Genomic DNA, 448,306 nt, shown 5'->3' with positions numbered 1-448,306 from the left:
TCGCCCGGAGCAGGCCGCGGTAGCGGTCCACCAGTTGCCCCGTTCCCGCTGCTCGGGCGTTGAACGGGCGCCAGGGTTCAGCACCGTCCCTCGTCTGCCGGCATCGCGCCGTTCTCCTTCGATGGAAGAGGGGGAGTTGTGCAACCGGACCATCCGTCTTCTGGGAACCGGACCTTTCGGCCCCTCCGGTTCGCCAGCTAGTCCACGCACTCGGGATCGCCTGTCGGCGCGGCCGAAATCCGGCCGGCCCGAACACCCCGCAGTGGCTCTGGCGTCTGCCGGGCTCGTACCGCCGGCCGCCCAGCTCTGAGGAGAGAGGCATGTCAGAGAACACCGCTTCTCCGGTAGAGACCCGCCTTTCCCTCGCCGGTCGACGCGTCACGGCTTCGTTCTTCATCGAGAGCGTATTGAACGCTTGTGTGGTTAGGAGTCCTTCTTATTCTTTCCCTATGACCGCTGTGTTCGACACCCTTTCCGAGCCGCTCTCCCGCCGTCTCGCGTCCGGGCTGTCGCGCCTCTCGGCCGCGCTCCGCGCCGGCCAATGGCGCCTCGGCGAGGCGCGCGGCCTCACGCCTACCCAGGCGCAGGCGCTTGCCGTCATCGCCGCGCGCGGCGGTCCCGGCCGCCACGCCCCGCGCCTCTCCGAGGTGGCGGAGCAGCTCGCGGTCAGCCGCCCCACCGCCAGCGACGCCGTTGCGGCCCTCGAGCGTAAGGGCCTGGTCGCCCGCCAGCCCGACCCGCGCGACGCCCGCGCCTCCGGGCTCGTGCTGACGGGGGAAGGCCAGGCCGCGGCCAGCGATGCCGGCGACTGGCCGGCGATGCTGCTCGACACGGCGGCCGACCTCTCGCCGGCCGAGCAGGAGATGCTGCTGCGCCTCGTCGTGAAGATGATCCGCGGCCTGCAGGCGCGCGGCGCCATCGCGCCCGCGCGGCTCTGCGTCACCTGCCGTCACTTCAGACCCTACGCCCACGGGGACGCCCTGGCGCCGCACCACTGCGCCTATGTCGATGCCCCCTTCGGCGACCGCCACCTCCGCCTCGACTGCCCGGAGCAGGACCCGCTCCCGCCCGCCGAGGCCGAGGTCGTCTGGGCCCGCTTCACCAGCGGTGCACCGGGCGCCAGCCCACCGAACTAGAGAGGACACAAGATCATGAGACCGAAGAACCGCCGCTGGTCCCTGGCCGCGGCAACGGGGGCGCTCGCCCTCGGCCTGGCAGGGACCGCCGCCGCCGCGGACCCGCACGCGGCACATCGCAGCGCGGGTGCGATCCAGGCCCAGCGCGGCAACACCCGCGTGGCCGATTTCGACGTCGTCCGCGCCGCCATCTCCATCGAGGGCAACACCGGGGTGTTCCGCATCCAGGTGGCCGGACGCGCGGGCGAGACGCGGCCCGCGGCGACCGGGCGCTTCGAGGGCAGCGATGTGCACGCCTATGTCTGGCCGACCAGCCTGAACTCCTCCGCCGTCGGCTTCGAGGCGGACCAGGGCATCCTGGCGCTGGCCGTGACCTTCCACCCCGACTTCGACGACGGCGCCCCCGGGCGGAAGGAGAATCGCGACGTCTGGCACAGCCACTGGGTGGTGATGGCGCCGGACCCGGCTTGCGGCCCCGGCGCGCTGAAGGTGCGCGACATCCCCGCGGGCACGCAGCCGCGCCTGCCGGAGGACTGGCCGGGCGTGCCGCTGCTGATCTCCAGCCCCGACCTGCCGCCCGTCTTCTCGGGAGGCCAGGTGGAGGTGCGGGTCCCGCTCACGAGGGCGCCGGGCCTACGGGAGACGCGCTTCGACGGCGTGACGGCCGGGTTGCGCGTGAACGCGAACCTGCACGCCCCGCTGCTCTGCGTGGCGGAGGTGTTCGACGTCGCCTCCGGCGACCTCAGCCTGCCCGGACGGGCGGCGCCCGCCGGGACGCGCTGAGGCGCGCCGGAAAGCTGGACGCGCGGGGGCTGCAACCCCCGCGCGCCCGGACGACCCCTGACCCTGACAGAGAACCAAGGACAAGCATCATGACGGAGAAGTCCGCCATCCTCTACCACGCCGGCTGCGGCGTCTGCGTCGAGGCCGAGAGCGCCGGGGTGACGTGGGTCCCCGCCTTCGTGATCGATGGGCGCCCCTTCTACGTGAACTTCGGCGCGCCCCTGGCCGACCTGAAGGGCTGAGCCCATCGCGCGCCCATCCCGCGCGGGCGGGCGCGCCTTCCGCAGGAGCACTCTCCCATGACCGAGACGAAGCCGCGGCTCCGCGCCGCGCCGCTCTGGACCACCTCCGGGCCGTGGCTGAACACGCCGAAGGGCGAGCCCCTGGCGCTTGCTGACCTGCGCGGCCGCGTGGTGGTCGCGCTCGGCTTCCAGATGCTCTGCCCGGGCTGTGTCGGGCATGCGCTGCCGCAGCTCGCCCGCGTGCGCCGCGCCTTCCATCCGGCCCGCGTCGCCGTGGTCGGCCTGCACACCGTCTTCGAGCACCACGCCGCGAACACGCCGGAGACGCTGGCCGCCTTCGCGCACGAGTACCGGCTCGACTTCCCGATCGGGATCGACGCCACCGATCCGCGGGGCGGCCGCACGCCGGTGACCATGGCGGCCTACGCGATGCAGGGCACACCGACTCTTCTGCTGATCGACGCCGAGGGACGACTGCGGCGACAGAACTTCGGCCATGTCGAGGACATCGCCCTCGGCGCCGAGATTGCGCTGCTCGTCGCCGAGGCGGGTGGAGCCCCGGCCGGACCCTCGGACGTCGCGGCGTCCGCCGCCGCGCATGGGAGGTGCGCCATCCCATGAGGCAGGCCCTCGTCATCCGCCACGTGCACTTCGAGGACCTCGGCGCCTTCGCGCCCGCACTCGCGGCGGCGGGCTACGCCGTCCGCGTGCTGAGCGCCGGCGAGGATGATCTGCAGGCGGCGCAGCCCGCCCCGCCCGACCTGCTCGTGGTGCTCGGCGGACCGGTCGGAGCCTATGAGGAGGACCGCTATCCCTTCCTCACCGACGAGCTGCGCCTTCTCGAGGCCAGGCTCTCCGCAGGGCGGCCGACCCTCGGGGTCTGTCTTGGCGCGCAGCTCATGGCGCGCGTCTCGGGCGCCCGCGTTTACCCGATGCAGGGCGGCGCAAGGGAGATCGGGTGGGCACCCGTCACGATCACCGCGGCGGGCGGGCGCGGTCCGTTGCGCCACCTCGCCGATGGTGCGCCGGTGCTGCACTGGCACGGCGACACCTTCGACCTGCCGCCGGGCGCGGAGCTGTTGGCCTCGACACCGGCCTGCCGGAACCAGGCCTTCGCGCTCGGCTCGCACGGGCTCGGGCTGCAGTTCCATCCGGAAGCCTCCGACAAGGGGTTTGAGCACTGGCTGATCGGGCATGCGGCCGAGATCGTGGCCTCTGGGCAGAATCCCCGGACGCTGCGCGCCGATGCGGCCCGGCACGGACCGGCCGCGGCGGAGCGCGGCAGGAGGCTGATGGGCGATTGGCTCGCTGCCTTGCCTGAGAGCGGGGCGTGATGGCCGGAAGGGCCGCGATCAGGGCCGTGCTCGTCGGCCGCGCAGTCGCTTTCGGTCACCCCGAAGCCCGCAGTGCTACGGCCAAGCGGGAGGTTGGGGAGCCGGTGGAGATCGGTGCCCTCGGCCGCGTGTACCCCGTGCTCCTGGACGTGACCGACTACGACGCCATCCCCGCCGCCGTCACCGCGGCGGAGAGGGAGGCCGGGCCGGTCGACGTCCTCGTTAACAACGCCGGCTACGGGCACGACCAGGCGCTGGAGGAGTCCTCCATAAAGGACCTGCAGCGGCAGTTCGCGGCCAAAGTCTTCGGCCCCGTCGCGATGACGAAGGCGGGGCTGCCCGGCATGCGGGCGCGCGGGCGCGGCCACATCATCAACGTCAACTCCATGGGCGGCTTTATCACCATGCCCGGGATCACCTTCTACTGCGGCAGCAAGATCGCGCTGGAGGGCATCTCGGAGGCGCTGGGCAAGGAGGTGGCGAGCTTTGGCATCCGCGTCACGGCTCTGGCGCCGGGCGAGTTCCGCACCGACTGGGTCGGGCGCTCGATGGACCGCACGCCGCGCAGCACCCGGCGTGGAACGCCGTTTCCCGCTCGACGAGCTACGGGAGTCGACGATGGATCTTACCTGGCTGCTCCCCACCTACGCTGCATCCCAGCACCGCTAGGCGCATCATCCGCGCGCAAGAGGGCAAGGTCGTCGCATCCGCATCAAACCAGCGCTGGGCGCCCGACGGCTTGGCCATCCCCTGCTGGAACGGCGAGACGGTCCAAGTCGCGTTCGCCGTCGACACCCACGCCTGCGAGGTCATGGCCTGGGTTGCCACGGCCGGTGCGGGCATCAGCGGCGAGATGATCCGCGACATGATGCTCGCCTGTGTCGAGCACCCCCTGCCTCGTTCAACGGTTACAACGCCGTCCATCCTCACCCCGGCTTGCGCATGCTCTCACCCCGTGAGTTCATCGCCAGCCACTCGTCCACCCCAGTCACCTGTCCGGTTTGACGGGGAACACTCCACCTGGCGAATGTCGAAAGTACCTAAACGCCGCTAACTCATCTGGACGTTCCTCATGCCTTCTCGCTTCCTCGATCGTCGGCTGAAGCTTCCACTGCTGCGAGTGGCGGAGGCGCTGCAGGCCCACGGCAGCCTGTTACGCGCCTCTACGGCCCTGGGGGTTGGTCAGCCTGCCCTCTCCCGGAGCCTCCGCGAATTGGAGGACATCGTCGGCACCCCGCTTTTCGAGCGGCACGCACGCGGCGTCCGCCCCACTCGCGCCGGCCTGGCGATAACTCGGCTGGCAAAGCGTGTGCGGGCTGAGGTTCATCGGGCCGAGGAGGAGCTGGATGCGATCGATGGCGGGGATACGCTGGCGGTGGGCGTGCTGCCTGTCTCCGCGGTCGGTATCCTGCCCGGCGTGCTCCTACGGTTGCGCGCTGCTCAGCCCGGCATCCGATTGCGCCTGGAGCAGGGACGGTCGGAGGAACTGCTGCCCCTGCTGGCAGAGCGCGAGATCGATTTCATCGTTGGCCGACTCTACCCACCGTCCACGCCGGACGGCTTCCGCCGAGAGGCGCTGTGGGACGAGCCCATTTCACTCCTCGTGCGTGCGGAGCATCCCCTGCTGCAACTGCAGGCGGCGCCGGGTTTGGCCGACCTCGCGCCCTACGGCCTCGTTCTACCGACCATGAGCCAGAGAATCGGCCAGGAGATTGAAGCCTTCCTCTCTTTGCTCGGTCCCGTCGCCGGGGCGCCGCTGCGGTCCTCGTCTTACGGCCTGTTGCGGGAGATGCTGCTGGCGACGGACAGCATCGCCGTGATGCCGCGGTTGATGATGCTGGGGGATCTCCTGCGGGGCTCGCTGCGCGTGCTACCCCTGGCCGCCGCCTCCCCGCCCCGCCCCGCAGGGCTGGTCCTGCCGCGCGGGGGGAGCCTTTCGCCTGCTGTGGACGCCTTCATCACCGCCCTGCACGAGACCCTGAGGGAGATCGCGGCACGAGGCCTCGCTGATATGCCGGATGCTGATATCTCGCGCCGGAAAACCAATAGGACGCGTCGCCACTCCGGCTCCTAAGGTCCACCCGGTTCCGCGCCGGATCCGGGGTTGCACCCTGGGCCAGGGGCGGGCGGGAGGAAACCGCGATGGATGCGCCCGAGCCCGTGATGGACATTGCCCATCTGGGCCACGTCGAACTGCTGACGCCGAGGCCCGAGGAGAGCCTGCGCTTCTTCACCGAGGTAATGGGCATGACGGAGAGCGGCCGAAAGGGCAACAGCGTCTTCCTCCGCGGCTGGGACGACTACGAGCGCTACTCCCTCCAGCTCACCGCCTCTCACACTTCCGGCCTGGGCCATGCCGCGTTCCGCACCCGCAGCGCCGCGGCGCTGGAGCGGCGCCTGGCCGCGTTGCGGGCCGACGGGGTGGAGGTGTGGCCGCAGGAGGACAATCTCGGCCACGGCACGGGCTGGCGCTTCCGCGACCCGGACGGGCACGTCTTCGAGCTCTACTGGCGCACGGAGTGGTACGAGGCGCCGCCGGATCGCCGCCCCTCCCTCAAGAACCAGGCGGAGCGCTTCCCGGCGCGCGGCGTGAACGTGCGGCGGATCGACCACTTCAACTGTCTCGCCGTGGACGTGCGCGCCAACCGCGAGTTCTTCCAGCGCAACCTCGGCCTGCGCTGCACGGAGCGGATCGAGCTGGACAGCGGGGAGGAGGCGGGCATGTGGCTCACCTCCAACAACAAGTCCTACGACTTCGCCTTCACGAAGGAGGCGCACGGCGTGCCGGGCCGCTTCCACCACGTCACCTTCGCGCTGGATAGCCGCGAGGCCGTACTGCAGGCCGCCGACGCCTTCCTGGAGGCGGGCGTCCACATCGAGACGGGGCCGCACAAGCACGCCGTGCAGCAGACCTTCTTCCTCTATGTCTACGAGCCGGGCGGCAACCGGGTGGAGGTGGCCCATGCCGGCGCGCGCCTCATCCTCGCGCCCGACTGGCGGACGATCACCTGGACCGAGGCGGAGCGGAAGCGCGGACAGGCCTGGGGGCTGCAGACCATCGCCAGCTTCCACACCCACGGCACCCCGCCCCTGCCGGAGAAGGAACCCGACGATCTCTCCGCCACGGGGATCGCCTCGTGACCACCCATCCCTGCCCATCGATGGAGGACGGTCGATGATCATCGACTGCCACGGCCATTACACCACGGCTCCTACCGCGCACGACGCTTGGCGAGACAGCCAGAAGGCGGCCTTCAAGGCCGGCGGGGATACCGACCCCGCCTATCCCGGCATCTCGGACGACGAGATCCGGGAGTCGGTGGAGAAGAACCAGCTGCGCCTGCTGCGCGAGCGCGGCGCGGACCTGACGATCTTCTCCCCCCGTGCCTCCACCATGGCGCACCACGTCGGCGACGAGGCGGTGAGCCAGGCCTGGACCCGACACTGCAACGACCTGATCCGCCGCGTGGTGGACCTCTACCCGCAGTCCTTCGTGGGCGTCTGCCAGCTACCGCAGTCGCCGGGCGTCTCCATCACCCACTCCATCGCGGAGCTGGAGCGCTGCGTGACGGAGATGGGCTTTATCGGCTGCAACCTGAACCCCGATCCCTCCGGCGGGCACTGGTCCGGTCCGCCGCTGACCGACCGCGCCTGGTATCCCTTCTTCGAGAAGATGGTGGAGCTGGACGTGCCGGCGATGATCCACGTCTCGGGGTCCTGCAACCATAATTTCCATGCGACCGGCGCTCACTACATCAACGCCGATACGACCGCCTTCATGCAATTCCTGGAAGGCGACCTGTTCCGCGACTTCCCGACGCTGCGCTTCATCATCCCGCACGGCGGCGGCGCGGTCCCCTACCACTGGGGCCGCTACCGGGGGTTGGCGGACATGCTGAAGCGCCCGCCTCTGTCCGAGCACATCATGCGCAACGTCTTCTTCGACACCTGCGTGTACCACCAGCCCGGCATCGACCTGCTCTTCCGGGTGATTGACGTGGATAACATCCTGTTCGGGTCCGAGATGGTCGGCGCCGTGCGCGGGATCGACCCGGAGACGGGCCACCACTTCGACGATACCAAGCGCTACATCGACGCGCTGACGATCCCCGAGGCCGACAAGCGCAAGGTGTTCGAGGGCAATGCCCGCCGCGTCTACCCCCGGCTGGACGCCATCCTGCGGGGGCAGGGACGGTGAGCGTCTCCGCCGGGGCCGGGCCGGTCCACCTCGTCCGCCGCAACCCGCCCCGCGTCGCGCCGGAACTGGCCGCGCGCTTCGCCCCCTACGGCACCGCCACCATCCACGAGGCGCAGGGCCGGCGCGGATGCCTCGCCTCCCACATGCGCCCTGCCTGGCCGCGCGGCCGGGCGACCGGCAGCGCCGTCACCGTCTCCCTCCCGCCCGCCGACAACTGGATGATCCACGTGGCGGTGGAGGTGTGCCGGCCCGGTGACATCCTCGTTGTCGCGCCCACCTCGCCCTCCGATGCCGGCTACTTCGGGGAGCTTCTGGCCTGCTCCCTCCAGGCTCGCGGCGTGGTGGGGCTGGTGATCGAGGCGGGGTGCCGCGACTTGGCGGCGCTGGAGGCCATGGGCTTCCCCGTTTGGTCCCGTGCCGTCTCCCCTCAGGGCACGGTGAAGGAGACGCTGGGCTCGGTGAACATGCCGCTCGTCATCGCCGGGCAGCTCGTGAATCCGGGCGACCTCGTGGCGGCGGACGACGACGGCGTGGTGGTGGTGCGCCGGGAGGAGGCCGAGGCCGTTCTCGCCGCTTCCGGCGCGCGCGAGCGCAAGGAGGAGGCGACCCGTACGCGGCTGAAGGCCGGGGAACTCGGCCTCGACATCTATGGAATGCGGGAGGCCCTGGCGAAGAAGGGGCTGCAGTACGAGGATGGCTGAGCCCGTCACCCTGCGGGCCGCCATCGGCCGGTACCCACACAGCGCGGCGGTGCTGGACGGCACCGCGGCCTCGCCAATCCTGCGGATCGAGGATGCCGGGATCAGTCCCGTGAACCGCGCCTTCGCGCCCATGGTGCGCGAGGGTCGCTTCGACCTTTCGGAGATGGCGATCGCCACCTTCTTGATGGCGAAGGAGGCCGGGCGGCCGCTGGTGCTGCTGCCCGTGGTGATGGCCGCGCGCTTCCAGGAGGGCGCGCTGCTCTGCCCTGCGGAGAGCCCGCTGCGGGGACCTACCGACATCGCGGGCCGCCGCGTCGGCGTGCGCGCCTACAGCCAGACGACGGGGATGTGGCTGCGCGGCGCGCTGGCGGATGCGGGCGTGCCGCCGGGCGCCGTGCGGTGGGTGACCTTCGAGGACGCGCACGAGCCCGGCTACCGCGACCCGCCCTGGGCGGAGCGCGCCCCGGCGGGATCGGACATGCTGGCCATGCTGCGCGGCGGCGCGCTGGACGCCGCGGTCTTCGGAAACGACCTGCCGCAGGGCGAACCGCTCCGCACCGTCTTCCCCGACCCGGGAGCGGCGGCGAAGACGTTCCGCACCGCCCATGGCTTCGTGCCGGTGAATCACCTGCTCGTGCTTCGGCGCGACGTGGCGGCGGCGCATCCGGAGATCGCGCCGGAGATCGTGCGGCTCCTCGGAGGCAGGACCCCGCCGGGCGGTCGCGCGGGCCTCGCCCCGGCCCTCCTCCTCGCCGCGCGGCTCTGCGCCGATCAGGGGCTGACCAGGCGGGCCCTCAACCTCGACGAGATCTGGGACGGGACGCCGCTGACGGTTCCCTAGAAGGCAAACCAGGCAAGGCACGGGAAACGAACCATGACAGTCACCCGCCGGATACTCGGCACCGCCGCCCTCGCGGGTCTCGCCGCACCAGCCCTGGCGCAGGAGGGAGCGTATCCCAGTCGTCCGGTCACGATGATCGTGCCCTGGCCGGCGGGCGGCCCGACCGACACCTTCGCGCGCGTGCTGGCCGCGCGGCTGTCGCAGGATCTCGGCCGCTCCGTCGTGGTGGACAACCGGGGCGGCGCCAACGGTACCATCGGCATGGCTACCGCCGCCCGCGCGCGGCCGGACGGCTACACGGTGGTGCTGGCCCCCAACAGCACCTACGCCGTGGCGCCGCACCTGTACCAGACGAACTACAGCCAGGAGCGGGACTTCGCCGGCGCGGGGCTCCTGGCCTCCTCGCCTCTCTTCATGCTGGTGCCGCGGAACTCCCCCGCGCGCAGCGTTGCGGACTACGTGGCGATGGTCAAAGCACCGGGCGCGCGCAAGGTCTACGCCAACGCCGGTGTCGGCGCGACCTCCCATCTCGTCACGGAACTGTTCCTGCAGATGGCGGGGCTCGAGGTTGCCGAGATCGGCTATCGCGGCGGCGGCCCGGCCATTCAGGCCGTGCTGGCGGGCGAGGCGGACATGCTCTTCATGCCGGGCGCCGCGGTGATGTCCTTTATCGCCTCTGGCGACCTGCGCGCGCTGGCCAACACCATGCGCGTGCGGTCCCCCCTCGCGCCCGAGGTGCCCACCTTCGAGGAGCTGGGCTATGGCGGCTTCGAAGTGGTGGAGCACGTCGCCCTCCTCGCCCCTGCCGGCACGCCGGAGCCGTTGCTCCGCCGGTTGAACGCTGCCTGCGCCGCGGCCTTGGCCGCCCCGGAGCTGAAGCCGCGCCTGGACAGCCTGACCGTCACGCCGGGCGTGCGCCCGGTGGAGGAGTGGCCGGGCTACTTCGCGGCGGAGAACGCGAAGTGGCGTGACTTCGTGCGCGCCCGGAACATCCGCGTCCAATGAGCGGGTGTCACGTCGGACGCCGGGCGGCGATTGCGGGCGGCGGCCTGCTGGCGGCCCCGGCCCTGCTGCGCGCGCAAGGCGCTTGGCCGCAGCGCCCGATCCGGCTGGTGGTGCCCTTCACCCCCGGCGGCAGTTCCGACATCCTGGCGCGTGCCGTCGCCAACGAGCTGCCCGAAGCGCTGGGCCAGCCCGTGATCGTGGAGAACCGTGGCGGCGCCGGCGGAACCATCGGCACGGAGGCCGTGGCACGCGCGGCGCCCGATGGCCACACGCTGCTGATGGGGCATGTCGGTACGCTGGCGGTGAACCCCGGCCTGTACCGCGGCCTGTCCTTCGACACCGCCACGGCCTTCGACCCGGTGGTCCTGGCCGCCGTGGTGCCCAACGTGCTGGTGGTGCACCCGTCGCTGAACGTGGGGAACGCCCGGAACTTCATCGCGCTGGCCCGCGCGCGGCCGCGCGGCATCTCCTACGGCTCGGGCGGCAACGGGTCCGCCGCGCACATCGCCATGGTCGCCTTTTCCCGCGCGGCGGGGATCGAGCTGGAACACATCCCTTATCGCGGCACGGCGCCGATGATGACCGATCTCCTCGCCGGAACGATCGGTGCAACGCTGACGGGCGGCCCACCCGCCCTGCCGCCGGTGCGCGCCGGGCAGCTTCGCGCGCTCGGCGTCTCCTCCCTCACCCGCCTGCCCTCGGAGCCGGGGCTGCCGACCCTGGCAGAGGCCGTGCTCCCGGGCTTCGAGGCGGTGCAATGGTACGGGCTCGTGGCCCCCGCCGGCACCCCGCGCGCGGCGATCGAGCGGCTGAACCGGGCTTGCGCCCGCATTCTGACGGGAGATCGCCTGCGCCCGCGCCTCGCCTCCGAGGGGGCTGAGGCCCGACCCGGCACGCCGGAGGAGTTCGGCGCCTACATCGCCGCGGAGCGCGCGCGGTGGGGCGAGGTGGTCCGCGTCTCCGGCATGCGGCCGGACTGATCGTGGACAGCCAGAAAAGGGAGAAGGACATGCCCTCCATCCCGCGCCGCCTCCTCGGTGCCGCCGCGCCCGGGCGCGTGCCGCCTGGGCCGCCGCCGTGGACGCGGTGGCGAAGGAGGAGCCGTTCCGGGAGCGCCTGGCCCATGCGGGGCTTGAGCCCCTGCCGGGAGACGCCGCCTTCGCCGCGCAACTGGCGCGGGACCGCGAGCGCTGGGGCGAGGTCATCCGCAACGCCGGCATCAGGGCCGATTGAACGAAGGGGAGGGACGTCATGCTGATTACGACCGGCTGGCCGCATGGCCGTCGCACCCTGCTCGGCGCGCTGGCCGCGGCCGCGGTTCGCGCAGAGCCCGCCGCGGCCCAGCCCACCGGCTGGTCCCCCTCGCGCCCCGTCCGCATCGTCGTCCCCTTCGCGGCCGGGGGGGTCGCGGACCTGACCGTGCGGACCGTCGGGAACCGGCTGTCCGAGCGGATCGGGCAGCCCGTGGTGATCGACAACCGCCCCAGCGCGGGAGGCATTGTCGCGGCGCAGCAGCTCCTGGGCGCGGAGGCGGACGGGCACACGCTGATGGCCGCCACCAACGGTACGGCCATCAGCCGTTCCCTCTTCCGCAACCTGCCCTTCGATCCGCTTCGGGACTTCACCCCCGTCGTCACCCTCGGCGCCTTCCCCATCGTCGTGCTGGTGAAGCCGGACGGGCCGCGGGACCTTGCGGCGCTGCTGGCACGGATGCGGGCGGAGCCGGGGAGGCTGAACATCGGCACCATCGCCGCCGGCAGCACGCAAAACCTCTCGGCCGAGTTGTTCAAGATCCGAGCCGCCATACAGGCAGAAACAATCGCCTTTCCCGCCACGCCGCAGGCCACCACGGCGCTGCTGCGCGGCGACGTGGACGCCGTGTTCGAGATCTCGGCGCCTGTCCTCGGCCAGATCCGAGCGGGTGCCGTGCGCGCCGTCGGCGTGACCACCGCCACGCGGGCCGCGACGCTGCCGGATGTGCCGACCGCAGCGGAGGCCGGCGTGCGCGACTACGACGTGGCCTCCTGGAACGCCCTCGTCGCCCGTATCGGCACGCCGCCGGCGGTGACCGAGGCGATGAACCGGGCGGTGAACGACGTGCTGGCCGATCCCGCCACGCGGGATGCCCTGGCCGGGCAGGGGATCGAAGTACAGGGCGGTACGCAGCAGGCGATGGGTGAGTTGCTGCGGACGGACACGGCCCGCTGGGCCGAGGTGATCGAGAAGGCAGGGATCGAGCGGCAATGAGCGAGAGAGTGATTCCCACCTGCAAGGGTCCCGATCCCGACACGCGTGAGCCGCGGTACAGGGCGCCGGCCGGCGCCTGCGACGCGCATTGCCACATCTTCGGCCCTGGCGCGGTGTTCCCCTACGCGCCCGACCGCGCCTATACCCCGCCCGACGCGCCGTATGAGGCGCTGCGCGCCCTGCACGACCGGCTAGGGATCGAGCGCGCGGTGATCGTCCACGCCTCCTGCCACGGCAGCGACATGCAGGTGACGCTGGACGGCATCGCCCGTTCCGGCGGGCGCTACCGCGGCGTGGCTGTGGTGGATCCGGGCGTGACGGACGCGGAGCTGGGGCACCTGCACGCGGGCGGGATCCGCGGCGTGCGGTTCAACTTTGTCCGTCACCTCGGCGGGATGCCGGACATGGCCTTCTTCGACCGCGTACTGGCGCAGGTGCGGCCGCTGGGCTGGCACGTGGTGCTGCACCTGGACGCGCAGGACGTGGAGGCCCTGGCGCCCCGCATCGACCGGATCGACATCCCCTTCGTCATCGACCACATGGGCCGCGTGCGTGCGAAGGATGGGACGGAGCAGCCCGCCTTCCGCAGCCTGCTGGGCCTGATGGACAACCCGCTGGCCTGGGTGAAGATCTGCGGGGCGGAGCGCGTCTCCTCTGCCGGCGCCCCCTTCCGCGACGCGCTGCCCTTCGCACGCGCCCTCGTCGCCGCCGCGCCGGACCGCGTGCTCTGGGGGACAGACTGGCCGCATCCCAACATCGCGGGCGATATGCCGAACGACGGCGACCTGCTGGACCTGCTGGCGGAGGCTGTGGAGGACGAGGCGACGCGGGCGCGCATTCTGGTGGACAATCCAGCCCGCCTCTACTGGAACGAGGGAGGCGCTGCATGATCGCGCGCGCCGCCATCATCGGCTTCGGGGAGGTGGGGCGCATCTTCGCGCGCGACCTCGCGGCGCGCGGCGTCGTCGTCGCCGCGGCCTGGGACACCGCCTTCGCCGATCTGGGAAGCCGCGCCTCGAAGGAGGCCATGGCCGCCGGCGTCGTCCGGGCGGCATCCGCGACGGACGCCGTGGACGGCGTGGACCTCGTGGTATGCTCCGTCACCGCCGGCTCAGATCTCGCGGCCTGCCGCGCGGCCGCCCCCGGCCTGCGGCACGCCCCCTTTTTCCTCGACGTGAACTCCGTCTCCCCGGGCACGAAGCGGGAGGCGGCTGCGGCCGTCTCCGCAGGCGGCGGACGCTACGTGGAGGCGGCCGTGATGGCCAGCGTGCCGCCCAAGGGTCTCGGCACGCCCATCCTCCTCGGTGGCACCCACGCCGCAGCATTTGCGGAGGCTGCCGCTGATCTCGGCATGGATCTCACCATCTTCTCTGAGGAGGTTGGACGCGCATCTTCGGTCAAGATGTGCCGGAGCGTCATGGTCAAGGGTCTGGAGGTGCTAGCGACCGAGTGCCTGCTCGCCGCCCGACGCTACGGTGTGGAGAAGGAGGTGCTCGCCTCTCTTTCCGATACGCTGCCGCACCCGGACTGGGCAGAGTTGGCGCGATACGTGATCAGCCGTCCTCTGATCCATGGACGCCGACGGGCGGAGGAGATGCGGGAGGTGGCGCGCACCGTGTCCGAGGTGGGAGTGGAGCCGATCCTCTCCGTCCCGATCGCGGATCGTCAGGACTGGTCAGCCGCCCGGGGAGCCATGCTGCCGGCGGCCATAACCTCGTCAGCCGATCTCGGCGCCCTTCTTGACGCCGTGCTGAAGCAGAACAGCTAGCCACCGATCCGCTCAGCTCCACGGTGGCATCCGAGCCGAGGGGAGGCGGCGGAGCACAAGGCGGGATAGGGTGAGGAGGCCGAGGCCGGAGCGGGTGGTGCGCTCGTCGTCGCGGGCGCGACGCGGCTTGCGAGTGCTCCAGGCCAGGTATTGCTCGAGGAGCTACCGCTCGGCAAAGGGGGGTGGGAAGTTCCTCCCGTGGGCCGAACGTGCAGGAAGCGCCGGTCGCCGACCGCGCCTACACCGGATCCCGCGTGGCCGAGGCCTCGCCTGTCGCCGTCACCATCGTCGGCAGCGCGCCGGGACAAAAGGGCTTCTCTGTGCAGCCCAGGCATTGGGTGGTCGAGAGGTCCTCCGCTCGCTCGACGATGCGCTGGTGGCCGGGCGCGGGATGTCCGCCCGCCCATGTCGCGCTCTCCGGCCTGCGGCAGATGCCGCCGGTGATGACGATGGGACAGGCCGCCGGGCCGGCGGTGCTCGACAATGGGCGCGATGGCGTCATGCTCCGCCTGGCGACCCGCGCGCAATGTCCGGCGGGGCTATCGTGACGCGGCGCACAAAAGAAAAAGGGGAGGGCGGCATGACGGTGATGGGGACGCGGCGCTCGGCGTTGCGGACGGCGGCGCTGGGCGCCGGGACGGTGCTCCTGCCCCTGGGCGCGGCACGGGCGCAGGCGGTCTTCCCGGCGCGGCCCGTGCGGATGATCGTGCCCTTCGCCGCGGGCGGGCCCACGGACGTGATCGCGCGCGTCGTCGCGGAGGCGCTGGGAGACCGCTGGAAGCAGCCGGTCGTGGTGGAGAACCGCGCGGGCGGCGGCACGATCGTCGGCACCCTCGCCATCGCCCGCGCCCCGGCGGACGGCTACACGCTGGGGATCTGCACCAACCCCTTCGTCATCAACCCCGCGGTCAAGGAACGGATGCCCTATGATGCGGCGGCCGACTTCGCCGCGGTGGGCATGCTCGTCACCTCGCCCTTCGTCCTCGTCGCCGGGAACGGCTTCGGGCCGAACACGCTCGGGGAGCTGGTGGCCGACGCGAGGCGGCGGGGGGAGCCGCTGGCCTACGCCTCGCCCGGGCCCGGTGGGGCCGGCCACCTGGCCGGGGCCCTCCTGCAGCAGCGGACCGGCATCGCCATGGAGCACGTGCCCTACAACGGCAGCGCGCCGGCCCTGACCGACGTGCTGGCCGGGCGCGTGCCCGTGATGTTCGACCTCTGGAGTTCCGTGCGGCCGCATGTCGAGGCCGGGCGGCTGAAGATCCTGGCGGTGGCGGGCGATGCGCCGCTGCCCGAGGCGCCGCAGGTCCCCACGGTCGCGGCGACGCTGCCCGGCTTCTCCTCCGTCGCCTTCCAGGGCGTGATCGCCCCGGCGGCCACCCCGCCGGCGCTGGTGGAGGCCATCTCCGCCGACCTCCGCGCCGTCACCGGCTCCGAGGGCTTCCGCCGCCAGGTCGTCCCGCTCGGCGTCGATCCGGCACCCGGCACGCCCGCCGCCTTCGACGCCTTCCTGAAGGGCGAGATGGCGAAGTGGCGGGACGTGGCCCGCGCCGCGAAGATCGTGCTCGACTGATTTCCGATCCCCTCCTCCATCCGGGTGCTTGCATGAGCCATCATCACAGGACCGCCGCCGAGCTGGTGGACGACCGCCCCGCGGACGGCGTGTTCCGGATCCATCGCGACCTGTTCCGCGACCCCGCCGTCTTCGCGCTCGAGATGGAGCGCGTCTTCGAGGGAACCTGGAACTTCGTGGGGCTGGAGAGCCAGGTCGCGAGGCCGAACGACTTCTTCACCACCCATGTCGGCCGGCAGCCCGTGCTGGTGACGCGGGATGCGGACGGGGTTGTCCGCGCCTTCCTCAACTCCTGCCGCCATCGCGGCGCGGTGGTCTGCCCCTTCCGCAAGGGGCGGGCGAAGTTCCACGTCTGCCGCTACCACGGCTGGGCCTATGACAGCGCCGGCCGCAACACGCTGGTGACCGACCACGCGACGGGGCAGTACCCGGAGTCCTTCGACGCGGAGGGGCACGACCTGATGCCCGTGGCGCGCCTTGGCAGCTACCGCGGCCTGCTCTTCGCCAGCCTCTCGCCCGACGTGCCCGCGCTGGAGGAGCACCTAGGCGAGGCGCGGGGGATGCTCGACCTTGTGCTGGACCAGAGCAGCACGGGGTGGGAGTTCGTGCCGGGGCCGGTGAACTACACCTATGACGGCAACTGGAAGCTGCAGTTCGAGAACGGACTGGACTTCTACCATTTCGCCTCCACCCACAGCTCCTACATGGACGTGCTCGCTCAGCGGGCGAAGCGCAACCCGCCGGCGGTGAAGGCCCCGCCCGAGCCGGACCAGGAGGAGCAGGGCAGCTTCAGCTTCGCCCACGGTCACTCCGTCATGTGGTCCATCCGCAATCCCCCGCGCGGCCTGCGCCCGCTGGCCTTCGACCGGGCGCGGCTGGAGGAGGTGCGGGCGCGCGTGGGAGAGGAGCGGGCGAAGTGGATGCTGCGTCAGCGCAACCTGACGATCTTTCCCAACCTGCAGATCATCGACATCGTCTCGCTCCAGCTCCGCACCTGGCGCCCGCTGGCTCCGGACCGGACGGAGATGGTCTCCCACTGCCTCGCCCCGATCGGGGAGGATGCGGAGGCGCGGCGGCTGCGGATCCGGCAGTACGAGGACTTCTTCAACCCCACCGGCCTCGCCACCTCGGACGACAACGTGATGTACGAGTACTGCCAGTCCGGCTACGCCGCCGACCCGGATGGCTGGACCCAGGGCTACGCGCGCGGCATGGGCGGGATGAGCGGGGCGGCAGCAGCGCCGTCGCTCGTGTCCGGGATCGGCGTCGCCCCGCTCGCCGAGGCGCGCGGCCCCGTCACCTTCGGCGACGAGACCTGCTTCCACACGGGCTACCGCGAGTGGCGCCGGCTGATGTTGCGCGGGGCCGAGGCGTGAGCGCGATGCCCGATGCCGAGGCCGCCGCGATCTGCGCCGGGCTGCTCTACCGCGAGGGGCTGCACCTGGACCGGCAGGAATGGGATGCCTGGCTCGCCCTCTACGCCGAGGACGCCGTGTTCTGGATCCCGGCCTGGCTGGACGAGCACAAGACCACGTCCGATCCGGACCGCGAGGTCTCCCTCATCTACCACGATTCCCGCGTCGGGCTGGAGGAGCGGATCATGCGGATCCGCACGCGCAAGTCCGTCACGGCGCTGCCGCTGCCCCGCACCGTCCACATGGTGACGAACATCCTGCCGGGCCGGGTGACGAAGGACGAGATCGAGGCCACGTCGAGCTGGACGGTGCACGGCTACGACCCGCGCGTCTCCCGTCCCCACATGTTCTTCGGGCGCTACGAGCACCTGTTCCGTCGCGGGGCGGACGGCAGCTGGCGGATCGCGCGCAAGACGGTGCTGCTGACCAACGACATGATCCCGACGGCGCTGGACTTCTACAACGTGTGAGGCCGACGGGATGCACAGGGGGAGAGACATGAAGGACCACGCCGGACCCCGTCGCCGCGCTGTCCAGGCCGGCCCTGCGCTCTAAGGCGAGCAGCACGCCCGCGCCAGCCGCGGCCTGACGCGTCAACGATCGCTGGCCGGTGCTCATTCCAACCGAACGGACAGGGTTCAATCCGCCTGGATGCCGGCCTCGTGAACCAGCGTGCCCCACCGGGTGATCTCGGCCCGCACCATGGCGTCCCCTGCCCGGGCATCGGTCGGCCCGCGCTCGAGGCCCACGTCGCGGAGACGGGCCTGGATCGCTTCCGTGGCGAGGATGGCTGCCACCTCCTGGCGCAGACGGTCGAGGATCGCGGGCGGCGTGCCCGCGCGCACTGAGAGCGCGTGCCAGACGGTGAAGCGGAACCCCGGAACGCCTGCCTCGGCGACGGTGGGCAGTTCCGGGCTTCCCGGCGAGCGGTGCTCGCCGGTGGTGGCCAGGGCGCGCAGCCGGCCGGACCCGATCTGCCCCATCACCTCGGACGGGCCGGCGAACATGAAGTCCAGCGTGCCGCTCACCAGATCTGTCACCGCCGGCCCGCCGCCCCGGTAAGGCACGTGCTGCGCGCTGATCCCTGTCATCTTCGAGAGCAGGACCACGGTGACGTGGGAGGGCGAGCCGACGCCGGGGGAGCCGTAGCTCAGCCCTCCCGGCCTCGCGCGCGCGAGCTCGAGCAGCCCTCTCAGATCCCGGACCGGGCTGGCCTGCGGCACGACGAGCACGGATGAGGAGGTGGCGGGCACCGCGATCGTCGTGAAGTCGCGCAGGGTGTCGTACCCCGGGTTTCGCATGATGGCCGGCGTGATCGCGTGGGTGCCGATATGACCCTCCACCAGGGTGTAGCCATCGGCCGGGGCCTGGGCCGTGGCCGCCATCCCGATCGCGCCGTTGGCGCCGCCGCGGTTCTCCACCACCACGGGCTGGCCCAGCCGCGTCCCGAGCTCCGTCCCGATCAGGCGCGCGATGAGGTCGGAGCTGCCGCCGGGCGCAAAAGGCACGATGATGCGGACCGGCCGGTCCGGCCAGTCTGCGCGGGCCGTGCCGGCGGCGAAGAGTGCGGGGAGGAGCAGGGCGGTGCGGCGGCAGACCGATCTCATGTCGGCTTCCTTTCCTGGGCGCTCGGGATGTGAGCGCTGGGGATGGATCAGTCGCGGAGAGGGCGGGGCACGATCTTCCTGGCCTGGAGGATGGCGTCGCCCGATGGCTGCAGCAGCCCGCAGCCGCCGGCGATCGACCACCAGAGGTGGTCCGCCCGCTGCACGATGAGGCATTCCAGGCTGCGGACCAGGTGCTCCCCCTCGAAGGAGTGGGCGAGGGCGATATGGGCCAGTTCCTCCGGCAGCCCCGCCGCGATGCAGAGATGCGCGCCGTAGACGGGATGCCGCAGCGAAGGCAGGCCCGTGGCCGAGGGATCGCCCGTCCAGCGCGCGCGGTTGGCGGCATCGAACTCCCAGGGCTTGCCGACGTCGTGCGTCAGCCCGCCGGCGACCACCACGTCGCGGTCGATCCGCACGGCGGGATCCATGGCCGCGAACTCGTCGGCGATGGAGAGGGCGATGCGGGTCACTCCCCGCAGATGCGTCGCCTGGTCGCCGCGCCGCAGAGCAAACTGGCCGGGGTTCGATTCACCGGGGATGTCGGAGACGCGCGCGAAGCTGCTCTCCGCCAGTGCCAGGCACCACACCTCCACGCATTTCCGCCGCAGCTCCTCACTTCCGATCTCCACCAGCTCCGGCAGGTCCTCCAGAACCTCGGCGCGCATGGCATCGGTGACCTCGCGCCGCGGACGGCGGTCCAGGAAGTTCATGGCGCGCCTACTCCAGCACGATGTTGAGGTCGCGCGTCACGGCGCCCCACTTGGTGATCTCCGAATCGACGAAGCGGGCGTAGTCGGCGGAGGAGCCCGCGCCGGGGATGTAGCCGCCCGCCGCGAAGCGCTCCCGGACCTGCGGGTCCTGCAGCGCCCTGGCCGCCGCGTCGTGCAGGCGCGCCACGATGTCAGCCGGTGCGCCGGCCGGGAGGGAGAGACCGAGCCAGCCATTCGCCGAGAAGCCGGGATAGCCGCTCTCGGCGACCGTCGGCGCCTCGGGGTAGAGCGGGCTCCGCGCCTCGCTCGTCACGGCCAGCACGCGCAGGCGGCCGGCGCGCACATGCGGCAGGGGGATGTCCACGTTAATCATCACCACCGGCACCTGCCCCGCGATGACGTCCGTGATGGCGGGGGCTGCGCCGCGATAGGGGATGTGCAGCATCTCGATCCCCGCCGCGCGCATCAGCATCGCCATCGCGAGATGGCCGGAGGAGCCGCTGCCCGGGCTGGCGAAGGTGATGTCGCCCGGCCTCTCCTTCGCCATGCGGACCAGGTCCGCCAGAGTGCGGGCCGGGAAGTTCTCGGCGACGACGAGGGCGTTCGGCAGGGAGGCGAGCTGCGCGACATGGGTGAAGCCCGTGCGGGAATCGTAGGGCATGTTGCGGTACAGCCCGTGGTTCATCGCGTTCTGGCCGTTGCCGGAGACGAGCACGGTGTAGCCGTCCGCCGCCGCGCGGGCGACCTGCGCCGCGCCGATGTTGCCGTTGGCGCCGGGGCGGTTGTCCACCACGAAGGGCTGTCCGAGCGCCTGGGAGAGCGGCTGGGCCACCATCCGCGTCACCACGTCGTTGCTGCCGCCCGGCGGGAAGGGCACGACGAGGGTCACGGGCCGCTCGGGCCAGGCGGCGCGCGCGGGGCGCGACACGAGCGCCGGGGCGGCCGCGAGGGCGCCGAGGACCGAGCGGCGGGTCAGCATGGGCATGTCGTCTCCTCCTTCGCGGCGTTCAGACGAGACGCCAGGTCTCGCCGGTCCAGGGCGCCAGCCGCTCGCCCTGCAGGTCCAGCCCCGTGCCCGGCGCGTCGGGCACGTCCATGGTGCCGTCCGCGTTCACGGGAAGCGCCCCCGCGATCTCCAGCAGCGGGTTGACGGAGGCGTCGACCTCGATCCAGGGATACTTGCCCGGCGCGCCGCGGCGCGGGGTGACGAGCGCCGCGGCCTGGAGCGCGGCGCGCATGTTCACCACCGTGCCGAAGACGTGCGGCATGACCGGGACGTCGTAGGCCGCGGCGAGCGCCGCGACGCGGAGGAAGCCCGTGTAGCCGCCGCAGACCGTGAGGTCCGGTTGCAGCACGGACATCGCGCCGGCAGCGAGGAAGTCCCGGAACGCCGCAGGGCTGGCCAGCGCCTCCCCGCCCGCGACCGCGACCGGCACGGCGGCGGAGACCGCGGCGTAGCCCGCCACGTCCTCCGGCCCCACCGGCTCCTCCATCCAGAGCAGCCCCGCCTCCTCCATGCGGCGCGCGGACTCGATCGCTGCGCGGGCCGTGTAGCCCTGGTTGATGTCCACCATGATCGAGACGTCCGGCCCGACCTGCCGGCGCACCGCCGCCGCCATGGTCCCGTCCGCCCGGGGCGAGACGCCGGCGCGCGGTTTCAGGGCGCGGAAGTTGCGGCGGAGAATGCTGTCGATCTCGGCCTCGTAGTGGCCGTAGGGCTCGGCGGCGTCGGTGGTGATGAAGGGCGCGCTGGCATAGGCCGGGATCCGCGTGCGCAGCGCGCCGCCGAGCGCCTCCGCCACGCTGAGGCCGCGGTCCTGCGCGGCGAGGTCGTGAAGCGCCATGTCCACGGCCGAGATCGCCATCATCCCCGGCCCCCGCCGGTCGTAGCCGAGCGTGCCGAGCATCCGGTCGTAGAGGCGGCCATGATGGTGCGGCGAGGCGCCGAGGACGATCGGCGCGAGCCGCGTGCGGACCAGGGCGGCGGCGGCGGCCGGCGAGGCGAAGACCTCCCCCCAGCCGCGCGCGCCGGTGTCGGCCACCAGTTCCAGCAGCAGGAAGTCCCGCCGGCGGATCATGCGCGAGGCGTTGCCGATGGCGGGCTCGGGCGCGAAGCCCAGCAGGTAGGCGCGGATCTCCACCACCTTCAACGCGACGTCCCTCCACTCCGCAGCGGGCTCTCGGCGGCCCGGCGGGGCAGTTTGTCGCGCCGGGGATGATGTGCGCAAATGCCGTTATGCGCAGGGATCATGTCCGGTGGTTATGACCTTCGATCTGCGGGAGATGGAGGTGTTCCGCCGCGTCATGGAGCTCGGCAGCGTCACCGCGGCCGCGGCGGCGCTGAACATCTCCCAGCCCGCCGTCACGCGGATGCTGCAGAAGGCCGAGGCGCGGCTCGGCTTCGCCCTCTTCGTGCGGGAGCGCCGGCGCCTGCGGCCGACGGCGGAGGCTCAGGTCATGTTCCCCGGCACGCTCGGCGCCTTCACCGCGATCGAGCTGGTGCAGCGCCTGGCCGGGGAGTTGCGGGAGGGGCGGGCCGGCATCCTCGCCATCGCCGCCATCCCATCCCTCGCGGCCTCCATCCTGCCGGCCGCCATCCGGCGCTTCCGGGAGAAGCGGCCGGAAAGCGCCATCACCCTCCAGACCTTCAGCGCCCACGAGATCATCCAGCGCATCGCCTCCCATCGGGATGATCTCGGCTTCATCATCGGGCCGGTGGGCCACGAGGCGCTGGTCGTGCAAGACCTGCAGAGCACGAGCCTGGCCTGCGTGATGCCTCCGGACCATCCTCTGGCGGGCCAGCGCAGCATCGGGCCGGAGGCGCTGGCCGACCACCCGCTCATCTGCCCGAGCCGCAACCTGGTGCTGAGCGAGCAGCTGGCCCGCGCTTTCGCCGACAGGAACGTCCCCTTCCGCATCGCCGTCGAGGTGTCCCACACCCACGCGGCCTGCGCCCTCGTCCGGGCCGGGGTCGGCATCGCGCTGATGGACGGCTTCGGGCTGATGGGCGCGCGCGCCGACGACCTGGTGAGCCGCCCCTTCCGGCCCACGTTGCTCAGCACCGCCCGCCTGGTCACGGCCGGCCTGCGTCCGGTCTCGCGGCTGGCACAGGACTTTGTCGACGCCCTGGCCGGGCCTCCAGCGAAGGTTGGCCGCCCGCAACGGGGCGGCCACTCCCGCGCTACCCGACCTTGATATTGCCGGTCTGGACCACGCGCTTCCAGCGCACGATCTCCTCGGCCCGGAAGGTGGCGAACCCGGCCGGGGTGTTCGCCACCACTCCGAAGCCCGGCTCCGTCAGGCGCGGCGCCGCGGGCGGTCCCGGCAGGGCGTCCACGGCGGCCTTGTCGGGGCTCCGCCAGCCACGCCACCAGCCCGGCCATGTCGCGGATCGGACATGGCCGCCGCCCTCAAGCCTGCCCCAGCTTGCCGTCCACGCGGCGGAACAACCCCATAGGGTTACCGTCGCGCAGGGCGGCCGGAAGCAGCGCCTCCGGCATGTCCTGGTAGCAGACCGGGCGCAGGAAGCGGGTGATGGCTAGGGTGCCCACCGAGGTGGAGCGGCCGTCGGCGGTGGAGGGGTAGGGCCCGCCATGGACCATGGCGTGGCTGACCTCCACGCCCGTGGGATAGCCGTTGACGAGGATGCGGCCGACCCGGCGCTCCAGCACCGGCAGCAGCAGCCGCGCCATCTCCACGTCGCCTTCCTCCATCTGGATGGTGGCGGTCAGCTGCCCTTCCAGGCCTTCCGCCAGGCGCAGCATCGTTTCCACGTCCGGGCAGCGGATGACGAGGGAGGCGGCGCCGAAGACCTCCTCGGCCAGCGCCGGATCCTCCATGAAGTGCGCGGCCGTCGTCTCGAACAGCGCCGCCTCGCCCTGACTGGAGGCGGTGGCGAGTTGGCCGGAGGCGACCTTGCGGACGCGGTTGTTGCCGGCGAGGTGCGAGACGCCGGTCTGGTAGGCCTGGAGGATGCCCGGCGTCAGCATGGTCTGGGCCGGCGTCCCGCCCAGCGCCTCGGTGGCGGAGGCGAGGAAGGTGTCGAGATCGGGACCCTCAAGGGCAAGGACGAGGCCGGGATTGGTGCAGAACTGGCCAGCGCCGAGCGTGAGCGAACCGACGAAGCCCTTGCCCATCGTGGCGGCGCGGGTCGCCATGGCCTTCGGCAGCAGAAAAACGGGGTTGATGCTGCTCATCTCCGCGTAGACGGGGATGGGCTCGGGGCGGGCGGCCGCCGTCCTCATCAGCGCGGTGCCGCCGCCGCGCGAGCCGGTGAAGCCCACGGCCTTGATGCGCGGATCCGCCACCAGCCCCTGGCCGACCACCTGGCCGGAACCGAAGAGCATCGAGAAGACACCCTCCGGCAGGCCCGCGGCCCTCACCGCGCCCTGGATGGCGCGGCCGACCAGCTCGGAGGTGCCGGGATGGGCGGAGTGGGCCTTCACCACCACCGGGCAGCCGGCGGCGAGCGCCGAGGCGGTGTCGCCGCCGCCAACCGAGAAGGCCAGCGGGAAGTTGGAGGCGCCGAACACTGCCACCGGGCCCAGCGGGATCATGCGCAGGCGCAGGTCCGGCCGCGGCAGGGGAGCGCGGTCCGGCATGGCGGGGTCGATGCGGGCGGAGAGGTAGGCGCCGTCCCGTACCTCCGCCGCGAAGAGGCGGAGCTGGCCGACGGTGCGCCCGCGCTCGCCCTCCAGCCGGCCGCGCGGCAGGCCGCTCTCGGCCATGGCGCGGGTGATGAGATCGTCGCCGATGTCGAGGATGGCCTGCGCGCAGGCTTCCAGGAAGGTGGCGCGGGCCTCGGGGGTGGTCTCGCGGTAGGTGTCGAAGGCCGCCCAGGCCAGGGCGCAGGCGCGCTCCACGTCGGCCGCCGTGCCGCCGCCGAAAGCGGGCTCCATGGGCTGGCCCGTGGCCGCCTCGATCGCCCGGACCGGCTTGTCGCTGCCGCGTACCGCGGCCCCGCCGATCAGCATCTCACCGGTGATGGTGGTCATGGGTCCTCCTGGGTCTTCCTGAGGGAACCGTCGCCCGAACGCGGCGACGGCCCCTGGTGTGGCGCGGGGTCAGGCCGCGAGGCTCTGCCCCGCAGACCGGTGCCGGTCCCCGATCAGCGCCTTCAGCTCCTCCAGCTCCGCCCCGGAGAGGTCGCGGAGCGGCGGGCGGACGGGGCCGGCGTGGCGCCCGGTGGCGGTCATGCCGGCCTTCACGATGGAGACGGCGTAGCCCCGCCCGCGGTTGCGGAGCGCGATGTAGGGCAGCACGAAGGCGCGCAGCTCGGCGTAGACGGCCTCGCGGTCGCGGTTCCGCACCTTCTCGTAGAAGGACAGGGCCCATTCCGGCAGGAAGTTGAAGATGGCCGAGGAGTAGGTGGTGACGCCCATCTCGAGGTAGGGCAGGGCGAAGGTCTCCGCGGTGGGAAGGCCGCCCACATAGGTGAGGCGGTCGCCCATCCTGGCGTAGACGCGGGTCATCAGCTCCACGTCGCCCACGCCGTCCTTGAACCCGACGAGGTTGGGCAGCCTCTCGCAGAGGCGCGCCAGGGTGTTCTCGTTCAGCTGGGCGTTGTCGCGGTTGTAGACGATGACGCCGAGGGAGGTGGCGCGGCACACCGCCTCGATATGGGCGGCCAGGCCCTCCTGGTCCGGGGTCATCAGGTAGGGCGGCAGCAGCAGCACCCCGTCCGCGCCCGCCTTTTCGGCGTCCCTGGCCAGCTCGACGGCCGCCATGGTGCCCTGGCCGGCAGGAGCGATGACGGGGACGCGGCCCTTGGTCTCCTCCACGGCGGCGCGGACCACGCGCCCGACCTCACCGGGGGTGAGGGAGAAGAACTCGCCCGTGCCGCCGGCGGCGAAGAGCCCGGCGACCTTGTAGCCCGCGAGGCGGTTCAGGTTGTCGCGGTAGGCGGCCTCGTCAAAGGAGAGGTCCTCCCGGAAGTGGGTGACGGGGAAGGAGAGGAGGCCGGCGCCGATCGTCTGCGCCATTTCCTTGGGGGCCATGCCGGGCATCGCTGCGCTTCCTGACTGAGGACGCGGAGGGAATAGGTGCCGCACGTCGTGCGGGTCCAGCGTTGAATCGGTCCTGATCATTGCTTAAGCAGCAATGATGCTCGACTTGGTCCAGGTGCAGGGATTCGTTGCCGTCGCCGAGGAGCTTCACTTCGGCCGGGCCGCCCGGCGGCTGAACCTCACCCCGTCCCCCCTCTCGCGCCAGGTGCAGGCGCTGGAGCACGCCCTCGGCACCCCCCTGCTGGACCGCTCCAGCCGCTCGGTCCGCCTGACCCCGGCCGGGCAGGCCTTCCTGGGAGAGGCCCGGCGGCTGCTGGACGGGGCACGGAACGCGGAGCGGGTGGCGCGGCAGGTGGCGCGGGGCGAGGCCGGGCCGGTCCGCCTGGGCTATACAGCGGCCTCCGCCCTGGGCGTGCTGCCCCGCCTCGTCGCGGCGATCAGGTCCGAGATGCCGGGCATCGACCTCGTGCTGGAGGAGATGGTGACGGCAGAGCAGGTGGAGGCCCTGGCCGCCCGGCGGCTCGATCTCGGCCTTCTCCGGCCCCTGGCCCCCGATCTCGCCCCGGAGGTGGAGGGCGTGCGCATCGCCTTCGCCTGCCTCGCGCGGGAGAGGCTGCTACTTGCCCTGCCCGATGACCACCCCCTCTGCCGCCGCGGGCATGTCAGCCTGCGGGAGCTGGACGGCCAGCCCTTCATCACCTGGTCACCCCGCGGCGGGACCTACTTCCTCGGCCTGCTCGCCAACATCTTCCGGAGCGCGGGCGTGGCGCCGCGCGCCGTGCAGCGGGTCAACCAGACCCATACCATGCTGGCCCTCGTGCGGGAGGGCATCGGCTTGGCCCTGGTGCCGGAGAGCGCCCGCGCGCTGCGGACCGAGGGTGTGGTCCTCCTCCCCCTCCGGCCGGAGACGGACCAGCGCGCCGAACTCCTGCTGGGCTGGCGGGAGGGCGACAATCACCCTGCCCTAGCCCGGCTGCGAGACCTTGCTCTCACACAGCAGGTCCTCAGCGATCAGCAAACGTAAGTGTCCTGTCGCTTCTCGACCGGCCAATATCATCCGGCAATCTCCCCTCGCCGTAGGTCAGCATCGGAACCCGGACCGCCTCGCCACCGGTTCCCTCACCGGCCGTGGCGACCCGGTGGGCTCCGCCGCCTGGGGCCGACCGTTCCGTCCAACCCGGTCATCAGCCACTGCGGTGCTGTTCGGTCCCGCCGCTAGCGGATGAAGCGACCGAACCAGTCGATCATCGGTTCCGGGTTCCCGGGCAGGTAGTTGTAACCGTCGAAGCGTCGGCTCGTCCCCTCGATCCAGAGGAGCTCCTTCTGCCCGGTCGGCATGGCGTCGAAGATGGCCTGCACGTCGTCGGGCGTGGTCAGCGTGTCGTTCCGGACCTGCAGGAGCAGCGTCGGGACCGTCACCGCCGCGGCATAGGGCGGCATGTCCATGTCCTTCAGTTCCATGCTTGTCGCGCGCCGCAGGGCGTCCGCCACCTCGGGGAGCGCGGCCGCCATCCCCATGTGCCCGAGGATCGTGCGGTAGAAGGCGCTCAACGAGATCGGCTGGGGGGCCACGATCGCCCGGACGTCCCGGAACTCCTCCGGGTGCTTGGACAGCCCGACCATCGTGGCGTTCATGCCGCAGCAGCGGCTGAGGAGTCCGATCTTCATCTCCCGCAGGTCGGGGCGCGAGCGCGCGTACCGCAGGGACCCGACCACGTCGCGGTACTCCCGGATGCCGTTGCCGATCACGCCGCCGCTGCCGGAGCCGCTCCCGCCGAAGTTCCGCAGATCGTAGGCCAGGATGTTGTAGCCCGCGTCGTGGAGATGCTTGTAGTCCGGCATGAAGTTGACTTCGAGGTTGTTGCCGCTCGCCTTCCAGGCATTGCCGTAGGGCTCCAGGTGGCCGGGGAACCCGTAGCGGTTGGCCCAGATCGGGTGGTTGGCGATGATCAGGCGGTCGCTATCGGCCGGGATGAACCACCCCTCGATCGTCACGCCGTCCATCGCGGGGAAGAACACGTCCGAGTACGCCAGGCCATCGTCGGCGGGCGAGCGGAGGATGGGCGAACGCGGCGGGTTCACCATCGGCGCGACGAGGCCTGCGACCAGCTCGGCGCGGGTGGGATGGGTCGCGGCTTCAGCTACCTGGGTCATGTCGGGTGCGTCCTCTTCGATGCTCAGCCCGTCCGGCTGACACCACATTTCTGCCCCTTGCCGACCTGTTCGATAATGCCGCATGTTTTGCACGGGCTGTACGAAAATCCGGACACGTGTCCACGAACCTCACGGACCTGAACGCCTTCCTCGCCGTCGCCCGCGCGGGCGGGTTCCGCGGCGCGTCCCGCAGCACGGGCGCGAGCGCGTCCACGCTGAGCGAGCAGGTCCGACGGCTCGAGGAGCGCATCGGCGTCCGTCTGCTGCACCGGTCGACCCGCAGCGTCACCGCGACCGAGGCGGGCGCCCGCCTGATGGACCGTCTTGTCCCTGCGCTTGGCGAGGTCGAGGCCGCCCTGGAGACGATGAGGGGCTTCCGCGACACCGCCGCTGGGAAGCTGAGGCTCAACGTTCCCGTCGTCGCCGCGCGCGTCGTCCTGCCGGGGATCCTTCCGGCCTTCATGGCCCGGTACCCGGACGTCGAGGTCGAGATCGTCGCCGAGGACAGCTTCGTCGACGTGCTGGCCGCCGGATCGGACGCCGGCATCCGGTACGACGAGCGCCTCGAGCAGGACATGATCGCGGTGCCCATCGGTCCGCGCGTGCAGCGTCTCGCCCTCGCCGCGGCGCCGGACTATCTCCGGGGACGGGGGGAGCCCTCCCACCCTCGGGATCTCCTGAACCATGCCTGCCTGCTCGGCCGCTTCCGTAGTGGAGGATTGACGAGCCCGTGGGAGCTGGAGCGCGGCGAGGAGACCGTAAGCATCGAACCGCATGGCCCGCTGGTTGTCAGCGTGGGCGGTGCGATGGATCTGGCCGTCGACATGGCCGTGGCAGGGACGGGCATCATCGGCTTGTTCGAGGACTGGCTGCGCCCCCATCTCGACAGCGGCGCGCTCCTGCCGGTGTTGCCGGATTGGTGGCCGTCCTTCCCGGGCCCGTTCCTCTACTACTCCGGGCGACGGCTCGTGCCGCCACCGCTCCGCGCGTTCCTCGATTTCATAAAGGAGCCACGCGAGAGGTCCGGGCGTCAGTAGAACGGAAGGTTGGCGAACATCTCGTCGTCGCAGGACGGCAGCTTTCCGGTTCACTTCTTCTAGCTTGCGCCCGCATTTCTGCTCACCAGCCGACTTGGCCCACAGGGGCCAGATAGCCGTTTCCGCTTCGAGGAACGCTGCTGAGCCCTCGGAATGGGCGCAGTGCGGAAGGACAGTTCGGGTGCCCAGCCTTGCAGCCAGTCGGAAGGATTGTCACCCCGGGTGGTCGTGCGGGCGATCGTCCTGGAACTGCCCGCCGCTCCACTGGGCCCGAGACACCTCCGTAGAGCAGGATTGTATTGCCCGTCCGCCCGACCTCTGTCGGGAGAAGGAGCGGCCGGTAGCCCGCTATCTTGCCGCGCCCCTCCGGGCGGTCGATCCTTCGGTGCGCGGCGGCCGCGGCCGCCGCGCAGCAGGGAAGGCGACCACCGTGCAGCCCAAGCCGATCCGCGCCCTGTCCCGCGGCCTCGCTGTCCTCGCCGCCCTGAACCGGCACGGGGCGGCGAGCGTCGTCACCCTGGCGCGCGAGACGGGGCTCTCGCGCGCCACGGTCTATCGGATCATGCAGACGCTGCTGGAGGAGGACTACGTCGCGCGCGGCACCTCGGAGGACCGCTTCATCCTGCGGCTGCGCGTGCGCGAGCTGTCCGAGGGCTTCGAGGACGAGCACTGGATCTCCACGGTGGCCAAGCCCGCGCTCGTCGCCCTGACCGCGCGCATCCTCTGGCCCTCCGACCTCGCGACGCTGGAGGGCACGCGGATGATCATCCGCGACACGACCCACCGGATCGCGCCCTTCTCGATCGACCGCGGCATGGTCGGGCGGCGCATCCCGCCGCTCACCAGCACGCTCGGCATCGCCTATCTCGCCTTCGCGCCGGAGGCGGAGCGCAGGGCCCTGCTCCGCCTCCTCGCCGCGTCCGACGACCCGCTGGACGCGATGGCGCGGGATACGGCGGGGGTCGCGCGCCTGCTCTCCGCCACGCGGCGGCGCGGCTACGGCATCCGTCCCGGCGGGCAGCCGCCCTGGCCGCACACCGCCTCGATCGGGGTGCCGATCCGGGTGGGCGGGCGCGTTCTCGGCACCATCAACGCGGTGTGGATGGCGCGCGTGCTGGGCAAGGAGGAGGGCATCCGCCAGTGCCTCGGCCCACTGCAGGAGACGGCGCAGGAGATCGAGGCCGGGCTGGCAGCGGGCATGGGATAGCGGTTCACCAGGCGGACAGATCGAACGTCGCGCTCGCCGCGCCCGAGGCGGCGGGCCTATAGCCCTCTCAAGGCCTAGGGCCGGCGGAGGAAGCGAGCCATGCGTGTGGGACGGCGGGGGATGCTCGCCTGCGGGGCGGGCCTTGCCCTCGGCACGGCGCAGCGGACGGCGCGGGCGCAGGCCGGCAGCTTCCCCGCACGCCCCGTGCGGGTGATCGTCTCCGCCGGCGCGGGGAGCGGGCCGGACACGGCGATGCGGCTGCTGGCGGACCGGCTCTCGGCGATGTGGGGCCAGCCGGTGGTGGTGGACAACCGCGCCGGCGGCAGCGGCAACATCGGCGCGGGGACGGCCGCCCGGTCCGATCGGGACGGCCACGTCCTGCTCTTCTCCCAGGCCTCGCCGCTGGTGCTGAACGGCCACCTGATGCGGTCCATGCCCTTCGACCCGGCGAGGGACCTGACGCCGGTGACGCTGGCGATGACCACTCCCTTCGTGCTCGCGGCGCGGCCGGGCCTCGGCGTCCGGTCCCTGCCGGAGCTGGCGGCGCGGGCACGGGAATCCCGGGAGGGCCTGACCTTCGCGACGGGCGGCGCGACGAGCCTGCCGCGCTTTGCGGGGGAGCAGCTGGCGCGCGGCCTGGGGATCCGCCTGACGAACGTGCCCTACGGCGCCAGCCCGCAGGCCGTGCAGGACACGGTGGCCGGCCGGACCGACCTGGTGATCGACGGCACGCCCCTGATCACGCCGCAGCTTCGCACCGGACTCCTCGCGCCCGTCGCCATCACCTCGGCCGCGCGCTTCCCGGGGCTGGAGGAGGTACCGGTGGTGGCTGAGACCTTGCCGGGCTTCGCGATGGGCGGCTGGTTCGCCCTCCTCGGGCCGGCCGGGATGCCCGCCGGCCTCGCCGGGCGGATCGCCGCCGATGCGATCCGCGCGCTGGAGGCGCCGGACCTGCGGGACCGCCTGCTGCGCGAGCTGGGTGCGGTGGTCTCCGCCGACGGCCCCGCCGCCCTGGCGGCGATGATGGAGCGCGAGCGCGCGACGCTCGGGCGGCTGGTGCGCGAGCTGGAGGTGCCGATCGAATGAGCGAGACCCTTATCCCGGCCCATCCCGGCCTGCCCGGCACCGCCGCGGAGGAGGCGGACCGCGCCGCCATCCGCCGCGTGATCGAGGCCTGGGGCTTCGCGCGGGATGCCGGCGACTGGGACGCGCTGGCCGCCACCTTCCAGCCGGATGGCCGCATCGCCGTGAGCTGGTTCGACGGCCCCTTCGCGGCGTTCGTGGAGACCTGCCGCGCGCGGCGGAGCGTCTCCTACTCCAAGCACGTGATGTGCGGCAGCCGCGTGCTGCTGCGCGGCGACCGCGCCCTGGCTGAGACCGACGTGCTGCTCTGCATGCGCGGCCCGGTCGAGGGCGCCGAAATGATCGGGCAGACCAACATGCGCTTCCTGGACCGGGTCGAGAGGCGGGGTGGCGGCGCCTGGCGCGTCCTGCGCCGCGACGCGATCTACGACCACGACTGGATGGTGCCGGCCACCCCCGGCGCCGTACCGTCCCTGCCGGATGCCGGCGACGCGCCGGGCCACCGCTTCCTCGCGTGGCGCCTGCGCCGCGCGGGCCGGACGGTGCCGGCGGACCTGCCCGGGCAGGGGAGCGAGGGCGAGGCGGCCCTGCGTGCCGGCGGGCTGGCCTGGCTGGAGGCCGTGCGATGAGCGAGGAGACCTGGGATGTCGCGATCATCGGCTACGGGCCGGTGGGCGCAGCGCTGGCAAACCTGCTCGGAGCGGGGGGCATCCGCACCCTGGTGATCGAGCGGGAGGCGGCCGCTTACCACCTGCCCCGCGCCGTCCACTTCGACGACGAGGTCATGCGGATCTTCCAGTCCATGGGTCTGGCAGAGGCGATCCTGCCCGTCACCCACGTCTCGCCGGGGATGCGCTTCGTGGACGCGGAGGGGCGGCTGCTGCTGGACTGGTCGCGCCCGCAGGGCGTCGGGTCGCAGGGCTGGAACGCCTCCTACCGCTTTCACCAACCGGAGCTGGAGGCCTTGCTGCGCCGTGGCCTGGAGCGCTGGCCTTCCGTTACGGTCCGTCAGCGCGCGGAGGTCTTCGCGCTGGAGCCGGGCGGGGACGCGGTCGGCCTGCGCCTCGAGGACCTGTCGAACGGCCGGATCGAGCGCGCCTCCGCCCGCTACGTGGTGGGCTGCGACGGCGCCCGCTCGCTCGTTCGTCGCTGGATCGGGGAGCCGATGGAGGATCTCGGCTTCCACGAGCGCTGGCTGGTTCTGGACGCGCTGCTGCGCCGCCCGCGCCCGGACCTCGGCGACCACTCCGTGCAGCACTGCGATCCCGCGCGCTCCGCGACCTATGTGCGCGGCACGGGGAACCGCCGCCGCTGGGAGATCGCGCTGCGGCCAGAAGACGACGCCGCGGCGCTGGGACGGCCGGAGGGCGCCTGGCCGCTGCTGTCGCGCTGGATCACGCCGGAGGACGCGACGATCGAGCGGGCGGCCATCTACACCTTCCACAGCACCGTCGCCCGCCGCTGGCGCGAGGGGCGGCTGCTGCTGGCGGGGGATTCCGCGCACCAGACGCCGCCCTTCCTCGGCCAGGGCATGTGCGCGGGGATCCGCGACGCCGCCAACCTCGCCTGGAAGCTCGCCCGCGTGCTGCGCGGGGATGCCGGGGACGATCTGCTGGACAGCTACGGCACGGAGCGCGCGCCGCACGTGGAGGGCTATATCCGCGAGGCCGTGCGGATCGGCGGGCTGATCAACACCAAGGCGATGGAGGCCGTGGTCTCCTCCGACGTGCTGCGCGGCGGGGAGGCGGGCCGGCTGGTGCCCGCGCGCCCCGCCCTCGGCCCCGGCCCTTCCGCGGGCTGGGCCGGCCCGGCCGGGCGCCTGCTGTCCCAGCCGCGCCTGTCGGACGGAACCCTGCTGGACGACCGCGTGGGGCCGCGCTTCGCCGCCGTGATGCGGCCGGGCTTCGCCGCCGCCCTGCCGAACGCGCTGCTGGACCGCCTCTCGGCGCGCGGCGCCGTGCTGGTGGCCGATGCCGCGCCGGGCGTGGGCGCGATGCTGGACGAGGCCGGGGCGGAGGCGGTGCTGCTGCGCCCCGACCGCCACGTGCTGGGGGCCGCGCGGGATGCGGCGGAGATGCGGGCGCTGGCGGAGGCGCTGTGACGCGATGAGAGCGGGGAAAGCACGATGAAGCTCGTTTCGTTCGAGACGGATGGCGGCCACGGCTTCGGCGCGGTGGATGGCGACTCCGTCGCCGACCTCACCGCCGCCTTCGCGGGCCGCGCCGCGGGGCTGCGGGGCCTGCTGGCGGCGGGGCTGCTGGAGGAGGCGCGCGCCGCCGCGGCAGGCGCCCCGCGCCGCCCACTCTCCGGCCTGCGCCTGCTGCCGGTGATCCCCGATCCCGACAAGATCATCTGCGTGGGCCTGAACTACCGCGACCACGTGGCGGAGACCGGCCGCACGGAGACGGCGAACCCCGCCCTCTTCGCGCGCTTCGCCGGCAGCCAGGTCGGGCACGGGCAGCCGCTGGTGCGCCCGAAGGTGTCGGAGCGCTTCGACTACGAGGGCGAGCTGGCCGTGGTGATCGGCACTGGCGGCCGCCACATCGCGGAGGCCGATGCGCTGAAGCATGTCGCCGGCTATTCCTGCTACAACGAGGGCAGCGTGCGCGACTGGCAGCTGCACACGAGCCAGTACCTCGCGGGCAAGACCTTCGCCGGCACCGGCGGCTTCGGCCCGTGGATGGTGACGGCGGACGAGATCCGCGATCCCTCAGAGCTTACATTGGAGACCCGCCTGAACGGCCAGGTCGTGCAGCACACCAACACCGACCTGATGATCACCGACGTCCCGCGCCTGATCGCCTACATCTCCACCGTCCTGCCGCTGCTGCCGGGCGACGTGATCGTCTCCGGCACGCCGGGCGGGGTGGGCGCGAAGCGGAACCCGCCGCTCTGGATGAAGCCGGGCGACGTGGCGGAGGTGGAGATCTCCGGCATCGGCATCCTGCGCAACCCCGTGGTCCAGGAGGAATGGCCATGAGCATCCAATCCCTCGGCTACATGGTGATCGGCTCCGACCGGCTCGCCGACTGGGATGATTTCGCCACGCGCCTGCTGGGGATGCAGGCGGTGGACCGCGGCGGTGGGATGCGCGCCTTCCGCATGGACAACCGCACGCAGCGCCTCCTCGTCTCCGGCCGCGCCGCGCCCGCGACGATCGGGTGGGAGGTGGCCGATGCCGCGGCGCTGGACGCCCTGGCGGCGCGGCTGGAGGCGGCGGGCACGCCCGTCTCACGCGGATCGCGCGCGCTGGCCGCCGAGCGGCAAGTGGCCGACCTCGTCGCCTTCCAGGACCCGCAGGGCACGCCGCTGGAGGCCTTCCACGGCCCGGCGCGGGCGGACACCGCCTTCGCCCCGGGCCGCGCCATCTCCGGTTTCCGCACCGGGCCGCTCGGCATGGGGCACGCCGTGCTGCACGTGGCGGACGCGGACGCCCTCGTGCCCTTCTACCGCGACCTGCTGGGCTTCGGCGTGACGGACTGGTCGCGCCATCCCTACCCGCTCTACTTCTTCCACATGAATGGGCGGCACCACTCCTTCGCGATGGTGGGCTCCGGCCGTTCCGGCCTGCACCACTTCATGGTGGAGCTCGGCGCGCTGGACGACGTGGGCCAGGGCCACGACATCGCGCGCGTGGAGGAGGGGCGCCTGGCCTACGGGCTGGGGCGCCACACCAACGACCACATGACCTCCTTCTACGCCAACACGCCCTCCGGCTTCTTCGTGGAGTACGGCTGGGGCGCGCGCGTGATCGAGCCCGCCACCTGGCAGCCGCACGAGACCTTCGACGGCCCGACGCTCTGGGGGCACGAGCGCTTCCACATGCCCGAGAAGGGGCGCGACCGGATGCGCGCCATCGCCATGGACGCCGCGCGCCGCGGCGTGCGCGCGCCCGATCCGGCACCCGGCCCCTTCACCTCGGGCTGCGCCTGGGCGGACGCGGTGATCGCGCAGGAGTAGGCCCGCGACGACGCGGCAGGGGGGAGGAGAACAGAGATGATCGGAAGACGAGGCCTCGTCGCCGCGGTGCTGGCCACCCCGGCCCTGGCCGCCCCGCCGGCCCGCGCGCAGGAGGCCTTCCCCGCCCGCCCGATCCAGGTGGTGAACCCCTATCCCGCCGGTGGCGCGACGGACCTCATGGCGCGCGCCATGGCGGCCGGGCTGCAACAGCGCCTCCGCCAGCCCGTGGTCGTCGTGAACCGTGACGGCGCGGCGGGCGCCGTCGGCACGCTCGGCGTCGCCCGCGCGGCGCCGGACGGCTACACCCTCGCCTTCGTCCCGGCGCTGGTGCTCTCCGTCCTGCCCGTCACGCAGCCGAACTCCGGCCTGCGGGCGGAGGCGCTGAGGCCGGTCTGCCAGATGTTCGCCAACGCCCAGGCGGTCGCGGTGCGGGCGGACTCCCCGCTGCGGAACCTCGCAGACCTCGTCGCGGCCGCGAAGGCCGCGCCGGGCGCCGTGACCTACGGATCCCTCGGCATCGCCTCCATCCCGCACCTCGCCATCCTGCAATGGGCGCGCGCGGCGGGGATCGAGGTGACGCACGTGCCCTACCGCGGCGACGGCGCGGTGATGACGGACGCGCTGGCCGGGCGGATCGACTTCGCCGCCATCGTGCTCGGCTCCGCCTCCGGCCGCACGGACATGCGGCTGCTCGCGGTGTTCGACACCGCCCGCAACCCCGCCTTCCCCGATGTGCCGACCGCCGCCGAGCAGGGCTTCGACGTGGCGCCCACGAGCTTCGGCGGGCTGATGGCGCCCGCCGGCACGCCGCCGGAGCGCATCGCGCGGCTGGAGGCCGCCTGCGCCGAGGTGGCGGCGGACGACGTCTATCGCGCCGCCGCCCGCCGGGCGCTGCAGCCCGCCGCCTACCACGCCGGCGCCGCCGCCTTCGCCGATCGCCTGGCGCGCGACGTCGCGGAGAAGGCCGAGCTTCTGCGGGCCATCGAGCCGGCCCGCTGACCGGAGAGCATGCCCCGGAACAGGGGCGCGGAGAGGAGACAAGCATGACGACCCGCAGGATGACGACCCGCAGGTTTCTCGGTGCCGCGGCCATGGCCGCCATCGCTGCCCTGCCAACGGCGGCCACCCCGGCCCGGGCGCAGGACGGCGCACCGCGCGCCGTCACCCTGATCGTTCCCTTCTCCGCCGGTAGCGTGGTGGACATCATGGCGCGGCCCTTCGCGGAGGCGCTGCGGGCGTCGCTCGGCGGCGGCGCCAGCGTGGTCGTGCTGAACCGCGACGGCGGCGGCGGGGCGGTCGGGGCCGCCGCCGCGGCCTCCGCCCGGCCGGACGGCGCGACGCTCTACTTCGGCCCCTCCGGCATGCTCACGACCCTGCCGTTCCTGGTGCCGGGCCTGCCCTATGCCTGGGGCGCGCTCCAGCCGGTCTGCCAGACCTTCGAGAACATCTTTGTGGTGGCCGTTCCGGCCAACTCGCCCCACCGCACGCTCGGGGACCTGCTGGCGGCCGGCCGCGCCCGGCCGGAGGAGCTGACCTGGGGCGACGCCGGCCCGGGCACGGTGGGCAACCTCGTCGCGCTCGAGCTCGCCCGGCGGGCCGGCGCCCGCATGACCCCGGTGCCCTATCGCAGCTCCCCCCAGATGATCCTGGACACGCAGTCGGGCGCGCTCGCCTTCTCCATGCCCACCTATGCCACGATCCGCGGCACGGACCTGCGACCGCTGGCCGTCGTCGCCGACGACCGCCAGCCCAGCCTGCCGGAGGTCCCGACCCTGAAGGAGCTCGGCTTCCCGGTGGACTGGCGCGGCTTCGGCGGCCTCATGGCGCCGAGGGGAATGCCGGAGCCGGCGCTGCGGCGGCTCGAGGCCGCGTGCCTGGACGCGGTGGGGAGCGAGGCCTACCGCACCATGGCGTCCAATACCGGCCAGATCGCGCCGCCGCTCGACGCCGCGGCTTTCGGCTCCAGGCTGGAGGCGGAGCACCGCGGCGCCGCCTCGTTCCTGCGCGAGATGAACCTCGCCCGGTAGGGCCCGGCGCCCGCGTCGCCCCTTGCCCGGGAGCAGAATTTTTGCTTTCGGTCGGAGTGTATGGCGAAGCGGCCATCCGGGGCGGGCGGCCCTGGGCCGCTCCCTATTTCTTCATGACATTGACACGCGCTGAGCCCGTTCCCGAAAGCAGCCCCCTTTTTCTATGCACTGTCAGGTACTTGCCTCGACGCGAGGAGTTCCCCAATCGCTTGCGAAGCCATGATGGCGCGCGGAAAGCCGCCCGGGATGATGACGAGGTTGGCGATCTCCTTGACCTCGTCCTCGGTCGCCCCGTGATTGAGGGCGTAGCCGGCGTGGATCTTGATGTAGTCGGTCAACCCGAGCACAGCGAAGGCGGCGCAGAGGGCGAGCTGGCGCGTGCGCACGTCCAGCACCGTCCGGTCGAAGATCTCGCCCACCGCGAAAGCGTTGACGGCGTTGGACAGGAACGGGAAGTCGCGCGCCAGGGCATCGAGGGAGTGTGGTTGCGGCGCGCCGTTGGTCAGCTCGGCCACGATCGCCTTGCCGCGGGCGACGCGCTCGGCGGTGGTCTGCGCCATGTCGATAGTGTCGGTCATGCGCTCGGATCTCCTCGGGTTCAGTCGCGGGGCGCTACGGGCGGGCTGAGATAGTCGATCGAGTCCACAACGAGGCCGTCCCGCACGTGCCAGATGAAGCAGGCCTCGAGGTCAAAGCGATCCATCCCGAAGCCGTTCTCGCCGTGGTAGGTGAAGGTGCCGACGATCAGCTCGGGGTCGGTGGTTTCGATGAAGCGGATCGGGGTCGCGCGCAGCTTCACGCCGGTGGCGAAGAAGCGTTCGAAATGCTCCTTCAGCGCGGCGCGTCCTTCGAGCCGTGCCGAGCGGTCACGCGCGATCGGGTGGCGGACCACGGTGTCCGGCGCGTAGAGGAGGTGCAGCTCCTGCCAGCGATCCGCCGAGATGCCGTCGGCCAGCTTCTGCATGACCTCGGCGGGGGTGGGGTGGGTCATGGTCGTGCCTTTCCTGCCGGCGGTTCAGGCCTGGAGCTTGTCGAGCGCGGCGGCGAAGTGCTGCCGTTCGAACTCGGGCGTTTGCGCGCCGAGATCGAGAAAGGCCTTCATGCGCCGCTGCGCTTCGCCGCCGACCAGCGCCTGGTTCAGCGCGTGCGCTTCCTCCAGCAGACCCTGGTGCAGGGGCTGGCCGTCGGCGGCGTCCACCGCGACCTTGTTCAGCGTGATGGCCTTAGCCGGGAAGGTCGCGATGCGGCGCGCCAGCCGCTCCACGAAGGGGCGGAGCTCCGCCTGCGGAAAGGCCCGGTTGATCAGGCCGTAGCGCTCGGCGAGGTCAGCCGGAATCTCGTCGCAGCCGAGTATCACCTCCAGCGCCCGCATCCGGCCGAGCAGGCGCGGCAGGCGCTGCGAACCGGTGGCGCCGGGGACGACGCCCATCGCCGCCTCGAACTGCAACAGCACGGACCGGTCGGAGGCGAAGGCCATGTCGCAGGAGGTCAGGAACTCCGGCCCGATGCCGACCGCCCGGCCGTCGAGCATGGCGACCGTCGCCTGCGGCAGCGTGCGCAGCGTTTCCAGCAGGTTCTGGAGCGGGTTCAGCGTCGCGCTTTTCGGCGGCACCGCGTCGCGGGGCTCCAGAAAGAGGGTCAGGTCGGCATGCCCGATAAAAAAGACCGGGTCGGCGCTATCGAACACCACCACCCGCGTCGCGGTGTCGGACCGGAGCCCGTCGAACAGGCGGGTGAGCTCTCCGATCATCGCCGGAGTGACTAGGTTCAGTGGCGGGTTGTCGAACACGATGCGCGCGACCCCCGCGGCGTCGCTGCGGCGAAAGGTGTTGGTGTCGGCCGGCATGGCGGAACTCCCTGGTGACGGTCTGGAGGTGACGCCGCGCATGCCCGCAAATAATCGACCTATTCTTTCATGGATTATGCGCCCGGGGACGGGTAATGGCGGCTCCATGTCCTCCGTTCCCTTGCACGAATTCGAGGCCTTCCGCGCCGTGGCCCGTGCCGGCAGCTTCAACGGCGGCGCTCGCGCGCTGGGGCTCACACCGTCCGCGATGAGCCAGATCGTGCGGCGGCTGGAAGATCGGGTCGGCGTCCAGCTGTTCCACCGCACCACGCGTCGCGTCTCACCGACCGAGATGGGCGAACGGCTGCTCACCCGGCTGAACCGAGCCTTCGAGGAGATCGACGCGGCCGCGGCGGAGATTCGTGGCGGCAGCGGCGCCCCAGTGGGCGTCGTGCGGATGGTCGTACCGCGCGTCGCCTACGAGGATCTCATCGAGCCGCAGCTGGTCGCGCTCCACGCCGCCCTTCCCCGCGTCACACTCGACATCCGGGTAGAGGACGCGTTCAGCGACATTGTCGGGGAGGGCGTCGATATCGGGGTGCGGCTCGGCGAGTTCGTCAGCGAGGAAACGGTCGCCTTTCCGCTCGGGCCGCAACTGCGCCAAATCGCGGTGGCGGCGCCGAGCTATCTCGCGACATGCGAGGCGCCAGCACACCCGCGCGATCTCGCCCGCCACCGCTGCATCGGCTGGCGCCAGCAGACCGGCGCCGCTCCCTATCGTTGGGAGTTCGCGAAGAACGGCGAGCAGATCGCGGTGGCGGTGGACGGGCCCCTGATCCTGAGCGACCGGGGTGCCGCCGCGCGGGCGGCCGTGCGGGGCCTCGGCATCGCGCTCTGGGTCGAGCATCGCTTGCGGCCCTGGATCGAGGCGCGCCAACTCATCCCGCTCCTTGAAGACTGGTCGCCACCCTATGACGGGTTCTTCGCCTACTACCATCGCAACCGTCACACGAGCGCTGCAACTCGCGCTGTTGTTGCCTTCCTCCGCAAAGTACCGGGCGATCAAGGGGCTGCCCTGTCAAGCGAACCCATGAGACGTTTCCATCCTGGCGTACTTCGATGAGACCAGCGCTGACGCTGGCTTGAACGCCCGCGATCAACCTGTCAGCGCTCGGAGCCGGAGTGACCAATCACCCCCTCCGAGCGCCTGTATGCCGCCCGGGGTGGATGATCTCCGCTATTCGGAAGTCGACAAGGTCGCGCGAATGGCCGGATTGGGCGCGCACCGGACGGTCTGGCTCGGGATTACCCTCCCACCCGCGCCGCTGCTCCGTGACGGACGGAGCGAAGGAGCGCGACTGGGGCGCTTGCGGATCACGTGACGCGCGCGGGGCTGGAAGACTTCGGGTTCCCGGACGTGGCGGACAAGGCGGCCCTGCACGGCCTCGCGTTCCGACCTGAACTTTCGGCGGGCGGGTAGGCCCGGGCGTTGCTCAGGGCTTCGGAGGCGGCGCGCCGGGCTCGGCGTCACCCTCCGCCGCCCGTCTCCGCAGATCCCCTTCGCGCAGGAGGTTGTGCAGCGCCTCGTCCCCGATCTCGTCCTTCTCCCGCATCTCCACCAGGACGCGCCGCTCGGCCGCGATCCCCTCCGGGTGCGCGGCGTCCTCGCCCGTGGTCCGCTCTCGCGCCTCGGTCGCGGCGCCGCGCGCACGCGCCTCCTCCCCCTTCGCGTCCCCGCTGCCCTGCAGCGCCGCCGCACGGATTGCGCGCCGCAGGGTGAAGCCCTGGACGCCGACGGAGCCGAGCACGACGAGCGCCGCGACGACGAGCAGCAGGCCGCGCTCCGCGACCGGGGTCCCGTCCGGCCAGGCCGCGGGCACCGAGAGCACGACGACGAGGCCGAGGACGGAGCGGGTGGAGGCCCAGGCCATCACGCCCGCCGCGGCCGCGCGCCCGGCCGCGTCCTCCCCTGCCAGCGCCTCCCGCACGGGTGGCAGCCGCGTCGAGAGGGCGGAGCCGAGCCAGGAGAGGAGAAGGACGAGGAGGAGGATGCCCCCGGCCGCCGCGACCGCGGTGGCCGGCGACCAGCCCCCGAGATCGCCGAGGGCGTCCGGCACCGCCAGCCCGGCCAGCAGGAACAGGATGGAGGAGACGAGCAGGCTCGCCTCCTCCCAGAACGCCATGCCGGAGATCCGCGCCTCGGCGGAGGAGCGGGCCTCCCCGGTCCGGGTGTCCACCCGCGCGGCGGAGACGGCGAGCGCCGCGGCGATGACCGTCACCGCGAGCGAGAGGCCGAGGCTCCGGGCCGCGAGGGCGCCGAGATAGGGGGTGGCGAGGGAGACCGCGATCTCGGCCGGCGCCGGCCCCGTTCGGTCGCGTAGCCAGAGGACGGCGCGGCCGATCCCCAGGCCGGCGGCGGCCCCGCCGAGCAGGGCCCAGGCAACGTGCAGCGCCCCTTCCCCCATCCCCGGTGGCCCGCCCTCGCGGACGGAGGAGGCGATGATGGCGAGGGCGGTGAGCGCCACGACGCGGGAGGCCATCTCGCGCGCCTTGAGAGCGTCGGCCAGGGCGCGGGGCACGCGCGGGACACCCTTCACCTCCTGGAACAGCCGCGTGTCGAAGAGCGCCGCGACAACGCCGAGCACCAGCGCGGCGGTCACCGGAAGGCCCGGAAGGAGGAAGAAGTGCACGGCGGCCGCGACGCCGAGCACGGTGGCCAGCGAGAGCGCGCCGCCGACGGCCACCCCCGGCAGCAGCGCGTGCCGCAGCAGGTGCGGCGTGATGCGGACCGCGGAGGCGTAGATGACCGGGGGCAGAAAGAGCCAGATGGCGAGGTCCGGGTCCACCTTCACCGGCACGTCGCCGGGCAGGAGGCCGATGGCGAGGCCGGTGCCGAACAGGACCACCGTCGCCGGCACGCCCAGCAGGTGCGACAGGGCCAGCAACGGCCCGATCCCCGCGAGGAGGAGGGCCACGAACTCGACAGATCCCATGTCCCTCGCCCCTGTACGCGGACGGAACGTGCGCGGGGCGACCTCGTTACCCCGGGCCGGACGCTGCCGGTTCTCGGGTCGAACCCGGGGCCTCGTCGTCGGTTATGAGGGCTATGATGGAAAGTCCAGCGCCGCCGGCGCGCCTGCGCGTCATCGACCTCGAAACGACCGGTGACAGCTTCGCCAATGGCGGTGTGGTGGAGATCGGCTGGCAGGATCTGGCGCGGGGAGCCGATGGCAGCTGGGACCTGGATGGCGGCCCGAGGTCCCTGCTCGTGCGCCCGGACTTCCCGATCTCCGCCGTCACCTCGGCCATCCACCACATCGTGGACGAGGACGTCGCAGAAGCACGGCCCTGGGCCGAGGTGGCCCCGGCGATCCTGCGCGGCGGGCACGCGCTCGCGCTCGCGGCTCACCGCGCGGCGTTCGAGCAGCGCTGGTGCGCGCCGGCCCTGAGCGGGCGGGCGCGCTGGATCTGCACGTGGAAATGCGCCCTGCGGGTCTGGCCGGACGCCCCGACCCACTCCAACCAGGGCCTGCGCTACTGGCGCCGCCCGGCGGGGCTGGATCGCCCGACGGGGCTGCCCGCCCACCGGGCCGGGCCCGACGCCTACGTGACGGCGCACCACCTGCGCGACATGCTGGCGCTGGCGGGCCTAGACCGGCTGCTGGCCTGGTCGGTGGAGCCGGCGCTGCTGGTGCGCGTGCCGAGCGGGCCCCTTCGCGGGCGGCGCTGGGACGAGCTGGACGAGGTGCAGCTCGCGCGCGTGCTGGACGGGACGTTCGGGCGGAACGGGGACATGCTCTTCACGGCGCGGACGGAGCTGGCGCGCCGCGGCGAGGGATTGGGCGCGCCGGAGCAGCCGCGCCTCGATGTGTGACCCTGCCCTGCGAGGCAGTCCTACTCAGCCGTTCTCCCAGGGGCGATCCTTCAGCGAGAGACACTGCGGTGCCTCCGTGACGTCCTCCGGAAGTGTTCATGGCGTTGAGGCTGCTTGAGGAGCCGATCAGCCCTTGATCCCCGGACGCCTGTGGGAAGCGGTGAATCGAAGCCCTGCTTGAAGTCCACCGATCGTGTTGATTCACACAGAAAGCCGACGTGAGAACAGGGTTCCAATCGGCGCCGACCGGGACCCCGCGCGGCAGCCAACACGCGTTCGAAGATCGGTGACTTGCAGCCGATTGTTGGAGGGCCTGGTTGGGCGCTTATGCACGCCCAGGCAGAGGCGCAGCGTCCGAGCTGCTCGTCCCCGGCCTGGTCCATGGAAGCGGAAAGGACAAGGGCGTTGCCGCTGCTCCCCGCGCCCTATGCTCATCCGGCACCTGCCGGCCGATCCGAGCGAAGCGGGCGCGCACATGGCCGCATCGACGCGCTCGCTACGGTCCGTGGTGCCGGGAAATCGCGGCTCCGGGCGCCGGTCCGTCATGCCCGCAACCGTTCAGAAGGGCCAGCGTGGCCATGACGGCGCCCGGATCGGCGATGCCCTGGCCGGCGATGTCGAAGGCGCTGCCGTGGCCGACGCTGGAGAAGAGCACCTTCGCGCCGATGGACAGGGCCGAGGCGCGCCTCGGCGCCAGCAACTTAATCGGGATGTGGCCCTGGTCGTGGTAGATCGCCACATAGGCGTCCATGGCCCGGCCGGCGAGGAGAACGTCAGCGCCCGCCGGGCCCTCGGCGCGGATGCCCTCCCTCTGCAGCGCCGCCACGGCGGGCTCGGTCACGCGGGAATCCTCGGTGCCGAACAGCCCGCCCTCGCCGGCATGGGGGTTGAGGCCGAAGACGCCGATCCGCGGCTCGGGGATGCCCCAGCCGGCCAGGACGCGGTGGGCGGCGCGGGCGGCCGCGGCGACGAGCTCCGGCGTCACCCGCTCCAGCGCGGTCTGCAGCCGCTCGTGCAGGGTGGCGTGGACGATCCGCAGGTCGCCTCCGACGAGCATCATGAAGACCTCGTCGTGGGAGACGCCCGTCAGGTCCGCGATGAGGCCGGGATAGCCGCTGAACGGGATCCCGGCCGCGGCCACCGCCGTCTCCGAGTGCGGGCAACCGATGATCGCCCCGGCCTCGCCGGCGCCGACCAGGGACAGGGCCTCGCGGACATAGGCCACCGTGGCCGCCCCGGCCTCCGCCGTGACCTGGCCCGGCCGGAAGGCGCCGTCCGGCAGCGCCCTCACGGGGGCGATGTTCAGCCCGCCCCCGTCCCGCCAGGCCGCGGGCTCCGCGCGGATCGGCAGGCCCTCCGCGTGGCGGGCGGCGTAGTGCCGGATCGGCCCGGGGTCGCCCACGAGCACGGGGACCGGGCCGTCCGGCCGAAGGGCGGCGAGGGCAGCGGCCTTGACCGCGATCTCCGGACCGATGCCGTTCGGATCCCCGATCGTCAGCGCGATGCGGCGGCGCGGTGCGGCGCTCATGCGGCCTCCGCGCCGGGCTGGGTCGAGGGGATGAAGGCGTCGGCGAAGAAGTCGGCCTCCGGCAGGCCGTGCAGCTTGGTGAAGGACTCGCGGGCCGAGGCGACCATGGCGGGGCTGCCGGAGGCATAGACCTGCAGCCCCGACATGGCCGGATGATCGGCCGCCGCGGCCGCCGGCACCCGGCCGGTGCGCCCGGCCCAGGAGGGATCGGGCTGTGAGAGGACGGGGATGTAGCGGAAGTTCCGCAGGCGCCGGGCCCAACGGGCGGGAAGCTCGGGGAGGTAGAGGTCGTCCGGCCGGCGGCCGCCGCGGTAGAGGATTAGGGGGCGCACCCATCGGCGGCGCACCGCCTCCTCCAGGATGGAGGCGACGGGGGCGAAGCCGGTGCCGGTCGAAAGAAGGAGGAGGGGGCGCGGGTCGCGCCCGTCCGGCTCCACCTCGCCGTAGGGCATCTTCAGGCGCAGCGCATCGCCGGGCTGCAGCCCGGCCAGCAGCGCGTCCGAAAAGGCGCCGCCGGGGTGCATGCGGACATGCATCTGCACCCCGTCCGCCTCGGCCGGGGAATTCGCCATGGAGTAGGAACGTCGCTCGCCGCCCGGCAGCAGCACGTCCATGTACTGCCCCGCCTTGAAGGCGACGCGTTGGCCGATGGGGAAGCGCAGGTGCAGCCGCGTGACGCCGGGCGCGACGAGCTGCTTGCGGAACACGCGCGCCGTCACCTCCCGCGGATGGCCCATCCCGAGGGGGCGCGAGACGCGGCGCGGGGCGATGGTAACGTCCGAGCGCGGGCGCGAGGCGCAGAAGAGCGCGTCGAAGGTCCCGCCCTCCTCGGCGGAGCGCACGGTGCCGGAGGACTCCACCGCGCCGGCGGAGACCTTGCCCTGGCAGGTGATGCAGACGCCCTTGCGGCAGGAATAGGGGATCTCCAGCCCGGCGCGCTGCGCGGCCTCCAGGATCGTCTCCTCCGGGGCGCAGGGGAAGCGGTGGTCGCTGTGGGCGACCTGGACGGTCCACTCCATGCTAGAGCGGCAGCGCCAGCAGCGTGTCGGTGCGCGAGCTGTCGCAGACGACGAGCCGCTCCGCGAGCTTCGGCGCGCCCGCCTCGTCCATGCGCCAGAGGTCGAGGTAGCGGCCGGTGGCGAAGAGGTCGGTCGCACCGTCCCGCATGATGCGGGCGACGAGGAAGGGCGTCTCGCTCCGCACGCCCTCCGGCCCCTCCTCCTCCAGCAAGGGCAGGCCGAGGACGTGGCGGTAGGAATGGCGTTCGTAGATGTTCGCCTCGCGAAGGGCGGCCACCCGGTCCTCCAGCATGCCGCGGCTGTCCGCCCAGATGATTCCGGCGGCATAGCCCAGGCGGTGGTTCTCCGCCGTGGTGATCCGGTAGAGGCAGTCCTCGGTGAAGAAGTCCGGCCAGGCTTCCAGCGCGTCCGTGTCGATGCAGCGGGCGTAGCGCGCCTGCGCCGCCATGATCTCGGTGATCCTCATCAGAGCCCCGTGCACGCCCGATAGGCCTTCCAGAAGCCGCGGACGGAGGCCTCGGTCGCGCGGGTGCGCGTGCTCGCCGCGTCCGTCCCGCCCATCTCCAGCACCGCGTGCCGGTCGGAGGCGCCGACCACGCCGCGCTGCACGAAGCCGCCGACGCAGCCATCCTCCATGGAGACGTAGCCGGCCGGGCCGACGAGGTTGCCCTGCTTCAGGCGCATCTTCCGCAGCGCCGGGCTGTCATCCTTGAAGCCGAAATAGGTCCAGTGCAGGTCCGTCCGCCCCACGCCGCGCGGCACCACCTGCCGGATGGCCAGCGCGTTCTGGATCTGCTGCAGGACGAAACCCGGAAAGACGGAGAGAATCTGCAGGGTCACCCCGTCCCCGAACTCGTCCTCGCCCTCCAGCACGCTGGGGTCCTTCAGGCGGTAGTCGCTCTCGGAGCGGATGTTCTGCGCGGCGTAGTCGTTCGCGGCCTTCGCCTCGGCCTCGCGGTCGATGGCGGAGTAGGAGACGTGGTTGCCGCCGGATTCGGAGACGATGAGGCCGCCCTTCATGTTCAGCTTGTTCAGCTCGAAGGTGGTGAAGAACAGGTGCAGGAGGGAGGCGTGATAGCTGTCCCGCAGGTTCTCCACGTAGAGCTTCCAGTTGTTCGGCAGCTCCTGGGTGAAGCGCCCGATCACCTCCACCTCGCGCCCGCCCAGCACCCGGCCGATGCGCTCCATGATCTCGTCGCCAAGGTACTCCTCGATCGGCGGCACGGTGTCGGAGGCCGAGGCGAAGACGAGGCCGTGAACGACGGCGGTGCGGAGCTTGCGCGGGGAGTGCTCGGACATGCGGAAGCACTCGGGCATGCCGCCCTGGCCGTTGATGCCGTCCTTGAAGGCCACGCCCTTCAGGTTGCCCTGCAGGTCGTAGCTCCAGGCGTGGTAGACGCAGGTGAACTCCCGCGCGTGGCCGAAATCCTCCAGCGCAATGAGGGCGCCGCGGTGCACGCAGCGGTTTTCGAAGGCGTAGATCTCGCCGTCATGGTCCCGCACCGCCAGGATCGGCACGCCGCCGAGGGTGGTGGCGCGGTAGTCGCCGGGGTTGGCGATCTCCGCCTCAAGGCAGAGATAGTTCCAGGTCTCGCCGCGGAAGACCTGGGTCTGCTCCAGCGCCGCCACGTCCTCGCGCTGGAAGACCCAGTAGGGCACGCGGGTCAGCCCCTCGGGCCATGGCACCTCGGGCGGGGCAGCGAGGCCGGGGGGAAGCGCGGCCGCCGGGGGGTTGTGGTCGGGCATGGCGGTGGTTCCCCTCATTCCACGGTGACGTTGGCGCGCCGCACCAGGGCACCCCAGCGCGTGCGCTCGGCCGCCACGAAGGCGGCGGTCTCGGCCGGCGTGCCGCCCACCACGGCGGCGCCCAGCTCGCGGTAGCGGCGCTGCACCTCGGGCGAGCGCAGCACCTGGGACAGGCCCTCGTAGAGGCGCGCGACGATGGGGGCGGGGGTGCCGGCGGGGGCGACGGCCGCGAACCAGGCGGTGGACTGGAAGCCGGGAAGCCCCGCCTCCGCTGCGGTCGGCACGTCCGGAATCTCCGGCGCGCGCTCCGTGTCGGCCACGGCGAGCATCCGCACGCGGCCGGCCTGGTGCTGCGCCAGCGCGCCGGTGACGTTGGAGAAGATCATGTCCACGCGCCCGCCCACCACGTCCGTCATTGCCGGCGCCTCGCCGCGATAGGGGACGTGCACGAGCTTGGTGCCGGTCAGGTCCTGGAACAGCGCGGCGGTGAGATGAGAGGTGGTCCCCACCCCCTGGGAGCCGTAGGTGAGCGTCTCCGGGCGCGCCCTGGCCCGCTCGATCAGCTCGCCGAGCGTGCGGATGCCGCTGGCGGTGGAGACGATGGCCACGTTCGGCGTCTCGCAGAGCACCGTGACCGGCACGAAGCCCTCCGGCGCGAAGCCGAGGTCGCGGAAAAGGAATTGGTTGATGGAGAGCGGGCCGGGCGGTGTGACGAGCAGGGTGTAGCCGTCGGGCTCGGCCCTGGCGAAGTTCGCCGTGCCCACGTTCCCGCCGGCGCCGGAGAGGTTCTCCACCACGAAGGGCTGGCCCCAGAGGCCCCGGAGCTGCTCAGCCGCGACCCGCGCCGAGATGTCGTTCGACCCGCCGGCGGGGAAGGGGACGATAATGCGGACCGGCTTGTTCGGGAAGGCCGCGTTCCCCGCCGACGCCTGGGCCGCAGCCGGCGTCGACGGAAGGGTGGCCAGCAGCGGCCACGCCAGAAGCCCACGGCGGTGCAGAGTGTCCAAGCTCGCCTTCCTCCCGCTCCAGCCTTGACCCTCAATCTGCGTTCGAATAACGAACACATGGCTGATTTTCGAACATTCTGCTCTGCGGAGCGAGAGGTCGTCAATGCGGGGCGGCGAAGGGACGTGATGAGCGAGGCGGATCCCGGGCGTAAGGAGACCATGGCGGGGCTGGCGAAAGGGCTCGCCATCCTCGAGTGCTTCGGGGAGGGCGCGCCGCGGCTGACCCTGGCGGAGGCCGCGCGCCGGACCGGCCTTTCCCGGGCCACGGCGCGGCGCTGCCTGCTGACCCTTCTCGAGCTCGGCTATGTCACGCATGACGGGCGCAGCTTCGCGCCGCAGCCGCGCATGCTGCGCCTTGGCTACGCCTTTCTATCGGCGACGCCGCTGCCGCGCCTCGCCCAGCCGGTCCTCGAGGCGGTCCAGGAGGCGGCGGGAGAGGCGATCTCCCTCGCGATCCTCGATGGCGCGGACACGGTTTTCGTCGCGCGATCGGCGCCGCACCGGATGGTGTCGGTCGGGCCGGGAATCGGCTCGCGCCTGCCCGCCTGGTGCTCGGCCACCGGGCGCGTCCTGCTTGCCGGCCTTCCCGTGGACGCGATTGCCGCCCACCTCGGCGCGGTGCGCCTCGAGCCGCTGACCCGCCATACCGCGACGGCGCCGGAGGAGGTGCGGGCCCGCATCGAGCGGGCCCGGACGGCCGGCTACGCCGCCTGCGACGAGGAGCTGGAACTGGGGCTTCTCTCTCTCGCCGTGCCTGTGCGGGACCTGTCAGGGAGGGTCGTGGCGGCAATGAGCGTGAGCACGCAGCCGAGCCGGCGCAGCTTGCAGGAAGCCGAGCGCGATCTGCTGCCACTCATCCTTGACGGGGCGCGACGGCTTTCCGTCCACCTTTGAGCGCTGCGCCGCACCGGCATGTCGGACAAGCCGTGGCCGCTATCGACTGCCAGGCCGTCTCGGGAGCACGCGCCTGGCAAGTTCTGGATTGGCGCCGATGTGCTCTCTGCATTGCGGCCCTAATGAGAGAGTCCATGCTTGGCGCGCCGGGCTGCGCAATCATCAAGGTCCCAACCCGGCCCGGGCCGGATGCTCTCGATCGGCCTGCACCTGCGCCTCATCGTCCGCCCCGGGCGCATGCCGGGGCTGGAGACGGTGCTGGCGCACGCCGCCCGCACACCCGGCCTCTGGGTCGCCCGCCGCCGTGACATCGCCGCACACTGGCTGGCCCGGGGGGCGACGCCATAAGTCCCTACGCAGATGAGCGAGCGAGTCCTGGTCAGGTGTTCTGGGGGATGCCTTTGTGCGCGACATAGGCGCGCCACCCGCCGTGGTGGGTAATCTCCTCCATGCCCTCCACGCGCCAGGGCTCGATGATGACGCCGAGGGGAGAGCTGCCGTCGTCCAGCAGGACGCGACCGACGCTGAGGCCGGGAGCTTCCTCCTCGGCCACCTGGGGGAAGGTGACCCGAGGGACCGCGTAGAGCTCGGCAGAGATCGCGGCGCCGCCCGCCGTGAAGCGGATCATCCCGGGGTGACGGTCCAGGATAGACCAGAGGCGGTAGACCGGGGCCGTTGAAACATCACGGATGAAGACGGCACCGGCCGCGGTCATGCGGGACGCAGCGCGCATGCCGCGCATAAGGCCGCCATTCACCACGAGGCCGACATGGCCCTCCGGGATGCCGAACACTTCGACAGGACGGGGGAAGAGAGGAGCGGGCATCAGTCGACCGAAATGTTTGCGCTGCGGACGATACGGGCGTTGCGCTCAAATTCCGAGCGCAGCACCTCGTCGAAAGCCTCACGCGGCATCGGGCGGGGGTCCACGCCGAGCCCGGCGAAGCGGGCAGCAATCTCGGGATCGGTCAGCAGGGCGGTAACCGCGCCGTGCATGCGATCGGCAATGGGTTGCGGGATGTCGGCGCGCCCCACGATGCCGAACCAGGAGTTGGAAGCCACGCCGGGGATGCCCTCCTCGTCGAAGGTGGGCGTGTCCGGCAGGAGCGGGTTGCGGCGAGAGTCCGACAGGGCGACTGGCCGCAGGCGGCCCTCGCGGATCAGGGGCATGGCCTCGGGCAGGTTGGCGAAGGTCATCGGCACGGTTCCGGCCATGACGTCGGCGAGGGCGGGCGGGCCGCCCCGGTAGGGCACGTGCTGGATGTCGAGCCCAGCGGCGAGCTTGAAGCTCTCGCCGCCGAGGTGCGGCGAGGTGCCGTTGCCAATGGAGGCGTAGGAGAGGCGGCCGGGTTCGGCTCGGGCGGCGGTCACGAGTTCGGCAAGGTTCTTCGGTGCGAAGCCGGGGGTGACGACGAGGACGTGCGGGTTGAAGCCGAGGGAAGCGATGCCGCGGAAGTCGCGCCGGGCGTCGAAGGGCGGGTTGCGGAGAAGGGTGGCGTTGATGGTGAAGGAGTTGGCGACGTTGAGGAAGGTGTAACCGTCAGGCGGGGCTTTGGCTGCGGCGTCGGTCCCAATGACAGTGCCAGCCCCCGGGCGGTTCTCGATGACGATCGGCTGGCCGAGCGCCTCCGACAGGCGGGGCTGGAGGAGGCGCATCAGCACGTCGCTGGTGCCCCCTGGCGGGAAGGCAACGATGAAGCGGACGGGGCGGCTGGGCCAGGTGGGTTGAGCCCCGGCGGTCAACGGGAACGATGCAAGGATGGCAAGGAGGGAACGGCGGGGGATCATGGCCATCCGATCGAGCAAGGACCATGCCTCCACTCTCCCGGCTCGCCAGATCGTCGATGAAGAAGGAGCTGCTTACGCGCGCTGGAGCCAGGATCACCAGGGACAGCCCGGCCCGACTGCTCGACCTGTGGGGTGCAGTCCGGCGGGCAGGATAGGGCTGGCGCGACGCGACGGTGGGCCGATGAGAGGTAGGGGCGGGGCTGGAGCAGGGCTATCCGCCCGGCCTGGTACGCGTTCTCGGCCCCGGCGAAACCCGCAGGACGGGGGCGGGCGATCAGCCTCGCGGGCGCCAAGATCCTCGCCCGGCGCCTGCGCGACGCTGCGGCGGCCAACCACCAGGCGGCACTCGCGGGGATAGCGACCGACCGCTCCTGCCCCTTCGACCTGCACCGGCTCCTGACCATGCGGCGTGAGGGATCTAACCTGAAAACTATCGCGTGGCGCCTTTCTCGAAACGCCAGACGCCTTCGGGAGTCTGGCGGCGCCGAGCGCGTCCGCGGCTGTCCAGAAGGGCAAGGTGGGCCAGAGATTCCGCAAGGGCGAAGGTGAGTTGCCGCCCCGTGAAGGATCGGCCGAAGAGCAGAGGCAGGGCGTCCATTGCCGTGAGGCCGGGGGTCAGCCGATCGGTCAGCCCAGCGGCCAACCGCGCCAGGGACACCTCGTGATGCTGCCGGAGAGCCGCTATGCGGCCGTGAAGATCGTGAAAGGGTTCGCCATGGGAGGGAAGCACGTGCGTGTCCGCCGGGATCCGCGAAAAGCTTTCCAGGGCCGCGAGGAAGACGCCGAGCGGGTCCGCATCAGGTTCGGTGGGCTGAAGCCCGACATGGGGCGAAATCCGGGGCAGGATATGGTCGGCCGAGATCAGGAGCCGGCCCGCCTCGTCGTGTAGACAGGCCATCTCCGGCGAATGGCCGGCACCGATCCGCACCCGCCATTTCCGCCCCCTTGTGCGGAGGAGATCGCCTTCACCGATGGGTTGATAGGTCCGGGGCAAGGGACCGACACTGCGGCCATAGGTGAAGCCCTCCTCCCACAGCCACGCCAAGTGGTCCGGCGTGGCGCCGGCGCGGCGCTGGAGATCGATGAACAGGGCGGTCAGTTCCGCCTCGTCCTCCATCAGCAGGATGCGCGTCCTTTGCCATTCACTGCGCGGCATGAGGAGGGGCACGCCCCGTTCGGCACAGATCCAGCCGGCCAGCCCGACATGGTCGGGGTGGAAATGGGTGACGAGGACGCGCGTGATGGGCCGGTTGTCGAGCGAGGTGGCGAAAATCTCCCGCCACAGCTCGCGGGTGGGCTCGTCGCTCCGGCCGGTGTCGACGAGAAGCCAGCCATCCCCGTCCTCGACCACCCAGCAGTTCACGTGGGACGGCGGCCCGGGGAGCGGCATGCAGACGCGTCGCAGCCCGGGCGCAACCTCCACGGCCACACCCGGACGTGGCCGACCCGGCTCGGGATGGATCACGCCGCCACGCCGGCATAAGCCTCGCGCAGGCGGCGCTTGAAGACCTTGCCCATGCTGTCCCGCGGCATCTCGTCCACCAGCCAGACCTTCCGCGGGACCTTGTAGCCTGCCAGCCGTTCCCGCAAGTGATGGCGGATGTCCTGCGCCGCGGGTGTCGCGCCGGGGCGCGGCTGCACGGCCGCCACCAGGGCCTCCCCGTACTCCGGGTCCGGCACGCCGAAGACGGCGCAGTCCAGCACGCCGGGGTGGGTGATCAGCGCGGCCTCGATCTCGGCGGGGTAGATGTTCACCCCGCCGGAGACCACCATGTCCCGCTTGCGGTCGGTGACGAAAAGGTAACCCTCCTTGTTCAGATAGCCTAGATCGCCGTTGGTGACGTGCCCGTCCCGCTCCACCCGCGCCCGCTCCTCCGGCATATTGTGGTAAGTGAAAGGCAGGGCGTTCGGCCCGGAATCGACGTAAATCTCACCGAGCTGCCCGGGTGGCAGCACGCGGCCCTCCTCGTCGAGGATGCGGATGGATGTGCCGGGCAGGGCGCGCCCGACCGTGCCGGGGTACCTCAGCCACTCCTCCGAGCGCGAGGAGGCGATGAGGCTGACCTCGGTGGAGCCGTAGGTCTCCGACAGGATGGGCCCCCACCACCCGATCATCTCCCGCTTCACTTCTGGCGCGCAGGCGGAGCCGCCATGGGTGACGCCCTCCAGCGATGAGAGGTCGTAGCGCCTGCGAACGGCCTCCAGCAGCTTCAGCAGGCGCACCAGCATGATCGGCACGAGGGCGAGGTGGGTCAGCCGGTGCCTCTCGATCGCGCGCAGCAGATCCTCCGCATCGAAGCGCGGCATCACCACGATCAGCTCGGCCTGGGCCAGCGCCACGCGCGCGCTGGAGGCGGGGCCGGCATGATAGAGCGGGCCAACAACCGCGGTGCGCATGCCCTGCCGGGCGCCGCCCACGAGGTTGCGGATGCGCCGGGCCGAATCGTGCTGCTCCGGCGTGCCGGGAAGGCGGCGCACGCCCTTGGCCCGCCCCGTGGTGCCGGAGGTGTAGAGCATCATGCCCAGGGAGGGCGGGGCGGGTGCCGTCCAGGGCGGATGCGCGTCGCGCCAGCCCGGCCAGTCCAGCACATCGGGCGGGGCGGCGGGGCGCGCGACGATGCCGTAGGCCTCCAGGACCTCGGGCGGCGTCGGCACCGCGATCACCACCACGCCGGGCGGCACCGATGCGGCAATCCCCGGCAGGAGGTCGGCGTGAACGACGAGCACGCGCGCGCCGCTGTCGGTGAGGATGTGCGCGGCCTCGTCCGCGCGGAAATGCCAGTTTATGGCGACCAGCGCGGCGCCGAGGCGGTCCGCGGCTAGGATTACCTCGAGATAGGAGGGCTCGTTCCGCATCATCACGGCGATCCGCTCGCCCGGTGCGATGCCGAGCGCGGCGAGGCCGGAAGCGGCGCGGTCGGCCCGCCCGCGCAGTGCGTCGCCGTCAGTCGTGGCGGCGCCGAAGACGATCGCCTGGCTCATGCGTTCACCGCGTCCATCGCGACGAGGCGGGCGAGGCGTCCGCGGGCCGCCACGGCCTCCGCCATCAGCGTGTCGATGATCGTCTCCATCGGCTCCACCGCCCCCGTGAAGGCGGCAGCGGGGCCGCAGGAGAGCATGCCGTGCTCCACCTCGCCGTTGCAGTAGGCGTGGTCGCGCGACTTGGTGCCGCCGACGAGGTCGGCAAATTCCGCGTGGCCGCGGGCGCCGGCGGCCTCGCGCCGCAGCACCTCGCGCGCGGTCTCGTTTTCCAGCACGCGCCAGGCGCCCATGGGGTGGTTCCCGGAGAAGGTGAGGACGGAGGATTCCTGCTCTGCCGCGACGATCCGCTCCTTGTATGCAGGGTGGGCCCAGACCTCTTCGGCAGCCAGTAGGCGGGAGCCGAGCAGCACACCCTCTGCCCCGGCGGCCAGCGCGGCCAGGATGCTGTCGCCGGTCCCGATGCCACCGCCGATCACCAGCGGCACGCTGAGCGTGCGCGCGGCCATCGGCGCGACGACGAAGGAGGAGAGCTCCGCATTTCCCGGATGGCCGCCCGCCTCTCGCCCGATGATCGTGATGGCATCGGCCCCCGCGCGCTCCGCGTTCAGCGCGTGGCGCAGCAGCGGGCACTTGTGGATCGCGATGCCGCCCGCGGCGTGGATGCGGTGTATCAGGTCGCCCGGGGCGCGTCCCACCGTCTCGAAGTGACGGACCCCGGCGCGGAGGGAGAGGTCCAGCCACTCGTCCAGGTGCAGGTTGTGGTTCTCCACGCGGGAGACGTTGAGGTTCACGCCGAAGGGCAGGCCCTCGCACATCTCGCGGCAGCGCACGAGCTCCCGCGCGAAGGCGCCGGGGCCGGGGAAGGAGCGCGGGGTGAGGAAGGCCATGCCGCCCGCCCGCACGATGGAGGCGACGTAGCGCGCATCGGAGAGCCACATCAGCCCGCCGCCCAGGATCGGGTGGCAGATGCCGAACAGCTCCGTGACGCGCGTGCGGAAGACGGGTTCGTGCATGGCCGTTCCTCTCAGGGCATCGCGTAGCCGCCGCTCGCGCCGACATGCTGGCCGGTAACGAAGGCCGCGCGGTCGGAGGCGAGGAAGGCCACGATGCCGCTGACGTCCTCCGGGCGGGAGAGCCGGCCGAGACCCTTGGCAGAAGGGTAGGCGTTCAGCATTTTCGCCAGACGCTCGTTGTTCTCCGGCGTGGCATCGGCGCTGGTGGCCTGGTTCGGCGCGATCCCCTCGTGCGAGACGGCGCCGAGGACGACGACGTTGGCGGTAACGCGGTCCCGCCCGTGCTCCTTCGCCAGCGCCTTCGTCAGCCCGATGATCGCGGCCTTGGCGCCGGAATAGGCGGCCAGCCGCGCCTCGCCTACGCGCCCCGCCTCGGAGGCGATGGAGATGATGCGGCCCCATTTCTCGCCGACCATGTCGGGCAGCACGGCGCGGCAGCAATACATGGTGCCGTAGACGTTCAGCTCCACCGTCTGGTGCATCTCGCGGTCGGGCGTCTCGATGAAGGTGGGGGGCATGCCGCCCTTCGCGCGGCGCTCCGGCGTGACGCCCGCGTTGTTCACGAGGATGGTGATGGGCCCAAAAGCGTCCCGGCCCTTCGCCACCAGCGCGTTCACGGAATCCGCCTTCGTGATGTCGCCGGGGGAGGCCACCGCCTCACCGCCCGCGTCGCGAATCTCCTTCGCGACCGTCTCGGCGCGCTCGGGGAAGAGGTCGTTGACGACGATCTTCACCCCCTCCGCCGCCAGTTCCTTGCAGATGGCGCGGCCGACGCCCTGACCGCCGCCGGTAACGAGGGCGACCTTGCCCTTGAGATTCAGTTCCATGGTGTACCCTCAGCGCCCGACATAGACGGGCTTGCGTTTCTCGACAAAGGCGCGGAAGCCCTCGCGCCGGTCCTCGCTGTCGGTCAGCATGCCGGCGGCGTAGCGCTCGAACTCGAAGCCGGCATCGATGCCGCCCCCCATGCCCGCGTTCACGGCGCGCTTAGCGAAGGCCACGGCCAGCGGCGGCATTTCCGCGATCCGGCGCGCCGTCTCCATAGCGGCACCGAGCACGTCGCTCTCCACCACCTTGCTCACAAGCCCGATGGCGAGCGCCTTCTCCGCCGTCATGTGCTCGGCAGTGAACATCAGCTCCTTCGCGGTGCTCGCGCCCACCGCGCGCGGCAGGGTCTGCGTGCCGCCGGCGCCGGGGATGGCGCCCAAGCGCACCTCCGGTAAGCCCATCTTCGCGTGGGCGACGGCGTATCGAATGTCTGCGGTGAGGGCCAACTCCATCCCGCCGCCGAGCGCGACGCCGTTGACCGCGGCGATCAGCGGTCGTTCGAACTCCATCATGCCGCGGATGAGCGCGTGCGTGGCCTTCTGCGCCATGAAGTATTCCGGCCCGGTGCGGCGCAGCTCCGCCCGTTCCTTGATATCGGCGCCGGCGCAGAAGGCGCGCTCCCCCGCGCCTGTGAGGATGGCGCAGCGCAGCCCCGCATCCTCCTTGGCCAGCCGGAAGAAGGCGGTCGCCAGGTCCTCCTTCATTGTGCCGCCGATGGAATTCATCCGGTCCGGCCGGTTCAGGGTGATCACGGCGACGCCGTCCGCCGATTCGTAGATCAGCGTTCCCAGTTCCTCGCGCATCCGCCCCCCCTTCAGTCCCGCTGCAGCACGTGGCCGACGGCCACGGAGCCCAGCCCGATCATGTGCGCCAGCGCCGTGCGCGCGCCGGGATGCTGCCGGCCCTCCGCCTCGCCGCGAAGCTGCCGGACGATCTCGGCGATCTGTCCCGCTCCGGTCGGGCCGATGGGATGGCCCATGCCCAGCAGCCCGCCGGATGGATTCACCGCGCAGCCCCCGCCGCCGATGTCCCACTTGCCCTCGCGCAACTGCGCCGCGCCCTCGCCGAGCGGACAGAGGCCGAGCGCCTCGGCATAGACGATCTCCTCGATGGTGAAGGCGTCGTGCAGCTCGATGATGTCGATCTCCTCCATGCCCACCCCGGCCGCGGCCAGGGCGGAGAGGCCGGAGCGCTGCACCATTTCGACCAGGCTCCAGCCCTCATCGGCCACGGCGTGCTCGGAGGAGGAGACGGAGGAGAGGACGCGGATGGCGCGGCTGCGGTCCAGGCCGTGCTTCCGGATCGCGTCCTCGCTCGCCACGATCACGGCCGCCGCGCCCTCGCCACGCGGGGTGCATTGCAGGGAGGTGAGGTCGCCCGCCACGGGATTGCTGTTCAGCACCTGCTCCAGCGTGCGCGGCTTGCGGAACTGGGCGAAGGGGTTGCGCGCGGCATTGCCGTGGTTCTTCACGGCCACGCGGGCCAGATCCTCCCGCGTCAGCCCGTAGCGGTCGCGCCAGGCGCGGGCCATCAGGGCGAACTTCACCGCCGGGATCTCCGCCGCCGGCGTCAGGCGGGGAATGCCGTCCTTCTGGGCCGCGCGCTGCCCGCTGCCGAACTTGTCCACGCCGAGCGCCAGCGCGATCTCATGCTGGCCGCTGGCCACCATCAGGCAGGCCGTGCGGAAAGCGGTGGAGCCGGAGGCGGAGGCGTTCTCCACCTGCATCACCTCCAGCCCCGTGGAGCCGATGTGGCGCAGCATCACCCGCCCTGCGGCCATGCCGATGGCGCCAGTGCCGATGGCGGCGAAGGTCACGTCCAGCCATTGCAGCCCGGCATCCGCCAGCGCCTCCCGCAGCGCGGTCAGGCCGAGCGCGAGGTAGGGCGTCTCCGTCGGGAACTGATAGGGGTGCATCCCGATGCCGACGGCGCGCACGGGGCGCATGGAGGCCAGCCCGCTCATGACGCCACCCGGAAGCGGCAGGCGAGCACGGGGCCGCCCTCCCGCTCCTCTGGCACCAGCACCGCCTGTACCCTCGTCCCCGGTGCAGGCTCCTCCGTGCCTTCGAGAACGCCGTCCAGCACGATGCCCTCCTCCAGCCGCAGCCGGGCGACGAGCAGCGGCACCTTCATGCCGGGGGAGAGCGGCTGGTGGACGGTGACGCAGATCAGCACCTCGCCCCGCCCGCTCAGCTCCACGGGTTCAGCCGCCTCGGCCGGCGTGCCGGTCCCGCCGATGCCGTAGGGCGTGCGCGGGAAGGCGAGCGCGCCCGTGGCGGGATCGCGCAGCGCCAGCAGCGCGGCGCCGTCGCCCGCGCCCGATGGCGCGTAGAGGGTAGGGTCGCGGAGGTCCAATGCACCTACTCCAGTCGGATTCCGGCGCGGCGGATCACCTCCGCCGCGCGCTGCCGCTCGGCGGCGAGATGGGCGGCGAAGTCCCCGGGGCCGGCCCAGTAGGCCTGGCTGCCGAGGTCCCTCATCCGCGTGGTGAAGACCGGGCCCTCCACGGTGCCTCGCAGCGCGTCCGCTAGGCGCGCGACGACGGGCGATGGCAGGCGGGCTGGCCCGACGAGGCCGAGCCAGGTGGTGACCACCACGCCCGGCACAATCTCCTTCAGCAGCGACACGTCAGGCATTTCGCGGAAGGGCTCGGCGCCGGTCTGGGCGAGCGGCCGCAGCACGCCGTTGCGGACATGCGCCGTGGTGGTGGAAACGCTGTCGATCATGAAGTCCACTCCGCCCGCGATCAGGTCCGTGACGGCGGGGCCGCTGCCCCGGTAGGGCACGTGCGTGATGTCCAGCCTGCCATAGGCCTTCAGCATCTCGCCCGCGATGTGCATGGAGCTGCCGACGCCGGCGGAGGCGTAGTTCATCTTCCCCGGCCTGGCCCGGGCCGCGTCGATCAGCGCGCGGGCATCGCGGTAAGGAGAGTTCGCGGGCACGACGAGGACGAGCGGGCTGCTGGTGATCTGCCCGATTGCGGTCGCATTCCGTGCGGCGTCGAAGGTAAATTTCGGGTCCAGTAGCGGGTTCACGACGAGCTGGCCGGGGCTGGCGAGCATAAGCGTGTAGCCGTCTGGCTCCGCATGGGTGAGCAGGTCGGTCGCCACGTTGCCGCCGCCGCCGGAGCGGTTCTCCACGACCATCGTCTGGCCCAGCGCCTCGCCCAGCAGGGGCTGCAGCAGGCGGGCGGCGATGTCCGTAGCGCCGCCGGGCGCGAAGCCGACCAGCAGCTTGATCGGGCGCGCGGGAAAACCCTGGGCGTGCAGCGGGCGCGGGGCGAAGGGCGCCAGCGCCGCGGCGGCGAGGAGACGGCGTCGGGAGGCCTTCATTGCGGGCGGATCCCGGCCAGTTCCACGCCGCGCGCGGCGCGGGCGCGCTCCTCCTGGAAGAACTGCCTGAAGGCCTCCGGCCCGAGATAGGCGGGGCCGTTGCCGACGGCGCGCAGCCGGGCCGTCGCCTCCGGCTCTTCCAGCGTCGCGCGCATGGCGTCGTCCAGGCGGCGCAGCAGCGGCTCCGGCAGGGCAGCGGGCGCGACGATCGCGGTCCAGCTCTGCACCACCACCTCCGGATAGCGGTCGGACAGGCGGGGGAGATCGGGATAGGCGAGGTCGGGCAGGGAACCGCCATTCGCGATCACCCGGACCACGCCGGATTGCAGCTGCGGCAGCAGCGGCCCGCGGCTGTCGAAGAGAAAATCGACCTCTCCGGCGGCCAGGGCGTTGATGGCGGCCGCGCTGCCGCGATAGGGCACGTGCGTCACCCTGGCACCGATCGCGTTGAGGAAGACCTCCGCCCCAACATGCATGGCGAAACCGATGCCGGGGGAGCCGTAGTTCGACGCCTCGCCCTTGCGCCTCAGATGGGCGATCAGCCCGTCCACCTCCGTGACGCCGATGGAGGCGGGCACGGCCAGCAGGAAGCCGCCGGCGGTGATGCGGGAGACCAAGCGTAAGTCGCGCACGGGATCGAAGGGCAGGTCCCGGTAAAGGTAGGGGTTCAGGGTCAGGATGCCGCCGGAGGTGACCATGATGGTCGCCCCGTCCGGCGCGGCGCGCGCCAGGAACTCGGCGGCGATGTTGCCGCCCGCGCCGGGCCGGTTGTCCACCACCACGGGCTGGCCGAGCCGCTGCGCCAGGCCGGGCTGCACGATGCGCGCGATCAGGTCGGTGATGCTGCCCGGGGAGGAGCCGCAGACCGCGCGGATGGCCTGCGCCTGCGCGGAGGAGCGCCGGGCGACCAGCAGCGGGGGCGCGAGTGCCAGGGCGGCGCGCCGCGGGGTGGACATGGACGATCCTCCGTCGGTCCGCCGCGTTGGCCACGGCTGGACCTTAACCCAACTAGTGACCTCATGGTATTAGAAGTGACTTTCAAGTCAACTCAAATGACGCGGGTTAAGGTCCGGCTTGCACCGGCGGCCCGGTGCGGCCATCACGTGTCGCGAAGCGGGATGGCGGAATGACTCGGACGGCAAGCGTGAAGAAGCCGGCGCGCTGGGCGGATGCCGTCCCGGCGCGCGAGGCCCAGTTCGAGACGAAGCGCCGCGCCCTGGTGCGAGAGGCCGCCCGCGCCTTCGGGCGCCGGGGCTTTCACAACACCTCGCTGGAGGAGATCGCGGAAGCGCTCGGCGTCACCAAGCCCGCGCTCTACCGCTACGTCCGCACGAAGCACGAGATCCTCTACGAGGCGAAGACGATCGCCTTCGACGCGGGTGCAGAGGCGCGCAAGACCGCCTTCGCTGCCAGCGAGGACCCGCTGGAGCAGCTGCGCCTCTATATCGTGAACTATATTGATCTCGTGACGAGCGAGCTCGGCTCCTACGCCGTCCTCGCGGAGCCGGTCACCTCCCTCCCGCCAGAGCTCGCCGAGCCTATCCGCGGGCGCATGCGGGAGGCGGACCGTGCGCTGCGCGACATGGTGCAGGCGGCCATGGATGCCGGGTCGGTCGCGCCAGGCGACCCGAGACTCGTCGTCGCCTTCTTCATGGGGGCTATTAACCACATCGCCCGCTGGTACGCGCCGGACGGCGCGCTTACCGGACGGCAGATCGGCGAGACCTTCGCCGGCTTTGTGCTGGACGGTCTGCGCGGGCCCGGCTGGACCCCGACGAAAACTTGACTCTCGGGTAACTTTCAGGACCAGTAGGTCACCGCCGGAGAGCGGCGCCGGCGGGGGCACCCGCCGGGAGGAGGACCCGTCATGAGCTGGACCCGGCGGGGCCTGCTGGCCCTTGGGGCTGCGTCGCCCCTTGCCAACGTCTTTCCGCTGCCCGCGCACCCCGCCCCACAGCCGCCGCCCGGCTATCCGTCCAGGCCCGTCCGGCTGCTGATCGGCTTCGCACCGGGTGGCGCGACCGACATCGCGGCCCGCCTCGCCGCCCCCATCTTATCGGAGATCCTGGGCCAGCAGGTCGTGCTCGAGAACCGCTCCGGCGCCGGCGGCAACGTGGCCACGGAAATGACGGCGCGCGCCTCCGCCGACGGTTACACCCTGCTGATGCTCACCCCCGGCCAGGTCGTCACCAATCCGCTCATGATGCGCGTGCCCTACGACCCTGAGCGGGACATCACCGCCATAGCGCGGATTACGGTCGGACAGCTGGTGATGGTCGTGCCGAAAGAGTCTCCCTTCCGCGACGTTCGCCAGCTGCTGGAGGCAGCGCGCGCGGTCCCGCTCCATCCCCTTGTCCTACGGTACCCCGGGGCCGGGCACCTCGCAGCACATCGTGATGGAGATGCTGAAGAAGGGGGGGGCGCTTCGAGGCGACGCATGTGCCCTACCGCGGCAGCGGCCCGGCGGTGGCCGACCTGATCGGCGGCAAGATCGATTTCATGATCGACAGCATCAGCCCCCCCCTTTCCCATGTGCGCGGCGGATCGCTACGCGCTGTCGCAGTGACGGGGGAGCAGCCCCATCCGGACTTCCCGGATGCCGTCACGCTGGACAGCATCGTGCCCGGCGTGATCATGACCACCTGGGTCGGGCTGGGCGGCCCCCCAGACATGCCACCCCCTTTGGTCGCCTACCTGACGGACGCGGTCCGGCGCACCGTGAGCCATCCCGGCTTCTCGGAACGCATCAAGGAACTTGGCGGGCAGTCCGCCTGGCTGGGACCACAGGACTTCGCCGCCGCCCTCTCGGCAGAGCGGACCAGCATCAGCGCGGTGATCCGAAGCGCCAACATCCGCATGGAGTGAGGGCGGGAAGCCCGGTTCTTCTTGCCACCGCCGGGCCTTTGCTGACCTTGTCGAGGCCCGCCGTGGCCAGGGGGAGGAAGAAGGAATTCTTCCTCCCCCTGGAACCCCCTCCATCATCTTTCTATGCGTTGGTGCTTGTTTCACTGGCCAACGCCTCGGGTCGTGGACCCGAGGCGCCCGGACAGGCAAGACGGTTGCGTAGGGGTTAGAAACACCCTCCATCATCGCATCCGCGGCAGCCCGCTGCAGGTCCAGGAGCCTCAGGCTCCTAGTGGATGGGGGGCCGGGGGAAGGCAAAGCCTTTCCCCGGGGCCGCCGGGCCAGGCCCAGCGCGCCCCGGCATCAGAGGGGCTGCGCGCCCGACCGGCGGACGATCTCGCCCCAGCGCTCCATTTCCGCTGCGACGAAGCGGCCAAACGCCTCGCCGCTCAGCTCCTCCATCGGGCGGCTGCCGTTGCCTTCGCCGAAGGCGCGCATCTCCGGGTCTCGGATCACGGAAGCGGCGGCGGCGGTCAGGCGCTCGACCATCGGCGCGGGCGCGCCGGCCGGCATGAAGAGGCCCGACCAGGTGGAGGACCAGGCGTCGGGCAGCCCGACTTCCGCCACCGTGGGCACGTCGGGCAGGGCGGGGATGCGCGCCCGGGCGGTGACGGCGAGCGGGCGCATGCGGCCGTCGGCGATGGCGTCCCGCGTGGTGGCCACGTAGTCGAACATCACGTCCACGTTGCCCGCCAGGAGGTCGGTCAGCGCGGGCGCGGCGCCGGTGTAGGCGACGTGGGTCATCTCGATTCCGGCGATGGACTCGAACAGCACGGCCGTGAGGTGCGTGGAGGTGCCGACGCCGGCATGAGCGAGGTTGACGCGCCCGGGCTTGGCGCGGGCGAAGCGGATGAACTCCTCGGCCGTGCGGTAAGGGCGCGAGGGGTTGGCGACGAGCACGTTAGAGGATTCGAACAGGCCCTGCAGCGGCGTGAAGCTGCGGACGGGGTGGTAGCCCAGGCGGCGGTACAGGGCGGGGGCTCCGGCCATGGCGGCGTTGGTGCCGTAGAGGACGGTGTAGCCGTCCGGCGCGGCGCGCGCGGCGTACTCCGTGCCCAGCGTGCCGCCGGCGCCGGGCCGGTTCTCGATCACCACGGGCTGGCCGAGCCTCCCGCCGAGCTTGCGGGCGGCGAGGCGGGAAGTGGAGTCGGTCACCCCCGCCGCGTTGAAGGGCACGATCCAGGTGATGGGGCGGGACGGGTAGGGGGTGGTTCCCTGCGCCGCTGCGCGGCCTGGACGGAGGGCCTGCCCGGCAAGGGCGAGGCCGCCGAGGGCGAGGGCGCGTCGGCCGATGGGCATGGCGGCTCCTCAGCTCGGCTGCGCGCCGGAGCGGCGGACGATCTCCGCCCAGCGCGGGATCTCCGCCTCGATGAAGCGCGCGAAGCTGTCGCGGCTCAGTTCCACCATCGGGCGGCTGCCGTTGGATTCGGCCACGCGGCGGATCTCCGGGTCGCGGATCGTCACGGCGGCCTCCGCGGCCAGCCTCTCCACCGCCTTGGGCGGGGAGCCGGCGGGGAGGAGGATGCCGGACCAGGCGGCGGAGGCGGCCTCCGGCAGGCCGATCTCCGTCACGGTGGGCACCTCCGGCACCGCCGGAATCCGCTCCTTCGCCGTGACCAGCAGCGGGCGCAGGCGGTTGCCCTCGATGTGATCCCGCGTGGCGACGGCGTAGTCGAACATGATGTCCAGCGTGCCCGCGATCAGGTCCGTCAGCGCCGGGCCGCTTCCGGGATAGGGCACGTGCGTCATCTCGATGCCGGCCACGGTCTGGAACAGCACGGCGGCCAGGTGCGTGCCGGTGCCCACGCCGGAGCTGCCGAAATTCACCTTGCCCGGATTGGCCTTGGCATAGGCGATCAAGTCCTTCGCCGTGCGGTAGGGGCGGGAGGGATGGACCACCAGCACGTTCGGCGTCTCGAACATGGCCTGGATGGGGATGAAGCTGCGCAGGGGATCGTAGGGCAGGCGCCGGAAGAGGGCGGGCGCGGTGGCGAGCGTGCCCTGGGTTCCGTACATCATCGTGTAGCCGTCGGGCGCGGCGCGCGCGCCCATCTCCGTCCCCAGGGTGCCGCCGGCGCCGGGGCGGTTGTCGATGATGACGGTCTGGCCGAGCTCCGCGCCGAGCTTGCGCGCGAAGAGGCGGGAATTGACGTCCGTGATCCCCGCCGGGGTGAAGGGCACGATCCAGGTGATCGAGCGGTTGGGATAGCCGCCCTGCGCCGCCGCGCGCCCGACGCCACCCGCAGCGCCGAGCGCCGCCATCCCCAGGCCCAGGGCCCGTCTGGTGATCCGCATCCCTTCCTCCCGCATCCGGCTTTGCGCCGTGACCTCCGAGTCATCGGAGTGACCTTCAGGATACCGAAGGGAGGGGATGAATCAACGCGCGTCTTCACCCCGTGGACTGGCTGGGGCCGAAGAGGAGGGGGCGCGCCTCCTCCAGCGCGGCGCGATAGGCGTCCCGGCTCGCCTCCAGCCGGCTGGTGGGGCCGGCGAGGGAGACGGCCAGGGGCTCTCCGCCGACCAGCCCGGCGATGGCGATGGCGGCCACGCCCTCGCCCGCCTCGCCGGCCACCCAGGCCCATCCCCGCGCCCGCACCTCCTCCACCGCCGCTTCCAGCCGGGCGGGGTCCGTGATGGTGGCGGGGCCGAGCTGGCGCAGGGGGCGGGCGCGGACCGCCCGGCGCATCTCCTCCGGCGGCATCAGCGCGAGCAGCGCCTTGCCGAGCGCGGAGGCGTGCATGGCCAGGCGCTCCCCCGGCCGCAGCATGAAGCGCAGGGGATGGCTGCCCTCCTGGATGGCGACGACCTGCACGCGCATGCCGTCCGGCCGGCCGCAAATGGCGGTCTCGCCCGTGCGCTCGCTCAGCGCCGCGATGGCGTCCGCCGCGAAGGTGGCGATCGGGTCCCGCTCCGCCGACTGCCGCGCGACCTCCAGAAGGCGGCGCGTGGGATAGAAGCGGCGGGAGCGGACGGTGCGGAGCAGGTATCCCGCCTCGTGCAGCGTGTGCAGCAGGTCCGAGGTGCTGCTCTCCGCCAGGCCGATGAGGCGGGCGACCTCGGCGTTGGAGAGGTCGCGCTGCTCCCGGGCGAAGACCTCGAAGACGGCGAGGGTGCGCAGGGTCGCCGGGACGGTGGTCGGCATGGGCGTTCCAGGAAGGGTCCGGTGGGCCCTGCCGTTAGAGGAGCGGGCGCGCGCTTTCCAGGGCGGGATGGGCAGGGCCTGCCGTGACCTTCCAGGCAGGCTGTTGACTCAAGAGTCACGGAGGCTACCATCACTTCACCAGACTTGGACGCCAGGGCGGGGAGCGCCCGGCGATGGGAAGGGAACGGGCATGGCACGTCTCACGGCGGGGCATCACCGATCGCGGCATCCGGACGCGGCGCCCTGGCCCGGGGGTGCCCGTGGCCGTTGACCTCACCCCCGAGCAGGAGCTGCTGCGCGACAACGTGCGCCGCTTCATGGAGCGCCGCGTCGCGCCCGTGATCAACGGGCACGAGGCGGCGAAGACCTTTCCCTTCGAGATCCTGGGGGAGTTGGCGGAGTTCGGCTATCTTGGCGGCCGGCTGCCGGAGGCCGATGGCGGCTTCGGGCTGGACTACGTCACCTGGGGCATGCTGCTGGAGCAGAGCGGCTACTTCTGGATGTCGCTCCGGACGCTGGTGAACATCACCAACGGCGCCATCAACCGGCTGCACGCCTACGGCACGCCGGAGCAGCACGCGCGCTTCATGCGGCCGCTGCTGGAGAACCGGCGGCGCGCCTGCTTCGGGCTCACGGAGCCGGACACCGGATCCAACGCCGCCGGCGTCCAGGCGCGGGCCGACCGCAGGGGCGACACCTACGTCCTCAACGGACGGAAGATGTGGATCACCAACGGCGCGAACGCCGACTTTGCCATCGTCATCGCCCGCACCTTCAGCCCGGACTGCGACGGCGGGCTCTCCGCCTTCATCGTGGAGCGGGAGGTCTCGCCCTACGACGTGCGGCCGCTGGACACGATGGTGCTGCGCTGCACCGGCACGGCGGAGCTGGGCTTCAGCGACGTGGTCATCCCGCGGGAGAACCTGCTGGGCGAGGAGGGCGGCGCCTTCCGGAACGTGCTGAAGGGGCTGAACGCCGCGCGGGTAAACATCGCCATGGGCGCGGTGGGGGCGGCGCAGGCCGCGCTGGATCTCTCCGTGGAGTACGCGAGGACCCGCAAGCAGTTCGGCAAGCCCATTGGCAGCTTCCAGCTGATCCAGAAGCACATCGTCGACATGACGATCCGCACGGAGGCGGCCCGCGCCCTGGCCTACAACGCCGCCACGGCACTGGACCGCGGGCGCGACGCGCGCACGGAGTGCTCCATCGCCAAGCTCTACGCGACGGAGGCGGCGCACGAGGTGGCGAACATGGCGCTGCAGGTGCATGGCGGCATGGGCTACTCCACCGACTACCCGATCGAGCGCATCTTCCGCGACACGCGCGGCGGCATGATCCCGGAGGGGACGACGGAGATCCAGACCCTCATCGCCGGGCGGGAGATCCTCGGGCTCTCGGCGCTGACATGAGCAGCATGGGCATGAGCGGCTTCTCCGATCTCTCCCCGCTCTTCGACCCGCGCTCCGTCGTGCTCGTCGGCGCCTCGGAGCGCGCAGCGAGCGTGGGCGGGCGTACGCTGGCCAACATCGTGGACCACTCGGATTTCCGCGGCACCCTGCACCTGGTGAACGCGACGCGGCCGGAGGTGCGGGGCCTGCCCTGCCACCGGCGCGTCGCCGACCTGCCCTCCGCGCCGGAGCTGGCCGTGATCGCCGTGCCCGCCGCCGGGGTGATGGAGGCGCTGCGCGAGTGCGCGGCGATCGGCGTGAAGGTCTGCGTCATCCTCACCTCCGGCTTCGGCGAGACGGGCGAGGAGGGCCGGGCGGTCGAGGCGGAGATGAGGGCGCTGGCGCAGTCCACGGGGATGCGCCTCTACGGTCCGAACTGCCCGGGCGTGACGAACATCAACCGGCGGCTCGGCTTCACCTTCTCCCCCGCCTTCAAGGACGACCTGCGCCCCGGCCCGATCGGGCTGGCGACGCAGGGCGGCGGGCTCGGGCGGAACCTGATGCAGGCCATGGAGCGCGGGGCGGGCTTCGCCCTGTGGTGCTCCACCGGCAACGAGGTGGACCTGCAGGTCGCCGACTTCATTCACTACATGGCGGGCGCGCCCGACGTGCGGGTGATCGGCACGATCTTGGAGGGGATCAAGGACGGGCCGCGCTTCCTCGCCGCGGCGCGGGCGGCGGCGGAGGCCGGGAAGCCGGTCGTGGCGCTGAAGGTCGGCCGCTCGGAGTACGGGATGCGGGCGGCGGCGTCGCATACCGCCTCGCTCACCGGCTCGGCCGAGGTGAACAGCGCCGCGTTCCGCCAGACCGGCATGATCGAGGTGGACGACGTGGACGAGCTGGTGGACGTCGCCTCCCTGCTCGCGCGCGGGCGGCCACGGCGGGGGGCGCGGATCGCCGTGTTCGGCTCCTCCGGCGGGGCCTGCGCGCTGGCGGCGGACATGGTGGGGCAGGCCGGCATCGTGCTGGCGGAGTTCGCGCTGGAGACCATCGCGGTCCTGGCGGAGAAGCTCCCCTCCTTCGCCGCCCTCGGCAACCCCGTGGACACGACCACGGTCACCCTGACGAACCCGGCCGTGATCGAGGAGACGCTGGCGGCGGTCGCGAACGACCCCGCCGTGTCGCTGGTGATGCTGCCGATGCCGCTCGACTACGGCCCCGTCTCGCTGACCGTTGCGGAGCGGATGGCGGCGGCGCAGCGGCTCTCCCCCGTGCCGCTCGTCCCGGTCTGGATGAGCGAGCGCACGGGCGCGGCCTACCGCCACTTCGCGGAGGCGGGGATGGTGCCGGTCCGCAGCCTTCGCAACGCCGCCAAGGCGTTCCGCCGCTTCATCGACCGCGGCGCGTGGGAGGCGGGCGCGATGCCGCGGGGCCTGGGCGCCGGGCCGCCGGACGGGCCCACCCGGACGCTGTCCGAGGCGGAGGGGAAGGAGATGCTGCGCGCGGCCGGGCTCGCGGTGCCGGACGGCGCCATCGCCCGCTCGGGCGCCGAGGCGGCGGAGATCGCCTCGCGGCTGGCCTTACCGGTCGCGGTGAAGATCGCCAGCGCCGACATCCTCCACAAGTCCGACATCGGCGGTGTGGCGCTCGGGCTGCGGACGGCGGAGGAGGCGGGCGCGGCCTTCGAGGCTGTCACCCGCGCCGCCCGCGCGCATCACCCGGAGGCGCGGATCGAGGGCGCTCTGGTGGAGCGCATGGCGCCTTCCGGCGGGCAGGAGGTCCTGCTCTCCGTCTCGCGCGACCCGGTGCTGGGCCAGGTGATGACCTGCGGGCTGGGCGGCATCCATGTGGAGCTGCTCCGCGACGTGTCCCGCCGCCTCCTGCCCGTCGATGCCGCCGAGGCCGGGCGCATGCTGCGGGAGCTGCGCGGCTTCCCGCTGCTGAGGGGCCTGCGCGGCGCGCCGCCCTGCGACCTGGAGGCGCTCTGCGCGGCCATGGCGGCCCTCTCCGCCCTGGTCGAGACGCGGCCGGAGGGGATCGAGGAGATCGAGATTAACCCCCTGCGCGTCGGCGCGGTGGGCGAGGGCGCCTGGGCGCTGGACGCGGTGGTGACGCTGCGGGGCTGAAGGGGCGACTAGGGCGGCGGCTGCCGCCGGTCCGGCAGGTCGAGCGAGCTGGTGGCCGTCGCGCCCGCATCCACCGGCAGGATCGTGCCCGTGACCCAGCGCGCATGGCCGGAAGCGAGGTAGAGCACCGCCGCCCCGCAATCCCAGCCCGATCCCTCCGTGCGGAGGAGGGACCGGTTGCGCCGGGCCTCCCGCATCTCCTCCGTCATGCCGCCCGCGTACATCATCGGCGTGTGCAGCATGCCCGGGCAGACGCAGTTCACCCGGATGCCCTCCCGCGCGTGGTGCACGGCCATGGCGCGGGTCATGTTCACCACCGCGCCCTTCGATGTCGGGTAGAGGAGGTTCGGCGTGCCCCCGCGCAGCCCCGCGACGGAGGCGATGTTCACGATCGCCCCGCCGCCGCGCCGCACCATCTCCGGCACCGCGAACTTCGCCATCAGCATCATGGAGGTGACGTTCACGAGAAGGCCGTGGTTCCAGGCCTCCAGGTCCACCTCCACCGCCGTCCCCTTCGGGCCGCCGATGCCGACATTGTTCACCAGAACGTCCACGCCGCCGAAGCGGGCGACGGCCTCCTCCACGATCCGCCTGCAATCCTCCGGCCGCGTCACGTCGGCCTCGACCACCACGGAATGGCCGCCCTCCCCGGCGATCATCTCCGCCGTCCGCTCGGCCCAGGCGCGCTCCGAATCCACAAGAACCACGCCCACCCCGGCCTCGGCCAGGAGGATGGCGGCGGCGCGGCCGTTGCCGATGCCCTCGGCGCGCGATCCCGCGCCGGTGACGATCGCCACCTTGCCCTCCAGGTCCCGCGCGATGCGCGGCGGGGGGGCGGCGCTCACCGGCCGGCTCCCGCGTCCAGCGCGGGCGCGGGCCCGGGCGGTTCCATGCCCTCCAGCCGCACGGGGAAGCGGGCGAGCGGGCCCGTCTCCGTCCCCTGCATCGCGCCGCGCGCCACGAAATGGGGGAAGCCTGCCAGCTCGCCCGGCGCCAGCACCGGCGCGGCTGGCACATCGGCGGCGATCAGGCGCTCCAGCAGCCCGTCGCGGTCCTCCCCGGCGCAGCGCTCGGCGATCCGGGCGTTGATCGCCTCGGTCTCCGGCACACGCTGGGCCATCCGCGCGTGACTGGCCGTGTCGTAAGGGGCCAGTTGCAGGGCCGTGGCGAGGCGGCCCCAGAAGTGGTCCTCCAGCGCGCCGATGCTGATGGCCTTGCCGTCCCGGCACGGGAAAGCGCCGTAGCCCGGGCGGGCGAGGGACATGCGCCGCTGCGCCTCCAGCGTCTCCGCCCCCGCGCCGGCGAAGCGGCCGAGGCGCGGGTTCATCCAGTGCAGGGCGCACTCCGTCAGCGACACGTCGAGGAACTGCCCCCGTCCGGTGGCGCCGCGCTGCACCAGGGCCGCCAGCACGCCCGCCAGCCCGTAGACCGAGCCACAGAGGTCCGCCACCGGCACGCCCGCGCCGCCGCCGGAGATGGACTGCATCCCCGCCACCGACAGGTAGTTCAGGTCGTGGCCGGGCACCGCGGCCAAGGGCCCGTCCTGCCCGTAGCCGCTCAGCGAGGCGTAGATCAGGCGAGGGTTGGCCGCCGCCAGATCCGCGTAGCCCAGCCCCAGCCGCGCCATCACGCCCGGGCGGAAACTCTCCACCAGCACGTCGTGCTCCGCCACCAGGGACAGCGCCCTCTCGCGGCCCTCCGGCCGCTTCAGGTCGATCAGCACGCTGCCCTTGCCGCGGTTCACCGCCCCGAAGACGCCGGGGGACATCCGCCGCACCGGGTCGCCCGCGGGCGGCCGCTCCACCTTCAGCACCTCGGCGCCGAGCTCCGCCAGGCAGCCCGTCAGGAAGGGGCCGGGAAGAAGCTCCGAGAAGTCGAGCACGCGCAGGCCGTGCAGCGGGGCGGGCATCAGATCATCCTCTCGTAGAGCGCGACGGCGTCCGCGGCATCCAGCGGGCGCGCATTTCCCTTGGTCGCCGCGCTCAGCCCGGCCTGCCGGGCCAGTTCCGGGATCATGCCGCGCTCCACGCCGAGCGCGCCGAGACGGTCCGGCATGCCGAAGCGGTCCCGCAGGACGACGAGGTGTGTCACCAGCGCCTCTGCCGCGCCCTCCTCCGAGGCATCCGCCCCCGCGGCGCCGATCATCCGCGCAATCCAGGCATATCGCCCGGCCGCGACCGGCATGTTGAAGCGCATGACATGGGGGAAGATCACGCCGAGGGAATCGGCGTGGATGCAGTCCGTCAGGGACTCCACCGGCGTCGAGAGGCCGTGAATGCCGTCCACGCCCTTCAGCGTGATGCCGTGCCCCGCCAGGTAGCTGGCCAGCATCATCTCGGACCGCGCCTCCAGGTCGCCGCCATCCGCCACCGCGCGGGGGAGGTGGGCCGCCGCCCGCCGCATGGCCTCGGCCCCGACCATGTCGCCGATCGGGTGCGGGCGGTTGGAGGTGAGGACGCCCAGCGCGTGCATGATCACGTCCAGCCCCGTGGCGGCGGTGGCGCGCGGGGGAAGGCTCGCCACCAGTTCCGGGTCGAGCACGGTGAGCGCCGGCCGCAGGTGCTCGCTCCGCAGCACCAGCTTGCGCCGCGGCGTCTTCAGCACCGCGCCCAGCGTCGTCTCGCTGCCCGTGCCGGAGGTGGTGGGGACGGCGACGAAGCGCAGCGGCTGGTGCGGGGCTTCGTGGATGCCGTCGTCGAAGAGGCTGCCGAGGGAGCGGCCGGTGAAGCGGCGCAAGCAGGCGCCCTTCACCGCATCGATCGTGCTGCCATCGCCGAGCGCGACGATCGCGTTGCAGCCCGTGGCGCCCCAGAGCGCGTGCATCGCCTCCACCTCCGCCTCGCGCGGGTTGGGGCTGACGCCGGTGTCGATCTCCACGGCGAGGCCGGCATCCCGGAGCAGGCCGGCCACGCGGTCCACCAGCCCCGCCCTTTGCAGGCCCGCATCGGAGGCGAGGAGCACGCGCGTGGCACCCAGCCCGCGCAGCCGCCCGCCGAGCTGCGCGATGCTGCCGCAGCCGAAGAGGGCCGGGTTCGGCCAGCCCATACCGAAGCATGAGAGCGCGGGATCGGGCATTCGCTTCCTCGTGGGGCGACGGCGGCTTGTTCCCGCCAAATCCTACGATAGGATGTAGATCGCTCCGAGAAGACGTAGTCAAGGCGCCGAGCGAAGGGACGCGGAAGGGAGGGATCGGGCCTCATGGAAAAGCAGCAGCGCGGGCCGTCGGTCCACGACGGCGGCACCGTCGGCGATATGATCGTCACCCTGCTGGACCGTTACCCCGACCGCACCGCCTTCATCGACGGCGCGCGCCGCTTCACCTACGGGGAGACACGGGACGCGATCAGCCGCGCCGTGCAGCACCTGCACGCCCTCGGCCTGCGGAAGGGCGACACGGTGGTGCAGCTCTCCGGCAACCGGCCGGAGGTCTTCTTTGTCACCGCCGCGCTCTACCTTCTCGGCCTCCGCTCCGTCACGCTGCAGGCGATGGGGGGGATCGAGGACCACGCCTACATTCTCGAGCACTGCGACGCGAAGGTTATGCTGGCGGACGGCGCCTATGCCGAGCGGGCACATGCTCTGCGCGGCCGCGTGCCGGGCGTGGCGCACTGGTACCTGCACGAGGCCGCCGAAGGCCTTCTCGGCTTCTGGGCGGAGGCGTCCCGCCACATCCCGGCCCCGCTCCCGTCCGAGGCGACGCCGGACGACGTCATCCGCCTGGCCTATACCGGCGGCACCACGGGAAGGCCGAAAGGCGTGATGCTGCCCGGCCGAGCGACGATGACGCAGACGCTGCTGCTGATGGCCGGCCGGGCCTGGAGCGACGCGCCGCGCTTTCTCTGCCCCACCCCCATCTCGCACGGGGCGGGCGCCACGCTGATCCCCGTGCTGTGGCGCGGCGGCACGGTGATCCTGCAGAAGGGCTTCGATCCCGACCGCTTTCTGGACGCGCTGGAGGAGCACGGCGCCACCGCCACCTTCCTGGTGCCCACGATGGTCTACAAGCTGCTGGACCACCCCCGCACACGAACGATCGATCTCTCCGGGCTGGAGACGCTCATGTACGGCGCCGCGCCGATGTCACCGGCCCGCATCCGGGAGGCGCTGGAGGTTTTCGGCCCCGTGCTGCAGCAGGGTTACGGGCAGAGCGAGGCGCCGAGCGCGATCCTCACCCTCTCCCGCCTCGACCACACGGACCCGGACGAGCGAATCCTGTCCTCCGCCGGCAAGCCCTATCCCGGTATCACGGTGCGGCTGCTGGACGAGCGGGACGAGGAGGTGCCGCAGGGCGAAATTGGCGAGATCTGCGTGCGCGGCCCGCTGGTGATGGCGGGCTACCTGAAGCAGCCGGAGTTGACGGCGGAGGTGCTGCGCAACGGCTGGCTGCATACGGGGGACATGGCCTATCGCGACGCGCGCGGCTTCTTCTTCATCGTGGACCGCAAGAAGGACATGGTCGTGTCGGGCGGCTTCAACGTCTATCCGAAGGAGGTGGAGGACGTGCTGACCGCCCACCCTGCCGTCTCTGCCGCCGCCGTGATCGGCGTGCCGGACTCGCGCTGGGGCGAGGCGGTGAAGGCGATCGTCGTCTGCCGCCCCGGCATGGCCGTCACGGCGGCCGAACTCGCGACCTACGTGAAGGAGCGCAAAGGGGCGGTCGCTGCGCCGAAAACGGTGGACTTCGTGGAGAGCCTCCCCCTGACCGTGCTCGGCAAGCCCGACAAGAAGGCGCTGCGTGCCCCCTACTGGGAGGGGCAGGCCCGGGCCGTGGGATAAGGGGCGTGCCCCCTTACACCCGCAGCACGATCTTCCCGAAGTGCCGGTTGGCCCGCATATGATCCAGCGCCTCGGCCGCCTCCTCCAGCGCGAACTCGGCCGCGACCGGCAGGCGCAGGCGCCCGGCCTCCAGCGCGTCCCAGAGATCGGCGCGCATGCGGCGGTTGATCTCGCGCACCTCCTCCACGCTGCGGGTGCGGAAGGTGACGCCGACATAGGCGATGCGGCGCAGCGCGTGCAGGTCGAAGTCGAAGGGCGCCGCCTGGCCGCCGAGCCGCCCGACATTGACGATGCGGCCGAGGATGGCGGTAGCCTGCAGGTTCGCGTTCATCATCGGGCCGGAGACCTGGTCCACCACCAGTGCCACGCCGCGGCCTTCCGTCGCGGCGAGCACGGCCTCGGGCCAGGCGGCGTCGCCCGTGTCCAGCGCCAGCCCCGCGCCGAACTCCCCCAGCCGCGCCCGGCGCTCCGGGCTGGTGGAGGTACCGATGACCAGCCCCGCGCCCATCGCCCGCGCGATCTGCATCGCCATCAGCCCCACGCCGGAGCTGGCGCCTTGAACCAGCACCGCCTCGCCCGGCCGCAGCCGTCCGTTGGTCACGACCGCGTCGTGCATGGTCTGCAACGCCACGGGGAGGGTGGCGGCCTGGACGAAGCCCATATTGCTGTCCGGCAGCCGCGCCACCCGGCCGCGATCCGCTACCGCGTACTCGGCGTAGCCGCCCGCGCCGGAACACATCACGCGGTCGCCGGGCCCGACCTCCGTCACCTCCGCGCCGACCGCCTCCACCTCGCCCGCCCATTCCAGGCCGAGCACCGCGCCCGCGCCGCCCTGGGCGCCGTGGGCGTGGCCGGCCGCGATGCCGAGATCCGCCCGGTTCAGCCCGGCCGCGCGCACGCGCACGAGGACCTCCGAGGGGCCAGGGCGGGGAACCGGGAGGTCCCGCAGCCCTGGCCCGTCCTCCGTCACGACCACGGCTCTCATGGCCCGTCCCTCCTCATCGTTGCCGGCCAGTCTGGCGGATCCTTCCCGCCGCCGCCAGCGAGCCCGCCCGCAGAAAGGACCAGACCATGGACGCACCCGGCATGAACCACCCACCCCGGACGGAGGACCCGGCCCGGCAGGTTCATCCCGAGTCCCTGGGGCAGGGCCCGCGCTTCCAGCGCCTGACGGGCCGGCGCGTGCTGGTGGTGGGCGCCGGCCAGCGCGGCAGCGCCGATCCGGACCCGCCTGTGGGGAACGGGCGCGCCATGGCCGTGCTCTTCGCGCGGGAGGGCGCCGCCGTGGCGTGCCTCGACATCGCGGGGGACGCAGTGGAGGAGACCTGCGGCATCGTCGGGCGGGAAGGCGGGCGCGCCGTCCCGATCCTTGCGGACGTGTCCGAGGTGGAGGCGATCCCGCGGGCGGTGGAGGAGGCGCGGGCAGGGCTCGGCGGCCTCGACGGGCTCGTGCTCAACGTCGGCATCTCTACCCGGCAGAAGATGGAAGAGCTGACGCCCGAGGACTGGGACCGCGTCTTTGCCGTGAACGTCCGGAGCAACATGCTGTTTGCGCAGCAGGCATTGCGGGTGATGAAGCCCGGTGGGTCGATCGTCCTGATCTCGTCGCTGGCGAGCCAGCGTGCGACTTCCCGCAACCCGGCCTACGAAACCTCCAAGGCCGCGCAGGTAGCCCTGGCGCGCAGCGTCGCCCGTGCTGGCGAGCCCTTGGGCATCCGCTGCAACAGTGTGGCGCCCGGCCTCATGGACACGCCCATGGGGCGGGACGCCAGCCGGAACCGGGCCAGCAGGGCCGCGCTGGTGCCGTTCGGACGCCAGGGAACGGGCTGGGAGGTCGCTTATGCCGCCCTGTTCCTGATCTCCAACGAAGCCTCGTATGTGAACGGCCACTGCCTAATAGTCGATGGCGGACTCGGTGTCGGCATTGCGCGAGACTGATCTTGGGCCGACCTTCTTCTGGCTAGGGGATCGGCACCGTCTGAGCCCCGTCCACGACGACGTCGCGGCCCCGGCGACGGCCTGATGGCATCGCAGAGAGTTCCCGATGTCCTGCCGCCTGAAGGGTGGTCTGCGTCATCCTGGCCCATCGAACCGAAGGCCGCTATGGCGGGGCGGGATGATGCGGGCGACGAACCAGGCGAGGAGGTTGCCCAGCGCGAGGAGGAGCACGAACAGGATCGGCCCGGCGAGCTCCGCGATCTCCTCGGGACCTTCCCACTGCACGAGGCGCAGCACCGTGACGGCAGTCACCACGTTCTGGGAAGCGAAGAACAACCACCGCCACCGGAGCAGGACGGCCGCCAGCGCCCCGGCCAGCATGACACCGGCCAGGATCTCGGCGCCCGCCGGGCGGTAGAGGAACATCACCGTCAGGATGAAGAAGTCCAGGGCCACCAGCGCCAGCGCTGCGATGATTGTCATAGCCAGCTTCACCGACCCATCCTCTCACGGCAGACCGCCGAACATCGCCGGAGCTGCCTGCCGTCGGGCGCGGCAGGTGGACGTTTATGCGCTTTTCTTCTCATGCCACCTCATTCGCTGCGGTCATTCTCTGCGGTCCGCGCCCAACGCCATCGGCAATCTTCCCCGCCTCTCCCACACGAGAACGTCAGCGGTGGCCCCTCATTGCGGTCCCCGCCGTCGCGCAAATGTAGAGGGCGCAACAAACAGCGGAGGAAGGAAGAATGTGGTACTCGCGAAGCGTGCTGGCCGGGATTGCCGGCGCGGCCCTGATGACCTCTCTCGTGGCCTGCAGCAACCCTGACACCTCCGTCCCGAGCGCGACCCCGAACCGCACCACCGGTCAGCAGACCCGCGATGCGCTCGACCCGGCGCGCGGACCGGCTGAGGCAGCGGGGCGCGCGATCGACCGGGCGAACAACCCGTCCCGCCCCTGACGACCGTTCCCCGGCAGCCACCGGTGGTCGGCTACGTGCCGTCCGCCGGGGGTGACCGACCCGGAACCTCACCGTGACACATCTCCGGTCTCGGTTGAGGCTCCTGCGAGTCCTCCACTCCCCCGTGTAGCCCCTTTCCGGAACAGGTGCCCGGCGTGCAGGAACGCGGACGGGCCAGCGCGGCCACCGCCCGCGTCGCTATGCCGCCCGCCATCAGCGCGTTGAAAGGGGTACGAAGCCCTCAAGCCTGGCATAGAAGTCGTCCATCGGGTCCACCTCACGGCGTCCCTTCCTGCTCCTCCACCGGTTGTGTCAGCGCGTCGGCGATCTCGCGAACTGCCGACGAGGCGTGGGCGCGCCGGGTGCGCAGGCCGAAGCGGTCGCGCTGGTGCTCGCGCGGCAGGAGCGCTGTGCGCAGGCCGGACACCACGGTGGTGGCGCCCACCCGTCAGCCACCCGCGCCGCCGTCGCCAGGAGGGCGAAGGTGGCCGCGACGAGCCCGGCGTAGTTCAGCCGCGCCAGGACGTAAACGACGAGGTTGACGAGCACGAACACCAGGAACGGCGCGGTCAGGGTGCCCACCGCGCCGCCCCAGTCGCCCATTCCGGCCCGGCGAAGGGCTCGGGGCCGGCGAGGAGCGCCGCCAGCGCGGCGAGAACCAGAGGGGCGATGGCGCGGTGCGTCACGGGGCGCGGTTCTCCGGCGGGGGCGCCCGCGCGTTCCTCCCGGCCGTGGCGTCCGACCGGGGTCCGGGTCAAGCTGCGCGGGACGGGGAGGCCGGGATGAACGCTGTTGAACAGGGCCGGGCAGGGGCCCGCACCGCCGCCCCGGTGGCGGCCGTGCTGCTGTTGCTCGCTGCCCCCGCTGCCGCGGAGGCGCGGCGCGGCGTTCCGCGGGGCGACGCGGAGAGCTTCGCCATGGGCGCCTGCCTGACGCGGCAGACGCCGGAGAGGCTGCGCGATGAGGGCTTCCTGTGGACTCGCGCGGTGATGGAGCGCGGCGGCGATCTCGCGACCTGGCGCGCGCTGGGCGATGCCGTCGTGGCGGAGGCGGCGCGGCGCCCGGTGCCGCAGGGGCGCGGCGACGGGCCGGTGGCCGACCCGCTGACACCCATGCCGGTGCTGCACTGTCACGAGGTGGTGCGGAGCCCGGCGGTGCGCGCCGCCATCACCCGCGCCGTGCGGGGGGCGCGGTAGCGTGGACGCCGCCTTCCGGGCCCTGCGCGAGACCCCGCTTCACCGGCTGACCCCGGCCGAGTGGGAGGCGTGGTACCCCCGCGTCGCCGCCTACCTGGACCACCCCGACCCGGAGACCCGGGCATCGGCGGTGGAGCGGCTGATGATGGGCGTTTTCCGCGCCGGGCGCCCGCCCAACGCGCGCGAGGACCGCGCCGCGGCCGACGCGCATCGCCGCCAGCGCGCCGCCTGGCTGCTGGACGAGGCCGAGCGCGCCCACGCCGGGCATCCCGACATCCTCCCCACCCTGCTACGCGGACTGCGCTGGCAGGGCGACGATCCGCCCTTCCCGGAGGTGCTGCTGCCCTGGCTGCGCGACCTGCGGGCCCGCGCCCTGCCGGGCGTGCCGGACGAGCTCGCCGAGGGGGCGGAGGTGCTCCTCGGCGGCCGGGCCTGGGACGGGCCGGGCCTGCCGCCGGGAATCGACCACCCGTCCGACTGGGTGCGCGGCTGCATCGCCTGCGCCCTCGGCCGCGGGGGCTTCGGCGATCCGGAAGGGGATGGCCGGCTCGACCCCGGCATCGTCGCGGTCCTGACCGAGGTCGAGCTGGCCCGGCCCGGGATCGTCGGACCCTTCTGGTCGGGCTGCGGCTACTTCGGCGAGGACCCCGGCATCGACCCGCTGGCCTGGATGCTCGACATCATCGAGCGCCGCCGCGGCCCCGAGCCGGCCGACCTGCCCTTCAACGGCGTCGACTTCCATGTTCACGAGCTCGCGGCCGGGAAGCCGGAGGCCATACGGCGGCTGGAGCGGGCGGGCCGCCTCGACATCGCGATCGAGGCCGCGGTCGAGCTTCGGGGCAAGGTCGAGGGCATGGCGCCCCTGCTGCGAGAGCTGGCGGCGAGCCTCCACCCTGCCGTGGCGCACGCGGCACGGGTTCACCTCGCCCTCTACCACGGGGAGAGGGCGCCCGGCGGCGATCCGGGGCGGCTGCGCCACCGCGCGGACTGGCGGCCGGGCGCGGACCTCTTCGTCGTCCGCTGGGGCGATCCCGCCGCGTGGTCCAGCACCGCCGCGATCTTCCCGGCCGATCGCGGCGCCTTCGGCGACGACGAGGCCCAGGCGCTGATCGACGCGGCGCTGCCGCCCGGGCTGCGCGGCGAGCCGGCGCGGCACCCCCTCGCTTCGGCGGAGGACGGGACCGGCGCGCTGCGCCTCAGCGACAGCGAGATGCGGGCCTACGCCTCGGGCGCCAGGGTCACGCTGTCCGGCGACCCGGTGGCGCGGCGCTGGTCGCGGATCGAGATCTCCGGCGGCCGGCTGGGGAAGCGCTGGCGGCCGCTCGGCGACGGGGAGGACGGGTGAAGGAGGCGTATTGTACCACGGCCCGCTGGCTCCTGCTGCCAGCCCTGCCGCTGGCGCTTCTCGCCCTGCTGCTCCCAGCCAACCGTCACCGGGACGCGCTCGGCCTCGACACCATCGATTGCGACGGGCCGATCCGCGTCCTGCTGCTCGCGGTGCCGGCCCTCGTCCTCGGCACCGTCGCGCTGCTGGCAACCGCCTCCCGCCGGCGGCCCGCGGCGACGCTGCTGCTCCTCGCAACCCTCGCAGCCGCCTCGGTCGCCGCGGCGCGGGCGGCGGCGGAGGACCGGCGTCAGGCCACGGCCTGCGCGAACGACGAGGGCGAACCGTTCAGCGCCGCTGCGGGGGGCTGAGGACGCGCCGTTTCGGCCGGCGGCAGGAAAGCCGCGCCGAGGCGCGCGGCAAGCACGACGAAGACCCTCGCCCGGGGTCGGCGCCTCACCCGGGGTGGGCGAAAGTGAAGCCGAGCGAGCCGTCCGCCATGCGCGCCGGCAGGCAGCGCAGACCCGGGGAGGCCGCCACGGTCCACTCGCGCAGCCGGTCGCGCCGGATCCAGCCGGGCTGGCCGTCGCGACGCAGCGCCCGCGCGTGGCCATTCCTGATCCTCAGGGGGTCGGCCACGATGACCGGGTCGGTCGCCGGGCCGAGGCGGCGGCTGTCCGGCCTCGGTGCCTCGAGGAGGGGCGTCGGCCCGCCGCGCGCCGGCGCCTGCCCGCCGACCAGGGCCATGCAGCGGTGGCCGGGCAGCAGCGACGCCACCCTCTCGGAGGGTGGACCGTCGGCGCCGGCCAGGACCGACGGCGGCAGGCCCGCGCAGCGCCGGATGGCGGGCGCGACATGGGCCTCATCGCGCACCACGGCCGCGTCTCCCGCCCGCCCTGCCGCGACGAGGAGCACCCAGCAGATGGATCCCATCCGGGGCATCGCCTCCGCCTCGGCCGACACGACGAGCGGGCTCTGCTTGAGCAACGTGGCCTCCGTGTCCGCGTCCAGCGCGAGTGCCGGTCCCAGGCCGAGCAGCGCGGCGGCCAGCAGGCTCGCGGTCGGGGAACAAAGACGTGTCTCGCTCACGGACTGTCCCCTTCGTACCGGCCGCGGCGAGCATGACCGACTGCGGCGCCGCCCGCCATCCTGGCAGCGCGGCGGGCGCCGGGGACACGCCTGCGCGCCCGGCGGAACGCCGATGGCATGTCGGAATGGTCGGAGCTGGTCCAGCAAGCGGTGCCCGGCTCCGCCATGAGATGACGCAAGCCATGGGACGCGGCGCGGATCACCGTTCTCCGGTGCCGTCCGGCAGGTCCGGATAGCCGGGCAGCGGCGGCAGGTCGTCCCCGGACGGGGCCAAGCGCCGGGTGATGGAGAGTACCCCTGGCGCGGTGATCGAGCTCGCGCCCCGTCCGGCGATCTGCAAGCCGCGCCACCGGGCGGAGGGGGAGCTTAAGGCCTCAGCCTCCTGCTGCAAGCCGTTGAGCGGATGCTGCTGACACCGCCGCCATGCGCCCGACGGTCGGCCGCGACCGTCCCTATTCAGAAGCCGCCAGCGACATGCCCATCGCCGACGTGGGCGCGCTTCAGCCTGGAGAGCCGTCTTGGGGCGGCTCGGGACGGCATGCCGCCCCGAGCCGCTTGGAGAAGTCCGCAGAGCCGGTCAGCTCTCGCTGAACACGGACAGGGTGGGGGCCTCGTCGGCATCGACACCCAGGTACCGAACCGTGCTCTCCAGCTTCGTCCGTCCGAGCAGCATCCGCACAGCCAATTGGTTGCCGGTCCACTTGTCGAGGAGGGCGACCTGGGTCCGGCGCATGCAGTGGGTGTCGTAGGCTGAGCGGGCAAGCCCGATCGCCTCGACCCAATCGCCCAAGAGGCGGGCATCTTGGCGCGTTCAGAGCTGGTGTGCCTTCCTGGATCGGCTCGGGAATACATAGCCGTCCAGCGTGCCTCCACGAGGTTCCGGCCATGCCAGCACGCTCTCGCTACGCTCGCACCCGCATCGATCACCCTTCCCGGGGTGTATAGTTTCTGCCAGCCCGGCTCAGCTGAGGTCGATGGACCATCCTCGCCGCTCGGGCGGCTGCTGACGGGTTGGAGGGCTTCCCCGGGCCCGGCATCCTCCCCTGGTCGGAGGCGAGCACACCATCGGCTGCGGTCTCCAGGGAACCAGCCCTCGACCGGGCCGAGCGGCGTGCCCGGCCTGTCATGCGCACGAAACGTGTGCAAGGCTTCTGGCCGACCCCGCCGTCCTTCGAACAGGCTGCAGGGCGTCATCGGTAAGCACGTGAACCGGGATTGCCGCCGCTCCGGGAACCGACAAGGCTTCAGGAATGGGGGCCACGGAGTAGGCGACAGGAAATGGACTGGAATGATCTCAGGTACTTTCTCGCCGTAGCGAGGAGTAGCAGCTTGACCCAGGCCTCGGCGGATCTCCGGGTGAGCCAATCTACTGTCAGCCGCCGCATAGCCGAGCTGGAGGCGAGTATCGGGATGACGCTCTTCCAGCGGCATCAGACAGGCTACTTCCTCACGGACGAGGGGCGTGTGGTGCTTCGCCATGCCGAGCTTGTCGAGGACAGCGTTATGGCGCTGGAACGCGGCGCAGCAGGCCTCGACAAGAAGCCGACTGGGACTGTGCGGCTGGCGACCTCGGAGAACCTCGCGACGGACCTGATCATTCCTGCCCTTCCTGCATTCAGGGACCGTTACCCGGGCATCTGCCTGGAAATCGTCACAAGCACCGTTGCCGCCGAGCTTGGCCGTCGTGAGGCCGATATCGCACTCCGGGTCGTCCGGCCGACGCGAGGGAACCTGAAGGTCCGGCGCGTCGGTCACATGACCTACTCGGTCTATGGCAGCAGGGACTACGTCGAGAAGCACCCCGTCATAGAAGGAGAGCCGCTCGGCGGCCGACACTTCATCGCCTGGGACGACAGCCACGCCTACATGCCCGCTGCGGCTTGGCTCAGTCGGGAGCATCCCGGCTGTAAGATCGCGCTCGTCACGAGCAGCCTTCCAACCCAGATCGCGGCAGTGCGCGCCGGACTAGGGCTGGCCGTGATCCCGGATTTCCTGGCCGTTGAGGATGATTTTGTCCGCCTCATCCCGCCAGATCAGATGTTCAGCGCCGAGGTGTGGCTGGTGACCCATGCGGACCTTGTCGCCTCCGCCCGGGTTCGGGCCGTCAGCGATTTTCTCGCGGATCAAGTGATGGCAGCGAACCCGGCGCTCTCCGGCCATGAGACAAGCATCTGAACTGCAGCGGGCGCATCGATGGCCCCGAGGCGCGCCCGCGAATGCCTCGGCCAGAGGGCAGGGGAGCCGCCGGCTGGACCGCGGGCGCCGCCGACGCATCAGTCGCGCTGAAAGGCCCGCCACAATGCGTAGGAATCTTCGATGAAGTTGTAGGCGCTGATCCTGCCGTCCCGGACGGAACAGATCATAGCGAAATCGCTGGTGAACTCCTTGCCGGTGCTGAGGATGCGGTGCTTGAGATTCCCGGTGACGGCGGCCTGGTTGCCGCTGTCGAAGGTGCGTTCGATATGAAACTCAAGCGCCTCAAAGTACATCGGGAAGAGCGCCATCCACGCACGCACCTCGTCTCGACCGCGTCGCACTCCGCTCATCGGTACGTCGCCGGCGCCCTGAACCTTCCACGCGACATCGTCGGTGAGGCATTCGAGTGTCTTGTCGACATCTCCTTCGAAGAAGGTGTCGAGATAGTGCTGCGCCACTTCTCGCGGCGTCATCTCGCTGCTGGGTGTCATGTCCGTGTCTCCGTTCCGCTCCAAGCGGCCTGGTTGAACTTCGAGATCATCGATGGTTGTCGGGCGGCAAAGAACTCGCCGGTCGTCCAGCTCGAGGCGTCCGGTGCGGGGAAGATCGCGGCAGGGGTGATGCAGGCGCTTCCCGCACTCCGCTCACGATGTCCGGGACGTCTTGTCCGCCCACAGATCAACAAGGCCCAGCCGGTCAGCTCCCTGCGTGGCAAGCATCCAGCCCGGATATTCCGGCGGAAGCTCGCTGACCGCGTCCAGCCTGGCGATCTCGCCGTCATCGAGCACGACATCGATCGCGGCGAGGTTATCCTCGAGTTGGCTCAGCCGTTTTGCGCCGACGATGACCGAAGTCACGACGGGCTTTGACAGCAGCCACGCCAGGGCAATTCGAGCCGGGCTGCAGCCATGCGCCTCCGCAACCTGCTTCAGAACGTCGATCACGTTCCAGGCGCGCTCCTTGTCGACGATCGGAAAGTCGAAGGAGGAGCGGCGCGAACCCTCCGGCGACTGGTCCTCGCGGCTGAACTTGCCCGAAAGAAGTCCGCCGGCAAGTGGACTCCAGACGAGCAGGCCCGTCTTCTCGGCTTCGAGCAGCGGCTTGAGCTCGCGTTCCAGGTCCCGTCCAGCGATCGAGTAGTAAGCCTGAAGCGTGTTGAACCGCTCGAGGTTGAGGCGGGCCGAGATGCCCAGCGCCGTCGCGATCCGCCACGCCTGCCAGTTGGAGACGCCGAGATAACGGACCTTGCCCTGGCGGACCAGGTCATCAAGCGCCCGCAGCGTCTCCTCAACGGGCGTCACGGTGTCGTTGGCGTGGACCTGGTACAGATCGATGTGATCGGTCTGCAGGCGCCTCAGGCTCGCCTCGACGGCATCCATGATGTGGCCGCGCGACGCGCCGATGTCGTTCTGGCCGCGGCCCATCCGGCTGTACACCTTCGTGGCAAGCACGATCTCGTTCCGGGGAATCCCGAGATTCTTCAACGACTGGCCGAGTGTCCGCTCGCTGGCGCCGGCCGAGTAGACATCGGCCGTGTCGAAGAGGTTGATGCCGGCGTCGATGCTCGCCTTGACCAGCCCGTCGGCGGCAGGCTGGTCGACATCTCCGATCGATTTATAGACCCCCGTTCCGTCACTGAACGTCATGGTTCCCAGGCAGAGCTGCGAGACTAGGAGGCCAGTATTGCCAAGCGTTTTGTACTTCATCGTCATCTCCTTCGGGCACGGCCGCGCACGCGTGCCGACATGCTCGGCTCCGTGGTGGTCGTCGGTGGAAAGTTGCTGCCCTGGTCGGCGTCGACCGCGTCGGGCTTCATCACGGTGGTGAAGGCGGCATGGCGCCTTTGATAGCCAAGCGCCTGCTACACGGCGTGAGCGTGGGGAATGGCGGCGGCAGGGCGTGTCACATCGTCGGTCACAACCCTCAGGATGATCTCCACGCCTCGGCGCCCGAGCGCTTCGCACCACGCCCTGTTGGTCGATTGGACGTGCAAGTCATTCATAGCGGACCTCCTTTCGCGCCATTCGCCGCTCACCCCGCTGCACAAGCTGGGATCCGCCAAGGCTGAATGCATGAGCAGGAAAACGGCCGATAGTTTTCCAGTATTGGAAAACCGGACGGTGCCGCGCTCCATGGGGCAGCCGTTCTGAGGCCATCGTGTGAGCGTTGAGGGCCTTCAGGTTCTGACGGCGGGGTCGCGGGTGTTGACCGAGGGGGCGAGACCCGACCTTGAGCCTGGCCCTGAGCCGTCGGACCATGCCGCCCTGCCCGCAGCCGCCCCGATGCGCGACTTCCACGAGAGCCGGAGTGTCCCCGCTTGGTCGATTTCCGAAGCCTGGAGGTCTTCTACTGGGTCGCCACCCTCCAGAGCTTCGGGCGCGCGGCGGAGCGCCTCTACACCACCCAGCCCGCCGTTTCGCAGCGCATCGCGGCCTTGGAGGAGGAGTTTGGTGGCCGCCTGCTCGAGCGGGCCGGCCGCACCGCCATCCCCACCCCGAAGGGCCGGCTCCTGCTGGACCACGCGGACCGGCTGCTGCGGCTGCGGACGGAGATGATGCGCGCCGTCGCCGGCCCCGGTGGCGCGAGCGGGATCGTTCGCCTGGGCGTGTCCGAGACAATCGCGCAAACCTGGCTGCCGGACTTCATCGAGCGGGTGAGCCGCGCCCACCCCCAGGTCACCTTCGACATCGAGGTGGAGCTGACGCCGCGCATGAAGGCCAGCCTGCTGCGCCAGGAGCTCGACCTCGCTTTCCTCGTCGGCGGGATCGCGGAGCAGGACTTCGTCGACATTCCCCTCTGCGCCTTCCCGCACTGCTTCGCCGCCAGCCCGCGCCTGGGCCTCGGGCCCGGCCCGGTCACGGCGGAGGCGATGGCCAATCACGCCTTCGTCACCCACCCCCGCAACACGGCGAATTACGGCTTCCTCGTCCAGGCCTTCCGGGAGAGGACGATGCGGACACCCCGGATTCACGTGTCCTCCTCCATCGCCACCATCATCCGGATGGCGGTGGACGGGATCGGCATCAGCGTGATCCCCGCGGAGGTGATGAAAGCGGAGCTGGAGCGGGGCGAGCTGCGCCTTCTGAAGGCGGACCTGGAACTGCCGCCGATCCGCTTCACCGCCACCTACCGCACCGCCCCGGATTCCAACCTGATCCCGAACCTTGCCCAGATCGGCGTCGAAGTGGCGAAGGCCTATGCAGCCGTCCATAAGCTGGCGTGATGGATTGCCGTTCGAATTGATGATTTGATCCTTATGGCCTGGCGCGCTGCACTCCTCCGACCAGGCAGGGACCGCTCACCAGAAGGACGGCCCGGCACCGCCAGGGACACGGCCCGCCATGAGCTGGAGGACCGAGACGCATGACCCGCAGCACCACCCCCCGCGCGCGCCGCGCCGGGTTCCTGCCCCGCGCCGCCCTGTCGGCCCTCCTGGCCCTTGGCGCCGCGCCCGCCATGGCGCAGATGCCGGAGAGCCTGCCCGCCGGCCCCGCCGTCCGCATGTCGGCCGTGACCCAGCCCTTGCCGACCATGCCGCAGTACACGCGGGTGGACGCGCCCTACCTGCGGGACATGCTGGCCCAGCGGACGAACAACCGCCTGACCATGCAGCTCTCCTCCCACGCGGAGCGGAACCTCGGCGGGGCCGAGATCGTCCGCCTCGTCCGCTCCGGCCAGGCCGATATCGGCGCCGGCACCCTCTCCACCCTCTCGGGCGACGTGCCGATCCTCGACGGCATCGATCTCGCCGGCCTCTCGCCCGGCATCGAGCAGGCGAAGAGGATCGCCGACGCCATCCTGCCCGCCGCGAACCGCGACCTGGAGCGGTTCGGGGTGCGGCTGATGGTAATCTACCCCTTCCCGGCCCAGGTGCTGTTCTGCCGCCAGCCCTTCGCCACCCTCTCCGACCTGCGCGGCCGCAAGATCCGCACCTTCGGCAACTCGCTGAACGACCTCGTCACCAGCCTCGGCGCCCAGCCCGTCTCGATCGGCTTCCCCGAGGTGTACTCGGCGCTGGAGCGGGGCGTGGCGGATTGCGCCGTGACCGGCACGGGCAGCGGCGCCGCCGCGCGCTGGCCGGAGGTCTCCACCCACATCTCCGACCTGCCGCTCTCCTGGTCTCTGGCGGGCTACATGGTAAACTTGGCCTGGTGGAACCGGCTGGACCCCGCGGTGCGTGCCTTTATGGAGGGCACCTTCCGCGAGATGAACGACAAGCTCTGGGAACTCGGCCGCGTTGCGACCGAGGACGGGCTGGCCTGCGCGACGGGGGTGGCCGCGGACTGCAAGCTGCACCCGCTGTCTCCCCGCCCGATGACGCTGGTGCGCGCGACGCCGGCAGACCGGGAGCTGGTGACGAACACCTTCCGCACCACGATCCTGCCGAACTGGGTGGGCCGCTGCGGCGCGCGCTGCGGCGAGGTTTATAACGGGATCGTCGCCCCCATCGGCGGCGTGGAGTACCGCCGTTGAGCGGCACGATCCCCGCGCCCCTCCGGGCGGCGCGGGGCCTTACCCGGGGCGTTTCGGCGGTCGCGGCCGTCATGGCCTACCTGGCCGGCTGGAACTACGTGGCCTGCGCCGCCCTCATCACCTTCGACGTGATCGGGCGAAGCCTGTTCGGCGTCTCCTCCTCCGCCACGGTCGAGATCTCTTCCTACATGCTGGCCTGCGGCATCGCCTGGGCGCTGGCGCATACCCTGGCCCGGCGCGCCCATATCCGCGTGGACGTGCTGGTGAACCGCATGCCGCTGGCCTGGCGCGCCCGGCTGCACGTGCTGTCCCTGGTCTTCCTGGCGGGCTTCGCCGGCTTCGTCGCCTGGGCGGGCTGGCAGATCCTGGACGAATCCATTCTGTTCGACGCGCATGACAACAGCGCGCTGCGCGTGCCCCTGGACATTCCGCAGGGCATCTGGGCCTTCGGGCTGCTCGCCTTCCTGGCGATGACCCTCGTGCTGCTGCTGGAGGCCGTCCTCGCCCTCGCCTTGGGTCTGCCGGAAGAGGTGGACGCCCTGCTCGGCGCCCGCTCGGTCGACGACGAGACGCAGGAGGCGCTGGAGGCCGTGGCCATGGCGCGGGAGGAGCACCCGGCATGATCGCCATCGTCTTCCTCCTCTCGCTTCTCGGCGTCCTCGTCTTCGCCGCCGCCGGCACGGGCCAGCCCCTGCCGATCGCGGAGATCCTCGGCCTCGTCGCCGTCTTCGTCGTCTTCTTCGGCTCCGGCGTGCACGTGGCCGCCGTGCTCGGCATCCTCGCCCTCCTCACCGGCCTGCTCTTCTCGGACCGCCCCTTCTGGCTCTTCGCCGGCCAGACCTTCTGGGGGCCGTCCAGCAACTTCGTCCTGATCGCCGTGCCCCTCTTCCTGCTGATGGGCGAGATCCTGCTGCGCGCCGGCCTCTCGGACCGGCTCTACCGCTCCCTCAATGTCTGGCTGAACCGGCTGCCGGGCGGGCTGCTGCACACCAACATCGCCTCCTGCGCGCTCTTCTCCGCCATCTCCGGCTCATCGGTCGCCACCGCCGCCACCATGGGCTCCGTCGCGCTGCCCTATTTCAACGACACGAAGTACAGCCAGCGAATGGTGCTCGGCTCGCTCGCCGCCGGCGGCGCCATGGGCAACCTCATCCCGCCCGGCATCACCTTCATCGTCTATGGCCTGATCACCGAGACCTCGGTCGGCGACCTCTACGTCGCGGCCATCCTGCCGAGCGTCCTCGTCACGGCCCTCTTCATCGCCGTCATCTTCTGGCACGGCGTCCGCAACCCGCTGGACCGGCCGCCACCGCTCCCGCTCTCGGTCAAGCTGCGCTCCCTCGTCGGGCTGGTGCCCACCATCGCCCTCATCGTCATGGTGCTCGGCTCCATCTACGGCGGCTACGCCACGCCGACGGAGGCGGCGGCGCTCGGAGTCGCCGGATCGCTCCTCTTCGCGGCGCTCGAGCGCAAGCTCACCTTCGCCATGCTCAACGCCTCCGCCGAGGCCACCGCGCGCAATACGGCCCTCCTCGGCCTCATCATCCTCGGCGCCTACCTGCTGAACTACATCCTCACGCTCATCAACGTGCCCCAGGCCCTGGCGCAGGTGATCGCCAACCTGCCCGTTCCGCCCTGGGCCATCATGCTCGCCATCATCGGCATGTACTTCGCCCTCGGCACCTTCATGGAGGGCTTCTCCATGATCATCACCACCGTGCCGGTGGTGTTCCCGATCGTCGTCGCCCTCGGCTACGACCCGATCTGGTTCGGGGTGGTGGTGACGATGCTGGTGGAGATTGCCCAGATCAGCCCGCCGGACGGCACGGTGATGTACGTGCTGCAGGGGATGCGACCGAAGGGCGGCCCGATCACGGACGTCTTCGCGGGCGTCATGCCCTTCCTCCTCGCCTATCTCGTCGCGGTCGGCCTGCTGCTGATCTGGCCCGCCATCGCCCTCTGGCCGCTCACCTTCATGGGCTGAGCGTCCGGACCCCTTCCGACCCAACGGCACGCGCACCCCCTGGGCGCGCGACGCCCCCACCTTGCCCGGAGGTCCCCCGAACCATGGAACCCTTCATCCGGATCGGCATCGACATCGGTGGCACCTTCACCGACCTGCAGATCCTCGACGAGCGCACCGGCGCGCTCCGCAGCCTCAAGACGCCGACCACGCCGGAGGACCCCTCCATCGGCCTCCTCACCGGCATCACGGAGGCCGCAGGCCGCTTCGGCTTCGCCCTGCACGACATCCGCCTGCTACTGCACGGCACCACCATCGCCACCAACGCGGTGCTGGAGCGCAGGCTCGCCAAGGGCGTGCTGCTGACCACCGCGGGCTTCGAGGACGTGCTGGAGATCGGCCGCCACGGCCGGCGCGACATCTACGGCCTGCGCCCGCACAAGGAACCGCCCCTGATCACCCGCGACCGGCGCCTGGGCCTGCCGGAGCGGCTGCGGGGGGATGGCAGCGTGGAAACGGCGCTGGACCCGGCCAAGCTGGACGCCGTGCTGCCCCGCCTCTCGGCGCTGGGCGCGGAATCCGTGGCGGTCTGCCTCCTCCACGCGCATGTGAACCCCGCGCATGAGCGGATGGTGGCGGAGGCCCTGCTCGCCACGGGCCTTCCCGTCTCCCTCTCCTCCGACATCAGCCCGGAAATCCGGGAGTACGAGCGCTCCTCCACCACCGTGCTGAACGCCCTCCTCATGCCCGTGGTGGGGAACTACCTGGACCGGCTGGAGCGCCGCATGGCGGAGGCCGGACTCGTCGCGCGCCTTCTCCTCGTGCAGTCCAATGGCGGCGTGTGCAGCCCGGAGGTGGCGAAGCGCCAGCCGGCCCGCCTGCTCCTCTCCGGCCCCTCCGGCGGCGCGCTGGCCACGCTGCGCATGGCAGAGAGCCTCGGCCGCCCCAACCTGCTCGGCGTGGACATGGGTGGCACCAGCTACGACGTCTGCGTGGTGCGGGACGGCGCGGTGACGCTGATGACCCAGGGCGAGATCGACAATCTGCCCGTGCGCCTGCCCATGGTGGAGATCCGCACCATCGGCTCCGGCGGCGGCTCCCTGGCCTCGGTGGACGAGGCGGGGCGCCTCCGCGTCGGCCCGCGCAGCGCGGGGTCCCGCCCCGGTCCCGTCTGCTACGGCCGCGGCGGCACGGAGCCGGCGGTGACGGACGCCAACATCGCCCTCGGCCGGCTGGATCCCCGCTTCTTCCTCGGCGGCGCCATGAAGCTGGACCAGGAAGGATCGCGCCGCGCCATCGCGGAGAAGGTCGGCGCACCGCTCGGCCTGGCGATGGAGGGCGCCGCCGAGGGAATGCTGGCGGTCACGGACACCAACCTCGCTGCCGCCGCCCGCCTCTCCCTCTTCGAGAAGGGGCTGGACCCCCGCGAGTTCGCCCTCCTCTCCTTCGGTGGTGCCGGCGGTCTGCACGCCGTGCCCGTGGCAGAGGAGCTAGGCATCGCGGAGGTGGTCTTCCCCGCCGATGCCAGCACCTTCTCCGCCTTCGGCATCCTGCACTCCGACATCGTCCACGACCTCGCCCGCTCCCGCGTCATGCCGCTGGACGGGGCGGCCCTGCCCTGGATCGAGGAGGCCATCGCCGCGCTGCGCCAGGGCGGTGAGACCCTGCTGGCCGCGGACGGCGTGCCGGAACCCGACCGCCGCTTCGCCGTCTCCGCCGACCTTCGCTACCACGGCCAGGCCTTCGAGCTGGTCGTGCCCTGGCCCGACGCGCCGGGCCTGCCCGCCCTGCTGGAAGCCTTCCACGCCCTGCACGCCGCGCGCTTCTCCTACTCCAACCCCGGTGCGCCGGTGGAGCTGGTGGCGCTGCGCATGGCCGTGACAGGCGTGCTGCCGAAGGTCCAGGCCGCCCGCGCCTCCGGCCTCGGCGCGGAGCGCGTGCCGGAGCCGCGCGAGATCTGGCTCGGCGGCGCCTGGCGCAGCGTGCCCGTTCACCAGCGCGAGCGGATCGAGGGCCCCGTTGCCGGCCCCGCGCTCGTGGAGGAGGAGTACACGACCATCCTCGTCACCGAGGGCTGGAACCTCTCGCCCGGCCCCGAAGGCACCCTCATCGCCAGGAAAGTCGATATGAAGGAGGCCGTCTGATGGACCCCGTCGCGCTCGAGATCCTCCGCAACGCCCTCACCGCCGCGGCCGCCGAGATGGACGTGACGGTCTGGCGCACCAGCCGCTCCACCGTGGTGCGGGAACTGCTGGACTACTCCACCGCCATTTTCGACGGGAACGGCGAGAACATCGCCCAGGCCGCGCGCATTCCGCAGCATCTGAACTCCATGGGCGCGGGGCTGCTGACCGTGCTGCGCGACCACCTGCCCGCCGAGCGATGGAAGGACGGCGACGTCGTCATCACCAACGATCCGTACTGCGGCGGCCAGCACATCCCGGACATCCTGGCCTTCCGCCCGGTCTTCGTGGATGGCGTCCGCGTGGCGATCGTCGGCACGCTCTGCCACCACCTGGACATGGGCGGCATGGCCGCCGGGTCCTACGCCGCCGCTGCGACGGAGGTGTTCCAGGAGGGGCTCCGTATCCCGCCGCTGAAGCTGGTGAAGGCGGGCACCCTGGACGAGGACATCCTGGCGATGATGCGCCAGAACGTCCGCCGCCCGGACATGCTCTGGGGTGACCTGCAGGCCCAGCTCGCCTCCCTGTCGGTGGGCGAGGCCAATATCCGCCGACTTGCAGCGCGCACCGGCGTCAGTGCCTTCGTCGAGGCCTGCGGGCGGATGCTGGACGGCAGCGAGCGCGCCATGCGCGCCATGATCGCCCGCATCCCCGACGGCCGCTACGAGTTCGAGGACTTCCTCGACAATGACGGCATCTCCGCCGACCCGATCCGCATCCACGCCGCGGTGGAGGTGAGCGGCGAAGAGATCACGGTGGACCTCTCCGGCTGCGGCAGGCAGGCTGTGGGGCCGGTGAACGCCACCCTTGCCTCCTCCTCCTCCGCCGTCTCCTACTGCATCATGGCGATCGCGGACACGGAGATCCCGGCCAACGCCGGCTGCTACCGCCCCATCCGCACGATCGCGCCGGAAGGGCTGATCGTGAACGCCCGCCATCCCGCGCCCGTGGCGAACCGCGTCGCCGTCACGCACCGGCTGGCCACCACCATCCTCGGCGCGCTGCACCAGGCCATCCCCGGCCGCGTGCCGGCGGCCTATTACGGCGTTTCCTACGTCTGCTCCTTCCAGACGATCAACGAGGAGGGGGAGCGCGGCGTGCTCGTGGAAATCGAGGTGGGCGGCAGCGGCGCCTATGCCGACGCGGATGGGCTTTCCGGCTACACCTTCGGCATGCACAACAACTTCAACATCCCCGCGGAGATGATCGAGAGCGAGCTGCCCCTCACCGTCACCGCCTACGGCCTCCTGCCCGGTTCTGGCGGTGCGGGGCGGCACCGTGGCGGCCTCGGCCTCTTCCGGGAGTGGCGGATCGACAGCGCGGAGGCGATCTTCACCGCCAACCTGGAGCGCTTCACCCACCGCCCCTACGGGCTGGAGGGCGGCGAGGCGGGGCGCGAGGGGCGCCTCTTCGTCACCCGCGACGGGGAGCGCACGGCCCATGGCTCGAAGGTCAACAACCTGCGCCTGCGCCGGGGCGACGTGGTGCGGCTGGAGACCTCCGGCGGCGGCGGCTATGGCGACCCGGCCTTGCGCCCGGAGGCCGCGCGCCGGTCCGACGAAGCACTCGGCTACACGGTGGCATAGCACGAGCCGCTTGGCAGGTTGGCAGGACCGCGCTGGGTCGACGACCTGCTCCTGAAAGGCGTGCTCATGCGCACCTGACATGGTCGCGTACCCTCTGCTCGGAGGGTCATCGTGGCCAATTTCAGGAAAGGGTGAGCACGCGCCCTCAGCCTGGATCGCGCCGCAGCGCCCCTGGCAGGCATGGTCTTGCCGCGCCGCCCCTGGCGTGCGTGTCATCGTCCCGAACGATTCCGGAGACGACCATGCCCGACCTGTTGCGCGCCCGCCTGGCGAGAGGTGAGAGACTTTTCGCGCTCGCCGCCTGCATCGTGCGGACGCCGGAAGTGGTGCTGGTGGCGCGCAGCACCGGCTTCGATCTGCTGCTGGTCGATCTGGAGCACTCGCCCATCACGATCGGGGAGGCGGGGAACCTTGCCGTCGCCGCGCGCATGGCGGGCTTTCCCGCCCTGATCCGCGTGGGCGGGCCGCATCACCCCGACCTGGCCCGCGCCTTGGACGTGGGCGCGGACGGAGTGGTGGTGCCGCATGTCGACACGCCGGAGGAGGCCGCGTGCATCGTCGATCTCTGCCGCTTCGCCCCCGCCGGCCGCCGTTCCCTGCCCGCGCCGCTGCCAGGCTTCGGCTACCGCATGCCGCCCGCGCCGGATTTCATGGAGGAGGCCGAGGCCGCGACCGTGATCATCCCGATGATCGAGAGCCGCGCCGGGCTGGAAGCCGCGGAAGCCATCGCCGCCACCCCTGGGCTGGACGCGCTGATGGTGGGCGCCAACGACCTGGCCGCCGATCTTGGCCTCCCCGGGCAGTTGGACCACCCAACGGTGCTGGCGGCCTTCGCCCGCGTGGCCGCCGCGGCGCGGGCGCAGGGGCTGCGCTTCGCGGTGATCGGGGTGCCGGAGCGGTTGCTGGGCCCGCTGGGCTTCGACCTGGGGGCCAGCCTCATCGTCGCGACGAACGACATCAACCTGCTGGTGGATGGCGGCGTGGCGCTGGCCGAGCGGCTGAAGGCGCGGGCGGCGTGAGGATGGCGGCCGCGGGGCATTCTCCCGGCCTATAGCCCTGCCCTGATTCCGAATTGTGCGGCCCCTTGGGGGCCGCGCCGCGTGCGGCCATCCTGCGCCTCGGCCCGCCGCTCGGGCCTTCTCGGAGGATTGGGCGTCGGATGGATCTCCTCGCCGGCATCAAGGTCGTCAGCTTCAACCACTTCCTGGCGGGGCCGCTGGGGGCGCAGATCCTGGCGGATCTCGGCGCGGACGTGATCGCGCTGGAGCCGCCGGAGGGGGCGTTCCACCGGAACTGGGCGGTGGCGAACCACTTCGTGGGCGGGCAGAGCGTCAATTTCCTCTCCACCGGGCGCAACAAGCGCAGCCTGGCCGTGGACCTGAAGAGCACCGCCGGGCGCGAGGTGGTCGCGCGGCTGCTACGGGGGGCCGACGTGGTGATGGAGAACTTCCGTCCCGGCACGATGGAGAAGCTGGGCCTGGGGTATGAGGCGCTGCGCGAGGCGAACCCGCGGCTGATCTACGCGGCGGCCTACGGCTACGGTTCCTCCGGCCCCTACAAGGACCGTCCCGGCCAGGACCTGCTGCTTCAGGCGCTGTCCGGCCTTGCCGCCCGCACAGGGCGCGCGGACGGGCCGCCGACGCCCGTGGGCGCGGTAGTCGTCGATCAGCACGCGGCGATGATCTATGCCATGGCGATCCTGGCGGCCCTGTTCTCGCGGGAGCGGACGGGGAAGGGGCGGCTGGTGGAGGTGAACCTCTTCCAGGCGGCGCTGGACCTGCAGACGGAGGCGCTGACGGCCTGGGTGAACGGCGCCCGCGCCGCCTCCCCGCGCGGGCCGGGGGGTATCGCCTCCTGGTTCAGCGGCGGGCCCTACGGCATCTACGCCACGGCGGACGGGCACCTCGCGCTGTCCATGTCCCCGCCCGGCGTCATCGGGCAGGCGCTGGACGTGCCGGAGCTGGCAGCAATGAGCGAGGGCGACGCCTTCGCGCGGCGGGAGGAGATCGCGCGCCTCGTGACGGAGCGCCTGCCGCAGCGCCCGACGGCCGAGTGGCTGCCGGGGCTGGAAAAGCACAAGGTCTGGCACGCGCCGATGCAGGATTACGAGGACCTGCAATCCGATCCGCAGCTGCAGCACCTCGGTGCCTTCATCACCACGGATGGCGCGACCGGCCATCCCGTCACCCTGATCTCCCACCCCGCCCGCTACGACGGCGAGGTGCCGCGTGTGCGCCTCGTTCCCCAGCCTCTCGGCGCCCAGAGCCGCGACATCCTCGCGGAGCTCGGCTTCACGCCGGAGGAGATGGAGGGGATGAAGCGCGACGGCGCCGTGAACTGGCCGGAAGCCCTCGCATGATCGACTTCTCCATCCCCGAGGACACGCGCCTCCTCACGGATACCGTGCGCCGCTTCGTGACGCAGGAGGTGCAGCCGCTGGAGGCCGAGGTGGAGGCGCTGGGCGAGGTGCCCGCCGACAAGCTGCGCGCCCTGAAGGCGAAAGCGCAGGAACTCGGCCTGTTCGCCATGAACATGCCGGAGGATGTCGGCGGCGGCGGCCTCTCCGTGCTGGAGATGTGCCTGGTGGAGGAGGAGCTGGGCCGCACCAGCGACGCCCTCATCCGCCGCGTGTTCGGCCAGGTCTATCCCATGCTGCTGGCCTGCAAGGGGGACCAGCGCGACAAGTACCTGCTGCCGACCGTAGCGGGCGAGAAGATCGTCGCCATGGCCATCACTGAGCCGGGGGCGGGATCGGACGCCGCCTCCATCAGCACCACCGCGCGGCTGGACGGCGAGGAGTGGGTGATCGACGGCACGAAGCACTACATCAGCGACGGCGACATCGCCGACTACACCATCGTCATGGCCGTGACAGACCGCGAGAAGCGCGCCCGCGGCGGCATCACCCTGTTCCTGGTGGACAAGGGCACGCCCGGCTTCACCGTGGCGCGCAAGCAGCCGATGATGGGCCACCGCGGCTACGGCCACGCGGAGCTGGCCTTCAACGAGTGCCGCATCCCGAAGGACGCGATCCTCGGTGAGCTGGGCGGCGGCTTCAAGCTTATCATGAGCAGCGTCTCCGGAATCCGGCTCGGCCATATCGGCGCCCGCTGCGTCGGCATGGCCGGGCGCGTGCTGGAGATGATGCGGACCCACGCGACCGAGCGTCGCCAGTTCGGCCAGGCCATCGGCGAGTTCCAGATGGTGCAGGCCATGATCGCGGACAGCGCGGCCGAGATCTTCGCCGCCCGCATGATGGTGCTGAACACCGCGTGGGAGATCGACCAGGGCCGCGACCCCCGCGACAAGGTCTCCATGGTGAAGTTCTACGCCTCGGAGATGCTGGGGCGCGTGGCGGACCGGGGCATCCAACTCTTCGGCGGCGCCGGCTACAGCAAGGAGCTGCCGCTGGAGCGCATCGCGCGCGACGCCCGCGTCACCCGCATCTATGACGGAACATCGGAGATCCATCGCATGCTCGTCGCCCGCGGCGTGATGAAGAACGGGCTGTCCCTGTGAGCGAGGTGTCTGTCGGCACGCGGGTCGCCTTCCGCAAGACCCTCACCACGGCGGAGCAGGCGCTATTCACCGGCATCTCCGGCAACCTCGGCGCCCTCTACGTGGACGCCAGCCGCGCCAAGGCGGAGGGCGCGCCGGGGATGATCGCCTTCGAGCTGGTGATCGGCGCGCTGGCCACCACCTGCCTCTCCCGCATCGGCGGCCCGTCCCGCCGCATCGGTCGCGTGGACCTGCGCTTCCTCGCCCCCGTGCCCGTGGGCGGCAGCGTAGAGGCCGCCGCCGAGGTCACGGCCGCCGAGGGTGACGCGCTGACGCTCCGCCTTACCGGCACGCTGGACGGCTTCGGCGCGGTGATGGAGGGCGAGGCCGAGTTGCTGCCCTTCCGCGCGGCGGCCTGACGCCATGTACGACCTGAAGCCCTTCGACAGCCTTTCGGTCGGCGACCGCGCGGCGATGACGAAGACCGTCACTGAGGCGGACGGCGCCCTCTACATCGCGGCCACCGGCGATTTCGGCCCGGTGCACGTGGATGACGGCTACGCGGCCGGTACGCGCTTCGGCCGGCGCCTCGCGCCCGGCATCATGGTGGCCGGCCTCTGCACCAGCGTGCTGACGGCCGAACTCGCCGGCACCATCGGCGTCTCCATCGAGGACCGCTTCTGGTTCACCGGCCCGGTCTTCTACGGCGACACCCTGACCGTGGAGGTGTGGATCGCCGAGAGCCACCCGGACACCCGCACGATCGTGTGGGAAGGCAGCTGCCGGAATGAGGAGGGGCTGGAGGTGCTGAAGGCCCGCGCCACGCTGAAGTATCCCCGCCCCAAGCCCGCACAGGCCGCCGCATGAACGCCGAACGCTTCCACGGCCTCTACGCCTCCATCATCCTGCCGATGCGGGAGGACGGGGCGATCGACGAGGGCGGGCTGACCGCGCATGTCCGCGCCGTGCTGTCCTGCGAGGGCATGCACGGCCTGCTCATCAACGGCCATGCCGGCGAGAACGCCTTCCTGACGCGCGAGGAGCTGCGCCGCGTGGTGCGCCTCTGCCGCGAGGCGGCCGGGAAGGCCCCCATAGTGGCGGGCGTGATGGCGGAATCCAGCGCCATTGCCGCCGCCCAGGCGGGGGACGCGGCGGCCGAGGGCGCCGACGCCATCATGGTCTTCGCCCCCTATTCCTGGGGCCTGGGCGTCGATCCCCGCGTGGTGCTGCGCCACCACCAGGCCATCCACGATGCGACGGACCTGCCCCTCTTCCTATTCCAGGGCCACGTCCGCTCCGGCGGGCTGCACTTCCCGCCCGCGCTGCTGAAGGAACTGCTGGGCCTGCCGAGGCTCGTGGGCATCAAGGAAGGCAGCTGGGACTCCGCCGCCTACGACGAGACCCGCCGCGTGGTGGCGGAAACCCGGCCGGAGGTGGCCGTCATGGCCTCGGGCGACGAGCACCTCTTCGCCTGCTTCCTGGCCGGCTCCGTCGGCAGCCTCGTCAGCCTCGCGGCCGTGGTGCCGGAGCTGGTGGTGGCGCTGGACCGGGCCGTGAGGGCAGGGGACCTGCCCGCGGCCCGCACCCTGCACGAGCGCCTCGCGCCGCTGGCCAAGGCGATCTACGGCACCGCGCCGCCGGGCCTGGCCACCCCGCGCCTCAAGGCCTGCCTCCATCTCCTCGGCCGCCTTCCCGTGCCCGCCTGCCGCGCCCCCCTGCCGGTGCTGGACGCGGCGGAGCTCCACGCCCTGCGCACCGCGCTGACCGGTGCCGGGGTGATGCCGTGAGCGAGGCGCCCTGGCTGCACATCGTCCGCGTGGACGTGGACCCGGCGGTGGAGGAGGAGTTCAACCGCTGGTACGTGGAGAGCCACATCCCCGACCTGCTCGCCTGCCCCGGCTGGCTCTCCGCCCGCCGCTACACGGTGGACGATGGCGGCCCCCGCTACGCCGCCGTCTACGAGATCGCCGGCCCCTGGGTCTATGACACGCCGGAGTTCCACGCGGCGAAGGGCTTCATGCACCTCACGCCCCATATCCGGAACTTCCGGCGCCAGGTGCTGGCCCCATTGGGCGCCTGATCCGGCCTGTTTCCTGCTAGCATCCCCCGGCTCACCCCGGGGGATGCGCCGTGCTCAATCTCCGCCAGATCGAGATCCTGCGCGCCGTCATGCGGCTTCGCACGACCGTGGGCGCGGCGCGGGAGATCGGCATGTCCCAGCCCTCCGTCTCCAACGCCATCAAGAACATGGAATCCCACCTGGGCTTCCGCCTGTTCCACCGCGTCAACAACCGCCTCATCCCCACCGAGGAGGCCACCAGCCTCTTCCTGGATTCCGAGCCCCTGTTCCTGATGTTCCAGGGAATCCGACAGAAGGCGGGCGACCTGCGCACCGGCCGCATCGGCCGCCTGCGCCTGACCACCACGGCCGAGCTCTCGGAATCCCTCGTCCCCGCCATCCTCCGCCGCTTCGTCCCGCACCACCCGGGAGTCGCCATCTCCATCGAGACGCGGCCCATGATCGAGATGCTGGACGCGCTGGAGGCCGGCATCACCCATCTCGGCCTCGTCATGGAGCCGGACCCGCGCCCGGGCATCGAGACCCGCCCGTTGCGCGCGTTCGACATGGCCTGCGTCATCCCCCGGGACAGCCCGCTGGCCGCCCTGCCCTTCGTCACCCCGCAGGACCTGCAGGACACGACCCTCGTCGCCGCCCCTGCCGGCAGCCGCGTCCACACCCTTGTCGGCGATGCCTTCCGGCAGGCCGCGCAGCTCTTCGCGCCCTCCATCGAGGTGCGCTTCATGAATACTGGCGTCAGCCTGGTGGAGCAGGGCATCGGCGCCACGATCGTGGACCCGCTGACCGCCGCGGCGGGTGCGGCGGACCGCATCGCCATCCGCCCCTTCCGCCCGGCGATCCCCATCACCGTCCACGCCGCCCTGGCGCGGGACAAGCCGCCTTCCCGCCTGGTGCAATCCTTCCTGCGGCACGCAGGAGAAGCGGTGCGGGAAGCCTTTCCGGAGGGGCCGCCCTCCGCGCACGGGCTTCCCCCGAGTGGAACGAGCGAGTTCATCCCCCCGGTAAGGTGATGCCTCCGATGAATCCGGCCCGTTTCCATTCGGGGCTACCGCGGGGTTTAGGGTTGGCCGGCTTCGAAAAGCCGCACGTCCGCGGCGACCTGAAGGGCAGGATGGGGTGCCTGAAGCGGAGGCACAGGACCAGGGCGGCGTGGCCGCTTCAGGACGCGGAGTGCGGGAGGCCCCTGGTCTTCCGGCCGGAGACGGCCCAAGGAGAGGCGGAGCTCCATTCCTGGGCAGGTCTATTCATCCGCCGCTTAGTCTCGCCCTGTGTTCTGATAACGCATTGTCTTCGGCGCGCGGCAGCATGGGCCCAGACTTGCATCGTCCCATGCGGCGGCGTGACCCACCTTCCTGTCGCGGCGCGACGAACCGGAGACCCGATGATGCGACACCGCACGCGACTGAAGCTCGCGCTCGCCCTCCTCGCGGCGCCCCTGCTGCCCTTCGCCAGCGGCGCGGCGCGGGCCCAGACCTGCGCGCCGGTGGCGCAGGTCCAGCCGGGCCAGCTCGTCACGCCCGGCAAGCTGCAGCTGGCCATCAACCCCACCCTGCCGCCGCAGCAGTTCGTGGACAGCCGCGGGGAACTGCAGGGCATCAACATCGAACTGGGTCAGGAGATCGCCAAGCGGCTCTGCCTGGAGCTGCAGTTCATCCGCATGGACTTCCCCTCCATGATCCCGGCGCTGCAGGCCGGGCGGTTCGACGGCATTCACACCGCGATGTTCTGGACCGAGGAGCGTTCCCGCGTCGCCTTCATGGTGCCCTACGCGCTGCAGGCCATCAGCGTCGGCGTGCCGGCCAACAGCGGCCTGCAGGTGAACAGCCCGGACGACCTCTCCGGCAAGGCCGTGGTGATCGAGGTGAACACCTACCAGGAGCGCTGGCTCCGCTCGATCAGCGAGGACCTGGCGAAGCGCGGCCGGCCGCCCGTCACCATCCGCGGCTTCACTACGGCAACGGAGGCGATGACGGCGCTGCGGGCCGGGCAGGGCGATGCCGCCGCGCTGCTGGACTACATGGCCGTGGACATGACCAAGCGCGGCATGATCCGCACCGTGCTGCACCGCTTGGGCGGCGCGCCGAGCGCCATGGCCTTCCGCCAGCGCCCCGTGGCGGAGGCCGTGGCCGCCGCGCTGGAATCCATGCGCAAGGACGGCAGCTACGGCGCGCTGTTCGAGCGTTACGGATTGACGCCCCAGCCGGCAGACCAGCCCTTCGCGATCCGGGGTCCCGGGCCGGGCTGATCACGGGCCGGTGGCCTCCAGGGGGAAGAAAGAATTCTTCCCCCTGGAACCCCCATCATCTTTCTTTTCGGGGCTGCCGCGGAATGCGGCGCTGGAGGTACGCCTGAGGTCGATGACCTCAGGCGACGGGCGCGGCAGCAAGCGCCGGCAGGGTATCAACGGCCTGCGGCGCCACAGGCAGCATCGTATCCGCGGTAGCCCGATGCAGGTCCAGGAGGCTCAGCCTCCTGGCGGAGGGTTCCAGGGAGGCGGCGCCTCCCTGGGGCCGCAAGCCCGCCTCAGGCCGCTTGCCGGAACGCCAGGTCCAGCGTCCGCACAATGTCCCGCGCCATCGCATCGCGGTCCGCGGGCAGTGGCAGGCGCGGCGGGCGGGGGTTTCCCACAGGAAAACCCATGTGGCGCAGCAAGGCCTTGCTGCCGGCCACGTAGTACTGGCCACCCACGAACTCGATCAGCGGCAGGTAGCGCAGATAGAGGTCGCGCGCCTCGCGGATCTTTTCCTCGTCGGCCACCAGCTCAAAGAGGCGGGCGAGGGGGCCGGGGGCGATGTTGGACGCGACGGCGACCCAGCCCTGCGCGCCCTCCACGAAGGATTCGAAGCCGAGGATGCCGCCGAAGACCGTCATCCTGTCGCCGCAGAGCCGGATGATGTCGCGCACGCGCGTCACCTCCAGCGTGGACTCCTTGATATAGAGGCAGTTCGGGATCTCGGCGATGCGCGCGACGAGTTGGGGCTTCAGGTCCACGTTGGCGGTGGCGGGGTTGTTGTAGACCATGACGGGGATGCCGATAGCGTCGCCGATCGTCTTGTAGTGATGGACCAGCTCGTCGTCGGTGGGCGTGGAGTAGAAGGGCGGGATGATCATCACGCCGTCCGCGCCCAGGGACTCCGCGCGGCGGCTGAGGCGCACGGACTGGCGCGTGTCCTCCGCCCCCGTGCCGACCAGCACGGGCACGCGGCCGGCGGCCTGGCGGATCACCGTCTCCGCCACAGCCACATGCTCCTCGTCGGAGAGGGACAGAAACTCGCCGGTGGAGCCGAGTGGGATCAGGCCGTGGATGCCCTGCTCGATCTGCCAGTCCACGAAGCGGCGCAGCGCCGGCAGGTCCAGCTCGCCCCTCTCGTCGAAGGGCGTGATCATCACGGTGTAGGTGCCGCGGAAGGTCTTCATGGTCTTGATCCTCAGGCGGCCATCTCGGTGGCGGGGAGCAGGCCGGCGGCGACCAGCGCGCGGCGGATCTCCTCCCGCTCCCCGACCTCGATCGGCAGCAGCGGCGCGCGGGGCGCCGGGTTCGGCATCAGCCCCATCAGGTTCAGGGCGGTCTTCATGCGGTTGTGCATGTCGAGCGACGGGCGGCGGTAGAACACGCGCACCAGGGGGCGCAGGCGGTCGTTCGCGCGCCGCGCGGCCGCGAGGTCGCCGCGCGCTATCGCTTCGTGCATCTCGGCCAGGATGCCGGAGGCCACGCTGCCGATGCCGGAGAGGATGCCGTCGCCGCCGAGCGAGAGGGAGGCGAGGAGCCAAGTGTTGTTGCTGGTGAGCATGCTGACCTTGCGGCCGCAGGCCTTCAGCACCTCCAGGTTGTCCTCGTACGAGGCAACGAGGTCGCTGCCCTCCTTCACCGCGATGATGGAGGGCACCTCGCGCAGCAGCCGCGCCAGCAGCTCCGGCGCGTAGCCGAGGCCGGAGGGGCGGGAGAGCTGGAACAGCACGATGGGCAGCGCCGCCGCCTCGGCCACGGCGTGGAAGAAGCGCAGCACCATCTCCGGCCGCACCTCCGCCCCGCCGGCGAAGAACAGGGGCGGGAAGAGAAGGATGGCGTCCGCCCCGGCCTCGCGCGCGTCGCGCGCCAAGTCGCAGGCGGCGCGCGGGTCCTCGGCCACGATGCCGGCGACCACGCCCGTCGCATCCCCCGCCACCTCGCGCGCGACCTCCACCACGCGCTTGCGCTCCGCGCGATCGAGCGAGCTCGTCTCGCCGGCATGGCCGTTCACCACCAGCGCGCGCACGCCCGGGGTGCCGGCCAGGTGCCGCAGATGGGCGCGCAGCGCCGCCTCATCGATGGCCCCGTCCCGGTCGAAGGGGGTGAGGGAGGCGGGCCAGATGCCGCCGATGCCGGTCAAGTCCAAGGGGGGTCCCTTCGCAAGTGCCGCAAACGTTTGCGGATGCACTAAAACGGATCAGCATGGGTGCAGTCAAAGAATGTTTTGCACCTTCCTGCCCGGAAAGAGGGCTTGCATCCGCAAACGTTTGCGGAGCACTGTCGGGGCATGCAGACGCAGGTGACGCTTCGGGACGTTGCGCGGGCCGCCAAGGTGTCGGTCAGCACGGCCTCGCGCGCCCTGGCCGGCGGCGGGTTGACGAGCAAGGGAACGGAGGCGCGCCTCCAGCGCATCGCGACGGAGCTCGGCTACCGCCCGAATACCCTGGCCCGCGGGCTGAAGACGCGGACCACGCGCCTCGTCGGCCTTGTCGTCCACAACCTTACCAACGCCTCCTTCCGCGTGCTGGCGGAGGTGGCGCAGCGGCGCCTCCGGGCCGAGGGGTACCAGGCCATCCTCTGCATCACCGCCGACGATCCCGAGCAGGAGGCGGTGACGATCCGGACGCTCGCCGACCAGCGCGTGGACGGGCTGATCATCTGCCCCACTGGCCGCAACGGCGCGCTGCTCGCCTCGCTGGAGGCAGGCGGCACGCCCGTCACCTGCGTCGTCCGTCGCGACGAGACGGTGGAGCTGGAGACCGTGCTGGCCGCGGACCCGGAGGGTGCCTACGCCGGCACGCGCCACCTGCTGGAGCAAGGCCATCGCCGCATCGGCCTCATCGTCGGCCGGCAGGAGACGACCTCGGGCCGGGAGCGCCTCTCCGGCTACCGCCGCGCGCTCGAGGAGGCGGGGATCGCCTTTGACCCCTCCCTCGTCCACGCGGGCCGCTACGAGCCGGAGACGGGGCTGGCGGGCTGCCGCCAGCTGCTGGATCGGGAGGACCGGCCCAGCGCCCTCTTCGCCGCCAACCACGAATCCGCGCTCGGCGTGCTGCGCGGTCTGGCCGAGCGCAATATCGCCGTGCCCGACGACGTCTCCCTCCTCTGCTACGAGGACGTGCCGGGTTTCGCCTGGCAGCGCCCCGCCATCAGCGTGGTGGACAGCGGCGCCAACGCCATGGCCGAGCTGGCCGCGGACCGCCTGCTGCAGCGTCTCCGTCCCCAGGCCCCTCCAGCCACCGTCGGCGAGTTCCGCATCGGCGCGCGGCTGATCCAACGCCAATCCGTCCGTTCGGTGGCCCCCTGATGCCCTATGTCGAGATTCTCGCCCCACCCATCCCGGCCGAGCGCCGACAGAAGGTGGTCACCGCCGTCACCGAAGGCCTCTGCCACGCCTTTTCCGTCGGCCCGGAGACGGTGACGATCTACTTCCTGGACATCGCGCCCGGCGCCTACGCCCATGCCGGGGCGATGGGCGCGCTGCCGGAGGAGCAGCGCATCTTCGTCAAGGTGCACGCCTATCGCCGCGGCATCCCGGAGCGCCGCAAGGCGGCCACGGCCCTCACCGCCCCGCTGGCCGGGATCTACGGCACGCCCGAGAGGACGCTAGCCGTCTACTTCTTCGATCGCGCGAAGGACGAGGTGGCCCATGCCGGCCTCCTCTCCTCCGACGCCGAACCTGCCTGAGACCGCCGATGCACCGCTTCCTCACCGAGGACCAGGCCGCCCTGCGCGAGACGGCCCGCCGCTTCGCCGAGCGCGAGGTCCTGCCCCGCGCCGCCGCGATCGACCGCGAGGACCGCTTCGACCGCGCGCTCTACAAGGGCATGGCCGATCTCGGCCTCTTCGGCGTGGCGCTGCGCGAGGAGGCGGGCGGCGCCGGCATGGGCGCGACCGGCGCCTGCATCGTGATGGAGGAGATCGCCCGATGCTCCGGCTCGGTCGGCAACGCCTTCGCCATCCCCGTGGAGGCTGCGCTCTTCCTCGACCATCACGGGAATGACCGCCACAAAGCGATGATCCCCGGCATCCTCGCGGGCGACATCATCCCCGCCACCGCCGTGACAGAACCCGACCACGGGTCGGACGTGGCGGGCCTCCGTACCACGGCGAAGCGCGACGATGAGGGCTGGGTGCTGAACGGCACCAAGGCCTGGGTCACCTTCGGCAACGTCGTGGACGCGCTCATGGTCTTCGCCCGCAGCGGCGCGGAGACCGGTCCGGGGGGCGGGCACAAGGCTATCTCCTGCTTCCTGCTGGACGGCCACGCCCCCGGCATCCACCGCGGCAAGAACGAGGAGCTGCTGGGGATGCACGGGCTGGAGGACTGCATGATCACGCTGGACGGCGTGCGTGCCCCCGCCGACGCTGTGGTCGGGCCGGAGAACGGCGCCTTCAAGATGGCCATGGGCAACTTCAACTTCAGCCGGCTGATGATGTCCTCCATGGCCCTCGGCATGGCCCAGGCGGCGTTCGAGGACGCAGTGGCCTACGCGAAGACGCGCAAGCAGTTCGGCACGGCCATCATCAATCACCAAGCCATTCAGTTCATGATCGCCGACATGTCCACGGACATCGCGGCGGCCCGCATGCTGATCCAGCACGCCGCCCGGCTCTACGACGCGGGGATGCCGATCGCGAAGGAGGCGGCGCAGGCCAAGCTCTTCACCACGGACATGGCGGTGAAGCATGTCTCCAACGCGCTGCAGATCCACGGCGGCAACGGCTACTCCCGCGAGTACCGGGTGGAGCGCCTGTTCCGCGACGTACGCCTCGCCCAGATCTACGAGGGCACGAACCAGATCCAGCGCATGATCATCGCCCGCCAGGTCGAGAAGGAGACGGCCTGATGGGTGCCACCGCCCCGCGCCAGATCCTGGCCGAGGAGGCCGCCGCCCTGGTGAAGGACGGCGACTTCGTCATTGTCGGCGGCAATGGCGGCACCGGCACGCCGGAGGCGCTGATCGAGGCGGTGGAGCGCCGCTTCCTGGCCGGGCAGGGCCCGCACGACCTGACCCTGTTCCACGTGACGGGCATCGGCGCGATCCACGAGCACGGGATGTGCCACTTCGGCCACCAGGGCCTCGTCAGGCGTGTCATCGGCGGCCACTACGGGCTGCAGGTGCCCTTCATGGCGCTGATCGACGGCAACCACATCGAGGCCTACAACTTCCCGCAGGGCGTGATGACCGGGCTGTGCCGCGCCATGGCTTCCGGCCAGCCCGGCATCCTCACCCATGTCGGGCTCGAGACCTACATGGACCCCCGCCAGGGCACGGCCGAGAGCGGCGGCCGCATGAACGCGCGCACCACCGAACAGCTGGTGGACCATGTGCGCCTGCTGGATCGCGACTGGCTCTTCTACCGTGTCCCCGGCGCCCCGCGCATCGCCCTCATCCGCGGCACCACGGCGGACGAGGACGGCTACGTCACCATGGAGCACGAGGCGACGACGCGGGAGGACCTCTCCATCGCGCAGGCCGTGCACAACGCGGGCGGCACGGTGATCTGCCAGGTGAAGCGCCTCGCGCGCCGCGGCAGCCTCAACCCGCACATGGTGAAGATCCCCGGTTTCCTCATCGACTACATCGTGGTCGAGCCGGAGCAGATGCAGACCTTCGGCACGGCCTACGACCCCAGCCGCAGCGGCGAGACGCGCGTCCCCACCTCCTCCATCCTGCCGGACCCGATGAGCGAGCGGCGCGTGATGGCCCGCCGCGCCGCGCTCGAACTGCGCCCGGGCGACGTGGTGAACCTCGGCGTTGGCGTCTCCGCCATGATCCCGAACGTGGCGGCGGAGGAGGGGATCGAGGACCTGATCACCCTCACGGTCGAGGCCGGCGTGATCGGCGGCGTGCCCGGCCATGCGCGGGAGTTCGGCACGGCGGTGAACCCGCGCGCCATCATCGACCAGGGCTATCAGTTCGACTTCTACGACGGCGGCGGCCTCTCCTGCGCCTTCCTCTCCTTCGCGGAGGTGGACCCGCAGGGCAACGTGAACGTCACGAAGTTCGGCAACCGCTTCGCCGGTGCGGGTGGCTTCATCGATATCACCCAGAACACGCGGCGCCTCGTCTTCAGCGGCACGATGACGGGCGGCGGGCTGAGGATCGGCCTGGCCGAAGGCGGCATCGCCATCCGCCAGGAAGGCCAGATGCGGAAGTTCGTGCCCGCCGTGGAGCAGATTAGCTTCAGCGGCCATCTGGCGCGGGAGAAGGGCCAGGAGGTCACCTTCGTGACTGAGCGGGCCGTGTTCCAGCTGGAGCGCGAAGGCGTGGTGCTGACCGAGGTCGCCCCCGGCGCCCGCATGCAGGAGGACGTGCTGGACCAGATGGGGTTCCAGCCCCTCGTCAGCCCTGCCGTGAAGCCCATGGATGCCCGCCTGTTCCGCCCCGGCCCGATGGCACTGCGGGACGAGTTCCTGATGAAGGCCGCGCGCCCGAGGGTTGCCGCATGAGCGCTTCCGCTCCCGCCCCCGACAGCCTGTTCCTGGAGGACATCACCCTCGGGGAGGAGTGGCGCACCGGTACGCACACCGTAACCGCCGCGCAGATCGCCGCCTTCGCCGAGTTGACGCGGGACCACCACCCGCTGCACACGGACGAGGCCTACTGCAGGAGCCGCGGCTTCCCTACCGTCATTGCGCACGGGCTGTTCGGCCTCTCCCTGATGGAAGGCCTGAAGACCGAGCTGCGGCTCTACGAGAGCACATCCATCGCCTCCCTCGGCTGGGACAAGGTGCGCTTCCGCGCGCCGATCCTCGCCGGCGACGAGCTGCACCTTCGCACGCGCTTCACCGCCAAGCGCCCTTCCCGCAACCCCGACCGCGGCGTGGTCACCGAGTTCCTGGAACTCGTGAACGCGCGCGGCGAGGTGGTGATCGACGCCGAGCACGCCTCACTCATCCTCGCCCGCGCCGCCGCCTGACGGGGCGAGGCACGCTTATTGCGACGCATCCTTCTTGATCTGAGGTGACCGCCTCCTCTGCCTGCCGGTCGGGCACATCCAGCAACGGGATATGTACGATGACCATGCGACGTCTCCTTCTCGGCCTCGCCGGCGCCGCCCTTCTCGGCGGAGCGGCAGGCGCCCAGACCTGCACGCCCCGCGTGCCCGCCGGCAGCTTCGTGGAAGGCGGCAAGTGGACCATGTCCATCAATCCCACCCTGCCGCCGCAGCAGTTCGTGGACAGCCGCGGCGAGCTGCAGGGCCTGAACGTGGAGCTGGCGCGCGCCGCCGCGGCGAAGATGTGCGTGGAGCCGGTCTTCCTGCGCATGGACTTCCCGCCGATGATCCCCGGCCTGCGCGCCGGCCGGTTCGACACGATCAACACCGGCATGTTCTGGACCGAGGAGCGGTCCAGCATGTTCTACGTCGTGCCCTACGCGCAGCAGGCGATCAGCATCTATACCCTGCCCAACAGCGCGCTGAACCTGACGAAGTTCGACGACCTGTCCGGCCGCACCGTTGGCGTGGAAACCGGTACCTACAATGAGCGCAAGGCGCGCGAGGCGAACGCGGAGATGGTGGCGCGCGGTCTGCGACCCGTGAACTTCCGCACCTTCTCTACCGCCAGCGAGACGGTGGCCGCCCTGCGCGCCGGCCAGCTCGAGGCGGCCATCAACATCGACGAGACCGCGAACGAGATGGTGAGCCGCGGCATCGCCAAGATCCACGTTCGCAGCCTTTTCGGCACCGACATCACCTACGCCTTCCGCGACCGGGCCCTGGCCCAGGCCTTCGCCGCCGCGCTGAACGAGCTGAAGGCCGACGGCACCTATGACCGCCTCTTCGACAAGTTCGGCATGACCCGGTTGGCGAACACCAGCTTCGCCATCCGCGGCAGCGGCCCGAACTGAGCGCACGCCCCTAGCCGAGTCCGCACCTAGCCGAGAAGGATCAGGCCGATGTTCGACGTACAGGCCTTCCTGACCTACCTGACTAACGCCTACCTCCTGGAAGGCGTCGGCGTGACGATCGGGCTGACGATCGCCACGATGATCATCGGCCTGATTCTCGGCACCATGCTGGCGCTGATGCGCATGTCGAAGACTGTCGCGCTCTCTGGCGTGGCGGGCTTCTATGTCTGGGTTTTTCGCGGCACGCCGCTGCTGGTGCAGCTCGTCCTCATCTACACCGGCCTGCCACAGCTCGGCATCAAGCTCGGCGTCCTGCCCTCTGCCCTTCTCGCCCTCAGCCTCAACGAGGCCGCCTACCTCTCGGAGACGATCCGCGGGGGTTTCAACGGTATTCCCAAGGGCCAGACCGAGGCCGCCAAGGCCCTCGGCCTCTCCCGCTGGAGCACGCTGCGCCTCGTCCTCATGCCGCAGGTGGCACGCCTCATCATTCCGCCGCTAGGCAATTCGCTCAACGGCCTCCTGAAGGCCACCTCGCTCGCCTCCGTCATCTCGCTGGAGGAGGTGATGCGCCGCAGCCAGGTGCTGATGCAGGAGAAGTTCGAGGTGCTCGAGCTCTATTCCGTCGCCGCCGTCTACTACCTCGTGCTCACCACTCTTTGGAATCTCGTTCAGGTCCGGCTGGAGCGCCACTATGGACGGGGCTATGCCGAGCCCGATCGTGCGGCAGTGCTGGTTCAGGCCCGGACGGTGGAAGCAACCTGACCGGGGCAAGCCATCCGTCGCGGGCCTGTTCTGCAGGCTCAGGCCGGACTGGCGGGAGAGGTGAGCGCGCCCGTCGGCAATCACGAAGGCGGCCATGCCGCTGCGGAGGCGGTGTTCCGTGTCGAACAGGATAACGCAGAGCGGAATCCGTTCTCATCGGCGCAGGGCGATGCTTCGGCCGCTGAGCACCTCGGCGGCGCCCCGTTCGAGGATGGCGGGCCCGAAGTATATAGGCGTGACGTTGAAGAGGCGGAGGCCATAGCCTGCCAGCGAAGTTCGTAGAACTCCGGAGTACTCGTGGGAACGAAATTTTCGGCGCGCGCGAAGCTTCCGCTCCAGGGCACACCAATCTTGCGGCCCTCCACGGTTGTGGCACCGGACAGGATCGACGCGTGTAGCGATTCGGCGACCGCTGGGATGATCAGGCGGTCCTGAACGCTGGCGCCGTGAGACGACAACCACCTGCAGATCCGGGTGGGCCAAGCTATGGTTGCTTGTCAACAGTCTCGGGGGAATATGGTGCGCTATCCCTGCCAGTACCGTCCGGCCAACCCCCCCCCCTCGCCCCGCTACCGACCACCCGCACCAGAACTGCCACGGAAGCCTTGCTCGCCATCCCGGATATCACCGTGCGCCTTCTGGTCAGTCACAGCTTCCGTGAGAATATGCCAAAAATTCTGGCCGGGTCTCCTAACGAGGACTGGTTACTCTTTGCATTTGCTTGTGACCCCGGTTGCAAAGCCCACGGCAGCGAGGAACGGGGAAGAGAATTGTACAAATTTCTGTACTGATCTCGATATTCGAGAAATCCTCTGGTACTTGTTTGCAGGTGGGTTGTACTTGCGTGCGGAGAACCAGCATCTTATCGTAAACGGAGGGTTAAATGTAAAAGTGCGGAGACAGCCTTGTCACAAGAGGTTTTAGTGCCAACATCAATCGGCGAACTCATCGATAAGATAACTATACTTGAACTCAAAGCACGGTTTGTTTCTGACCCCTTAAAATTGAGTAATGTGCGGCTTGAACTGAACGCTTTGTCAGCGATTTTTTGCCCTATCCAAGCGGCAGCGCCGGAAGGAACTACCGAGTTGATTGACCAGCTCCGGCGGGTCAATGAGACGCTCTGGGTGGTCGAGGACGATATACGTGATCGCGAGAGGCTGAAGGACTTCGGAGACGAGTTCATCCGACTTGCCCGTGCTGTCTACTTCACTAATGACGAGCGGGCTACTCTGAAGAAGAAGCTGAATATTATGCTCGGCTCAAAGTTCGTGGAAGAGAAATCTTACAAAGATTTCTAGCAACAGTTGTGCCTATGCCCGTTCGTCGCCGGGAAGCTCCGATGTTTTCGCCCTCCTCTCTTCTCCGTCTGGCCGGCCTGGTCTGGCGCTTGTGCCATCCCGCCTGTGCCGGCTCGGAACAAGAGGGGCTCTGCGCTGGGTATCACGGCAAGGCGCACGTTCCGGCGGCAGGGGGCTTCTGCGGTCCGCGGTGGCGGACACCTAAGCGACCTGCCGAAAATCTTTGGGTCTTTGCACAGGGCGAGTGGGCATGATGAAAGTGGGGAACGAACGGGAGCATGCCGGCACCGATATGGTGCATGCGGCATTCGCCCTTCTCCTGGGTCGATCGGCAAGCCCCGCCTCGACGGTTGCGGAGATGGCCCGGATGTCACCGGCCGCGCTCCTCCAGCGCCTGACCTCGTCCAACGAATTCCGCACGAATGTCATCCTTCGCCTGGTGAACGGCGAGATGCTGCCGCACGAGCGCCGTCATGCGTCTCCGCCCTCTTCGCTTGTGGATTGGACTATCGGCGTCACGAAGCCGGAGGCCGCCGCAGCCGTAAGGGCGGCGGGCACATGGCGCGACCTTCTCCTTCTCCTGCTGCGAGATCCGGCGGCAGGGCAGACGATCCTCTCTCCGGCGCGTCGCCTCGAGGTTCTGCAGGCCCTGGAGGCTGTTCCGGGTACGCGCCGGATAGACGGGGAGGGCGGGCCGGCTGCTACCCCCTCGCGGGATCCTGGGTCTGAGACGCCGACGACGACGGCCGAAGCTCTGGAGCAACTGCTCCGGATGCTCCCAGCAGCGGAATTCGGCGAGTTCTGGACCAAGTTGGAAGAGGACATCTTCGGCAAACGTGTCCGGCAGCTCTTCCGGGAGAAGCGGTGGGCCGATCTGAACGCCCTGCACAGGGCTGGCGAAGGCGCGCGAAAGAAGCGTGCCGAAATTCAGACCATGATTGGCCGCAGTTACATCTACGCCGGAGAATACAGTACCGCAGCACGGCTGCTGAGCAGTCTCGCCACGGAATTCGAGAACGACGCGACGATCCAGTTCTATTCCTCAGTCGCGCTCGCACGGAACAACGATCTCGAGAGATCCGTGAGCTTTGGCCGCCGCGCGATCGCGTTGCGGCCGAAAAACGACCAGTATCTCTCCGACCAGAGTGCTGTCCTGCGTCAACTTGCCCGTCAAAAGACCACGGAGCAGGCCGGCCGCGTGGCCCTGCTGGAGGAGAGCATTGACGCGTGCCGGACTGCCATCCAGATCAATCCGGATCGTGCCGAGAACCTGGGATTCCGGATCGCCCGGAACTTCTTCGACCTGCGCCGCTTTCCCGAAGCGCTGGCAGCAACGGAGAAGCTGCTGAAGTTGAAGCCGGACAACGTGTCGTCGCTGATGCTGCGCAGTGACATCCTCCTCGCGCTGAACCGGGCCAGTGACGCGCTTGCCATCGCCAAGCGGGTCGTGGAGATCGAGCCCGGTAATCAGGGCGCCCAGTACCAGCTCCGCTCCCTTCGGACCCTCATCGACGACGATGAGGACCGTTCCGAGAGCCATTCCGTAGCCCTGGTGACGATCTTGCCGGAGGCCAAAGCGATCGCCGGCTCGATCTTCAGCGTGGTGGAAGGCCAGTTGCAGGAGGTGGCGCTTCCCGAGGCGCCGCCTGACGGTAGCCCGCTGCCGATGCTCAGCAGCATCCCGGCGGAATGGGTTATCCTCCATCCCGCCGGTACGGCGGCCCCCGCGATCTCCGCGGCCTGGATGGTCAGGCTGCACGAGAACGGCCTGCGGTGGAGCGGGTGCCTGCTGATGGAAGACGAAGCGGGCTCACCGCAGGAGATTTGGCGTCGCGACCTGATCACTCTCCTTGCTGAATCCGGGTTGGTCCCCGAGGTGGCGGATCTTCCGAGCGTTCTCGCCAAGCAGGCCGCCCTCGTCGCGACCGTCGATCTGTCCGGTTCCCGCCCGGTCCCGGAGCTGTCGCAGGCCGCAGGGCGGCAGGATCGCAGGACCGTCGTGCTGATGTCGAAGCACGGCGTCGTCAAATTCGGGGGCGGCGAACAGTTCCTGGACAGCATGGCCGAGCACTACGCGGAGATGGGCTTCGACCCGATCATCGTCGGCACCCGTCCGGAAATGGTGGGGCAGTCCGGCCTGGAGAACGGGCGCGCCTTCCACTTCATCGAGGAGAGTGCGGCCGCCATGCGGCGGTTCCTCCTGGAAACCAAGCCCGCGGTCGTGCACGTGCTGTCCGGGCTCGGCTACCAGGTGGCCGACGCGCTGGAATACCTCGACGTTCCGTTCATCTACGGTGTTCACTTCTGGCGCGACTGTCTCGGCCTGATCGAGGGCGACGACCGGTTCTTTCTGAACTTCGACCGTGATCCGATCCCGCGCCCGGCCTTCCGCCGCATCCTGCAACGCGCCGCGGCGGTCTACTCCAACTCCAGCTATACCCAGGCGGTGCTGGAGGAGGCCTTCCATGCCCGGACGCCCATCATCTACTCCCTGCCGCGTGACATCGACCCGACGGCGCAGGCAGACCGCGAGCGGGAAGCCCAGGCGCTGCTGGGAGACAGGAAAGACTTCGTCCTGCTCGTCAACGCGAAGGCGGAGAAGGGCTTCGACCTGCTCCTCGCGGTGGCGCGCCTCTGCCCGGACATCCCCTTCGTCGCCATCTCCAGCCAGTCGGACCAGAGCGAGGCGGAGGCTGCCGTCGCCGAGGCGGGCGCCGGGAACGTCGCGATCCTTCCGCGGACCGATCGCATCGACCTTCTCTACGGCAGGAGCAAGGTGGTCGCGGTACCGAGCTACCACTTCGTGGAAACCTTCAGCCGCGTCTGCATCGAGGCCCAGCGCTTCGGGAAGCCGGTGCTCGGCTCGGATCGCGGCAACGTCCCCTATCTTCTCCATGAATCGGGCGTGGTCCTGCCGGAGGATGCGGATCGCTGGGCGGCCGAGTTGCGCCGGATCTACGACGATCCCCCCTACTACCGCGGCTTGGCTGCCCGGGCAGAGCAGAACTCCTCCCGCTACGGCTACGACAGGCAGCGCCGGGCCCTCCACGGAATCGTCTCAAGCCTGGGCGATCAGATCCTGATCGGCATCGGCTCCGGCATCGGCAACATGCTGCATGTCGCGCCCATGGTGCGGAACATCGCCCGCCGGCTCGGCCGCAAGGTCGACCTCGTCGTGGCCGAGGATCACAAGAACAGCCTCTTTCTCCTGCAGAACTCGGAGTACGTGAACGCCGCCTTCTCCCTGCGGCAGACGGTGCTGCGCAGGCGCTACGACCGGGTGTTCATCACCCACTCCTTCGGCAGTGCGCGCGTGCCTTTCCTGGCGGGCCGGACGCTGTACTCCCGGGACTGGATGATGTTCGAGCCGGGCGGGCCGTTCCACGAGACCGTGTTCAACCTGGAGGCTGCCAAGGCGCTGCTCGGGGTTCCCTACGAGGATGCGGACGTGACGGAATACTTTGTCGCGAACTACGCTTATCGGAGACCCCTGAACGGCCGCCGGATCGGCCTTCACGGCGGATCGAAGGACGGGTTCTGGAGGAGCAAGCGGTGGCCCGGCTACGTGGAGCTGGCGCGGGAACTGCGGCAGCACGGCTACGAGGTGGCCTCCTTCGGGGTGGAAGCGGAGTACGTCCCGGAGACACTCGACCTGACCGGCGGCACCATCTCCGAGATGATCGAGGGGATGATGACCTGCTCGTACTTCATCTCCAATGACAGTGGCCTGATGAACATCGCGAATGCACTCGGCATTCCCCTCACGGCGTTGTTCGGACCCACCAACCCCGGGACGCGCGGCCCGCTTCGCCCGACGAGTTCCTGGCTCGGCCTTACGAAGGATTGCGCGCCGTGCGAGATCAGGCCTTCTCATGTGAAGACGTTTCTTTCCGGCGAATGCAACTGCATCCAGGAGTTGGATTACCGAACCGTCCGCGACCACGTGTTCGAGGAACTGCAGCGCCACGACCTGCTCCTGGGTGCGGCAGGTGAGGGGGCCGCAACGCCTGCCATGAGCTTCCACGGTTCGGAGAGACAGGGCGCTGCTGCAAGGGATGAGGCGTCCGGTGCATCGTCGCGTCGACTGGCAGCTCCTTAGGCCTGTGCTTGACGAGAGACCAGGAGCGGCGGTGCCGCGGCGGGATGCCGAGATCCACGCCTTCCACGAATCGGCTTCCTCCGGCCGGCCCCACCCTCATGGTGGTGCAGATAAGTCCTTGCCGCCCGGTTCCACCGTGATGGCTGCCAACTCGCTCGTGGGCTCGGTGAGCGTCGTGGTGCCCAACTACAACTATGCCCGCTACCTGCCGGAACGCTTCGCCTCGATTGTTGCGCAAGGTCGGATCGTCCGGCACCTGACCTTCCTCGACGATGCGTCGAGCGACAACAGCATGGAGATGGCCGAACCCCTTCTTGCCGGTCTTTCCATCCCGGTCACGGTGCAGCGCAACGCCGTGAACTCCGGATCGGTCTTCCGCCAGTGGGCCCGGGGCGCCGAAGCGGCGGAGGCGCCGTTCCTCTGGATCGCGGAGGCGGATGACAGCGCGCGGCCGGAGATGCTGGACGCCCTCGCCCGGCGTCTCTCGGGCGATCCGACCGCAGCCTTCGCCTTCTCGGACTCGGCCGCGATCGACGCGGACGGTGCCGTGACGCAGGAGAGCAGCAAGCCGTACGCTGCCATGTTGGGCGATGATGTCCTGAACCGGGACGCGACCCTGACCGGGAGGGAATTCGTCGGCCGGTGCCTCTGCCCGCGCAACCTCGTCGTCAGCGCCAGTGCCGTGCTATGGCGTACCGAGGCGTTGCGCGCTGCGTTGGGGAGCCTGGGCGACTCCGTCGGCCGCTGGCGCTGTGCCGGTGACTGGCGCATCTACGCGGAGGCTGCCCGGCCGCAGGCACGGATGCACTATGAGGCCCGCCCCTTTAACCTGCACCGTCGTCACGCGTCGAGCGTCACGGGGTCGATCCCGGCTGCCTCTCACTTCGCGGAGGTTGTTGCAATGCACTCGACGCTGCGGCGGCTCCTGGACCGGGGCGCCGATCCGGACGAGAGGATGCGGCGCTATCTTCGTGATCTTCGGCATGCCTGGCATCTCGGCTAGGCCCTTTCCGCCGGAGTGTGGCGAGGTGATCCCCGGTCCTGCTCCGCGCTCCGTGCGGGGCGAGCCGGTCCCGGCAAGGATCCTTGAGTGGCTTCGAGCATGGAGAATGATCGCGTGAGCGAGGTCACCGAAGGCCAGGGCACGACCCGTTCGGCGGGCCGTGTCGAGGTGTTCACGCGGCATGGCCGGTTTCTCTATGTGGCGGGATGGTTCCAGGCCGCTGAGGACGATCTCTCGGAGGAGGTGCCGCGGCTCGTGCTGCGCTGGGGAGAGGAGAGGCGCGCGATCGCCCTCCGCCGCCTCCGCGAGCGGCAGGATGTGGCGGGCAGGGACGGCCTGCCGGCCGGGCGGGGCTTTCAGGTGCTGCTGGACGGTCCGGAGACGGACGATCCGGCCTCGGCCACGCTCGAGCTCCGTGGCGAGGCCTTCCCCCTCGCTCCCGCGCTGCTCCGGCCCACCCCGTTCCGCCCGCGGGGCGGGCTGGACGTGCCGGGCCGGGATGGCGTGAGCGGCTGGACCGTCGACGTGCCCGGCGAGCAGCCCCTGCTCGTTCTCGAGGGCAGCCGCCCCCTTCCGGTGCCCCTGGACGTCCACCGGCCCGACCTGCCCTTCGAGGACGGCACGGAGGTGCCGCGCTTCGGCTTTCACATCTCCCTCGAGGCCCTGGCCGAGCACCTCCGGCAGGACGATCCCGCCACCACCCTCTTTGACGGCCGGTCACGCGAGATCGCCCTCGTCGCCTCGGGTGTCGAACTCGCCCGACAGCCCGTCGCCGTCCGGCGCGACGTGATCGGCAAGCTCGAGCGGACCGATGCAGGCCAGGCCGTGGAGCGTGCCCGGGGCCGTGTCGAGGTGTTCACGCGGCATGGCCGGTTTCTCTATGTGGCGGGATGGTTCCAGGCCGCTGAGGACGATCTTTCGGAGGAGGTGCCGCGGCTCGTGCTGCGCTGGGGAGAGGAGAGGCGCGCGATCGCCCTCCGCCGCCTCCGCGAGCGGCAGGATGTGGCGGGCAGGGACGGCCTGCCGGCCGGGCGGGGCTTTCAGGTGCTGCTGGACGGTCCGGAGACGGACGATCCGGCCTCGGCCACGCTCGAGCTCCGTGGCGAGGCCTTCCCCCTCGCTCCCGCGCTGCTCCGGCCCACCCCGTTCCGCCCGCGGGGCGGGCTGGACGTGCCGGGCCGGGATGGCGTGAGCGGCTGGACCGTCGACGTGCCCGGCGAGCAGCCCCTGCTCGTTCTCGAGGGCAGCCGCCCCCTTCCGGTGCCCCTGGACGTCCACCGGCCCGACCTGCCCTTCGAGGACGGCACGGAGGTGCCGCGCTTTGGCTTTCACATCTCCCTCGAGGCCCTGGCCGAGCACCTCCGGCAGGACGATCCCGCCACCACCCTCTTTGACGGCTGGTCACGCGAGATCGCCCTCGTCGCCTCGGGTGTCGAACTCGCCCGACAGCCCGTCGCCGTCCGGCGCGACATGATCGGCAAGCTCGAGCGGACCGATGCAGGCCAGGCCGTCGGCTGGGTTGCCGAGCGGGGCCGGCCGCAGGACGAGCACGCGGTCGACCTGCTGCTGGGCGGCACGCGGTGGACGACGGTCCAGGCCGATATCGAGCGCCCGGACCTGATACGGCCTGGCGTCGTTCGCCGCGGCGGCGGCTTCCGCGCGGCCCTGCCGCCGGCCCATCCCGGCGAGGGCGGACCGCTTCGGGTCGAGGCCGTTCCTCTCCACGGCACCGAGGCGCTGCCGGGGGGGACCGTGCTGGAGGCGCTGCCCGCCTGGCGGAGGGACTTCGGCGAGGTCGCCTTCCGGGTGCCCGATGACGGCCGCGTGCCCGTCTCGGTCGTTATCCCCATCTATAACGCAGCGGCCGAACTGGCCCGCTGCATAGACAGCGTCGTGCGCCACACCACTGGCGCGGCCCGCCTGATCCTGATCGACGATGCGAGCCCGCAGCCCGAGGTGGCCGAGGTCCTGGAGCGCTGGAGCGGCACGCCGGGGATTGAGATTCACCGGAACGCCAGCAATCTCGGTTTCACCCGGACCGCCAATCGCGGGATCGCGCTTGCCGGACGCGATGACGTCGTTCTGCTGAACTCGGATACGGCGGTTGGGCCGGGTTGGCTTGAAGGATTGCGCGCGGCGGCCCGCTCGGGCCCGCGGACCGGCACCGCCACGGCGGTCTCGAACAATGCCGGCGCGTTCTCGGTGCCCGAGTTCAACCTCGACAACCCCATGCCGGCCTGGTTCGGCGTGGACGACATGGCAAGGCTGGTCCGCGGCGCCGCCCTGCCGCTTCTGCCCGTGGTTCCCACCGGCCACGGCTTCTGCCTCTACATCCGCCGCGAGTGCCTCGACGCCGTGGGTGCTTTCGACGAGACGGCCTTCCCGCGCGGCTACGGGGAGGAGAACGACTTCTGCATGCGCGCCGCGCGGGCGGGCTTCGACAACGTGCTGGATGACCGGACCTTCGTCTGGCACCTGCGCTCTGCTTCCTTCGGTTCGGAGAAGGTGGCGCTGAACGCGCAGGGTCGCGCGGTGCTGGAGGATCGCTACCCGGAGTACGGGTTTCTTACGCGGATGTTCCAGGCGGACCCGGCCATGCTGGCCCTGCGCTGGCGGGTGCGGCGTGCCGTGCAGCAGGCCCTCGCGGAAGGCGTGGTTCCCCGCCCCCGCGTGCTCTTCGTGATCTCGACCGAGAGCGGAGGGACGCCGCAGACGAATCGCGACCTGATGGACGCCTTGTCGGACCGCTACGAACCCTGGCTGCTTCGCTGTGATTCGCGAACCCTGACCCTGTCCCGCTACGCGGGCGCGCGGTCCGGTGAAGCGGACACTGTCATCGAATCGATCACCCTGGAGCGCGCGATCGAGCCGGCCACGCACCGCTCTGCCGAGTATGACAGACACGCCGCAAACCTCGTCCTGCGGCATGGCTTCGAACTGGTGCACATCCGCCACATCGCGTGGCACGGGCTCGGCTTGCCACAGGTCTGCCAGCGGCTGGGCGTGCCTGTCGTTCTGTCCTTCCATGATTTCTACATGGCCTGTCCGGTCACGAAGCTGCTGGACGCGGAAGGGCGCTTCTGCGGCGGGCCTTGCACCGACGGGGAGACGGACTGCACCGCCGAGCTCTGGTCGGTCGGATCCGTTCCTCCCCTGCGGCATCGCTTCGTTCATCGGTGGCAGGCGATGATGTCGGAAACGATCCTGGCCTGCGACGGCTTCGTCACCACGTCGCCTTCCGCGCGGGAAACGGTGCTCCGCAACTTCCCTGATCTGGCGCAGCGGGACTTCCGGGTGATCCCGCATGGGCGCAGCTTCCACCGGCAGGAGATGCTGGCGGCCGAGCCGAACCTGGATGAACGGCTGCGCGTGCTGGTCCCCGGCAACATCTCGGCCGCCAAGGGCAGCGAGCTGATCGCGGCGATGGCCGCCCTGGACGGGGGGCGGGAGGTGGAGTTCCACGTGCTCGGCGCGGTGGACCGGCACCTGGCCGAAGCGCCGGGGATCGTCCTGCACGGGCGCTACGACCGGGAGGAGTTCGCGGCCCGCGTCGGCGGGATACGCCCACATCTCGCGGCCATTCTCTCCCTCTGGCCCGAGACCTACTGCCACACCCTCACCGAGTGCTGGGCTGTGGGCCTGCCCGTGGTGGCGACGTTGGAAGGAGCGCTGGCCGAGCGCATCGGCGCGAGCGGCGGCGGCTGGCTCCTGGATCGCTGGATGGCGCCTGAGGCCATGCTGTCCGAACTGCTCCGCCTGCGGCGCGAGCCGACCGAGGTGCGCGGACAACGGGACGCCGTGCTGGACTGGCAGGCCACCATTGGCCGCCACCGCACCACCGCGGCGATGGCGGCGGAGTACGATCGGCTCTACCGCGAGGTGCTCGACAGGCGCCGGAGCTTTGCGGTAGCTGCCGAGGCGCCGCGCATCGTCCTCACCCTGGACCGGGCAACGGCGACCCTGCCCACCCCGCTCGCCGTGGCAACGCGCAACGCCGTTTCGCGTACCTCCATCTTCCGCCCGATCCTTCCGTCCTTTCCCTTCGGCAATGCACTGGCCGGGATGGCGGACGCCGTCCTGGTCTCGCCGGACGCGCTGCCGCCCGGCGATCTCGAGGCACTGCGGCGGCGCTGCGCGGCAGCAGGGCTCCCCGTGCTGGAGGTGGCCTGCGGCCGGGAAGCCGGCGATGGGCTGGAGGTCGGGAGCGGGCTGGAAGCAGCCCGCTGGCTGTCAGACATGCCCCCTGCGCCGGAGAAGGTGGCCTCCGACGAGGGGGCAGCCTGCCGGGTCCTTTTCGTTTCCACAGGCGACGAGACCATGGTCGCAGCCCTTCGACCCGCTTTCGAGGATCTCTCAGCCCTGGATGTCGCCACCCTCGGCATCCTGGGGGGCAGGCCTGGGAACGCCCAATGGTACAAGGCCATTCTGACGGAGGGGAAGGATCCTGTCGCGGTCCTGCGCCGCGTGGCCGCGGCCCATGACATCGGCCTTGCGCCACCTGGACCGACCTTGCTGGCCATGGAGGCGGCCGGCCTTCCGGTCCTGCAACTTCCCGATTTCCGCACCGGCGATGCGGAGTTTCTGCACGATTGGTTGCTACGGCAGGTGGCCGAGTTTGCGGTCAACGCCGCGCGCCAGGCCGATGCGGCCCGGGCTGGTGCGGCGAAGGCACGTGCCGCGATCCTGCACAGGTCCGATATCGCGGCGCTGGACCGCCGGCTAGCCCAGGCCTTTCGAGGCGCTGGGAACAGCAGCCCGGATCCGCTGATCACCCGGTGAGGGCCGCTGTCCATCCCGGCAGTCCGGGCTGGAATGGCCGCAGGCCGGCCTGCCCTTGCAGCGTTGGCGCGGCGCGACTGCCATCCCGCTGCTGCCTTGACGCGGCATCCAGGCGCTCGGCAAGCGCGTGATCGCCGGGAACTAGGTCCTGCTCCGCAATATCCTGACGGGGACCAACAATCAGGTTTCCGTCCCGATCCGGAACGGCACAAGCCGCTGAGATGGCAGCGAATCGCTGGACGATCGGAGTGCCGTGACCGGCAGTCCCGCGGCAGACCGGGCCACCACGGCGCGGGGAGCCTGTAGAACCGCCCGGAACGCCGCAAAGCTGTCGCACAAGCGTGATCTCCATCCACCTCGGCAGGCCGGTCGATCCTGGAAACACCCTCCTTATTGGTGCTCTCGCCTTGGTTGAGCCGGGTCTGGCCATGTCCCATCGCCCGGGACACTTAAGTCCAGCGAGCCATTGTTCCGACTTCGATCCTCCCAAGAGACAGAATGCCAAACTTGGTGGGACAAGATTCCACCGAAGTGCAACATCTCACCGTGGAAGACACATTTTCGAGAACTGGTCTCGAAGCTTCTCGCAATGGTTGTGTTCGTCGCTGAAACACGCCAAAGAATGCTCGTTAAAGTAGTGCTAACGCTTACTTCACAATCTGTCGAGCTTTGTGTCTTCAACGAACGGGAGGCTCAAAAATGAGCGAGAGCAGCAGCGGGAATGGGATCTGGACCGCTCGAGGCTTAGGGCTCGGGGTCAGCGTCCCTGCGCTCGGCGTGGGCATCACCGGCAATCCGACCGACGGGGATGATCGCTTCGACGGCGATGCGACGCTCGTCGTCGGCGCGCTCGGTGTTCCCGTCGTCACGCTTGCGCTGGGTGGCGGAACGGACAACTACGCCGACGGCCTTGCGGGCGATGACATCCTGAACGGCAATGGCGGCAACGACTTCCTGATCGGCGGGGAAGGCGAGGACACGCTGAACGGCGGGGCGGACAACGACACCCTCGTCGGCGGGATCGGCGCGGATGTCCTGAGCGGCGGCGCCGGCGCAGACACGCTGAGCTATGCCGGGTCGGTCGGGGCGGTCACGGTGAACCTTTCCACCTCGACGGCCGCAGGTGGCGACGCCGCGGGCGATACCATCTCCGGCTTTGAGAACGTCGCGGGCGGCTCGGGTGGCGACACGCTGACGGGCAACGCCGCCGCCAACTCGCTGTTCGGCGATGAGGGCAATGATCGCCTCGTCGGCAACGACGGCAATGACACGTTGCGAGGCGGCAACGGCAACGACACGATGCTGGGTGGGACTGGCGACGACACCTTCATCATCGGCGAGAGCGGTGACGTCGCGTCCGAGGCGACTGACCAGGGCAACGATGTGGCGAATGTCAGCGCCGATTGGACCATTTCCAGCAATGTGGAGCGCGCCTATCTGAAGGCGGCCGTAACGGTGACCGGCAACTTCCAGGCGAACTTCGTCAGCGGCAGCGCGGGCGACGATATCGTTTTCGGGATGGGCGGGTCGGACGATCTGCGCGGCGCCGCCGGTGACGACCGGCTGGATGGCGGGGCAGGGGACGACCGGCTGGACGGTGGTGCCGGCGTGGACACGATGATCGGCGGAACTGGAACCGACAATTACTATGTCGATTCCAGCGACGATGTCATCCTGGAGTTGGCCAACGAGGGCAATGATCTGGCCTCTGTCAGCGCGGACTGGACGGTGGCCAACAATGTGGAGCGCGTCTACCTGAAGGACGCCGTGACGCTGACCGGCAATTCCCAGGCTAATTTCGTCAGTGGCAGCGACGGTGACGACACCATTCTGGGCCTGGATGGGTCGGACGATCTGCGGGGCGCCGCCGGCGACGACAGGATCGAAGGTGGTGCCGGCAACGACGCGCTTCGCGGCGGGATCGGGGCCGACACCTTCGTGTGGCGTGCCGACGCTCTGGGCGGTCGGGACGCGATCTATGACTTTCTCCGTGCGGACGGGGACAAGATCGACCTCTCGGCGTTGAACTTGACACAGGTGGATGACCAAACTGGTGCCGCGCAGTTCACTGTCACCTTCGATGAGGGGCGGGATCTTGCCCGGGTCTTCATCTATGAGGATGCAGATCGCGGTGTAGACCTGAACATTGCCGTGTACACGAATGGTGGCGGGCCGCTGACTGCGAGCGACTTCATCCTGTAGGTCAATCCGACGGGACCGACCGGTTGGCCGATTGGCCCACCGGTCGATTCCATCAGTGCCAGGACTACCCGCCGGGGCGCTGCCCCTGGCGGGTAGTTCTCATGTTCTGGCGCCTTTCGCGCGGCCAACAGGGGTAGCCGGCCGCAAGGAATTCAGGGCTGCAGCGATGCCGATGAAGATTTGAGATTACGCCGGGAGAAGTCCGGAACAACCAGCCATCAGCCAATACGAACTGCGGACGTTTTCTGCACCCGTGGGTTGGACACTTTGGCAAAGACGCCGACGCCCCGGCGCCAGCACTGGAACAAGTAACCGATTAGACTGCGCGCTCCTTCTCCTTCGGAATCGCACTGAGTGAAAGCAGCACATCCCTCATCACGAGAGAACCGTACTCTGCAGTCATGTGGCGCAGGCCGTGCTCAGGATGGTCCAACGCAAAGCGCGGCTGGGTAAAACAAGGAGCCAGAATGGTTTCGGGGGGCTGGGTGACAATCGCCGCGCCGGTACTCCGTCCCAGATCTTCCAGGGCCTCCTGATAGGCCGTCACGACAAGTGGCATGTGCCCCAACTCCCATCGGCCGGACACATCGACCTCGCTGATCCTCGGATTGGGCAGCGGGTCGGCGACGAGTAGGACAGGCGCCGCAGTGAGGTGCCGCAGCTTTTGCAATAGCTGGAGCGCCGGCGTGTTGCTGAGAGCATCGCGGGCTGCGGCCCTCAGAGCCGCACGAGAGATCGGGGCACTCCGGCCTTCCAAGTATTCTAGCGTACGATGGCCAACCAGGACATCAGCCACGAATCCAATCCCGAAATAGCCGACAATTGCGTAGGCATCGTACGCCGATCCCACACGGTCCAGGCCGCCAGATGTCACCTTCATGTAGCGCCGGGAGGCGTCTGAGACGGGGAGCAACGCTCCATCCCGCAAGTGCATCCCGACCAGGCCATTTCCAGGCGCCCCGAAGAACACCGCCTCAACCCCGCCCCGGTTGAAGTCCGGCAATTCCCAGCCGCCCTTCATCGCCCCGAGATGCGAGTTGCCGATCAGTGCAATACGCATCAGCGGGCGAACGCCTCCAGAAGAACTTCCTCACAGACAATATCGTCGCTTCGAGCCCGGCGCGGAGCTACGGGGGCCGCCTCAACCTCGGGTGAAGCACTCCCAGTCCTGCCCTCGAAGAAGATCCGCATCACCGCCTCGACACCCTCCGGCGCCACGGCCCGAAGCGTCTCGTCGTAGAAGGTCTGGCCGAGGAAGGGCGTGCTGATGATCTCGTAAGAAGGGAAGTAGTCTACGTCTTCGAACTCCTGAGCTAGCTGTCCAGCTACCGCCCGCAGAACCGATTTGGAGTAGATCGTGGCCGACAGAACGTGGCTGCCGCTTCCAGTGGCCGTCAGAGGCACTGGCGACACGGTGAGGAGAAACTTCAGGCCTAGCCTGTTTCGAAGCGCGATTTTCCTGAACGCCAGAAAATCGGCCAATACCTCGGCGTGGGTGAAATTGCGGAAAGCACAACGAGCGGGATCATAGGTTCCCGCGATCGTGCCTGGCGCCGTCGGGAAAATCCGGCCCGTCTCCACGTCCTCCCAAGCCTCGGTCAGTCCGAGGGTAAAAACGAAGACGTCCGCCTGACGAAGCGCGCGACGAACGGACTTCAGGTGGTGGCGGCGGTGTACGGCCACCTCCTCAGGGCTGTCGAGCCCTTCCGGCTCGACAGAGGGGCGCATCGCGTCGAACCATCGGCCATCGCGTTCCCAGGCGACCGGCGGTGGCGGCGACGCGCCCGTCGCCTCCTGCATGACTTGGAGGAGCTGGCGCGCCGTATAGATGTTGCCGTAGCGAGCAGAGTAGAGGAGGTAGCCAAACTCCCTTGCCGTCTCCGGCCTCATGCGCCGCGGAGGTGGCTCAGTGTCGATCACGTTCTGCCCTCGGGCGCGGAGGTGGCGTGCGATGTGCTGAGCGAAGCAGGATCCCGCCGTCATCACCTTCATGTCAGGGGTGATTTCAAACTTCGGCTGCCACAGGTCCGTAGGCCCGCCCAGCCAGTCCTGGTTCCGTACGCCGGTCCGCCAGAATGCTCGGCGAGGCAAGTTCTGATAGGGCGAGCGCATGGGTCCAAGCTCCTGGCCGTGCTGTGAGGATCGGAACAAGTTGTACTGAATGCAAGCGTCTAGCGAATACCGAAACGTCCGCTGTCCACCTGTTGAGTCGCTCCAAATTCATCGACACAGATCAGCCTGAGAGAAGGTGCCCGTGAGCAGACCCGGGGTTTGGGAGGGGAGCCCGTTTGAACTCCAGGCCCTCATGCTCGTCTTTTCGATGTCGGTCAGACGGGACGGCGGCATGCAAGACGAGCCCCTGGGAGAGCCGGCCAGAGAGGCAATGGCGGTGCCCAGCCCTTCTCCGGCCGATTATTCGTGGCACAGCTTTGGCGGGAGACTGTTGCAATGTACCGGGTGCCGGTTTGCCACCCACACTTCTCAGACTTTGCCGGCCCAGCTGTCTCTCCATCCACTCCACCGTGCGGGATGTGCTATCCCGCGAAGCCTTACCAGTTCTCTTAAGCTCAATGTACGTGGCGGGACTGGAGATGTGGCGCCGTGCTGGCGCAGGAGGATGGAAGACTTTCGGATGACCGAGCTAACCCTTCTGGATGCCGAGTTGCGTCAGGGGTCCATCGCACTCACGATGGAGGTCGATCCGTCGCTGGCCGCGGAACAGCCTCCTCAGAATACGGTCCTGGCAAGAGTTTCGTTCCAGTTTGCTGAAGCCACGAACGTCGACGCTGATCTGAGTGCCAAGCTCCTGGTCCCGGTAGCCGGCGCGGCGTTCCGTACGGTCCTGCCCACCCCTCGAGCCGATGGTCCGCTGCAGGCCGTCCGCATCACGACGGTCCACCCTGAGGACAGGATCGTCTTCGAGAAAGGCCTCGACGATCGTCTCGCCCGCCTCTACCCGCTCGACGGGCCCGACTACGTCGACCTGCTGGCAAGCCACACCCGAAGGTGGGGCAGCGCGAGCACGCGTCATTTCCTGGCGGAGCAGGTCACGCGCTTCTTCGTGGACCATCCCGAGCACCGCATCGGCGCGTCGTTGATCCAGGCCTACAAGGCCGTCGAACTCGGGGATGCCGGCCTAATCGCGGCGGCGCTCGACATCAACCAGGCGGCGTTCGGCTGGTTGGAGGGCCTGTCGCTCGACTGGCATCCCCGGCGTAACCGCGAGCACCTGGAAGTCTCCTTGCTGACGGCCAAGTGGCATCTTCAGCTTGCTGCGGCCAACATCTCGGGCTTGCAGGCGACGTGTCACCACATGCTCGCGCTCACGTCCAGGCCGCAGGCAAATTACGCGACGCTCGCCTACTCCGCCTCCAAGTCGCTCCTCCTGGGCGGATGGCTCGAGTGGCGCCGGGGCGACGAAGCGACCGCCAAGCTCTTCTGGGACCAGACGGTTGCAATGTTCAAACTCGCCGTTCGCGATGCGGACCCCTACCGCGCGGTTCTGTTCCGGGAACTCGAGCACAGTCTGAACGCCGCTTGGCTGGCAGGTCTCTGCTTGCGCAATCTCGGCAGGAACCGGAACGACATGCCGACGCTGGAGCAGATCATAGACAGTGCGGTGAGGGTGCCGAGTCGGACCCGCCGGCAACTCCAGGCGATTCTGGAGCAGGCCGTACGGTCGGACACGGACAGCACGTCGCGTCCTGGATGACGGCGACAAGATAATGGATTGGCTGCAAAGCCGCGAAGGACAGTCAGGGCACCAGCGCTGCGCTGGTCAGTGCGGCAAGGCCGGAGGTGCATAGGCCTGTGTGATCCTTGTGGCACGGGGCATCACTGGCTATCAGATCGGGGGAATGGCCGTCTGCCCGGAACGTCGCTCGAGAAGGCTGGACGGTTAAGGGGAGGGCGCATGGAATCCTGGCGGAGACTGCGGTTTCGCTTCAGCCAAGCGGCCGTGGATGCAGGCCACAGCGTGGACTTCCTGGAGGGAGGCGGGATCCTCCTTCACCTCAAGCCGCGGGAAGCGGGAAAAGCCCTGGCGGTCAACAGCAGGGCCTCCGACCATTGGGACGAGGAGGTGCGCATCGAGCGGACCAGCCCTGAGCGGCCGGATCAGCTCGAAGTGGATCTCCTCCACACCGGGAACGGCGTGACGATCTTCCTGGGTGGTGAGCAGAGCGTCGTGTTCTCGCGGTGCGGAGATCTCCACCGCGCGACCGCCATCAGCATCCCCACGACGATCGACACGGTGGTGGACCCCGACTCACCCCCCTTGCCGCTGGTCACCCCACGGATCGAGAGGATCGTCTCCCCCGTCCCGCCGGAGCTCGGGACCGTGCCGGTCACCCGGCCCCCGGCAGCGAACGGCGTGGTGGATCCTGTGATGCTGGCGGACCTCGTCCGAACCGCGGCAGGCGAGAAGGACTGGGCACGCGTCGCGGAACTGGCGGCGGACCGGCCTGAAGCACTCCGGGGCGATCGCCGGGCCACAATGGACCTCGCGCGCGCCCTGATCCAACTCGGGCGAGGCCAGGAGGCCGAGGCCATCCTGCGCCGCTTGGGCATGGATGGGCCGCGGAAGGACGATGTCGCCTACCATCTCGGCCTCGCCCTGCAGAAGCAGCACCGCCACGACGAGGCGCGACGGCTCTTCCTGCAATGCCTAGCGGGGCACCCGGACGAGGCGCGCTTCGTCTTTCAGGCCGGCCGCGCGACAGCCCAGTGCGTGAGCGGCGGGTTCGGGAGTGCCGAGCCGCAGCCAGAGCTCATCGACGAGGCCATCGACCTGCTGACGCGGGCCGCAGGCCTCATGACCCGGGACGGCCGCCCGCATCGCGAGATGGCAGCCATGCTTCAAGGCAAGGGGCTGCTGGAGGAAGCGCTGGCCGCGCTGGTCGAGGCGCAACGGCGATCGCCGGCCATGACGGCGCTGCATCTCGAGCAGTCCCGGCTCCTCGTCCGACTGGACCGGATTGAGGACGCGCTCCAGCAGGCCAGGCTGGCCGCGGCGGCGGATGAGAACAACGATGCGGCGGCTTCGACCATCCGTATCCTCGAGCGATGGTTGGACGCGCGGCGGTCCGGGCCGTTCTCCACGGGAACGCTGACGGCCCCGTCCGGGCGGGATGGACGGGGCACCAAGGTTTCGGCATGACCCCAACACCCTCGCCCGTTCCGGAGGAGGCCGGCCGGTCGGCCTGGCTCTCTCATCTCGCGACCTTGCCAGAATGGCTCGCCGCGCCGGGCGAGGTGCCGCCCGTCGGGACATCCGCTGCGACAGCGACCGCACCGGACCGGGCGGCCGTCATCGAGATCCGCCGGGACGGCATCGTGCGGCAGCGGCTCTGGCGGCGGGACTACCTGCGGCAGATCGTGGAGTACGGCCTGGCCGACGGCGCAGTGGATGCTTCGGCGCTGCTGGCCCTCGCTGGGGAGAGGGCGCGTGTTCACGCCTACGAAGCGGCAGGCTCATCTCCTCCCGTGCTCGTCCGCTCGGAAGAGGAGCCCACGCGCGGAACGGTCCTGCTGGTCTCCCTCTTTGGCGTCGAGAAGTTCGGTGGGGCCGAGCACTTCCTCGAGCAGATGGCCGGGCTGTACCAGGGCATGGGGTATACCCCGGTCGTCGTCGGCTTGCGTGCCGAACGGCGCGGCGAGACCGGGGACCGGAATGGCGTCCGGTACGTCTTCATCACCGCCACGCCCGAGGCTCTCTTCCGTTTCGCATGGCAGGAGCAGGCTTGTCTCGCGCACGTGGTGTCGGGTTTCGGGCACGAGGCAATGGCGGCGCTTCGCTTCCAGAATATACGGCTTGTCTTCGGCGTCCATTTCTGGCGGGAGATGTTCGAGCCGCCGACCGCGAATCTGGGCTACTACCCGGATTGCCCGGATGGATACGTTCCCCGCCGCAACATGCAGCTCCTGCTCATGGATGCCGACGCCGTCTACGTGAACTCGCTCTTCGTCCAGGGCGTGGTCGAGAGCACGTTCGGCGCCCGGCTGAACGTCATTCCGTCCCTTCCCGCTGCCGCCGACACGGGCAAGGCCTCTCCCGCCCCGGTTCCAGTGCCGGACGAGCGTCCGATCGTGCTTCTTCCGAACAGCCGGTGGGACAAGGGATTTGGCCTGCTGCTTGGCATTGCCGCGAGGCTGCCGCACATCTCCTTCATTACTATCGCCTCCCAGTCGCCTCGGCAGGTTGCCGAAAGGCTATGCAGCACCGCCGGCCTGCGGAACGTCACAGTTCTGGACAGGCAGGATACGTTGGACGATCTCTACGGGCAGGCCCGCGTCGTCCTCACCCCGAGCTTCCAGTTCGTGGAAACATTCAGCCGGGTGGTGGTGGAAGCACAGGCCCGGGGCGTTCCCGTCATCGGAGCCGACCGCGGAAACATCCCCTTCCTGCTGAGGGAGAGCGGCACGGTCCTGCCGGAAAGCGCCGATCTCTGGGCCGAGGAGGTCCAGCGCCTGTTCGACGACCCGGATCATTGGCGCGCCCGTTCCGAGGCCGCGCTGCGGAACGCCGCCTCGCTGGATGTCCACCTCCAGGGGGATCGGCTCTCCCGCCTCGTCTCCGGGCTCACGGCGCCGATGCTTGTCGGGGTGGGATCAGGTGTCGGCAATGTCGTGCATACGACGCCGCTGATACGGCAGTTGTCCCGCCATCTCGGCCGACGGATCGACGTGGTGGTCGCCGGGGATTCGCCGGGCGCGCTCGCCGTCGTTGCCAACCCGGATTACGTCAACCACGCCTTCCTGTTGAACGACGTTCCCGTCCGCCGGCAGTACGACACCGTCTTCCTGACGAACAGCTTTGGGGAGCTGCGTCCGGCCTTCCGCGCGCGCCGTGTCGTGAGATCCCGGGAATGGGATCGCTTCCACGCGGGGCACCGCCTCCATGAGGCGGAGTTCAACCTTGAGGCCGCGCGGCAGCTTCTCGGGCTGGACTACGAGGCGGAGGATGTGCGTCACGCCTTCGTCGCGGGGCTGAGCCCGCGGCGTGGCCTATCGGACCTGGTGGGCTTGCATGCCGGCTCCAAGGGCGGAACCTGGGGCGCGAAGCGGTGGCCGCATTACGCTGAACTGGCGGCGCGGCTTCAGGCCTCGGGCCTGCGCGTGGCCTCCTTCGGCAGCGCCGAGGAGTATGTGGAGGGAACCATCGACCGTACTGGCGGCAGCGTCGAGGCGATGGCAATGGCGATGCTGGATTGCGGTGCCTTCGTGTCGAACGACAGCGGTGTCATGAACATCGCGAACGCCCTTCGCATACCGCTGGTGACTCTCTTCGCACCAACCGAGGCGAGGACGCGCGGCCCGCTGGGAACGCGAAGCGTCAGCCTCGCCCTGTCGAAAGCCTGTTCCCCTTGTGAGCTGGCCGGACCGTCAGGTCCTTTCGTCCAGCGTCGCTGTCATTGCATCGGCGAGATCGCGGTCGACACCGTCGAGGCGGCGGTCCGGCGCATGCTGGATACGGGGAAGGGCCTCGTTGCGGGAGAGATCCGACAGGCCGAGGACGCCGACAGCCTGTCATGAGCGAGGCCAGGACCCTCTTCGACGATGGGGGAGTCCGGGTGAGAGCCGTGGATGGTCATGGCAGCGACGTTGTCGTCGTTACCTTCGCGCCCTGGCAACGGCAGCAGAACGTTGCTGCCGAAGGCTTCGGCGAGACGTTCCTGGCATCGAGCGGCATCGACGCGATCCACGTGACATGCGCGCGGAACGACTGGTATCAGGCCGAGGCGATGGCGGCCGTGATCCCGACCATAACTGCCGCTCTGGAGGGTCAATCGCGGCGTCGCGTCGGGTACGGGTCGAGCATGGGAGGCTTCGCGGCCCTGACCTTCTCGGCCGCGCTCGGCCTGGACTCGGTGATTGCTCTCTCCCCGCAGTACTCGGTGGATCGGGCGCTTGTCAGCTTCGAGACGCGCTGGGCTGAAGATCTGGAAGCCTTGCGCTGGCGCTACCCAATGACAGCGGGACCGGGTGAGCGAGCAACGTGGAACCTTCTCTACGACCCGTTCTCCGCCGATGCGCGGCACGTCGACCTGATCAGGGCATTGCGGCCCGTGACGGAGTTCCGGCTGCCCTTTTCCGGGCACCCCTCTGGGGACTTCCTGAAGCAGACCCGTCTGCTCTCGAAGATGGTGCTGACGCTCCTTCGGAATGATGCTGAGCCCGCCCGCTTCCGACCGGCCGTCCGGTGCAGGCGCCGGCGGAGTGCAGCCTACTGGCGGCAACTGGCCCGGGTTCTTGCAGGACGGCAGAACCTTCCGGCCGCAATGCGCGCCCTGACGCAGGCGGTAACGCTGGCGCCAGGACATCTGGACTATCGGTACGCGCAGGGGCAGCTGGCAATGAAGCTGCGGGACTACACCATGGCCGTGGGGAGCTTTGAGGCGGCTGTTGCGGGGTCCCCGACGACAGCTCAATACTATTACAACCTTGCCCGTGCGCTACGAGCGGCCGGGAAGCCTGAGCCAGCCCTCGAAGCCGTGCGGCAAGCCATTCTGCTCAATCCCCGTGAGGAGTATTCCGGGCTCCTGCAACGCCTTGTCCGAGACAATGGGGAGCGCGGCTCCGCGAGCGCCTCCTAGGACCGGAGTGACGGCGCCAGGATCCGGAGGACGATTACAGGGAATCGATGCAGCGCAGGAAGCGGTCGATATCGACCGACCAATTCTGGCTGAGCAGGCGCGTCGTCTCACTCTCGTAGGTGCAGTCGTAGAGAACGTGCCGGAACCCGGCGAGCATCGACAGATTGTACATGCAGGCCAGATTGCGGTGCGGCCAATGGCGGAGCGGTATGACCTCGACCACCGTGCAAGGCTGGCCACTGCGGAACAGCATGTTCGAGAGCCCGGCCCCGTGCGTGGAGACGATCATTTCCGCCTCGCTGCACAGTCGTGCCTGCTCCGCGACGGTGAGCTCTCCCATGACGATGCAGTCGAAGCCCCGCCGTGTCAGCTCGGCGCACAGGCGTTCCTCATCGTGGAGGACCCTGGTGTTGGCGTCCCGGCGCGAGAGAAAAAGACGGCGGGTACGGCCGCCCGGAGAGACCACAGACTGTGGGAAGAGCAGAACGTCCTGGGCAGGCAGCACGTGCCGGGACAGCTTGGGGTCCGGCTCGAACCGCGTCGACACGGACGGCACCAGCGCCTCCCGCACGAAGGAGGGCCGGAGCAAGGGCAGCGTTCTGGCAGGGAGTTGCGGGAAGTGGTGATGCACGTCGTGGAAGGGCATCTTGAGCCGGTTGACGCTGATCGTCTCCCCGGGGTGCTCCTGGGCCAAGCGGGCCAAGCGGGCCAAGCGCGGCATGCACTCCACAAGCCAGTGATAGTAGTTGTCCGCCGAACGGGTGGTGCCGATGAGCGCCCGCTCGAACCAGGCATCCTTCCGGAAGACCGCGGCGAGGAAGTCGGCCGGCGGCTTGAGGCGCCCCGGCCGAACCACGTCCTCTACGGCCTCTGCCTTGTAGATGTTGAACGACACCGGATCGACCAGCACGTCGTGCAGGGTACTCACCCGCACGATCGGCTGCAGCGCCTGGCCATAGTAGACATGCGCCGGTACGGCCCTGCCAAGTCCTGCCTCGATGGACACAGGCTCACCGTCGGCCCACAGCTCGGGACGCCGAACAGGGACGCTTCGATAGCTGGTTGCCTCGCCTCCGGCATCCAGGAACTCGCGATACTTCCAGAATGAGGCCGCGAGATCGGGATCGACAGTGGTCCCCATCACTTGGCCGGGGTGTCGATCCGTTGAGAGGAGAGCATCTTGTCGAAGTAGGCGATGGTTTGCACCAAGCCTTCCCGCAGATGTACCCGAGGCTCCCATCCCAGGATTGCCCGCGCCTTCGTAATGTCGGGGCAACGCTGCATCGGGTCGTCCACCGGGAGGGCCGCGTTGATCAGCCGTGACTTGCTGCCGGTGATATCGAGGATGTGCCGGGCCAGCTCGCCGATGGTGATCTCGTGGGGGTTTCCCAAGTTGATCGGGCCTGTCACCTCCGACGGCGTCGCCATGAGGCGGATGAAGCCCTCGATCAGGTCGTCGACGAAGCAGAACGAGCGGGTCTGCTGCCCGTCCCCATAGATCGTGATGTTCTGCCCGGTCAGGGCCTGGATGATGAAGTTCGAGACGACGCGGCCGTCGTTCGGCAACATGCGCGGTCCATAGGTGTTGAAAATGCGCCCGATCTTGATCTTCACCTGGTGCTGGCGATGGTAGTCGGAGAACAGGGTCTCCGCGGCGCGCTTGCCCTCGTCGTAGCAGGCGCGCGGGCCGAGCGTGTTCACGCTGCCGCGGTACTCCTCGACCTGCGGGTGAACCTCGGGATCACCGTAGATTTCCGAGGTGGAGGCCTGGAAAATCTTGGCGTGCGTCCGCTTCGCCAGCCCCAGCATGTTCACCGCACCGATCACACTTGTCTTCGTGGTCTGCACGGGGTCGAACTGGTAGTGAACGGGCGAGGCCGGGCATGCAAGATTGTAGATCTCGTCCACCTCAACGTAGAGAGGGAACGTCACATCGTGCCGGAGTGCCTCGAAACGCGGATGATCCAGGAGCGGCTCTATGTTGGAGCGGCGTCCGGTGAAGTAGTTGTCGACGCAGAGGACCTCGTTTCCGGCGGCGAGAAGCCGCTCACACAGGTGAGAACCGAGAAATCCGGCTCCGCCCGTCACCAGGACGCGGTTTTGGCTCGGGAGGTCCTGAGAAGCCATCGGTTCCCGCGATCTCCATTCAACCTTAAGTTGCGCTTAGCATGACTGCCCCGGAGGTCGTAGGCAAGTGCCCGTCGTGGACACGCCATCTAAGGATCGGTCGATGAAATCCGGTTTCGGCCGCCGCGCCCTCTCGGGGCTCGCCCTCGTTCCCGCCCTGAAGTCCCCTGCGGTTTCCGGGCAGAGCGATGACATCGACCTTCTCGGACGGATCGGCGGGCGGCCGGGCCCGCATACCTCGATCCTTCTGGACGCGCTGGGAGAGGCCAGGGCGCGGCGCGTAAAGGTCATCGCGCGGGCGGGAACCTATCTCCTGGACGATGACATTTCGGTGGATTGGTCGGGCCTTCACCTTGAAGGAGAGGGCGAGGCAACGCGTTTCGTGCAGTCCACGCCGGGCCGCGGCTTCCTTCGGCTGAGCGGGGATAGGCATGTGATCCGCGGGATCGCCTTCAGCTGCGAGTACGAGCGACAACGCCTGGCTGGCCGCTGGCGGGGCTATGCGGCGTTCCAGCGGGTCTGTGCCGTCTGGGCGGAGGGGAGCAACAACCGGATCGAGGCCGTATCGGGACAGAACAGCTTCGGGGTGGTCTGCCTGCGTGGGCCTGTTCTGCCGCTCCGCGCCGGCCAGCCAGCCCCGGACCGCGCCGAGCCCTACGACTACACGGCGCGCTCTCGCGGGAACCAGGTCCGGGACATCGCGGGGCGCATGACGGATTTCGTGCTCACGGGGAACCAGCAGGAGGATCTACTCATCGATGGCGTGATGGCCCGCGGCACGACGGCGCTGTCGGTCCCGCCGCACGCGATCTACATGCAGAACCCCGGCTCGACCCGTGCCTTCTGCGGCTTCAGCCTGCGCGTCCGCGCCCGTCGGCTCGACGCGCAGGACAATCCGCACAGCGAGGCCTTCCGCTTCTCGGACATCCGCGACCTGACGATCGAGGAGGCCCAGGCGAAGGGCACGGTCGGCGGCCTCACGGTTTCGACGTGCGACGGGGTTGCTATCCGCGGGGGAGAATGGCGCAGCCAGGACGGAATGGATCGCGCGGGCCCGGCTGCGGTGCGCATCAGCCAGAGCGCGCGGGTTCGGATCGAGGGAGGCAGGGCGGATTACCGCGGGAGCGGCGTCGTCGTCTACAACGGGTCGGAGGGCGTGGACGTCGAGGGATTCGTGGTCCAGGACCGGATCGAGCAGGGAAAGCCTTTCTCGCCATTCCGCGTGGGCGACACGAGCGAGGCCCGTTTCGTCGGTTGCCGGCGTGAGCGCAGCGGCGCCGACCGGCCGATGTTCGTGGTGGTCGACCAGGCCACCGCCACTATTGAGGCCCCCGCCAGCGCCCGCTCTGCGCGCCTAGTGCATTGTGGGCCGGAGGCCAGGGTCCACCTGTCCGTCGATCCCGCGCGCGTCGATGGCTGGGATCCGCGCAAAAGCCTCTCTGGCGCGCCGGAGCGGGTCGACAGCGCCGTGTTGCCCGGACAGCGGCGCGCCGTCCGGGCCCTGCCCGGTGCGCCGGACAACGCCTGCCCGAGCCGCGAGCCCTGATCTTGTCGCCTTGGTTCAGGCCGAGTGGCGATTGATGGCGCGCCGCAGATCCGTGACTGCGATCTTCGCGTAACTCATGAGGAGCTCCTTCTCCTCCTCGGCGGCACCGTCGAGCATGGAGACGAAGTTCGCCACGACTTCGGGCAGCCTCAGCGCCATGACACGTGCCTCAAGGCTGCTCGCTTCATCCCGGGATTTGATGAAGGCCTCGACCTCCCTCAACTCGTCCGCCGAGAGCTTGCCCTTGAGGTCTTCCGCGATCTTCGGGTTCTGGCGGCGAAGAACGCCCACCACCGTTAGGCTGCCGGACTTGCCCTGATCGCTGGGGGGGGCGGATCGAAGGAGCTGGATCGACGTAGCCCGGACCCTGAATTGCATGTCGCCCTCGAATTTTAGCATAAAAGCTCGTAGAATGAGGGACCGACGCCTCCGGGAAAGTCAAGGCAGTCTCATCCAGCCTTGCCTCTATCCACTTGCTCCAGCATAGAGTGGCCGTTGCAGCGCCTCGCCCGTCCGGGCACAAGTCCCGTCTGGGCACAAGTAGGGTCAGGTTTCGAATGCCTCTCCGAATTCTCTGCCTGGGCGCCTACGCGAACGGCAACGTTGGCGACATGTACCAGGCCGAGGCTATCGCGAGGGCCATCCAGGCGGTTCGGCCGGATGCCGACATCGTCTCGGTCTCCCCCTCGAAGCGGCAGTCCACCTACCCTGCCCGGAACCACACTGCTGCCCCCGCAAGCGGCGCAATGGACCTCAATTTCATCAACGGCTTCGACATGCTGCTCGTCGGAGGCGGCGGCCTCCTCTCGGCTCCGCACGCTCCTCTCAACGACGAGGCCTGGGTTGCCGGCCTGAAGCTTCCGGTCGTTGCCCTCGCCCTCGGTGCTGCTGGCGACACGCCGGCCCAGTCGGCCGCTTTTGTCCGCAAGTGCCAGTTCTTCTCGGTTCGGGACGAATATTCCCGCTCGATGATCGGCGATTTGCGTCCGGACGTCGACATCGTGATGGATCCCATCCTGCTGGACCCGGTCGATCCCTTGCAGCCCTCCAGCGATGGCCGCGGCATTCTGTGGGTGCCGGGGAAGATCGTTCCCGGGACGACGGCGGCCTACACCAGCCTCATGTCGCGCCTCTACGATGCGTCGAACGACCTGATCGTCTCGTTCAACCCGGAGACAGATCGGCGGAGCGGGTTCGAGGACGTCTTCGGAGATGACGTCGAGTACCTCGACACGGCCGAGCGTTTCCAGGAGCTTGCGTCGACAAAGCGTTTTGTCGTTAGCGAACGTTATCACGGTTGCATCCTCGCCCTCAACAAGGGCATCCCCTGTGTGGGGCTTGCCCTCCGGAGCCCGACCGTCACGTCCAAGATCACCGAGATGTACCGCCGGCTCGGTTTTGCCGGAGGCATCTCCAACTTGGCAGAGAAGACGACCCGACAGTCCTTGCGTGGCCTCTCGAGTTCGCTCGACCTGCCGGCAATCACGGCACGTCTGGCGGAAGAACGCGCGGTCCTGCTGGCCTATCTCGACAAGGTTCTTCCCTGATTCCCTCTCGCGCATCTTGCGGGGCCGCAGCGTTGGAGTGGTTGTCAAGCCGCTGGTGACCGATGCTCGCCGTCGCCAAACACGGATCATGCTGCAATAGGATGACACCGCTGGATCGCTCCGCAGTGGTGAGGTACCACGGTTCAGGACGCGACAGCATATGGCCAGCCGCGGAAGCGATCTTGTACTTGCAACAGAAATGTTATGATCGCGGCTTGATCAGGTAAGATGATCTGACGATTTGGATCTCGCCTGACGTCGCCTGGCACACGGCCGATGCTCGGCCCGTCAGTGACCACTCGCTTCCAGGATCAGGTCCGCGACCGGCCGGGGCTGGGAGATCAACGAGACGTGGCTGGCCCGGAGTTCCACGGTCCGAGCGCCCATGCGGGACGCCATGAAGCGCTGCAGGTCGGGGTTGATCGTCCGGTCCTCGGTGGAGACGGCGTAGAAGCTGGGCCTGGAACGCCAGGCCGCCTGGCCCGTGCGCCCGGCCAGAAGTGCCCTCCGGAAGGGCTGCTGCACGGCGAAGAGGGCGCGTGCCCTGGCCTCGGGCAGGTCGCCCGCGAAGTCTCGCAAGAAAGCTTCTTCGCTCAGCCGCCCCTCGTCGCCGTCGAAGACAATGCCCGCCGACGCGGGCGGGGCAGGGTAGCGGGCCGCCAGGGCCGTGTAGTCCTCCCCGGCATCCGGTGCCCGCGCCGCCACGTAAACCAGGGCGGAGACTTTCGGATGGACGCCCGCCTCGGTCACGATCATGCCGGAAAAGGAATGGCCCGCCAGCACCGTGGGCCCGTCCTGCCGGTCGAGGACCTTGCGGCAGGATGCGACGGCCTCCTCCAGCGTCGTCAGCGGGTTCTGGACGGAGGTCACGTTCAGCCCGCGGGCCTGAAGCAGCGGAATGACCTCCGACCAGCTCGATCCGTCGGCGAAGAGTCCGTGGACAAGGACCACGTTGTTCGCTCGTGCCGGCGCGTTCTGAGCCATGGCCGGGGATTCGGCCAGAATGGCCGCTCCCACCAGCAGCGAGGTGGCGAGAGTCCTACGGTGAAGTGTCATATCACTCTCCGTGATTGCACTCTGCTCGGGAATGGCGGGAGACAGGACGACAGGGTGTAAGGTCATCCGCTCAGGCACGAAAGCATACTCGCGGGCCGCCTTGTGAGGCGGCGCCCGCTAATCCACTCAACACCTGATTGGGCCATCGGGCGGCTGCAAGGTCAATACGGCTATCCGGAACGTTCTTGCCTTCGATGCGGCGGTCGGCGCCATGGACAAGGGCGGCTCGGTCGTGCTCATCGGGTTGATCGCGGACCTTATTGCGGGACCTACGCCGCGACCAAGGCGGCCCTGCGTTCCTAAGCGCGCACCTGGACCGCGGAACCGGCGCCGCGCGGCATCCACGTGAACGTCGTCAGCCCAGGCCTTACCGACACGGCGATGATGGCGGCCACGACGGATGAGGTGCGGGCGGCGCTGGTTGGCCGAATTCCGCTCGGCCGCATGGCGCGGCCGGAAGAAGTCGCGGCGCAGCGCTGCTCCTCCTCAGCGAGGAAGCGAGCTTCATCACGGGCGCTGAACTCTGTGTTGATGGCGGGATGCGGCAGGTCTGACCCGTTGCGAGACAGCGGAGGACAAGCGCTCACGCGGCCATCGGTCGCTCGAAGACCGGCGGCCTTCCGCCCGGCGAGACCGCGCCGATGCCAGGGTGGTCTGTCCGCCTCCAGGCAGCCGGGGAAGGCATGGAAAGAACCGGAACGGGCGCCGAGCTGCCTCGACATGCTTGCCGGAAACGGCTCACTCGCCGTCCAACGGGAGCTCTATGGGCGCGAGCGCCGGGCAGCGAACCGATGTCGGGAACGTCGCTCCTACCCTACCAGGCTGCGAGCCTGGTGATCTCGCCTTGGGCGGCCCCCATGGCCTGCTTCCGCGTATCGGCGCCCAGCGCCACGCCCTTCGTGCGGACGAGGCTGATGCCCGTGATGCCGAAGAAAGCGAGCACGCCGCGCAGGGAGCTTTCATCCAGCTACCCGCGCGAGCGGGCCGAGAAGGGCGGGCAAGGGGCCGCTATCTGTCCATCACCCCCGCCGCGCGGCGCGCCAGGCGAGCACCATGGCGGGCCCGATTGTCGTGCCCGGTCCGGGATAGGTGCCCCGGAAAATTGAGGCCATGTCGTTCCCGCCGACGTACAGGCCCTCGATCGGCCGCCCCTCGGTGTCCAGGGCGCGGCCACTCGCATCCGCGCAAAGCCCCGCGCTGCCGGCTAGGTCCGCGGGCCGGACGGCCACGGCGTAGAACGGGCCCGGCCCGATCGGCCGCAGGCAGGGATTTGGCCGGTTCTCCGGGTCGCCGTTGAAGCGGTTCATCGGCGTGCTGCCCTTGCCGAACGCCTCGTCCACGCCTGTCGCGGCGAAGCGGTTGTGCTCGGCCACGCTCCGCTCCAGCGCAGCCGGGGGCACGCCGATCTGGCCGGCCAGCTCCTTCAGCGTCGCGCTCTCGATGAGGTAGCCGGCGTCGAGGAAGGGCGTCAGCCGCCGCTTGCCTTGGTGCACGAGCCCGATGCCGTAGTCGCGGATGAAGCCGCGATCGCAGACCAGGTGCGCCGGTCGTCCCGGCGCCGTTCCGGCGCGCAGCAGCCCCATGCAGAAGTCATGGTAGGAGTCCGACTCGTTGACGAAGCGCCGGCCGCCGCCGTTCACGGCGATCAGCCCGGGCTTGGCCCGGTCGAGCACGACATGCGGCCAGACGGAGCGGGTTCCATCGGGCCGCTCCAGCACGGAGCACGGCATCCACAGTCCGACGCTGTCCCCGGCATCGTCCAGGGCCGCGCCGATGCCCATCCCCGCCGCGATGCCGTCCCCGGTACTGCCCTCCGGCGCCAGGTAGAGAGGGCGCGCAGCCTCGGGGAACAGGCGCTCGCGCAGCGCTGGCTTCCAGGCCACCCCAACGGTCGCCAGCATCACCCCGCGCAGGGCAAGGATGGGCCTCTTGCCCTCGGGGCCGCGCAGCACCGCCCCGGTCACCCGCCCGCCGTCCAGCAGCAGCCCGGCGACTGCCGTATCGAAGCGGATCGGCACGCCCTGGCGCCTCAGGCTGTAGAGTAGCCACGCCACCAGCGCGTTGCCCATCACCAGCAGGTCCAGGCGGTTCCAGCTGCCGATGCCGAGCGCACAGCTCGCCCGAGCGGACGTAAGGGCCGTCACCACGGCGAGGAAGGCCATGTCTTCTCCGCCATCCTCCTCGCCAGCACCGCCCTCTTCTGAAGAGCCGAGGCTCGAGCCTAGTCCGGGCTTGAGATCGCCTTGAGGACGGGGCTGTCCTCGGCGACGTACTCGTCCAGGATGCCGAAATGATCGTGGCCAGGGATCACCTGCACCGCGGGGTCACGACCATGGCGGCGCAGGTGGTGCGAGTAGCGGAAGGTCTGATCGATCCAGTGCCACGGTTCCCTACCGCCGACGAAGAGGCTGACCCGGGCGGGTGACCGCGGCGCCGCCCGCTCGTAGTCCTGACGCGCGGCGATCTCCGGCGTCAGCCGCAGGTCCTCGTTGACGGTCGTCAGCATGGCCGGAGCCGGGTCGTACACGCCGCTGATCATCGTGGCCGATGTCAGGAAGGAGGGGGCGAGCCCGCGCGCAGACCAGTCGGTCGCCAGCGCCGCCGCGCAGAGATGCGCCCCGGCGGAATGGCCGGACAGGCTGACGGAGGCCGGATCCCCGCCGTAGTCCCCCCCGTTGCGAGCGATCCACTCGATGGCGGCGAGCGCTGAGTCCACCGTGCCATCGAGCGTGGAGCCCGGGCAGAGCTCGTAGCTCGGGATCACGGCCGTGAAGCCGCGCCGGACCAGGGCCTTGGCCACGAAGGCGAAGCCGTTCTTGTCGTTCGCCCGCCAGTACCCGCCGTGGAAGAACACGTGCATCGGCGCCCGCGGCCGCGCCGCCGGGTAGATGTCCAGCCGGCGGCGCGGGTGCTCGCCGTAGGACAGGTCCGCGATGCGGCCCGGACCGGCGAGGGCAGGATCGTTCAGGGGTGCCCGGCGCACCCTGTGCGTCGCGAAGTCGGGGAAGGCGCGCTGCGGGTTGTAGTGGAACTCGTGCTCCTCAGAGGTGAGCGAAGTCCAGGGCGCGTTCGTCGTCATCGTCGGAACCTCCTCGGAAGGCGCTTGACAGGGCGGCGCCGTTCCCATCCCATATCCTATAGGATGCAAGATGCAAGCACAGTCCAGCGGATCGGGCTCGGGGAACAGGTCCGGGCCAGGCTCCAGGCCCGGATCATGGATCGCGACCTGCAACCGGGGGCGCGGCTGAACGTCGATGCCCTGGCGCGGGAGATGTCCGTCTCCACCACGCCGCTGCGGGAGGCGCTGGCCGCCCTTACGGCACGGGGGCTGGTGACCGTGGAGCCGTTCATCGGCTTCAGCGTCGCGCCACTCCCGGATGCCGCCTTTCTCCGAGACCTCTACGAGACGCGGCTACGGCTCGAGCCGTGGCTCGCCGCCCGGGCGGCGCTGCACCTCACGGCGGAAGATTCTGCGCGGCTCCGTGCCTGCCTCGCGGATATGGGTGCGCATGTCCGGCGCGGTCCCTGGCAGACCCACCGCACCCACGCAGCGGCGGATGAGGCGTTCCACGACATCATCGTCCGGGCCTCCGGCAACCTGCCCGCACGGCAGGCCCTGTCGGCGCTCAACGCCCAGGTCCACGCCTCCCGCCTCTACATGGCCGACCAGCAGGGGGCCGAGATCACTGCCCGTGAGCACAACGCCATCCTGGAGGCGCTCCTCCGGCGCGATGCCGAAGCGGCCGAGGCAGCGATGGTCCAGCACCTCGAAGGCTCAAGGGAGCGGCTCGCACCATGACCCTGCCCGATACGATGGCCCGCATCGCCCGCATCGCGCTGCACCCCGTGCTGCACGTCATGGGGGAGGAGAATGCCTACGGCATGGCGCGCGGCCTCGTCTCCGCCCGCGGCGCCACCATCGTGGAGATCGAGACGAACACCGGAACCAGCGGCTTCGGCGAGGCCTGGGGTCCCCCCGGCTTCTGCGCACCCTATCTTGGCTTCGTGGAGGCGGACTGGCGCGGCGCCCGCCTGTCCGACCACGGCGCGCTGTTCCACCGCGTCCTCGCGCGGAACTACCACTTCGGCCTCCAGAACGGGCTGATGGCGCTGCTCTCTGGCCTCGACATGGCCGTGCACGACGCGCTGGGGAAGGAGCACGGGCTGCCCGCCCACGCGCTGATCGGCGGGCGCGCGCGGGACACGGTCACGGTCTATGGCTCGGGCGGCTACTTCACCGCCGATCCGGCGCAGGGCCTGGCCGCGCAGCTTCCCCGGTTCCGGGACTTCGCCTGCTGCAAGATCAAGATCGGGCGCGGCGTGGCGGACGACGTGGCGCGCGTGCGACTGGCGCGGGAGACGCTGGGCGATGCCATGCGGATCGCGGTGGACGCGAACGGCAACTACGGGTTGGACCAGGTGCAGGCCAGCATGCGCGCCATCTCGCCCTTCGGGATCGAGTGGTACGAGGAACCGCTGGGTCCCCTGGACGAGGAGGGCTTCCGGGCCCTCTACGCGCGGCGGGAGATCCCCGTCGCCACGGGGGAGGCGCTCTACACCGCCTTCGCCTTCGATCGGCTGCTCGCCCCGCGCGCCATCGACATCGCGCAGCCCGACCTCGCCCTCTGCGGTGGCCTCTCCCAGGGGCGGCTGATCGGGCAGCTCTGCACCCTGCGCCACGCGCGCCTCTCCCCGCATGTCTGGGGCACGGGGTTGGGGCTGGCCGCGGCCGTGCAGCTCGTGGCCGCCCAGCCCGCCTATCCCGGCGTGGCCGAGAGCGAGGTGGACCCGCCCTGGATCGAGTACGACGTGGCCGAGAACCCGCTGCGTGACGAGCTGTTCCGCGAGCCGCTCCTGCCCTCCGGAGGGGCGATCGCCGTGCCTTCCACTCCCGGCCTCGGCGTCGAGCCGGACCGCGCCGCGCTCGAGCGCTTCCGTCCCCGGTGAGCGCGCAGCCCGCCCCCTCTCCGCTGCTGGCAGCGGACGGTCTCTCCATCAGCTTCCTCGGCGCGCGCGGCTGGGTGACGGCGGTCGCCCACGTCTCCTTCGCGGTGAAGGCGGGCGAGACGCTCGCCCTGGTGGGGGAGAGCGGCAGCGGCAAGTCGGTGACCGCCATGGCGGTGGCGCGGATGAAGGCCGGGGAGCCGGGCACGCGCGCGGAGGGCGACCTCCGCTGGCGCGGCCGGGGCGGCGAGCCGGTCGATCTCCTCGCGCTGCGGGGGGAGGGGCTGCGCCGCGTGCGCGGGCGGGAGATCGCCGTGGTCTTCCAGGACCCCGGCAGCGCGCTCGACCCGCTCTTCACGGTCGGCGACCAGATCGCGGAGACGCTGCGCCACCTGCTCCGCCTCGGGCGGCGGGAGGCGGCGGCGCGCGCGGTGGAACTGCTGCGCCTCGTCGGCATCCCCGATCCGGCGCGCCGGGCCGGCGAGTACCCCCACCAGCTCTCCGGCGGCATGCGCCAGCGGGCCGTCATCGCCCTCGCGCTCGCCGGCGAGCCCCGCCTGCTGATCGCGGACGAGCCGACCACGGCGCTGGACGTCACCATCCAGGCGCAGATCGTGGAACTGCTGCGCGACCTGCAGCGGGAGCGAGGCATGGCGATGATCTTCGTCAGCCACGATCTCGGCCTGGTGGCGGAGGTCGCGCAGCGCCTCCTCGTGCTCTACGCGGGGCAGGTGGTGGAGGAGGGGCCCGCAGCCGAGGTTCTGTCCGCACCGCTGCATCCCTACACCCGCGCGCTGCTGGACTGCATCCCCGCGCAGGAGGGCCCGCCGCCGCGCGGCATCCCCGGGCTGATGCCGAACCCGCTCGCGCCGCCCCCGCACTGCCGCTTCGCGGACCGCTGCGCCCTGGCGGTGCAGGCGTGCCGCGAGGCCCCGATCCCGCTCATCGACGTCGCGCCCGGGCGGCGCAGCCGCTGCATCCGCTGGGAGGCGCTGGCATGAGCGCGCCGATTGCGGAGGGGCAGGGGCTCGTAATGGAGTTCGGCGGGCCGACCCTGCTGGCCCCGCGCCGCCGGCCGGTGCGTGCCGTGGCGGGCGTGGACATCGCGATCCGCCGCGGGGAGGCCCTGGGCCTGGTGGGGGAGAGCGGGAGCGGCAAGTCCACCCTCGGCCGCCTCCTGTTGCGGCTGGCCCAGCCGAGCGGGGGCCGCGTGAACTTCGACGGGCAGGACATCACCGCCCTGTCCCGCCCCGCCATGCGGCCGCTGCGGCGGCGGATGCAGATGGTGTTCCAGGACCCCTTCGGCAGCCTCAACCCGCGCATGGGCATCGGCGCCGCGGTGGCGGAGGGCATGGCGTTGCACGGGATCGCCCGCGGGCGGGAGGCGGGGGATCGGACGGCGGCGCTGCTGCGCCGGGTCGGCCTTCCCCCAGGGCTGCACGACCGGCGCCCGGCCGCGCTCTCGGGCGGGCAGCGGCAGCGCGTGGCCATCGCGCGGGCGCTTGCCGTGGAGCCGGACTTCGTGGTGGCGGACGAGCCCGTCTCGGCGCTCGACGTCTCGGTCGGCGCGGAGATCCTGGCCCTGCTGCGGGAGCTGCGGGCGGAACGGGGCCTCGCGCTGCTCTTCGTCTCGCACGACCTCCACGCGGTGCGCAGCCTCTGCGACCGCGTCGCCGTGCTCTATCTCGGGCGGGTGATGGAGGAGGGTTCGGCGGAGAGGGTGCTGCGCGCGCCCTCCCACCCCTACACGCGCGCGCTGCTCTCCGCCACGCCGGGACGGCCGGGGGAGGCGAGGGGGCCGCGCATCATCCTCGGCGGCGAGATCCCGAGCCCCGCCAACCCCCCCTCCGGCTGCGTGTTCCGCACGCGCTGCCCGCACGCGCTTCCTGCCTGCGCTGAGACCGTGCCCGCCCTGCGGGAGATCCGGCCGGGCCGGCGCGCCGCCTGCATCCGCGACGAAATCCTGGAGGCGCCGTCATGAGCGTGGAGCGCCTTCTCGTCGTGGGCGGAAGCGGCTTCGTCGGCGGCAGGCTGCTGCGGCAGGCCATGGCCGCCGGGCTGCAGGTCGCATCCTTCGGGCCGGGAGAGGCGGATCGCGGTGACGGCGTGGCGCGCTTCGACGGGCGCGCCGAGGCGCCGGGCGCGCTGGAGGCGGCCCTGCGGGCCTTCCGGCCGGAGGCGCTGGTCTGGGCCGCCGGGCACAACCCGGCCGGCGATGGGCTGGCCCGTGCGGCAATCGAGGATCCGGCCGGCGGCATCTCGGTGAATGCCGGCGGCTTCGCCGCGGCCCTGGCGGCCTGCGGGAGGGCCGGCGTGCCGCGGGTGGTGGGGTGCGGCTCCACCGTCGTCTACGGTCCGCCCTCCGTCTACGCGCCCGGCCGGGTGGACGAGGCGGCGCGGACAGCGCCGCGGAGCGCCTACGGCCTGTCGAAGCAGATGGCCGAGATGGCGGCGGACTGGGGCGCGGACGCGCTGGGCCTCTCCGTCGTCACGCTGCGCCTGCCGCTCGTGCTCGGCCCGGGGCGCTGGTACGCCGGCGCGGCCACCCTCTACGCGCGCATGCTGCGGGCGGCGGCGTCGCGCGAGCCGCTGGACCTCACGGTGCCCGACACCCCCTTCGACGCGGTGCACGGCGACGACGCGGCCGCCGCGCTGCTGCTGCTGGCGCGCCACGAGGCGCCGCCGCGCCGGCTGAACATGGCGGGGCTCACCGTCACCCATGCCGGGATCGCGGCCGTGCTGGACGGGCTGGCCGGGCCTGGCCTGATCACGGCGCGCGCGGAGCCTGGTGAACCCGAGCTGCCGCTGGTGGACGATGCCGCCCTGCGCGCCCTGGGCTGGCGCGCGGCGCGGGACCTGGACGCCATCCTGTCCGAATCCCTCACGGAACTCATGGAGGCCGCGTGATGCACGAGGCGAGACTGGCCGAATTGGGCCTGACGCTGCCGCCCCTGCCGAAGCCGGCCTTCGACTACGTCCCGGCCGTGATCGACCGCGGGCTGGTCTGGGTCAGCGGGCAGTTGCCGCGCGACGCGGAAGGCAACCTGCCCGTGCTCGGCCGGCTGGGCGAGGAGGTGGAGCTGGAGGCCGGGCGGCAGGCGGCCGCGCTCTGCGCGCTGCAGGGCCTGGCCGCCCTGCGCTCCGTGACGGGGTCGCTGGACGCGGTGGCGCGCGTGGTGAAGCTGACGGGCTTCGTCGCTTCCGCCCCGGGCTTCGTGGACCAGCCGCGGGTCGTCGATGCCGCCTCCAACATCATGGGGCAGGTCTTCGGCGAGGCAGGGCGCCATGCCCGCAGCGCCGTGGGCGTGGCCATGCTGCCGCGAAACGTGCCGGTGGAGATCGAGTTCGTCTTCGCCCTGCACGACTAGGAACCACGGAGAACGCCGTCCCTCACGCACGCTGCCGACCGGAGGATCTGCCCCATGCCGCTCTCGCTGCCCCGCCTGATGATCGACCGCCGCACCGCGCTCCTGGCCGGGGCGGGGCTGCTCGGCGGCGGCCCCGTGCCGCCGGCCCGCGCGCAGGGCGCGGGCGCCGGGGCGCTTTACGGGCCGGATGACCCGCAGGCCCGGCGGGGCGGCACCCTCACCGTGGCCATCGCCAACGAGCCGCCGAACCTGGACCCCTTCCACCAGGCCGGCGATGCGCGGACCGCGGTCACCCTGCTGATGTACCAGGGGCTGATGTACGAGGACGCCTCGGGGGTTGCGAAGCCTCTCCTCGCGGAGTCCATGGCGGTCTCCGATGACGGCCTGACCTACACCTTCGCGCTGCGCCGCGGCGTGCGCTTCCACACCGGCCGGACGATGACCTCGGCCGACGTGAAGTACAGCTACGACTACGTGCGAAACCCCGCGAACGGCAGCCCGGGCGCCCTCGATTTCGGCACGATCGCGGAGATCGCGGCGCCCGACGAGAACACGGTGGTGGTCCGCCTCTCCGAGCCGAACGCCTCCCTGCCGATGACGCTGACCAACCGCTTCGGCGGCGTGGTGCCGGCCGACACCTTCGCCAACCCCCAGGCTCGGGCGCGGCTGTCCCAGCAATCGGTGGGCACCGGCCCCTTCATGCTGCAGGAGTTCCGGCCGCAGAGCCACATCCGGATGGCGCGGTTCCCGAACTACTGGGTCCAGGGCCAGCCCTATCTCGACGGTGTCCTGTTCAGCGTGCAGCCCAACGCCGCGAGCGTGCTGGTGGCGCTGCGCAGCCGCCGCGTTGACCTGGCCCTGCTCGCCCGCCCGCAGGATGCGGAGCAGCTGCAGGGACAGGCCGGCCTCACCATCACCGCCACCTCCTCCCTGCGCCAGTGCTCGCTGGACCTGGATGGCAACCACGCGCAGCTGAAGGACCCGCGCGTGCGGCAGGCCATCGCCCTCGCCGTGGACAAGAACGCGGTGATGCAGGCCTCCATCGGTGGCAAGGGCAAGGTGCTCGGCACCATCCCCGCCGCCATGCAGGAGAGCTGGGGCGCCCCCCTCGACGCCCTGCCGAACCAGCGGACGGACCCGGCGCGCGCCAAGGCCCTCCTCGCCGAGGCCGGGCTGCCGGACGGCTTCGGCATCGACCTGATCAGCATCATCGGCTTCGAGTGGATGGACCCGGCCGGGGTCACCCTCGCGCAGCAGCTCGCGCCTCTGGGCATCCGCCTCAACATCCAGCGCGTGGAGCTCGGCGTCTGGCTGAACGCCTATCGCTCGCGGAACATGCGCTTCACCTTCAACGACTGGGGCACCCAGCCCGACCCGCACATTCTCTACTACCGGCACTTCCACAGCCCGCCGCGGGGCGCGGACTTCCGCAACTGGAACAACGCGGAGGGTGACCGTCTCCTGGACGCGGGCATGGCGACCGCCGATCCGGCACGGCGGAAGGCCGCCTACGTGGATTTCCAGAAGGTGCTGGACGCGAGCGCGCCGACGGTGATGCTTTTCTCGCCCGATCTGGTGACCGTCGCGCAGCAGCGGGTGCGGAACTACGTGCAGCACCCGACGGGCTGGTGGTTCGGCCTCGCCAAGGCGTGGATCGCGGCGTGAGGGTGGCCCGCCGATGATCGAGGCCCTGCTGCGCCGGATCGGGGCCGCCCTGGTCACCCTCGTGCTCGCCACGGGGGTGGTCTTCCTGCTGATCCGCGCCGTGCCGGGCGACATCATCGGCGAGATGCTCGGGCAGAGCGCCGGCGACCCGGCGAGCGAGGCGGCGCTGCGCGCCTTCTTCGGCCTGGACCGGCCGCTGACGGCGCAGTACCTGGCCTGGGCGGGGGACGTGCTGCAGGGGGACCTCGGCACCTCCATGCGCCAGGGCCTGCCCGTCCTCGGCATCGTGGTGGACGCCTTCCTGGTGACGCTGGAGATCGGGGTGGCGACGCTGCTCCTCGCGATCCTCGTCGGCGTGCCGCTCGGCATGGTTGCCGGGGCACGGCCGGGCGGGGTAGCGGACATGGTGGTGGAGGGGTTCACCCTCGTCGGCCTCTCCGCGCCCGTTTTCTGGACGGGCATGGTGCTCCTGATCCTCGCCGATGGCTGGCTGGGCTGGTCCCCGCCGCTCGTCTACACGCCGCCGGACATCTCGCTGTCCGACAACCTCGAGGGCATCGCGCTGCCGGTGCTGGCGCTCGGGCTGCTGCAGGCGGCGGCCTACGCGCAGTTCACCCGGCAGCAGAGCGCGGCGCTGATGCGGCAGGACTTCGTCCGGGCCGCGCGGGCACGCGGCCTGCCGGCGCGGGTGGTGTACGGCCGCCACCTCCTGCGCAACATCGCGATCCCGCTCGTCACCTATGCCGGGCTGATCCTGGTGCAGATCCTCGGAGGCGTGGTGGTGGTGGAGACCCTGTTCGGCATCCCCGGACTGGGGCGCACCCTGCTCGCCGCCATCCAGGGGCGCGATTACCCGGTGCTGCAGGGCGCGCTCCTGCTCACGGTCGTCGTGGCGCTCCTCGTCAACCTGGTGATCGACCTGACCTACGCGCTCATCGACCCGCGGGTGAGGGGGGCCTGATGCGGCGCGCCCCGCTCGGGCTGGCCATCGGCCTCGCCCTCTGCACCCTCTTCCTCGCGATCGGGGTCGCACCAGGGCTCTTCGCGGGGCCGTCCGATGCCGTCGCGGTCACACGGCGCCTAGAAGCGCCCTCGGCAGAGTTCTGGTTCGGCACGGACGAGACCGGGCGCGACGTCTACGCGCGCGTCGTCCACGGCGCGGGCACGACGCTCGGCATCGTCGGCGTCGCGATGGGTCTGGCGGGGCTGCTCGGCGGCGGAATGGGCGTGCTGGCGGGCTTCGCGGGGCGGTTCACCGACCTGGCGCTCTCCCGCATGGCGGACGCGCTGCTGGCCTTTCCGCCGATCATCCTCGGCGTCATTCTCGCGAGCACGCTGGGCAGCGGTCCCGGGAACCTCGTGCTCGCCCTGGCCATCATCTACCTGCCGGTCTTCTACCGCGTCGCCCGGGCGGCGGCGCTGGTGGAGAGTGGCCGCGCCTATGTCGAGGCGGCGCGCGCGCTCGGCCACGGGGAGGCCACCATCCTGCTGCGGCACGTGCTGCGCAACGTCGCGCCGGCGATCGCACTGCAGTGCGTGATCCTGTTCCCGCTGGCGCTGCAGATCCAGGCGGCCCTCGGGTTCCTCGGCCTCGGGGTGCCGCCCCCGACACCGGATTGGGGGGCGAGCCTGCAGGAGAGCCGGAACTATCTTACAGCCGCGCCCTGGCTGGCGGTGTTCCCCGGACTGGCCTTGCTTCTGGCGGCCATCGCGGCGTCGTTGCTCGGCCGGGCCTTGCAGGCAAGGGCTGCATGACGCGCTGCATGCTTCGGCTCCTGGCCATGCCGACCCCGGACATGGGCAGGCGGCTCACGGCGGCGGGTGCGTGGACGTAATGTCGGGAGGGGGCGGCCGGGTTTCACGGCCGGACGGCCGTGACCTCGATCTCGACAAGCCAGCCAGGGTTGACCAGCCCCGCCACCTGCATGACGGAGCGGGCGGGGAGGTTGGGCTGCGCCGCGGTGCCGTAGCGCTCGGTGTAGGCGGCCATGAAGCCATCGAAGTCCATGCGGCCGCCCTTGTCGGGATCGCCGACAAGGAAGACCTGCATCCGCACGACGTCGCCGAGGCCGAGCCCGATGGAGCGCAGTGCGGCCTCGATGCGGTCGAGGACGGATTTCGTCTGCGCGCGGGTGTCGCCGAAGGAGGCGAGGGAGTTGCGCGGCGCCTCCTGGTTCGTCACCGCCGGCACCATGCCGCTGACGAGGACCTGGGTGCGGCCTGCCGGCACCTCCACCGCCATGGCGATGGGGAAGTTGGAGCCTGGCGTGCGGTGGCGCGTGACCTCCTGCGCCCCCGCGGGCAGGGCCGCGGCCGAGAGAAGGGCGGCGAGAGCGAGCGCACGGATCATTGGCGAAGGGCCTTCACGTCGTCGGGGGTCGCGGGATCCGCGGCGTAGCGGTTGCCGAGGTTGGTCCGTACATAGTTCACCACGGCGGCGACCTGCGCGTCATCCATCTGGGTCGCGAAGCCCGGCATGCCGCGCAGGCCGTTGAGGACGATGCTCGCGGGGTAGGCCGCGTATTCCAGCTTCTCGTTCCCCGCCAGCGCGGGGTACTGGCCGGCACCGGCCGCGCCGCGGCCGTCCGGCATGTGGCAGCCGGCGCAGGTGGCGGCGTAGAGGGCGGCGCCGTCGCGCTGGCCGAAGCGGGTGGCCGAGACGAAGCCGTGGCTGTCGGCCGCCGCGCCCTCGCTCCGCTGCTGCGCGCTGGCCGGCGCCCCCGCAGCGGCCGGGGCCTGCCGGGACTGCGGCTGCTGCGCGATGGCCGGCAGCGCGAGGAGGGCGGCGGCAAGGGCCGTGGACGTGACGCGGTTCATGCGGACACCACGCGGCGATGGAGGCGGGAGACGGCGTCGAGGGCGGAGAGGACCGCCCCCTCCTGCCAGGCGGGGATGTAGGAGGCGTGCTCGCCGGCCAGCAGGATGCGGTTATCGAGGGCGCAGAGGTTGTCGTAGTGCTCCGCGCGCGTCGCGTCCGTCCACATCCCGTTGCAGCCGAGCGCCCAGGGGACGCGGTGCCAGCCGACCGAGACGCCGGTGTCGAACTCCGCCCGGTACTGCGGGTGGATCTGGGCGCCCCATTCCACGGCGCGGCGGACTCGTTCCTCCGGCGACAGGGCGGTGAACTCGTAGGCATAAGGGCCGAAGGCGTAGGCGCCGAGAAGGATGCCCTTGCCGCGTGAGCCGTAGCCATGGGCCGGGTACTGGATCATCCGGATCGGCAGGTCGGTGTAGGAGATGCCGGCGTAGATGTGCTCGTCCTGCTCCCAGAAGCGTCGCTTCATCTGCAGGCCGACCTTCACCGAGGCCGCGTAGGGCACGGCCCCGATGGCGGCGGCCATGGGGGCACTGACGTTCATCTCGATCTGGCTGAGGATAGAGAGGGGAATGGTGGCCAGGCAGTAGTCGGCGCGGGCCTGTTGCACCTGGCCCGGGCGCCCCGTCTCCTCGAAGGCGACGGTCACACCGCGCCCGTCCTGCTGGATGCCGACGACCTTGCGATTGTATTGGATGGCCTCGCCGCATTCCCGGGCCATGGCCTGCGCGATCACGTCCATGCCGCCAACGGGCTGGAACATCGTCATCTGGAACTCGTAGAGCGCGCCCGAGGCGAGATAGGCCCAGCCGCGCGAGGCGAGGACATCCTTCAGCGACATGGGCTCGGACGGCACCGGGCGGGCGTTGAGCCCGCCGCCCGGGTCCTTGTCGAAGCCCCGGCGGTCGGCGGTCACCACGTTCTTCGCGTAGCTCAGGTCCCGGTCGAGGGCTCCGAAGGAGCGTAGGGATTCGATGAGGATCTCGCCGTCCTCCTTCGTGACCATCCCGTCCAGCTTGCCCTGGCGGGTGGACTTGGCGAGGAGCTCCGCGATGCCGCCGTGATAGTCGGCCATGATCTCGCGGTAGCGCTTCGGCCGGCCGCCGAAGGCGCGGGTGCCGTGCACCATGGCGTTGTGGTTGACCTGGATGAACGGCTCCAGCGGCACGTTCAGCCGGTGCGCGTAGTCCAGGATGCCCCGGTGGTTGTAGGGGATGCGCCATGGCCCGGGGTTGAAATACCCGCCCTCGTCGAAGCGGACCTCCTGCGTCGCGCCGCCGAGCTCGGTGTAGCGATCGCCGCCGCGAAGGGTCCAGACGCGGCCGCCGGGCTTCTCCCGGTACTCGAGCACCTGGACGCGGTAGCCGGCCTTGCGAAGCTCCATCGCGGCGACCATGCCCGCGACGCCGGCCCCGAGGATGAGGACGGACGCACCCTTCGGGTCGCCCTCCAGCCGGATGGGTCCGGCATAGGTGGAGGCGGCCGAGACGCCGAGGGCGGTCATGGCCTGGTACATCGCGCCGCCGCCCGCGGCGAGGCCGATGCGGGTGAGGAGGTCGCGACGGCTCGAAACCGGGGCAGGGGTGTCGCTCATGGGCTGTTTCCGCCTTCTTCGCCGGCGAGCGTGGCGCCGTTGGTGGGAATCCTGCCATCGGAATCCACCCGTGCCGAATGCACGGATCGGTGAGTGCGGCCCCAGCGATGGAATCAGCCCCCTGCTCTTCGGAGCCGAGAGGGCACGTCCCCCGGTCCATAAAGCCCTGAAAGCAGGACTGTAGAGGTGGTGCTGGCGGCGCTGGCCGGGCGGACGAGGCGACCGTGCAGAGACACGATGGGCAGCGACGAGCGGCTCCGCCGCGGCGCCAGGCCCGCCCTGCCCTAGGTCAGCAAATCGAGGGCGCCGGCGCTGCGCCAAGCGGCCCTGTCCCCTTGGAGTCGCCGGATACGCTCTGCGACGGCGCCGTGAAGCACCTCCCGGACGCTATCCTGGCCGAGGGGCGCCGCCCAAGAGGCGGCACCAGCTCCATCTCCCGACGAGGTTGGGAGCGGAGGCCACCTTCCGCCCCATCCACCCGCTTATGGGCGCAGCCATGGCCCCCCCCCTCTGCTGTCACAGGCGGAAGGCTTCAAGAGAGGCGGGGTGGAACAGCTCCTCCGGCTCCAGGCGGCGCGAGGAGAGGCCCTGGGCATGGTGGGCCTCCAGGAACACGTCCAGCCCATGGCGGTTCGCTTCCAACCCGTAGGACCAGAAGTCGTCGCCCATCAGGGTGCGGGCGTGCTGCAGGCGCTCCTCCACGAAGGGCAGGGTGACCTTTGTTGCGGCGGTGTTGGTGAGCTTCGCGAGGGCGACGGACTTGGCCTCCTCGAAGGCCTTCACCAGGGCGCCGGGGAGGTAGCGGTGCCTCTCCGCCACGTCCTTGCGAATGCCGAGGACGTGCATGATGGGAAAGATCCGGTGCTTCCCGTACCACTCGCAGGCGGCGGCGACGGGGTCGGACCAGAGGCGGCCGACATCCGGGGCGCCCCGCTCGAAGCAGGAGGGCGCGCGGGGGCCGATCACGGCATCGATGGTGCCGTCCGCCAGGGCGGAAGAGATGGTGGCGCCGGGGGGGAGGCTTTCCAGGCGCACATCGGGCGGGAGCTGGACGGCGATCTTCTCCTCGCGGCCGGGATGCTCGTAGCCGCCGCGCACCCAGGTGATGTCGGAGGGGCGGACGCCGTACTCCTCCAGAATAACGCGGACCCAGACGTTGGCGGTGAGCTGGTACTCCGGCACGCCGACACGGCGGCCTCGCAGGTCCTCCGGCTTCGTGATGCCGCGATCCGTGCGGATGTAGACGGAGGTGTGGCGGAAGGCACGGGAGGGGAAGACGGGGACGGCGATGTAGGGGCTGTCGCCCCTCGCGGTCTTCACCGTGTAGGAGGACAGCGACAACTCGCAGATATCGAAATCGGCGTACTTGAAGGCGCGGAAGAAGATCTCCTCGGGGTCGAGGACCGACATGACGGGATCGACGCCGTCGATCCTGACCGTGCCGTCGGCGATGGGGCGGATCCGGTCGTAGTCGCCGATGGCGAGGGAGAGGCGGAGGGGATTCAAAAGGTTCTCCTAGCGTGCGCTGCTGGCGGCGGCGGCGAGGATGGCCACCAGGTCCGTCTCCGCCGCGGTGGCGGAGGCGTAGCGCGGCTGCGTGGTGACGAAGGGCGCGGGCGCGTCGTGCGGGTTGTAGATCTCCAGGAAGTAGCGGCCGGTGCGCTCGTCCTGCACGGGCTCGATGCGGATCAGGGCCATGGGGGCCTCCTCTACTCCGGGGTGATGCCGGCGGCCCTGACGATGGCCGCGCCGCGGGCCTGCTCGGCGGCCAGGAGCCTCGTGAAACCCTCGGTGCTCTCGGCGATGGGGGTGCAGCCGATGGCGGCGAGGCGGTTCACCACCTCATTGTCCTTCAGGGCGTTCAGGGCGGCGGCATGGACGGCCCTGACGCGCTCCTCGGGCAGGCCGCGCGGGCCCCAGATGCCGCACCAGCCCTCGAACAGCATCTCGGGCTGGCCGACCTCCGGCATGGCGGGGGTGTCGGGCATGGAGGCGATGCGCTGCGGCGCGGTGACGGCGAAGGCGCGGAGCTGGCCGCCCTGGATCATCGGCAGCACGGCGCCGACAGGGGCGAACATCAGCGGCACGGCGCCGGAGATGAGATCGTTCACCGCCGGGCCGGAGCCGCGATAGATGATGGTGGTCACCTCCACGCCGAGCTTCTGGCCGAGCGCGGCCGCGCCGAGGTGGCCGACGGAGCCGAGGGAGGAGCAGGCGAAGGTGAAGCGCGCCGGGGTGCGGCGCACGGCATCCAGCAGGGCGCGGGGATCGGTGGTCTGGTCCGTGCGCGTGCCGCCGACGAGGACGTAGGGGATGCTGACGGTGCGGATCACCGGGGCGAAGTCCGTCAGGGCGTCGAAGGGGACGCCGCGCTGGACGAGCTTCAGGATGGGATGAACCTCGTTGGAGTAGAGGAGGGTGAGGCCGTCGGGGGCGGAGCGGGCAACCTCCCCCGCGCCGATGGCGCCGCTGGCGCCGGAGCGGTTCTCGATGACGCAGGCGACACCGAGGCCTTCGCCCAGGCGGGCGGCGAGGAGGCGGGCGGTGACGTCGTTGGTGCCGCCGGGGGCGTAGGGAACGACAAGGCGGACGGGACCGCGGCCGGGCTGGGCGCGCGCCAGGGCGGGAATTGTGGCGCCGAGGAGGGCGAGGCGGAGCGCGTCCCGGCGCGTCGGGATTGGGGTGGTCATCGCTTCTCTCCGGTGGCGCGTCATGCGGCGCCTTGGTGGTGCAACCGAACTTCGCGGCCGCTGCGGGCGGATTGGAGCAGGGCGAGGACGATCTCGGCCGTCGCCATGCCCCACTCGCCGGAGTGCAGCGGCGGCGTGTTGCCGCGCAGGGCGGCTTCCAGCTCGTCGATCACCTCGGCGCGGGGGACGCCGGGGGCGGGCAGGGCGTCGAAGCGGCGGGTCTCGTCGGCGTAGACGGCGACGCCGCGCGGGGTGGGGCGGAGATCGGCCCGCTCGCAGGAGGCGAGGACGAGGCCGAAATGGTTGTAGGCGGGCGGGGGTGGTGCAGCGCGCGCCTCGGTGGCGCCGGGGCCGCGGCCGTAGGCGCGCCTCTCCTTCAGCGCGGCTTCTTCCTCAGGACTGGTGACGTGACGGAGGGCGGCGCGGGCGGTGCCGTAGGCGGCGGGGTCGCGCGGCAGGCCCATCTCGCCGGTCCAGTCCTGGAACTCGTCCGTGTCGAAGTGGCCGTGGCCGTTGTAGGTGAGGGTGGCGGAAAGGCCGTCGCCGAAGTCGATGATGGCGTTGTAGGCGCCCTCCGTGCCGCGGGCGCGGTCCCAGACGGTGGCGGCGGCGCGGATGCTGCGGGCGGGGCGGCCGGCGAGGAGGCGGACCACCTCGATCTGGTGCGGGGCCTGGGAGAAGACCGCGCCGCCGCCTTGCGCGGTGTCCAGTTCTTCCGGGCGGCGGGGGCGGTAGAGGTAGTCGGTGAAGTTCACGGCGGTGATCATGCGGATCGCGCCGTGCTCGCCGGACCGGATCATCTCCCGCGCGCGGAGGTAGGGGGCATCGAAGGAGTGGCTGTGGCCGACGATGAGGTGGATGCCCGCCCCCCGCGCCGCATCGACCATGGCCTGGCAATCCGCCAGCGCCAGGGCCATGGGCTTCTCCACCAGCACGTGTTTCCCGGCGGCGGAGGCGGCGCGGACATCGGCGACGTGGAATTGGTGCGGCGTGGCGACGTAGATCGCCTCGATCGACGGGTCGGCGCAGAGGGCCTCCACCGTCCCGTGCGCGCGGGCGCCGGGGAAATCTTCCGTGAAGCGGGCGCGGGCCTCGGCGCGCGGGTCGGCGCAGGCGAGGACGGCGAGGCGCGGGTCCCGCGCGAGCGTCGGCAGCATCAGCATGAAGGCGCGGCCGAGACCCGCGACACCGAGCCGAATGGGGCCGAGGCGGATGGGGTCGCCCGCCACCGCTAGAGGTCCAGCACCAGGGTGCCCTTGGCGCGGGAGACGCAGATCATCACGGCACCGCGGCGCTCCGCGTCGGTGAGGACCATGTCGCGGTGGTCCACCTCGCCGGAGAGGTAGCGGGTGCGGCAGGTGCCGCAGGTGCCGCTCTCGCAGGAGGAGGGCTGCGGGTGGCCGTGGGCGCGCAGCACCTCCAGGACCGTGGTGCCGACGGGAACTTCGAGCGGAGTGCCGCTTGCGCCGATCTGCACGGTGAAAGGCTGGTCGTCTTCCCGCGGGCGGACGAGGTCGGAGCCGAAATCCTCGAAGTGGACCGCGTTCTCCGGCCAGTGCCCGGTCATGTCGCGCACGGCGTCCATCAGCGGGCGGGGGCCGCAGCAGTAGATCCCCGCCTTGGCCGGCTCCTCGAAGACGGGCCAGAGATCGTAGGCGTCGTCGGGCACGCCCTCGTCGTGGTGGATGGTGACGTGGTCGCCCAGCGCCGCGATCTGGTCCCGGAAGGCGGTGCCGGTGGCGCTGCGGGTGAGATAGAAGAGGCGAAAGGGCTTTCCCGCGGCCTGCACGGCGTGGATCATCGCCAGGATCGGCGTGATGCCGATGCCGCCGGCGACGAAGATGTAGTCCGGGGCGCGCGTGTCCAGCTCGAAAAGGTTACGGGGGGCGGAGACCTGCAGCGTGGCGCCGGGCTGCGTCGCGTCGATGAGGCCGACGCTGCCGCCGCGGCCCTTCTCCTCCCGCTTCACGGCGATGACGTAGCGGTCGCGTTCCTCCGGGCTGTTGCAGAGGGAGTAGTTCCGCATCGCGCCGGAGGGGACGCGCACGGCGAGGTGCGAGCCGGGGGTGAAGGGCGGGAGAGGGGCGCCATCGGGGTGGCGCAGCTCGAAGAGCTGGATGCCGTCGGCCGCGGGTTCGGCACGGGCGACGCGCAGCGTCATCAGCTCCGCATCGGGGGCGGGCGTGTCCAGCATCCTTGGCCTGTCCTCCCGGTGCTGCCCTGTGCGGGTTCCACCGTCGGGAATATGGTTAGGGTTCTAAGTTTGCCTTGGCAAGGCTCGCGATGATGGAGGCACATCAATCGGGGAAGATGCGAGGATTCGCAACTGAGTGGGGATGCACAGGATTTCGCTTGACGGCATGAGCGGCCGGAACAAACTTAGAAGCCTAAGCAGTTTTCGCCCGGGATCATGGCCTGCCGGGCGCCGGGAGGAATTACTCATGCTCACCGCCCAGGAGAACGAGACCCTCTGCCGCGTTGAGGGCGAGGCCCCGATGGGCCGCCTGATGCGCCGCCACTGGATCCCCGCCCTGCTCTCCGAGCAGGTGGCGGAGCCGGACGGGAAGCCGGTGCGCGTCACCATTCTCGGCGAGAAGCTGGTGGCCTATCGGGACACGGAGGGGCGCGTGGGCGTGCTGGGGGAGATGTGCCCGCACCGCAAGGCCTCGCTCGCCTTCGGCCGCAACGAGAATTGCGGGCTGCGCTGCCTCTATCACGGCTGGAAGATGGACGTGGAGGGTAACGTGATCGACATGCCCTCCGAGCCGAAGGAGAGCGGCTTCGCGGAGCGGGTGAAGCACAAGGCCTATCCGGCGCGGGAGGCTGGCGGCTTCGTGTGGATCTATATGGGCGAGCCGGCGCTGATGCCCGCCTTCGAGCCGCCGCCCTGGGCGCCGACGCCGGAAGCCCATGCGGCGATCGTGCGGATCGAGCTGCCCTGCAACTGGGCGCAGATCATGGAGGGGCAGATCGACAGTGCCCACTCCTCCTCGCTCCACTCCTCCGACATGCGGCCGGCGCGCGGCGAGGCGGCGGCGAAGGACACGCACTGGGTGCGCCCCTCCACCGACAAGAACCCGCGCATCCAGGTGCAGGTGACGAATTACGGCATGCGCTACGCCGCAATCCGCCGCCCCATCATGAATGCGGCGACGCAGGACTACGTGCGGATCACCACCCTCGTCGCGCCCTTCATCGCGCTGATCCCGCCCAACGCCACCTACAACGTGGCGAGCGTGATCACGCCGCGGGACGACACCAGCAGCTACTTCCACTTCATCGCCTGGCACCCGGAGCGCGAGGCGATCAGCACCGAGGCCTGGCGCAGGTTCTGCGTGGCGGAGGTGGGCGTGGACGTGGATTCGGAGTTCCGCCCGATGAAGCGCCACGCCTGGAACGACTACCTGCAGGATCGGGACTGGATGAAGTCCGGCGACAGCTTCACCGGCATCCCCGGCATCCCCAACCAGGACATCGCCATGTGGGAGAGCATGGGGCCGATCGCCGACCGGACGAGCGAGCGGCTGGGGGCGAGCGACATCGCGGTGATCCAGTTCCGCCGCATCATGCTGGACGCGGTGGCGCGCCACGAGGCAGGGGCGGAGCCGATCGGGCTGGCCGAGCCGCACCTGCCAATGGCGAAGCTGCGCTCCTACCAGGGCGTGGTGCCGAAGACGGAGAACTGGCGCGTGCTCGGGGCCTCCGAGGAGGAGGCGGCCGTCCTCGGCGGGATCGAGGAGGAGGAGGACGAGCGGGCCATGTCCCGGGCAGCGGTGGCCTGACGGAGGGGTCCTTGCCCGGGAGATTTCCGCCCGTGGCACGCGATGCACGCCCCCGGCGATTCCGCCGGGGGCGATCTCGCCCTAAGTTCGGCGCATGACGACGAGTGCCGAGCTCCGCGCCGACCCCCTTCCCTTCGAGCAGAGCATCGGCTTCCTCGTCCGGGACCTGAACCGGGCGATCCAGCGGCACCTGCAGGCGCGGCTGCAGGCCTACGGCGTGGCGCCGGGAGCCTGGTACTTCCTCCGTGTGCTGTGGGAGGAGGACGGGATCACCCAGAGCGACCTGGCGCGGCGCGTGGGGATGATGGAGCCGACCGCCGTGATCGCGCTGCGCGGGATCGAGGCGCAGGGCTGGATCCACCGCCAGCGGTCCGGGACCGACCGGCGCAAGGTGCATATCTTCCTGACGGAGGAGGGGCGCGCGCTGCGGCAGACGCTGCTGCCCGAGGCGCACGCGGTGAACGAGATCGCGACGCGGGCGATGTCGGAAGCGGAGGTGGCGATGTTCCGGGCGCTGCTGAACCGGGCGCGGGCGAGCTTCCCGTCAGCAGATTGACCGGGCAGCGGGAATGGCCCCGTTTCCGCCCTGCACGGCCGGAACCCTCGAAGGCCGGGTCTGACAGGCCAATTCGTGATAGGTCAGGGCCATCATCGGCATCGGCATCGGCCATCGGCATCGGCCGGGGCCGCGATCCGGCATGGGCCGGCAGAGCTGCACGGAGGGCCCCATGTCTCACGATCTCCTGCTGCGGAACGTCCGCCCGATGGGCGGCCCGACGACGGACGTGCTGATCCGCGCCGGCCGTATCGCCGGCCTCGGCTCCGGGCTGGAGGCGCCCGGGATCGCCGTGGAGGATGGGGGCGGCGCCCTCATGATCCCGGGCCTCGTGGAAGCGCACACCCACCTCGACAAGTCCTTCTGGGGCATGGGTTGGCGGCCGCATCGGGCGGGCCCGACCGTTCTCGACAAGATCGAGGCCGAGCGGCAGCTCCGGGCGACGGGGCAGATCGACCCGGCCCGGCAGTCCGCGCGGCTCCTGATGCAAGCGCTGCGCATGGGCACCACGCACATCCGGACCCATGTCGATGTCGACGATGTGGGGCGGCTCGCCGGGCTTGAGGGCGTGCTCGCCACCCGTGCCGACCATGCCGACGTAATGGATGTCGAGATCGTCGCCTTCCCGCAATCCGGCATCCTGACCCGGCCAGGCGTCGCAGCGCTGATGGAGGACGCGCTGCGGATGGGCGCGGAGGTCGTGGGCGGGCTCGACCCCTGCGCGATCGACCGGGACCCGAAAGGCCATCTCGACGTGGTCTTCGGCCTGGCCGAGCGCTTCGGCCGGCCCGTGGACATCCACCTGCACGAGGGCGGCTCCATGGGCGCCTTCAGCATGGAACTGATCCTGGAGCGCACCCGCGCGCTCGGCCTGCAGGGGCAGGTCACGGTGAGCCATGCCTTCTGCCTCGGCGATCCCGACGCCGCTCTGGTGAACCCGCTGCTGGAGGCGATGGCCGCGCTCGACGTCGCGGTGGCCACCACGGCCCCGGCCAGCCGCCCCGTCCCTGCGGTGGCCCGGTTGCGAGCCCTGGGCATCCGGGTCTGTGCCGGGTCGGACGGGGTGCGCGACAGCTGGAACCCCTACGGCACGGCGGACATGCTGGAGCGGGCCATGCTGGTGGGCCTCCGCAACAACTTCCGTCGTGACGACGAGCTGGAACTCGCGCTCCAGGTCTGCACTCATGGGGGTGCCTCCGTGCTGAGGCTCGGAGACTACGGGCTGGAGCCGGGCTGCAACGCCGACATCGTACTGCTCGGGGCAGAAACGCCGGCCGAGGCGGTCGCGGCGCATCCGCCGCGCTGCCTGGTCGTCAAGCGGGGCCTGGTCGTGGCCAGGAACGGCGAGGCTCTCTCCAAGACGCCCTGAGGCGGCGGGGAGGCCTTTGCGGTTTCAGCCACACGCCGCGCGACCGGCGTTCGTCCTCCATCGCCGGACAGCGGTGCGGGTGAGCAGGTCCCTGTCCCCTTCTCTGCCCGCGCCTTCTATGGCCGGGGAGGCAGGGCCCGGAAAGGACAGGCATCCGTCTCCTCGAGCCCATGGCCGGGATCGGGCGGACGAGGACTGGAGGTCCGGCCGCAGGTCCCCGAGGAAGGGCTGAGGCGCCCGCCCTGCCTGGGCTAGGGCGCGGAGGCCCGCCTCACGGGGCGCGCGATGCCGTGCGGCCGCGGCCAGTGCCGCTCGTCGCACGCGCCGGCGCCGGATCGGGATCCCGGGGGGCGGCGGTGGAGGCGCGCACGACCAGCTCCGACGGGAGGACCAGTGTGCTGGCCTCTCCACCGCGACCGATGCGGTTCAGCAGCAGGCCCGCGGCCTGCCGGCCCATCTCCCCGTGCAGAATGCGCACGGTCGTCAGCGGGGGTTCGATGAGGTCCACCATCGGCATGTCATTGTGGCCTGTGACCGAGATGTCCCTGGGGATGCGCAGCCCGGCGCGGCGGCATGCATCGTAGGCGCCGAGCGCGAGCAGGTCGTTGGCGCAGGTCAGCGCCGTCAGATCCGGGCGCCGCGCGATCAGCCGGGCTGCCGCCCGATCCCCCTCCTCGCGGGTATAGGCGGCGGTGGTCTCCTGGAGCGCGGGATCCGGTGTCATGCCTTGCGCCCGGAGTGCCCGCTCAAAGCCCTCGCTGCGCAGGAGGCCGGTGGAGAGCTGCGCCGGCCCGGCGATGTGGGCGATGCGGCGGTGCCCCAGGCCGAGAAGATGGGCGACGGCCAGTGCCATCCCGCACCGATCATCCGAAACGACGGATGACGTTCCCTCGCTGCCCCGGTTGACTAGCACGGCGGGGATGTCGCGCGCGCGGCACGCCGCCAGGGCCGGATCCTCGTGCAGGGAGGCCGTGGCGAGGAGCAGCCCGTCCGCGCCGCGCGCCGCGAGCTGCTCCACGAACTCCACGGCGCGGCCGTGGTCGTCGCCGGGATCGGCGACCATCAGCGCGTAGCCGGCAGCCGACAGGGCCTCCGCCGCGCCGGCGAGGATAGGCGCGAAGACGGGGTTGGCGATGCCGGGCACCAGCGCACCGATCAGGCGTGACCGGCCGGTGCGCAGCGACATGGCCACTGCGTTCGGCCGATAGCCGAGCCGGGCCGCGACCTCCTGAACGCGTTCGGCGACAGGATCCGCCACGAGGTATCGCATCGCCGGGTTGAGCGCGCGGGAGGCCGTGGAGGGATGCACCCCCGCCTCGGCCGCCACGTCGCGCAGGGCCACTGGCCGGGGGGGTGTCGGGAGCATGGCCCAAAATAACGATTGCAACGGGCGAAGAACACTCCCTACAATCGATTGCAAGAGGTGTTTTGAGGAGACGTGCCGTGATCATCGACGGCGAGGCGATGGTGACGCCTGCTGTGCTGGAAGCGATGGCGAGGACGTCGGACGAGCGGCTCAGGACGGTGACCTCCGCCCTTGTCCGCCACCTTCACGCCTTCATCCGGGAGGTCAGGCCGACCGAGGGCGAGTGGGAGTACGGCGTGGACTACCTCTGCCGTATCGGGCAGGCGAACAGCCCCACCCACAACGAGGGCGTGCTGTTCTCCGACGCCATCGGCGCCTCCACCCTGGTCTGCCTGCTGAACAACGGCAATGACGGCGCGACGGAGACGGCGGCCGCGCTCCTCGGACCGTTCTGGCGGGACAATTCCCCCAGGATGGAGGATGGCGGGAGCATCGTCCGCGGGCCCACCCCCGGTCCCCGCCTCTTTGCCTCCTGCCAGGTCCTGGCGGGAGGGAAGCCCGTGGCGGGCGCGCGGGTGGATGTCTGGCACTCCTCGCCGGAGGGCATGTACGAGAACCAGGACCCGAACATGGCCCCCATGAACCTGCGGGGCCAGTTCACCACGGATGCCGAGGGCCGCTTCCGCTTCGCCTCGGTGAAGCCTGCCGGCTATCCCGTGCCCACTCACGGTCCCACGGGCGACCTGCTGCGCGCCCAGAACCGCCATCCCTTCCGCCCGGCGCACCTGCACTTCCTGATCCACAAGCCCGGCTTCAAGACGCTCATCACCCAGGTTTTCGTGGACGACGACGAGCACCTGGAGAGCGACGTGGTCTTCGGCGTCACCCGCGCGCTGGTTGGCGGCTACAAGCGCGGCGAAGGACCGGCCCCGGACGGCGGCGCGGACGAGTGGTGGGGCCTGGACTACACCTTCCACATGGAACCCGGGGAGGCGCGCCTACCGGTGCCGCCAATCGCATGAAGAAGCTGCGTGGAAGCACCGCCGTCATCATCGGAGGATCGGGCGGCATCGGCGCGGCGACCGCGCGCTGCCTGGCCGGGGCCGGGGCGGCGGTGGTCGTCACCTATCGCGGGGGCGAGGCGGCGGCGCGCGCACTGGTTGCGGACCTGCCCGGCGAGGGCCACGCGGCCCTGCCCGCGAGCGTGGAGGACAGCGCCTCCCTCAACGCCCTGGCGGCGAAGGTGACGGAGGCGCAAGGCCGCTGCGACATCCTCGTCAACAGCGCCGGCTTCACCAGGGCCGTGCCGCACGGCGACCTGGACGCGCTGGACGACGCGTTCCTCGACCGGATGTGGGCCGTGAACTGGCGTGGTCCCTTCGCCGCCGTGCGCGCCTTCCGGCCGCTGCTGGAGGCGTCCGAGGGGCTGGTGGTGAATATCTCCTCCATCGGCGGGCTGAACGGCTCCGGCTCCAACCTCGCCTACGCCGCGCTCAAGGCAGCGACGGACAGCATGACGAAGTCGCTCGCCCGCGCGCTGGCGCCGAAGGTGCGCGTGATGTCCGTCTCCCCCGGCGTGGTGGAAACGGGCTTCGTGCCCGGCCGCGGGCCGGAGCAGAACGCGAAGATCGCGCCCAGCATCCCCCTGAAGCGCGTCGCCCTGCCGGAGGACGTGGCGGAAGCCGTCCTCGCCTGCGCCACGCTGCTCACCTACTCGACCGGATCGGTACTTCTCGTGGATGGAGGGCGTGCGCTGTGAGGGCCATGCGTGACGAGGTGATCCTCACCTGCGCCGTGACGGGCAACCTGACGACGCTGGAGCAGCACCCGAAGCTGCCGGTGACGCCGGAGGAGATCGCGGACGCCGCCCTGGCCGCGGCCGAGGAGGGTGCGGCCATCGCCCACCTGCACGTGCGCGACCCCGCGACGGGCAAGCCAAGCATGGAGCTGGAGTACTACCGCGACGTGGTGGAGCGCATCCGCGCGAAGAACCCCGACCTCATCATTAACCTCACCACCGGCCCCGGCGGCCGCTTCGTGGTGGGGGAGGAGGATCCCAAGGTCGCGGGTCCCGGCACCACCCTGACGACGCCTGCCATCCGCACCGCGCACATCACCGCGCTGCGCCCGGACATCGCCACGCTGGACCTGAACACCATGAACTCGGGCGCCCAGGTGGTGATCAACACGCCGAGGAACGCGCGGCTGATGGCCAAGGCCATCCGCGAGGCCGGCGCGGTGCCGGAGATCGAGCTCTTTGATTCCGGCGACTGCGGCTTGATGCGCGACATGCTGGCCGACGGCTCGCTCGGCACGCCCGTGCTCTGCTCCTTCGTGCTGGGCGTGAAGTACGGCTTCCCGCCCTCGCCGGAGACGGTGCTCTACGCCCGCGGCCTGATCCCGGCCGATGCGGAGTTCACGGTCATCGGCACCGGCCGCTCCTCCTTCCCCATGGTCGCCCAGTCCGTCCTCGCCGGCGGCCACGCGCGCGTGGGGCTGGAGGACGCGGTGATGATCGAGCGCGGCGTCCTCGCCCCTTCCAACGCGGCGATGGTCGCCAAGGCCCGCCGCATCGTCGAGCACCTCGGCCCGAGGATCGCCAGCCCCGCCCGGGCGCGCGCGATCATCGGCCTGTCCTGAAAGGTCCCGCCATGTCCGCCGCCTTCCAGCCGGAGACGGGCAAGAACCCGGCGCTGCGCGTCGCCGCCAAGGGCGCCGGCCCGCACTCCCTGGGTCTGCGACTGGAGGAGTGCCGGCCGGAACGGCCGCAGGGCTGGTGCCTCGTGGAGGTGGCCGCCGCCGGCGTGAACCCATCGGACGTGAAGGCGGTGCTCGGCGCCATGCCCAAGGCCGTCTACCCCCGCACCCCCGGCCGCGACTTCGCCGGCACCGTGGTGGAAGGCCCGGCCGAACTCCTCGGCGCCCAGGTCTGGGGCTCCGGCGGCGATGTCGGCATCACGCGCGACGGCAGCCACGCCCGCTACCTCGCCCTGCCGCCGGAGGCCGTGTTCCGCAAGCCCGCCAACCTCTCGATGCGGGAGGCTGCCGCGGTCGGTGTGCCCTTCGTCACCGCGGAGGTGGGCTGGCGCGAGGCGGGCGGGGTCCGGGCGGGGCAGACCGTGCTTGTGCTCGGCGCCAACGGCCGCGTCGGGCAGGCGGCCTGCGTCATCGCGAAGGCCGCCGGAGCCCGCGTGCTGGCCGGAATCCGCCGCCCCGAGGCGGCCGCCGCCGTCCGTGGCGCCGATGCGGTCTTCGACAGCAGCTTGGGCGAGGTGGCGGAGGCCGTGCTCGCGGCCACGGGCGGGCACGGCGCGGACCTCGTCTTCAATTGCGTCGGCTCGCCCTGGTTCGCCGCCGGCAACGCGGCCCTTGGCCACGGCGGGACGCAGATCTTCATCGCCACGCTGGACCGCGCTGTGCCCTTCGACATCCTCGCCTTCTACCGCGCCCGCCACCGCTATGTCGGTGTGGATACGCTGGCATTGAGCGCGGCGGAGACGGGCGCGGTCCTGAACTCCCTCCGCCCCGGCTTCGAATCCGGCGCGATCACGCCCTACGAGATCGAGGAGAACTACGTCTTTCCGCTCGCCCGGGCCGAGGAGGCCTACCGCATCGTGCTCGGTGGCGCCCCGCAGCGCGTGCTGCTGGAGATGGCGCCGTGAATGTCACCCGCCTCGACGAGGCGCGGCCCTACGAGGCGCCCGGCCACTTCGACATGCGCATGTTCCGCCTGCAGGGCCGGGAGGCCGGGCCTTCGGACACGCTCTGGATGGGCCTCTCCTGGCTCCTGCCGGGCAGCCACACGGCGCTCGACGCCTCGCCCATCGAGAAGCACTACGTCGTGGTCGAGGGCGAGCTGACGATCATCGCGGAGGCCGATGGCCGGCAGGAGGAGGTGACCCTGGGCCGTCTGGATTCCTGCCGCATCGCCCCGGGCGAGGGGCGGAAGCTGGAGAACCGCACGAACCGCCCCGCCGCCGTCCTGCTCGCCATGCCGTTGAAGCCTGCCGCGCCGGGCTGACACCCGGCCGCGCGCACAAGGGAGGAAAAAAGAATGATAAGAGCGTTCATCCTGCTGGCGGGCGCCCTGATGGCGGCCTTCCCCGCCCTCGCGCAGCAGGCCCGGTTCCCCGACAGGAGCATCACCATCATCGTGCCCTTCGCGGCCGGCGGCCCGACGGACGTGGTGGCACGCCAGCTGGCGGAGGCCATGTCGCGCGACCTCGGCGTCTCCGTGGTGGCGGAGAACGTGACGGGCGCCGGCGGCACGCTCGGCGCCCAGCGCGTCGTGCAGGCCCGGCCGGATGGCTACACCCTGCTGCTCGGCAATGTCGGCGTCGCCACCGCGCCCACCCTCTACCGCCGCCCGCCCTACGACCCGCTGACGCAGCTGGACGCGGTCGGGCTGATCACGCCCGTGCCGATGGTTCTGATCGGCCGCACCGAGCTGCCGGCGAGGAACCTGCCGGAGCTGCTGGCCTGGCTGCGCCGCCCGGGCGCCGAGGTGAACATCGCCCATGCCGGCCTGGGCTCCGCCAGCCAGCTCTGCGGCACGCTCCTCCGCTCCATCCTGCAGACGCCGATGACACCCGTCGCCTTCCGCGGCACGGCGCCCGTGATGACGGAGATGATGGCCGGCCGCATCGACATCACCTGCGACCAGACCACCAATGCCGTGCCCTACATCCGCGACAACAGGGTCAGGGCCTTCGCGGTCACCACCCCGCAGCGCCTCACCGCCCTGCCGGACGTGCCGACCACGACGGAGGGCGGGCTGCCGCAGCTGCAGGTCACGATCTGGCACGGCTTCTACGCCCCGCACGGCACGCCGCGACCGGTGATCGACCGCCTGGCGCAATCCTTGCGCGCAGCGCTGGCCGATCAGGCCGTTCTCAACCGCTTCAACGACCTCGCCACCACGGCCGAGCCGCCGGAGCGGGCCACGCCGGAGGCGCATCGCGCCTTCCTGGAGGCGGAGATCGCGCGCTGGCGCCCCATCCTCTCCGCCGCCGGCGAGTACGCGGACTGACCTGGGCGGACACGGAAAACGGCGCCGCGGCGAAGCCCTCCGCCCGGCACCGGCCTTCAACAAGGGGGTGCGAGGACGCCCTTCATGCGCCCATCCCGCCGCGCCCTGCTGGCCGGGCTGCCGCTCTCCGTCGCGCCCCTGCCAGCCGCGGCCCAGACTTCGCCCGAGACGGCGCGGGTGCCCGATACCTACGATCCGGCCCGCCCGATCCTGATCCGCGGCGCCACCATCGTCACGATGGATCCGGCCGTGCCGGACCTCGCGGGCGGCGACATCCTGGTGCGGAACGGCGCCATCGCCGCCGTCGGCGCCGCCCTGGCCGCACCGGAAGGCGCGCAGGTGATGGACGCGGCGGGCCGCATCGCCATCCCCGGGCTGGTGAACGCGCACATCCATCTCGGCCAGTCCCTGCAGCGCGGCATGTCGGCGGACCAGACGCTGGCGCAGTACTTCGCCACCGTCGTCGCGAAGCTCTCCTCCCGGCTCTCGCCGGACGACCTGCGCGCGGCGGATTACGGCGGCTCCCTGGAGCTCCTCGATGCCGGCGTCACGACCGTCCTGGACTGGAGCCGCGAGACGACGAGCCCGGACCACGCGGACGCCGCGCTGGACGCCTTCGAAACCTCCGGCATCCGCGCCGTCTTTGCTTACGGGCTGGCGGGATCGGGCGCGGGCAGCGTGCGCAGCGCCAACAGCCCGGAAGCGGTGGCGGAGGACATGCGCCGCCTGCGCGCCGGGCGCATGGCATCGCCCGGCCGCGTGCGGCTCGCGCTTGCCATCCGCGGGCCGGACTTCTCCACCATGGAGGAGGTGGCGGGCGACATCCGCCTCGCCCGGGACTTCGATCTGCTCGTCCAGTTCCACGCCGGCGCCCCCGTCTATGCCGGCCGCACCCGCAGGGGCATCGCGATGATGCGGGAGCGCGGCCTGCTCACGCGGAAGGTCTCCCTGGCCCACGCCAACGACCTGGACGAGGACGAGTACAGGATGGTCGCGGATGCCGGCGGCAGCACCGTGTCCACGCCGGAAGTGGAGATGCAGATGGGCCACGGCTTCCCCTGCGCCGCGCGGATGCAGCGCGCGGGCGGCATCGCGGCCCTGGGCAGCGACATCTCGGCCGGCGTGGGCGGGGACGTGCTGGTGCAGGCGCGCATCGCCCTCGCCGCCGCGCGTGGCCTGGCGAACGCGGAGGCGCGGCAGGCCGGCGCGCTGTTGCCCCAGGTCGCCTTCACCACGCGCCAGGCCCTGCGCTGGGCGACGCTGGGCGGCGCTCAAGCGGCGGGGCTGGGCGATGTCACCGGCAGCCTCACGCCCGGCAAGCGGGCGGATATTGTGCTGCTGCGGGCGGACACGCTCGCCACCAGTCCGGTGCACGATCCGATCGCGGCCGTGCTGAACCAGGGCGGCTCCGCGGCGGTGGAGACCGTGATGGTGGATGGCCGCGTGCTGAAGCGCGACGGCAGGCTGCTGCACCCGGACGCAGCCCGCGCCGCGGAGGAAATCCGGCGCCGGGCCGCGGCGCTGGAGGCGCGAAGCGCGACTTGATTCCTCCTCGGGGCGCACCTTCTCGGATCCGGCGATCATCTCCGGCTTCTCTCGCGCCCCGCTTCGGGTGCCCTGCCGCGCGACGTGCCCTTCGCCAGGGGTTGGGCTCGGCCCATTGCACGGGCGCAAAGCCGAGCTTGCGACCTGCGCCCTGGTCTCGTGGCCCGACGGTCGCGATGCTTCCGCCGAGATCATCGCAGAAGCCTGAGGACGCCCCATGATGCCGACCGCGACGCCAACGCCGGGCAAGAGGCTGATCAGCCCCGCCGACCACGCCCTGATCCTGATCGATTTCCAGTCGCAGATGGCGTTCGCGACCAAGTCGATCGATCCCGTGCAGCTCCGCAACAACGCTGGACTCGTTGCCGCGGCGGCCGCCGGGTTCAAGGTTCCCACCATTCTCACCACCGTGGCCGAGAAGTCCTTCTCCGGCCCGATGTTCGAGGAGGTGACCGCTCCCTTCCCGGGCCAGGCACTGCTCGACCGAACCTCCATGAACACCTGGGAGGACGCGGCGGTGATCGAGGAGGTCAACCGCATCGGCAAGCCGCGCATCGCCTTTGCGGGCCTCTGGACCTCCGTCTGCATCGTCGGCCCGGTGCTCTCGGCGCTGGACCAGGGCTTTGAAGTGCTGTTCGTCGCGGATGCCTGTGGCGACGTCTCGGCCGAAGCGCACGAGTGCGCCGTGCAGCGCATGATCCAGGCCGGCGCGCAGCCGATGACGGCGCTGCAGTACCTGCTGGAGCTGCAGCGCGATTGGGCGCGGGGCGAGACCTACGAGCTGACCACCGGCATCGCGAGGAGGCTGGGCGGGGCTTACGGCATCGGCATCAACTACGCCAAGAGCATGTTCGGCGCCCACGAGGGCTGAGCATCGCGGCGCGCCGGGAACTCACCTCCGCGTCCCGGCGCGCCGCCCCCTCCAGAAGGCAAAGAGGACGGCGATGAGAATCTGTCTTCCATCTCCCCTGGCGCTGCCCGGCCGCGAATGCGGGGCGCGCCTTTCCGGCCCGCTGCCCGGACGTGGAGACGGCGCCCGCCGCCCGGAGAACGTTGCATGAGCGCGCCCGGTCGCCGCACCGTCACCGGGGGCCTCGCGGCCCTTGCCCTGTCCAACGCCATCCGGAAGCCCGCCATGGCCCAACCTGCCGCGCCCGAGCTGATCCTGCACAACGGCCGCATCACCACGCTGGACCGTGGCGAGCCTTCGCCGCAGGCCGTGGCGGTCACGGCCGGCCGCTTCTCCGTGGTGGGCGAGGCGCGGGAGATCCTGCCCACCGCCGGGCCGGGCACGCGGGTGATCGACCTCCGGGGCCGGCGCCTCATCCCCGGGCTGATCGACAATCACCTGCACGTCATCCGCGGCGGGCTGAACTTCAACATGGAGCTGCGCTGGGACGGGGTGCGCTCGCTCGCCACGGCGATGGAGATGCTGAAGGCCCAGGTGGCGATCACCCCGCCGCCGCAATGGGTGCGCGTGGTCGGCGGCTTCACCGAGCACCAGTTCGCCGAGAAGCGCCTGCCGACGCTCGACGAGATCAACGCCGTGGCGCCCGACACGCCGGTCTTCCTCCTCCACCTCTACGACCGCGCGCTGCTCAACGCCGCCGCCCTGCGGGTGGCGGGCTACACGAAGGACACGCCGAACCCGCCGGGGGGCGAGATCCAGCGCGGCCCGGACGGCACGCCGACGGGCCTGCTGCTGGCCAAGCCCAACGCCACGGTGCTCTATGCCACCCTCGCCAAGGGCCCCACGCTGCCCTTCGACTACCAGCTCAACTCCACCCGCCACTTCCTGCGCGACCTCAACCGCCTCGGCGTGACAGGTGCCATCGACGCGGGCGGCGGCTACCAGAACTACCCGGACGACTACAAGGTGGTCCAGAAGCTGGCCGAGGACGGCGAGCTGACGGTCCGCATCGCATACAACCTCTTTACGCAGAAGCCGAAGGCGGAGAAGGAGGACTTCCTGCGCTGGACGCAGACCGCCAGGTACCAGCAGGGTGACGACTACTTCCGCCTCAACGGCGCCGGCGAGATGCTGGTCTTCTCGGCGGCCGATTTCGAGGACTTCCGGGTGGAGCGGCCGGAGATGCCGCCAGAGATGGAGCCGGAGCTGGAAGCGGTCGTCCGCATCCTCGTGCAGAACCGCTGGCCCTGGCGGCTGCACGCCACCTACGACCAGACCATCTCCCGCGCGCTCGACGTGTTCGAGAAGGTGAACGCCGAGATGCCGATCGGCGACCTGCACTGGATCTTCGACCACGCCGAGACGGTGAGCGAGCGGAGCCTTGAGCGCATCGCGCGCCTCGGCGGCGGGGTCGCCGTGCAGCACCGCATGGCCTACCAGGGCGAGTACTTCGTGGAGCGCTACGGCGCCCGCGCTGCCGAGGCCACGCCGCCGGTGGCCAGGATGCTGGAGATGGGCGTGAAGGTTTCGGCCGGGACGGACGCCACCCGCGTCGCCTCCTACAACCCGTGGGTGGCGCTCTCCTGGCTGGTCACCGGCAGGACGGTCGGCGGCCTGCGCATCACGCCCGAACGCAACACGCTGGACCGCGATACGGCGCTGCGGATGCTGACCGAGAACGTCACTTGGTTCTCCAACGAGGAAGGGAAGAAGGGCCGCATCGTGGTGGGCCAGCTCGCCGACCTCGCGGTGCTGGACCGTGACTACTTCGAGGTGCCGGGAGACGAGATCGGCGACATCACCTCCCTCCTGACGGTCGTCGGCGGCAAGGTGGTGCACGGCGCGGGGGATTACGCCTCCCTCGCGCCACCCTTGCCGCCGGCCATGCCGGACTGGTCGCCCGTGCGGCGCTTCGGCGGCTACCAGAACCGGCGCGCCGAGAAGCCCGGCGCCGCCGGCGCCTTCGCCCGCGCCGTGGCCGGCTGCTGCGACGCCGCCTGCGGCCTGCACGGCCACGACCATGCCCGCGCCTGGGCCGCCAACGTCCCGGCCGGGAATGACCAGGGCTTCTGGGGCGCGCTGGGCTGCTCCTGCTGGGCCTTCTGAGGATGCTGCGCCCCGTTCTGACCTTCGTCGGCCTCCTCGGCCTCTGCGCCGCCTACATCCAGGGCGGGCTGAACAAGCTGCTCGACTTCCCCGGCGCCGTGGCGGAGGCCGTGCACTTCGGCCTGCCCCTGCCCACCGCCACGGCAGCGGCCACCATCGCCCTGGAACTGGTCGCCAGCGCCATGATCCTGACCGGACGCGGGCGCTGGATCGGCGCGCTGGCGCTGATGGGCTTCACCCTCGCGGCCACCGCCATCGCCAACCGCTACTGGGAACTGTCCCCGGGCCGGGAACGCTTCATGATGGCCAATTCCTTCTATGAACACCTCGGCCTGGCCGGCGCCTTCCTGCTGGTCACACTCTGGGACAGGGCGCTCCGGGAGCGGGCGGCGTGAGCGCCGCCGCCGCGACGGGCGCCTTCGCGCCGCTCCGCCATTCCACCTTCGCGGTGATCTGGGCCGCGACGGTACTCGGCAACACGGGCACCTTCATGCGCGACGTCGCCAGCTCCTGGCTGGTGACGGACCTTGCCTCCGGCCCTGCCGCCGTCTCGCTCATCCAGGCCGCGGGCACGCTGCCGATCTTCCTGCTGGCCATCCCCGCCGGGGTGCTGACCGATATCCTGGACCGCCGCCGCTTCCTGATCGCGGTGCAGCTTCTCCTCGCCTCCGTCAGCCTCGCGCTCGCCGTGCTGTCCTGGCTCGGGTTGATGACGGTGACGGCCCTCGTCGCACTGACCTTCGTCGGCGGCATCGGTGCGGCGCTGATGGGGCCTGCCTGGCAGGCCATCGTGCCGGAACTGGTGCCGGCGAAGGAGCTGAAGCCCGCGGTCGCGCTCAATTCGCTCGGCATCAACATCGCCCGCGCCGTCGGGCCGGCGGTGGGGGGGCTCCTCCTGGCCTCGGCCGGCGCTGCCGCCACCTACGGGGCGGACGTGGCCAGCTACGCCTTCGTCATTCTCGCCCTGCTGTGGTGGAAGCGGCCGGAACGCGCGGGGGATGACCTGTCGGAGGGCTTCGGCGGCGCCTTCCGCGCCGGCATCCGCTACGCCCGGGCCAGCCGGGACCTGCACGTGGTGCTCCTGCGCGCGGCGGTGTTCTTCGCCTTCGCCAGCGCGGTCTGGGCCCTGCTGCCACTCATTGCGCGGAACCTGCTGAACGGCGATGCGGGATTCTACGGCATCCTGCTCGGCGCCGTGGGGCTGGGCGCCATCGCCGGGGCACTGGTGCTGCCGCGCCTGCGGGCGGTGCTGGATGCGGACGGGCTGATCCTGGCCGCCAGCCTCGCCGCGGCGGCGGTGACGGCGGCCCTCGCCCTGGCCCCGCCCGGGGTGCTGGCCCTGCCGCTCCTGCTGCTGCTCGGCGCGGCCTGGATCGTGGCGCTGACCACGCTCAACGGCACGGCGCAGTCGATCCTGCCGAACTGGGTGCGCGGGCGCGCGCTGGCCGTCTATCTCACCGTGTTCAACGGCGCGATGGCGCTCGGCAGCCTCGGCTGGGGCCTCGTGGCGGAGGCCATCGGCGTGTCAGGCGGCCTGCTGGTGGCCGGGGCCGGGCTGGCGGCCGCCGGGATGCTGATGAATCGCGTCCCGCTGCCCACCGGCGAGGCGGACCTCATGCCCTCCAGCCACTGGCCCGAGCCGCTGACCGCCGCTCCGGTACCGCACGACCGGGGACCGGTGCTGATCCTCATCGAGTATCGGGTGGGGGAGCCGGACCGTGCCGCCTTCCTGCGCGCCATGCACCGCCTCTCGGAGGAGAGGCGGCGCGACGGGGCTTATGGATGGGGCATTACCGAGGATGCGGCGGAGCCGGACAGGCTGGTGGAATGGTTCACGGTGGAGTCCTGGGCCGAGCATCTGCGCCAGCACGGGCGTGTTTCCCAGGCCGATGCCGACATCCAGGCGGAGGCCCGGCGGTACCATGTCGGGCCGGAGGAGCCGGTGGTGCGGCACCTCCTCACCCTGGGGCGGGGGGCATGATGGGCTCTGCGCCCTCGATCAGGGGGCGCTTGGCGGCGACGGCTTCGGCCAGGAAGTCCAGCAGCGTGCGAATGCGGGGCACATGGCGGAGGTCCGGGTGAGTCAGCAGCCAGAGATCCGTCGCGTAGGCCGGGTCCGGCGGCAGGAGACGGACGAGGTCCGGCGAAGCGTCGCCAACGAAGCAGGGCAGGTGCCCCACGCCGAGCCCTGCCCGCACCGCGGCGGCAAGGCCGCCCACCGTGTCGAAACGGGCCGCAAGCCGCTCGGGCGCCACCATCGCCTGGGCGTAGCGGATGACCCGCAGCCCCGAGAGATTGTCGCCCAGGCACACCCAGCGGGCCGCCTCGGCAGGGTCCGCCGGGTGCTTCTGCCCGGTGGTGCCGTAGAGGGCCCAGGCGATGCGCGCGGCCCGGCGACCCACAAGCGTATCGGGTGGGTGATCGGTGGCGCGCACCGCCACGTCCGCGTCGCGGCGCGACAGGTTCAGCGCCGCGTTGCCCGTGACCACGTCCAGCCGGATCGCTGGATGCGCCGCCTGGAAGGCCGCGAGCAGCGGCATCAGCAGGTCCGACAGGAGACTGTCGCTGGTGGCGATCCGCACCTCCCCGGAGGGTGCGACGTCCTGGCCAGCGAGGCGACGCGTGACGGCCGTGATGTCAGCGTCCACCCGGGCCGCCAGCGCCGCCATCTCCTCCCCGGCCGAGGTCAGCGTGTAGCCGGAGCGGTGACGCTCGAAGAGCGGCTGGCCCAGCGAGGCCTCAATGGCCTTGAGGCGGCGGAAGACGGTGGAGTGGTCCATTCCAAGCCGCTCGGCGGCGGCCGGCAGGTTGCGGGTGGTGGCGACGGCATTGATGAGGCGAAAGTCATCCCAGGCGTAAGTTCGACCCGAATCCTTCAAGACGAAGCCTCCCTGAGCGACTCCTGCGCTCGGCACCGATGGCACACCATCCCAGCGCCAATCTATAGCCCTGAACGCAGTTTCGGGATTGCGCGGGCGCAATCTCGCACCCCTGGCCACCCGCCCCTGTCCGGCACAATTCTGGGGGCAGCGGAGCCGCGAGGGCTCCACCCGAGAGGAGCAGCCACCATGGCCACCAACGGCATCCACCATGTCACCGCCATCGCCGGGCAGGCACAGCGGAACCTGGACTTCTACACCCGCACCCTCGGGCTGCGGCTGGTGAAGAAGACCGTGAACTTCGACGATCCCGGCGCCTACCACTTCTACTACGGCGACGCGGCGGGTAGCCCCGGCACCATCCTCACCTTCTTCCCCTGGGAGAACGCCGCCCCCGGCCGCGCCGGCGCGGGCGAGCTGCAGGAGACGGCGTTCCGCGTCCCGCAGGCCTCGATCGGCTACTGGACGCAGCGGCTGGTGAGCCACGGGCTGGAGCGCGCGAACCGGTTCGGCGGGACGGTGCTGACCTTCCGCGATCCGGACGGGCTGCGCCTGGCCCTCGTCGGCATCCCCGGCATCGAGGCCGAGCCCGCATGGGACAGTTCCGCCCATGGGGGCGAGGTGCCGGTGGAGCACGCCATCCGCGGCTTCCACGGCGTCTCCCTCATGCTGGACCGCACGGAGCGGACGGGCGCGATCCTGACGGACGTGTTCGGCTTCCGCGAGGTGGCGAAGGAGGGGAACACCACCCGCTACGCCGTGGAGGGCACGGCGATCGGCGGCGTCGTGGACCTGCAGGCGGTCGGCGGCTTCCTGCCGGCGCGGCTGGGGCGCGGCTCCGTCCACCACCTCGCCTTCCGGGCCGCGGACGACGCGGCGGAGATGGCGATGGTGCGCCGGCTGGCGGAGAACCACGGCCTGCACACCACGGAGCAGAAGGACCGCGACTACTTCCGCTCCGTCTACTTCCGCGAGCCCGGCGGCGTGCTGTTCGAGATCGCGACCGACATCCCCGGCTTTGCCGTGGACGAGCCGGCCGAGAGCCTCGGCGCCGCGCTGAAGCTGCCGAGGTTCCTCGAGGGCCACCGCGCCGCGATCGAGGCGGCGCTCCCCGTCCTCGCCTGACATCCCCCTGAGGGCCGCGCCATGGCGCGGCCCGGGAGCACCAGACATGACCACCACCGCACCCGACTTCGTCCACCTCTTCGAGCCCGGCACGGACCCCGCGCGCGCGCCCGTGCTTCTGCTGCACGGCACGGGCGGCGACGAGACGGACCTGCTGCCGCTCGGCCGCCTCGCCGCGCCCGGCGCGGCCCTGCTCTCGCCGCGCGGCCCGGTGCTGGAGAACGGCATGCCCCGCTTCTTCCGGCGCCTAGCAGAGGGCGTCTTCGACGAGGACGACCTGCGCCGCCGCACGGACGACCTCGCGGGCTTCATCCGCGACGCGCAGGCGCGCCACGGGATCGGCGCGCCCGTCGCGCTGGGCTTCTCCAACGGCGCGAACATTGCGGCCAGCCTGCTGCTGCGCCACCCCGGCCTGCTGCGCGGCGCGGCGCTGCTGCGGGCCATGGTGCCCTATGCGGAGCCGCCCGCGGCCCGACTGGACGGCACGAAGGTCCTCCTGCTCTCCGGCACGGCCGATCCCATCGTGCCCGCCGCGAACAGCGAGCGGCTGGCCGGGATGCTGGAGGCGGCGGGTGCCACCGTGAAGCACCTCGTGCTCCCGCTCGGGCACGGGGTATCGCAGATGGACATCAACCTCGCCCGCGACTGGATGGCGGGCCTGAAGGAGACGGCGGCATGAGCGTCGAGACGGACCCCACCGGCCTGATGCCGGAATGCAAGGCGGGCGAGGCGATCGAGCACGTCATCCTCCCTCGCACCCATGATATCGGCGGTTTCGAGGTACGGCGCGCCCTGCCGGCGACGGAGCGCCAGATGGTCGGCCCCTTCATCTTCTTCGACCAGATGGGGCCGGGCGAGTTCCTGACCGGCAAGGGCCTCGACGTGCGGCCGCACCCTCACATCGGCCTCTCCACCGTCACCTACCTCTTCGAGGGCGAGATCCAGCACCGCGACAGTCTCGGCTCCGACCAGGCGATCCGCCCGGGCGACGTGAACTGGATGACCACCGGCCGCGGCATGGTGCATTCCGAGCGCACGGACCGGGTGCTGCGCGGCCACGCCAACCGCCTCTTCGGCATTCAGTCCTGGCTGGCCCTGCCGAAGCCGCAGGAGGAGGCCGAGCCCGCCTTCGTCCACCACCCCGCCGCCACGCTGCCGGTGATCGAGGACGGCGGCGCGCGGCTGCGCCTCATCGCGGGCCATGGCTGGGGCGCCCGTTCTCCGGTCGCGACGCCGATCGACCTGTTCTACGCCGACGCCGTCCTGGCCCCCGGCGCCGCCCTGCCCCTGCCGGACCACGAGGAGCGCGGCGCCTACGTCGTGGAGGGCGAGGTGGAGGTCGCCGGCGACCGCTTTGAGGCAGGGCGAATGCTGGTGTTCCGCGCCGGCGACAGCATGGGCCTGCGCGCGGGCCCGCGCGGCGCGCGGCTGCTGATGCTTGGCGGCGCCGCGATGGACGGGCCGCGGCACCTGTTCTGGAACTTCGTCTCCTCCTCGCCGGATCGGATCGAACAGGCCAAGGCGGACTGGAAGGCCGGGCGCTTCGGCACCGTGCCGGGGGACGACAAGGAGTTCATCCCGCTCCCGGAGATGCGCGTAAAGGCGGAGACACCCTCCACTCAGGCGCCCTCCGCCGGGTCGCCGACGAGCTGAGGCTGTCTGGTCGGGGTGATGTCACCCCTCGAGTCCCGTGGCACTGCACCCCGTGCCCGGCACCCGGCCAGGCACGGGGTGCGAGCCGCTTCAGGGGACAACGCCCGGTGGGCCACCGGGAACGCCCGGTAGGCGAGAACCTCCTCCTCGCCGCTGTCCATAGGGCCGCGAGCCTGGGGACTCTGGGGCGGCGCTGGTCGGCGACCATCCTCCGCGGACGTTCCGCACTCCCCTGCCGCTCACTTGCGGCAGGGTTGCGGGCGCTCGCGGCCAGGGTGCCGGGCAGAGTCCCCGGGAAGTCGGGCGAGGAGCCCGCTAGCCCACTTGGATGTTCAGCTCCTGCACCACCCGGCCGAAGCGCTCGAAGTCGGTCCGGTTGACGTCCGCCAGGCGCGACGCGGGTCCGCCGGCCGGCACTGCGCCGAGCGCGCGCAGCCGTTCCTGCACGTCGGGCTGGGCGAGCACGTCGTTCATGTGAGAGTTCAACGTCTCAGCCATCGCCGCCGGCAGGCCGCGCGGCCCGAACAGGCCCCACCAGGTCGTGACGTTGAGGTCGTAGCCGGCCTCCTTGTAGGTGGGGACCTCGGGAACGACCGGGCTGCGCTGCGCCTCCGAGATCGCGACGGGCACGAGGGTTCCTGCCTTGAGGTGGTCGGCCACGGCGCCGATCGTGACCAGCCCGATCCCGATGGAGCCGGAGAGCAGGTCGTTCACCACCGGGGCCACGCCGCGATAGGCGATCTCCGACAGGTTCACGTTCGCCAAGCGGTTGAACATCTCGCCGTAGATGTGCATGGGCGAGCCCGAGCCCGGCGACCCGTAGCCGGCGAGTTGGCCCGCTCTCGCCTGTGCCACCACGTCCGAGAGCGACCGGATCCCGCTCTGTCGGCTGGCGATCAGGATCATCGGCGTGGTGGCCACCAGATGGACCGGCGTGAAGTCGTTCACGGGATGATAGGTGGCGCCCTGCTTGAGCACGAGCGGCGCGAGCGGGAAGGTGGACGGCGCGAACAGCAGGATCGACCCGTCCGGCGGGACGCGGGCGACGTACTGCGTGCCGATGACCCCGCTGGCGCCGGAGCGGTTCTCGATGATGACCTGACGGCCGAGGCGGGATGCCATCCGGTCCGCGAACAGGCGCGCGATCGCGTCCGTGTCGCCACCGGCCGGATAGGCGACGACGAAGGTGACGGGCCGGGGTGCTTGCGCGATCGCGGGGCTGGCCAGAGCAGCCGTGATGCCCAACGCGAGGGTGCGTCGTCCGATGGTTGTCATGAACAGCCTTCCGATGTGGCGGATGAATGGTTCAGCGGGTGGGCCACCGTGCGACGGCACAAAGGAGTTCTTATTTGAACTCTTCGTTCTTCTCGTAAGCAGGGTGAGAGCACGTGCACCGGAACGTCAAGGCGCATTCTTCGAACCTGCAGACGGATCGGCCGGGATTCCCGGCACCAAGAATGGCTTTGACAAGCAGCCCCATCCTCTCCCATGCTGCAATTTATGAACTTAGAGTTCTTATTTGAACTTCCTTGCCGCTTCCTGGTGTCGGGCCTGGATCAGGCCTTCGCGCCGGATCCGGCCGGGTGAGCGGCGTGGCCACAACCCTCGCCGGCCGCACGGTGGTGGTCACGGGCGCCGCGCGCGGCGTGGGGCGGGCGATCGCGACTGCCTGCGCCGCCGCGGGCGCCCGCCTGATCCTGTCCGACATCCTCCTGGACCAGCTCTCGGCCACGACCGCCGAGCTCGTCGCGGCAGGCCACGATGCCCGCGCAGTGCCCCTGGACCTCGCGGAGCCCGCGAGCATCGAGGCCTTCGCCGCCGACATCGCGGCGCATGAGGGGCGGGTGGACGGGCTGGTGAACAACGCCGCCATCGCCACCGGCATCGGCGGCCCCGAATTCGACGCCATCGAGATCGACACCTGGGACCGGGTCATGCGCGTGAACGTGCGCGGCACCTGGCTCGTCACGCGCGCCGTCGCGCCGCTGATGCCAGGGAATGACCATGGGGGCCGGATCGTCAACATCGCTTCCGACACCGCGCTCTGGGGTGCGCCGCGCCTGCTCGCCTACACCGCCAGCAAGGGGGCCGTGATGGCCATGACGCGCTCCCTGGCCCGGGAACTGGGCCCGCGCGGCATCGGGATCGCCTGCATCGCGCCGGGCATCATGCGAAACGAGGCGACGGAGTACGTGCCCGCCGAGCGCCACCGCCTCTACGAGACCGGGCGTGCCGTTCCGGGACCGCAGGTGCCGGAGGACATCACGGACACGGTCGTCTTCCTCCTCACGGCGGGCGCGCTGGCGCTGACCGGGCAGGTGCTGCCCGTCGATGCGGGATTCGTCTTCACGTGAGCGCCGCGATCCAGCCCCCCCGGCGCGCGCACGCCGCCGGCATCGCCATCCTCCGCCGCCACGGCACGGGCGGGCGCCTCCCGCTCGTGCTGCTGCACGGGATCGGCAGCAACGCGACGAGCTGGGAGCCCCTGCTGGGCGCGCTGCCGCCGCAGCACCACGCGATCGCCTGGGACGCGCCGGGCTACGGCGATTCCGCGCCCGTGCCGACGAAAGCGCCGACGCCGGACAGCTATGCCGAGGCGCTGGATCACCTTCTGGCCGCGCTCGGCCTCGATCGCATCCTCCTGGCCGGCCACTCCCTCGGCTGCCTCTTCGCGGCCCGCTTCGCCGCTCGCAACCCGGACCGCGTGGCGGCCCTGGCGCTGATGTCCCCCGCGCTGGGCTACGGCGCGGCGCCCGATGCCCTGCCGCCGGGCGTCCAGGCCCGCATTGACGACGTGACGAGCCTTGGCCCGCAGGAGTTCGCCGCGCGCCGTGCGCCCCGGCTGGTGCATGACGCCCCGAACCGCCCGGCGGTGCTGGAAGGCGTGCGTCGCGCCATGGCCGCCGTGAACCCCTCCGGCTACGCCCAGGCCGTCCGCGCCCTCGGGGCCGGGGACCTGCTGGCGGACGCCCCCCGCCTCGCCATGCCCGTCCTGGTCGCGACGGGGCTGGAGGACGTCGTGACGCCGCCCGACAACGCCCGCCGCCTCTTTGCCGCCCTAGCCAACCCGATCCGCCTGGCCGAGCTGCCCGGCGCCGGCCACGCCATGCCGCAGGAATTCCCGCGCGAGGTGGCCGCCCTTCTCGGGGAGACGATCCTTGCCTGACGACACCCGGGAGGACGCCGAGGATTCCGCCTACCTGTCCCCGCCCGTGCAGCGCGCGGCACGGCTGCTGCGCCACATCGCGGAGGGCGACCGCGTCACCAACATGGCCGCGACCGCGCGCGCCCTGGGGATCAACCGCACCACGCTGCTCCGCCTGCTGACCACGCTGGAGGCGGAGCGCTTCATCGAGCCGGTGCGGCCCCAAGACGGAGGGCCCAACCAGGGCTGGCGCATCGGGCTCGGGCTGATCGGCATGGCGGCGCAGGCCTTCTTCTCGCAGGACCTCGTGCAGACGGCGGTGCCGGCGATCTCGCGGCTAGCCGACCTCGTGGACCTCTCCGCCCATCTCGGCGTGCTGGACGGGATGGAGATCGTCTACGTCGTCCGCCGCACGCCCGAGCAGGGCCGCTACGTCAGCAACATCCGCGTCGGCAGCCGCCTGCCGGCGCATGCGGCGGTGATGGGCCGCATCATCCTGGCGAACCTGCCGGAGGAGCGGGTGCGGGCGCTGTTCGCGGGCGTGGCGCTGCCCGCCAGCACCGAGCACACCCCTGTCACCATGGCGCAGCTCAACGCGCGCCTGGCGGAGGACCGGGCGGAGGGCCTGGCCTGGAGCGACGGCTTCTTCGAGGCCGGCATCAGCTCCGTCGCCGCCGCCATCTTCGACGCCTCCGGCGCGCCGGTCGCCGCCGTGAACGTCAGCGGCCAGACGGCCGCCTTCGACGGCCCGGCGCGCCGCGAGCGGATCGGCCGCGCTGTGCGCGACACGGCCGAGGAGATCTCCCGCCGCCTCGGCTGGGCCGGGCCCGCGCATCCCTACAACTCCAGAAGGCTCGAGGTGCTGGCATGAGTGATCGCGTCTCCGTCGACTTCATGCGCGGCATTGCGATGCGCGCCCCGGGCGTCGCGCCCACGCGCGACTTCTATGAGAGGAGCTGGGGCCTCCGCACGGTGGCGGAAGGCAATGACGGCACCTTCTATCTCCGCGGCACCGGCCCCGAGTTCTGGATCTATGCGCTGCGCGAGGACCGCGAGTTCGGCATCGACTACGTCCATTTCGGCATGCTCAGCCGCGCCCGGGTGGACGCGCTGCACGCGCAGCTGACAGCCGACGGCATCGACGCCACGCCCCCCGCCGAGCTCTCCACCCCCGGCGGCGGCTACGGCTTCACGGCGCTGGACCCGGAAGGCCGCCGCCTGCGCTTCTCCGCCGACGTGGCGCAGCACGCCGACACGGACGACAGCCGCGCCATGCCGCGCAAGGTCTCCCACGTGGTGCTGAACACGCCGGCCATGGACGCGACCGGCGCCTGGTACCAGCAGCACCTGGGCTTCCGCATCACCGACTATTCCGCGGACATGATGGTCTTCCTGCGCTGCGCGACCGACGCCGACTTCAGCGACCACCACTCCATCGCCCTCAACCGCGCCCAGTACCCCTCGGCCAACCACGTCGCCTTCGAGATGCCCTCGATCGACAGCTTCATGCGCGGTATCGGGCGCATGCGCGTGGCCGGGCAGGCCCCGGCCTGGGGTCCCGGCCGCCACGGGCCGGGGAACAACCCCTTCGCCTACTTCGTCTCCCCCTCCGGCTACGTCATCGAGTTCACCTCCGAGGTGCACAAGGTGGAGGAGGCGACCCACCAGCCCGAGGTCTGGCCGCGCGACGTGCCGGAGAAGATGGACACCTGGATGACCGCCGGCCCGCCCACCCCGGCCATGCGCACGGTGATGGCCGGCCGCCCCGACCGCGGCTGGCCGACGGCGGGCTGAGCATGGACCTGGGCTATTCCGGCCGCGTCGCGGTCGTCACCGGCGGCACCTCCGGCATCGGGCTGGCGACCGCCCGGCTGCTGCTGGCGGAAGGGGCGCGCGTCGCCATCTGCGGCCGCGATGCCGGCCGGCTGGAGGCGGCGCGGGCGGAACTCGGCGGCGACGTGCTGGCGATGCGATGCGACGTCCTGAACCGTGAGGAGGTCGCGGCCTTTGCCGCCGCCGTAGCCGAATGGGGCGGCGGCGCGCTGGACCTGCTGGTGAACAATGCCGGCCAGGGCCGCGTCTCCACCTTCGCCGAGACCACCGAGGCGGCGTGGCGGGAGGAGCTGGAGCTGAAGTTCTTCTCCCAGATCCACGCGCTGCACGCCTTCCGCCCGCTGCTGGAACGTGCGGAGGCGCCGGCCATCGTCGGCGTGAACTCCCTGCTCGCGCTGCAGCCGGAGCCGCACATGGTCTGCACCTCCGCCGCCCGCGCGGGCGTGCAGAGCCTGCTGAAGTCGCTCGCCACCGAATTCGCCCCGCGGATCCGCGTGAACTCCATCCTCCTCGGCCTCGTCGATTCCGGCCAGTGGCAGCGCCGCTACGAGGCGCGCGAGGACCCCTCCCAGACACGGGACGCCTGGTTCGGTGCCCTCGCCGCGAAGAAGGGCATCCCGCTCGGCCGCCTCGGCCAGCCGGAGGAGCCTGCGCGCGCCATCCTGTTCCTCGGCTCGCCGGCGGCGAGCTACGTCACCGGCGCCAGCCTGGAGGTTTCCGGCGGCGTGTCGCGGCACATCTGACGAGAGCTCCCATGGACCACTCCCCCCTCGCCGCCGCGCGCCTGACCACCGAGGAGGCCGTCGGCGACCTGATCGCCCGGACCCTCGCCGAGATCGGCGTCACCCACGCCTTCGGCGTCATCTCCATCCACAACATGCCGATCCTGGACGCCATCGCGCGCCAGGGCCGCATCCGCTTCGTCCCCGCCCGCGGCGAGGCCGGCGCGATGAACATGGCCGACGCCCATGCGCGCGTGTCGCGCGGGCTCGGCGTCTGCATCACCTCGACCGGGACGGGCGCGGGCAACGCGGCGGGCAGCCAGGTGGAGGCGCTGACCGCCGGCTCCCCCGTGCTGCACATCACCACCACCATCGACCGCGCCTTCATGGACCGCGATCGCGCCGCCATCCACGACGTGCCGCGCCAGCCGGACATGCTCAGGGCGATCAGCAAGGGCTACATCCGCGCCTGGGAGCCGGCCGGCGCCGTGGACGCGCTGCTGGCCGCCGCCCGCCTGGCGCTGGCCGCTCCCTCCGGCCCGGTGTCGTTGGAAATCCCGGTGGACGTGCAGCGCGTGAAGGTGCCGGGGCGCGCACTGCCCGCCTCCCTCCACGTCGCGCCCGTCCCGCCCGACCCCGCCCAGCTCGACGCTCTGGCGGAGATGATCCTGCGAGCCGAGCGCCCCATGCTCTGGCTCGGCGGCGGCGCCCGCCATGCGGCGGAGGCCGCGACCGCCCTCGTGGATCGCGGCTTTGCCGCCGTCACCAGCACCCAGGGCCGCGCTACCGTGCCGGAGAGCCATCCCCGCTCGCTCGGCGCCTTCAACATGACGCCGGCCGCGCAGGGGTTGTACGATCGCGCCGACCTGATGATCGTCGTCGGCTCCCGCCTGCGCGGGAACGAGACGCGCAACAACGCCATGCCGCTGCCCAGGCCCCTGGTGCAGGTGGACGCCGACCCCACCCAGGCCGGCCGCAACTACCCCGCCGACCTGTTCATCGCGGGGGACGCGCGGCTGGTGCTGGAAGGGCTGCTCGCCCGGCTGCCGGCGACGCTGGCGACCGACGCCACCTTCCTACACGACGTCGCCATCGCCCGCGCCCAGTCGGAGGGCGCGCTGCGCTCGGCGCTCGGCCCCTACCAAGTGGTAGCCGACGCGCTGCTGGCCCGCGTGCCCGCCGGGCGGCACCCCTTCGTGCGCGATGTCACGCTGTCGAACTCCACCTTCGGCAACCGCTACGTCCACCTCGCCGCGCCCCATCTCGGCGTGCACGCGCTGGGCGGCGGCATCGGCCAGGGTATCGCCATGGCGATCGGCGCGTCCATGGCGGGGGAGGTGAAGACGGTGGCCCTGGTGGGCGACGGTGGCGCCATGCTGATGATCGGCGAGCTGGCGACGGCCGCCGACATGGGCGCGAACGCCGTCTTCATCCTGATGAACGACGGCGGCTACGGCGTGATCCGCAACATCCAGGACGCGCAGTACGGCGGCCGCCGCCACTACGCGGACCTGCTGACTCCGGATTTCGGGATGCTCTGCGCCTCCATCCGCCTGCCGCACGAGAGGGTGTCGCGGATCGAGGACTTCGAGGCCGCGCTGGACCGTGCCCTGGCCGCGGAGGGCCCCTGTGTCGTGGAGGTCGACATGACCTCCATCGGCCCCTTTGCCGAGAGCTTCGCCGGCCCGCCCGCGGGCGCGGCGGGGAGCGTGCGCTAGGATGCTGCGCCTCGGCATGATCGGCGCGGGCGGGATGGCGGACACCGTCCTGTCCGCGCTCGCTGCGGGGCTTCCCCGGCCGCTCGCCGCCCTCGGCCTGCTCGTCCGGCCGGGGCGCGAGGCGGCCGCCGGGGCGCTGCAGGCCCGCTTCGGCAAGGTGGCGGCCGGCTGGGCCGTCCACACAGAGCTGGAAGCCTTCCTGTCGGGGGCGCCGGACCTTGTCGTCGAGTGTGCCGGCCACGATGCCGTGCGCGCCTACGGCCAGGCCGTGCTGGCGGCCGGCCGGGATCTCCTCGTTATCTCCACCGGCGCCCTGGCGGACCAAGCGCTGCATGAGGGCCTTGTCGCCGCGGCCGCCAGGGGCAGCGCGCGGCTGATCCTCCCGGCCGGGGCGGTGGGTGGCATCGACGCCCTCGCGGCGGCGCGCCTCTCCGGGCTGGAGGAGGTGTCCTATGTGGGCCGCAAGCCGCCGCGCGCCTGGACCGGCACGCGCGCGGAAGGCCTGCTGGACCTGGATGCCTTGGCGGAGCCCGCGACCTTCTTCGAGGGCAGCGCGCGGGACGCGGCGCGCGACTACCCGCAGAACGCCAACGTCGCCGCGACCGTCGCGCTGGCGGGCGCGGGCTTCGACGCCACGCGGGTGCGGCTCGTCGCGGATCCCGGGATCATGAGGAACCAGCACGAGATCATCGTCCGCTCGGCGGCCGTCGACTTCACGATCCGGCTGGAGGGCAAGCCATCCCCGTCCAATCCGAAGACCTCGCTCGGCGCTGGCTACAGCGTCGCGCGCGAGGTCCTGAACCGCATCGTCCCGGTGGTGCTGTGATGGCAAAGCTGCAGCAGATCGGCCTGCCGGACGGCCGCATCTTCGTCGGCGGCGAGTGGCGCGAGGGGCGCGGGCCGGAGATCACCTCGATCTACCCGGCCGATCGGAGCGTCAACATGACCCTCCGCGGCGCCTCCCGCGCCGATGTGGAGGAGGCGATCGCGCGCGCCGGGAAGGCCGCCGCCGATCCCGCCTGGCGCGACCTGCTGCCGCACGCGCGCGCCGCCATCCTGCACCGCATCTCCGACGGGCTGACCCGCCACGCGGAGCGCATCGCCCAGGTGCAGAGCCGCGACACCGGCAAGACCCTGGCCGAGACCCGGGCGCTCGCCGCCAGCGCCGCCGGGACGTTCCGCTACTACGCCGCCGTGCTGGAGACGGAAGAGGAGGCGCTGACCCCTTCCCGCGGCTCTTATCTCACCATGTCCGTGCACGAGCCCATCGGCGTGGTGGCCGGGATCACGCCCTGGAACTCGCCCATCGCGTCGGACGCGCAGAAGCTGGCGCCGGCCCTGGCCGCGGGAAATGCCGTGCTGATGAAGCCGGCCTCCTGGAGCCCGCTCGTCTCCCTTGTGATGGCGCAGGTCTGCGAGGAGGCGGGGCTGCCCGCCGGCCTTCTCTCCGTCCTTCCCGGGCGCGGGGAGGAGGTCGGGGACACGCTCGTCACCCATCCCGCCGTCGGGAAGGTCAGCTTCACCGGCGGCACCGAGGTCGGGCGGGGCATCGCGGCGAAGGCGGCGGCCAAGCTGATGCCCGTCTCGCTCGAACTCGGCGGCAAGTCCCCCACCATCGTGTTCGAGGACGCGGATCCGGACCTCGCGGTGGCCGGCATCCTCTTCGGCATCTTCTCCTCCACCGGGCAGTCATGCATCGCGGGTTCCCGGCTGCTGGTGCAGCGCTCCATCTATGACCGCTTCGTGGAGCGGCTGGTCGCGGCCACGAAGGCGCTCCGCGTCGGCCACCCCGCCGATCCCGCGACCCAGGTCGCCCCGCTGATCCGCGATCCGCACTGCGAGGGCGTGGAGCGCGCCGTGGCCGCCGCCCTGGCCGAGGGCGGCGAGATCCTCTGCGGCGGCGCCCGCCCGGAAGGTGCGGCCTACGACGCCGGCATCTACTTCCTGCCCACCATCATCGCCGGCCTGCCCAACGATGCCGCGACGTGCCAGGAGGAGATCTTCGGCCCCGTCCTGCACGTGCAGCCTTTCGAGGACGAGGCGGAGGCGATCGCCCTCTCCAACAGCAGCAGCTACGGCCTTGCCTGCGGCATCTGGACCCGCGACTTCAACCGGGCCTGGCGCGTCGGCCGCGGTGTGGGCACCGGCACGGTCTGGGTGAACACCTACAAGCAGTTCTCCATCTCCACGCCGTTCGGCGGGATCAAGGACAGCGGCCTCGGGCGCGAGAAGGGCCGCCAGGGCCTGCGCGCCTGGCAGCGCCAGAAGTCCTTCTATCTCGACACCTCCGGCCGGCCGCATCCCTGGGCGGGGCTCGCCGCATGAACGCCATCGGCAATCCCGCGGCGGTGGCCGCCGAGGCCGGAAGCTTCGCCGCCCTGCTGCGCCGCGTCACCCTCGAGGCGCCGGGCATCCTCTCCCTCGACTTCGAGGCGGAGGACGGGCGCGAGCTGCCGCGCTACGAGCCGGGCTCGCATGTCGACCTGCACCTGCCGGACGGCACGGTCCGGCAATACTCCCTTTGCGGCGATCCCGCGGATCGCCACACCTACCGGATCGCCGTCCGCGATGTGAAGGGCGGCCGGGCCTCCCGCTTCGTGCATCGCGGGGAGCTGCGGCCGGGCGTGACCGTCACCCTCGGCCTGCCGCGCAACAACTTCGCCTTCGACCCGGCGCCGAACTACCTCTTCGTCGCTGGCGGCATCGGCATCACGCCGCTGCTGCCGATGATGCGGGCCGCCACTGCGGCGGGGGCGCGCTGGTCCCTCCTGCTCTGCGCGCCGCGGACCGCCGACGCGCCCTTCCTCCGCGAGGCGCGCGCCCTGGCGGCCGCCGGGGCTGGCGAGGTCTCCGTCTATGCCAGCACCGAGGGCACGCGCCTCGACGTCGCCGCCCATCTCGCGGAGGCGCGCCCCGAGACACTCCTCTACTGCTGCGGCCCGGACGGGCTGATGACGGCGGTGGAGGCGGCCACGGCCGGCTGGCCGGAGAACAGCGTCCGCTTCGAGTGGTTTACCCCCCGGGCCCGCCCGGAGGGCGAGACCTCCGACAGCTTCGAGGTGGAGTGCGCCGCCAGCGGCTTCACCGTGACCGTGCCCCCCGATCGCACCGTGCTCGCCGTGCTGAACGACGCCGGCCTGTCCATCCCGTGCTCCTGCGAGCAGGGCGTTTGCGGCACCTGCGAGGTGCCGGTGCTGGAGGGCGAGGTGGATCACCGCGACAGCATCCTCTCCGCCTCGGAGCGGGCGGGGAACGGGACGATGATGACCTGCGTGTCGCGGGCGAGGTCGCCCCGCCTGGTGCTCGACCTGTGAGCACGCCGGGATACCGTACCGCCGCCCGGGTGCAGGCCCGGCGGAGCAGCGACAGGATCCGGGGCGCCGGCCTGGCGCGCCCGCCGGCGGTGGTGCCCGTCCCGTTGCAGGGGCGGGGTGCCGAGCGAGAGGAGAAGGCATCGTGAACGACACCTATCGCTTCCCCCATCTGGAGGAGCGGCAGAGCATCAGCCGCCTGCCGACCGAGTGGGAGGGCGGCCTGGCCGACGCCATTGAGGCGGCCTTTGCGAAGGGCAACTGGGAGCTGGAGGACCTGATCGCGGCCCTCAACCGCTCCCGCATCCGCCCCCGGGCGGGAGGCCAGTGGACCCCCGAGAACTTCCAGGCGACGATGCGGGAGCTGGGAGCCTAAGCCCATGAGCACCACCCTCTCCCCCCGTACCGCCACCCGGCCGGCTCCGGGCCAGAACGGCCCCGTGACCGACGCCGAGATCCGCGAGGCGCTGAAGCTCGGCGTCCGCAACCGCTGGTGGCCGGTGCTGCCCTCGCGCTTCGTCAAAGCCGGCGAGAAGCCTGTCGGGCTGACGCGGCTCGGCGAGCCGCTCGTGCTCTGGCGCGACGCCGCCGGCGCCATCCACGTGCAGGTGGACCGCTGCCCGCACCGCGCCGTCCCGCTGTCCCGCGGGCAGAACGAGGGCGACCGGCTGCGCTGCAACTACCACGGCGTTGAGGTGGGGCCGGACGGCACCGTCCTCTCCGTGCCCGGCCAGCCCGGCTGCCCGCTCGAGGGCAAGAAGGCGGTGAAGACCTATCCGGCCGTCGAGGTGGCCGACGCGATTTTCGTCTGGTTCGGCGACGCCCTGCACGAGGAGGCGCCGGACTTCGTCCCGCCCCCGCAGCTCGCCGCGCCGGAGTGGGAGCGTTTCGTCTGCTACGCGGACTGGGAGATGTTCTGGCGCTACTCGCTGGACAACGCGATGGACCCGATGCACGGGACCTTCCTGCACGCGAACTCGCACACGATGTACCAGGGCGACACCCAGGCCCACTTCGTCACCCGCGACACGCCCACCGGCTTCTTCTTCGAGAAGGAGGGGCAGCGGGACGTGAACTTCGACTGGTCCGAGCTGGTGGACGACGGCGCGATCTACGTGCGGCTGGAGATCCCCTACCCGCCCTCCGGCGGGCCGGGCGGCAACTTCGCCATCATCGGCTTCGCGACTCCCATCGACGAGAACAACACGGCCAGCTTCTTCTGGCGCTGCCGCAAGGTGGAGGGCTGGCAGCGCGACACCTGGCGCTTCCTCTACAGGACCCGCATGGAGCCGCGGCACTGGGCGGTGCTAGAGCAGGACCGCGAGATGCTGCAGGGCTGCAAGCCGGGGCTGGAGAAGTACGAGATGCTCTACCAGCACGACGCCGGCCTCATCCGCCTGCGCCGCCACCTCGCCCAGGTCACGCGCAAGCAGCTGACGGAGCTGCGGGCGGCGGGGAAGGGATGATCCGCGGGATGGCGGCCCGCGCCATGAGGGTCGTCCTCCGTCCCCACTGGACGGAGGCGCCCGCGGGATGGACGGCATGAGCTGGCCGGGCGGCGGGAGGAGGACGGGGATGGATCCGGACACGCGGCGCATCGTCGCGGTGGCGGCGCACCGGCGCTGCGCCGGCCGCTGCCCCGTCCTGGTCCACGCGCTCGGCACGGGCGAGAGCTTCGTCATCGAGCCGCTGCCGGACGGCTTCCGCGACATCGGGACAGGGCAGGTGGTGCATCTCGGCCCGGACACCCTGGTCCTCGACGGGGTCGGCGTCGTGGAGCTGCGCTTCACCGACGACATCGCCTTCGAGGGCTACGACCACGCCTCGCGGGAGCGGTTCCGCGGCCGCGCCGGCGGCGGCGCCTCGGTCACCCTCTACGACGATCCGCGGGCGGACTACTTCCAGTACGCCATGTCGTACCGGCCGGACGGCGCCGTCGCCCAGCCCGGGTGACGGGTGCGGGCGTGCTCCTCGCGCGCGGCATCGGGTGGCGCACCGGTCCACCTCCGGAACTTGCGAATTAAAACGTGCCTAAGCACGGTTCTTGTTGCCGATCCCGATCGGGAGGCCTAGCGTCGGCAGGCCGCGGCTGATGCGCCAGGAAGCCGGGGCAGGGCGAAACGACCTCTCCGGACGCAGATGACCGCAACGCCACACGCCTTCCCCGACGACGGCACCTCGGCGATCGGGCGACCGACGCCGCAGGTGAACGCCCGGGAGAAGCTGACGGGGAGGGCCGTGTACGGCGGCGACTTCCGGATGCCGGGCATGCTGCACCTGAAGGTGCTGCGGAGCCCGCACGCCCATGCCCGGATCATCCGCATCGACACCGCCGCCGCCCGGTCCCTCCCGGGGGTGCTCGCCGTCCTCACGGGCGAGGACACGCCCGAGCGGCTGACCGGCGTTCACCGCAAGCAGCACCGCATCCTCGCCGTGTCGAAGGTCCGCTTCGCCGGCGAGGAGGTGGTCGTGGTCGCGGCGGTGGACGAGGAGACGGCCCGCGACGCCCTGGACCTCGTCCGGATCGAGTACGAGCCGCTTCCCCTGGTCCGCGACATGGAGGAGGCGCTGCGCCCGGGGGCGATTGAGGTCCACGAGAACACCGGCAACCTCTCCATCGAGTACAGGGTGGAGCGCGGCGACGTGGACGCCGCCTTCGCCCGCGCCGCGCTGGTGCATGAGGCGGACTACGAGACCACCCCCCAGTATCCGGGCTACCTGGAGCCGATGGCGACGGTGGCCTGGGTGGAGGAGAGCGGCCGGCTGGTCGTGCGCACGCCGACGCAGACCGCCTTTCTCCAGCGCAACCGCTTCGCGGAGGCGCTGGGCCTTCCGGTGTCCGCCGTGCGCGTCATCCAGTCCACCGTCGGGGGCGCCTTCGGCGGCAAGACGGTGGAGGAGTGCAACAGCCTCATCTGCGCCTGGATGGCCTGGCGGCTCGGCCGGCCCGTCCGGTTCCTCAACAGCCGCCTCGACGACTTCCTGGGCGCGCGCTCCAGTCCGGCGGAGCGGATCCGGCTGCGGATGGGCGCCGACGCCGAGGGCCGGATCATCGCGAAGGAGGTGGGCCTCCTGGCCGATTGCGGCGCCTATGAGGGCCTCGCCACCCACGTCCTGCAGGTGTCGCTGGTGCGGAGCGACAACATGCACCGCCACCTAAAGGACGTGCGGCTCCACGGCCGGCTCGCCTTCACCAACCATCCGCCGCGCGGTGCCCTCCGCGGCTTCGGCGGCCCGCAGGCGGCCTTCGCGCTCAACAGCCACATGGCGGAAATGGCGGGGATGCTGGGCATCGATCCCGTCGAGTTCATGAAGCGGAACGCCGTGCAGGCGGGGGATACCACCGTGCACGGCTTCGAACTCGGCAGCGCCGGCCTGTCCCAGTGCCTCGACCAGGTCAGCGAGGGCATCGGCTGGGCGGCGAAGAGGGCGGGGCCGCGGACATCGGGTGCGAAGCGCCGGGGCATCGGCTTCGCGGGCGCCATCCATGTCAGCGGCAACCGCGAGATGGGCAACTGGGACGGGTCCATCGTGGTCGCCCGCATGAGCACCGACGGGCGCGTCACCCTCTCCACCGGTGAGTCCGACATGGGGCAGGGCGCCTACACCATGCTGGCGCAGTGCTGCGCTGCGGAGCTGGGCCTGCCCATGTCGCACGTCACCGTCCTGCCGACCGACACGGACACCTCGCCCTACGGGCACGGCTCCATCGCCTCCCGCGTCACCATCCTCGCCGGCAATGCCGCCATCCGGGCCGGACGCGAGATCCGGGGCAGGCTCCTCACGATCGCTTCCGAAACCCTCGGCGTGCCCGAGGCCGACCTCACCGTCTCCGGCGGCGAGGTCTACGCGACCTCGGCCTCGCCCAACCGCCGGCTGACCTTCGGCGAGCTGGCGCGCATGCACATTTACCGGCACGGTGGCGGCGAGCTGCGGGTCACGGCCACCTACGACCCTCCCACCACTCTCGCCATGGCACGGCCCGACCAGTACGGCAACGTGGCCCCCGGCTACTCCTTCGCGGCCCAAGCCGTGGAGGTCGAGGTGGATACGGAGACCGGCCAGGTGGAGGTCGTGGGGACCGTCGTCTCGGACGATTGCGGCCGCGCGCTGAACCCGCTGGCGGTGCACGGCCAGACCTGCGGCGCGGCGGCCATGAGCATCGGCTGGGCGCTCTACGAGGAGATGCGCTTCGAGGATTGCCGGCTGCTGAACGGCAATCTTGCCGACTACACCATGCCCACGGCGGAATCGCTGCCCCACATCTGCTCCGGCATCGTGGAGTCGCTGGAGCCGAACGGGCCCCACGGCGCAAAGGGCGCGAGCGAGACGGCGATGCTGCCGGGCGCTGGCGCCATCGCCAACGCCGTCCACGACGCCGTGGGGGTGCGGATCCGCGACCTGCCGATCACGCCGGAGAAGATCCTGGCCGGGCTGCGCGCGCGGAGGAGCGGCCATGCGTGACTTCGACCTGCTGTTGCCCGAGACCGTGGCGGAGGTCAGCGGGCTGCTCGCGCGCCTCGGGGAGGATTGCCGGATGATCGCCGGCGGCACGGCGCTGCTGCTGGCGCTGCGCCAGCGCATGGTCACGCCGACGCACCTCATCTCTCTGGCCGGGGTGCGCGCCCTGCGCGGCATCACCTACGACCCGCGCGACGGCCTGCGGATCGGCGCGCTGACGACGCACGCGGCGGTGGCACGCTCGCCGCTGGTTCGGCAGCACTACCCCGTGCTGGCGGATATGGCGTCGCGCCTCGCCAACCCGCAGGTCCGCAACCAGGGCACGATCGGCGGCAATCTCTGCTACGCGGACCCCACCACGGACCCGCCGAGCTGCCTCGCCGCGCTCGACGCCCGGCTCGCGCTCGGCAGCGCGCGGGGCGAGAGGCTCCTGCCGGTCGCGGCGTTCCTGGTGGACTACTACGCCTGCGCCCTGGCGCCGGACGAGGTGCTGACCGACATCCGCCTGCCGCCGCCGCGCTTCGACTTCGGCCACCACGCCCGCTTCCACCGGACCGCCGCCGAGCACCGGCCCCTGATCAACCTCGCCCTCGTCGCCCGGCGCGAGGGCGACGTCGTCGAGGAGGCGCGGCTGGTGGTGGGCGCCACCACCGTGGTTCCGACCCGCGTGATGGAGGCCGAGGCCTTCCTCGCCGGCCGGGTGGTCACGCCCGCGCTCGCGCGGGAGGCGGCCGACATCGTGGCATCGGCCATCGACCCTGTCTCCGACGGGCGCGGCAGCGCGGCCTACCGCCGCGACATGGTGCGCGTCGTGGCGCGCCGCACGATCGAGCGCCTCATGGCGCCGACCACTCCGGACCGGGCCGCCGAGAGGGCCATCGCATGAGCCGCATCGCGATCGAGGTGACCGTCAACGGCCAGCCCCACCGGATGGAGGTGCCGGCGCGGCGGCTGCTCGCCGACTTCATCCGCGACGACCTGTTCCTGACGGGCACGAAGCGCGGCTGCGAGACCGGCGTCTGCGGCGCCTGCTCGGTGCTGCTGGACGGCGAGGTGGTCAAATCCTGCCTCTCGCTCGCCGCCCAGGCGGACGGGCATGAGATCACGACCGTCGAGGGGCTCTGCGTGGACGGGGTGTTGCACCCGCTGCAGGAGGCTTTCGCCGAGCATGGCGGCTTTCAGTGCGGCTACTGCACGCCGGGCTTCCTGATGGCCGCCATCGCCATCCTGAACGAGGTGCCGGACCCGACCGAGGCGGAGGTCCGCGCCGGGCTGGGCGGCAATCTGTGCCGCTGCACCGGTTATGTCGGCATCGTCGAATCGATCATGGCCGCCGCGGAGAAGATGCGTGGAACTTGAGAAGACACTGACCGTCGCGGCGCCGCTGGCCGAGGTCTGGGCGCTGCTGCTGGACCCGCAGGTCATGGCCGGCTGCGTTCCCGGCACGGAAGCGGTCGAGGTGCTGAGCAACACCGAGTACCTGGCCGAGATCAGGGTCAGGATCTCCTTCGTGGCCGCGCGCTTCAAGGTGCGGACCCGGATCCTGGAAGCCCGCGCGCCCGATTACCTCCGCATCGAGGGAACCGGCGAGGACGCCGCCGTCGCGAGCACGATACGGCAGAGCAGCGAGCTGTTCCTGACCGACCTCGGCGAGGGAGGCACCGAGATCCGCATCCGGGCCAGGGCCGACGTACTGGGCCGGCTGGGCTCCTTCGGCCTGGGCATGATGAAGACCAAGGCCGATCGCATGTGGGACGAGTTCGGCGCGAACTTTACCGCCGTCGCGCTGCGCAGGGCTGGTCCCAGGGAGGCAGTGCCGGAGGAGGCCCATGCGGCGCCGGGCGCCCCCGCCCTCACGCCGGTGCAGGACCGCGCGGGCGGAGCCGACGACGAGCCCGTCGTTGCCCCGGCGCCGCCCCCGCAAGCGCCGGACGCGCCACGCGGCGGGCCGGCGCGCGCGCGCTGGTGGCAGCGCCTCGTCGGCGGGGCCTCGGCGTCGGCCGGGCTGGGCGAGCGGCGGCTGGCGACCGACATCTATGTCGAGCTGCACCGCGCCGACGGCGTCGTGAAGGTGCTCTGGCCGGCGAGCGCCGCGCCGGAGGCCGCCCGATGGCTCAAGGATCTCCGCTAGCCGCGGGTCCGCCATCCAGGATCGGCGTCGTCTCCCGCGCCACGTCGTAGACGTTCCGCATCATCTGCCGGAGGACGCGGAACAGCGTCGCGCGATCCTCCGGTCCGACATCCCGGAACGCGTTGTCGATCTGGGCGGCGGTGGTCGGCAGCAGCACCTCGGCGAAGCTGCGCCGGCCCGCCTCGGTGAGGCTGACGCGCGTCGTCCGGCGGTCGTCCTCGGGCAACTTCCGCCGGACAAGGCCGCGTTCCTCGAGGCTGCCCGCCACCCGCCCGACGAAGGATCGCTCGAGCGTCGTGATGCGGGCCAGCTCGGTCAGGGTCAGGTCGTCCGAGTACTGCAGCGTCGAGATCAGCCGCCAATCCGACTGGCTGAAGCCGTGCCGCCGCAGGTCCACCACCACGTTTCCGTCGAACCGCGTGAGGATGTGCGCGAGGAAGAACATGGGGTGGTCGAGCAGATCGAACCGCCCGGCCGGCGCCTTCTTGCCGCCGCGCGACCGGCCCGCCCGCGCCTTGGGCTGGGTCCCGCTAGCGGCCATCGCGCACCGCGCCCGAGGCGACGCCGCTGCGCCGGACAGGGCCGCCGCCCAGGTGATGCGCGGTGCAGCGCTCGCTCAAGCCCCTGTCCCCCGTCGCGTCACTCCGCCGGGGCTATCGCATATCCGCGCCGCTCTTCCCAGGCGGGGTGGGCAGCCGCCCGCCCGCCCTCCCGCACGGAAGCGAACCCGCGGCACCGGATGCCCCCGGCCCGCGCGTCCCTCTCTCAGGCCGCCTCCCTCAGGCCGCCTCGAAGCGCACCGTCTCCGGCTCGGCCGTGCCGATCACCTGCCACACCGTGACCGGCCCGGCGGAGTTGTTGCGGAACCAGTGGCGGCGGCCCGCCGGGTTCAGCACCAGGTCGCGCGGGCCGAGCTCGATCTCGACCGACTGCCCCTGCTCGTCCTCCCAACCCACGGTCAGGCTGCCCTCGAGGACGAGGAAGGCGTCCTCCACGTCGCGGGCATAGGGGCGCACGCCGGCCCCGACAGGGATGCCGAGCATCTCCTTGCGGCAGGTGTCGCTCTCGATGCCGCCCGGGCCGACATAGATCTTGCGGGTGAAGCCGGCCTCGTCCCACAGCGTCGGCTGCTCGGCGTGGCGAATGACGTAGCGCGCCATGTGCCGGTTCAGCGGGTGTTCGCCCGTCGGGGTGAAGGGGATGGTGCGGCCGGGCTCGGCCCCGAAGGAGCGGGCGAGTTCGGGCGCGGTGTTCTTGGGATGGTACAGGTAGCGCGGCGGCAGCGGCTTGCCGACATCGACCGAGATCGACATCAGCACCGGCGCGATCCCCTCGTTGCGGAAGCCGTGGCCGATATCGCGCGCGTTGAGGATCATGTCCTTCGGCCCGAGGCGCACCTCCACCACCTCGCCGTCCCGCTCCCAGCCCACCGTCAGCACGCCGTCGAGGATCAGGAAGCTCTCCTCGATCTCATGGGCGTGGCAGGCGGCGTACTTGCCGACGTGCTTGTAGATGAGGCTGAGCGTGAAGTGCTCCGGCTTCAGCGTGGAGGCGTCGCCCACCTTGGGGGACCCGCCGGCGCCGATGTAGCGCATCTGCGCGCGCTCGAGATCCGGGAAGCCGCGATTGCTGGGGAAGGCGTCCCAGTCGAACACCTTGTCGACGTGGCGGCCGACATGGGCGCGCAGCTCGGCTTCCAGGCTGCTGGCGACAGGCGTGACGACGTTCATGCTCCGCTCCCTCTGACATCCGGCACGGCACCGGCCTGGAAAAGCTATCCACCGCCGGTTTTGTAAGCTATACGCGATTTTATGGGCAAAACGGAAACACCGCCGGATCCGCCGCTGGACGACCGCTACATCGTCCCCGGCCTCTCGCGCGGGCTGGAACTGCTGCTGGCCTTCACGCCGGAACGGCGCCGCATGACGCTGACGGAGATGGGCGAGGCGGTGGGCGTGACCCGATCGGCGGTCTTTCGCATCGCCTACACGCTCGACCAGCTCGGCTTCCTCACCTACGACGCGGGCACCCGCACCTACGAGCTCGGCCCCCAGGTGCTGCAGCTCGGCTACGGCTACCTCGCCTCGCGCGACCTGGTGGAGGTGGCGGCGCCCCATCTGGAGGCGCTGCGGGACCGCACGGGCTGGTCCGCCCATCTCGGCGTGCTGGAAGGGCGGGAGGTGGTCTATCTCGCGCGCCTGCCGACGCGGCGCAGCCTGTCCAGCGTGGTCCAGGTGGGCACGAGGCTGCCGGCGCACGCGACCACCATGGGCCGCGTCCTCCTGGCCAGCCTGTCGCCGGAGGCGCTGGAACACCTCTATGCCGGGGCGGTGCTGGAGCCCCGCGGCCCGCGCATCCCCACCACCCTGCCGGCGCTGCTGGCGCAGGCCGCGAGGGACCGCGCCGCCGGCTTCGCCGCCCATGTCGCGGGCTACGAGGCCGGGGTGGCCAGCGTGGCGGCGCCCGTGCGCGACGTGGCGGGCGCGACGGTGGCCGCCATCAATCTCTCGACGGTCGCCCTCCTCACCTCCGAGCCGGAGCTGCGCGGCCCCCTGGCGAAGGAGGTACTGGCCGCCGCCGCCCGGATCTCCACCGCCCTCGGCTTCGATGGGCGCCCCGCCGCCCGCGCGTGAGCCAATGGCCAGTCATCCCAGCGGGGCCGGGCGGCGGACCGCGCCGGCACCGCCCGACCCGATCGAACAGTGAGGTTTCCATGACCCCGAGCCGCATCGCCCTCGGACGCCGCCAGGCCCTCGCGCTGGGCGGCCTCTCGCTTCTCCCCGGCGCGGCGCGCGGGGCGGAGGGATGGCCCGTCCGGCCGGTGAGCATCGTCGCGCCCTTCACCCCGGGCGGCCCGGTGGACGTGCTGGCGCGCGTGATCGCGCAGGGCATCCAGGCCGCCAGCGGCCGGCCCGCCGTGGTGGACAATCGCACGGGGGCCCAGGGCAACATCGGGATCGACGCGGTGCGGCGCGCCGCGCCGGACGGCCACACGCTGCTGCTGGTGCCGGCCGGCAACCTGACCATCAACCCGACCCTGATGGCCAACCTGCCCTTCGAGGTGGAGCGCGACTTCGCCCCGGTCAGCCTGCTCGCCACGGCGCCCAACGTCATCGTCTGCGCCAACGACCTGCCGGTCCGCAGCGTGGCGGAGCTGGTGGCCTATGCCGGGACGCGGCGCGACGGCGTGAGCTACGCGACGCCCGGCGTCGGCAGCCAGCTGCACCTAGCCGGCGAGCTGCTGGCGCAGAAGGCCGGGATCCGCATGCTGCACGTGCCCTATCGCGGCTCCAGCCAGGCTCTGACGGACGTGGTCGCCGGCAACGTGCAGCTGCTCTTCACCAACCTGCCGGCCGCGCTGGCGGCGATCCGCGCCGGGCAGGTGCGCGCCCTGGCCCTGACCACCGCCGCCCGCACGCCCACCGCCCCCGAGATCCCCACCCTGGAGGAGCTGGGGATTCCCGGCTTCGACATCACCTCCTGGTACGGGCTGCTCGCGCCGCGGGCGACACCGGACGCGACGCTGGAGGCCATCTACCGCGCCGTGCTCGCGGTGCTGCACGCGCCGGCCACGCGGACGGCCCTGGAAGCGCAGGGGCTGACCGTGACGGATGAAGGGCTGGCCGAGTTCGGCGCCCGCATCCGGCGGGAAACCGTGACCTGGGCCGAGGTCATGCGGCGCGGGAACATCCAGTCGGGGCTCTGAGGCGTCCCCCATCCCCGGAGCAGCCTCTGGAGCAGCCTCGGGCGTGAGCGCCGGCGCTGGGATCGCCGCACTCTATCTTCTCCTCACCGGCTTCCTGCCTGAAGCGCCGTGTTCGCCTGCACGGTCCCTTGAGAGGAACCGGCTGCTCGCCGGCACCCGGGCCACCCCGCGGCCAAACGGCCGCACCCGGCCCAGCGCAGCCTCTCGGAGGCGGCGGAGCTGGGAAGACGTTCCTCTCAGCCCCGGTATTCCCGCGGGGTCACGCCGGTTCCGCGCCGGAAAGCCGGTGCGAGTGGCCGGGACTCGCGTCCCCTCCGTCACGAAGCGGACAAGGAGGACGCTGATCCCACCCGGGCCGAAGGGCACGGTCATCAGCACGGAGGGGCCGGGAACCCTTGCAAGACCCGGTCAGATCCGGACAGCCGAAATGGGTGCCGGAGGCTTGGCGCAGCGAGGAGCGCGGCCCTTCACCGCGCGGACCTTCGTAGGCGCAGCATCATGCTGTCGAAGGCGTAGTCCGCCACCTGATGGTAGCCGTAGGAGCGGTCGCGGAAGGCGGTCTGGCTCTCCAGCAACTCCTTGAAGCGAGGCGACTGCGCGGACATCTCCGCGAAGACCTCCTGCGTCGTGCGGTAGAAGGCGTCCAGTACCTCGTTCGGGAAGGCGCGGAGCTGCGTGCCGTTGGCGACGAGGCGGTACAGCGCCTCCACATTCTTCCAGTCGTACTGCGCGAGCATCCACTGGGTCGCAGCACCGGAAGCGGCCGTGAGCACTGCCTGGTAGGACTTCGGCAGCTCGCTCCAGCGCTCGAGGTTGATGAAGGCGTGGAACACGGCGCCGCCCTCTCCCCAGCCCGGGTAGTAGTAGTAGCGCGCGACCTTCTCGAAGCCGAGCTTCGCATCGTCATAGGGCCCGACATACTCGACGCCGTCGATCGTGCCGCGCTCCAGCGCCGCGTAGATGTCGCCGGGCGCGATCTGCTGCGGCACCACGCCGAGCTTGGCCATCACGTTCCCTGCCAGGCCGGCGACGCGGAACTTGAGACCCCTCAGGTCCTCGACCGAGCGGATCTCCTTGCGGTACCAGCCGCCCATCTGATTCCCACTGTTGCCGAGCGGCAGGCCGTACACGTTATAGTCTTTCAGCAGGCGGTTGAGCATGTCGTTGCCGCCGCCGTGCAGGAGCCAGGCGGCCTGCTGCCGCGGGTTCAGCATGAAGGGCACGGTGGTGGTGAAGGCGAAAGCCGGATCCTTGCCGGTGAAGAACAGGCCCCCGGTATGCGCCATCTCCACGCTGTTCGACGACACGGCGTCCAGCGCCTGCAGCCCGGGAACGATCTCGCCGGCCGCGAAGGGCGTGATGCGGAACCGGCCGTCCGTCATCTCCCCGACAACCCGGGCGAGGTACTCGCAGGCGGAGTAGGTGACATCGAGCGCCTTGGGGAAGGAGCTGGTCATGCGCCAGCGGATCTCGGGCGCGGACTGCGCCAGGGCCGGGGCGGCGAGGGCGGGCAGGACGAGAGCGGGCGCCGCGGAGCCCGCGGCCATGAGGTGACGACGACGCATCGGGCGGAGCTCCTGGGTGGTCCGGGCCGGGACATTACAATAGCGGGACGGTGATGTTGCCCAGGGCAAATCAGCAAACTGCTTGTTGAAATCCTTCTTCCCGGTAAGATCGATGCTCGGAAGGCAACAAGTTGTCCATAGTTGGAGCAGGAACGAATGAGCGGTTCGATCGGCTGGAGCGGCGTGGTGTCCCACCTCCACATCACCCCCCGCGCCTTCCTGCCCATGCAGGCGCAGGAGGCGATCGAGCTGGTGGCCGGGGAGGGGATCGTGGGCGACCGCTACCGCATCGGCACGGAAACCGGCTTCTACTCCGAGAAGCCCGAGGAGGGCCGGCAGGTCACGCTGTTTGAGGCCGAGGTGCTGGAGGCGATCCTGCGCGACTACAGGATGGAGATCCTGCCGGAGGAGCACCGCCGCAACGTCACCACCCGCGGCGTGCCGGTGAACCACCTCGTCGGCCAGCGCTTCCGCCTCGGCGGCTGCGTGGTGGAGGCGACGCGGCTCTCCATCCCCTGCCGCCACATCGAGGAGATCCTGGGCAAGCCGGTTTTCGACCCGCTGGTCCACCGCTCCGGCCTGAACTGCAAGATCCTGGAGGGCGGCACGCTGCGCCTGGGCGACGCCATCCGGCCGCTCTAAAGCCTTCCATGCCCCGCCACATCGAACTGCGCGTCGCGGAGGCCCGTCCGGCGGGCCCGGGCATCCTGCGCGTGACGCTGCGCGACCCGGATGGATGGCCGCTGCCGCGCGTGAGGCCCGGGGCGCACCTGGACCTGCACGTGCCCGGGGTGGGGCCGCGCGCCTACAGCCTGTGCGGCGATCCGGCGGTGCAGGATTCCTGGACAGTGGCGGTGAAGCTGGAATCGGAATCGCGCGGCGGCAGCGCCTGGGTGCACGCGCTGGCGCAGGGCGACGCGGTCGCGGCCTCCATGCCCCGCTGCACCTTCCCGCTGGCGGAAGGGGCGGTGCGGCACGTGATGGTCGCCGGCGGGATCGGCGTCACGCCCTTCCTGGCGATGGCCCCGGTGCTGGAGCGCGCAGGGGCGGACTGGACCCTGCACCTGCTGCACCGGGGCGGCCTGCCCTGCCCGGAGGAGCTGGCGCCGTGGCTGGAATCCGGCCGCGCCGTCGCGCATGACACGGCCGCCATGCCGCGCCCCGGCCTCGAATCCCTCCTCGGCCCGCACCGGCCGGGGCTGCAGGCCTATTGTTGCGGCCCGACCGCGATGATCGAGAGTTTCGAGCGCGCCACGGCCGCCTGGCCGACGGGCAGCGCGCGGGCGGAGCACTTCGTGCCCCCGGTGCTGCCGCCGGATCCGGATGCGCGGCCCTACACGCTCGTGCTGGCGGGCAGCGGCGCCGCGGCGGAGGTGCCCGCGGGCGGGAGCATGCTGGTGGCGCTGCGCGCGCTCGGCGCGAAGGTCGAGGCCTCCTGCGAGGGCGGGATCTGCGGCGCCTGCAAGCTGCGCTGGCTGGAGGGGGCGCCGGTCCACCGCGACCGGGTGCTGACGCCGCAGGAACGCGAGACCCACCTGATGGCCTGCGTCGCCGGCTGCGCCTCCGGGCGGCTGGTGGTGGAGGCGTGAGCGCGAGCCTCCGCAGGCCGGCGCCCGACCGGGATGCCGCCCGCACGGCAGAGCTCGGCGCGCGGCTGCGCGCCTTGCGCCAGGCGCGCGGGATCACGCTGGACACGCTGGCCGAGGCCGCCAGGCTGGACAAGGGCTACCTCTCCCGGCTGGAGCGGGGGCTGAAGAATCCCTCCATCGCCACCGTCCTGCGCCTCTCGGAGGCGCTGGAGGTGCCGGTGGCCGAGCTGTTCGGAGAGCGCCTGGCCGAGCACGCGGTGCGCGTCACCCGGGCGCGGGACCGCCTCGCGGTCTCGGCCGCGGAGAGGGGCGTGAACGGCGTCGAGGCGCTGAGCCGCGACGGCGCCGCGCTGGAGGCCTTCGTCCTGCACCCCGCCGCCGAGTTCAGCGCGGACGGCCATGCCGAGCACGCGGGCGAGGAGCTGTTCTTCGTGCTGCGCGGAACGGTGGAACTGCGCTTTGCCGACCGCGGCTTCGTGCTGGAGATGGGCGACTGCGCCCAGTTCCCCGGCCACCTGCCGCACCGCATCCGCCGCGTCGGGCCGGAGCCGGCCTCGGCGCTCGTCGCCGTCGCCCGGCCGGTGCAAGGCCGGAGGAGCAGCCGCCAGGGGTGACGGCCTTCCCGGGGCCAGGGCCGCTGCGGCGGGTGCGACATCCCAGAAGCAGTTCTCCTCGGACGATGCCGCCACCGCGCCTGTCCAGCGGCCAGCTTCCGGGCAGGATCGGTAGCCCCGGGGCCGTTCCCCGTTCAGCGACACTGCGTAGCGTGGGGAGGCCATACCGGAGCGAAAACGGGGATGCCAATGTCGGCGGGCCGCGCACCCGTTCCGGCCGCGCTGGTCCAGCCTTCCGATGATGGAGAACCCGCCATGAAGTTCCGCAACGGCCTCGACTCCCTGCTCCGCCCCGAGGACTCCGTCATCGTCCTGATCGATCACCAGCCCTTCCAGATGACCAACCTGCACAGCCACGACCCGCAGATGGTGATCAACAACACCGCGGCGCTGGCGAAGGCGGCCAAGGGCTTCGGCGTGCCGACGATCCTGACGAGCGTCATCGCCCGGCAGGGCGGCCTGATCTTCCCGCAGATCACCAGTGTCTTCCCCGACCAGGAGGTGATCGACCGCACCTTCATCAACACCTGGGAGGACCGGACGGTGGTGGACGCCGTGAAGGCGACCGGCCGCAAGCAGCTGATCATCGCGGGCCTCTACACCGAGATCTGCGTCGCGATGCCCGTCATCCAGGCCCTGGGCGAGGGGTGGGACGTCACCGTCGTCACCGACGCCTGCGGCGGCGTCTCCGTGGAGGCCCATGAGGTCGCCGTCCAGCGCATGCTCTGGGCGGGCGCCAACGCCATGACCTGGATGGCGGTCGTGTCGGAGTGGCAGCGCGACCACGCGCGCCGGGAGACCGGCAAGGTGCTGATCGACGTCTTCAAGGAGCATGGCGGGGCGACGGGCGTCGCCTTCCTCTGGGAGCAGCAGCTCCTGAACACCCCGGTCGCGGCCGAGTAGGGCTTCCCGCCGGGCGATCCGTCCTTCCCGACGGATCGCCGGGTTCCCGCGCCGACCCGCCATCCACAGCAATCGCCGCGGCGCGCGTGACGATGCCGGGGAGCGGCGATTCCCTGTCCCCCGATCGCTGGCCCCGGCGCGCCGGCCGACAGCCTTGCAGCCCGGAACAGCCGAACGAGGCAAGCCCATGATTGAGATGATCATCGACCAGCAGCGCCGGAGCCTCGGAGGGCCCATCGAGGTCGGGCGCGTGCTGCCCTTCGCCAAACGGCAGATGGTCGGGCCCTTCATCTTCTTCGACCATATCGGACCGGTCGACCTCACGGCCGGGATCGACGACAGCGCGGACGTCCACGCCCATCCGCACATCGGCCTCTCGACCGTCACCTACCTGTTCTCGGGCGAGCTGATGCACCGGGACAGCCTCGGCTACGAGCTGCCCATCCGTCCGGAAGAGGTGAACTGGATGACGGCGGGCCGCGGCATCACGCACAGCGAGCGCTTCGAGAGGGCGCGCGCCGTCGGCGACCGGATCCATGGAATCCAGGCCTGGGTCGCCCTGCCGAGGGAGCACGAGGAGACCGCGCCGGCCTTCACCCACTACGAGAGCGGCGACCTGCCGTTCTGGGATGCCGCCGCGGTCCGCGGCCACCTCATCGCCGGCAGCGCCTACGGCCTGACGTCGGGGGCGAAGACCCACTCGCCGCTCTTCTACGCCCATCTCGAGATGCGGGCGGGTGCGAGGGCGGAGATCCCGGGCGGGTACAGCGAGCGGGCCGTCTACGTCGCCACCGGCGCGGTTGAGCTCGGGGATCGGCGCCTGGGAGCCGGGCAGATGGCCGTGGTCACCCCGGAGGCGTCGTCCATACGCGCCGCGGAGCCGTCGACCGTGATGCTCCTGGGCGGCGAGCCGGTCGGGGAGCGGTTCCTCTACTGGAACTTCGTGTCGTCCTCGCAGGAACGGCTCCGCCAGGCCGCGGAGGATTGGAAGGCCGGCCGCATCAAGCTGCCCGACGCGGATGACCGGGAGTTCATCCCCTTGCCCGATGCCGCGCGCATCAAGCTCCCCGTCCGGGCGTGAGCGACAGGGTGGCCCGGGCCGACCCTGCAGATCCGGCCGTCGCCAGGGTGCACGGCGTGCCGGACCTCGTCCTGGGCAGGGCGCGGGCGCGCATGGAGGAGACGCCCTACGAGGTCACGATCGAGGTCGGACGGCACGTCATCGTCGCCGATGAGCCGGAGGCGCTGGGCGGGAAGGATGCGGGACCGGCGCCTTTCGGCCTCCTCGTGGCCGCGCTCGGCGCCTGCACCTCGGCGACGCTGAAGATGTACGCCGGGAAGAAGGGCTGGCCGCTGACCTCCCTCGGCGTGGAGCTGCGATACCTGCGCTCCTGTCACGGCGGCGCCGACCGGATCGAACGCATCCTGACGGTCGGAGGGCTCGACGAGGCCCGGGCCGCTAGGCTCGCGCAGATCGCGGAGCGCACGCCGGTGACCCTCGTCGTCAAGGGCGGCGCCGCGGTCGACACCACCCTCTCGAGAGGTCCGGCATAGCGGCAGGATTCCGCGCCCCGGCTGCACGGGCCCTGCAGCGCGCCGGCAATCACGGCACCGGCCGGACCGCTGGCTGAGGGGGCAGTCCCCTGCGCCCGGCGATCGGCCACGGCCCGCGCACCCCACCAACATCGGATAGGAGAGACGGCAGAATGGCGGAATCGAGCCTCGCGGAAACCATAGGTCCGGCGGCCGTGCTGATGGGCGCGGCCGTCGTCGCCGTGCCCATGTTCCGGGGGCTCGGCCTCGGATCCGTCCTGGGCTACTTCGCCGCCGGAATGCTCGTCGGCCCCTCCGTTCTGCGGCTGTTCGACGACGCCCACTCGATCCTCCACTTCTCCGAGCTCGGCGTGGTCATGTTCCTGTTCATCATCGGGCTGGAGCTGCGCCCCGGGAAGCTGTGGGCGATGCGCGGGCAGATCCTCGGGCTGGGGCTGGTCCAGGTCTTCGTCGCCATGACCACGCTCACGGCCGTCGGGCTGCTGCTCTTCGGCCTCGCGGGGCCGGTGGCCTTCATCGCCGGCGCGGGCTTCGTGCTGTCGTCGACCGCGGTCATCATGTCGATGCTGCAGGATCGCGGCGAGATCTCCGGCGCGGAGGGCCAGAGATCCGTCGCCATCCTCCTGTTCGAGGACCTGATGATCGTGCCGCTGCTCGCGGTGGTCGCCTTCCTGTCGCCGCTCGCGGGCGGGCAGGGGGGACTGTCCGACGTCCTCGTGGCGGCCGGGGCCCTCCTGCTGCTCCTCATCGTGTCGCGCTGGGGGCTGAACCCCTTTTTCGGCCTTCTCGCGAGGGCGCGGACGCGCGAGGTGGGAACCGCGGGCGCGCTCCTGGTCGTGCTCGGCGCGGCCCTGCTCATGGACGCGGCGGGGCTGTCGATGGCCATGGGCACCTTCCTCGCCGGCGTCATGCTGTCCAGCTCGAGCTACCGCCACCAGATCGAGAGCGACGTGGAGCCGTTCCGCGGACTGCTCATGGGCCTGTTCTTCCTCGCGGTCGGCATGTCTCTCGACCTGGCCGTCGTCGCGGCGGAGTGGCCGTTGCTGCTGGCCCTGCTCTCCGCCTTCACGGTCGCCAAGGGCGTGGCGGTGTACGGCGTGGCGCGCGTCTTCGGCACCGGCGGCCGTCAGGCGCTTCACCGCACCTCGATGTTCCTGCAGGGCGGCGAGTTCGCCTTCGTCCTCTACGCGGCGGCGGCGTCGGGCGGGGTCATCGACGCGAGGGAGAGCGCGCTCTTCTCCACGGTCATCATCCTCTCCATGGCGATGACGCCCCTCCTGATGATCGCCGCCGACCGGCTGCTGCGCGCGGAGGTCTCCATGGAGGGCGTCGAGAGCGCGGTGGACCTCAAGGGCAGGGTCCTCATGATCGGGTTCGGCCGCTTCGGCCAGATCGCGTCCCAGGCCCTCCTGTCCCGCGGCGTCAGCCTCTCCGTCATCGACTTCAACCCGGACCGCATCCGCGATGCGGCGCGCTACGGGTTCAAGGTCTATTTCGGCGACGGGACGCGGCTGGACATCCTGCGCCAGTCCGGCGCGCACCAGGCGGATGCAGTCATGGTCTGCATCGACGACGCCAAGGCGGCCATGCAGGTCGTCGGCCTGGTCCGGGGCGCCTTCCCGCAGGCGAAGCTGCTCGTCCGGTCCTACGACCGCGGCCACGCCGTGGAGCTGATCCGCGCCGGCGTGGACTACGAGGTGCGGGAGACGGCCTGGTCCGCCTACCAGATGGGCGCGGCGGGCCTGCGGGCGCTCGGCCACGCCGAGGTCGACGTGGAGGAGACCATGGAGGATACCCGCAGGCGCGACGCGGAGCGGCTCGCCGAGCAGGTCCAGGGCGACGACATGTCAGGGCTGGACCGGATCCATCTCGGCCCCGCGCCCGAGCCCCTGGTCCCCGAGCCCCTGACCAAGGTGGCGGCGCCCCGCTGAGCGCCGCGCGAGGACCGGCTTGCCGGCCGGTCCCGGGTTGGTGCAGCGAGGGCATGGACGATAACTCCACGGCGGCAGGACGTGCGGAGCATCCCGCAGATCGGACCCGCACCTCGGTCCGCAGAACCTAGTCGATCGCCGACAGCGCCACGTCGTAGACGTTGAACGGCCTGAGCGCCGCGCCGCCCGGCATCCGGCTGAACTGGGTGGCCACGACGAACAGCCGTCCATCGGCCGCGAACGCCGTGGCCGGGGCGACCAGCCGCGCGTCCCTCAAGCGGCCGACGACCGATCCCGACGCGAGGCCGGGCGCAAGGTCCACGGCGACGATCTCGCTGGTGCCCTGCAGCGTCGCGTAGAGGCGCTGCCCGACGAGGACCAGCCCGTCGCCGCCGGTCAGCAGCGCGCCACCCAGGTCGATCCGCGTCACGGCCCTGGTCGCGACGTCGATCCGCCATAGCAGGCCCGTGTTCATCTGAACCGCGATCAGCGTCCCGCCATCAGGGGTCGAAACGATGCCGTTGAGGTTGGGCCCCTCGCCGTAGGTGATGGCGGGTTCCAGCTGCAGCCAGGGCTCGAGCGCGCCGATGCCGTCGCCGTGGCGGCCGACCCTCCACAGGATCGGCCGGGAGGAGTCGGTGACGTAGGCGGCATCCGCGGTGATCGCCAGGTCGTTGAGCAGGCCCGGGGGCCCCTCGCTCCGGCCGAGCGTCGTCACGGTCCGGCCGGTCCCTGCGTCGACGACGTGGAGGTTCCCGCGGGCGCCGCCGGCGATCCACAGCCGGTTGCTCCCGTCCAGCTTCATGCCGAGGGTGACCGGGAAGCTGTCCGCCCCGGCCGGGGCGAGCCTTCCGCCGGGAACGACGAGCGTGGCGGCGTTGTCGCCGATCCTCACCCTTGCCACGGCGCCGTCATAGGCGCTCGCGACATAGTAGACGCCGTTCTCGCGGTCGTGGGCGATGCCCTCCGGATACGCGATCGTGTCCGGCAGGGCCCGCGCGGAGAGCGCCGCGGCGGTGCTGCCGCCCAGCTCCTGCGACGGGACATCGCTGCCGGACAGGATCAGCCCGGCGAGCGCGGTGGACAGGATGCGGGAGATCATGGGGGGCGCGGGTCCTCTTGGGCCTGACGTTGAGCTCTGGGCGCCCGGCACCCGTCGCCGGTCCGCAGGACCGCGAGGGATGCCCGAGCCGTTCGGCCGAGTGGCCGGGAGGACGGCGTGACGGGGTTCCGGAAGGAAGGCGCGGTCACGCCGTCAGGGCAGGCCGTAGACGATGACGCTGCTGCGCGTGACCGGGATGGGCCACACCCCGCCGCCGTTCCCGACGGCCGCGGCGACCAGTTGCTGCTCGCCTACCCTGTAGGTGACGATGCCACCGCCGACCGGCTGCCCCACCTCGTCGTTCCACAGCCGGCGGCCGCTCTCGGCGTCGAGGGCGAAGAGGTTCCCGGCGAGGTCCGACGCGAAGACCAGCCCGCCCGCCGTGGGCGTCACCCCGCCGAGGACGGGTTTAGGCGCCTCCAGGCGCCAGCGCACCGCGCCGGTGTCGGCATCGAAGGCGGTAAGCCAGCCACGGGCCGTCGACCAGTCCGCCATCGCCTCGTTGATCGGCTCGACCACGCCGAGCCAGATGTCGCCGGTCGCGGGGGTCGGGGTGCCGCGGGGCTGGAGCGTGAACGACGTGCACCAGTCGACCGTACCGACGAAGAGCGTGTTGAGCCGGGGATGGAACGCGGCCCCGTTCCACTCGGTTCCGCCGAACATGCCGGGGCAGAAGCGCGTGGGACGGTCGCGCGACAGCGGGACATCGACGTTCTCCCGCGTCGTCGTCGGCCGCGCGTAGAGCAGGGGAAGGCCCGCCGCGAGATCGGTGCGGTCCAGCACCGACAGCAGGCCGTCCTTGTTCGCGGAGGCGACGATCCGCCGTCCGGCGGCGGTCGTGACGAGGGCGGGCGCGGCGCTCACGCCCCAGTCGTGGTAGTCGCGCCTCACGATCTGGTTGTGGGTGACCCGCCGGCCTGTCCTGCCGTCGATCGCGATGATGGAGTTGACGTAGAGGTTGTCGCCCTCCCGGAGCTCGATGTCGAAATCCGGCGCGGGGTTTCCGGTCGGGGCGTAGACGATGCCGGTCTCCTCATCGTAGCTCAGCGACACCCACACGCCCCCGCCAGACAGGGGATTGCCCGGCGGCACGCGCCAGGTGGCCCGCACCTCGGGCGTGTCGGGCACCACCTCGAAGCGCCAGAGCATCTCGCCCGTCGCCGCGTCGTAGGCGTAGACGTGGCCGGTCACGCCCGCGCGGTCGCCCCCGGCATTGCCGATGAACACCTTGCCGTCCGCGGCGATCGGCGCCATCGGGATGGTGACGCCGGGGCCCGCGTCCGGGATCCGCGCAGTCCAGAGCGTGCGGCCGTCCTCGGGCGAGAGCGCCAGGACGTCGCCCTCCATCGTTCCCCGGAACAGCCTGCCGTCCAGATAGGCGAGGCCGCGGTTCGCGGAGACGACGCCCTCGCCGGTCAGCACGGGGTGCGTCACGCGCCAGCGCTCCGCACAGGTCGCCGCGTCGATCGCGAAGGTGGCGCCGGGCGAGGTGAAGTAGAGGACGCCGTCGATGACCAGCGGGCCCGTCTGGAAGGATGTCGGCGCGGGCAGGGCGTACTCGCATTTCCGGACGAGTCCGGCGACGTTCCCGCGGTTGACCTGATCGAGCCGCGAGAACCGGTCCGAGGCCAGGGTCCGGTTGTAGGCCGGCCAGTTGCCATCGTCGTCCGCGGGCCGGCCGCTGCCAGCGGCATCGGCCCCGGCAAGGGCCAGCGACCACATGGCGAGGGCCGAGGCCGTGAGAGATCGGGCAAGCGGTCGACGTCCGGGCATTTCAGGGCTCCTGGTGTGATGGCATGGCGGGGGACGGCGCTCCGCGACGGGTGGCGGGTGCTCGGGAGGTGGCTCGCCGGCGGCGCCCGGCGATCGCGGGGCGGCGGCGCCCCAGGGGTCGCTAGTTCTGTGGGCTCGCCGACACGTCCCGGGACGTGGCACCCGTGCCGCGTCTCGTCCGAGGATCGGCACGCGCGACCACCGGGGTGTCCAGGCTCCGCGGCGCGAATGAGGGGATCGTTCCGAACATCGTCTCCGGCCGAAGGCTCGATCGAACGGCCGAAGCTTCGCGTCCGGCCTGTCCGAGGGGAAGATTCGCCTTCCGTGAAGCCGCGTCGCGCCTTGGGGAACGAGCAGCGCCGGGAACGCGCCATGATGGGCGGAGGCGGACGTCGTCGCTGGGGGTGCGGACATGTCCGATCGGCCGGAGACGTGTCCCTGCCTGAGCGCGGCCGGCGCCCGGTCCTCATCGGGCACGGCTACGGAACGGCGCCTACCCGCAGCGGGGCCCCGCGCAGGTCGGCGTCATGCCCTCAGGCCTGCTCGCCGGGATTGCAGTGCTCGATCAGCAACTCGGTGAGCACGCGGATCTTCCGCGAGGGGTTCTGCCCTGGCGGCCGCAGGACGTAGGCGCCCGCCGGGGGAAGCGGGTGCTGGGGCATGACCTCGATGAGCGCACCGGATTCGATGTGCTCATCGACGAAGTCGGACGGTAGGTAGCCCAGGCCTATGCCGGCGAGCGCGGCCGATACCAGGGCCGTGCCGTTATCGGCCTTGAAGCGGCCTTGCGGACGCACGCTGACGACCCTGCCGCGGTCGAGGAACTGCCAGGACTCGGTGCCCTGCATGAGTGCCTCGTGGCCGGCGATCTCACCCGGGGTCGCCGGCGCGCCCCGCGCCCGGAGGTAGGCCGGGCTGGCCACGAGCTTTCCCGTGACCGGGCCGACGCGCCGCGCGACGAGGTTGGAGTCCTGCAGGTAGCCGACCCGTATCGCGCAATCGAACCCTTCCGCGACCAGATCGACGAAACGGTCCGTGTAGCAGGTCTGGATGTGGAGCTGCGGATGGCGCCGCGCCATCTCGGCCAGCGCCGGCGCGAAGTGCTTCGGGCCGAAGGTCAGCGGCGCCGACACGCGCAGGCGGCCGCGGAGCTCACCCTCCGGCACGATCGCCTCCCTCGCCTGGTCCGTGTCGGCCACCGCCTTGGCCGCGTACTCGCGGAAGGCGGTTCCGGCCTCCGTGAGGGCCATGCCGCGCGTGCTGCGCGCCAGCAGCTGGACACCCAGCTCCGCTTCCAGACGCGCGATGCCACGGCTGATGATCGACTTGGACAGGCCAAGGCGACGCGCCGCATGGGAAACGCCGCCGGCATCCGCCACCTCGACGAAGGTGCGGAGGTCTTCAGTGTCCATTCGGCGTTCCTCGGACCGTGACGCGAGATCCCGGGATCGAGTGGTAACGCGCCGATGGCGGGAATGCGAGCCTTCGCCGGCCGCCGAAGCGTGCTCGCGCCCCGGCCCACCGTTTCGGATGTCCAGCGCCTGCCCCCTTCCGCCTGCCCCGGACAGGTCAGGCCGGAAGCGAACCACCGCACCCGCCGCCCGGGAGGTCACACCCCCGGCGGTTCATCCGCTTGCCGGACGCGACCGGACACGATGCGGAAGCAGGAATGGGCCGACCGGCTCATCAGGGGCCGCCGCTGACGTCGATGGTCTGTCCGCTGACATAGGCGCTGGAAGGCAAGGACAGGAAGAGAACGGCGTTGGCGACGTCCTCTCCCGTTGCCGGACGGCCGGCGGGGATGTGCCCGGTGAGCCGGTGCTTCTCCTCCGGGGGCAGGGCATTGTAGCGCCGCGTGATCTTCGCCTCCGGGCCGGGCAGCGTCAGCCCGGGCGAGACGATGTTGGCGGTGATGCCGTCCGCGCCGAGGTCGTTGGCCAGCTGCCGCGTGAGCCCCACCAGGGCCATCTTCGCCGTGATGTAGGGCAGCCGCCCGCGCATCGTGCCGACCGGGCCGTGGAAGCCGTTCCGCAGGGTCGAGGAGATGTTGATGATCCGGCCCTGGCGCGCCGCGCGCATGGACCCCACCAGCCCCCGGCAGAAGCGCATCGCCGCGGAAAGGTTCAACGAGAGCACGTGCTCCCACTGCTCATCCGTCAGCGTCTCGATGTTGTCGCCGGGCTCGTCCCCGCCCCCGCCCGCGTTGTTCACGAGGATGGAGACGGGCCCCATCGTGTCCAGGATGGCCCGGCAGGTCTCCGCGACCTGGGGGGAGGAGGTGACGTCGCAGGCGAAGGCCTGGGCGCGCTGTCCCGGCGCGACAAGGCGGGAGAGGTCCACCGGCCGCACGTCCACGGCGGCCAGGTTCGCCCCGGCGGCCGCCAGGGCGCGCGCGATCACGGCCCCGATCCCCTCCGCCGCGCCGGTGACGACGGCGAGGCGGCCGTGCAGCGGCGCCGTGCTCACGCGGCCTCCGCCATCAGCCCGTCCTGGAAGGCGGTCAGGACGTGCAGGAAGGGTTCCGGCTGCTCGCGGAAGGGGAAGCTGCCGCTCCGGTTGATCAGGTGGAACTGCGTGGCCGGCTGGTGCTGCGCGATGATGCGGAAGAGCCAGAGCATGTGGTCGCGGGAGACGAGCGGATCCTCCGCCGCCGCGATGATCTGGGTGGGCACGGGGAAGGCACCCTCCCGCGCCGCCCGGAACACGCCGAACTTGGCCCGCATGATGCTGCCGCCCAGGGCGGCTGCCGCGGCCGGGTCCGCCATGCGGCGCAGCGCCGCCCGGTGCGCCTCGCCCTCCGCCGCCGCCACCGCCCCGTCCAGCAGCGCGGCATCGATGTGGTGATGGGCGTAGGACATGCGATCGAAGGCCCAGAACTGCGCCTGGCGCGTGGTGGCGGGCGTGGGCGCGCCGAGGAAGGTGAGGTTGTCCACCCCGTCGCCGCTCGGCGCCGCGGCCGCGCTGGCGACGATGGCCAGGGAGGCGAGGAGGCCCGGCTGGTCGAGCGCCACCAGCGCCCCGACCAGCCCGCCGATGTCGTGCCCGACGAGGTGCACGGGGCCATCCGCCACGGCGGCGATGGCCGCGGCCGCGTGGCGTGCCATGATCTCCACCGTCAGCGGCCCGTCGCCGGCGGGGGTGCCGCCGCTGCCGGGGGAGTCGATCGCGATCACCCGGCGCGCGCGGGCCAGGACCCCGGGCAGGGCGCCCCAGAGGTGCGACCCCCCGGCATAGGGCACGAGACCGGGCGTGCCGCCGTGCAGCAGCACCACAGCCGGGCCGGGCCCGGTGCCGCCCTGGAGAATTTGGGTGGAAATGCCGTCTGCCTGGATGGTGCGGGAGGCGAGTTCGGTCACGGGCGGATCCTCAGCGCGCACTGTGGAGATCGACGAAACCGGCGAGCAGCGCGTTGAAGCGCTCGGGGTGCTCCCGGTAGGGGAAATGGCCGGACTCGTTGAACACGTTGAAGGTGGTGCGGCGCTCGTGCCGGGCGATGCGCTCGAACAGCTCCATCCCGCGCTCCACCAGCGCGGTGCGGTCGTTGAAGCCCCAGATCACCTGGGTCGGGCGCTGCAGCCGGCCCTCGTCGATCCAGGTGAGCGTCTCGCGCTTGTACCGGGCGAGGTCGGGCAGGAAAAGGCGGCCGCCGAGGCCCTCGCCGACGATCTTGTCCACCCCGCGCCGGTAGTTCGGGTCTGAGAGCGTCTCCATCACCACGTCCATCCAGGCTTCCGTCACCACCTCCTTGCGGAAGCAGTAGTTCTCGTAGACCCAGCGGGCGGATTCCCGGGTGAAGGGCGGGTGCGGCGGGCGGGCCAGGACCACCTCGTTCGTGCCGACGCCCGGGCTGAGCGTGCCGCTGGTGACGATGGTCAGCGACCGGATGAGGTCCGGCCGCTCCATCGCGAGGCGCGCGGAGGCGAAGCCGCCCCGGGAATGGCCGACGATGTGCACGGGCGGCAGCCCCATCGCCACCAGGAAGTCGCGAATATGCGCGACCACGGCCCCCATCGTGTAGTCCTCGTCCCGCAGCGGCGGATCGGTGAAGCCCTGGCCGATCTTGTCGGGCACCACCACGCGGAAGCGCCGCGCCAGCGGCGCGACCTGCATGTTCCAGGCATAGGCGGAGGAGGCGGAATCGGCGCCGCCGAAATTCCCGCCGTAGATGAGGACCAGCGTCTCCGGCCCTGCTCCCGCCTCGTGGTAGGCCGTGCGGACGCCGCCGACATCGATGAACTGCCGGGGCGGGAGCGGGAGGGGATCGGCCGGCTTTCCCTGGCCCAACGTCACGACATCCATCACCTGTCTCCCTGCGGCGCGCGGCGGCAGTCCAGCATATCAGTAGATAACTATCAATCTTCTTGTCCTGGCCTCGGCGCTCTGCCTATCCTGCGGCCCGCACACGCCGACGACGGAGATGCCCATGCCCGGCCGCCCCCGCTTCCCCCGCGAATGGACCTGGCCGGGCGGGCACCGCGTGGCCGTGACGGTCGGCCTGCCCTTCGAGGCCTTCATCAACCAGAGCCAGTTCAGCTACATCGGCACCCCGGGGAAGAAGGACAACTTCTCGCTCTCCTACGGCGATTACGGCTGGAAGGCGGGCATCTGGCGCATGCTGAACGTGCTGGACGAGTTCGGCGTGAAGGCCTCCATGTCCACCAACGGCCTAGCGGCGGAACGGCACCCGGAGATCGTGCGCATGTGCGCGGAGGAAGGGCACGAGGTGAACGGCCATGGCTGGGCGAACGACGTCTACGCCAAGGACGCCTCGCCGGAGGTGGAGCGCGAGGAGATCCGGCGCTGCACGGAGGTGCTGGAGGGGGTGACGGGCATCCGACCCGTGGGCTGGAGCAGCCCGGGCAGCACGGGATCGGACCACACGGCGGCGCTGCTGCGCGAGCAGGGCTATCTCTGGCACGGCGACGACGTGAGCGACGACCTGCCCTTCCTGGAGGGCACGCCGCACGGGCCGCTGGTGATCCTGCCGCGCCAGGCGCTCTCCACCAACGACATCAGCCACTGGGTCCTCTCCCGCAACCCGCCCTCCGTGATGTGGGAGGGGTTCAAGGACACCTTCGACGCGATCTACGCCGAGGCGCAGCACGAAGGGCAGGGGCGGTGGATCGACATCACGCTGCACGCCCACATGGCCGGGCGCCCGACGCTGATCCCGACCATCCGCCGCATGCTCTCCTACGCGAGGTCGCATGAGGGCGTGTTCCACCCGCGCAAGCGCGACATCGCTGAGATGGCACTGGAACGGCTGAAGGGCTGACCGGCGCGGCGCCCCTGGCGCGGACCCCTCCTGAAAGGACGATCCCGATGACGATCGCAAGCAGTCTGCGCGGCACCCTCGCGGCCGCCCTTCTCGCCAGCGCCGCCTTCCTGGCCACGCCCGCGCAGGCCCAAGGGCAGGCCCAGCGGCAGGAGCGGCCGATCCGGCTGGTGCTGAATGTCGGGCTGCAGACGCTGGACCCGGTGATCGGCCCCTTCGTGACGCGCAACTTCGCCTACATGGTCTTCGACACCCTCGTCGCCATGGACAGCAAGGGCGAGTACCGGCCCCAGATGCTGGAGGGCTGGCGGATAAGCGAGGACGGGCTGACCTGGACCTTTGTGCTGCGCCCGGGGCTCGAGTTCAGCGATGGCGCGCCCGTGACGGCAGAGGATTGCGTCGCGTCGCTGAAGCGCTGGGGCGCCAGGGACGCGCTCGGCCGCCGCCTGATGAACGCGACGAAGGAGATGCGGGCCGTCGATCCCCGCACCTTCGAGATCGTGCTGTCCCGCCCCTTCGGATCCGTGATCGAGGCGCTGGGCAAGCCGAGCGTGCAGACGCCCTTCATCATGCCGGCGAGGATTGCCGGCAGCACGCCGCCGGGCACGCCGGTGGCGGAGATCGTCGGCTCCGGTCCCTTCCTCTTCCTCAGGGACGAGTGGATCCCGGGCGAGCGCGCGGCCTTCGTCCCCAACCCGCGCTACCGGCCGCGCGACGAGCCCGCGGACGGGCTGGCGGGCGGGAAGGTGGCCCGCGCCTCGCGCGTCGAGTTCGTCACCATGTCCGATCCCGGCCTCCGCGCCGCCGCCATCCAGCGCGGCGAGGTGGATTACCTGGAGTACGCGCCCACCGACTTCATCGCCCGCTTCGGGCGCGACCGGAACCTGGTCCTGGCGCGGGCGCGGGGCCCGGCCGAGATCATCGCCGCCATCAGCATGAACCACCTGCAGCCGCCCTTCGACAACGTGCTGATGCGCCGCGCCGTGCAGATGGCGATGGACCGGCCGGAGATCATCGCGGCCGAGGGCGTGCCGGAGAGCCTCATGCGCACGGACTGCGTCACGATCTACGGCTGCGGCACCTTCTACGCCAGCGAGGAGGGCAGCGACCTCATCCGAGACACGAGCCTGGAGCGGGCGCGCGCCCTGATCCAGCAGGCCGGCTACAGGGGCGAGCGCATCGTCTACATGCAGCCCGCCGATTCCGCGCTCATCAACCCGATCGGGCTGGTGATGATGGACCGGCTGAAGCGCGCCGGCCTCAACCTGGATGTCCAGACCTCGGACTGGTCCTCCCACGCGCAGCGCTGGATCCGCAATGCCACGGTCGACCAGGGCGGGTGGAACCTGCTGCCCATCATCTTCACGGGATTCGACGTGGCCAACCCGCTGAGCAACTTCGGCGTCGGCTTCAACTGCACGAACATCCAGCCCTGGAGCTTCTGCAACCCCGACCTCGCCAAAGCCCTGGAGCGCTTCGAGGCGGAGCAGGATCCAATCCGTCGCCGGGTGATCGCGGGCGAGATGCAGCGCATCTCCTTCGAGCAGGCTCTGCTGCCGATCGGCGGGCAGTTCGCCAGCCCCGCCGTGTGGCGGGCGGAGCTGCGGGGCGTGATCGACTTCGGTTTTCCCGTGATGTGGAACCTGGAGCGCGCCGGGCGCTGAGGGTTCGGTCGGGGCGGCCTCCAGGGGGAAGAAGGAATTCTCCCCCCTGGAACCCCCATCATCTTTCTCTACAGGGCTGCCGCGGCATGCGACGCTGGATGCGCGCCTGAGGTCATTGACCTCAGGCGACCATCAGGCCCGCCCGGGCCGACACGGTGCCGAAAAGCGCTCGGTGCTGCTAAGCGATCATCGCATCCGCGGTAGCCCGATGCAGGTCCAGGAGCCTCAGGCTCCTGGCGGAGGGTTCCAGGGAGGCAGCGCCTCCCTGGGGCCGCCAGGGAACCCGATCAGGCCGCGTGGCCGGATGCCGGCCGGAAGGGCTGGCGCAGGCCGCGGGCCTCCAGCAACGGCAGGATATCGCGGTTCATGCGGCGCAGACCGTCCGCGAAGTCGACCCAGGTGAAAAGGATGCCGTCCAGCCCGGCGTCGGAGAGCTCGTGGAGCTTGGCGGCGATGGCCTCCGCGGTGCCGACGAAGCGGGTGCCGCCGCCACCGGCCGCCAGGCCCCGGCGCATGCGGGAGAGCACGTCGGAGGGCTGGCCCTTGCTGTTGGCGACGTTGCCGCTGATCCAGCCGTCGAGGCTCTCCTCGTCGGCCATCTCGACGGAGTAGTGCTGCAGGTAGCGATCGGCTTCCTCCTGCGTGTCGCGCTGGACGACGGGGGCGTAGGTCCAGACCTGCACGGTGCGGCCGAACTCCTCTCTCGCGAAGGTCTTGTAGTCGGCGATCTGGCGCGCCCAGTCCTCGGGCTTCTCGGAGTGGAGAAGGATGAAGCACATGTCTCCGTGCTCGCAGGCGAAGCGGCGGCCGATGTCGGAGCCGCCGGCGCACATCACGGGCGGGCGCGGGCGCTGGACGGGCCCGGGCATGGACATGCCGCCGGTGACCTTGAAGAACTCGCCCTCGAAGTCGAACTCCTCCTCGCTGGTCCAGAGCCGCTCGATCACGGCGAGCCATTCGGCGAGGTGGGCGTAGCGGTCCGTGTGCTCGCGCAGGGGCGCCCCGAACATCTCCAGCTCCGGCCGGTTCCAGCCGGCCACGACGTTCAGGCCCAGCCGCCCGCCGGAGATGACGTCGATCGTCGCGCACTGCTTGGCGGCGGCGATCGGGTGGATGGTCGGCGCGTGGCTGGTGGTGACCACGGCGGCGTGGGTCGTGGCCTGCGCCAGGCCCGCGCAGAAGGTGAAGGGATCGAGGATGATCCCCGCGGGGTGGGAGACGCGGCCGGGGATGTAGCCCTTCCAGCGGGCATAGGCGACAAGGGCCTCGTAGCCCGCCCCGTCGGCCAGCCGGGCCGCCTCCAGCACGTTGGGCCAGGTGGGCTTGTAAGCCTCCGGCACCAGCGTGTGGGCGGAGCCTTTCCCGTTGAGGCCGAACACGCCGATCTTCAGGCGGTTCGGGCCGAAGATGGGATTGGTGGCGTTCATGGCTCCTCCTCTGCCCGGCGCCGGACCGATCGCGGCGGGCGGGCCATCATGGCACAAGAAAGATAGATAACTACCTATTTTCCATTCGTCCTGGCGGCGAAGGGCTTCATGGCCTAGGAGCGGCGCTGTTCATGGAGAGACCGATCTTGCCGAAGCGCACCCTCCCCAGTCCCGGCCCCGGTCCCGGTCCCGGCCCCAGGATGCCGGAGCCCGCACGGCCGGACCCGCGCGGCAGCACCGTGGCGGCGGGCAGGCAGGAGCGTGCGCGCTGGCCGGCGAGGAAGCGGCAGGAGCTCTACGCCGGCCCCTGGAACATCGGCTTCCAGTTCCGGGACCTGCACCGCATCTTCCGCGGGCGGGTGCAGGACACGCTGCGCCAGCACGGCTCCTCCGTCTCGCACTGGGGATACCTCTGGGCCCTCTACGAGGAGGACGGGCTGGCGCAGAACGAGCTGGCCCGGCGCGTGCGGCTGATGGGTCCCTCCGTGGTGGTGGCGCTGAACCAGATGGAGCGGCTGGACCTGGTGCGCCGCCAGCGGAGCGAGACGGACCGGCGGGTGGTGCACGTCTTCCTGACAGAGAGGGGGCGCAGCATGCGCCGGGACATGATGCAGGTCGCGGTCGCCGGGAACGAGGCGGCCCTGCAGCACCTCACCAACAGCGAGGTGGAGCAGCTCCTGTCGCTGCTGGCGAAGGTCAGGACCGGCCTCGAGGAGGAGCAGGACGGGCCGCACGCCCCCGGGTGACCCGCCCCGCTGGCCGCGAGGTGTCAGGACCGGTCAGCCGCTGCAGCCGGGGTGCTGGGACCGGCCGGGCCGGACAGGGCCCGCTGCGCCCCGCGAAGGGTGCTGCCCAGCATGGCCTCCAGCGCCGCGATCGCCGGCCCCGGCCGTGCCAGCGGGATGACCGCCGCGACGTAGTGGTCCGGCCGGAGGAGGAGGGCGCAGCCCTGGTGGCGCGGGAAGGCCAGCGCCGCGTCCGTCTCCCGCACCACCGCCACTCCGGCCACGTCGGGCATCGCCCCTCCCGCGGGCAGGACGGCCACGCGCACCGCCCCCAGCGCATCCCAGAGCGGCGCGTCCAGCCGCGCGAACTCCGCCGCCGGATCCGCGGTGCGGAGGAGCAGGACGAAGCGGTTGCCCAGCACCTCGTCGAGCAGCACCTCCCGCCCGTCCGGCAGCGCGACGAGGGGCTGCGGCAGGAGCCGGCCGACGGGCGAGCGGCGGCCGCGGCCGTCCGGCAGCAGGAAGCCCTCATGGAAGCGCGGGGGCGGCTTGTAGCGCATCTGCGCCACGTAATCGCGCGCCGGCGGCCATATGCCGAGGGCACGGAAGCCCGCCTGGGTGAGCGCCCCGTGCAGCCAGCTCCGCGGCGCCATCACCTTCCCCATGCTGAGCGCCAGCCGCACCATGCCCCAGATGTGGTCGCGGCGCTCTGTCTCGTAGCTGTCCAGGAGGCCGGGGCCGAGCCGGCCCTCCAGCACGGCCGCGAGCTTCCAGGCCAGGTTGTGCGCGTCGCGGATGCCGCTGTTCATGCCCTGCCCGGCAAAGGGCGGCGTCAGGTGCGCCGCATCCCCCGCCAGGAACACGCGCCCGAAGGCCCAGCGCGGCGCCACGCGCGCGTGGAAGCGGTAGACCACCTTGCGCCGCAGCGCCGCGCGCGGGTCGGCGCCGTGGTCGCGCAGCAGGCGCTCCACGGTGGCGGGGGCGAGCATCGCCTCGTCCGTCTCGCCGGGCATGAGCTTGAACTCGAAGCGGCGCGTGCGGTCGGGGCCGGGCAAGGTGATGCAGGGGCGGCGCCGGTCGCAGAAGACCTCGGTGTGCTTCGTCGTGTTCTCGTTGTTCTCGAGATCCAGGATGAGCCAGCGCTCGTCGAAGGTCGTCCCCTCCAGCGCCACGCCCTGCAGCTCGCGGACGCGGCTAGACGCGCCGTCGCACCCGACGAGGTAGTCGCAGGTGACCTGGCGCCGCGTGCCCCCGGGGCCTTCGAGTTCCAGCGTCGCGCGCGCCTCGTCCTGCGCGTAGCCCAGCAGCCGCCAGCCGTAGAGCGTCTCCACCCGCGGGAAGCGGCCCAGCGCCGCGCGGAGCTGCCCTTCCAGGACCGGCTGGCGGAAGGCGTTGCGGCGGGGGTAGCCGTAGGGGCGGCCGGTCGGCTCCACCCGCGCGAAGACCTTGCGGCGTGCGGTGTAGTAGTGCGAGCCGTAGCCGGTGACGACGTGCCGCAGCACCTCGGCCACCACCCCGGCGGCCTGCATGGTCCGCAGCGATTCATCGTCGATGGACACGGCGCGCGGCTCCTGCACCGTCGCCGCGTTGCGCTCCACCAGCAGCACGGCCACGCCGAAGCGGCCGAGGAGGTTCGCCAGGGTCAGCCCCGTCGGCCCGCTGCCGATCACCGCGACCGGATAGTGCCGCCCCACCCCGTCCATCGCACCGCCCTCTCCCCGTCCCGCCGCCCTCAGCCGGCGGCCTCGTCCGCCACGCCGTTCTCCAGCAGGCCCACGCCGTCGATCTCCACCTCCACCCTGTCGCCGGGCTTCAGCCACAGGGGCGGGCTGCGCTTGGCGCCCACGCCGCCCGGCGTGCCGCTGGCGATGACGTCGCCGGGCTCCAGCCGCGTGAAGGCGGAGAGGTAGGCGATCTGCGTGGGGATATCGAAGATCATTTCCCCCAGCCGCGCGTCCTGCACCACCGCACCGTTCACGCGGGTCTGCAAACGCCGGGCGTCCAGATCGGGCAGCTCGTCCGGCGTGACCATCCAGGGGCCGAAGGCGCCGGTCCCCGCGAAGTTCTTGCCCGGCGTGAACTGGTGCGTGTGGCGCTGCCAGTCCCGCACGCTGCCGTCGTTGTAGCAGGCGTAGCCCGCGACATGGGCGAAGGCGTCGGCCTTCGCGATATGGCGGCCAGGGGTGCCGATGATCACCGCCAGCTCGCCCTCGTAGTCCAGCTCCGTCGAGACGCGCGGACGGATGAGGTCCGACCCGTGGCCGATCTGGCTGTTGGCGTAGCGGGCGAAGATCGTGGGGTGCCCGACCTCGCTGCGACCCGTCTCCTTGCGGTGGTTCTCGTAGTTCAGCCCAATGCAGAGGATCTTGTCGGGGTTCGGGATCACCGGCAGCCACTCGACCGCGGAGAGCGCGTGGCGCGGCGCGCCGCCGGCGCTGCCGCGCAGCTCGGGCAGGGCACCCGCGGCGATGGCCGACTTCAGGTCGGGCAGCCGGCCGCGCAGCACGGCGCCGAGGTCCACCACCGCCCCATCCTCGACCAGGCCCCAGCTCTCCGTGCCGCCAATGCGGAAACTCGCAAGCTTCATGATCGTCGTCCTTGTCGGTCGCTGTCACGTCAGGTCCGGAGGATGCCGTGGCCCCATAGGTTGAGGCTGCGCTCCTCGTGCGGCCATTCCCCCGCCGGGCGGCCGTAGACCACCTCCAGCTCGGCGCTCACCTCGATCCAGTTCCCGTCCGGGTCCTCGATGAAGAGGAAGAGGTTGTTGCCGGGCCCGTGCCGGCCGGGGCCCCAGATGATGCGGATGCGCCGGTCGCCCATGCGGTCGCACCAATCCTTGATCACGGACCAGTCGCCGGCCTCGTAGCTGTGGTGGTCGATGCCCTGCCGGCTGTGGCGGAAGCAGGCCATGGTGTGGTGCTCGTGGTTCGAGCGCATCCAGCAGGTCTGCACCCTCCCCTCGGCGTCGCGCACGTAGTCGCTGGTGAGGAAGCCCAGCGTGCCCGTGTAGAAGGCCTCGATCGCCTCCGGCTGTTGCGTGGCGAGGGTGAGGTGCTGCAACGGCCCGCGCAGCCCCTTGCGCGGCGGCTCCGCCCCCCCGAGCCCGAAGGCCACCGTGTTGCCGTCCGGGTCTCTCACCGCGAAGGCCTCGGCGCCGAAGAGCGGGCTGGGGGAGGGCAGGATCGCCGCCCCCTGGACCTCCGCGCGGGCGCGGATGGCGGCCAGCCCCTCGCCGTCGCGGCAGGCGAAAGCGCAGTAGCCGAGAGTCTTGTCCGCACCCCTGGCGAAGAGGACCCGTCGCCCCGGTCCCTCGGCGATCCAGCCCTCCCCGTCCTGCGGGCGGGCCGTCATGTCCATGGCGTCCGCGTAGAAGGCGGCGAGCCCTGCGGGATCGCCGCTGAGGAGCTGCATGTGGTGCAGGTATGTGCCCGCGCTGACCGCTGTCGACATCGTCGGCTCCCTCACGTGAGAGCCGATATGAAGCGTCAGCGGCAGCGATGCAAGACGAAATTATCGAATTACGATAATTAGGATGCTACGGCCCGCTGATGGCAGGGCTTCTGGCGGAGAGTTGGCACTGTGGATGCCGCCCGCTCGCCGCGGCTGCCCGGCCAGCACCTCAGCCCGGCACCTGCCCCAGCCGCCGGAGCTCCTCCGTCATGATGTTGGCCGTGGAGACGACCAGCAGCGTCAGCCGCCGCTCGGTCGCGTCGTCCAGTGCGGCCTCACTGACCACGAGGCTCAGGCTCGCCACCAGCGCCCGCTCGGGCACGGGAACGGGGGCGGCGATGCCGACCACGCCCTCATCCACCTCGCCGCGGGTGATGCAGTAGCCGCGCCGGCGGATGGCCGTCAGCTCCGCGCGCAAGGCCACCGGCTCCGGCGCCAGCGGATGCGGATCCACCTCCGTCTCCAGCAGCCGGTTCAGCCGGCGGGAGGGGAGCTGCGCCAGGATGACCTTGGAGGTGGCGCCGCGCAGCATCGGCCGCGGCCGCCCGCGCTCGTAGCTCGTCCGCACGGCCGCCCCGGGGGGCGCGGCATCGGCCACGCACATCACCTGCCGGCCAAAGAGGCGCGCGAGCACGGCGACGGCCGGGACGCGCGCCTGGGCCACGATGTCGGGCAGCAGCTCGCCGCCGATCCGCACGATCGGGTCCGTGGTCCGGATCAGGCGCTCGAAGGCGATAAAGGCGGAGCCGAGGCGGTAGTGGCCCTCCAGCGCGGGCTCCAGAAAGCCCTCCGCCATCAGCTCCCGCACGGTCCGGTAGATCGTGCTGGAGGGGACGCCGAGCGCCTCCGAGATGGCGGGGATGCTCCAGTCGCTGCGCCCCTCGTCGAAGAGGTTGAGCAGATCCGCGTAGCGCTGGAAGCCGCTCACGCTGCCGCCCTTCGCCCGTGCGTCGCGTCCATGCTGCCCCTCTCCCCTGCGGCCCGGCCCTCCATCTCGGCCACCTCGCAGGTCCCGGCAAGGGCGGCGGCTACCCCCCTGCCGCGGCCTCCTCCGCCCAGAGAGACCAGGCACGGCCGATCTGCCCGTCATTCGCCAGGGCGGCGGCCCTGGCCTCCTCCTCCGTGAGGTAGACCACCTCGCCCAGCCGCATCGCCTCGCACTGCATCCGCGCGCCGACCTCGGCATAGACCGCCCGGAAGACCGCCTGTGGGACGGAGCCCCCCACCACGGTGGAGCCGTGGCCGCGCATCAGCACCACCGCGGCATCGGCCAGGGTGCCCGCCAGGGCGTCCCCCAGCCGGTTGTCGGTGATGAGCAGGCTGGTCGCGGGCCCGGCATGGTCCCGGATCTCGAACACCGGCGCGCCCGCGCCGATGAAGCCCCCCATGTGGCAGACGCAGCGCAGCGTCATCCCCCGCACCGCCCCCAGCGGCACGACGGAGGGGGAGTGGCTGTGCACCACGGCCATGACGTCGGGCCGCGCGCGGTAGAGGGCGGCGTGGATGAAGCGCTCGAGATAGGAGCGCGGCGCCGCCGGATCGACCGCCTCGCCGTCCAGGTCCAGCTCCACCACGTCTCCGGGCGTGACGCGCGCCGGGGCCATGTTGCGCGCGATCAGGAAGCGGTCCGGCCGTTCCGGGTGCCGCGCGCTGACATGCCCGAAGGCGTCCACCACGCCCCGGAGGGCCAGGATCCGGTTGGCGAGCGCCAGCTCGGCCTGCGCTTCCACTCCTGTCACGCGCCGTGGGCCTTCAGGTTGACGTGCACGTTCTTCTCCTGCGTGAAGAACAGCAGCTCCTCCAGGCACTCGTCCCGGCCGATGCCGGACTGCTTCCACCCGCCGAACGGCGTGCCGAGGAAGTGGGTGCTGACCTTGTTGATCCAGACGTAGCCCGCCTCCACCTCCGCCGCCATGCGGTGGGCGCGGCGCACGTCGTTGGTGTAGATCGCGCAGGTCAGGCCGTACTCCACGCTGTTCACCTCGGCCAGCATCGCCGCCTCGTCCGTCCAGCGCAGCACGGACTGCACCGGGCCGAAGATCTCCTCGGAGGCGATCCGCATGGACTGGCGGACGCCCGTGAAGACCGTCGGCTCGATGAACAGCCCGTCCCGCAGCGCGGGATCCGCGGGCGGGCCGCCGCCGCAGAGCAGCCGCGCGCCCTCCGCCCGGCCGGCCTCGATGTAGCCCAGCACCCGGTCGTACTGCGCGCGGGAGACGATGGCGCCCATGGTCGTCGCCGGATCGGTCGGCATCCCCGGGCGGAAATGCGCGATGCGGGCGCGGATGCGCTCCACCACCGCGTCGTGGATGCTGTCGTGCAGGAAGACGCGGCTCATCGAGCCGCAGGACTGGCCGCACCAGGTGTAGTTCATGCCCTGCACGGCGCCCGCCGCCACCTCGTCCGGATCGGCGTCGGGGAAGGCGATGAGGGCGTTCTTGCCGCCGAGTTCCAGCAGCACGGGCTTCAGGCGCTCGGCGGCGCCCCGCATCACCGCGCGCCCGGTCGGCACGCTGCCGATGAGCGTGACCATGGCGACGCCGGGATGCGCCGCCAGCGCCTCCCCGGCCTCGCGCCCGCCGGTGATGAGGCCGAACACGCCCCTGGGCAGCAGGCCGCCGACGAGCTCCGCGAGGCGCAGGCCGGAGAGCGGCGCCTGCTCGGGCGGCTTCATGATGACGGCATTGCCCGCGGCCAGCGGCGCCGCCATGCGGCCGGCGGAGAACATGAAAGGGTGGTTGAAGGCGACGATACGCGCCACCACGCCGTAGGGCTGGCGCATGGTGAAGTTCACCGCGTCCGGCCCCATGGGGACGGAGTGGCCCTTCATCTCCGTCACCAGCCCGGCGTGGAACTCCAGCAGGTTGGCCGCGACGTCGGCGTCGCTCCGCATCTCCGTCACGGGGTTGCCGCCATCGGCCGCGTCCAGCATCGCCAGCTCCGCCCCGTGCTCGCGGATCACGGCGGCGATGCGGCGCAGGATCTTCGCCCGCTCCAGCGGCGGCACGCGCCGCCATTCCCGGAACCCGGCCTGCGCGGCGGCCACGGCCGCGTCCACGTCCTCGGCCAGCGCGACCGAGGCCTGGCCGAGCGGCTTGCCCGTGGCCGGGCTGACGCTCTCGCTCATGCGCCCGCCCAGCGGCGCGTGCCAGGCGCCATCGTAGAACAGCCCGTTCCGCTGCGGCAGGACGAGCCCGGTGGGCACGGGATGGTCGAGGGGCATGGTCGTCTCCTGCGGGATTGGCAGCGTTGAGGAACCGCACCGGCCGGGAACCCGTGCGGGAGCCCGCTCCATCCGGAGCCACCCTTGTATGATGGGGACCCAGAAAGCAGGTCAACTCATAATTATCGTATTGTGATAATAAGGAGCGATCGTTAGGTTGGTCGTGGGATGGATCGGAGGTCCCCGCCATGGCGTCGTCGCACCTCTCCCGCCGGGCTTTGCTGGCGACGCTTCCACCGCTGACGGCTGCGCGGCCGGCGCGCGCCGCGTGGAAGCCGTCCCGCCCGGTCTCGCTCGTCGTCGGCTTCGCGGCAGGATCGGGGACGGACGCCGTATCCCGTGTCGTCGCTCCCCTCCTCGCGGAGGAAATCGGGGCCGGGGTGGTGGTGGAGAACCGGCCGGGCGCGAACGGCGCCCTGGCCGCATCCTTCGTGGCCCGCGCCCGGCCGGATGGGCAGACGGTCCTCATGGCGACGAACACGACCCATGCGGGCAACCCCGCCCTGATGCGCCGCCTGGACTACGACCCGGTCCGTGACTTCACGGCCGCGGCCTACCTCGGCAGCATCAGCTTCGTCCTGTTGGCGGCTCGGCGCGTCCCCGCGCGTGGGGCCGCCGAGTTCGTGTCCTGGGCAAAGGCGCAGCCCTCGGGCGTCACCGCCGCCTCGGCGAATGCCCACGGCCTGCTGGGCATGAGCAGCCTCGCGCGGAGTGCCGGCTTTTCGGTGACCAACGTCCCCTACAGCTCCGCCGCGCAGGCGCTGACCGACATCTCGGCGGGGCGGGTCGACGCCGTCATCCTCGATGTCATCGCGAGCATCGGCCAGATCCGGGCGGAGGCGCTGACGCCGATCGCCGTCATGGGCGGGCAGCGCTCCTCCCTCCTGCCGGAGGTGCCGACGCTGCGGGAGGCCGGCATCCCCGCCTTCGAGGTCGAGGGCTGGATGGGTGTGGTGGCCCCGGCCGGCGTGCCCAACGAGGTCGGCGCCGCCCTGTCCGACGCTCTCGGCCGGATCGTGGCGCGGCCCGAACTGCGTTCCCGACTGGCAGCCATCGGCTTCGACGTCCGGTTCAGGCCCGCGCACGCCTTCGCCGAACTGATCGCGGCCGATCTGCGGCGCTGGTCGGCGGCCGCGCGGGAGGCCGGGATCGAGCCCGAGTAGCGCGCCGCCTGGATGTCCGGCGGTGGCCCAGGGTGGCGCCCCATTCTCCCCCGCGAGGTCAGGCCCCGGCCGCGCGCGGCGGGTACTCGCGCGCCAGCACGCGCCGGAAGCGGCGCAGGGGCTGGGCGGATCGCTCGACCTTCACGCGCAGCATCGTCCCCTGCCAGGCCGCCATCAGGAAGGCGCCGAGGTCGCCGGCCCTCCCGCCGTCACGCCCCGCCAGCATCGCCGCCAGCACCTCCTCGAAAGCGCCGGACTGCCTCGACATGACCTCGGCGAGCCTGATGCGGATCGCCTCGCTGTGCGGCGGGATCTCGGCCGCGAGATCGACGACGAGGCAGCCGCGCCGGAAGCCGCCATCGTCCAGCAGCGCCTCGATCCGATCGAAATAGGCCTCGAGGCGCTCCCGCGGTGCCAGGTCCGGGTTGGCAAGGGTCGCCGCCATCGTCGCCTCCAGCCGCTCGGCGTAGTGGTCGAGCGCCGCGAGACCGAGCGCCTCCTTGGAGCGGAAGTGGTTCGTGAGCGACCCGTGCGGGACGCCGGCCTCCCCGGCCACCTCCCGCACGCCGGTGGCGGCGTAGCCGCGCGCGTGGAAGACCTCCGCGGCCGTGGCGACCAGTCGGCCGCGCTGCGTGTCCTTGCCCATGGCCCGTTATCTAATACACTTGTATTGCGCTGGCCAGCGGCATCCGCCGGGGAAGGCGAAGGAGGACCTCATCCATGCCCCACCACCGCCTGATCGCGAACGGGATCGGCCTCCACGTGGCCGAGCTGGGGGAGGGGCCGGCCGTCCTGTTCTGCCACGGCTTTCCCGCCATCGGGGCGAGCTGGCTGGCGCAGATGCAGGCCGTCGCCGCCGCGGGCTACCGCGCCCTGGCCCCGGACATGCGCGGCTACGGCCGGAGCGACGCCCCCGCCGCCGCCGAGGCCTACACGCCTTTCCAGACGGTCGGCGATCTCGTCGGCATCCTCGACCGGCTCGCCATCCCGGAGGCGGTCGTTGTGGGCCACGATTTCGGCGCCTCCGTCGCCTGGAACGCGGCGATGATGCGGCCCGACCGGTTCCGCGCCGTCCTCGGCATCAGCGTCCCCTTCATCCAGCCGGGCGGCCCGACCTTCCTCGACGCCATCCGCGCCTCCGGCCGCACCGGCTTCTACATGTTCGACCAGATGCGGCCCGAGGCGGACGGGCTCTGGGCCGACGCGGCCGTGACCATCCCTGGCAACCTCTACTGGACCTCCGGCCAGGCGCCGGAGGCCACCCGCTGGGATCCCTTCGACCCCGCGCGCGGCCTGCTCCGCCCCGCGCCCGAGCCGCTTCGCGGCATCGACCCGGACTATGTCGGGGAAGCCGTCGCCAGCTTCTCGCGCACCGGCTTTCACGGAGCCCTCAACTACTATCGCGCCATCGACCCCTTCTACGCCGTCGCCTCGGGCGTCTATTCCGGCGCGATCATCCGCCAGCCCAGCTCCTTCCTGACCGGCGCGCGGGACGGGCTGAACGCCGTGCGCCTGCCGACCGAGGAGGGAATGCGGAAGGCGCTGAAGGACCTGCGCGGCTTCGAGATCGTGCCCGAGGCCGGGCACTGGCCGCAGCTCGAGACGCCCGCGGCGGTGAACGCGGCGCTGCTCCGCTTCCTCGCGACCCTGCGCTGATCCTGCCGTGCCTGTCCCGCTGCCGGAGGGTCCTGCGATCGCGCGACGGCGTCCCCGGGCAGGGCGGCCCCTCGCTGCCTCGGCGGCCGCGGCTCCGGGCCGCACCGTCCTGAGGGGCCGCCTACTCCCGGCCCTTCCTCAGAAGGCCGGAGACGAGGCAGCGAAACGCCTCGACCGCCCTGGCGAGGACGGCGGGCGGGTCGTCGGACGCGGCGACCCAGAGGGCGGCGTTGAGGGCGGCCCCGTTGACCAGCCGCGCCGCCGCCTCGGCATCGACCGGATGCACCGTGCCCGAATCGATCAGCGCCTGGATCGTCCGGGTTGTCGCGACCAGGCAGGTGTTCTGGCCGGGCCAGCCCGACGGATCGCCGAGCACGGCCGGGCCATCCAGCAGCACGATCCGCTGGATCTCCGGCTCCAGCGCCATCTCGATATAGGCGATGCTCTCGTCGATGAGGCCGAGCCACGGGGTCTCCGCCCGGTCGGCCACCTCCCGCAGCCGCGCGGACATCTCCACGTCCATCCTCTCGATCACGGCCCGGAGCAGGCCCTTCTTGTCGCCGAAGTTGTGGTAGAGCGCGCCGCGCGTGAGCCCGACCTCGGCCGTCAGCTCGTCCATGGAGGCTGCCGCGTAGCCCTTGGCGGCGAAGGCCCGGCGCCCGGCGGCGATGAGCTTGCCGCGCGTCTCCTCGATCATCTCGTCACGCCGTCGGCGCACCATGCCCGCTCCATTTCACCGGCAAGAACCCGGTGTATTGACATACGGCCTGTATGTCTTATCTCCAGTTCATACGAGGCGTATGTAACTACGCCTCCGGCCACCTGTAAGGGTTTTCCGCCATCACCGACATCCAAAACGAGCGGGTCGTCCTCGCGGCGCGCCCGGAGGGCCGGCCTCGCCCGAGCGACTTCCGGCACGAGACCGTGCCCCTCCCAGGCCCGGGCGAGGGCGAGGGCGAGGTCCTGCTGGAGACGGCTTTCCTCTCGCTCGACCCTTACCTGCGCGGGCTGATGAGCGAGCCGAGGCCCTATGGAGACCGCATCGGGATCGGGGAGGTCCTGGCCGGCGAGGTGGTCGCCCGGGTGCGGCAGTCCCGCCATCCCGATTGGAGGGAGGGCGACACCGTCCTGTCCCATTCCGGCTGGCAGCGCTTCGCCATCTCGGACGGAACCGGGCTGAGCCGCATCGATCCGGCCATCGCGCCCGTCTCCGCGGCGCTGGGCGTCCTCGGCATGCCGGGCTTCACCGCCTATGCGGGCCTGCGCAACATCGGCCGGCCGAGGCCGGGAGAGACGGTGGTGGTGGCCGCCGCGAGCGGCGCGGTGGGCTCCGCCGTCGGCCAGATCGCCCGGATCGGGGGCGCGCGCGCCGTCGGCATCACCACCGGCCGCGACAAGCTCGCCTACGTCAAGGACGAGCTGGGCTTCGACGCGGTCGTCGACCACGCGGCGCCCGATTTCGCCGAGGCCCTGGCCCGTGCCTGCCCGGACGGGATCGACGTCTACTTCGAGCTCATCGGGGGAAAGGTCTGGGACGCGGTGCTGCCGCTTCTCAACCCGTACGCGCGCATCCCCCTCTGCGGCCAGACCGCCCACTACAACGACGCCTCGCGGGGCGGCGGCGCGGATCGCCTGCCCGGCACCATGCACGAGCTCCTCTACCGCAGCGTGACGGTGCGCGGCTTCATCCAGACGGAGTTCGCAGAGGCGCAGCGGCCCGACTTCCTGCGCGAGGCGACCGCCTGGGTTGCCGAAGGCCGGCTGCGCTGGCGGGAGGACGTCGTGCAGGGGCTGGAGAAGGCGCCCGAGGCGTTCATCGGCCTGCTCGAGGGCGGCAACTTCGGCAAGCCCGTCGTGCGGCTCGGCGAGGGCTGAGACACAACCCCCACCAACGAATCACAGGGATCCATGCAATGAACAAGCGCGACGCGATCTTTCCGCCCGGCCGGCAGGCCCTCTACGAGAAGCACCGCTACTCCGCGGCGATCCGCTCGGGCGACCTCCTCTTCGTCTCCGGCCAGGTCGGCAGCCGGGAGGACGGCTCGCCCGAGCCGGACTTCGAGAAGCAGGTCCGACTCGCCTTCGAGCGGCTGAACGCCGTGCTGAAGGCCGCCGGCGCCAGCTTCGACGACGTGGTGGACGTGACCACCTTCCACACGGACCCGGAAGCGCAGTTCGAGACGGTGATGGCCGTGCGCGACGAGGCCATCGGCGCGCCGCCCTATCCCAACTGGACGGCCGTGGGCGTCACCTGGCTGGCGGGCTACGATTTCGAGATCAAGGTCGTCGCCCGCATCCCGGCAGGCGCCGGCTGACGTGAGGGGCCGACCCGAAACCGCCCTGGCGCGGGCAGCGCCGTGATGCGGGAGGATTTCCACGCCGCGAGCCTGGCCGCGCATGTGCGGGCGCGGATCGCCCTCGCGGCCTGCAGCAGGGCCGGATGGCGCTCCGTCCTGCTGCGGCGCTACACGGCCCCGGCCGTGGTCGAGGAGCTCGTCCTTCCCGCCTCCGCCGACCAGGTCATCGTCCTGGTGACCGCAGGATCCTGCACCATCGAGTCCCGGAACGGCGGCCGCTGGCGCGCGGCGCAGTACGGGGCGGGCAGCCTGGGCATGACCGCCCCCGGGCAGGAAACCGTCCTGCGCTGGCGCGGGGAGGTGCCCAAGGAGACCCTGCACCTCCATCTCCCGGCCACCACGCTCCACCGCGTGGCCGCCGACCTGTCCGGCGCCGATCCGGCGCGGCTGCGCCTGCCGAACGAACTCGCCTATCGCGACCCCCTCGTCGCGCAGGTGATGCTGGGCCTGTCGGAGGCGCTCCTGGCCGGGGCGCCGAGCCTCTACGCCGAGGCCTCCGGCGAGCTGCTCGCCGCCCATATCCTGCTGCGCCACGCCGGGCTGCGGCCGCGGGCCCCGGCCCCGCCGCCGGAGCAGCGGCTGCAGCGCCTGGACGACTTCATGCGCGCCCACCTCGCCCGGCCGCTGACCCTGGCCGACCTGGCGCACGAGGCGGGAATGAGCCCGTTCCACCTGCTGCGGAGCTTCCGGCGGGTGCACGGCGAGACGCCGATCCGGCGGCTGGCGCGGCTGCGCATGGAGGCGGCGCGGCGGCACCTCGAGGCCGGCCGGGAGCCCGTCTCCGCCGTCGCCTTCCTCTGCGGCTACGACAACCCTTCCCACTTCGCCACCGCTTTCCGCCGCATGACCGGCGTCTCGCCCAGCGCCTACCGCAAGGGCCGCTGTTAGGGGCCGCCCGTAGCGGGCGCCCGTAGCGGACGCCGGTAGCGGGCGCCGGACGGCAATCCCGCGAGTGTCTTCCGCAGGATCGCGAGCGCGGCCCGGCCCGGCGGTGGCCTAGGGTGATGACTGGAAAGCCCCGCCCAACCGGAGACCGACGCGATGGACGAGACGCCGCAGGAGCCGGGCGAAAGCTCCGGCGCGGTCAGCCGCCGGCCGCTGATGATCGGCGCGGCCCTCGCCTCCTCGTCCCTGGTCCAGCCGGGGACGGCCGCGCCGGCAAGGGCGCAGGGCGCCGCGGCCGGCCGCGCGAACCCTGGCACAAACCCTGGCGCGAAGCTCACCGTGAACCTGACCGTGAACGGCGAGGCGCGGCAGCTATCGCTCGACCCGCGCGCCTCGCTGCTCGACACGCTGCGGGAGGGGCTGGCGCTGACCGGTGCCAAGAAGGGCTGCGACCACGGCCAGTGCGGCGCCTGCACCGTGCACCTGGAGGGGCGGCGCGTCGCCTCCTGCCTGACCCTGGCCGTGCAGGCCGATGGCCGCGCCGTGACGACGATCGAGGGCATCGCGCCGGAAGGCGGCGAGCTCCACCCCATGCAGCAGGCCTTCATCGACCACGACGCCCTGCAGTGCGGCTACTGCACGCCGGGCCAGATCATGGCCGCCATCGCCCTGGTGCGGGAGGGCCACGCCGGCAGCCCGCAGGAGATCCGCGAGTACATGAGCGGCAACCTGTGCCGCTGCGGCGCCTATGCCGGCATCCTGGCCGCGATCCAGGACGCCGCGCCGAAGATGCGGAGGGCCTGAGGCGGTGCATCCCTTCACCTACGCCCGCGCCGAGAGCGAGGCGGCGGCGATCCGCGCCGTCTCGGCCGGCGGCCCCGGCGCGCGCTTCCTGGCCGGCGGCACCACCCTCTACGACCTGATGAAGCTCGGCGCCGAGACGCCGGAGCGGCTGGTGGACATCAACGCGCTGTCGGGCCTGTCTCGCTTCGACACCTCCGGCCCGCGGGAACTGGTCCTCGGTGCCGGCGCACGGATGAGCGACGTGGCGGCCGATCCCCGGCTGGTGCGGGACTACCCCGCGCTCTCGGAATCGCTGTGGAAGGCCGCCTCGCAGCAGCTGCGGAACATGGCCAGCCTCGGTGGCAACCTGCTGCAGCGCACGCGCTGCGCCTATTTCCGCAACGGCGAGCCCTTTGCCTGCAACAAGCGCGTCCCCGGCAGCGGCTGCGCGGCGCAGGAGGGGATCGACCGCGGCCACGCCGTGCTCGGCGGCAGCGAGGCCTGCATCGCCACCTATCCCGGCGACCTGGCCGTGGCGCTGCTGGCCTTCGACGCGGCCGTCGACGTGGCCGGCCCGAACGGCGCCCGCACCATCCCGCTGGAGGCGCTGCACCGCGAGCCCGGCACGACGCCGGAGGTGGAGACCACGCTCGCGCGCGACGAGATGATCCTGCGCATCCGTGTGCCGGCCACGCCGCTCGGCCGCGCCTCGACCTACCACAAGATCCGGGACCGGGAATCCTACGCCTTCGCCCTCGCCTCCGCCGCCGTCGCGCTGCGGATGGAGGGCGAGGTGGTGCGGGAGGCGCGGATCGCGCTCGGCGGCCTCGCCACCCGCCCCTGGCGGGCGCGGGAGGCCGAGCGGGGGTTGGTCGGGCAGCGGCTGACGCCGGAGGCGGCCCGCGCCGCCGGCGATGCCGCCCTGCGCGGCGCCCGCCCCGGCCACCACAACGCCTTCCGCATCGAGCTCGGCGCCCGCACCGTGGCCGATGCCCTCCTGATCGCGCGGCAGAGGGCCTGACCCGATGAGCGACACCGCCTATCCCGACGCCCCGCGGGCCGACGCGCGCGACAAGGTGCGCGGCGCCCTGCGCTACGCCGCCGACGACGCGCGGCCGGGCATGGCCCACGCCGCGCTCGCGGTCGCGACCGTGGCGCGCGGCACGGTCCGGCGCATCGACGCGGCGGCCGCGCGCGCCGTGCCCGGCGTGCGGCTGGTGCTGACGCACGAGGATCTCGGCGGGCTCAAGCCGCCGGGCTTCCTCATGGGCGGCGGCTACGGCTTCCAGAGCATCCAGCCCTTGACCTCCCCGCAGGTGGCCTATCGCGGCCAGCCGGTCGCCCTGGTGGTGGCGGACAGCCCGGAGGCGGCGGCCGAGGGCGCGCGGCTGGTCCGCGCCGACCTCGCGGCCGAGCCGCACCAGGTGACGCTGGACGCGCCGGAGGCGGACATCGTCGCGCAGGCGGATTCGCCCCTGCCCAAGCCGATGTTCGCGGACGTGACGGCGGGCGACGCGGCCGCCGCCTTCGCCGGGGCCGCCATCCGGATCGAGGCCGAGTTCCGCCACCCCGCGCAGCACCAGAGCCCGATCGAGATGCTCTCCACCGTCGCCGAATGGCGCGACGGCCACCTCACCGTGCAGGAGGGCACGCAAAACGCCGAGGCGATCCGCCACGGCCTGGCCCGGCAGCTGGAGGTCGATCCGGCGCGGATCACCGTCCTCTCCCCCTCCGCCGGCGGCGGCTTCGGGCTGAAGAACTCGCTGCAGGCGCACACCGTGCTGGCGGCGGAGGCCGCGCGGCGCCTGGGGCGGCCGGTGAAGCTCGTCGTCTCCCGGGCCCAGGTCTTCCACGGTGGCAGCTTCCGCCCGGCCAGCCGCCACCGCATCCGGCTTGGGGCGGACGCGGAGGGCCGGATGACGGCGCTGGTCCACGAGACGGACTCGCAGACCTCCCGCCACGACCTCTTCCCCACCCAGTACACGGAGCTCTCCTCCCGCCTCTACGGCATCGGCAACTTCCACGGCCGTGAGCGGCTGGTGCGGACCGACGTGCAGACGCCCGGCTACATGCGCGCGCCCTACGAGCACCCGGCCGCCTTCGCGGTGGAGAGCTGCGTGGACGAGCTGGCCTACCGGCTGGGCCGGGACCCCGTGGCGCTCCGGCTTGCTAATGACGCGACGGCGGACCCGATCACCGGCCGTCCCTACTCCTCCCGCCACCTGGCCGAGTGCCTGCGCCGGGGCGCGGCGCGTTTCGGCTGGGACCGCCGCAGTATGGCGCCAGGCTCCATGCGGGCGGCTGATGGAGACCTGATCGGCTGGGGCGTCGCCATCGGCGCCTACAAGGCGGCAACGGCCCCGGCGGTCGCGAAGCTCCGCCTGGCGGGCAACGGCGCCGCCGTCCTCAGCGTCGGCGGGCACGAGATGGGGCAGGGGATGCGGACCGCCATCGCCGCCGTCCTCCAGCGGCGGCTGGGGGTCCCCCCCGAACGGATCACGGTCGAGATCGGCAGCACCGGCGGAACCCCCCAGCACCTCACCGCCGGTTCCTGGGGCACGGCGACCGTGGTCCCCGCGGCCGACGCGGCCTGCGACGCCCTGCTGCGCGCGCTGGACGCGCTGCCGGCCGGCCGGACCCCGGCGGACCGGCTCCGCGCCGCCGGCCGTCCCTTCCTGGAGGTGGAGGTCAGCCGGCGCGCGCCGGGGCAGCCGGAGGCAGTGATGGGCCGCCTCGCCACCGGCCTGCCGGCGGCCACCGGCCCGGCCTATCCGGAGTTCGTCAGCTTCAGCCACGTGGCGCACTTCGTGGAGGTGCGGGTGGAGCCGACGACGCGCCGCATCCGCGTGCCGAGGGTGGTCAGCGTGGCCGATTGCGGCCGCGTGATCAGCCCGCGCACGGCGGCGAGCCAGCTGCGCGGCGGCGTCGTCTGGGGCATCGGCGCCGCGCTGCGCGAGGCCAGCGAGGTGGACCCGCGATACGGCGGCTTCCTCAACGCGGACCTCGCCGAGTACGTGCTGCCCGTGAACGCCGACATCGGCACGATCGAGGTGGATTTCGTGGACGCGCCCGATCCACGGCTGAACGGCCCCGGCGTGAAGGGGCTGGGCGAGGTCGCTATGGTGGGCGTGGCGCCCGCGATCGCCAACGCCGTGCATCACGCCACGGGGCGCCGCCTGCGGAGCCTGCCCATCCGGGTGGAGGACCTGCTGTAGGCTCCTGCGGGCAGGGACGGCGCGCGGAGGACGGCGCGCCCTTCCTCCACGGTCCCCCAGGACCACCGATGGGATCTGCCCCCGCTGGCCGTCGGGACACCCGCATCCATGCGTCAGCGGATCCGGAGCCGCGGGGCCCCGGATCCGCCGTAGCCCCCCGCGATCCCCTTACCGCAGCGGGAGGGCTGGAAAGATCGGCCCACGAGAGGGTCCACCGACCGCACGGACCCGAACCGCCGCGCTGCCGCGAGCCGGCCCGATGGGTGTCCCGGTGCACCGGCCCGCCTCAAGGCACCGCGGCAGCGTCACCGTCCGATCACCCAGACCGCCTGGAGGACGAAGGCGTGGGATCCCCCGATGCCGCGCCGGTCCTCCCGCTGGTAGTAGGCGTCGAGATCGAGGGCGCCGCCAAGCGCCCCGATCGCGCGCAGCCCTGCGGAAAACCGGTGGCGCGACGCGAGGCCCCGGGCTTCCTCCCAGAACAGCTCCTCGGCGATGAACGGTCGGGGCCAGCCCTGCGCCGGCGCGGGAAGTGTCGCCCGGGCGCGCAGGCGCGCCCGGGGAACGCCACGGTCGCCCTCGGGCACTACGAGCTCGGCGACGAGGCGGCCGTCGAGGCTGACCGGCCCGACCTGCGCCTCGGCGATCGGGCCCAGGCGGAAGAGCTGGGCGCCGTTCTCCTTCCCGTCCCGCCGCTCCAGAAGGCTTGCGGCATAGGCGCCGGTCAGGCCGAAGCCGCCGGAGCTGGGCGGGAGGAGCCGGAGTTCGAGAAGCGCGGCCCGCTGCCCGATGCCGCCGAAGCGCGAGACGTAGAGGGTGGCGTCGCCGCGCGCCCCGGGCGCCGCGCCGAGGAGCGTCCGCACACCCGCGCTGAGCCAGACGCCGTCCCGCGGCGGCACGCCGCGGGTTCCGGCGGCCGCACCCTGGTCCTGGGCTTGGGCCGGGGACAGCGCCGGGAGGCAGGCGACGGCGAGGAACGCTGTGGCCCGCCTCAACCCGGTCATCCCGCGGCAGCGATCGGGCCGGCAGCGCGAAAGGCTCCCCAGGCTCGTCGCGGATGACCGTCCGCCGTCACGGGGGTTGGAGAGGATGGGGTCGCGCAGCGTCCTGGCCCTGTCGCTTACCATGCCGCCCACACCCGGGCGGCCTGCCGCATCGCCCTGGCCAACGCCGCGCCGCAGCCCCCGCCCTGAACACGGAAGAGGCGGGCGGTCCCGCGGCGTTACCCTGAGGTCCGGAACTTTGCCGGCTGTGCCTTCGGCAGTCGCTCGCGATCCTGCCGAAGACCTTCGCGGGATTGCCGTGCTGGTCGCGCCCGGCGGTGCCTGGCGCGGCCGACGACAGGGTGTCGAGCCCTGTGGGCGACAGAGCAGCCGCCTCGCTGCCGGACCGCCGATCGGCACGACAGCGTCTCGCCGTGCGCCTGACTCCGCCCGCGACCAGCGAGCTCGGACCTCTCCGCGGCTTCAGTGTCCTACGTCGCCCGCCATCGAGGCGGCCGGCCAACCAACTCCGCCATTTCGGCGATGAGCGACCTCAGCCAGCGATGCGCCGGATCGTGCCGGTAGCGCACATGCCAGCCCATCTCGACCGGAAAGGTCCCGAGATCGACGGGCAAGGGCAGGACCTTCAGCCGGGGGTCGTGGGCCAGCCGGCGGCAGATCAGCTCTGGCAGGGTCGCGCAGAGGTCGGTGACGGCGACCATCTCAGCGACCGCGAAGAAGTTGGTGACGGAGATGGCGACCTCGCGCCGGAGCTTCTGCTCCGCCAGCGCCTGGAACAGCCCGGCCCGCATCCGGCCGGGCGGCACCACGTTGACGTGCCTGAGCCGCTCGAACTCCTCCCGGGTGAGGCTGCCGCCGATCTCCGGGTGGTCGGTCCGCACCACGCAGGCGAGCCCCTCATCCATGAGGTGCTGCACGACGAGGTTGTCGGGGGGATCGGGGATGCGGCCGAGAACCAGCGCCGTGGTGCCGGAGGTGACGCCGGTCTCGACCAGGTCGTTGCTGTAGGGGGTCAGGCGCAGCCTGATGCCCGGGGCGACCTGCCGCAGCCGCGCGACGATCGCGGGCACCAGCACGAACTCGACATAGCCGTTGGGCGCGATGGTTAGCAGCCGCTCCGCGCTGGCAGGCTCGAACTCCTGCTGGCCGAGCACGGCGTCGTCCAGCCGCGCCAGCGCCTCGGCGATGCCGGGCGCCAGCTCCAGGGCGACCGGGGTGGGCTGGATCCCGTAGCGCTCGCGGATGAAGAGCTGGTCCCGCAGCATGACCCGCAGGCGTGAGAGCGCATTCGACAGCGCGGGCTGGGTCATGCCGAGGCGCTCCGCGGCGCGGGTGACGCTGCGCTCCTCCATCAGGGCTGTGAAGATCGGCAAGAGGTTCAGGTCATAGCGCACAACTTATAATCCGGCCGACATATCTGAAATCAAGACAATAAACTTCTGGAATATCTCACCCCGAGCCAAGTTCCGGTTGTCCGCAGGGGATGCGGAACGCGCAACGGAGGCTGAGATGACCAAGGGAACGGTGCTGGTGGCCGGCTCCAACGCCACGCGGATCGAGCTGCAGGACGGCGGCTCCGCCGCGATCGGGCAGTACCTCAACGAGACGGTGGTGCCCGCGACGGCGCTGATCGCGGCCGGCTACGAGGTCGTGCTCGCCACCCCGGACGGGACGAAGCCTCACATTGACGAGGCGTCGGACTCGGCGCAGCACTTCGGCGGGGATGAGGCCGCCCATGAGCGCGCCCAGCGGTTCTACGCCGCAGACCCCTCGATGAACGAGGTGCGCACCCTGCGCTCCGTGATCGAGGACGGGCTGGACGGCTATGCCGGCCTGTTCGTGCCCGGCGGGCACGCCCCGGTGGTGGACCTGATGCAGGATGTCGCGCTGGGCACGATCCTCCGCCACTTCCACAAGGCCGGAAAGCCGACCGCCCTGCTCTGCCACGGCCCGGTCGCCATCGTGGCGGCAATGCCGCGCGCCCGCGAGTTCCGCGCCGCGCTGGCCGCCGGGGACAAGGTCGGGGCCGCTGGCTACGCCCGGGGCTGGGCCTATGCCGGATACCGGATGACCGTCTTCTCGTCGGCCGAGGAGAGGATCGCCGAGGACGCGCTCCTGCACGGCAGGCTGCTCTTCGACATGCCCGGGGCGCTGCAGGCCGCGGGCGGCAGGGTGACCACCCATCCCGTCGACTTCGCACCCCATGTCGTCGTCGATCGCGAGCTCATCACCGGCCAGAACCCGGGCTCCGATCATCAGCTTGCCGCCCGGTTGGTCGAGGCGCTCGACCGGTCGGTCGCGGACGGATGAGAGCTCGCATCACACGGAAGGGCGGGGGATTCGCCGCTCCTGGCCACCGCCGGCCTCCGGTCCCGGCACCACCGAGGTCCAGCCGATGGGCGGGCAGGGCGGTGGTGCGACGATGTGCCGGCGTCAGTGCGTCTGCCCAGCGGGCGACACACTCGGGTCCTGGCAGAGCACCGTCATGAACGGCGCCGGGAGCAGCAGCTTGTTCTCCTGGTGAACGACCATCGGCCGCACCTTTGCCGCATAGGCCTTCCAGGCCGGGTCCGCCAAGAGCCGCGCCCGCCGCTCCGCCCGTTCCGCAAGGTCCTCATAGGCCCAGAGGTGAACAACCTGGTTCAGCGGACCGAATTCGGTCGAGTAGTAGCCGACCATGCGGCCGAGGATCGGCTTCTGGATCGCCAGCCCCTCGGCCTCGTAGGCGGTCAGGTAGGCCGCGGCCTGCCCGGCCTGCAGCGTGTAGATCCGTTCCTCGACGATCATCGGCATCTCCTCCCCAGGACGAGCCTTGCGCACGCCCCGATTTTGGCTCTACCAATTTGGTAGGACCAGTTCGGGGGAACGTCAAAGGGTGATCGCCATCCCCGCCGCGGGCGACGAGCGCGCCAACCTCATCGGCCGCCTGCTGCCCTTCATCGCCCATCGCCGCCTGGAGCCCGGCGACCGCCTGCCCTCCGAGCGGGAGCTGGCGGAGCGCTTCGGCGCCAGCCGCGGGGCCGTGCGGGAGGCCCTGGCGGTGCTGGAGGCGCTGCGGATCATCGAGCGCCGACCGAACTCCGGCATCTACCTGCGCCCGGTGGAGCGGCAGGGCTCCATCGAGGCCATCGTCCTGCAGGCCGAGCTCGGCATTCCCCTAACGGAGGCCGAGGTGCACGAGGTGGTGGAGCTGCGGCGCATCCTCGAGATGCAGGCCGTCCGCCTCGCGGCCGAGCGCCGCCTCGCGGAGGACGTGGCGCGGCTGGACGAGATCCTGGCGCGCACGGACGCCGTGATCGCCGCCGCCGGCAACCCGGCCGACGAGGACGCCGCCTTCCACCTGGCGATGGTGGAGGCGACGGGAAACCACGTGTTCCTGCGCGTGGTGAACGCCTTCTACCTCATGTCCCGCAATCGCCGCCGCGCCTACTTCGCCGATGGCAGCCGCGCCCCCCTCTCGCAGCGCCAGCACCGCGCCATGCGTGACGCGGTGGCGGCGGGCGATCCGGACGGCGCGGAAGCGGCCATGGGCGGGCACCTGCGCGGCGTCGAGAGCTACTGGATGGAACTGCTGGAAAAGCGGGCACGCGGCGACTGAAGCGGCGGTCCAGCGGGAGGGAACAGGAAGAGCATGAAGGTCACCGACGTCATCTGCCACGTGCTGCAGTCCAAGGTGGAGCAGCCCTTCACCTCGGCCCGCGGCTGGCTCTACACCACGCGCGCCTCCTGCATCGTCGAGATCAGGACGGATGAGGGCATCACCGGCTGGGGCGAGTGCTACGGCCCCGCCATGGTGAACAAGACCATCATCGAGACGCAGTACCGCGCCCGCGTGATCGGCCGCGATCCCTTCGACGTGGAGGTGGTCTGGGAGGACCTCTACAACCGCATCAAGGATTACGGCCTCACCGGCATGACCATTGCCGCGCTGTCGGGCATCGACATCGCGCTCTGGGACATCATCGGCCGGGCGGTCCGCAAGCCCGTGCACAAGCTCATCGGCGGCGCCCACCGGACGGAGGTGCAGGCCTACGCCACCGGCCTCTACTTCATCGACATGGACCGCCTCGTCGAGGAAGCCGTGGAGGAAGCGGTGGAGTACGCGGAGCAGGGCTTCCGCGCCATCAAGATGAAGATCGGCCTCGGCGATCCGAAGCTGGACCTGCGCCGCGTGAAGGCCGTGCGGGAGGCGATCGGGCCGGACGTGAAGCTCGCCGTCGACTCCAACCACTGCTTCACCGTGCCCCAGGCCATCCGCCTGGGGCGCGCGATGGAGGAGCACGACATCCTCTGGTTCGAGGAGCCGATCTCCCCCGAGGACCATGACGGCTACGTGGAGGTCACGCGCGCCCTCGACATGGCCGTGGCCGGCGGGGAGAACGACTTCACCCGCTGGGGCTTCCGCGACGTGATCGCGCGCAAGGCGATGGACATCGTCCAGCCCGATGTCTGCGCCGCCGGCGGCATCAGCGAGTGCCGCAAGATCGCCGCCATGGCCTCCGCCCACGGGGTGGAGTGCGTGCCCCATGCCTGGGGCTCCGCCATCGGCCTCGCCGCCACCGTGCAGTTCATCGCCGCCCTGCCGGACATGCCGCCGGCCTTCCGCCCGATGCCGCCGATGCTGGAGTTCGAGCAGACGCCGAACCCCCTGCGCGACCACCTGGCGAAGGATCCCATCGTGCAGCGCAACGGCATCGTCCGCGTGCCGGACGCGCCGGGGCTGGGCATTGAGGTCGATATGGCCGTCCTTGAACAGTACAAGGTGGCCTGAGATGCTGGTCGCGCTGACCGACCCCATCGACCCGGCCGGGGAGGCCGTGCTGCGCGCCGCCGGCCACGACGTGCAGCTGCCCGGCGCGGATGGCCTGGACGCCCTCCTCGCCCGTGCCGAGGCCGTGGTGGTCCGCCGCAAGCTGCCGGACGACCTCTCCGCCCGTGCTCCGCGCCTGCTGGCCGCCGTGCGCCAGGGCGTGGGCGTGGACATGATCCCGGTGGAGGACTGCACCGCCCACGGCGTGCTCGTCGCCAACGTGCCCGGCGCCAACGCCGATTCCGTGGCCGAGTTCGCGATCGCGGGGATGCTCGCCGTCGCGCGGCGCGCGGAGACGATGCACGCGGAGCTGCTGGCGAAGGGATGGGACACCGCCCGTTCCCGCTCCGCCACGGCCTTCGAGCTGCGCGGCCGCACTCTCGGGATCATCGGCATCGGTGCCATCGGCACGCGCCTCGCCGAGATCGCGGATACCGGCTTCCGGATGCGCGTGCTCGGCCATCGCCGCGGCAGCGGCGCCATGCCGCCCGGCGTGGAGCGCGCGGAACTCGACGCTCTCTTCGAGACGAGCGACTTCATCGCCCTGGCCCTCCCGCTGACGCCGGAGACGCGCGGCCTCGTCTCCGCCGCGCGGATCGCCCGCATGAAGCCCACCGCCTGGCTCCTCAACCTCGCCCGCGGCCCGGTGGTGGACGGCGCGGCGCTGCTGGATGCCCTCCGCGCCGGCCGCATCGGCGGCGCCGCGCTGGACGTCTACGACGAGCAGCCGCTCGCCCCGGACCATCCCTTGCGGGCGCTGCCCAACGTCATCCTCACTCCGCACGTCGCCGGACTGAGCGCGGAAGCGGTGGAGCGCATGAGCACGGGCGCGGCCGAGGAGGTGGTCCGCATCCTCGCGGGCGACCGCCCCCGCTCCTTCATCAACCCCGAGGCCTGGGAGGCTTCGCGCGCGCGCCGCGCCGCCTTGGGCCATCCGGCCGAGGAGGCCGCGGCATGAAGATCTCCCGCGTCCAGGCCACCTGGTGCCGCGTGCCCATCCCCTATGAGCGCCAGCACACCAGCGATTTCGGCCGCGTTCCCACCTTCGATTCCGTCATCGTGCGGGTGGAGACGGACACCGGCCTGACCGGCTGGGGCGAGGCCAAGGCCGGCGTCGGCAGCGCGGCCGCCTGCGCCGGGCTGGCCGCCATCATCAACGACGACTACGCGCCCTTGCTGCGAGGCCAGGACCCGCGCGACATCTCCCGCCTCTGGGACGTGATGTACAACACCCCGCGGGAGGGATACGCGGTGGCCGGCGGCTACGCCCTGCCACAGGTCGGGCGCCGCGGCCTCTCCATCTCGGCGATCGCGGGCGTGGATGTCGCGCTCTGGGACATCCTCGGCAAGTCGCTGGACGTGCCGGTCTGGCGCCTGCTCGGCGGCAAGCGCGTGGACCGGATGCCTGCCTACGCCTCCGGCGGCTGGGCCGATGCCGCGAGTATCGGTGAACAGCTGCAGGGCTACTGCGACAAGGCCGGCTTCCGCGCCGTGAAGATGCGCGTCGGCGTGATGGACGGCTCGCCCGCCCGCTCCGCCGCGCGGGTGCGCGCGGCGCGGCAAAGGCTCGGCCCGGATATCCGGCTGATGGCCGATGCCCACGGCACTTGGACCGTTGCCGAGGCCCGCGCCTTCGCCCGCATGGTGGAGGATTGCGACCTCTTCTGGTTCGAGGAACCGGTGAGCGCTGACGACAAGGCGGGCATGGCCGAGGTGCGCCGCTCCTCCTCCGTGCCGATCAGCGCGGGCGAGAGCGAGTTCACCCGCCACGACTTCCGCGAGATCTGCGAGCTGCGGGCCGCCGACGTGCTGCAGCCCGACCTCGCCATCGCCGGCGGGCTGACGGAGGCGCTGCGGATCTCCGCCCTCGCCTCCGCCTACAACCTCCGCCTCGCGCCGCACCTCTGGTCCGGCGCGCCCGCCTTCGCGGCTGGCATGCACTTAGCCGTCACGCAGAGCGCCGGCTTCATCCTGGAATACTCCCTCGGCCACAACCCGATGCTGCACGACCTGATCGAGGAGAGCTTCCCGGTGGAGGACGGCCACGTGGAGATCCCGGACCGTCCCGGCCTCGGCATCACCGTGCGGGAATCCTTTCTCCAGCAGTACGGCCAGGGAGGCCGAGCATGAAGATCGCAGCCGTCGAGGCCTTTCCCACCTCCTTCCCCGTGCCGGAGGGCGGCGGCGTCGCCCTCGGCGTCGGCCGCGCCGTGAAGCGCGACGCGGTGGTGGTGAAGGTCACCACCGAGGATGGAATTGTCGGCTGGGGCGAAAGCCACCACGGCCGCGCCCACACCGCCGTCGCCGCCCTGCTCCAGACCACGCTGACGCGGCTGGTGAAGGGCATGGACGCCACCGACGTGGTCGGCGTCTGGAACCGCATCTACCGCGGCCAGCTCGCCAGCCACGGCATGGGCGCGGGCTGCGCCCTCGCCATGTCCGGCCTGGACATGGCGCTGTGGGATATCCGCGCCAAAGCCGCGGGCTGGCCGCTCTACAAGCTGCTCGGCGGCGCCGCCCGCGCGGTGCCCGCCTACGCCGGCGGCGTCGCGCTCGGCTACCAGCCGCCGGAGGAGCTGGTGGAGGAGGCGCGCCCGCACCTGGAAGCGGGCTACCGCGCCCTGAAGCTCCGCATCGGCGACACCGTGCCGAACGACACCGCCCGCATGGAAGCGGTGCGCCACGCCTTCGGCGGCGAGGTGGACATCCTGGCCGACGCCAACACCGCCTACTCCCTCGCCGATGTCCGCCGCGTGATGCCGGCCATGGACGCCTTGCAGATGGGCTGGCTGGAGGAACCCTTCCCGCCGCACGATCACCGCGCCTACCGCGAGGCCCGCAGCTACGGCCGCACGCCGCTGGCTGTGGGGGAGAACCACTTCACCCGCTACGAGTTCGCCCCGCTGCTGGAGGCGGACAGCATCGGCATCTGGCAGCTCGACCTGTCCAAGTGCGGCGGCATCACGGAGGCGCTGCGGATCGCCGCCATGGCCTCCGCCCACAAGATCGGGGTCCACCCGCACAGCTCCATGACCGGGCTGAACCAGGCCGCCACCATCCACTTCCTCTGCGCCATCGACAATGCCGGATACTTCGAGGCCGACGTGTCGCGCGGGAACCTGTTCCGCGACGCCCTGGTCAGCGAGCCCTGGCGGATCGACGCCAGCGGCTGCGTGCGTCCGAACGAGGCCCCCGGCATCGGCGTGGAGGTGGACGAGAACTGGCTGCGGGCCCACCCCGCCATCGAGGGCCCCGGCTACGTGTAGCGCACAACCCTGACGACCGCCCCGACAGAGGGCGGCGCCGAAAAGAGAGAGGAGAGGTTCATGTATCGCACCAACAGGCGCGGCCTGCCCGGCCTGATCGCCGCCGCGGCGTTCGCGGCCGGCATCGCCCTCTCGCCCGCGGCGGGCCGCGCGGCCGAGCCGGGCTTCACCCGCGACATTCGCTTCCTGAACGCCTTCGCCGCGGGCGGCACCTCCGACCTGATCGGCCGCATCCTGGCGGACCAGCTGAGTAAGCAGGTCGGCCAGCAGGTGGTGGTGGAGAACCGCACCGGCGGCGGCGGCGTGGTGGCCGCGCAGGAACTCGCCCGCAGCGCGCCGGACGGCCACACCATCCTGCTCGCCTCCATGGGCATCCTGGCCATCACGCCGCAGATGCAGACCGTGCCCTACGACGTGGAGAAGGACCTCGTCCCGGTGGCGAACATCGCCTCCGTCTATAACATCCTCGTCACCGGCCAGCGTTCCCCCATCCGCCGCTGGCAGGACCTCGCGGAGATGGCGAAGGACCGCTCCCGCACCGTCACCTGCGCCACCGTCGGCGCGGGGTCCAGCCAGCAGCTCTCCTGCATCCTCTTCGCGGCGCTGACCGGCGGCCAGATCACGCAGATCCCCTACCGCGGCGGCGCCCCGGCCATCCTCGATATCTCGACCGGCCGGGTGGACGTGATGTTCGGCAACATGCCGGAGTTCCTCGGACAGATCCGCGACGGCGGCCTGCGCGCCATCGCCTACGGCGCCGCCGAGGCCTCGCCCCTGATCCCGGAACTCCCCGTGATCTCGCGGGACGGCCTTCCCGGCTTCGTCATCCCCAGCTGGTTCGGGGTGGTCCTGCCGGGCCGCACGCCCGACGCCGTGGTGGCGCGCTGGAACGCGGAGCTGAACCGCGCGCTGGAGGCGCCGGAGGTGCAGCGCCGCTTCACGGAGAACGGGCTGCAGCGCCTCGGCGGATCGCGGGAGGACTTCCTGCGGCAGGTCGCGGCGGACCGCCAGCGCTGGGGCGGGATCATCCGCGAGCACAACATCAGGCCGGAGTAGCGACCATGGATGGGTTCCCCGCCGACCGGCCAGCGCTGATCCGCGCCCTCTTCCCCGGGGGCGTGCCGCAGCTCTGGTCGCCCAGCCTCTTCTTCTACGACGCGTCCGGCGGCTTCGACCGCGCGCGGCAGGAAGCTCATTTCGCCTTCATGGCCGGGCATGTCGGCGGCTTCCTCATCCCCGGCTCCACCGGGGATGCCTGGGAGATGGCGGATGACGAGGCGATCGCCGCCCTCGACCTCGCCATCGACTTCGCCCGGCCGCGCGGGATCGAGCTCCTCGCCGGCGTCCTGCGGCCGGACGCGGCAGCGATGGGGGCGCTGCTGGAGCGGATGGTGAAGCACCTCTGCGACCGCGCGGGCACGGCCTCCGTCCCCCGCGCCCTCGACGCCTGCCGCGTGCGCGGCGTGACGATCGCCCCGCCCACCACGCCGGAACCCCTGTCGCAGCCCGCCCTCGCCGCGGCGCTGGAGCCGCTGCTGGCCCGCGGCCTGCCGATGGCGCTCTACCAACTGCCCCAGGTCACGGGAAACCGCATGGCGCCGGAACTGCTCGCCGACCTCGCGCACCGTTTTTCCAACTTCATCCTGTTCAAGGACAGCGGCGGCACGGACGAGGTCGCCCTGTCCGGGCTGTTGCCCGCGGAGCTGGTCACCCTGCGCGGCGCGGAGGGCGACTACGCGCGCTGGCACTCCGGCCTCGGCGGCCCCTACGACGGCTTTCTTCTGAGCACCGCGAACGCCTTCCCGGCCCGTCTGGAGAGCATCCTGGCGGCCGTCGCGGCAGGGAAGGCGGAGGAGGCGAGCGCGGTGTCCGGCCGTCTCTCCTCGGTGGTGGCGGACGCCTTCGCGGCCGTGGCATCCGTGGCGGACGGCAATGCTTTCACGAACGCCAACAAGCTGCTCGCCCATGTGATGGCCTTCGGGACACGGGCGCCCTCCGTCCAGCCTCCGGCATTGCACGCGGGGAGCACCCTACCCGCGAGATGCATCGAGCAGATGATGCCCGTCCTCGAAAGGGAGGGAATGCTGCCCGAGCAGGGCTATTTCGCCGACCATCCTGCGACGGGCTAGTGGGGCACCCGTCACCCCTTCTGCGGGGATCTGCCCAGGCGACGCCCGACCGTCCTCAGCGCGTCGCCGCGGGCTCCGGCGTCGGGCTGGTGTCGTTGCCGCTGGCACGGCCCGGCTCCGTCGCCTCGCTCTCGCCGCGCTGGCCGGCGGTGGGGGCGTTGGCGCGCCCGGATGGGCCGTTCGGCTCGTCGCGGAAGATGTAGCGCTCGATGGCGCGCGCGGCCGGGCCGGCCGGGCCGGGCTGCATGGCCCGGCCGGCCGTGAGGTCGGCCGGGCGCTCCACCTGGCGCTGCAGGGCGATGTCGCTGCTGCAGCCGGCCGGGAGCAGGAGGCGGCGGGACTCCCCGCCGAAGCCGGGGATGAAGGGGCGGCGCCAGGGCTCCGCCTCGCCGAGGCAGGCGGTCGGGACCGTGCGCGCCTCCTGGATCACCACCACGGCGAGGCCGGGGCCCGGCGCGCCCTCGCCGCCGACGAGGGAGGCGACGGGGCGGTTGAGAAGGGCGGCGGAGATGGCGGCGCGGCGACCCTCCGCGATCTGCGTCACCTCCTCCGGGCGGCCCTCCGCGGGCAGCAGCACGCCGTAGCGGGCCAGCGGCCGGGCCTGGGCGATGGCGGCAAGGCCGGCGGCATCGGCCGGGTCCGGGCGGATGCCGTCCGCGGAGAAGAGGACGATGCGGCGGTCCTCCTCCACCGCCGGCGCGAAGCCGCGCGCGCGGTCCGGCGGCGGATCGGCGGTGCAGGCGGCGAGGGCGGCGGCGGCGAGGAGGGCGAGGGCGGGGCGCATCGTGCTCAGTCCACCAGGAAGCCGCCGAGGCCGCGGTTCACCGCGGGCCCCGCCGCCGCGCGCACGGGCTGCATCGGGGGCGGGTTGCGGTCGGCCGGCGTGGGCACGGGGTTCGTGCCGCGGACGGGATCGACGATGTAGGGCGTGATCAGGATCAGCAGCTCCGTCTCCGCCCGCTGGAAGCGGGAGGAGCGGAACAGCGCGCCGAGCACCGGCACGTCGCCGAGCAGGGGAAGGCTGTCCAGCCCGTCCGAGAGGCGGCGCTGGAACAGGCCGGCGATGGCCAGCGTCTGCCCGCTGGCCAGCTCCACCGTGGTGTCCGCGCGGCGGGTGATGAAGGAGGGGACGGAGTAGCCGTTGATCCGCAGCACGTTGGTGTTGGCCACCTCGCTCACCTCCGGCGCCACGCGCAGGCCGATGCGGTCGCCGGGAAGGACGGTGGGGGTGAACTCTAGCCCGACGCCGAACTTCTTGTACTCCACCGTCACCACCTGGTCGCGCTGCGGCACGGGGATCGGCACCTCGCCGCCCGCGAGGAAGGAGGCGGTCTGGCCGGAGATGGCGGTGAGGGTCGGCTCCGCCAGCAGGGAGACCACGCCCTCGCGCTGCAGCGCGTCCAGCAGCGCGTCGGCGGAGATGCGGCGGGTGTTCACGCCGCCGCTGATGGCCCCGAAGGTCTCGCCCGTGTCCAGCCCGGCAAAGGAGGAGGCGGCGCCCAGCGCGCGCGCCGCGACGCCCGCGCCGGTGACGAAGTTGAACGCGAAGCTGCCGATGGAGCCGACGACGTTCCAGTTCAGCCCGATGCGGTTGAGGTCGTTGCGCGAGACCTCGGCGAAGCGCACCCGCAGCGCCACCTGCTGGGAGCTGGCGAGGCGCGTGCGGTCCAGTGGCCGTGTGCCGGCGGGCGAGTAGGCGCGGGCGGTGGCCTCCACCTCCATCGCCTCGCCGAGGTCCCGCACGGGGCCCTGCACCATCAGCCGCTCGCCCACGAACTCCATCTGCACCGCGCTGCGCTGGGTCGGCACCGCCGCCTGGGCCGCACCGGCGGAGCGGTCCACCCGCACGACGGAGGAGGCGACGACGCCGTCCTGGCTGTCCACCGCGTGCAGCGTGGTCTGCCCGATCCGGCGGCCGTAGAGGAAGACGACGCGGGGCGAGACGATCTGCACGTCCGCGACGGCCTGGTCGGCCACCAGCACCTGCGTCACATCGCGGGAGAAGCGGATCAGCCGCCCCTCGCCGACCGAGACGCTGACGGCGCCGCCGCGCCGGGGCGGCGCGTCCTGCGCGAAGGCGGGCAGGGGTGCGAGGCCGAGGGGCGCGAGGCCCGCGGGGCCGGGCGCGGTGAGCAGCGCGACGGCCGCGAGGGCGGCGCGCGCGAGACGTCGGGAGGTCATGATGGGGTCAGGCCGCGTCCGAAGTGGTCATCCGGAAGGACGCGGCATCCGCCGTGCCGGGAACCACCCGCTGGACCACGGCATCGCCCGGCGCGCCGTGCAGCCGCACGGACCCCAGCGGCTGCACCGTAAACTCCGGCGACAGGTCCTGGAACGAGAGCACCGAAACATCCACCCCGTTGTTGACCAGCAAGCTACGAATGTGACGGCGTATGTCGAGCGCGCAAAGTATGACGGGTTGGGGTCCGTTCGATGACACGAGCTCCGCGCGCAGCCGTTCCGCCAGGGCCGCGGCCATGCCTTCGGGCAGCGCCAGGAAGGTTCCGGCGGGGGTGTGCCGCACGGAGGCCCGCACCGTCTCCTCGCTGCCGGCATCCATCACGAATGCGGGAATAACCCGGTCGCGATCGACGTGGGCGTGGCAGATCTGGCGCCGCAACCCCGCGCGGGAGGCCTCGGCCAGGCCGGCGGCGTCCGATTCGCGGTCGCCATGCTCCACGAAGCCCTCGAGCAGCCCGCGCATGTTGCGGACGGAGACGCCCTCCTCCAGCAGCCGCCGCATCACCTCGGCGGCGCGCTGCAGCGGCACGGCGCGCAGCGCCTCCCGCACCAGGTCGCCGTAGGAGCCCTCAAGGTGGCCGATCATCGCCCGCGCCTCCTGCAGTCCGACGAACTGGGCGGCGTGGCGGCGGAGCGCGCGGCCGGCGATCTCGGCCAGGATCTCCGGCGGCTCGGCGTGGCCGATGCCGGTAGAGACGAGGGCCGGCAGGTGCTCCCGCCCGGCCCAGAGGGGGCGCGGAAGGCCGGGCAGCTCCGCCCCCTCGGCCAGCGGCACGCCGGCGAGGGCCGCGTTCTCCGGCTCGTCCCGCAGCAGCACCGAATCGGGCGGCAGGACGCCCTCGGCAATGGGCACGGTGTCCACCTCCAGGCGGAAGCCGCCCTCGGGCAGCCCTTCCTCCGGCTGCGGGGAAACGCCGGGCACGGGGGCGCCGGTCGCGGAAGCGGCGGCGGCGCCCGCGGCGGCCAGGGCGGCGCGCAGGCGGGGGGCGGGGATCGATTCCAGCAGCGCCGGGGCCAGCAGCAGCCGCACCCGGCCCGGCGGCACGGGCGCGTCCACGGCCGATTCGGCGTCCGGCGCCGCGGCGGCCGCGCGCGCCTCCTCCACCCGCTCCGCCTCGCCCCGCCGGCGGCGGGCGGCGGCGGTGCCGAGCAGGAAGAGCCCGGCAGCGAGCGCGAAGAGGATGATCATCGGGAAGCCCGGGATCAGCCCGAGCAGGAAGGCGACGACAGCGGCGAGCCAGAGGGCGCGGGGCTCCGCGAGGAGCTGGCCGGTGATCTCCCCGCCGAGGCTGTCCGCCGTGCTGTTCTCGCCTCCCGCCACGCGGGTGACGACGATGCCGGCGGTGATGGAGACGAAGAGGGCGGGGATCTGCGAGACCAGCCCGTCCCCCACCGTGAGGATGGAGAAGGTGTGCGCCGCCTGGCCGAGGCTCATCCCGTGCTGGGTGGTGCCGACCGCCAGCCCGCCGATGAGGTTCACCACGATGATGACAAGGCCCGCGATGGCGTCGCCCTTCACGAACTTCATCGCGCCGTCCATGGCGCCAAAGAGCTGGCTCTCGCGCTCCAGCGCGCTGCGGCGGCGGCGGGCCTCGGGCTGGTCGATGTCGCCGGCGCGCAGGTCGGCGTCGATCGCCATCTGCTTGCCGGGCATGGCGTCCAGCGTGAAGCGCGCGGCCACCTCCGCCACGCGCTCGCTGCCCTTGGTGATGACGACGAACTGCACGACGGTGATGATGAGGAAAACCACCAGCCCGACGACGATGTTGCCGCCCACCACGAACTCGCCGAACACGCGCACGATCTCGCCTGCATCGGCCTGCAAGAGGATCAGCCGCGTGGTGGCGATGGCCAGCGCCAGGCGGAACACGGTGGTGATGAGGATCACCGCCGGCAGGGTGGAGAACTCCACCGGGGAGCGCAGGTAGAAGCCCACCATCAGCAGCAGCACCGCGCTGCCGAGACTGAGCGAGAGCAGCATGTCCACCAGGATCGTGGGCAGCGGGATGATCATCAGCAGGATGGTCGCGACCATCAGCGCCGCGACGGCGAGGTCCGACCGGTAGGGCAGGCGCGCGAGGAGCCGTCTCATGCCCTTTCCCCCATCATCCGGTCCCCCGTTGTCCTGTTCCCCATCGCCGCCACGCTGCGGAACAGCGCCCGCCCCTCCTCCCCCCGCCCGGCAGCGAGGAGCGCGCGGGCGCGCAGCACGCGGCCGGGGCGCGTCTCCTCCGCCGCGGGGTCGATCCGCCCGGCATGGTCCAGCACCTCCACCGCCCGTTCCCCCAGCCCGCAGGCCGAGAGGGCGGCGGCGAGGGTCCGCAGCAGCGGCGCGTCGTCCGGCCGGCTGCGGGCGGCCAGCAGCAGCAGCACGCTGGCCCGCCGCACCTGCCCCTGGCGGAGATAGACGTAGCCCAGCGCGTGCAGCGCCCCGGCAGCCTCCTCCGGGATCGCGGCGGCCGCCTCGCTCACGGGCTCACCAGGGTGCCGCGGCGCTCCGCCAGGTCGCGGTGCGCCTCCAGCTCCTGCTCGATGGCGCGGGCGCCAAGCCGGGCGATGTCGTCCTCCGGCGGCGCGTGGGCGAGGACGCCCGCCGCCACCTCCAGCAGCCCCAGCAGCCGGGCAGGGGAGGAGGGAAGGCCGCGCGGCGGCGCGACGAAGTCCAGCACGAGGGAGGCGAGGCCGCCGGGCGCGTCGGGCTCGCGGAGGCGCTCCTCCAGCCCCGCCGCGGCGGCGATGGCATCGAACTCCTCCGCCTCGCCGGGCGCCTCGATCGGCTGCGGCGCCCCCGGCGGAAGCCGGCCGCGGGCGCGCAGCAGGGCTTCCAGCTGCGGGTCGGCCCCGGGCGCCGTGGCGCCGGAGCCGGGAACGCGGTCGAGCGGCGGCATGCGCTAGAGGGTCACCACGGCCGTCTCGCTGCCCCGGCGCAGCACCACCTGGGCGCGGTCGATGCTCTCGATCACCCAGCCATCCTCCAGCACGGCGCCCTCGCCGTACTTCTCGCCGTCGGAGGCGATGAGGTAGGGCACCGGGGCCAGGGACACGGCGCGGATCCGCAGCGCGGGGCGCGGCGGGGCGATGTCCACGCCCAGGCGCGGGACCAGGGCGGGGCCGGCGCCGTGGGCGGCGTCGTACCAGCGCCGCACCTCGGCGAAGCGCGCGGTCTCCTCCGCGCTCAGCCGCCCCTCCACGAGAAGGGCGCCGCCGGCGCCGTCGCCCACGCGAAGCCGGTCGGGGCCGAGCCCGGCCGCCTCCAGCCGCCCGGCCAGGGCGGCGCGGGCCGCGGCGGGGTCGGGGCGGGCGGGGGCGCGCGCCGCGGCCTCGGTCCGGACCGGGGCGGTGGACGGGGCATCGGAGAGCAGGCGCGGGCCGAAGGCGCCGAGCCCGACAATGATGGCCACGGCCCCCAGCACGGCGCCGATGCGCCAGCGCAGGGTCTCCCGCCGGGCCTGGCGGCGCGCCTCGATGCCCGGGGGCGGGGTGAGGCGCAGCACGCTCCTGCCGAGGCGGAGATCGCCGCCGCGCGTGGCCCGGCAGCGACGGCCGGGGACGACGGGGCGCTCGCGAAAGCGCGCCCCCGCGGCCTCGGCGTGCAGCTCGGCCTCCCCGTTCTCGAGGAGCGAGAGGCTGACGCGCGGCGCTCCGGCCGCGGGGTCCGCCAGCATGATGTCGTCCTCCGCCGCCGCGCCGATGCGGTGCAGGCCGGGCGGAAGGAGCAGCGAGGCGTCCCGGTTGGGGCCGGACACCACGTCCAGCCGCCAGGCGCCGGTTCCGGTCTGCGGAACGGGGATCGGGACGGGAAGGGCGCCCCTCTGCGTGGGAGTCAGCTCGCCGGACATGCGCGTGACGAAGCCTCCTGAAAACCTGTGCCGGCCGCGGCGGCCCGGGGCCGCCCGGCGGGCAGGGGCGCGGCGTGGCGGGCGTCGACTCCCGCCCCGCCGCGCGACCCGGGCGCGCGCGCCGCGGGCCTGGATCGGGCCTTTAGCCCGATCAGTTCTGCGGGCGCTGCTTCGCCGCGTCCAGCTCGGCCTTCTTCACGGTCGTGATCGCCGTGATCTCGGCCGCCTTGCTGATGGCCTGGTCGAAGGCCGCGCTCATCTGCCCGATGGCGCCGGAGGCGTCGCCGGAAGCGCCGTTGCCGGAGCTGGCGCCAGCGCCGGAGGCGCCGCCCGCCAGACCGCCGGTGGCCGCGTTCACGATACCGCCGAGAATACCGCCCATGTTCTATCTCCTCTCTGTGTTGATCTTCAGCCGCGGCAGGAGGTCGAGGGCGGCCGCGTAAGCGCCCCGCAGCAGGGCCGTCCGGTCGTCAACGGCGGGCGAACCCTCCGCGGCCGCGCGATCGAAGCCGTCCTGCAACCGGCCGCGGATGGCGGCGAGGGCCGCGCCATCCCCGGCCAGGGCGCGCTGCAGCGGTCCCGACGGGGTCGAGGAGGTGTTGCTCACCTTTGGTTCCCTTGTGGCCTTTGCCGCGCCGGGGGCAGGATGCCCGCCCCTCGGTCTGGTCAGTAAACTGGCACGATGGCGATACGGGCCAACCCCAATCCGGCAATCTCACGCAATCGCGAACAGCATTCATATCACCGTAACACAAGCTTAACTGTAAAAGAGGGTTGCCTTCCCCCGTAACAAGTTCCGATATCCCGGCCACACGGCTCAGGCGGAGGCGATCAACCTTGCGCGGAACAGGTAATACTATAAGGCCTGCCACGTTATTGTCCGGAAGCGGCGCGGCTATGTTGATGATGCTTGCCGCGGCCACCGTGGCGGTGCCGGGCCACGCGCAGGCGCCGTCCGCCGTTCAGGCGCCCGCCGCCGGCGTACCGCAGGCTGCTGTCCCCGGCGCCGCGCAGGCGGGCGCCGCGCAGCCGGCTGCCCCGGGCACTGCGGAGGCCGCTGCGCCCGCCGTCGCCGCCGGCCCTGCCCCTGCAGACTGGCGCACCCGCCCCTTCGACTATGCGGTGGTGGACCAGGACCTGCGCGAGGTGCTGATCGAGCTCGGGAAGCGCGTGGGGCTGAACGCGGTGGTGAGCGAGGGCGTGCGCGGCCGGGTCCGCGGCCGCCTGGCCCGCGGCACTGCCATCGAGACGCTGGAGCGCCTCGCCGCCATCTACGGGCTGGACTGGTTCACGGACGGTAGCACGCTGCACGTCTCCTCGGTCGGGGAGGCGGTGTCGCGCCTCGTGGATCTCGGCGGCGTGCCGCCGGCGCAGCTGGACGCGGCGCTGCGCGCGCTCGGCGTGCACGACGCGCGCTGGCCGATCCGCGCCTCCGATCCCAATCTCGGCCTCGCCATGGTCTCCGGCCCGCCGCGCTACGTGGGGCTGGTGGAGCAGACGCTGGCGGTGCTGGCGCGCCGCCCGCGCCCGGACGGGACGCCGCAGACGGAGCCCGCCCGCATCCGCGTCTTCCGCGGCCGGACGGAGCGCGCCACTTGAACGCCGCGACGACGAACCCCGCGATGCCGGGCCAGCGCGCCGCGGGCGAGGCCTGGCGCGCCGCGCGCGGCGACGCGCGGCTGCTCGGCGAGATCGCGATGGCAGCGGCCTCCGCCGGGATGATTGAGGCGGCCGAGCCGATCCTCAGGCTGCTCGAGCGCCTCTGCCCCGAGCACCCGGCGCCCGTCGTGGCCCGCGCGGTGGCGGAGATGGGCGCCAAGCGCCCGGACCGCGCGGTGGACCTGCTGCAGCGGCAGGCGATCGGGCGGCGGCAGGGGCAGGAGGCCACGCGCGGCATCCTTCTGGTCGCGCTCGTCGCGGCCGGGCGGCGCGACGAGGCGCGCGTTCTTGCGGACCAGGTGCTGGCGGGGCCGGATTCGTCCGCCCGCCGCATGGCGGCGACGCTCCGGCCGGCCCTCGCCGGCGCGGCGCCGTCCTCGGGCGCGGCGAAGGCCGTGCCTACGGGCGCGGCGAAAGCCGTGACCCCGGGCGCGGCGCTGGCCGCGCCCCTTCCGAGAGGAGCGTTCCGATGAGCATCGGAGGAATCGTCGGCGGCCTCGTTGGCGGGCCTGCCGGCGGCGTGGCCGGCAGCCTGTTCGACGGCGTGCTGGGCCAGCAGGCGACGGACGAGATCGTGAGCAAGGGCACGGGGGTCATGTCGATGCTCCTGCAGCCCATCCTGAACGACCTGCTGTCCGACCTCGGCGACGACGGGGAGTAGCGGCCCCGCATCGCCGGACGCTGCCCCGCCGAGGCGGTGCGGCCATTTCGAAACGGAGAGAGAGGAAAAAGCATGAGCACGACGATCGCGCCGACGAATGGCGGCGGGCTGAGCCCCGCGGAGCTGAAGGCCCTGACCGACGGCGAGGGCAACTTCAGCGTTACGACCATCCAGTGGCAGGACGCCGCGAGCGCGGCCACGGGCGAGACGGCCTCCAAGCCGGCCTCGACCTCGGCCCAGCCCGCTTCGAGCGAGCCGAGCAGCGAGAACGCGAAGCTCGCAAAGGACCTCCTGCGCGAGGCCCGCGAGACGAAGGACCCCGAGCTGAAGGCGGAGCTGATCAAGTCCGCCATCGACCTGCTGAACAGCCCCGCCCCGTCCGACACGGGCTCCGCGGGCGGCTCCTCCCCGACGGGCGGCAGCTCCGACAGCGCCCCCGCCGGCGAGCCGAAGAAGTTCGAGGGCGATGCCCTGAAGCCCTACCTCTCCGCCGAGGGCGGGAACGTGGACGAGGGCAAGGACGGCGGCTGGGCCGTGGGCGACGCCCCGGGCCGCGGCCAGATGGTGGACGGCGAGATCAACCGCGGCCAGTCCCTCACCTTCACCGCTCCCGAGGAGCACGCCGACAACGCCGGCGGCACGGTGGAGCTCGGCAAGCTCTACAAGAACGGCCCGGACGGCGACCACGTCGAGAAGGCCCGCGTGACCTTCTACGACGAGAATGGCAAGGTCGTGGACGAGAAGACGGTCGAGGGCTCGGCGGACGGCAACGTCTCCGTCTCCACGGACAAGAACTTCGCCCGCGTGGAGGTCTCCCCGGAGGATGACGGCGCCGGCAACAGCCACGAGAACTCCGACTTCGTGCTGCAGTCCGTCTCCATGAACCCGGCCGGCGGCGCCGCCCCGGCCGAGGGCGCCTCCCCCGTCGCCTCCACGGGCGACAGCGCCAAGGCCGCCGAGGTGCTGGACCTGCTCGGCAAGGTGGCCGGCATGATCCCCGGCCTCGGCCCGGTGGCGCCCGAGGCGCTGGACGTGCTCGGCAACCTCGTCGACCTCATCGGCCGCGGCCGCACGACCGCCGCCTGAACACCATGAAGGCTGTCTCCCCCATCGCCGGGCCGGAGCTGCTCCCCGATCCTGAGGGCCAGGACTGGGTTGGGCTGCTGCTGGATGCCGGCCTGGTGGAGGCGGCCCTCGACGGGCTGGGCAGCGATGGGGTGCGAGTCGACGCGCGCCCCATCCTCCTGCCGGCCCCCCTCCAGGCGCCCTCCGGCGCCCCTTTCCGCCTCGCGGGCTTCCGCGGCGCGGGGGCGGGCGGCGGCGGGCCCGGGTCCTGCGGATGGGCCGGGATGGGCGGGCGCTAGCTGGCACCCGCACCGCCCCGGCCCGCTGCGCGGCGGCCCGGCCAGACGGCCCGGTCGCGGCGAGGCACGCGGCCCGGGCGGTCTTCTCCTCTCTCTCTCCGCTCCCCTGGTTCCGTGTGCCGTGCCGCGATCCGTGCCAAGAGGCCGGGCCGTGAGGCGCGGCAGTTCCGCATTCAGCCACCCCCTGCCGGGTGGAGAGCACGCCAGCGGATCGCCGCCGGCGAGAAGGAGAAGGGCTCCAGCATGGCCATCCCGCCGCCCCCGATGCCCGTCGGCCCCGCCGCCACGCAGCCGATCGCGCCCGCGCCGCAGCTGCCCGCCGGCTCCGCCGACGCCTTCCAGAACGCGCTGCGCCAGCTCGGCGCCGCCGCCTCGCCGCCCGAGGCCCTGGCCCAGAAGGTGGCCGACGGGCTGCAGGCCTTCCGCGCCCGCGCCGATTCCATGTCCCGCGACGCCGCCGGCGCCATGGCGAGGCCCGAGGCCGTGAGCGTGCCCGCGGCCCCGCCCGCCCCCGGTTCCGCCGCACCCGCCGGCGCGGTGCAGGTCGCGCAGCCCGCGGGCGATCCGGCCGGCGTGCAGGGCATGTACCGCATGGTGGTCCGCACCTTCGACTTCGCGATGGAGACGCACCTCGTCGCCAAGGCGGCGACGCAGTTCACGGGCTCCATCAACACGCTGATGAAGGGGCAGTGATGCCGCCTCTCCGCCGGCTCCGCCCGCTCCTGCTGGTGCTGCCGCTGCTGCTGCTGGCGGCCTGCAAGGTGGAGCTGAACCGCAACCTGTCGGAGCGCGAGGCGAACGAGATCGTCGCCGTGCTGCTGCGCGCGGGGGTTCCCGCCGAGCGCGGCACGGCCGCAGCCGCCGCGGGCGCGGGGGCGGGCGCCGCGCGGATGAGTAGCGTCCTCATCCCCGAATCCCGCTTCGCCGACGCGGTGGAGATCCTGCGCTCCGCCGGGCTGCCGCGGCAGCAATTCTCCTCCATGGGCGAGGTGTTCCGCGGCGAGGGCCTCGTCGCGTCGCCGACGGAGGAGCGGGCGCGCTACGTCTGGGCGCTGGGGCAGGAGCTATCCCGCACCGTCAGCGAGATCGACGGCGTGCTCTCCGCCCGCGTCCACCTCGTCCTGCCGGAGAACGATCCCTTGCGGCGTGAGACGACGCCGAGCAGCGCCTCCGTCTTCATCCGCCACGCGCCGGAGGCTGCGGTGGCCGGGCTGGTGCCGCAGATCAAGGAACTCGTCGCCAACGCCCTGCCCGGGCTGGCCTATGACCGCGTGGCCGTCACCCTCGTCCCCGCCACGGCCCCGGCCGCGCGGGAGGGGACGATGCAGCCGGCGGCGGTGGAGCAGGTCTTCGGCATCTGGGTGCACTCGGACAGCGCGGGCGTGCTGCGGCTGCTGATCGGCGGCGGCGCGGTGCTGCTGCTCCTGCTGCTGGGCGGGCTGGGCTGGCTCGCCTTCCGGCGCCGCGCTGCGATCCCGGCTCTGCCGGGCCAGGCGGCCCTGACCGCCGCCGGCGCCCCGCTGCCGCTCGGGCGGCCCGCGCCGCAGGGCGCCATCCGGCCGTGAACGAGCCCCGCGCCGACCGCCTGGCCGCGCGCCTCGCGCCGGGCCTGCCCGCCGCCGTGGCCGAGCGCCTCCTGGCCTCGCCGCGTCTGAGCGCGCGCACCCTGGCGCTGGCGCGGGCTGTCGCCGGGCGCGCCGAGGCGGCGCTGGCCGCCCTTCCCCCGGCCGAGGCCGCGCTGGCACGGGCCGGTGCCGAGGTCCTGGAACGCGCCGCCGTGCTCGCCGGCGCCGCCTGGCACGCCGGCCGGATCCGCGGGCTGCTGCGCGCGGCGGACGTGGCGGCGCTGGAGGCGGAGCTGGGGCCGGATGCGCGCCGCGCGGCGCTCGCCCACGGCGACCTGTGCTTCCCGGGGGCGGAGGGCGAGCCGCTGGCCGAGGCGGTGCGGACGGACGGCGCCGCGCTGCTGATCGCCTGGCGTGAGGCGCTGCCGGACGAGGTCGCGGAGGCGCTGCGCCTGTTCTGGCCGCTGGAGGAGCCCCCGATCCCGGAGGGCGACGACCCGCGCGCCGCGGCCGGGCGCAAGGTGATCGCCGGCATCGCGCCGCTGGCCCTGGGCCACGGCGCGTGAGCGCGCAGCGCCCGCTCGGCCGGGTGATCCCGGCCTCCGAACTCGGCCTGCTGCTGGAGGCGCGCGCCGTTCTGGACGCGGCGCGGGCGGAGGCCGCCTCCGTGCGCGAGGCGGCCCATGCCGAAGGCCTCCGCACCGGCCGCGCGGAGGGCGCCGCGGCCGCCACCCGCCTGCTGGCCGAGACCGCCGCCGCCACCCGCGCGGCGCTGACCCGCGCGGAGCCGATGCTGGCGGAGGCGCTGATAACCGCGCTCCGGAACATCCTAGGTGAGGCGCCGTCCGCGGAGCGCGTGGCCGCCGCCGCCGCCCATGCCCTGCGCGGGCTCTCCGCCCAGGGCGAGGTGGTGCTGCGCGTGGCCCCGGGCGCGGTGGAGGCCGTCTCCGCCGCCCTCGCCGGGGCGGATGGCGTGACCCTGCGCGCCGACCCCGCCCTGGGCGAGGCGGATTGCGTGGTCGAAACCGCCTTCGGCCATGTGGAGGCCGGCCTCCCCGCCCAGCTGCGCGCGCTGCGCCGCGGCCTCGGCCTGCCCGACGAGGAGCCGGCATGAACCCCTTCGCCGAGGCCGCCGCGCGCCTGCCCGGCCGCGTTTCCGCCATTCCCACGCGCCCGCTGCTCGGCAGCGTGGAGCGCGTGCTCGGCACCACGGTGGAGGCGCGGATCGGCGGCGTGCGCGTGGGCGAGCTGTGCCGGCTGCGCCAACCGGGAGAGGAACCCTCGCTGGCGGAGGTGGTGGCCGTCTCCGGCGCGCGCGCGGTGCTGACGCGCGTCAGCGGCAGCGGCGGCCTCTCCGCCGCCGCCACGGTGGAGCCCACGGGCCGCGTGCTGGAGACGCCGGTGGGCGAGGCCCTGCTCGGCCGCGTGCTGGACGGGCTCGGCAACCCGCTGGATGGCGGCGCGCCGCTGCACGGCCTGCCGCGCGTGCCGGTGGAGGGCGCGGCGCCGCCGCCGCTGGACCGCCCGCTGGTGGCGCGCGCCCTGCCGCTCGGCGTGCGCGTGATCGATTCCCTGACCACCTGCGCCGAGGGCCAGCGCGTGGGCATTTTCGGCCCGGCCGGCGCGGGCAAGTCCTCGCTGGTGGCTAGCATCGTGCGCGGGGCGCAGGCCGATGTCTTCGTCGTGGCCCTGGTGGGCGAGCGCGGGCGCGAGGTGCGGGAGTTCCTGGAGCGCGCGCTGGGCCCGGAAGGCCTGCGCCGCGCCGTGGTGGTCGCCGCCACCTCCGACCGCCCGGCGCTGGAGCGGCTGAAGGCCGCGCAGGTCGCCACCGCCATCGCCGAGTGGTTCCGCGACGAGGGCCGCCGCGTGGTGCTGCTGGTGGACAGCGTGACGCGCCTGGCCCGCGCCTGGCGCGAGGTGGGGCTGGCCGCAGGCGAACCCCCGACGCGGCGCGGCTTCCCGCCCTCCGTCTTCGCCGCGCTGCCGCGGCTGCTGGAGCGCGCGGGGCCGGCGCCGCGCGGCTCCATCACCGCCTTCTACACCGTGCTGCTGGAGGGCGAGATCGCCTCCGACCCCGTGGCGGAGGAGGTGAAGTCCATCCTGGACGGGCACCTCATCCTCTCGCCCAAATTGGCGGAGGCGGAGCACTACCCGGCGATCGACCCCCTCGCCAGCCGCTCCCGCGTGATGGACGCGGCGGTGGAGGCCCCGCACCGCGACGCCGCCGCGAAGATCCGCCGCCTCCTGGCCCGGCACGCGGAGGTGGAGCTGCTGGTGCGGGTGGGCGAGTACCGCACCGGCTCCGACCCGCTGGCGGACGAGGCGCTGTCCAAGCACGCCGCCATCCAGGCCTTCCTGCGCCAGATGGGGGAGGGGCCCGCGCCCTTCGCGGCCACGGTGGCGAAGCTGCGGAAGCTGGCGGCATGAAGCGCGAGGACGTCGCCACCCTGCAGGCCCTGCGCCGTGCGCGGGAGCGCCGCGCCGCCGCCGACCTCGCCCGCGCGGGCGCCGAGGCGGAGGCCGCGAAGGCCGAGCTCGAGCGCGCCGCCCGCATGGCCCGATCCTTCGACGCGATGCGCCGCGCGCAATCCGCCGCCGCGATCCGCGACCTGGCGGAGGGCGGGGAGGCCGCGCCCGGCCGCGTGGCCGAGACGGCGGCGCGTCTGCTGGATCTGGGCGCCCGCGCCGGCACCTATGCCGATCTCAAGCGCCGGCGCGAGGCGGCGCTGGCCGAGCGCGAGCGCCTGCGGAACCGCGCCGCCGCCACCCACCGCGCCGCGCTGCGCCGGGCCGAGGCCTGGGACGCGCTGGACGAGCGGCTGGAGGCCGAGGCGGGCCGCGAGGAGGAGCGCGGCGCCGAGGCGGAGATCGAGGAGGCCTCGGAGCTGCTCCGCCCGCGCGGCGAGGGGGAGGAGCGGTGATGGACATCCCCGCCGGGACGCTTCACGCCACCCGCCCCTGGCGCGCGCCGCGGCTGGACGCGGAAGGGGTCGCCCGCCACCGGGCTCTGGCCGCCCCGCGCGCGCCGCTGCCGCTGCCGGGCGGCCTCGCGCTGCTGGTCGGGGCGGCGCCGGCCGAGGTGCCGCCGGGCGCCGCCTGCCTGCGCTTCACCGTGGGCGGGCACGCCGCCTCCCTCACCGCCGCGGCGGTCGCCTTCGACCGGCTGCTGGGCGCGGTGGACCCCGCCGCCTCCGGCGCGCGGGGAGCGGGCGGCGCGCTGCTGCTGGAACTGCTGCTGGAGCCCGTCCTCGGCGCGGTGGAAGCGGCGCTGGACGCGCCGATGGCGGCCGTCTCGCTGGACGCGGAACCGCCCGTCGCCTTCGGCCCCGCGCTGGGCCTGACCCTGCTGACGGCGGGGGGCGAGGTGGCGCTGGCCGGGCGCCTCGCCCTGCCCGCGGTGGCGGAGGCGCGGCTGCTGCGCGCGCTCGGCGCCCTGCCGCCCGGGCCGCTGCCGCCGCCGCCCTGGCTCACCGTGCCCGTCTCCTTCCGGATCGGGGCGACGGAGATCGCCGCGTCCGACTTCGCCGCGCTGCGCCCGGGCGACGGGCTGCCCTTCGACGCCGCCCGCCGCGGGCGCGGCGAGGCCCTGGCCGTGGTGGGCGAGGCGCAGGGATGGATCGTCCGCCCGGGACCGCGGGGATGCGAGGCGCTGACGCCCCGCCGTCGGCTGGGCGCAATCGGAATGGAGGACTGGGCCGCGATGCCAGGGGATACGACGGGACCGGACGACGCCTCGGTGGAGGAGCTGCCCGTGCGGCTCGTCTTCGAGCTGGGGCGGCTGGAGGTGCCGGTCGCCGAGCTGTCCGCGGCCGGGCCGGGCCACCTCTTCCCCCTGCCGGTGGACCCGGAGAACGCGACGGTGGACATCCTGGCGAACGGCCGCCGCGTCGGGCGCGGCAGCATCGTGCAGGTGGGCGAGGGCGTGCTCGCCGTGCGCGTGATCTCCCTCGGCCGCGGAGCGTCCTGATGGAGGTGCGCCCCGACCTGCTCGCGATCATCGCGGGCGTCGCCGCCGTCGGGCTGATCCCCTTCTTCGTCGTCTCCGCCACCGCCTTCCTCAAGATCGCGGTGGTGCTCTTCCTGCTGCGCAACGCGCTCGGCACGCAGCAGACGCCGCCGAACCTCGTGCTCTACGCGATCGCGGTGGCGCTGGCGGCCTATGTCTCCGTGCCGCTGATCCTCGCGGTGCAGGCGGGGTTGCAGGGGGCGGACATGTCGAGCCCGGACGGAATGCTGGCCGCCTTGCGCGCCGCCTCGGAACCCGTGCGCGACTTCCTGATGCGCTTCGCGGACCAGCGGGAGCGCGAGTTCCTCCTCAGCGCCGCCGCCCGCGTCTGGCCGGAGGGCACGGCGGCGGGCGCCGGCCCCAACGACTTCGTCGTGCTGCTGCCGGCCTTCGTGGTGTCCGAACTCACGCGCGCCTTCGAGATCGGCTTCCTGCTCTACCTGCCCTTCATCGTCATCGACCTGCTCGTCTCCAACGTGCTGATGGCGATGGGGATGGTGATGGTCTCGCCGCTGGTGATCTCCGTGCCCTTCAAGCTCTTCGTCTTCGTGCTGGCGGATGGCTGGTCCCGCCTCACGCACGGGCTGGTGCTGTCCTACGCGCTGCCGGGAGGGGGCTGATGGATCCCTCGCCCCTCGTCCACCACCTCACGCAGTCCCTGCAATTGGTGCTCTGGCTCTCGCTGCCGATCCTCGGCGTCGCCGCGGCGGTGGGGCTGGTGGTGGGGCTACTGCAGGCCGTGACGCAGATCCAGGACCAGTCACTGCCGCAGGTGGCGAAGCTGCTGGCCGTGCTCGTCACCCTCGCCATCCTCGGGCCGCTGCTCGGCGGGCCCGTGCTGCGGCAGGCGGAGCGGGTGCTGACCGACTTCCCGGCGGCCACAAGGTAACGCGCGGGTGGGAGGCGCCTTCGCCCAGCTCTTCGACCTGCTCCTGGCGCCGATGGTCGCGCTCGGGCTGGCGACGGCGCGCCTCTTCGCCGTCTTCGCTGTCAACCCGCTCTTCACCCGCTTCGGGCTGACGGGGCTGCTGCGCGGCGGCATCGCCTTCGCGCTCGCCATGCCGCTCGTGCCCGGCCTCGCGCCGCAGGTGGCGGCGGCTGGCACGGGCGGCTACATCCTGCTCGCCCTGCTGGTGAAGGAGGCGGTGATCGGCATCGTGCTCGGCCTCGTCACCGGCGTGCCCTTCTGGGCGGCCGAGGCGGCGGGCGAGTTCATCGACCAGCAGCGCGGGTCGGAGGCGGCGACCATCCCCGACCCGTCCCAGGCGAACGAGGCGGGCATCACCGGCACGCTGCTGGGCCTGACGCTGATCGCGATCTTCTTCCTCAGCGGCGGCATGTCGCTGCTGGCGGGCGCCATCTACCAGAGCTACGCGATCTGGCCGCCGCTGGAGGCGGTGCCGCGCTTCTCGGCGGAGGCGGGGCTGCGGACGCTGGTTCTGCTGGACAACCTCGTGCGCTCCGGCCTCGTCCTCGCCGCGCCGATCCTCATCGCGCTGCTGCTGACGGAACTGGCGCTCGCGCTGGTGGGCCGCTTCGCGCCCGCGCTGAACGTGTTCGACCTCGCCATGGCGGTGAAGGGCATCGTCTTCGTCGTCTCCCTGCCGCTCTACGCCATCTTCCTGCCGCACTACCTGCGCGACCTCCTCCTGCCCCTCGCCGGCGCGGGGGAGCTGCTGCGGGGCTTCGCGCCGTGAGCGGGGGCGACAGCAGCGAGGAGAAAAGCCTCCCCGCGACGAAGAAGAAGCTCGACGATGCCCGCAAGAAGGGCCAGGTCCCCAACAGCAAGGACCTCGTCTCCGGCGCCACCTTCGCCGCGGGCGCGGGCTTCCTGCTGCTCTCGGGCGGCACCTTCGCCGCGGTGGCCACTGCCCTGGTGCGGGCGGGGGGTGAGGCGGTGACGCGCGCCGTGGCCGCGCCGAACCAGGCCGAGCGCCTCACCGCCGGCATCGGCGTGCTGCGGGGCGCGGTGGAGGAGGCGGTGTCGCAGATCGTCCTGCCGCTGCTGCTGATCGTGCCGGGGGTGGCGATCCTGGCCTCGATCGTCGCGCTGCGCGGCCTCGTCTTCTCGATGGAGCCGGTGACGCCGAAGCCGGAGAAGATCAACCCGGTGGAGGGATTCAAGCGCATCTTCTCCCTCCGCTCGCTCATGGAGTTCCTGAAGTCCCTCGCCAAGACCGTGCTGCTGGCGGCGGCGCTGGTGGCGGTGCTCTGGGGCGGGCTGCGGGCACTGCTGCTGGCGCCGTCCTGCGGCATCGGCTGCGAGGTCTCGCTGGTGAGCGCGCTCGGCACGCCGATGATCGCGGCGGCGATCCTGGTGTTCCTCGCCGTCGGCATCGGCGACCTCGGGCTGCAGTCCTGGCTCTTCGGCCGCGACATGCGGATGAGCGTGACGGAGCAGAAGCGCGAGCGGAAGGAGCAGGAGGGCGACCCGCACGTGAAGTCCGCCCGCCGCGCCCTGATGCGCGACGCCGCCACCGCCCCGCGCGGCGGCGCCGCGGCCGCGACCCTCATCCTCCACGCCCCGGCGGAGGGCACGCAGCCCGCCATCGCCATCGGCGTGCGCTTCGTGCGCGGCGAGACGCCCGTGCCCTCCGTGGTGGCGCGTGGCGAGGGGCCGCGGGCGGACGGCATCCTCGAAAGGGCCGCGGGGTCCGGCATTCCCGTGGCGCAGGAGGCGGCGGTGGCCCGTCTGCTCTGGGCGCGCACGCGCCCCGGGGCCTTCGTGCCGCAGGACCTGTTCGGCGAGGTCGCCGGCGCGATGGTGCGGGCCGGTGCTATCTGACCCCGTGCTCCCTTGTCCCGCGCCGCGGCCCGGCGGCGCTGGTCAGAATCGCGCGAGGCGGGACGGGTTTCACACCGCGCCGCCCGCGGCCCGGCCATGCTGCGCCCCGGCGCGGCGGAACGGAGGACGCCCATGACCCTCCTCGGGGGCGGCATCAAGGGATTGCTCGGCGGAGGCCCGAAGGAGGGCGCCGGCGGGGGAGGCGGGGAGCGCTGGGACAAGTCCCTCGCCGACGCGGCCGAGGGCGGGCTGAAGCTGCCGGGCGAGCTCCTGAAGGAGACCACGGGGGCCGTGAACGACCTGCTGGGCGGGCTGCTCGGCGGCGGCAAGCGGAACGAGGCCGGCGGCCGCGGCGACCCTGGCGCCTGGGACGGCGTGATCCCCGGCGGGAATGGCGGGCCGCGGCGGGACAGCAACGGCGCGCGCTGGGATGCCGGCTGGCCCTTGGGGCCGAACGCGCCGGCTCCGACGGCGCCAGGTCCGGCGGGGATCAACGCCGGGCCCGGGGTGCCGGGCGCAATCGGCGGCCAGCCAGGGGCCGGAGTGCCGGGCCCGGCGGTCGGCAATGGGGGCTTCGGGGTGCCGGCCCCGGCGGGCGGCATCGCCGGAACCGGAACGCCGGGCCCGATCGGCGGTAAGGTTGGTGCGGGAACGCCGGGCGCGGCGGGCGGAGTGCCGGGCCCCATGGGCGGCAATGCCGGGGCCGGCGCGCCCGGCGGGCCGGGGCAGCCGGTGGCGAATGCCGGTCCCGGACAGGGTCTTGCAGGAACGATATCGAACCGCGGCCAGGGGCCGGCGACCGGGCCGGCGACCGGGCCGGGGGCCGGGCCGGGTCCTGCGGCCGCCGGCGGCCCGCCGCCGGGTGCGGGGACGACGGCCCCGCCAGCCCGGGGCACGGATAGCTGGGCCGGCGGCCAAGCCGGCTTCCCGGCGCCGGGTCCGGTCGGAGGGGTCATCGGGGCGGTCTCCTCGACCCTGCAGGGCGTGACCCAGGGCGTTGGGCAGGTGCTGCAGACCCTCGTCGGCGGCGCAGCGCCCGCGCCGGGGCTCCCCGCCCCGTCGGGCCTGCTGCAGAACGCGATCCGGGCCGCGACCGAGGCCCTGCCGGCCGGGCCGGCGCTGCCGACGCCCGGCCCGGCGGTTCCCCAGGGCCCCGCGGGCGCCGTCCGCGCGACGGTCGATGCCGCGGGCGCGGCGGTCCGGAGCGTGACGGAGGGCGTGCCAACCGGGCCGACCGCCTCGCCGGCCCTGCCCGCGGCGGGCGTCGCGGCCCAGGGGGCGACCCAGGGGGCTGTCCAGGGGGCGGCCCAGGGGATCGCCCGGACGGTGACCGACGCGGTCGGGACGGTCACCCGGTCCCTCGCCGAGGCCCTGCCCACCCCCGCCGCCGCGCCGGCCCTGCCGGGTGCCGTCCGGACCGTGACGGATGCCACCGGAACGCCGGCGCGACCCGCGAGCGAGGCTCTTCCGGGCGCCCCCGCGCCGCCGGCCGCGGGTGTCGGGGGCGCGGCCCCGCCCGTGGTCGAGAGGGCGGCAGCCGCGATCCCGGACGCCGCCGGCCTGGCCCGCCTCGACGCCGTGGGCAGCCCCGCCGCAACGCTGCTGCGGGCCGGGGCGCCGCGCGAGGTCGCCTCTGCCGCCGACGCCGCCCTGCGCGACCTCCAGGCCTCGCTCACGCCGGAGAGCGCTGCCGCCCTCGCGCGCCTCACCGGCGCGGAGTCCCCCTCGCGCCCGACCGCCGCGGAACCTCTCTCGCGCCTCGCGGCCGAGGCGGCGCGGCAGGAGGCGCGAGCGGTGCTGGGGCCGCCCGCCGAGCTGCCCCCCGGCACCGCGGCGGCGCTGCTGGTGGCCGCCGGGCAGCCCGCCCCGATCGCGACCGGCGCCGCGCTGCCGCCCGGCAGTGCCGCCGTGGTGGCCCTGGCGCGCGAGCCCTCCCTCGGCATCGCGATGCCGCCGCTGACCATCGCCGTCCCGCCCGGCGGGGACGCGGGCGGCGTGGTCCTGGGCGGCGGGATCGAGGCGGTCTCCGTCCCCCCGGCCGTCGCGCTGCGGATCGACCCCGCGATCACGCCCGAGGCCGCCGCCTTCTGGACGCGGCACGCGGCCCCGGCCGCCGAGGCGGTGCAGCGGCACGTCGCGGGCGCGGAGGCGGCGCCCGTCCTGCCCACCTCTTTCGGGGCCCCGGCCGAGGCCGCCGCGGCCGCCGGGATGACCCTCTCCTTCGCCCCGGGCCCGGCCGGCTGGGCCGTGGCCGGGGCCGCGATGGGCACCGCCGCCGCCGGGACCCGCGGCGAGGGGGGCGCGACCGCCCCGCCCCTCACGGCCGGCGCGCCGCCCGCCCCCGGCGCCGGCGGCGCCACGCTGCACCTGGGCGAGGGCGCGGACCCACGGCGGGAGGCGATGGCGGGCGCCTACGTCTCCGTCACCAGCCCCGTGCCCGTCCCCATCGACCTCGCCCCCGCCCCCGGCGCCGCACCCTTGCCGGAGAGCACCCCCCGGCTCTGGCGCGAGGACGACACCGCCGCGCTCGTCGCGGTCGGCCCCGCCGGCCCTGCCGCCGCGATCGAGGAGGGGATGGCCCTCCTCGCCCGGCTGCGGGAGGGGCGCGCCGCGCGCCTCGCCGACCTCGCGCCCGGCCAGGGCATCGCCACCTGGGGGGGCTCGCCCGCGCACCTGCTGCTGGCCGGCATCGCCCGCACCGGGGAGGAGGGCGTGGCCCTCTCGGAGAGCGTCCCGCCCCGCATCGAGGTGATCCGCGGCGTCGGCGAGGAGGCCGGCTGGACCGTGCTGCGCGACGGCGCCACCGTTCGCGCCGCCCAGGCCGAGGAGGAGCTGCGCCTCGTCCTCGCCTACGGCCTCGGCGCCCCCGCCGGCCCGCACGGCAGCGGCCCCGGTGCCGCCCGCGCGCGCGAGGCCATCGCCGCCGCGCTGCTGGCCATGGAGAGCGCCCGCCGCGGCGAGGGCGCGGGTCGCCGCCGCCAGGCCTGGGCCGGCCTTGCGGGGGATTGGGTGGCGGAGCTGGTGCGGCAGGAACGCCATGGCCCGCCCCCCGGCGCCGCCGCCAGCCCGGCCGGCCTCGCGATGCTGGCCGGGCTGCACGGGCCACTGGCCGCCTGGGACGCGATGACGGCCGCCGGCGCCTCCCCCACGCCGCTGCTGCGCGCCGCGCCGCCGCCGCTGCGGGGCGGGCTGGCGCTGGCCCTCGCCTCTGGCGCCGCGCTCTCCCTCTCCTCCGTCCTCGGCGGGAGCTGGAGCGGGGCGGCCGCGGCGGATGACGGCCCCACGGGCCTGGACGCCGCGCGCGAGGGCTTCGCCATCGCCGCCGCCTCTGCCCTGCGCGGGGAGGGCGGGCTGGACGCGGCCGCGCGCGCCCTCGGCCACTGGGGCGCGGCGGCGATCCGCACGGCCCATGTCGCGCGGCTGTCCCGCGGGGACGGGCTCGCCATCGCGGCGAGGCTGGGGCGGTTCGAGATCGTCGGGTAGGGCGGGCCGTGGGCCGGTGTTCCGGTCTTGGGGCCGCGGCCTGTCCCGGAGGAGGGTCTCCCTCCGGAGCTTTCCCCGGCCGTTTCTCCGCCCTCTGCCGCTACCCTCAGCCCCTGCCGCGCGACCGAGCAAGGGCGGCCGAGACCTCCGCCGCCGCGCCCTGCAGCACGGGCAGCAGGCGCCGCACGACCTCGTCCCGCTCCGCCGCCTCGTTGAGGTACATCAGGTTCAGCGCGGCCACGGCCACCCCGTCGAGCAGCACGGGCACGCCGATCGCGCCGGCCAGCCCGCCGTACTCCCGGGCGGCATAGGCGCCGTCCATGGTGGCGAAGCCGGCCTCGCGCACCCCGCGGAGGAGGTCGTCCGCGCGGGGCGGGTCGCGCGCCGGGTCGTTCCAGGGATCGGGCGCCGCGGCGGCCAGCGCCAGGGCGCGCTCCCGCTCCGCCGGCCCGCAGAAGGCGAGGAAGGCGCGGCCGAGCGAGGTTCCCAGCACGGGCGCCCGGTAGCCGGGGCGCCGCCCGAAGAGCAGCCGCCCCTCGACCCGGCTGGTATGGGCGACGACCATCGCGTCCCCGTCGAAGACGCCGACATCGGAGGGCCAGCCGGTGCTCCGCCGCAGCGCCTCCATCACCGGCGTGGCGGCGATGCCGACCTCCCGGTGCGCCACGTAGCCCGCGCTGAGCTCGAGCGTGCGCCCGGTGGGCAGGTAGGCGGCCCTGTCCCGCTGGCGGATCACCAGCCCCGCATGGATCAGCGTCTCCAGCATCCGCACCACCGCCGGCTGGTTGAGGCCGGTGAGGCGGTGGATGTCCTTCACCGTGGCGCCGTCCGGCCGGTTCACCGCGCGGAGCACCTCCAGGCCGCGGAGCAGGGCGGTGACGGGTTCGTAGGAGGGCATCGACGAATCTTTCGAAGGGCGGCGAATCTCTGTTCCCCGGCCCGGGATCCCGCTGCTAGGCTAGTTGTGAAACACAATTTCAGCAAATGAAACTGACAGGGCGGCCGGGGAACCTGCTGCCGGGAGGAAGCGCCCGAATGGGCCAGTCGGCAGGTCTGTCCGGCGAGGATCGTCCTCGCGGCGTGGAACCGTCCCCCGGACCCCTGGCCGGGCTGAAGGTGCTCGACCTCTCCCGCGTCCTCGCCGCCCCCTGGGCGACGCAGATCCTGGGCGACCTGGGGGCCGAGGTGCTGAAGGTGGAGCGGCCCGGCAAGGGCGACGACACCCGCGGCTGGGGCCCGCCCTTCCTGGAGGACGGATCGGCGCGGCCCGACGCGGCCTACTACCTCTGCGCCAACCGCAACAAGCGGTCGCTGGCGATCGACTTCGCGCGGCCCGAGGGGGCGGCCCTGGTGCAGCGCCTGGCCGATGGGGCCGACATCCTCGTCGAGAACTACCGCGTGGGCGGGCTCGCGAAGTACGGGCTGGACGCGGCGGCCCTGCTGCGGCGGAACCCGCGCCTCCTCTACCTCTCCATCACCGGCTTCGGCCAGACCGGCCCCTACGCGGCGCGCGGCGGCTACGACTTCCTGATCCAGGGCATGAGCGGGCTGATGAGCGTGACCGGCCGCCCGGAGGGCGAGCCGGGCGAGGGGCCGGTGAAGGTCGGGCTGCCCGTCAGCGACCTGTTCACCGGCCTCTACGCCACCACCGCGGTCCTGGCGGCGCTGAACCACCGGCACCGCACCGGGGAAGGGCAGCACATCGACTGCGCCCTGCTCGACAGCCAGGTGGCGCTGCTGGTGAACCAGGCAATGAACCACCTCGTCGGCGGCGAGGTGCCGCGGCGGCTGGGCAACGCGCATCCCAACGTCGTGCCCTACCGGGATTTCGCCTGCGCCGACGACTACATCCTCGTCACCTGCGGGAGCGACGGGCAGTTCCAGGCCCTCTGCCGCCTGCTCGGGCGCGACGACCTCGCGGCCGATCCGCGCTTCGCCGGCAATGCCGGACGGCTGCGCGACCGGCGCGTGCTGGAGGTGGAGCTGGCCCGCTCCATCGCGCCCTGGCGCGCGGCGGAGCTGCTGGACGCCATGGCGAAGGCCGGGGTGCCGGGCGGGCCGATCAACTCCATCGACCAGATCCTGGCGGACCCGCAGATCGCCGCGCGGGAAATGCTGCGCCGGATGCGCCGGGACGACGGGACGGAGATGGATGTCATCGCCTACCCCGCCCGCCTGTCCCGCAGCCCGGCCAGCTATCGCCTCGCCCCGCCGCGCCTGGGGCAGGACACGCGCGCCGTGCTCGCCTCCGAGCTGGGGCTCGGCGGGCGGGAGATCGAGGCGCTGCTCGCCAGCGGCGTCATCGCCGCCGCCGGGCCCGCCCGCCAGGACCGGAACCAGGACCGGGAAGCGGAGAGGACAGCATGACCCACCCCGATCGCCGCACCCTGCTGGCGGGCTTTGGCGCGCTGCTGGCGGCCGCACCCGCCGCGCGCGCCCAGCCGGCCCCCTGGCCCGCGCGGCCGATCCGGCTGGTGGTGCCCTTCCCGCCGGGCGGGCCGACCGACATCGTGGCGCGCGTGCTGGCGGAGCGCATGTCGCGGGCCCTGGGCCAGCCCATCCCCGTGGAGAACCGGCCCGGCGCCAACGGCAACATCGGGAACGAGGCCGTCGCGAAGGCGGAGCCGGACGGCTACACGGTGCTTTACAACACCTCTTCCATCGCGCTCAGCCCCGCGCTCTACACCCGCCTGCCCTACGACGCGGCGCGCGACCTGTCGCCGGTGCTACAGACCGCGACCATCCCGCTGGTGCTCGCGGTGAACCCCTCCCTGCCCGTGCACGACCTGCAGGGCTTCGTGGAGCACCTGCGCGCGCGGCCGGGGAAGCTCTCCTACGGCTCCGCGGGGAACGGCAACGTCACCCATCTCGGCGCCTTCCTGCTGCTGCGGTCCCAGGGGCTGGAGGCCGTGCATGTCGGCTACCGCGGCAGCGCCCCGGCCCTGGTGGACGCCGCCGCGGGGCAGGTGCAGTTCCTGACGGACACGGTGAACTCCGCCCTGCCCCTGATCCGCGAGGGCCGGCTGCGCGCCCTGGCCGTGACCAGCACAAAGCGCCTGGCGCCGCTGCCGGACGTGCCGACGGTGGCCGAGACGCTGATCCCCGGCTTCGAGGTGGGCGCCTGGCAGGGGATGATGGTGCCCGCGCGCACACCGCCCGCGATCGTGGAACGGCTGAACGCCGCGGCGATGGGGGCCCTGGCCGATCCCGAGGTGCGGGCGAGGCTCGCCGAGCAGGGCACGGAGCCGCTGGGCTCCACCCCAGAGGAGTACGGCCGCATCCTGCGCGAGGAGACCGCCCGCTGGGGCCGCGTGATCGCCGAGAGCGGCGTGAGGCTGGACTAGCCGCATGATCGGTGCCCTTCCGCTCGCCGCCATCCCGCCGGAGGACGAGGCGCTGCGCCCGGAGATCCGCGCCTTCCTGCGGGAGACCGTGGCCGACATCCCGCCCGAGCGGCGCGCGCGATCCTGGATGGGCTTCGACCCCGAGTTCAGCCGGGGGCTGGCCGCGCGCGGCTGGCTGGGCCTGACCTTCCCGAGAGAGTACGGCGGCGCCGGGCGCGGCCCCTTCGCGCGCTACGTGCTGGTGGAGGAGCTGCTGGCCGCCGGCGCCCCCGTCTCCGCCCACTGGATCGCGGATCGCCAGAGCGGGCCGCTGATCCAGCGCTTCGGGACGGAGGCGCAGCGCCGCTTCTACCTGCCGCGCATCTGCCGGGCGGAGGCCTTCTTCTGCATCGGCATGAGCGAGCCGAACACGGGATCGGACCTCGCCAGCGTGGCCACCCGCGCCGTGCGGGACGGCGATGGCTGGCGGCTGAACGGCGCGAAGATCTGGACCACCAACGCCCAGCACTCCCACTACATGATCGCCCTGGTGCGGACGAGCGGCACGGCGGCGGACCGGCACGGGGGCCTGTCCCAGATCCTCGTGGACCTGCACGCGCCGGGCGTGCGGATCGGCCCGATCCGCGACCTGGCCGGGGACGCCCACTTCTCCGAGGTGGTGTTCGAGGACGTCCTTCTGCCCGCCGATGCCCTGATCGGCGAGGAGGGCTCCGGCTGGGCACAGGTGAACGCCGAACTGGCCTTCGAGCGCAGCGGGCCGGAGCGCGTGCTCTCCTCCGCCGTGCTGCTGGACGAGTGGGCGCGCTGGCTGCGCAAGGCCAGTGAGGCCGGGAATGCGAGCGAGGCGGCGGAGGCGCTGCTGGGCCGCCTGCTGGCGCACTTGGCCGTGCTGCGCGCCATGTCCGTCGCCGTGACGGGGCGGCTGGTGGCGGGCGAGAGCCCCGTGGTGGAGGCGGCGCTGGTGAAGGACCTCGGCACCGAGTTCGAGCAGCTGATCCCGGTGGTGGTGGCGGACATCCTGGCCCGCCCGGGCCCCACCCCGCCCGGGCCGCTGATGCGGACGCTGGCCTATACGGCGGCCATGGCGCCCTCCTTCTCGCTCCGCGGCGGCACGCGGGAGATCCTGCGCGGCATGATCGCGCGTGGGATGGGGCTGCGCTGATGGACGGCCTGCTGCTCCGTTCTGCCGAGGAGCTGTTCTCCCGCCACGCCACCCCCGCGGCGGTGCGCGCCATCCGCGCGGGCGGCCCGCCCGGGGTGCTGTGGGAGGAGCTGGAGCGCGCGGGCTTCCCCGACGCGCTGGTGCCGGAGGAGGCGGGCGGGATCGGCCTCGGCCCCGCGGAGGCCCTGCCCGTGCTGATGGCGGCGGGGCGCTTCGCTGTGCCGCTGCCGCTGGGCGAGACGATGCTCGCCCGCGCCGTGATCAGCACGGGCCGGGCCGCCGCCGGGGAGAGGGCGCCGCCCGGCGCCATCCTCCTCGGTGAGCCCTACGCCGATGGCGCGCGGGTGCCCTCGGCCGTCACCGCCGCCTGGGTGCTGCTGCAGGGGGAAGACGGTGCGCGGCTGCTGCCCGTGGAGGAGGCGGAGGAGGACGAAGGCGCCGGCTCCCCCCTCGGCCGCGTCCTGCGCTGGCCCGGCGACGCGGGACGGCGCCTGGCCACCCCGGACCCTCTCCCTGCCGGTGCCTGGGCGGAGACGGCCGCCATGGCCGGTGCCATGGAGCGCGTCCTCGAGAGCACGGTCCGCCACGTGGGGGAGCGCCGGCAGTTCGGCCGCCCGGTCGCCGCCTTCCAGGCCGTGCAGCAGCAGGTCAGCGTGATGACGGAGGACGTCTTCGCCGCCCGCATGGCGGCGCAGCTCGCCTCTGTGCCCGACGGCAACGGGATCGCCGGGCTGAACCCCCTGCGGATCGCCGCCGCCAAGCTGCGCGTGGGGGAGGCGGCGCAGCGCGTCTCCGCCATCGCCCACGCCCTGCACGGCGCCATGGGCATCACGGAGGAGCTGGACCTGCACCTGCTGACGGAGCGGCTGCGGACCGGCCGGATGCGCTTCGGCGGGGAGGCGCACTGGGGCGCCTGGCTCGGCCGCCGCTTCCTGGCCGGCAACGAGACGGAAACCCTGGCCTTCGTGCGCGCGCATCTGGGCCCATCAGCGCCGGAGGCGACGGCATGAGCGACTTTCTTCTCTTCGAGCGCGAGGGGCCGGTGGTCACCCTCACCATGAACGCGCCGGAGCGGCGCAACGCCCTGGGCATCGAGGGCGAGACGACGGAGGCCTTCACCGAGGCTTGCCGCCGCATCGCCGCCGAGCCGGACCTGCGCGCGGTGATCCTGACGGGGGCGGGCACGGCCTTCTCCGCCGGCGGCGACCTGAAATCCATGCGCGAGCGCTTCGGAATGCCCCCGGCGGAGATCCGCGAGAGCTACCGGCGCGGCATCCAGCGCATCCCGCTCGCCCTCTACGAGCTGGACGTGCCGACGATCGCCGCGGTGAACGGCCCGGCCATCGGCGCGGGGCTGGACCTGGCTTGCATGTGCGACATCCGCATCGGCGCGGAAAGCTCCCTCTATGCCGAGAGCTTCGTCAGCGTGGGCATCGTGCCCGGCGACGGCGGCGCCTGGCTGCTGCCGCGCGCGGTCGGCCAGTCCAAGGCGGCGGAGATGGCCTTCACGGGAGATCGGCTGGACGCGCGGGCGGCGCTGGAGTGCGGGCTGATCTCCCGCGTGGTGCCGGATGGCGCGCTGATGGACGCGGCGCGGGAGCTGGCCGGCCGCATCGCCCGCAACCCGCCCCAGGTGCTGCGCATGACCAAGCGCCTGCTGCGGGAAGGGCAGCACATGCGGCTCTCCTCGCTGCTGGAGATGTCGGCGGCCTTCCAGGCCCTGGCACACACCACGCGGGACCACGAGGAGGCGGTGAACGCCTGGTTCGACAAGCGCAGGCCGGAGTTCGAGGGCCGGTAGCGGGTAGCCGGTCGCGGCCCCCGGCCCTTCAGCGGCCACGCCCTGCCGCCCGCCATGCGCGCCCCGCAGGGCGCCATCGCGGCGGCAAGGTCCGAGATCAGCCCCCCGCGATCAGCCCCCCGGGATCAGCCCCCCGGGATCAGCCCCGGACGAGGGAGGCGCGCGTCACCTTGCCCCCTTCGTCGTACTGCACGGCAAAGTATTCCAGGCTGCCGCCGAAGCCGATGCCGAGGGAGTAGAGCTCCCGCGCCCCCTCCGCGCTCTCGGACACGTTCTCCGGCGCGCCGAGAAGGGCGCGCACCGCGTCGCGCGGGGTGCCGGGCCTCACCGCGCCGCTCTCGCGCAGCGCCGCCACCTGGCCGGCGCGCGGGTTGCGGCCGGTGTCGTTGCCGCGGCCGGCCTCCCAGGCGCTGCGGTCGAAGCTCGCGGCCTCCGCTACGGTCCCTGTCGCCATCGCTGCCGCTCCCATCAGAAGGGCCGCCGCCAGGCGGCCGGTGTTGCCTGCCATCACTCGCTCGCTCCGTTCGGGACGGTCCGCACGCCGGGAACGCCGGGATCGTCGGCGAGGTTGTGCCCGCCGACCGGCACCCCATCGCTCCAGGCCAGCTCATGGTCCGGGCCGATCACCACCATTTCGCCGCGCCCGATCGCCTCCTGGATCAGCCCGGCCAACTCCTCCTCGGAGGCGTCCGGGTTCTCCTCGGCGATGCGGATGCCGACGCCGTTGTTGTAGAGGTCCATCGCCTCGCGGTCGGCGTTCTGGTCCTCCTCCGGCAGGCCCTCATGCGCGGTGGTGAAGCGCCCGGCCCAGTCCGCGCCGAACTCCTTCGTCAGCAGGGCGGCGCCGAGGGCGTGGCGCATGGCGTCGCGGTGGCCGTCATTGCCCTGCCACTCGTTCGCGCGGCCGGAGGGCACGTCGGAGGGCACGGGGTTGTCGGGGAAGGCGCCCGCGGCGGTCTCGCTGGCGCGCTCCGCGATGCCCTTCACGTCGTTCTGCTTCCAGGGCGGGAACAGGCCGCCGAGCATGTCCGCCTCGGTCGCCGTCATGGTGCGGCTGCCGAACAGGCCGCCGACCGGCGCGTACTCCACCATGCCGCCGGGGTCCGCCTGCACCTGGTTGTCGCGCAGCACGGCGCCGAGATCCGGGCGGCCGGAGGTGTCCGGGGCCGGGGTGGTGGGCGCCGTGGTGTCAGGCGCGGGGGTTTCCGGCGCGGTAGGGCCGCCCGTGGGCGGCGTGCCCGAGGAGCCGTCCGAGGCGCCGGGGTAAGGCTGGGAGGAGCCGCCGGACGGCCCCGCGGGCGGTGCGGAGGGGTTGCCGCCGCTGGGCGGGCTGGCGCCGCCCTGACTTGTCCCACCCTGGCTCGTTCCTCCCGACGGGCCGTTGCCGGAACCGCCCTGCGGCGCGGGCTCGGGCGCCGGCTCGGGCGCGGGTTGCGCCGCCGGGGCGGGCGGGGCGGCGGTGCCGGGCAGGTACACCGTGTCGCCGGGGAAGATCAGGTCGGGCTGGATGATGTGGTCGCGGTTCAGCGCCACCGTGTCCTCGAAGCCCGTGCCCTCGCGCTTGGCGATGTCCCAGATTGTGTCGCCGGGCTGCACCGTCACCTCGCGGAACCCGGCCTTCTCCAGCTCGGGGTTGATGCGCCCGGTGGAGTCCATCGCGCCGTCCGGGTGCGTCGCCGTGTGCTCCTGCGCCACCCAGCCCTGCACGGGCTTGTCGGCGGCGTCGGTGCCGCGCACCTCCACCCAGGTGCCGCCCGCCGCGTCCGTCGCCTGCTGCCCCGTGGGCTGCAGGAAGCTGCCGTGCTGGAACACGCCCGTCGGCGCCCCGCTCGTATCGGGGGAGGGGCGAATGTTCAGCCCGTCGCGCGGGACGACGACGAGCTGGTCGGGGCGGCCCTGCGGCGGGCTGCCCGGCTCCACCGGGGCGGCGGGATCGCCAGGCTGCGCCTCGGCCGGCGGCTGCGCGCCGGTCCAGCTGCGGTCGGAGCGGACCTGCACGTCGTCGTTGCCGACATTGGCGATGAGGCTCGCCTTCGCCTCGCCGATGCCCTTCAGCTCCACGCCGACCTGGTGCTGGGTCTGCGTGCCGTCGCGCGCCACGAACTGCGCGCGGGTGGAGACGGTGGTGTCGGCCGGCACCTGCGACAGCGCGTCGCCGAGGTTGCCGTGCGCCAGCCCCTCCAGGATGCGGGCCGCGTGCTGATCCGGGTTCTTCAGCGTCGCCTCGGCCTGCAGCTGGATCTGGTCCGTGCGGCTGGCGTCCAGCGGGGACTGCGCCATGACGTTGGCCTGGGTGCGGACGGAGATCTCGTCCGGGTGCGCCCAGCCGCCGGAGGAGAGCAGGTCCGCCTCCGGCAGGGGCTGGCCGTTGCCCTGGAACTGATCGGCCGGGATGTCCCAGGAGAGGGTGACGCGGCCGCTGCTGTCGAACACGTCGCGCACGTTGTTCGCGTTGTAGCCGAAGCTGCCGACCTTCGGGTCCTGCAGCGCGGGGTTCAGGATGTTCTTCTTGAAGTCGAGCTTCTCCTTCGTGGTCAGCTCGTTCGCGCCCTCGATCGCGTAGGAGAGCCTGCCCGGCCCGCCATCTCCGGGCGGCAGCTCCACCGTGCGGATCACGCTCTGGTTCGCGTCGAACCGGCCCTCGAGCGCGAGGTTGTCGGAGAGCTTGCCCTCCAGCTTCACGCGCTCCTGCACGGTCAGCTGCTGCTCGTAGGAGACGATGTGGTCGCGCAGGAAGGCCTGGTCGGCGGCGTTCGGCTCCACCTGCCGCGCCGCGGCCTCGCCGACGATCTCCGGCAGGTTGTTCGGGTTTAGGTAGCCGCCCGGGCCGTTGCCCGCCTCGCTCGGGCCGGGGCGGTCGGCGCCCGGCGTCTCCACCGGCGTGTCGGAGGCGCCGTTCAGCGGGTTGCCCGCGGGATTGCGCGGCAGGCCGGAGGCGCCGGGGATCTGCACCGGGCCGGGGATGACGGAGGCAGTGTCGCGGATCGTCTCGGCGGCCGCCATGCGCTCCAGCGAGTCCACCGCGCGCGCGGCCTCCTCCTTCGTGTCGAAGCGCATGGTCACGCGGTCGGCGCTGCCGAGGTTCAGCTCGCCGCCGAACTTGCCGGCACCGCCGAGGCGCAGCTCCGCGCCCAGCCCGCCCTGCACGTTCTTGCCGAAGGTCACCTCGTACTGCGGCGGCTTGTCGCCGGGGTTCGCGGGCGCGTCGCCCACCTGGGTGACGGTCGCCTCGAAGCCGTACTGCGCCTTGCCCGTGGCGTTGAACTTCCAGGGCGTGGGCAGGGAGAGGTTGGCCTCGCCGGTCAGCTGCACCACGGCCCTGTCGCCGTCGCTGTTCAGCTTGTCGATGGAGGCCCCGGTGTCCAGCGCGTTGCGGACGGTGCCGGAGGCGCCATCTGCCGCGCCGGTGGCGGCGGGCGCGGGCTTCGTGACCTCGGAGGCGCCGGCCGAGGCGACATCCGTCTCGCTCGCGCCCTTCGGCGTACCGGTCTGCGTGCTGGCGCCCCGGCTCTCCCCGGTGAGCGGCGGCGGGGCAGGGGGCAGCGCCTTCTCGCGGGCGACGGCCGTGTCGAAGCTCTTCGCGGGTGCGTCGCTGACCGAGGCGCTGCTGGAGGGCGATGCGCCGGAGGAGCCACCGGAGGAGCTGGGGGGCCTGGCAGCGTCGAGGGGGGCCATGGACGCGTCTCCGTCTTCCGCGGTTGCCGTGCGGCGGGCGCCCGGGGCACCTGCCGCGCGCAGATTTCAAATCGCGGGCCGCCCGATCAAGCGTCCGGGCGTTACAGGGCCATGACAATGCCCCTGATCTGATCGCAATGCTTTGAGGTGTGTGACAGTCGGCCAGAAATGCCGCGCGAGTGGCACCAAATTAGGAAAGTATTTCCTTCAGGATACTTCCTTTACTCGGCCTCGCGTCGGCCCATCATTGTCCCGAAGTCCGGCGCAACCCGGGTGATGCCCGCCTCGCCCTCCGTCTCGTGGTCCAGGAACACGATCGCCGGCTCCCCGCCGCCGCGGTAGTCGAAGGCCATGAAATTGCCGCCCGTGTCGTCGGAGAAGGGCACGATCCCCGCCGGATACATCTCCTGCGCACCGCGGAAGGCGGAGAGCAGGCCGTAGCTGCGCTCCCCGGTCCGCGTCACCCGCTCGCGCTCGATGAGGAAGAGGAACACGCCGATACGGGCGCGCCCGCCGCCCTCCAGCCTCACGTACTCGGGATCGGGCACGCGGCCCTGGTTCGCGCGCGCCAGCCGCCAGTAATCCTCGGGCAGGCGGTGGCCGGTCTCGGCCTCGATGCGGGCGCGGTCCTCGTCGCCCGCCTCGGGGAAGTCGGAACGGAGATAAGGCGTCCAGCCGTCGCTCATGGCTCTCTCCAGCGGTCCTCAGGGCCGCATCAGGGTAGGGGAACGGGAAGGGGTCAAGCCCTACTCCGCCCCGCCGCCGCCCCAGATTTTCTTGCCGCCCGTGTGCTTCACCGCGTTGTGGATGCCGCGCGGCACGAGGACCAGCTCGCCCGGGTTCTCCGTGTGGTGCCAGGTCCACTCCGCCGGGGACTGGTCGGGATGGGCGGCGGCATCGGCGAGGATCTCGTCGATCTGGTCCTGCCGCAGCCCGGAATCGCGCAGCGCCTGCTGGCCCTCCGGCGTGCGGAGCTGCCGGTTCGCCTCACGGAAGTGCTGCTCGCGGGAGGCGACGTAGCCGGATTCCGGCAGCTCCGCCCGGAAGACGGAGGGCATCTGCGGGTAGCCCTCCGCGGAGAAGGGCACCCCGTCCACGAACCCCGCGCGGATCGGCGCGGGCAGCATCTCCAGCGCGTCCGTGTAGTTGGCCTGGGAATCCGGCGTCAGCGCGCTCCGCGGCATCGTCTCCCCGGCGTAGCGGGAGTTGATGGGCGGCGTGCCGTCCACCAGCCCCACGCCCTGGCGCGAGACGGTGAGCTGCGGCCCGTCCGCGCCCGGCTCCACGCGGTACTCCGTCAGCCAGGGATGGTTGCGCGCGCTCGCCATCAGCGCGCCGTCCTCCCCGACACGGAAGGTGTAGTAGGTGGACCTCGCGTTCAGCCCGTTCAGCAGGTTCTCCGCGCCCATCTCGCGGGCCAGCGAGAGGCCGCTGCTCGGGCCGTCGATATAAACCTCGCCCGGATTGCGGGCGAAGCTGTTCACCCGGGCGGTGAGCTGGTCGATATAGGCGCCGTCGGCCGCGATGTCGCTCTCGACCTGCGCGCGCTGCGCGGGTGTCAGGTCGTCGCGCGCGAGCAGCGCGATGTTCGCGTCGGTCCGCTCGCGGATCTTCGCGATGTCCTGCCGCGCGGCCCAGCCCTGGGATCCGGGCGGCGGCGCCGCCTCCCCGCCCAGCAGCGCGCCCAGCCGCGCCTCCAGCGTGCCCGTGCGCTGCGCCGCGATCGCCGCGCGCTCGTGCAGCGCGATGTCCTCCGGCGTCGCCTGCGGGCCGTGGCGGATCTCCCGCACCGCCCCCGTCTGCCCGTCCGCCACGATCCGCACCGTGTTCCCCGGCAGCGAGGCATCGGCCACCACGGGCGGGCGATAGGTGTCGAGAAGGCTGTCGCGGATGGCGACGGGGTTGAACATGTCGCCGGGATGCGCGCCGCTGCTGCGGAGCGAGGCGCCGGTGGTCGCGCCCCAGAAGGCCATCTGCAGCAGGCCCTGGGCCCGCTGCTCGCCGCTCATCTGGTTCCAGTTCTGGAACATCTCCACGCCCTGGTTGGCGATGGCGGCGGCGTCGGTGATGCCGGCCGTCGCCTGCGTCCAGCCGAGGATGGAGGCCTCCACCGGCGCGATGGCGGCGCCGCTGCGGGCGATCTGCGCCAGCCTTGCGGCGCTGCCAAAGGCGCCGACGCCCGCGACGTTGGCGCCGAGGTTGAGCCAGAGGCCGCGCGCCTCCGGGTCCGCCAGGGAGAGGGATTGCTGGTGGTCCGCCCGGTCCCAGAGCTCCGCGCCCGCGCGCCCTGCGCCGTAGGCCGCCGCCGCGCCGCCGATCACGAGCGCGCCCGTGCCGCCCGTGCCGACGATGAAGGCGCCCGCCGCCACCACGCCGCCGACGAGCGCGGCGGTGTCGAGCACGGAGAGCGCGGCCTCGCCGAAGCTGTCCACCGTCTTCGGCGTGTTGCCCTGGCCGAGAGCCGGCCTGCCGTCCGCGCCGGCCGTCAGATGGCCGTTCTCGGGGTAGAGCATCTGCCCGGACGGCAGGTCGTTCGTCTCCCGCCAGTGGTCGAAGTCGCGGTACACGGCGCCCGCGTTGTCGACGAACCGCTCCTCCCCGCCCGCGCCGGTGACGCGGAAGAGGGGCAGGGTGATCGGCCCCGTCTCGCCGGAGGAGTAGGTGACGGGCACGACCGCCACCTCCGCCGTGTCGCCGCCGGCGGCCGTGCGGATCCCCTCGGCGACCTTCGAGACGGCCTCGGCGTTCGGCCCCTCGGCGAAGACGTTCTGGCCGCTCGCCAGCGCGTTCTGCGCCTCCTCGGGCGAGAGGCCGTCGAGGCTGGGCGGGAAGCCCATGGCCGTGCCGACGGTGTTCTCGATGTCCGTGCCCGTCAGCCGCTGCGCGCCGTCGCCGCGCTGCAGGTAGGGGGCCGCGCTCGCCTGCGCGATCGGGACCGTGATGGCGGGGTTGGTCCAGGGGTCGTTCGTGGCGCCGAGCGTCTCCCCGGTGATGCCGGGATCCGCGCGGATCACCGCCAGCGCGTTCACCCGCGCCTCCAGCGGCACCGTCTCGTCCGCGCCCAGCAGGGCGCGGCCCTGGTGCGTGTCGAGGATGCCGGCCAGGCGGTCGCGGTCGGCGCCGGGGTTCTCCGGGTTCCACTCGCGGGAGAGGGCGGTCGCCATCTCCTGCCGCAGGTCGGGCACGCCCTCCTCGCCGCGCGGCTCCATGGCGCCGTCCCGCGGGACGGAGCTGATGGTGTAGGACCCCTCCGTCGCCACGGCGAAGGCGTTCTGCACGAAGGCGCCCGTCTCCTCCGTGCGCGGGCCGGCGTTGAGCGCGGCGACGCTGCGGGTGAGGAGCTCCGCCTGCCGGTCCAGCGTCGCGAAGTCCGGGCCGCCGGTCTCCAGCATCGGCGTCGCGAGGTCCGCGCGCTCCGGCGCCAGCGCCCGGGCGAGGGAGGCGGCGCCGTCCGGGCCGAGGGAGCGGATCATCTCCCCCAGCGCCTGCGGGTCCTGCACCGGCCCCTCCAGCGGGCCGCCCGTGCCGGTGATCGCCGTCTCGGCGAGGCTCTGGATGGTGACGCGCCGCTGCAGCTTCTCCTGGTCCGAAAGCCCGTCCACGGGGGCGTCCGCCAGCTCGCCGGCCCGCGTCGCCAGCCGCCCGGCGAGGTGGGCGCGCTGTCCCGGGTCCTCCAGCCGTCCCATCAGCTCGGTGGCGCCGTGCGTTCCCTCGCCCTGGCCGGCCGCCCAGCGCTCCGACATGCGGTCGAGCAGCAGCTCACCCTCGGCCTCCGTCAGCTCGCCGAGGGAGGAGCCGCCCCCCAGCGCGTCCGCGACCTTCTCGTCCGTGCCGTGGTGATCCAGCCAGAGGAAGCCGTCATTGTGCGGCTCGGAATCGTGCTCCACCCAGCTCTCGATCTGCCGGGTGCGCTCCTCGCTCACCGCCGGTTCCGGCGGCGGCGCGGGCGGCGCTTCGGGCGTCGTCTCGGGCGGGGGGGCAGGCGGCTCCGCAGCGGGGGCGGCGGCCGGCGTCGCGCCGCCCTCCGCCGCGCTCCTCTGCTGCGCGACGCTCGCCTCGAAGGCGGCGCCGTCCGCCTCCGCCGGGCGTGAGGAGGGCGGTTCCGCCCCGGTACGCGTCAGGGTGTCCGCTTGGGGCGAGAACGGCATGCGCGGCAACTCCGTCATTTCCGTTCCGGGCAGGCCGGAGACCGCGGCAAACAAGACCGGGATCGCTCCGGCTGCCACTCCAAGACGATGACAGTTCGGAGACAATTGCCTTCGTCGATCCACCGTATCAAGCAACCGTGATCGGGCGCGGAGTATGCCGCCGCGAGGAACAGGTCTTGCAAGCCCCGCCCTCAGTCGATCGATGAGGTCCCTTCTAGGATCTTCCTGGTTTCGCCATCATCGAACCTTCATCGCAGCTTCGTTTTCACCGGCCCGGGGTGGGTTCGATATAGGCGCCGCCACGATTCAACTTCGTTCCCTTGCTCGAGGTGACTGCATGCGCGTTGATGCCCAGGTGATGCCGAAGGACGCCGCGGTTCCCGGTCAGGACGCTGCCAGGATCTTCGAGGCCGTCCTGGCCGCCGCGCTGCAGACCCGGCAGGACGGCTCCGGCTACCGCCTGGCCACGAGCAACGAGGTCTGGCCCCCCGCCACCGAGATGCGCGGCACCGAGATCCCGGCCGCGGCGCAGGAAGCGCACCCGGACCTGACCGGCGAGGTGCTGGCCTTCAAGGCGGGCGGCGAGACGGTGGTGGTCCGCCGCGCCGACAATCCCGGCCTCTACGACTACGCCGAGGCGGTGTCGAAGGTGCCGGACTCGCAGATGAACACGGTGCGGAACGAGGGCCTGGGGCTGCTGCGCGGCAGCGATCCCCTGCCGCTGGACCAGATCAGCTCCTGGGTCGGCTACGGCAGCGGCGATCTGTGGAAGGTCGGGCTGAAGGACGGCAAGGAGGTCATGGTCCAGCGGGACATGACGCCCGGTCAGTTCGACGGGATGATGGGCACCATCAAGGGCTACGACGACGGCTACCGGATGCTGGAGGGCGGGCGCGACCTGACGGACGCGCAGCTGGAAGGCGCGAAGATCCTGCCGCCGAACAAGGACCATGAGGGCTTCATCGGGCTCGAGGTGGACGGGGAGAAGCTGCACGTCTCCTCCGCCGTGAACTCCGGCCTCTACGACCGCGCGGTGGCGCAGTACGAGGCCTCGCACGAGGGCGAGATCACCGGTGCGGTGGATGAGGGCCGGCGCGCGCACGACCTGCCGGAAGTCGGCAAGACGGACCTCGGCGGGATGGAGACAGGCGAGGCGGACCCCAAGGACAAGAACCGCAAGCTTACGGTCAACGAGCTGACCTGGAAGGACCTGCTCCAGAAGTGGAAGGACGGCACGGGGGATGGCAGCATCGGCGCCGATGACGAGCGCGCCCAGCTCTACCGCGCCCTCCAGGCCCGCGGCGCCGCCGAGGACGGGCTGAACATGGTCGGCCTCGACATCGCCACCGGCCAGTCGCTCGAGAAGACGATCGGCAAGGACTTCGACACGATCATCGACGGCGGGAAGGTGGATGCCCGCATTGAGGAGCTGCTCTCCTCCGACGCGGTGGGGGAGGACCTGAAGGCCGCGCGCGGTGCGGCGCTGGAGAAGGCGGCCGGGGGCGGCGACGCCGCCCGCCGGCTCGAGGAGATGGCCTTCAGCCCGGAGTACATGCAGCACCTCGCCGCGCTGCGGAAGGACGGGAAGTCCGACGTGGCGGAGGCTGATATCGGCCGCGTCTTCGACCAGCTCCTCGTGGCGGACCCGCAGAAGGCCGCGGACTTCGCCCAGGCCGCGCAGGTGGACGCGCTGACGATGGACCTGAACGAGGCGGTCGCGAACCCGGATCAGGTCAGCCAGGAGAACCTCGTCACCGCCACCCAGGACGCGGGCAAGACGGTGCTGCAGGTGCTGAAGAAGCTCGGCGTGGACGCGCCGCGCCGCCTGGTGGAATCCGAGAAGTTCCTGGAGGAGGTGATCCGGGACAAGAAAACCGCCGGCGATTTCGGCAAGGCGATGCAGGAGCTCGGCGCGCTCTACGCCAAGAACGGCACCATCGGCGGCGACGACATTGAGCGGCTGCTCGGCTCCGGCGGCAAGTACGCCTCCCTCAGCGAGGCGACGGATGGCGGCGCGCTGAAGGCGCTGGACGAGATGAACAAGGCGGGCGTGCTCGGCTCCACCGGCGGCATGATCTCGCTCGCCTCCGGCGTCTACCAGCTCGCCGGCAAGGGCGGCACGTTGGCGGACACGCCGGAGGAGCGGCTGAGCGTGGCGAAGGACTTCATCTCCTTCGTCGCCTCCGGCAAGAACTTCATGACGCTGGGCCTCGACCTCTACGACACGGCCAATGCCAGCGCGCGGGAGAAGGCGGACGGCAAGAAGCCCGTCGGCGCGCCGCCGACGCCGACGGCGGCCGACATGTTCGGCCTCAGCAAGTCCCTGCCCGACCTGTTCGGGGAGCGCTCCGGCACGGTCGGCGGCGGGATCGAGGTAGACCCGAAGTTCCGCGACGCGCTGATCAGCAACATCCAGGGGACCATCAACTTCAACACCGATGCCGGCAAGCTGGCGGAGCGCCTGGGCGGCGGCATCACGGAGGCCGACGCGCAGAAGCTGATCGACGGCATGCAGAACGGCTTCACGCCGCGCCCGGACCTGCCGGAGGGCGCGAGCGGCTGGAAGCGCGGCGCCTCCGCGGTGCTGCAGGTACTGGACGCGGGCGGCAACACCGCCGTCGGCGTGCTGGATTCCGTGATCGGCGGGCTGACCATCCGCAAGGGCCTGGACAGCGGATCGGACGAGACGGTGGCCAAGGGGGCGCTGCAGCTCGCCTCCGGCGCCTTCGGCACGGCGGCAGGCGTTTTCTCCATGGCCGGGCTGGGCGGGCTCAACGCGCTGAAGGCGGCCGCCGCGCCCTCCTTCTTCATCTCCGCCGTGCTCTCCGTCGCCACCCTCATCCCGGACATCATCCTGGACGAGAAGAACCGCAAGGCGATGAACGCGCACCACGACGACCTGCAGGCGCTCTTCACACAACTCGACAAGGACGGGCTGCTGGCCGAGGGCGGGCTGGACCGCTACCGCTACCTGGACGCCTCCATCTACACCTTCGGCCAGCGCGACGCGCCGTCGGACCAGGGCATCCTGGACTACCGGTCCGAGGAGGTGCAGGCCTGGCTTGAGAAGTGGAAGGAGGGCGCGGACCGGCGCCCGGACACCGTCTTCACCAGCGACATCTACTTCGAGGACCTCGACCACAAGGATTACAAGGGCGACGGCGCGAACCTCGACTCGCAGATGGACGACTAGCTCCAGGCTCCGTCCCTCCGGAGGAGGACGTCGCCGGCCACGGCGAGGGGGTGGGCGCAGCGACCGGAGCCGGGCCGGCCCGCAGCAATCCGCTCGCGGCGTGCAGGGGACGCGACCTCCGGCTCAGGGCAATCACGCCGCGTCCGCCCGGGAGATTTCGGGGGGCCATGCTCCCCCGCTCCGCCGGCCCGGAGAACAAATAGGCCGTCATCAACGCCGCCGGAGACCGCTGCTTCCCGCCATTCCCTTGCAGGGCGGGCAGGGTTGCGGATACTGATGGGCAGAACGCCCTTGCGATCCCAGTTCCTCTCCAACAGCCCTGCGGAGGGCCGCGTGACTGAGAACGGCGTGCTGGCCGGCGATCCGCGAAGGGCGGCGAGGCCCGCTCTCCCGGGGATGGCCCGCGGCCCGGACGACGCCGCGCCGGGGTCGTGGCACCGCGAGCCGGGGTGCTGCGGGAGGTGACGGGACCGAGGGTGCGCCCCTGGAGCGCTGTCCAGGATCAGCCCGGAGCGTCCGGCCCTTTTGCAGAGTACCGACGAGATGTCCACCACCTACCCGCCCGATGACGACGCAGACCGGCGCGAGGCCGCCCTGGCCGAGTGCGCCGTGATGGACACGCCGGCGGAACCGGAGTTCGACGGGCTGGTCCAGGAGGCTGCCCAGCTCTGCCGGGCGCCGATCGCGGTGATGAGCCTGCTCGACCGCAGGCGGCAGTGGTTCAAGGCGCGGGTCGGGGTCGGGCTGACCGAGACGCCCATTGAGCAGGCGGTCTGCGCGCTGGCGGCCGATGGCGACAGCCTGCTGGTGATCCCGGACCTGGCGGGCGACCCGCGCACTGCGGCGAACCCCCTTGTCACGGGGGAGCCGCATGTCCGGTTCTACGCCGGGGCGCCGATCCGGACGGCCGACGGCCTGCGGATCGGGTCCCTCTGCGTCGTGGACACCGCCCCCCGTCCGCAGGGCCTCAGCCCCTGGCAGCAGGACGGGGTGGTGCAGCTCGCGGGCCGTGCCGAGGCGCTGCTCGACGGGCGGCGGGGTCGGGCGGCCGGGACCGGGGCGCTGCCCCCGCCCGCCCGGGGCAGGAAGGCGCCGGTCGATGAGAAGGACCTGCTGGACCTCCGCGACTACGCGCGCACGCACGGGCTCAGCGTCGCCGAGGCCTTCTTCCGCCTAACGATCGAGGCGCTCGCCAGCAGCAGGAGGTGACCCCTCCCAGGCCCCGCGCCTGTTACGGGCGCCCGCCCCTGGAAGGGCTTGGCGGGGCCGTGCCGCCCGGGCGTCAGCGGGCCTGCAGCGCCAGGAGCAGCGCGACGGGAAGCGGCGACAGCGCCACGGCCGCCGCCGCGCGCGGCGCGTAGGGCAGCAGCAGGGCCAGGGGCAGGGCGGCGGCGGTGAGCAGCCCGGCCCAGAGGACGATCCCCAGCGCCGGCCCCGCCTCCCGCACCGCGAGGGCGAGGGAGAGGGCGAGCAGGAGCCAGCCCGCCCCGCGGAGGAGGTGCCCGCGCGGGGAGGGGATCCGGCGGGTGCCGAAGACCTGCTCGTGGTGCCTCTCCATCGCGAGGCAGAGGCCGGTGAAGCCGGCATAGGCGAGGGCCAGGCTCAGCGCGGTCACGGGCGCGGCCCCCCGATGGGCGGGGCGGTGCCTTCCGGTCGGCGGCGCGTCATTCGGCGGCCTGCCCGTGCCCTGCCACAGGGCCCATTCCGCGCCTTTCCGAGGGGCCGCCGGCCGGCGCCGCCCCCCGCGGCTTCCGGGCAGGCTGCCCCGACCGCCGCGCGAGGTGGAGGGCGGCACCCGCCAGCAGGGCGCCGAGCGCCGCCACCACCAGGTCCAGCCCGGCCAGCCGCCACTCCGCGGCGGGCAGGGTGACGCCGAGGTGCCAGGGGCCTGTCAGCGCGTTCAGCACGGGCAGGCCGAGACCGAGCAGCCCGCCCAGCGCCAGCTGCTCCACCCAGCCGCGCCGGCCGCCCAGCCGCAGCGTGGCGTGCAGCAGCAGGGCACCCCAGGCAAGGAAGAAGCCGTTCACCTCCCACTCCGCGCGCCCGGCCATGCCGGCAGGAAGGAGGCGGTTGAGCCAGAAGAAGGCGGCCATGGCGGCGGGCAGGCCGGCCACGGTCGCGAGGTTCAGCACCTCCACCAGCCGAAGCCCGAGTCCCGCGCGCCCGGCCTTCGCCGCCGCCTGCCGCTCCTTCACCGCCCAGAGGATCAGCCCGGTGCCCACCATCGCCGTGCCGGCGAGGGCGGAGAGGAAGAACAGGGCCCGCAGCGCCGGCCCCGCGAAGCGCCCGAGGTGCAGCCCGTACATCGTGCCGTGCGTCGCCGCCGCCCCACCCGTCATCCCCTCCCGCGCGATGGGGGCGCCGGTCGCGCCGTCGAAGACCAGCGCGTCCCGCTGGTACGAGAGGCGGCCCGCCGGGCCGCGCAGCAGCTCCACCCGCGCCGCGGCATCGCCGGGAAGGGAGACGGTGATCCGCGAGGCGGGCGCGCCGCCCCAGATCCGGGACGCCTCCGCCAGCAGCGGGTCCACCGCCACCAGTGGCGCCGCCCGGCCGGAGGGGCGCGCGGGGGCCGCGCGGCCGAACACCTCGTTGCTGAAGCCGCGCGCGTCGCCGGGATAGGCCAGCTGCGTCCCCCAGGGCATCAGCATCAGCATCAGCGTGACCAGCCCGGTGAAGGTGATCATCGCGTGGTAGGGCAGGGCGAGGGTGGCCACCGCCGCGTGCGCGTCGATCCAGGACCGCTGGCCCTTGCGCGGGCGGAAGGTGAAGAAATCCGCGAAGATCCGCTTGTGCGTGACGATGCCGCTGATGATCGCCACCAGCATCATCATGGCGCAGAAGCTGACGATCCAGCGGCCCCAAAGCGGGCTCATGTAGTGAAGCTGGAAGTGCAGGCGGAAGAAGAACTCCCCGCCGCGCGTCTCCCGCCCCTGCACCACCTTGCCCGTCGCGGGGTCCAGCACCGCCTCCCGGAAGCCGCGGCGGCCCGCCCCGGCCTCGCGCCAGTAGGCGCTGGCCATCCCGTCCCGCCCGTCCGGCAGCATGAGGGTGAAGCCGCCGGGCGCCATCCGGGCCAGCGCGTCCACCATCGGCTGGGCGGAGGCGGGGGGAGGGCCGGCGCGATACGCCTCCGGCCGCATCCAGGCCGTGATCTCCGGCCGGAAATAGCTCGCCGTGCCCGTCAGGAACACGGCGAAGAGGATCCAGCCCGCCAGCAGGCCGGACCAGGTGTGCAGCCACGCCATGGACTGCCGGAAGCCGGTCTTCACGGCAGGATCCTCCCCGTAGCATGCCAATGGCCGGCCAGGACCATCGCCGCGAGCGGCAGCGCGGCGAGAAGCAGCCCCGCCACGGCCCGCGCCGCGCTGCGCGCCGCGAAGACCCAGATCGCGGCGGCGGCGTGCCCGGCCAGCCCCGCCATCATCCCCGTCAGCACCGCGTCCGCGCGCCCCATGGCCAACGCAGGGGGCAGCGCCACGGCCAGTGCGGCGGAGAGCAAGGCCCCCAGCGCGTAGCCGCCGAGGATCGCCGCCACCACCCGCACGGCGATGCCGCCGGCGCGCGCGCGGCCGCCCCCGCCAATCCATTCCATCGCGCCGCGCGCCGTCCAGGCCGTCATGCCGCAGCCCCTAACCCGGCAGGCCCGGCCGCAGCACCCGATTCTCCATCCCCGCGCCGCGCGGCAGGGGCGTTCCGCCGCGCGCACCCGAACGCAGGGGCGATCCGGTCACGGGGGCGGCCCCCTGTGGCATGAGTGGCCGCATGATCCGGACCACCCTCCATCCCCCCGTACCCCTTCGCCGGCGCGGCCTCGCGCCCCTCCTCGCGGCGCTGGCCTGCCCCACCCTGGCCTGCCCCACCCTCGCGCGGGCGCAGGAGGCCGCGCCCGAGCCGATCCCCCGCACCACCCGGCACGAGCTGGCATCGCGCGGCGGCCACCCCTTCCGCGTCTTCCTCCACGTCCCCGCCGGCGAGCCCCCGCCCGAGGGATGGCCGATGATCACCGTGCTCGATGCCAACGCCGTGATGGGCCTGGTGGTGGACACAATCCGCGTCCTCGCCTTCCTGCCGCGCGAGGCCGGGATCCGCTCCGCCGCCGTGGTCGCGGGCATCGGCTACCGGACGGACGACCCCTACGACCTCGTCCGCCGCAGCTTCGACCTCACCCCGCCGCCCGGCCGGGAGATGCCGGCCGCCGAGGGCCGCCCCGCCATGCGCACGGGCGGCGCGGACGAGCTGCTCGACTTCATCGAGGAGACGGTGAAGCCCCTGGCCCGTCGCGCGGCGCCGATCGACGCCTCGCGCCACGCCGTGCTCGGCCACTCCTTCGGCGGCCTCTTCGCGCTGCACGCCCTGTTCACCCGGCCCGGCGCCTTCCGGGATTACGTGGCCGGCAGCCCCGCCATCTGGTGGGAGGACAGCGCGGTCCTGACATCGGCGGAGCGCTTCATCGCCCGCACGGACCGCCCCGCGCCGCTGCGCCTGCTGATGACCGTGGGCGCCTACGAGCAGAGCCTCGCGCCCTGGCACGACCCGGCTTGGCGACCGCGCATGGAGATGATGCGGATGGTGGACGGGGCGCGCGAACTCGCGGACCGGCTGCGGCCCCTGCCCGGGCTGGAACTGGGCTTCGAGACGCTGCCGGACGACGGGCACATGTCCGCCTTCCCCGTGGCCGTGCAGCGCGGGCTGCGGTTCATCCTGTCGCGCTGATCGCGGCACGGCCTCGTTCCCGTCCTTCGCTTCCGGTCCGTGGCCAGGGAGAGGAAGAAGGAATTCTTCCTCTCCCCGGACCCCTCACCATCATCTTTTTCTAGTAGCTGGTCTCTTTCGGCTGACGGTGCGCCTCGGGTCGATGACCCGAGGCGACTGCAAAGGCAGGAAGGAGCCCGTCCCGCGGAAACACCGTCTCAGGACGGCATGGCGGCAGCCAGAAGGGGATCCAAGGGCCTCAGGCCCTTGGCGGGAGTTTCAGGGGGCGGCGCCCCCTGGTCCCGGACCTGTCAGGCCCAGGTCCATCAGAAGTCGAAGGCTGCCGACACGATGAGGGTGCGCGGCGAGCCCACGGTCACGAAGGTGCCGGTGGTGAGCCAGTAATCCGCCCCGAACGCGTTCTCCAGGTTGGCGCGCAGCGTGACCGGCTTGTTGGCGATCTCCGTCCTGTAGCGGGCCCCGAAGTCCACCCGCGTCCAGCCGTCGAAGCGCAGCGTGTTGGCGGTGGTGAGGTAAGAGCCCGAGGTGTGAATCACGCGCCCGTTGAGGGCGAGGCCGGGCACCCCCGGCACGTCCCAGTCCAGGCTGCCGGAGAAGGTCTTGTCCGGCACGCCCGCCGCGTCGTTGCCGCGCTCGGCGGGGTTGGTGGGGCTTGTCAGCTCGGGGTTGATGAAGGTCGCGCTGACCAGGGCGCGCAGGCCAGGCGTGATCTCGCCGAAGGCGGAGAGCTCCAGGCCGCGGTTCCGCTGCTCGCCGTCATAGGCGCGGTTGTTGGCCGCGGTGCGGATGGCGTTTGGCCGGGTGATCTGGAACACGGAAGCGGTGGTGGTGACGCTGCCCCAGTCCACGCGGACGCCGGCCTCGATCTGCTCGGACTTGTAGGGGGCGAGGACCTCGCCGGTGTTGTTGAAGCCGGGGCCGACGATCTCGCCGCGGGTCAGGCCCTGGGCGTAGTTCGCGTAGAGGGAGACGTTCTGCCAGGGCTTCACCACGATGCCGCCGAGGGGCGTCGTCGCGTCGGCGTCGTACTGGCTCGTCCGTGCCCCGGTTGCCGTGCTGTAGCTGTTCACCTGCACGTTCTGGAAGCGCACGCCGCCGGTCAGCAGGACGCGATCGTTGAAGAAGGAGAGCGTGTCGGCCAGCGCGAAGCTCGAGAACTCCGTGATCGAGGCCCGGCGCGGGTCGGTGCGCGGGGCGGTGATGGGCGGCAGCGAGGAGGGGTTGTAGATGCTGGAGGGGTAGGTGATGGCGGAGGTGATGTAGGCGTTGCCCGCATCCTGCCGGAGGCCGGAATAGGCGAGGTTGAGGGTGTGGCCGACGTTGAGGAGGTTGAACCGGAAGTTGGCGCCGGCCGTCCCGCTGACGACCCGCGTGTAGGAGTCGTAGAGGGCGTTGGTGACCCGGAAGTCGCCGAGCTCGTTGGCGCCGCCCGGGCGGGAATCGGGGAAGGTCTGCTCGTTCCAGCCGTCGCGGTAGCCCACGGCCCCGTAGACGGTCACCCAGTCCGCCACGTCGTACTCGGCCCGGGTAGCGATGGTGCTGTCCTGCTGGCGCAGCCGGGTGCCGGGGAACCAGTTGCTGCGCGAATCCGGCACGGAGGGGATATAGGGAATGGCGCTGGAGAGGGTGAGCTGCGGGCGGAAGTTCCGGGTGTCGTCACGCTGGAAGATGCCGTCCACGGACAGGCGGAACCGGTCCCCGCGATAGTCCAGCCCTAGCGCGGCGAGGCCGCTGCGGAGGTTGCCGTCCTCGATGGAGGCCTCGCCGTCGCGGTACAGCCCGTTGAAGCGCACGCCCCACTCGTTGTTCGCGCCGTAGCGGCGCGCCAGGTCGGCCTGGATGCCGAAATTGCCGTCGCTGATGAAGACCGGCGTCAGGCGGGTCAGCGGGTCGTCGCCGGCCCGCTTGGTGATGACATTGATCGCGCCGCCGATGCTGCCGCCGGGCGCGATGCCGTTGATGAGCGCGCCGGGGCCGCGGAGGAGCTCGATCCGCTCGATGTACTGCGCCTGGGCGCGGTTGGAGGAGATCAGCCCGAACAGGCCGTTCAGCCCGACATCCGAGGATCCCACCTGGAAGCCGCGGATGGAGAAGGTGTCGTCGAAGCCGTTGGCACCGGTGGTGAGGCGGACGGAGGAGTCGTTGATCAGCGTGTCGGCGATGGTGCGCGCCTGCTGGTCCTCCACGACCTGCGACGTGAAGCTCGTCGTGCTGAAGGGGGAGTCCATCAGGCTGCGGCTGCCGAGCAGCCCGAGCGACCCGCCCTGCGCGACCTGGCCGCCGGCATAGGCCGGCTGCAGGGTGCCCGGGGCCCCCGCGGCGGTGACATCCACCATCGGCACGGCGACGGGCGCGGCGCCCGACCCGGCCGCGGCCTGCCCCGTGGCGGTTCCGGCCGCCTGTTGGGCCACCTGCCGGGTCGCCTCCTGGGCCGGGGCTTGGGCCTGGGCTTGAACCGAGAGGGCGAGGCCGCACGCCACCACGGCGCCGGTGAGGGTCCTGGTGCCCGTCGCCGGGCGCGGACAGGGCGCGGGGATGCCGTCCGTCGTGCCTGTCGCCCTGACGGGAGGGGCGACCTGGGCTGCTGTATTCTGCCGACGGGCTACGCTCACCAGGCCGCTCCTTCACGCTGACGTGTGGCGGCGAAGTAAGTGAGAATGGCTATCAGTGTCAAACGCCGTCGCGGCTCTGCGTTCCAGTTGCGCGGTGCCACCGCGTTCCGGCTGCGGGAGCCGCCGCGGTGCCGCCCGTGCGCGGGCATGTGGCGCCTGCGCCTCGCCACTCCGGCCGGGCTGCCCCTCCCTGGACTTCACGCGTTCGTGTCGATAGGTTCCGCCCCATGCGCCGGTGGCCCGGAAGGGCTGAAACGGGAATGCGCGACGTGGCGATCCCCGCCACCGATCCGCAGCTGCCCCCGCAACTGTAGGCGACGGCGACGGCCCCCGATGCCATTGCGCCCACCGGCGCGAGAAGGCGGGACCGTCAGGCGGGCGCGTGCCCGCCACGTCGCGAGCCAGGAGACCGGCCGGCGCAGATGTTGTCTCGCGCGTGCCGGGCGGGGAGCACCGGCGTAAACGGACCCAGGGCGCGCCGGCCATCCGGCGCGCCTCCGTCATGCGAGCACGACGCAAGCCCGTTCCGGCCATCCCTGGCCGGGGCGAAACGCGGACCGTGCAACGGAGGCACCCCGGGATGAAACGCCGGATCCTCGCCCTGATCGCCATTGCTCCCATGGGGCCGGCCATCGCTCAGGACGTCTCGACCAACCCCGCCACCGTGCCCGAGGTGGTGGTGACCGCAACCCGCGTCCCGACGCCGCAGGAGCGCATCCCCGCCGCCGTCACGGTGATCGACCGCCGGACCATCGAGGAGAACGGGTACACCACCCTCGCCGAGGCCCTGGCGGTCGTGCCGGGCTTCCGGCTCGTGCAGTCCGGCGGCCTCGGCCAGCAGGCCTCCGGCTTCGCGCGCGGGACCAACGCGCGCCAGGTGCTGGTGCTGCTGAACGGCGTGCCGATCAACGACCCCTCGGACCCGAACGGCGCCTTCAACTTCGGCAACGAGCTGCTGGGCGACATCGAGCGGATCGAGGTGGTGCGCGGCCCCGCCTCCTCCGTCTACGGCTCCGCCGCGATCGGCGGCGTGGTGAACCTCATCACCCGCGCCGCCCCGGCCGACCGCGCCGCGGCGCCCTATTTTGAGGCCGCGGGCGGCAGCCGCTCCACGGTGCGCGGCCACGCCGGCGTGGGCGGCACCCTCGGCGCCTTCGACTACCAGCTCACCGGCCAGAGCCTCTCCACCCGCGGCAGCAACGCCGTAGCCCCGCGCTTCACGAACAACCTCGGGGAGCGGGACGGGCTGCGCTCCGCCGTCGGCACGGCCCGGCTCGGCCTGACCCTCGGCGAGACGGTGCCGGGCGAGTTCCTTGGCCGTACCCGGATCGAGGGCTTCGTGCGCGGCCGGGAGAACACGCTCGGCCTCGACAACGTGCCGAACGACGACCCGAACTACACCGCCCAGGACCGGTCCTGGTTCGGCTACCTGCGCGGCACGGCGGACCTGTTCGGCGGCGCCTGGAGCACGCGCCTTACCCTCTCCGGCAGCCACAACCGGCGCCGCTACACCAACCTGCCGGACGTGGCGAACCCCTTCGCCACGGCGGACGACCTCTACCGCGCCGAGCGGCGGGCGGTGTTCTTCGACAACACCGTGCGCCTGCCGAATGCCGGCGCCCTGACCGACGTGGCGGTGCTGTTCGGCGGCCAGTGGGAGAAGGAGACCGCCGACAGCGCGAACGGCTCCGCCTTCTTCCGCACGACCGTGGACGCCTCCCAGCGCTCCGCCGCCGGCTACGTCTCGGCCCAGGGGCGTCTCTTCGACCGCCTGGACCTGAACGCCGGCCTGCGGCACGACGGGCCGGAGGACTACGACGGCTTCACGAGCTGGCGCCTCGGCGGCGTGCTCGCCCTTCCCGAGATCGCCTCCCGCCTGCGCTCCTCCGCCGGCACCGCCTTCAAGGCCCCCTCCCTCTTCCAGCGCTTCGGCACCATCACCGGCTTCTTCCAGGGCAACCCGGACCTGAAGCCGGAGGAGAGCTTCTCCTGGGAGGCCGGCATCGAGACGGACGTGACCTCCTGGGCCACGGTCTCGGCCCTCTACTTCGACAACCGGCTGAGGAACCTGATCAACTACGACGCGAGCTTCACCACCCTGCTCAACGTCGAGCGCGCGCGGATCCGCGGCGGGGAGTTCTCCCTCACGGTGCGGCCCGCCGACTGGCTCTCCCTCACCGGCACCTGGACCGTGCAGGAGGCGCGCGACACCACCAACGACCAGCCCCTGGCCCGGCGCGCGCGCAACCTCGCCACCCTGACCGCCCGCCTCTCCGCGCCCGTGCCCTGGGGCGGGCCGCAGGGCGGCCGCGTGACCGTGGTGCCCGAGCTGATCTACACCGGACCCTCCCCCGAAGGCGCCTTCGCCCGCTACAACGACGACGGCACCTCCATCACGGCACCGGGGAAGAACCGCGCCGGCACGGTGTTCAACCTCACCGCCACGGTGCCGGTGATCGAGAAGGTCTCGGGCTTCGTGGAGATCCGGAACCTCGGCAACTCCCGCTACGAGCCGGCAAACGGCTTCGTCATCCCGGGGCGGAGCGCGCTGGCAGGAATCCGCGGGACGTTCTAATCCCTCGGTTCCGGTCCGTGGCCAGGGAGAGGAAGAAGGAATTCTTCCTCTCCCCGGACCCCTCACCATCATCTTCTTCTAGGCTTTGGCCTTTGCCCGGCTGACGGTGCGCCTCGGCTCTTGGAGCCGAGGCGACTGCGGGGGCAGGAAGGGTGCCGGTCGTGGAGGGCTGACCCATCCGGTCAGTCCCGCGGCAGCCCGATGCAGGTCCAGGAGGCTCAGCCTCCTGGTGGGGGTTCCAGGGGGCAAAGCCCCCTGGTCCGGCCAGCAGCACGCGCCCGGCACTGGACATAAGGATATCTTTAAGAGAGTATGGGACTGGGAAGTGGCCTGATTATCCTGCCGGGACCGGTTCCGGGCGGCGTCGGCCGCTTCCGGAACTGTCGTGCAGGACCATTGCCCCATGTCCCGACCGCATCTCCTCGACGCCCTTCGCGACCGCGTGCTCCTCTGCGACGGCGGGATGGGCAGCCGCGTGCAGGTCATGGATCTGGAGGTGGACCGGGACTACTGGGGCCGGGAGAACTGCACCGACGTCCTCGTCCTCTCCCGCCCGGACATCGTGCGGGAGATCCATCGGGGCTACTACGAGGCCGGCGCCGACATGGTGCTGACCAACACCTTCGGCGGCTCTCCCATCACGCTCGGGGAGTTCGAGCTGGAGGACCGCGCCTTCGAGCTGAACAAGGTGGCGGTGGAACTCGCGCGGGAGGCGGCGGAGGGCTTCGCCGACGGGCGCCACCGCTGGGTGATCGGCGATATCGGGCCGGGGACGAAGCTGCCCTCCCTCGGCAACGTCACCTACGACGCGCTGGAGGCGGCGCTCCTCACCCAGTGCCGCGGCCTCATCGCGGGCGGGGCGGACGCGCTGCTGACCGAGACGAACCAGGACACGCTCTTCATCAAGGCCGCGGTGAACGCGGCCAAGATCGCGCGCGCCGAGGCGAAGTCCGACATCCCGATCTTCGTGCAGGTGACGGTGGAGACGACTGGCACCCTGCTGGTCGGGCCCGACATCGGCGCCGCCGCGGCGGTGGTGCACTCGCTCGACGTGGACCTGATGGGGCTGAACTGCGCCACCGGCCCGCAGGAAATGGCGGAGCACGTCCGCTGGCTCTCCCAGAACTGGCCGGGCCTGCTCTCCTGCCAGCCCAATGCCGGGCTTCCGGAGCTGGTGGACGGCAAGACCCACTACCCGCTCGGCCCCTCCGAGCTGGCGAGCTGGATGGAGCGCTTCGTCACCGAGGACGGGCTGAACCTCATCGGCGGCTGCTGCGGTACCTCCACCCCGCATATTGCGGCGCTGGACGCGATGCTGCGCAAGCGCGGCGGGGCCGCACACCGGCCGGCGCCGGTGCGGCGCAGCCCGGTCTGGGTTCCCTCCGTTGCGTCCCTCTACGCCCCGGTGCCCCTGCGGCAGGAGAACAGCTACTTTTCCATCGGCGAGCGCTGCAACGCGAACGGCTCCAAGGCCTGGCGGGAGAGGCAGGCGGCGCATGACTGGGACGGTTGCGTCACCATGGGCCGCGACCAGATCGGCGAGGGCTCGAACTCCCTCGACATCTGCACCGCCTTCGTCGGCCGCAACGAGATGGAGGAGATGAACGAGGTGGTCCGGCGCTTCACCAGCAGCGTGAACGCGCCGCTGGTGATCGATTCCACCGAGACGCCGGTTATCGAGGCGGCGCTGAAACTGCATGGCGGCAAGCCCATCATCAACTCGATCAACTTCGAGGACGGCGAGGGGCACGCGACGGACCGCATGATCCTCGCCAAGAAGTTCGGCGCCGCCGTGATCGCGCTCACCATCGACGAGGTGGGCATGGCCAAGACCGCCGAGGACAAGCTGCGGATCGCCACCCGGCTGGTGGAGTTCGCCTGCGACCGTCACGGGCTGCCGCAGTCCGACCTGATGATCGACCCCCTGACCTTCACCATCGCGACGGGGAATGAGGACGACCGCAAGCTCGGCGTCTGGACGCTGGACGGCATCCGCATGATCCGGGAGCGTTTCCCGGACATCCAGATCATGCTCGGCCTGTCCAACATCTCCTTCGGCCTGAACCCGGCCGCTCGGCACGTGCTGAACTCGGTCTTCCTCGACCACGCCGTGAAGGCGGGTATGACGGGCGCCATCGTCCACGTCTCCAAGATCAAGCCCCTGCACCAGATCCCGGCCGAGGAGGTGAAGGTCGCCGAGGACCTGATCTTCGACCGCCGGACCGAGGACTACGATCCCCTGCAGAAGCTGCTGGAGATCTTCGCCGGCCGGAAGGCCGCCGACACGGGCGCGAAGAAGAAGGCCGAGACGGTCGAGGGCCGCCTGAAGGACCGCATCGTCGAAGGCGACCGCAAGGGCCTGGACGACGAGCTGGCCGATGCGCTGGCGAAGGGCATCGCGCCGATCGAGATCATCAACAACATCCTGCTCGACGGGATGAAGGTGGTGGGCGAGCTCTTCGGCGCCGGCAAGATGCAGCTTCCCTTCGTGCTGCAGAGCGCGGAGACGATGAAGGCGGCCGTCGCCTATCTGGAGCCCCACATGGAGCGGGCCGAGGGGCAGGAGAAGGGCACCATCGTGCTCGCCACCGTGAAGGGCGACGTGCACGACATCGGCAAGAACCTCGTGGACATTATCCTCACCAACAACGGCTACCGGGTCGTCAACCTCGGCATCAAGGTGCCGCTGGCGGACATGGTGGCCGCGGCGAAGGAGCACCGCGCGCACGCCATCGGCATGTCCGGCCTGCTGGTGAAGTCCACCGTCGTGATGCGCGAGAACCTGGAGGAGATGACGCGCATCGGCCTCGACATCCCCGTGATGCTCGGCGGCGCGGCGCTGACGCGCAACTACGTGGAGGACGACTGCGTGAAGGCCTACGCCTCCGGCCGCGTCGCCTACGCGCGCGATGCTTTCGACGGGCTGCACCTGATGGACAAGGTCGTCGGCAACGGCTTCGACGACTACCTGGCCGCGCTGCAGACGAAGCGCGTGGACAAGTCCCGCAAGGAGCGCCGCACCCTCGGCACCGCCGATGCGCGCGGCTTCGCCCCGGTGGACGTGGCCTACGCCCAAGCGCGCCGCCGCCGGCTGGCCACGGAGACGCAGGCCCCGACGCCGCCCTTCTGGGGCGCCCGCGTGATCGAGGCCGCGCCGAAGGCCGTGGTGCCCTTCATCAATGAGCGGAGCCTGTACCAGTTCCAGTGGGGCTTCCGGAAGCAGGGCCGCTCGCTGGACGACTTCCTGGGCTGGGCGAAGCAGGAGTTGCGGCCCGTGCTGCAGCGGATGCTGCGTATCACGGCGGAGCAGGAGATCCTGCGGCCGCAGGCGATCTACGGCTACTGGAAGTGCGCCGGCCAGGGCAACGACCTGATCCTGTTCGAGGAGGACGGCGTAACCGAGGCCGTGCGCTTCAACCTCCCGCGCCAGCCGAAGGAGGACGGGGATTGCATCGCCGACCTCGTGACGGACATTGAGGACGGCCGTGACGTGATCGGCCTGCAGGTGGTCACGGTCGGCCAGAAGGCCTCCGACATCGCGCGGGAGTGGTTCGAGGACAACCGCTACCAGGACTACCTCTACCTCCACGGCCTGAGCGTGGAGATGGCGGAGGCGATGGCGGAGTACGTGCACAAGCGCATCCGCGCCGAGCTCGGCTTCGCCGGGGAGGACGACCGCGACATGGACCGCATGCTGCAGCAGGGCTACCGCGGCGGCCGCTACTCCTTCGGCTACCCGGCCTGCCCGCGGCTGGAGGACCAGGTCCCGCTGCTGCGGCTCCTCGGCGCGGACCGCATCGGCGTCTCCATCAGCGACGAGTGGCAGCTCCACCCCGAGCAGTCCACGAGCGCGATCGTCCTGCACCACCCGCGGGCGAAGTACTTCATGGTGTAGCGCCCCGGAGTCACTCGCACCCCCTTACTGCGGATGCACGGGTGGCGCCCGCCGCCACCCGCGCGGCCGCCGCACGCGCTCCCGCATGAAGGTGAGGACGCCGGAGAGGATGATGATCGCCACGCCCAGGCCCATCACCGCGTCGATCCCGTCGCCGAAGACTGTGTAGCCAAACAGGATCGCCCAGATCATCTGGCTGTACTGCGCGGGCGCCACCAGGCTTGCCTCGATCCGGCTGGAAGCCATCATCACCAGCACGTTGGCCAGCGCCATCAGCAGCCCGTAGCCGAGAATCCACGCCCACTGCATCGGCGTGGGCCAGACGAAGCCCGGCAGCATCAGCAGCCCGGCGCCGAGCACGGGGCCGACAAGGCCCGCGCCGTAGAGGGAGAGGCGCGTCTCCGTCCGCCCGAAGGCCCGCATCATTACTACGGTCACGGCGCCGGAGAGGCCGCCGACCACCGCGCCGAGATGCCCGATGTTCAACTCCCGGAAGCCCGGCCGCAGCACCACCAGCACGCCCGCGAAGCCCATCAGCACTGCGCCCCAGCGGCGCCACCCCACCCTCTCGCCGAGGAAGGCCACGGAGAGGATCGTGACGAAGGTCGGCATGAGGAAGAGGAGGGAGAAGGCCTCCGCCATGGAGAGGTGGGTGAAGGCCGTGACGCTGCCGACGCTGCCGGTGAAGCCCGCCACGGCGCGCATCACCCACATGGCGCGGTTCCGCGCCCGGAACACGCCGGAGAGGCTCTCCCCCGGCCCGCGGATGAAGGGCAGGGCGACGATGCCGGAGAGGGCGCCGAAGAACACCGCCTCATAGGCCGAGAGCGAGCCGTGCAGCAGCTTCACGGAGGCATCGCTGACGGCGTAGGCGGCATAGGCCAGGAAGGCGAGCAGCACGCCCTGCGCGGATCGGTCCATGCGCCCGCCCATAGACGAAATGCTGCGCTGCGACATCACCCGGACGCGCGAGGCAGCCCGGTGATTGGACAAGCCCGCCCTGCCGGTCTGGAATGACGGGCATGACCGATTCCTGGCGCCTCTCCGCAACCGAGCTGGCCTCCCGCATCCGCGCCCGCGAGCTCTCCGCCGAGGAGGCGGCGCGCGACGCCCTGGCCCGGCTGGACAGGGCCAACCCCGCCATCAACGCGGTGGTCCAGTTCATGCCGGAGGAGGCCCTGGCCGCCGCCCGCGCCGTGGACGCGGCCATCGCGCGCGGCGAGGACCCCGGCCCGCTCGCCGGCGTGCCCGTGACCACCAAGGTGAACGTGGACCAGAAGGGCCACGCCACCACCAACGGCCTGCGCATCCAGAAGGACATGGTCGCAGGGGCCGACAACCCCGTGGTGTCCAACCTGCGGAAAGCGGGCGCGGTCATCATCGGCCGCACCAACACCCCCGCCTTCTCGCTCCACTGGTTCACCCGCAACGCGCTGCACGGCCACACGCGCAACGCCCGCAACCCCGCCCTCACCCCCGGCGGCTCCTCCGGCGGCGCGGCCTCCGCCACCGCCGCGGGGATCGGCGCCATCGGGCACGGCACGGATATCGGCGGCTCCGTCCGCTACCCCGCCTATGCCTGCGGCATCCACGGGCTGCGCCCCACCATCGGCCGCATCCCCGCCTGGAACCCCGGTGGGGCGGAGCGCGCGATCGGGGCCCAGCTCATGGCCGTCTCCGGCCCGCTCGCCCGCTCCATCGCCGACATTCGCCTCGCACTCCAGGCCATGTCCGCCCCCGATCCCCGCGACCCCTGGTGGGTGCCCGCCCCCCTGCAGGGCGCGCCCTTCCCCAAGCGCGCTGCCCTCTGCGTGCGCCCCGAGGGCATGGCCACCACCCCGGAGGTGGAGAGGGCCGTCCGCGCCGCCGGCCGCCGCCTGCAAGACGCCGGCTGGACCGTGGCCGAGACCCCGGTCCCCCCCATGCGGGAGCCCGCCCGCCTCCAGGCCCTGCTCTGGCTCGCCGAGAGCCGCCGCGGCCTGAAGCGCGCCCTGGCCGAGGAGAACGACCCCGACGCCAACTTCGTCTTCGCGCAGATGGAGCGCCTCTGCCCCGAGCCGGACATGAACGGCTTTCAGGACGCCCTTCAGGCCCGCGCCGGCTACCTGCGGGAGTGGAGCCTCTTCCTCGAGCGCTACCCCGTGGCCCTCATGCCCGTCTCCGCCGAGCCGCCCTTCCCCGACCTGCTGGACCTCGAATCCCCCGAGGCCTTCGACCGGGTGATCGAGGCCCTTCTCCCCCAGGTCGGCCTGCCGCTGATGAGCCTGCCCGGCCTGGCCGTCACCACCGACCTCTCCGGCCCCGCGCCGCTCGGCGTCCAGCTCGTCGCCGGCCGCTACCGGGAGGACATCCTGCTGGAGGCGGGCGCCCTTCTGGAGACGAGGATCACCATCGCCGGGTAGGCGCAGGGCTGGGATGCGAAGCCGCCGGTTGCGGCGGGCCTTCCCTGCCCCGATATGGGGGGGTGTCGTGAGGCCCGTGCCTCACCCTGCCTGCTCACCCTTCCTGCGCCGACCCACCGCGCCACGCCCCTCCACCGAGGAGGGCTGCCGCGTCCAGGCGCCCCAAACCATCGGACGCCTGTCACACATGCCCTTCGACGCCCTTCCCGCGCCCCTGCGCGATGCCCTGGCCACCCGCGGCTATGCCACGGCCACCCCCGTCCAGACCGCCGTCCTGGCGGAGGAGACGGCCGGGCGCGACCTCCTCGTCTCCGCCCGCACCGGCTCCGGCAAGACCGTCGCCTACGGCCTCGCCATGGCGGGCGACCTGCTGGGGGAGGGAAACCGCCTGCCCCCGCCCGGCGCCCCCCTCGCCCTCATCGTCGCCCCCACCCGCGAGCTCGCGCTCCAGGTGAAAACGGAGCTGACCTGGCTCTACGGCCCCTCCGGCGGCCGCGTCGTCTCCTGCGTGGGTGGCATGGACCCGGTGGCGGAGCGCCGCGCGCTCCAGAACGGCGCTCACATCGCCGTCGGCACCCCCGGCCGCGTGCGCGACCACATCGAGCGCAACAACCTCCGCACCGATGCCGTCCGCGCCGTGGTGCTGGACGAGGCCGACGAGATGCTGGACCTCGGCTTCCGCGAGGAGCTGGAGGCCATCCTCGGCGCCCTCCCGGCCGAGCGCCGCACCCTCCTCTTCTCCGCTACCGTCCCCGCGCCCATCGCCCGCATGGCGAAGGAGTTCCAGCGCGACGCGATGCGCCTCGAGGTCTCCTCGAAGGACGAGCCGCACGGCGACATCACCTATCGCGCGGCGCTGGTCTCCTCCGGCGACGTGGAACGCGCCGTGGTGAACGCCCTCCGCCTGGAGGACTCGCCGATCTCCATGGTGTTCTGCTCCACCCGCGCGGCGGTGAATCGGTTCCACGGCAACCTGACGGAGCGCGGCTTCGAGACGGTGGCCCTCTCCGGCGAGCTGTCCCAGGCCGAGCGCACCCGGGCCCTGCAGTCGCTCCGCGACGGCAAGGCCCGCATCTGCGTGGCCACCGACGTGGCCGCCCGCGGCATCGACCTGCCCGAACTGGGCCTGGTGATCCACGCCGAGCTCCCGCGCGACCCGGAGACCCTCCTCCACCGCTCCGGCCGCACCGGCCGGGCCGGGCGCAAGGGCACCAGCCTTCTCATCGTCCCCCCCTCCCGCCGCCGCATCGCGGAGCGCCTGATCCAGGCCGCCCGCGTCCAGGCCGAGTGGGGCCCGGCCCCCTCCGCCGAGCAGGTGCGCGCCAAGGACGCCGAGCGCATCGCCGCCCGCGCCACCGAGATCCTGGGCGAGGAGATCGCGGAGGAGGACCTGGCCATCGCCCGGACCCTCACCGGCCTCCAGGGCACCCCGAAGGACGACAGCGCCGGCTGGAGCCAGACCGACAGCGCCGCCCCCACCGGCGTGGACCCCCTGGCCCTCGCCGCCGCCCTGGTGAAGCTCCTCCGCGCCCCCCTCCCGGCCCCCGAGGAACTGACCTCCGTCACCGACCGCCCCCGCCGCACCCCGGGCGACTACGACGCCCCCCGCGGCGCCGGCGGCCCGCCCTCCTCCTCCGAGGGCGTGTGGTTCCGCGTCTCCGTCGGCCGCGACGGCCAGGCCGACCCGCGCTGGATGCTTCCCTTCCTCTGCAAGCGCGGCGACGTCTCCCGCGCGGAGATTGGCCGCATCCGCATCCAGGGCAACGAGAGCCAGGTAGAGATCGCCCCCTACGCCGCGGCACACTTTGCGGCCAATGCCCGCCGCCCCGGTGGCGAGGACGCCCACATCCGCATCGACCCGATGCAGCCGATCCCGGCCGGCCGCGGCCCGCGCCGCCCGCCGCGGCGCTGAGGCGGGCGCCGGGGGAGGGCAGGGCCCGCACCCGCCGGACCGCCCGACATCTTTCTTGCCTTCCCGGATCGACCGGCTCGACTACAAAGGTCGCGCGTACTCGCGTGCCGGAGGTCGTCAGGATCTCCCAGTTCTTGGGGAGGGCCGAAATGCGCGCCATGATCCTATCGCTCCTGCAGCCGCCAAGGCCGGGAGTGGACGTGCACGGAACCTACAAGCGCATCGCGCTCTACGTCCGCGCACTTCACGCGCAAGGTTTCAGCGTCGAGATCGCCTACTACGTCACCGATGCGGAGGTGGCGCCCTCGGCCGATCTCGGGGCGGCCGCGCGGAAGCAGGAAGCAGCGGAGGCCGCGTACTGGGGCTTCCCGGTCCGGGTCCACCTCCTCAGGCGGCGCGCCTACCCCACCACCTTCGCGAACTACTACCTCCGCGGCATCGCCTCCGCCGGCAACCAGCCGGCCATGGCCCCCTGGGCCGGGCCAGCGCAGGCCGAGGGCGTGGGAGCCCTCCTGGACAGCGGCCCCGATCTCGTCGTCGTCAACAACCTGCACGCGACCTGCGCCCTGCTTCAGGCGGGCAGGCGCCCGAAGCGCCTTTTCGCGGATCTGGACGACGTGCAGCACCTCGTCCGCCTGCGCTGGTGCCGGACGCCGCCCTTATCGGTGGGCAAGGCGCTGATGCTGTCCCACATTCCCGCGCTGCTCCTGGCCGAACGGAAGGCCGCGTCGCTCGCGGAGCGCATGTTCGTCTGCTCGGAGGCCGACCGCAGGCACCTCGCCCGCCTCGGCTTCCCGAGGGTGACCGTCGTGCCGAACGCGGCCGAGATCCCGCCCCACCCGGCCAAGCCGACGGACGAGCCCACCCTGACCTTCGTCGGCGGCATCGGGCACACGCCGAACCGCGAGGCGGCGGAGCGCATGGTCCGGCACATCTTTCCCCTGGTACGCGCGCGCCGGGCGGATGCCCGGCTGATCATCGCCGGGCAGGGAAGCGAGGAGCTGGGGCCCGCCACCGGCAACCCGCCGGGCGTGGAGTTCCGCGGCTTCGTGCCGGATATCGAGGCGCTCTACGACCGCACGGCCGTGTTCGTCTGCCCGATGCTGAACGGAGGCGGCACGCGCATCAAGCTCCTGGACGCGGCCGCCTACGGCCTGCCGGTCGTGTCCACCAGGATGGGCGCGAGCGGCATTCTGTTCGAGGACGGGCGCGACGCCCTGCTCCGCGATTCCGACCAGGCCTTCGCCGAGGCGTGCCTGCACCTGCTGTCTCACCCCGCGGAGGCCCGGCGGCTCGGCTCGGCCGCGCGGCGGCTCATGCAGGACAGCTACGATGCCCGGGCCATCCAGCGGCAGCTCGGGGCGATGTTCGCGCCGCAGCCCGTGGCCTGACACCGGGAAGCGGGGAGGGCAGGACCCTCCCCGGGGGGCGCCTCAGTGCCGGAAGTGGCGCATCCCCGTCAGGACCATCGCCAGCCCGGCCTCGTCGGCGGCCGCGATCACCTCGCCGTCGCGCATGGAGCCGCCGGGCTGGATCACCGCCGTCGCGCCCGCCGCCGCCGCGGCCTGCAGCCCGTCCGCGAAGGGGAAGAAGGCGTCGGAGGCCACCACGGAGCCCTGGGCGAGCGGCGTGTCCAGCCCGGCCGCCTTGGCGGCCTCGGCGGACTTCCAGGCGGCGATGCGGGCGCTGTCCACCCGGCTCATCTGCCCCGCGCCGATGCCCACCGTCGCGCCGCCCTTCGCATAGACGATCGCGTTCGACTTCACGTGCTTGCAGACCCGGAAGGCGAAGATCAGGTCCCGCATCTCCTGCGCGCTCGGCTCGCGCTTCGTCACCACCTTCAGGTCGGCCACCGCCACGCGCCCGGCATCGCGGGACTGGGCCAGGAACCCGCCGCCGACGCTGCGGAACGTCATCCCCGGTGCCGCCGCATCCGGCAGCCCGCCCGTCAGCAGCAGGCGCAGGTTCTTCTTCCGCGCGAAGATCGCGCGCGCCGCGTCATCCGCGTCCGGCGCGATCACCACCTCGGTGAAGATGGAGGTGATCCGCTCCGCCGCCGCCGCGTCCAGCACCCGGTTGGCGGCGATGATCCCCCCGAAGGCGGAGACGGGGTCGCAGCGCAGCGCCGCGTCCCAGGCCGCGTTCAGGTCGCCCGCCACCGCCACGCCGCAGGGGTTGGCGTGCTTGACGATGACGATCGCCGGCTCCTCGAACTCCGCCACCGCCTCAAAGGCCGCGTCCGTGTCATTGAGGTTGTTGTAGGACAGCTCCTTGCCCTGCACCTGCTCGGCCGTCGCGATCCCCGGGCGGTGCGTCCCGTCCACGTAGAAGGCGGCCTTCTGGTGGGGGTTCTCGCCGTAGCGCAGGGTCTGCTTCAGCATCCCCGGCACGGAGAGGCGGGGCGGGAAGTCCTGCTCCAGCTCCCCCGCGAACCAGCGGGAGATGGCAGCGTCATAGGCCGCCGTGCGGGCATAGGCGGCGGCGGCGAGGGTCTTGCGGGTGGCAAGGGACGTCCCGCCCGTCTCCGCGATCTCCTTACCCACCGTCACCAGCTGCTCCGGCTCCGTCAGCACGGCCACATGGGCGTGGTTCTTGGCGGCGCTGCGGATCATCGCCGGCCCGCCGATGTCGATGTTCTCGACGCAGTCCTCGTAGCTGGCCCCGCGCGCCACCGTCGCCTCGAAAGGGTAGAGATTCACGCAGACCAGGTCGATCGGCGCGATCCCGTGCGCCTCCACCTGCGCCACGTGCTCCGGCACGTCCCGGCGGAACAGCAGCCCGCCATGCACCCCCGGCACCAGGGTCTTCACCCGCCCGTCCAGGATCTCCGGAAACCCCGTGTGGTCGGACAGCTCCTTCACGGGAATCCCGGCCTCCCGCAGGGCCTTCGCCGTGCCGCCGGTGGAGAGGATCTCCGCCCCCTGGGCGGCTAGGGTGCGGGCGAACTCCACCAGCCCCGTCTTGTCGGAGACGGAGAGGAGGGCGCGTCGGATCGGGAGGCTGGCCATGGGCTGGGCGGATAGCGCGCGGCGGCCCCGGACGGAAGGCGAAACGGGCGCGGGGCTGCCGCGACGCGCGCCCGGGGGCGAGTCGTGCGTGGGAACGGGCCGTAAACCCGCTTGTGGCCACCTTAGGGGCAGAACCACCACATCTTGTGGCTGGCCGCCCGGGAACGCGTGTCAGCGATTCGTTCGCGCGACTCGGACGACCCTACTGATTCCCGGTCATTTCCGCCCGGCCGCGTTCGGCATGTGTTCGGCCCCCGACTCGGACCGCCGGGAACACTCCGTTGCACTGCACCTCGTCAACCCTGGCGGGGACAGGGCGTTCCCCTGCCCGGGCCATGCGCCCTGCCAGCCGAGGTGCCCATGCCCGAACCCGCCACCCGCCCCCTTCTTACCGGCCGGCGCGCCCTCGTCACCGGCGCCTCCTCCGGCATCGGCTTCGCCGTGGCGAAGGCCCTGGCGACCGCCGGCGCGGCCGTGGCCGTGAACTACCACTCCAGCCGCGGACCGGCGGAAGCGCTGGTGGAGGAGATCCGGTCCACCGGCGGCACCGCCATCGCCCTCGGCGCCGACGTCTCGGAGGAGGCCGAGGCCGCCCGGCTGGTGGACGAGACGGTGGCCGCGCTCGGCGGCCTGGACCTGCTCGTGGCCAATTCCGGCATCCAGAAGGACGCCCCGCTCGGCGAGATGACCCTGAAGGACTGGCAGGCCGTGATCGGCGTGAACCTCACCGGCCAGTTCCTCTGCTGCCGGGAGGCGGTGCGGGCCTTCCGGGCCGGGCAGGATCGCCCCGGCCGCGCCCGCGCCAGCATCGTCTGCATGTCCTCCGTCCACGAGATCATCCCCTGGGCCGGCCACGTGAACTACGCCGCGGCCAAGGGCGGCGTGCGCATGATGATGCAGACCCTGGCCCAGGAACTGGCGCCGGAGCGCATCCGGGTGAACGCCGTCGCCCCCGGCGCCATCCGCACCCCCATCAACGAGGACGCCTGGGGCACGGAGGAGGCGCTGCAGAAACTGCTGCGCCTGATCCCCTACGGCCGCATCGGGGAGCCGGAGGACGTGGCCCGCGCCGTCACCTGGCTCCTCTCCGACGAGGCCGAATACGTCACCGGCACCACCCTCTTCGTCGATGGCGGGATGAGCCTCTACCCCGAATTCGTCGGCAACGGCTGAGCCCGCGCGCCCGGACCCGCGCGCCCGGAAGCGTGAAGCCGCCCCGCCGCAAACGGGGCCGCCCCTCCGCTGTTCACCCCCGACGCGCGTCTAACCCATGTGAACGAAAGGGTCCCGATGGCAGAGCCGATCGAGAACCACGGCATCGTCGGCGACCTCCGCACCGCCGCCCTGGTGGGCCTCGACGGCACCGTGGACTTCCTCTGCTGGCCCCGCTTCGATAGCCCGAGCGTCTTCGCCTCCCTCCTCGACGACGAGAAGGGCGGCCACTTCGCCCTCGCGCCCGTGCTGAACGGCGCCCGCCACCGCCAGCTCTACCTGCCCGATACCAACGTGCTGCTGACCCGCTTCCTCTCGAAGGAGGGGGTGGCGGAGATCTCGGACTACATGGCCCTCGGCCCCACCCAGCGCCTGGTGCGCCGGGCCAAGGCCATCCGCGGTTCCCGCGACTTCTGCATGCGCTGCGCCCCCCGCCTGGACTACGCCCGCGCGCAGCACGCGGTGCGGGAGGAGGAAGGCACGATCGTCTTCGAGACCCCGGGCCGTTCGCTCCGCCTCCGCGCCACCGTGCCGCTGCGGATCGAGGGCGGCGACGCGGTCGCCGAGTTCACCCTCGCCCCCAATGAATCCGCCGCCTTCGTGCTGGAGGATGCCGCCCACGGCCACGCCCTTCCCGCCGACCCGATGGAGGTGGCGGAGTGCTTCAAGCACACCGCCGATTCCTGGCGCGCCTGGAGCGCCCGCTCCACCTATCGCGGCCGCTGGCGCGACACGGTGAACCGCTCCGCCCTCGCGCTGAAGCTGATGACCTCGGCCGAGCACGGCTCCATCGTCGCCGCCCCCACCTTCGGCCTGCCCGAGACCATCGGCGGCGTCCGCAACTGGGACTACCGTTTCACCTGGATCCGCGACGCCGCGTTCACCGTCTACGCCTTCCTGCGCCTGGGCCACACCGCGGAGGCCAACGCCTTCATGCGCTGGCTCGCCGCGCGGGAGAAGGAGTGCACCGACGGCAGGCTCGAGCTCATGTATGGCCTGGACGGCCACCGCGAGTTGGAGGAGACGATCCTCCCCCACCTCTCCGGCTACGCGGGTTCCAGCCCCGTCCGCATCGGCAACGGCGCGGAGGGCCAGCTCCAGCTCGACATCTACGGCGAGCTGATGGACGCCGCCTACCTGTCGGACAAGTTCGGCGAGCAGATCTCCCACGAGGCCTGGCGCGGCATCACCCGATCCATGAACTGGGTGGCCGCCAACTGGGAACAGCCCGACGAGGGCATCTGGGAGGTGCGCGGCGGCCGCCGCCACTTCCTCCACTCCCGCCTCATGTGCTGGGTCGCGCTGGACCGCGCCATCCGCCTCGCCTTCAAGCGCTCCCTCCCGGCCCCCGTGGCCGAGTGGCTCGCCGCCCGCGACGCCATCTACGACGACATCCACACGAACTTCTGGAACGAGGGCATCGGCGCCTTCGTCCAGAGCAAGCACGGCGAAACCCTCGACGCCGCCTGCCTTCTGATGCCCCTGATGCGCTTCATCAGCCCCACCGACCCGCGCTGGCTCTCTACCCTGAAAGCCGTGGGCGAGCGCTTGGTGGATGACAGCCTCGTCCGCCGCTACGAGGATTCGAGCGTGGACGGCCTCGACGGCGTCGAGGGCAGCTTCAACATGTGCTCCTTCTGGTACGTCGAATGCCTGGCCCGCGCCGGGGACGTGAAGATGGCCCGCTTTCTCTTCGAGAAGATGCTCGGCTACGCCAACCACCTCGGCCTCTACGCCGAGGAACTCGGCCCCGCCGGGGAGCACCTCGGCAACTTCCCCCAGGCCTTCACCCACCTCGCCCTCATCAGCGCCGCCCACTACCTGGACCGCGCGCTCACCGCCCAGGAAGGCCCGCCGCGGCAACCCGTGGGCGGGATGCCGATCGCGGAGGCGGAGCTGTAGCCGGGAGCTCCGCCCCCGAGCCCCCGCCAGGGAGAAGAAGGAATTCTTCCCCCTGGACCCCCATCATCTTCTTCTTCGAGTTAGTCGAGGAAAGACCTGTCCCGCGCCGAGGGTCATCGACCCTCGGCGAACCTCAAGCCCCGCATTCCGCGGCAGCCCCTCAGAAAAAGATGAGGGTGGGGGTTCCAGGGGGAGGGAGAATTCCTTCTCCCTCCCCCTGGGGGGCCGCTCAGGCCGCCACCACCGGGAAGCACACGGCCGCAAACTCCGCGCTCGCCAGGTTCTTCTCCTTCGCCTCCACCTCAATATCCGCCCATTCCAGGTGCCGCGCCGCCCAGGCCGCGTGGGGCCGGTTCCACAGGCGAGCGGAATGGGCGCGCAGGTCGCGGGCGGAGATGCCGGCGGCGATCAGGGCAGCGCGGTCCGGCAGCACGTCCGGGTCCTGCCCGGGCACCAGGTCGGGCTTCGGCGCGCTGATGTGCATGATGGGCCGGACGCCGCGCCAGGACTCGATCACGCGGGCGATGCGGGGATCATCCGGCTCCATGTACTCGCCCGTGACGACCCAGTGGTGGTGCAGGTCCAGCACGATCGGAAGGCTGTCCGCCAGTGGCAGCAGGTCGTCCAGCCCGTAGGCGGTCTCCTCGTTCTCCACCGTCAGCAGGTTGCGCGCATCCTCGGAGAGGAGAGCCAGGCCGGAGCGGAAGGCCTCGATCCCCGCCGCGCGGCCGCCGGCATGGACGTTGATGTGCGCGCCGTTCGGGTGCCACCCGCCGGCCTGCCCGAGGTAGCGCATGACGTCCGTGTGGTACTCGATATCCGCCACGGCGGCGGCGCGGGTGTGCTCCTTCTCCGTCGCCAGCACCGTGTACTGGCCGGGATGCATGGAGAGGCGCACGCCCCCTTCCTTCGCCGCGCGGGCGGCGGGGGCCAGGCTTGTCTCCACGGTGCGCCGCAGGGCCGGGTCGTCATAGAGGGGCCGCACGGCCGGGTGGCTGTAGACCGGCAGCACGTTGCTGCCCATCCGCATGGCCCGCTGCCCAGGGGGCAGGCGGGCGGTGCGGGCGATCTGGGCCAGCAGCGTCTCGCCATTCGTCTGAACCAGGCCGATCAGCTTCGCGATCGCGTCCTTGCGCTCCATCTTGGCGATGTAGGTCACGGTGGTGTCGCGCAGGTTCAGCGCGGCCTGCTCCTTGGTGGGCAGGGAGGGGTCGAGCCATTGGCAGACCCAGGCGATGCGGCGTTCCATCCCGGGGGAACGGGTCACGCGCCCCTTGGTTCGCCGGGGCTCAAAGCGGGTTGATGCGGCGCTGCCAAAATCCCATCAGCCCGCCCAGCGCGGCGGCAACGAGGACCATCACGATCAGGTCCCCGAATTCCCGCCCCGCCGCCCAGGGGCCGAGCGAGGCGAGAAGAACGGCCGGCACCCACAGGATGGCGGCCCAGCGCCGCCGGGCCGGCCCGCCGCGGACGATGAAGTACCAGGCCAGGAAGCTCGGCAGCCAGAAGGGGGCGTCCTTCAGGACGACGTAGAGGAACAGCCCCACGCCGGGCCCCTCAGCTCCCCTCGGCCGGCACAGGCCGGGGCCGCCCGGCCTCGTCCAGCGCCACGAAGGTGAAGGCCGCCTCCGTCACCCGCTCCCGCAGGTCGGAGTGCCGCTCCCGCCGCCAGGCCTCCACCTGGATGCGGATCGAGGTGCGCCCGACGGAGAGGATGCGGGCGTAGAGGCTCACCTCGTCCCCCACATGCACCGCCTTGTGGAAGGTCATCGCCTCCACCGCCACCGTCGCGCAGCGCCCGCGGGCCCGGCGGGCGGCGGCATTGCCCGCCGCCAGATCCATCTGCCCCATCAGCCAGCCGCCGAAGATGTCGCCCGCCGGGTTGGTGTCCCCGGGCATGGCTATGGTGCGGATCATCGGCGCCATCTCGGGCGGCAGGTGCGGCTCGCTCACGTCTCGTCGTCGTCCCTGTCGGCGTCGGTGCGGGGTGTCAGGTCCCGCTGCACCTCCGGCCGGCGCATCACCGCGTCGATCTGCATGGCGTAATCGAGCGCCGTGTCCGCCTGGAAGTGCAGCTCCGGGGCGAACTTCAGCCGCACGGCCCGTGCCACCTGCTTCCGCAGCTCCGGCTGGTTCGCCTTCAGCAGCCTCAGCAGCGCCGGATCGGCGGCCGTCCCGAGGCGGGAGACGAAGACCGTCATGTGCTTGAGGTCCGGGGAGGCCCGCACCTCCGTCACCGTCACCCGCGCATCCGCGAGGTCGGGGTCGCTGACATCCCCGCGCAGGAAGACGGCGGAGAGCGCGTGCCGCACCTCCTCCGCCACGCGGAGCATCCGCTGCGAGGGGGCACCCGCGCCCCCCTGGTTCTTGGCATCCCTGGCCATGGTTCCTGAAGCCCTAAAAGCGTCCGCCGCGCCCCGCTTTCACGGGGCGCGGCGGATCATTCAACCCGGAGGAGAGGGGCGGATCAGTCCGCCGCCACCGTCTCCGTCTCGTAGCACTCGATCTGATCGCTGACACGGATGTCGTTGTAATTGTGGAAGGACATGCCGCACTCGTAGCCGTTCGCGACCTCCTTCACGTCGTCCTTGAAGCGACGGAGCGTGGAGAGGGTGCCCTGGTGGATGACGACGCCGTCGCGCAGCAGGCGGACACCCGCGCCGCGCTTCACCACGCCCTCCGTCACGCGGCAGCCGGCGATGTTGCCGAGGCGCTTGACCTCGAACACCTGCAGGATCTGCGCGTAGCCCAGGAACTTCTCGCGCTGGATCGGGGCGAGCTTGCCCTTGACCAGCTTCTCGATGTCGTCGGCCACCTCGTAGATGATCGAGTAGTAGCGGATCTCCACGCCGTCCCGGTTCGCCATCTCGCGCGCCTGCGTCGTCGCGCGCACGTTGAAGGCCACCACGACCGCGTTGGACGCCTTGGCGAGCTGGATGTCGCTCTCGGTGATCTGGCCCACCGCGGAGTGGAGCACGCGCACGCGCACCTCCTCGCGGGACAGCTTGCCGAGGGTGACGCCGAGCGCCTCGGAGGAGCCCTGCACATCCGCCTTGACGACGACCGCCACCTCCTTCTGCTCGCCCGCCTGGATGCGGGCCAGCATGTCGTTCAGCGTGCCGCGGGCGGCGCCGGCGGCCGCGGCCACCTTCTCGCGCGCCTTGCGCTGACGGAACTCGGTGATCTCGCGCGCCCGGCCCTCATCCTCCACCGCGACGAAGGTCTCGCCGGCCGACGGAACGCCCGTCAGGCCGAGGATCTCCACCGGCTCGGAGGGCTCGGCGCCGGTCAGCGGGATGCCCATGTCGTCGATGATCGCGCGCACCCGGCCCCACTCGGCGCCGGCCACCACGATGTCGCCCTGGTTCAGCGTGCCCTTCTGGACCAGCACCGTCGCCACGGGGCCGCGGCCCTTGTCGAGCTTGCTCTCGATGACCGTCCCCTCAGCCGCCCGGTTCGGGTTGGCCTTCAGGTCCAGCACCTCGGCCTGCAGGATGATGGACTCCAGCAGCTTGTCGAGGTTCGTGCCCTTCAGCGCGGAGACCTGGATCTCCTGCGTGTCGCCGCCCAGGGACTCGACCACCACCTCGTGCTGCAGCAGCTCGTTGCGGACGCGGTCGAGGTTGACCCCCGGCTTGTCGATCTTGTTGACGGCCACGATCATCGGGACGTTCGCCGCCTGGGCGTGCTTGATGGCCTCGATCGTCTGCGGCATCACGCCGTCATCCGCCGCGACAACCAGCACCACCATGTCGGTCACGCTCGCACCGCGGGCGCGCATGGCGGTGAACGCCTCGTGGCCCGGGGTGTCGATGAAGGTCACGCGGTCGCCCGACGGGATCTGGATCATGTAGGCGCCGATGTGCTGGGTGATGCCACCCGCCTCGCGGCCCGCCACATCCGTCTTCCGCAGCGCGTCCAGCAGGCTGGTCTTGCCGTGGTCGACATGGCCCATGATCGTGACCACGGGGGGACGCGGCTCGAGGTTCTCCTCGGTGTCCACCTCGCCTTCGAGGCCCTGCTCCACGTCGGCCTCGGACACGCGGCGCACGCGGTGACCGAACTCGGTCGCCACCAGCTCCGCCGTGTCGGCGTCGATCGACTGGGTGATGGTCGCCATCACGCCCATGCGGAACAGCGCCTTCACCACCTCGCCCGCGCGGGCGGCCATGCGGTTCGCCAGGTCCTGCACGGTGATGATGTCGGGGATGACCACGTCGCGCACCACCCGCTCCTGGCCGGAGCGGAGGCGGGCGAGCTCGGCCTGCCGCCGCTCGCGCTCGCGGGCGCGGCGGACGGAGGCGAGGGAACGCCCGCGATCGTCGTCACCCTCGATCGCCGCGGCCACGTCGATGCGGCCGTGCCGGCGGTCGACAGGGGCCATGCCCTTCTTCGCGGGGGCAGGGACCGGCTTGCGCGCGCCGGCAGGCGCCGGGCCGCCGAGGCGACGCGGCGGCGGACGGCGGTTCTCATCCTCCAGCGAACCGGGGGCCGGGCCCTCGCCGGGGCGAGGACGCAGGGAGAGCTTGCCGCCACCGGGCGCGCCGAGGCCGCTCGGCACGGGGCCGGGGCGCCGGGCCGCCAGCGGGGCACCCGCCCCGCCGGAGCGGTCGCCATAGCCGCCGCCACCCGGGCCACCCGCGCGCGGGCCATAGCCGCCGGGGCCACCGGCCGGGCGCGGCGCGTAGCCGCCGCGATCCCCACCGGGACCGCCGGGGCGCGGCGCGTAGCCACCACGGTCGCCGCCGCGATCACCACCACGATCCCCACCGGGGCCGCTCGGCGTCCGCATGACGTAGCCGCGGTCGCCGCCAGGGCCGCCAGCGGGACCACCGGCCGGACGCGGGGCGTAGCCGCCACGGTCGCCGCCGCGATCCCCACCGGGGCCGCTCGGCGCGCGCATGACGTAGCCGCGGTCGCCGCCGCGATCCCCGCCAGGGCCACCGGCCGGGCGCGGGGCGTAGCCACCACGGTCGCCGCCGCGATCCCCACCGGGGCCGCTCGGCGTCCGCATGACGTAGCCGCGGTCACCGCCGCGATCGCCGCCGGGGGCGGGCGGACGCGGGGCGTAGCCGCCGCGGTCACCGCTGCCGCTCCTGTCGTAGGAGGGGCGAACGCTCGGTGCCGGGCGAGGGGCCTCCTCGCGCGGCGCGGGCGCCGGACGGGCAGCCACCGGCGCCGGCTCGGGGCGCGGTGCCGGGGAGGGAGCCTCGGTCCGCGGTGCCGCCGGGCGGGGTGCCTCCTCCGTGCGCTCGGGGCGCTCGGGCTGCCGGGCCTCGGCCGCGCGGGCCGCCTCGGCCTCGCGGCGCGCGGCCGCCTCCGCCTCGCGGCGGGACGCGGCCTCGGCGCGCTCGGCATCCTCCGCGGCGGCACGGTTGTCCGCCTCGCGGCGCGCGGCCTCCTCGGCGGCGGAGCGCACCATCAGCGCCTGCTGCTCGCGCTCCTGGCGCTGACGGTCCGCCTCCTGGCGGCGCATCTCCTCCAGCACGCGCAGGCGGTTGGCCTGCTCGCCCTGGGTCAGGGGACGGCCGGGCGCGGGCGCGGGGCCCGCGGCGCGGGGGCCGCCGGCGCGCGGCGGGCCGCCCGCACGGGGGCCGCCGGCCTGCGGGCCGGAGGGCCGGGCAGGGCCCGCGGCCGGGGCGGGCGCGCCGCCCGGGGCGCCAGGGCCGCCGGCCCGCTTCTTCACCACCTCGACCTGCACGGTCTTGCTGCGGCCATGGCTGAACGACTGGCGCACGCTGCCAGCCTGCTCGGTCTTGCCGAGCTCCATCCGTCCGCCGGGGCGCAGCGAGAGGCGCCCCTTGTTCTGGTCCTGTCCGTTGTCGTCGCTCATGCTTCCGCCCGCGTTCGAGCCGTCGTTGTCCAGCTTGCTGTCCGCCACACTCATCTCCAACGCACCCGCCGGGGGTCATCGACCCCACCGGCCAGAGGTGCCGGTCGCTCTGCGCGACCCGTCATGTTTATATCGCGCCTGAGGGGCACGAGATCCCGGGCCGCGCCGTCCGCGCGTCCCCAGGGGCGGCGGGGATCACTCCCGCACGCCCCTTCGCCATCCGGCCGACTAGCGGCTCATCGCTCTTGCGTCACTGGCACGGCCGGCTCCCCTCCGCGCCGGGGGCGCGTTCCCTGCCTGCCGCCCTTGCGGGGCGCCGGGCCCTCGGCGCCCCCCTGGGGCGCCTTCCCTCGGGCGCCCTTGCGGGACGCCCCTTCCTGGCCAGCCCCGCGGGGCCCTGCCTGATCCGCCCGATGTGGCGCGTCCGGGGCGCCGGCACCAGCCTTGCGCCCCGCATCCCTGCCCTGCTTACGGCCGCCGCGCCCCGAACCCGGTACATCCGGCGCGGGCGCGGAGGACAGCATGCCCGAGAGCCGCCCGGCCTCGGCCAGGATGCCCTCGGCCAGCCGGCCAGGCGCTATCGCCACATGCACCGCGTGATCGCGACCGAACACCGAACCCAGCTCCGTCGCCGCCAGCACCGAGACGACCGGAACACCGTGGTGCCCGACCAGCCTCGCCCGCTCGGGGGCGCTTCCATCCGACGCCTCCACCAGCAGGGCGGCGCGGCCGGTTTGCAGCCATTCGCGCGCCTGCTGGAAGCCCACCACGGCCTGGCCCGCGCGGCGCGCGAGCCCTACCGCGTCCCGGATGCGCCGCCGAAGCCCCTCGACGATCGCCGCGCGAAGGTCGGGGATGGGGTGAACCGGGCCGCGGGCGGCCTTCATGAAGGCCCCCCGGGTCAGGGCGCGTTCTAGCACATCGCCGCGCGCGCTCAACCACATTCCCCGCCCGGGCATGCGCCCGGAGAGGTCCGGCACCAGGACGCGGTCCGGGCCGAGCACGAAGCGGATCATCGCCTCCTTCGGCAGGGATTCCCGCGTCGCCACGCAGCGGCGTCGCGGGCCCTTCTCCTCAGGGTCAGGCTGACCGGCCATGCCGGTCATGCCTTCGGGCTGACCGGCCGCGCCGGTCATGCCCTCGGGCTGACCGGAGGGGGAGGTGCCCTCGGCGGTCAGGCCGGGCGATTCGGGATCAGGCGCGGGCGTTGCCGTTCTCCCCCTCGGCCTCAGGGTCCGTCCCGGCGCCGTCCTCAGCAGCGGCACTCTCGCCGGTGGTCTCCTCGGCGCCGTCGGCGGGCTCCTCGCCCGTCTCCTCGCCCGTCTCCTCGCCCGTCTCCTCGGTCAGCTCCTCGCCACTCTCACCGGCAACCTCGTCGTAGGCCGCCTGGGCCGCGGCCGCGGCCTCGGCGGCGGCGGCCTCGGCGGCCGCCTGCTCCTCCTCGCCGAACCAGCCGGCGCGTTGGCGCGCGGCCATGATGATGGCGTTCGCCGTTTCCTCATCGACGCTGTCGGTGCCGATGATCTCGATCAGCTCGTCCGCGGCCAGGTCGCCGAGGTCGTCGAGCGTCTTCACGCCCTTCTCGCCGAGGGCGACCATCATGGCGGGGGTGAAGCCGCCGGTCTCGCCGACCTTGTCGTCCACGCCCATTTCGCGGCGCTTCTCGTCCAGCTCGCCGTCGCGGCGGTCCAGGCTGGCCTGGGCGCGGCGCTTCAGCTCCGCCGCCACGTTCTCGTCGAAGCCCTCGATCTCCGCGAGCTCCTCGTCGTCCGTCTCCAGGATCTCCTCGAGCGTGGAGAAGCCCTCGGTGACGAGGAGGCTGGCGATCATGTCGTCCACGTCCAGTCCCTCGACGAAGAGGGAGGTGCGCTTGCCGAAATCGGCCTGGCGCCGCTCGCTCTCCTCGGCCTCGGTCAGGATGTCCACGTCGTAGCGCGTGAGCTGGGAGGCGAGGCGCACGTTCTGGCCGCGGCGGCCGATGGCGAGCGAGAGCTGGTCGTCCGGCACCACCACCTCTACACGGCGGCCCTCGTCGTCCAGCACCACCTTCGTCACCTCGGCGGGGGCGAGGGAGTTCACGATGAAGGTCGGTTGGTCCTGCGACCAGGGGATGATGTCGATCTTCTCGCCCTGCAGTTCCGCCACCACCGCCTGCACGCGGGACCCGCGCATGCCGACGCAGGCGCCGACGGGGTCGATGGAGCTGTCGCGGGAGATCACGGCCATCTTGGCGCGGCTGCCGGGATCGCGGGCCACCGCCTTGATCTCGATGATGCCGTCATAGATCTCCGGCACCTCCTGGGCGAAGAGCTTCGCCAGGAAGCCGGGATGGGTGCGGGACAGGAAGATCTGCGGCCCGCGCTGCTCCTCGCGCACGTCGTAGATGTAGGCGCGCACACGGTCGCCGTTGCGGAAGGCTTCGCGCGGGATGGTCTCATCCCTCCGAAGGAGGGCTTCCGCACGGCCGAGGTCGACCATGAGGTTGCCGTACTCGGTGCGCTTCACCACGCCGTTGATGATCTCGCCGACGCGGTCCTTGTACTCGTCGAACTGCTTCTTGCGCTCCACCTCGCGCACGCGCTGCACGATCACCTGCTTGGCGGTCTGGGCGGCGATGCGGCCGAAGTCGATCGGGGGCAGGGGATCGACGATGAACTCGCCGACGGAGATGCCGGGCTTGATCTTCTCCGCGATGCGGACGGGGATCTGGGTGTCCTCGTTCTCGACCGGCTCGGCCTCCACCACCTCGGTCCAGCGGGAGAGGCGGACCTCGCCGTTGCGGCGGTCGATGGTGGCGCGGATGTCCTTTTCCTGGCCGTACTTGGCGCGGCCGGCCTTGGACATGGCCTGCTCCATCGCCTCGAGCACCTCCTCGCGCTCGATCATCTTCTCCCGGGCGACGGCATCGGCCACCTGGAGAAGCTCGGGGCGGGCGATCGCGACATCGACGGCCATGGGTCTCAGTTCCTCTCGGAAGGGGGACGCCAGCGGCGGGGGGCCTTCTTCGGGGCCGGCTCGCCGTTGTCGTCTTCAGGTTCTGGCTGGGCGGTGGCGGCGATCAGCTCGTCCGTCAGCACCAGCTTGGCGCGGCGGATGTTGCCGCGGGGCAGGACCACCTCTCCGCCCTCGTCGAGCTTCAGGCGGACCTCGTTCTCGTCCGCTGAGAGGATGCGGCCGCGGTACCGGCGGCGGCCCTCCTGCGGCATGTTCAGCTCCGCGGTCGCGACCTGGGTGATGAAGCGGACCCAGTCCTTGGTGCGGGTCAGCGGGCGGTCGATGCCGGCGGAGGAGACTTCCAGGTTCCACTCGCCGGGGAAGGGATCGTCCACGTCCAGCACGGCGCTGACGGTGTGGGAGATCGCCTCGCAGTCCTCGACGTTGATGAGGCTGCCATCGGCGCGGTCGGCCATGATCTGCACGGTCGGGCGTTCCTTGCCCTGCACCATGACGCGCACGATCTCGTAACCCATCTGGCCGAGGGCCGGGGCGATGGCGGCGGCGATACGGGCTTCCAATCCGTCGTGGACGGGCCCTTCGTGCTGCGGTGTGTCGTCGCTCAAAAACAAAAAAGGCGGCCCGTTAAGGCCACCCCCCAAATCGGCGGATTGTCTCGTGGCCTCCATATAGGGCGCGCCAGGGGGCGGGGCAAGCTAGTTCCGCCGCCAGATCCAGTAGCGGGGGTGGCGCCCCTCGCGCAGGGCCTTGGCCTCGTAGCGGGTGCGGGGCCAGTCCTCGGGCGGGGAGGCGTGGTGGGTGGCGAGGGTGAAGTGGGGCTGGGCGGCCATCACCTCGTCCACCCAGGCTTGGTAAGTGGGGTCGTCGCTGGCGATGCGCCACTCGGCGCCGGGGCGCAGCTTCTGCGCGAGCAGCGGGAGGAGGGCCGGGTGCACGAAGCGGCGCTTGGCGTGGCGGGCCTTCGGCCAGGGGTCGGGGAACATGAGGTAGAGGCGGTCCAGCGCGGCATCCGGCATGGCCTGGAGGAGGTGGCGGGCGTCACGCGGCCAGAGGCGGAGGTTGGCGGGAAGGGGGGCGGTGGCCTCCTCGCCTTCCGGGACGAGGTGGGTGAGGAGGGAGCAGAGGCCGTTCTCGAAGACCTCGGAGGCGATGAGGGCCGTTCCCGGGTTGGTGCGGGCGAGCTGGAGGGCGTGCTCGCCGCCGCCGAAGCCGACTTCGAGCCAGAGGGGGCCCTGGAGGCCGGGGAAGGAATCGCGCGGGGCCTCGGGCGTTGCGAGGGTGATGCGGGGGAGGGTCTCCTCCAGCAGGCGTTCCTGACGGGGGCGGAGGGGGTGGCCGCGGCGGCGGCCGTAGAGGCGGTCCGGGATGCCCTCGGCGGGGGGCGCGGGGCGGGTGGTGTCGTAGGCCATCGTGGGGCGGGAGTTAGGGCAGAACCGGTTCCGGTGGAATTGCCGGATTGCGGGGGTGCTGCGCGTGCGGGCGGGTTTCGGACAAATGGCCGGGGTGGGGCCGGCGGAGGGCGCGCTGCGGACGGGCATGGCCGTATCCAGGGCGGGCGGCCGGGACGTGGCCCGGGGCGGCGGCACTTCCAGGGGCTTGCGGCCTGCTTAGGGGCGGGCGCGCGGGGGCGAGGTGGGGTGGGCGGGGAGCCGGGGCGGATGTGCGGTTCAAAGAGAAAGGGCCCGCCGCGAAGGGGGTTCGCGGCGGGCCCTTTGTGCCGGCTGGGGGGCCGGACGGGCCTGGGGGTGCCCGTGAGGGCAACCTAGGTTAGCAGGAACAAAAAAGCAACCTTTTCGTTCCCGCGGCCGGGTTCAGCGGCCGAAGGCGCGCTTGAGGTCGGCGGCGAGGTCGGTGCGCTCCCAGGTGAAGGTGCCCTTCTCCGCGTCCGGGGTGCGGCCGAAGTGGCCGTAGGACGAGGTGGGGACGTAGATGGGGCGGTTGAGGTGCAGGTGCTCGCGGATGCCGCGGGGGGAGAGGTTCACCATGTCGCTGACGATCTTCACCAGCTTCGCCTCGTCCACGTCCTTACCGGTGCCGTGGAGGTCGAAGTAGATGGAGAGGGGCTTGGCGACGCCGATGGCGTAGCTGACCTGCATGGTGCAGCGATCCGCGAGACCCGCCGCGACGACGTTCTTGGCGACGTAGCGGGCGGCGTAGGCGGCCGAGCGGTCCACCTTCGTGGGGTCCTTGCCGGAGAAGGCGCCGCCGCCGTGGGGGGCCGCGCCGCCGTAGGTGTCCACGATGATCTTGCGGCCGGTGAGGCCGCAATCGCCATCCGGCCCGCCGATGACGAAGGTGCCGGTGGGGTTCACGTAGATCTCCGACGCCTCCGGCATCCAGCCGGGGGGGAGGGAGGTCTCGATGAAGGGGAGGACGAGGGCGCGGACCTCGTCCTGCGTCATGCCCTCGTCGTGCTGGGTGGAGACGACGACGGAGGTGGCGCCGACGGGCTTGCCGTCGACGTAGCGCAGCGTGACCTGGGACTTGGCGTCGGGCTGGAGGCCCTTGGCGGTGACGTCGCTGTTGCGCCGCGCCTCGCTGATCCGGCGGAGGATCAGGTGGGAGTAGTAGAGGGGGGCGGGCATCAGATCGGGCGTTTCGCGGCAGGCGTAGCCGAACATGATGCCCTGGTCGCCCGCGCCCTCATCCTTGTTGCCGGCGGCGTCCACGCCCTGGGCGATGTGGGCGGACTGGGCGTGGAGGTGGACTTCCACGGAGGCGTTCTTCCAGGAGAAGCCTTCCTGATCATAGCCGATGTCGTGCACGGCGAGGCGGGCCTTGTGGGCCAGGAGCTCCGCCGTGATGTCGCCGGGGCCGCGGGTTTCGCCGGCGATGACGATGCGGTTGGTGGTGACCAGCGTCTCACAGGCCACGCGGGCGTAGGGATCGGCTTCCAGGAAGGTGTCCAGGACCGTGTCCGAGATGCGGTCCGCCACCTTATCCGGATGGCCCTCGGACACTGATTCCGAGGTGAAGAGGTATTCGCCCGTGTCGCGCATGGCTTGGTTCGGCCTCTTGTCGCGTGAGTGGAAGCCGAATCCGGGGGATTCCGGCGGCCGGGACCGTGTTGCAGGCGGGGGAGGGGGGGTCAAGGCGCGGGGTCATGCGGGGGCGAGGCAGGCTGGTATGCGGCGGCGCCCTGACGCGGTTTTGAGGAGGGCGCGGAGGTTCCGCAGGCGGGGGATGGCGGCGCGGGTGAGGGGGGTGGTGGCGAGGAAGTGGCGCACCGCGCGGAAGACGAGGGCGGAGAGGGCGGGATCCGGCAGGAGCCAGGAGGGGCCGGGGAGGGCGCGGGGGAGGTTCAGGCGGCGGGCGAGGGTGAGGACGGGGAGGCCGAGCAGGCGGTAGGTGCGGCGGTGGGCGGCGCAGAGCCAATCCAGCAGGGCGCGGAGGGGCTTCGGCGCGCGCTTGCGGGCGGCGAGGCGGAGGAGGCGGGACCAGACGCCCGCGCGGGCCCAGCGGCGGAACTGGCGGTGAAGGGTATCGGCCGGGGCGGCGGTGGAGCCGGAGTGGCACCAGGGGAGGGTTGTGGTGACGAGCTGGAAGATGGCGTCCAGCCGGGCGCGGGGGTTGGGGATGGGGCGGCCCGCGCCGGTGAGGGGGAGGTGGGGGGAGAGGGCGGACCACTCGGCGTCGGTGAGGGGGGACCAGGGGCGGGAGTGGGGCATAGAACATCCTCGGTCTGCCAATAATCCCATATAGTATTTTATTCCTTGTGTCAATGGAGATGGCTGGACCCAACAATTTTGTTGTGTTAGGGGAGGGTCATGAGACTCCCTAATTTGATCCTCAACGAGCGTGACCTTCGCGAAGCGCGCACCCTTCAGGCCGAGATTTCGGCGGCTCTGTCGTCAGCGAAGGTGTTTGATTCCGTAATTGCTGGATTGCCACATCAAGTAGTTGATGGCTATCGGAGAAGTTTAGAGGCTCATACTCGAGAACTCAACTTGCTGATTGAAGCGTATGAAGCGGCAAAAGGCGGTGACTATGAAGACCTGAAAAAACGAGCAGGGGCAGACCCTGGTCTGGCTTTGATCGTTGCGCGAATATCAAACCAGCTCTCCCAGAAGGATCTTGCAAGGAGGCTGGGACTTAAAGAGCAGCAGATTCAAAGATACGAACTTGATAGATATCGGTCGATCAGTCTTGCGAATTTTCAGAAAATCGCAAGTGCTCTAAACGTGCATTGGGAAATGAACTTCTCCAAGTGGCTAGGAAGTCCGTGGGGATACGTTGACCAAATCTCCATGCCGACTATAAAAAAGCTTCTGCGGCATGCGCAGTCCGAGAAATGGTTTGCAGGACAGCTGCCGGAAGACGAGACGGAAGGCCTCAACTACGTTCATAGGTACATCTCGGAGCACGTGTCGCGGCACGGCAGCCCCTCACTACTAAGAACCGGGCTGAATGTTAAGGATCATACGGGAGACCTACTTCTTTTGGCCTGGAAAGCCCGAGTGACGAAACGCGCCGAGCAAGTTATTGAGGAAAGCAAGCCTGAGTATCGTCCGCTTTCGGTGAACTGGCTCCTAGATCTGATCCAGCAGAGTAAGTTTGATGATGGGCCGGCACGAGCAAAAGCTATGCTGTTGCAACAAGGCATCGTGCTAGTCGCTGAGCGACAGATTATGGGAATGAAAATTGACGGCGCGGCGTTTCTCGTCGGCGGCGTGCCTGTTATTGGGCTTACCGTGCGAAGAGATACTGTGGATGGGTTCTGGTATACGTTGATGCATGAGGTCGCTCATGTTATTTTGCATTACAGGACGGGTTTAACAAGCGGCTTCTTTGACGAATCGGAAGCCACGATGGTAGACGAACTTGAGGCAGAGGCTGACGAGTTTGCGTCCAATATCCTCATCCCTGAAGAGAGGTGGCGAAGAGCACCTGCACGGATCGCCAAATCGGCCGCCCCGGTAGAAGCCTTTGCCAGTCAAATTGGTATTCACTCAGCGATTGTTTACGGTCGCATTCAAAAGGAGCGTAATGATTACGCCACTTTTTCCAACAAAATTGGAAGAGGGCAGGTAAGGAAATATCTCTTTCAGCAGACGGAGCATAAAGATGTCGAGCACTGACGATTCCTACTGGTACTATCCCGCTCTTCGAGCAAAAGCTGGAGAGTTCGATGGGCTTAATGCTCTCTCTAGGGATATTGCTGACAGAATCCGGCCTCGTTTTTTGATCCCGCCTCCGAAGGAGATCGATTCGACCCTGGGGAGGGCTCCGCGCAAGGATGAAATAATCGGCGGTATTGGGAACCGTATCGCCCGTTCTTGGGCGGGGAGGGAAGCTCTAGTCGACCCTAGGTACCTTCTGGAAGATTTCGGTGATGCAGAGATTGACTCTTGGCTGCCGCGAATCTTCGAGATTGGAAGCAGGGTCGGGGCGAAAATGACCCCTGTTTTTGCTGTTGATAAAGTTGATTCGTTGCGTTTGTCTGCCTTTAAGTCCGCTATTGCTGCTAGTGGTTCAGACGTACAGGTCGCGCTGCGTATTCCATACGATTTCGATAATCAGTTGATCGCGCGCTCACGTCTGGCAATCAGTGATCTGGGTCTCGAGCCGAGTAGATGCGTTGCTCTGATTGATCTTTGTGGCGCAACCTTAGATCTACAGGACGCTGTGGTCGGCTTCGTTCAGGATCGTTTCAGCGACCTGCAAGATGCGGCTCCATGGCGCCAAATCATCTTCCAAGCTTCGAACTTTCCTGAAACCAATCCAGCGAAGAAATCCGAGATCGCCCTGGTGAGGCGGGCCGAGTGGGAAATTTGGAAGAAGGTTGCTTCTCCCAAAGAAGGGCTGTCGAGCGGTCTGATTTTTGGTGACTACGGAGCCGATTACGCCGACCTGAAGTTGGGCAATAACCGCGCGAGACCTATTCGGCACCATAGATATACTACGTCGGCTGGCTGGTATGTCGTTCGTGAAGACGACATAAATGACACGAGCGAAGCAATGACAGCAGTTTGTGATCGCATTGTAAAAAGCGGCCATTTCGCTGGCCGTGGGTTTTCAGAGGCCGACGCGCAAATCTTTCGCCAGGCTCACCGCACCTCAAAGGGTCCTGGCAGAAGCTCTGATTGGCGTGCTGTGAACACAACACATCATATTACCCACGTGGTTCGCGAACTTGGCAAGCTCAATGGTGTTGATTTGCCATTTGGCCGTACTGACGCTTCGGAGCAGTTGGAACTAATTTAGTGGGCTTTCGAAGCGCCAAAGAGAAACTCCGCCCCACTCTCCTCGCACACCGCCCGCACCTCCTCCACCAGCGTCTGCACCATCGGAATCCCGTCCCGCCGCCGCTCGACCGTGGTGTCGTGCTCGGGGTCGCCGGGGATAAGGACGGGGGCGGCGGGGTCGGCGGGCGGGTTGTCGCGCAGGCGGGCGAGGAGGTCGTCCAGGTCGGCCTGGAAGCCTTCCCGGTCCCGGAAGGCGGTGGGGTTGAGGACGAGGAAGAAGTGGCCGGTGCGAAGCCCGGCGTCGCCGGCGCCGGTGAGGGTGGCGCAGAGGATCTCGACCATCAGGGCCAGGCCGTAGCCCTTGTGGGCGCCCTGTTCGCGGGTGCCGCCGAGAGGGGCGAGGCGGCGGGCGTCGGACGCGCGGGCGCTGTCCAGTTCCGGCTCGCCGTTCTCGTCCAGGGCCCAGCCGGGGGGGAGGGGTTTTCCGGCGCGGCGGGCGATGGAGACTTTTCCGTAGGCGACGGTGGTGGTGGCCATGTCCAGCAGGACGGGGCGGGCGGGGTCGCGCGTGGGGGCGGAGAAGGCGATGGGGTTGGTGCCCAGGGCGGGTTGGGTGCCGTGGGTGGGGACCATGAGGTGGGAGGCGTTGGTGAGGGAGAGGGCGATCATCCCTTGTTCGGCCGCGAGGCGGGCGTACCAGCCGGCAGCGCCGTAGTGGTTGGAGTTGGTGACGGCGGCGACGCCGATGCCGAATTCCCGGGCCTTCTCGATCGCGGTGGTGACCGCGAGGTGGGCGGGGACGTGGCCGATGGCCGCGTGGCCGTCGATGAGGATTCCGGGGCCGTGGTCCCGCGCGATCGTGGGGGTGGCGCGGGGGTCCAGGCGGCCTTCGCGGAAGAGGCGCTGGTAGTGGGGGAGCATGCCGACGCCGTGGGAGTCGATGCCCGTCAGGTCGGTGTCCACCATGATGGTGGCGGCGGTGTTCGCGTGGTCCGGTGCCATGCCCCAGGTGGTGAAGACCGCGGTGAGCTGGCGGTGGAGGGTTTCGGCGGGGACGAGGATGGTGCTGGGCATCCGCGCATTAGATCGCGGGGTCCGGGGGGTGCGTCCACCCCCCGGCGGGGGTTCCTAGGGGGCGGCGCCCCCTAGGGCCGGACCTGTCAGGACTTAGGACGGGTTGATGCGGGAGATCTTGGTGCCGTTGAGGGAGATGGAGGCCATGAGGCCCTGCTGGTTGAAGGTGACGGCGTAGACGGCCTCGCGGAGGGTGGTGGCGGTGAAGTTCACCTGGTCTCCGCGGTCCAGCACGACGACGGAGGGGCCGGTGCCGATTTCCCAGCCGTCGGCGCGCATGAGGGCGCCGAGGGCTTCGTCGGTCATGAAGAACATGGCGAGGCCGGCGGCCTGGGCGCCGATGAGGAGGCCGAAGGAGGCGCCGGCGATGTTGTAGTAGCCCTGGATGGTGTTGCCGCGGAGTGCCGCGCCTTCGCCGTACTGGCCGCCGACGACGAAGCCGCCCTGGATGATGCGGGGGAAGATGAGGGTGGCGCGGGCCTGGGCGAAGAGGTTGCGGGTTTCGGCGCGCTCCCGGAGGGAGACGAGGGCGGCGTTGACCTCGGCGTTGATCTCGGCGGCGGAGGCGGCCTGGGCCGGGGTGGGGCGCAGGAGGGCGGGGGCGGCCAGGGTTGCCGCGGCGGCGGGAAGGAGGCGGGCGAGGGCGCGGCGGGTGGGCGCGGGCATGGGGTTTCTCCGGCAGGCCGGGGGTGTGGGGGTGGCCTGGCGGCCTCGGAACGCGCGGGGCGGGGGTTGGATGCGGGGCGGGGTTTTCGCGACGAAAGGTGAGTTGCTGCGTTGCTGGAGGGTGAGGCGGCGCGCGCCGTGCCGCATTTAGGAGGTGGGGTCGATGACGCTGATTCTGATCATCATCGTGCTGTTCCTGCTGTTCGGCGGGGGCGGGTACTATGGGTATCGGAGCGGGTATTACGGGGGTGGCGGGTTCGGGGGGATCCTCGGGCTGCTGGTGATCGTGCTGCTTGTCTATCTGCTGTTCGGGCGGGGCGGTCTGTGAGGTGAGGGCGGGGCCGGGGAGGTCCCGGCCCCGTCAGGGCTGGATCAGGTAGGCCGCGGCGTCGGGGATGCCGTCCCGGATGGCGAGTTCCTTCGGGGCGCGGCGGTCCGGGCGGGGGTAGGCGGCGACGGGCTGGAAGGTGGTCTCGTCGCGCGGGGAGCCGGGGCGGCCGTAGAGGCCGGTGGCGATGCCTGTGTTGATAGGGGTGGTGAAGGCGTGGCCGGCATGGGCCGCGAGGAGGCGGGCCGTGTCGAAGGCGAGGACGGTCTGGGCGCGGGCGCGGTTCACGCGGGCGAGGCGTTCGGCCTGGGGGCGGTTGAGCCAGAAGAAGACGTGGGCGTTGATGTGGCGGCGCCAGGCGGTGGGGTTGTTCGCGTAGGTGCCGTGCAGGGTTTGGGCCAGGGGGGCGTCGGGCATCCACTGGTCGCGGAGGGTGGCGCCGGGGAGGCCGTCGCGGTGCAGGCGAGTGAAGTTGCCGCGGCCGCGGTTGTGTTCCAGCAGGGCGGGGCGTTCGGGTTCCGGGACCTTGTAAAGGGCGACGAGGGCGGCGGCGGAGAGAAGGCCGTCGCGCCTGATGCCCGGGAGGGCTTCCGGGTCCGTGACGTGGAAGAGGAGGGGGAAGCGGGCGGCGAAGCGGGCCGCGCCCTCCGGTGCCGCCGTCATGCCGCGCGGGACCGCGCGATCATGCCATCCCGAGGACGTGGTTCATGCCGTAGAGGCCGGGGGGCTTGCCGATGACCCAGAGGGCGGCGCGGACGGCGCCGGTGGCGTAGATGCGGCGGTCGAAGGAGCGGTGGGTGAGGGCGATGTGCTCCGTGCCGGCGGCGAAGAGGAGGGTGTGCTCCCCCACCACCTGGCCGGCGCGGAGGGCGGCGAAGCCGATGGCGCCGGTCTTGCGGGCGCCGGTGTGGCCGTCCCGGCCGGATTCGACCCCGGCCTGTTCCAGGGTGGTGCCGCGGCCGCGGGCCACCGCGTGGCCGAGGGCGAGGGCGGTGCCGGAGGGGGCGTCGATCTTCTGGCGGTGGTGGGTTTCCACGATCTCGGCGTCGTAGGCCTCGGGCGGGAGGGCGGAGGCGAGGCGCTCGGCGGCGGCCAGCAGCAGGTTCACGCCGGGGGAGAAGTTGGCGGCGTAGACGATCGGGATGTGGCGGGCGGCCTCGGCGAGGCGGGCCTCCTGCGCGGGGTTGAGGCCGGAGGTGCCGAGGATCAGGGGTTTGCGCGCGGCCTCGGCGGCGGCGACGTGGGGGGCGGCGGCGTCCGCGGTGGTGAAGTCGATGAGGACGTCGGCGGTGCGGGCGAGGGCGGCGGGGTCGGTGGGCCAGCCGTCGCCGCGGCGGGAGGTGCCGCCGGCGAGAACGGCGCCGGCGGCGGCCACCTCCTCGACCAGGAGGCGGCCCATGCGGCCGGTGACGCCGAGGATGCCGATGGAGGCCATGCGCCCCTCTCCCTTTCGCCCGTGATCACCGCGTTTTCGGCGGGAACGCGGGCGGGGGGAAGGGGCGCGGGGCGACGTTCCTGCGGACCGCGCTGGGGCGACGTTCCTACGGAACGCGCCGGGGGGCGACGTTCCTACGGAACGCGCCGGGCTTACGACACCTCGAGCCAGAAGGGCTGGGCCTTGTAGTAGTCGTAGACGCGGCGGCTGTTGGTGTCGGACATGTCCATGCTCTCGGTCGAGGCGTAGGCGGGGGCGCCCTCCAGCTGCTCGCGGGTCAGGTCCACCACGTAGCCGCCCTTGGTCGTGTCGTAGGTGAGGACGGACCAGGGGAGGGGGTGGTGGTTCTCGCCGAGGCCGAGGAAGCCGCCGAAGGACATCACCGCGAAGGCGACGCGGCCGGAGACCTTGTCGATCATCAGGTCCTCGACCGTGCCGAGGCGGTCGCCGGCGCGGTTGTAGACGGCGGTGCCCTCCACCTTGTCGGCGGCGATGAGGCGGTTCGGGCTTTCCGGGCGGATGGTGTTGTCGGTGCCGGTGGGGAAGACGTCGGACATGGTCGGGTTCTCCCGTGATATGACGGGAAACGCCGGAGAGGGTGCGGGGTTGGCGAGGGGCTTCCGTGCGGGGGGTGGCGCAGGGAGCTTCGCCGCCCGGCCGCGATGTTGTCCGGCGCGGGGCGGCTGGGCATAGGGCGGGGGAACGGCCCCGGGCCGACGGCTTTCGTGGAGATCCCCTTGCAGCGCTCGATCGTGCCGCCCGGCGCTTCCGGCCCGGCCATCCCGGCGACGGTCTGGATGCTGGGCTTCGTGAGCCTGCTGATGGACGTCTCCTCCGAGATGGTCTCGACCCTGCTGCCGCTCTATCTCGCGGGCGGGCTCGGCGCCTCGGCCATGACCATCGGCTTTATCGAGGGGCTCTCCGTCGCGGTCGCGACCGCGACGAGGTTCCTCTCGGGCCTGTTCGTGGACTGGAGCCGCCGCAGCAAGCCGCTGGCGGTGCTGGGCTACGGGCTGGGGGCGCTGTCCCGCCTGTTCTTCCCGCTGGCCACGGGCGTGGACCTGATCGTCGCGGCCAAGGCCATGGACCGGGTGGGCAAGGGCATCCGCGGGACGCCGCGCGACGCCATGATCGCCGCGGTGAGCCCGCCGGAGATCCGGGGCGCGAGCTTCGGGCTGCGGAAGTCCCTGGACACGGTGGGCGGCTTCCTCGGGCCGCTGATCGCGGTGCTGGCGATGATCCTCCTCGCCGGGGATATCGCCGCCGTGTTCTGGCTGGCGGCGGTACCGGCGGCGCTGGCGGTGGCGCTCCTCGTCCTCGGGGTGCGGGAGCCGCCAAGGGAGGTTCCGGAGAAGGCGCCGGGGCGTGCCGCCGGGCGGCGCCCGGGCTTCCGGCTGTCGGAGGCGCTGCGGCTGAACCGGGCGGTCTGGGCGGTGATCGGGGTCGCGGCCGTCATCATGCTGGCACGGTTCAGCGAGGCCTTCGTGCTGCTGAAGGCGCTAGAGGCCGGCTTCTCCCCGACATGGGTGCCGCTCTCGATGGTGGTCATGCACGCGGTGTACGGGCTGGCGGCCTATCCCGTGGGCCGCCTGTCCGATCGCATCGGGGTGAGGGGACTTCTCCTCTGGAGCCTCGGCTTCCTGGCCGGGGCGCACCTGGTCCTCGGCTTTGCCGCGACGGTGCCAGCCTACCTGCTAGGAACGGTGCTCTGGGGCCTGCACATGGGCTTCTCGCAGGGGTTGCTGGGCGCGATGGTCGCCAGGGCCACGCCGGACGCGCTGAAGGGCAGCGCCTTCGGCACCTTCAACCTCGTGACGGGTATTGTCGTGCTCGCCGGGAACACCGCGGCGGGATGGGTGTGGCAGAGCTTCGGCTCGGGGGTGCCGTTCCTCCTCGGCGCCGGCCTGTCCCTGCTGGCGATGCCCTTGCTCGCGCTCGGGACGCGCGGGCGGGGGAGGGCCTGACCGGCACGCCCCCGGCCGCCAGCAGGAGGATTTTGGAGGTGGTGCGGCCCGGATGGGCCCCGTGCGGCGGGCCAACGGTTTCGCCGGACGATGCTGCTTTCGCAGGACCGTCACGCGGCCGTCACGGGAACGCCCCGGCGCGGCGGGTAAGGCCGGGCCGTGGGAAACGAAGAGGGGCCGATGCACCAGAGCGAAACGGCGCGGCGGTATCGCAGCGTGTTCCTCTCGGACGTGCACCTCGGCACCCGGGGGTGCCGGGCGGATTTCCTGGCGGACTTCCTGCGCGGGCTGGAGTGCGAGAAGCTCTACCTCGTCGGCGACATCGTGGACGGGTGGCGGCTCCGCAAGTCCTGGTTCTGGGACCCGCACCACGACGAGGTGATCCGGCTGGTGCTGCGCATGGCGCGGCACGGCACGGAGGTGATCTACATCCCCGGCAACCACGACGAGGCCTTCCGCGACTGGCTGGGTCTGGAGATCGCCGGGGTGAAGCTGGCGGCCGAGGCGGAGCACGTGACGCCGGACGGGCGGCGGCTGCTGGTGATCCACGGCGACGCCTTCGACAGCGTGGTGCGCTACGCCAAGTTCATCGCCCTGATGGGCGACTGGGCGTACGACGCGGCGCTGGAGACGAACCGGCTGTTCAACCTGGCGCGCCGGCGCCTGGGCTACCCCTACTGGTCGCTCTCCCAGTGGTTGAAGCGGCAGGTGAAGGGGGCGGTGAAGGCGATCGACCGCTTCGAGGAGGCGCTGGCGCACGAGGCGCGGCGCCGCGGCTTCGACGGCGTGGTCTGCGGCCACATCCACCACGCCGAGATGCGCGACATCGGCGGTGTGACCTACATGAACGACGGCGACTGGGTGGAGAGCTGCACGGCGCTGGTGGAGCACGCCGACGGGCGCTTCGAGCTGGTGGACTGGGCGGCGGAGCGCCGCCTCTCCTTCTTCCGGGAGCGGCGCGGGCCGGCGCAGGCGCAGGTGGCCGGCTAGCAGCGGCGGGGCCGGCGGCGTTCGGGCCGGCTCCTCGCCGCGGGTGAGAGGGCGAGGCGCCGATGCGGCTTCGCCCTGCGGCCGTTCCGGCGCCTCTCGGAGGGGCGCTGAACGGGGCGCTGGCGGCCCGGGACCGGTTCCCGATCCTCAGGCGCGCGTCGGGCGTGGCGGCTCAGGAATCCGTGCGCGGCGGCGGCCGGGCATCAGGTCCGCCGGGCATCAGGTCCATCGAGGTTCGACCGCGAGCGGCGGCTCAGCCCTTCTCGGCCGCCAGCACGTGCGCCACGATCGCGTTGGCATGGCCGTGGCCCATGCCGTGGTCGTTCTTCAGCATCGAGACCAGTTCCATGTGCCTGGCCGGAAGGCTCCTGCGCACCAGGTCCTGCCATTCCGCGATCGGCTTCCCGTACCTCTTCTCGATCGAGGGGAAGTAGGAGGCGGGCCCCTTGATCGGCTCGTCGGTCACGGCGGCTCGGCCCCTGCGTCATGTCCCGATGACATCCTGGCGCCGGTACGAGGGGGCGGCAAGAACGGGGCGCCGGCCCACCCCGCCGCTGTTCCGGTGCGCCTCGCGATGGCGGCGGTGATCGGGGCGGTGATGGGGGCCGGGGCACCGTTCATCGGGCGGGCCACCGGGCCAGGGTAGCGTCCAGCCCGGCCCTGATCTGCGCGACCGTCGGCGGTGCCGTGCCGAAGTAGTGCCCGATGGACTCCGACAACTCGGCCAGCCGCGCCTCGGGCAGCCGCGCCAGCAGCTCGGGCGTCACCTCCCTGCCCAGGGCGCTCCGGATCGCCTCGCAGCACTCGTGCGGCGAGGCCTCCTCGAAGGGGATGGGCGGGCAGATGGCGTCGGCGAAGGATTCGCCCATCGCCGTCTCGAAATCGGCCCTCTCCCTCTCGGTCCTGGCCACGGCATCCCTCCCGCTGGGTCGTGAGGGAGGCGAGCATCGGCCAACGGCGGATCGACGCCAAGCAGGTGCCGAGGCGGGGCCGCTCCGCGTACCTCCCGAGCGCGGGCTCGATGCACCGCGCTTCCTGCGGGCGGACCCCGCCCCCAAGCCCCCAAGCCCCCAAGCCCCCAAGCCTCGGGGCACTCAGGCCCGCATCACCTCCAGGAAGGCGCGGAACGCGGCGCTCGGCTGGCGGCGGCTCGGGTAGTACAGGTGGTTGGCGGCCAGCACCGGCGCCCATCCCGGCAGCACCTCGGTCAGCGATCCGCCGGCCAGGTACGGGGCGGCCTGGAGGCTCAGCAGGCACACGACGCCGAGCCCGGCCAGCGCCGCGTCGCGCATCAGGTCGACGTCGTTGGTGACGAAGGTCTCGGGGACCGCGCGCGCGAAGGTCTCGCCGCCGCGCACGAACTCCCAGCGGTGGAGCGCGCCCGACGAGGTGTGGCGGTAGCTGATGCACCGGTGCGCGCCGAGGTCGTCGGGCGTCGCCGGCGTGCCGTGCGCCCGGAGATAGGAGGGGGCCGCCGCGAAGACGAGATCCATGGGATCGCTGATCCGCACGGAGATCATGTCACCCTGCAGGCCGCCGGCGTGCCGCACGCCGCAGTCGAACCGCTCGGCGACAATGTCGACCAGCCCGTCGTTGACGACGAGTTCCACCGCGACGTCCGGGTAGCGCCGCGCCAGCGCCGCGAGGCGGGGCAGGACGACATGGACGGCCGCCGGCCGGTGCGCGTTGACGCGGACCCGCCCCGCCGGGCGGTCTCGCGCCCCGTCGAGCTCGGCCAGCACCTCCTCCACGGAGGAGAGGGCGGGGCGCAGCCGCAGCAGGAGCTGCTCGCCCGCGCCCGTGGGCGAGAGGGAGCGGGTGGTGCGGTCCAGCAGGCGGATGCCGAGCCTGTCCTCCAGGTTCCGCATGGCGTGGCTCAGCGCCGAGGCCGACAGGCCGAGCCGGGTCGCCGCCCTGGCGAAGCTGCCCGCCTCCACGATCTCGGCGAAGACGGCCAGGCCCGACCAGAGCTCGCGGTCCATTCCTGAGGATCCTTCAGCAGCCCATGCGCTCCTGCGGCACTAATCGACCCGCGGGCTGCGGTCCATCTCCGGCGGACCCGCAGGAGAGAACCGCCCGATGAACCTTCAGACCTACCGCCCGCTCGGCCGTTCGGGCCTTCTGGTCAGCCCGCTCGCGCTGGGCACGATGACCTTCGGCACCGCGCGATGGGGCGCCGACGAGGCCGGCAGCCGAGCCATCTTCGAGCGCTACGTCGAGCTGGGCGGCAACTTCATCGACACCGCGGACGTGTACTCGGGCGGCCGCTCGGAGGAGATGGTCGGCGCCTTCGTCGCCGAGCGCGGCCTGCGCGACCGGATGGTGATCGCCACCAAGTCGGGGTTCGCCACGGGCCAGGGCTTCCATCAGGGCGGCAACGGCGCGCGGCACGTCCAGGCCGCGGTGGAGCGCTCGCTGCGGCGGCTGCGCACCGACTTCATCGACCTCTACTGGATCCACATCTGGGACGGCATCACCCCGGCGGAGGAGCTGCTCCAGACCATGGCGGCGCTGATCGGGGCGGGGAAGATCCGCTACTGGGGCATCTCGAACACGCCGGCCTGGTACGCCGCGCAGCTCGCCACGCTGGCGCGGCTGCGGGGCCTGCCGGCGCCCGTCGGGCTGCAGTACTTCTACTCGCTGGTCGAGCGCGGCGCCGAGAGCGAGCACGTCCCTCTGGGCCAGGCATTCGGCATGGGCCTGGTGCCGTGGAGCCCGCTGGCCTACGGCCTGCTGACCGGCAAGTACGACCGCGCCGCCGTCGAGGCCGCCGTACCCCGGCAGGGCGGCGTGCCGAACCAGGGGCAGGCGGATGGCCCGCCGCGCCCCGAGGGCGACAAGCGGCTGGATGGCGACAACCCGTTCGGCGATACCCTGTTCACGGAGCGCAACTGGGCCATTGTCGAGGCGGTGAAGCGCGTCGCGGAGGAGATCGGCGAAACTCCGGCGCGCGTCGCGCTGGCCTGGGTGGTGGGACGGCCGGGCGTCGCCTCCACCTTGATGGGGGTGAGCCGCGCCGAGCAGGTGGCGGATAACGTGGCCGCGCTCGGCCTCGGCTTGGCACCCGACAAGAGGGAGGCGCTCGACGCGGCGAGCGGGGGCGGCCAGACCTTCCTCTACGGCCTCCTCCAGCCAGGAGTTCGCAACCAGGTCGTGTTCGGCGGCGCCGACGTGCGGGGGTGAGAGGCCGGGTGTGAGAAGCCGGGGGTGAGAGGCTTGGGCGCGATGGAGGGGCGCGGCGACCCGGTCCTGTTCCCGGGGAAGCGGACCCGCCGCTTCCGGCCGGGCCCGGCCCTCAGTGCCGCGCCAGCGCCGCGATGAGCTGGGCGCGGAGCCACATCTCGCCGGGGTCGTGGTCCACGGCGCCGCGCCAGGCGATGTAGGTGACAGATTCCGGGCAGGGGAAGGGCGGCGGGTCCACGGCCAGCCGGCACTTGTCGTCCAGGATCGAGAGGGCGTCGTAGACCGCCTCGCTGACGAGGCAGAGCAGGTCCGTGCCGAGCAGGGCGCGGGGGATGAGGGCGTAGTCCGGCAGGCCCAGCACCACCTGCCGCTCCCGGCCCAGCCCCGCCAGGATCTCGTCCGCGATGCCGATGAGGTCGCCGCGCGGCGTGACCAGCAGGTGCGGGCGGGCGCAGTACATGTCCAGGTCCACCGGGCCGGGGGAGGCGGCGTCCCGCAGCACCACCCAGCCGCCGCGGCGGATGACGCGCTGCTTCGAGCTGGCGGGCAGCTCCTCCACATGGCCGATGAAGAGGCTGATCTCCCGGGTGGCGAACATCTCGGGGATGGTGCGGTAGCTGGCGGCGCGGCAGATCAGGCGGCAGTGCGGGGCGGCCTCCCGGATGGCGGGCAGGGCGGGCATCAGGGCCATGGCCACGTCCTCGGCCATGCCGATGCGGAAGGTGCGGGCGTCGGTGGCCGGGTCGAAGGGGATGGATTCGCCGAGCGCGCCGGCCACGCCCTGCATCAGCGGGCCGAGCTGCTCCATCAGCGCCTCCGCCTTCGGGGTCGGCTCCAGCGTGCGGCCCTGGCGGACGAAGAGGTCGTCCTTGAAGGAGGCGCGGAGGCGGGCGAGGGCGGCGGAGGTGGCGGGCTGGGAGAGGAACAGGGCCTCGCCCGTGCGGGTGACGCTGCGGGTCTTCATCAGCGTCCAGAAGACCGGGAGAAGGTTCAGGTCGAACTTGCGGAGGCCGGTCTCGAGGCTGCGCTGCGGCATGGGATGACTCCGGCGGGAGAGGGTGTGCAGGCGTAGGGCATCCACGGCGTGGATGGAAGCCGCGTGGCCGGCGGGGGAGGCGGGAGGCGCGCCGTGCGGGGCCGCACCGCCGGCGGGCCCTCGCCGAGGCCCTGCCCTCCCGGACGAAGGGCGGAACAGCCCGCGCAACCCGGGCCCGGAGAGGCGGTTTCCGCCCCTGGCAGGCAGGGCGGCAGGGATGATCAACGACCTCTGGTACAAGAACGCGGTGGTCTACTGCCTCTCCGTCGAGAGCTATATGGACGCCAACGGCGATGGCGTGGGCGACTTCGAGGGGCTGACGCGGCGGCTGGACTACATCCAGGGCCTCGGCGTCACCTGCATCTGGCTCATGCCGTTCCAGCCCTCCCCGCAGAGGGACAACGGCTACGACATCACGGACTACTACGGCGTCGATCCGCGCTACGGCACGCTCGGCGACTTCGTGGAATTCACCCATGGCTGCCACCAGCGCGGCATGCGCGTGATCATGGACCTCGTGGTGAACCACAGCTCGGACCAGCACCCCTGGTTCCAGGAGGCGCGGCGCGACCCGGGATCGAGGTACCGGGACTGGTACGTGTGGTCCGACAAGCGCCCGGCGAATGCGGAGGACGGCGTCGTCTTCCCCGGCGTGCAGAAGACGACCTGGACGCGCGACACGGAGGCGGGCCTCTACTACTTCCACCGCTTCTACGAGTTCCAGCCGGACCTCAACACGGAGAACCCGCACGTGCAGGCCGAGATCCTGAAGATCATGGGGTACTGGCTGCAGCTCGGCGTCTCCGGCTTCCGCATGGACGCCGTGCCCTTCGTGATCGCGACGAAGGGCGCGGATGTGAAGAAGGCCGCGCCGCGCTACGACATGCTGCGCGACCTGCGCGAGTTCCTGCAGTGGCGGCGCGGCGACGCCATCCTCCTGGCGGAGGCGAACGTGCCGCCGAAGCTGAACGAGGAGTTCTTCGGCGCCGACGGCCACCGCATGCACATGATGTTCAACTTCCCGCTGAACCAGAACCTGTTCCTGGCACTCGCCAGCGCCGACACCCGCCCGCTCGCCAAGGCGCTGGAGGGCACGCGCGACAAGCCGGCCACCGCGCAGTGGGGCGTGTTCCTGCGCAACCACGACGAGCTGGATCTCGGCCGTCTGACGGAGAAGCAGCGCCAGGCCGTGTTCGAGGCCTTCGGCCCCGACAAGTCCATGCAGCTCTACGACCGCGGCATCCGCCGCCGCCTGGCCCCGATGCTGAAGGGCGACCGCCGCCGCTACGAGCTGGCGACGAGCCTCATGCTCACCCTGCCCGGCACCCCGGTGATCCGCTACGGCGACGAGATCGGGATGGGCGACGACCTCACCCTGCCGGAGCGGGAGTGCGCGCGCACGCCGATGCAGTGGTCCACCGAGCCGCATGGCGGGTTCACCAAGCACGACAGCCCGCCCAACCCCGTCATCTCCGGCGGCCCCTACGGCTTCGAGCACCTGAACGTCGCCGCCCAGCGCCGCGACCCCGCCTCCCTCCTCAACTGGACGGAGCGCGTGATCCGCATGCGGAAGGAGATCCCGGAGATCGGCAGCGGCGACTACGAGGTGGTCCAGACGGACGCGAAGGACGTGCTCGCCCTCCGCTACGACTGGCGCGGCAACTCCGTGCTCTTCCTCCACAACCTCGGCGACGAGCCGCGGGAGATCGACATCGATCCCGGCGCCGCCGGATCGCACGACAGCCTGCTGATCAACCTTCTCGCGGAGGACCACAGCCGGCCGGTGGACGGCCGGCACCACCGCATCCTGATGGAGCCCTACGGCTACCGCTGGTTCCGGGTGGGCGGGCTGGACTACCTGCTCCGCCGCAGCGAGATCTGAGGGTGCCCAAGGGGCTCTGCCCCTTGGATCCCCGCCAGGAGGCTGAGCCTCCTAGACTTGCATGGGGCTGCCGCGGGACTGACCTGAGGCGTGGCGCTGGTGATCGGGCCCGATCCTGCCCCTGCAGTCGCCTCGGCTCCAAGAGCCGAGGCGCACCGTCAGCGATGTCCAGACCAACTCGAGAAAGAAGATGATGGTGAGGGGTCCGGGGAGAGGAAGAATTCCTTGTTCCTCTCCCTGGCCACGGACCGGATATGGAGGACCGGTACCTCCTATTCCCGCGCCCCACGCACGCCCTCAGCCAGGGCCCGCACCCCGTCCAGCACCGCGCGCACCGTGCCCTTCGTGGCGCGCCCGTCCTCGTCCAGCGTGCCCGCCAGGATCTCGATCAGCGCGGAGCCGACCACTGCCCCGTCGGCCGCGCGCACCGCCTCGGCCGCCTGCTCCGGCGTGCGGATGCCGAAGCCGATCGCGACCGGCAGGTCGGTGGCTGCCCGCATGCGCGGCACGGCCGCCGCCAGATCCGCCGCATCGGCCGAGCGCGTGCCGGTGATGCCGGTGATGGGGATGTAGTAGATGAAGCCGCTGGCGCCATCGAGCACGGTCGGCAGGCGGTTTCCCAGCGTGGTGGGCGCCACCAGCCGGATCATGTCCAGCCCCTGCGCGAAGGGCTGGACCTCGTCCGCCTCCTCGGGCGGCATGTCCACGACGATGAGGCCGTCCACGCCGGAGCAGCGGCAGTCCTCGCAGAAGCGCTCCGGCCCGTAGGCGAGGATGGGGTTCAAGTAGCCCATCAGCACCAGCGGCGTGTCCTCGTCGTCGCGCCGGAAGTCCCGCACCATCGCAAGCGCCCCGGCCAGCGATCCGCCGGCCTTCAGCGCGCGCTGCCCGGCCTTCTGCACGGTGGGGCCGTCGGCGGCGGGGTCGGTGAAGGGCACGCCGAGCTCGATCAGGTCGGCGCCCGCGCCGGGCATGCCGCGCAGGATGGCCATGCTCGTCGCGGGGTCGGGGTCGTAGGCCTCGAGGAAGGGCATCAGCGCGCCGCGTCCCTCGGTGCGCAGCTTCGCGAAGCGACGGGCGATGCGACCGCCGGGCACGGGCTCGACGCAGCCCGCCGCCGCAGGAGCTGTCTCGCCCATCAGATCTCCACCCCCATGTGGTGGGCCACCGTGAAGATGTCCTTGTCGCCGCGGCCGGAGAGGTTGAGCACGATGATGCCTTCCTTCGGCATGGTCGGCGCGCGCTTGATCACCTCGGCCAGGCCGTGGGCGGATTCCAGGGCGGGGATGATGCCCTCCAGCTTGGAGAGGAGCTGGAAGGCGGACAGCGCCTCGTTGTCGGTGGCCGCCGTGTACTCCACGCGCCCGATCTCGTGCAGCCAGGAGTGCTCCGGGCCGATGCCCGGGTAGTCGAGGCCGGCGGAGATGGAGTGGGCCTCCGTGATCTGCCCGTGGCGGTCCTGCAACAGGTAGGTCTTGTTCCCGTGCAGAACGCCCGGCGATCCGCCGTTGATGGCCGCAGCATGGGCACCGGTCTCGATGCCGTGCCCGGCGGCTTCCACCCCCACCAGCTTCACCTCGGCATCGTCGAGGAAGGGGTGGAAGATGCCCATGGCGGAGGAGCCGCCGCCGACGGCGCAGACCACCACGTCCGGCAGCCGGCCCTCGATGGCGAGGCACTGCTCCTTCGTCTCCTCGCCGATCACGCACTGGAACTCCCGCACCATCTGCGGGTAGGGCGCGGGGCCGGCGACGGTGCCGATGCAGTAGTAGGTGTCCGCCACGTTCGCGACCCAGTAGCGCAGGGCCTCGTTCATCGCGTCCTTCAGCGTGGCGGCGCCGGAGGTGACGGCGTTCACCTCCGCGCCCAGCAGCTTCATGCGGAACACGTTGGGCTTCTGCCGCTCCACGTCCGTCGCGCCCATGAAGACGGTGCAGGGCAGGTCGAACAGGGCGCAGGCGGTGGCGGTGGCCACGCCGTGCTGGCCCGCGCCGGTCTCCGCGATGATGCGCGTCTTGCCCATGCGCTTCGCCAGCATGATCTGCGCGAGCACGGCGTTGATCTTGTGCGCGCCGGTGTGGTTCAGCTCCTCGCGCTTCAGGTAGACCTTCGCGCCGCCGAGGTGGTTCGTCAGCCGCTCCGCGAACCAGAGCGGGGAGGGGCGGCCCACGTAGTCCTTCAGCAGGCGCCGCCATTCCCGGTCGAATTCAGGGTCCTTCCGGGCCGCGTCGTAGGCCTCCTGCACCTCCGTGATGTTCGGCATCAGCGTCTCGGCGACGAAGCGGCCGCCGAAATCGCCGAAGCGGCCACGGGCGTCCGGGCCGCTCCGCAGGGAGTTGGGGCGGAGGGAATTGGGGAGGGGCTTGTTCACGGCGGCGGTCTCCCGTGTGGTTGGCCCGGAAGGCGCGGGCGAAGAGGCGGTCTTTAGCGTGCGGCGGGGGCGGGGTCACGCCGCCATCGCAGCACCCCGATCCCCAGCCCCGCCAGCACCAGGGCCATCCCCACCAGCCGCATCGGCCCGAAGCTCTCCCCCACCACCAGCGCCGCCGAGGCCGCCCCGGTGACCGGCACCAGCAGCGCGAAGGGCGCGACCGTGGTGGCGGGGTAGCGTGCCATGAGGAACCCCCAGATCCCGTAGCCGACGGAGGTGGCGGCGACCGCGACGTAGAGCACCCCCGCCACCCCGCCCCATTGCAGGTGCGTCAGCGCGTGCGCGATCGTCCCCGGCCCCTCGATCGCCAGGGACATGGCGAAGAAGGGCAGGATCGGCACGAGGCTCATCCAGGACATCAGCGCCAGCGCGCCCCCGGTCTCCCCCGCGCCGCGCAGCAGCACGTTCCCCACCGCCCAGCTCGCGGCCGCCGACAGGCAGAGGCCGAGCCCGAGCGCCGTCACCCCGCCGCCACCCACCGTGGTGGCGATCAGGGCCAGCCCCAGGAAGGCCACCGCCATCCCGGCGACCGTGCACGGCGTGGGCCGCTCCCGCAGCACCGCCGCGGCGATCAGCCCGGTCATGAAGGCCTGGGACTGCTGCGTGACCGAGGCCAGTCCGGGCGGCATCCCCGCCGCCATGCCGGTGAAGAGCAGCCCGAACTGCCCGACGAAGAGGAAGGCCGCGATCGCCACCAGCCGCCCGGTGGAGATCGTCGGCCGGGGCAGCCACAGCACGGGGAGGGCGGCGACCACGAAGCGCAGCGCGGCCATCAGCAGCGGTGGCAGGCCGGAATCCAGCGCCACGCGGATCATGACGAAGTTGAAGCCCCAGATCGCGGTGGTGAGCAGCGCGAGGGCGATGTGGGCGGGCTTCATGCGGGCTGCCCCAGGGGAGGGGAGAAGGAATTCTCCCCTCCCCTGGAACCCCACCCCTCATCTGTTTCTGGGAGGCTGCCGCGGAATGCGGGGCTGGCGGTTCGCCGAGGGTCATGGACCCTCGGCGCGGGTCGTGTTCCCCTGGAACCAGTGGATAGAAAAAGATGATTGGGGTCTGGGGGAAGAATTCCTTCTTCCCCCGGCGGAGGGTCCGGGAGGCGGAGCCTCCCGAGGGCGGCGGCGCTCACGCCCCCCGTGCCGCGCGCAGGAAGGCCGTGACGCGGGCCGGGTCCTTCACGCCGCGGGATGCTTCCACGCCGGAGGAGACGTCCACGCCCGGCGCGCCCGTGGTGCGGAGGGCGTCCGCCACGTTGTCCGGCGTCAGGCCGCCGGCGAGGAGCCAGGGGCGGGGGACCGGGCGGCCGGAGAGGAGGGACCAGTCGAAGACGGCCGCGTTGCCGCCGGGCAGGGGGGCGCCGGGCGGGGCCTTGGCGTCCAGCAGGAAGGCGTCCACGGCGGGGGCATAGGCGTCCAGCGCGTCGAGGTCGGCGGGGGTGGCGATGCCGAGGGCCTTCATGACAGGGAGGGAGAAGCGGGTCCGCAGGGCGGCGGCGCGCTCCGGCGTCTCGTCGCCGTGGAGCTGGAGCATGTCCAGGTCCACGGCGGCGAGGACCGCGGCGATGGCTTCGTCGGTGGCGTCCACGAAAAGGCCGACGCGGAGGGGGCCGCCATCCTCCTGCGCGGGGGCGCGGGCGGAGAGGGTGGCGGCGGCTTCCGGCATGAGGGCCCGGGGGGAGGGCGGGAAGAAGACGAGGCCGATCATGTCGGCGCCGCCCGCGATCGCGGCGTCCAGGCCGGCGGTGTCGTTCAGGCCGCAGATCTTGGCGAGGGTCATGGGCGCAGGGACCTCGCGATGGCGGCCGCGGCGGCGGCGGGGTCGGGGGCGGCGGTGATGGGGCGGCCGATCACCAGCCAGTCGGCGCCGGCATCCGCCGTCTCCTCCGGGGTGGCGATGCGGGACTGGTCGCCGGGGTCGCTGCCCCTGGGGCGGATGCCCGGGACGACGAGTAGGGGGGCCGCGCCGTGGGCGGCGCGGATCATCGGAACCTCGCGCGGGGAGAGGACGAGGCCGTCGGCGCCGGACTCCAGCGTCAGGCGGGCCAGGCGGAGAACCTGCTGGGCGGGGCCGCCGGAGACGCCGGTGGTGGCGAGGGTGGCGGCATCGGTGCTGGTGAGGACGGTGACGGCGAGGATGGCCGGGCGGTCCGGGCCGGCCTCCTCGGCGGCGCGGCGGGCGGCCTCCACCATGGCCGGGCCGCCGGCGGCGTGGATCGTGAGCATGGCGGGGCGGAGCGCGAGGGCGGAGCGGACGGCGCCGGCGACGGTGTTGGGGATGTCGTGGAACTTCAGGTCGAGGAAGACCGGAGCGCGGGCGGCGATGCGGGCGACGGCGGCGGGGCCGTTGGCCACGAAGTATTCCAGGCCGAGCTTCAGGCAGCCGACATGGGGGGACAGCGCTTCCGCCCAGGCCTCTGCCCGCTGCGGGCTGCCGGTGTCCAGGGCGGCGATGATGCCGGCGCGGTTCGGGCGCGGGATCATGGGCTGTTCCTCTTGGGGTGGTCGCCGCAGCCGATCCGGTGGCGCGTCGCCAGTCGCTCCAGCATGGAGGCGGGGCGGTAGAGGCGGAGGCGGTATTCCGCCTGGGCAGCCATGTCGAGGCCGGTGGAGCTGGTGACCGTGACGGCGGCGATGCTGCCGAGGCAGCGCAGGTGCAGGAGCTGGCGGGCCTGGAGGTGGGCGAGGCGGGTCACGCTGCCGTCCGGATGGGTGACCTGCAGGTCCAGGCGGTTGTCCGTGTCGTAGTGCCACATCTGCCTGGGGTCGCCGATCTGCAGGGCGACGAGGGGCTGGGGGGTGGGGAAGGCGATGCGGGCGGCGCCGTTCCCGGTTTCCAGCGCGTAGGCGGTGCGGGGGAGGTTCGTGACGCGGGCGAGCTCCGCGCCGCCGAGGATGAGGAGGGCCATGGGCAGGGCCAGGCGCCAGCCCGGGCGGAGCCAGGCGGCGACGCCGAGGAGGAAGAGGGCGGCGAAGCCGAGGAGGAGGCGGGCGACCATCGCGCGCTGGTCCGCCTCGTTCAGCTCCACCGGGAGGAGGAGGCCGAGGTGGAAGGGGACGCCGCCGTCGAAGAGGACGCCGTAGCTGACGGTGGACTGGCGGTTGTCCAGGAAGTTGTTGGGGCCGGCGAAGAAGAGGACGGTGTTGAGGAGGGTGAGGAGCAGGAGGAGCGCGCCGGGGAGGCGCATGGCAATCCCCTTCTCCTTCCCGATCCAGTGGGCGAGGCCGAGGGTGAGCATCGGCATGGAGAGGACCCAGAAGCGGCCGGGCCAGCCCTCCCCGGGGTTGACGCCGACGCCGGTGACGGCGGCGACGGCCAGGAGGATCAGGCCCTGGCGGGCGAGGGGGGCGCCCCGGATGGCGCCGGCGGCGAGGGCGGCGGCGCCGAGGATCCAGATCGGGGCGTAGGCCAGCAATCCGTGGCGGACGTTGAAGAGCTGCATCGGCAGGACCTCCGCCCAGGCCCAGGGGAGGGGTGGGCGGGCGGTGTTCACCGGGCCGGTGAGGGCGCCGTAGATGGCGAGGTTCAGGGCGACGAGGAGGGCCAGGCCGATGAGGCCGGGGATGAGGAGGGTAGCCAGGCGGCGCCAGTTCCCGGCGCGGAGGAGGGGCCAGAGGAGGAAGGCGTAGAGGGTGGCGGCGACGACGGAGCCGCGCATGTGGGCCAGCGGGATGGCGGCGATGAGGGCGGCGGCGAGGAGGCCGGGGCGGGTGTGGAGACGCCACCAGGCCAGCGCCGTGAGGGAGAAGATCCAGGCCTCCATGTAGAAGAGATGGAGGTAGGGCATGAGCGGCATCGTGAGGGCCGCGACCGCGACCGCGAGGATGGCGGGGCGGGGGCCGGCGGCGAGGCGGCAGAGGCGGTGGACCGCGACGAGGCCGGCGAGGCCCACAGCCAGGGTGGTGAGGCGGGGGGCCTGGGGGGTGAGGAGGGTGAAGGGGGAGAGGAGGGCGGGGATGTAGACGGGGTGCGAGGGGCCGGTGCCGCCGTTGGGGCCGCCCCCGTTGAGGCTGGGGGGGAGCTCTGCGGCGGGGACGCCGTTGAGGGCGCGGTGGATGGGGGACCATTCCTCCAGCGGCATGGTGAAGGTGCCGTGGCGGATGAGGGAGGTGGCGTAGAGGAGATAGCGGGGCTCGTCCCCCGTCATGCCCTGGCGGCGCATGGCGAGGAGGAGGGCGGCGACCGCGACGAGGAGGGCGGCGAGGGCGATGCTGTCCCACCCCTGGGGCCAGCGGCGGAGGAGGGGGGGAAGAGCGGGGGCGTGCATCGGGGGGTGGCGCCCGGGGGCGCCTTTGGACCTTTGCGAGGGGTGGGGGGCCGCGGGGATATCCGGCCCCGCGGCCCGGGGCATTAGAGGGCGCCGCCCTTGCGGCCGGCCATGGCGCCGAGGCGGAGGCGGAGGGCGTTCAGCTTGATGAAGCCCTGGGCATCGAACTGGTCGTAGGCGCCCTGGTCTTCCTCAAACGTGACGTGCTTCATCGAGTAGAGGCTGTGGGGGCTGCGGCGGCCGGTGACGATGGTGTTGCCCTTGTAGAGCTTCAGGCGGACTTCGCCGGTGACGGATGCCTGGGAGGCGTCGGCCATGGCCTGGATCATGCGGCGTTCGGGGGAGAACCAGAAGCCGTTGTAGATCAGCTCCGCGTAGCGGGGCATGAGGCTGTCCTTCAGGTGGGCCGCTTCGCGGTCCAGCGTGATGGATTCGATGGCCCTGTGGGCGGTGTAGAGGATGGTGCCGCCGGGGGTTTCGTAGGCGCCGCGGGACTTCATGCCGACGAAGCGGTTCTCCACCAGGTCCAGGCGGCCGATGCCGTTCTCCTTCCCCAGGGCGTTCAGGCGGGTGAGGAGGGTGGCGGGGGATAGGGCTTCGTCGTTGATGGCGACGGCGTCGCCGCGCTCAAAGCGGATGGTGATCTCGGTGGCGCGGTCCGGGGCGTCCATGGGGGAGAGGGTGCGCTGCCAGACGATCTCCGGCGGCTCGTCCCACGGCTCCTCCAGCACCTTACCTTCGGAGCTGCTGTGGAGGAGGTTGGCGTCCACGGAGAAGGGGCTTTCGCCGCGCTTGTCCTTGGCGATGGGGATCTGGTGTTCTTCGGCGAACTGGATGAGGCGGGTGCGGGAGGTGAGGTCCCATTCGCGCCAGGGGGCGATGACCTTCACGTCGGGCTTGAGGGCGTAGTAGGCGATCTCGAACCGGACCTGATCGTTGCCCTTGCCGGTGGCGCCGTGGGAGACGGCGTCCGCGCCGACCTTCTCCGCGATCTCGATCTGGCGCTGGGCGATGAGGGGGCGGGCGATGGAGGTGCCGAGGAGGTAGCAGCCTTCATAGAGCGCGTTCATGCGGAACATGGGGAAGACGAAGTCCCGCGTGAACTCTTCCCGCAGGTCGTCCATGAAGATGTTCTCGGGCTTGATGCCGAGGAGGAGGGCCTTGTCCTTCGCGGGGCCGAGTTCCTCACCCTGGCCGAGATCGGCGGTGAAGGTGACGACTTCGGCGTTGTAGGTGGTTTGCAGCCACTTGAGGATGACGGAGGTGTCCAGGCCGCCGGAGTAGGCGAGGACGACCTTCTTCACGTCTTTTACAGGCATGGGAATGCGCCTTCCGCGGGAGAAATCGGGGCGGATGTGCCGCAGCGCTGCCGTTGGGGCAAGCCACGGGCTTGCCGCGACGGCAGCGCTGCGAGCGCGGCGCGAAGCGCTGCCGCCCCGTTGGAGGCTGGGTAAGGCACCAGGGCAACGCGCAGCGTTGTCCCGCCCCACCCGCGACGCAGGACGCGGCACGGTGGGGTGTTGGGCGCGATTCCCGGCGGTGGGCGTTACGGCCAGCCATAGCGGACCACCCGGGGGATGGATTTGCGGCCGAGGGCCGCCCTGGCGAGCCAGGCGAAGGATTTGAGGTGCTGCTTTGCCGCCGCGACCGCCGCTTTCGTGGCCGCGAGGCGGGGTGGCGGGGTGCGGGCAAGCATTTCGGACAAAAGGGGATCCGGCAGGAGCCAGGGCGGGCCGTTGAGGGCGGTTCTTAGGCCCAATTTCCTGATGAGCAGGAGGAGGGGCATGCCGCCGAGGCGGGCGGCGCGGCGGGTGGCGCGGCAGATGGCGTATTCGATCTGGCGCAGGGGGTGGTTGGGGGCGAGGGCGGGCAGGGCTTCGAGGAGGCGGTGCCAGAGGCCGGCGTGGGTGAGACGACGGAAGAAGCGGGCGACGGTTTGGGCGTTGCCGTACTCGGCGGGGAGGGTTTTCCAGGCGTCGCCCGGGGTGTGGGCGAGGTGGAAGATGGCGTTCATGCGGTGGCGGAGATCGGGGATGCGGCGGCCCTGGGGGGAGCGGGGGAGGACGTAGGGGAGGAGGGCGTGCCACTGGAGGTCGGTGAGGTGGGCGAAGGGGCGGGGTGGGGTGAGGCGGGGCACTTGGATGACACCTCCCAACGTCGCCCGCACACTTTCACAAACATGTCGGAAGGTCAAGGAAAAAAGACAGCAAAAAAGAATATCTTCTTATTATCCCGTTGAGCTTATAAATTGTGGACTTGTTGAATGTCAACCAAATGGAAAGGTGTTCGATTCAGGAGATTCTGGGAAGGTCTTCTTCTCGTAAGATTCCAACCTTTTTCAGAAATAATGAGATTGCGGTGTCACTGGCGACTGCAGAGCGCACCTCTCCAAGACCGATGCGGGTGGCTAAATTTTTTGCGGACATACCCTTTCTATACTGTGGCCAGTTGCCTTTTAGAATTTCCAAAGCCTGCTGAGTGGTTGTCGGGCGAAGCGCAGAACATGTCGGGATGTGACGGATAAGAAGCGCCTCATGGCAGGGATCTTGCCACATAGGATGAATGCCTGCCCGCTCTACCTCGCCTGTTATGAGTCTGTCCCGCTCTGGTGAGACTCCAATCTTGTCTCTGTCAAGTAAGACTGCACAAAACAGATAATCTCCGTGTCCTCTCCCGCGCTTCACTTCATCTACAGCACGTTGTACAATAGCGAGAGGATCTCCACCTCGAAGCACAGGCGCGTCGAAAGTAACGTGTAGTTTTAACTTTTCACGAGCAAGCATCTCTAACAAGCGAGCATAACTCTGCTCGCTTTCTCCCTCACAACCTATAAAAAAGCGTTTGCGTGGAGGTATGATTACCCTTCGAGGCATTGCTGGTGCTCTTACCCCACACGAGGAACTGCGCCGAAAACACCACCAAGATATTTCTTGTAAATATTGTCAGAACGTCGAACGCCACCTATATTTTTAAGGCCATATACCGTTGTTGCGCCTGAGCTGTCTTTCTCGCAGAAATAAATTTCTTCCTTTTCTAAGAATTCGAACAAGAAAGGATTGTGACAAGACATCCAAAGCTGGGCACCGTGAGGATTGCGCTTGGGATCATAGAACCAACCTATGATTTCTGGCAAGAGTAAAGCATGAATAGCTTGATCCATTTCGTCGATCACTGCGATCCCGCCGGACATCAAAGCGGTCACGAGTAGTGGGAAGATGCGCATGAACTCGCGTGTTCCGTGACTTTCCTGTTCAAGAGGTAAGAGTTCATCCAATCCGGAATGCTTGAATTTGATTACTTCGCCCCTTCTCGAGCGCGACACAACTATCGCTTCTAGACCTAAATCGAATCTCTCCAAATCTTGATTCATCCGATCCAGGAACCATTTGCGTCGACGTTCGTCAGTGGTAAATTTAATGATGAAGTCGTCCCGAAACGAAATCTTCTCGACGTAAATATTCGACAGTATGCGCGAAAAATACATTCGCAGCCGCTCGGCTGGCTGGTGCCCTAAATCTGAGAGATATGAGACGAGGCTGCAGTTTTTTGGTAATTTCTCCAAAGCATCTGCGCACGACGATAGATGAAAAGACGGATCGCTCCAATGTGTGCGCGACTGAGATCTTTCAAAAATACTTCTAAACCGCTGTTCCGTTTCTGAGAAAACCCTAAGTCTTTCTAGGATAACTTCGCTTGGTTTGTCCATTGAGTTATCAAACTTGACCTCGTACACAAAACGACGCTCTCGCCCTTCCTTGGGGTTCTTCTCGGAATTTGACAAAAATTCAAAATCTTCCGGGGCAGAGAAGTGTACTGCCAAACGGGTTGGCCCTTTAGAGTTGCTCGCTCTGAAGCGATCGAATCTTTGAAAGCCTTTTTGACTTTTTGCGGCAATGTTGTCCCTGTGAAGTTCTTTGTGGCTGAACACTACAAACCATTCAATGGCCGTAAGTGCTCGAAGGATGTTAGACTTCCCAGAGGCATTGGCTCCGAAAAACGCAACTACTTTCGGAGCTCTTCCATCTTTCAGATCCACGTTATCTGTGAATCTTTCCGGATTTTTGGGGGCATTTCTTGCAATGCGAAGGTCAATCGTCTGGCGTTCGCGGATGGAATGGAAATTCTCAACTTCAATCTTGTAGAACACCGTTCAGCCTCTCGCTGGGTGTAGGCAGTGCAGAGTTAGACAAAAAACTGCCGAAGTCGAGAGGGCATCTGACCTGACTGACGCCTCGATCCTCAAGACTTGGGACAATGAAGTACCACTCCAGCCGAGGTCCAAAAGCCAGAGCCTTCCGAGGCGTCCTCACAGCAAATCAGAGAGTTACGCCGGCCTTCCTAAGCCGCTCACTCTCCGTCTTCAACTGCCCACACGCCGCCATGATGTCCTTCCCCCGCGGCCGCCTCACAGGCGAAGCATACCCCGCGTCGTTCAGGATCCCCGCAAACCGCTCGATCTGCGCCCGCTTCGACGTCGCATAGGGCGACCCCGGCCAGGGATTGAACGGGATGAGGTTCACCTTCGCCGGCAGCCCCTGGAGCAGCCGGACGAGCTCGCGGGCCTCGGCCTCCGAGTCGTTGATGCCGTCAAGCATGACGTACTCGAAGGTGATGCGGCGGGCGTTCGAGGCGCCGGGGTAGCGGTGGCAGGCCGCCATCAGCTCTTCGATGGGGTATTTGCGGTTGAGGGGGACGATCTCGTCCCGGAGCTCGTTCGTCACCGCGTGGAGGGAGACGGCGAGGTTGACGCCGAGCTCGGCGCCGGCGCGGTCCATCATGGGGACGACGCCGGAGGTGGAGAGGGTGATGCGGCGGCGGGAGAGGGCGATGCCCTCGCCGTCCATGACGATCTTCAGGGCCTGGGCCAGGTTCTCGTAGTTGTAGAGGGGTTCGCCCATGCCCATGACGACGATGTTGGAGACGAGGCGGCGCTCATCGTTCGGGGTGGGCCATTCGCCGTAGCTGTCGCGGGCGGCCATGAACTGGCCGACGATCTCGCCGGGGGAGAGGTTGCGGACGAGCTTCTGGGTGCCGGTGTGGCAGAAGCGGCAGGAGAGGGTGCAGCCGACCTGGGTGGAGATGCAGACGGCACCGCGGTCGTCATCGGGAATGTAGACGGTTTCGACCTGCTGGTTGTCGCGCATGGCGAGGAGCCACTTGCGGGTGCCGTCGGTGCTGGTCTGCTCGGTGGTGACCTGGGGGCGGCCGATGGTGAAGTGGTTCGCCAGCTTGGCCTGGAGGGGCTTGGCGATGCTGGACATGGCCGCGAAGTCGCGGGTGCCCTGGTGGTAGATCCAGTGCCAGATCTGCTTGGCGCGGAAGGGCTTCTCGCCGATTTCCGCGATCGCGGCGGCGAGTTCCTCGCGGGAGAGGCCGACGAGGTCGCGGCGGCCATCCGCGTCCACCTGCGCCGGGGGGGCGAAGAGGGCGGACTTGGCGAGGATGCGGGCGCGCTCGGCCTCTGTGAGGGAGGCGACCGGCGGGATGGGCGGCGTGAGAACCTTCGGTTCCACGGAGATGGCGTTCATCGGCGGGGGGTGGATCCGGTGTTGCCGCTGGGGGGGCACTCCTTCGAGATCGCCTCATAGGCGGCGGTGAAGCCGGAGAGGGAGAAGGTCTCGGTGGTGCTGCGGTTGTTGGGGGCGGGGGACTTGGCGGCGGCCTCGCGGCCGGAGCGGAAGGCGGCGACGGTGGCGCGGCCGTCCCGGGCGAAGGCGTTGTCGCCGGAGGTGTAGAAGTCGAGGTCGTTGTCGCCGACGTCCACCTTCACCTCGGCGTTGCGGGGGAAGGCGCGGCCGATGCGGAGGGAGACCTGGTCGCGGCCGCCGGTGCGGTGGGTGACGGTGAGGAGGGTGTTGGCGCGGCCTTCCATGCGGGTGAAGGCGTAGCAGACCTTGCCGCTGGCTTCGGTGTGGGTGGCGGCTGTCCATTCCCCGAAGGTGCCGAGGCGCTGGGGGCCGCTGCTGTTCTGGGTGCCGCCCTGGTTACCGCCACCGCCGCTGTTCTGGGCCGGCTGTTCCGGGGCCGGGCGGGCGCCGCGCTGGGCGAGGGCCGGGCCTGCGGCGAGGGTGATCGCCGCGAGGAGGGCGAGCGCGGGGGCGGGGGCGTGGCGGATCATGGGCGCGGAGATAGTCCTCCTGCGGGGGCGGCTTCAACCGCCGTTGCGGCATGGGGGCGGCAATCTTCACGCGGGGGACAACGGGGGGCGGGGCTGGGGCGTTATCGCGTTCTTCTGTTCAGAGCGAGGAGAGGCGTGACATGGCGGCACCGGCGGACGTGACGAACGAGGGGCGGATCATCGTGTCGGGCCACCAGGTGGATCTGGGGGAGGCGTTGCGGGCGCATGTGACGGAGCAGGCGACCCGGCTCTCGGCCAAGTACTTCGATGGGGCGGAGGATATTACCGTGACATTTTCCCCTGGCGGGAAGGGGGCGGGTTTCGCGTGCAACGTCCGGGTGCATGCCGGGCGGGGGCTGTTCTTCGACGGGCACGGGGAGGATCCGCGCAACGCCTACACGGCGTTCTCCGTGGCGCTGGAGCGGGTGGCGAAGCAGCTGCGGCGGCAGAAGCGGGCGCTGCGGGAGGACAAGCCGGTGAATGCGACGAAGGAGGCGCTGCTGTAGGGGGCGCTTTCCTCTCTGGGGCGTGGCGCGGGGGGCCTGTTCCCGGTGGGGGCGGGCCTTTCGCGGGCGGGGTGGGGGCCTTATTCCGGGGGCATGAGCGATGCGACCGATGCCCAGCTTGCCGCGCAGTACGAGGCGCTGCCCTATCCGGCGCGGGACCCTCGGGACGAGGCGAAGCGGCTGATCGTGGGGAGCCCGTCGCACCTGGCGGAGGTGGATCACTGGGTGTTCGGGGCGCGGCGGGCGGCTTCCCTGCCGTTGCGGGCGCTGGTGGCGGGGGGCGGGACCGGGGACGGGGCGCTGATGCTGGCGCAGCAGATGGCCTGGGCGGGGCGGCCGGGGGAGGTGGTCTGGCTGGACCGGTCCGGCGCGGCGCGGAAGGTGGCGGAGGCTCGGGCGGCGGCGCGGGGGTTGTCCAACATCCGGTTCGTGGAGGGGTCGATCCTCGATCTGCCGGAGGGGATCGGGACCTTCGACTACGTGGATTGCTGCGGGGTGCTGCATCACCTGCCGGACCCGGATGCGGGGCTGCGGAACCTTGCGGGGGTGCTCAATCCCGGGGGCGGGATGGGGATCATGGTCTATGCGCCGCACGGGCGCACGGGCGTGTACATGCTGCAGGAGGCGATGCGGCGGATCGCGCCGCCGACGGAGGCGCCGGCTGCGCGGGTGGACATCGCCAAGCGGGTGATGCGGCACCTGCCGGAAACGGCGTGGATGCGGAAGAATCCCTGGATCACGGATCATCTGCCCTTGCCGCAGGGGGGCGGGGATCCGGGGTTGTACGACCTGCTGCTGAACCCGCGGGACCAGGCCTACACGGTGCCGCAGCTGGTGGAGCTGGTGGCGGGGGCGGGGATGCGGATCGCCTGCTTGGTGGAGCCGCTGCGGTATGATCCTGATCCGTTGCTGCCGGATCCGAAGCTGCGGGCGCGGACGGCTGCCATGTCCATGATCGAGCGGGCGGCGCTGGCGGAGGCGCTGGCGGGCAACATGGGGATCCACATCGCCTATCTGACGCGGGCGGGGGATCCGGAGGTTCGGGCGGATTGGGACACGCCGGGGGCGGTGCCGGTGCTGCGGAGCGGGACGGGGGCGGAGTGGGCCAAGGGCATCCGCAACGGCGGGCTGCCCGTGACCTTCGACGGGCTGCGGGTGGTGCTGCCGATGCCGGCGCTGGCGGGGGCGATCCTGAACCGGATCGACGGGAAGCGGACGCTGGCGGAGGTGGTGGCGGAGGTGCCGGCGCCGGAGGCGCAGGTGGCGCGCGACTTCGCGGCGCTGCGGGCGGCGATGGAGCCGATGAACCGGCTTCTGCTGGCGGCGCCCCTCGCTTGAGCGGGTCCGTGATCGTCATCTTCGGGGCGGCGGTGCGGCCGGATTCGCGGCCGAGCGAGACCATGCGGCGGCGGGTGACGGCGGCGGTGGAGCTGGGGGAGCGGCTGGGCGGGGGGGCGCGGTTCATCCCGACGGGCGGGCAGGGGCGGCACGGGCCGGCGGAATCGACCGTGATGGCGAAGCTGCTGCGGGACTGGGGGATCGACCCCGCGCGCATCGAGGAGGAGCCGACGGGGACCGATACGCTCTCCTCCGCACGGGCCGTGGCGGTGATGCTGCGGGAGTGGGAGGGGACGGTGCATCCGGTGTCCTCCGGCTATCACCTGCCTCGGTGTGCGGCGGTGCTGCGGCTGCTGGGGCTGCGGGTGGGGCGCGGGGCGGCGGCGAAGGCGGGGCCGGGGTTCTCCGAGTGGCGCTGGCGGCTGCGGGAGGTGCCGGCGCTGCCCTATGACGCGGCGCTCGCGCTGTGGTGGCGGGTGCGGGGCGGGTAGGGCGCCAGCGTCTCACCATCCCCCTGGGCGGCCGGGGCGCGTCCGCTGGCGTTGCGAGGGTCTGTCCTGCGCTTTCGGGACCGGAGAGGGCGCCGCCCTCTCCGGACCTCGCCCGCCAGGGGCCTGAGGCCCCTGGACCCCCTTCTGGCTGCCGCGGGACCGGCCTGAACCGGTGGGCCGGATCCCAGCGCCCTGATCCTGCCCTTCCGGTCGCCTCGGGTCATCGACCCGAGGCGCATTGTCCGCGGGACGACTCCCACTCGAAGAGGAAGATGATGGCGGGAGGTCCGGAGGGAGGAAGACTTCCCTCTTCCTCCCTCTGGCCACGGCGGGTCGTTGGAGGATCAGGGCGACCTTCCCGGCCGGCGCGGGGCTGGGCGGGATTCCGGCATGGCGAGGAAGACCGGCAGGACGGCGGCGGCGACGGCGGCGATCATGATGCCGGGGACCAGGGGCGAGCCGGTGCGGCCCATGAGTTCCTGGGCGAGGTAGGGGGCGAGGCCGCCGAAGATCGCGGTTGCCGTGGTGGCGCCGAGGGCGAGACCGCTGAGGCGGCCCTCTCCGGGGAATTGTTCCGCCGTGGCGACGGCGCCGACGGCGCTCATCGCGCCGCCGACGGCGGCGAGGACCAACGCGCCGAGGGTGGCCCATCCGTGGGAGGCGCCGGCCATGAGGGAGAAGAGGGTGATGGGGAGGACCGCTGCCGAGAGGCAGACGGCGAGGAGGACGGGCTTGCGGCCGTACCGGTCCGAGAGGAGGCCGGTGAAGGGCGTGACGAGGATGACGACGAGGGCGGCGGCAGTGGAGAGCCAGAGGGCCTCCGCCTCGCTCATCGGGGAGGCGCCTGCGAGGAAGGCGGGCACGTAGGTGATGCCGACGTAGTAGGTGATGGAGCCCAGCGCGGAGATGGCGAAGCCGCGGGCGATGGCGGCGCGGTGGTGGGTGAGGGCGTGGCGCAGGGGATTGTGGGGGACGGTGCCGCGCGCCTCCTGGCGCTCGAAATCCGGGGATTCCTGCATGAGGGAGCGGGCGATCCAGACGGTGGCGGCGAGGGCGGCGCCGAGGAGGAAAGGGATGCGCCAGCCCCAGGAATCGAGGGCGGCGGGGCTCATCGCGCTGACGGTGAGGGCGGCGACGGCGGCGGCGAGGAGGGCGCCGACTTCGCTGGCGGCGGCGGCGAAGGAGGTGACGAGGCCGCGGCGCTCCGGCCTTGCGCCTTCGAGAAGGTAGGCGACGACGCCGGTGTACTCGCCGCCCACCGAGAAGCCCATGACGCAGCGGAGGAGGAGCAGGAGCCAGGCGGCGGCGGGGCCGATCTGCGCGTGGGTGGGGAGGAGGGCGGTGGCGAGCATGGCGGCCGTCATCAGCGCCATGGAGAGGAGCATCATGCGGCGGCGGCCGTAGCGGTCTCCCACATGGCCGAGGACGGCGGCGCCGAGGGGGCGCATGAGGTAGGCGACGGCGAAGCCGCCGAGGGCCAGGGCGAGGGAGGTGTCGCCGCCGCCAAAGAAGACGCGGGAGAGGACGGTGGCGAGGTAGAGGTAGAGGGTGAAGTCGTACCACTCGACCACGGTGGAGAGGGCCGCGACCGCCATGGAGGCGCGGGAGATGCCTGGCTTCTCGGTCACGGGGGCGCCCTGTCGGTGGTTCCGGAGGGTGCGCCGATCGGGGGTGGGGGTGGAAGGGGGCGGTCCTGTGGGGGCGGTCCGTGGCCAGGGAGAGGAAGAAGGAATTCTTCCGCTCCCCGGACCCCTCACCATCATCTTCTTCTTTGAGTTGGTCTGGACTCTGCTGACAGCGCGCCTCGGCTCGTGGAGCCGAGGCGACGGCCAGGGCAGGACGTTGTGCCGAGCGTAGAGGGCTGACCTATCAGGTCAGTTCCGCGGTAGCCCGATGCAGGTCCAGGAGCCTCAGGCTCCTGGTGGGGGTCCAGGGGGCAAGGCCCCCTGGGGGCCGCGGGTCAGCCGTTGCGGCGGGCGTGGGCGCGGACGGCGGTCTCGATCGCGTGCAGGTCGTTGGGGAGGACGGTGAAGCGCTCCTCGCGCTCGTAGAGGTCGGCCATGTGGGGCGGGAGGGCGGGGCGGGTGCCGGTGGCCTGTTCGACCGCGTCCGGGAACTTCGCGGGGTGGGCGGTGGCGGCGATGATGATGGGGGTGGCGGGGTTGTCCGGCGGGGCGGCGTGGCTGGCGGCGGTGCCGGCGGCGGTGTGGGGGTCGGCGGGGTAGTTCTGGGCGTGGAGGCGGCGCATTTCGGCGATCGTCTCCTCGTCCGACACGGCGTGGCCGCGGAACAGGGCGGTGGCGGCGCGCCAGGTGCGCTCGTCGATCGGCATGCGGCCGGTGTCGCGGAAGGCGCGCATGGCGGTGGCGGTTCTCGCGCCGTCGCGGCCGAGGAGCTCGAAGAGCAGGCGCTCGAAGTTCGAGGAGACCTGGATGTCCATGCTGGGGGAGAGGCTGGGGGTGACGGGCTGGGCCGTCATGTCGTTCTCCGCGATCCAGCGGGCGAGGATGTCGTTGCGGTTGGCGCCGACAATGAGGGTGGAGACGGGCAGGCCCATGCGGCGGGCGGCCCAGGCGGCGAAGACGTTGCCGAAGTTGCCGGTGGGGACGGCGAAGGCGATCTCGCACTGCGGGGCGCCGAGCGCGAGGGCTGAGGCGACGTAGTAGGGGATCTGGGCGGCGATGCGGGCCCAGTTGATGGAGTTGACGGCGGAGAGGTTCATCTCCCGCCGGAAGGGGGCGTCGTTGAACATCGCCTTCACCAGGTCCTGGCAGGCGTCGAAGTCGCCCTGGACGGCGATGTTGCGGACGTTGGGGGAGAGGACGGTGGTCATCTGCCGGCGCTGGACGGGGCTGGTGCGGCCTTCCGGGTGGAGGATGACGATGTCGAGGTTCTCGCGGCCCTTGCAGGCCTCGATGGCCGCGGAGCCGGTGTCGCCGGAGGTGGCGCCGACGATGGTGATGCGCTCCCCGCGGCGGGCGAGGACGTGGTCGAACATCCTGCCGAGGAGTTGGAGGGCGAAGTCCTTGAAGGCGAGGGTGGGGCCGTGGAACAGCTCCAGCGCGAAGCGGCGGTGGTCCAGCTGGACCAGGGGGGCGACGGCGGGGGTGGTGAAGCCGGCGTAGGCGTCGGCGCACATGGCTTCCAGGACGCCGTCCTCGAAGGTGCTGCCGGTGAAGAGGCGGATGATGCGGGCGGCGAGAGCGGGGTAGGGGAGGCCGCGCAGCTCCTCCCAGTCGTCCGTGGTGAGGACGGGCCAGGTCTCCGGCAGGAAGAGGCCGCCATCCTCGGCCAGGCCGGCCAGGAGGACGGATTCGAAGTCGCGGGGGGCGGCCTCGCCGCGTGTGGAGACGTAGCGCATGGCGGGGGGCTTAGCGGAAAGGGCGCGGGGCCGGAATGGCGCGCGTTGCATGGGGGGATCGTGACTGGAGGGGGCGGGGGTGGGAGCGGCAGGATGGCGGGGATGATCCGGCGCGCGCTTCTCCTTCTCGTCCTGCTCTCGCTGCCTGCCGCGGCGCAGGAGTTGGTGCCGGTGCGGCCGGGGTCTCCCGAGGGGGATGCGCTGGTGGCGCGGCTGCGGGAGGGCGGGCTGGTGCTGTTCCTCCGGCACGCGGATACGCGGGGGGAGGCCTGCGACCGGTCCTTCCGGGTGGGGGACCGGGCGGGGCAGCGGAACATCTCGGCGCTGGGGCGGGAGCAGTCGGCGGCGGTGGGGCGGCGGGTGGCGGAGCTGGGGATCCCCGTGGAGTGGCCGGTGCATGCGGGGTCGGTGTTCCGGGCGCGGGACACGGCGGAGGCGGGCTTCGGGGCGGAGCGGGTGCGGGTGACGGAGGAGTTGCTGGCCGACGACTATGCGGGGGCACGGCTGGAGGAGGTGATGGCGGGGCACCGGCGGCTGCTTTCCGCGCCCGTGGCGGCGGGGGTGAACCGGGTGCTGGTGGGGCACCGGACGCCGCTGATCACCGTGGCGGGGCCGCCGGTGGGGGGGCGGGCGCTGCCGGAGGGGGCTTTCGCGGTGGTGGAGCCGGGCGGGGCGTACCGGGTGCTGGGGGTGCTGGAGCTGGCGCCCTTGCCGGGGGGCGGGTTCCACGGGTGCTGACGGCGCCCGCCGGGAGGTTGGGTCAGGCGGCGGCGATGGCCCTGTTCACGGCGGCCTCGGCGTGGGTGGCGATGGTGTTGTGAAGGGGAGGGCGTGGCCGGGACATGGGTTGCGGGGCGTCGCCGGAGGCCCGCCGGCCCGACCTGATTGCGCAACAACGCCCTTCGGCTAGACTTGTTGTGGCGGAGAGAATGAGAACACGGCCTGCGGGAGGCTTGAGGAGGCGGGACGATGCCCTTCGCGATCGGACAGGCGAATCCTAACCTGCTGCCGGACGCCCTTTCGGCCACCAATGTCGGCGTGTGGGAATGGGAGGTCGTGGGCGACTGCATGCGGATCGACGCGACCTGCGCCGCCCTGTTCGGGCTGCCGGCGCACCAGGCCTCGCAGGGCCTCCCGCTCCGGGCCGCGTCGGATGCCATCCATCCCGACGACTATCCGGTGTTCCAGCGCCAGATCGAGGATGTCGTCGCGCGCGGGGGCCTGTTCGTCGCGGAGTACCGGACCTGCCCCTCGCCGAACGACACGCGCTGGATCCTGGCGCGGGGGCGGTTCGATACCGACGAGCACGGCACCGTCGTGCGGGGGCGTGGCATCGTTATCGACATCACGGAGAGCAAGAGGGAGGGGCATGAGGAGGAGCAGGCGGTTTTCCTCGCCATGTCCACCGAGGGCGAGCTGAGCCCCCTGATGCGCGCGACGGACAAGGCCATCTCGACCTACCAGGAGCTGGAGCGGATGGGGACCGAGGGGGGGCACCTGCGCGCCGTGGCCCGCCCTCTCCTGATCGCGCTCGGCCGTGAGCTGGTGAAGTCGACGGTTCCGCCGGAGACGGGCCACCGGCCCCGCCCGAAGGGGCTGCACTGACCGCGGAAGGCTTGCCCGGGCTGCGGGCGACGTCGCTTCCGGCCGGAGATCAGGCCGCCCTGGCGGCGGCCCGGGCGGCGAGCTTCTCCTCCTCGGTCCAGACCTTCCGCTCGCGCTTCTGCTGCGGCTTGACCTCCTTGGCCGGCGCGCCGCCGAGGACGGGGGGGCGCAGGGTGGAGGTCCGCGCGGCCTCCGAGTGCCAGGGGTGGTCGGCCTGGACGGTGAGGGCGCGGCCGATCTCCCGTTCCACGTCGCGCAGCCAGGCGCGCTGCTCGGCGTCGCAGAGGGTGATGGCGACGCCGCTGCGGCCGGCGCGGCCGGTGCGGCCGATGCGGTGGACGTAGCTCTCCGGCAGGTTCGGCAGGTCGTGGTTGAAGACGTGGGTGACGGTGTCGACGTCGATGCCGCGGGCGGCGATGTCGGTGGCGACCAGGACCTGCACGGTGCCGGCGCGGAAGGCGTCCAGCGCGCGCTCCCGCTGGCCCTGGGACTTGTTGCCGTGCAGGGCCTCGGCGGTGATGCCGGCCTCCGTGATGAAGGCGCAGACCTCGTTGGCGATGCTCTTCTGGAGGGTGAAGACGACGGCCTGGCCGATGCCGGGGGTTTGCAGCAGGGAGAGCAGGGCGGGCTTCTTGTCGGCGGCGTCGACGAACATGACGGACTGCTCGATCCGGTCCACGGTGGTGGAGGGCGGGGCGATCTCGACCTTCGCGGGGTCGCGCAGGAGGCTCTCCGCGAGGGCGGCGATGGTCTTCGGCATGGTGGCCGAGAAGAGGAGGGTGTGGCGGTTCTTCGGGAGGGTCGCGACGATGCGCTCGATCGGCTTGGCGAAGCCCATGTCGAGCATCTGGTCGGCCTCGTCCAGCACCAGGGCCTCGAGACCGGAGAGGTCGCAGAGGCCCTGCCCGATGAGGTCCAGCAGGCGGCCCGGGGCGGCGACGAGGATGTCCACGCCGGTCCTCAGCGCGTTGACCTGGTGGAACTGGCTGACGCCGCCGAAGATCGTGGTGACGCTGAAGGGCAGGTGGCGGCCGAAGCTCTCGAAGCCGTCGGCGATCTGGGAGACGAGCTCGCGCGTGGGGGCGAGGACGAGGATGCGGGCGCCGCCCTTCGGGGCAGGGCGCGGGTTCGCGGCGAGGCGGTGGAGCAGGGGCAGGGCGAAGGCGGCGGTCTTGCCGGTGCCGGTCTGGGCCAGGCCGAGCAGGTCACGGCCCTCCAGCAGCAGCGGGATGGAGCCGGCCTGGATGGGGGTGGGGTGGGCGTAGCCTTCCTCCGCCAGGGCGCGCAGGAGGGCGGGCGCGAGGGCGAGGTCGGCGAAGGTGGTGGACATGGTCACGCGGCGCCTCCGGCGCTGATGAAGGCTGCGCCTGTTCGGGCTTCGCTGGTGGGATGGGCGGGCTTTTATGGGCGATGCTGCACTGCGTCAACGCGAGGGGCGTGACGTTTCGGCGGGGCCGTTCACAAGGGGCGGTGGGGTCCGTAGCATCCCTGGCCCTTGGGCGGGGCTGCCGCTTCCGGGGAGTGAGGAGCCGGTCATGGTCCATGTGGTTGCCGTCATCACCGCCAAGCCGGGGCAGCGGGAGGCGCTGCTGGCGCTGTTCCGGGCCAACATGCCCGCCGTGCTGGCCGAGGAGGGGTGCATCGAGTACGGGCCGGTGGTGGATCTGCCGGATTTCGGGCCGGTGCAGGCGCCGCTGGGGCCGGACACCTTCATGGTGATCGAGAAGTGGTCGAGCGCCGAGACGCTGCGGGCGCACGGGGCGGCGCCGCATATGGTGGCCTATGGCAAGGCGTCCCGGGAGATGGTGGCCAGCCGTGCCGTGCACGTGCTGACCGGGGCGTGAGCGCGGCCTTGGCGGCGGCGCGGGTCGGGGCGCTGCTGGCCGCGCGCGGGGAGCGGGTGGCGGTGGCGGAGTCTTCGGCGGGCGGGCTGGTCTCGGCGCGGTTGCTGGCCGTGCCGGGGGCCTCGGCGTTCTTTCTGGGCGGGGGCGTGGTTTACACCGCCGCCGCGCGGCAGGGATTGCTGGGGATTTCGCCCGAGGACATGGCGGGAATGCGGCCTTCGACCGAGGCCTATGCGGCGCTGATGGCGGAACGGGTGCGGGCGCGGCTAGGGGCGGATTGGGGGGTGGCAGAGACGGGGGCGGCGGGGCCTTCGGGGAACCGCTACGGCGATGCGGCGGGGCATGCGTGCCTGGCGGTGGCGGGGCCGGTGGCATTGGTGCGAACGGTGGAGACGGGTTCCGGCGACCGGGGGGCGAACATGGAGGCCTTCGCGGAGGCGGCGGTGCTGCTGCTTGAGAGCGCGCTGTCCCGCTGAGGCCGCGGCAGCCCGAGAGAAAAAGATGAGGGGTCCGGGGAGAATTCCTTCTCCCCGGCCTTTTTCCTTTCCGGGGTTTCGATAAGCATCGCGGCACCGCAGCAAGGGGTGCCCGCATGAGCCGCAAGTCCTGGGATTTCTGGGTGGACCGGGGCGGCACCTTCACGGACGTGATCGGGCGCGACCCGGAGGGGCGGCTGCACGCGCGGAAGGTGCTGTCCGAGAATCCGGGGGCGTATCGGGACGCGGCGGTGCAGGGGGTGCGGCTGCATCTCGGGCTGAGGGCGGGCGAGCCCATTCCGGCGGGGCTGGTGGGCGAGGTGCGGATGGGCACCACGGTGGCGACCAATGCGCTGCTGGAGCGCAAGGGCGAGCGGACGGCGCTGGTGACGACGCGGGGGTTCCGCGACGCGCTGGCGATCGGGCACCAGGCGCGGCGGGACATCTTCGCGCGACGGGTGGTGAAGCCGGAGCTGCTCTACGCGCGGGTGGAGGAGATCGGGGAACGGGTGCTGGCGGACGGGACCGTGGAGGCGGGGCTGGACGAGGGCGCGTTGCGGGCGGTTCTCGAGGCGCTGAAGGCGGAGGGGTTCCGGTCGCTGGCGATCGTGTTCATGCACGCTTGGAAGTATCCGGCGCATGAGGCGCGGGCGGCGGCGGTGGCGCGGGAGATGGGGTTCGCGCAGGTGTCCGCGAGCCATGAAGTGGGGCCGCTAATCAAGTTGGTGGGGCGCGGGGACACCACGGTGGTGGACGCGTATCTGTCGCCGGTGCTGCGGCGGTATGTGGCGCAGGTGGAGGAGGAGTTGGACGTCGTCCGCACGGGGGCGCGGGTGATGTTCATGACCTCGGCCGGTGGGCTGACGGCGGCGTCGCTGTTCCAGGGGCGGGATGCGATCCTGTCCGGGCCTGCGGGCGGCGTGGTGGCACTGGCGCGGACGGGGGCGGAGGCCGGGTTCGAGCGGGTGATCGGGTTCGACATGGGGGGGACCTCCACCGATGTCGCGCATTACGCCGGGCAGTTCGAGCGGGCGCTGGAGACGGAGGTCGCGGGCGTGCGGATGCGGGCGCCGATGATGCTGATCCATACGGTGGCGGCGGGTGGTGGGTCCATCGTGCGGTACCAGGACGGGCGGCTGCGGGTTGGGCCGGAGAGCGCGGGGGCGGATCCCGGGCCGGCGGCGTATCGGCGCGGTGGGCCGCTGACGGTGACCGACTGCAACGTGATGACGGGGAAGCTGGTGCCGGAGCTGTTCCCGGCGATATTCGGGGCGGGGCAGGACCAGCCGCTGGACGCGGAGGTGGTGCGGGAGAAGTTTGCGGCGCTGGCTGCCGAGTTAGGCGGCGGGCACTCGCCGGAGTCGGTGGCGGATGGGGCGCTGCGGATCGCGGTGGCGGGGATGGCGGAGGCGATCAAGACGATCTCCGTGCAGCGCGGCTATGACGTGACGAAGTACGTGCTGAATGCGTTCGGCGGGGCTTCGGGGCAGCACGCCTGCCTGGTGGCGGATGCGCTGGCGATGACGCGGGTGCTGATCCATCCGTTCTCCGGGCTGCTTTCCGCCTATGGGATGGGGCTGGCGGATATCCGGGCGGTGCGGCAGCGGACGCTGGACCGGGCATTGAGCGACGAGGGGTTGGCGGGGTGCGTGCCGGCCTTGCAGGGGCTGGCGGACGAGGCGCGGGCGGAGGTGCTGGGGCAGGGGGTGGATGCCGGTGCTCTGAGCACGCGGATTGCGCTGCTGCTGCGCTATGCGGGGACGGATACGCCGCTGGAGGTGCCGGGGGCGGAACTGGCGGGCGGTGAGGCGGTGGGCGCGCTGCGGGCGGGGCCTCTGCGCGAGGCGTTCGAGGCGGCGCATCTGGCGCGGTTCGGGTTCACCGATCCTTCGCGGGACGTGGTTGTGGAAGCGGGGGTGGCGGAGGCCGCGGGTGGCGGTGCGGCCGCAGCGCCGGGCGGGCGCGCCGTGGGCGACGCTTCGGCGGAGGCGGTGCGGACGACGCGGGTGTTCTCCGGCGGGGCGTGGCACGAGGCGAAGGTCTACGCGCGGGAAGCCTTGCGCGCGGGGCAGGCGCTGCGCGGGCCGGCGCTGGTGATCGAGCCGAACCAGACGGTGGTGGTGGAGCCGGGATGGTCGGTGGTGCTGACGGAGGCCGATCACCTGGTGATGGATCGGGTGGAGGCGCTGCCGCGCGGGGTGGCGCTGGGCACCGAGGCGGATCCGGTGATGCTGGAGATCTTCAATAATCTGTTCCGCTCCATCGCGGAGCAGATGGGGGTGGCGCTGCAGAACACGGCGAGCTCCGTGAACATCAAGGAGCGGCTGGACTTCTCCTGCGCGGTGTTCGACGCGGAGGGCGGGCTGGTCTCCAACGCGCCGCATATCCCCGTGCATCTCGGCTCGATGGACGGGAGCGTGGAGAGCGTGATCCGGGCGAACCCGGAGCCGCGGCCGGGGGATTCCTGGGCGATCAACGCGCCCTACAATGGCGGGACGCATCTGCCGGACATCACGGTTTGCACGCCTGTGTTCGACCGGGCGGGGAAGGTGATCTTCTGGGTGGCCTCGCGCGGGCATCACGCGGATGTCGGCGGGACGGCGCCGGGGTCGATGTCGCCGGACGCGACGACGATCGAGCAGGAAGGGGTCTACATCGACAACCTTCATCTCGTGCAGGGCGGGCGCTTCCAGGAGGAAGCGGCGCTGGGGCTGCTGACGGGGGCGGCGTATCCGGCGCGGAACCCGGCGCAGAACATCGCGGACCTGAAGGCGCAGGTGGCGGCGAACTCGCGCGGGGCGGCGGAGCTGCTGCGGGCGGTGGACAGCTTCGGCGAGGATGTCGTGCACGCCTACATGGCGCATGTGCAGGACAATGCGGCGGAGAGCGTGCGGCGGGCGCTGGACAAGCTGCCGGCAGAGGCTTCCTTCGACTACGCGATGGATTCCGGGCGGCGTGTGCAGGTACGGATCAGCGTGGATCATGCGGCGCGGGAGGCGACCGTGGACTTCACGGGGACGTCGCCTCAGCAGCCCGACAACTTCAACGCGCCGAAGCCGGTGACGCGGGCGGCGGTGCTCTACGCGTTCCGGCTGCTGGTGGATTCCGACATCCCGATGAATGCGGGCTGCCTGCGGCCGATCCGGATCGTGGTGCCGGAGAACTCCATGCTGGCGCCGCAGTGGCCGGCGGCGGTGGTGGCGGGGAATGTGGAGGTGTCGCAGGCGGTGACGTCATGCCTGTTGGCGGCCGTGGGGTCGCTCGCGCCGGCGCAGAGCACGATGAACAACCTGACCTTCGGGAACGCGGCCTATCAGTACTACGAGACAATCTGCTCCGGCGCGCCGGCGGGGGAGGGGTTCGACGGGGCGCCGGCGGTGCAGACGCACATGACGAATTCCCGGCTGACGGACCCGGAGATCCTGGAGACGCGATTCCCCGTGGTGCTGGAGGAGTTCTCCGTGCGCGAGGGGTCCGGCGGGCGCGGCAAGTGGCGCGCGGGGGATGGGACGCGGCGGGTGATCCGGTTCCTGGAGGATATGGAGGTCGCCATCCTGGCGGGGCATCGGGAGGTGCCTCCGCCCGGGCTGTTCGGCGGGGAGGCGGGGGAGTGCGGGCGCAACCTCGTGCGGCGGCTGGACGGGAGCGAGGAGGTGCTGGCGGGGTGCGCGCGCTCGGCCCTGGCGTCAGGGGAGGCGGTGACGATCGTGACGCCGACCGGGGGTGGGTTCGGGTCGGTTGGCCAACGGGCGGGGTGATGTGCGGGCGTTCCTGCTCCCGGGCTGACGGGATGTCCCGGGGAGAGGAAGAAGGAATTCTTCCTCTCGCCGGACCCCTCTCCATCATCTTCTTCTAGGAGTTGGGATCACCCTGCTGACGGTCCGCCTCGGGTCGACGACCCGAGGCGACTGCAAGGGCAGGAGGAGGCCCGTCAGGCAGAGACACCGTCTCAGGACGGCGTGGCGGCAGCCAGATGGGGATCCAAGGGCCTCAGGCCCTTGGCGGGGGTTCCAGGGGGCGGCGCCCCCTGGTTCCGGACACCTCAGAGCTGGGATTCGATCGGCAGCCAGCGCACCAGCCAGGCCAGGGCGCGGCGGCGAAGGGAGGCGTCCGGTTCGGAGGTCACGGTTCCGTCGGGGCCGTTCCAGCACAGGCCGCCCTCGGTGCCCCGCGTCACCTTCCAGCTGCGGGCGGGGTCGGAAAGGCGGGCGAACTCCTCCTGCACGGCGTCGCCGAGGGCGGCGTGGCGGACGAAGACGCCCATTTCCGTGTTGAGGGTGGCCGAGCGGGGGTCGAGGTTGAAGGAGCCGACGAAGGCGTGGGCGCCGTCCACGACCAGGGCCTTGGTGTGCAGGCTGGCGCCGCGGGAGCCGAAGACGCCGGCGGATTCCTTGCCGGAGCGCTTCAGCTCGTAGAGCTCGATCCCCGCGTCCAGCAGGTGGGGGCGGTGGCGGGCGTAGCCGCCGTGGACCGCCACCACGTCGGTCGCGGCAAGGGAGTTGGTGACGACGGCCACGCGGACGCCGTTCCGCGCCAGGCCTTCCAGCACCGCCACGCCTTCCTCCCCCGGCACGAAGTAGGGGGAGATGAGGAGGGCTTCGTGGCGGGCCTCCTGCAGGGCCTCCAGGATGGCGGGGGCGAGGCACTCCTTCATCGCGGCCCTGGAGAGGACCTTGTCGGGCGGGTCCGCGACCACGCGGACGGCCTCGCGGGGGAGGGGGGTGAGGGCGGAGCCGTCGCCTTCCAGGGTGCGGGCCACGCCGGGATCGGCCTTCAGGCCTTCGAGGAAGGGCTGGGCGCCCTCTCCGGCCGCGGTCATGTCCAGGCGGCGGGTGAGGGCGGCGAGGCGGCCGGGGCGCGGGCGCAGGCCGCTGGCGCGCCGCACGGGCCGGGCTAGGGGGTGGCGCCAGTAGCGCTCGAACACCGCTTGCACGTCGCGCACGGCTTGGCCGGCGAGGACGAGGTCGAGGTCGCGGAAGTTGAAGGCGCCGGAGGCGTCGTAGTACTCGTCGCCGACGTTGCGGCCGCCGACCACGGCGACGCGGCCATCGGCGATCCAGGCCTTGTTGTGCATGCGCCGGTTCAGGTGGCGCCCGCCGAAGAGCATCTCCAGCACCATCCCGGCCTGGCCGAAGCGGCGCCAGCGGGTAGGGTTGAACAGGCGCACCTCGACATGCGGGTGGGCGTCCAACACGGAGAGCACGCGTTCCCGGCCGAGGGCGTACATGTCGTCCAGGAGGAGGCGCACGCGCACGCCGCGGGCGGCGGCGCGGAGCACCTCCCGCGCCAGGAGGCGGCCGGTCAGGTCGTCGCGCCAGATGTAGTAGAGGAGGTCCAGGCTCTCCCGCGCCTCGCGGGCGGCGCGGCAGCGGGCGGCGAAGGCCACCAGCCCGTCCGGCACTACGGCGACGCCGCTGCCCCCCGCCGGCAGGGGCGGGGCGGGTGCGGTGCTGTCCCCCTCCACCCCGGTGGCTTCGGACATCGGTCGGCGCCCGTTCAGGCCGCTTCGGCCAGGGCCGCGCCGTGCACGGCGGCCAGGCGGAGCCGCGCCTTCAGGGGCAGGTGGTCGGAGGCGACGCGGGCCAGGGGGGTGTCGTGGGCGCGCACCATTTCCACCAGCCCGTAGGGGCGGCCGAGGATGCGGTCCAGCGGCAGGAGGGGCAGGCGGCTGGGGAAGGTGGCGTGGTCCGGGCGCACCCCCTCGAAGCGCCCTTCCAGCGCGAGGAGGGAGGAGCGGCGGCCGGGGCGCCACTCGTTCAGGTCGCCGAGGATCACCGTCGGCATGTCGTCCGCGGCCTCCAGCGTTTCCAGGATGGCGGCGACCTGGCGGGCGCGGTGGCGCCGCAGCAGGCCGAAATGGGCGGAGACGACGCGCAGCGGGCCGGCGGGCAGGAGGAGGTCGGCCACGGCCGCCCCGCGGGGTTCGCCGCCCGGCAGGGTGAGGCGGCGCAGGCGCGTCACCTCCCCCGTGCGGAGCATCAGGGCGTTGCCGTGCCAGCCCTGGCCCATGGGCACGTTGGAGAGGGGGACGTGGCGCAGCCCCGTCCGCCGCTCGATCCCCGCCATGTCCAGCAGGCCGATGCGGTGGCCGAAGCGCCGGTCCACCTCCTGCAGGGCGAGGATGTCCACGTCCAGCTCCGCGATCACCTCGCCCACGCGGGCGGGATCGAAGCGGCGGTCCGTGCCGACGCATTTGTGGACGTTGTAGGAGCCGATGGAGAGGTCGCCGGGGCGGCGGGGCAGGGGCTCGCCCGGCGCGGCGCTGAGGCGGCCCCGGAGGAGGGAGAGGACGCGGGCGCGCGTGGCCCGCCTCTCGGGGGTGGTCCGCACGGTGGGAGGGGTCATCCTGCCTCAGTGACCAGGGGTGCGACGAGGGGCGCGCGCCGGAGCGCCCCGGGGAGGGGCCGAGATGGGAGCGGAGGGGGCTCGGTCCAAGGCGGGGCTTCCGGCAGGGGGGCGTTTCCTTCCGATCGCAGGGGCGGCGCTCTCAGCCGCAGGATAAGGGATCGGGCCGCCGAGGGCTGCGGGCACGACGTTGAATTTTTTCGGGACGGGCCGGTGCGGCATCGTGCCCGAGGGAGGCCTACGGGGCTTTCCGGCCCGTCCTGCGGGAGGGGGAAGGCGGGCGGGCGGGTGCCTCGCCGGCCTGGCCGGCGGTGAAGGCGTCCAGCGCGCCGCTGCCCAGCACGTGCCGGACGCAGTTGTCGAGGTGCTCGGCGAGGGCTTGCCGGCCGGTGGCGCTGTCGCGGGCCAGGGCACTGTCCAGCAGCCGCCGGTGCTCCTCGGCCGCCGCGCCGCCGCGGAAGACCACGGCGACCATCTGGTAGCGCAGGTAGCGGTCGTACATGGCCGCGTGCGCCTGCAGCAAGGCCTTGGAGCCGCAGGCGGCGATGAGGGCGCGGTGGAATTCCCAGTCGTAGCGCTTCCAGAGCTCCACATCGGCCGGCTCCCCCGCGAGGAGCTGGCGTTCCAGGGCGGCGAGCTTGTGGTGGGCGGCGACGACGCCGCCCTCCCAGTCCAGCCCGCCGGCGGCGAAGGAGGCCTCCATGGCGTGGGCTTCCAGCAGGAGGCGCAGGGAGGTGACCTCCTGGAAGTCCCCGGCGGAGACCGGCGCCACCTCGAAACCCCGCTGGCCCTCCGCGACGATGAGGCCTTCCGAGGCCAGGCGGCTCAGCAGCTCGCGCAGGGTGCTGATGCTGGCGCCGTAGGTGGCGCGCATGCGGTCGAGCCCGAGCTTCTGGCCGGGGGGCAGGCGCCCGAAGACGATGTCGGTGCGGATGCGGCGGTAGACCGCTTCGCCGATGGTGGCCTCGTCCGGGGCCGAAGGGGCTTCGCGTGGCAAGGGCAATCTCCTCCGGACAGGGTGCCCCAGGGCGGTCCGGGAGAGAAGTGCGGCTTCATCCGAGGAGAGAAGGATAATCGGATGATTTGCGATTTGCCGGTTTGAGAATCGAATTCCTGCTGCTAACGATTTCGCCGGACGGGGCTGAAGAGGCGCCGCGGAGGGGGAGGACGGCCTTGCGGAACGAGACGCCGTGGCGGGACGGGGCGGTGCGCGGTGCCGGCGGGAAAGGCCGCCGGGCGTGACCGGGCCGATCCATGTCCTCAACGGGCCCAACCTCAACCGGCTGGGGAAGCGCGAGCCGGAGATCTACGGGCGCACGACTTTGGCGGAGGTGGAGGCGATGTGCCGGGAGGCCGCCGGCGACACCGCAATCGTCTTCCGGCAGACGAACTGGGAGGGGCAGCTCGTGGACTGGATCCACGAGGCGACGGATGGCGACGCCGCGGGCATCGTCATCAACCCCGCCGGGCTGACCTTCACCTCCATCCCCGTGCTCGACGCGCTGAAGATGTTCGGGCGGCCGATCATCGAGCTGCACATCTCCAACATCCACAGGCGGGAGGCGATCTACCAGCGCTCCCTCGTCTCCACGGTCGCGACCGCCGTCATCGCCGGGCTCGGGGCGCGGGGCTACGCGACCGCGATCCGCTCCATGCAGGACCTGCTGGGGCACGACCTGCTGGGCTGAGGGCGGCACGCAAACGGGGCCGCCGGGCAGCAAGAACAAGACAACGGGAATGGGAGGAGTGACGATGCGAGAGGATCTGCTGAACACGGCACGGCTGCGCCGGCGCGCGCTGCTGTCCGGGCTCGGGGCCGTGGCCCTGCCGGCGCTCGGCGGCGGCGCGCGGGCCCAAGGGCAAGGCCAGGGGTATCCGAACCGGACGGTCACGATCATCGTGCCCTTCGCGCCGGGCGGTTCCACGGACTTCGTGGCGCGGCTGCTGGCGCAGCACCTCTCCACGGCGCTGGGGGGCAACTTCGTGGTGGACAACCGCGCCGGCGGCAGCGGCACCGTCGGCCACGGCGCCGTGGCGCGCGCGCGGCCGGACGGCTACACCCTCGGCGTCTCCCCGACCGGCACCTTCGCGCTCGCGCCCTTCCTGTTCGACCGGCTGCCCTACGACAGCGAGAACGGCTTCGCGCCGATCAGCCTGCTGGCGGGGAATGCGATGTTCGTCTGCGTCCACGCCTCCGGCAGCATCCGCACCTATGCCGACCTGATCGCGGCGGCGAAGGCGCAGCCGGGCAAGCTCACCTACGCCTCCGCCGGCGCGGGCACGATCGCGCAGCTCGCGCCCGAGCTCATGCTCGACATGTCCGGCACGCAGATGCTCCACGTCGCCTATCGCTCCGGCGGGTTGCAGGTGCAGGCGGTGATCGCGAAGGAGACGACGATGGGGTTCATCGACACCGTCACGGCCATTCCCCACATCCAGTCCGGCGACCTGCGCGCGCTGGCGGTGACGAGCGTCGGGCGCAGCCCGCAGATGCCCGATGTGCCGACCCTCGCCGAGTGCGGCCTCACGGGCTATCGCGCCACCAACGACTTCGGCTTCTTCGCGCCCGCCGGCACCCCGCCCGCGATCGTGTCGCAGCTCTCCGAGGCAGCGCGGAAGATCCTGGCGATGCCGGAGGTGAAGGCGCGGCTGGATGCAGCCTCCATCGACATCTACGCCGGTACGTCCGAGGCCTTCGCGCCGTACCAGGCGGAGGAGGCGCGTCGCTGGGGCGAGCTGATCCGCCGCCGCGGCATCAAGATGGAATAGGTGGGAAGGCCGGCGCGCTGCGCGCCGGCCTTCCGGGTTCTGCACTGGAGCATCGAGGGATTTCCGCATCATGGCGAACGGGCTGCTCGCGATCTGGAGCGACGTCGATCCGGCCGATGAGACGGACTACCTGCACTGGCTGACCCGCGAGCACACGGCGGAGCGGGTGGGCATCCCCGGCTTCGAGGGCGTGCGCGTGTTCCGCGCCGGCCTCGACGGCGTGTGCCGGTATCTCATCCTCTACGACCTTTCCTCCGCGGCGGTGCTGACGAGCGCAGCCTATCTGGCCCGGCTGAACGAACCCACGCCCTGGTCCCGCCGCACCATGCCGGTGCTGCGGAACTTCGCGCGGGGTGGTGGGCCGGTGGTGCGCGCGTTCGGCACGGGGCAGGGCGGGCACATCCTGGCGATGCGCCTTCCGCGCGCAGCGCCCGCCGACGCTTCCCTGGACGCGATCGCGGGGGAAGACCGGGTTTGCGCCGTGCGCCTGCTTACCGTGGACCGGGACGGTTCCGACATGGCGACGAACGAGAAGGCGCTGCGCGGCGGGGACGGGAGCTTTGCCGGCCTGCTCCTGATCGAGGCGACGGACGAGGCCGCCCTGCGCGCGGCGGCGGTGCGGCACCGGGAGGCTGTCGCCGCCCTCGGCGCCGAGGTGGACGTGCCCGCCTACTCGGCCATCTTCATGCTCCGCAGGGGGGCGTGATGAGGGGGGTGGGCTTGTTCTGATCGGTTCGGGACCAGGGGGCGCTGCCCCCTGGGACCCCCGCCAAGGGCCTGAGGCCCCTGGACCTCCATCTGGCTGCCGCCGCGCCGTCCTGGGACGGGGTCTCCGCGTGATGGACCTCTTCCTGCCCTGGCCGTCGCCTCGGGTCATCGACCCGAGGCGCACCGCCAGCCGAGCAAATCCAAAGCCTAGAAGAAGATGATGGAGAGGGGTCCGGGGAGAGGAAGAATTCCTTCTTCCTCTCCCTGGCCACAGGGCGCCCGGCGAGAAAAGAGGACGGGCCTCGCTGACCCGGCGGCATGCGTTATGATGCCGCCCACACCGGCAACATGCAACATCTTGCATGCCGCTCGCGATCTCGGCATGGTCCATTCTGGAATCAGCTTCCGGCAGGCGAATGACCGGGGCGGTTCGGGAGAGGGAGACGTTCCATGGGCGATCGCGCCATGCCGTTCACGCGTCGTGGGCTCGCGGGGCTTGCCGCGGGCGCGGCCCTGGCCGGGGCGGGTCCTGCCCGTCCGGCGGTGGCGCAGGGGGCGCCGCTGAAGGTGGGGCTGATGCTGCCCTTCTCCGGGACCTTCGCCTCGCTCGGCGAGAACATCGCGGCGGCGTTCGAAATGCACCTGCAGGAGCGCGGCGGGCGCATGGGCGGGCGGGCGGTGCAGATCGTGCGGCTGGACGACGAGAGCAATCCGGCCAACGCCGTGCAGAACGTCAACCGGCTGGTCGGGCGCGAGAGGGCGGAGGTGCTGGTGGGCACCGTGCATTCCGGCGTGGTGATGGCGATGGTGCAGGCATCCCGGGAGCGGGGGATTCCGCTGATCATCCCGAATGCGGGGAATGCCTCGGCGACGCGGGAGCTCTGCGCGCCCTCCATTTTCCGGACCTCGTTCACGAACTGGCAGCCGGCCTACGGGATGGGGCTGGCGCTGGCGAAGCAGGGGGTGAAGCGCGCGGCCTGGGTGACCTGGGACTACGCGGCGGGGAACGAGGCGACGGAGGGCTTCCGCGACGGGCTGCGGACGGGCGGGGCGGAGCTGGTGCGGGAGCTGAAGCTGCCCTTCCCCGAGACGAACTTCCAGCCGCTGCTGGCGCAGATTCCCGGGCTGAACGTGGAGGCGGTGGGCGCCTTCTTCGCGGGCGGCGGTGCGGTGCAGTTCGTGCGGGAGTACGCGGCGGCGGGGTTGAAGGACCGGATCCCGCTCTGCGGATCGGGCTTCCTGACGGAGGGGGCGCTGGGCGAGCAGGGCGCGGCGGCGGAGGGCGTGCGGAGCGCGCTGCACTACGGCGACGGGCTGGACAACGCGAAGAACGCCGCCTTCCGCACCGCCTTCCGCGGGCGCACGAACCGCGAGGCGGACGTGTACGCCGTGCAGGGCTACGACGCGGCGCAGCTGATCGCCATCGGGCTGGACGCGGTGAAGGGCGATGTGGGGGCGGAGCGGGAGCTGAGCCGCGCCATGAAGGGCGCACGCATCGACAGCCCGCGCGGGGCCTTCACCCTCTCCCCCAGCCACAACCCCGTGCAGAACATCTACCTGCGCGAGGCGCGGGGCGGGCAGAACAGGGTGGTGGGGGTTGCGGCGGAGGCGCTGGCGGATCCGGGCACGGGGTGCCGCATGGCCTGACGGGGGACGCCCGGCCATGGACACCGCCGCCTTCCTCGCGCAGCTCCTCAACGGCGTGCAGTACGGGCTGCTGCTGTTCCTCATCAGCAGCGGGCTGACGCTGATCTTCGGCGTGATGGGCGTGATCAACCTCGCCCATGGCAGCCTGTTCATGGTGGGCGCCTACCTGGCCTACGTGATCGCTGCGTGGACGGGGGCGCTGTGGCTGGCGCTGCCGCTGGCGATCCTGGGCGGGCTGGGCTTCGGCGCGCTGCTGGAGGCCGGGCTGTTCCGGCGCTTCTACCAGCGGGAGCACCTGGACCAGGTGCTGCTGACCTTCGCGCTGATCCTGCTGTTCGAGGAGGCGCGCTCCATGCTGCTGGGGAACGACTTCCACGCGGTGCCGGTGCCGGCGGCGCTGGACTTCTCCGTGCCCGTGGTGGGCGGGTTCTCCTACTCGGCCTATCGACTGGCGGTGCTGGGGGTGTGCCTTCTCGTCGCCGCGCTGATGTTCCTGGGCATCGAGCGGACGCGGGTGGGATCGGCGGTGCGGGCCGCGGCGGAGAAACCGGAGATGGTGGACCTGCTGGGGCTGGATGCGCGGCGCATCCACATGCTCGTCTTCGCGGCGGGAACGGCGCTGGCGATGCTGGCGGGGGCGCTGGCAGCACCGCTGCAATCGGTTTACCCGAACATGGGGGACGGCTTCCTCATCATCGGCTTCGTGGTGGTGGTGGTGGGCGGGATCGGCTCCATCGCCGGCGCCTTCTGGGGCGCGCTGCTGATCGGGCTCGTGGACACCATGGGCAAGGCCTACCTGCCGCAGGTGGCGGGGCTGGCGGTGTACCTGCTGATGGCGGGCATCCTCCTCTGGCGGCCCGCGGGCCTTTTCGCGCGGAGGGCCTGATGCGCGTCGCCTCCTCCTCCGGGCAGATCGCCCTCGGCTTCGCGGCGCTGCTCGTCGCCTCCATGCCCCTGTGGGCGGGGGCCTATCACCTGCAGCTCGCCTCCACGGCGCTGGTAGCGGCGATGTTCGCGCTCAGCCTGCAATTGCTGGTGGGCGGGGCGGGGATGGTGAGCCTCGGCCATGCCGGGTTCTTCGGGGTGGGGGCCTACGCGGTGCACCTGCTGCCGCCCGGGCTCTCGGTCCTGCTCACCCTGCCGGCGGCGGCGGGGCTGGCGGCGGTGGCGGCGCTGCCGATCGGGGCGCTGAGCCTGCGGACGCGGGGCTTCTTCTTCCTGATGGTCACGCTCGCCTTCGGGCAGATGCTGTTCTTCCTGTTCCACGACACGGCGCTGGGCGGCGGCAAGGACGGGGTCTTCGTCACGCGCCCGGCGCTGGAGGTGCTGGGGCTGGCGCTGGAGGTGCCGCGGCGGCAGCGGCCGGCGGTGCTGCTGTGGCTGAACCTCGGGCTCCTGGTGGCGATCTACGCGCTGCTGGCCGGGCTGATGCGGACGGGGTTCGGCCACGCGCTGCAGGGCATCCGCGCCAACGAGGAGCGGATGCGCGCGCTGGGCTACGACACGCGCCGGCTGAAGCTGGCGGCCTTCGTGCTGGCAGGGGCGCTGGCCGGCATCGCCGGGCACATGGCGGCGATGACGGACGCCTTCGTGAACCCGGAGATGCTGAGCTGGCACCGGTCCGTGGAGGCGCTGCTGATGGTGCTGCTGGGCGGCATCGGGGCGCTGCACGGCCCCGTCCTCGGCGCCTTCGCGCTGGTGGCGCTGGAGGATGCGGCGACCGTGCTGACGGAGCGGCAGCGGCTGGTGGAGGGGCTGGTGATCCTGGCGGTGGTGCTGGCGCTGCCGAAGGGGCTGGCGAGCCTGCGGGTGCGGCTGCGCCGCCCGCAGCCCATGCCCGCCGAGCCGGTGACGGCGGTGCGGCCGTGAGCGCGGCGCTGAACATCGCGGCCGCGGCCGCCCCCGCCCATGCCCCCGTCCACGCCCCCGCCTACGCCCTGGCGGCGGAGGGGCTGACGCGGCGCTTCGGCGGGCTGGTGGCGGTGAACGGGGTCTCGCTCTCGCTGGCGGTGGGGGAACTGCACGGGATCATCGGGCCGAACGGGGCGGGGAAGAGCACGCTGGTGAACCTGCTCTCCGGCACGCTGCGGCCGAGCGCCGGGCGGTTGCTGCTGGGCGGGCGGGACGCGACGGGCTGGCCCTCCTGGCGGCTGGCGCAGGGGGGGATCGGGCGGAGCTTCCAGCGCACCAACGTGCTGCGGGAAATGAGTGTGCTGGAGAACGTGCGGCTCGCAGCGCAGGCGCGTGACTTCGGGGCGCGGCGGTGGCTGCGCGCGGTGTCGCGCGATCCGGTGACGGTGGAGGTGGCGCGGCGGGCGCTGGAGCGGGTGGGCCTCTCGCCGCAGGGCGTGGCGGGCGCGCTGAGCCATGGGCAGTTGCGGCTGCTGGAGATCGCCATGGCGCTGGCCACCGGGCCTTCCGTGCTGCTGCTGGACGAGCCGCTGGCCGGGATGGGGCCGGAGGAGAGCGAGCGGCTGGCGGCGCTGCTGCGGGAGCTGGCGCGCGACCACGCCGTGCTGCTGATCGAGCACGACATGGATGTGGTTTTCGCGGTGGCCGACACGCTGACCGTGATGGTGGACGGGCGCGTGCTGGAGCAGGGGCCGCCCGCGCGCATCCGCGCCTCCGCCGCCGTGCGCGAGGCCTATCTGGGACATGAGGCATGAGCGCCGCGCTCGAGGAAATCCGCCCTGTGGCGGCGGCCGCGCCGATCCTGGAGGCGCGCGGGCTGCGCGCGGGCTACGGCGAGGGGCTGGTGCTGCGCGGCGTGGACTTCGCCATCCGGCCCGGGGAGGCGGTGGGGCTGATGGGGCGCAACGGGATGGGCAAGACGACGCTCATCCGCACGCTGATGGGGCTGCTGCCCGCGCGCGGGGGCGAGGTGCGCGTGGACGGGCGCGACGTGACGGGGGAGCCCACCTTCCGGCGGGCGCGGTGCGGGATCGCGGTGGTGCCGGAGGGGCGCGGCGTGTTCGGCTCGCTCGGCGTGATCGAGAACCTGCGGGTGGCGGCGCGGCCCGCGCGGGACGGCGGGGTACCCTGGACGCTGGAGCGGGTGCTCTCGGTTTTTCCCCGGCTGGCGCAGCGCCGGCACCACCGGGGGGACGAGCTCTCGGGCGGGGAGCAGCAGATGCTGGCGATCGGGCGCGCGCTGATGACGAGCCCGCGCCTGCTGATCCTGGACGAGGCGACGGAGGGGCTGGCGCCGCTGGTGCGGGACGAGATCTGGCGGACCATCCGCGCGGTGCGGGAGGCGGGGCTGGCGGTGGTGGTGGTGGACAAGACGGTGGACGCCGTCCTCTCGGTCGTCGACCGGGCGGAGATCCTGGTGAAGGGCGGCATCGCCTGGAGCGGCGCGCCGGCGGCGCTGCGCGCGGACCCGGAGCTGATGCACCGGCACCTCGGGGTTTGAGGGAGGGGGATGGGATGAGTCTCGGGGAGTTCGAGGCGGCGGTCCGGCAGGTGACGGGGGCGATCGCCGGGATGCCGGTGGAGCCCGCCCTGGCCGGGGTGCTGGAGGCGCGCTTCCCGCCGGGGGGCGGAGCCTTCGAGCGGCTGCGGGCGCTGTGCCGCCAGGGCATCGCGGAGGGCTGGCTCTGCGGGCGCGAGGCGGGCGGCATCCGCTACGGCCGCCCGGTGAAGGCGGGGCCGGAGACGGCGGGCTACAGCGTGGACGTGGTGCTGATGGAGGGCCTGGCCGGGCCGCACCACGCGCACCCGAACGGCGAGATCGACATGATCATGCCGGAGACGCCGGGCGCCCGGTTCGACGGGAAGGGCGAGGGATGGCTCGTCTACGGGCCGGGCAGCGTGCACCGCCCGACGGTGAGCGAGGGGCGCGCCATCGTGCTGTACCTGCTGCCGGGGGGCGCGATCGAGTTCACCAAGAGAGAGCCGTAGGAGGGAACGCCATGGCCAACGCGGTTTCCTGGTTCCTGGACCGTCATGTCGCTGAGGGGCGGGGCGGGGCCCCGGTGGTGGCCGACCCCCACCGCGCGCTGACCTATGCGGAGCTGGCCGAGGCGAGCGCGCGGGTGGCGGGCGGCTTGAACGCCGCCGGCATCGGGCGCGAGCGGCGCATGGCGATGCTGATGCTGGACACGGTGGATTTCCCCGCCCTGTTCTGGGGCGCCATGCGCGCGGGGGTGGTGCCGATCCCCGTCAACACGCTGCTGCCGGCCGAGCAGGTGGCCTACATCCTGCGCGACAGCCGCGCCGAGGTGCTGGCGATCTCCGCGCCGCTGGTGCCGGGGCTGCGGGAGGTGATCGCGGGCTGCCCCGTCCTGCGGCAGGTGCTGGTGGCGGCGGTGGATGGCGGCCCGGTGGCGGATCTTCCGGACGGCGCCGTGGACCTGCGTGCCATGCTGGCGGTGGCGCCCGCCGCCTCGGCGCCGATCGAGGCCTGCGACGACGAGGTGGCCTTCTGGCTCTACTCCTCCGGGTCCACCGGGGCGCCGAAGGGGGTGAAGCACGTGCATTCCAGCCTGCGCGCGACGGCGGAGTGCTACGCGGACGCGGTGCTGGGCATCCGGCCGGACGACGTGTGCTTCTCCGCCGCGAAGCTGTTCTTCGCCTACGGGCTGGGGAACGGGATGACCTTCCCGATGCATGCCGGCGCCTCCTCCGTGCTGCTGCCGGAGCGGCCGACGCCGGAGGCGGTGATGGCTGTCATGGCGCGGCACCGGGCGACGGTCTTCTTCGGGGTGCCGACGCTCTACGCCTCCATGCTGTCGCATCCCGCGCTCTCGCGGGGGGTGGGATCGGACCGGCTGCGGCACTGCGTCTCCGCCGGGGAGGCGCTGCCGGAGCATGTGGGGCTGCGCTGGGAGGAGCGGGTGGGCGCGCCCATCCTGGACGGGATCGGATCGACGGAGATGCTGCACATCTTCGTCTCCAACCGGCCGGGGACCATCCGCTACGGCAGTTCCGGCATCGCCGTGCCGGGCTACGAGCTGCGGATCGTGGACGAGTTCGGGCGAGACCTGCCGGACGGGGAGGCGGGGGAGCTGCTGGTGCGCGGGCCTTCCGCCGCCGAGGGGTACTGGAACCAGCGGAGCAAGAGCCGGCGGACCTTCGCGGGGGAGTGGACGCACACCGGCGACAAGTACGTGCGCGACGCGGAGGGGTTCTACCGCTACCAGGGCCGCGCGGACGACATGTTCAAGGTGAGCGGCATCTGGGTGAGCCCCTTCGAGGTGGAGGCCGCGCTCGCTTCCCACCCCGCCGTGCAGGAGGCGGCGGTGGTGGGGCGCGAGGACGCGGACGGGCTGGTGAAGCCCATGGCCTTCATCGTGCTGAAGGATGGCGGCTTCGGCGGGGCGGCGCTGGTGGCGGAGCTGCAGGCGCATGTGAAGGCGGCCGCCGGGCCCTGGAAGTACCCGCGCTGGATCGAGCCGATGGAGGAGCTGCCGAAGACGGCGACGGGGAAGATCCAGCGGTTCAAGCTGCGGGCCGGGCTGGGGGTGGGGGCGTGACGCCGCAAGAGGGGTTCCGCGCGCCTTCGCGCGAGGAGCCATGCGCGCCTTCGCGCGAGAAGCCATGCGCGCCTTCGCGCGACGTGTCCTTCCTTCTCGACGGAAGGCGGATCGAGGCCGCCTGGTGGGGACCGGGGCCGGAGGAGGCGCCGACCCTCGTGCTGCTGCACGAGGGGCTGGGCTGCGTGGCGCTGTGGCGGGACTTCCCGGCGCGGCTGCAGGGGGCCACCGGCTTCGGCGTGGTGGCCTATTCCCGCTTCGGCTACGGCGGGTCCGACACCACGCCCGTTCCCCGGCCGCTGGACTACATGCAGGTCGAGGCGCGGGAGGTGCTGGGGCGGGTGCTGGACGCGCTGGGCGTCCGGCACGCCGTCCTGGTCGGGCACTCCGACGGTGCCTCGATCGCGCTCATCTACGCCGGGAGCTTCCAGGACCGGCGCGTGCGGGGCATCGCGCTGCTGGCGCCGCACGTGATGGTGGAGCCCTTCTGCACGGAGGAGATCGCGCGGGCGCGGGACCGCTACCGGGGCGGCGACCTGCGGGCGCGGTTGGCCAGGTACCACCGCGACGTGGACGCGGCCTTCCTCGGCTGGAACGGTGCCTGGCTGGATCCGGGCTTCCCGGAGGCGCTGGAGCTGCAACCGGAGATCGCGCATGTCCGCGTGCCGATCCTGGTGGTGCAGGGGGAGGCGGATCCCTACGGCACGCTGGAGCACCTGCGGATCATCGAGCTGGAGGCTTACTGCCCCGTCGACAGCCTGCTGCTGCCCGGGGTGGGGCACGCGCCGCAGCTGGAGGCGCCGGAGGCGGTGCTGGAGGCCGTGGCGGGGTTCAGCGACCGGATCCTGCGGCTGCACGAGGCCGTGGCAGGCTGACCGGAAGAATATTGCATCTTCGATTGCGCTTGTGCCGATGCATGCATTATGTTGCATCCAACAAGCGTGGGGAGGAACTATGCCGCGGATCGACTTCCAGACCGACCCGTCCCGCTGGCGCCACTGGCGGCTGGAGACGGGCGGGCCGGTGGCCTCCCTCGTTATGGACGTGGATGCCGGCGGGAGCCTCTTCGACGGGGTGGAGCTGAAGCTCAACTCCTACGATCTCGGGGTGGATATCGAGCTCTACGACGCCGTCCAGCGGCTGCGCTTCGAGCACCCGGAGGTGGGGGCGGTGGTGATCCGCTCCGGCAAGGAGAACGTGTTCTGCGCCGGGGCGAATATCCGGATGCTCGGCAAGGCCTCCCACGGGCACAAGGTGAACTTCTGCAAGTTCACGAACGAGACGCGCTGCTCCATCGAGGACGCGACCTGGCATTCCCGGCAGTTCTACATCGCGGCCGTGAACGGGGCGGCGGCGGGGGGCGGCTACGAGCTGGCGGTGGCGGCGGACCACATCATGCTGATTGACGACCGCCGCTCCTCCGTGGCCCTGCCGGAGACGCCGCTGCTGGCGGTGCTGCCGGGCACGGGCGGGCTGACGCGGGTGACGGACAAGCGCAAGGTGCGGCGCGACCGGGCGGACGTGTTCTGCTCCGTCGAGGAAGGGGTGCGCGGCAAGCGCGCGGTGGAGTGGCGGCTGGTGGACGAGGTGGTGCCGCCCTCCGCCTGGGCCGAGACGGTGGCGAAGCGCGCGCGGGAGTTCGCCGCGCGGTCCGACCGGCCGCGCGATGTGAAGGGCGTGGCGCTGACGCCGTTGGAGCGGCGGGTCGAGGCGAACGGTATCACCTACTCCACGCTGCGGGTGGAGTACGACCGGGCGCTGGGCCGCACGGTGCTGATCGTGCTGGGGCCGGATGCGGCGCCGCCTGCGACGCTGGAGGAGGCGAAGGACGCGGGCTTCTGGCCGCTGCGGCTGGCGCGGGAGCTGGACGACGCGATCCTCGACCTGCGGACGAACGAGCCGGAGCTGGGACTGGTGGTGTTCCGCACGGAGGGCGACGCGGCGCGTGTGCTGGCGCACGACGCCTTCCTGGAGAGGCACGCGGGCGACTGGTTCATCCGCGAGGTGCGCCACTACCTGAAGCGCGTGCTGAAGCGGGTGGACATGACCTCGCGCAGCCTCGTGGCGCTGATCGAGCCGGGGAGCTGCTTCGCGGGTACGCTGGCGGAGCTGGCCTTCGCGGCGGACCGCAGCCTGATGTTCTCCGGCGCGCGCGGCGGGGACAACCGGGCGCCGGCGGCGGTCACCCTCTCCTCCATGAACTTCGGGCCCTACCCCATGGGGAACGGGCTGACGCGGCTGCAGGCGCGATTCTGGGGCGAGCCGGGGAAGCTGGAGGAGGCGCAGGCCTCGGCCGGGCGCGCGATGGAGGCGGAGGAGGCGGACGAGGCCGGGCTCGTCACCTTCACCTATGACGACGTGGACTGGGACGACGAGGTGCGGATCATGCTGGAGGAGCGGGCCAGCTTCTCCCCGGACGCGCTGACGGGGATGGAGGCGAATCTCCGCTTCGTCGGGCCGGAGACGATGGAGACGCGGATCTTCGGGCGCCTGACCGCTTGGCAGAACTGGATCTTCCAGCGCCCGAACGCGGTGGGGGAGCGGGGCGCCCTGAAGCTCTACGGATCAGGCGAGAAGCCCAGCTACGACCGCGTGCGGGTCTGAACGAAAGACAGGGAGAGAGACGATGCCCGACGGCATGAACGTCGATTACGACGGCCTGATCCCGAACAATGTCAGCCTTTCCGGCGACGCGCGGGTGCGCAAGGCGCTGGAGAGCTGGCACCCCGGCTACATCGACTGGTGGAAGGACATGGGGCCGGAGGGCTTCCAGGAGAGCCTGGTGTACCTCCGCACTGCCATCAGCGTGGACCCCAAGGGCTGGGCGAAGTTCGACTACGTGCGGATGCCCGAGTACAAGTGGGGCATCCTGCTGGCGCCCGCCGTGCCGGACCGCACCATCGGTTTCGGCGCCCACAAGGGCGAGCCGGTGTGGCAGGAGGTGCCGGGCGAGTACCGGGCCATGCTGCGGCGCCTGCTTGTCATCCAGGGCGACACGGAGCCGGCATCCGTCGAGCAGCAGCGGCATCTCGGCAAGACCGCGCCCTCGCTCTACGACATGCGGAACCTGTTCCAGGTGAACGTGGAGGAGGGACGGCACCTCTGGGCCATGGTCTATCTCCTGCAGAAGTATTTCGGGAAGGAGGGGCGCGAGGAGGCGGAGGACCTGCTGCGCCGGCGATCCGGCCACGAGGACACGCCGCGCATGCTCGGCGCCTTCAACGAGGCGACGCCGGACTGGCTCTCTTTCTTCATGTTCACCTTCTTCACCGACCGCGACGGCAAGATGCAGCTGGAGGCGCTGGCGCAGTCCGGCTTCGACCCGCTGAGCCGCACCTGCCGCTTCATGCTGACCGAGGAGGCCCACCACATGTTCGTGGGCGAGACGGGCGTGCAGCGCGTGATCGAGCGCACCTGCGCGGCGATGAAGGCGACGGGGATCGAGGACCCCTACGACGTGGAGCGGGTGCGCGCGCTCGGCGTGATCGACCTGCCGACGCTGCAGAAGAAGGCGAACCTGCACTTCTCCCTCACGCTCGACCTGTTCGGCAACGAGGTCTCCACCAACGCGGCCAATGCCTACAATTCCGGGATGAAGGGGCGCTACCGGGAGGACAAGATCGACGACGACCACCGGCTGATCGACAGCACCTATCCCGTGCTGCGCTGCGTGGACGGGAGCATCGTGAAGGAGGAGGTGGCCGCGCTGTCCGCCCTCAACATGCGGCTGCGGGACGACTACGTGGTGGACTGCAATGCCGGGATCGGGCGCTGGAACAAGGCGATCGAGAAGGCGGGGGTGAAGTTCGGGATCACCCTGCCGAACGTGGCCTTCAACCGGCATATCGGCGAGTTCGCGAAGGTGAATGCCGATCCGGACGGGCGGGTGCTGGATGCCGGCACCTGGGCGGCGAAGCGGGACAGCTGGCTGCCCTCCCGCGAGGACGACCTGTTCATCACCTCGCTGATGACGCCGGTGGACGCGGCCGGGGCCTATGCGGGCTGGATCGCGCCGCCGAAGGTGGGCATCGACAACCAGCCCGGCCACTTCGAGTACGTGAAGATCTACGCCTGAGGATCTGCGGCGCGCGGCATCCCCGCGCGCCGCAACCTGACGGGAGGAACGTATGGACGGGATGATTCCGGCCGAGGGGCCTGCGACCGTGAAGCAGCACCTGATCGACCCGGAGATCTGCATCCGCTGCAACACCTGCGAGGCGACCTGCTCGATCGGGGCGATCACGCATGACGACAACAACTACGTCGTCGACTCCAGCATCTGCAACGGCTGCATGGACTGCGTGGCGCCCTGCCCGACGGGGGCGATCGACAACTGGTTTCACGTCTCCGTCCCTTTCAGCCTGGACGAGCAGTACCTCTGGCAGGAACTGCCGCCGCGCCCGCCGGAGCCGGTGCCCGCGGCGGTGGAGGAGCTAGACCCGGAGGTGGCGGCCCTCCTCGCGGACGCGCATCGCGGCGCGGGCGGCAAGGCCTGTGCGCCGGCATCGGCGGCGAAGCCGCGCGTGAACCTGTTCAACCGCGCGGCGCCTGCGATGGCGCGGGTGGCCGGCAACATCCGCGTGACGAAGTCCGGCACCAGCTCCGACGTGCACCACATCATCCTGGATTTCGGGAGCACGCCCTTCCCGGTGCTGGAGGGGCAGAGCATCGGCATCGTGCCGCCCGGCGCGGACGAGCAGGGGCGGCCGCACGCGATGCGGCTCTACTCCATCAGCAGCGCGCGGGACGGGGAGAAGCCCGGCAGCAACAACCTGGCGCTGACGGTCAAGCGCGTGGCGGAGCCGCGGGAGGACGGCACGGTGTTCCGCGGCGTCGCCTCCAATTACGTGTGCGACCTGAAGGTGGGGGACAGCGTGCCGGTGGTGGGGCCTTTCGGCGCGACCTTCCTGATGCCGGACGACCCGGACGCGGACATCCTGATGTTCTGCACGGGCACGGGATCCGCCCCCTTCCGCGGCTTCACGGAGCGGCGCCGGCGGCTGGGCGTGGAGGGGCGCGGGCGGCTGCACCTGTTCTTCGGCGCCCGCACGCCGGAGGAGCTGCCCTATTTCGGCCCGCTGCAGAAGGTGCCGGGGGGCGTGCTGCGGCAGGAGCTGGTCTATAGCCGGGTGCCCGGCGCGCCGAAGGAGTACGTGCAGGACCGGTTGCGCGCGCGGGGCGAGGAGGTGGCGGCGCTGTTGCGGCGGCCGGGGACCCATGCCTATGTCTGCGGCCTGCGCGGGCTGGAGGACGGGCTCGACGCCGTGCTGACGGAGATCGCGACCCGGGCCGGCCTCGACTGGCCCCAGCTTCGCGCGGAGATGCGTGAGCAGGGGCGCTGGCATGTCGAGACCTACTGAGGGGAAGCTGTTTCCGTTCGTCCATGCGCGCCGCGTGAAGTGGGGGGAATCCGACCCGGCGCGCATCGCCTACACCGCGCGCTTCCTCGACTTCTCCATGGACGCGATCGAGGCCTTCCTGCTGGACCGGCTGGGGGCCGGCTTCTACGAGCTGAACGTGGACCGGGGGGTGGGCACGCCCTTCGTCCACGTGGAGCTGGATTTCCGCAGCCCGCTGACGCCGCGGGACGAGCTGGAGACGGAGGTGCGGCTGGTGCGGCTGGGCGGGGGTTCCCTCGGCTTCGCGGTGCGCGGGCGGGTGGGGGAGCGGCTGGCCTTCGAGGGGCGGATGGTCTGCGCCATAGCCGAGATCGGCGGCACGGCGATCCGCGCCACCCGCGTGCCGGACTGGATCCGCGCGGGGCTGCGGGCGGACGCCGAGTTCGCGGGGGCGGAGGAACATGACATCGGCGCCACCTCTCCGGCCGCTGTCTAGCATGCGGAACCGGGCGGGGGGCGGCGGTGTTGCGCCCCCGGACACCCGCCACCACTCTGTGGCCCGATGAATCCCGCCCCCGCTTCGCAGAACGAGCGAACCCTCGACGAGCCCGACGCCGCCTTCCTGCGCCTGGTCGGGGGCCGGCTGCGGACCGTCCGGGCCCGGCGCGGCGTCACGCGGCGGGACCTGTCCGCCCTGTCCCACGTGTCGGAGCGCTACATCGCGCAGCTAGAGGGGGGGAGCGGCAACATCTCCATCCTGCTGTTGCGGCGGATCGCGCGGGCGCTGGGCGTGGGGGTGGAAGAGCTGACGACGGAGCGGCCGGAGGGCAGCGTGGAGCGGCAGCTTCTGGGTCAGGTGCTGTCCCAGTTGCCGGAGGGGCGGCTGGCGGAGGCGCGGCAGCTGCTGCTGCGCCACTTCGTGCGGCCGGAGGCGGGATCGCGCCTGCAGCGCATCGCGCTGATCGGGCTGCGCGGCGCGGGCAAGTCCACGCTCGGGCGGCTGCTGGCGGAGCGGCTGGGGATCCGCTTCGTGGAGCTGGACCGGGAGATCGAGCGCGAGGGGCGGATGGAGCTCTCCGACGTCTTCGCCCTGCACGGGCAGGAGGGGTTCCGGCGGCTGGAGCGCAAGGCGCTGGAGGCGCTGGTGGCGGAGGACCGGCCGGCGGTGATCGCGACGGGCGGCGGCATCGTGGCCGATCCCGCGACCTACGGGCTGCTGCTGGACAGTTGCACCACGATCTGGCTGCGCGCGGGGCCGGAGGAGCACATGCGGCGGGTGATCGAGCAGGGCGACACCCGGCCGATGCGCGACAACCGGCAGGCGATGGACGACCTGCGCGCGATCCTGGAGAGCCGGGAGGCGCTCTACGCGCGGGCGGACTTCACCGTGGATACCTCCGGCCGCGGCGTGCAGGAGAGCCTTCAGGACCTGCTGATGCTGCGGCCGCTGGGGCATGTGGCGGCCTGACGGGGCGGGCCGTGACTGGCGCTGACGGGATGTCCCGGGGAGAGGAAGAAGGAATTCTTCCTCTCCCCGGACCCCTCACTATCATCTTCTTCTTCGAGTTGGCTTTACCCTGCTGACGGTGCGCCTCGGGTCGATGACCCGAGGCGACTGCAGGGGCAGGGCCGGGCCCCTCATGCGGTAACCCCGCGTCAGGACGGCGTGGCGGCAGCCGGATGGGGGTCCAGGGGCCTCAGGCCCCTGGCGGGGGTCCAGGGGGCGGAGCCCCTGGGGGCCGCACCGGTCAGCCACCCGGGTCGTGCTTCGCGCAGAAGGCGGCCGCGCCGAGGGTGCGGAAATCCTGCATCGCTTTGCCCAGTCTCTCGTGCGGCCAGTTCCACCAGGCGATGCGGTGGAGGGCGACGATGATCTCCGGCGGGAAGCGGTGGCGGATCACGCGGGCGGGGGTGCCGACGACGATCGCGAAGTCCGGCACGTCCTTCGTGACGACGGCGCCGGCGCCGATAGCGGCGCCGGTTCCGACCGTGACGCCCGGCAGGATGATGGCGCCGTGGCCGACCCAGACGTCGGGGCCGAGGGTGACGGGCGTGCTGCGGCGCCAGGCGAAGAGGGCGGCGTCGTCGTCGCCGAGGCCGTAGGCGGAGGAGCGGTACGTGAAGTGGTTCAGCGCCACCCGGTCCAGCGGGTGGTTGCCGGGGTTGATGCGGACGCCCGCGGCGATGGAGCAGAAGGGGCCGATCTCCGCCCCCATGATGTCGCTGTCGTTGACGACGTAGGCGTAGTCGCCGAAGCGGCTCTCGGCCACGCGGGTGCGGGCGCCCACCTCGCACCAGCGGCCGAAGCGGCTGTCCCGCACCTCGGCGGTGGGGTGGATGAAGGGCGCTTCGCCGAGGGATTTCGTCGCGGTGTCGGGATGGGCGGCGAAGGGCGAGGGGGGATCGGGGTTCTGCATCGGGGGCGGAGGGCTAGAGGGGGGTGCCGGACGGATTGATGACGGGGCGGCGAAGGTTCCGGGACGGTCGCCGCGTCCGGGCGTCATTCCCCTCCGTAGCCGCCGCGGCGGAGGTAGGCGCCGGGCACGCAGGGGCGCAGCCGGGCCAGTGCCGCCTCCGCCTCGGCCCGCGTGGTGAATCCGCCGACCACGGCGACGTAGAGATCGGGCGCGAAGTTCTCGAACTTGGCGGAGTAGTCGCCCATAGGCTCCATCCCGCAGCGGCGCGCGGCCTCGGCGGCGCGGTCCGCTTCCGGGTGGGGGCGGGGCAGGCTCTCCGGCGCGGGGGAGGAGCCGATGACCACCCACCAGCGCCCTTCCAGGCTTTGCGCCGCAGTGGCCGGCGGCGTCAGGATGAGCCATGGCAGGATGGGCAGCAACATCAGGGCGGTGAGGCGGCGCATGAGAGGGCTGTCCCGGAGCGGTGGCGTGACGCCTAGCGTCGGGCGGGGTTTCCCACGGGCACGGGAAGGGCGCCACTCGGGCGTCCGGGCTGTGCCGCGCGGCCGTCGTGGCCCTAGGATCCCGCCATGCCGCCCCTGCCGGAGAACCGGACCCCGCGCTGCGAGACCCGATGGATCGGGGGCAGCATCCTGGTGCTCGGGGGCGCGTCCCTCGCCGTCTCGGGCTTCGACACACCCTTTGCCGTGCTGATCCGCCTGGCCGTCGCCGCGCTGATCGGCCTCGTCCTGTCCTTCATCTTCTGCCCCGCCCGAGCCCGGCGGGGCGATGGGAACGGCGCGGGCGGGGACGGGGACTCGGGCCACGAGCCCGACCGGCATGGTGAGCGCGGGAGGGACGGCAGCGACGGTGACGGCGATGGGGGAGGGGATGGCGGCGGGGGTGACGGGGGTGGGGGCGGTGAGTGAGGGCGGGTCAGGGCAGCGCGACGTGGCGGCGGAGCAGGGCCTCCAGCCCGGCGCGGTCGGGATGGGCAGCGATCAGCGCCTCGGGCAGCCAGAAGGCGCTGACCCGGTCCGCGACGAGGAAGAGCATGCCCTTCTCCCGCACCGCGCCCGTCAGGCGCGACCAGGGCACGAGGAGGGTGCGGCTGGGGTTGCGCCAGAGCAGCCCTTCCTCGCCGAGCAGCAGCTCGTGCGCGCCGAAGATCTCGCCCCCCGCGGCGTGGAGGACGCGGATCGCCCGGCGCTGCCGCGACAGAACCGTGGCCCCGAGCGCCAGCAGCGTCGCCAGCACCCCGCCGAGGATGGCGAGGACGATGCCGAGGCCGTCGAGGCTCCACGCCCAGCCATCCCGCCCGCTGGCGACCCACATCTCGGCGCTCAGCTCCCAGGCGGCCGCGAGGTAGCCGGCGGCCCCGCCCACGAGGCAGCTCGCGGCCAGGCCCAGGAACCGCCTGAGCCAGTCCGGCCGCGCGGCGGCGGGGCGCATCACCACGGCCTGGAGCCGCGCGTAGTCCGCGGCTCCCAGCGCCGGCACCTGGAGGGCGTAGCGGGGCGGCCCGGCGGCCGCTTCCACCTCCGCGCTTTCCGGCCCGCTGCTTGCCGGGTTGCTCATTGGGGGGGCGTTTCGCCGGGCGCGAGGCGCAGGACGGCGGTGACACGGACGGCCACCTCCGCCTCGCCGGCGGCCGAGGCCATGGGCGGCACGGGGACCGGAGCGCGCCGCATCATCGGCGCCGCGGCCTCGGCGGCGTAGGGAAGGGTGGCGCCGGGCGGGTCCAGCTCGATCCGGTGCACCCCCGCCACCCGCGCCCCCGCGGCGGCGGCTACGGCGCGCGCCCGGGCCAGCGCGGTGCGCGTCGCCTCCGCCGCCAGCTCCTGGCGCGCGGCCTCCACCTCCTCCTCCCGCGGGAGGGAGCCGGATTGGAGCAGGCCGGTCGCCCCGTTCTCCAGGCTGCCGGAGAGCAGCGCGGGCAGCCGGTCCGGCACGGTGCGGAAGGAGATCGTGGCGCGGCCGGCATAGCCCTTGATCCGGTCGGGCGCGCTGCGGACGTCCTGCAGCTCGGGCTCGAAGCCCGTCGCCTCCGTCCGCAGCCGCTCCGCCCCCTGGGCGCGCAGAAAGCCGAGCAGGGTGCCGGACCGGCCGGCGAGGGCGGCCGCGGCGGCGCGCAGGTCGCGCCCGTGCACCTCGATGGTCACCACGGCGTCCGAGACGGTGGCGGGCAGGCGCCGCCGGGCCTCCGCGCCGACCGAGACGAGGCCGGGCGCCCCGGCGCCGATAGCCGGCCCCGTTGCGGTCCGCTCGGGCGCGGCACTCGCCGGGGCGTCCAAGGCCTGGGCCAGGGCAGCTTGCGGCAGGGCGATCTGGAACAGGGCGGAAGGGGGAGCGAGAAGGGCGAGCAGGGCCCAGCCCGGGATGGATGGTGCGCGCATTGGCCTTCTCTCCCCAATGAGGCGTCAGCAATGCCCCGGCGGCCGCGGTCCCGCCAGCCGGGGAGGCGCCGGGCGGTGTCATCCCACGCGGTCGTGCGCGGGACGGGAGGTGCCGAAGGGGCGCGCAGGGTGGGGTGAGCAGGACGGGGGTGCGCGGGGCGGAACGCACGGGGCCAGCGGCTCCGACCCTCTCCGGATCGTGCGCGCGGACCGCCTGTGCGCTCGCGAGGCGCTGGACCAAAGTCCCGCGCCCGAAAACCCCCACCCCAATCGGAGAGCCCTCGTGATGCGCAATCCCGTGACCATGGCGGCCGCTGCGGCCGGCCTCGCCCTCGTCGCCCTGCCTGCCCTGGTCGGGCCCGCCCTGGCCCAGCCCACCCAGCTCCGGCCCACCCGGGACGTGACGGTGACCTACCGCATGGTCGGCATGGCCGGCACGACCGCGCAGGAGGTCCGGATGGCCTTCTCCCCCAGCACGGGCAAGCAGCGGGTCGATCCGCCCGGCGACATGGGGTGGATGCTGATCGACCGCCGGGCGAACACCGCCGTGATGGTGATGGACGCGCAGCGCGTGACCATGGCGATGCCGCCCGCGACCGTGGCGGCCATGACGCAGGAGGTGCCGGCCGGCGCCACCTTCCGGCTGAAGGGCAACGCCACCGTCGCCGGCCTCGCCTGCACGGACTGGGACATGACCGCCGGCCCGGCCTCGGGCACCTCCTGCATCACGGATGACGGCGTGCTGCTGCGCACCATCGCCACCGCGCCGAACGGCACCAACGTGCTGATGGAGGCCACCCAGGTCACCTACGGCACGGTGGACCCCGCCCGGCTGGCGGTTCCCTCGGGCTACACCGCCATGCAGATGCCCGCGGGGGCGCCCGGCACGCCGGGGGCGGTGCCCGCGCGCTGAGGGCCGGGCGCCCCGGCGCGGCGAGCGCCGCGCCGGAGGGCCCGGAGCCGGAGCGCATGAACCCGGAGGACGTGAGCTGGGCGGCCCTTGCCCGCCGGGTTGCCGACCCCTTCTGCGACGCCTTCTTCCGGGTGGTGGAAGACCTCTATGTCGGGCCGGAGGAGGGGATGACGCCGGCGCAATGGGAGGCGGAGCGCGTCCCGCTGCCCGCGCCGGAGCTGCCCTGCCGCATCCCGGGCTGGGTGGCCTCCGCCGACCTTGCCGGGCGGGAGGAGGCGCTGGCCGCGCATGCCGAGCGGCTGGTCCGGCTCGCGCGCGCGCATGGCAGGCTGGCGGCGCTGGTCGGGCCGTTCCCCTACTTCGCCGTGCGCCCGAAGATCCTGGATGCGGGCGGGAATGGGGGCGGGGTGATCGCCTCCTGGCCGTGGAGCGACGGCATCCCCGAGGCCGTGGCCGCGCTGGATGCGCTGGCCTGCGCCGCGGAGGCTTCGCCCGGCGCGGTGGTGCTGGACGACCAGGAGCAGGGCTGGGCGCTGCGGATGGTCGCCGGGCCTGGGACCGTCCTTCTCGTCGAGTGGGACGCGGAGGGGCCGCCGCCCGCCGGTTCCGCGTGGTGCCTGGATGCCCTCACCCTCGCGGCGCAGGCCGCCGCGGCGCGGAACCGGCTGCGGGCGGTGCGCGCGCGCCTGGTGCGGCTCACCGGGCGGGATTTCTGGTCGTGAGCGGGGGCGGGTTGCCCTGACCGGCCGGCGGGGCGGTCAACCGCCCTTGCCCGCCCAGCCCTCGTTCAGGCGCCAGAGGCCGAGGGCGAAGGCGAGCATCAGCACGCCCCCGCCGAAGAGGCTCAGCGGCGTGGCGCCGAGCCGCTCGAACCACTGGGTGTAGAAGTGGATGCCGCCAAAGACGCAGGCGAGATTCAGCAGCCAGCGCCGGTTCGTCCGACCTGCCCAGATCGCCGCCCCGAGCAGGGCGGCGGCCCAGGCGATGCTGAAGGCGTCGTCCGGGATGGCGCGCCCGAGGAGCCGCCGGACCCATCCCGCATCGTCGCCCCAAAGGGAGCCGATCCAGAAGCCGAGATTCACCAGCAGCAGCGCCGTGCGCGCGGCGATGTTCGCCAGCCGCTCCTCCGCGTGGCGCAGCCGCGGGGCGGCGGCGTGCGCGGCGGCAGCCAGGGCCGAGAAGGCGAGGATGGTGGCGAGGGGCTGTTCCACGCCGAGCGCGTAGCTGGCATGGCCGTAGGCGGCGCCGCTGCCGAGCGCGGCCGAGAGCAGCAGCACCGCGAGGGCGATCAGCAGCCCGCTGCCGGCCAGGACCGCCGAGCCGGCGAAGAGCGCCGCGACGAGGAGGAGCGCCGACTGCATTCCCAGCAGGGGAGCCGCCCCCGGGTCCGGGGTCCCGTCCAGCTCCGTCATGCCGCCGCTGAGCAGGAGGATGCCCGTTCCCAGCAGCAGCGCGGCGACGAGGATGAGGATCGTGGCCAGCACCCCCCAGCGCGCGCGGCCGGAGAGCACCAGCCAGGCACCGGTGGCCATCAGCACCAGGCCCAGCGGGATGGCGGTGAGGATGCTCGGCAGCAGCGCCACGGTCCCGGCACTGACGGCGACGACGCCGAAGCCGACGAGGGCGTTCACCAGCAGCGAGCCCGTGTCGCGCCGCCCGAGCCGGGCGAGGCGGTCGTGTTCCTCGGGGCTGATGTGCCCCTCCCGCAGCAGCCGCGACAGGTCGAGCGTGACCTTCACCATTCTTTCCCCCGGGACCTGTCCCCGGGGATCGTGTCCGATCCGCCGGGGCCGGGGAACCCGCCGGCCGCGCCGCGGGAGTTGATCGGCGCCCCGCTCCCCATCCCCGCCCGGTCGGCTATGCCGGAGCGCCAGGAAGGGAGAGATGCCGTGCCGCACCGCCGCACCCCGTGCGCCGCCTTCCACGCGGTCCTGGCGCTCGCCGCCGTGCTGGCGGCCGCGCCCGCCGCAACGCCCGCCCGCGCGGCGGAGGTCCGCTTCGAGGGCACCGCCCTCGAGGTGCCGGAGGGATGGGCGGTGAACCCGGATGCCCGGCCGGGCATCTGGCAGGTCCAGCGGCGCTTCGAGGAGGGGCGGAACCGCGGGGCGGCGCTGATCCAGATGACGCGGCCGATCCCGGCCTCCGAGGGGTCCTTCGACACCGTCTTCACCCGCCTGGCGGCGAGCATCCCCGGGCTGGAGCGGGAGCGGCCGACGACGCGCGGGGAGGGCGTGACCGCCGCGGGCCACCGCATCCGCCACGAGAGCCGCTGCTGCACCCGGCGCAACGACGTCTCCATCGGCACGGACACGGTGGGGATCAGCGACGGGCGGCGGCACGCCGTGATCATGCTCGTCAGCATGGGGCTGCGCGGGGATGCCGCGCGGCGGGCGCGCGCCGATTTCGACGCCCTCGTCCGCTCCTTCCGGCTGGACGGGGAGGCGGCGCCCGCCGCGCTGGCCCCGCCCGAGGGCGCGGGCGGGCTGGAGGGGACCTTCACCCATCTCCGCACCTACGTGCTGCCCAACGCCTTCGGCGGCACGGATTTCCGGGCGGACAACGAGGTGCGCGTCTTCGACCGGGGCGGGCTCTACAGCCGCGCCGTGCCGGCGGGGGGCGAGGACGTGCCGGCGCATTGCCGCCGGATGCCCGGCGACTGCGGCAGCTACCGCCTGCTCGGGGCCGGGATGCTGCGCGGGGCGGACCGGATCGAGTTCCGCGACATGACCCGCCGCTACGGGCTGATCGAGGTGGAGGAGAAGCCCTTCGCGCGGGAGGGCGAGGACCTCAAGATCGACGGGACCACGCATCGGCGCGTGCCGCCGCTGCCGCGCGGCACGGCCTTCGACGGCACCTGGCGCTACTTCTTCGCCTCCTCCGGCAGCACCGCCTTCTCCTCCGGCAGCGTGGCGGTGGAGCGGCTGCTGACGCTGACGCCGGACGGGCGGTTCCGCCGCACGGGGTTCAGCGGCGCCTCCTCCTCCAACGAGACGGGCGGCGGGCGCGCGGGCTTCACGAGCGGGCGGGACCGGCCGGCGGAGAGCGGGCGCTACGAGGCGGAGGGCTATCGCCTCACCCTCATCGGCGATGACGGGCGGCGGGAGGAGCTCAGCCTCGTGCTGCCGGAGCGGGGGGCCGAGCGGGGCAGGGACGCGCTGCTGGTGATCGACGGCAACAATTACCTGAGGCGGGACGGCAAATGAGGGTGATCCATATCGCTGCGGCGGCGCTGCTGCTGCTCGCGCCCGCGGCGGCGCGGGCGGGCTGCGTCTGGTCCGACCTGGTGACGGAGGAGGCGCGCGCCGCCGCCGTGCGGCCCGGCGCGCCGCGCGTGAACTTCGTGCAGGACGAGGTGCTGGCGCGGGGCTGCCCGAACGAGAGCGCGGCCTGCCGGGCGCGGGCCTACCTGACGCCGGGCGACGTGGTGCTGACGGGACCGAGCCAGGGCGCCTACACCTGCGCCGGCTTCGTGGGCGCGCGGGGCGCGGCGACGATCGGGTGGATGCCCACCGCCGCCCTGCTACCGCTGCCAGAGGCCGAGCAGGCGCCCGCCGACTGGAACGGGCAGTGGAGAGCACCGGAACAGGACATCGCCATCTCCTCCGGCCGCAACGGCGCGCTGCGCGTGAAGGGCGACGCCACCTGGGGCATGGGCGACCCGGAGCGCGTGCGGCGCGGCGGCGTCAACATCGGCCAGGTGGCGGGCGAGGCGCGGCCGGTGAGCGGGGTGCTGGCCTTCTCCGAGGGCGAGGACGGGCGGACGCGGGCCTACGAGGCGGGCGACGAGTTCACCTGCCGCATCCGCCTGTGGCGGCGCGGCCCCTACCTGCTGGCGCGCGACAACAACGGCTGCGGCGGACACAATGTCAGCTTCTCCGGCTTTTACCGCCGCAAGGGATAACGCCGTGGCCGATCGACGCCTTCTCCTCGCCGCCGCCTCCTTCGCCGCTGCCTCCCTCGCCATCGGGCCGGCGGTTGCGCAACGCGATTCGCGCGCCGCCACCTTCTTCCCCTTCTGGCGCGAGTTCCGCGCCGCGGTCCTGGCCGGGGACATGGCCGCGGTGACGCGCATGAGCCGCCTGCCGCTGGAGAGCCGGGGCGAGCTGGACGACGAGCCGGTGCTGCGCCTGAACGCCGCGGCGCTGCCCGCCGCCTTCCGCCGGCTGCTGCGGACGGTGGAGGACGTGGAGAGGAACCGCACCGTGCTGGAGGTGATCCGCGACACGCCGGAGCCGGTGCTGGACTCCCGCAACTACGCGCCGGACCAGGTGCGAATCAGCAGCCTGGACTTCCTGCGCGGGCGGGGGGGCTGGCGGCTCGTCACGATCTATCGCGGGCCGGAGGAGTAGGGCGTGCGCCGCGCCGCGGCCTGTGCTCTCGCGCTTCTCGTCGCCGGGCCGGCCGCGGCGCGCCTGCCCGGGCCGGTCTCGGAGGTGCGGATCACCGCGAACGGCGCGCGCGGCGACGACGTGAGCGGGGAGGAGACAGCGGCGCAGTGCGCCCGCTTCCGCCTGCGGCCGCGTGACGTGCGCGCCTACTTCGCCGCCGCGCGGCGCGTGGATGCGCGGGCCTATCACCACGACCTGGAGATGTCGCGCTGCCACGCGGCGGGAACCCTCACCCTGCCGGACGGGCGGCGCGGGACTTGGCGCATCGACCGGGAGCGGCGCGGGATCGTGCGGCTGGGGGATGGCGGGATCACCTATCTTCACTGCCCGCGCTGCGCGGCGCGGGGTTTCGAGCCCGTGCATGATCCGGAGCGGGACGGGTAGCGCCCCACGCCTTCGTTGCTTGCCCGGCCCATCCCCTTCGTTCAGAGGTCCGTCGCGGGACGCGACTCGCCGCCCGCCGTTCGGAGGTTCCGCCATGTCCTGGTCCCGCACCCTGCTCCTCGCCGCCGCGCTGGCGATCCCGGCGCTGCCCGGCGCCGCGCAGACACCGCCCGCCCGCCCCGCACCCGCCGCGCCGGCACCCGCAGCATCCACCCCGGCCGGCGATCCGGAGGCGCGCGCCGCCGCCCGGCAGCTGATGGACCTGACCGGCGCGACCGCGATGATGGACCAGGTGCTGGCCGGCATGCGCCCGCTGCTGGTGCAGGCGCTGCGGCAGCAATCGCCGCAGGTGCCGCAGGCGACGGTGGAGAAGGCGGTGGACGAGGTGCTGATCCCCGAGTTCCGCGCCCGGCTGCCCGAGGCCGCGGACGCCACCGTGGACCTCTACGTGCGGAACTTCACCGCCGCGGAGCTGCGCGAGGTGATCGCCTTCTACGGCACGCCCGTCGGCCGCAAGCTGCTGCAGGCGCTGCCGCAGCTGATGCAGCAGAGCGTGGCGGTGGGCCAGGCCTGGGGGCAGCGGGTGGCGCAGGAGGCGCTGACCAAGCACCGCGCCGCGCTGCGCGAGCGCGGCATCAACCTCTAGCGGCGTCGATCCCCGGGCCGGGCGCCTCGCGCCTGCCCGGGAGAACCAGGGGGGGAACCAGGGGGCGGCGCCCCCTGGTCCCGGGGATCAGAGGTTCTTCTCGAGGAGCTGCGTGATGGCCTGCGTGCGGTCCGCCACGTCGGCGGTGTTGGCGTAGGGGCGCCAGTTGATGCCGAGCGTGCCGTTCGCGAAGGTGAGCCCGTTCGGGTAGTTGGAGGCGGGGGCCGTCTTCTCGTCGTAGCGGATGTGGATTCGCTGCAGCTTCGCGCGCAGCGCGTCGCGGCCCATCGCGTCGGCGGTGATGGCGCGCAGCGCCGCCGTCAGCGGCTCGAAGATCGTCTTCCCGAAGTAGTCGTCGCGCGCGTAGTAGGGCGCGTCGCCGGGCAGGGTGAGCTGGTCCCACTCCACGTCCACCGGCACGGCGAAGCCGGCGGCCTGCTGAATCCCCTGCTCGATCGCCGGGTACTTCTCCTGGCGGTAGGCGGCGATGGCCCGGCGCTCCGCGAGGCCGATGCCCTGGGCACCGCTTCCCTGCGCCCGGACGAGCGCGGGCGTGAGGGCGAGTGCGGCCGCGAGGCCGAGGGTGCTGCGCCGTGTGGTCATCGCGATCTCCCGGTCGGCGCGGCGGCAGCGGCGATGCTGCCCGGCGCGCGCGGCGGGAATGGAGCCGTGCGGCGCCGTTCCGGCAAGGATGCCGGGCGTGACAATTGCGCGAGGCTTCCGCGGAATGAAAGAGAGGCGCGCCGGCGGCGTTGCGGGGCGCGGCGGGCGCGCCCTATGCGGGGGAATGCCGGAATCACGGGACACGCCGCGCCGCAGGCCTTACCGGCTGCTGCTGCTGATTCCGCTCGCGGTCCTGGCCGTGCTTCTCGCGCCCGAGGGGCGGCTGCGCTGCGACAGTCCCTGGGTGCGCGAGACGAGCCCGAACGGGGCCTGGACGCTGGAGCTGTGCCGGGTGCCGATGGTCTTCGCCATGCCCGGCAGCAGCAGCGACGCGCCGGGCTGGCTCGTGCTGCGCGACACGGAGGGGGCGATCCGGGGCGTGACCTGGCTCGACATGGTGCAGATCTACGGCAACAGCGGGCCGGCGGAGTGGAGGGGGAGCCTCGTCAGCGTGCCCCTGGCGGCGGAGCTGCCGCTGGTGCAGGCCTCCGGACCCCTGTCCCGCTGGTGGGAGGACCGGGTCTGGCGGCTGCGTGCCCTGCTCGGGGTTGTGGCGACGGACGCGGATTTCCGCTGAGGCCGCTCAACCTCCACCGCGGGCCCGGCGGGCCGACGGGTTGAAGGCGGCCGGGTTGAAGGCCGGCATTCCCTCCCCGCAGCGGATGCCGTCGATGCGCCAGGCGCCGCCGCGGCGGAGCAGGCGGTAGGTGGCGACGGGGGTGCGGCTCTCGCCGGGCGGGCGATAGGCGATGATGGCCTCGCCCGGCCGCGCGACCTGGGTCCGGTAGAGGTAGGTCTCGGCGCTGTCCTGGGCGCAGGTGAGCGGGACGAAGTCCAGGCCGCAGATCTCGCCCGGCCGGTACCGCCCGCCGCAGTTCCGGCGCAGCAGCGCCCGTTCCGTGCTGCGGATGGAGGCGAGGAGCGCCGGGGTGAGCGCGGCCGCGTAATCCACGGACGGGCGGAAGCCGCGGCGGCCTCTTCCCTCCAGCAGGTTGGAGAGCGGGTCGGGATCCGCGTCGGCGCGGCGGATGATGGCGTCCAGGGCCTGCTCCGCCTCGCTCGCCGGGGGGTGGAACGGGAGCTCCGGGCGCGTAGCCGAGGCGGTGCCGCCCTGGAGGAGGGTGGCGAGTCCCAGGAGGAATCCCGGGAGGAGGGCGGCGCGGAGGCGGTGCTGCGTCACTCGACCCGCGCCTCGTAGCGATCCAGCCGGGCGCGGGCGGCGGGGTTCCCCGCGTGGCGCCGCTTGAGGCGGGCCAGCTCCGCGTCCGTGCCGCGGCAGTTCCGGTCCAGCGCGCGGGCGATCTCGGCGGCGCGGGCGGGGTCGTCGGATTCCTCGCCGCGGAAGTGGTCGCAGCGGTCGCGCCGGGCGGTGAAGGCCGCCACGTCGCGCGGCAGCTCGGCGGCGGGTGCCGGGGTGGCGAGAAGGGCGAGGAGGGCGGCGGGGAGGAGGCGGATCATCGCTACGCCCCGCCGCAGAGGTGCTGGGAATCCGGCAGCGACCAGGAGGCGCGCGTCCGCAGGTTGGTGACGCTGTAGTAGCGCCCGCGGTCGTCGTTCGGCGGGCAGGCGCGCGGGATGACGGTGAGGCACATCACCACCCGGTCGCCGGGGCGGGAGGCGATGACGGCGTTCTCCCGGCTGTAGGAGACCTGGCGCAGGCCGTTGGCGAAGACGACGGAGGTGCCGGTGGAGAACTCGCCCGGTCCCTCGCCCTCCAGCCGCGCGCCGATGCCGGCGACGCGCGTGGTGGTGCAGGCGGCGAGGCGGGCGGGCGGGTCGTCGCTCTCGGGGGCCGCGCCCGCCGCCATCTCCGTCGCGCTGACCCAGTCCGGGAGGGGGAGGGTGGAGCCGAAGCGGCCGTAGCTCTCGATCCCGCCGGCATAGACGGCGAGGAGGCAGCCGCGCCGGGCGCCGCATTCCCGCCGGTCCGCCAGGATGCCGCGCGCCACCACGGCCATGCGCGGGGCCTCCTCCGGCGTCACGCCGGCCCGGGCCTGGCGGTTCGCCTGGCCCAGCAGGTCGTCCAGTTCGGAGAGCCGCGGGTCGGCGCAGACGGCGCGCTCGTCCGGGGCGGCGGCGCGGGCGCAGTCGAAGCTCGCGGCGCGGGCGGCCGAGGGGGCGATCAGGACGGTGGCAAGGGGGGCGGCGAGGGCGAGGAGCAGCGGGGCGAGGCGCAGCGGGGCGAGGCGCAGCGGGGCGGGGGCCGGCGGGGTGGGGGGCGGTCTCATCGGCGGCGGGCACCTCGGTCGAATCGGGGTCGCCGCATCCTCCGCCATCGCGGAGAGGGTTGTCAGGCCCGCCCGGCGATCATCATGGCGTGTGGGACGGGGCGGGGGCCACCCGCAGCCCTGCCGTGCCCGGCGCCGCCTGTCAGCAGCACCCGCTCAATGGCTTGCAGCAGGAGGCTGAGGCCTTGGCCTCCCCCTCCGCCCGGTGGCGCGGCTTGCAGATCGCCGGACGGGGCGCGAGCTCGATCACCGCGCCCGCCGCCTCGATCCGAACGGCCTCCACGTCGAAGACCTGCATGGGGCGGCCGGGCGGACCGATCTCGAAGGTGAGGCGGCTCTCCGCCCGCAGGGCGACCCGGGCAGTCACCTTCTCCAGGATAGAGAGGAACTTGGCGACCTCCATGTGGTCCGGCTTCTCGGCCGTAGCGGGCAGGTCCTCCACCTGCAGGATCGTCTCCTGCCAGGCGTCCGGGTTCCCGCCGCAGTCGAGGGTGACGAAGGACCCGGCCTTCACCTCAGTGACGTGATAGCCGGGCCCGGTCTGTTGCCCGTCATAGCGGATGGCGAGGCGGCGTTCGGCGTGGGGCCGCAGCGCGTCGAGGACGGCGCCCAGCGAGGCATCAGCCTGAAAGCCGATGGTCAGGGGCAGGGCAGGCGCGTTCATCTTCCCTCTTTTATCTCAACGTGTCTTGAGACATTAAGAGGCCATGGACGAAACGCAAGCACTCGATGCCCTCGGCGCCCTCGCCCAGGAGACCCGGCTGCGGATCGTGCGCCTGCTGGTCACGGCGGGACCGGACGGCATGGCGGCCGGTGCCATCGGCGAGGCCATGGGCGCCACCTCCTCGCGCCTGTCCTTCCACCTCACCCACCTCGAGGCGGCCGGGCTGGTGCAGTCGCGCCGGGACGGCCGCTCAATCCGGTACTCGGCTGTCTACGACGCCCTGTCCGGCCTCATCGCCTTCCTCATGCGGGACTGCTGCCAGGGCCACCCGGAGGTCTGCACCCCCGCGGTTGTCGCCCTCTCGGCCCGTGCCTGCCCCTCCCCGGAGCCCTCGGCATGACCGTCACGATCTTTCACAACCCGGCCTGCGGGACCTCCCGCAACGTGCTCGCCCTCATCCGCAACAGCGGTGAGGAGCCGGAGGTGGTCGAGTACCTGAAGACGCCGCCGACCCGGGAGGGGATGGCCGACCTCATCCGGCGCATGGGCGTGCCGGTCCGCGCCGTGCTGCGCGAGAAGGGCACGCCCTACGCGGAGTTGGGCCTCGGCGATCCGTCGCTGACCGACGACGCGCTGCTCGACGCGATGATGGCGCACCCCATCCTCATCAACCGCCCGATCGTCGTGACGCCCCTTGGCGTGCGGCTGTGCAGGCCGTCCGAGGCCGTCCTCGACATTCTGCCAAACCCGCAGCGCGGCGCCTTCTCCAAGGAGGACGGCGAGGCGGTGGTCGGCACGGACGGACAGCGCATCGCCAGGGTTCCGGGGGCGTGAGCGGGGCCGTGGAAGGCGAGGCCTCGATCAGGCGCCGCCGGGCGGCCATGGGCACCTTCGAGCGCTACCTGACGCTCTGGGTCGCGCTCTGCATCGTCACCGGCATCGCGCTCGGCGCGCTGCTGCCCGGCCCCTTCCGGGCGCTCGGCGGCATGGAGGTGGCCCGGGTCAACATCCCCGTCGCCCTGCTCATCTGGGCGATGATCGTGCCGATGCTGCTCCGGGTGGATTTCGCCGCCATGGGACAGGTCACCCGGCACTGGCGCGGCATCGCCGTCACGCTCGGCATCAACTGGCTGGTGAAGCCCTTCTCCATGGCGCTGCTGGGCTGGCTGTTCATCGGCTGGCTGTTCCGCCCCCTGCTGCCCGCCGCGCAGGTGGACAGCTACATCGCCGGGCTGATCCTGCTCGCCGCGGCGCCCTGCACCGCCATGGTCTTCGTGTGGTCCCGCCTGACGGACGGCGACGCCAACTTCACGCTCAGCCAGGTGGCGCTGAACGACGCGATCATGCTGGTGGCCTTCGCGCCGGTGGTCGGCCTGCTGCTCGGGCTGTCCGCCATCACGGTGCCCTGGGACACGCTGCTGCTCTCGGTCCTGCTCTACATCGTCCTGCCCCTCGTCGCGGCGCAGCTCTGGCGGCGGTCGCTGCTGGCCTCCGGCGGCGAGGCGGCGCTCGGGCGCGCGCTGAAGGCGCTGCACCCGGTGTCGCTGGTGGCCCTGCTGGCGACGCTGGTGCTGCTGTTCGGCTTCCAGGGCGAGCAGATCCTCGCGCAGCCGGGCGTCATCCTGCTGCTGGCCGTCCCGATCCTGATCCAGGTCTACTTCAATGCCGGGCTGGCCTACGTACTGAACCGGGGGTGCGGCTCGGCGCACAGCGTGGCCGGGCCGTCGGCTCTGATCGGCGCGTCCAACTTTTTCGAGCTGGCCGTCGCGGCCGCCATCGCCCTCTTCGGGTTCGAGAGCGGCGCCGCGCTGGCGACCGTGGTCGGCGTGCTGGTCGAGGTGCCCGTCATGCTCTCGGTGGTCCACATCGTGATGCGGACGAAGGGCTGGTACGAGCGCGCATGAGGGCCGCGGAACTGGCACGGCGCCGGGGGGTGGTCACCACCACCCTCGGGATCACGCAGACCCTGGCCTGGGGTTCCACCTACTACCTCCCGGCCGTCTTCGCGGACCCGGTCAGCGAGGCGCTGGGCGTGTCGCGCACGCTGTTCTTCGGGATCTTCTCCGGCGCGCTGCTGCTCTCCGGGCTGGTGGGGCCGGTCGCGGGGCGGCTGATCGACAGCCGTGGCGGCCGGGACGTGCTGGTGGCCTCCAACCTTCTCTTCGCGGCCGGGCTGGGGCTGCTGGCCATGGCTTCCGGGCCGGTGACGCTGGCCCTGGGCTGGGCGGTGGTCGGCATCGGCATGGGGTGCGGGCTCTATGAGGCCGCCTTCGCGACCGTCGCCGGCCTCTACGGGCGCGAGGCGCGCGGCGCGATCACCGGGATCACCCTTTTCGCCGGCTTCGCCAGCACGGTGGGGTGGCCCGCCAGCGCCTTCCTCATCGAGGCGCTGGGCTGGCGCGGCGCCCTTCTCGCCTGGGCCGTGCTGCACCTGGCGGTGGCGCTGCCGGTGAACCGCCTTCTCATCCCCGGGGTGCGGGCGGCCGGGCCCGCGGCGGGGCCGGCGGGTGGCGCGGCCCCGGCCGGTACGGCGCCGGGTGGCGTGCCCTGGACCATGGTCGTCCTGGCGGCCGTCTTCGCCGCGACCGCCTTCGTCTCCACCGCCATGGCCGCGCACCTGCCCCGGATCATCGAGGCGCTCGGGGCGGCCCCGGCCGCCGCGGTGTTCGCGGCCTCCCTGGTGGGGCCGGCGCAGGTGGCGGCCCGGCTGGCGGAGTTCGCGCTGCTGCGGCGGGCCTCGCCCCTTCTCACCGCCCGGCTGGCCGCCGGGCTGCACCCGGTGGGCGCGGCGCTGCTGGCGATCCTGGGGCCGGTGGCGGCGGTGCCCTTCGTGCTGCTGCACGGCGCCGGGAACGGGCTGCTGACCATCGCGCGGGGGACGCTGCCGCTGGCCCTGTTCGGCCCCGCCGGCTACGGGCTGCGGACGGGGCTGCTGGCGGCGCCGGCGCGGCTGCTGCAGGGCGGGGCGCCGCTGCTCTTCGCGCTGGTGCTGGATGCGCTGGGGCCGCGGGCCGCGCTGCTGCTGTCCGGGGCGCTCACGGCGGGGTCGCTGATCGCGCTGCTGGCGCTCGCGGGGCGGACCCGCGATCCGGAAAGGGGGTGACGGTGGCGATGCCGAAGGCCGGAAGGACCGGGCGCGCGGGCCGTGACGATGCGGCGGGCCGGGTCCTGCTCACCGGGGAAGCGGAACTTCCTGCGACGCGAGGCGGTGCATCAGCATCGCCCGGCTCCACCGGGTGTCCAGCGGTCCGCCGGCGGTCACGAACCCCGCGCGGGAGAAGGCGCGGCGGGCAGGCCAGTTGTCGGGATGGGGGTCGATGCCGACGGCGGGCACGCCAAGGCCGAAGAGGCGGTCCACGTGCTGCCGCACGATCCTGGCGCCATGGCCCTGATGCAGGGCTTCGCGCGGCCCGATATAGACGTCCATTCCGCGCGATCCAGGCGGCAGGTAGTCGAAGTGGTGGGGCGGCCAGTCCGCGACGGCGTAGTCCTGGATGAAGGCCAGGGGGATGAACGCAAGGGGCTGGCCGGTTCCGGCGATCCACATCGCGACGCAGGGCTCGCGCAGCGTCTCCGCCTCGGGCTCGACTTCCGGCGGGCCCCACCAGCGGCGAACATGGGCCTGCCGCCGCTAGGCCGTGAGCAGAGGCAGGTCGGATTCGTCCACTGGGCGGATAAGGTAGGCGTCTACCATCGGGGCATCGTGTCCCACGTGATCGCGGCCGGGAGAGGCCGGGCGGACCCCGCTCCCGAGAGAGGGACGACGGGCGGCCCCGTCATCCCGGCGGGGTGCGCAGCCCGCCCTCGATCATCGACGCGAAGGCGCGGACGGCCTCGGCCTCGGTGAGGCTGCCGCGCACCAGCGCGGCCGAGAGCGCCTCGCCCGCGCCGACCAGGCCGATGCAGCGCCGCTCCAGCTCGGCCGGCGGCAGGGTGCTGTGGGGGCTGAGGACCGAGACGAACATGCGGACGCAGTTGTCGAGCAGCTCCTGGAAGACCGCGGCCTTCTCCTCGCTGCCGGCCAGCGCGGCGCCGACGGCGTGGAACTCGTCCGTCCTGTCGGCGGCGCAGTGGATGTAGGCGTCCGCCAGCAACCGGACGCATTCCCCGAGGCTGCGCTCGCCGACCGCCATCGCGTCCCGGAAGGCGTTCACCCGCTCCGTGTCGATCCATCGGTAGAGCTCGATCAGCAGGCCGGACCGCGTGCCGAAATGGTCGTAGGCCACGGGCTTGGAGACCCCGGCGCGCGCGGCGAGGTGGCCGAGGGTGAGCCGGTCCGCCCCTTCCTCCCGCACGATGAGGAGCGCCGTGTCCAGCAGCTGGCGCCGCCGGTCGGCCTTCGAGAGCCTGCGCGGGGCCGCGCGCCCGGCCGCGCCTTCCCGGCCGCCCACGCCGTCGCCCCTCACGCCGTCACCTCGCACGTCGCCACCGTCTTGCATAACCTACCAAGAGTAGCCAACTGGGCTTCCTACCAATGGTAGGTTGGTATCCCGAGGAGAGGAGGCTTGGCAATGACGGACGCTCCCATTCTGCTCATGGGCGGTTCCGGTTCCATCGGCCGCTGGACGGCGCGGTTCCTGCGCGAGACGCATCCGGACCTGCCGCTGCTGATCGGCGGGCGGGACCTCGCGAAGGCGGAGAAGGCGGCGGCGGAGATCGGCGGCGCGGAGGGCGCGGCGCTCGACCTCGACGCGGACGACCTCGGCCTCGGCGGGCGGCCGGTCCGGGCCGTCGGCGTCCTCTTCTCGGACGAGAGGATCGCGGGGCTCCGCTTCGCGCAGGCGCGCGGCGTGCCGCATCTCAGCATCTCCTCCGGCGTGTACGAGATCGCGCCCGAGGTCGCGGCCTTCATGCACCGGCCGGGCGCCGCGCCGGTCGTCCTCGGCTACGAGTGGCTGGTGGGCGCGACGACGGTACCCGCGCTCGGCCTCGCCAGGGCCTTCGGGCGGGTCGAGAGGATCGCCATCGGCGCGCTGGTCGACGAGGAGGACAGCGGCGGCCCGGCGGTGGCCGAGGATTTCGAGCGGCTGAACAGCACGCTCCCCGCCGCGCTCACGCGGCGCGGCGGCCGCTATGTCTGGCGCGCGGGCGAGGACGCCAAGGCGGGGTTCCGCGCCGTCGACGGCACCGCGGTGGAGGCCACCGGCTTCTCCTCGATCGACGTTGTCGGGCTCGCCACGGCGACCGGCGCGCCGGACGTGATGTTCAACCTGGCCACCGGGGTGAGTTCCAGCCGCCGCCGGGGCGGGCCGATGTCCACCGAGATCGTCATCGAGCTCGCCGGGACGGACCATGCGGGCCGGGCGCTCCGCACCTGCCACGCGGTGGTGCATCGCGGGGGATCGGCGCCGCTGACGGGGATGGGGGTCGCGATGATCCTCGAGCGGCTCGTCGGGCTCGACGGGCGTCCGGCGACGCCGGCCGGGCTCTACTTTCCCTACCAGCTGCTCGACCACGACGCCTACCTCGCCCGCCTGGAGGCGAGCGGCGGCGAGGTGCTGGCGCTGGAGGCGCCGTGATGCGGGAGGCCAAGCTTCGCCCCGGCACCGCCGGGGAGGGCGGCCGGCCGGTGGCGGCCGCGCCCGGTGCGGGGGCGGGGATGGCCGGCTTTTCCCGGCGGGCGCTGCTCGCCGGTTCCGCCGCGGCCGCCATGGCCCCCCTGCTGCCCGCCGTGATCCCGGCCGCCGCCGCGCAGACGGCCGTCATGCCGCCCTTCCGCATGATCAGGGCCAACGGCATCAACCTGGCGGTGCACGAGGCGGGTTCCGGCCCGGCGGTGGTGCTGCTGCACGGGTTTCCCGGGCTGGCCTTCACCTGGCGCCACCAGATCCCGGCCCTCGTTGCCGCGGGCTACCGCGTCATCGTGCCCGACCTTCGCGGCTACGGGCGGAGCGACGCGCCGGGGGCGGTGGAGGATTACGGCATCGCCCGGCTGACGGGGGACCTGGTGGGCCTGCTGGACGCGCTCGGCCTCGGGAGGGCGGTGTTCATGGGGCATGACTGGGGCGGGCTGCTCGCCTGGCAGATGGCGATCCTGCACCCCGGGCGCGTGGCCGGGGTGATCGGGGTGAACACGCCGCACATCCCGCACTGGATGCTGTGGCTGCACCCCGACATCGTCGCGGCCGCTTCCCCGGAAAAGCGGGGCTTCGTGGCCGATCCGGCCGTCGATCCAATCCTGCAGATGCGCGGGGTCTACAGCCCCGGCATGTACGTGCTGATGTTCCAGGACGGGACGGTGGCGGACGAGGTGATGAACCGGGACCCGCGCGGCGCGCTGCGGAATTCCTACCGCAAGGATCTCGGCACGCCGGCCGAGTGGGACCGGCTGCCGCGGGCGGTCGCGAACATGGAGTATTACGGGCAGCCCGTGCCGGAGAGGCTGAATGAACGGCTACCTGGGCGCGACGTGCTGAGCGCGGGGGAGCTGGACGTCTACGCGGCGCAGTTCGCGCGCACGGGGTTCACGCCGGCCATCAACTGGTACCGGAACATCTCGGCGAACTGGCGGGAGGGGCGCGGGGTGGACCAGACGGTGCGCGTGCCGTCCCTGATGGTCTCGGCGGCCAACGACGTGGTGCTCAGGCCGAGCATGGCGGAGGGGATGGAGGCCCATGTGCCGGAGCTGGAGAGGCACGTCGTGGCGGATTGCTGGCACTGGACGCCGGAGGAGAGGCCGGAGGAGCTGAACCGGCTGGCGGTTTCCTGGCTGCGGCGGCGCTTCCCGCCGGGGTAGGGCGGGGCGCGGCTCCCGGCCGCTGGGCCGTGCCGGCGGGTGTTGCGCGGGTGGCGGGCGCCTGCGGCCGTGGACAGGACCGGCCGCATCGGGTGGAAAGCGGCGATGGGGCACGCGAGGATGGGTCCGGACGATGAGAAGCTACCTTCCCAGCCTGCGCCTGGCCGCTGACGGTGCCGGGCCGGTCCTGCGGGCCAAGTTCGGCGGGCTGCCCTGGGGCGTGCCGCCGCAGCGCTGGCCCGCGTGCCGGGAGTGCGGACACCCCATGAGCTGCCTTGCCCAGATCCCGGTGCGCGGCCACCTCGATCGGGCCGGGCCGCTGGCCGGACGCCCTGACCTGGCCCGCAAGGTGCTGCACGTGTTCACCTGCGAACGGCTGACGATCTGTGACTTCTGGGATCCCCGGAGCGGCGCGAACGCGGCCTTCTTCCTGGATGAGGGGGAGCTTCGGCCGGAGGGGGCCGCGCCGGCCGGCCCGATCGTGTCCGTTCTGCCGGAGGTCTGGATCGAGGGCTGGGCGCCGCATGACGACCCGGTTCCGGAGGAGGCGGCCGACAGCTTCACCGACGACGAGCGGTTCTACGCGCTGCCAGAGGAATGGCAGTTCCCGCACGACTTCGACACGGCCCTGCGGACCAAGCTGGGCGGCGTGCCCTACTGGACCGGCAACGGGCCCTTGAGCCCGCCACGGCCGCCGTTCCGCTTCATGCTGGAGGTGGACAAGTGGCTGACGCTCCCGGAGCTTGCCGAGGGCATGGTCGAGTTGGGCAACTTCTGCTCGGACGGGACGGGCTTCGTGTTCGTGGACCCTGACTCCGAGGAGTTGCCCGCCTTGTTCCTGATCAACCGCTGAGAGGCCCGCGGGCCGACCGAGCCGCGCGAGTAGCCGCCCAGGGCCGAACCCGGCACCTCCGCCGGGCGGCATTCCGCTGCCTCTTCGGCCGGCGGTCAGATCCGTGACACCCCTCAGCCTTCCGCGCCGCGGTCCGGCGGCGCCGGCCGCCACCGCGGGGGCTGCTCCACCGGCCGCGGCGGGTCTCCGGCGACGACCTGCCGTGCGCCCGGCTGCTCCGTCTCCGGCGGGGCCTCCTCCGCCGGGCGCCTGCCGGAGGGGAGGAGCGAGAGCGGGTCGACGACGAGGCTGACGAGGGCGCCAAGGGCCCTGAGCAGCCAGGTGAGGCCGCCCCAGGCGGCGGCGAGGATCATGTCCATCGGCGGAGGAGATGGGGGGCGCCCCTCACGGCCGCCATCCCCCGCGCCGTCCGGCACGGGGGATGGGGATCGGGGCGCCCGCGGCGCCCCTTTCGGCGCCGCGTCGCCTCAAGTGGCGCCCTACTCCCCCGCCCAGTCCACGCGGCGGGTGACGGCCATCACCACCGAGAGGGCGGCGAAGAGGGCGACGGCCCCGGCCAGCAGGGCGTAGGCCTCGAGGCTCAGCACCACGTAGAGGAAGCCGAAGAGCCCGCCGAGGATGCCGGCGAAGAGCCCGGCCAGCGCCGCCCGCCGCGTGACCGCCGCGGTGTAGGCGGAGGCCTGCGCCACCACCGCCGCGGTGCTGATCGCGTAGGCCGCGGCGAAGCCCAGCGGCTCCCCGAAGGCCAGCAGCAGCAGGGGGAAGAGCACGACTGAGAGGCCGAGCAGGCCGTACTGCACGAGGTGGATCCGCACGCCCGCCACCAGCTCGAACAGCACGTAGGTGAGGAAGGCCAGCGCCAGGAACATCGCGGCGTATTTCGAGGCGCGGGTGACCATGCGGTAGGTCGGCACCGCCTCCAGCAGGTCCACGCCGACCTGCGTGGCCTGACCTGTCAGGCCCTGGCACCAGCTCGTCCCGAGGTGCCGCACCAGGGGCTGGCCCGTGCCCTCCTGCCAGTTCGCGGTGAAGGCGCTCTCCGTCACGTCGGAGCGCACGGGCAGGCCGGCGCCTGTGAAGCTCGGCGTGGGCCAGGGCGCGGTGACGGAGAGCTCCGCCCGGCGCGCGAGCGGCAGCAGGCCGAAGCTGCCGGTGCCGCGCATGGAGAGGGCGCCGGTGACCTCCAGGGTGCGGCCGGGTTCCGGCGGGCCTTCCAGGCCCAGATCCCAGCGGACCAGCTCCGTCCCGAAGCAGTTGGCGTCCGGTGCGTCGCGCGCCGCCAGCTCGCGCCCGTCCGCGGAGAGGCGGGCGCCGGCGGCGGCGGAGCGGAGGTCGCTGGCGCCGGTGACGAGGAAGGCCTCCCGCCACAGCAGTTCCGTGTTCGCCTCCGCGGTGATGGCCGGCACGGCGAGGGTGGCGGTGAGGGCGACCTCCGCGTCGTAGACCACCGCCTCGAAGAGGCCGCGCTTGCGGCGCGCCGGCGCCAGCCGGGCTTCCGCGCCCAGCCGAGTGGGCAGCACGGCGACCGCGCCGCGATCCCAGCGCAGCGGCCCGACCTCGCCCACGGCGCGGGGGGCGGGGGCGCGGGTGGGCACCACCAGCACGGGGCCGAGGACGGACTGGGCCGGGCCCCAGCTGCGCGCGATGCCCTCCCGCACCTGCTCCTGGTAGGATTGGCGCTCCTCGATCACGCCCTCGATCATGAAGTGGGGCAGCAGCAGCACCAGCAGCAGCCCGCCGACGAGGGCGAGCTTGCCCGCGCGGCCCAGCCGCAGGGGCGGGCGGGGCGGGGTGGCGCCAGAGGGGGTGGCAGAGGGGGTGGCAGAGGGGGTGGCAGGGGAGGGGGTGGGGTGGGGGATGTCGCTCACGGTCTTGGCCTCCGGGGATGAGGCGGCCATCCTCGCGGCCCGCCGTGCCTCCCGGATGGCGCGGGCGGGGAAAGGCGGTGCCGGGGCTGTGCAATTCCGGTGCAGACGGGTCCGGTGCAGACGGGTTGGGGAGGGTCATGCCGCGCGTCCTGATCGTGGATGACGACCCGGCGATCCGGGACGTGGTGCGCTTCGCCCTCTCCCGCGAGGGCTACGCCACGCTGGAGGCGGGGGACGGCGCGGCCGGGCTGGCCGCCGCGCGGGAGGCGCTGCCGGACCTGATCGTGCTGGACGTGATGCTGCCGGAGATGGACGGCACGGAGATGTGCCGCGCGCTGCGCGCCTCCGGCGGGGCGGCGGCGGCCATTCCCGTGCTGTTCCTCTCCTCCCGCGACGACGAGGTGGACCGGGTGGTGGGGCTGGAGATCGGCGGGGACGACTACCTGACTAAGCCTTTCAGCCCGCGGGAGCTGGTGGCGCGGGTGCGGGCGGTGCTGCGGCGCGGGGCGCCGGTCCCGCCCGCCGCGCCGGTGCCGGCGGACGAGGCGCTGCGGCACGGCCGGCTGGCGCTCGATCCCGGCACGGCGCGGGTGACCTGGGACGGGCGGGAGGTGGTGCTGACCGCGACGGAGTTCGGGCTGCTGCGCACGCTGATGCGCCGCCCCGGGCGCGTGCTGAACCGCGACGCGCTGATGGACGGCGCCTACACGGTGGAGCGCGTGGTGTCCGACCGCACCATCGACAGCCACGTGCGGCGGCTGCGCGCGAAGTTCGCCGCGCTCGGCGCCGCGCCGGTGGAGACGCTGCCGGGGTTCGGCTACCGGCTCGGGCCGTGCGACTAGGGCGCGATGACATTTGGCTGCTTCGCCAAATGTCTGAATCGCGCGTTCGGCAGAGGCTGGAGCGGGGTGGCTGAGCGAATGCGATGTCATCCCGCTCTAGGGCGCCCGGGCGTGCGGGCCGAGCCGGAGGATGGATGATGGGACAGGCATACGGGCGCGCGCTGGCGGCCTGCGGCATCCTGGGGCACGCCCTGGCCGGCGCGCCCGCCCTGGCGGCGCCCGCGCCCGAGCTGGCATCCACCGCCCTATACGCCAGGACCGTGCAGGGGTGCGAGGCCGTGGACCTGGCGACGTGGAGGCACCCGGTGCGGGAGGTGCTGCTGGCGGCCCGGGCGCAAATCGTGAAGGTGGAGCTGTGCAACGGGCGGCGTTTCCCGGTGCTGACGGTGGCGCTGCCCTACGCCGTGGATGGCGGCGCCGACCGGTACTTCGGCCGGCTGTACGCGGGCCTTGCCGATGCCAACGGGTTCTGGCCCTTCGCCCTGGTGGACATGGCGAACGGCGTGGTGATCACCGTGGAGGTCGAGCGGGCCAGCCGCACCGTCTCCCCCGCCTACGAGGACTTCCGCGTGCCGGACGGCGCGGCGCGGTGAGGGGCGTGAGCGGTTGCCGGCGGGTCCTGTCCTGCGGTTGCGGGACCGGAGAGGGCGCCGCCCTCTCCGGACCTCACCCGCCAAGGGCCTGAGGCCCTTGGAACCCCAGGGGGCTGCCGCGGGATTGAACGGAACCGGTGCGCCGAGGCCTGGGCGCCTCATCCCGCCCTTGCAGTCGCCTCGGGTCATCGACCCGAGGCGCACCTTCAACGAAGGATCTCCAACTCGAAGAAGAAGATGATGGTGGGAGGTCCGGAGGGAGGAAGAATTCCTTCTTCCTCCCTCTGGCCACGGCGGGCCGGCGAGGAACCGGGCGGAGGCCCCGCCGGTTGCCCGTTCCCCGGCCCCGCTGCACTCTCCGGGCGCCGGGGATCCGGCATCGTGGAGGTGGTCGCGTGATCCTGTTCTGGAACGGCCGTGGCCACTGGGTGATCTTCATCGCCGCGGCGGCGATGTTCCTGCCGTTGATCGTGCTGCGGCAGGTGGACGGGCCGGAGGTGGATCGGGGCGTCGCCATCACCATGGGGATCGCGGCGGTCGCCACCCTCGTGCTCGGGCTGCGCTGGAACCGGGGCGGGCCGACGCGGCACTCCTTCTGGGGCGTGCCCGTGCAGGTCTGGGCGGCGCCGATGCTTCTCTTCTCCGTGCTGCTGGGCACGGGGACGATCACCACGGCGGAGGAGCCGCGCGGGGAGCGCCGGCCCGCCCTCTCCGCCGAGGGGCCGCCGAAGTAGGGGGCGCTGCGGTTTCGCCTGTCATGCGCCCGTTCCGGCGGCCGCGGCTGCGGACGCTGCTGCTGCTGAGCAACCTCGTCGTGCTGGTGCTGCCGGTCACGGGGTTCTGGGCGCTGCGGCTCTACGAGAGCGCGCTGGTGCGGCAGACCGAGACGGAGCTGCGCGCCCAGGCCGCCGTGCTCGCCGGGGCGTGGCGCGCGGCGCGGGGCATTGCGCCGGAGAGCCTTGCGGACGGGCTGACGACGCGCGCGCTGGAGACGGCGCGGCGGCGCGGGCTGGACCTGGCGCACGACACCGTGCTGCCGCTGGCGCCCGATCCGCGGCCCGGCCCGCCGCCCGTGGCTGAGGCCGCCTGGGCCGGTGCGCGCCTGCTGCCGGTTCTGCGCGACACCCAGGCCGTGACGCTGGCGGCGCTGCGGCTGCTCGATGCCTCGGGCGTGGTGGTGGCCTCCACCGGGGCGGATACGGGGCTTTCGCTGGCGGGGCTGGAGGAGGTGGAGGCGGCGCGGTCGGGGCGGCCCCTGGCGGTGCTGCGCCGGCGGGAGAAGATCGCGACCGACGTTCCCGGCGGCATCAGCCGCACGGCCGGGCTGCGCGTCCACCTCGCCATGCCCGTGCTGGACGGGGAGAGGGTGGACGCGGTCGTCCTTCTCTCCCGCACGCCGTCCACCGTGACGCAGACGGTGTCCGGCAAGGTGCCGGAGATCGCGGCGGTGGCGCTGCTGCTTCTGCTGCTGGTGGCCGCGCTCGCGGCGCTTGCCTCGCGCCTCATCACCCGGCCGCTGGACGCGGTGGTGCGCGCGGCGCGGCAGGTGGCGGCCGGCGGCTCGGCCCGGCTGCCGGCCGTGCCCGGCACGGCCGTGCGGGAGGCGGCGGAGCTGTCGGACGCCATCGCGCGCATGACCGCGACGCTGGAGGGGCGCGCGACCTATGTGCGCGGGCTGGCCGCCCATGTCAGCCACGAGTTCAAGACGCCGCTGGCCGCCATGCGCGGCGCGGCGGAGCTGCTGGCGGAGCACGGGGAGGCGATGTCGGCCGCGGAGCGGGCGCGCTTCGCGGCCACGATCGAGGAGGGGGTGGCGCGGCTGGACCGGCTGGTGAGCGGCCTTCTTGCCCTGGCCCGCGCCGACATGGCGGCGGCGGGCGGGCGCGCCGACCTGCGGCCCCTGGCGGAGGCGGCGGCCGCCCGGCATCCGGGGCTGCGCGTGGCCGTCTCGGGCGAGGCGGAGGCGGCCATCGCGCCGCAGGCGGCGGCGACGGTGCTGGACAGCCTGCTCGGCAACGCGCTGGTCCATGCCGGGCCGGGCACGGCGGTGGCGATCGGGCTGCAGCAGGACGGCGCGACGGCGGTGATGACCGTCTCCGACGACGGCCCCGGCCTTTCCCCCGCCAATGCGGCGCGGGCCTTCGACCCCTTCTTCACCACGGCGCGGGAGAGGGGCGGGACCGGGCTGGGGCTGGCCATCGCGCGGTCCCTGGTGGAGGGGGCGGGCGGGCGGATCGAGCTGCTGGCCGCTGAGCGGGGCGCGCGCTTCCGGATCGTGCTGGCGCGGGCGATGCCGGAGGCGGGCTGAGCCCCGGGTTACCGCCGGAGGCCGGAGAGCGGTAGGCGGCCGGATTCCTTCAGCCGATCCAGCACGATGGAGGAGCGGACGCGGGCCACGCTCTCATGCGGCAGGAGCACGTCGTTCACGAGGGCGGAGAGGTCCTTCAGGTCGCCCACCACGGCCTTGAGGAGGTAGTCGGCGTCGCCGGTCATGGCGTAGGCCTCCTGCACCTCCTCCAGCCGGGCGACGAGCTCGCGGAAGCGCTGGGCGTTGTCGCGGCTGTGGGTGGCCAGCGTGACCTGCACGAAGACAAGGAGGCGCAGGCCGAGCGGTTCGGCCGCCAGCTCCGCCCGGTAGCCGCGGATGATCCCCGCCGCTTCCAGCGCGGTGCGGCGGCGGGAGCACTGGGAGGGGGAGAGGCCGGCGCGGTCGCCGAGCTGCTGGTTCGTGAGCCGCCCGTCCTCCTGCAGGGCCGCGAGGAGGCGGAGGTCGATGGCGTCGAGTTCGACGGCTTCTTGCATGGGGAGAGTCTAGCACGCACGGAACGTGCAAGGGCAGGCGTTTCGCCTCGCAGTTCGCACGCAACTTGCGGGGGACGCGCGGTAGGCTCCTCCCATAATCCTTGAGGAGGCTTCCATGGGTCCGTTCCCCCACGACGCGCCGCGCGCGGTGGTCACCGAGCACAACCCGGCCGGCACGGACGGCTTCGCCTTCGTCGAGTACGCGAGCCCGGAGCCGGAGAAGCTGCACGCCCTGTTCGAGAGGATGGGCTTCAAGGCGGTCGCGAAGCACCGCACCAAGAAGAGCACCCTGTATCGCCAGGGCGACATCAACTACCTGCTGACGGAGGAGCCCGGCTCCCACGCGCAGGCGTTCACGAAGGATCACGGGCCCTGCGTGCCCTCCATGGGCTTTCGCGTTGTGGACGCGCAGCACGCCTTCGACCACGCGGTGAAGAACGGCGCAGAGCCGGCCACCGAGGGCAAGACGATGGACGTGCCGGCTATCAAGGGCATCGGTGGGTCCTATCTCTACTTCATCGACAGGTACGGCGAGGGGCGGTCCTGCTACGACGCCGAGTTCATGTGGCTGGGCGAGCGCGATCCCTGGCCGGCGGGCGCGGGGCTGTATTACATCGACCACCTGACGCACAACGTGTTTCGCGGCCGGATGGACTACTGGTACGACTTCTACAACCGCATCTTCAACTTCCGGCAGATCCGCTACTTCGACATCAAGGGCGAGTACACCGGCCTCTTCTCCCGCGCGCTCACCTCCCCCGATGGCCGCATCCGCATCCCGCTGAACGAGAGCGCGGATGACGAGAGCCAGATCGAGGAGTACCTGCGCGAGTACAAGGGCGAGGGCATCCAGCACGTCGCCTGCGGCTGCGACGACATCTACGGCACGATCGAGGGGCTGCGCGAGGCCGGGCTGAACTTCATGCCGGCGCCTCCGGAGACCTATTACGAGCGCGTGGATGCGCGCCTGCCCGGCCATGGCGAGGATCTGGTGCGGCTGAAGAAGAACGGCATCCTGGTGGATGGCGAGGGCGTGGTGGAGGACCGCAAGGCGCGGCTGCTGCTGCAGATCTTCTCCGCCAACGTGATCGGGCCGGTGTTCTTCGAGTTCATCGAGCGCAAGGGCGATGACGGCTTCGGCGAGGGCAACTTCCGCGCCCTGTTCGAGAGCATCGAGGAGGACCAGGTGCGCCGCGGCGTGATCGGCGGCAACAAGGCGGCCGCGGAGTAGCCCGAGGGGCGGCTTGCGGCGCGGCGGCGCCGGGCAGGATACTCCGGGCGAACCGGAGGTCCCCCCGATGCCGACGCGCCGTACCCTTCTCTCCCTGTTGCCTGCCGCGGGGCTGGCGGGCACCGCCCGCGCGGCGGAATCCTGGCGCATCGTCACCGAGTATCCGGCGAACGCCATGCCGGGCGAGGGCATCGCCCGCTTCGCGGAGGGCGCGACGCGTCTCTCCGGCGGCGCGCTCCTCGTGACGCCGGGTTTCGACGCGCCGGACGGGCTGCGCTCCGCCGCGATGATCCGCGCCGCCGCGGATGGGCGCGTGCAGGCGGCCGATGCCTTCACCGGTGCCCTGGCGGGCGAGGCGCCGATCTTCCAGCTCTCCGCTCTCCCTTTCCTCACCGCCTCCGCCGAGGACACGGCGCGGCTGCTGCGCGCGGCGCGCCCGGCCTACGCGGCGGCGCTGGAGGCGCGCGGTGTCACCTTGCTCTACGCCACGCCCTGGCCCGCCACCGGCCTCTGGTCCCGCAACCCTGTCTCCGGAGCGGAGGCGCTGCGCGGGCTGAAGGTCCGCACCTATGACGCGGCGAGCACGGCGGCGATGCGGAACGCGGGCGCGGAACCCGCGCAGATCTCCTTCGCCGATGCGCTGCCCCGGCTGAGGGCAGGGGAGATGGATGCGGTGATGTCCTCCGGCGATGGCGGAGCGGGGGCACGGCTGTGGGAGATCCTGCCGCACTTCACCGTGCTGGACTACGCCTCTCCCCTCAGCCTCGCCTTCTGCAACACGGCCGAGCTGCGGGCTCTGCCCAAGCCCGTGCAGGACCATGTGGAGCAGGCCGCGCGGGAGACGGAGGCGCGGCAGTTCCAGGCCATCGCCACGCGGCTGGCGGAGAACGAGGCGCGGATGCGCGCGAACGGCGTGACGATGGCGGGCGGCGCCCCGCTGCGCGCCGCTCTCACGGCCGCCGCCGCGCCCGTGGTGGCGGATTGGACATCGCGTGCCGGCGCCGAGGGTGCGGCGATCCTCAACAGTTACCGGGCGGGCTGAAGGTCATGGGACTTCTCGTGGACGGCCGGTGGCAGGACCAGTGGTACGACACCAAGGCGACGGGCGGGCGCTTCGTCCGCAAGGACAGCGCCTACCGCAACTGGGTCACCGCGGACGGCAGCCCCGGGCCGAGCGGGGAGGGCGGCTTCCCCGCCGACCCCGGGCGCTATCATCTCTACGTCTCGCTCGCCTGCCCCTGGGCGCATCGGGCGCTGATCATGCGCACGCGCAAGGGGCTGGAGGGGATGATCGGGCTCTCCGTCGTCCACTGGCGGATGCAGGAGAACGGCTGGACCTTCGAGGAGGGGCCAGGCGTGATCCCCGACCCCGTGAACCACGCGCGGTTCCTGCACCAGGTCTATACGGCGGCCGACCCGCGCTACACCGGGCGCGTGACGGTGCCGGTGCTGTGGGACAAGGCGCGCGGCACGATCGTGAACAACGAATCCGCCGAGATCATCCGCATGCTGGACCACGCCTTCGACGGCGTGGGCGCGAGGCCCGGCGACCACTGCCCGGAGGCGCTGCGGGCGGAGATCGACGCGATGAATGCCGGCATCTACGACGCGGTGAACAACGGCGTGTACAAGGCCGGCTTCGCGACGCGGCAGGAGGCCTATGAGGAGGCGGCGCGGGCGCTGTTCGCGAAACTGGACGAGCTGGACGCGCATCTCGCCACGCGGCGCTACCTCGTCGGCAACGTGCTGACGGAGGCGGATGTCCGGCTGTTCACGACACTGGTGCGCTTCGACCCCGTCTATCACGGGCACTTCAAGTGCAACCTGCGGCGGATCGCGGATTACCCCGCGCTGTTCCCGTACCTGCGCGACCTGTTCCAGTCTCCGGGCTTCGGGGAGACCTGCGATTTCACGCACATGAAGCGGCACTACTACGAGAGCCACCCGACGGTGAACCCGACGAGGATCGTGCCGATCGGGCCGGAGCAGGATCTCTCCGCGCCGCATGGGCGGGAGGCGTTGGGGTGACGGAGGGGCTTTGCCCCTGCACCCCACCGGGGGGCAAACGTGCCCCCCGGACCCCGCGATCGGGCTGCCGCGGGGACTGACCTGGGCTGGTGCGCGTTGGGGCGGGCTGGTTCGGCCCTTGCAGTCGCCTCGGGTCGTGGACCCGAGGCGCACCGTCAGCAGGATGATTCCGATTTCCAGAAGAAGATGATGATGAGGGGTCCGGGGAGAGGAAGAATTCCTTCTTCCTCTCCCTGGCCACGGACCGGACGCGGGGGATCAGTCCCGCAGCGATCGGGCCGGCACGGCGAGGCCGCGGGCCGTGCCGACCGCGGCGGCCACGGACACGCCGGCCACGGCCCAGTCCCCGTCGGGCCGTTGCGCCAGGAGGGGGGCGCCGCTGGCGCCGCGGGTGGCGGCGCAGGCGTGGGCGATCAGGCGCAGGCCGTCCAGCACCGCGGGGCCGACGGCGCGACAGGCGGTATCGGCCAGCAGGACTTCCGGGCGGTCCTGCTGGTAGCCGCCGAGGGCGAGCGGGAGGTGCGGGGCGGGGTCGTCCTCCAGCAGGGCGAGGGGGGTGCCGGAGATGGAGGATTCCAGGGTGAGGATCGCCCAGTCGGCGCCGCGGGGGAGGCGGGTGCGCGGGTCGAAGCCGGGGCCGGTGCGGACGGATGCGGCGCGGGACGTGGCCTTCCAGGTGCCCTGCCGGTAGCCGAGGAGGAAGTGGACGGAGGAGGGGCGCACCAGGGCGCCGGTGCGGGGCGCGACGAGGCAGTGCGCGGCGGTGAGGACGGTGCGGGGGCCGATGAGGGTGCCGGTGCAGCGGCCGCCCAGCTCCGTCTGGACACGGCCGAGGGAGGCCCAGGGCGGGGCCTCGGCGTCCACGGGGCGCCGGGGGTCGGCGGCGCCGAGGCCGGGGAGAGTGGAGGGGGGAATGCGGGGCTCGGCCGCCGCCGGGGCGGCGAGGAGGAGGGCCAGGAGGGGGGCGGCGATGGCGGGGCGCCGCGATGGGGGGTGACGCAGCGGACTGCCTCCTCATGCCGGGGCGGCAGGGTGCCGCGGGGATGGGGGGAGGTCCAGGCGGACACAGGCGGCTGAGGTCTAGGCGGCCGCAGGTGGCGGACGATAAGACCGGGGATGGCGCCGCGGGATGCGGCGAGAGGAGATGCCGATGATCGTGGACCTGCGGATCTACACCTGCCAGCCGAACCGCATGGCCGAGTTCGTGAAGGTCTATGAGACCATGGGGTGGGAGATCCAGAAGAAGTACCTGGGCCGCTGCCTGGGCTGGTACACGACCGTGGAGGGGCCGCTGAACCGGATCGTCCACCTCTGGGCCTATGACAGCCAGGCGGACCGCGAGGCGCGGCGCTCGGCCATGGCCAAGGACCCGGGGTTCCAGGCCTATCTTGCCAAGGTGGCAGAGCTGGGCGTGCTGCAGGAGATGGAGAACCGGATCGTGGCGCCGGCGCCCTTCTACGCGGCGCATCTGGCCGAGCAGGCGAAGTAAGGGAACGGCCCGGGGAGGATCTCTCCGGGCCGCTCCGGTTCTACAGGCGGGACTTCAGGAAAGCGTTGATCCGGTCCAGCAGGCCGTCGCCCTCCTGCGCGGCCTGGTGGGCGCGGCGGTCCACCTCCTTGCGGGCGCGGCCGAAGAGGTGCCAGCCCTCGTCGCGCGCGTCCTCGTAGGTCTCGCGGCCGCGCTTGCGGGCGCGGTCGTACACCTCCTCGCCCCGGTCGCGGGCGCGGCCGAAAAGGCTCCAGCCACGGTCACGGGCGTCCTCGTAGGCGTCGTGGCCGTCGTCGCGGGCGCGCCTGAACAGGCTCCAGCCGGTGTCGCGCGCGTCCTCGTAGCTGTCGCGGCCGCGCTTGCGGGCGCGGTCGTACACCTCCTCGCCCCGGTCGCGGGCGCGGCCGAAAAGGCTCCAGCCACGGTCACGGGCGTCCTCGTAGGCGTCGTGGCCGTCGTCGCGGGCGCGCCTGAACAGGCTCCAGCCGGTGTCGCGCGCGTCCTCGTAGCTGTCGCGGCCGCGCTTGCGGGCGCGGTCGTACACCTCCTCGCCCCGGTCGCGGGCGCGGCCGAAAAGGCTCCAGCCACGGTCACGGGCGTCCTCGTAGGCGTCGTGGCCGTCGTCGCGGGCGCGCTTGAAGAGGCTCCAGCCGGTGTCGCGGGCGTCCACGTAGTTGTCACGGCCGCGCTTGCGGGCGGTGTCGTAGAGGTCCTCGCCCCGGCCGCGGGCCTGCCGGTAGTATCCGCGGCCGCGGTCGCGCGCCTCGTCGTAGAGCTCGCCGCCGCGCTCGCGCGCGTCGTCGTAGACGGAGGAGGCGTAGCGGCTCGCCTTGTCGGCGAAGCGCTCGGCCCGCTTGCGGGCGTGCCTCAGCTGCGGGCGCGCCTCGCGCTCCGCCCGCTCCGCGTAGTCGAGCGCGCGGTGGGCGATGCGGCTCGCCTCGTGGCCCAGGGTGCCGATGCCGTGGCCGGCGTCGCGCGCCACGCTCTGCCCGAGGCGCCAGGCGCGGTCCGCCAGCCGCTGGGGCACGGGCGCGGGGCGGCGCAGCGTGTACATGCCGATGGCGGCGCCGCCGAGCAGGGCGGCCGCGCCGATGAGCAGCCCGGCCGGGCCGAGCGGGTTCATCTGCGCCTCCAGCAGGAAGGAGGTCTTGCGCGGCGGCGGGCCGGAGAGGGAGGAGGTCTCGGCCAGGTCCTCGCGCGGCTCGTACAGGTTGTCGCGGCGCTCCATGCGTCCGGTCTCCTCGGTCTCCTGGGTGGGACGGGCAATCTTCTCGAAAATCAGGTCGGTGAGGCGCGGGAAGTGGACGCCCATCATCGCCATCATGAAGCCGCCGCCGCCGACGTAGAGGTCGCGCGTGCGCGTCTCGCAGGCGTGCAGGATGGCGCGGGCCACCACGCGCGGGTGATAGGCCGGCGGCGGGTTCCGCAGGCCCGGCGAGCCGAGGTGGTTGCGCGCGTGCTCCATGTAGGGCGTGTCGATCGGGCCGGGCTTGATGAGCGTGACGCTGATCGGATAGCCCTCGGCCTCGAACTCCGTGCGGAAGGCCTCCGTCACGCCCTTCACCGCGAACTTGGCGGCGGAGTAGGGGCCCTGCAGCGTCATCGCGCGCTCGGACAGCACGCTGCCGACGTTGACGATGGTGCCGCCGGCCTTGCCCTTGAGGTGCCGCGCGGCGACGAGGGTGCCGTGCACCACGCCCCAGTAGTTGGTGTCGAAGAGGCGGCGCTGGTCCTCCAGCGGCACGTCCTCCAGCTCGCCGTAGATCGCGACGCCGGCGTTGTTGCACCAGGAATCGAAGCCGCCGAACGCCTCTATGGCGCGGGCGCTGACCGCCTCCACCTGCGCCATGTCGGCGACATCGGCCACCACGGGCTCCGCGCGGCCGCCCTTGGAGCGGATCTCCTCCGCCAGGGCGTTCAGCGCCTCCTCGTTGCGGGCGACGACGACCACGGCGGCGCCGCGCTCCGCGGCCATGCGCGCGGTGGCCAGGCCGATGCCGGAGCTGGCGCCGGTGATGACGATGACCTGCTCGGAGAGCGGTTTCAGCTTGGGGGTGGGCATGGAAGGGACCTCGGCATTGCGCGGTCTCAACGACGAAGCCTCGCGAGGGTTCCGCGGGGGTGCCGGGCTTGCGGGGAAGGTCTGTCCCGGGGAGAGGAAGAAGGAATTCTTCCTCTCCCCGGACCCCTCACCATCATCTTCCTCTTCAGGTTGGTCTTACCCAGCTGACGGTGCGCCTCGGCTCGTCGAGCCGAGGCGACTGCAAGGGCATCACGCGGGGACGCCGCCGCGGGACGGCGCGGCGGCAGCCCGATGCAGGTCCAGGAGGCTCAGCCTTCTAGCGGGGGTCCAGGGGGCGGCGCCCCCTGGGGCCGGTCAACCCACCGCCATCCGTGTCGTCCCCTCCACGCCGAGCGCGACCTCCGCGATCACCGGCCGGTGGTCGGAGGCGTCGCGGGCGGCGGGGTCGGTCCAGCTGCGGAGGAGGGCGGCGCGGGGGCGGGCGTAGATGCGGTCCAGCGCGAAGAGGGGCCGGGCGACGGGGAAGCTGCGCAGCCGGGTGCGGGAGGGGAGGGTGCCGAGGAAGGCGCGGTCCACGGGGCCGTGGGGTTCCCAGTCGTTGAAGTCGCCGAGGGCGAGGAGGGGGTCCGTGGTGGCGCGGGCGAGGGCGGCGAGGCGGGCGGCCTGGGCGCGGCGTTCGCCAAAGCCGAGGCCGAGATGGGCGGCGAGGAGGCGCAGCGCCCCGGCGGGGGTGTCCAGGCGGGCGGTGATGGCGGTGCGGGGCTCTCGGCCGGGGACGGAGATGTCGTGGAGGGTGCCTTCCTCGAGCGGCCAGCGGCTGATGAGGGCGTGGCCGTAGCAGCCATCCGTGGCGCGCATCGTGGGGGCTTCCACGGCGTGGCCGCCGAGGGCTTCGCGCAGGGCGGTGAAGGGGGCGTGGCCCGGGCGGTTGCGGCCTTCGACCTCCTGCACGGCGACCACGTCCGGCTCGTGGCGGCGGATGAGGGCGATGACGCGGTCCAGGTCGTGGCGGCCGGCGGGGGAGACGGCGCCGTGGATGTTCCAGGTCATGGCCCGGAAGGTGAAGCCCTGCATGGCGGCCGCGCGGCCTTACTCGTGGCGCAGGCGGCGGAAGAGCTTCTGCAGGCCCCAGGTGACGAGGGCCCAGGCCACGAGCACGCCGGTGAGGATGCCGATGTTGCGCGGCGTCGGGTTCTCCAGGATGCGGGACAGGCTCTCGCCCACGAGAGAGAGGAGGGCGATGCCGGGGAGCAGGCCGAGGGCGGTGCCGATCATGTAGTCCGGGAAGCGGATCTTCATGGCGCCGGCAACGAGGTTGACGAGGGTGAAGGGGGCCACGGGCAGCATGCGGATGGTGGTGACGGCGAGGATGCCGTTGCGGTTCACCGCTTGGCTGACGCGGTTGATGCGGGGGCCGAGGACGCGGCGCAGCAGGTCCGGGCCGAGCTTCCGCCCCAGGCCGTAGGTGGCGGCGGCGGAGACGAGGGCGCCGATGGCGGCGTAGGCGAGGCCGGGCCAGGTGCCGAAGGCGGCGGCGGTGCCGAGGATGAGGACGTTCACGGGGAAGGCGACGAAGCCGAGCAGCAGGAAGAGGCCGACGGAGAGGGCAGGGCCCCAGTGGCCGCGATCCGTCAGGGCGCCGCGCATCGCCTCTGGCGTCAGCATCCCGGCGATGGGGGTGAGCTTCCAGAGGAGAAGGAGGAGGGCGACGGGCAGGAGGAGGAGCGCGGCGCGGGCCAGCAGCGGCCAGGGGCGGCCGGAGGGCGGGGCGACGTCGGGGTGGACGAGGTAGTCCGAGAGGAACTCGCCGGACTGCATGGGGCGGCGGGGGTCGGCGGCGCGCTCGATGCCCGGGAGGAGACTGCGGGCGGGGCGGTCGCCGTCCTTCACGTCCTGCAGGCTCTTTCCGGTGGCGGAGAGGCCGTTGACGGCCTGGAGGAGGGAGCCGGTGGCGCGGATGCGGGCGGAGACGGCATCGGGCGCCACGCCGGTGTGCTCGGCGATCAGGCGGTCCCGGGCGCGGAGGACGGCGGCGCGCCCCTCCGCGTCCCGCGCCTCGACCAGCAGGTCGCACTCCGTGTCCGTGCCCATCGAGCGGTTGCAGATGTTGGAGGAGCCGACGCGGAGGAAGCGGTCGTCCACGGCCATGACCTTGGCGTGGACCATGACCTCGGATTCCGCCTCTCCGTCCCGCACATGGGGGAAGACGAGGCGCACGCGGTCGGCGAGGCCGGCGCGGCGGATGGCGCGCATGAAGCGGATGCGGCCGGCGAGCATGGTGCGGTGCTCGAGCCAGGTGTGGTGGGTCTTCGGGACGACGATCAGGGCTTCCAGCGCTCGCCGGGCCTTCATGCGGGCGATGAGGGCGCGGGCGACGCGGCCGCAGGTGAGGAACTGGTTCTCGATGTAGATCGTGCGCTCCGCGCCGCCGATCGTGTCGAGGTAGAGGGATTCCACCTCCCGCACCTCCGGCGCGCCGGCGAGGGCGGGCATTGTGCGGGCGATGCCGAGCGTGGCGTCCCGGAAATCGGGCGTGATGGCGGGGGGCCAGGGGTCGTGGTCCGAGGCCGGGGGTGCGGGCCGGTCCAGGCACTCCGCGCAGGCGGCGTTCCAGCGGGCCTGGAACAGGTCCTCCAGCGCGGCGGCGGCCTCGCCGTCCACGACCATCTGCACGTCGTGGAAGGGCGGGTAGGGCTTGCCGGCGGGGTCCAGGCGGTCCGGGTCGGCGGGGTGGTGGGCGCTGCGGTCCCAGCGGCGGATGGTGAGGTCCAGGCCGCCGGCGAAGGCGACCTTGCCGTCGATGACGACCACCTTCTGGTGGTGCGAGGCGCCGAAGGGGGTGCGGTCGTCGAGGCAGAGCTCCACCGCGTCCGGGGTGTTCCAGCGGAGGTGGAGGGCGGGGAGGGGCTCGCGCTCCAGCGCGTAGAGGACGGAGTAGTCCCAGAGGAGCAGCTTGACCGAGAGGCCGGGGCGGCGCTCGGCGAGGGCCGCGAGGAAGGGGCCGAGCTCCTCCGGCAGGCCGTCCTCCGGCAGGGTGTCGCCGACGAGGCGGGTGCGGCTGTCGATGTCCCAGCCGACGACGTGGATCGTGGCCTGGGCTGCCAGCATCGCCGCCCGGACCGCGCCGAAATAGGCCGCGCCGTCCGGCAGCACCGCCGCGCGGGGGGCGCGGGTGGCGCGCCAGACGTTGCGGCCGGGGCGGAGGATGGAGGGCGTCTCGGGCCCGGGAGCCGCGGGGGCGGTCCGGGGCCGAGCGCGGGGGGGCGCTTCGGTCAGCATTCCCCGGCTAACGCGGGAGAGGTGGTTTCGTTCGCGGGTGCGGTGGGCGGCGCGGCTGTTGCGGAATCCCGGCGAAACCTGGGGGTGGGGGGGGGGACTCCTTCTTCCTTTCCCTGGTCCGTGCGCTCAGGCCGCGACCACCACGCCCGGCCCCGGGCCCCGCATTGCCCCGCGCGTGTCCACCACCAGGGGCGCCGCGCGGCGGACAAGTTCCAGGTCCATGCCGGGCTGGGGGGTGACGAGCAGGACCGCGTCTTGGGCGGCGAGGGTCGGCTCGTCCAGCGGCACGCTCTCCAGCGCGGGGGAAGTGCCGTGGAGGCGGCGGGTGGCGGGGAAGCGGGGGACGAGGGGGTCGTGGTAGGTGAGGGAGGCGCCGCGCTCCTCCAGCAGGCGGAAGATCTCCACCGTCGGGCTCTCCCGCGTGTCGGGCACGCCGGGCTTGTAGGCGAGGCCGAGGAGGAGGATGCGAGCGCCGCGGAGGGGGGTGCGGCGGTCGTCCAGCGCGTCCCGCAGGCGCATCACGGCGTAGGCGGGCATGGCGTCGTTCACGCGGCCGGCGAGTTCGACGAAGTCGCTGGGCACGCCGAGCTCGCGGGCCTTCCAGGCGAGGTAGTAGGGGTCCACGGGGATGCAGTGGCCGCCGAGGCCGGGGCCGGGGCGGAAAGGCATGAAGCCGAAGGGCTTGGTGGCGGCGGCGTCGATCACCTCGTGCACGTCAAGGTGCATGGCGTGGGCGATGCGCTTCAGCTCGTTCACCAGGCCGATGTTCACGGCGCGGAAGACGTTCTCGTAGCACTTGGCGAGCTCGGCGACGGCCAGCGACGAGACGGGGACGAGGCCGCCGGCGACGGGGGCGTAGAGGGCCCGGCCGACGGCGAGGCAGGCGGGGGTGGCGCCGCCGACGAGCTTCGGCACGCGGGCGACCGTGCCCTCCGGGTTGCCGGGGTCCTCGCGCTCCGGCGAGTAGATGGCGAAGGCGTCGTGGCCGACGTGCAGGCCGGCGGCGGCAAGGACGGGGAGGACCAGCTCCTCCGTGGTGCCGGGGTAGGTGGTGCTCTCCAGCGCGATCGCCTGGCCGGGGCGGAGGTGCGGGGCCAGGGCGGCCAGGGTGTCGCGCACGGCCGAGAGGTCGGGTTCCTTGTGCGGGCCGATGGGGGTGGGGACGCAGATCACCAGCGCGTCGCATTCGGCCGCCGCGGCGGCATCGGCGTGGGCGCGCATGGCGCTGGCGGCCACGCGGGCGTCCGCGATGCCGTGGACGGGGCTGCGGCCGGCTTCGATGGCGGAGACCTTGGCGGGGTCGATGTCGAAGCCCTCGACGGCGAAGCCGGTCTCGGCGAAGCGGAGGGCGAGGGGCAGGCCGGCATAGCCGAGGCCGACGACGCCGATCCGGGCCTGCCGGGCGGCGATGCGGGCGATCAGGGCATCGCGCCAGCCAGCGGAGGCGTGGAAGCCGTCCATCAAGAATCACTCACTTTTGAGTGACAAGAGGAGAGCGCAACCCGGGGTTGGCCGCAAGGGGTGGGGCACGACCGGGTCGCGGCCCCTTCTCCCGGTTCGGGTGGGGTCAGAACCGTCCGGCGACGGTCAGCGTGACCCAGTCCTCCCCGCCCGTTCCCGGGCAGGAGGTGCCGATGCCGAGGGGGGCCGTGCCCTTCCGGCTGAGCTCCAGCCGCATCTCGCAGCGGGCCGTGAAATCGCTGTGGTCCAGTCCGGCCAGGGAGTGGGTGGAGACGAGCTGCAGATTGAAGCGGGTTCCGGGGTCGCCGAGGGGGGAGAGGTCGCCGGAGATTGCCGCCTCGGCGCGGAAGGCGAGGCCGGTGGGCAGGGTATCGCCGCCGGCCGCGGAGAGCCCGGTCGGGTCGCCGAGGCCGCCCTTCGCCCGCAGGGTCAGGCCCTGGGGCAGGGAGAGGCCCACCTCCTGGTAGACGGCGGCGCCGAGGACGTGACGCGCCCCGCCATCCCCGGCCCAGCTCGCCTCCGCCCGGAGGACGGGGGTGGTGGAGAGGGAAAGGGGGCCGGTCCCGAGGATGTGGTAGCGGGCGCCGAGCGAGCCGGTTCCGCCGGCGGTGGCCCGGCCCGCGAGGTCGCGCGCGGGCTTCGCGGTCTCGCCGACGATCCAGAAGCTCTTGTCGGCGCTGTCCCAGGCCAAGCGGTAGGCGGGCTCGGGGAGGACTGCCTTCTGCTCGATCCGCGTCTGGGCGCGGGCGTCCAGGACGACGTCCTGGGAGGCGGCGGGGCGTGCGAGGCCGAGTGCGAGGAGCAGGGCTGCCGCCGGGAGCAGGGGGAGGGAGGAGTAGATCATGGCAGGACCGGGGCAAAAGTGGCGAAATCTTGTCCTCGGTTACCCCGGGGGCTTGGACTCGCTCAAGCGAAAAGGGTCCGGTGCCGCCATGCGGGCCGGGGCTGTTGCGGCGCGGCACGAGGCCGCGGCCGGGGCGATCACGCCCGTCGTTCGGGTGGATGTCCGCGCCATCGCCCATGGGCTGAGGTGGCCGGCCAGCCGGGCGATCCCCGGTCGGAGAAGAGGATGTTGGTGAGGGGTCCGGGGAGAGGAAGAATTCCTTCTTCCTCTCCCTGGGACAGGCCGTCAGCGCAGGATCAGGCCCGCCCGGCCGCGGGCGTGTTCGGCGCGTGCTCGAATTCCGGCACCAGCCGGGCCAGTCCGGCCAGGGCCAGCCGCCCCTGGCCGCCGCGGGCGGCGGAGGCGATCTCGTCGATGGCGCGGCCCACCAGGGCGGCGTCGGCGGTGCGGGGGGTGGCGACGAGGAGGCCGGGGAACTCGGTCGGGCTCGGGGCTTCCTTGCCGTGGAAGAGCTCCTCGAACAGCTTCTCGCCGGGGCGGAGGCCGGTGAAGCGGATCTCCACCTCCTCCTCGGGCTGGAGGCCGGCGAGGCGGATCATGCGGCGGGCGAGGTCCACGATCTTCACGGGCTTGCCCATGTCGAGGACGAAGATGCCGCCATCCTTCAGCTCCGGCGGCTGATCCGCGCGGTCCTCCGCGCCGATGACGCTGGCCTGGAGGACGAGGCCGACGGCCTCCCGCACCGTCATGAAGTAGCGGCGCATGTCCGGGTGGGTGACGGTCAGCGGCCCGCCGCGCTCCAGCTGGCGGCGGAAGAGGGGGACGACGGAGCCGGTGGAGCCGAGCACGTTGCCGAAGCGCACGGTGACGCAGCGCATGCCGGCGCCGCCGTTCGTCATGCCCTGGCGGGCCTGCATGTCGAGCGCCTGGCAGTACATCTCCGCCAGGCGCTTGGAGGCGCCCATGACGGAGGTGGGGTTCACCGCCTTGTCCGTGGAGATGAAGACCATGGCGCGGCAGCCATTGGCGCGGGCGGCGTCCGCGATGAGGCGGGTGCCGAGGGCGTTGGTGAGCAGGCCCTCCAGCGGGTCGTTCTCCACCATCGGCACGTGCTTCAGGGCGGCGGCGTGGAAGACGAGCTCCGGCCGGATCTCCTCCATCAGGCGGCGCAGGCGCGGCTCGTCCCGCACGTCGGCCAGCACGGGGCGGCGGGCGACGCCGGGGTGCGTCTCGGAGAGCTCGAGGTCGATCTCGTAGAGGGCGAACTCGCCGTGGTCGAGCAGGGTGAGGTTGGCGGGGCCGAGGGCGGCGATCTGGCGGGCCAGCTCGCTGCCGATGGTGCCGCCGGCGCCGGTGACGAGGACGCGGCGGCCCTGGATGAGGCGGGCCATGCCCTCCCGGTCCAGCGGGACCTGCGGGCGGTCCAGCAGCTCCTCGATGGAGACGGGGCGGAGCTCCAGGCGCCGGGTGGCCCCGATGGCCCCGGCGGCCCCCTGCGGGCGCGCGGCGGCGGGGTCGAGGGAGGTCGGGCGCGGGGCACGGCGCACGGGCACGCCGTGGCGGTCGGCCGCGTCCAGCAGCGCCTCCAGCGCGGCGCCGGAGAGGGCGGGATCGGCGAGGACGAGGAGGGCGGGCAGGCGCCCCTCCGCCCGCAGCGCGTCCAGCACGGCGCCCGCATCCTCCACCGCGCCGAGGATGGGGGTGCCGAGGATGCGGCGGCCGCGCTGGCGGGCGCGCGGGGCGAGGATGCCCTCCACCCGGTAGCCGGGGGCGCGCTGGGCGGTGAGGGCCCGGATGAAGAGGTCCGCCGCATCCGCGCCGCCGGCCAGCAGCACGGGCTGGGCGGGCACGTCGGAGGCGGGGCCGGCGCGGTGGGCGGATTGCAGCCGGCCCACCAGCCGGGCGCCGCCGAGCAGCGCGGCAAGCACCCCGGCGTGGAGCAGGGGGAAGGCGGGGTTGGGGGGGCGCCAGCCGCCCGCGAGCAGCAGCCCCGCCCAGAACAGGGCGGCCGCGGCGGCGGAGGCGGCCGCCACGGGCAGCAGGTCCGGCAGCCCGACGTAGCGCCAGTACTGGCGGGGCAGGCGCAGGGGCAGGGCCGCGGCGACGAAGGCGAGCAGGGCGCCGGAGAGGCCGCCCGCCCACCAGAGCGGCGGCGGCCAGGTGCCGGGGGCGGCGAGCGCCAGGGCGGCCGGCAGGGCCAGCGCCGCCAGGGCGAGGTCCAGCGCCAGGTTGAGCAGGATGCGCTGCGGCGCCACGGGCCGGTTCCTCAGGCGCCCCGCGCCGGCGGGGGCGCCCCGTGGAGAAGCTCGGGGAGAGCCCCGGGAAGAACTTCTGGCTGCAGCAGGCGCCACTCGGCCAGGGCGGACCCCGCCGGAGGGGTACGGGGCGCGGAGGCCCGGAGCCCGGCCTGGATCAGCGGGACGTCGGAGGTGGGCTCCGGCGCGCGGGGCGCCGCCTCGGGGCTCTCCGGCGGGCGGGCGAGGATGGCGGCGATGCCGGCGGGCAGGGCACCGGCGGAGAGGCTGGCCTCCGACAGCAGCCGGGCGCCCGCGCCTTCGGGCAGCGCGATGGGGCGGCCGGTCAGGGCGGGGATGGCGGGCTCCGGCGGCGGCGCCGGGCGCGGCGGGGCGGGCGGGGGCGGCGGGGCCTCGGCCGCGGCGCGCATGCCGGCGAGCAGGGAGAAGACCGGCTCCGGGGCGGGGGGGACGGGACGAGGGGCCGGGGCGACGCGCAGCGCCTGCACCATGGAGCCGAGCGCGACGGTGGGGGTGGACGATTCCTCCGGGGCGGGGGCGGCGGGCAGTTCCGGCATCGGGCCGAGCACCTGGGAGGGGGGCGGCAGCGCGCCGGGCGCCGTGCCGGAAGGCGGGGCGGCGGGGGACGGGATGGCGGAGGACGGGGCGACGGAAGACGGGCCGGGGGCCGGCTCCGGCGCCTCGCGCGCGAGGACGGCGGCGAGCCCTGCGGGGATCTCCCGCGCGCGGGTCAGCGCGGCGTCGGCCAGCAGACGGGGCTGGGCATCGGCGGAGGGGGCGACGAATTGGGCGGGGGGCGCGGCGGCGGAGGCCTCCTGCGCGGCGGGGGGCGGCCCGACCTCGGCGAGGAGGCGGAAGGGGCCGGCCTCGGCGGGGCGGGGCGTGGGCGCCACCGGCCCGCGGTCGAGGAAGGCGGCGAGGGCCGGGGACACGGCCCCGGCGCCAGGACCGGAGCCGGTCTCCTCCAGCAGGCGCGGCGCGGCGGGGGCGGGGCGGGGCTCGCCGCGCATGGCGGCGGAGAGGCTGGCGAAGGCGTCGGCGGCCGTGCGGGCCGGCGCCGCGGAGGGGTCGGGCGCCGGGGCAGGGGCCGGGACGGCAGCCGCGGGGCGGTGCGCGGGGATGGCGGGCGACGTGGCCGGGGTGGCGGCGGCCGGGACGGGAGCCGCGGGCGCGGGGCCGGCCGGCATGCGGGGCGGCGGCACGGGAGGGGCGGCGGCGGGCAGGGGCTGGGCGGGGCGGGGTGCCGGATGCGCGGGTGCCGGCGCCTGGGCGGGCTGCGTCGCCGCGAGAGGCGCCGCGGGGGCTGGCACGACGGACGGTGCGGGGGCCGGTGCGGGGGACGTCGCGGGGCGGGGCGCCGGCCGCGCGGGAGGGGGATCCGCGAGGGGGCCTGCCGGCGCCGGTGCCGCGGCGGCCGGGGGCGGGACCGGAACCGGAACGGGGGCCGGCGCGGCGGGGCGCGGTGCGGGCGCGGCCTCGGGCCGCGGTGGCTTGGCGGCCTCGGGCCGCGGTGGCTCGGCGGCCTCGGGCCGCGTCGGCTCGGGGATCCGGGCGGGGACCGGCAGGGGGGCCAGCTCCTCGTAGAGGGCGACCAGCCGCGCCGCCTCGCCCGCCCAGCCGTAGCGGCCCAGGGCGGCGGCACGGCCGGCGGCGCCCATCTCGGCGCGCAGGTCCGGGTCGGCCAGGGCGCGCACCGCCTCGGCCACCGTGTCGGGGTCGGCGGTGTTCACCAGCACGCCGCAGCCCGTCTCCCGCACCACCTCCGCCACCTCCTCGGCGAAGTTGGGGACGACCACGGGCAGGCCGGCCAGCATGCAGTCGAACAGCTTGTGCGGCAGGGCCAGGCGGTGGTTCTCGTGGCCGGGCTGGAACAGCACGATGCCGATGTCGGCCTCCGCCGCCAGGGCCACCGCGGCCTCGTGCGGGAGCCAGCCGTGGCGCTCCACCGCGCCGGCCACGCCCAGGCGCTTGGCCTCGGAGAGGAACTCGGTCTCCGAGTTGTCGGTGAAGCGGCCGATGAGGGAGAGGCGGGTGCCTTCCGGGCACCTGGCGAGCGCCCGCAGCATCTCGAAAGCGCCGCGCTCCCGCGTCAGGGCGCCGAGGTGGACGAGGGTGAGGGGGCCGTGGCGGTGCTGGCGCGGCGCCACCGGCACCTCGGCGGCGTAGTTGCGGACGGGCACCACCTCCGCCTCGGGGAAGGCGTCCTCCAGCCCGTCCTTCGCCACCACCACGGCGTCCGCGCGGGCGGCCATCCAGCGGCAGGCGGCGATCACGGCGCGGCGGCCGAGGCCGCGGAACATGCCGGGCAGCCGGGTGTCCAGGCGGGAGGGGTAGTGCTCGTGGACGTCCAGCACCACCGCCGCCCCGGTCATGCGGGCGGCGAGGATGGCGGCGTACCAGCTGTCCGGCTCGTGCGCGTGGATCACGGCGGGCTTCAGCTTCGCCGCGCGCCGGGCCAGCGTCCGGGCCGCGCGCAGGCGGCCGATCCAGCCGGAGACGCGGGGATAGGTGAGGATCTCCACCCCCGCCATCTCCTGCGGCACGTCCTTCGCGCCCCGCAGCGGGGCGGGGGCGAGGTGGGCGACGCGCCACCCGGCCCCCGCCAGCGCCGCGCCCTCCTTGCCGACGACGCGCAGGTCCGTGGGCGGGTGGGCGGCGGAGAGCATGAGGACCAGCGGCACCTCGCGCGAGGCGGCGAGGCGGATGGCGGCGGCGGCGCGCTGGGGCTCGCGGGCGGCACCGCGGGAATGGGGCACCTTCGCCGGGGGGCGGCGGGATTCGCTGTGGCCGGTCATGCCCGGGCCTCCGCGGCAGGGGCGCCCAGATTCGTCGTACTCAGGTTCTTCGCGCCCAGGTGCTCCATGAGGTGCGCGACCATGCGGGCGCCCGCCCCGCCGTCCCAGAGCGGGATGGGCCGGGCGCGGGGGCGGTCTCCGGCGAGCACCGCCTCGACGGCGGGGGCGAGGTCCTCGGGCGCGACGAGGCGGTTTGTGCCGGCCTCCAGCGTCACGGGCCGCTCGGTGGAGGGGCGCAGCGTGAGGCAGGGCAGGTCCAGGGCCCAGGCCTCCTCCTGCACGCCGCCGCTGTCCGTGGCGACGAGGCGGGCGCGGGCGAGCAGGCCGAGAAAGTCACGGTATCCGAGCGGCGGGAGGGACATGACCCCTTCTGGCACGAGGAGGCCGAATTCCGAAAGACGTCCCGCGGTGCGGGGGTGGACCGGCCAGGCGAGCGGCAGGTGCCGGGCGGCGGCGGCCACGGCCTTCAGGAGGGCTGACAGCGCCCCGGGGCTGTCCACGTTGGCGGGGCGGTGCAGGGTGAGGACGCCGTAGCCGCCGGGCCGCAATCCGGCTGGAAGGGAGCGGGCGCGGGCGGCGGGCAGGGTGCGGCGCAGGCTGTCGATCATGGTGTTGCCCACGGCGCGCACCGCGGCGGGGGCGTGGCCCTCCGCCAGCAGGCGGGCGGCGGTGCCCTCGTCCGGCGCCCAGAGGAGGGTCGAGATCGCGTCCACCGCGCGGCGGTTGATCTCCTCGGGCATGTCCAGGTCGCCGCAGCGCAGCCCGGCCTCCAGGTGCGCTACGGGGATGGCGAGCTTGCGGGCGGCGAGCGTCGCGGCGAGCGTGCCGTCCACGTCCCCGGCCACCACGACCATGGCGGGGCGGCGGGCGGACCAGAGCTCGGCGAGGGCGATCATGGTGCGGCCGGTGAGCCCGGCATGGCCGCCGCCGGAGATGCCGAGGGAGACCTCCGGCGGGGCGAGGCCGAGATCGGCGAGGTGGCCGCCGAACATGGCGGCGTCGTGGTGCTGGCCGGTGTGGACCAGCATGGGGCGGCAGAAGGGCGGGGCCTCGGCCAGGGCGTGGAGCAGGGCCGCCAGCTTCGGCAGGTTCGGCCGGGCGGCGGCGATGAGGTGGAGTTCGGGAAGCACGTCGCGCCGTCCTGGCCGGGGGAGATGGGGGGTTCTAGGCCGCCCGGGCCAGGGCGGGGACCCCCGCCGCCGCCTCCAGCACCTCGCAGAAGCGGGCCGCGTGGATGCGCCGGTCCCAGAGCCGCACGGCGCGCCCCCGTGCGGCGGCGCCCATCGCGGTCCGGCGGGCCGGATCCGCGGCGAGCGCCGCCAACGCGTCGGCCAGGGCCGGCGCGTCGCCGGGGGGCGCGGCGATGCCGCAGGCGGCACCGTCCGTCCCCGCCCCGACCAGCCGCGCGGCGCGGCCCGGGGCGTTGGTGACGACGGGCAGGCCCGCGGCGAGGTAGTCCATCAGCTTGTTCGGCGCCGTCCACTCCGCGAATTCCGGGATGGGGGCCAGCAGGTGCAGCCCGATCCCGGCGCCGGAGAGGAGGGCGGCCAGCCCCGTCTTCGGCATGGGGTCGAGGAAGGTGACGTTGCGGAGGTCGCGGCGGCGTGCCTCCTCCATCAGCCGGGCGCGCTCCCCGCCCTCGCCCACCAGGACGAGGCGGATGCGGCGCTCGCCGGCGTTGCGGAGGACGGTCGCGGCCTCGATCGCGGTGAGCAGGCCGTTGGCGCGGCCATGGGCGCCGGCATAGACGGCCAGCACCTCCCAGGAGGCGGCCTCCGGCGGGCGCCAGGGGGCGACCTGAGGGCCGAAGAGGTCGAGGTCGCAGCCGTTCGGCACGACGTGGACGCGGCCCGGCGCGGCGCCGCGGGCGAGGGCGGTCTCGGCCATGCCCTCCGTCAGGCCGATCACGGCGGCGGCGTTGCGGCAGGCGGCATTCGCCAGCCGGTCCATGGCGGCGAGGGCCGGGGCGGGCACGCCGCCGCCGATCTGCGCCTCCGACAGGGCGCGGGGCAGTTCCGGCCAGGGGTCGCGGATCTCGAAGACGAAGGGGAGGCCGCGCAGCCGGCGCGCGGCGAGGGCGGGGATGGCGACGGTGAGCGGGGTGGAGGAGGCGAGCGCCAGGTCGAAGCGCTCCCGCAGGGCCAGCCGGGCGGCGCGATGGGCGTAGCGCAGGAAGGCGCCGGTGCGGGCGCGCAGCCCCTGGCCGTTGCTGCAGGGAATGTCGAACTCCACCACGCGGAACCCGGCCACGCGGCCTTCCCGCACCCCGCGGCGGAAGGGGCCGGAGAGGCCGGTCTCCGCCCCCTCGTAGCGGCCGCAGGCGAGGGTTACGGCGTGGCCGCGCGCGGCCATGGCGCGGGCCATGGCGTGGGCGCGGGTGGCGGTGGCGCCGCCCGGCCCGGAGTAGTGCTGGTGAAGGTAGAGGAGGTTCAGGAGGGCAGGTCCGGGATCAGGCGCGGGCGAGGCGCCGGATCACCTCGATCACGCGGGCCTGCTCGCCCGGGTCCATGGCGCCGGAGGGCAGGCAGAGGCCGCGCTCGAAGAGGGCGGTGGAGACGCCCCCGCCGATCATGCGGCTGCCGCGGAAGGCGGGCTGCAGGTGCAGCGGCTTCCACACCGGCCGGCTCTCGATCCCCGCGGCGTCCAGCGCCCGGCGCACCACCTCCCGGTCCGCCCCGAAGCGGTCCGGGTCCACCAGCATGACGCTGAGCCAGCGGGAGGAGCGGCCCCAGGCGGGTTCCGGCATGAAGGAGAGGCCGGGCAGGTCCGCCAGGGCCGCGAGGTAGCGGGCGAAGACGGCGCGGCGGGCGGCGACGCGGGATTCCAGCGCCCGCAGCTGCACCAGCCCGACGGCGGCGAGGACGGAGGAGAAGCCGTAGGAGTAGCCGAGGGTCTCGTGCTGGTAGTGGGGTGTGGATTCCTTGGCCTGCATGCTGAAGTGGCGGGCGGAGGTGATCAGCCGCGTGTCGTCCGACACCAGGGCGCCGCCGCCGCCGGCGGTGATGATCTTGTTGCCGTTGAAGGAGAAGCAGGCCAGCCGCGCGCCCTTGCCGGCCGCGCGGCCGCGCCCCTGCGCGCCGAGGCTCTCGGCGGAATCGCTCAGCACCGGCACGCCCCAGCGGTCGCAGGCGGAGACGATGGCCTCGAGGTCCGCGCACTGGCCGTAGAGGTCCACCGGCACCACCACGCGCGGCAGGCGGCCTTCCCGCGCCGCCTGGGCCAGGGCGTCGCGCAGCAGGTCCGGGTCCAGCGTCCAGCTGCCCGGCTCCACATCCAGGAAAGTGATGCGCGCGCCCATCTGGGCGGCGGGGGAGACGGTGGCGACGAAGGTGAGGCTCGGCGCCCAAACCTCGTCGCCCGGCGTCACGCCGAGCACGCGGTAGCCGAGGTGTAGTGCGGCGGTGCCGGAGGAGATGGCGAGGGCCTCGCCGAAGCCCGAGGCCTCCGCGAAGGCGGCCTCGAAGGCCTTGGGGATGGGGCCGGCGGGGGCGAGCCAACCGCTGCGGAGCGTCTCCTCCAGCGCCTGCATCTCGCCGCCGGCGAGCTGGGGCGGGGAAAGGTGAATGCGCCGGGGCTGCCCGCCATCGGCGCCGGGGCGCCGGAACGGGAGGATGTTCCCGAGCGCGGCGAGGTCCTGATCGCCGGGGGCGTCGGGGCTCGGTATCAGGCGCAGCGCCACGCTCACCCCTCACAGTTTAGCTACTTCTTACGTTGTGGTCGCGCACAGGGCGCCCGCAAGCCCGATCTACAACCGTAAGGATGGATCTTATTTTTTGCTCACTACCGTATTCTGGAGCAATACATCGAGGTGGCTCAGGGTGGGCCCGCCCGGCCGCGCCTTGCCCCGCGATGCGCCCCGGGGCGATCGGAATGGCCGGGCGGGCGGCGGGCGTGGTGCTTGGCCTGGCGCGGGGCTTGGTGCGAGGCCTTGGGTGGCAGCTCCGGCATGGTGGCGTGGCCCGGGGCGTTCACCCCGCGCCCGGACAGCAGCACGCGCAGCGTGCCCAGCACCGCCATTAAGTCGCCGCGCGCGGTGACGGCGCCGGCGTAGCGCGCGTCCCACTCCAGCCGGGCGGGCCAGGGCACGGCGTTGCGCCCGCGCGACTGGGCCAGCCCAGCGAGGCCGGGGCGCACCCGCAGCCGCTCCGCCTGGCGGGGCGTGTAGCGGGGCAGGTAGTCCACCGGCAGGGGGCGGGGGCCGACGAGGCTCATCTGCCCGCGCAGCACGTTCAGCAGCTGCGGCGCTTCGTCCAGCGCGGTGGCGCGGAGGGCGCGGCCGAAGCGCGTCAGCCGCGCCGCATCCGGTTCCCCTGCGTATCGGGGCGCGCACATGGAGCGGAATTTGAGAAGGGTAAAGGGCGCGCCGCCCCGCCCCGCGCGCACCTGCCGGAACAGCACGCCGGGGCCGAGCGCGGCCCGCACCGCCAGCGCCACCGCGCCGAGCAGGGGCGCCAGTAGCACCAGCAGCAGCCCGGCGGCGGCGGCATCCAGCCAGCGCTTGCCGCGGCGGGCGTAGAAGCCTTCAGGCAAGTCCCGTTTCCCTTTCCAGCTCGCGCGGCCGCGCCTCCAGCCCGGCCGAGAGGGCGAGGCCGAGGGCGAACCAGACCATGCGGTTTCCCATATCGGTGGACACCATGGCGCCGAGCGCCACCGGCAGCACCAGCGCCACCAGCCGCCCCGCCGCCCCCGGCGGCAGCGCGCGCAGCCGCCCGGCCAGCAGCGCCAGCCCGCCCCCGAAGGCGCCGAGCCAGAGCAGCAGCCCGGGCACCCCGCCCTCCACCATCGCCTCCAGCAGGTGGTTGTGGGGGTAGAGGCCGCGCCGCTCCCCGTTTCCCGCCGCGAGGGTGAAGCCGCCCGTGCCGAGGCCCCAGGGCAGCGTCTCCCCCGTCCAGCGCAGCGCGTCCGCCCAGAGGACGGGGCGGGCGGATGCGGCGATGCCGTCCCCCGTGAAGCGCTCCAGCGTGCGCAGCCCCTCCGCCCGGCCGGGATCCGCCAGCACCACGGTCAGGCCCAGCAGCACCGCCCCGGCGGACAGCCCCACCCAGCCCAGCGCCGCCCTGGCCCGCCCCGCGGACCAGAGATGCGCGGCCGGGGCCAGCGCCACCGCCAGCCCCAACGCGATGAGCCCCGCCCGCCCGCCGGGCAGCAGCCCCGCCCCGCCGAGAAGGACTGTCAGCACCGCCCAGGACAGCCGCCGGAGGCCGCGCGACTCCACCACCCGCAGCGCGGAGAGCCCCGCCGCGCAGGCGATGGCGAGCCCTGCGAGCTGGTACTGCACCCGCACCATGTCGGGGTTCGCCCCCACAGCGCCGCCGAGCACCACGCTCCCGCTCGCCAGGCCCAAGGCGATGGACGCGGCGATAAAGGGGCCGAGCAGGAGCGTGGCGCCGGCCAGCACGCGCCGCGCCCCGGGATCGGCCCCCACGGCCAGCCCGGCCAGCAGCATCGCCGGCCCCACCAGCACCACCTCCGGCAGCTTCGCCGAGAGCACCTCGCGCGAGGGACTCCAGAGCGCGGCCAGCACCAGCCAGAGCGGGAGAAGGCCGCAGCAGGCGAGCGGCAGGGCCAGGGACGGCACGGCCCGCCAGCGCGCGCCCGCCGCCAGCAGCAGCAGGCCGGGCAGCAGGGCCAGGGTGCAGAACACCGTGAGATCGAAGGGGAGGCCCGCCAGCAGCGGCGTGGATTTCAGCCCGCCCGCGAACTGCATGCCGGCGGCGGGAAGCCCGGCCAGGGCCGCGAGGAAGGGCGCGCTGGGGCGGGGGATCGTCAGGGGCATGGCGGGTGGCCCCCAGGGGGCGCTGCCCCCTGGACCCCCGCCAGGAGGCTGAGCCTCCTGGACCTGCATCGGGCTGCCGCGGGACTGACGGGAGGTGTCGGCCCTGTTCGATCGGCAACTGTCCTGACCCGGCAGTCGCCTCGGCTCCATGAGCCGAGGCGCACCGTCAGCCGGGAAATTCCAACTCGAAGAAAAAGATGATGGTGAGGGGTCCGGGGAGAGGAAGAATTCCTTCTTCCTCTCCCCGGGACGGACCGCCTTGGCAGGACTGGGCAGGCGCCCACTACTCCTCCCGCTTCCGCGCCAGGATCGGGCTTGGCGCGATGCGGGCGCCGGCCGGGCGGCTTTCGCGGGCGGCGGGCACGCCGAAGAGCAGCACGCGGCAGGCGGCGAGGAGGGTGCAGGCCAGCGGCACGGCGACGGCCAGCAGCATCAGCAGCAGGGGGCGGTTCGGCAGGGCGGGCCAGAGGCCGGCACTGGGGGCGGAGACGAGGCGGGCCGCCACGGCCTCGTCGGCCGAGGCGATGACGGCGGCGCGCTGGTGCTGGGCCAGCAGCTCGTAGATCGGGGTGCGGAGGTAGATGTCGCGCTCCGTCGCCAGCCGGGCTTCCAGGGCGGCGACGCGGCGGCGGGCGAGGTCGTCCAGGCTGGTGCGCACCTGTGCCTCCCCGAAGGCGTGGAGGCGGCGGAGGATGTCCAGCGCGGCCAGACGGTCCGGGTGGGGGATGGAGAGGCTGGTGGTGACGGTGGCGAGGGACTGGGTGACGCCGAGGTTGCGGTCCAGCCAGCGGTCCACGTCGTCCAGGTCCGCGGGGGAGGGCGGGAAGCCGGCGAGGGTGCGGAGGCGGCCGGTCGCGCCCTCCCGCTTCTGGCGGGAGAGTTCCGTCAGGATGTCCGTGTCCCGGGCCAGCATCGCCACGGCTTCCGGGCTGCGGAGGGCGGCGAGGTAGATGGCGAAGTTGCCGCCGGCGCGCGTGTCCAGGAGGCCGCCGGGCATGACGAGGCCGCCCTGGATGAGGGTGGAGGCGGCCAGGCCCGTGGTCTCGGCCGGTGCCACCACGGCCTCCGCGACGTACTGGCGCGGCCAGAGGATGACGAGGGTGGCGCCGAGCAGCAGGAAGGCGAGGGCCGCCGAGGCGACCTGCCAGCGGAGGCGCCAGACGCCGAGCAGGAGGAGTTCGAGCGGCATCCACGTTCACGAGACTGTGTTGTCTATTCTAGGCGTCAGTTTTGACCTCCGTGCAACCGGCACGGAACGTGATTCGCGTGGTGATCGCGCGGATGGGCGCCGCCGCGCGGGCCACGAGCACCGGGATGCGCTGCGCCTCGCCATAGGCCGGGCTTTCCCATGCTTCCTCCAGCGAGAGGCGGAGCGGGGCGTCCGCGGAGAGGGCGATGCGGGCGGCCGGACCTTGCAGCGCGTGCCCTTCCAGCTGCCAGGGGCCGGGGGCGAGGTGCCAGCGCAGGGCGAGGGCGCGGAAGGGGCCGGAGACCCGGTCCTCGACGCTCCATTCCGCCGCGCCGGGGTGGACGCGGCGGGCGTGGCGGTTGCCGCGGGCGTCGCGGGTGGCGCCGCCGTCCGGGAGAGGTTCGGTGGCCACCCAGCGGGCGAGAAGGAAGCGGCCGGCGCGGGGCATGGGCTCCGTGTCGTCGAAGAGGATCAGGTTGTGGGCGGCGGCGGAGGCGAAGTGGGGCGCCCACCATTCCCGGTCGTGGGGCGGGTTGTAGGCGCCGGTGCCGGTGTCCCGCAGGAGGTTCAGCGGGCCGTGCCAGAGGTCGAGGTGCAGCAGGTCCGCCTGGCCTGGACGGAAGCGCAGGGGGCCGGTGCGGAGCAGGGCGCGGGCGGTACCACGATGCCAGCCGCGCGTGCCGGTTGCGGTCCATCCGGCTTCCGCTGCCAAAGGGGGCGTGGGCGGCAGGGCGAGCCAGGCGCAGCCGGGGTCGTCGGGGAAACCGGCGGAGGCGCCGAGGAAAAGGCGGGCGGCGCGCTCCGCGCTTCCGCGTGAATCGGCGGGGCCGGCGAGGGAGAGGTCGGCGAGGGCGGAGCCGTCCTGGTGGCCGAGGCGGGGCGTGGCGCCCGTGGGCGGGTCCACCAGCCGGGCCAGCCAGCGCGCGGCGGCGGCGGCGCGCTCGGCGAAGGGGGCGGGCAGGGGCGGGGCGGCGTGGCGGCGACGCAGCCATTCCAGGGTGGAGAGCACGTCCAGCAGCAGCCGGTGGTAGCCGGTGGAGACCTGGGCGAAGCCGCCATCTTCCGCCACCAGCCGCGCCAGGGCGCGGGCGAGGTCGCGGGCGGCGTGCCGGGCCGTGGCCGCCTCGCCGAGGCCCCAGGCGCAGGCGAGGAGTCCGGCGGGTTCGCTGACGGAGTGGTTGTTGTCCTGCGCCACGGCATAGGCGCGGGTGGCGGCGATTCGGCGGGCGTGCAGGCGCAGCAGGGCGGCCATCCCCGGCGCGGGCGGGCCGCCGCCGAGCAGGGCCTGGGCGAGGGCGAGGTGGAGGGCGCGCAGCCGCCTCCTGCCCGCAGGCCCAGTTGGGACCGCGGAAGGGTGGGTTGGCTGCGGCCCATTCCGCCAGCCGGGCCTCGGCACGGGCGCGGTGGCCGGCACCGGGTTCCAGGCGGTGGGCCTGGACGAGGAGGGGGAGCCAGGCGAGGCGGTTCGCCTCCCAGACCGGGCGGACGTCGCCGGGGGTGAAGAGGTCCATCCCGAGAGCGGGGGCAGCGGGGTCGAAGGGACCGTGCGCGACGGCCGGGGGAGGCGTTCGGCCGCGGCCAGCAGCGCCGCGGCCGCGCCGGGCGGCAGGGGTGGTGGCGGGAGTGGCGGCAGCGGGGGCGCGGAATCCGGCAGGAAGGGGCCGGCGGGGGGCGGCGCGTCGCGCAGCGCGCGTCCGGCCAGCCCGGAGGCCACCCGGCCCCTGTGCCATGCCAGCCACAGCAGCGGGCGCGCGCCGAGCCGGGCGGCGGCATCGAGGCGCAGCAGGGCTCGGGGTGCTTGGAGGGGCATGGGACGCGTGTTAGCACGATCACGGGTTTGTTATATCTGTTCCGCCTCGCCGGCCGGTTGCGGCGCGTGGCGGGGCTCGGCCGGGGGCGGGCGCTTGCCGATGCGGAACGTCGCTACGAGGGCGGGGCGTCTCGGAGCGGCGCTCCTGCTCGCCCTACCGCCGATGGGCGGGGCCTCCGGGCAGATCGGCGGGCAGGGTCAGCCGCTGATGCCGCCCTCGCTCCCCTCTACCCTGCCGGGCGGCGCGCCGCTGCCGGGGCTGCCCACGGGGTCGCAGCAGGACATCCTGCAGCGCATCCTGGACGCGGCGGGGTCCCGGGCATCGGGCGGGATTCCGTCCTCTTTCCCGACCCCTGCTTTCCCGGCCCCTGCCGCGCCGCCGCCGCGCCCTTGGCCTCGGTGCCGATGCACGGCGCCCCGATGCCGGGAACGCCGATGTATGCGGCACCGACGACCGGCGGCTTCCCGGCCGCGGCGCGCCCCGACTTCGCCGAGCCGCTCTCCAACACGGAGGCCTTCTTCGCCGCGCGCCTGCCGGAGCAGCAGCCGCCGCTGCGGCAGTTCGGCTACGACACCTTCCGCGCTTAGGGCGCAAAAAGCCTTTTTTCTCCGATGTTCGGCTTGAGGTCAGCACTCTGGCCCACGTTTCAGCCCACAAGGGCAATCGCGCTTAGATCACTTGCTTGGCTGGATCTTCACGAACTCCGTTCCCGGACCGTTCATGGCTCCGCGCTTCACCAATCTTGAGGGGTACTTCTGGCGTGCAAGACCGCGCCGAGGGCTGTCCATGGTCATTGCGGCCCCGGGCAGTTCCACATCGATTAGGCTGAGCTGGTGGTCACCGCCGACGCGCTAGAGGGAGCACAAGTTGCGCCTGAGGTGTTGGCGGAACAGGACCAAAGCCTAGCAGCAAGGCCACGAGGGGATCCGGAAGGAGCTCGGCTACCTTGCTGCCCTAAAGCCACCTAGGCCGGAGCCTTCTCCATGTCCGTGTGGATCATGAACTTGGGGGAGCATGAAACCTCTTTTGACGTCATCGTTCTGAGCGACATGGAGATACGCTCAGCCAGCGCCGCCCTATCCGGACCAATCGAGGTACGGGTTCAGAAAGTGGGGATTGGGCGCGCTCCATGGCGTTGGCGACATTGGCAAGGCGAGACATGCGTTCTCCGGTCGGACGTTGGATATCGCGGGGCTGAAGAGGCGTTCCACGCAGGCCGGGAAGCGTTAAGGGGCAGAGAGCCTAGCCGACGAACAAGGTAGGGTGGGCCGGTGCGCTGCTGATCGGGGGGATCGCACACCGGCCCTACTGGACCCTTAGGCAGGGGAGCCAAGGGTCCAGGTTAGGCAGCGCTAACCCTCTCTGCGTTGGTCAAGTGCCGCATCGATCAGGGCCAGCATCCTCAAGGCGGCACTTGCCCTTCCATCCATTGATCTGAAGGCCGGGCAGGCTGATCCGGAAGAGGGTGCCTGTCGGGTTCCCGTCGATGATTGCGCCTCGGTAGGCGTAGCTCGCACCCAGGAGCGGGCCGCACTCGCTGATCAACTTGGGACCATCCGGCCCTTTGGTGGGGTTGAACATCACACGCCTTTTTAGCGGGCGCATGCCGCTGCCCAGTGCTGGAGGCGGACGCCCGAAGTGGGCCCGCGGTGGCCAAAGCAATGTCCGATGTGCGTGCGATCGAACATTCTGCCAGTGTCGATGACTGCGATAGATGAAGTTGATTGATGCTTGGTCGGTCGGACGAGCTGCGGCGGGGGGCAGGGGCTCAGTACCGATAGGTGACGAGGCGGGGTAACCCCCATCGCTCGGAACCCTGTTTGTTCTGTCCCCGGTCTAAGCGGTCTCGCCTCTGTGTGGTTGCCGATGGTCCCACGTCATCGACGTGCAACGTTACCCGCCTTCATTGTGTGATACCGCCCGCCTTCACTGGGCTGGGGTTGAGCATATGGTGGACGATCAAGAGCCCAGGCTCATCCTGGAGCGCCGAGGACGGGTCTCGATGCAGTGGTGGTGGTTGGTGATGCTGGCGGGGCAAACGCTTGCCAGCAGCAACCAATCCTTCAAATCCAGTGAGGATGCCTTTGAGGCTGGCTTGCCAGAGCTGGAGCGACTGACGATAGAAGCGGCGAAGTAAGTAGGCGCGACGACGTCAGCGCTCGGCGTCCATCATGCTGTCGATGGTCGGCGGCTCCGGGTCGGAAGCGAAGACGGTTTTCACTGAACCGTCGGCTCCACGAACCTCAACAAAAGTCTCGCTGCCATTAAGGCCGAGCTTGGCAGCAACAGCCTTCGCGGCGGTGACGGCGCTCGCCTGAGACCGGTAGCCGGCATACTCGGTGCCGTTCAGCCTGATGACCCACTCAGAACCGACTTGGACAACCGTGTAAGTCAACTTCGCCATGTCAGTCCGCCAGTTCAGGAGTTGCGGACCCTACCTGAAGCTGGCGCAAAAGACGAGGTGTGCTACTCCCCCCCCCCCCCCCCCCCCCCCCCCCCCCCCCCCCCCCCCCCTCCCGCCGGGGCCCCTGGGGATCTCGGAGATTTACGGTGGGGCAGAGTGCTCGATCTCGCTAGCCACGAGCTTTTCTAAGGGGGTTCCGCTTCCGGTTCGCGAAAACCCCAATGTTTGCTGGACGAATAGGGCTCAGAAGGGCCTTTGAAGCGTCCGGCAGGGTAGCGGGTGCTTCCGGTTCGCTGGTCTGCACAGGGAGGGGTTCCGGTTCGCTAGGCTCCGACGTGAAAAGGGTCGCCTACGGCATCCCGCGGCCACCCTCTTCGCCTTGCCCTGCCTCAGTTCCCTTCCTGGCTTGATCAGCCCTTGCCCTGGGCAGCGTTCAGGCGGGCATAGACCGCGGCCGAGTTAATCCGCGGGTGGCTAGGCTGAGGCGGACCGCCCGAGTGGGTCGGGTCAGTGACGATCGCCTCATCCGCCTGCACCGCGGCCTCGTTGATCAGGCTTCGGGCCGTGCTCAGGCTCACGCCGGCCGCCATTAGCTTCCGCCCCATCGTGGGCTGCCCCATCAGCGTCCCGCACTGCAGGATCAGCCGCGCCTCTTCCAACTGCCCCTCCACCTGCTTCAGCGTCATGGGCTGGCGCAGCATGGAGACGATCAGCTCCGGCACGCCCGCCTCGTCACACATCCGGGCGATGGCATGGGCCTCCAGGGCAGCAGGAGGGGCTGTGGGGGCCGGGAGGGTTGCCATGGGAGGGAAGGTGACGGCGGGGGCTGCCATCTCCTCCATAGGTGCCGTGCTCGGGGCAGGTGCAGGGGTATCCTGCGCGTCCTGAACACGGCGAGCTGCCGCGATCTCCTCCGGGCTCAGCCGATCACTCGAACGCTGCAAACGGGCGGAGAGGTGGGCCCCCTCGGGAGCCACACGCTTGGTCATGCCTCCGGTCATCACACCGCCTCCTTCGGCTGGTCCAGGAACACGCTGTGCTCCCAAGCGTCGGCCACCTTGTCGAGCAGGCGGTAGGCCACGTTGTCCACGTCCTCGGCCGGCGGGATCTCGGCGAAGATCGCGTCCGTCAGCTCAGTCGTGTCGTCGTAGTCCTTCACCAGGCGCACCTGCTTGCGCCGCGTGTCCTCCACAGCGTCCTGCTGCCCGCGATGCAGAGCGGTGGCCTCCCGGAGCAGGGCCTGCAGCTTCCGCCCGTTCTTTCCCCACCAGACACGGCGGGCGTCGGTCGCATCACGTGAGGTGGCCAGCGAGGCACGCACCTCGTTCACCGCTTCGGCCTTCCTCGTGCTGGCGAGACGGTTGGTCAGCTCCGCGACGATGGCCTCCACGCGCTCACCATCGCCGCGGGCATCGGTGAGCGTCCTCTCTGCGGTGGCGAGCTGCAGCGCATCCCCGTCCAGCAGCAGGGCATCGCGGTTCGCCTTGGCGGCCGTGACGCTCTCCTGGACGGTGACGCGCATCGTCTCCGCCCGGGTCAGGGCAGCTGCGATGGCGGATGAGGTCGGCTCGGTGGGTCGCAGTGTGGTCAAGTCCATGGTGGTCTCCTGTGTGCCGTAGGGGATGGGTGGCCCGGTGGTGACGGCGGCGCGCACCAGGCGAAGGGGTCAGCGGCCGGCGATCCAGGCGTCCACCTCGGAGAAATCCTCGGGAGGAGCTGTTGCGGCCTGAAGGGGAAGCCGGCCGGCGTAGTGCTCAGCCATCGCAGCTGCCTCGGCCGCATCGTGGTCCAGTTCGGTCCGCCAACGGGTCGCCAGATCCGAGAGGCGAATGCTGTTTTCAGCCCCACCCTCTGAATTCCGGTCGGACAGGTCGGGCGGGTCGGACAGCCCATATTTTACTGGGGTAAACTGCTGTCCGACCCTCGCGACGGCTGTCGGACGGGTCGGACGAAGGGCGGCCGTCATGCCTCCTTGCCCCCCGGCTCGGCGTCGCCCAGCAGGCTCGGTTTAATGACGTAGACGCGGGGGCGGCCGACGCCGGGGATGCCTTCCCGGCGCGCGATGTTCTTGCCGTCGCCAGCCTCCAGGAACCCGGCAGCCTGCAGCGTGCGCCCGGCCTCGGCCGGATCAATGCCCGCCTCCTGGCAGAGCTCGCGCCACACCTCCGGGGCGATCAGGTACTCGTCCCGCCCGTCCGACTGCCGGCGGCGCCAGCCGGCGCGGTTGACGACAGGGCGGTCGGGATGGCTCTCCGCCCAGCCCCGCGTATCCGGGTTGTTGTCGAAATGCAGGGCGACGAAGCGCGACGCCCCATGCTGCGTCAGGAACAGGCGCACCGCCCGGACGTGCTGGGCTTCCTCGCTGGAGGCGCTGCCGCCGCGCTTACCGAGCCAGCGCGCGAGCATCGCCGTGGCCGCACGGAACGCCTCGCCCTCCTGCCAGGGCAGTATCCCCCAAGCCGTGGCGAGTTCGCCTGCGAGAGCAACCAGGGCAAACCGCCGGGCCACATCGCGCACCTGCGGGTCGGCATCCGCTGGGAGCGTTGCGGCGATGCGGTCGCGCATGGCGGACGCGGCTTCCGCCAGCCCGTGCGCGTCGTCACGCCGGGCCTGCGCCAGCTTGCCAAGAAAGACCGGTGCCGCGGTCCCGTGCTGGCGCCGCACCGCCCCGTGCAGCTCACCCATCAGCGCCTCGGCCGAGGCCCGTCCGTGCCGCTCCGGCCATGCGGTCGCGGCGTCGATGCTGATGGAGGGCAGCCGCACCTCGGCGCCGGCCGGAAGTGCCTGCCCGGTCTTGGCGACGAAGGCGGCGATGTCGAGCTCGCCCGTGCTGATGATGAACACCCGCCAGGTGCGGCGGCGCTGGGCGGAGGTGTCGCGCCGCATGCGGCCTTTGCCGCTCTCATTCGCCAGCATGTAGACTGCGCCTGCCACCTCGCGCGGGTCCGCTTGGTGCAGTTCGTCCAGCACGAGAAGCCCGTCGCCGGCTTCCTCCGCCGCGCCCTCCAGCCCGTTCGCCGTGCTGCGCCAGTCCCGCATCATCCCGCCCTTTGCGGCCGGTCCCCACACAGAGGCGGCCAGGCGCGCTGCGAGGGTCTTGCCGCTCTTCGAACGTCCGGTGATGTTGGCGCCCCCAGAGGGCTCCCCACAGGGATCCAACAACGGCCCGGTGAGGGACGCGGCGATGCAGAAGACCGCGAGCGGGTTCCCGGCGGCGGGCGCTGCCACATCGGCCTTCCACTCGTCCAGCGTGCCAGCCTGCGCCACCAGCTGCGCGGCATTCTCGGGCGGCGCCTTCATCACCAGCGCCTCCGCCGTGGCGCCGATCACCGCGCCATCGGGCAGGATGTAGGCGGCCTCGTTGGTGCTCACCGCGTGCCACCCGGCCCGCGATACCAGCGTGACGCGAGAACCGGCCTGGACGCCGCCCAGCGCCTCGCGCAGCAGCATGCGGGACGCCGGGTTGGGTGAGACCCGCAGCCCCCGCTCCAGCAGTGCCGCCTCCAGCTCGCCCGGCGCGGTCACCAGCAGGCGGGCCGGCATGGGCCAGGTGTGGATCCGGGCGTCCCGATCTTTCCAGCGCAGCCATAGGCTCCAGCCCTCGCCGGCCGCGTCCCGCGCCTCGCCCAGCACCTCCAGCGGCGCGCAGAGCCAGACCTGCCCCGCCTCGCCCTGGTCGGCGTAGAGCCCGTCCTTCTCCATGTCGAAGCCGTGCGGCCAGCGCACCTCGCCGGGCACCGGCGGCGCCATTCGGCGGGTGGTGGTGGCCTCCTCGCGACGCCGGCGGGCACGCTCGGCCCTCACCAGCTTGTCGAGGGCGGCGAGGGCCAGGCCGCAATCGCGCGCCGCGGCCTTCCGCTGCTGCTGGTAGTCGGCCTCGCTCAGCCCGGCTAAGCGCACTACCTCCAGGGCGATGTCGGCGCGGGAGGTGGAACTGCTCTCCTCCGGCGCGTCGCCGGCGGCACTCGCGAAGCCCTGGAAGGCGGTATCCTCATCCATGCGGGCGTCCATCACTCGCGCCCTCCGGTGGGCAGGTTGCCACTGTCAGTGCGCTGGGAGACGGCCCAGGCCGCGATGGCGGCGCCCTCACCGCGGGGCTTGCCGGCTTGCTCCAGCGCTCCGTCCACCGCACGGATCACCTCGTCTGCGGTCATCAGGCCGGCCACCACGAACCGGGCCAGCCCCCACGCTTCGGAAACGGCGCGGGGATGCCGGCTATCCACCGGAGCGGTCGCGATGTTGCTGCAGGCCCGCATCAGGGCGGCTCGAACGTAGCGGTCGCTGCTGCCCGTGCTGGCAAGGCTGCGCGCGCGGTTCTCGTCGGGCGCCGGCCGTGGCGGCGGCTGCAGCTCCTCCTCCGTAGGGCAGGGCACGGTCTCCAGCCCCGGTAGCACCGCCAGTCGGCGCGGCAGCGGATCCAGCATGTCCACGAAGAGTGGCGCGGCCGTGTAACAGACCTGCGCCGCCCTCAACGTGCTCGGATCCAACCCCGGAACGCCACGGAGCCAGCGCTGGCACTGGGCACCCGTTAGGCCACTTTCCAGTAGGAACCAGAGGCGGAGGCGAAGACCGGGCCTGATGGCGTGCCCAGCGGTCGCGGTGACGACGCAGGCCACCTCGCGGAAGGCGGGGGGCATCAGGTCCCGCGCCGCTCGCCCGCAGGCCTCCAGGTCCGACACGTCCAACCCTGCCGGCCCGGGGATGCCGTCCATGTCTAGCGCCACCCAAGCGCGAGGCTCGTCGCGCAGCGTCGGCTTGTCGCCGGTTGCCTTGTCGGGATGCACCAGCCGCCGCACCCGGCGGGTCCACGATGGATCGGCGATGCCTCCGCGGACCACACAGCGATCCGGGCACTCCAGCAGGCCACTCAGCACCTCCGCCAGGTCGCGCAGTCCGGTGAAGGGGACGACGGCCAGATCATAGGTCTTCGCGCTGTCGTAGCCTTCGATCGCAGCACCGGGGCGGATCAGCTTGGCAAGGCGCCGGCCGTGGCTGCGAAGGAGGGTGAGGGTGAGGGGGCCGTGCGCACTCCTGGACGACAGCGCGTCGTCAACGGTGGTGTCGGGCATGGTGCTCTCCTGTCGGAGGCACGAAGGCCTTGAAGCGGGACCCTGGAGCCGCTAATTGTGCGGCAGTTGCGATGCGTAGCGTTCCAGGATCCCCGGGCCCCGTGCTCGGGGATTTTCGGTTTCTGGGGTTCCGGTCAGGCGGAGTAGTTGGGCAGTTTGCCGATCCAGGCGCGCACGCTGGCATCGAGCACCAGCGTGGAGCGGCCGAACTTCACGGCTTCCAGCTCGCCCTTCTTCAGCGCCTCGTACACCTTGGTGCGGCCGATACCCGTCATGCGCACCACCTGATCGATGCGGTGGGTCAGTGGTGCGGGTGGCGGCGTGTCGCTCGTGCGGATCGTCATGCGATCCCTCCGGACGTTGTTGAACATGTCCGGAAAATGCTCGGTTGGCGGCGCACGAAAAAGCGCCGAGTGGACGCACGAAATCAGGGGTGTGACGATGATTTCGTGGGACTGAAGAGTGCCCGATACCTGTTCCGAAGGTTGTTCGCCACGGTGCCTGCAGAGGCTGGAGGATGATGCGGATGCCGCTCGTGAAGCCACGTGCTCAAGATCCTGGCCTCGTCCATGACGCTGTTGCGGTTCACCTCGCCAGCCTGGGCACGCCGCAAGAATTCCGTCTCGATCAGATGCCGGGAGGTCGGTCGACCCGGCAGGCCCGATCGAAGCGGCGTGGTATCGACGGAAACAGGCTCCACCCCTTCCATTGGAGGCCAGATCGCTCCAACCTCCGACGTCAGGAAGCGCGGCCGGAGATAGCCCCCGGCCCCCAGGCCGTAGATCGCGTCCGCGTCGGGATCGATCCGCAGATGTGCTGTCGCAAAGACGGCGTGCGGCACCTCGATCGCCATGCCGGTGGAAGTGAGGGCGCGCGGATCCTCCCCAATCGCCGGCTCTGCTAACACGCGGAGACGCTGCTGCAGCGCTGCCTGGATCAACGAGAGCTCGGCTCCGGCTAACAGCATCCGTCGCAGGCCGAAGACGAAGAGCTCGCCTTCCAGCCGTTCGACTAGCGTGGCCGCATCCATCCCCGTGCTGTCGATCAATCCCTGCGCTCGGGCACGGATTGCTGCGAAGCGCGCGGGAGAGGGCAGGGTGAAGTTCGGAACCTCCTCCTGCAGCGGCCAAGCTGAGCCGCCCTCCGCCATCACGCGCAGCATAACGAGCATGGCATTCGACAGCCCGTCGCCCTCGGGGGGGAAGACCCATACCCGAGCGATGGCAGCTGGATCGTTCAGGTTGGCATCGGAGGCTGCGCCTACGGCGATCCAGTTGAGCGTAGCCCTGGATGTCAGTGTCGGACGATCTGGTAAGCCCTCCCGCTTGGGGGCGAGGAATGAGGCACGGTCGATGGAACCGGGGGACAAGGGCGCCTCCGCAGCGCGCTCCGCAGGTGAGCGGCAGGGCGGCCGAGGCGGAGAGCCCGACGCGAGGGGTGGCCACCCCCGCCCTGCCGAACGGGTACATAGCATGAACTTCGGGGCTTGAGGGAGAGGGCGCCCCGCCCTCCCCAGCGTGGGGAAGGGTCATCAGGCACCGGCCTCTGCGAGGGCCAGGAACGGGTTGAACTCCGCCCGCATGTAGAACTCGCTCAGGGCCTCGGCCCCGTGAGAGCCGGTAATCGCCTCGATCGCGCCCCGGATGGAGTAGAGCAGGCGCGACAGGCGCTTGCCCTGTTCCTCCGCCTGGTCCTCCGTGAGGGCAAAGGCGGTGAACTGATCAGCCACCATCGCGGCCAGCATGACCTGCACCAGCGCGCCCTCCAGGCTGGCAGCCGGCGTGTAGGTGGCCGTGTCCTCCAGGTTCTCCATTCGGTTGGTCAGGAGGCGGTGCCGGTCACGGGCGCGGCTGTGGTCCGCCCATTGCTGCGCCTTGTAGGCGGCCACCGCGGCCTCATCGGCAGCATGGTAAGCGTCAATGACGCGGCCGAGCTCGGTGCCGAGGGCCTGAACGGGACAGGGGAGACACGCCCCGCCGTGGGGCGTACTGGCAGCCACCGTCGCCGCGGGCGGGACGGGGCGGAAGCCTGTCGGGGCACGCGGCCGGCTCGGCTTTGTGGGCGTGCGGGTGATATGCTGCTCAACAGCCATGATCCGAGTGCCTTCTGGGGTCTCGGGTTGCGGTCAGGCCGGGTGGGCGAGGACTAGTCGCACACTCGGCCGCATCGACCGTTGTTCGGAAATCCGAACTCCGTTAGGATTAGCTGAGCTCGCGACCAACGCAAGCGAAATCCGCACGAGGTTCGGAATTGCTCGCTGTTCAGTGCAAGATGGCCCGGGCGGCGCTCGGGCTCGGTGTCCGTGAACTCGCGGTGGCTGCTGAGGTCTCGCCTGAGACTGTCGTGCGGCTAGAGCAGGGCGAGAACCTACGTCCCCGAACCCTCGCCGCCATCCGAGCCGCCCTTGAGGCCGCAGGGGTCGAGTTCATCCCGGAGAACGGAGGCGGGGCTGGCGTTCGGCTACGACGGCAGCCTGCATGACACCCGACCAGTGCAGGAAAGCCCGAGCAGTCTTGGGGTGGAGCCGGATTGAGCTCGCCGCCGCTGCGCTGTGTTCCTCGCAGACGGTACGGAATTTGGAGGAGGGGCGGCATCAACCCCTTCCAGCAACACGCGCAACAATCCGCGCGGTCCTGGAAGCAGCTGGCGTGGAGTTCATTTCCGAAGCGCGGGGACAGCCCAGCGTTCGACTTCGAAGGGTGCCGAGAACATGAACGACGATCTGATCGAAGTGCAAGGCTGGCATCTGGAGAGCCCTACCGTGTGGGCCCAGCAGGGACCCGGCCGCCGTGTGGGTCTCGGGTTGCTACTCCGCGTGTGGCTCGACGTTGAAGCTGAGACCGACTTGTGGACCTGGGAACTGGCGGAAACGACAGATGATAGTCCATCGGAGATCGAGGTAGATGTTGGGGGCGCCGCTACCCGGGAGGATGCGATGGATGCGGTTCTGGCGAGGGCTGTAACCTTCCTGGCGACTGGGGAATGAGCCAGTGACCCGGGAGCAATGCTGGGAAGCCCGCTTTCTCCTGAGGTGGAGCCAGCAAACCCTTGCCGATCAGGCCAAGTGCACGCAGCAGACGATAGCGGACTTCGAAGCTGGTCGGAGGACGCCCTACCACGTGACTATGGTGAAGTTGAAGGCGGCCCTGCAGAAGGCCGGCATAGAGTTCACCGCCACGGATGGTGGTGGCTCTGGCGTACGGCTCGCGAGCGCAACCCGAAATCAGCAGGATGGGATCCGGGGCGGCGTTAACACACCCGGCTCAAACCCTCCAATCGATGAGGATGCGACGTGACCCCCGAACACTGCCCGGGAGCCCGGATGCCGTTCGCCGCTTGCACGCCTGGATTGCCGCCCAGCAGGATCAGCCGACGCGGCCGGAGGGGTGTGGCGGTTGCTAGACGATGCGCTTAAGGGAAAGAGGCATGTCTGATCATCAGCACTGGATCTGCAACCACTCCGACTACCAAACCCAGATTTTCTACACCGACGATGCAGTAGATCCTGACAAAGACCATCCTACCGAATGGATGATCTTTGACCGCGCCAGCGGTGACCGCGTCGCGACAGGCTGGGGTCGCACTCCCAGGCAGGCTCGGGAAATAGTCGAGCAGAAGCTGGCCGAGCTGCGGGCCAGCAAAGCGTCCCTCGGAGAGTAGCGAGGGCAAGCGGCGTGGACGAGGCGAACCGCGATCGGCTGGACAAGGCTGCCGCCGACTGGGCAGGCCGGATGCTGTTTTCCGAACCTCTCAAGGTCATCGCCGCGGCGCAATCCCGCTCGGAACCTGCTGTTGCTTGGTTGCTCGTGGCGGTAATGGCCTCCCAACTCCTCGGCTACCTCTACCTCGGCTGGCGGGTCGGACGGCATGGCGGCTACCCCAACCTTCACCACGGCCCCGAGTGGGTGCGCGGCGCGGCGGTGCTGGCCTATGTCGCCTACATCGGCGGCTTTGTGTGGGTGTTCTGCTTGCCGCCGTGATAGCGGACGCCCTTCTGTCTATGGCTGGTGGCCGGAGGGGCTCCCGTCCGGGTAGCTCCAGTTTCGCGCTGCCCTGGCGCAGTGATCAACCCGGCCCCCAGTAGGAGCAATGGACCTGCTTGGCGCGAGGAGGCGTCGGACCACTCCGCCCGTAATTGGTGTAGTCGTCCACGCTCAGCCGAGGGTTCGTCCGCTGCCGCCAAGTGTCAAGATTGTAGAGCGGAGCCGTGGTGACGAAGCCCAGGACGTTGCCTGGGCTGGTACCGGGGCCTCGCTTGAAGTCGGCTGGCGCCTCTTCATCGAAGCCGTAGACCGCAACAACGGGCATTCCAGCCAGTTCGACCGGCTGGCGCAGCTCGAAGAAGTTGAGGCTGTCGTAGACCATGTAGGGCTCGCCCGAGATGAAGCCTTCCGATCTAAGAGCACGGATCGAAGCGCCCGGCCGAAGCACGCCTCGGCAGGACATGGGTGGCCCGAAGATTTCCGCGAAGCGTGCGTCCGCTGCTGCCTTATCCAGGCAGGCTAGCCGTTGTGCTGTGTCTTGGATCGCACGGCACTGTGCGAGGCGCGGCTGAGCTACTGCCGGGAGGACGACGGTCATGAGGACGGCCAGAGCAAGAGTTGAGCGGGTCAGTCGCACAGGTAAGTGTCCGTATCGGTACGGCAGCCAAGGATGTGCCATCTCTCTGCCGGATCTCTAGCGTACCCCATTCAACCAAAATCCTCAGCTGTGTGTGCCGCTTACTATTAACCTCAAGGTAGCCCTGGTTGCGGGAAAGCAACACTAAAGCTCAAGATCGACACGGTCTCGTGATGTTCCGGGTGCGGTCTGGATTGCGCGCCGATAGCGTCTCCCCAAAGGCACTGAGGGTGCCGGTATTGTGTGAGGGAGGCGCAATGACGCCGGGCAAGTTCATTGATCGCTGGCGCGCCAACACCCGAAACGAGGCTGCCGCCTCCAAGGCCCACTTCCTGGACCTCTGCGAGCTGCTGGACGTCCCAAAGCCACAGGAAGACGCGACAGGGGCCGCCTACGCATTCGAGAAGGGTGCGGATAAGGCTGGCGGCCGCCGCGGGTTCGCGGATGTGTGGAAGCGCGAATGCTTCGGCTGGGAGTACAAGCGCAAGGGCGGCAACCTTGGCGAAGCACACATCCAGCTGCTGCGGTACGCCGGCGCCCTGGGGAACCCGCCGCTGCTGGTCGTCTCCGACACCTCGCGCATCGAGGTGCATACAGCCTGGACCAACGAGGTCAGCAAGTCCCACCATTTCGAGCTTGAGCAGCTAGAGGATGCGGCGACGCGCGACCGACTGGCGGATATGTGGCAGCCGCCTCCAGTCAGCTGGAAATCAGGGACTTCACGCCAGGCGCTTACGGAAAAAGCCGCGGGAGAGTTCGCCCAGCTTGCGAGCCGCCTGCGGTCGCGCGGGCACGATGCATTCGCCGTGGCGCATTTCATGGTGCGCCTCGCGTTCTGCTTCTTTGCGGCAGATATCAAGCTTCTCCCCCATGAGCTCTTGGAGAAGATGCTGAACAGGGGGCGGCAGAACCCCGAGCGCTTCGACCAGTATGCGGGCCGGCTGTTCGCCGCGATGGCCAAGCGCGGCGGAGAGATAGATTTCACGCCTATTCGCTGGTTCAACGGTGGGCTTTTTGACGACGCATCTGCGCTTCCGTTGGAGAAAGGCGATGCGGAGCTTCTTCAGCGGGCGGCGGCGC

Annotated in this window: 426 protein-coding genes, 1 pseudogene and 1 riboswitch (2 of these 428 running past the window's edge); of the genes and pseudogenes, 247 read left to right on the top strand and 180 right to left on the bottom strand. The window is 71.9% G+C overall.

Translation table 11 applies throughout. The annotated features are described in order from the left end of the window. The 22 genes from VQH23_RS06090 to VQH23_RS05985 all read left to right on the top strand — a co-directional run. Positions 1-23: the end of a PLP-dependent aminotransferase family protein gene (locus tag VQH23_RS06090; protein ID WP_338664737.1), read on the top strand. The gene continues 1,435 nt to the left of window position 1, outside the view; 23 of the gene's 1,458 nt are visible here — the last part of the coding sequence; its start codon lies beyond the left edge, outside the window; the stop codon is at positions 21-23. A 426-nt stretch (positions 24-449) separates the two neighbouring features. Continuing rightward, entirely contained in the window at positions 450-1,136 is a 687-nt protein-coding gene (locus VQH23_RS06085) for a MarR family winged helix-turn-helix transcriptional regulator (RefSeq protein ID WP_338664736.1), read from the top strand. A 15-nt stretch (positions 1,137-1,151) separates the two neighbouring features. Then, positions 1,152-1,919, top strand: a complete 768-nt coding sequence (locus VQH23_RS06080; protein ID WP_338664735.1) for a hypothetical protein — start codon at positions 1,152-1,154, stop codon at positions 1,917-1,919. Positions 1,920-2,008: 89 nt separating this feature from the next. Then, positions 2,009-2,161: a hypothetical protein gene (locus tag VQH23_RS06075; protein WP_338664734.1), complete on the top strand. Its 153-nt coding sequence runs from the start codon at positions 2,009-2,011 to the stop codon at positions 2,159-2,161. A gap of 57 nt (positions 2,162-2,218) precedes the next feature. Next, positions 2,219-2,782, top strand: coding sequence for a redoxin domain-containing protein (locus VQH23_RS06070; protein WP_338664733.1), 564 nt, complete (start codon positions 2,219-2,221; stop codon positions 2,780-2,782). Next, complete coding sequence (locus VQH23_RS06065) at positions 2,779-3,495, top strand: glutamine amidotransferase (RefSeq protein WP_338664732.1); 717 nt, start codon at positions 2,779-2,781, stop codon at positions 3,493-3,495. Before VQH23_RS06070 ends, VQH23_RS06065 begins: the two co-directional genes overlap by 4 nt. Beyond that, a complete protein-coding gene (locus VQH23_RS06060) occupies positions 3,495-4,352 on the top strand; it encodes an SDR family NAD(P)-dependent oxidoreductase (protein ID WP_338664731.1) in 858 nt (285 codons plus the stop codon). Before VQH23_RS06065 ends, VQH23_RS06060 begins: the two co-directional genes overlap by 1 nt. Positions 4,353-4,567: 215 nt before the next feature. After that, the gene (locus VQH23_RS06055) at positions 4,568-5,569 is read left to right on the top strand and encodes a LysR substrate-binding domain-containing protein (protein WP_338664730.1); all 1,002 of its coding nucleotides are present in this window, start codon (positions 4,568-4,570) and stop codon (positions 5,567-5,569) included. 68 nt (positions 5,570-5,637) lie between these two features. Next, positions 5,638-6,636 carry a catechol 2,3-dioxygenase gene (locus tag VQH23_RS06050; protein WP_338664729.1) on the top strand — a complete coding sequence of 333 codons (999 nt, stop codon included), beginning with the start codon at positions 5,638-5,640 and terminating at the stop codon, positions 6,634-6,636. A gap of 34 nt (positions 6,637-6,670) precedes the next feature. After that, positions 6,671-7,693 (top strand): amidohydrolase family protein, encoded by a 1,023-nt coding sequence (locus tag VQH23_RS06045; RefSeq protein ID WP_338664728.1) that lies wholly within the window; start codon positions 6,671-6,673, stop codon positions 7,691-7,693. After that, positions 7,690-8,394: a 4-carboxy-4-hydroxy-2-oxoadipate aldolase/oxaloacetate decarboxylase gene (locus VQH23_RS06040; RefSeq protein ID WP_338664727.1), complete on the top strand. Its 705-nt coding sequence runs from the start codon at positions 7,690-7,692 to the stop codon at positions 8,392-8,394. Before VQH23_RS06045 ends, VQH23_RS06040 begins: the two co-directional genes overlap by 4 nt. Beyond that, positions 8,387-9,235, top strand: a complete 849-nt coding sequence (locus tag VQH23_RS06035) for an ABC transporter substrate-binding protein (protein ID WP_338664726.1) — start codon at positions 8,387-8,389, stop codon at positions 9,233-9,235. The genes VQH23_RS06040 and VQH23_RS06035 overlap by 8 nt, the downstream gene beginning before the upstream one ends. Before the next feature lie 33 nt (positions 9,236-9,268). Continuing rightward, positions 9,269-10,240: a tripartite tricarboxylate transporter substrate binding protein gene (locus VQH23_RS06030; protein ID WP_338664725.1), complete on the top strand. Its 972-nt coding sequence runs from the start codon at positions 9,269-9,271 to the stop codon at positions 10,238-10,240. After that, positions 10,237-11,220: a tripartite tricarboxylate transporter substrate binding protein gene (locus tag VQH23_RS06025; RefSeq protein ID WP_338664724.1), complete on the top strand. Its 984-nt coding sequence runs from the start codon at positions 10,237-10,239 to the stop codon at positions 11,218-11,220. Before VQH23_RS06030 ends, VQH23_RS06025 begins: the two co-directional genes overlap by 4 nt. Before the next feature lie 97 nt (positions 11,221-11,317). Continuing rightward, the gene (locus VQH23_RS06020) at positions 11,318-11,473 is read left to right on the top strand and encodes a hypothetical protein (RefSeq protein ID WP_338664723.1); all 156 of its coding nucleotides are present in this window, start codon (positions 11,318-11,320) and stop codon (positions 11,471-11,473) included. An 18-nt stretch (positions 11,474-11,491) separates the two neighbouring features. Then, positions 11,492-12,487, top strand: coding sequence for a tripartite tricarboxylate transporter substrate-binding protein (locus VQH23_RS06015; protein ID WP_338664722.1), 996 nt, complete (start codon positions 11,492-11,494; stop codon positions 12,485-12,487). Further along, on the top strand, positions 12,484-13,377 hold the full coding sequence (locus tag VQH23_RS06010; protein WP_338664721.1) for an amidohydrolase family protein: 894 nt from the start codon (positions 12,484-12,486) through the stop codon (positions 13,375-13,377). Before VQH23_RS06015 ends, VQH23_RS06010 begins: the two co-directional genes overlap by 4 nt. Next, positions 13,374-14,255 carry a DUF1932 domain-containing protein gene (locus tag VQH23_RS06005; RefSeq protein ID WP_338664720.1) on the top strand — a complete coding sequence of 294 codons (882 nt, stop codon included), beginning with the start codon at positions 13,374-13,376 and terminating at the stop codon, positions 14,253-14,255. Before VQH23_RS06010 ends, VQH23_RS06005 begins: the two co-directional genes overlap by 4 nt. 209 nt (positions 14,256-14,464) lie before the next feature. Then, the gene (locus tag VQH23_RS06000; protein ID WP_338664719.1) at positions 14,465-14,803 is read left to right on the top strand and encodes a hypothetical protein; all 339 of its coding nucleotides are present in this window, start codon (positions 14,465-14,467) and stop codon (positions 14,801-14,803) included. A 32-nt stretch (positions 14,804-14,835) separates the two neighbouring features. Then, the gene (locus tag VQH23_RS05995; protein WP_338664718.1) at positions 14,836-15,825 is read left to right on the top strand and encodes a tripartite tricarboxylate transporter substrate binding protein; all 990 of its coding nucleotides are present in this window, start codon (positions 14,836-14,838) and stop codon (positions 15,823-15,825) included. Positions 15,826-15,857: 32 nt separating this feature from the next. After that, positions 15,858-17,201, top strand: coding sequence for an aromatic ring-hydroxylating dioxygenase subunit alpha (locus VQH23_RS05990; RefSeq protein WP_338664717.1), 1,344 nt, complete (start codon positions 15,858-15,860; stop codon positions 17,199-17,201). A gap of 5 nt (positions 17,202-17,206) precedes the next feature. Continuing rightward, a complete protein-coding gene (locus VQH23_RS05985; RefSeq protein WP_338666062.1) occupies positions 17,207-17,710 on the top strand; it encodes an aromatic-ring-hydroxylating dioxygenase subunit beta in 504 nt (167 codons plus the stop codon). 168 nt (positions 17,711-17,878) lie between these two features. Here VQH23_RS05985 and VQH23_RS05980 read toward each other — a convergent pair whose 3' ends face one another. The 4 genes from VQH23_RS05980 to VQH23_RS05965 are packed head-to-tail and all read right to left on the bottom strand — an operon-like array spanning position 17,879 to position 21,701. Beyond that, positions 17,879-18,847, bottom strand: coding sequence for a tripartite tricarboxylate transporter substrate binding protein (locus VQH23_RS05980; protein ID WP_338664716.1), 969 nt, complete (start codon positions 18,845-18,847; stop codon positions 17,879-17,881). A gap of 47 nt (positions 18,848-18,894) precedes the next feature. Further along, positions 18,895-19,557, bottom strand: coding sequence for an HD domain-containing protein (locus VQH23_RS05975; RefSeq protein ID WP_338664715.1), 663 nt, complete (start codon positions 19,555-19,557; stop codon positions 18,895-18,897). Between the two features lie 7 nt (positions 19,558-19,564). Next, positions 19,565-20,542, bottom strand: coding sequence for a tripartite tricarboxylate transporter substrate binding protein (locus tag VQH23_RS05970; protein WP_338664714.1), 978 nt, complete (start codon positions 20,540-20,542; stop codon positions 19,565-19,567). A 22-nt stretch (positions 20,543-20,564) separates the two neighbouring features. Beyond that, positions 20,565-21,701, bottom strand: a complete 1,137-nt coding sequence (locus VQH23_RS05965) for a mandelate racemase/muconate lactonizing enzyme family protein (RefSeq protein ID WP_338666061.1) — start codon at positions 21,699-21,701, stop codon at positions 20,565-20,567. A 118-nt stretch (positions 21,702-21,819) separates the two neighbouring features. Between VQH23_RS05965 and VQH23_RS05960 the strand changes: the two genes are divergently transcribed. Then, on the top strand, positions 21,820-22,752 hold the full coding sequence (locus VQH23_RS05960) for a LysR family transcriptional regulator (RefSeq protein ID WP_338664713.1): 933 nt from the start codon (positions 21,820-21,822) through the stop codon (positions 22,750-22,752). Here the strand turns inward: VQH23_RS05960 and VQH23_RS05955 are convergent. The 3 genes from VQH23_RS05955 to kdgD all read right to left on the bottom strand — a co-directional run bounded on the left by VQH23_RS05955 (position 22,739) and on the right by kdgD (position 25,562). Beyond that, positions 22,739-22,894: a hypothetical protein gene (locus tag VQH23_RS05955; protein ID WP_338664712.1), complete on the bottom strand. Its 156-nt coding sequence runs from the start codon at positions 22,892-22,894 to the stop codon at positions 22,739-22,741. The genes VQH23_RS05960 and VQH23_RS05955 overlap by 14 nt on opposite strands. Positions 22,895-22,967: 73 nt before the next feature. Further along, a complete protein-coding gene (locus VQH23_RS05950) occupies positions 22,968-24,551 on the bottom strand; it encodes an aldehyde dehydrogenase (NADP(+)) (RefSeq protein WP_338664711.1) in 1,584 nt (527 codons plus the stop codon). A gap of 69 nt (positions 24,552-24,620) precedes the next feature. Then, positions 24,621-25,562, bottom strand: coding sequence for a 5-dehydro-4-deoxyglucarate dehydratase (kdgD, locus tag VQH23_RS05945; RefSeq protein WP_338664710.1), 942 nt, complete (start codon positions 25,560-25,562; stop codon positions 24,621-24,623). Between the two features lie 94 nt (positions 25,563-25,656). Between kdgD and VQH23_RS05940 the strand changes: the two genes are divergently transcribed. Next, positions 25,657-26,586 (top strand): LysR family transcriptional regulator, encoded by a 930-nt coding sequence (locus tag VQH23_RS05940; RefSeq protein WP_338664709.1) that lies wholly within the window; start codon positions 25,657-25,659, stop codon positions 26,584-26,586. 191 nt (positions 26,587-26,777) lie between these two features. Here VQH23_RS05940 and VQH23_RS05935 read toward each other — a convergent pair whose 3' ends face one another. Next, a complete protein-coding gene (locus VQH23_RS05935; protein WP_338664708.1) occupies positions 26,778-27,716 on the bottom strand; it encodes an alpha/beta hydrolase in 939 nt (312 codons plus the stop codon). Positions 27,717-27,832: 116 nt separating this feature from the next. Here VQH23_RS05935 and VQH23_RS05930 point away from each other — a divergent pair, with 116 nt between their 5' ends. The 9 genes from VQH23_RS05930 to VQH23_RS05890 all read left to right on the top strand — a co-directional run bounded on the left by VQH23_RS05930 (position 27,833) and on the right by VQH23_RS05890 (position 37,030). Next, on the top strand, positions 27,833-28,753 hold the full coding sequence (locus VQH23_RS05930) for a LysR family transcriptional regulator (protein WP_338664707.1): 921 nt from the start codon (positions 27,833-27,835) through the stop codon (positions 28,751-28,753). A 430-nt stretch (positions 28,754-29,183) separates the two neighbouring features. Further along, complete coding sequence (locus VQH23_RS05925; RefSeq protein WP_338664706.1) at positions 29,184-29,960, top strand: helix-turn-helix domain-containing protein; 777 nt, start codon at positions 29,184-29,186, stop codon at positions 29,958-29,960. A gap of 99 nt (positions 29,961-30,059) precedes the next feature. Further along, a complete protein-coding gene (locus VQH23_RS05920) occupies positions 30,060-31,046 on the top strand; it encodes a tripartite tricarboxylate transporter substrate binding protein (protein WP_338664705.1) in 987 nt (328 codons plus the stop codon). Further along, positions 31,043-31,672, top strand: coding sequence for a nuclear transport factor 2 family protein (locus VQH23_RS05915; protein WP_338664704.1), 630 nt, complete (start codon positions 31,043-31,045; stop codon positions 31,670-31,672). The genes VQH23_RS05920 and VQH23_RS05915 overlap by 4 nt, the downstream gene beginning before the upstream one ends. Next, entirely contained in the window at positions 31,669-33,144 is a 1,476-nt protein-coding gene (locus VQH23_RS05910; RefSeq protein ID WP_338664703.1) for a bifunctional 3-(3-hydroxy-phenyl)propionate/3-hydroxycinnamic acid hydroxylase, read from the top strand. The genes VQH23_RS05915 and VQH23_RS05910 overlap by 4 nt, the downstream gene beginning before the upstream one ends. 24 nt (positions 33,145-33,168) lie before the next feature. Next, positions 33,169-34,023, top strand: coding sequence for a fumarylacetoacetate hydrolase family protein (locus VQH23_RS05905; RefSeq protein ID WP_338664702.1), 855 nt, complete (start codon positions 33,169-33,171; stop codon positions 34,021-34,023). Next, positions 34,020-35,003 carry a VOC family protein gene (locus VQH23_RS05900; protein ID WP_338664701.1) on the top strand — a complete coding sequence of 328 codons (984 nt, stop codon included), beginning with the start codon at positions 34,020-34,022 and terminating at the stop codon, positions 35,001-35,003. Before VQH23_RS05905 ends, VQH23_RS05900 begins: the two co-directional genes overlap by 4 nt. Before the next feature lie 36 nt (positions 35,004-35,039). Next, on the top strand, positions 35,040-36,002 hold the full coding sequence (locus VQH23_RS05895; RefSeq protein WP_338664700.1) for a tripartite tricarboxylate transporter substrate binding protein: 963 nt from the start codon (positions 35,040-35,042) through the stop codon (positions 36,000-36,002). Positions 36,003-36,046: 44 nt separating this feature from the next. Beyond that, positions 36,047-37,030 (top strand): tripartite tricarboxylate transporter substrate binding protein, encoded by a 984-nt coding sequence (locus tag VQH23_RS05890; protein WP_338664699.1) that lies wholly within the window; start codon positions 36,047-36,049, stop codon positions 37,028-37,030. A gap of 161 nt (positions 37,031-37,191) precedes the next feature. Here VQH23_RS05890 and VQH23_RS05885 read toward each other — a convergent pair whose 3' ends face one another. From VQH23_RS05885 to VQH23_RS05875, 3 genes are read right to left on the bottom strand one after another with little or no spacing between them, the layout of a single operon-like run. Then, positions 37,192-37,608, bottom strand: a complete 417-nt coding sequence (locus tag VQH23_RS05885; RefSeq protein ID WP_338664698.1) for a carboxymuconolactone decarboxylase family protein — start codon at positions 37,606-37,608, stop codon at positions 37,192-37,194. Between the two features lie 20 nt (positions 37,609-37,628). Further along, positions 37,629-38,021 (bottom strand): nuclear transport factor 2 family protein, encoded by a 393-nt coding sequence (locus tag VQH23_RS05880; RefSeq protein ID WP_338664697.1) that lies wholly within the window; start codon positions 38,019-38,021, stop codon positions 37,629-37,631. 24 nt (positions 38,022-38,045) lie between these two features. After that, positions 38,046-38,876 carry an enoyl-CoA hydratase/isomerase family protein gene (locus tag VQH23_RS05875; RefSeq protein WP_338664696.1) on the bottom strand — a complete coding sequence of 277 codons (831 nt, stop codon included), beginning with the start codon at positions 38,874-38,876 and terminating at the stop codon, positions 38,046-38,048. 121 nt (positions 38,877-38,997) lie between these two features. Between VQH23_RS05875 and VQH23_RS05870 the strand changes: the two genes are divergently transcribed. Continuing rightward, positions 38,998-39,939 (top strand): LysR family transcriptional regulator, encoded by a 942-nt coding sequence (locus VQH23_RS05870; RefSeq protein WP_338664695.1) that lies wholly within the window; start codon positions 38,998-39,000, stop codon positions 39,937-39,939. A gap of 370 nt (positions 39,940-40,309) precedes the next feature. Here VQH23_RS05870 and VQH23_RS05865 read toward each other — a convergent pair whose 3' ends face one another. Next, positions 40,310-41,809 (bottom strand): cation:proton antiporter, encoded by a 1,500-nt coding sequence (locus VQH23_RS05865; protein WP_338664694.1) that lies wholly within the window; start codon positions 41,807-41,809, stop codon positions 40,310-40,312. A 116-nt stretch (positions 41,810-41,925) separates the two neighbouring features. Here VQH23_RS05865 and VQH23_RS05860 point away from each other — a divergent pair, with 116 nt between their 5' ends. Then, positions 41,926-42,690 (top strand): DNA polymerase III subunit epsilon, encoded by a 765-nt coding sequence (locus VQH23_RS05860; protein WP_338664693.1) that lies wholly within the window; start codon positions 41,926-41,928, stop codon positions 42,688-42,690. Positions 42,691-43,186: 496 nt separating this feature from the next. Here the strand turns inward: VQH23_RS05860 and VQH23_RS05855 are convergent, their stop codons facing one another. The 5 genes from VQH23_RS05855 to VQH23_RS05835 are packed head-to-tail and all read right to left on the bottom strand — an operon-like array spanning position 43,187 to position 47,990. Further along, positions 43,187-44,218, bottom strand: a complete 1,032-nt coding sequence (locus tag VQH23_RS05855) for a 4-hydroxythreonine-4-phosphate dehydrogenase PdxA (protein ID WP_338664692.1) — start codon at positions 44,216-44,218, stop codon at positions 43,187-43,189. Then, on the bottom strand, positions 44,215-45,237 hold the full coding sequence (locus VQH23_RS05850; protein ID WP_338664691.1) for a 2Fe-2S iron-sulfur cluster-binding protein: 1,023 nt from the start codon (positions 45,235-45,237) through the stop codon (positions 44,215-44,217). The genes VQH23_RS05855 and VQH23_RS05850 overlap by 4 nt, the downstream gene beginning before the upstream one ends. Before the next feature lies 1 nt (position 45,238). Next, positions 45,239-45,703 carry an aromatic-ring-hydroxylating dioxygenase subunit beta gene (locus tag VQH23_RS05845; RefSeq protein WP_338664690.1) on the bottom strand — a complete coding sequence of 155 codons (465 nt, stop codon included), beginning with the start codon at positions 45,701-45,703 and terminating at the stop codon, positions 45,239-45,241. Beyond that, positions 45,703-46,983 (bottom strand): aromatic ring-hydroxylating dioxygenase subunit alpha, encoded by a 1,281-nt coding sequence (locus VQH23_RS05840; RefSeq protein ID WP_338664689.1) that lies wholly within the window; start codon positions 46,981-46,983, stop codon positions 45,703-45,705. Before VQH23_RS05840 ends, VQH23_RS05845 begins: the two co-directional genes overlap by 1 nt. A gap of 14 nt (positions 46,984-46,997) precedes the next feature. Next, entirely contained in the window at positions 46,998-47,990 is a 993-nt protein-coding gene (locus VQH23_RS05835; protein WP_338664688.1) for a tripartite tricarboxylate transporter substrate binding protein, read from the bottom strand. Between the two features lie 126 nt (positions 47,991-48,116). Here VQH23_RS05835 and VQH23_RS05830 point away from each other — a divergent pair, with 126 nt between their 5' ends. Then, entirely contained in the window at positions 48,117-48,884 is a 768-nt protein-coding gene (locus VQH23_RS05830) for an IclR family transcriptional regulator C-terminal domain-containing protein (RefSeq protein WP_338664687.1), read from the top strand. Between the two features lie 189 nt (positions 48,885-49,073). Beyond that, entirely contained in the window at positions 49,074-49,232 is a 159-nt protein-coding gene (locus VQH23_RS05825) for a hypothetical protein (RefSeq protein WP_338664686.1), read from the top strand. A 31-nt stretch (positions 49,233-49,263) separates the two neighbouring features. On the opposite strand, the gene VQH23_RS05820 is transcribed toward VQH23_RS05825, so the two are convergent. From VQH23_RS05820 to VQH23_RS05770, 11 genes are all read right to left on the bottom strand, one after another. Then, a complete protein-coding gene (locus VQH23_RS05820; RefSeq protein WP_338664685.1) occupies positions 49,264-49,710 on the bottom strand; it encodes a hypothetical protein in 447 nt (148 codons plus the stop codon). Then, a complete protein-coding gene (locus tag VQH23_RS05815) occupies positions 49,710-50,627 on the bottom strand; it encodes a tripartite tricarboxylate transporter substrate binding protein (protein WP_338664683.1) in 918 nt (305 codons plus the stop codon). Before VQH23_RS05815 ends, VQH23_RS05820 begins: the two co-directional genes overlap by 1 nt. Positions 50,628-51,102: 475 nt before the next feature. Further along, positions 51,103-52,062 carry an MBL fold metallo-hydrolase gene (locus VQH23_RS05810; protein WP_338666060.1) on the bottom strand — a complete coding sequence of 320 codons (960 nt, stop codon included), beginning with the start codon at positions 52,060-52,062 and terminating at the stop codon, positions 51,103-51,105. A gap of 71 nt (positions 52,063-52,133) precedes the next feature. Continuing rightward, a complete protein-coding gene (locus VQH23_RS05805) occupies positions 52,134-53,654 on the bottom strand; it encodes an AMP-binding protein (RefSeq protein WP_338664682.1) in 1,521 nt (506 codons plus the stop codon). Next, a complete protein-coding gene (locus VQH23_RS05800) occupies positions 53,651-54,667 on the bottom strand; it encodes a nitronate monooxygenase (RefSeq protein ID WP_338664681.1) in 1,017 nt (338 codons plus the stop codon). Before VQH23_RS05800 ends, VQH23_RS05805 begins: the two co-directional genes overlap by 4 nt. An 11-nt stretch (positions 54,668-54,678) precedes the next feature. Next, positions 54,679-55,494, bottom strand: a complete 816-nt coding sequence (locus tag VQH23_RS05795; RefSeq protein WP_338664680.1) for an SDR family NAD(P)-dependent oxidoreductase — start codon at positions 55,492-55,494, stop codon at positions 54,679-54,681. A gap of 9 nt (positions 55,495-55,503) precedes the next feature. Then, the gene (locus tag VQH23_RS05790; RefSeq protein ID WP_338664679.1) at positions 55,504-56,298 is read right to left on the bottom strand and encodes an enoyl-CoA hydratase-related protein; all 795 of its coding nucleotides are present in this window, start codon (positions 56,296-56,298) and stop codon (positions 55,504-55,506) included. 11 nt (positions 56,299-56,309) lie between these two features. Then, on the bottom strand, positions 56,310-57,458 hold the full coding sequence (locus VQH23_RS05785) for a thiolase family protein (RefSeq protein ID WP_338664678.1): 1,149 nt from the start codon (positions 57,456-57,458) through the stop codon (positions 56,310-56,312). Beyond that, entirely contained in the window at positions 57,455-57,850 is a 396-nt protein-coding gene (locus VQH23_RS05780; RefSeq protein ID WP_338664677.1) for an OB-fold domain-containing protein, read from the bottom strand. Before VQH23_RS05780 ends, VQH23_RS05785 begins: the two co-directional genes overlap by 4 nt. A gap of 5 nt (positions 57,851-57,855) precedes the next feature. Continuing rightward, positions 57,856-58,827 (bottom strand): tripartite tricarboxylate transporter substrate binding protein, encoded by a 972-nt coding sequence (locus tag VQH23_RS05775; protein ID WP_338664676.1) that lies wholly within the window; start codon positions 58,825-58,827, stop codon positions 57,856-57,858. Further along, positions 58,824-59,783 (bottom strand): tripartite tricarboxylate transporter substrate binding protein, encoded by a 960-nt coding sequence (locus VQH23_RS05770; RefSeq protein WP_338664675.1) that lies wholly within the window; start codon positions 59,781-59,783, stop codon positions 58,824-58,826. Before VQH23_RS05770 ends, VQH23_RS05775 begins: the two co-directional genes overlap by 4 nt. 170 nt (positions 59,784-59,953) lie before the next feature. On the opposite strand from VQH23_RS05770, the gene VQH23_RS05765 reads away from it, so the two are divergent. From VQH23_RS05765 to VQH23_RS05755, 3 genes are all read left to right on the top strand, one after another. Beyond that, positions 59,954-60,613 (top strand): TetR/AcrR family transcriptional regulator, encoded by a 660-nt coding sequence (locus VQH23_RS05765; RefSeq protein WP_338664674.1) that lies wholly within the window; start codon positions 59,954-59,956, stop codon positions 60,611-60,613. Between the two features lie 81 nt (positions 60,614-60,694). Then, positions 60,695-61,306 (top strand): tripartite tricarboxylate transporter substrate-binding protein, encoded by a 612-nt coding sequence (locus tag VQH23_RS05760; protein WP_338664673.1) that lies wholly within the window; start codon positions 60,695-60,697, stop codon positions 61,304-61,306. Further along, positions 61,294-61,692 (top strand): tripartite tricarboxylate transporter substrate-binding protein, encoded by a 399-nt coding sequence (locus VQH23_RS05755; RefSeq protein ID WP_338664672.1) that lies wholly within the window; start codon positions 61,294-61,296, stop codon positions 61,690-61,692. Before VQH23_RS05760 ends, VQH23_RS05755 begins: the two co-directional genes overlap by 13 nt. A gap of 342 nt (positions 61,693-62,034) precedes the next feature. Here the strand turns inward: VQH23_RS05755 and VQH23_RS05750 are convergent, their stop codons facing one another. The 3 genes from VQH23_RS05750 to VQH23_RS05740 all read right to left on the bottom strand — a co-directional run bounded on the left by VQH23_RS05750 (position 62,035) and on the right by VQH23_RS05740 (position 64,873). Continuing rightward, positions 62,035-63,030, bottom strand: a complete 996-nt coding sequence (locus VQH23_RS05750) for a tripartite tricarboxylate transporter substrate binding protein (protein WP_338664671.1) — start codon at positions 63,028-63,030, stop codon at positions 62,035-62,037. A 9-nt stretch (positions 63,031-63,039) separates the two neighbouring features. Next, on the bottom strand, positions 63,040-64,026 hold the full coding sequence (locus VQH23_RS05745) for a tripartite tricarboxylate transporter substrate binding protein (protein ID WP_338664670.1): 987 nt from the start codon (positions 64,024-64,026) through the stop codon (positions 63,040-63,042). Between the two features lie 94 nt (positions 64,027-64,120). Beyond that, positions 64,121-64,873: an IclR family transcriptional regulator gene (locus VQH23_RS05740; RefSeq protein WP_338664669.1), complete on the bottom strand. Its 753-nt coding sequence runs from the start codon at positions 64,871-64,873 to the stop codon at positions 64,121-64,123. A 260-nt stretch (positions 64,874-65,133) separates the two neighbouring features. On the opposite strand from VQH23_RS05740, the gene VQH23_RS05735 reads away from it, so the two are divergent. Then, positions 65,134-66,282, top strand: a complete 1,149-nt coding sequence (locus VQH23_RS05735; protein WP_338664668.1) for an acyl-CoA dehydrogenase — start codon at positions 65,134-65,136, stop codon at positions 66,280-66,282. An 11-nt stretch (positions 66,283-66,293) separates the two neighbouring features. Further along, the gene (locus VQH23_RS05730) at positions 66,294-68,387 is read left to right on the top strand and encodes an acetate--CoA ligase family protein (RefSeq protein WP_338664667.1); all 2,094 of its coding nucleotides are present in this window, start codon (positions 66,294-66,296) and stop codon (positions 68,385-68,387) included. Positions 68,388-68,395: 8 nt separating this feature from the next. Here the strand turns inward: VQH23_RS05730 and VQH23_RS05725 are convergent, their stop codons facing one another. Genes VQH23_RS05725 through VQH23_RS05715 form a run of 3 tightly spaced genes read right to left on the bottom strand, consistent with a single transcriptional unit; the run spans position 68,396 to position 71,462 of the window. Continuing rightward, positions 68,396-69,232, bottom strand: coding sequence for a glucose 1-dehydrogenase (locus tag VQH23_RS05725; RefSeq protein ID WP_338664666.1), 837 nt, complete (start codon positions 69,230-69,232; stop codon positions 68,396-68,398). Continuing rightward, positions 69,229-70,296 carry a CoA transferase gene (locus VQH23_RS05720; protein WP_338664665.1) on the bottom strand — a complete coding sequence of 356 codons (1,068 nt, stop codon included), beginning with the start codon at positions 70,294-70,296 and terminating at the stop codon, positions 69,229-69,231. The genes VQH23_RS05725 and VQH23_RS05720 overlap by 4 nt, the downstream gene beginning before the upstream one ends. Further along, on the bottom strand, positions 70,296-71,462 hold the full coding sequence (locus VQH23_RS05715) for an iron-containing alcohol dehydrogenase (protein ID WP_338664664.1): 1,167 nt from the start codon (positions 71,460-71,462) through the stop codon (positions 70,296-70,298). The genes VQH23_RS05720 and VQH23_RS05715 overlap by 1 nt, the downstream gene beginning before the upstream one ends. A gap of 123 nt (positions 71,463-71,585) precedes the next feature. Here VQH23_RS05715 and VQH23_RS05710 point away from each other — a divergent pair, with 123 nt between their 5' ends. Beyond that, on the top strand, positions 71,586-73,163 hold the full coding sequence (locus VQH23_RS05710) for an AMP-binding protein (RefSeq protein WP_338664663.1): 1,578 nt from the start codon (positions 71,586-71,588) through the stop codon (positions 73,161-73,163). 13 nt (positions 73,164-73,176) lie between these two features. On the opposite strand, the gene VQH23_RS05705 is transcribed toward VQH23_RS05710, so the two are convergent. Continuing rightward, the gene (locus VQH23_RS05705; RefSeq protein WP_338664662.1) at positions 73,177-74,148 is read right to left on the bottom strand and encodes a zinc-binding dehydrogenase; all 972 of its coding nucleotides are present in this window, start codon (positions 74,146-74,148) and stop codon (positions 73,177-73,179) included. Positions 74,149-74,234: 86 nt separating this feature from the next. On the opposite strand from VQH23_RS05705, the gene VQH23_RS05700 reads away from it, so the two are divergent. Then, positions 74,235-75,101, top strand: a complete 867-nt coding sequence (locus VQH23_RS05700; protein ID WP_338664661.1) for an SDR family oxidoreductase — start codon at positions 74,235-74,237, stop codon at positions 75,099-75,101. A 135-nt stretch (positions 75,102-75,236) separates the two neighbouring features. On the opposite strand, the gene VQH23_RS05695 is transcribed toward VQH23_RS05700, so the two are convergent. Next, complete coding sequence (locus tag VQH23_RS05695) at positions 75,237-75,584, bottom strand: hypothetical protein (protein ID WP_338664660.1); 348 nt, start codon at positions 75,582-75,584, stop codon at positions 75,237-75,239. 263 nt (positions 75,585-75,847) lie between these two features. Here VQH23_RS05695 and VQH23_RS05690 point away from each other — a divergent pair, with 263 nt between their 5' ends. After that, the gene (locus tag VQH23_RS05690) at positions 75,848-76,060 is read left to right on the top strand and encodes a hypothetical protein (RefSeq protein WP_338664659.1); all 213 of its coding nucleotides are present in this window, start codon (positions 75,848-75,850) and stop codon (positions 76,058-76,060) included. A gap of 277 nt (positions 76,061-76,337) precedes the next feature. On the opposite strand, the gene VQH23_RS05685 is transcribed toward VQH23_RS05690, so the two are convergent. Continuing rightward, positions 76,338-76,505, bottom strand: coding sequence for a hypothetical protein (locus tag VQH23_RS05685; RefSeq protein WP_338664658.1), 168 nt, complete (start codon positions 76,503-76,505; stop codon positions 76,338-76,340). A 337-nt stretch (positions 76,506-76,842) separates the two neighbouring features. On the opposite strand from VQH23_RS05685, the gene VQH23_RS05680 reads away from it, so the two are divergent. The 3 genes from VQH23_RS05680 to VQH23_RS05670 are packed head-to-tail and all read left to right on the top strand — an operon-like array spanning position 76,843 to position 78,951. Continuing rightward, positions 76,843-77,256, top strand: coding sequence for a hypothetical protein (locus VQH23_RS05680; RefSeq protein ID WP_338664657.1), 414 nt, complete (start codon positions 76,843-76,845; stop codon positions 77,254-77,256). Between the two features lies 1 nt (position 77,257). After that, complete coding sequence (locus tag VQH23_RS05675) at positions 77,258-78,601, top strand: hypothetical protein (RefSeq protein ID WP_338664656.1); 1,344 nt, start codon at positions 77,258-77,260, stop codon at positions 78,599-78,601. Continuing rightward, positions 78,598-78,951 carry a hypothetical protein gene (locus VQH23_RS05670; RefSeq protein WP_338664655.1) on the top strand — a complete coding sequence of 118 codons (354 nt, stop codon included), beginning with the start codon at positions 78,598-78,600 and terminating at the stop codon, positions 78,949-78,951. The genes VQH23_RS05675 and VQH23_RS05670 overlap by 4 nt, the downstream gene beginning before the upstream one ends. An 85-nt stretch (positions 78,952-79,036) precedes the next feature. Here the strand turns inward: VQH23_RS05670 and VQH23_RS05665 are convergent, their stop codons facing one another. Together VQH23_RS05665 and VQH23_RS05660 are read right to left on the bottom strand one after the other, a co-directional pair. Then, positions 79,037-79,669 carry a hypothetical protein gene (locus tag VQH23_RS05665; RefSeq protein WP_338664654.1) on the bottom strand — a complete coding sequence of 211 codons (633 nt, stop codon included), beginning with the start codon at positions 79,667-79,669 and terminating at the stop codon, positions 79,037-79,039. A gap of 577 nt (positions 79,670-80,246) precedes the next feature. Continuing rightward, positions 80,247-80,402 carry a hypothetical protein gene (locus tag VQH23_RS05660; protein ID WP_338664653.1) on the bottom strand — a complete coding sequence of 52 codons (156 nt, stop codon included), beginning with the start codon at positions 80,400-80,402 and terminating at the stop codon, positions 80,247-80,249. A gap of 545 nt (positions 80,403-80,947) precedes the next feature. Here VQH23_RS05660 and VQH23_RS05655 point away from each other — a divergent pair. Continuing rightward, on the top strand, positions 80,948-81,844 hold the full coding sequence (locus tag VQH23_RS05655; RefSeq protein ID WP_338664652.1) for a LysR family transcriptional regulator: 897 nt from the start codon (positions 80,948-80,950) through the stop codon (positions 81,842-81,844). Positions 81,845-81,942: 98 nt separating this feature from the next. Here the strand turns inward: VQH23_RS05655 and VQH23_RS05650 are convergent, their stop codons facing one another. Both VQH23_RS05650 and VQH23_RS05645 read right to left on the bottom strand, forming a co-directional pair. Then, complete coding sequence (locus VQH23_RS05650; protein WP_338664651.1) at positions 81,943-82,356, bottom strand: nuclear transport factor 2 family protein; 414 nt, start codon at positions 82,354-82,356, stop codon at positions 81,943-81,945. Positions 82,357-82,509: 153 nt separating this feature from the next. Continuing rightward, positions 82,510-83,571, bottom strand: a complete 1,062-nt coding sequence (locus tag VQH23_RS05645; RefSeq protein WP_338664650.1) for an aldo/keto reductase — start codon at positions 83,569-83,571, stop codon at positions 82,510-82,512. Between the two features lie 611 nt (positions 83,572-84,182). On the opposite strand from VQH23_RS05645, the gene VQH23_RS05640 reads away from it, so the two are divergent. The 15 genes from VQH23_RS05640 (at position 84,183) to VQH23_RS05570 (ending at position 99,893) form a co-directional block, all read left to right on the top strand. Continuing rightward, positions 84,183-85,088, top strand: a complete 906-nt coding sequence (locus tag VQH23_RS05640) for a LysR family transcriptional regulator (protein WP_338664649.1) — start codon at positions 84,183-84,185, stop codon at positions 85,086-85,088. Positions 85,089-85,228: 140 nt separating this feature from the next. After that, complete coding sequence (locus tag VQH23_RS05635; RefSeq protein ID WP_338664648.1) at positions 85,229-86,338, top strand: TRAP transporter substrate-binding protein; 1,110 nt, start codon at positions 85,229-85,231, stop codon at positions 86,336-86,338. Continuing rightward, positions 86,335-86,961 carry a TRAP transporter small permease gene (locus tag VQH23_RS05630; protein ID WP_338664647.1) on the top strand — a complete coding sequence of 209 codons (627 nt, stop codon included), beginning with the start codon at positions 86,335-86,337 and terminating at the stop codon, positions 86,959-86,961. Before VQH23_RS05635 ends, VQH23_RS05630 begins: the two co-directional genes overlap by 4 nt. After that, complete coding sequence (locus VQH23_RS05625; protein ID WP_338664646.1) at positions 86,958-88,322, top strand: TRAP transporter large permease; 1,365 nt, start codon at positions 86,958-86,960, stop codon at positions 88,320-88,322. Before VQH23_RS05630 ends, VQH23_RS05625 begins: the two co-directional genes overlap by 4 nt. A gap of 83 nt (positions 88,323-88,405) precedes the next feature. Next, positions 88,406-90,445 (top strand): hydantoinase/oxoprolinase family protein, encoded by a 2,040-nt coding sequence (locus VQH23_RS05620; RefSeq protein WP_338664645.1) that lies wholly within the window; start codon positions 88,406-88,408, stop codon positions 90,443-90,445. Then, positions 90,445-92,070, top strand: coding sequence for a hydantoinase B/oxoprolinase family protein (locus VQH23_RS05615; RefSeq protein WP_338664644.1), 1,626 nt, complete (start codon positions 90,445-90,447; stop codon positions 92,068-92,070). Before VQH23_RS05620 ends, VQH23_RS05615 begins: the two co-directional genes overlap by 1 nt. Before the next feature lie 242 nt (positions 92,071-92,312). Beyond that, positions 92,313-93,089 carry an aldolase/citrate lyase family protein gene (locus tag VQH23_RS05610; RefSeq protein ID WP_338664643.1) on the top strand — a complete coding sequence of 259 codons (777 nt, stop codon included), beginning with the start codon at positions 92,313-92,315 and terminating at the stop codon, positions 93,087-93,089. Between the two features lie 140 nt (positions 93,090-93,229). Then, positions 93,230-94,429 (top strand): CoA transferase, encoded by a 1,200-nt coding sequence (locus VQH23_RS05605; protein WP_338664642.1) that lies wholly within the window; start codon positions 93,230-93,232, stop codon positions 94,427-94,429. Next, positions 94,426-95,589: an acyl-CoA dehydrogenase family protein gene (locus VQH23_RS05600; RefSeq protein WP_338664641.1), complete on the top strand. Its 1,164-nt coding sequence runs from the start codon at positions 94,426-94,428 to the stop codon at positions 95,587-95,589. Before VQH23_RS05605 ends, VQH23_RS05600 begins: the two co-directional genes overlap by 4 nt. Next, entirely contained in the window at positions 95,586-95,987 is a 402-nt protein-coding gene (locus tag VQH23_RS05595) for a MaoC family dehydratase (RefSeq protein WP_338664640.1), read from the top strand. Before VQH23_RS05600 ends, VQH23_RS05595 begins: the two co-directional genes overlap by 4 nt. A gap of 4 nt (positions 95,988-95,991) precedes the next feature. Then, positions 95,992-96,435, top strand: coding sequence for a MaoC family dehydratase (locus tag VQH23_RS05590; protein WP_338664639.1), 444 nt, complete (start codon positions 95,992-95,994; stop codon positions 96,433-96,435). Beyond that, positions 96,432-97,355 (top strand): dihydrodipicolinate synthase family protein, encoded by a 924-nt coding sequence (locus VQH23_RS05585; protein ID WP_338664638.1) that lies wholly within the window; start codon positions 96,432-96,434, stop codon positions 97,353-97,355. Before VQH23_RS05590 ends, VQH23_RS05585 begins: the two co-directional genes overlap by 4 nt. Further along, positions 97,352-97,648, top strand: coding sequence for a DUF4286 family protein (locus VQH23_RS05580; protein ID WP_338664637.1), 297 nt, complete (start codon positions 97,352-97,354; stop codon positions 97,646-97,648). Before VQH23_RS05585 ends, VQH23_RS05580 begins: the two co-directional genes overlap by 4 nt. 50 nt (positions 97,649-97,698) lie before the next feature. Next, positions 97,699-98,658, top strand: coding sequence for a LysR family transcriptional regulator (locus VQH23_RS05575; RefSeq protein WP_338664636.1), 960 nt, complete (start codon positions 97,699-97,701; stop codon positions 98,656-98,658). Between the two features lie 371 nt (positions 98,659-99,029). Beyond that, positions 99,030-99,893 (top strand): transporter substrate-binding domain-containing protein, encoded by an 864-nt coding sequence (locus tag VQH23_RS05570; RefSeq protein ID WP_338664635.1) that lies wholly within the window; start codon positions 99,030-99,032, stop codon positions 99,891-99,893. 278 nt (positions 99,894-100,171) lie between these two features. Here the strand turns inward: VQH23_RS05570 and VQH23_RS05565 are convergent, their stop codons facing one another. Further along, positions 100,172-101,065 (bottom strand): dihydrodipicolinate synthase family protein, encoded by an 894-nt coding sequence (locus VQH23_RS05565; RefSeq protein ID WP_338664634.1) that lies wholly within the window; start codon positions 101,063-101,065, stop codon positions 100,172-100,174. A gap of 11 nt (positions 101,066-101,076) precedes the next feature. Further along, positions 101,077-102,024: a dihydrodipicolinate synthase family protein gene (locus tag VQH23_RS05560; protein ID WP_338664633.1), complete on the bottom strand. Its 948-nt coding sequence runs from the start codon at positions 102,022-102,024 to the stop codon at positions 101,077-101,079. A gap of 141 nt (positions 102,025-102,165) precedes the next feature. On the opposite strand from VQH23_RS05560, the gene VQH23_RS05555 reads away from it, so the two are divergent. From VQH23_RS05555 to VQH23_RS05500, 12 genes are all read left to right on the top strand, one after another. Further along, positions 102,166-103,185, top strand: a complete 1,020-nt coding sequence (locus VQH23_RS05555; protein ID WP_338664632.1) for a LacI family DNA-binding transcriptional regulator — start codon at positions 102,166-102,168, stop codon at positions 103,183-103,185. After that, complete coding sequence (locus VQH23_RS05550) at positions 103,185-103,565, top strand: hypothetical protein (RefSeq protein WP_338664631.1); 381 nt, start codon at positions 103,185-103,187, stop codon at positions 103,563-103,565. Before VQH23_RS05555 ends, VQH23_RS05550 begins: the two co-directional genes overlap by 1 nt. A gap of 8 nt (positions 103,566-103,573) precedes the next feature. Beyond that, on the top strand, positions 103,574-104,728 hold the full coding sequence (locus tag VQH23_RS05545) for an acyl-CoA dehydrogenase family protein (protein WP_338664630.1): 1,155 nt from the start codon (positions 103,574-103,576) through the stop codon (positions 104,726-104,728). Next, a complete protein-coding gene (locus tag VQH23_RS05540) occupies positions 104,728-106,335 on the top strand; it encodes a CoA-transferase (RefSeq protein ID WP_338664629.1) in 1,608 nt (535 codons plus the stop codon). The genes VQH23_RS05545 and VQH23_RS05540 overlap by 1 nt, the downstream gene beginning before the upstream one ends. After that, positions 106,332-106,805: a MaoC family dehydratase gene (locus VQH23_RS05535; protein ID WP_338664628.1), complete on the top strand. Its 474-nt coding sequence runs from the start codon at positions 106,332-106,334 to the stop codon at positions 106,803-106,805. Before VQH23_RS05540 ends, VQH23_RS05535 begins: the two co-directional genes overlap by 4 nt. Before the next feature lie 98 nt (positions 106,806-106,903). Then, positions 106,904-107,737: an ABC transporter substrate-binding protein gene (locus VQH23_RS05530; protein ID WP_338664627.1), complete on the top strand. Its 834-nt coding sequence runs from the start codon at positions 106,904-106,906 to the stop codon at positions 107,735-107,737. Positions 107,738-107,785: 48 nt separating this feature from the next. Further along, complete coding sequence (locus tag VQH23_RS05525) at positions 107,786-108,499, top strand: amino acid ABC transporter permease (RefSeq protein ID WP_338664626.1); 714 nt, start codon at positions 107,786-107,788, stop codon at positions 108,497-108,499. A gap of 905 nt (positions 108,500-109,404) precedes the next feature. Further along, positions 109,405-109,800 (top strand): hypothetical protein, encoded by a 396-nt coding sequence (locus tag VQH23_RS05520; protein ID WP_338664625.1) that lies wholly within the window; start codon positions 109,405-109,407, stop codon positions 109,798-109,800. A 367-nt stretch (positions 109,801-110,167) separates the two neighbouring features. Next, positions 110,168-113,899, top strand: a complete 3,732-nt coding sequence (locus tag VQH23_RS05515; protein ID WP_338664624.1) for a glycosyltransferase — start codon at positions 110,168-110,170, stop codon at positions 113,897-113,899. Positions 113,900-114,038: 139 nt separating this feature from the next. Further along, positions 114,039-114,902, top strand: coding sequence for a glycosyltransferase (locus VQH23_RS05510; RefSeq protein ID WP_338664623.1), 864 nt, complete (start codon positions 114,039-114,041; stop codon positions 114,900-114,902). A 114-nt stretch (positions 114,903-115,016) separates the two neighbouring features. Continuing rightward, on the top strand, positions 115,017-119,681 hold the full coding sequence (locus tag VQH23_RS05505) for a glycosyltransferase (RefSeq protein ID WP_338664622.1): 4,665 nt from the start codon (positions 115,017-115,019) through the stop codon (positions 119,679-119,681). A gap of 699 nt (positions 119,682-120,380) precedes the next feature. Continuing rightward, positions 120,381-121,883 carry a calcium-binding protein gene (locus tag VQH23_RS05500; protein WP_338664621.1) on the top strand — a complete coding sequence of 501 codons (1,503 nt, stop codon included), beginning with the start codon at positions 120,381-120,383 and terminating at the stop codon, positions 121,881-121,883. Positions 121,884-122,199: 316 nt separating this feature from the next. Here the strand turns inward: VQH23_RS05500 and VQH23_RS05495 are convergent, their stop codons facing one another. Together VQH23_RS05495 and VQH23_RS05490 are read right to left on the bottom strand one after the other, a co-directional pair. Next, entirely contained in the window at positions 122,200-122,943 is a 744-nt protein-coding gene (locus VQH23_RS05495; protein ID WP_338664620.1) for a hypothetical protein, read from the bottom strand. Further along, a complete protein-coding gene (locus tag VQH23_RS05490) occupies positions 122,943-123,995 on the bottom strand; it encodes a GSCFA domain-containing protein (protein ID WP_338664619.1) in 1,053 nt (350 codons plus the stop codon). The genes VQH23_RS05495 and VQH23_RS05490 overlap by 1 nt, the downstream gene beginning before the upstream one ends. Positions 123,996-124,515: 520 nt before the next feature. Here VQH23_RS05490 and VQH23_RS05485 point away from each other — a divergent pair. The 4 genes from VQH23_RS05485 to VQH23_RS05470 all read left to right on the top strand — a co-directional run bounded on the left by VQH23_RS05485 (position 124,516) and on the right by VQH23_RS05470 (position 130,477). Next, positions 124,516-125,595 carry a hypothetical protein gene (locus VQH23_RS05485; RefSeq protein ID WP_338664618.1) on the top strand — a complete coding sequence of 360 codons (1,080 nt, stop codon included), beginning with the start codon at positions 124,516-124,518 and terminating at the stop codon, positions 125,593-125,595. Between the two features lie 246 nt (positions 125,596-125,841). Beyond that, positions 125,842-127,041: a hypothetical protein gene (locus VQH23_RS05480; protein WP_338664617.1), complete on the top strand. Its 1,200-nt coding sequence runs from the start codon at positions 125,842-125,844 to the stop codon at positions 127,039-127,041. Between the two features lie 176 nt (positions 127,042-127,217). Then, positions 127,218-129,416 (top strand): glycosyltransferase family 9 protein, encoded by a 2,199-nt coding sequence (locus VQH23_RS05475; protein ID WP_338664616.1) that lies wholly within the window; start codon positions 127,218-127,220, stop codon positions 129,414-129,416. Then, a complete protein-coding gene (locus VQH23_RS05470; protein WP_338664615.1) occupies positions 129,413-130,477 on the top strand; it encodes a tetratricopeptide repeat protein in 1,065 nt (354 codons plus the stop codon). The genes VQH23_RS05475 and VQH23_RS05470 overlap by 4 nt, the downstream gene beginning before the upstream one ends. 34 nt (positions 130,478-130,511) lie before the next feature. Here VQH23_RS05470 and VQH23_RS05465 read toward each other — a convergent pair whose 3' ends face one another. After that, positions 130,512-131,618, bottom strand: coding sequence for a glycosyltransferase family 61 protein (locus VQH23_RS05465; protein ID WP_338664614.1), 1,107 nt, complete (start codon positions 131,616-131,618; stop codon positions 130,512-130,514). After that, positions 131,618-132,604 carry a UDP-glucuronic acid decarboxylase family protein gene (locus tag VQH23_RS05460; protein WP_338664613.1) on the bottom strand — a complete coding sequence of 329 codons (987 nt, stop codon included), beginning with the start codon at positions 132,602-132,604 and terminating at the stop codon, positions 131,618-131,620. Before VQH23_RS05460 ends, VQH23_RS05465 begins: the two co-directional genes overlap by 1 nt. 67 nt (positions 132,605-132,671) lie before the next feature. Here VQH23_RS05460 and VQH23_RS05455 point away from each other — a divergent pair, with 67 nt between their 5' ends. Beyond that, positions 132,672-134,150, top strand: a complete 1,479-nt coding sequence (locus tag VQH23_RS05455; protein ID WP_338664612.1) for a hypothetical protein — start codon at positions 132,672-132,674, stop codon at positions 134,148-134,150. Positions 134,151-134,165: 15 nt separating this feature from the next. Here VQH23_RS05455 and VQH23_RS05450 read toward each other — a convergent pair whose 3' ends face one another. Beyond that, complete coding sequence (locus tag VQH23_RS05450) at positions 134,166-134,528, bottom strand: hypothetical protein (RefSeq protein WP_338664611.1); 363 nt, start codon at positions 134,526-134,528, stop codon at positions 134,166-134,168. A gap of 233 nt (positions 134,529-134,761) precedes the next feature. Between VQH23_RS05450 and VQH23_RS05445 the strand changes: the two genes are divergently transcribed. After that, a complete protein-coding gene (locus VQH23_RS05445; protein ID WP_338664610.1) occupies positions 134,762-135,697 on the top strand; it encodes a polysaccharide pyruvyl transferase family protein in 936 nt (311 codons plus the stop codon). Between the two features lie 288 nt (positions 135,698-135,985). Here VQH23_RS05445 and VQH23_RS05440 read toward each other — a convergent pair whose 3' ends face one another. Beyond that, positions 135,986-136,753 carry an alpha/beta hydrolase gene (locus VQH23_RS05440; RefSeq protein ID WP_338664609.1) on the bottom strand — a complete coding sequence of 256 codons (768 nt, stop codon included), beginning with the start codon at positions 136,751-136,753 and terminating at the stop codon, positions 135,986-135,988. Positions 136,754-137,098: 345 nt separating this feature from the next. Here VQH23_RS05440 and VQH23_RS26585 point away from each other — a divergent pair, with 345 nt between their 5' ends. Beyond that, the gene (locus VQH23_RS26585) at positions 137,099-137,590 is read left to right on the top strand and encodes a hypothetical protein (protein WP_408904295.1); all 492 of its coding nucleotides are present in this window, start codon (positions 137,099-137,101) and stop codon (positions 137,588-137,590) included. Here VQH23_RS26585 and VQH23_RS05435 read toward each other — a convergent pair. The 3 genes from VQH23_RS05435 to VQH23_RS05425 all read right to left on the bottom strand — a co-directional run bounded on the left by VQH23_RS05435 (position 137,568) and on the right by VQH23_RS05425 (position 139,832). Then, a complete protein-coding gene (locus VQH23_RS05435) occupies positions 137,568-137,696 on the bottom strand; it encodes a hypothetical protein (RefSeq protein WP_338664608.1) in 129 nt (42 codons plus the stop codon). The two genes, VQH23_RS26585 and VQH23_RS05435, sit on opposite strands and share 23 nt — an antisense overlap. A 76-nt stretch (positions 137,697-137,772) precedes the next feature. Further along, positions 137,773-138,915, bottom strand: coding sequence for an FAD-binding protein (locus VQH23_RS05430; protein ID WP_338664607.1), 1,143 nt, complete (start codon positions 138,913-138,915; stop codon positions 137,773-137,775). A 59-nt stretch (positions 138,916-138,974) separates the two neighbouring features. Next, complete coding sequence (locus tag VQH23_RS05425; protein ID WP_338664606.1) at positions 138,975-139,832, bottom strand: alpha/beta hydrolase; 858 nt, start codon at positions 139,830-139,832, stop codon at positions 138,975-138,977. A gap of 63 nt (positions 139,833-139,895) precedes the next feature. On the opposite strand from VQH23_RS05425, the gene VQH23_RS05420 reads away from it, so the two are divergent. From VQH23_RS05420 to VQH23_RS05380, 9 genes are read left to right on the top strand one after another with little or no spacing between them, the layout of a single operon-like run. Next, entirely contained in the window at positions 139,896-140,552 is a 657-nt protein-coding gene (locus VQH23_RS05420) for a GntR family transcriptional regulator (RefSeq protein ID WP_338664605.1), read from the top strand. After that, positions 140,549-141,700: a mandelate racemase/muconate lactonizing enzyme family protein gene (locus VQH23_RS05415; protein ID WP_338664604.1), complete on the top strand. Its 1,152-nt coding sequence runs from the start codon at positions 140,549-140,551 to the stop codon at positions 141,698-141,700. The genes VQH23_RS05420 and VQH23_RS05415 overlap by 4 nt, the downstream gene beginning before the upstream one ends. Then, the gene (locus tag VQH23_RS05410; protein WP_338664603.1) at positions 141,697-142,698 is read left to right on the top strand and encodes an ABC transporter ATP-binding protein; all 1,002 of its coding nucleotides are present in this window, start codon (positions 141,697-141,699) and stop codon (positions 142,696-142,698) included. Before VQH23_RS05415 ends, VQH23_RS05410 begins: the two co-directional genes overlap by 4 nt. Then, the gene (locus VQH23_RS05405) at positions 142,695-143,678 is read left to right on the top strand and encodes an oligopeptide/dipeptide ABC transporter ATP-binding protein (protein ID WP_338664602.1); all 984 of its coding nucleotides are present in this window, start codon (positions 142,695-142,697) and stop codon (positions 143,676-143,678) included. The genes VQH23_RS05410 and VQH23_RS05405 overlap by 4 nt, the downstream gene beginning before the upstream one ends. After that, on the top strand, positions 143,675-144,604 hold the full coding sequence (locus tag VQH23_RS05400) for an NAD(P)-dependent oxidoreductase (RefSeq protein ID WP_338664601.1): 930 nt from the start codon (positions 143,675-143,677) through the stop codon (positions 144,602-144,604). The genes VQH23_RS05405 and VQH23_RS05400 overlap by 4 nt, the downstream gene beginning before the upstream one ends. Continuing rightward, the gene (locus VQH23_RS05395) at positions 144,604-145,065 is read left to right on the top strand and encodes a RidA family protein (protein WP_338664600.1); all 462 of its coding nucleotides are present in this window, start codon (positions 144,604-144,606) and stop codon (positions 145,063-145,065) included. The genes VQH23_RS05400 and VQH23_RS05395 overlap by 1 nt, the downstream gene beginning before the upstream one ends. Before the next feature lie 54 nt (positions 145,066-145,119). After that, positions 145,120-146,730: an ABC transporter substrate-binding protein gene (locus VQH23_RS05390; RefSeq protein WP_338664598.1), complete on the top strand. Its 1,611-nt coding sequence runs from the start codon at positions 145,120-145,122 to the stop codon at positions 146,728-146,730. A 13-nt stretch (positions 146,731-146,743) separates the two neighbouring features. Beyond that, positions 146,744-147,691, top strand: a complete 948-nt coding sequence (locus VQH23_RS05385; protein ID WP_338664597.1) for an ABC transporter permease — start codon at positions 146,744-146,746, stop codon at positions 147,689-147,691. After that, on the top strand, positions 147,691-148,485 hold the full coding sequence (locus tag VQH23_RS05380; protein WP_338664596.1) for an ABC transporter permease: 795 nt from the start codon (positions 147,691-147,693) through the stop codon (positions 148,483-148,485). The genes VQH23_RS05385 and VQH23_RS05380 overlap by 1 nt, the downstream gene beginning before the upstream one ends. Before the next feature lie 103 nt (positions 148,486-148,588). Here VQH23_RS05380 and VQH23_RS05375 read toward each other — a convergent pair whose 3' ends face one another. The 8 genes from VQH23_RS05375 to VQH23_RS05340 all read right to left on the bottom strand — a co-directional run bounded on the left by VQH23_RS05375 (position 148,589) and on the right by VQH23_RS05340 (position 156,023). Then, positions 148,589-149,080 (bottom strand): RidA family protein, encoded by a 492-nt coding sequence (locus VQH23_RS05375; RefSeq protein WP_338664595.1) that lies wholly within the window; start codon positions 149,078-149,080, stop codon positions 148,589-148,591. Next, positions 149,077-149,547: a cytochrome c gene (locus VQH23_RS05370; protein ID WP_338664594.1), complete on the bottom strand. Its 471-nt coding sequence runs from the start codon at positions 149,545-149,547 to the stop codon at positions 149,077-149,079. Before VQH23_RS05370 ends, VQH23_RS05375 begins: the two co-directional genes overlap by 4 nt. Next, positions 149,544-151,139, bottom strand: a complete 1,596-nt coding sequence (locus tag VQH23_RS05365) for a flavin monoamine oxidase family protein (RefSeq protein ID WP_338664593.1) — start codon at positions 151,137-151,139, stop codon at positions 149,544-149,546. The genes VQH23_RS05370 and VQH23_RS05365 overlap by 4 nt, the downstream gene beginning before the upstream one ends. A 516-nt stretch (positions 151,140-151,655) precedes the next feature. Beyond that, positions 151,656-152,645, bottom strand: a complete 990-nt coding sequence (locus VQH23_RS05360; RefSeq protein WP_338664592.1) for an ABC transporter substrate-binding protein — start codon at positions 152,643-152,645, stop codon at positions 151,656-151,658. 9 nt (positions 152,646-152,654) lie between these two features. Next, the gene (locus VQH23_RS05355; RefSeq protein ID WP_338664591.1) at positions 152,655-152,837 is read right to left on the bottom strand and encodes a hypothetical protein; all 183 of its coding nucleotides are present in this window, start codon (positions 152,835-152,837) and stop codon (positions 152,655-152,657) included. A gap of 11 nt (positions 152,838-152,848) precedes the next feature. Beyond that, a complete protein-coding gene (locus VQH23_RS05350) occupies positions 152,849-153,829 on the bottom strand; it encodes a tripartite tricarboxylate transporter substrate binding protein (RefSeq protein WP_338664590.1) in 981 nt (326 codons plus the stop codon). A 20-nt stretch (positions 153,830-153,849) separates the two neighbouring features. Continuing rightward, a complete protein-coding gene (locus VQH23_RS05345) occupies positions 153,850-155,058 on the bottom strand; it encodes a Gfo/Idh/MocA family oxidoreductase (protein ID WP_338664589.1) in 1,209 nt (402 codons plus the stop codon). 2 nt (positions 155,059-155,060) lie between these two features. After that, positions 155,061-156,023 (bottom strand): PDR/VanB family oxidoreductase, encoded by a 963-nt coding sequence (locus VQH23_RS05340; RefSeq protein ID WP_338664588.1) that lies wholly within the window; start codon positions 156,021-156,023, stop codon positions 155,061-155,063. A 247-nt stretch (positions 156,024-156,270) separates the two neighbouring features. Between VQH23_RS05340 and VQH23_RS05335 the strand changes: the two genes are divergently transcribed. The 3 genes from VQH23_RS05335 (at position 156,271) to VQH23_RS05325 (ending at position 159,536) form a co-directional block, all read left to right on the top strand. After that, positions 156,271-157,611, top strand: a complete 1,341-nt coding sequence (locus VQH23_RS05335) for a Rieske 2Fe-2S domain-containing protein (RefSeq protein WP_338664587.1) — start codon at positions 156,271-156,273, stop codon at positions 157,609-157,611. 94 nt (positions 157,612-157,705) lie between these two features. Further along, a complete protein-coding gene (locus tag VQH23_RS05330) occupies positions 157,706-158,167 on the top strand; it encodes a MarR family transcriptional regulator (RefSeq protein ID WP_338664586.1) in 462 nt (153 codons plus the stop codon). Positions 158,168-158,339: 172 nt separating this feature from the next. After that, positions 158,340-159,536: an amidohydrolase family protein gene (locus VQH23_RS05325; protein WP_338664585.1), complete on the top strand. Its 1,197-nt coding sequence runs from the start codon at positions 158,340-158,342 to the stop codon at positions 159,534-159,536. Positions 159,537-159,807: 271 nt separating this feature from the next. On the opposite strand, the gene VQH23_RS05320 is transcribed toward VQH23_RS05325, so the two are convergent. Further along, positions 159,808-160,902, bottom strand: coding sequence for a LacI family DNA-binding transcriptional regulator (locus VQH23_RS05320; protein ID WP_338664584.1), 1,095 nt, complete (start codon positions 160,900-160,902; stop codon positions 159,808-159,810). A gap of 77 nt (positions 160,903-160,979) precedes the next feature. Between VQH23_RS05320 and VQH23_RS05315 the strand changes: the two genes are divergently transcribed. The 11 genes from VQH23_RS05315 to VQH23_RS05265 all read left to right on the top strand — a co-directional run bounded on the left by VQH23_RS05315 (position 160,980) and on the right by VQH23_RS05265 (position 172,413). Next, complete coding sequence (locus VQH23_RS05315) at positions 160,980-161,864, top strand: dioxygenase (RefSeq protein WP_338664583.1); 885 nt, start codon at positions 160,980-160,982, stop codon at positions 161,862-161,864. After that, the gene (locus tag VQH23_RS05310) at positions 161,861-162,601 is read left to right on the top strand and encodes an SDR family oxidoreductase (protein ID WP_338664582.1); all 741 of its coding nucleotides are present in this window, start codon (positions 161,861-161,863) and stop codon (positions 162,599-162,601) included. Before VQH23_RS05315 ends, VQH23_RS05310 begins: the two co-directional genes overlap by 4 nt. A gap of 5 nt (positions 162,602-162,606) precedes the next feature. Beyond that, entirely contained in the window at positions 162,607-163,482 is an 876-nt protein-coding gene (locus VQH23_RS05305) for a 3-keto-5-aminohexanoate cleavage protein (protein ID WP_338666059.1), read from the top strand. An 11-nt stretch (positions 163,483-163,493) separates the two neighbouring features. Continuing rightward, the gene (locus VQH23_RS05300; RefSeq protein WP_338664581.1) at positions 163,494-164,504 is read left to right on the top strand and encodes a zinc-binding alcohol dehydrogenase family protein; all 1,011 of its coding nucleotides are present in this window, start codon (positions 163,494-163,496) and stop codon (positions 164,502-164,504) included. Further along, positions 164,501-164,863, top strand: a complete 363-nt coding sequence (locus tag VQH23_RS05295; protein WP_338664580.1) for a cupin domain-containing protein — start codon at positions 164,501-164,503, stop codon at positions 164,861-164,863. Before VQH23_RS05300 ends, VQH23_RS05295 begins: the two co-directional genes overlap by 4 nt. Before the next feature lie 33 nt (positions 164,864-164,896). Beyond that, positions 164,897-165,871, top strand: coding sequence for a tripartite tricarboxylate transporter substrate-binding protein (locus VQH23_RS05290; RefSeq protein ID WP_338664579.1), 975 nt, complete (start codon positions 164,897-164,899; stop codon positions 165,869-165,871). Positions 165,872-165,955: 84 nt separating this feature from the next. Further along, positions 165,956-167,416, top strand: coding sequence for an amidohydrolase family protein (locus VQH23_RS05285; RefSeq protein ID WP_338664578.1), 1,461 nt, complete (start codon positions 165,956-165,958; stop codon positions 167,414-167,416). A 217-nt stretch (positions 167,417-167,633) separates the two neighbouring features. Further along, the gene (locus VQH23_RS05280; protein ID WP_338664577.1) at positions 167,634-168,287 is read left to right on the top strand and encodes a hydrolase; all 654 of its coding nucleotides are present in this window, start codon (positions 167,634-167,636) and stop codon (positions 168,285-168,287) included. Between the two features lie 186 nt (positions 168,288-168,473). After that, positions 168,474-170,432 carry an amidohydrolase gene (locus tag VQH23_RS05275; RefSeq protein ID WP_338664576.1) on the top strand — a complete coding sequence of 653 codons (1,959 nt, stop codon included), beginning with the start codon at positions 168,474-168,476 and terminating at the stop codon, positions 170,430-170,432. A 2-nt stretch (positions 170,433-170,434) separates the two neighbouring features. After that, positions 170,435-170,827 carry a DoxX family protein gene (locus tag VQH23_RS05270; RefSeq protein WP_338664575.1) on the top strand — a complete coding sequence of 131 codons (393 nt, stop codon included), beginning with the start codon at positions 170,435-170,437 and terminating at the stop codon, positions 170,825-170,827. Beyond that, the gene (locus tag VQH23_RS05265; protein WP_338664574.1) at positions 170,824-172,413 is read left to right on the top strand and encodes an MFS transporter; all 1,590 of its coding nucleotides are present in this window, start codon (positions 170,824-170,826) and stop codon (positions 172,411-172,413) included. Before VQH23_RS05270 ends, VQH23_RS05265 begins: the two co-directional genes overlap by 4 nt. Here the strand turns inward: VQH23_RS05265 and VQH23_RS05260 are convergent. Then, positions 172,391-173,311, bottom strand: coding sequence for a LysR family transcriptional regulator (locus VQH23_RS05260; RefSeq protein WP_338664573.1), 921 nt, complete (start codon positions 173,309-173,311; stop codon positions 172,391-172,393). The two genes, VQH23_RS05265 and VQH23_RS05260, sit on opposite strands and share 23 nt — an antisense overlap. 189 nt (positions 173,312-173,500) lie before the next feature. Between VQH23_RS05260 and VQH23_RS05255 the strand changes: the two genes are divergently transcribed. Genes VQH23_RS05255 through VQH23_RS05245 form a run of 3 tightly spaced genes read left to right on the top strand, consistent with a single transcriptional unit; the run spans position 173,501 to position 176,089 of the window. Further along, entirely contained in the window at positions 173,501-174,436 is a 936-nt protein-coding gene (locus VQH23_RS05255; RefSeq protein WP_338664572.1) for a ring-cleaving dioxygenase, read from the top strand. Positions 174,437-174,482: 46 nt separating this feature from the next. After that, the gene (locus VQH23_RS05250; protein ID WP_338664571.1) at positions 174,483-175,115 is read left to right on the top strand and encodes an alpha/beta hydrolase; all 633 of its coding nucleotides are present in this window, start codon (positions 174,483-174,485) and stop codon (positions 175,113-175,115) included. Beyond that, entirely contained in the window at positions 175,112-176,089 is a 978-nt protein-coding gene (locus tag VQH23_RS05245; RefSeq protein ID WP_338664570.1) for a pirin family protein, read from the top strand. Before VQH23_RS05250 ends, VQH23_RS05245 begins: the two co-directional genes overlap by 4 nt. A 315-nt stretch (positions 176,090-176,404) precedes the next feature. On the opposite strand, the gene VQH23_RS05240 is transcribed toward VQH23_RS05245, so the two are convergent. Next, positions 176,405-177,364 (bottom strand): tripartite tricarboxylate transporter substrate-binding protein, encoded by a 960-nt coding sequence (locus VQH23_RS05240; protein ID WP_338664569.1) that lies wholly within the window; start codon positions 177,362-177,364, stop codon positions 176,405-176,407. 317 nt (positions 177,365-177,681) lie between these two features. On the opposite strand from VQH23_RS05240, the gene VQH23_RS05235 reads away from it, so the two are divergent. The 16 genes from VQH23_RS05235 to VQH23_RS05160 all read left to right on the top strand — a co-directional run bounded on the left by VQH23_RS05235 (position 177,682) and on the right by VQH23_RS05160 (position 193,410). Further along, positions 177,682-178,443, top strand: a complete 762-nt coding sequence (locus VQH23_RS05235) for an SDR family oxidoreductase (RefSeq protein WP_338664568.1) — start codon at positions 177,682-177,684, stop codon at positions 178,441-178,443. Further along, positions 178,440-179,255, top strand: a complete 816-nt coding sequence (locus tag VQH23_RS05230; protein WP_338664567.1) for an alpha/beta fold hydrolase — start codon at positions 178,440-178,442, stop codon at positions 179,253-179,255. The genes VQH23_RS05235 and VQH23_RS05230 overlap by 4 nt, the downstream gene beginning before the upstream one ends. Continuing rightward, positions 179,248-180,105 carry an IclR family transcriptional regulator gene (locus VQH23_RS05225; RefSeq protein WP_338664566.1) on the top strand — a complete coding sequence of 286 codons (858 nt, stop codon included), beginning with the start codon at positions 179,248-179,250 and terminating at the stop codon, positions 180,103-180,105. Before VQH23_RS05230 ends, VQH23_RS05225 begins: the two co-directional genes overlap by 8 nt. After that, a complete protein-coding gene (locus VQH23_RS05220; protein WP_338664565.1) occupies positions 180,102-181,028 on the top strand; it encodes a VOC family protein in 927 nt (308 codons plus the stop codon). The genes VQH23_RS05225 and VQH23_RS05220 overlap by 4 nt, the downstream gene beginning before the upstream one ends. A 2-nt stretch (positions 181,029-181,030) precedes the next feature. Then, positions 181,031-181,810, top strand: coding sequence for an SDR family oxidoreductase (locus VQH23_RS05215; RefSeq protein ID WP_338664564.1), 780 nt, complete (start codon positions 181,031-181,033; stop codon positions 181,808-181,810). Positions 181,811-181,821: 11 nt separating this feature from the next. After that, positions 181,822-183,507 carry a thiamine pyrophosphate-binding protein gene (locus tag VQH23_RS05210; RefSeq protein WP_338664563.1) on the top strand — a complete coding sequence of 562 codons (1,686 nt, stop codon included), beginning with the start codon at positions 181,822-181,824 and terminating at the stop codon, positions 183,505-183,507. 1 nt (position 183,508) lies between these two features. Then, positions 183,509-184,333, top strand: a complete 825-nt coding sequence (locus VQH23_RS05205) for an aspartate dehydrogenase (RefSeq protein WP_338664562.1) — start codon at positions 183,509-183,511, stop codon at positions 184,331-184,333. Further along, positions 184,333-185,832 (top strand): aldehyde dehydrogenase, encoded by a 1,500-nt coding sequence (locus VQH23_RS05200; protein WP_338664561.1) that lies wholly within the window; start codon positions 184,333-184,335, stop codon positions 185,830-185,832. Before VQH23_RS05205 ends, VQH23_RS05200 begins: the two co-directional genes overlap by 1 nt. Further along, positions 185,829-186,821, top strand: a complete 993-nt coding sequence (locus tag VQH23_RS05195; RefSeq protein ID WP_338664560.1) for a PDR/VanB family oxidoreductase — start codon at positions 185,829-185,831, stop codon at positions 186,819-186,821. The genes VQH23_RS05200 and VQH23_RS05195 overlap by 4 nt, the downstream gene beginning before the upstream one ends. 142 nt (positions 186,822-186,963) lie before the next feature. After that, complete coding sequence (locus tag VQH23_RS05190) at positions 186,964-187,194, top strand: recombinase-like helix-turn-helix domain-containing protein (RefSeq protein ID WP_338664559.1); 231 nt, start codon at positions 186,964-186,966, stop codon at positions 187,192-187,194. Positions 187,195-187,198: 4 nt separating this feature from the next. Further along, on the top strand, positions 187,199-188,284 hold the full coding sequence (locus VQH23_RS05185; RefSeq protein WP_338664558.1) for an aromatic ring-hydroxylating dioxygenase subunit alpha: 1,086 nt from the start codon (positions 187,199-187,201) through the stop codon (positions 188,282-188,284). A 109-nt stretch (positions 188,285-188,393) separates the two neighbouring features. After that, complete coding sequence (locus tag VQH23_RS05180; protein WP_338664557.1) at positions 188,394-188,771, top strand: hypothetical protein; 378 nt, start codon at positions 188,394-188,396, stop codon at positions 188,769-188,771. A 186-nt stretch (positions 188,772-188,957) separates the two neighbouring features. After that, complete coding sequence (locus tag VQH23_RS05175) at positions 188,958-191,282, top strand: xanthine dehydrogenase family protein molybdopterin-binding subunit (RefSeq protein WP_338664556.1); 2,325 nt, start codon at positions 188,958-188,960, stop codon at positions 191,280-191,282. Continuing rightward, the gene (locus VQH23_RS05170; protein ID WP_338664555.1) at positions 191,275-192,165 is read left to right on the top strand and encodes an FAD binding domain-containing protein; all 891 of its coding nucleotides are present in this window, start codon (positions 191,275-191,277) and stop codon (positions 192,163-192,165) included. Before VQH23_RS05175 ends, VQH23_RS05170 begins: the two co-directional genes overlap by 8 nt. Further along, positions 192,162-192,638: a (2Fe-2S)-binding protein gene (locus VQH23_RS05165; protein ID WP_338664554.1), complete on the top strand. Its 477-nt coding sequence runs from the start codon at positions 192,162-192,164 to the stop codon at positions 192,636-192,638. The genes VQH23_RS05170 and VQH23_RS05165 overlap by 4 nt, the downstream gene beginning before the upstream one ends. Beyond that, entirely contained in the window at positions 192,628-193,410 is a 783-nt protein-coding gene (locus tag VQH23_RS05160; RefSeq protein ID WP_338664553.1) for an SRPBCC domain-containing protein, read from the top strand. Before VQH23_RS05165 ends, VQH23_RS05160 begins: the two co-directional genes overlap by 11 nt. Here VQH23_RS05160 and VQH23_RS05155 read toward each other — a convergent pair. Together VQH23_RS05155 and VQH23_RS05150 are read right to left on the bottom strand one after the other, a co-directional pair. Beyond that, a complete protein-coding gene (locus VQH23_RS05155) occupies positions 193,394-193,951 on the bottom strand; it encodes a MarR family transcriptional regulator (protein ID WP_338664552.1) in 558 nt (185 codons plus the stop codon). The genes VQH23_RS05160 and VQH23_RS05155 overlap by 17 nt on opposite strands. Positions 193,952-194,189: 238 nt before the next feature. Continuing rightward, entirely contained in the window at positions 194,190-195,140 is a 951-nt protein-coding gene (locus VQH23_RS05150) for a cupin domain-containing protein (protein ID WP_338664551.1), read from the bottom strand. Positions 195,141-195,221: 81 nt separating this feature from the next. On the opposite strand from VQH23_RS05150, the gene VQH23_RS05145 reads away from it, so the two are divergent. Further along, positions 195,222-196,043, top strand: a complete 822-nt coding sequence (locus VQH23_RS05145; RefSeq protein WP_338664550.1) for an IclR family transcriptional regulator C-terminal domain-containing protein — start codon at positions 195,222-195,224, stop codon at positions 196,041-196,043. Between the two features lie 80 nt (positions 196,044-196,123). Continuing rightward, entirely contained in the window at positions 196,124-197,116 is a 993-nt protein-coding gene (locus VQH23_RS05140) for a tripartite tricarboxylate transporter substrate binding protein (RefSeq protein ID WP_338664549.1), read from the top strand. 467 nt (positions 197,117-197,583) lie between these two features. Here VQH23_RS05140 and VQH23_RS05135 read toward each other — a convergent pair whose 3' ends face one another. After that, positions 197,584-198,681 (bottom strand): TRAP transporter substrate-binding protein DctP, encoded by a 1,098-nt coding sequence (locus VQH23_RS05135; RefSeq protein WP_338664548.1) that lies wholly within the window; start codon positions 198,679-198,681, stop codon positions 197,584-197,586. A gap of 156 nt (positions 198,682-198,837) precedes the next feature. Between VQH23_RS05135 and VQH23_RS05130 the strand changes: the two genes are divergently transcribed. The 7 genes from VQH23_RS05130 to VQH23_RS05100 all read left to right on the top strand — a co-directional run bounded on the left by VQH23_RS05130 (position 198,838) and on the right by VQH23_RS05100 (position 205,272). Next, positions 198,838-199,323, top strand: a complete 486-nt coding sequence (locus VQH23_RS05130) for an MOSC domain-containing protein (protein ID WP_338664547.1) — start codon at positions 198,838-198,840, stop codon at positions 199,321-199,323. An 8-nt stretch (positions 199,324-199,331) separates the two neighbouring features. Continuing rightward, a complete protein-coding gene (locus VQH23_RS05125) occupies positions 199,332-200,270 on the top strand; it encodes a PDR/VanB family oxidoreductase (RefSeq protein WP_338664546.1) in 939 nt (312 codons plus the stop codon). After that, complete coding sequence (locus VQH23_RS05120; protein ID WP_338664545.1) at positions 200,267-200,884, top strand: XRE family transcriptional regulator; 618 nt, start codon at positions 200,267-200,269, stop codon at positions 200,882-200,884. The genes VQH23_RS05125 and VQH23_RS05120 overlap by 4 nt, the downstream gene beginning before the upstream one ends. 255 nt (positions 200,885-201,139) lie before the next feature. After that, positions 201,140-201,787 (top strand): hydrolase, encoded by a 648-nt coding sequence (locus VQH23_RS05115; RefSeq protein WP_338664544.1) that lies wholly within the window; start codon positions 201,140-201,142, stop codon positions 201,785-201,787. Between the two features lie 187 nt (positions 201,788-201,974). Next, complete coding sequence (locus VQH23_RS05110) at positions 201,975-202,868, top strand: pirin family protein (protein WP_338664543.1); 894 nt, start codon at positions 201,975-201,977, stop codon at positions 202,866-202,868. Next, positions 202,865-203,341: an OsmC family protein gene (locus VQH23_RS05105; RefSeq protein WP_338664542.1), complete on the top strand. Its 477-nt coding sequence runs from the start codon at positions 202,865-202,867 to the stop codon at positions 203,339-203,341. The genes VQH23_RS05110 and VQH23_RS05105 overlap by 4 nt, the downstream gene beginning before the upstream one ends. 152 nt (positions 203,342-203,493) lie before the next feature. After that, positions 203,494-205,272, top strand: coding sequence for a monovalent cation:proton antiporter-2 (CPA2) family protein (locus VQH23_RS05100; RefSeq protein WP_338664541.1), 1,779 nt, complete (start codon positions 203,494-203,496; stop codon positions 205,270-205,272). Positions 205,273-205,399: 127 nt separating this feature from the next. Here VQH23_RS05100 and VQH23_RS05095 read toward each other — a convergent pair whose 3' ends face one another. The 6 genes from VQH23_RS05095 to VQH23_RS05070 form a co-directional block, all read right to left on the bottom strand. Then, the gene (locus VQH23_RS05095) at positions 205,400-206,374 is read right to left on the bottom strand and encodes a hypothetical protein (protein WP_338664540.1); all 975 of its coding nucleotides are present in this window, start codon (positions 206,372-206,374) and stop codon (positions 205,400-205,402) included. A 153-nt stretch (positions 206,375-206,527) separates the two neighbouring features. Beyond that, complete coding sequence (locus VQH23_RS05090; RefSeq protein ID WP_338664539.1) at positions 206,528-208,147, bottom strand: PQQ-binding-like beta-propeller repeat protein; 1,620 nt, start codon at positions 208,145-208,147, stop codon at positions 206,528-206,530. 533 nt (positions 208,148-208,680) lie between these two features. Beyond that, positions 208,681-209,559: a LysR family transcriptional regulator gene (locus tag VQH23_RS05085; protein ID WP_338664538.1), complete on the bottom strand. Its 879-nt coding sequence runs from the start codon at positions 209,557-209,559 to the stop codon at positions 208,681-208,683. Positions 209,560-209,833: 274 nt separating this feature from the next. Then, entirely contained in the window at positions 209,834-210,613 is a 780-nt protein-coding gene (locus tag VQH23_RS05080; RefSeq protein WP_338664537.1) for an SDR family NAD(P)-dependent oxidoreductase, read from the bottom strand. Then, positions 210,610-211,503 (bottom strand): alpha/beta hydrolase, encoded by an 894-nt coding sequence (locus VQH23_RS05075; protein WP_338664536.1) that lies wholly within the window; start codon positions 211,501-211,503, stop codon positions 210,610-210,612. Before VQH23_RS05075 ends, VQH23_RS05080 begins: the two co-directional genes overlap by 4 nt. Positions 211,504-211,513: 10 nt before the next feature. Next, positions 211,514-212,446 (bottom strand): alpha/beta hydrolase, encoded by a 933-nt coding sequence (locus tag VQH23_RS05070; RefSeq protein ID WP_338664535.1) that lies wholly within the window; start codon positions 212,444-212,446, stop codon positions 211,514-211,516. 124 nt (positions 212,447-212,570) lie between these two features. Here VQH23_RS05070 and VQH23_RS05065 point away from each other — a divergent pair, with 124 nt between their 5' ends. Both VQH23_RS05065 and VQH23_RS05060 read left to right on the top strand, forming a co-directional pair. Then, positions 212,571-213,422, top strand: a complete 852-nt coding sequence (locus VQH23_RS05065) for a polysaccharide deacetylase family protein (protein ID WP_338664534.1) — start codon at positions 212,571-212,573, stop codon at positions 213,420-213,422. Between the two features lie 47 nt (positions 213,423-213,469). Further along, complete coding sequence (locus tag VQH23_RS05060) at positions 213,470-215,086, top strand: ABC transporter substrate-binding protein (protein WP_338664533.1); 1,617 nt, start codon at positions 213,470-213,472, stop codon at positions 215,084-215,086. Positions 215,087-215,373: 287 nt separating this feature from the next. On the opposite strand, the gene VQH23_RS05055 is transcribed toward VQH23_RS05060, so the two are convergent. Then, on the bottom strand, positions 215,374-216,513 hold the full coding sequence (locus tag VQH23_RS05055; RefSeq protein ID WP_338664532.1) for an LLM class flavin-dependent oxidoreductase: 1,140 nt from the start codon (positions 216,511-216,513) through the stop codon (positions 215,374-215,376). A 131-nt stretch (positions 216,514-216,644) separates the two neighbouring features. Here VQH23_RS05055 and VQH23_RS05050 point away from each other — a divergent pair, with 131 nt between their 5' ends. Next, positions 216,645-217,259 carry a MarR family winged helix-turn-helix transcriptional regulator gene (locus VQH23_RS05050; protein WP_338664531.1) on the top strand — a complete coding sequence of 205 codons (615 nt, stop codon included), beginning with the start codon at positions 216,645-216,647 and terminating at the stop codon, positions 217,257-217,259. A gap of 23 nt (positions 217,260-217,282) precedes the next feature. On the opposite strand, the gene VQH23_RS05045 is transcribed toward VQH23_RS05050, so the two are convergent. The 6 genes from VQH23_RS05045 to VQH23_RS05020 form a co-directional block, all read right to left on the bottom strand. Then, positions 217,283-218,941, bottom strand: a complete 1,659-nt coding sequence (locus VQH23_RS05045) for a bifunctional 3-(3-hydroxy-phenyl)propionate/3-hydroxycinnamic acid hydroxylase (RefSeq protein ID WP_338664530.1) — start codon at positions 218,939-218,941, stop codon at positions 217,283-217,285. Positions 218,942-218,970: 29 nt separating this feature from the next. Continuing rightward, complete coding sequence (locus VQH23_RS05040; RefSeq protein ID WP_338664529.1) at positions 218,971-219,825, bottom strand: fumarylacetoacetate hydrolase family protein; 855 nt, start codon at positions 219,823-219,825, stop codon at positions 218,971-218,973. 29 nt (positions 219,826-219,854) lie between these two features. Then, positions 219,855-220,688, bottom strand: coding sequence for a VOC family protein (locus VQH23_RS05035; protein ID WP_338664528.1), 834 nt, complete (start codon positions 220,686-220,688; stop codon positions 219,855-219,857). 169 nt (positions 220,689-220,857) lie between these two features. Next, positions 220,858-221,616: an IclR family transcriptional regulator C-terminal domain-containing protein gene (locus tag VQH23_RS05030; protein ID WP_338664527.1), complete on the bottom strand. Its 759-nt coding sequence runs from the start codon at positions 221,614-221,616 to the stop codon at positions 220,858-220,860. 100 nt (positions 221,617-221,716) lie between these two features. Beyond that, positions 221,717-222,427 carry a class II aldolase/adducin family protein gene (locus VQH23_RS05025; RefSeq protein WP_338664526.1) on the bottom strand — a complete coding sequence of 237 codons (711 nt, stop codon included), beginning with the start codon at positions 222,425-222,427 and terminating at the stop codon, positions 221,717-221,719. Beyond that, entirely contained in the window at positions 222,424-223,911 is a 1,488-nt protein-coding gene (locus VQH23_RS05020; RefSeq protein WP_338664525.1) for an aldehyde dehydrogenase family protein, read from the bottom strand. Before VQH23_RS05020 ends, VQH23_RS05025 begins: the two co-directional genes overlap by 4 nt. A 188-nt stretch (positions 223,912-224,099) precedes the next feature. On the opposite strand from VQH23_RS05020, the gene VQH23_RS05015 reads away from it, so the two are divergent. After that, positions 224,100-225,074, top strand: a complete 975-nt coding sequence (locus VQH23_RS05015; RefSeq protein WP_338664524.1) for a tripartite tricarboxylate transporter substrate binding protein — start codon at positions 224,100-224,102, stop codon at positions 225,072-225,074. Positions 225,075-225,132: 58 nt separating this feature from the next. On the opposite strand, the gene VQH23_RS05010 is transcribed toward VQH23_RS05015, so the two are convergent. Next, the gene (locus VQH23_RS05010) at positions 225,133-225,720 is read right to left on the bottom strand and encodes a TetR family transcriptional regulator (RefSeq protein WP_338664523.1); all 588 of its coding nucleotides are present in this window, start codon (positions 225,718-225,720) and stop codon (positions 225,133-225,135) included. A gap of 74 nt (positions 225,721-225,794) precedes the next feature. Between VQH23_RS05010 and VQH23_RS05005 the strand changes: the two genes are divergently transcribed. After that, positions 225,795-226,730 (top strand): alpha/beta hydrolase, encoded by a 936-nt coding sequence (locus tag VQH23_RS05005; protein WP_338664522.1) that lies wholly within the window; start codon positions 225,795-225,797, stop codon positions 226,728-226,730. A 121-nt stretch (positions 226,731-226,851) separates the two neighbouring features. On the opposite strand, the gene VQH23_RS05000 is transcribed toward VQH23_RS05005, so the two are convergent. Then, entirely contained in the window at positions 226,852-227,451 is a 600-nt protein-coding gene (locus tag VQH23_RS05000) for a TetR/AcrR family transcriptional regulator (protein ID WP_338664521.1), read from the bottom strand. 119 nt (positions 227,452-227,570) lie between these two features. Between VQH23_RS05000 and VQH23_RS04995 the strand changes: the two genes are divergently transcribed. From VQH23_RS04995 to VQH23_RS04970, 6 genes are all read left to right on the top strand, one after another. Then, positions 227,571-228,605, top strand: a complete 1,035-nt coding sequence (locus VQH23_RS04995) for a zinc-binding dehydrogenase (protein ID WP_338666058.1) — start codon at positions 227,571-227,573, stop codon at positions 228,603-228,605. 38 nt (positions 228,606-228,643) lie between these two features. After that, positions 228,644-229,045: a RidA family protein gene (locus tag VQH23_RS04990; RefSeq protein ID WP_338664520.1), complete on the top strand. Its 402-nt coding sequence runs from the start codon at positions 228,644-228,646 to the stop codon at positions 229,043-229,045. Between the two features lie 45 nt (positions 229,046-229,090). Then, positions 229,091-229,975 (top strand): AraC family transcriptional regulator, encoded by an 885-nt coding sequence (locus tag VQH23_RS04985; protein WP_338664519.1) that lies wholly within the window; start codon positions 229,091-229,093, stop codon positions 229,973-229,975. Positions 229,976-230,188: 213 nt separating this feature from the next. Next, on the top strand, positions 230,189-230,776 hold the full coding sequence (locus VQH23_RS04980) for a (2Fe-2S)-binding protein (protein ID WP_408904326.1): 588 nt from the start codon (positions 230,189-230,191) through the stop codon (positions 230,774-230,776). A gap of 4 nt (positions 230,777-230,780) precedes the next feature. Then, the gene (locus VQH23_RS04975; protein WP_338664518.1) at positions 230,781-231,776 is read left to right on the top strand and encodes a xanthine dehydrogenase family protein subunit M; all 996 of its coding nucleotides are present in this window, start codon (positions 230,781-230,783) and stop codon (positions 231,774-231,776) included. A 4-nt stretch (positions 231,777-231,780) separates the two neighbouring features. Further along, positions 231,781-233,970: a xanthine dehydrogenase family protein molybdopterin-binding subunit gene (locus VQH23_RS04970; protein ID WP_338664517.1), complete on the top strand. Its 2,190-nt coding sequence runs from the start codon at positions 231,781-231,783 to the stop codon at positions 233,968-233,970. 305 nt (positions 233,971-234,275) lie between these two features. Here VQH23_RS04970 and VQH23_RS04965 read toward each other — a convergent pair whose 3' ends face one another. Together VQH23_RS04965 and VQH23_RS04960 are read right to left on the bottom strand one after the other, a co-directional pair. Next, positions 234,276-234,965 carry a hypothetical protein gene (locus VQH23_RS04965; protein WP_338664516.1) on the bottom strand — a complete coding sequence of 230 codons (690 nt, stop codon included), beginning with the start codon at positions 234,963-234,965 and terminating at the stop codon, positions 234,276-234,278. A 479-nt stretch (positions 234,966-235,444) separates the two neighbouring features. Next, entirely contained in the window at positions 235,445-236,347 is a 903-nt protein-coding gene (locus tag VQH23_RS04960; RefSeq protein ID WP_338664515.1) for a LysR family transcriptional regulator, read from the bottom strand. Positions 236,348-236,483: 136 nt separating this feature from the next. On the opposite strand from VQH23_RS04960, the gene VQH23_RS04955 reads away from it, so the two are divergent. After that, complete coding sequence (locus VQH23_RS04955) at positions 236,484-237,284, top strand: type 1 glutamine amidotransferase domain-containing protein (protein ID WP_338664514.1); 801 nt, start codon at positions 236,484-236,486, stop codon at positions 237,282-237,284. A 123-nt stretch (positions 237,285-237,407) separates the two neighbouring features. Here VQH23_RS04955 and VQH23_RS04950 read toward each other — a convergent pair whose 3' ends face one another. Next, positions 237,408-237,761, bottom strand: a complete 354-nt coding sequence (locus VQH23_RS04950) for an NIPSNAP family protein (protein ID WP_338664513.1) — start codon at positions 237,759-237,761, stop codon at positions 237,408-237,410. A gap of 88 nt (positions 237,762-237,849) precedes the next feature. Here VQH23_RS04950 and VQH23_RS04945 point away from each other — a divergent pair, with 88 nt between their 5' ends. From VQH23_RS04945 to VQH23_RS04915, 7 genes are read left to right on the top strand one after another with little or no spacing between them, the layout of a single operon-like run. Next, positions 237,850-238,572: a FadR/GntR family transcriptional regulator gene (locus tag VQH23_RS04945; protein ID WP_338664512.1), complete on the top strand. Its 723-nt coding sequence runs from the start codon at positions 237,850-237,852 to the stop codon at positions 238,570-238,572. 33 nt (positions 238,573-238,605) lie between these two features. Then, positions 238,606-239,745 (top strand): mandelate racemase/muconate lactonizing enzyme family protein, encoded by a 1,140-nt coding sequence (locus VQH23_RS04940; protein WP_338664511.1) that lies wholly within the window; start codon positions 238,606-238,608, stop codon positions 239,743-239,745. A 1-nt stretch (position 239,746) separates the two neighbouring features. Further along, positions 239,747-240,742, top strand: coding sequence for an NAD(P)-dependent oxidoreductase (locus VQH23_RS04935; RefSeq protein WP_338664510.1), 996 nt, complete (start codon positions 239,747-239,749; stop codon positions 240,740-240,742). Next, positions 240,739-241,914, top strand: a complete 1,176-nt coding sequence (locus VQH23_RS04930; RefSeq protein ID WP_338664509.1) for a mandelate racemase/muconate lactonizing enzyme family protein — start codon at positions 240,739-240,741, stop codon at positions 241,912-241,914. The genes VQH23_RS04935 and VQH23_RS04930 overlap by 4 nt, the downstream gene beginning before the upstream one ends. Then, positions 241,911-243,050, top strand: coding sequence for a mandelate racemase/muconate lactonizing enzyme family protein (locus VQH23_RS04925; protein WP_338664508.1), 1,140 nt, complete (start codon positions 241,911-241,913; stop codon positions 243,048-243,050). Before VQH23_RS04930 ends, VQH23_RS04925 begins: the two co-directional genes overlap by 4 nt. A gap of 60 nt (positions 243,051-243,110) precedes the next feature. After that, complete coding sequence (locus VQH23_RS04920) at positions 243,111-244,106, top strand: tripartite tricarboxylate transporter substrate binding protein (protein ID WP_338664507.1); 996 nt, start codon at positions 243,111-243,113, stop codon at positions 244,104-244,106. A gap of 5 nt (positions 244,107-244,111) precedes the next feature. Continuing rightward, positions 244,112-245,179, top strand: a complete 1,068-nt coding sequence (locus VQH23_RS04915; RefSeq protein ID WP_338664506.1) for a dihydrodipicolinate synthase family protein — start codon at positions 244,112-244,114, stop codon at positions 245,177-245,179. A gap of 55 nt (positions 245,180-245,234) precedes the next feature. Here the strand turns inward: VQH23_RS04915 and VQH23_RS04910 are convergent, their stop codons facing one another. From VQH23_RS04910 to VQH23_RS04875, 8 genes are all read right to left on the bottom strand, one after another. Further along, complete coding sequence (locus VQH23_RS04910; RefSeq protein WP_338664505.1) at positions 245,235-245,963, bottom strand: CpaD family pilus assembly lipoprotein; 729 nt, start codon at positions 245,961-245,963, stop codon at positions 245,235-245,237. A 5-nt stretch (positions 245,964-245,968) separates the two neighbouring features. Continuing rightward, positions 245,969-247,360, bottom strand: a complete 1,392-nt coding sequence (locus VQH23_RS04905; protein ID WP_338664504.1) for a type II and III secretion system protein family protein — start codon at positions 247,358-247,360, stop codon at positions 245,969-245,971. Positions 247,361-247,367: 7 nt separating this feature from the next. Then, positions 247,368-249,512 carry a type III secretion system export apparatus subunit SctV gene (gene sctV / locus VQH23_RS04900; protein ID WP_338664503.1) on the bottom strand — a complete coding sequence of 715 codons (2,145 nt, stop codon included), beginning with the start codon at positions 249,510-249,512 and terminating at the stop codon, positions 247,368-247,370. After that, positions 249,509-249,892 (bottom strand): hypothetical protein, encoded by a 384-nt coding sequence (locus VQH23_RS04895; RefSeq protein ID WP_338664502.1) that lies wholly within the window; start codon positions 249,890-249,892, stop codon positions 249,509-249,511. The genes sctV and VQH23_RS04895 overlap by 4 nt, the downstream gene beginning before the upstream one ends. Continuing rightward, positions 249,889-250,308, bottom strand: a complete 420-nt coding sequence (locus tag VQH23_RS04890) for a hypothetical protein (RefSeq protein WP_338664501.1) — start codon at positions 250,306-250,308, stop codon at positions 249,889-249,891. Before VQH23_RS04890 ends, VQH23_RS04895 begins: the two co-directional genes overlap by 4 nt. 3 nt (positions 250,309-250,311) lie before the next feature. After that, positions 250,312-251,259 (bottom strand): EscD/YscD/HrpQ family type III secretion system periplasmic domain-containing protein, encoded by a 948-nt coding sequence (locus VQH23_RS04885; RefSeq protein WP_338664500.1) that lies wholly within the window; start codon positions 251,257-251,259, stop codon positions 250,312-250,314. A gap of 151 nt (positions 251,260-251,410) precedes the next feature. After that, on the bottom strand, positions 251,411-251,641 hold the full coding sequence (locus VQH23_RS04880) for a hypothetical protein (RefSeq protein ID WP_338664499.1): 231 nt from the start codon (positions 251,639-251,641) through the stop codon (positions 251,411-251,413). Between the two features lie 3 nt (positions 251,642-251,644). Beyond that, entirely contained in the window at positions 251,645-251,866 is a 222-nt protein-coding gene (locus VQH23_RS04875; RefSeq protein WP_338664498.1) for a hypothetical protein, read from the bottom strand. A 296-nt stretch (positions 251,867-252,162) separates the two neighbouring features. On the opposite strand from VQH23_RS04875, the gene VQH23_RS04870 reads away from it, so the two are divergent. The 17 genes from VQH23_RS04870 (at position 252,163) to VQH23_RS04790 (ending at position 266,782) form a co-directional block, all read left to right on the top strand. Then, a complete protein-coding gene (locus VQH23_RS04870; protein WP_338664497.1) occupies positions 252,163-252,858 on the top strand; it encodes a hypothetical protein in 696 nt (231 codons plus the stop codon). Next, entirely contained in the window at positions 252,855-253,391 is a 537-nt protein-coding gene (locus VQH23_RS04865) for a hypothetical protein (protein ID WP_338664496.1), read from the top strand. The genes VQH23_RS04870 and VQH23_RS04865 overlap by 4 nt, the downstream gene beginning before the upstream one ends. Next, entirely contained in the window at positions 253,388-253,579 is a 192-nt protein-coding gene (locus VQH23_RS04860) for a hypothetical protein (protein ID WP_338664495.1), read from the top strand. Before VQH23_RS04865 ends, VQH23_RS04860 begins: the two co-directional genes overlap by 4 nt. A 72-nt stretch (positions 253,580-253,651) precedes the next feature. Next, positions 253,652-254,665 carry a hypothetical protein gene (locus tag VQH23_RS04855; protein WP_338664494.1) on the top strand — a complete coding sequence of 338 codons (1,014 nt, stop codon included), beginning with the start codon at positions 253,652-253,654 and terminating at the stop codon, positions 254,663-254,665. 5 nt (positions 254,666-254,670) lie between these two features. Beyond that, the gene (locus VQH23_RS04850; RefSeq protein ID WP_338664493.1) at positions 254,671-254,943 is read left to right on the top strand and encodes a hypothetical protein; all 273 of its coding nucleotides are present in this window, start codon (positions 254,671-254,673) and stop codon (positions 254,941-254,943) included. Positions 254,944-255,186: 243 nt separating this feature from the next. Continuing rightward, positions 255,187-255,636 (top strand): hypothetical protein, encoded by a 450-nt coding sequence (locus tag VQH23_RS04845; protein WP_338664492.1) that lies wholly within the window; start codon positions 255,187-255,189, stop codon positions 255,634-255,636. Next, on the top strand, positions 255,636-256,508 hold the full coding sequence (gene sctJ, locus VQH23_RS04840) for a type III secretion system inner membrane ring lipoprotein SctJ (RefSeq protein WP_338664491.1): 873 nt from the start codon (positions 255,636-255,638) through the stop codon (positions 256,506-256,508). The genes VQH23_RS04845 and sctJ overlap by 1 nt, the downstream gene beginning before the upstream one ends. Continuing rightward, positions 256,505-257,074, top strand: a complete 570-nt coding sequence (locus tag VQH23_RS04835; RefSeq protein ID WP_338664490.1) for a hypothetical protein — start codon at positions 256,505-256,507, stop codon at positions 257,072-257,074. The genes sctJ and VQH23_RS04835 overlap by 4 nt, the downstream gene beginning before the upstream one ends. Then, positions 257,071-257,622 carry a FliH/SctL family protein gene (locus VQH23_RS04830; RefSeq protein ID WP_338664489.1) on the top strand — a complete coding sequence of 184 codons (552 nt, stop codon included), beginning with the start codon at positions 257,071-257,073 and terminating at the stop codon, positions 257,620-257,622. Before VQH23_RS04835 ends, VQH23_RS04830 begins: the two co-directional genes overlap by 4 nt. Next, positions 257,619-258,935, top strand: a complete 1,317-nt coding sequence (locus VQH23_RS04825; RefSeq protein WP_338664488.1) for a FliI/YscN family ATPase — start codon at positions 257,619-257,621, stop codon at positions 258,933-258,935. Before VQH23_RS04830 ends, VQH23_RS04825 begins: the two co-directional genes overlap by 4 nt. Then, positions 258,932-259,429, top strand: coding sequence for a hypothetical protein (locus tag VQH23_RS04820; RefSeq protein WP_338664487.1), 498 nt, complete (start codon positions 258,932-258,934; stop codon positions 259,427-259,429). The genes VQH23_RS04825 and VQH23_RS04820 overlap by 4 nt, the downstream gene beginning before the upstream one ends. Continuing rightward, on the top strand, positions 259,429-260,475 hold the full coding sequence (gene sctQ, locus VQH23_RS04815; protein WP_338664486.1) for a type III secretion system cytoplasmic ring protein SctQ: 1,047 nt from the start codon (positions 259,429-259,431) through the stop codon (positions 260,473-260,475). Before VQH23_RS04820 ends, sctQ begins: the two co-directional genes overlap by 1 nt. Then, a complete protein-coding gene (gene sctR, locus VQH23_RS04810; protein WP_338664485.1) occupies positions 260,475-261,134 on the top strand; it encodes a type III secretion system export apparatus subunit SctR in 660 nt (219 codons plus the stop codon). Before sctQ ends, sctR begins: the two co-directional genes overlap by 1 nt. Continuing rightward, positions 261,134-261,403 carry a type III secretion system export apparatus subunit SctS gene (gene sctS / locus VQH23_RS04805; protein WP_338664484.1) on the top strand — a complete coding sequence of 90 codons (270 nt, stop codon included), beginning with the start codon at positions 261,134-261,136 and terminating at the stop codon, positions 261,401-261,403. The genes sctR and sctS overlap by 1 nt, the downstream gene beginning before the upstream one ends. 7 nt (positions 261,404-261,410) lie before the next feature. Beyond that, a complete protein-coding gene (gene sctT / locus VQH23_RS04800) occupies positions 261,411-262,211 on the top strand; it encodes a type III secretion system export apparatus subunit SctT (protein WP_338664483.1) in 801 nt (266 codons plus the stop codon). After that, positions 262,208-263,299, top strand: a complete 1,092-nt coding sequence (locus VQH23_RS04795) for an EscU/YscU/HrcU family type III secretion system export apparatus switch protein (RefSeq protein ID WP_338664482.1) — start codon at positions 262,208-262,210, stop codon at positions 263,297-263,299. Before sctT ends, VQH23_RS04795 begins: the two co-directional genes overlap by 4 nt. Positions 263,300-263,431: 132 nt before the next feature. After that, positions 263,432-266,782, top strand: a complete 3,351-nt coding sequence (locus VQH23_RS04790) for a hypothetical protein (protein WP_338664481.1) — start codon at positions 263,432-263,434, stop codon at positions 266,780-266,782. A 106-nt stretch (positions 266,783-266,888) separates the two neighbouring features. Here the strand turns inward: VQH23_RS04790 and VQH23_RS04785 are convergent, their stop codons facing one another. Then, the gene (locus VQH23_RS04785; RefSeq protein WP_338664480.1) at positions 266,889-267,680 is read right to left on the bottom strand and encodes a helix-turn-helix domain-containing protein; all 792 of its coding nucleotides are present in this window, start codon (positions 267,678-267,680) and stop codon (positions 266,889-266,891) included. 182 nt (positions 267,681-267,862) lie between these two features. On the opposite strand from VQH23_RS04785, the gene VQH23_RS04780 reads away from it, so the two are divergent. Genes VQH23_RS04780 through VQH23_RS04760 form a run of 5 tightly spaced genes read left to right on the top strand, consistent with a single transcriptional unit; the run spans position 267,863 to position 273,089 of the window. Then, positions 267,863-269,149: a CaiB/BaiF CoA-transferase family protein gene (locus tag VQH23_RS04780; RefSeq protein ID WP_338664479.1), complete on the top strand. Its 1,287-nt coding sequence runs from the start codon at positions 267,863-267,865 to the stop codon at positions 269,147-269,149. After that, complete coding sequence (locus VQH23_RS04775) at positions 269,146-270,126, top strand: tripartite tricarboxylate transporter substrate binding protein (RefSeq protein WP_338664478.1); 981 nt, start codon at positions 269,146-269,148, stop codon at positions 270,124-270,126. The genes VQH23_RS04780 and VQH23_RS04775 overlap by 4 nt, the downstream gene beginning before the upstream one ends. 4 nt (positions 270,127-270,130) lie before the next feature. Beyond that, positions 270,131-271,288: an acyl-CoA dehydrogenase family protein gene (locus VQH23_RS04770; RefSeq protein WP_338664477.1), complete on the top strand. Its 1,158-nt coding sequence runs from the start codon at positions 270,131-270,133 to the stop codon at positions 271,286-271,288. Next, positions 271,288-272,298 carry an acyl-CoA dehydrogenase gene (locus VQH23_RS04765; RefSeq protein WP_338664476.1) on the top strand — a complete coding sequence of 337 codons (1,011 nt, stop codon included), beginning with the start codon at positions 271,288-271,290 and terminating at the stop codon, positions 272,296-272,298. Before VQH23_RS04770 ends, VQH23_RS04765 begins: the two co-directional genes overlap by 1 nt. Continuing rightward, positions 272,295-273,089 carry a crotonase/enoyl-CoA hydratase family protein gene (locus VQH23_RS04760; RefSeq protein WP_338664475.1) on the top strand — a complete coding sequence of 265 codons (795 nt, stop codon included), beginning with the start codon at positions 272,295-272,297 and terminating at the stop codon, positions 273,087-273,089. The genes VQH23_RS04765 and VQH23_RS04760 overlap by 4 nt, the downstream gene beginning before the upstream one ends. A gap of 139 nt (positions 273,090-273,228) precedes the next feature. On the opposite strand, the gene VQH23_RS04755 is transcribed toward VQH23_RS04760, so the two are convergent. From VQH23_RS04755 to VQH23_RS04740, 4 genes are all read right to left on the bottom strand, one after another. Continuing rightward, the gene (locus tag VQH23_RS04755) at positions 273,229-273,597 is read right to left on the bottom strand and encodes a hypothetical protein (RefSeq protein ID WP_338664474.1); all 369 of its coding nucleotides are present in this window, start codon (positions 273,595-273,597) and stop codon (positions 273,229-273,231) included. Next, positions 273,597-276,764 (bottom strand): DUF6973 domain-containing protein, encoded by a 3,168-nt coding sequence (locus VQH23_RS04750; protein ID WP_338664473.1) that lies wholly within the window; start codon positions 276,762-276,764, stop codon positions 273,597-273,599. Before VQH23_RS04750 ends, VQH23_RS04755 begins: the two co-directional genes overlap by 1 nt. A 221-nt stretch (positions 276,765-276,985) precedes the next feature. After that, complete coding sequence (locus VQH23_RS04745) at positions 276,986-277,450, bottom strand: SMI1/KNR4 family protein (RefSeq protein ID WP_338664472.1); 465 nt, start codon at positions 277,448-277,450, stop codon at positions 276,986-276,988. Positions 277,451-277,510: 60 nt separating this feature from the next. Further along, positions 277,511-280,912 (bottom strand): DUF4781 domain-containing protein, encoded by a 3,402-nt coding sequence (locus VQH23_RS04740; RefSeq protein ID WP_338664471.1) that lies wholly within the window; start codon positions 280,910-280,912, stop codon positions 277,511-277,513. A 337-nt stretch (positions 280,913-281,249) separates the two neighbouring features. On the opposite strand from VQH23_RS04740, the gene VQH23_RS04735 reads away from it, so the two are divergent. Continuing rightward, a complete protein-coding gene (locus tag VQH23_RS04735) occupies positions 281,250-284,105 on the top strand; it encodes a hypothetical protein (protein ID WP_338664470.1) in 2,856 nt (951 codons plus the stop codon). Positions 284,106-284,648: 543 nt separating this feature from the next. Then, positions 284,649-285,314: a GAF domain-containing protein gene (locus VQH23_RS04730; RefSeq protein ID WP_338664469.1), complete on the top strand. Its 666-nt coding sequence runs from the start codon at positions 284,649-284,651 to the stop codon at positions 285,312-285,314. A gap of 73 nt (positions 285,315-285,387) precedes the next feature. On the opposite strand, the gene VQH23_RS04725 is transcribed toward VQH23_RS04730, so the two are convergent. The 3 genes from VQH23_RS04725 to VQH23_RS04715 are packed head-to-tail and all read right to left on the bottom strand — an operon-like array spanning position 285,388 to position 287,724. Then, positions 285,388-285,720 (bottom strand): DUF3325 domain-containing protein, encoded by a 333-nt coding sequence (locus tag VQH23_RS04725; protein WP_338664468.1) that lies wholly within the window; start codon positions 285,718-285,720, stop codon positions 285,388-285,390. A gap of 49 nt (positions 285,721-285,769) precedes the next feature. Further along, on the bottom strand, positions 285,770-287,374 hold the full coding sequence (locus VQH23_RS04720; RefSeq protein WP_338664467.1) for a PepSY-associated TM helix domain-containing protein: 1,605 nt from the start codon (positions 287,372-287,374) through the stop codon (positions 285,770-285,772). Next, the gene (locus VQH23_RS04715; protein WP_338664466.1) at positions 287,371-287,724 is read right to left on the bottom strand and encodes a DUF3649 domain-containing protein; all 354 of its coding nucleotides are present in this window, start codon (positions 287,722-287,724) and stop codon (positions 287,371-287,373) included. Before VQH23_RS04715 ends, VQH23_RS04720 begins: the two co-directional genes overlap by 4 nt. 143 nt (positions 287,725-287,867) lie before the next feature. Here VQH23_RS04715 and VQH23_RS04710 point away from each other — a divergent pair, with 143 nt between their 5' ends. Continuing rightward, on the top strand, positions 287,868-288,818 hold the full coding sequence (locus tag VQH23_RS04710) for an alpha/beta hydrolase-fold protein (protein ID WP_338664465.1): 951 nt from the start codon (positions 287,868-287,870) through the stop codon (positions 288,816-288,818). 305 nt (positions 288,819-289,123) lie between these two features. On the opposite strand, the gene VQH23_RS04705 is transcribed toward VQH23_RS04710, so the two are convergent. After that, complete coding sequence (locus VQH23_RS04705) at positions 289,124-291,430, bottom strand: TonB-dependent siderophore receptor (RefSeq protein ID WP_338664464.1); 2,307 nt, start codon at positions 291,428-291,430, stop codon at positions 289,124-289,126. Between the two features lie 216 nt (positions 291,431-291,646). Continuing rightward, positions 291,647-291,863: riboswitch (cobalamin riboswitch) on the top strand. Positions 291,864-292,010: 147 nt separating this feature from the next. Between VQH23_RS04705 and VQH23_RS04700 the strand changes: the two genes are divergently transcribed. Together VQH23_RS04700 and metH are read left to right on the top strand one after the other, a co-directional pair. Then, a complete protein-coding gene (locus VQH23_RS04700) occupies positions 292,011-294,005 on the top strand; it encodes a TonB-dependent receptor domain-containing protein (RefSeq protein WP_338664463.1) in 1,995 nt (664 codons plus the stop codon). A gap of 403 nt (positions 294,006-294,408) precedes the next feature. Then, entirely contained in the window at positions 294,409-297,900 is a 3,492-nt protein-coding gene (gene metH, locus VQH23_RS04695; protein WP_338664462.1) for a methionine synthase, read from the top strand. A gap of 24 nt (positions 297,901-297,924) precedes the next feature. On the opposite strand, the gene VQH23_RS04690 is transcribed toward metH, so the two are convergent. Continuing rightward, a complete protein-coding gene (locus VQH23_RS04690) occupies positions 297,925-298,821 on the bottom strand; it encodes a DMT family transporter (protein WP_338664461.1) in 897 nt (298 codons plus the stop codon). Positions 298,822-298,922: 101 nt separating this feature from the next. On the opposite strand from VQH23_RS04690, the gene VQH23_RS04685 reads away from it, so the two are divergent. The 3 genes from VQH23_RS04685 to VQH23_RS04675 all read left to right on the top strand — a co-directional run bounded on the left by VQH23_RS04685 (position 298,923) and on the right by VQH23_RS04675 (position 303,605). Further along, positions 298,923-300,302 carry an amidase family protein gene (locus tag VQH23_RS04685; RefSeq protein WP_338664460.1) on the top strand — a complete coding sequence of 460 codons (1,380 nt, stop codon included), beginning with the start codon at positions 298,923-298,925 and terminating at the stop codon, positions 300,300-300,302. Positions 300,303-300,489: 187 nt separating this feature from the next. Continuing rightward, entirely contained in the window at positions 300,490-302,214 is a 1,725-nt protein-coding gene (locus VQH23_RS04680; RefSeq protein ID WP_338664459.1) for a DEAD/DEAH box helicase, read from the top strand. 158 nt (positions 302,215-302,372) lie between these two features. Beyond that, entirely contained in the window at positions 302,373-303,605 is a 1,233-nt protein-coding gene (locus VQH23_RS04675) for a glycosyltransferase family 4 protein (RefSeq protein ID WP_338664458.1), read from the top strand. Positions 303,606-303,647: 42 nt separating this feature from the next. On the opposite strand, the gene purH is transcribed toward VQH23_RS04675, so the two are convergent. Beyond that, positions 303,648-305,222: a bifunctional phosphoribosylaminoimidazolecarboxamide formyltransferase/IMP cyclohydrolase gene (gene purH, locus VQH23_RS04670; RefSeq protein WP_338664457.1), complete on the bottom strand. Its 1,575-nt coding sequence runs from the start codon at positions 305,220-305,222 to the stop codon at positions 303,648-303,650. A gap of 360 nt (positions 305,223-305,582) precedes the next feature. Here purH and VQH23_RS04665 point away from each other — a divergent pair, with 360 nt between their 5' ends. Continuing rightward, complete coding sequence (locus VQH23_RS04665; protein WP_338664456.1) at positions 305,583-306,395, top strand: glucose 1-dehydrogenase; 813 nt, start codon at positions 305,583-305,585, stop codon at positions 306,393-306,395. Between the two features lie 117 nt (positions 306,396-306,512). Next, on the top strand, positions 306,513-308,336 hold the full coding sequence (locus VQH23_RS04660) for a glycoside hydrolase family 15 protein (protein WP_338664455.1): 1,824 nt from the start codon (positions 306,513-306,515) through the stop codon (positions 308,334-308,336). 229 nt (positions 308,337-308,565) lie between these two features. Here the strand turns inward: VQH23_RS04660 and VQH23_RS04655 are convergent, their stop codons facing one another. The 11 genes from VQH23_RS04655 to VQH23_RS04605 form a co-directional block, all read right to left on the bottom strand. Then, positions 308,566-309,603: a UV damage endonuclease UvsE gene (locus VQH23_RS04655; protein ID WP_338664454.1), complete on the bottom strand. Its 1,038-nt coding sequence runs from the start codon at positions 309,601-309,603 to the stop codon at positions 308,566-308,568. Positions 309,604-309,625: 22 nt separating this feature from the next. Continuing rightward, entirely contained in the window at positions 309,626-309,883 is a 258-nt protein-coding gene (locus VQH23_RS04650; RefSeq protein ID WP_338664453.1) for a hypothetical protein, read from the bottom strand. Positions 309,884-309,893: 10 nt separating this feature from the next. Continuing rightward, a complete protein-coding gene (locus tag VQH23_RS04645; protein ID WP_338666056.1) occupies positions 309,894-310,262 on the bottom strand; it encodes an acyl-CoA thioesterase in 369 nt (122 codons plus the stop codon). A gap of 23 nt (positions 310,263-310,285) precedes the next feature. Continuing rightward, positions 310,286-310,720 (bottom strand): 30S ribosome-binding factor RbfA, encoded by a 435-nt coding sequence (gene rbfA, locus VQH23_RS04640; protein ID WP_338664452.1) that lies wholly within the window; start codon positions 310,718-310,720, stop codon positions 310,286-310,288. 83 nt (positions 310,721-310,803) lie between these two features. Then, positions 310,804-314,169, bottom strand: a complete 3,366-nt coding sequence (gene infB / locus VQH23_RS04635) for a translation initiation factor IF-2 (protein WP_338666055.1) — start codon at positions 314,167-314,169, stop codon at positions 310,804-310,806. A gap of 236 nt (positions 314,170-314,405) precedes the next feature. After that, positions 314,406-315,305 (bottom strand): RNA-binding protein, encoded by a 900-nt coding sequence (locus VQH23_RS04630; RefSeq protein WP_338664451.1) that lies wholly within the window; start codon positions 315,303-315,305, stop codon positions 314,406-314,408. Positions 315,306-315,363: 58 nt separating this feature from the next. Next, positions 315,364-317,124, bottom strand: a complete 1,761-nt coding sequence (nusA, locus tag VQH23_RS04625) for a transcription termination factor NusA (RefSeq protein WP_338664450.1) — start codon at positions 317,122-317,124, stop codon at positions 315,364-315,366. A 5-nt stretch (positions 317,125-317,129) separates the two neighbouring features. Next, the gene (gene rimP / locus VQH23_RS04620) at positions 317,130-317,735 is read right to left on the bottom strand and encodes a ribosome maturation factor RimP (RefSeq protein ID WP_338664449.1); all 606 of its coding nucleotides are present in this window, start codon (positions 317,733-317,735) and stop codon (positions 317,130-317,132) included. A gap of 84 nt (positions 317,736-317,819) precedes the next feature. Next, on the bottom strand, positions 317,820-318,533 hold the full coding sequence (locus VQH23_RS04615) for a tRNA (guanine(46)-N(7))-methyltransferase TrmB (RefSeq protein WP_338664448.1): 714 nt from the start codon (positions 318,531-318,533) through the stop codon (positions 317,820-317,822). Positions 318,534-318,935: 402 nt separating this feature from the next. Beyond that, the gene (metK, locus tag VQH23_RS04610; protein ID WP_338664447.1) at positions 318,936-320,123 is read right to left on the bottom strand and encodes a methionine adenosyltransferase; all 1,188 of its coding nucleotides are present in this window, start codon (positions 320,121-320,123) and stop codon (positions 318,936-318,938) included. A gap of 102 nt (positions 320,124-320,225) precedes the next feature. After that, positions 320,226-320,792 carry a transposase gene (locus VQH23_RS04605; RefSeq protein WP_338664446.1) on the bottom strand — a complete coding sequence of 189 codons (567 nt, stop codon included), beginning with the start codon at positions 320,790-320,792 and terminating at the stop codon, positions 320,226-320,228. A 114-nt stretch (positions 320,793-320,906) separates the two neighbouring features. On the opposite strand from VQH23_RS04605, the gene VQH23_RS04600 reads away from it, so the two are divergent. Continuing rightward, positions 320,907-322,202 (top strand): helix-turn-helix domain-containing protein, encoded by a 1,296-nt coding sequence (locus tag VQH23_RS04600; RefSeq protein ID WP_338664445.1) that lies wholly within the window; start codon positions 320,907-320,909, stop codon positions 322,200-322,202. Continuing rightward, a complete protein-coding gene (locus VQH23_RS04595; protein ID WP_338664444.1) occupies positions 322,189-323,328 on the top strand; it encodes a beta family protein in 1,140 nt (379 codons plus the stop codon). The genes VQH23_RS04600 and VQH23_RS04595 overlap by 14 nt, the downstream gene beginning before the upstream one ends. On the opposite strand, the gene VQH23_RS04590 is transcribed toward VQH23_RS04595, so the two are convergent. Together VQH23_RS04590 and VQH23_RS04585 are read right to left on the bottom strand one after the other, a co-directional pair. Then, positions 323,325-324,383, bottom strand: a complete 1,059-nt coding sequence (locus VQH23_RS04590; RefSeq protein WP_338664443.1) for an Ldh family oxidoreductase — start codon at positions 324,381-324,383, stop codon at positions 323,325-323,327. The two genes, VQH23_RS04595 and VQH23_RS04590, sit on opposite strands and share 4 nt — an antisense overlap. A 93-nt stretch (positions 324,384-324,476) precedes the next feature. Then, positions 324,477-325,049, bottom strand: a complete 573-nt coding sequence (locus VQH23_RS04585; RefSeq protein ID WP_338664442.1) for a lipid-binding SYLF domain-containing protein — start codon at positions 325,047-325,049, stop codon at positions 324,477-324,479. A gap of 163 nt (positions 325,050-325,212) precedes the next feature. On the opposite strand from VQH23_RS04585, the gene VQH23_RS04580 reads away from it, so the two are divergent. Beyond that, complete coding sequence (locus VQH23_RS04580) at positions 325,213-325,377, top strand: DUF3309 domain-containing protein (RefSeq protein ID WP_338664441.1); 165 nt, start codon at positions 325,213-325,215, stop codon at positions 325,375-325,377. A gap of 33 nt (positions 325,378-325,410) precedes the next feature. Here VQH23_RS04580 and VQH23_RS04575 read toward each other — a convergent pair whose 3' ends face one another. The 3 genes from VQH23_RS04575 to VQH23_RS04565 form a co-directional block, all read right to left on the bottom strand. Further along, complete coding sequence (locus tag VQH23_RS04575) at positions 325,411-326,040, bottom strand: DUF7002 family protein (RefSeq protein WP_338664440.1); 630 nt, start codon at positions 326,038-326,040, stop codon at positions 325,411-325,413. Positions 326,041-326,059: 19 nt separating this feature from the next. Further along, a complete protein-coding gene (gene dapB, locus VQH23_RS04570) occupies positions 326,060-326,812 on the bottom strand; it encodes a 4-hydroxy-tetrahydrodipicolinate reductase (RefSeq protein WP_338664439.1) in 753 nt (250 codons plus the stop codon). A 152-nt stretch (positions 326,813-326,964) separates the two neighbouring features. After that, entirely contained in the window at positions 326,965-327,369 is a 405-nt protein-coding gene (locus tag VQH23_RS04565; RefSeq protein ID WP_338664438.1) for a PRC-barrel domain-containing protein, read from the bottom strand. Positions 327,370-327,549: 180 nt separating this feature from the next. Between VQH23_RS04565 and VQH23_RS04560 the strand changes: the two genes are divergently transcribed. Together VQH23_RS04560 and VQH23_RS04555 are read left to right on the top strand one after the other, a co-directional pair. After that, positions 327,550-328,776 (top strand): MFS transporter, encoded by a 1,227-nt coding sequence (locus VQH23_RS04560; protein ID WP_338664437.1) that lies wholly within the window; start codon positions 327,550-327,552, stop codon positions 328,774-328,776. A gap of 180 nt (positions 328,777-328,956) precedes the next feature. Next, the gene (locus tag VQH23_RS04555; RefSeq protein ID WP_338664436.1) at positions 328,957-329,766 is read left to right on the top strand and encodes a UDP-2,3-diacylglucosamine diphosphatase; all 810 of its coding nucleotides are present in this window, start codon (positions 328,957-328,959) and stop codon (positions 329,764-329,766) included. Between the two features lie 253 nt (positions 329,767-330,019). Here VQH23_RS04555 and VQH23_RS04550 read toward each other — a convergent pair whose 3' ends face one another. The 3 genes from VQH23_RS04550 to VQH23_RS04540 all read right to left on the bottom strand — a co-directional run bounded on the left by VQH23_RS04550 (position 330,020) and on the right by VQH23_RS04540 (position 331,748). Then, positions 330,020-330,232 carry a DUF4287 domain-containing protein gene (locus tag VQH23_RS04550; protein WP_338664435.1) on the bottom strand — a complete coding sequence of 71 codons (213 nt, stop codon included), beginning with the start codon at positions 330,230-330,232 and terminating at the stop codon, positions 330,020-330,022. A gap of 151 nt (positions 330,233-330,383) precedes the next feature. After that, positions 330,384-330,677 carry a hypothetical protein gene (locus tag VQH23_RS04545; protein WP_338664434.1) on the bottom strand — a complete coding sequence of 98 codons (294 nt, stop codon included), beginning with the start codon at positions 330,675-330,677 and terminating at the stop codon, positions 330,384-330,386. Positions 330,678-330,860: 183 nt separating this feature from the next. Beyond that, complete coding sequence (locus VQH23_RS04540) at positions 330,861-331,748, bottom strand: LysR family transcriptional regulator (RefSeq protein ID WP_338664433.1); 888 nt, start codon at positions 331,746-331,748, stop codon at positions 330,861-330,863. A gap of 97 nt (positions 331,749-331,845) precedes the next feature. On the opposite strand from VQH23_RS04540, the gene VQH23_RS04535 reads away from it, so the two are divergent. Beyond that, complete coding sequence (locus tag VQH23_RS04535) at positions 331,846-332,949, top strand: aldo/keto reductase (RefSeq protein WP_338664432.1); 1,104 nt, start codon at positions 331,846-331,848, stop codon at positions 332,947-332,949. A 112-nt stretch (positions 332,950-333,061) separates the two neighbouring features. Here the strand turns inward: VQH23_RS04535 and VQH23_RS04530 are convergent, their stop codons facing one another. After that, positions 333,062-333,985, bottom strand: a complete 924-nt coding sequence (locus tag VQH23_RS04530) for a LysR family transcriptional regulator (protein ID WP_338664431.1) — start codon at positions 333,983-333,985, stop codon at positions 333,062-333,064. Positions 333,986-334,202: 217 nt separating this feature from the next. Between VQH23_RS04530 and VQH23_RS04525 the strand changes: the two genes are divergently transcribed. Beyond that, positions 334,203-335,867 (top strand): alpha-amylase family protein, encoded by a 1,665-nt coding sequence (locus VQH23_RS04525; protein WP_338664430.1) that lies wholly within the window; start codon positions 334,203-334,205, stop codon positions 335,865-335,867. A 272-nt stretch (positions 335,868-336,139) separates the two neighbouring features. On the opposite strand, the gene trpA is transcribed toward VQH23_RS04525, so the two are convergent. The 11 genes from trpA to VQH23_RS04470 all read right to left on the bottom strand — a co-directional run bounded on the left by trpA (position 336,140) and on the right by VQH23_RS04470 (position 348,677). Further along, positions 336,140-337,006 carry a tryptophan synthase subunit alpha gene (trpA, locus tag VQH23_RS04520; protein ID WP_338664429.1) on the bottom strand — a complete coding sequence of 289 codons (867 nt, stop codon included), beginning with the start codon at positions 337,004-337,006 and terminating at the stop codon, positions 336,140-336,142. Further along, positions 337,006-338,238, bottom strand: a complete 1,233-nt coding sequence (trpB, locus tag VQH23_RS04515; RefSeq protein ID WP_338664428.1) for a tryptophan synthase subunit beta — start codon at positions 338,236-338,238, stop codon at positions 337,006-337,008. Before trpB ends, trpA begins: the two co-directional genes overlap by 1 nt. A 53-nt stretch (positions 338,239-338,291) precedes the next feature. Continuing rightward, entirely contained in the window at positions 338,292-339,176 is an 885-nt protein-coding gene (locus tag VQH23_RS04510) for an EamA family transporter (RefSeq protein WP_338664427.1), read from the bottom strand. A 244-nt stretch (positions 339,177-339,420) separates the two neighbouring features. Then, the gene (locus tag VQH23_RS04505; RefSeq protein ID WP_338664426.1) at positions 339,421-340,071 is read right to left on the bottom strand and encodes a phosphoribosylanthranilate isomerase; all 651 of its coding nucleotides are present in this window, start codon (positions 340,069-340,071) and stop codon (positions 339,421-339,423) included. Further along, the gene (gene pyrF / locus VQH23_RS04500) at positions 340,068-340,775 is read right to left on the bottom strand and encodes an orotidine-5'-phosphate decarboxylase (protein ID WP_338664425.1); all 708 of its coding nucleotides are present in this window, start codon (positions 340,773-340,775) and stop codon (positions 340,068-340,070) included. Before pyrF ends, VQH23_RS04505 begins: the two co-directional genes overlap by 4 nt. Further along, on the bottom strand, positions 340,772-342,559 hold the full coding sequence (locus VQH23_RS04495) for a hypothetical protein (protein WP_338664424.1): 1,788 nt from the start codon (positions 342,557-342,559) through the stop codon (positions 340,772-340,774). The genes pyrF and VQH23_RS04495 overlap by 4 nt, the downstream gene beginning before the upstream one ends. An 83-nt stretch (positions 342,560-342,642) precedes the next feature. After that, positions 342,643-343,878 carry an argininosuccinate synthase gene (locus tag VQH23_RS04490; protein ID WP_338664423.1) on the bottom strand — a complete coding sequence of 412 codons (1,236 nt, stop codon included), beginning with the start codon at positions 343,876-343,878 and terminating at the stop codon, positions 342,643-342,645. Between the two features lie 227 nt (positions 343,879-344,105). Further along, a complete protein-coding gene (locus VQH23_RS04485; RefSeq protein WP_338664422.1) occupies positions 344,106-344,696 on the bottom strand; it encodes a transposase in 591 nt (196 codons plus the stop codon). Between the two features lie 747 nt (positions 344,697-345,443). After that, positions 345,444-346,706, bottom strand: a complete 1,263-nt coding sequence (locus VQH23_RS04480) for an ATP-binding protein (RefSeq protein ID WP_338664421.1) — start codon at positions 346,704-346,706, stop codon at positions 345,444-345,446. Between the two features lie 169 nt (positions 346,707-346,875). Next, positions 346,876-348,087: a 23S rRNA (adenine(2503)-C(2))-methyltransferase RlmN gene (gene rlmN / locus VQH23_RS04475; protein ID WP_338664420.1), complete on the bottom strand. Its 1,212-nt coding sequence runs from the start codon at positions 348,085-348,087 to the stop codon at positions 346,876-346,878. Further along, positions 348,084-348,677, bottom strand: a complete 594-nt coding sequence (locus tag VQH23_RS04470; RefSeq protein WP_338664419.1) for an invasion associated locus B family protein — start codon at positions 348,675-348,677, stop codon at positions 348,084-348,086. Before VQH23_RS04470 ends, rlmN begins: the two co-directional genes overlap by 4 nt. Before the next feature lie 140 nt (positions 348,678-348,817). On the opposite strand from VQH23_RS04470, the gene VQH23_RS04465 reads away from it, so the two are divergent. From VQH23_RS04465 to VQH23_RS04455, 3 genes are all read left to right on the top strand, one after another. Further along, on the top strand, positions 348,818-349,183 hold the full coding sequence (locus VQH23_RS04465) for an HPF/RaiA family ribosome-associated protein (protein WP_338664418.1): 366 nt from the start codon (positions 348,818-348,820) through the stop codon (positions 349,181-349,183). Positions 349,184-349,276: 93 nt separating this feature from the next. Beyond that, positions 349,277-350,521, top strand: a complete 1,245-nt coding sequence (locus VQH23_RS04460; RefSeq protein WP_338664417.1) for a class I SAM-dependent methyltransferase — start codon at positions 349,277-349,279, stop codon at positions 350,519-350,521. Further along, positions 350,518-351,012: a YdcF family protein gene (locus VQH23_RS04455; protein ID WP_338664416.1), complete on the top strand. Its 495-nt coding sequence runs from the start codon at positions 350,518-350,520 to the stop codon at positions 351,010-351,012. Before VQH23_RS04460 ends, VQH23_RS04455 begins: the two co-directional genes overlap by 4 nt. A 344-nt stretch (positions 351,013-351,356) precedes the next feature. Here the strand turns inward: VQH23_RS04455 and VQH23_RS04450 are convergent, their stop codons facing one another. Together VQH23_RS04450 and thrC are read right to left on the bottom strand one after the other, a co-directional pair. After that, entirely contained in the window at positions 351,357-352,640 is a 1,284-nt protein-coding gene (locus tag VQH23_RS04450) for an MFS transporter (protein WP_338664415.1), read from the bottom strand. 332 nt (positions 352,641-352,972) lie between these two features. Then, on the bottom strand, positions 352,973-354,373 hold the full coding sequence (gene thrC / locus VQH23_RS04445; RefSeq protein ID WP_338664414.1) for a threonine synthase: 1,401 nt from the start codon (positions 354,371-354,373) through the stop codon (positions 352,973-352,975). Between the two features lie 102 nt (positions 354,374-354,475). Here thrC and VQH23_RS04440 point away from each other — a divergent pair, with 102 nt between their 5' ends. Beyond that, complete coding sequence (locus VQH23_RS04440) at positions 354,476-355,111, top strand: hypothetical protein (protein ID WP_338664413.1); 636 nt, start codon at positions 354,476-354,478, stop codon at positions 355,109-355,111. Between the two features lie 231 nt (positions 355,112-355,342). Next, on the top strand, positions 355,343-355,978 hold the full coding sequence (locus tag VQH23_RS04435; protein ID WP_338664412.1) for a PAS domain-containing protein: 636 nt from the start codon (positions 355,343-355,345) through the stop codon (positions 355,976-355,978). Between the two features lie 49 nt (positions 355,979-356,027). On the opposite strand, the gene VQH23_RS04430 is transcribed toward VQH23_RS04435, so the two are convergent. Further along, complete coding sequence (locus VQH23_RS04430; protein WP_338666054.1) at positions 356,028-357,308, bottom strand: DEAD/DEAH box helicase; 1,281 nt, start codon at positions 357,306-357,308, stop codon at positions 356,028-356,030. 205 nt (positions 357,309-357,513) lie between these two features. Between VQH23_RS04430 and VQH23_RS04425 the strand changes: the two genes are divergently transcribed. From VQH23_RS04425 to VQH23_RS04415, 3 genes are all read left to right on the top strand, one after another. Further along, positions 357,514-357,822, top strand: coding sequence for a putative quinol monooxygenase (locus VQH23_RS04425; RefSeq protein WP_338664411.1), 309 nt, complete (start codon positions 357,514-357,516; stop codon positions 357,820-357,822). Further along, positions 357,819-358,298, top strand: a complete 480-nt coding sequence (locus tag VQH23_RS04420; RefSeq protein ID WP_338664410.1) for a CinA family protein — start codon at positions 357,819-357,821, stop codon at positions 358,296-358,298. The genes VQH23_RS04425 and VQH23_RS04420 overlap by 4 nt, the downstream gene beginning before the upstream one ends. 116 nt (positions 358,299-358,414) lie before the next feature. Further along, positions 358,415-362,056 (top strand): hydantoinase B/oxoprolinase family protein, encoded by a 3,642-nt coding sequence (locus VQH23_RS04415; RefSeq protein ID WP_338664409.1) that lies wholly within the window; start codon positions 358,415-358,417, stop codon positions 362,054-362,056. A gap of 284 nt (positions 362,057-362,340) precedes the next feature. Here the strand turns inward: VQH23_RS04415 and VQH23_RS04410 are convergent, their stop codons facing one another. The 3 genes from VQH23_RS04410 to VQH23_RS04400 form a co-directional block, all read right to left on the bottom strand. Further along, the gene (locus VQH23_RS04410; protein WP_338664408.1) at positions 362,341-363,780 is read right to left on the bottom strand and encodes a phospholipase D family protein; all 1,440 of its coding nucleotides are present in this window, start codon (positions 363,778-363,780) and stop codon (positions 362,341-362,343) included. A gap of 14 nt (positions 363,781-363,794) precedes the next feature. Next, positions 363,795-364,643 (bottom strand): endonuclease/exonuclease/phosphatase family protein, encoded by an 849-nt coding sequence (locus VQH23_RS04405; protein WP_338664407.1) that lies wholly within the window; start codon positions 364,641-364,643, stop codon positions 363,795-363,797. 238 nt (positions 364,644-364,881) lie between these two features. Beyond that, positions 364,882-365,640, bottom strand: coding sequence for a GntR family transcriptional regulator (locus VQH23_RS04400; protein ID WP_338664406.1), 759 nt, complete (start codon positions 365,638-365,640; stop codon positions 364,882-364,884). Positions 365,641-365,881: 241 nt separating this feature from the next. On the opposite strand from VQH23_RS04400, the gene VQH23_RS04395 reads away from it, so the two are divergent. The 16 genes from VQH23_RS04395 (at position 365,882) to VQH23_RS04320 (ending at position 382,048) form a co-directional block, all read left to right on the top strand. Then, entirely contained in the window at positions 365,882-366,331 is a 450-nt protein-coding gene (locus VQH23_RS04395) for a type II 3-dehydroquinate dehydratase (RefSeq protein ID WP_338664405.1), read from the top strand. 64 nt (positions 366,332-366,395) lie between these two features. Further along, positions 366,396-367,412 (top strand): tripartite tricarboxylate transporter substrate binding protein, encoded by a 1,017-nt coding sequence (locus tag VQH23_RS04390; RefSeq protein ID WP_338664404.1) that lies wholly within the window; start codon positions 366,396-366,398, stop codon positions 367,410-367,412. A gap of 70 nt (positions 367,413-367,482) precedes the next feature. Next, on the top strand, positions 367,483-368,118 hold the full coding sequence (locus VQH23_RS04385; protein ID WP_338664403.1) for a hypothetical protein: 636 nt from the start codon (positions 367,483-367,485) through the stop codon (positions 368,116-368,118). Between the two features lie 452 nt (positions 368,119-368,570). Continuing rightward, complete coding sequence (locus tag VQH23_RS04380; protein WP_338664402.1) at positions 368,571-369,767, top strand: ABC transporter substrate-binding protein; 1,197 nt, start codon at positions 368,571-368,573, stop codon at positions 369,765-369,767. Positions 369,768-369,783: 16 nt separating this feature from the next. After that, the gene (locus tag VQH23_RS04375) at positions 369,784-370,653 is read left to right on the top strand and encodes a branched-chain amino acid ABC transporter permease (RefSeq protein ID WP_338664401.1); all 870 of its coding nucleotides are present in this window, start codon (positions 369,784-369,786) and stop codon (positions 370,651-370,653) included. Next, positions 370,653-371,636 (top strand): branched-chain amino acid ABC transporter permease, encoded by a 984-nt coding sequence (locus VQH23_RS04370; RefSeq protein ID WP_338664400.1) that lies wholly within the window; start codon positions 370,653-370,655, stop codon positions 371,634-371,636. The genes VQH23_RS04375 and VQH23_RS04370 overlap by 1 nt, the downstream gene beginning before the upstream one ends. Continuing rightward, positions 371,633-372,433, top strand: coding sequence for an ABC transporter ATP-binding protein (locus VQH23_RS04365; protein WP_338664399.1), 801 nt, complete (start codon positions 371,633-371,635; stop codon positions 372,431-372,433). Before VQH23_RS04370 ends, VQH23_RS04365 begins: the two co-directional genes overlap by 4 nt. After that, positions 372,430-373,179, top strand: a complete 750-nt coding sequence (locus tag VQH23_RS04360; protein WP_338664398.1) for an ABC transporter ATP-binding protein — start codon at positions 372,430-372,432, stop codon at positions 373,177-373,179. Before VQH23_RS04365 ends, VQH23_RS04360 begins: the two co-directional genes overlap by 4 nt. Before the next feature lie 14 nt (positions 373,180-373,193). Further along, complete coding sequence (locus VQH23_RS04355; RefSeq protein ID WP_338664397.1) at positions 373,194-373,667, top strand: DUF4863 family protein; 474 nt, start codon at positions 373,194-373,196, stop codon at positions 373,665-373,667. A gap of 11 nt (positions 373,668-373,678) precedes the next feature. Then, positions 373,679-375,241, top strand: coding sequence for a benzoate-CoA ligase family protein (locus VQH23_RS04350; protein ID WP_338664396.1), 1,563 nt, complete (start codon positions 373,679-373,681; stop codon positions 375,239-375,241). Between the two features lie 83 nt (positions 375,242-375,324). Beyond that, on the top strand, positions 375,325-376,116 hold the full coding sequence (locus VQH23_RS04345; protein ID WP_338664395.1) for an alpha/beta fold hydrolase: 792 nt from the start codon (positions 375,325-375,327) through the stop codon (positions 376,114-376,116). A gap of 79 nt (positions 376,117-376,195) precedes the next feature. Beyond that, positions 376,196-377,845 carry a 2,3-epoxybenzoyl-CoA dihydrolase gene (gene boxC / locus VQH23_RS04340; protein ID WP_338664394.1) on the top strand — a complete coding sequence of 550 codons (1,650 nt, stop codon included), beginning with the start codon at positions 376,196-376,198 and terminating at the stop codon, positions 377,843-377,845. A 22-nt stretch (positions 377,846-377,867) separates the two neighbouring features. Further along, positions 377,868-379,316 (top strand): benzoyl-CoA 2,3-epoxidase subunit BoxB, encoded by a 1,449-nt coding sequence (gene boxB, locus VQH23_RS04335; protein WP_338664393.1) that lies wholly within the window; start codon positions 377,868-377,870, stop codon positions 379,314-379,316. A 52-nt stretch (positions 379,317-379,368) separates the two neighbouring features. Further along, a complete protein-coding gene (gene boxA, locus VQH23_RS04330) occupies positions 379,369-380,601 on the top strand; it encodes a benzoyl-CoA 2,3-epoxidase subunit BoxA (protein ID WP_338664392.1) in 1,233 nt (410 codons plus the stop codon). After that, entirely contained in the window at positions 380,585-381,076 is a 492-nt protein-coding gene (locus tag VQH23_RS04325) for a thioesterase family protein (protein WP_338664391.1), read from the top strand. Before boxA ends, VQH23_RS04325 begins: the two co-directional genes overlap by 17 nt. Before the next feature lie 66 nt (positions 381,077-381,142). Continuing rightward, positions 381,143-382,048, top strand: a complete 906-nt coding sequence (locus VQH23_RS04320; RefSeq protein WP_338664390.1) for a helix-turn-helix transcriptional regulator — start codon at positions 381,143-381,145, stop codon at positions 382,046-382,048. Positions 382,049-382,328: 280 nt separating this feature from the next. Here the strand turns inward: VQH23_RS04320 and VQH23_RS04315 are convergent, their stop codons facing one another. Continuing rightward, on the bottom strand, positions 382,329-382,997 hold the full coding sequence (locus VQH23_RS04315; protein ID WP_338664389.1) for a DapH/DapD/GlmU-related protein: 669 nt from the start codon (positions 382,995-382,997) through the stop codon (positions 382,329-382,331). Between the two features lie 83 nt (positions 382,998-383,080). Continuing rightward, the gene (locus VQH23_RS04310; protein WP_338664388.1) at positions 383,081-383,440 is read right to left on the bottom strand and encodes an SPOR domain-containing protein; all 360 of its coding nucleotides are present in this window, start codon (positions 383,438-383,440) and stop codon (positions 383,081-383,083) included. A 126-nt stretch (positions 383,441-383,566) separates the two neighbouring features. On the opposite strand from VQH23_RS04310, the gene VQH23_RS04305 reads away from it, so the two are divergent. Further along, complete coding sequence (locus tag VQH23_RS04305; RefSeq protein WP_338664387.1) at positions 383,567-383,905, top strand: hypothetical protein; 339 nt, start codon at positions 383,567-383,569, stop codon at positions 383,903-383,905. 7 nt (positions 383,906-383,912) lie between these two features. Here VQH23_RS04305 and VQH23_RS04300 read toward each other — a convergent pair whose 3' ends face one another. Then, complete coding sequence (locus tag VQH23_RS04300) at positions 383,913-384,554, bottom strand: hypothetical protein (protein ID WP_338664386.1); 642 nt, start codon at positions 384,552-384,554, stop codon at positions 383,913-383,915. Next, positions 384,551-385,372 (bottom strand): SIMPL domain-containing protein, encoded by an 822-nt coding sequence (locus VQH23_RS04295; protein ID WP_338664385.1) that lies wholly within the window; start codon positions 385,370-385,372, stop codon positions 384,551-384,553. Before VQH23_RS04295 ends, VQH23_RS04300 begins: the two co-directional genes overlap by 4 nt. A gap of 286 nt (positions 385,373-385,658) precedes the next feature. Here VQH23_RS04295 and VQH23_RS04290 point away from each other — a divergent pair, with 286 nt between their 5' ends. Then, on the top strand, positions 385,659-386,285 hold the full coding sequence (locus VQH23_RS04290; RefSeq protein WP_338664384.1) for a hypothetical protein: 627 nt from the start codon (positions 385,659-385,661) through the stop codon (positions 386,283-386,285). Between the two features lie 56 nt (positions 386,286-386,341). Continuing rightward, positions 386,342-387,007, top strand: coding sequence for a hypothetical protein (locus VQH23_RS04285; protein WP_338664383.1), 666 nt, complete (start codon positions 386,342-386,344; stop codon positions 387,005-387,007). A 36-nt stretch (positions 387,008-387,043) separates the two neighbouring features. On the opposite strand, the gene VQH23_RS04280 is transcribed toward VQH23_RS04285, so the two are convergent. Next, a complete protein-coding gene (locus tag VQH23_RS04280; RefSeq protein WP_338664382.1) occupies positions 387,044-388,027 on the bottom strand; it encodes a hypothetical protein in 984 nt (327 codons plus the stop codon). A 147-nt stretch (positions 388,028-388,174) separates the two neighbouring features. On the opposite strand from VQH23_RS04280, the gene VQH23_RS04275 reads away from it, so the two are divergent. The 5 genes from VQH23_RS04275 (at position 388,175) to VQH23_RS04255 (ending at position 391,703) form a co-directional block, all read left to right on the top strand. Further along, positions 388,175-389,488: a hypothetical protein gene (locus VQH23_RS04275; protein ID WP_338664381.1), complete on the top strand. Its 1,314-nt coding sequence runs from the start codon at positions 388,175-388,177 to the stop codon at positions 389,486-389,488. Between the two features lie 2 nt (positions 389,489-389,490). Continuing rightward, a complete protein-coding gene (locus VQH23_RS04270; RefSeq protein ID WP_338664380.1) occupies positions 389,491-390,186 on the top strand; it encodes a hypothetical protein in 696 nt (231 codons plus the stop codon). A 4-nt stretch (positions 390,187-390,190) separates the two neighbouring features. Next, the gene (locus tag VQH23_RS04265; protein ID WP_338664379.1) at positions 390,191-390,634 is read left to right on the top strand and encodes a hypothetical protein; all 444 of its coding nucleotides are present in this window, start codon (positions 390,191-390,193) and stop codon (positions 390,632-390,634) included. A 3-nt stretch (positions 390,635-390,637) separates the two neighbouring features. Continuing rightward, positions 390,638-391,057: a hypothetical protein gene (locus tag VQH23_RS04260; protein ID WP_338664378.1), complete on the top strand. Its 420-nt coding sequence runs from the start codon at positions 390,638-390,640 to the stop codon at positions 391,055-391,057. Between the two features lie 94 nt (positions 391,058-391,151). Continuing rightward, on the top strand, positions 391,152-391,703 hold the full coding sequence (locus tag VQH23_RS04255; protein WP_338664377.1) for a DUF2059 domain-containing protein: 552 nt from the start codon (positions 391,152-391,154) through the stop codon (positions 391,701-391,703). An 87-nt stretch (positions 391,704-391,790) separates the two neighbouring features. Here the strand turns inward: VQH23_RS04255 and VQH23_RS04250 are convergent, their stop codons facing one another. Continuing rightward, complete coding sequence (locus VQH23_RS04250; RefSeq protein ID WP_338664376.1) at positions 391,791-392,306, bottom strand: hypothetical protein; 516 nt, start codon at positions 392,304-392,306, stop codon at positions 391,791-391,793. Positions 392,307-392,490: 184 nt separating this feature from the next. Between VQH23_RS04250 and VQH23_RS04245 the strand changes: the two genes are divergently transcribed. Continuing rightward, positions 392,491-392,943: a hypothetical protein gene (locus VQH23_RS04245; RefSeq protein ID WP_338664375.1), complete on the top strand. Its 453-nt coding sequence runs from the start codon at positions 392,491-392,493 to the stop codon at positions 392,941-392,943. Between the two features lie 6 nt (positions 392,944-392,949). Here VQH23_RS04245 and VQH23_RS04240 read toward each other — a convergent pair whose 3' ends face one another. The 4 genes from VQH23_RS04240 to VQH23_RS04225 all read right to left on the bottom strand — a co-directional run bounded on the left by VQH23_RS04240 (position 392,950) and on the right by VQH23_RS04225 (position 395,258). Next, entirely contained in the window at positions 392,950-393,546 is a 597-nt protein-coding gene (locus tag VQH23_RS04240; RefSeq protein WP_338664374.1) for a hypothetical protein, read from the bottom strand. Then, positions 393,543-393,824 carry a hypothetical protein gene (locus VQH23_RS04235; RefSeq protein ID WP_338664373.1) on the bottom strand — a complete coding sequence of 94 codons (282 nt, stop codon included), beginning with the start codon at positions 393,822-393,824 and terminating at the stop codon, positions 393,543-393,545. The genes VQH23_RS04240 and VQH23_RS04235 overlap by 4 nt, the downstream gene beginning before the upstream one ends. Positions 393,825-393,826: 2 nt before the next feature. Further along, entirely contained in the window at positions 393,827-394,594 is a 768-nt protein-coding gene (locus VQH23_RS04230; protein WP_338664372.1) for a hypothetical protein, read from the bottom strand. Positions 394,595-394,736: 142 nt separating this feature from the next. Beyond that, positions 394,737-395,258: a DUF6428 family protein gene (locus VQH23_RS04225; protein WP_338664371.1), complete on the bottom strand. Its 522-nt coding sequence runs from the start codon at positions 395,256-395,258 to the stop codon at positions 394,737-394,739. Positions 395,259-395,301: 43 nt separating this feature from the next. Here VQH23_RS04225 and VQH23_RS04220 point away from each other — a divergent pair, with 43 nt between their 5' ends. Genes VQH23_RS04220 through VQH23_RS04205 form a run of 4 tightly spaced genes read left to right on the top strand, consistent with a single transcriptional unit; the run spans position 395,302 to position 398,361 of the window. After that, positions 395,302-395,658: a metalloregulator ArsR/SmtB family transcription factor gene (locus VQH23_RS04220; RefSeq protein ID WP_338664370.1), complete on the top strand. Its 357-nt coding sequence runs from the start codon at positions 395,302-395,304 to the stop codon at positions 395,656-395,658. Then, the gene (gene arsC / locus VQH23_RS04215) at positions 395,655-396,092 is read left to right on the top strand and encodes an arsenate reductase (glutaredoxin) (protein WP_338664369.1); all 438 of its coding nucleotides are present in this window, start codon (positions 395,655-395,657) and stop codon (positions 396,090-396,092) included. Before VQH23_RS04220 ends, arsC begins: the two co-directional genes overlap by 4 nt. A gap of 47 nt (positions 396,093-396,139) precedes the next feature. Further along, complete coding sequence (gene arsB / locus VQH23_RS04210; protein ID WP_338666053.1) at positions 396,140-397,162, top strand: ACR3 family arsenite efflux transporter; 1,023 nt, start codon at positions 396,140-396,142, stop codon at positions 397,160-397,162. Continuing rightward, the gene (locus VQH23_RS04205) at positions 397,159-398,361 is read left to right on the top strand and encodes an MFS transporter (RefSeq protein ID WP_338664368.1); all 1,203 of its coding nucleotides are present in this window, start codon (positions 397,159-397,161) and stop codon (positions 398,359-398,361) included. The genes arsB and VQH23_RS04205 overlap by 4 nt, the downstream gene beginning before the upstream one ends. Positions 398,362-398,430: 69 nt before the next feature. Here VQH23_RS04205 and VQH23_RS04200 read toward each other — a convergent pair. Further along, positions 398,431-398,871: pseudogene (locus VQH23_RS04200) on the bottom strand (GNAT family N-acetyltransferase); the annotation flags it as partial. A 163-nt stretch (positions 398,872-399,034) separates the two neighbouring features. Next, positions 399,035-399,664, bottom strand: coding sequence for a TetR/AcrR family transcriptional regulator (locus tag VQH23_RS04195; RefSeq protein WP_338664367.1), 630 nt, complete (start codon positions 399,662-399,664; stop codon positions 399,035-399,037). 105 nt (positions 399,665-399,769) lie between these two features. Between VQH23_RS04195 and VQH23_RS04190 the strand changes: the two genes are divergently transcribed. From VQH23_RS04190 to VQH23_RS04180, 3 genes are all read left to right on the top strand, one after another. Further along, entirely contained in the window at positions 399,770-400,777 is a 1,008-nt protein-coding gene (locus VQH23_RS04190; RefSeq protein WP_338664366.1) for a hypothetical protein, read from the top strand. Beyond that, on the top strand, positions 400,777-401,994 hold the full coding sequence (locus VQH23_RS04185) for an alpha/beta hydrolase (RefSeq protein WP_338664365.1): 1,218 nt from the start codon (positions 400,777-400,779) through the stop codon (positions 401,992-401,994). The genes VQH23_RS04190 and VQH23_RS04185 overlap by 1 nt, the downstream gene beginning before the upstream one ends. A gap of 133 nt (positions 401,995-402,127) precedes the next feature. After that, positions 402,128-402,847 (top strand): hypothetical protein, encoded by a 720-nt coding sequence (locus tag VQH23_RS04180; protein ID WP_338664364.1) that lies wholly within the window; start codon positions 402,128-402,130, stop codon positions 402,845-402,847. Positions 402,848-402,960: 113 nt separating this feature from the next. Here VQH23_RS04180 and VQH23_RS04175 read toward each other — a convergent pair whose 3' ends face one another. Then, positions 402,961-403,206, bottom strand: coding sequence for a hypothetical protein (locus tag VQH23_RS04175; protein WP_338664363.1), 246 nt, complete (start codon positions 403,204-403,206; stop codon positions 402,961-402,963). Between the two features lie 120 nt (positions 403,207-403,326). Continuing rightward, positions 403,327-404,715: a cell envelope integrity protein CreD gene (gene creD / locus VQH23_RS04170; protein ID WP_338664362.1), complete on the bottom strand. Its 1,389-nt coding sequence runs from the start codon at positions 404,713-404,715 to the stop codon at positions 403,327-403,329. Between the two features lie 137 nt (positions 404,716-404,852). Between creD and VQH23_RS04165 the strand changes: the two genes are divergently transcribed. The 4 genes from VQH23_RS04165 to VQH23_RS04150 all read left to right on the top strand — a co-directional run bounded on the left by VQH23_RS04165 (position 404,853) and on the right by VQH23_RS04150 (position 408,458). Next, entirely contained in the window at positions 404,853-405,557 is a 705-nt protein-coding gene (locus tag VQH23_RS04165) for a response regulator transcription factor (protein WP_338664361.1), read from the top strand. Positions 405,558-405,691: 134 nt separating this feature from the next. Continuing rightward, positions 405,692-406,150, top strand: a complete 459-nt coding sequence (locus VQH23_RS04160) for a hypothetical protein (protein WP_338664360.1) — start codon at positions 405,692-405,694, stop codon at positions 406,148-406,150. 395 nt (positions 406,151-406,545) lie between these two features. Beyond that, complete coding sequence (locus tag VQH23_RS04155) at positions 406,546-406,884, top strand: hypothetical protein (protein WP_338664359.1); 339 nt, start codon at positions 406,546-406,548, stop codon at positions 406,882-406,884. 23 nt (positions 406,885-406,907) lie between these two features. Then, positions 406,908-408,458, top strand: coding sequence for a HAMP domain-containing sensor histidine kinase (locus tag VQH23_RS04150; protein WP_338664358.1), 1,551 nt, complete (start codon positions 406,908-406,910; stop codon positions 408,456-408,458). Between the two features lie 8 nt (positions 408,459-408,466). Here VQH23_RS04150 and VQH23_RS04145 read toward each other — a convergent pair whose 3' ends face one another. Further along, entirely contained in the window at positions 408,467-408,952 is a 486-nt protein-coding gene (locus VQH23_RS04145) for an Lrp/AsnC family transcriptional regulator (RefSeq protein ID WP_338664357.1), read from the bottom strand. Between the two features lie 115 nt (positions 408,953-409,067). On the opposite strand from VQH23_RS04145, the gene hppD reads away from it, so the two are divergent. The 3 genes from hppD (at position 409,068) to VQH23_RS04130 (ending at position 412,211) form a co-directional block, all read left to right on the top strand. Next, positions 409,068-410,183 carry a 4-hydroxyphenylpyruvate dioxygenase gene (gene hppD, locus VQH23_RS04140; protein ID WP_338664356.1) on the top strand — a complete coding sequence of 372 codons (1,116 nt, stop codon included), beginning with the start codon at positions 409,068-409,070 and terminating at the stop codon, positions 410,181-410,183. 67 nt (positions 410,184-410,250) lie between these two features. Further along, on the top strand, positions 410,251-411,225 hold the full coding sequence (dctP, locus tag VQH23_RS04135; RefSeq protein ID WP_338664355.1) for a TRAP transporter substrate-binding protein DctP: 975 nt from the start codon (positions 410,251-410,253) through the stop codon (positions 411,223-411,225). Between the two features lie 5 nt (positions 411,226-411,230). Beyond that, positions 411,231-412,211, top strand: a complete 981-nt coding sequence (locus VQH23_RS04130) for a glutathione S-transferase family protein (RefSeq protein ID WP_338664354.1) — start codon at positions 411,231-411,233, stop codon at positions 412,209-412,211. 258 nt (positions 412,212-412,469) lie between these two features. On the opposite strand, the gene VQH23_RS04125 is transcribed toward VQH23_RS04130, so the two are convergent. Continuing rightward, entirely contained in the window at positions 412,470-413,075 is a 606-nt protein-coding gene (locus VQH23_RS04125) for a trypsin-like peptidase domain-containing protein (protein WP_338664352.1), read from the bottom strand. Between the two features lie 286 nt (positions 413,076-413,361). Here VQH23_RS04125 and VQH23_RS04120 point away from each other — a divergent pair, with 286 nt between their 5' ends. Next, positions 413,362-413,700, top strand: a complete 339-nt coding sequence (locus VQH23_RS04120) for an NIPSNAP family protein (RefSeq protein ID WP_338664351.1) — start codon at positions 413,362-413,364, stop codon at positions 413,698-413,700. Positions 413,701-413,740: 40 nt separating this feature from the next. Here VQH23_RS04120 and VQH23_RS04115 read toward each other — a convergent pair whose 3' ends face one another. The 14 genes from VQH23_RS04115 to VQH23_RS04050 form a co-directional block, all read right to left on the bottom strand. After that, positions 413,741-415,762, bottom strand: a complete 2,022-nt coding sequence (locus VQH23_RS04115) for an SDR family oxidoreductase (protein ID WP_338664350.1) — start codon at positions 415,760-415,762, stop codon at positions 413,741-413,743. 315 nt (positions 415,763-416,077) lie between these two features. Beyond that, positions 416,078-416,773, bottom strand: coding sequence for an endonuclease/exonuclease/phosphatase family protein (locus tag VQH23_RS04110; protein ID WP_338664349.1), 696 nt, complete (start codon positions 416,771-416,773; stop codon positions 416,078-416,080). A 39-nt stretch (positions 416,774-416,812) separates the two neighbouring features. After that, positions 416,813-419,002, bottom strand: coding sequence for a VTT domain-containing protein (locus tag VQH23_RS04105; RefSeq protein WP_338664348.1), 2,190 nt, complete (start codon positions 419,000-419,002; stop codon positions 416,813-416,815). Positions 419,003-419,128: 126 nt separating this feature from the next. Further along, positions 419,129-420,463 (bottom strand): nucleotide sugar dehydrogenase, encoded by a 1,335-nt coding sequence (locus VQH23_RS04100; protein ID WP_338664347.1) that lies wholly within the window; start codon positions 420,461-420,463, stop codon positions 419,129-419,131. 106 nt (positions 420,464-420,569) lie between these two features. Further along, complete coding sequence (locus VQH23_RS04095; RefSeq protein ID WP_338664346.1) at positions 420,570-421,307, bottom strand: hypothetical protein; 738 nt, start codon at positions 421,305-421,307, stop codon at positions 420,570-420,572. A 296-nt stretch (positions 421,308-421,603) separates the two neighbouring features. Beyond that, positions 421,604-423,562 carry a nucleoside-diphosphate sugar epimerase/dehydratase gene (locus VQH23_RS04090; protein WP_338664345.1) on the bottom strand — a complete coding sequence of 653 codons (1,959 nt, stop codon included), beginning with the start codon at positions 423,560-423,562 and terminating at the stop codon, positions 421,604-421,606. Positions 423,563-423,573: 11 nt separating this feature from the next. After that, a complete protein-coding gene (locus tag VQH23_RS04085; protein ID WP_338664344.1) occupies positions 423,574-426,357 on the bottom strand; it encodes a glycosyltransferase in 2,784 nt (927 codons plus the stop codon). Further along, positions 426,354-427,487, bottom strand: coding sequence for a non-hydrolyzing UDP-N-acetylglucosamine 2-epimerase (gene wecB / locus VQH23_RS04080; protein WP_338664343.1), 1,134 nt, complete (start codon positions 427,485-427,487; stop codon positions 426,354-426,356). The genes VQH23_RS04085 and wecB overlap by 4 nt, the downstream gene beginning before the upstream one ends. Positions 427,488-427,521: 34 nt before the next feature. After that, entirely contained in the window at positions 427,522-428,790 is a 1,269-nt protein-coding gene (locus VQH23_RS04075) for a glycosyltransferase family 4 protein (protein ID WP_338666052.1), read from the bottom strand. A gap of 16 nt (positions 428,791-428,806) precedes the next feature. Next, positions 428,807-430,042 (bottom strand): aminotransferase class I/II-fold pyridoxal phosphate-dependent enzyme, encoded by a 1,236-nt coding sequence (locus tag VQH23_RS04070; RefSeq protein ID WP_338664342.1) that lies wholly within the window; start codon positions 430,040-430,042, stop codon positions 428,807-428,809. Positions 430,043-430,170: 128 nt separating this feature from the next. Beyond that, positions 430,171-430,887 carry a sugar transferase gene (locus VQH23_RS04065; protein WP_338664341.1) on the bottom strand — a complete coding sequence of 239 codons (717 nt, stop codon included), beginning with the start codon at positions 430,885-430,887 and terminating at the stop codon, positions 430,171-430,173. Then, a complete protein-coding gene (locus VQH23_RS04060; RefSeq protein ID WP_338664340.1) occupies positions 430,880-432,133 on the bottom strand; it encodes an O-antigen ligase family protein in 1,254 nt (417 codons plus the stop codon). Before VQH23_RS04060 ends, VQH23_RS04065 begins: the two co-directional genes overlap by 8 nt. 283 nt (positions 432,134-432,416) lie before the next feature. Further along, entirely contained in the window at positions 432,417-433,322 is a 906-nt protein-coding gene (locus VQH23_RS04055; RefSeq protein ID WP_338664339.1) for a hypothetical protein, read from the bottom strand. Between the two features lie 28 nt (positions 433,323-433,350). Continuing rightward, a complete protein-coding gene (locus VQH23_RS04050) occupies positions 433,351-434,574 on the bottom strand; it encodes a heparinase II/III-family protein (RefSeq protein ID WP_338664338.1) in 1,224 nt (407 codons plus the stop codon). A gap of 993 nt (positions 434,575-435,567) precedes the next feature. Between VQH23_RS04050 and VQH23_RS04045 the strand changes: the two genes are divergently transcribed. Both VQH23_RS04045 and VQH23_RS04040 read left to right on the top strand, forming a co-directional pair. Beyond that, positions 435,568-435,720 (top strand): hypothetical protein, encoded by a 153-nt coding sequence (locus tag VQH23_RS04045; RefSeq protein ID WP_338664337.1) that lies wholly within the window; start codon positions 435,568-435,570, stop codon positions 435,718-435,720. A 1,364-nt stretch (positions 435,721-437,084) separates the two neighbouring features. Beyond that, on the top strand, positions 437,085-437,270 hold the full coding sequence (locus tag VQH23_RS04040) for a hypothetical protein (RefSeq protein ID WP_338664336.1): 186 nt from the start codon (positions 437,085-437,087) through the stop codon (positions 437,268-437,270). A gap of 15 nt (positions 437,271-437,285) precedes the next feature. On the opposite strand, the gene VQH23_RS04035 is transcribed toward VQH23_RS04040, so the two are convergent. From VQH23_RS04035 to VQH23_RS03995, 9 genes are all read right to left on the bottom strand, one after another. Further along, positions 437,286-437,537, bottom strand: a complete 252-nt coding sequence (locus VQH23_RS04035; RefSeq protein WP_338664335.1) for a hypothetical protein — start codon at positions 437,535-437,537, stop codon at positions 437,286-437,288. A 410-nt stretch (positions 437,538-437,947) separates the two neighbouring features. Further along, the gene (locus VQH23_RS04030; protein WP_338664334.1) at positions 437,948-438,340 is read right to left on the bottom strand and encodes a hypothetical protein; all 393 of its coding nucleotides are present in this window, start codon (positions 438,338-438,340) and stop codon (positions 437,948-437,950) included. A 197-nt stretch (positions 438,341-438,537) separates the two neighbouring features. Further along, a complete protein-coding gene (locus tag VQH23_RS04025) occupies positions 438,538-439,134 on the bottom strand; it encodes a hypothetical protein (protein WP_338664333.1) in 597 nt (198 codons plus the stop codon). Between the two features lie 69 nt (positions 439,135-439,203). Continuing rightward, entirely contained in the window at positions 439,204-439,503 is a 300-nt protein-coding gene (locus VQH23_RS04020; RefSeq protein ID WP_338664332.1) for a hypothetical protein, read from the bottom strand. Then, a complete protein-coding gene (locus tag VQH23_RS04015; protein ID WP_338664331.1) occupies positions 439,500-441,536 on the bottom strand; it encodes a DUF927 domain-containing protein in 2,037 nt (678 codons plus the stop codon). Before VQH23_RS04015 ends, VQH23_RS04020 begins: the two co-directional genes overlap by 4 nt. 11 nt (positions 441,537-441,547) lie before the next feature. Further along, complete coding sequence (locus tag VQH23_RS04010) at positions 441,548-442,606, bottom strand: hypothetical protein (protein ID WP_338664330.1); 1,059 nt, start codon at positions 442,604-442,606, stop codon at positions 441,548-441,550. Between the two features lie 134 nt (positions 442,607-442,740). Further along, positions 442,741-442,977 carry a helix-turn-helix domain-containing protein gene (locus VQH23_RS04005; protein WP_338664329.1) on the bottom strand — a complete coding sequence of 79 codons (237 nt, stop codon included), beginning with the start codon at positions 442,975-442,977 and terminating at the stop codon, positions 442,741-442,743. A gap of 56 nt (positions 442,978-443,033) precedes the next feature. Beyond that, the gene (locus tag VQH23_RS04000) at positions 443,034-443,975 is read right to left on the bottom strand and encodes a hypothetical protein (RefSeq protein ID WP_338664328.1); all 942 of its coding nucleotides are present in this window, start codon (positions 443,973-443,975) and stop codon (positions 443,034-443,036) included. Between the two features lie 162 nt (positions 443,976-444,137). Continuing rightward, positions 444,138-444,494, bottom strand: a complete 357-nt coding sequence (locus tag VQH23_RS03995) for a hypothetical protein (protein ID WP_338664327.1) — start codon at positions 444,492-444,494, stop codon at positions 444,138-444,140. A 362-nt stretch (positions 444,495-444,856) separates the two neighbouring features. On the opposite strand from VQH23_RS03995, the gene VQH23_RS03990 reads away from it, so the two are divergent. The 4 genes from VQH23_RS03990 to VQH23_RS03975 all read left to right on the top strand — a co-directional run bounded on the left by VQH23_RS03990 (position 444,857) and on the right by VQH23_RS03975 (position 446,586). Further along, the gene (locus tag VQH23_RS03990) at positions 444,857-445,087 is read left to right on the top strand and encodes a helix-turn-helix domain-containing protein (protein ID WP_338664326.1); all 231 of its coding nucleotides are present in this window, start codon (positions 444,857-444,859) and stop codon (positions 445,085-445,087) included. A 229-nt stretch (positions 445,088-445,316) separates the two neighbouring features. Further along, the gene (locus VQH23_RS03985) at positions 445,317-445,592 is read left to right on the top strand and encodes a hypothetical protein (RefSeq protein ID WP_338664325.1); all 276 of its coding nucleotides are present in this window, start codon (positions 445,317-445,319) and stop codon (positions 445,590-445,592) included. 440 nt (positions 445,593-446,032) lie between these two features. Continuing rightward, positions 446,033-446,266 carry a hypothetical protein gene (locus VQH23_RS03980; protein ID WP_338664324.1) on the top strand — a complete coding sequence of 78 codons (234 nt, stop codon included), beginning with the start codon at positions 446,033-446,035 and terminating at the stop codon, positions 446,264-446,266. A 14-nt stretch (positions 446,267-446,280) separates the two neighbouring features. Further along, positions 446,281-446,586, top strand: coding sequence for a hypothetical protein (locus tag VQH23_RS03975; protein ID WP_338664323.1), 306 nt, complete (start codon positions 446,281-446,283; stop codon positions 446,584-446,586). Between the two features lie 85 nt (positions 446,587-446,671). On the opposite strand, the gene VQH23_RS03970 is transcribed toward VQH23_RS03975, so the two are convergent. Next, a complete protein-coding gene (locus VQH23_RS03970) occupies positions 446,672-446,971 on the bottom strand; it encodes a hypothetical protein (protein ID WP_338664322.1) in 300 nt (99 codons plus the stop codon). Positions 446,972-447,483: 512 nt separating this feature from the next. Here VQH23_RS03970 and VQH23_RS03965 point away from each other — a divergent pair. Beyond that, positions 447,484-448,306: the 5' end (the start) of a DNA methyltransferase gene (locus VQH23_RS03965; RefSeq protein ID WP_338664321.1), read on the top strand. The gene runs 2,159 nt beyond the window's last position; only the first 823 of its 2,982 coding nucleotides appear in the window; its start codon is at positions 447,484-447,486; its stop codon lies off the right edge, out of view.

This window comes from Pararoseomonas sp. SCSIO 73927 (assembly GCF_037040815.1).
Taxonomy (GTDB): domain Bacteria; phylum Pseudomonadota; class Alphaproteobacteria; order Acetobacterales; family Acetobacteraceae; genus Roseomonas.
This window is presented reverse-complemented; position numbering and strand designations above follow the sequence as displayed.

Coding starts and splice junctions, on each gene's coding strand:
- VQH23_RS06085 (WP_338664736.1), top strand. CDS start 450: ATGACCGCTGTGTTCGACACCCTTTCCGAGCCGCTCTCCCGCCGTCTC.
- VQH23_RS06080 (WP_338664735.1), top strand. CDS start 1,152: ATGAGACCGAAGAACCGCCGCTGGTCCCTGGCCGCGGCAACGGGGGCG.
- VQH23_RS06075 (WP_338664734.1), top strand. CDS start 2,009: ATGACGGAGAAGTCCGCCATCCTCTACCACGCCGGCTGCGGCGTCTGC.
- VQH23_RS06070 (WP_338664733.1), top strand. CDS start 2,219: ATGACCGAGACGAAGCCGCGGCTCCGCGCCGCGCCGCTCTGGACCACC.
- VQH23_RS06065 (WP_338664732.1), top strand. CDS start 2,779: ATGAGGCAGGCCCTCGTCATCCGCCACGTGCACTTCGAGGACCTCGGC.
- VQH23_RS06060 (WP_338664731.1), top strand. CDS start 3,495: ATGGCCGGAAGGGCCGCGATCAGGGCCGTGCTCGTCGGCCGCGCAGTC.
- VQH23_RS06055 (WP_338664730.1), top strand. CDS start 4,568: ATGCCTTCTCGCTTCCTCGATCGTCGGCTGAAGCTTCCACTGCTGCGA.
- VQH23_RS06050 (WP_338664729.1), top strand. CDS start 5,638: ATGGATGCGCCCGAGCCCGTGATGGACATTGCCCATCTGGGCCACGTC.
- VQH23_RS06045 (WP_338664728.1), top strand. CDS start 6,671: ATGATCATCGACTGCCACGGCCATTACACCACGGCTCCTACCGCGCAC.
- VQH23_RS06035 (WP_338664726.1), top strand. CDS start 8,387: ATGGCTGAGCCCGTCACCCTGCGGGCCGCCATCGGCCGGTACCCACAC.
- VQH23_RS06030 (WP_338664725.1), top strand. CDS start 9,269: ATGACAGTCACCCGCCGGATACTCGGCACCGCCGCCCTCGCGGGTCTC.
- VQH23_RS06025 (WP_338664724.1), top strand. CDS start 10,237: ATGAGCGGGTGTCACGTCGGACGCCGGGCGGCGATTGCGGGCGGCGGC.
- VQH23_RS06015 (WP_338664722.1), top strand. CDS start 11,492: ATGCTGATTACGACCGGCTGGCCGCATGGCCGTCGCACCCTGCTCGGC.
- VQH23_RS06010 (WP_338664721.1), top strand. CDS start 12,484: ATGAGCGAGAGAGTGATTCCCACCTGCAAGGGTCCCGATCCCGACACG.
- VQH23_RS06005 (WP_338664720.1), top strand. CDS start 13,374: ATGATCGCGCGCGCCGCCATCATCGGCTTCGGGGAGGTGGGGCGCATC.
- VQH23_RS05995 (WP_338664718.1), top strand. CDS start 14,836: ATGACGGTGATGGGGACGCGGCGCTCGGCGTTGCGGACGGCGGCGCTG.
- VQH23_RS05990 (WP_338664717.1), top strand. CDS start 15,858: ATGAGCCATCATCACAGGACCGCCGCCGAGCTGGTGGACGACCGCCCC.
- VQH23_RS05985 (WP_338666062.1), top strand. CDS start 17,207: ATGCCCGATGCCGAGGCCGCCGCGATCTGCGCCGGGCTGCTCTACCGC.
- VQH23_RS05980 (WP_338664716.1), bottom strand. CDS start 18,847: ATGAGATCGGTCTGCCGCCGCACCGCCCTGCTCCTCCCCGCACTCTTC.
- VQH23_RS05975 (WP_338664715.1), bottom strand. CDS start 19,557: ATGAACTTCCTGGACCGCCGTCCGCGGCGCGAGGTCACCGATGCCATG.
- VQH23_RS05970 (WP_338664714.1), bottom strand. CDS start 20,542: ATGCCCATGCTGACCCGCCGCTCGGTCCTCGGCGCCCTCGCGGCCGCC.
- VQH23_RS05960 (WP_338664713.1), top strand. CDS start 21,820: ATGACCTTCGATCTGCGGGAGATGGAGGTGTTCCGCCGCGTCATGGAG.
- VQH23_RS05950 (WP_338664711.1), bottom strand. CDS start 24,551: ATGACCACCATCACCGGTGAGATGCTGATCGGCGGGGCCGCGGTACGC.
- kdgD (WP_338664710.1), bottom strand. CDS start 25,562: ATGCCCGGCATGGCCCCCAAGGAAATGGCGCAGACGATCGGCGCCGGC.
- VQH23_RS05940 (WP_338664709.1), top strand. CDS start 25,657: ATGATGCTCGACTTGGTCCAGGTGCAGGGATTCGTTGCCGTCGCCGAG.
- VQH23_RS05935 (WP_338664708.1), bottom strand. CDS start 27,716: ATGACCCAGGTAGCTGAAGCCGCGACCCATCCCACCCGCGCCGAGCTG.
- VQH23_RS05920 (WP_338664705.1), top strand. CDS start 30,060: ATGCGTGTGGGACGGCGGGGGATGCTCGCCTGCGGGGCGGGCCTTGCC.
- VQH23_RS05915 (WP_338664704.1), top strand. CDS start 31,043: ATGAGCGAGACCCTTATCCCGGCCCATCCCGGCCTGCCCGGCACCGCC.
- VQH23_RS05910 (WP_338664703.1), top strand. CDS start 31,669: ATGAGCGAGGAGACCTGGGATGTCGCGATCATCGGCTACGGGCCGGTG.
- VQH23_RS05905 (WP_338664702.1), top strand. CDS start 33,169: ATGAAGCTCGTTTCGTTCGAGACGGATGGCGGCCACGGCTTCGGCGCG.
- VQH23_RS05900 (WP_338664701.1), top strand. CDS start 34,020: ATGAGCATCCAATCCCTCGGCTACATGGTGATCGGCTCCGACCGGCTC.
- VQH23_RS05895 (WP_338664700.1), top strand. CDS start 35,040: ATGATCGGAAGACGAGGCCTCGTCGCCGCGGTGCTGGCCACCCCGGCC.
- VQH23_RS05890 (WP_338664699.1), top strand. CDS start 36,047: ATGACGACCCGCAGGATGACGACCCGCAGGTTTCTCGGTGCCGCGGCC.
- VQH23_RS05885 (WP_338664698.1), bottom strand. CDS start 37,608: ATGACCGACACTATCGACATGGCGCAGACCACCGCCGAGCGCGTCGCC.
- VQH23_RS05880 (WP_338664697.1), bottom strand. CDS start 38,021: ATGACCCACCCCACCCCCGCCGAGGTCATGCAGAAGCTGGCCGACGGC.
- VQH23_RS05875 (WP_338664696.1), bottom strand. CDS start 38,876: ATGCCGGCCGACACCAACACCTTTCGCCGCAGCGACGCCGCGGGGGTC.
- VQH23_RS05865 (WP_338664694.1), bottom strand. CDS start 41,809: ATGGGATCTGTCGAGTTCGTGGCCCTCCTCCTCGCGGGGATCGGGCCG.
- VQH23_RS05860 (WP_338664693.1), top strand. CDS start 41,926: ATGGAAAGTCCAGCGCCGCCGGCGCGCCTGCGCGTCATCGACCTCGAA.
- VQH23_RS05855 (WP_338664692.1), bottom strand. CDS start 44,218: ATGAGCGCCGCACCGCGCCGCCGCATCGCGCTGACGATCGGGGATCCG.
- VQH23_RS05850 (WP_338664691.1), bottom strand. CDS start 45,237: ATGGAGTGGACCGTCCAGGTCGCCCACAGCGACCACCGCTTCCCCTGC.
- VQH23_RS05845 (WP_338664690.1), bottom strand. CDS start 45,703: ATGAGGATCACCGAGATCATGGCGGCGCAGGCGCGCTACGCCCGCTGC.
- VQH23_RS05840 (WP_338664689.1), bottom strand. CDS start 46,983: ATGCCCGACCACAACCCCCCGGCGGCCGCGCTTCCCCCCGGCCTCGCT.
- VQH23_RS05830 (WP_338664687.1), top strand. CDS start 48,117: ATGAGCGAGGCGGATCCCGGGCGTAAGGAGACCATGGCGGGGCTGGCG.
- VQH23_RS05825 (WP_338664686.1), top strand. CDS start 49,074: ATGCTCTCGATCGGCCTGCACCTGCGCCTCATCGTCCGCCCCGGGCGC.
- VQH23_RS05820 (WP_338664685.1), bottom strand. CDS start 49,710: ATGCCCGCTCCTCTCTTCCCCCGTCCTGTCGAAGTGTTCGGCATCCCG.
- VQH23_RS05810 (WP_338666060.1), bottom strand. CDS start 52,062: ATGCCGCTCCCCGGGCCGCCGTCCCACGTGAACTGCTGGGTGGTCGAG.
- VQH23_RS05805 (WP_338664682.1), bottom strand. CDS start 53,654: ATGAGCCAGGCGATCGTCTTCGGCGCCGCCACGACTGACGGCGACGCA.
- VQH23_RS05800 (WP_338664681.1), bottom strand. CDS start 54,667: ATGCACGAACCCGTCTTCCGCACGCGCGTCACGGAGCTGTTCGGCATC.
- VQH23_RS05795 (WP_338664680.1), bottom strand. CDS start 55,494: ATGGAACTGAATCTCAAGGGCAAGGTCGCCCTCGTTACCGGCGGCGGT.
- VQH23_RS05790 (WP_338664679.1), bottom strand. CDS start 56,298: ATGCGCGAGGAACTGGGAACGCTGATCTACGAATCGGCGGACGGCGTC.
- VQH23_RS05785 (WP_338664678.1), bottom strand. CDS start 57,458: ATGAGCGGGCTGGCCTCCATGCGCCCCGTGCGCGCCGTCGGCATCGGG.
- VQH23_RS05775 (WP_338664676.1), bottom strand. CDS start 58,827: ATGAAGGCCTCCCGACGCCGTCTCCTCGCCGCCGCGGCGCTGGCGCCC.
- VQH23_RS05770 (WP_338664675.1), bottom strand. CDS start 59,783: ATGTCCACCCCGCGGCGCGCCGCCCTGGCACTCGCGCCCCCGCTGCTG.
- VQH23_RS05765 (WP_338664674.1), top strand. CDS start 59,954: ATGACTCGGACGGCAAGCGTGAAGAAGCCGGCGCGCTGGGCGGATGCC.
- VQH23_RS05760 (WP_338664673.1), top strand. CDS start 60,695: ATGAGCTGGACCCGGCGGGGCCTGCTGGCCCTTGGGGCTGCGTCGCCC.
- VQH23_RS05750 (WP_338664671.1), bottom strand. CDS start 63,030: ATGCCCATCGGCCGACGCGCCCTCGCCCTCGGCGGCCTCGCCCTTGCC.
- VQH23_RS05745 (WP_338664670.1), bottom strand. CDS start 64,026: ATGCGGATCACCAGACGGGCCCTGGGCCTGGGGATGGCGGCGCTCGGC.
- VQH23_RS05740 (WP_338664669.1), bottom strand. CDS start 64,873: ATGCCGACCACCGTCCCGGCGACCCTGCGCACCCTCGCCGTCTTCGAG.
- VQH23_RS05730 (WP_338664667.1), top strand. CDS start 66,294: ATGAGCGGCTTCTCCGATCTCTCCCCGCTCTTCGACCCGCGCTCCGTC.
- VQH23_RS05720 (WP_338664665.1), bottom strand. CDS start 70,296: ATGCCCGCCCCGCTGCACGGCCTGCGCGTGCTCGACTTCTCGGAGCTT.
- VQH23_RS05715 (WP_338664664.1), bottom strand. CDS start 71,462: ATGCCCGATCCCGCGCTCTCATGCTTCGGTATGGGCTGGCCGAACCCG.
- VQH23_RS05710 (WP_338664663.1), top strand. CDS start 71,586: ATGGAAAAGCAGCAGCGCGGGCCGTCGGTCCACGACGGCGGCACCGTC.
- VQH23_RS05705 (WP_338664662.1), bottom strand. CDS start 74,148: ATGAGAGCCGTGGTCGTGACGGAGGACGGGCCAGGGCTGCGGGACCTC.
- VQH23_RS05700 (WP_338664661.1), top strand. CDS start 74,235: ATGGACGCACCCGGCATGAACCACCCACCCCGGACGGAGGACCCGGCC.
- VQH23_RS05695 (WP_338664660.1), bottom strand. CDS start 75,584: ATGACAATCATCGCAGCGCTGGCGCTGGTGGCCCTGGACTTCTTCATC.
- VQH23_RS05690 (WP_338664659.1), top strand. CDS start 75,848: ATGTGGTACTCGCGAAGCGTGCTGGCCGGGATTGCCGGCGCGGCCCTG.
- VQH23_RS05680 (WP_338664657.1), top strand. CDS start 76,843: ATGAACGCTGTTGAACAGGGCCGGGCAGGGGCCCGCACCGCCGCCCCG.
- VQH23_RS05660 (WP_338664653.1), bottom strand. CDS start 80,402: ATGCGCCGGACCCAGGTCGCCCTCCTCGACAAGTGGACCGGCAACCAA.
- VQH23_RS05655 (WP_338664652.1), top strand. CDS start 80,948: ATGGACTGGAATGATCTCAGGTACTTTCTCGCCGTAGCGAGGAGTAGC.
- VQH23_RS05650 (WP_338664651.1), bottom strand. CDS start 82,356: ATGACACCCAGCAGCGAGATGACGCCGCGAGAAGTGGCGCAGCACTAT.
- VQH23_RS05645 (WP_338664650.1), bottom strand. CDS start 83,571: ATGAAGTACAAAACGCTTGGCAATACTGGCCTCCTAGTCTCGCAGCTC.
- VQH23_RS05635 (WP_338664648.1), top strand. CDS start 85,229: ATGACCCGCAGCACCACCCCCCGCGCGCGCCGCGCCGGGTTCCTGCCC.
- VQH23_RS05625 (WP_338664646.1), top strand. CDS start 86,958: ATGATCGCCATCGTCTTCCTCCTCTCGCTTCTCGGCGTCCTCGTCTTC.
- VQH23_RS05620 (WP_338664645.1), top strand. CDS start 88,406: ATGGAACCCTTCATCCGGATCGGCATCGACATCGGTGGCACCTTCACC.
- VQH23_RS05615 (WP_338664644.1), top strand. CDS start 90,445: ATGGACCCCGTCGCGCTCGAGATCCTCCGCAACGCCCTCACCGCCGCG.
- VQH23_RS05610 (WP_338664643.1), top strand. CDS start 92,313: ATGCCCGACCTGTTGCGCGCCCGCCTGGCGAGAGGTGAGAGACTTTTC.
- VQH23_RS05605 (WP_338664642.1), top strand. CDS start 93,230: ATGGATCTCCTCGCCGGCATCAAGGTCGTCAGCTTCAACCACTTCCTG.
- VQH23_RS05600 (WP_338664641.1), top strand. CDS start 94,426: ATGATCGACTTCTCCATCCCCGAGGACACGCGCCTCCTCACGGATACC.
- VQH23_RS05590 (WP_338664639.1), top strand. CDS start 95,992: ATGTACGACCTGAAGCCCTTCGACAGCCTTTCGGTCGGCGACCGCGCG.
- VQH23_RS05585 (WP_338664638.1), top strand. CDS start 96,432: ATGAACGCCGAACGCTTCCACGGCCTCTACGCCTCCATCATCCTGCCG.
- VQH23_RS05570 (WP_338664635.1), top strand. CDS start 99,030: ATGATGCGACACCGCACGCGACTGAAGCTCGCGCTCGCCCTCCTCGCG.
- VQH23_RS05565 (WP_338664634.1), bottom strand. CDS start 101,065: ATGAAGACCTTCCGCGGCACCTACACCGTGATGATCACGCCCTTCGAC.
- VQH23_RS05555 (WP_338664632.1), top strand. CDS start 102,166: ATGCAGACGCAGGTGACGCTTCGGGACGTTGCGCGGGCCGCCAAGGTG.
- VQH23_RS05550 (WP_338664631.1), top strand. CDS start 103,185: ATGCCCTATGTCGAGATTCTCGCCCCACCCATCCCGGCCGAGCGCCGA.
- VQH23_RS05545 (WP_338664630.1), top strand. CDS start 103,574: ATGCACCGCTTCCTCACCGAGGACCAGGCCGCCCTGCGCGAGACGGCC.
- VQH23_RS05540 (WP_338664629.1), top strand. CDS start 104,728: ATGGGTGCCACCGCCCCGCGCCAGATCCTGGCCGAGGAGGCCGCCGCC.
- VQH23_RS05535 (WP_338664628.1), top strand. CDS start 106,332: ATGAGCGCTTCCGCTCCCGCCCCCGACAGCCTGTTCCTGGAGGACATC.
- VQH23_RS05530 (WP_338664627.1), top strand. CDS start 106,904: ATGACCATGCGACGTCTCCTTCTCGGCCTCGCCGGCGCCGCCCTTCTC.
- VQH23_RS05525 (WP_338664626.1), top strand. CDS start 107,786: ATGTTCGACGTACAGGCCTTCCTGACCTACCTGACTAACGCCTACCTC.
- VQH23_RS05515 (WP_338664624.1), top strand. CDS start 110,168: ATGTCACCGGCCGCGCTCCTCCAGCGCCTGACCTCGTCCAACGAATTC.
- VQH23_RS05510 (WP_338664623.1), top strand. CDS start 114,039: ATGGCTGCCAACTCGCTCGTGGGCTCGGTGAGCGTCGTGGTGCCCAAC.
- VQH23_RS05500 (WP_338664621.1), top strand. CDS start 120,381: ATGAGCGAGAGCAGCAGCGGGAATGGGATCTGGACCGCTCGAGGCTTA.
- VQH23_RS05495 (WP_338664620.1), bottom strand. CDS start 122,943: ATGCGTATTGCACTGATCGGCAACTCGCATCTCGGGGCGATGAAGGGC.
- VQH23_RS05490 (WP_338664619.1), bottom strand. CDS start 123,995: ATGCGCTCGCCCTATCAGAACTTGCCTCGCCGAGCATTCTGGCGGACC.
- VQH23_RS05485 (WP_338664618.1), top strand. CDS start 124,516: ATGACCGAGCTAACCCTTCTGGATGCCGAGTTGCGTCAGGGGTCCATC.
- VQH23_RS05470 (WP_338664615.1), top strand. CDS start 129,413: ATGAGCGAGGCCAGGACCCTCTTCGACGATGGGGGAGTCCGGGTGAGA.
- VQH23_RS05465 (WP_338664614.1), bottom strand. CDS start 131,618: ATGGGGACCACTGTCGATCCCGATCTCGCGGCCTCATTCTGGAAGTAT.
- VQH23_RS05460 (WP_338664613.1), bottom strand. CDS start 132,604: ATGGCTTCTCAGGACCTCCCGAGCCAAAACCGCGTCCTGGTGACGGGC.
- VQH23_RS05450 (WP_338664611.1), bottom strand. CDS start 134,528: ATGCAATTCAGGGTCCGGGCTACGTCGATCCAGCTCCTTCGATCCGCC.
- VQH23_RS05445 (WP_338664610.1), top strand. CDS start 134,762: ATGTACCAGGCCGAGGCTATCGCGAGGGCCATCCAGGCGGTTCGGCCG.
- VQH23_RS05440 (WP_338664609.1), bottom strand. CDS start 136,753: ATGACACTTCACCGTAGGACTCTCGCCACCTCGCTGCTGGTGGGAGCG.
- VQH23_RS05430 (WP_338664607.1), bottom strand. CDS start 138,915: ATGGCCTTCCTCGCCGTGGTGACGGCCCTTACGTCCGCTCGGGCGAGC.
- VQH23_RS05425 (WP_338664606.1), bottom strand. CDS start 139,832: ATGACGACGAACGCGCCCTGGACTTCGCTCACCTCTGAGGAGCACGAG.
- VQH23_RS05420 (WP_338664605.1), top strand. CDS start 139,896: ATGCAAGATGCAAGCACAGTCCAGCGGATCGGGCTCGGGGAACAGGTC.
- VQH23_RS05415 (WP_338664604.1), top strand. CDS start 140,549: ATGACCCTGCCCGATACGATGGCCCGCATCGCCCGCATCGCGCTGCAC.
- VQH23_RS05405 (WP_338664602.1), top strand. CDS start 142,695: ATGAGCGCGCCGATTGCGGAGGGGCAGGGGCTCGTAATGGAGTTCGGC.
- VQH23_RS05400 (WP_338664601.1), top strand. CDS start 143,675: ATGAGCGTGGAGCGCCTTCTCGTCGTGGGCGGAAGCGGCTTCGTCGGC.
- VQH23_RS05395 (WP_338664600.1), top strand. CDS start 144,604: ATGCACGAGGCGAGACTGGCCGAATTGGGCCTGACGCTGCCGCCCCTG.
- VQH23_RS05390 (WP_338664598.1), top strand. CDS start 145,120: ATGCCGCTCTCGCTGCCCCGCCTGATGATCGACCGCCGCACCGCGCTC.
- VQH23_RS05385 (WP_338664597.1), top strand. CDS start 146,744: ATGATCGAGGCCCTGCTGCGCCGGATCGGGGCCGCCCTGGTCACCCTC.
- VQH23_RS05380 (WP_338664596.1), top strand. CDS start 147,691: ATGCGGCGCGCCCCGCTCGGGCTGGCCATCGGCCTCGCCCTCTGCACC.
- VQH23_RS05375 (WP_338664595.1), bottom strand. CDS start 149,080: ATGATCCGTGCGCTCGCTCTCGCCGCCCTTCTCTCGGCCGCGGCCCTG.
- VQH23_RS05370 (WP_338664594.1), bottom strand. CDS start 149,547: ATGAACCGCGTCACGTCCACGGCCCTTGCCGCCGCCCTCCTCGCGCTG.
- VQH23_RS05365 (WP_338664593.1), bottom strand. CDS start 151,139: ATGAGCGACACCCCTGCCCCGGTTTCGAGCCGTCGCGACCTCCTCACC.
- VQH23_RS05355 (WP_338664591.1), bottom strand. CDS start 152,837: ATGGCCCTGATCCGCATCGAGCCCGTGCAGGACGAGCGCACCGGCCGC.
- VQH23_RS05350 (WP_338664590.1), bottom strand. CDS start 153,829: ATGACCACCCCAATCCCGACGCGCCGGGACGCGCTCCGCCTCGCCCTC.
- VQH23_RS05340 (WP_338664588.1), bottom strand. CDS start 156,023: ATGCTGGACACGCCCGCCCCCGATGCGGAGCTGATGACGCTGCGCGTC.
- VQH23_RS05335 (WP_338664587.1), top strand. CDS start 156,271: ATGCTCACCGCCCAGGAGAACGAGACCCTCTGCCGCGTTGAGGGCGAG.
- VQH23_RS05330 (WP_338664586.1), top strand. CDS start 157,706: ATGACGACGAGTGCCGAGCTCCGCGCCGACCCCCTTCCCTTCGAGCAG.
- VQH23_RS05325 (WP_338664585.1), top strand. CDS start 158,340: ATGTCTCACGATCTCCTGCTGCGGAACGTCCGCCCGATGGGCGGCCCG.
- VQH23_RS05320 (WP_338664584.1), bottom strand. CDS start 160,902: ATGCTCCCGACACCCCCCCGGCCAGTGGCCCTGCGCGACGTGGCGGCC.
- VQH23_RS05310 (WP_338664582.1), top strand. CDS start 161,861: ATGAAGAAGCTGCGTGGAAGCACCGCCGTCATCATCGGAGGATCGGGC.
- VQH23_RS05305 (WP_338666059.1), top strand. CDS start 162,607: ATGCGTGACGAGGTGATCCTCACCTGCGCCGTGACGGGCAACCTGACG.
- VQH23_RS05300 (WP_338664581.1), top strand. CDS start 163,494: ATGTCCGCCGCCTTCCAGCCGGAGACGGGCAAGAACCCGGCGCTGCGC.
- VQH23_RS05290 (WP_338664579.1), top strand. CDS start 164,897: ATGATAAGAGCGTTCATCCTGCTGGCGGGCGCCCTGATGGCGGCCTTC.
- VQH23_RS05285 (WP_338664578.1), top strand. CDS start 165,956: ATGCGCCCATCCCGCCGCGCCCTGCTGGCCGGGCTGCCGCTCTCCGTC.
- VQH23_RS05280 (WP_338664577.1), top strand. CDS start 167,634: ATGATGCCGACCGCGACGCCAACGCCGGGCAAGAGGCTGATCAGCCCC.
- VQH23_RS05275 (WP_338664576.1), top strand. CDS start 168,474: ATGAGCGCGCCCGGTCGCCGCACCGTCACCGGGGGCCTCGCGGCCCTT.
- VQH23_RS05270 (WP_338664575.1), top strand. CDS start 170,435: ATGCTGCGCCCCGTTCTGACCTTCGTCGGCCTCCTCGGCCTCTGCGCC.
- VQH23_RS05255 (WP_338664572.1), top strand. CDS start 173,501: ATGGCCACCAACGGCATCCACCATGTCACCGCCATCGCCGGGCAGGCA.
- VQH23_RS05250 (WP_338664571.1), top strand. CDS start 174,483: ATGACCACCACCGCACCCGACTTCGTCCACCTCTTCGAGCCCGGCACG.
- VQH23_RS05245 (WP_338664570.1), top strand. CDS start 175,112: ATGAGCGTCGAGACGGACCCCACCGGCCTGATGCCGGAATGCAAGGCG.
- VQH23_RS05240 (WP_338664569.1), bottom strand. CDS start 177,364: ATGACAACCATCGGACGACGCACCCTCGCGTTGGGCATCACGGCTGCT.
- VQH23_RS05220 (WP_338664565.1), top strand. CDS start 180,102: ATGAGTGATCGCGTCTCCGTCGACTTCATGCGCGGCATTGCGATGCGC.
- VQH23_RS05215 (WP_338664564.1), top strand. CDS start 181,031: ATGGACCTGGGCTATTCCGGCCGCGTCGCGGTCGTCACCGGCGGCACC.
- VQH23_RS05210 (WP_338664563.1), top strand. CDS start 181,822: ATGGACCACTCCCCCCTCGCCGCCGCGCGCCTGACCACCGAGGAGGCC.
- VQH23_RS05205 (WP_338664562.1), top strand. CDS start 183,509: ATGCTGCGCCTCGGCATGATCGGCGCGGGCGGGATGGCGGACACCGTC.
- VQH23_RS05200 (WP_338664561.1), top strand. CDS start 184,333: ATGGCAAAGCTGCAGCAGATCGGCCTGCCGGACGGCCGCATCTTCGTC.
- VQH23_RS05195 (WP_338664560.1), top strand. CDS start 185,829: ATGAACGCCATCGGCAATCCCGCGGCGGTGGCCGCCGAGGCCGGAAGC.
- VQH23_RS05185 (WP_338664558.1), top strand. CDS start 187,199: ATGAGCACCACCCTCTCCCCCCGTACCGCCACCCGGCCGGCTCCGGGC.
- VQH23_RS05180 (WP_338664557.1), top strand. CDS start 188,394: ATGGATCCGGACACGCGGCGCATCGTCGCGGTGGCGGCGCACCGGCGC.
- VQH23_RS05175 (WP_338664556.1), top strand. CDS start 188,958: ATGACCGCAACGCCACACGCCTTCCCCGACGACGGCACCTCGGCGATC.
- VQH23_RS05170 (WP_338664555.1), top strand. CDS start 191,275: ATGCGTGACTTCGACCTGCTGTTGCCCGAGACCGTGGCGGAGGTCAGC.
- VQH23_RS05165 (WP_338664554.1), top strand. CDS start 192,162: ATGAGCCGCATCGCGATCGAGGTGACCGTCAACGGCCAGCCCCACCGG.
- VQH23_RS05155 (WP_338664552.1), bottom strand. CDS start 193,951: ATGGCCGCTAGCGGGACCCAGCCCAAGGCGCGGGCGGGCCGGTCGCGC.
- VQH23_RS05150 (WP_338664551.1), bottom strand. CDS start 195,140: ATGAACGTCGTCACGCCTGTCGCCAGCAGCCTGGAAGCCGAGCTGCGC.
- VQH23_RS05145 (WP_338664550.1), top strand. CDS start 195,222: ATGGGCAAAACGGAAACACCGCCGGATCCGCCGCTGGACGACCGCTAC.
- VQH23_RS05140 (WP_338664549.1), top strand. CDS start 196,124: ATGACCCCGAGCCGCATCGCCCTCGGACGCCGCCAGGCCCTCGCGCTG.
- VQH23_RS05135 (WP_338664548.1), bottom strand. CDS start 198,681: ATGCGTCGTCGTCACCTCATGGCCGCGGGCTCCGCGGCGCCCGCTCTC.
- VQH23_RS05130 (WP_338664547.1), top strand. CDS start 198,838: ATGAGCGGTTCGATCGGCTGGAGCGGCGTGGTGTCCCACCTCCACATC.
- VQH23_RS05125 (WP_338664546.1), top strand. CDS start 199,332: ATGCCCCGCCACATCGAACTGCGCGTCGCGGAGGCCCGTCCGGCGGGC.
- VQH23_RS05115 (WP_338664544.1), top strand. CDS start 201,140: ATGAAGTTCCGCAACGGCCTCGACTCCCTGCTCCGCCCCGAGGACTCC.
- VQH23_RS05110 (WP_338664543.1), top strand. CDS start 201,975: ATGATTGAGATGATCATCGACCAGCAGCGCCGGAGCCTCGGAGGGCCC.
- VQH23_RS05100 (WP_338664541.1), top strand. CDS start 203,494: ATGGCGGAATCGAGCCTCGCGGAAACCATAGGTCCGGCGGCCGTGCTG.
- VQH23_RS05095 (WP_338664540.1), bottom strand. CDS start 206,374: ATGATCTCCCGCATCCTGTCCACCGCGCTCGCCGGGCTGATCCTGTCC.
- VQH23_RS05090 (WP_338664539.1), bottom strand. CDS start 208,147: ATGCCCGGACGTCGACCGCTTGCCCGATCTCTCACGGCCTCGGCCCTC.
- VQH23_RS05085 (WP_338664538.1), bottom strand. CDS start 209,559: ATGGACACTGAAGACCTCCGCACCTTCGTCGAGGTGGCGGATGCCGGC.
- VQH23_RS05070 (WP_338664535.1), bottom strand. CDS start 212,446: ATGGATGTCGTGACGTTGGGCCAGGGAAAGCCGGCCGATCCCCTCCCG.
- VQH23_RS05065 (WP_338664534.1), top strand. CDS start 212,571: ATGCCCGGCCGCCCCCGCTTCCCCCGCGAATGGACCTGGCCGGGCGGG.
- VQH23_RS05060 (WP_338664533.1), top strand. CDS start 213,470: ATGACGATCGCAAGCAGTCTGCGCGGCACCCTCGCGGCCGCCCTTCTC.
- VQH23_RS05055 (WP_338664532.1), bottom strand. CDS start 216,513: ATGAACGCCACCAATCCCATCTTCGGCCCGAACCGCCTGAAGATCGGC.
- VQH23_RS05050 (WP_338664531.1), top strand. CDS start 216,645: ATGGAGAGACCGATCTTGCCGAAGCGCACCCTCCCCAGTCCCGGCCCC.
- VQH23_RS05045 (WP_338664530.1), bottom strand. CDS start 218,941: ATGGACGGGGTGGGGCGGCACTATCCGGTCGCGGTGATCGGCAGCGGG.
- VQH23_RS05040 (WP_338664529.1), bottom strand. CDS start 219,825: ATGAAGCTTGCGAGTTTCCGCATTGGCGGCACGGAGAGCTGGGGCCTG.
- VQH23_RS05035 (WP_338664528.1), bottom strand. CDS start 220,688: ATGTCGACAGCGGTCAGCGCGGGCACATACCTGCACCACATGCAGCTC.
- VQH23_RS05020 (WP_338664525.1), bottom strand. CDS start 223,911: ATGCCCCTCGACCATCCCGTGCCCACCGGGCTCGTCCTGCCGCAGCGG.
- VQH23_RS05015 (WP_338664524.1), top strand. CDS start 224,100: ATGGCGTCGTCGCACCTCTCCCGCCGGGCTTTGCTGGCGACGCTTCCA.
- VQH23_RS05010 (WP_338664523.1), bottom strand. CDS start 225,720: ATGGGCAAGGACACGCAGCGCGGCCGACTGGTCGCCACGGCCGCGGAG.
- VQH23_RS05005 (WP_338664522.1), top strand. CDS start 225,795: ATGCCCCACCACCGCCTGATCGCGAACGGGATCGGCCTCCACGTGGCC.
- VQH23_RS05000 (WP_338664521.1), bottom strand. CDS start 227,451: ATGGTGCGCCGACGGCGTGACGAGATGATCGAGGAGACGCGCGGCAAG.
- VQH23_RS04990 (WP_338664520.1), top strand. CDS start 228,644: ATGAACAAGCGCGACGCGATCTTTCCGCCCGGCCGGCAGGCCCTCTAC.
- VQH23_RS04985 (WP_338664519.1), top strand. CDS start 229,091: ATGCGGGAGGATTTCCACGCCGCGAGCCTGGCCGCGCATGTGCGGGCG.
- VQH23_RS04980 (WP_408904326.1), top strand. CDS start 230,189: ATGATCGGCGCGGCCCTCGCCTCCTCGTCCCTGGTCCAGCCGGGGACG.
- VQH23_RS04970 (WP_338664517.1), top strand. CDS start 231,781: ATGAGCGACACCGCCTATCCCGACGCCCCGCGGGCCGACGCGCGCGAC.
- VQH23_RS04955 (WP_338664514.1), top strand. CDS start 236,484: ATGACCAAGGGAACGGTGCTGGTGGCCGGCTCCAACGCCACGCGGATC.
- VQH23_RS04950 (WP_338664513.1), bottom strand. CDS start 237,761: ATGATCGTCGAGGAACGGATCTACACGCTGCAGGCCGGGCAGGCCGCG.
- VQH23_RS04940 (WP_338664511.1), top strand. CDS start 238,606: ATGAAGGTCACCGACGTCATCTGCCACGTGCTGCAGTCCAAGGTGGAG.
- VQH23_RS04935 (WP_338664510.1), top strand. CDS start 239,747: ATGCTGGTCGCGCTGACCGACCCCATCGACCCGGCCGGGGAGGCCGTG.
- VQH23_RS04930 (WP_338664509.1), top strand. CDS start 240,739: ATGAAGATCTCCCGCGTCCAGGCCACCTGGTGCCGCGTGCCCATCCCC.
- VQH23_RS04925 (WP_338664508.1), top strand. CDS start 241,911: ATGAAGATCGCAGCCGTCGAGGCCTTTCCCACCTCCTTCCCCGTGCCG.
- VQH23_RS04920 (WP_338664507.1), top strand. CDS start 243,111: ATGTATCGCACCAACAGGCGCGGCCTGCCCGGCCTGATCGCCGCCGCG.
- VQH23_RS04915 (WP_338664506.1), top strand. CDS start 244,112: ATGGATGGGTTCCCCGCCGACCGGCCAGCGCTGATCCGCGCCCTCTTC.
- VQH23_RS04910 (WP_338664505.1), bottom strand. CDS start 245,963: ATGCGCCCCGCCCTCGCCCTCCTCGCCGCCGCCGCCCTCGCCGCCTGC.
- VQH23_RS04905 (WP_338664504.1), bottom strand. CDS start 247,360: ATGACCTCCCGACGTCTCGCGCGCGCCGCCCTCGCGGCCGTCGCGCTG.
- sctV (WP_338664503.1), bottom strand. CDS start 249,512: ATGAGACGGCTCCTCGCGCGCCTGCCCTACCGGTCGGACCTCGCCGTC.
- VQH23_RS04890 (WP_338664501.1), bottom strand. CDS start 250,308: ATGCCGCCGCTCGACCGCGTTCCCGGCTCCGGCGCCACGGCGCCCGGG.
- VQH23_RS04885 (WP_338664500.1), bottom strand. CDS start 251,259: ATGTCCGGCGAGCTGACTCCCACGCAGAGGGGCGCCCTTCCCGTCCCG.
- VQH23_RS04880 (WP_338664499.1), bottom strand. CDS start 251,641: ATGGGCGGTATTCTCGGCGGTATCGTGAACGCGGCCACCGGCGGTCTG.
- VQH23_RS04870 (WP_338664497.1), top strand. CDS start 252,163: ATGATGCTTGCCGCGGCCACCGTGGCGGTGCCGGGCCACGCGCAGGCG.
- VQH23_RS04860 (WP_338664495.1), top strand. CDS start 253,388: ATGAGCATCGGAGGAATCGTCGGCGGCCTCGTTGGCGGGCCTGCCGGC.
- VQH23_RS04855 (WP_338664494.1), top strand. CDS start 253,652: ATGAGCACGACGATCGCGCCGACGAATGGCGGCGGGCTGAGCCCCGCG.
- VQH23_RS04850 (WP_338664493.1), top strand. CDS start 254,671: ATGAAGGCTGTCTCCCCCATCGCCGGGCCGGAGCTGCTCCCCGATCCT.
- VQH23_RS04845 (WP_338664492.1), top strand. CDS start 255,187: ATGGCCATCCCGCCGCCCCCGATGCCCGTCGGCCCCGCCGCCACGCAG.
- sctJ (WP_338664491.1), top strand. CDS start 255,636: ATGCCGCCTCTCCGCCGGCTCCGCCCGCTCCTGCTGGTGCTGCCGCTG.
- VQH23_RS04825 (WP_338664488.1), top strand. CDS start 257,619: ATGAACCCCTTCGCCGAGGCCGCCGCGCGCCTGCCCGGCCGCGTTTCC.
- VQH23_RS04820 (WP_338664487.1), top strand. CDS start 258,932: ATGAAGCGCGAGGACGTCGCCACCCTGCAGGCCCTGCGCCGTGCGCGG.
- sctQ (WP_338664486.1), top strand. CDS start 259,429: ATGGACATCCCCGCCGGGACGCTTCACGCCACCCGCCCCTGGCGCGCG.
- sctR (WP_338664485.1), top strand. CDS start 260,475: ATGGAGGTGCGCCCCGACCTGCTCGCGATCATCGCGGGCGTCGCCGCC.
- sctS (WP_338664484.1), top strand. CDS start 261,134: ATGGATCCCTCGCCCCTCGTCCACCACCTCACGCAGTCCCTGCAATTG.
- VQH23_RS04790 (WP_338664481.1), top strand. CDS start 263,432: ATGACCCTCCTCGGGGGCGGCATCAAGGGATTGCTCGGCGGAGGCCCG.
- VQH23_RS04785 (WP_338664480.1), bottom strand. CDS start 267,680: ATGCCCTCCTACGAACCCGTCACCGCCCTGCTCCGCGGCCTGGAGGTG.
- VQH23_RS04775 (WP_338664478.1), top strand. CDS start 269,146: ATGACCCACCCCGATCGCCGCACCCTGCTGGCGGGCTTTGGCGCGCTG.
- VQH23_RS04770 (WP_338664477.1), top strand. CDS start 270,131: ATGATCGGTGCCCTTCCGCTCGCCGCCATCCCGCCGGAGGACGAGGCG.
- VQH23_RS04765 (WP_338664476.1), top strand. CDS start 271,288: ATGGACGGCCTGCTGCTCCGTTCTGCCGAGGAGCTGTTCTCCCGCCAC.
- VQH23_RS04760 (WP_338664475.1), top strand. CDS start 272,295: ATGAGCGACTTTCTTCTCTTCGAGCGCGAGGGGCCGGTGGTCACCCTC.
- VQH23_RS04755 (WP_338664474.1), bottom strand. CDS start 273,597: ATGGCAGGCAACACCGGCCGCCTGGCGGCGGCCCTTCTGATGGGAGCG.
- VQH23_RS04750 (WP_338664473.1), bottom strand. CDS start 276,764: ATGGCCCCCCTCGACGCTGCCAGGCCCCCCAGCTCCTCCGGTGGCTCC.
- VQH23_RS04745 (WP_338664472.1), bottom strand. CDS start 277,450: ATGAGCGACGGCTGGACGCCTTATCTCCGTTCCGACTTCCCCGAGGCG.
- VQH23_RS04740 (WP_338664471.1), bottom strand. CDS start 280,912: ATGCCGTTCTCGCCCCAAGCGGACACCCTGACGCGTACCGGGGCGGAA.
- VQH23_RS04735 (WP_338664470.1), top strand. CDS start 281,250: ATGCGCGTTGATGCCCAGGTGATGCCGAAGGACGCCGCGGTTCCCGGT.
- VQH23_RS04730 (WP_338664469.1), top strand. CDS start 284,649: ATGTCCACCACCTACCCGCCCGATGACGACGCAGACCGGCGCGAGGCC.
- VQH23_RS04715 (WP_338664466.1), bottom strand. CDS start 287,724: ATGACGGCCTGGACGGCGCGCGGCGCGATGGAATGGATTGGCGGGGGC.
- VQH23_RS04710 (WP_338664465.1), top strand. CDS start 287,868: ATGATCCGGACCACCCTCCATCCCCCCGTACCCCTTCGCCGGCGCGGC.
- VQH23_RS04700 (WP_338664463.1), top strand. CDS start 292,011: ATGAAACGCCGGATCCTCGCCCTGATCGCCATTGCTCCCATGGGGCCG.
- metH (WP_338664462.1), top strand. CDS start 294,409: ATGTCCCGACCGCATCTCCTCGACGCCCTTCGCGACCGCGTGCTCCTC.
- VQH23_RS04690 (WP_338664461.1), bottom strand. CDS start 298,821: ATGGACCGATCCGCGCAGGGCGTGCTGCTCGCCTTCCTGGCCTATGCC.
- VQH23_RS04685 (WP_338664460.1), top strand. CDS start 298,923: ATGACCGATTCCTGGCGCCTCTCCGCAACCGAGCTGGCCTCCCGCATC.
- VQH23_RS04680 (WP_338664459.1), top strand. CDS start 300,490: ATGCCCTTCGACGCCCTTCCCGCGCCCCTGCGCGATGCCCTGGCCACC.
- VQH23_RS04675 (WP_338664458.1), top strand. CDS start 302,373: ATGATCCTATCGCTCCTGCAGCCGCCAAGGCCGGGAGTGGACGTGCAC.
- purH (WP_338664457.1), bottom strand. CDS start 305,222: ATGGCCAGCCTCCCGATCCGACGCGCCCTCCTCTCCGTCTCCGACAAG.
- VQH23_RS04665 (WP_338664456.1), top strand. CDS start 305,583: ATGCCCGAACCCGCCACCCGCCCCCTTCTTACCGGCCGGCGCGCCCTC.
- VQH23_RS04660 (WP_338664455.1), top strand. CDS start 306,513: ATGGCAGAGCCGATCGAGAACCACGGCATCGTCGGCGACCTCCGCACC.
- VQH23_RS04645 (WP_338666056.1), bottom strand. CDS start 310,262: ATGGCGCCGATGATCCGCACCATAGCCATGCCCGGGGACACCAACCCG.
- rbfA (WP_338664452.1), bottom strand. CDS start 310,720: ATGGCCAGGGATGCCAAGAACCAGGGGGGCGCGGGTGCCCCCTCGCAG.
- infB (WP_338666055.1), bottom strand. CDS start 314,169: ATGAGCGACGACAACGGACAGGACCAGAACAAGGGGCGCCTCTCGCTG.
- VQH23_RS04630 (WP_338664451.1), bottom strand. CDS start 315,305: ATGACCGGCGCGGCCGGTCAGCCCGAAGGCATGACCGGCATGGCCGGT.
- nusA (WP_338664450.1), bottom strand. CDS start 317,124: ATGGCCGTCGATGTCGCGATCGCCCGCCCCGAGCTTCTCCAGGTGGCC.
- VQH23_RS04615 (WP_338664448.1), bottom strand. CDS start 318,533: ATGGCCTACGACACCACCCGCCCCGCGCCCCCCGCCGAGGGCATCCCG.
- metK (WP_338664447.1), bottom strand. CDS start 320,123: ATGCGCGACACGGGCGAATACCTCTTCACCTCGGAATCAGTGTCCGAG.
- VQH23_RS04605 (WP_338664446.1), bottom strand. CDS start 320,792: ATGCCCCACTCCCGCCCCTGGTCCCCCCTCACCGACGCCGAGTGGTCC.
- VQH23_RS04595 (WP_338664444.1), top strand. CDS start 322,189: ATGTCGAGCACTGACGATTCCTACTGGTACTATCCCGCTCTTCGAGCA.
- VQH23_RS04590 (WP_338664443.1), bottom strand. CDS start 324,383: ATGCCCAGCACCATCCTCGTCCCCGCCGAAACCCTCCACCGCCAGCTC.
- VQH23_RS04585 (WP_338664442.1), bottom strand. CDS start 325,049: ATGCCCGCGCCCACCCGCCGCGCCCTCGCCCGCCTCCTTCCCGCCGCC.
- VQH23_RS04580 (WP_338664441.1), top strand. CDS start 325,213: ATGACGCTGATTCTGATCATCATCGTGCTGTTCCTGCTGTTCGGCGGG.
- VQH23_RS04575 (WP_338664440.1), bottom strand. CDS start 326,040: ATGACGGCGGCACCGGAGGGCGCGGCCCGCTTCGCCGCCCGCTTCCCC.
- dapB (WP_338664439.1), bottom strand. CDS start 326,812: ATGGCCTCCATCGGCATCCTCGGCGTCACCGGCCGCATGGGCCGCCTC.
- VQH23_RS04565 (WP_338664438.1), bottom strand. CDS start 327,369: ATGTCCGACGTCTTCCCCACCGGCACCGACAACACCATCCGCCCGGAA.
- VQH23_RS04555 (WP_338664436.1), top strand. CDS start 328,957: ATGCACCAGAGCGAAACGGCGCGGCGGTATCGCAGCGTGTTCCTCTCG.
- VQH23_RS04540 (WP_338664433.1), bottom strand. CDS start 331,748: ATGGACCGCGAGCTCTGGTCGGGCCTGGCCGTCTTCGCCGAGATCGTG.
- VQH23_RS04535 (WP_338664432.1), top strand. CDS start 331,846: ATGAACCTTCAGACCTACCGCCCGCTCGGCCGTTCGGGCCTTCTGGTC.
- VQH23_RS04530 (WP_338664431.1), bottom strand. CDS start 333,985: ATGCCGCAGCGCAGCCTCGAGACCGGCCTCCGCAAGTTCGACCTGAAC.
- VQH23_RS04525 (WP_338664430.1), top strand. CDS start 334,203: ATGATCAACGACCTCTGGTACAAGAACGCGGTGGTCTACTGCCTCTCC.
- trpA (WP_338664429.1), bottom strand. CDS start 337,006: ATGGGCGAGACAGCTCCTGCGGCGGCGGGCTGCGTCGAGCCCGTGCCC.
- VQH23_RS04510 (WP_338664427.1), bottom strand. CDS start 339,176: ATGAAGCCCGCCCACATCGCCCTCGCGCTGCTCACCACCGCGATCTGG.
- VQH23_RS04505 (WP_338664426.1), bottom strand. CDS start 340,071: ATGACCCTCGCCAAGATCTGCGGCCTGAACGACACCGCCGGCCTGGAC.
- pyrF (WP_338664425.1), bottom strand. CDS start 340,775: ATGATCCCGCGCCCGAACCGCGCCGGCATCATCGCCGCCCTGGACACC.
- VQH23_RS04495 (WP_338664424.1), bottom strand. CDS start 342,559: ATGCACGCCCCCGCTCTTCCCCCCCTCCTCCGCCGCTGGCCCCAGGGG.
- VQH23_RS04490 (WP_338664423.1), bottom strand. CDS start 343,878: ATGCCTGTAAAAGACGTGAAGAAGGTCGTCCTCGCCTACTCCGGCGGC.
- rlmN (WP_338664420.1), bottom strand. CDS start 348,087: ATGAACGCCATCTCCGTGGAACCGAAGGTTCTCACGCCGCCCATCCCG.
- VQH23_RS04470 (WP_338664419.1), bottom strand. CDS start 348,677: ATGATCCGCCACGCCCCCGCCCCCGCGCTCGCCCTCCTCGCGGCGATC.
- VQH23_RS04465 (WP_338664418.1), top strand. CDS start 348,818: ATGGCGGCACCGGCGGACGTGACGAACGAGGGGCGGATCATCGTGTCG.
- VQH23_RS04460 (WP_338664417.1), top strand. CDS start 349,277: ATGAGCGATGCGACCGATGCCCAGCTTGCCGCGCAGTACGAGGCGCTG.
- thrC (WP_338664414.1), bottom strand. CDS start 354,373: ATGCGCTACGTCTCCACACGCGGCGAGGCCGCCCCCCGCGACTTCGAA.
- VQH23_RS04440 (WP_338664413.1), top strand. CDS start 354,476: ATGATCCGGCGCGCGCTTCTCCTTCTCGTCCTGCTCTCGCTGCCTGCC.
- VQH23_RS04435 (WP_338664412.1), top strand. CDS start 355,343: ATGCCCTTCGCGATCGGACAGGCGAATCCTAACCTGCTGCCGGACGCC.
- VQH23_RS04430 (WP_338666054.1), bottom strand. CDS start 357,308: ATGTCCACCACCTTCGCCGACCTCGCCCTCGCGCCCGCCCTCCTGCGC.
- VQH23_RS04425 (WP_338664411.1), top strand. CDS start 357,514: ATGGTCCATGTGGTTGCCGTCATCACCGCCAAGCCGGGGCAGCGGGAG.
- VQH23_RS04415 (WP_338664409.1), top strand. CDS start 358,415: ATGAGCCGCAAGTCCTGGGATTTCTGGGTGGACCGGGGCGGCACCTTC.
- VQH23_RS04410 (WP_338664408.1), bottom strand. CDS start 363,780: ATGTCCGAAGCCACCGGGGTGGAGGGGGACAGCACCGCACCCGCCCCG.
- VQH23_RS04405 (WP_338664407.1), bottom strand. CDS start 364,643: ATGACCCCTCCCACCGTGCGGACCACCCCCGAGAGGCGGGCCACGCGC.
- VQH23_RS04390 (WP_338664404.1), top strand. CDS start 366,396: ATGCGAGAGGATCTGCTGAACACGGCACGGCTGCGCCGGCGCGCGCTG.
- VQH23_RS04385 (WP_338664403.1), top strand. CDS start 367,483: ATGGCGAACGGGCTGCTCGCGATCTGGAGCGACGTCGATCCGGCCGAT.
- VQH23_RS04380 (WP_338664402.1), top strand. CDS start 368,571: ATGGGCGATCGCGCCATGCCGTTCACGCGTCGTGGGCTCGCGGGGCTT.
- VQH23_RS04375 (WP_338664401.1), top strand. CDS start 369,784: ATGGACACCGCCGCCTTCCTCGCGCAGCTCCTCAACGGCGTGCAGTAC.
- VQH23_RS04370 (WP_338664400.1), top strand. CDS start 370,653: ATGCGCGTCGCCTCCTCCTCCGGGCAGATCGCCCTCGGCTTCGCGGCG.
- VQH23_RS04360 (WP_338664398.1), top strand. CDS start 372,430: ATGAGCGCCGCGCTCGAGGAAATCCGCCCTGTGGCGGCGGCCGCGCCG.
- VQH23_RS04355 (WP_338664397.1), top strand. CDS start 373,194: ATGAGTCTCGGGGAGTTCGAGGCGGCGGTCCGGCAGGTGACGGGGGCG.
- VQH23_RS04350 (WP_338664396.1), top strand. CDS start 373,679: ATGGCCAACGCGGTTTCCTGGTTCCTGGACCGTCATGTCGCTGAGGGG.
- boxC (WP_338664394.1), top strand. CDS start 376,196: ATGCCGCGGATCGACTTCCAGACCGACCCGTCCCGCTGGCGCCACTGG.
- boxB (WP_338664393.1), top strand. CDS start 377,868: ATGCCCGACGGCATGAACGTCGATTACGACGGCCTGATCCCGAACAAT.
- boxA (WP_338664392.1), top strand. CDS start 379,369: ATGGACGGGATGATTCCGGCCGAGGGGCCTGCGACCGTGAAGCAGCAC.
- VQH23_RS04325 (WP_338664391.1), top strand. CDS start 380,585: ATGTCGAGACCTACTGAGGGGAAGCTGTTTCCGTTCGTCCATGCGCGC.
- VQH23_RS04320 (WP_338664390.1), top strand. CDS start 381,143: ATGAATCCCGCCCCCGCTTCGCAGAACGAGCGAACCCTCGACGAGCCC.
- VQH23_RS04315 (WP_338664389.1), bottom strand. CDS start 382,997: ATGCAGAACCCCGATCCCCCCTCGCCCTTCGCCGCCCATCCCGACACC.
- VQH23_RS04310 (WP_338664388.1), bottom strand. CDS start 383,440: ATGCGCCGCCTCACCGCCCTGATGTTGCTGCCCATCCTGCCATGGCTC.
- VQH23_RS04305 (WP_338664387.1), top strand. CDS start 383,567: ATGCCGCCCCTGCCGGAGAACCGGACCCCGCGCTGCGAGACCCGATGG.
- VQH23_RS04300 (WP_338664386.1), bottom strand. CDS start 384,554: ATGAGCAACCCGGCAAGCAGCGGGCCGGAAAGCGCGGAGGTGGAAGCG.
- VQH23_RS04295 (WP_338664385.1), bottom strand. CDS start 385,372: ATGCGCGCACCATCCATCCCGGGCTGGGCCCTGCTCGCCCTTCTCGCT.
- VQH23_RS04290 (WP_338664384.1), top strand. CDS start 385,659: ATGCGCAATCCCGTGACCATGGCGGCCGCTGCGGCCGGCCTCGCCCTC.
- VQH23_RS04285 (WP_338664383.1), top strand. CDS start 386,342: ATGAACCCGGAGGACGTGAGCTGGGCGGCCCTTGCCCGCCGGGTTGCC.
- VQH23_RS04280 (WP_338664382.1), bottom strand. CDS start 388,027: ATGGTGAAGGTCACGCTCGACCTGTCGCGGCTGCTGCGGGAGGGGCAC.
- VQH23_RS04255 (WP_338664377.1), top strand. CDS start 391,152: ATGTCCTGGTCCCGCACCCTGCTCCTCGCCGCCGCGCTGGCGATCCCG.
- VQH23_RS04250 (WP_338664376.1), bottom strand. CDS start 392,306: ATGACCACACGGCGCAGCACCCTCGGCCTCGCGGCCGCACTCGCCCTC.
- VQH23_RS04245 (WP_338664375.1), top strand. CDS start 392,491: ATGCCGGAATCACGGGACACGCCGCGCCGCAGGCCTTACCGGCTGCTG.
- VQH23_RS04235 (WP_338664373.1), bottom strand. CDS start 393,824: ATGATCCGCCTCCTCCCCGCCGCCCTCCTCGCCCTTCTCGCCACCCCG.
- VQH23_RS04230 (WP_338664372.1), bottom strand. CDS start 394,594: ATGAGACCGCCCCCCACCCCGCCGGCCCCCGCCCCGCTGCGCCTCGCC.
- VQH23_RS04225 (WP_338664371.1), bottom strand. CDS start 395,258: ATGAACGCGCCTGCCCTGCCCCTGACCATCGGCTTTCAGGCTGATGCC.
- VQH23_RS04220 (WP_338664370.1), top strand. CDS start 395,302: ATGGACGAAACGCAAGCACTCGATGCCCTCGGCGCCCTCGCCCAGGAG.
- arsC (WP_338664369.1), top strand. CDS start 395,655: ATGACCGTCACGATCTTTCACAACCCGGCCTGCGGGACCTCCCGCAAC.
- arsB (WP_338666053.1), top strand. CDS start 396,140: ATGGGCACCTTCGAGCGCTACCTGACGCTCTGGGTCGCGCTCTGCATC.
- VQH23_RS04205 (WP_338664368.1), top strand. CDS start 397,159: ATGAGGGCCGCGGAACTGGCACGGCGCCGGGGGGTGGTCACCACCACC.
- VQH23_RS04190 (WP_338664366.1), top strand. CDS start 399,770: ATGACGGACGCTCCCATTCTGCTCATGGGCGGTTCCGGTTCCATCGGC.
- VQH23_RS04185 (WP_338664365.1), top strand. CDS start 400,777: ATGCGGGAGGCCAAGCTTCGCCCCGGCACCGCCGGGGAGGGCGGCCGG.
- VQH23_RS04180 (WP_338664364.1), top strand. CDS start 402,128: ATGAGAAGCTACCTTCCCAGCCTGCGCCTGGCCGCTGACGGTGCCGGG.
- VQH23_RS04175 (WP_338664363.1), bottom strand. CDS start 403,206: ATGGACATGATCCTCGCCGCCGCCTGGGGCGGCCTCACCTGGCTGCTC.
- VQH23_RS04165 (WP_338664361.1), top strand. CDS start 404,853: ATGCCGCGCGTCCTGATCGTGGATGACGACCCGGCGATCCGGGACGTG.
- VQH23_RS04160 (WP_338664360.1), top strand. CDS start 405,692: ATGATGGGACAGGCATACGGGCGCGCGCTGGCGGCCTGCGGCATCCTG.
- VQH23_RS04150 (WP_338664358.1), top strand. CDS start 406,908: ATGCGCCCGTTCCGGCGGCCGCGGCTGCGGACGCTGCTGCTGCTGAGC.
- VQH23_RS04145 (WP_338664357.1), bottom strand. CDS start 408,952: ATGCAAGAAGCCGTCGAACTCGACGCCATCGACCTCCGCCTCCTCGCG.
- hppD (WP_338664356.1), top strand. CDS start 409,068: ATGGGTCCGTTCCCCCACGACGCGCCGCGCGCGGTGGTCACCGAGCAC.
- dctP (WP_338664355.1), top strand. CDS start 410,251: ATGCCGACGCGCCGTACCCTTCTCTCCCTGTTGCCTGCCGCGGGGCTG.
- VQH23_RS04130 (WP_338664354.1), top strand. CDS start 411,231: ATGGGACTTCTCGTGGACGGCCGGTGGCAGGACCAGTGGTACGACACC.
- VQH23_RS04120 (WP_338664351.1), top strand. CDS start 413,362: ATGATCGTGGACCTGCGGATCTACACCTGCCAGCCGAACCGCATGGCC.
- VQH23_RS04115 (WP_338664350.1), bottom strand. CDS start 415,762: ATGCCCACCCCCAAGCTGAAACCGCTCTCCGAGCAGGTCATCGTCATC.
- VQH23_RS04110 (WP_338664349.1), bottom strand. CDS start 416,773: ATGACCTGGAACATCCACGGCGCCGTCTCCCCCGCCGGCCGCCACGAC.
- VQH23_RS04105 (WP_338664348.1), bottom strand. CDS start 419,002: ATGCTGACCGAAGCGCCCCCCCGCGCTCGGCCCCGGACCGCCCCCGCG.
- VQH23_RS04100 (WP_338664347.1), bottom strand. CDS start 420,463: ATGGACGGCTTCCACGCCTCCGCTGGCTGGCGCGATGCCCTGATCGCC.
- VQH23_RS04095 (WP_338664346.1), bottom strand. CDS start 421,307: ATGATCTACTCCTCCCTCCCCCTGCTCCCGGCGGCAGCCCTGCTCCTC.
- VQH23_RS04085 (WP_338664344.1), bottom strand. CDS start 426,357: ATGACCGGCCACAGCGAATCCCGCCGCCCCCCGGCGAAGGTGCCCCAT.
- VQH23_RS04060 (WP_338664340.1), bottom strand. CDS start 432,133: ATGCCCCTGACGATCCCCCGCCCCAGCGCGCCCTTCCTCGCGGCCCTG.
- VQH23_RS04055 (WP_338664339.1), bottom strand. CDS start 433,322: ATGCCGCTCGAACTCCTCCTGCTCGGCGTCTGGCGCCTCCGCTGGCAG.
- VQH23_RS04050 (WP_338664338.1), bottom strand. CDS start 434,574: ATGGCCGCCCTGCTGCGCCTGCACGCCCGCCGAATCGCCGCCACCCGC.
- VQH23_RS04045 (WP_338664337.1), top strand. CDS start 435,568: ATGTATGCGGCACCGACGACCGGCGGCTTCCCGGCCGCGGCGCGCCCC.
- VQH23_RS04035 (WP_338664335.1), bottom strand. CDS start 437,537: ATGGCGAAGTTGACTTACACGGTTGTCCAAGTCGGTTCTGAGTGGGTC.
- VQH23_RS04030 (WP_338664334.1), bottom strand. CDS start 438,340: ATGGCAACCCTCCCGGCCCCCACAGCCCCTCCTGCTGCCCTGGAGGCC.
- VQH23_RS04025 (WP_338664333.1), bottom strand. CDS start 439,134: ATGGACTTGACCACACTGCGACCCACCGAGCCGACCTCATCCGCCATC.
- VQH23_RS04020 (WP_338664332.1), bottom strand. CDS start 439,503: ATGACGGCCGCCCTTCGTCCGACCCGTCCGACAGCCGTCGCGAGGGTC.
- VQH23_RS04015 (WP_338664331.1), bottom strand. CDS start 441,536: ATGGATGAGGATACCGCCTTCCAGGGCTTCGCGAGTGCCGCCGGCGAC.
- VQH23_RS04010 (WP_338664330.1), bottom strand. CDS start 442,606: ATGCCCGACACCACCGTTGACGACGCGCTGTCGTCCAGGAGTGCGCAC.
- VQH23_RS04005 (WP_338664329.1), bottom strand. CDS start 442,977: ATGTTCAACAACGTCCGGAGGGATCGCATGACGATCCGCACGAGCGAC.
- VQH23_RS03985 (WP_338664325.1), top strand. CDS start 445,317: ATGAACGACGATCTGATCGAAGTGCAAGGCTGGCATCTGGAGAGCCCT.
- VQH23_RS03980 (WP_338664324.1), top strand. CDS start 446,033: ATGTCTGATCATCAGCACTGGATCTGCAACCACTCCGACTACCAAACC.
- VQH23_RS03970 (WP_338664322.1), bottom strand. CDS start 446,971: ATGGTCTACGACAGCCTCAACTTCTTCGAGCTGCGCCAGCCGGTCGAA.